The sequence below is a fragment of the Streptomyces sp. NPDC101191 genome (assembly GCF_044767915.1).
Lineage (GTDB): Bacteria > Actinomycetota > Actinomycetes > Streptomycetales > Streptomycetaceae > Streptomyces.
In genome coordinates this window covers 1,064,313-1,458,535 of record NZ_JBIWOU010000001.1, presented here as the reverse complement: position 1 = coordinate 1,458,535, position 394,223 = coordinate 1,064,313, and the positions used below count along the sequence as shown (strand labels likewise).

The 394,223-nt window shown below is 72.8% G+C and carries 318 protein-coding genes, 2 tRNA genes, 5 pseudogenes and 1 riboswitch (1 of these 326 only partly in view); of the genes and pseudogenes, 179 read left to right on the top strand and 146 right to left on the bottom strand.

The features are described 5' to 3' along the window. Positions 1–259: 259 nt before the first annotated feature. Positions 260–2,185: a M64 family metallopeptidase gene (locus ACIRQF_RS06345; protein WP_404089293.1), complete on the bottom strand. Its 1,926-nt coding sequence runs from the start codon at positions 2,183–2,185 to the stop codon at positions 260–262. Between the two features lie 58 nt (positions 2,186–2,243). Next, positions 2,244–3,587 (bottom strand): 6-phospho-beta-glucosidase, encoded by a 1,344-nt coding sequence (locus ACIRQF_RS06340; RefSeq protein WP_404089291.1) that lies wholly within the window; start codon positions 3,585–3,587, stop codon positions 2,244–2,246. Positions 3,588–3,604: 17 nt separating this feature from the next. Between ACIRQF_RS06340 and ACIRQF_RS06335 the strand changes: the two genes are divergently transcribed. Genes ACIRQF_RS06335 through ACIRQF_RS06325 form a run of 3 tightly spaced genes read left to right on the top strand, consistent with a single transcriptional unit; the run spans position 3,605 to position 5,133 of the window. Beyond that, on the top strand, positions 3,605–3,991 hold the full coding sequence (locus ACIRQF_RS06335) for a VOC family protein (RefSeq protein ID WP_382485791.1): 387 nt from the start codon (positions 3,605–3,607) through the stop codon (positions 3,989–3,991). A gap of 58 nt (positions 3,992–4,049) precedes the next feature. Beyond that, positions 4,050–4,643 (top strand): GNAT family N-acetyltransferase, encoded by a 594-nt coding sequence (locus ACIRQF_RS06330; protein WP_389750153.1) that lies wholly within the window; start codon positions 4,050–4,052, stop codon positions 4,641–4,643. Positions 4,644–4,692: 49 nt separating this feature from the next. Further along, positions 4,693–5,133, top strand: coding sequence for a YchJ family protein (locus ACIRQF_RS06325; protein ID WP_382485787.1), 441 nt, complete (start codon positions 4,693–4,695; stop codon positions 5,131–5,133). A 160-nt stretch (positions 5,134–5,293) separates the two neighbouring features. Here the strand turns inward: ACIRQF_RS06325 and ACIRQF_RS06320 are convergent, their stop codons facing one another. The 3 genes from ACIRQF_RS06320 to ACIRQF_RS06310 all read right to left on the bottom strand — a co-directional run bounded on the left by ACIRQF_RS06320 (position 5,294) and on the right by ACIRQF_RS06310 (position 9,221). Then, on the bottom strand, positions 5,294–7,387 hold the full coding sequence (locus ACIRQF_RS06320) for an MDR family MFS transporter (RefSeq protein WP_404089288.1): 2,094 nt from the start codon (positions 7,385–7,387) through the stop codon (positions 5,294–5,296). Positions 7,388–7,543: 156 nt separating this feature from the next. Beyond that, positions 7,544–7,801 carry a hypothetical protein gene (locus ACIRQF_RS06315; protein WP_376631308.1) on the bottom strand — a complete coding sequence of 86 codons (258 nt, stop codon included), beginning with the start codon at positions 7,799–7,801 and terminating at the stop codon, positions 7,544–7,546. 361 nt (positions 7,802–8,162) lie between these two features. Next, complete coding sequence (locus tag ACIRQF_RS06310; RefSeq protein WP_382485782.1) at positions 8,163–9,221, bottom strand: ATP-dependent DNA ligase; 1,059 nt, start codon at positions 9,219–9,221, stop codon at positions 8,163–8,165. A 66-nt stretch (positions 9,222–9,287) separates the two neighbouring features. Here ACIRQF_RS06310 and ligD point away from each other — a divergent pair, with 66 nt between their 5' ends. Next, a complete protein-coding gene (gene ligD, locus ACIRQF_RS06305) occupies positions 9,288–10,304 on the top strand; it encodes a non-homologous end-joining DNA ligase (protein ID WP_382485780.1) in 1,017 nt (338 codons plus the stop codon). Positions 10,305–10,464: 160 nt separating this feature from the next. Beyond that, on the top strand, positions 10,465–11,412 hold the full coding sequence (locus ACIRQF_RS06300; protein ID WP_404089285.1) for an alpha/beta hydrolase: 948 nt from the start codon (positions 10,465–10,467) through the stop codon (positions 11,410–11,412). Here the strand turns inward: ACIRQF_RS06300 and ACIRQF_RS06295 are convergent. Further along, complete coding sequence (locus ACIRQF_RS06295) at positions 11,322–11,978, bottom strand: TetR/AcrR family transcriptional regulator (protein ID WP_404089283.1); 657 nt, start codon at positions 11,976–11,978, stop codon at positions 11,322–11,324. The genes ACIRQF_RS06300 and ACIRQF_RS06295 overlap by 91 nt on opposite strands. A 150-nt stretch (positions 11,979–12,128) precedes the next feature. Continuing rightward, complete coding sequence (locus tag ACIRQF_RS06290; protein WP_404089281.1) at positions 12,129–12,902, bottom strand: IclR family transcriptional regulator; 774 nt, start codon at positions 12,900–12,902, stop codon at positions 12,129–12,131. 380 nt (positions 12,903–13,282) lie between these two features. Here ACIRQF_RS06290 and ACIRQF_RS06285 point away from each other — a divergent pair, with 380 nt between their 5' ends. Continuing rightward, positions 13,283–13,549, top strand: coding sequence for a WhiB family transcriptional regulator (locus ACIRQF_RS06285; RefSeq protein WP_404089279.1), 267 nt, complete (start codon positions 13,283–13,285; stop codon positions 13,547–13,549). A gap of 21 nt (positions 13,550–13,570) precedes the next feature. Here the strand turns inward: ACIRQF_RS06285 and ACIRQF_RS06280 are convergent, their stop codons facing one another. The 4 genes from ACIRQF_RS06280 to ACIRQF_RS06265 form a co-directional block, all read right to left on the bottom strand. Then, positions 13,571–14,545: an acyl-ACP desaturase gene (locus ACIRQF_RS06280; protein ID WP_376631294.1), complete on the bottom strand. Its 975-nt coding sequence runs from the start codon at positions 14,543–14,545 to the stop codon at positions 13,571–13,573. Between the two features lie 501 nt (positions 14,546–15,046). Continuing rightward, positions 15,047–16,717 (bottom strand): ABC-F family ATP-binding cassette domain-containing protein, encoded by a 1,671-nt coding sequence (locus tag ACIRQF_RS06275; protein WP_404089277.1) that lies wholly within the window; start codon positions 16,715–16,717, stop codon positions 15,047–15,049. Between the two features lie 323 nt (positions 16,718–17,040). Beyond that, a complete protein-coding gene (locus tag ACIRQF_RS06270) occupies positions 17,041–17,454 on the bottom strand; it encodes an SsgA family sporulation/cell division regulator (protein ID WP_404089275.1) in 414 nt (137 codons plus the stop codon). A gap of 137 nt (positions 17,455–17,591) precedes the next feature. Continuing rightward, on the bottom strand, positions 17,592–18,056 hold the full coding sequence (locus ACIRQF_RS06265) for a (4Fe-4S)-binding protein (protein ID WP_404089273.1): 465 nt from the start codon (positions 18,054–18,056) through the stop codon (positions 17,592–17,594). 75 nt (positions 18,057–18,131) lie between these two features. Here ACIRQF_RS06265 and ACIRQF_RS06260 point away from each other — a divergent pair, with 75 nt between their 5' ends. After that, positions 18,132–19,238 (top strand): WD40/YVTN/BNR-like repeat-containing protein, encoded by a 1,107-nt coding sequence (locus ACIRQF_RS06260; protein ID WP_404089271.1) that lies wholly within the window; start codon positions 18,132–18,134, stop codon positions 19,236–19,238. A gap of 307 nt (positions 19,239–19,545) precedes the next feature. Here ACIRQF_RS06260 and ACIRQF_RS06255 read toward each other — a convergent pair whose 3' ends face one another. Beyond that, complete coding sequence (locus tag ACIRQF_RS06255; protein WP_382485765.1) at positions 19,546–19,845, bottom strand: YciI family protein; 300 nt, start codon at positions 19,843–19,845, stop codon at positions 19,546–19,548. Between the two features lie 74 nt (positions 19,846–19,919). On the opposite strand from ACIRQF_RS06255, the gene ACIRQF_RS06250 reads away from it, so the two are divergent. The 4 genes from ACIRQF_RS06250 to ACIRQF_RS06235 all read left to right on the top strand — a co-directional run bounded on the left by ACIRQF_RS06250 (position 19,920) and on the right by ACIRQF_RS06235 (position 22,988). Beyond that, on the top strand, positions 19,920–20,621 hold the full coding sequence (locus tag ACIRQF_RS06250; RefSeq protein WP_404089269.1) for an endonuclease V: 702 nt from the start codon (positions 19,920–19,922) through the stop codon (positions 20,619–20,621). Between the two features lie 66 nt (positions 20,622–20,687). Next, a complete protein-coding gene (locus tag ACIRQF_RS06245; RefSeq protein ID WP_376631280.1) occupies positions 20,688–21,107 on the top strand; it encodes a VOC family protein in 420 nt (139 codons plus the stop codon). A gap of 164 nt (positions 21,108–21,271) precedes the next feature. Then, complete coding sequence (locus ACIRQF_RS06240; RefSeq protein WP_404089266.1) at positions 21,272–22,096, top strand: hypothetical protein; 825 nt, start codon at positions 21,272–21,274, stop codon at positions 22,094–22,096. A 55-nt stretch (positions 22,097–22,151) separates the two neighbouring features. Further along, a complete protein-coding gene (locus tag ACIRQF_RS06235; protein WP_404089264.1) occupies positions 22,152–22,988 on the top strand; it encodes a serine/threonine-protein kinase in 837 nt (278 codons plus the stop codon). Positions 22,989–23,005: 17 nt separating this feature from the next. Here the strand turns inward: ACIRQF_RS06235 and ACIRQF_RS06230 are convergent, their stop codons facing one another. Next, positions 23,006–24,193 (bottom strand): saccharopine dehydrogenase family protein, encoded by a 1,188-nt coding sequence (locus ACIRQF_RS06230; protein WP_404089262.1) that lies wholly within the window; start codon positions 24,191–24,193, stop codon positions 23,006–23,008. A 222-nt stretch (positions 24,194–24,415) separates the two neighbouring features. Here ACIRQF_RS06230 and ACIRQF_RS06225 point away from each other — a divergent pair, with 222 nt between their 5' ends. From ACIRQF_RS06225 to ACIRQF_RS06210, 4 genes are all read left to right on the top strand, one after another. Continuing rightward, positions 24,416–25,567 (top strand): CaiB/BaiF CoA transferase family protein, encoded by a 1,152-nt coding sequence (locus tag ACIRQF_RS06225; protein ID WP_404089260.1) that lies wholly within the window; start codon positions 24,416–24,418, stop codon positions 25,565–25,567. After that, positions 25,564–26,706, top strand: a complete 1,143-nt coding sequence (locus ACIRQF_RS06220; protein WP_382485756.1) for an acyl-CoA dehydrogenase family protein — start codon at positions 25,564–25,566, stop codon at positions 26,704–26,706. The genes ACIRQF_RS06225 and ACIRQF_RS06220 overlap by 4 nt, the downstream gene beginning before the upstream one ends. A 305-nt stretch (positions 26,707–27,011) precedes the next feature. Beyond that, positions 27,012–28,235, top strand: coding sequence for an acetyl-CoA C-acetyltransferase (locus tag ACIRQF_RS06215; protein ID WP_404089258.1), 1,224 nt, complete (start codon positions 27,012–27,014; stop codon positions 28,233–28,235). 39 nt (positions 28,236–28,274) lie between these two features. Continuing rightward, positions 28,275–30,464, top strand: coding sequence for a 3-hydroxyacyl-CoA dehydrogenase NAD-binding domain-containing protein (locus ACIRQF_RS06210; protein ID WP_376631270.1), 2,190 nt, complete (start codon positions 28,275–28,277; stop codon positions 30,462–30,464). On the opposite strand, the gene ACIRQF_RS06205 is transcribed toward ACIRQF_RS06210, so the two are convergent. Then, entirely contained in the window at positions 30,448–31,236 is a 789-nt protein-coding gene (locus tag ACIRQF_RS06205; protein ID WP_404089255.1) for a MerR family transcriptional regulator, read from the bottom strand. The genes ACIRQF_RS06210 and ACIRQF_RS06205 overlap by 17 nt on opposite strands. Before the next feature lie 111 nt (positions 31,237–31,347). On the opposite strand from ACIRQF_RS06205, the gene ACIRQF_RS06200 reads away from it, so the two are divergent. The 3 genes from ACIRQF_RS06200 to ACIRQF_RS06190 all read left to right on the top strand — a co-directional run bounded on the left by ACIRQF_RS06200 (position 31,348) and on the right by ACIRQF_RS06190 (position 33,693). Beyond that, positions 31,348–32,490, top strand: a complete 1,143-nt coding sequence (locus ACIRQF_RS06200; protein ID WP_404089253.1) for a PP2C family protein-serine/threonine phosphatase — start codon at positions 31,348–31,350, stop codon at positions 32,488–32,490. A 79-nt stretch (positions 32,491–32,569) separates the two neighbouring features. Then, positions 32,570–33,052 (top strand): macro domain-containing protein, encoded by a 483-nt coding sequence (locus ACIRQF_RS06195; RefSeq protein ID WP_382485745.1) that lies wholly within the window; start codon positions 32,570–32,572, stop codon positions 33,050–33,052. Positions 33,053–33,213: 161 nt separating this feature from the next. Continuing rightward, complete coding sequence (locus tag ACIRQF_RS06190; protein WP_404089251.1) at positions 33,214–33,693, top strand: hypothetical protein; 480 nt, start codon at positions 33,214–33,216, stop codon at positions 33,691–33,693. 109 nt (positions 33,694–33,802) lie between these two features. Here the strand turns inward: ACIRQF_RS06190 and sph are convergent, their stop codons facing one another. Beyond that, entirely contained in the window at positions 33,803–34,810 is a 1,008-nt protein-coding gene (gene sph / locus ACIRQF_RS06185) for a sphingomyelin phosphodiesterase (protein WP_404089249.1), read from the bottom strand. A 172-nt stretch (positions 34,811–34,982) separates the two neighbouring features. Between sph and ACIRQF_RS06180 the strand changes: the two genes are divergently transcribed. Further along, positions 34,983–35,471, top strand: coding sequence for a hypothetical protein (locus tag ACIRQF_RS06180; protein ID WP_404089247.1), 489 nt, complete (start codon positions 34,983–34,985; stop codon positions 35,469–35,471). 440 nt (positions 35,472–35,911) lie between these two features. Beyond that, entirely contained in the window at positions 35,912–36,769 is an 858-nt protein-coding gene (locus ACIRQF_RS06175; protein ID WP_404089553.1) for an oxygenase MpaB family protein, read from the top strand. 175 nt (positions 36,770–36,944) lie between these two features. Here the strand turns inward: ACIRQF_RS06175 and ACIRQF_RS06170 are convergent, their stop codons facing one another. After that, entirely contained in the window at positions 36,945–37,529 is a 585-nt protein-coding gene (locus ACIRQF_RS06170) for a TetR/AcrR family transcriptional regulator (protein WP_404089245.1), read from the bottom strand. A 47-nt stretch (positions 37,530–37,576) separates the two neighbouring features. Here ACIRQF_RS06170 and ACIRQF_RS06165 point away from each other — a divergent pair, with 47 nt between their 5' ends. Beyond that, positions 37,577–38,128: a GNAT family N-acetyltransferase gene (locus ACIRQF_RS06165; RefSeq protein WP_376631257.1), complete on the top strand. Its 552-nt coding sequence runs from the start codon at positions 37,577–37,579 to the stop codon at positions 38,126–38,128. Positions 38,129–38,471: 343 nt separating this feature from the next. On the opposite strand, the gene ACIRQF_RS06160 is transcribed toward ACIRQF_RS06165, so the two are convergent. Beyond that, on the bottom strand, positions 38,472–39,995 hold the full coding sequence (locus ACIRQF_RS06160) for a M1 family metallopeptidase (protein WP_389750174.1): 1,524 nt from the start codon (positions 39,993–39,995) through the stop codon (positions 38,472–38,474). Positions 39,996–40,195: 200 nt separating this feature from the next. On the opposite strand from ACIRQF_RS06160, the gene ACIRQF_RS06155 reads away from it, so the two are divergent. From ACIRQF_RS06155 to ACIRQF_RS06145, 3 genes are all read left to right on the top strand, one after another. Next, entirely contained in the window at positions 40,196–42,232 is a 2,037-nt protein-coding gene (locus tag ACIRQF_RS06155) for a Xaa-Pro dipeptidyl-peptidase (protein ID WP_404089242.1), read from the top strand. Then, the gene (locus ACIRQF_RS06150) at positions 42,229–43,545 is read left to right on the top strand and encodes a M14 family metallocarboxypeptidase (protein WP_404089240.1); all 1,317 of its coding nucleotides are present in this window, start codon (positions 42,229–42,231) and stop codon (positions 43,543–43,545) included. Before ACIRQF_RS06155 ends, ACIRQF_RS06150 begins: the two co-directional genes overlap by 4 nt. A gap of 118 nt (positions 43,546–43,663) precedes the next feature. After that, on the top strand, positions 43,664–43,975 hold the full coding sequence (locus tag ACIRQF_RS06145) for a hypothetical protein (RefSeq protein ID WP_404089238.1): 312 nt from the start codon (positions 43,664–43,666) through the stop codon (positions 43,973–43,975). Between the two features lie 149 nt (positions 43,976–44,124). Here the strand turns inward: ACIRQF_RS06145 and ACIRQF_RS06140 are convergent, their stop codons facing one another. Beyond that, positions 44,125–44,547: a MarR family winged helix-turn-helix transcriptional regulator gene (locus ACIRQF_RS06140; protein ID WP_382482667.1), complete on the bottom strand. Its 423-nt coding sequence runs from the start codon at positions 44,545–44,547 to the stop codon at positions 44,125–44,127. Positions 44,548–44,768: 221 nt separating this feature from the next. Between ACIRQF_RS06140 and eno the strand changes: the two genes are divergently transcribed. Continuing rightward, a complete protein-coding gene (eno, locus tag ACIRQF_RS06135) occupies positions 44,769–46,046 on the top strand; it encodes a phosphopyruvate hydratase (RefSeq protein WP_404089235.1) in 1,278 nt (425 codons plus the stop codon). Between the two features lie 295 nt (positions 46,047–46,341). On the opposite strand, the gene ACIRQF_RS06130 is transcribed toward eno, so the two are convergent. Continuing rightward, positions 46,342–47,241: a GNAT family N-acetyltransferase gene (locus tag ACIRQF_RS06130; protein ID WP_404089233.1), complete on the bottom strand. Its 900-nt coding sequence runs from the start codon at positions 47,239–47,241 to the stop codon at positions 46,342–46,344. A 462-nt stretch (positions 47,242–47,703) separates the two neighbouring features. After that, on the bottom strand, positions 47,704–48,711 hold the full coding sequence (locus ACIRQF_RS06125; protein WP_404089231.1) for an NAD(P)/FAD-dependent oxidoreductase: 1,008 nt from the start codon (positions 48,709–48,711) through the stop codon (positions 47,704–47,706). A 152-nt stretch (positions 48,712–48,863) separates the two neighbouring features. Here ACIRQF_RS06125 and ACIRQF_RS06120 point away from each other — a divergent pair, with 152 nt between their 5' ends. From ACIRQF_RS06120 to ACIRQF_RS06110, 3 genes are read left to right on the top strand one after another with little or no spacing between them, the layout of a single operon-like run. Next, positions 48,864–50,501 carry an ABC-F family ATP-binding cassette domain-containing protein gene (locus ACIRQF_RS06120; RefSeq protein ID WP_404089229.1) on the top strand — a complete coding sequence of 546 codons (1,638 nt, stop codon included), beginning with the start codon at positions 48,864–48,866 and terminating at the stop codon, positions 50,499–50,501. Between the two features lie 16 nt (positions 50,502–50,517). After that, positions 50,518–51,270: a 2-phosphosulfolactate phosphatase gene (locus ACIRQF_RS06115; RefSeq protein WP_404089227.1), complete on the top strand. Its 753-nt coding sequence runs from the start codon at positions 50,518–50,520 to the stop codon at positions 51,268–51,270. After that, on the top strand, positions 51,267–51,671 hold the full coding sequence (locus tag ACIRQF_RS06110; protein ID WP_376631233.1) for a hypothetical protein: 405 nt from the start codon (positions 51,267–51,269) through the stop codon (positions 51,669–51,671). The genes ACIRQF_RS06115 and ACIRQF_RS06110 overlap by 4 nt, the downstream gene beginning before the upstream one ends. Before the next feature lie 207 nt (positions 51,672–51,878). Here ACIRQF_RS06110 and ACIRQF_RS06105 read toward each other — a convergent pair whose 3' ends face one another. Next, a complete protein-coding gene (locus ACIRQF_RS06105) occupies positions 51,879–54,320 on the bottom strand; it encodes a Tex family protein (RefSeq protein WP_404089225.1) in 2,442 nt (813 codons plus the stop codon). Positions 54,321–54,445: 125 nt separating this feature from the next. Beyond that, positions 54,446–55,309: a hypothetical protein gene (locus tag ACIRQF_RS06100; RefSeq protein WP_404089223.1), complete on the bottom strand. Its 864-nt coding sequence runs from the start codon at positions 55,307–55,309 to the stop codon at positions 54,446–54,448. Between the two features lie 880 nt (positions 55,310–56,189). On the opposite strand from ACIRQF_RS06100, the gene ACIRQF_RS06095 reads away from it, so the two are divergent. Both ACIRQF_RS06095 and ACIRQF_RS06090 read left to right on the top strand, forming a co-directional pair. After that, on the top strand, positions 56,190–57,161 hold the full coding sequence (locus tag ACIRQF_RS06095) for a GlxA family transcriptional regulator (protein ID WP_404089221.1): 972 nt from the start codon (positions 56,190–56,192) through the stop codon (positions 57,159–57,161). Between the two features lie 71 nt (positions 57,162–57,232). Beyond that, positions 57,233–57,874 (top strand): DJ-1/PfpI family protein, encoded by a 642-nt coding sequence (locus tag ACIRQF_RS06090; protein ID WP_404089219.1) that lies wholly within the window; start codon positions 57,233–57,235, stop codon positions 57,872–57,874. Positions 57,875–57,886: 12 nt separating this feature from the next. On the opposite strand, the gene ACIRQF_RS06085 is transcribed toward ACIRQF_RS06090, so the two are convergent. Then, positions 57,887–58,630: an enoyl-CoA hydratase/isomerase family protein gene (locus ACIRQF_RS06085; RefSeq protein ID WP_382482680.1), complete on the bottom strand. Its 744-nt coding sequence runs from the start codon at positions 58,628–58,630 to the stop codon at positions 57,887–57,889. A gap of 349 nt (positions 58,631–58,979) precedes the next feature. Here ACIRQF_RS06085 and ACIRQF_RS06080 point away from each other — a divergent pair. After that, positions 58,980–59,426, top strand: a pseudogene (locus ACIRQF_RS06080) (ATP-binding protein); the annotation flags it as partial. Positions 59,427–59,505: 79 nt separating this feature from the next. On the opposite strand, the gene idi reads toward ACIRQF_RS06080, so the two are convergent. The 3 genes from idi to ACIRQF_RS06065 form a co-directional block, all read right to left on the bottom strand. Next, positions 59,506–60,114 carry an isopentenyl-diphosphate Delta-isomerase gene (idi, locus tag ACIRQF_RS06075; RefSeq protein ID WP_376631222.1) on the bottom strand — a complete coding sequence of 203 codons (609 nt, stop codon included), beginning with the start codon at positions 60,112–60,114 and terminating at the stop codon, positions 59,506–59,508. Positions 60,115–60,254: 140 nt separating this feature from the next. Further along, a complete protein-coding gene (locus ACIRQF_RS06070) occupies positions 60,255–61,508 on the bottom strand; it encodes a GNAT family N-acetyltransferase (RefSeq protein WP_404089216.1) in 1,254 nt (417 codons plus the stop codon). Between the two features lie 180 nt (positions 61,509–61,688). Beyond that, positions 61,689–62,630, bottom strand: a complete 942-nt coding sequence (locus ACIRQF_RS06065) for a cation diffusion facilitator family transporter (protein WP_376631218.1) — start codon at positions 62,628–62,630, stop codon at positions 61,689–61,691. A 415-nt stretch (positions 62,631–63,045) separates the two neighbouring features. Here ACIRQF_RS06065 and ACIRQF_RS06060 point away from each other — a divergent pair, with 415 nt between their 5' ends. From ACIRQF_RS06060 to ACIRQF_RS05975, 18 genes are all read left to right on the top strand, one after another. Further along, complete coding sequence (locus ACIRQF_RS06060) at positions 63,046–64,896, top strand: DUF5941 domain-containing protein (protein WP_404089551.1); 1,851 nt, start codon at positions 63,046–63,048, stop codon at positions 64,894–64,896. After that, on the top strand, positions 64,893–65,642 hold the full coding sequence (locus tag ACIRQF_RS06055; protein WP_382482683.1) for a sugar phosphate nucleotidyltransferase: 750 nt from the start codon (positions 64,893–64,895) through the stop codon (positions 65,640–65,642). The genes ACIRQF_RS06060 and ACIRQF_RS06055 overlap by 4 nt, the downstream gene beginning before the upstream one ends. Continuing rightward, on the top strand, positions 65,630–66,691 hold the full coding sequence (locus ACIRQF_RS06050) for an iron-containing alcohol dehydrogenase family protein (protein WP_376631214.1): 1,062 nt from the start codon (positions 65,630–65,632) through the stop codon (positions 66,689–66,691). Before ACIRQF_RS06055 ends, ACIRQF_RS06050 begins: the two co-directional genes overlap by 13 nt. Continuing rightward, positions 66,669–67,487, top strand: coding sequence for a CDP-alcohol phosphatidyltransferase family protein (locus tag ACIRQF_RS06045; protein ID WP_376631212.1), 819 nt, complete (start codon positions 66,669–66,671; stop codon positions 67,485–67,487). Before ACIRQF_RS06050 ends, ACIRQF_RS06045 begins: the two co-directional genes overlap by 23 nt. A gap of 11 nt (positions 67,488–67,498) precedes the next feature. After that, positions 67,499–68,383: a glycosyltransferase family 2 protein gene (locus tag ACIRQF_RS06040; protein ID WP_376631211.1), complete on the top strand. Its 885-nt coding sequence runs from the start codon at positions 67,499–67,501 to the stop codon at positions 68,381–68,383. A 50-nt stretch (positions 68,384–68,433) separates the two neighbouring features. Beyond that, on the top strand, positions 68,434–69,363 hold the full coding sequence (locus ACIRQF_RS06035) for an ABC transporter permease (protein WP_376631210.1): 930 nt from the start codon (positions 68,434–68,436) through the stop codon (positions 69,361–69,363). After that, positions 69,356–70,144, top strand: a complete 789-nt coding sequence (locus tag ACIRQF_RS06030) for an ABC transporter ATP-binding protein (protein WP_376631209.1) — start codon at positions 69,356–69,358, stop codon at positions 70,142–70,144. The genes ACIRQF_RS06035 and ACIRQF_RS06030 overlap by 8 nt, the downstream gene beginning before the upstream one ends. Positions 70,145–70,284: 140 nt before the next feature. Continuing rightward, positions 70,285–70,929, top strand: coding sequence for a TetR/AcrR family transcriptional regulator (locus ACIRQF_RS06025; protein ID WP_382482687.1), 645 nt, complete (start codon positions 70,285–70,287; stop codon positions 70,927–70,929). 346 nt (positions 70,930–71,275) lie between these two features. Then, complete coding sequence (gene hpnC, locus ACIRQF_RS06020) at positions 71,276–72,196, top strand: squalene synthase HpnC (protein WP_404089211.1); 921 nt, start codon at positions 71,276–71,278, stop codon at positions 72,194–72,196. Then, positions 72,193–73,143 (top strand): presqualene diphosphate synthase HpnD, encoded by a 951-nt coding sequence (gene hpnD / locus ACIRQF_RS06015; RefSeq protein ID WP_404089209.1) that lies wholly within the window; start codon positions 72,193–72,195, stop codon positions 73,141–73,143. Before hpnC ends, hpnD begins: the two co-directional genes overlap by 4 nt. A gap of 121 nt (positions 73,144–73,264) precedes the next feature. After that, on the top strand, positions 73,265–74,692 hold the full coding sequence (gene hpnE, locus ACIRQF_RS06010; RefSeq protein ID WP_404089207.1) for a hydroxysqualene dehydroxylase HpnE: 1,428 nt from the start codon (positions 73,265–73,267) through the stop codon (positions 74,690–74,692). Then, on the top strand, positions 74,689–75,789 hold the full coding sequence (locus ACIRQF_RS06005) for a polyprenyl synthetase family protein (RefSeq protein WP_404089205.1): 1,101 nt from the start codon (positions 74,689–74,691) through the stop codon (positions 75,787–75,789). The genes hpnE and ACIRQF_RS06005 overlap by 4 nt, the downstream gene beginning before the upstream one ends. 108 nt (positions 75,790–75,897) lie before the next feature. Next, complete coding sequence (gene shc, locus ACIRQF_RS06000) at positions 75,898–77,883, top strand: squalene--hopene cyclase (protein ID WP_382482692.1); 1,986 nt, start codon at positions 75,898–75,900, stop codon at positions 77,881–77,883. Continuing rightward, positions 77,883–78,536: a 1-hydroxy-2-methyl-2-butenyl 4-diphosphate reductase gene (locus tag ACIRQF_RS05995; protein ID WP_389750188.1), complete on the top strand. Its 654-nt coding sequence runs from the start codon at positions 77,883–77,885 to the stop codon at positions 78,534–78,536. Before shc ends, ACIRQF_RS05995 begins: the two co-directional genes overlap by 1 nt. Before the next feature lie 7 nt (positions 78,537–78,543). Then, positions 78,544–79,566 (top strand): adenosyl-hopene transferase HpnH, encoded by a 1,023-nt coding sequence (gene hpnH, locus ACIRQF_RS05990; protein ID WP_376631195.1) that lies wholly within the window; start codon positions 78,544–78,546, stop codon positions 79,564–79,566. Between the two features lie 9 nt (positions 79,567–79,575). Then, positions 79,576–80,961, top strand: coding sequence for an aspartate aminotransferase family protein (locus ACIRQF_RS05985; protein WP_404089202.1), 1,386 nt, complete (start codon positions 79,576–79,578; stop codon positions 80,959–80,961). 86 nt (positions 80,962–81,047) lie between these two features. Then, a complete protein-coding gene (locus ACIRQF_RS05980) occupies positions 81,048–81,695 on the top strand; it encodes a helix-turn-helix domain-containing protein (RefSeq protein WP_404089200.1) in 648 nt (215 codons plus the stop codon). 19 nt (positions 81,696–81,714) lie between these two features. After that, on the top strand, positions 81,715–81,870 hold the full coding sequence (locus tag ACIRQF_RS05975; RefSeq protein ID WP_352186173.1) for a DUF6126 family protein: 156 nt from the start codon (positions 81,715–81,717) through the stop codon (positions 81,868–81,870). 30 nt (positions 81,871–81,900) lie between these two features. Here ACIRQF_RS05975 and ACIRQF_RS05970 read toward each other — a convergent pair whose 3' ends face one another. Then, the gene (locus ACIRQF_RS05970) at positions 81,901–82,698 is read right to left on the bottom strand and encodes a tyrosine-protein phosphatase (protein WP_376631189.1); all 798 of its coding nucleotides are present in this window, start codon (positions 82,696–82,698) and stop codon (positions 81,901–81,903) included. A 372-nt stretch (positions 82,699–83,070) separates the two neighbouring features. Then, positions 83,071–83,222: riboswitch (cyclic di-AMP (ydaO/yuaA leader) on the top strand. Positions 83,223–83,226: 4 nt separating this feature from the next. Between ACIRQF_RS05970 and ACIRQF_RS05965 the strand changes: the two genes are divergently transcribed. Then, complete coding sequence (locus ACIRQF_RS05965) at positions 83,227–84,171, top strand: peptidoglycan DD-metalloendopeptidase family protein (RefSeq protein ID WP_404089197.1); 945 nt, start codon at positions 83,227–83,229, stop codon at positions 84,169–84,171. Between the two features lie 174 nt (positions 84,172–84,345). After that, complete coding sequence (locus ACIRQF_RS05960; RefSeq protein WP_376631186.1) at positions 84,346–85,140, top strand: SGNH/GDSL hydrolase family protein; 795 nt, start codon at positions 84,346–84,348, stop codon at positions 85,138–85,140. A gap of 177 nt (positions 85,141–85,317) precedes the next feature. Here the strand turns inward: ACIRQF_RS05960 and ACIRQF_RS05955 are convergent, their stop codons facing one another. The 5 genes from ACIRQF_RS05955 to ACIRQF_RS05935 all read right to left on the bottom strand — a co-directional run bounded on the left by ACIRQF_RS05955 (position 85,318) and on the right by ACIRQF_RS05935 (position 90,565). Continuing rightward, on the bottom strand, positions 85,318–86,166 hold the full coding sequence (locus ACIRQF_RS05955) for an STM4011 family radical SAM protein (RefSeq protein WP_389750190.1): 849 nt from the start codon (positions 86,164–86,166) through the stop codon (positions 85,318–85,320). Between the two features lie 7 nt (positions 86,167–86,173). Then, complete coding sequence (locus ACIRQF_RS05950) at positions 86,174–87,535, bottom strand: STM4012 family radical SAM protein (RefSeq protein ID WP_404089194.1); 1,362 nt, start codon at positions 87,533–87,535, stop codon at positions 86,174–86,176. Next, positions 87,532–88,374 (bottom strand): STM4013/SEN3800 family hydrolase, encoded by an 843-nt coding sequence (locus ACIRQF_RS05945; protein ID WP_404089192.1) that lies wholly within the window; start codon positions 88,372–88,374, stop codon positions 87,532–87,534. Before ACIRQF_RS05945 ends, ACIRQF_RS05950 begins: the two co-directional genes overlap by 4 nt. 110 nt (positions 88,375–88,484) lie before the next feature. Next, entirely contained in the window at positions 88,485–89,609 is a 1,125-nt protein-coding gene (locus ACIRQF_RS05940; RefSeq protein ID WP_404089190.1) for an STM4014 family protein, read from the bottom strand. Continuing rightward, entirely contained in the window at positions 89,606–90,565 is a 960-nt protein-coding gene (locus ACIRQF_RS05935; RefSeq protein ID WP_382482704.1) for an STM4015 family protein, read from the bottom strand. Before ACIRQF_RS05935 ends, ACIRQF_RS05940 begins: the two co-directional genes overlap by 4 nt. A gap of 197 nt (positions 90,566–90,762) precedes the next feature. On the opposite strand from ACIRQF_RS05935, the gene ACIRQF_RS05930 reads away from it, so the two are divergent. Beyond that, the gene (locus ACIRQF_RS05930; protein ID WP_404089187.1) at positions 90,763–92,037 is read left to right on the top strand and encodes a hypothetical protein; all 1,275 of its coding nucleotides are present in this window, start codon (positions 90,763–90,765) and stop codon (positions 92,035–92,037) included. 121 nt (positions 92,038–92,158) lie between these two features. After that, positions 92,159–93,001: an SIMPL domain-containing protein gene (locus tag ACIRQF_RS05925; protein WP_404089185.1), complete on the top strand. Its 843-nt coding sequence runs from the start codon at positions 92,159–92,161 to the stop codon at positions 92,999–93,001. A 239-nt stretch (positions 93,002–93,240) separates the two neighbouring features. On the opposite strand, the gene ACIRQF_RS05920 is transcribed toward ACIRQF_RS05925, so the two are convergent. Beyond that, positions 93,241–93,867, bottom strand: a complete 627-nt coding sequence (locus ACIRQF_RS05920) for a TetR/AcrR family transcriptional regulator (protein WP_376631170.1) — start codon at positions 93,865–93,867, stop codon at positions 93,241–93,243. Positions 93,868–93,959: 92 nt separating this feature from the next. Here ACIRQF_RS05920 and ACIRQF_RS05915 point away from each other — a divergent pair, with 92 nt between their 5' ends. From ACIRQF_RS05915 to ACIRQF_RS05890, 6 genes are all read left to right on the top strand, one after another. Beyond that, on the top strand, positions 93,960–95,189 hold the full coding sequence (locus ACIRQF_RS05915) for an MBL fold metallo-hydrolase (RefSeq protein WP_404089182.1): 1,230 nt from the start codon (positions 93,960–93,962) through the stop codon (positions 95,187–95,189). Between the two features lie 482 nt (positions 95,190–95,671). Next, positions 95,672–97,675, top strand: coding sequence for an ATP-binding protein (locus ACIRQF_RS05910; protein WP_404089180.1), 2,004 nt, complete (start codon positions 95,672–95,674; stop codon positions 97,673–97,675). A 5-nt stretch (positions 97,676–97,680) separates the two neighbouring features. After that, complete coding sequence (locus ACIRQF_RS05905) at positions 97,681–98,115, top strand: roadblock/LC7 domain-containing protein (protein ID WP_382482710.1); 435 nt, start codon at positions 97,681–97,683, stop codon at positions 98,113–98,115. Beyond that, a complete protein-coding gene (locus tag ACIRQF_RS05900) occupies positions 98,112–98,486 on the top strand; it encodes a DUF742 domain-containing protein (protein ID WP_376631162.1) in 375 nt (124 codons plus the stop codon). The genes ACIRQF_RS05905 and ACIRQF_RS05900 overlap by 4 nt, the downstream gene beginning before the upstream one ends. Continuing rightward, positions 98,464–99,099, top strand: coding sequence for an ATP/GTP-binding protein (locus ACIRQF_RS05895; protein ID WP_376631161.1), 636 nt, complete (start codon positions 98,464–98,466; stop codon positions 99,097–99,099). Before ACIRQF_RS05900 ends, ACIRQF_RS05895 begins: the two co-directional genes overlap by 23 nt. After that, a complete protein-coding gene (locus tag ACIRQF_RS05890; RefSeq protein ID WP_404089177.1) occupies positions 99,096–99,665 on the top strand; it encodes a GAF domain-containing protein in 570 nt (189 codons plus the stop codon). Before ACIRQF_RS05895 ends, ACIRQF_RS05890 begins: the two co-directional genes overlap by 4 nt. Before the next feature lie 97 nt (positions 99,666–99,762). On the opposite strand, the gene ACIRQF_RS05885 is transcribed toward ACIRQF_RS05890, so the two are convergent. Further along, the gene (locus ACIRQF_RS05885; protein ID WP_376631157.1) at positions 99,763–100,962 is read right to left on the bottom strand and encodes an acyl-CoA dehydrogenase family protein; all 1,200 of its coding nucleotides are present in this window, start codon (positions 100,960–100,962) and stop codon (positions 99,763–99,765) included. Positions 100,963–101,526: 564 nt separating this feature from the next. Between ACIRQF_RS05885 and ACIRQF_RS05880 the strand changes: the two genes are divergently transcribed. Beyond that, positions 101,527–101,898, top strand: coding sequence for an MmcQ/YjbR family DNA-binding protein (locus ACIRQF_RS05880; protein WP_404089174.1), 372 nt, complete (start codon positions 101,527–101,529; stop codon positions 101,896–101,898). Between the two features lie 19 nt (positions 101,899–101,917). Here ACIRQF_RS05880 and ACIRQF_RS05875 read toward each other — a convergent pair whose 3' ends face one another. Then, entirely contained in the window at positions 101,918–102,811 is an 894-nt protein-coding gene (locus ACIRQF_RS05875; protein WP_404089172.1) for a transketolase family protein, read from the bottom strand. 61 nt (positions 102,812–102,872) lie between these two features. Further along, positions 102,873–103,592, bottom strand: a complete 720-nt coding sequence (locus tag ACIRQF_RS05870) for a transketolase (RefSeq protein ID WP_404089170.1) — start codon at positions 103,590–103,592, stop codon at positions 102,873–102,875. Positions 103,593–103,717: 125 nt separating this feature from the next. Between ACIRQF_RS05870 and ACIRQF_RS05865 the strand changes: the two genes are divergently transcribed. Together ACIRQF_RS05865 and ACIRQF_RS05860 are read left to right on the top strand one after the other, a co-directional pair. Continuing rightward, positions 103,718–103,791: transfer RNA gene (locus ACIRQF_RS05865), tRNA-Pro, on the top strand. Positions 103,792–104,129: 338 nt separating this feature from the next. Next, positions 104,130–106,682, top strand: a complete 2,553-nt coding sequence (locus ACIRQF_RS05860; protein WP_404089168.1) for a discoidin domain-containing protein — start codon at positions 104,130–104,132, stop codon at positions 106,680–106,682. Between the two features lie 114 nt (positions 106,683–106,796). On the opposite strand, the gene ACIRQF_RS05855 is transcribed toward ACIRQF_RS05860, so the two are convergent. Beyond that, the gene (locus ACIRQF_RS05855) at positions 106,797–109,643 is read right to left on the bottom strand and encodes a SpoIIE family protein phosphatase (protein WP_404089166.1); all 2,847 of its coding nucleotides are present in this window, start codon (positions 109,641–109,643) and stop codon (positions 106,797–106,799) included. Positions 109,644–109,764: 121 nt separating this feature from the next. Here ACIRQF_RS05855 and ACIRQF_RS05850 point away from each other — a divergent pair, with 121 nt between their 5' ends. The 4 genes from ACIRQF_RS05850 to xdhC all read left to right on the top strand — a co-directional run bounded on the left by ACIRQF_RS05850 (position 109,765) and on the right by xdhC (position 115,834). Continuing rightward, positions 109,765–110,430 (top strand): class I SAM-dependent methyltransferase, encoded by a 666-nt coding sequence (locus ACIRQF_RS05850; protein WP_376631148.1) that lies wholly within the window; start codon positions 109,765–109,767, stop codon positions 110,428–110,430. Positions 110,431–111,166: 736 nt separating this feature from the next. Then, a complete protein-coding gene (locus tag ACIRQF_RS05845; RefSeq protein ID WP_404089163.1) occupies positions 111,167–112,642 on the top strand; it encodes a xanthine dehydrogenase small subunit in 1,476 nt (491 codons plus the stop codon). Further along, complete coding sequence (xdhB, locus tag ACIRQF_RS05840) at positions 112,639–115,023, top strand: xanthine dehydrogenase molybdopterin binding subunit (protein WP_376631144.1); 2,385 nt, start codon at positions 112,639–112,641, stop codon at positions 115,021–115,023. Before ACIRQF_RS05845 ends, xdhB begins: the two co-directional genes overlap by 4 nt. Position 115,024: 1 nt before the next feature. Next, complete coding sequence (gene xdhC / locus ACIRQF_RS05835) at positions 115,025–115,834, top strand: xanthine dehydrogenase accessory protein XdhC (RefSeq protein WP_376631356.1); 810 nt, start codon at positions 115,025–115,027, stop codon at positions 115,832–115,834. A gap of 74 nt (positions 115,835–115,908) precedes the next feature. Here xdhC and ACIRQF_RS05830 read toward each other — a convergent pair whose 3' ends face one another. Then, positions 115,909–117,459, bottom strand: a complete 1,551-nt coding sequence (locus ACIRQF_RS05830) for a carboxylesterase/lipase family protein (RefSeq protein ID WP_404089160.1) — start codon at positions 117,457–117,459, stop codon at positions 115,909–115,911. A 206-nt stretch (positions 117,460–117,665) separates the two neighbouring features. Here ACIRQF_RS05830 and ACIRQF_RS05825 point away from each other — a divergent pair, with 206 nt between their 5' ends. From ACIRQF_RS05825 to ACIRQF_RS05810, 4 genes are all read left to right on the top strand, one after another. Continuing rightward, complete coding sequence (locus ACIRQF_RS05825) at positions 117,666–118,049, top strand: VOC family protein (protein ID WP_382482723.1); 384 nt, start codon at positions 117,666–117,668, stop codon at positions 118,047–118,049. A gap of 316 nt (positions 118,050–118,365) precedes the next feature. Beyond that, positions 118,366–119,862: a globin domain-containing protein gene (locus ACIRQF_RS05820; protein ID WP_404089157.1), complete on the top strand. Its 1,497-nt coding sequence runs from the start codon at positions 118,366–118,368 to the stop codon at positions 119,860–119,862. Positions 119,863–119,939: 77 nt separating this feature from the next. Beyond that, entirely contained in the window at positions 119,940–120,671 is a 732-nt protein-coding gene (locus ACIRQF_RS05815; protein ID WP_382482750.1) for a pyridoxamine 5'-phosphate oxidase family protein, read from the top strand. A gap of 136 nt (positions 120,672–120,807) precedes the next feature. Further along, the gene (locus ACIRQF_RS05810; RefSeq protein WP_404089155.1) at positions 120,808–122,235 is read left to right on the top strand and encodes a tetratricopeptide repeat protein; all 1,428 of its coding nucleotides are present in this window, start codon (positions 120,808–120,810) and stop codon (positions 122,233–122,235) included. 44 nt (positions 122,236–122,279) lie between these two features. Here ACIRQF_RS05810 and ACIRQF_RS05805 read toward each other — a convergent pair whose 3' ends face one another. The 4 genes from ACIRQF_RS05805 to ACIRQF_RS05790 form a co-directional block, all read right to left on the bottom strand. Beyond that, the gene (locus tag ACIRQF_RS05805; protein ID WP_382482751.1) at positions 122,280–122,495 is read right to left on the bottom strand and encodes a ferredoxin; all 216 of its coding nucleotides are present in this window, start codon (positions 122,493–122,495) and stop codon (positions 122,280–122,282) included. 2 nt (positions 122,496–122,497) lie between these two features. Further along, the gene (locus ACIRQF_RS05800; RefSeq protein ID WP_404089153.1) at positions 122,498–123,712 is read right to left on the bottom strand and encodes a cytochrome P450; all 1,215 of its coding nucleotides are present in this window, start codon (positions 123,710–123,712) and stop codon (positions 122,498–122,500) included. 304 nt (positions 123,713–124,016) lie between these two features. Next, positions 124,017–124,853 (bottom strand): DUF4097 family beta strand repeat-containing protein, encoded by an 837-nt coding sequence (locus ACIRQF_RS05795; RefSeq protein ID WP_404089151.1) that lies wholly within the window; start codon positions 124,851–124,853, stop codon positions 124,017–124,019. Positions 124,854–124,904: 51 nt separating this feature from the next. Further along, positions 124,905–125,450: a hypothetical protein gene (locus ACIRQF_RS05790; RefSeq protein WP_376631132.1), complete on the bottom strand. Its 546-nt coding sequence runs from the start codon at positions 125,448–125,450 to the stop codon at positions 124,905–124,907. 395 nt (positions 125,451–125,845) lie between these two features. Between ACIRQF_RS05790 and ACIRQF_RS05785 the strand changes: the two genes are divergently transcribed. Beyond that, positions 125,846–126,172: a GNAT family N-acetyltransferase gene (locus ACIRQF_RS05785; RefSeq protein WP_404089149.1), complete on the top strand. Its 327-nt coding sequence runs from the start codon at positions 125,846–125,848 to the stop codon at positions 126,170–126,172. On the opposite strand, the gene ACIRQF_RS05780 is transcribed toward ACIRQF_RS05785, so the two are convergent. Then, entirely contained in the window at positions 126,151–126,801 is a 651-nt protein-coding gene (locus tag ACIRQF_RS05780; protein WP_404089147.1) for a class I SAM-dependent methyltransferase, read from the bottom strand. The two genes, ACIRQF_RS05785 and ACIRQF_RS05780, sit on opposite strands and share 22 nt — an antisense overlap. A 635-nt stretch (positions 126,802–127,436) precedes the next feature. Here ACIRQF_RS05780 and ACIRQF_RS05775 point away from each other — a divergent pair. From ACIRQF_RS05775 to ACIRQF_RS05765, 3 genes are all read left to right on the top strand, one after another. Further along, the gene (locus ACIRQF_RS05775; protein WP_376631128.1) at positions 127,437–128,852 is read left to right on the top strand and encodes a family 2B encapsulin nanocompartment shell protein; all 1,416 of its coding nucleotides are present in this window, start codon (positions 127,437–127,439) and stop codon (positions 128,850–128,852) included. Between the two features lie 297 nt (positions 128,853–129,149). After that, complete coding sequence (locus ACIRQF_RS05770; RefSeq protein ID WP_404089145.1) at positions 129,150–130,487, top strand: family 2 encapsulin nanocompartment cargo protein terpene cyclase; 1,338 nt, start codon at positions 129,150–129,152, stop codon at positions 130,485–130,487. A 16-nt stretch (positions 130,488–130,503) separates the two neighbouring features. After that, entirely contained in the window at positions 130,504–131,388 is an 885-nt protein-coding gene (locus tag ACIRQF_RS05765) for a geranyl diphosphate 2-C-methyltransferase (RefSeq protein WP_389750223.1), read from the top strand. 64 nt (positions 131,389–131,452) lie between these two features. Here the strand turns inward: ACIRQF_RS05765 and ACIRQF_RS05760 are convergent, their stop codons facing one another. After that, positions 131,453–131,956: a hypothetical protein gene (locus tag ACIRQF_RS05760; protein ID WP_404089142.1), complete on the bottom strand. Its 504-nt coding sequence runs from the start codon at positions 131,954–131,956 to the stop codon at positions 131,453–131,455. A 224-nt stretch (positions 131,957–132,180) separates the two neighbouring features. Here ACIRQF_RS05760 and ACIRQF_RS05755 point away from each other — a divergent pair, with 224 nt between their 5' ends. Then, positions 132,181–133,416, top strand: coding sequence for a YhgE/Pip domain-containing protein (locus ACIRQF_RS05755; protein WP_404089140.1), 1,236 nt, complete (start codon positions 132,181–132,183; stop codon positions 133,414–133,416). A gap of 51 nt (positions 133,417–133,467) precedes the next feature. Here ACIRQF_RS05755 and ACIRQF_RS05750 read toward each other — a convergent pair whose 3' ends face one another. The 3 genes and pseudogenes from ACIRQF_RS05750 to ACIRQF_RS05740 all read right to left on the bottom strand — a co-directional run. Next, on the bottom strand, positions 133,468–133,929 hold the full coding sequence (locus tag ACIRQF_RS05750; protein ID WP_376631118.1) for a GreA/GreB family elongation factor: 462 nt from the start codon (positions 133,927–133,929) through the stop codon (positions 133,468–133,470). 167 nt (positions 133,930–134,096) lie between these two features. Continuing rightward, positions 134,097–134,648 (bottom strand): SRPBCC domain-containing protein, encoded by a 552-nt coding sequence (locus ACIRQF_RS05745; RefSeq protein ID WP_404089548.1) that lies wholly within the window; start codon positions 134,646–134,648, stop codon positions 134,097–134,099. Between the two features lie 72 nt (positions 134,649–134,720). Beyond that, positions 134,721–135,596: pseudogene (locus ACIRQF_RS05740) on the bottom strand (NAD(P)-dependent oxidoreductase); the annotation flags it as partial. Between the two features lie 350 nt (positions 135,597–135,946). Between ACIRQF_RS05740 and ACIRQF_RS05735 the strand changes: the two are divergent. Then, positions 135,947–136,636, top strand: coding sequence for an HAD family hydrolase (locus tag ACIRQF_RS05735; protein WP_404089546.1), 690 nt, complete (start codon positions 135,947–135,949; stop codon positions 136,634–136,636). A 146-nt stretch (positions 136,637–136,782) separates the two neighbouring features. Here ACIRQF_RS05735 and ACIRQF_RS05730 read toward each other — a convergent pair whose 3' ends face one another. From ACIRQF_RS05730 to ACIRQF_RS05720, 3 genes are all read right to left on the bottom strand, one after another. Then, complete coding sequence (locus ACIRQF_RS05730) at positions 136,783–137,886, bottom strand: trypsin-like serine peptidase (protein ID WP_403529731.1); 1,104 nt, start codon at positions 137,884–137,886, stop codon at positions 136,783–136,785. A 177-nt stretch (positions 137,887–138,063) separates the two neighbouring features. After that, positions 138,064–143,385: a trypsin-like peptidase domain-containing protein gene (locus ACIRQF_RS05725; RefSeq protein ID WP_404089137.1), complete on the bottom strand. Its 5,322-nt coding sequence runs from the start codon at positions 143,383–143,385 to the stop codon at positions 138,064–138,066. 126 nt (positions 143,386–143,511) lie between these two features. Further along, on the bottom strand, positions 143,512–144,372 hold the full coding sequence (locus ACIRQF_RS05720; protein WP_376631113.1) for a DNA/RNA non-specific endonuclease: 861 nt from the start codon (positions 144,370–144,372) through the stop codon (positions 143,512–143,514). Positions 144,373–144,477: 105 nt separating this feature from the next. Between ACIRQF_RS05720 and ACIRQF_RS05715 the strand changes: the two genes are divergently transcribed. Then, positions 144,478–145,287 carry a caspase family protein gene (locus ACIRQF_RS05715; RefSeq protein WP_376631111.1) on the top strand — a complete coding sequence of 270 codons (810 nt, stop codon included), beginning with the start codon at positions 144,478–144,480 and terminating at the stop codon, positions 145,285–145,287. A gap of 22 nt (positions 145,288–145,309) precedes the next feature. Here ACIRQF_RS05715 and ACIRQF_RS05710 read toward each other — a convergent pair whose 3' ends face one another. The 3 genes from ACIRQF_RS05710 to ACIRQF_RS05700 form a co-directional block, all read right to left on the bottom strand. Continuing rightward, complete coding sequence (locus tag ACIRQF_RS05710) at positions 145,310–148,438, bottom strand: AAA family ATPase (RefSeq protein ID WP_404089134.1); 3,129 nt, start codon at positions 148,436–148,438, stop codon at positions 145,310–145,312. Between the two features lie 246 nt (positions 148,439–148,684). Beyond that, the gene (locus tag ACIRQF_RS05705) at positions 148,685–150,382 is read right to left on the bottom strand and encodes a S8 family serine peptidase (protein WP_382482754.1); all 1,698 of its coding nucleotides are present in this window, start codon (positions 150,380–150,382) and stop codon (positions 148,685–148,687) included. Positions 150,383–150,915: 533 nt separating this feature from the next. Then, positions 150,916–151,764 (bottom strand): GNAT family N-acetyltransferase, encoded by an 849-nt coding sequence (locus ACIRQF_RS05700; RefSeq protein ID WP_404089132.1) that lies wholly within the window; start codon positions 151,762–151,764, stop codon positions 150,916–150,918. Between the two features lie 1,067 nt (positions 151,765–152,831). On the opposite strand from ACIRQF_RS05700, the gene ACIRQF_RS05695 reads away from it, so the two are divergent. Next, positions 152,832–153,335: a nucleoside deaminase gene (locus ACIRQF_RS05695; RefSeq protein ID WP_376631105.1), complete on the top strand. Its 504-nt coding sequence runs from the start codon at positions 152,832–152,834 to the stop codon at positions 153,333–153,335. 172 nt (positions 153,336–153,507) lie between these two features. Here the strand turns inward: ACIRQF_RS05695 and ACIRQF_RS05690 are convergent, their stop codons facing one another. Both ACIRQF_RS05690 and ACIRQF_RS05685 read right to left on the bottom strand, forming a co-directional pair. Beyond that, complete coding sequence (locus ACIRQF_RS05690) at positions 153,508–154,665, bottom strand: DMT family transporter (RefSeq protein ID WP_404089130.1); 1,158 nt, start codon at positions 154,663–154,665, stop codon at positions 153,508–153,510. Beyond that, positions 154,662–155,501 (bottom strand): phosphatase PAP2 family protein, encoded by an 840-nt coding sequence (locus tag ACIRQF_RS05685; RefSeq protein WP_404089128.1) that lies wholly within the window; start codon positions 155,499–155,501, stop codon positions 154,662–154,664. Before ACIRQF_RS05685 ends, ACIRQF_RS05690 begins: the two co-directional genes overlap by 4 nt. Before the next feature lie 166 nt (positions 155,502–155,667). On the opposite strand from ACIRQF_RS05685, the gene ACIRQF_RS05680 reads away from it, so the two are divergent. The 3 genes from ACIRQF_RS05680 to ACIRQF_RS05670 all read left to right on the top strand — a co-directional run bounded on the left by ACIRQF_RS05680 (position 155,668) and on the right by ACIRQF_RS05670 (position 158,230). Further along, entirely contained in the window at positions 155,668–156,294 is a 627-nt protein-coding gene (locus tag ACIRQF_RS05680; RefSeq protein ID WP_404089126.1) for a TetR/AcrR family transcriptional regulator C-terminal ligand-binding domain-containing protein, read from the top strand. 111 nt (positions 156,295–156,405) lie between these two features. Beyond that, positions 156,406–156,783 (top strand): DUF488 domain-containing protein, encoded by a 378-nt coding sequence (locus ACIRQF_RS05675; RefSeq protein ID WP_404089124.1) that lies wholly within the window; start codon positions 156,406–156,408, stop codon positions 156,781–156,783. Positions 156,784–156,967: 184 nt separating this feature from the next. After that, positions 156,968–158,230 (top strand): cytochrome P450, encoded by a 1,263-nt coding sequence (locus tag ACIRQF_RS05670; protein WP_404089122.1) that lies wholly within the window; start codon positions 156,968–156,970, stop codon positions 158,228–158,230. Here the strand turns inward: ACIRQF_RS05670 and ACIRQF_RS05665 are convergent. Further along, complete coding sequence (locus ACIRQF_RS05665) at positions 158,220–158,738, bottom strand: DUF309 domain-containing protein (protein WP_404089120.1); 519 nt, start codon at positions 158,736–158,738, stop codon at positions 158,220–158,222. The two genes, ACIRQF_RS05670 and ACIRQF_RS05665, sit on opposite strands and share 11 nt — an antisense overlap. A 116-nt stretch (positions 158,739–158,854) precedes the next feature. On the opposite strand from ACIRQF_RS05665, the gene ACIRQF_RS05660 reads away from it, so the two are divergent. Next, positions 158,855–158,928: transfer RNA gene (locus ACIRQF_RS05660), tRNA-Pro, on the top strand. A 211-nt stretch (positions 158,929–159,139) separates the two neighbouring features. Here the strand turns inward: ACIRQF_RS05660 and ACIRQF_RS05655 are convergent. The 3 genes from ACIRQF_RS05655 to ACIRQF_RS05645 form a co-directional block, all read right to left on the bottom strand. Beyond that, the gene (locus ACIRQF_RS05655) at positions 159,140–159,202 is read right to left on the bottom strand and encodes a hypothetical protein (RefSeq protein ID WP_404089543.1); all 63 of its coding nucleotides are present in this window, start codon (positions 159,200–159,202) and stop codon (positions 159,140–159,142) included. A 171-nt stretch (positions 159,203–159,373) separates the two neighbouring features. Further along, the gene (locus ACIRQF_RS05650) at positions 159,374–159,535 is read right to left on the bottom strand and encodes a hypothetical protein (protein ID WP_404089118.1); all 162 of its coding nucleotides are present in this window, start codon (positions 159,533–159,535) and stop codon (positions 159,374–159,376) included. Positions 159,536–159,543: 8 nt separating this feature from the next. Next, positions 159,544–159,768, bottom strand: a complete 225-nt coding sequence (locus ACIRQF_RS05645) for a DUF6003 family protein (RefSeq protein WP_404089116.1) — start codon at positions 159,766–159,768, stop codon at positions 159,544–159,546. Between the two features lie 271 nt (positions 159,769–160,039). Here ACIRQF_RS05645 and ACIRQF_RS05640 point away from each other — a divergent pair, with 271 nt between their 5' ends. The 3 genes from ACIRQF_RS05640 (at position 160,040) to ACIRQF_RS05630 (ending at position 164,525) form a co-directional block, all read left to right on the top strand. Continuing rightward, positions 160,040–161,482, top strand: a complete 1,443-nt coding sequence (locus tag ACIRQF_RS05640; RefSeq protein WP_404089114.1) for a serine/threonine-protein kinase — start codon at positions 160,040–160,042, stop codon at positions 161,480–161,482. Positions 161,483–162,122: 640 nt separating this feature from the next. After that, complete coding sequence (locus ACIRQF_RS05635; RefSeq protein ID WP_404089112.1) at positions 162,123–163,544, top strand: sulfatase; 1,422 nt, start codon at positions 162,123–162,125, stop codon at positions 163,542–163,544. An 81-nt stretch (positions 163,545–163,625) separates the two neighbouring features. Further along, a complete protein-coding gene (locus ACIRQF_RS05630; RefSeq protein ID WP_389750238.1) occupies positions 163,626–164,525 on the top strand; it encodes a formylglycine-generating enzyme family protein in 900 nt (299 codons plus the stop codon). Positions 164,526–164,615: 90 nt separating this feature from the next. Here ACIRQF_RS05630 and ACIRQF_RS05625 read toward each other — a convergent pair whose 3' ends face one another. The 3 genes from ACIRQF_RS05625 to ACIRQF_RS05615 all read right to left on the bottom strand — a co-directional run bounded on the left by ACIRQF_RS05625 (position 164,616) and on the right by ACIRQF_RS05615 (position 168,513). Continuing rightward, entirely contained in the window at positions 164,616–166,856 is a 2,241-nt protein-coding gene (locus ACIRQF_RS05625) for a sulfatase-like hydrolase/transferase (RefSeq protein ID WP_404089109.1), read from the bottom strand. A gap of 151 nt (positions 166,857–167,007) precedes the next feature. Further along, complete coding sequence (locus ACIRQF_RS05620; RefSeq protein WP_404089107.1) at positions 167,008–167,652, bottom strand: NADPH-dependent F420 reductase; 645 nt, start codon at positions 167,650–167,652, stop codon at positions 167,008–167,010. Positions 167,653–167,700: 48 nt separating this feature from the next. Continuing rightward, the gene (locus ACIRQF_RS05615) at positions 167,701–168,513 is read right to left on the bottom strand and encodes an inositol monophosphatase family protein (RefSeq protein WP_404089105.1); all 813 of its coding nucleotides are present in this window, start codon (positions 168,511–168,513) and stop codon (positions 167,701–167,703) included. 116 nt (positions 168,514–168,629) lie between these two features. Here ACIRQF_RS05615 and ACIRQF_RS05610 point away from each other — a divergent pair, with 116 nt between their 5' ends. Beyond that, a complete protein-coding gene (locus ACIRQF_RS05610) occupies positions 168,630–169,571 on the top strand; it encodes a LysR family transcriptional regulator (protein ID WP_404089103.1) in 942 nt (313 codons plus the stop codon). A 13-nt stretch (positions 169,572–169,584) separates the two neighbouring features. Here the strand turns inward: ACIRQF_RS05610 and ACIRQF_RS05605 are convergent, their stop codons facing one another. Beyond that, on the bottom strand, positions 169,585–172,179 hold the full coding sequence (locus tag ACIRQF_RS05605) for a SpoIIE family protein phosphatase (RefSeq protein ID WP_404089101.1): 2,595 nt from the start codon (positions 172,177–172,179) through the stop codon (positions 169,585–169,587). 530 nt (positions 172,180–172,709) lie between these two features. Next, complete coding sequence (locus tag ACIRQF_RS05600) at positions 172,710–173,540, bottom strand: alpha/beta fold hydrolase (RefSeq protein WP_376631058.1); 831 nt, start codon at positions 173,538–173,540, stop codon at positions 172,710–172,712. 184 nt (positions 173,541–173,724) lie between these two features. Between ACIRQF_RS05600 and ACIRQF_RS05595 the strand changes: the two genes are divergently transcribed. The 8 genes from ACIRQF_RS05595 (at position 173,725) to ACIRQF_RS05560 (ending at position 180,814) form a co-directional block, all read left to right on the top strand. Beyond that, entirely contained in the window at positions 173,725–173,910 is a 186-nt protein-coding gene (locus ACIRQF_RS05595; protein ID WP_404089098.1) for a hypothetical protein, read from the top strand. Between the two features lie 10 nt (positions 173,911–173,920). Beyond that, a complete protein-coding gene (locus tag ACIRQF_RS05590) occupies positions 173,921–174,316 on the top strand; it encodes a hypothetical protein (RefSeq protein ID WP_404089096.1) in 396 nt (131 codons plus the stop codon). 11 nt (positions 174,317–174,327) lie between these two features. Continuing rightward, positions 174,328–174,576, top strand: coding sequence for a hypothetical protein (locus ACIRQF_RS05585; protein WP_404089094.1), 249 nt, complete (start codon positions 174,328–174,330; stop codon positions 174,574–174,576). 385 nt (positions 174,577–174,961) lie between these two features. Next, entirely contained in the window at positions 174,962–176,155 is a 1,194-nt protein-coding gene (locus ACIRQF_RS05580) for an FAD-dependent oxidoreductase (RefSeq protein ID WP_404089092.1), read from the top strand. A gap of 472 nt (positions 176,156–176,627) precedes the next feature. Next, positions 176,628–178,154 (top strand): Re/Si-specific NAD(P)(+) transhydrogenase subunit alpha, encoded by a 1,527-nt coding sequence (locus ACIRQF_RS05575; RefSeq protein ID WP_404089090.1) that lies wholly within the window; start codon positions 176,628–176,630, stop codon positions 178,152–178,154. A gap of 1 nt (position 178,155) precedes the next feature. Further along, positions 178,156–179,574 (top strand): Re/Si-specific NAD(P)(+) transhydrogenase subunit beta, encoded by a 1,419-nt coding sequence (pntB, locus tag ACIRQF_RS05570; RefSeq protein ID WP_376631048.1) that lies wholly within the window; start codon positions 178,156–178,158, stop codon positions 179,572–179,574. Between the two features lie 297 nt (positions 179,575–179,871). After that, positions 179,872–180,483: an RNA polymerase sigma factor gene (locus ACIRQF_RS05565; protein ID WP_382478381.1), complete on the top strand. Its 612-nt coding sequence runs from the start codon at positions 179,872–179,874 to the stop codon at positions 180,481–180,483. Continuing rightward, complete coding sequence (locus ACIRQF_RS05560; protein ID WP_376631044.1) at positions 180,473–180,814, top strand: hypothetical protein; 342 nt, start codon at positions 180,473–180,475, stop codon at positions 180,812–180,814. Before ACIRQF_RS05565 ends, ACIRQF_RS05560 begins: the two co-directional genes overlap by 11 nt. Positions 180,815–181,014: 200 nt before the next feature. On the opposite strand, the gene pucL is transcribed toward ACIRQF_RS05560, so the two are convergent. Beyond that, positions 181,015–181,947, bottom strand: a complete 933-nt coding sequence (pucL, locus tag ACIRQF_RS05555) for a factor-independent urate hydroxylase (RefSeq protein ID WP_376631043.1) — start codon at positions 181,945–181,947, stop codon at positions 181,015–181,017. A 292-nt stretch (positions 181,948–182,239) separates the two neighbouring features. On the opposite strand from pucL, the gene ACIRQF_RS05550 reads away from it, so the two are divergent. Further along, entirely contained in the window at positions 182,240–183,925 is a 1,686-nt protein-coding gene (locus tag ACIRQF_RS05550) for a BCCT family transporter (protein ID WP_404089086.1), read from the top strand. Positions 183,926–184,234: 309 nt separating this feature from the next. Next, positions 184,235–186,064, top strand: coding sequence for an ABC transporter ATP-binding protein (locus ACIRQF_RS05545; RefSeq protein WP_404089084.1), 1,830 nt, complete (start codon positions 184,235–184,237; stop codon positions 186,062–186,064). A gap of 166 nt (positions 186,065–186,230) precedes the next feature. Here ACIRQF_RS05545 and ACIRQF_RS05540 read toward each other — a convergent pair whose 3' ends face one another. From ACIRQF_RS05540 to ACIRQF_RS05530, 3 genes are all read right to left on the bottom strand, one after another. Next, entirely contained in the window at positions 186,231–187,568 is a 1,338-nt protein-coding gene (locus ACIRQF_RS05540; RefSeq protein ID WP_404089082.1) for a hypothetical protein, read from the bottom strand. A gap of 188 nt (positions 187,569–187,756) precedes the next feature. Next, positions 187,757–190,183 carry a discoidin domain-containing protein gene (locus tag ACIRQF_RS05535; RefSeq protein ID WP_404089080.1) on the bottom strand — a complete coding sequence of 809 codons (2,427 nt, stop codon included), beginning with the start codon at positions 190,181–190,183 and terminating at the stop codon, positions 187,757–187,759. 102 nt (positions 190,184–190,285) lie between these two features. Further along, complete coding sequence (locus ACIRQF_RS05530) at positions 190,286–191,338, bottom strand: LacI family DNA-binding transcriptional regulator (RefSeq protein WP_404089078.1); 1,053 nt, start codon at positions 191,336–191,338, stop codon at positions 190,286–190,288. A gap of 143 nt (positions 191,339–191,481) precedes the next feature. Here ACIRQF_RS05530 and ACIRQF_RS05525 point away from each other — a divergent pair, with 143 nt between their 5' ends. The 6 genes from ACIRQF_RS05525 to ACIRQF_RS05500 all read left to right on the top strand — a co-directional run bounded on the left by ACIRQF_RS05525 (position 191,482) and on the right by ACIRQF_RS05500 (position 200,063). After that, complete coding sequence (locus ACIRQF_RS05525; protein WP_404089076.1) at positions 191,482–192,777, top strand: ABC transporter substrate-binding protein; 1,296 nt, start codon at positions 191,482–191,484, stop codon at positions 192,775–192,777. A gap of 44 nt (positions 192,778–192,821) precedes the next feature. Further along, positions 192,822–193,694: a carbohydrate ABC transporter permease gene (locus tag ACIRQF_RS05520; RefSeq protein ID WP_376631029.1), complete on the top strand. Its 873-nt coding sequence runs from the start codon at positions 192,822–192,824 to the stop codon at positions 193,692–193,694. 4 nt (positions 193,695–193,698) lie between these two features. Further along, positions 193,699–194,541: a carbohydrate ABC transporter permease gene (locus tag ACIRQF_RS05515; protein WP_404089074.1), complete on the top strand. Its 843-nt coding sequence runs from the start codon at positions 193,699–193,701 to the stop codon at positions 194,539–194,541. 49 nt (positions 194,542–194,590) lie between these two features. Next, entirely contained in the window at positions 194,591–195,913 is a 1,323-nt protein-coding gene (locus ACIRQF_RS05510; protein WP_404089072.1) for a glycosyl hydrolase, read from the top strand. Between the two features lie 32 nt (positions 195,914–195,945). Further along, the gene (locus ACIRQF_RS05505) at positions 195,946–198,990 is read left to right on the top strand and encodes an alpha-mannosidase (protein ID WP_404089070.1); all 3,045 of its coding nucleotides are present in this window, start codon (positions 195,946–195,948) and stop codon (positions 198,988–198,990) included. A gap of 278 nt (positions 198,991–199,268) precedes the next feature. Then, on the top strand, positions 199,269–200,063 hold the full coding sequence (locus tag ACIRQF_RS05500; RefSeq protein WP_404089068.1) for a maleylpyruvate isomerase family mycothiol-dependent enzyme: 795 nt from the start codon (positions 199,269–199,271) through the stop codon (positions 200,061–200,063). Between the two features lie 9 nt (positions 200,064–200,072). On the opposite strand, the gene ACIRQF_RS05495 is transcribed toward ACIRQF_RS05500, so the two are convergent. After that, entirely contained in the window at positions 200,073–201,011 is a 939-nt protein-coding gene (locus ACIRQF_RS05495; protein ID WP_404089066.1) for a ketopantoate reductase family protein, read from the bottom strand. Beyond that, positions 201,008–201,562, bottom strand: coding sequence for a winged helix-turn-helix transcriptional regulator (locus tag ACIRQF_RS05490; RefSeq protein WP_382478359.1), 555 nt, complete (start codon positions 201,560–201,562; stop codon positions 201,008–201,010). The genes ACIRQF_RS05495 and ACIRQF_RS05490 overlap by 4 nt, the downstream gene beginning before the upstream one ends. Before the next feature lie 114 nt (positions 201,563–201,676). Between ACIRQF_RS05490 and ACIRQF_RS05485 the strand changes: the two genes are divergently transcribed. The 3 genes from ACIRQF_RS05485 to ACIRQF_RS05475 all read left to right on the top strand — a co-directional run bounded on the left by ACIRQF_RS05485 (position 201,677) and on the right by ACIRQF_RS05475 (position 205,072). Further along, entirely contained in the window at positions 201,677–202,888 is a 1,212-nt protein-coding gene (locus tag ACIRQF_RS05485; RefSeq protein WP_376631015.1) for an ROK family protein, read from the top strand. A 280-nt stretch (positions 202,889–203,168) separates the two neighbouring features. Then, positions 203,169–204,605 carry a WGR domain-containing protein gene (locus ACIRQF_RS05480; RefSeq protein ID WP_404089063.1) on the top strand — a complete coding sequence of 479 codons (1,437 nt, stop codon included), beginning with the start codon at positions 203,169–203,171 and terminating at the stop codon, positions 204,603–204,605. After that, on the top strand, positions 204,602–205,072 hold the full coding sequence (locus ACIRQF_RS05475; protein WP_404089061.1) for a hypothetical protein: 471 nt from the start codon (positions 204,602–204,604) through the stop codon (positions 205,070–205,072). Before ACIRQF_RS05480 ends, ACIRQF_RS05475 begins: the two co-directional genes overlap by 4 nt. Before the next feature lie 124 nt (positions 205,073–205,196). Here ACIRQF_RS05475 and ACIRQF_RS05470 read toward each other — a convergent pair whose 3' ends face one another. The 4 genes from ACIRQF_RS05470 to ACIRQF_RS05455 form a co-directional block, all read right to left on the bottom strand. Next, positions 205,197–206,087, bottom strand: coding sequence for a class I SAM-dependent methyltransferase (locus ACIRQF_RS05470; protein ID WP_404089059.1), 891 nt, complete (start codon positions 206,085–206,087; stop codon positions 205,197–205,199). A 104-nt stretch (positions 206,088–206,191) separates the two neighbouring features. Continuing rightward, positions 206,192–206,614 (bottom strand): DUF350 domain-containing protein, encoded by a 423-nt coding sequence (locus ACIRQF_RS05465; RefSeq protein WP_376631007.1) that lies wholly within the window; start codon positions 206,612–206,614, stop codon positions 206,192–206,194. Positions 206,615–206,735: 121 nt separating this feature from the next. Further along, entirely contained in the window at positions 206,736–207,353 is a 618-nt protein-coding gene (locus tag ACIRQF_RS05460; RefSeq protein WP_376631006.1) for an HdeD family acid-resistance protein, read from the bottom strand. Positions 207,354–207,381: 28 nt separating this feature from the next. Beyond that, the gene (locus ACIRQF_RS05455; RefSeq protein WP_404089057.1) at positions 207,382–208,758 is read right to left on the bottom strand and encodes a dipeptidase; all 1,377 of its coding nucleotides are present in this window, start codon (positions 208,756–208,758) and stop codon (positions 207,382–207,384) included. Positions 208,759–208,946: 188 nt separating this feature from the next. On the opposite strand from ACIRQF_RS05455, the gene ACIRQF_RS05450 reads away from it, so the two are divergent. The 3 genes from ACIRQF_RS05450 to opcA all read left to right on the top strand — a co-directional run bounded on the left by ACIRQF_RS05450 (position 208,947) and on the right by opcA (position 211,500). Beyond that, the gene (locus tag ACIRQF_RS05450; protein ID WP_389750278.1) at positions 208,947–209,528 is read left to right on the top strand and encodes a DoxX family membrane protein; all 582 of its coding nucleotides are present in this window, start codon (positions 208,947–208,949) and stop codon (positions 209,526–209,528) included. A gap of 4 nt (positions 209,529–209,532) precedes the next feature. Next, positions 209,533–210,462 (top strand): NADP-dependent oxidoreductase, encoded by a 930-nt coding sequence (locus ACIRQF_RS05445; protein WP_404089055.1) that lies wholly within the window; start codon positions 209,533–209,535, stop codon positions 210,460–210,462. Positions 210,463–210,588: 126 nt separating this feature from the next. Continuing rightward, positions 210,589–211,500, top strand: a complete 912-nt coding sequence (gene opcA, locus ACIRQF_RS05440; protein ID WP_389750280.1) for a glucose-6-phosphate dehydrogenase assembly protein OpcA — start codon at positions 210,589–210,591, stop codon at positions 211,498–211,500. 193 nt (positions 211,501–211,693) lie between these two features. Here opcA and ACIRQF_RS05435 read toward each other — a convergent pair whose 3' ends face one another. Both ACIRQF_RS05435 and ACIRQF_RS05430 read right to left on the bottom strand, forming a co-directional pair. Continuing rightward, positions 211,694–212,458: a class I SAM-dependent methyltransferase gene (locus ACIRQF_RS05435; protein WP_404089053.1), complete on the bottom strand. Its 765-nt coding sequence runs from the start codon at positions 212,456–212,458 to the stop codon at positions 211,694–211,696. Then, a complete protein-coding gene (locus tag ACIRQF_RS05430) occupies positions 212,455–213,696 on the bottom strand; it encodes a cytochrome P450 (RefSeq protein ID WP_404089051.1) in 1,242 nt (413 codons plus the stop codon). Before ACIRQF_RS05430 ends, ACIRQF_RS05435 begins: the two co-directional genes overlap by 4 nt. A 203-nt stretch (positions 213,697–213,899) precedes the next feature. Between ACIRQF_RS05430 and ACIRQF_RS05425 the strand changes: the two genes are divergently transcribed. Further along, positions 213,900–215,102, top strand: a complete 1,203-nt coding sequence (locus ACIRQF_RS05425; protein ID WP_404089049.1) for a cytochrome P450 — start codon at positions 213,900–213,902, stop codon at positions 215,100–215,102. Between the two features lie 185 nt (positions 215,103–215,287). Here ACIRQF_RS05425 and ACIRQF_RS05420 read toward each other — a convergent pair whose 3' ends face one another. The 4 genes from ACIRQF_RS05420 to ACIRQF_RS05405 form a co-directional block, all read right to left on the bottom strand. Beyond that, on the bottom strand, positions 215,288–216,433 hold the full coding sequence (locus ACIRQF_RS05420) for a winged helix DNA-binding domain-containing protein (RefSeq protein WP_404089047.1): 1,146 nt from the start codon (positions 216,431–216,433) through the stop codon (positions 215,288–215,290). A gap of 18 nt (positions 216,434–216,451) precedes the next feature. Next, positions 216,452–216,703 (bottom strand): hypothetical protein, encoded by a 252-nt coding sequence (locus ACIRQF_RS05415; RefSeq protein WP_404089045.1) that lies wholly within the window; start codon positions 216,701–216,703, stop codon positions 216,452–216,454. A gap of 62 nt (positions 216,704–216,765) precedes the next feature. Beyond that, a complete protein-coding gene (locus ACIRQF_RS05410) occupies positions 216,766–217,464 on the bottom strand; it encodes a response regulator (protein ID WP_404089043.1) in 699 nt (232 codons plus the stop codon). Further along, positions 217,461–218,765, bottom strand: coding sequence for a sensor histidine kinase (locus ACIRQF_RS05405; RefSeq protein ID WP_404089041.1), 1,305 nt, complete (start codon positions 218,763–218,765; stop codon positions 217,461–217,463). The genes ACIRQF_RS05410 and ACIRQF_RS05405 overlap by 4 nt, the downstream gene beginning before the upstream one ends. Before the next feature lie 214 nt (positions 218,766–218,979). On the opposite strand from ACIRQF_RS05405, the gene ACIRQF_RS05400 reads away from it, so the two are divergent. The 7 genes from ACIRQF_RS05400 to ACIRQF_RS05370 all read left to right on the top strand — a co-directional run bounded on the left by ACIRQF_RS05400 (position 218,980) and on the right by ACIRQF_RS05370 (position 230,113). Then, the gene (locus ACIRQF_RS05400; RefSeq protein ID WP_404089039.1) at positions 218,980–219,687 is read left to right on the top strand and encodes an ABC transporter ATP-binding protein; all 708 of its coding nucleotides are present in this window, start codon (positions 218,980–218,982) and stop codon (positions 219,685–219,687) included. Further along, positions 219,684–222,032: an ABC transporter permease gene (locus tag ACIRQF_RS05395; RefSeq protein ID WP_404089037.1), complete on the top strand. Its 2,349-nt coding sequence runs from the start codon at positions 219,684–219,686 to the stop codon at positions 222,030–222,032. Before ACIRQF_RS05400 ends, ACIRQF_RS05395 begins: the two co-directional genes overlap by 4 nt. A gap of 354 nt (positions 222,033–222,386) precedes the next feature. Beyond that, complete coding sequence (locus ACIRQF_RS05390) at positions 222,387–222,923, top strand: hypothetical protein (protein WP_404089035.1); 537 nt, start codon at positions 222,387–222,389, stop codon at positions 222,921–222,923. A 198-nt stretch (positions 222,924–223,121) separates the two neighbouring features. Next, the gene (locus ACIRQF_RS05385; protein ID WP_404089033.1) at positions 223,122–224,453 is read left to right on the top strand and encodes a nucleotide disphospho-sugar-binding domain-containing protein; all 1,332 of its coding nucleotides are present in this window, start codon (positions 223,122–223,124) and stop codon (positions 224,451–224,453) included. A gap of 157 nt (positions 224,454–224,610) precedes the next feature. Then, complete coding sequence (locus ACIRQF_RS05380; RefSeq protein WP_382478328.1) at positions 224,611–225,339, top strand: DUF4232 domain-containing protein; 729 nt, start codon at positions 224,611–224,613, stop codon at positions 225,337–225,339. Positions 225,340–225,580: 241 nt separating this feature from the next. Then, a complete protein-coding gene (locus tag ACIRQF_RS05375; protein ID WP_404089031.1) occupies positions 225,581–228,784 on the top strand; it encodes a BTAD domain-containing putative transcriptional regulator in 3,204 nt (1,067 codons plus the stop codon). Positions 228,785–228,862: 78 nt separating this feature from the next. Further along, on the top strand, positions 228,863–230,113 hold the full coding sequence (locus ACIRQF_RS05370) for an FAD-dependent monooxygenase (protein WP_404089029.1): 1,251 nt from the start codon (positions 228,863–228,865) through the stop codon (positions 230,111–230,113). Between the two features lie 34 nt (positions 230,114–230,147). Here the strand turns inward: ACIRQF_RS05370 and ACIRQF_RS05365 are convergent, their stop codons facing one another. Then, positions 230,148–230,645, bottom strand: a complete 498-nt coding sequence (locus ACIRQF_RS05365) for a carboxymuconolactone decarboxylase family protein (protein WP_376630971.1) — start codon at positions 230,643–230,645, stop codon at positions 230,148–230,150. Between the two features lie 472 nt (positions 230,646–231,117). On the opposite strand from ACIRQF_RS05365, the gene ACIRQF_RS05360 reads away from it, so the two are divergent. Then, positions 231,118–232,113: a helix-turn-helix domain-containing protein gene (locus tag ACIRQF_RS05360; protein WP_404089027.1), complete on the top strand. Its 996-nt coding sequence runs from the start codon at positions 231,118–231,120 to the stop codon at positions 232,111–232,113. A 134-nt stretch (positions 232,114–232,247) separates the two neighbouring features. After that, positions 232,248–232,619 carry a hypothetical protein gene (locus ACIRQF_RS05355; RefSeq protein ID WP_389750289.1) on the top strand — a complete coding sequence of 124 codons (372 nt, stop codon included), beginning with the start codon at positions 232,248–232,250 and terminating at the stop codon, positions 232,617–232,619. Between the two features lie 95 nt (positions 232,620–232,714). Here ACIRQF_RS05355 and ACIRQF_RS05350 read toward each other — a convergent pair whose 3' ends face one another. Continuing rightward, positions 232,715–233,257: a GNAT family N-acetyltransferase gene (locus tag ACIRQF_RS05350; protein WP_404089025.1), complete on the bottom strand. Its 543-nt coding sequence runs from the start codon at positions 233,255–233,257 to the stop codon at positions 232,715–232,717. 230 nt (positions 233,258–233,487) lie between these two features. Here ACIRQF_RS05350 and ACIRQF_RS05345 point away from each other — a divergent pair, with 230 nt between their 5' ends. Beyond that, positions 233,488–234,678, top strand: a complete 1,191-nt coding sequence (locus ACIRQF_RS05345) for a cytochrome P450 (protein WP_404089023.1) — start codon at positions 233,488–233,490, stop codon at positions 234,676–234,678. A 19-nt stretch (positions 234,679–234,697) separates the two neighbouring features. Here ACIRQF_RS05345 and ACIRQF_RS05340 read toward each other — a convergent pair whose 3' ends face one another. From ACIRQF_RS05340 to ACIRQF_RS05325, 4 genes are all read right to left on the bottom strand, one after another. Further along, on the bottom strand, positions 234,698–235,222 hold the full coding sequence (locus ACIRQF_RS05340; RefSeq protein WP_376630961.1) for a DUF1877 domain-containing protein: 525 nt from the start codon (positions 235,220–235,222) through the stop codon (positions 234,698–234,700). Between the two features lie 156 nt (positions 235,223–235,378). After that, positions 235,379–236,647 (bottom strand): MFS transporter, encoded by a 1,269-nt coding sequence (locus ACIRQF_RS05335; RefSeq protein WP_404089021.1) that lies wholly within the window; start codon positions 236,645–236,647, stop codon positions 235,379–235,381. Between the two features lie 243 nt (positions 236,648–236,890). Further along, positions 236,891–238,264 (bottom strand): GH1 family beta-glucosidase, encoded by a 1,374-nt coding sequence (locus ACIRQF_RS05330; RefSeq protein WP_404089019.1) that lies wholly within the window; start codon positions 238,262–238,264, stop codon positions 236,891–236,893. A gap of 372 nt (positions 238,265–238,636) precedes the next feature. Further along, the gene (locus ACIRQF_RS05325) at positions 238,637–239,308 is read right to left on the bottom strand and encodes a TetR/AcrR family transcriptional regulator (RefSeq protein ID WP_376630955.1); all 672 of its coding nucleotides are present in this window, start codon (positions 239,306–239,308) and stop codon (positions 238,637–238,639) included. A gap of 235 nt (positions 239,309–239,543) precedes the next feature. Here ACIRQF_RS05325 and ACIRQF_RS05320 point away from each other — a divergent pair, with 235 nt between their 5' ends. The 3 genes from ACIRQF_RS05320 to katG all read left to right on the top strand — a co-directional run bounded on the left by ACIRQF_RS05320 (position 239,544) and on the right by katG (position 245,336). Then, a complete protein-coding gene (locus ACIRQF_RS05320) occupies positions 239,544–241,778 on the top strand; it encodes a FlgD immunoglobulin-like domain containing protein (RefSeq protein ID WP_404089017.1) in 2,235 nt (744 codons plus the stop codon). 150 nt (positions 241,779–241,928) lie between these two features. Further along, positions 241,929–242,708, top strand: coding sequence for a class I SAM-dependent methyltransferase (locus tag ACIRQF_RS05315; RefSeq protein WP_404089015.1), 780 nt, complete (start codon positions 241,929–241,931; stop codon positions 242,706–242,708). Positions 242,709–243,140: 432 nt separating this feature from the next. Then, the gene (gene katG, locus ACIRQF_RS05310; protein WP_404089013.1) at positions 243,141–245,336 is read left to right on the top strand and encodes a catalase/peroxidase HPI; all 2,196 of its coding nucleotides are present in this window, start codon (positions 243,141–243,143) and stop codon (positions 245,334–245,336) included. A 341-nt stretch (positions 245,337–245,677) separates the two neighbouring features. On the opposite strand, the gene ACIRQF_RS05305 is transcribed toward katG, so the two are convergent. Then, complete coding sequence (locus tag ACIRQF_RS05305; protein ID WP_404089011.1) at positions 245,678–247,822, bottom strand: glycoside hydrolase family 9 protein; 2,145 nt, start codon at positions 247,820–247,822, stop codon at positions 245,678–245,680. A 338-nt stretch (positions 247,823–248,160) separates the two neighbouring features. Between ACIRQF_RS05305 and ACIRQF_RS05300 the strand changes: the two genes are divergently transcribed. Both ACIRQF_RS05300 and ACIRQF_RS05295 read left to right on the top strand, forming a co-directional pair. Beyond that, a complete protein-coding gene (locus ACIRQF_RS05300; protein WP_404089541.1) occupies positions 248,161–249,420 on the top strand; it encodes an SLC13 family permease in 1,260 nt (419 codons plus the stop codon). A 4-nt stretch (positions 249,421–249,424) separates the two neighbouring features. Next, positions 249,425–249,946, top strand: coding sequence for a universal stress protein (locus tag ACIRQF_RS05295; RefSeq protein WP_404089009.1), 522 nt, complete (start codon positions 249,425–249,427; stop codon positions 249,944–249,946). A gap of 144 nt (positions 249,947–250,090) precedes the next feature. Here the strand turns inward: ACIRQF_RS05295 and ACIRQF_RS05290 are convergent, their stop codons facing one another. Further along, complete coding sequence (locus ACIRQF_RS05290; RefSeq protein WP_404089007.1) at positions 250,091–250,249, bottom strand: hypothetical protein; 159 nt, start codon at positions 250,247–250,249, stop codon at positions 250,091–250,093. A 94-nt stretch (positions 250,250–250,343) separates the two neighbouring features. Beyond that, positions 250,344–251,309, bottom strand: coding sequence for a glycoside hydrolase family 6 protein (locus tag ACIRQF_RS05285; RefSeq protein WP_404089005.1), 966 nt, complete (start codon positions 251,307–251,309; stop codon positions 250,344–250,346). Positions 251,310–251,663: 354 nt separating this feature from the next. On the opposite strand from ACIRQF_RS05285, the gene ACIRQF_RS05280 reads away from it, so the two are divergent. The 6 genes from ACIRQF_RS05280 (at position 251,664) to ACIRQF_RS05255 (ending at position 258,978) form a co-directional block, all read left to right on the top strand. Continuing rightward, a complete protein-coding gene (locus ACIRQF_RS05280; protein WP_404089003.1) occupies positions 251,664–252,677 on the top strand; it encodes a LacI family DNA-binding transcriptional regulator in 1,014 nt (337 codons plus the stop codon). A 386-nt stretch (positions 252,678–253,063) separates the two neighbouring features. Then, complete coding sequence (locus ACIRQF_RS05275) at positions 253,064–254,065, top strand: ABC transporter substrate-binding protein (protein WP_382478292.1); 1,002 nt, start codon at positions 253,064–253,066, stop codon at positions 254,063–254,065. Positions 254,066–254,131: 66 nt separating this feature from the next. Next, on the top strand, positions 254,132–255,691 hold the full coding sequence (locus ACIRQF_RS05270) for a sugar ABC transporter ATP-binding protein (RefSeq protein ID WP_404089001.1): 1,560 nt from the start codon (positions 254,132–254,134) through the stop codon (positions 255,689–255,691). Then, complete coding sequence (locus tag ACIRQF_RS05265) at positions 255,688–256,803, top strand: ABC transporter permease (protein ID WP_404088999.1); 1,116 nt, start codon at positions 255,688–255,690, stop codon at positions 256,801–256,803. The genes ACIRQF_RS05270 and ACIRQF_RS05265 overlap by 4 nt, the downstream gene beginning before the upstream one ends. Beyond that, complete coding sequence (gene yjfF, locus ACIRQF_RS05260; RefSeq protein ID WP_404088997.1) at positions 256,800–257,798, top strand: galactofuranose ABC transporter, permease protein YjfF; 999 nt, start codon at positions 256,800–256,802, stop codon at positions 257,796–257,798. The genes ACIRQF_RS05265 and yjfF overlap by 4 nt, the downstream gene beginning before the upstream one ends. 115 nt (positions 257,799–257,913) lie before the next feature. Next, a complete protein-coding gene (locus ACIRQF_RS05255) occupies positions 257,914–258,978 on the top strand; it encodes an aldose epimerase family protein (protein ID WP_404088995.1) in 1,065 nt (354 codons plus the stop codon). 65 nt (positions 258,979–259,043) lie between these two features. Here the strand turns inward: ACIRQF_RS05255 and mmsB are convergent, their stop codons facing one another. The 3 genes from mmsB to chvE form a co-directional block, all read right to left on the bottom strand. After that, the gene (mmsB, locus tag ACIRQF_RS05250) at positions 259,044–260,288 is read right to left on the bottom strand and encodes a multiple monosaccharide ABC transporter permease (protein WP_404088993.1); all 1,245 of its coding nucleotides are present in this window, start codon (positions 260,286–260,288) and stop codon (positions 259,044–259,046) included. After that, positions 260,285–261,856: a multiple monosaccharide ABC transporter ATP-binding protein gene (gene mmsA, locus ACIRQF_RS05245; RefSeq protein WP_404089539.1), complete on the bottom strand. Its 1,572-nt coding sequence runs from the start codon at positions 261,854–261,856 to the stop codon at positions 260,285–260,287. Before mmsA ends, mmsB begins: the two co-directional genes overlap by 4 nt. A 200-nt stretch (positions 261,857–262,056) precedes the next feature. Further along, positions 262,057–263,166, bottom strand: a complete 1,110-nt coding sequence (gene chvE, locus ACIRQF_RS05240) for a multiple monosaccharide ABC transporter substrate-binding protein (protein ID WP_382478278.1) — start codon at positions 263,164–263,166, stop codon at positions 262,057–262,059. A gap of 225 nt (positions 263,167–263,391) precedes the next feature. On the opposite strand from chvE, the gene ACIRQF_RS05235 reads away from it, so the two are divergent. From ACIRQF_RS05235 to araD, 4 genes are all read left to right on the top strand, one after another. Then, entirely contained in the window at positions 263,392–264,438 is a 1,047-nt protein-coding gene (locus ACIRQF_RS05235) for a LacI family DNA-binding transcriptional regulator (RefSeq protein WP_404088990.1), read from the top strand. 478 nt (positions 264,439–264,916) lie between these two features. Next, entirely contained in the window at positions 264,917–266,620 is a 1,704-nt protein-coding gene (araB, locus tag ACIRQF_RS05230) for a ribulokinase (protein ID WP_404088988.1), read from the top strand. A gap of 75 nt (positions 266,621–266,695) precedes the next feature. After that, positions 266,696–268,204, top strand: a complete 1,509-nt coding sequence (gene araA / locus ACIRQF_RS05225) for an L-arabinose isomerase (protein WP_404088986.1) — start codon at positions 266,696–266,698, stop codon at positions 268,202–268,204. A 44-nt stretch (positions 268,205–268,248) separates the two neighbouring features. Beyond that, the gene (gene araD, locus ACIRQF_RS05220) at positions 268,249–268,962 is read left to right on the top strand and encodes an L-ribulose-5-phosphate 4-epimerase AraD (protein ID WP_404088984.1); all 714 of its coding nucleotides are present in this window, start codon (positions 268,249–268,251) and stop codon (positions 268,960–268,962) included. A gap of 56 nt (positions 268,963–269,018) precedes the next feature. On the opposite strand, the gene ACIRQF_RS05215 is transcribed toward araD, so the two are convergent. The 4 genes from ACIRQF_RS05215 to ACIRQF_RS05200 form a co-directional block, all read right to left on the bottom strand. Beyond that, the gene (locus ACIRQF_RS05215; RefSeq protein WP_404088982.1) at positions 269,019–270,461 is read right to left on the bottom strand and encodes an endo-1,4-beta-xylanase; all 1,443 of its coding nucleotides are present in this window, start codon (positions 270,459–270,461) and stop codon (positions 269,019–269,021) included. A gap of 353 nt (positions 270,462–270,814) precedes the next feature. Further along, the gene (locus ACIRQF_RS05210; protein WP_404088980.1) at positions 270,815–272,293 is read right to left on the bottom strand and encodes a glycoside hydrolase family 43 protein; all 1,479 of its coding nucleotides are present in this window, start codon (positions 272,291–272,293) and stop codon (positions 270,815–270,817) included. Then, positions 272,290–274,509 (bottom strand): glycoside hydrolase family 3 N-terminal domain-containing protein, encoded by a 2,220-nt coding sequence (locus ACIRQF_RS05205; protein ID WP_404088978.1) that lies wholly within the window; start codon positions 274,507–274,509, stop codon positions 272,290–272,292. Before ACIRQF_RS05205 ends, ACIRQF_RS05210 begins: the two co-directional genes overlap by 4 nt. Positions 274,510–274,518: 9 nt before the next feature. Then, entirely contained in the window at positions 274,519–275,532 is a 1,014-nt protein-coding gene (locus ACIRQF_RS05200) for a LacI family DNA-binding transcriptional regulator (RefSeq protein WP_404088976.1), read from the bottom strand. A gap of 233 nt (positions 275,533–275,765) precedes the next feature. Here ACIRQF_RS05200 and ACIRQF_RS05195 point away from each other — a divergent pair, with 233 nt between their 5' ends. The 7 genes from ACIRQF_RS05195 to ACIRQF_RS05165 all read left to right on the top strand — a co-directional run bounded on the left by ACIRQF_RS05195 (position 275,766) and on the right by ACIRQF_RS05165 (position 287,780). Then, on the top strand, positions 275,766–277,058 hold the full coding sequence (locus ACIRQF_RS05195; protein ID WP_404088974.1) for an extracellular solute-binding protein: 1,293 nt from the start codon (positions 275,766–275,768) through the stop codon (positions 277,056–277,058). Between the two features lie 97 nt (positions 277,059–277,155). Continuing rightward, positions 277,156–278,040, top strand: coding sequence for a carbohydrate ABC transporter permease (locus ACIRQF_RS05190; protein ID WP_404089537.1), 885 nt, complete (start codon positions 277,156–277,158; stop codon positions 278,038–278,040). Further along, complete coding sequence (locus ACIRQF_RS05185) at positions 278,037–278,867, top strand: carbohydrate ABC transporter permease (protein WP_404088972.1); 831 nt, start codon at positions 278,037–278,039, stop codon at positions 278,865–278,867. Before ACIRQF_RS05190 ends, ACIRQF_RS05185 begins: the two co-directional genes overlap by 4 nt. Before the next feature lie 280 nt (positions 278,868–279,147). Further along, positions 279,148–280,623: a non-reducing end alpha-L-arabinofuranosidase family hydrolase gene (locus ACIRQF_RS05180; RefSeq protein ID WP_404088970.1), complete on the top strand. Its 1,476-nt coding sequence runs from the start codon at positions 279,148–279,150 to the stop codon at positions 280,621–280,623. A 301-nt stretch (positions 280,624–280,924) separates the two neighbouring features. Continuing rightward, positions 280,925–282,475, top strand: coding sequence for a sigma-70 family RNA polymerase sigma factor (locus tag ACIRQF_RS05175; protein ID WP_404088968.1), 1,551 nt, complete (start codon positions 280,925–280,927; stop codon positions 282,473–282,475). 279 nt (positions 282,476–282,754) lie between these two features. Beyond that, entirely contained in the window at positions 282,755–285,118 is a 2,364-nt protein-coding gene (locus ACIRQF_RS05170) for a non-reducing end alpha-L-arabinofuranosidase family hydrolase (protein WP_404088966.1), read from the top strand. A 37-nt stretch (positions 285,119–285,155) separates the two neighbouring features. Next, positions 285,156–287,780 carry an RICIN domain-containing protein gene (locus ACIRQF_RS05165; RefSeq protein ID WP_404088964.1) on the top strand — a complete coding sequence of 875 codons (2,625 nt, stop codon included), beginning with the start codon at positions 285,156–285,158 and terminating at the stop codon, positions 287,778–287,780. A gap of 205 nt (positions 287,781–287,985) precedes the next feature. On the opposite strand, the gene ACIRQF_RS05160 is transcribed toward ACIRQF_RS05165, so the two are convergent. From ACIRQF_RS05160 to ACIRQF_RS05115, 10 genes are all read right to left on the bottom strand, one after another. After that, positions 287,986–289,023, bottom strand: coding sequence for an aldo/keto reductase (locus tag ACIRQF_RS05160; RefSeq protein WP_404088961.1), 1,038 nt, complete (start codon positions 289,021–289,023; stop codon positions 287,986–287,988). Continuing rightward, complete coding sequence (locus ACIRQF_RS05155) at positions 289,020–292,955, bottom strand: ABC transporter ATP-binding protein (RefSeq protein ID WP_404088959.1); 3,936 nt, start codon at positions 292,953–292,955, stop codon at positions 289,020–289,022. The genes ACIRQF_RS05160 and ACIRQF_RS05155 overlap by 4 nt, the downstream gene beginning before the upstream one ends. Beyond that, positions 292,952–294,304, bottom strand: a complete 1,353-nt coding sequence (locus tag ACIRQF_RS05150) for an LLM class flavin-dependent oxidoreductase (RefSeq protein WP_404088957.1) — start codon at positions 294,302–294,304, stop codon at positions 292,952–292,954. Before ACIRQF_RS05150 ends, ACIRQF_RS05155 begins: the two co-directional genes overlap by 4 nt. Next, positions 294,301–295,089, bottom strand: coding sequence for an ABC transporter ATP-binding protein (locus ACIRQF_RS05145; protein ID WP_404088955.1), 789 nt, complete (start codon positions 295,087–295,089; stop codon positions 294,301–294,303). Before ACIRQF_RS05145 ends, ACIRQF_RS05150 begins: the two co-directional genes overlap by 4 nt. Then, positions 295,065–296,000, bottom strand: a complete 936-nt coding sequence (locus ACIRQF_RS05140; protein WP_404088953.1) for an ABC transporter permease — start codon at positions 295,998–296,000, stop codon at positions 295,065–295,067. Before ACIRQF_RS05140 ends, ACIRQF_RS05145 begins: the two co-directional genes overlap by 25 nt. Next, on the bottom strand, positions 295,997–296,500 hold the full coding sequence (locus ACIRQF_RS05135) for a flavin reductase family protein (protein ID WP_404088951.1): 504 nt from the start codon (positions 296,498–296,500) through the stop codon (positions 295,997–295,999). The genes ACIRQF_RS05140 and ACIRQF_RS05135 overlap by 4 nt, the downstream gene beginning before the upstream one ends. Beyond that, the gene (locus ACIRQF_RS05130; protein ID WP_404088949.1) at positions 296,497–297,627 is read right to left on the bottom strand and encodes an LLM class flavin-dependent oxidoreductase; all 1,131 of its coding nucleotides are present in this window, start codon (positions 297,625–297,627) and stop codon (positions 296,497–296,499) included. The genes ACIRQF_RS05135 and ACIRQF_RS05130 overlap by 4 nt, the downstream gene beginning before the upstream one ends. Before the next feature lies 1 nt (position 297,628). Next, on the bottom strand, positions 297,629–298,681 hold the full coding sequence (locus ACIRQF_RS05125) for an ABC transporter substrate-binding protein (protein WP_404088947.1): 1,053 nt from the start codon (positions 298,679–298,681) through the stop codon (positions 297,629–297,631). A 181-nt stretch (positions 298,682–298,862) separates the two neighbouring features. Next, entirely contained in the window at positions 298,863–299,813 is a 951-nt protein-coding gene (locus ACIRQF_RS05120; RefSeq protein WP_404088945.1) for a TauD/TfdA dioxygenase family protein, read from the bottom strand. 669 nt (positions 299,814–300,482) lie between these two features. Beyond that, positions 300,483–301,664 (bottom strand): ROK family transcriptional regulator, encoded by a 1,182-nt coding sequence (locus ACIRQF_RS05115; RefSeq protein ID WP_389750325.1) that lies wholly within the window; start codon positions 301,662–301,664, stop codon positions 300,483–300,485. Positions 301,665–302,045: 381 nt separating this feature from the next. On the opposite strand from ACIRQF_RS05115, the gene uvrA reads away from it, so the two are divergent. Both uvrA and ACIRQF_RS05105 read left to right on the top strand, forming a co-directional pair. Beyond that, entirely contained in the window at positions 302,046–304,514 is a 2,469-nt protein-coding gene (uvrA, locus tag ACIRQF_RS05110; protein WP_404088943.1) for an excinuclease ABC subunit UvrA, read from the top strand. Positions 304,515–304,801: 287 nt separating this feature from the next. Continuing rightward, positions 304,802–304,888 (top strand): annotated as a pseudogene (locus tag ACIRQF_RS05105) (IS5/IS1182 family transposase); the annotation flags it as partial. Here ACIRQF_RS05105 and ACIRQF_RS05100 read toward each other — a convergent pair. The 3 genes from ACIRQF_RS05100 to ACIRQF_RS05090 form a co-directional block, all read right to left on the bottom strand. Continuing rightward, positions 304,888–306,312, bottom strand: coding sequence for an NAD-dependent succinate-semialdehyde dehydrogenase (locus tag ACIRQF_RS05100; RefSeq protein ID WP_404088941.1), 1,425 nt, complete (start codon positions 306,310–306,312; stop codon positions 304,888–304,890). The pseudogene ACIRQF_RS05105 and the gene ACIRQF_RS05100 sit on opposite strands and share 1 nt — an antisense overlap. 318 nt (positions 306,313–306,630) lie before the next feature. Next, positions 306,631–307,596, bottom strand: a complete 966-nt coding sequence (locus ACIRQF_RS05095) for an MASE1 domain-containing protein (RefSeq protein WP_404088939.1) — start codon at positions 307,594–307,596, stop codon at positions 306,631–306,633. 260 nt (positions 307,597–307,856) lie between these two features. Then, complete coding sequence (locus ACIRQF_RS05090; RefSeq protein WP_382478222.1) at positions 307,857–308,699, bottom strand: PP2C family protein-serine/threonine phosphatase; 843 nt, start codon at positions 308,697–308,699, stop codon at positions 307,857–307,859. Positions 308,700–309,277: 578 nt separating this feature from the next. Here ACIRQF_RS05090 and ACIRQF_RS05085 point away from each other — a divergent pair. Beyond that, positions 309,278–310,564: a phytase gene (locus ACIRQF_RS05085; RefSeq protein WP_404088937.1), complete on the top strand. Its 1,287-nt coding sequence runs from the start codon at positions 309,278–309,280 to the stop codon at positions 310,562–310,564. A gap of 147 nt (positions 310,565–310,711) precedes the next feature. On the opposite strand, the gene atzF is transcribed toward ACIRQF_RS05085, so the two are convergent. From atzF to ACIRQF_RS05065, 4 genes are read right to left on the bottom strand one after another with little or no spacing between them, the layout of a single operon-like run. Next, positions 310,712–312,406 carry an allophanate hydrolase gene (gene atzF / locus ACIRQF_RS05080; protein WP_404088935.1) on the bottom strand — a complete coding sequence of 565 codons (1,695 nt, stop codon included), beginning with the start codon at positions 312,404–312,406 and terminating at the stop codon, positions 310,712–310,714. After that, a complete protein-coding gene (uca, locus tag ACIRQF_RS05075; RefSeq protein ID WP_404088933.1) occupies positions 312,403–315,990 on the bottom strand; it encodes an urea carboxylase in 3,588 nt (1,195 codons plus the stop codon). Before uca ends, atzF begins: the two co-directional genes overlap by 4 nt. Continuing rightward, the gene (locus ACIRQF_RS05070; protein ID WP_404088931.1) at positions 315,987–316,640 is read right to left on the bottom strand and encodes an urea amidolyase associated protein UAAP2; all 654 of its coding nucleotides are present in this window, start codon (positions 316,638–316,640) and stop codon (positions 315,987–315,989) included. Before ACIRQF_RS05070 ends, uca begins: the two co-directional genes overlap by 4 nt. Beyond that, positions 316,637–317,491: an urea amidolyase associated protein UAAP1 gene (locus tag ACIRQF_RS05065; protein ID WP_404088929.1), complete on the bottom strand. Its 855-nt coding sequence runs from the start codon at positions 317,489–317,491 to the stop codon at positions 316,637–316,639. Before ACIRQF_RS05065 ends, ACIRQF_RS05070 begins: the two co-directional genes overlap by 4 nt. 168 nt (positions 317,492–317,659) lie before the next feature. Between ACIRQF_RS05065 and ACIRQF_RS05060 the strand changes: the two genes are divergently transcribed. Further along, entirely contained in the window at positions 317,660–318,355 is a 696-nt protein-coding gene (locus ACIRQF_RS05060; protein WP_404088927.1) for a TetR/AcrR family transcriptional regulator, read from the top strand. Between the two features lie 27 nt (positions 318,356–318,382). Here ACIRQF_RS05060 and ACIRQF_RS05055 read toward each other — a convergent pair whose 3' ends face one another. The 3 genes from ACIRQF_RS05055 to ACIRQF_RS05045 all read right to left on the bottom strand — a co-directional run bounded on the left by ACIRQF_RS05055 (position 318,383) and on the right by ACIRQF_RS05045 (position 324,337). Continuing rightward, complete coding sequence (locus ACIRQF_RS05055; protein WP_404088925.1) at positions 318,383–319,957, bottom strand: amino acid permease; 1,575 nt, start codon at positions 319,955–319,957, stop codon at positions 318,383–318,385. A gap of 448 nt (positions 319,958–320,405) precedes the next feature. Then, entirely contained in the window at positions 320,406–321,548 is a 1,143-nt protein-coding gene (locus ACIRQF_RS05050; RefSeq protein WP_404088923.1) for an ABC transporter substrate-binding protein, read from the bottom strand. Between the two features lie 122 nt (positions 321,549–321,670). After that, the gene (locus ACIRQF_RS05045) at positions 321,671–324,337 is read right to left on the bottom strand and encodes a SpoIIE family protein phosphatase (protein ID WP_404088921.1); all 2,667 of its coding nucleotides are present in this window, start codon (positions 324,335–324,337) and stop codon (positions 321,671–321,673) included. 550 nt (positions 324,338–324,887) lie between these two features. Between ACIRQF_RS05045 and ACIRQF_RS05040 the strand changes: the two genes are divergently transcribed. Continuing rightward, complete coding sequence (locus ACIRQF_RS05040; RefSeq protein WP_404088919.1) at positions 324,888–326,951, top strand: SpoIIE family protein phosphatase; 2,064 nt, start codon at positions 324,888–324,890, stop codon at positions 326,949–326,951. Between the two features lie 363 nt (positions 326,952–327,314). Here ACIRQF_RS05040 and rpsN read toward each other — a convergent pair whose 3' ends face one another. Both rpsN and rpmB read right to left on the bottom strand, forming a co-directional pair. After that, complete coding sequence (gene rpsN, locus ACIRQF_RS05035) at positions 327,315–327,620, bottom strand: 30S ribosomal protein S14 (protein WP_404088917.1); 306 nt, start codon at positions 327,618–327,620, stop codon at positions 327,315–327,317. Then, positions 327,620–327,856: a 50S ribosomal protein L28 gene (gene rpmB, locus ACIRQF_RS05030; protein WP_389750345.1), complete on the bottom strand. Its 237-nt coding sequence runs from the start codon at positions 327,854–327,856 to the stop codon at positions 327,620–327,622. The genes rpsN and rpmB overlap by 1 nt, the downstream gene beginning before the upstream one ends. 86 nt (positions 327,857–327,942) lie before the next feature. On the opposite strand from rpmB, the gene rpmG reads away from it, so the two are divergent. Genes rpmG through rpsR form a run of 4 tightly spaced genes read left to right on the top strand, consistent with a single transcriptional unit; the run spans position 327,943 to position 329,826 of the window. Then, complete coding sequence (rpmG, locus tag ACIRQF_RS05025) at positions 327,943–328,107, top strand: 50S ribosomal protein L33 (RefSeq protein WP_376630849.1); 165 nt, start codon at positions 327,943–327,945, stop codon at positions 328,105–328,107. A 41-nt stretch (positions 328,108–328,148) separates the two neighbouring features. Continuing rightward, entirely contained in the window at positions 328,149–328,394 is a 246-nt protein-coding gene (locus tag ACIRQF_RS05020) for a type B 50S ribosomal protein L31 (RefSeq protein WP_041132231.1), read from the top strand. Continuing rightward, the gene (locus ACIRQF_RS05015; protein ID WP_404088914.1) at positions 328,394–329,545 is read left to right on the top strand and encodes a CobW family GTP-binding protein; all 1,152 of its coding nucleotides are present in this window, start codon (positions 328,394–328,396) and stop codon (positions 329,543–329,545) included. Before ACIRQF_RS05020 ends, ACIRQF_RS05015 begins: the two co-directional genes overlap by 1 nt. Before the next feature lie 44 nt (positions 329,546–329,589). Continuing rightward, complete coding sequence (rpsR, locus tag ACIRQF_RS05010; RefSeq protein ID WP_225802647.1) at positions 329,590–329,826, top strand: 30S ribosomal protein S18; 237 nt, start codon at positions 329,590–329,592, stop codon at positions 329,824–329,826. Between the two features lie 299 nt (positions 329,827–330,125). On the opposite strand, the gene ACIRQF_RS05005 is transcribed toward rpsR, so the two are convergent. Then, complete coding sequence (locus tag ACIRQF_RS05005) at positions 330,126–333,080, bottom strand: BTAD domain-containing putative transcriptional regulator (protein ID WP_404088911.1); 2,955 nt, start codon at positions 333,078–333,080, stop codon at positions 330,126–330,128. Positions 333,081–333,160: 80 nt separating this feature from the next. Here ACIRQF_RS05005 and ACIRQF_RS05000 point away from each other — a divergent pair, with 80 nt between their 5' ends. The 3 genes and pseudogenes from ACIRQF_RS05000 to ACIRQF_RS04990 all read left to right on the top strand — a co-directional run bounded on the left by ACIRQF_RS05000 (position 333,161) and on the right by ACIRQF_RS04990 (position 336,739). Continuing rightward, on the top strand, positions 333,161–334,690 hold the full coding sequence (locus ACIRQF_RS05000) for a GNAT family N-acetyltransferase (RefSeq protein WP_404088909.1): 1,530 nt from the start codon (positions 333,161–333,163) through the stop codon (positions 334,688–334,690). A 36-nt stretch (positions 334,691–334,726) separates the two neighbouring features. Continuing rightward, positions 334,727–335,917: pseudogene (locus ACIRQF_RS04995) on the top strand (glycosyltransferase); the annotation flags it as partial. An 84-nt stretch (positions 335,918–336,001) separates the two neighbouring features. After that, a complete protein-coding gene (locus ACIRQF_RS04990) occupies positions 336,002–336,739 on the top strand; it encodes an SAM-dependent methyltransferase (protein ID WP_404089535.1) in 738 nt (245 codons plus the stop codon). A 147-nt stretch (positions 336,740–336,886) separates the two neighbouring features. Here the strand turns inward: ACIRQF_RS04990 and ACIRQF_RS04985 are convergent, their stop codons facing one another. Genes ACIRQF_RS04985 through ACIRQF_RS04975 form a run of 3 tightly spaced genes read right to left on the bottom strand, consistent with a single transcriptional unit; the run spans position 336,887 to position 340,347 of the window. Beyond that, the gene (locus ACIRQF_RS04985; protein WP_404088907.1) at positions 336,887–337,066 is read right to left on the bottom strand and encodes a hypothetical protein; all 180 of its coding nucleotides are present in this window, start codon (positions 337,064–337,066) and stop codon (positions 336,887–336,889) included. 52 nt (positions 337,067–337,118) lie between these two features. After that, positions 337,119–337,523, bottom strand: coding sequence for an SgcJ/EcaC family oxidoreductase (locus ACIRQF_RS04980; RefSeq protein WP_404088905.1), 405 nt, complete (start codon positions 337,521–337,523; stop codon positions 337,119–337,121). A 34-nt stretch (positions 337,524–337,557) separates the two neighbouring features. Further along, on the bottom strand, positions 337,558–340,347 hold the full coding sequence (locus tag ACIRQF_RS04975; RefSeq protein WP_404088903.1) for a LuxR C-terminal-related transcriptional regulator: 2,790 nt from the start codon (positions 340,345–340,347) through the stop codon (positions 337,558–337,560). Positions 340,348–340,525: 178 nt separating this feature from the next. Here ACIRQF_RS04975 and ACIRQF_RS04970 point away from each other — a divergent pair, with 178 nt between their 5' ends. The 3 genes from ACIRQF_RS04970 to ACIRQF_RS04960 all read left to right on the top strand — a co-directional run bounded on the left by ACIRQF_RS04970 (position 340,526) and on the right by ACIRQF_RS04960 (position 345,181). Next, complete coding sequence (locus tag ACIRQF_RS04970) at positions 340,526–342,691, top strand: M4 family metallopeptidase (protein WP_404088901.1); 2,166 nt, start codon at positions 340,526–340,528, stop codon at positions 342,689–342,691. A gap of 222 nt (positions 342,692–342,913) precedes the next feature. After that, entirely contained in the window at positions 342,914–343,339 is a 426-nt protein-coding gene (gene panD / locus ACIRQF_RS04965) for an aspartate 1-decarboxylase (RefSeq protein ID WP_376630831.1), read from the top strand. 411 nt (positions 343,340–343,750) lie between these two features. Further along, positions 343,751–345,181: a transglycosylase family protein gene (locus tag ACIRQF_RS04960; RefSeq protein ID WP_404088899.1), complete on the top strand. Its 1,431-nt coding sequence runs from the start codon at positions 343,751–343,753 to the stop codon at positions 345,179–345,181. On the opposite strand, the gene ACIRQF_RS04955 is transcribed toward ACIRQF_RS04960, so the two are convergent. Then, positions 345,062–346,027 carry a DMT family transporter gene (locus tag ACIRQF_RS04955; RefSeq protein ID WP_404088897.1) on the bottom strand — a complete coding sequence of 322 codons (966 nt, stop codon included), beginning with the start codon at positions 346,025–346,027 and terminating at the stop codon, positions 345,062–345,064. The two genes, ACIRQF_RS04960 and ACIRQF_RS04955, sit on opposite strands and share 120 nt — an antisense overlap. Positions 346,028–346,291: 264 nt before the next feature. Between ACIRQF_RS04955 and ACIRQF_RS04950 the strand changes: the two genes are divergently transcribed. The 3 genes from ACIRQF_RS04950 to ACIRQF_RS04940 all read left to right on the top strand — a co-directional run bounded on the left by ACIRQF_RS04950 (position 346,292) and on the right by ACIRQF_RS04940 (position 349,035). After that, positions 346,292–347,011 carry an IucA/IucC family C-terminal-domain containing protein gene (locus ACIRQF_RS04950; protein WP_404088895.1) on the top strand — a complete coding sequence of 240 codons (720 nt, stop codon included), beginning with the start codon at positions 346,292–346,294 and terminating at the stop codon, positions 347,009–347,011. 72 nt (positions 347,012–347,083) lie between these two features. Continuing rightward, the gene (locus tag ACIRQF_RS04945) at positions 347,084–348,568 is read left to right on the top strand and encodes an SDR family NAD(P)-dependent oxidoreductase (protein ID WP_382478138.1); all 1,485 of its coding nucleotides are present in this window, start codon (positions 347,084–347,086) and stop codon (positions 348,566–348,568) included. A gap of 296 nt (positions 348,569–348,864) precedes the next feature. Beyond that, a complete protein-coding gene (locus ACIRQF_RS04940) occupies positions 348,865–349,035 on the top strand; it encodes a hypothetical protein (protein ID WP_376630822.1) in 171 nt (56 codons plus the stop codon). 181 nt (positions 349,036–349,216) lie between these two features. Here the strand turns inward: ACIRQF_RS04940 and ACIRQF_RS04935 are convergent, their stop codons facing one another. The 4 genes and pseudogenes from ACIRQF_RS04935 to ACIRQF_RS04920 all read right to left on the bottom strand — a co-directional run. After that, positions 349,217–350,641 (bottom strand): lipase maturation factor family protein, encoded by a 1,425-nt coding sequence (locus tag ACIRQF_RS04935; RefSeq protein WP_404088892.1) that lies wholly within the window; start codon positions 350,639–350,641, stop codon positions 349,217–349,219. A gap of 70 nt (positions 350,642–350,711) precedes the next feature. Then, positions 350,712–350,873: a hypothetical protein gene (locus ACIRQF_RS04930; protein ID WP_376630819.1), complete on the bottom strand. Its 162-nt coding sequence runs from the start codon at positions 350,871–350,873 to the stop codon at positions 350,712–350,714. Between the two features lie 49 nt (positions 350,874–350,922). Then, positions 350,923–351,468: a DUF1990 family protein gene (locus ACIRQF_RS04925; protein ID WP_404088890.1), complete on the bottom strand. Its 546-nt coding sequence runs from the start codon at positions 351,466–351,468 to the stop codon at positions 350,923–350,925. A gap of 182 nt (positions 351,469–351,650) precedes the next feature. After that, a pseudogene (locus ACIRQF_RS04920) lies at positions 351,651–352,463 on the bottom strand (YndJ family protein); the annotation flags it as partial. A 184-nt stretch (positions 352,464–352,647) separates the two neighbouring features. On the opposite strand from ACIRQF_RS04920, the gene ACIRQF_RS04915 reads away from it, so the two are divergent. From ACIRQF_RS04915 to ACIRQF_RS04885, 7 genes are all read left to right on the top strand, one after another. Next, complete coding sequence (locus tag ACIRQF_RS04915) at positions 352,648–353,829, top strand: DUF6777 domain-containing protein (RefSeq protein WP_404088888.1); 1,182 nt, start codon at positions 352,648–352,650, stop codon at positions 353,827–353,829. 208 nt (positions 353,830–354,037) lie between these two features. Beyond that, on the top strand, positions 354,038–356,026 hold the full coding sequence (locus ACIRQF_RS04910; RefSeq protein ID WP_382478494.1) for a SpoIIE family protein phosphatase: 1,989 nt from the start codon (positions 354,038–354,040) through the stop codon (positions 356,024–356,026). 307 nt (positions 356,027–356,333) lie between these two features. Continuing rightward, complete coding sequence (locus tag ACIRQF_RS04905; RefSeq protein WP_389750359.1) at positions 356,334–357,206, top strand: Fpg/Nei family DNA glycosylase; 873 nt, start codon at positions 356,334–356,336, stop codon at positions 357,204–357,206. Positions 357,207–357,258: 52 nt separating this feature from the next. After that, entirely contained in the window at positions 357,259–358,014 is a 756-nt protein-coding gene (locus tag ACIRQF_RS04900; protein WP_404088885.1) for a LytR/AlgR family response regulator transcription factor, read from the top strand. Between the two features lie 75 nt (positions 358,015–358,089). After that, a complete protein-coding gene (locus ACIRQF_RS04895) occupies positions 358,090–358,494 on the top strand; it encodes a hypothetical protein (RefSeq protein ID WP_382478124.1) in 405 nt (134 codons plus the stop codon). 10 nt (positions 358,495–358,504) lie between these two features. Continuing rightward, the gene (locus tag ACIRQF_RS04890; RefSeq protein ID WP_404088883.1) at positions 358,505–360,244 is read left to right on the top strand and encodes a cation acetate symporter; all 1,740 of its coding nucleotides are present in this window, start codon (positions 358,505–358,507) and stop codon (positions 360,242–360,244) included. Next, entirely contained in the window at positions 360,241–361,458 is a 1,218-nt protein-coding gene (locus tag ACIRQF_RS04885; RefSeq protein WP_404088881.1) for a sensor histidine kinase, read from the top strand. Before ACIRQF_RS04890 ends, ACIRQF_RS04885 begins: the two co-directional genes overlap by 4 nt. A 15-nt stretch (positions 361,459–361,473) precedes the next feature. Here ACIRQF_RS04885 and ACIRQF_RS04880 read toward each other — a convergent pair whose 3' ends face one another. The 3 genes from ACIRQF_RS04880 to ACIRQF_RS04870 form a co-directional block, all read right to left on the bottom strand. Next, positions 361,474–361,923 (bottom strand): hypothetical protein, encoded by a 450-nt coding sequence (locus ACIRQF_RS04880; protein WP_376630804.1) that lies wholly within the window; start codon positions 361,921–361,923, stop codon positions 361,474–361,476. A gap of 177 nt (positions 361,924–362,100) precedes the next feature. Continuing rightward, complete coding sequence (locus ACIRQF_RS04875) at positions 362,101–362,514, bottom strand: PaaI family thioesterase (protein WP_404088878.1); 414 nt, start codon at positions 362,512–362,514, stop codon at positions 362,101–362,103. 5 nt (positions 362,515–362,519) lie between these two features. Beyond that, positions 362,520–363,107: a sigma-70 family RNA polymerase sigma factor gene (locus tag ACIRQF_RS04870; RefSeq protein ID WP_404088876.1), complete on the bottom strand. Its 588-nt coding sequence runs from the start codon at positions 363,105–363,107 to the stop codon at positions 362,520–362,522. Between the two features lie 231 nt (positions 363,108–363,338). Between ACIRQF_RS04870 and ACIRQF_RS04865 the strand changes: the two genes are divergently transcribed. After that, positions 363,339–364,538 (top strand): CapA family protein, encoded by a 1,200-nt coding sequence (locus ACIRQF_RS04865; RefSeq protein WP_404088874.1) that lies wholly within the window; start codon positions 363,339–363,341, stop codon positions 364,536–364,538. A 24-nt stretch (positions 364,539–364,562) separates the two neighbouring features. Here the strand turns inward: ACIRQF_RS04865 and ACIRQF_RS04860 are convergent, their stop codons facing one another. Beyond that, the gene (locus ACIRQF_RS04860; RefSeq protein ID WP_382478115.1) at positions 364,563–365,009 is read right to left on the bottom strand and encodes a universal stress protein; all 447 of its coding nucleotides are present in this window, start codon (positions 365,007–365,009) and stop codon (positions 364,563–364,565) included. 90 nt (positions 365,010–365,099) lie between these two features. Here ACIRQF_RS04860 and ACIRQF_RS04855 point away from each other — a divergent pair, with 90 nt between their 5' ends. Beyond that, the gene (locus ACIRQF_RS04855; protein ID WP_376630795.1) at positions 365,100–365,987 is read left to right on the top strand and encodes a polysaccharide deacetylase family protein; all 888 of its coding nucleotides are present in this window, start codon (positions 365,100–365,102) and stop codon (positions 365,985–365,987) included. A gap of 96 nt (positions 365,988–366,083) precedes the next feature. Here ACIRQF_RS04855 and ACIRQF_RS04850 read toward each other — a convergent pair whose 3' ends face one another. Continuing rightward, positions 366,084–366,743 (bottom strand): class F sortase, encoded by a 660-nt coding sequence (locus ACIRQF_RS04850; protein ID WP_389759811.1) that lies wholly within the window; start codon positions 366,741–366,743, stop codon positions 366,084–366,086. 404 nt (positions 366,744–367,147) lie between these two features. On the opposite strand from ACIRQF_RS04850, the gene ACIRQF_RS04845 reads away from it, so the two are divergent. Continuing rightward, positions 367,148–367,678 carry a hypothetical protein gene (locus ACIRQF_RS04845; protein WP_376630791.1) on the top strand — a complete coding sequence of 177 codons (531 nt, stop codon included), beginning with the start codon at positions 367,148–367,150 and terminating at the stop codon, positions 367,676–367,678. A 134-nt stretch (positions 367,679–367,812) separates the two neighbouring features. On the opposite strand, the gene ACIRQF_RS04840 is transcribed toward ACIRQF_RS04845, so the two are convergent. The 3 genes from ACIRQF_RS04840 to ACIRQF_RS04830 form a co-directional block, all read right to left on the bottom strand. Then, positions 367,813–368,373, bottom strand: a complete 561-nt coding sequence (locus tag ACIRQF_RS04840; protein WP_389759808.1) for a hypothetical protein — start codon at positions 368,371–368,373, stop codon at positions 367,813–367,815. A gap of 165 nt (positions 368,374–368,538) precedes the next feature. Beyond that, a complete protein-coding gene (locus tag ACIRQF_RS04835; protein WP_376630788.1) occupies positions 368,539–369,303 on the bottom strand; it encodes a hypothetical protein in 765 nt (254 codons plus the stop codon). Between the two features lie 61 nt (positions 369,304–369,364). Then, positions 369,365–369,526 (bottom strand): hypothetical protein, encoded by a 162-nt coding sequence (locus ACIRQF_RS04830; RefSeq protein WP_382485547.1) that lies wholly within the window; start codon positions 369,524–369,526, stop codon positions 369,365–369,367. Between the two features lie 985 nt (positions 369,527–370,511). On the opposite strand from ACIRQF_RS04830, the gene ACIRQF_RS04825 reads away from it, so the two are divergent. Further along, positions 370,512–371,324: an SAM-dependent methyltransferase gene (locus ACIRQF_RS04825; RefSeq protein ID WP_376630786.1), complete on the top strand. Its 813-nt coding sequence runs from the start codon at positions 370,512–370,514 to the stop codon at positions 371,322–371,324. Continuing rightward, positions 371,321–373,498 (top strand): putative bifunctional diguanylate cyclase/phosphodiesterase, encoded by a 2,178-nt coding sequence (locus ACIRQF_RS04820; RefSeq protein WP_382485549.1) that lies wholly within the window; start codon positions 371,321–371,323, stop codon positions 373,496–373,498. Before ACIRQF_RS04825 ends, ACIRQF_RS04820 begins: the two co-directional genes overlap by 4 nt. A gap of 627 nt (positions 373,499–374,125) precedes the next feature. On the opposite strand, the gene ACIRQF_RS04815 is transcribed toward ACIRQF_RS04820, so the two are convergent. Then, positions 374,126–375,004, bottom strand: a complete 879-nt coding sequence (locus tag ACIRQF_RS04815) for a LysR family transcriptional regulator (protein WP_376630782.1) — start codon at positions 375,002–375,004, stop codon at positions 374,126–374,128. 95 nt (positions 375,005–375,099) lie between these two features. Here ACIRQF_RS04815 and ACIRQF_RS04810 point away from each other — a divergent pair, with 95 nt between their 5' ends. From ACIRQF_RS04810 to ACIRQF_RS04795, 4 genes are all read left to right on the top strand, one after another. Further along, a complete protein-coding gene (locus tag ACIRQF_RS04810) occupies positions 375,100–375,822 on the top strand; it encodes a succinate dehydrogenase (RefSeq protein ID WP_404088869.1) in 723 nt (240 codons plus the stop codon). Then, on the top strand, positions 375,823–377,766 hold the full coding sequence (locus ACIRQF_RS04805; RefSeq protein ID WP_404088867.1) for a fumarate reductase/succinate dehydrogenase flavoprotein subunit: 1,944 nt from the start codon (positions 375,823–375,825) through the stop codon (positions 377,764–377,766). Continuing rightward, on the top strand, positions 377,763–378,512 hold the full coding sequence (locus ACIRQF_RS04800; RefSeq protein WP_404088865.1) for a succinate dehydrogenase/fumarate reductase iron-sulfur subunit: 750 nt from the start codon (positions 377,763–377,765) through the stop codon (positions 378,510–378,512). The genes ACIRQF_RS04805 and ACIRQF_RS04800 overlap by 4 nt, the downstream gene beginning before the upstream one ends. Before the next feature lie 167 nt (positions 378,513–378,679). Continuing rightward, positions 378,680–379,513 (top strand): class II glutamine amidotransferase, encoded by an 834-nt coding sequence (locus ACIRQF_RS04795; protein WP_376630774.1) that lies wholly within the window; start codon positions 378,680–378,682, stop codon positions 379,511–379,513. 111 nt (positions 379,514–379,624) lie between these two features. On the opposite strand, the gene ACIRQF_RS04790 is transcribed toward ACIRQF_RS04795, so the two are convergent. The 6 genes from ACIRQF_RS04790 to ACIRQF_RS04765 all read right to left on the bottom strand — a co-directional run bounded on the left by ACIRQF_RS04790 (position 379,625) and on the right by ACIRQF_RS04765 (position 387,422). Continuing rightward, on the bottom strand, positions 379,625–380,995 hold the full coding sequence (locus tag ACIRQF_RS04790) for a pyridoxal phosphate-dependent decarboxylase family protein (RefSeq protein WP_404088863.1): 1,371 nt from the start codon (positions 380,993–380,995) through the stop codon (positions 379,625–379,627). Positions 380,996–381,082: 87 nt separating this feature from the next. Continuing rightward, a complete protein-coding gene (locus ACIRQF_RS04785; RefSeq protein WP_376630770.1) occupies positions 381,083–381,727 on the bottom strand; it encodes a response regulator in 645 nt (214 codons plus the stop codon). After that, positions 381,679–382,932 carry a sensor histidine kinase gene (locus ACIRQF_RS04780; protein ID WP_404088861.1) on the bottom strand — a complete coding sequence of 418 codons (1,254 nt, stop codon included), beginning with the start codon at positions 382,930–382,932 and terminating at the stop codon, positions 381,679–381,681. Before ACIRQF_RS04780 ends, ACIRQF_RS04785 begins: the two co-directional genes overlap by 49 nt. 16 nt (positions 382,933–382,948) lie before the next feature. After that, a complete protein-coding gene (locus tag ACIRQF_RS04775; protein WP_404088859.1) occupies positions 382,949–383,803 on the bottom strand; it encodes a lysostaphin resistance A-like protein in 855 nt (284 codons plus the stop codon). 193 nt (positions 383,804–383,996) lie between these two features. After that, entirely contained in the window at positions 383,997–386,381 is a 2,385-nt protein-coding gene (locus tag ACIRQF_RS04770; protein WP_404088857.1) for an ATP-binding cassette domain-containing protein, read from the bottom strand. 9 nt (positions 386,382–386,390) lie between these two features. Then, positions 386,391–387,422, bottom strand: coding sequence for an MsnO8 family LLM class oxidoreductase (locus ACIRQF_RS04765; RefSeq protein ID WP_404088855.1), 1,032 nt, complete (start codon positions 387,420–387,422; stop codon positions 386,391–386,393). A gap of 94 nt (positions 387,423–387,516) precedes the next feature. On the opposite strand from ACIRQF_RS04765, the gene ACIRQF_RS04760 reads away from it, so the two are divergent. Then, the gene (locus ACIRQF_RS04760) at positions 387,517–388,005 is read left to right on the top strand and encodes a hypothetical protein (RefSeq protein WP_404088853.1); all 489 of its coding nucleotides are present in this window, start codon (positions 387,517–387,519) and stop codon (positions 388,003–388,005) included. Positions 388,006–388,047: 42 nt separating this feature from the next. Here the strand turns inward: ACIRQF_RS04760 and ACIRQF_RS04755 are convergent, their stop codons facing one another. After that, the gene (locus ACIRQF_RS04755) at positions 388,048–388,263 is read right to left on the bottom strand and encodes a dodecin (RefSeq protein ID WP_376630760.1); all 216 of its coding nucleotides are present in this window, start codon (positions 388,261–388,263) and stop codon (positions 388,048–388,050) included. A gap of 227 nt (positions 388,264–388,490) precedes the next feature. On the opposite strand from ACIRQF_RS04755, the gene ACIRQF_RS04750 reads away from it, so the two are divergent. From ACIRQF_RS04750 to ACIRQF_RS04740, 3 genes are all read left to right on the top strand, one after another. After that, positions 388,491–389,738 carry an extracellular solute-binding protein gene (locus tag ACIRQF_RS04750; protein WP_382485568.1) on the top strand — a complete coding sequence of 416 codons (1,248 nt, stop codon included), beginning with the start codon at positions 388,491–388,493 and terminating at the stop codon, positions 389,736–389,738. 151 nt (positions 389,739–389,889) lie between these two features. Beyond that, the gene (locus ACIRQF_RS04745; RefSeq protein WP_404088850.1) at positions 389,890–390,714 is read left to right on the top strand and encodes a GNAT family N-acetyltransferase; all 825 of its coding nucleotides are present in this window, start codon (positions 389,890–389,892) and stop codon (positions 390,712–390,714) included. Continuing rightward, positions 390,711–391,598 carry a lysophospholipid acyltransferase family protein gene (locus tag ACIRQF_RS04740; RefSeq protein WP_404088848.1) on the top strand — a complete coding sequence of 296 codons (888 nt, stop codon included), beginning with the start codon at positions 390,711–390,713 and terminating at the stop codon, positions 391,596–391,598. The genes ACIRQF_RS04745 and ACIRQF_RS04740 overlap by 4 nt, the downstream gene beginning before the upstream one ends. On the opposite strand, the gene egtD is transcribed toward ACIRQF_RS04740, so the two are convergent. The 3 genes in view from egtD to egtB are tightly spaced (each overlapping or abutting the next) and all read right to left on the bottom strand, a layout consistent with a single transcriptional unit that may run on beyond the window. Next, positions 391,493–392,458 carry an L-histidine N(alpha)-methyltransferase gene (gene egtD / locus ACIRQF_RS04735; RefSeq protein ID WP_404088846.1) on the bottom strand — a complete coding sequence of 322 codons (966 nt, stop codon included), beginning with the start codon at positions 392,456–392,458 and terminating at the stop codon, positions 391,493–391,495. The two genes, ACIRQF_RS04740 and egtD, sit on opposite strands and share 106 nt — an antisense overlap. Then, positions 392,455–393,207: an ergothioneine biosynthesis protein EgtC gene (gene egtC / locus ACIRQF_RS04730; protein ID WP_404088844.1), complete on the bottom strand. Its 753-nt coding sequence runs from the start codon at positions 393,205–393,207 to the stop codon at positions 392,455–392,457. The genes egtD and egtC overlap by 4 nt, the downstream gene beginning before the upstream one ends. Further along, positions 393,207–394,223, bottom strand: partial view of an ergothioneine biosynthesis protein EgtB gene (gene egtB / locus ACIRQF_RS04725; RefSeq protein ID WP_404088842.1) — the 3' portion only. 327 nt of this gene lie beyond the right edge of the window; the window shows 1,017 of its 1,344 coding nt (coding positions 328–1,344); the start codon falls outside the window, past its right edge — the gene reads right to left on this strand; it ends in the stop codon at positions 393,207–393,209. Before egtB ends, egtC begins: the two co-directional genes overlap by 1 nt.

Sequence of the window (394,223 nt, the reverse complement as noted above, 5' to 3'; positions counted from 1 at the left end):
GCCCCCGGGCGCCGGGCGCGCCGTTGGTGGCCGGGGCCCCCCCCCCGCCCCGGGGGGGGGGCGGGGGGGCCCCCCCCCCGGCCCCCCCCCGCCGCGGGGGGGGGCCCCCCCCCCCCCCCCCCGGGGGGGCGCCCCTCCTCGTGTCCGTGGACCCCTCCTCGTGTCGTGGACCCCTCCTCGTGTCGTTGATCCGCTCCCCGTGCCGTGGATCCGCTCCCCGTGCCGTGGATCCGCGCCTCGGGTCCGGGGATCCAGCGCCTCACGACGTCACGGACGGCGCGGCCCCCTTCCTCACCAGCGTCACCAGAAAACGGTTCGCCGGGCCGACGTTCCCCGCCGCGTCGACCGAGCGGTACTCCACCGTGTGCGTGCCGTAGTCCGGCGTCGCGTCGTCCCACGGCACCACCCTGCTCCGGCCGAGCTTGCCGTAGACGAGGTCGTCGATCACCGTCCCGGAGGGCGAGAAGCGGAACGGCGCCGCCGCGTCCGTCGGCCAGCCGTAGTAGGTGTACCAGCCGTCGCCGTCCACCCGGAACTGGCTCACGACCGCGCCCTGCCGGTCGTCCCGCGCCTCCAGCCGCATCGTGAACTCCCCGTCGTAGACGTACTCGACGGGCCGCCCCGCCCGGTGCACCGTCCGCAGCGGCGGCGACAGCTCGTTCGAGACGGTGGCGGCGAGCGCGTCCACCGTCCACCGCAGCTCCTGGCGCGTGCCGGGGATCCGGGCCGTCAACGAGTGCGTGCCGGGGGCGAGTCGCAGCGCGCTCAGGTCCAGGTCCCGGTCGTTGCCGGGATTCGGGACCGTCCGCCCGTCGAGGGTCCAGCGGACGCCCGGGGCCCGGCGCACCGGGTGGGTGGTGTCGGCGTGCACGACGGACCACGCGCCGACCGGGGCGGTGGTCGCCGTGTGCCCGGTGAACGCCGGCGGCACGGCGTCGTCCGGCGTGCGGAGCGCCGGGTCGACCGTCCAGCGCACCGTACGGGTCAGGGCCGAGGAGGCGCGCACCGCGGGGTCGCGGACGAACGGCGTCGGATCGGTGACCGTCGCCGTCAGCGCGTAGGTGCGCCCGGGGGCGAGGCCCAGGCCGCGCAGATCGACCGTACGGGCGCCGCCGGTCCTCAGCGGGCGCCCGTCGAGGCGCCATTCCACGGCGAGTTCGCCGCCCAGCGGATGCAGCGTGTCCACCCACACCGTCCGGTCGGCCCCGATCGGTGCCGCGTCCGCGGTGTGGTCCTGGACCAGGTCCACCTTGGCCGCGATCGCCTGCACCATCACCTCGCGCTCGACCTGGTCGAAGGCGTAGCCGAGGGTCTTCATCATGGAGTGGCGGCTGGGCCGCCAGACACCCTTCGTGCTGTAGAGGCCGCCCTCGTACCGGCCGATCACCCCGCCCGAATCGCTCTCCTCGCCCAGCCAGCGCCACCACTTGGCCCGCTGCTCCCGCATCTGGCGCTCCGTCAGGAGGGTGTGGTGGACGGAGGAGGGCTCGGTGTCGTCGCCGTACGTGCCGCCGGGCACGCCGCGCCCGTAGTAGTCGTACTCGTCCTGGAGCCCGCCGAGCGAATGGCCTATCTCGTGCGGGGTGATGAGCGCCGACAGGGCGTTGCCGCCGGACGCGGTGGCGTAACTGCCGCCCGCCCCTCCGTAGGTGGAGCTGTGGGCGAGCGCCACGATCTGCCGGTTCGCGCGACTCGTACCCGGCACCAGGTCGGCGTAGCCGGCCGCCTTGGCGCCGTCGACGGTGAGCAGCCGCTGCACGCTGCCCGGGTTGCAGCCGCCCCAGAAACCCATGTCGAGCGCGGTGTCACGGGCCGGCGCGCCGAGTCCCGGATCGCAGTCGACGCCCGACTCCCGCGACGGCACCTCGACCGCCCACACGTTGATGGAGGAGCGGTACGAGGCGAACGGCTCGATGCTCCACAGCATGCTCAGGTGCCGCTCCAGGTCCGCCCGGAAGGCCGGCATCTCCGCGGCGGTGTACCCGTCGCCCATGACCACCAGGTTGAACCGCCGGTCGGCGGGCCCGGTGGTCTGGACGGGTACGACGGTGGCCCCGCCCGTCTCGGCGACGGCCGGACTGCCCACCGCCGCGGTGCCCGTGCTGACCAGGCCCGTGGCCAGCAGACAGGCCGCGACGAGCCGGGCCACTCCTCCTCGAACACGCCTGCGGCGCAGTGCAGTCATGGGGCGCGAGCCTAGGCCGCGCCCCCGACGTCGTAAAGATGTTCGTCACCCGTCCATCTCAAGGACGGAGGTAGGCCAGTCCCGCGTGCTCGGCGGTGTAGCCGTCGACCAGTCGGCGGGCCACCGTGACCGAGTCGACCAGCGGATGCAGCGCGAAGGCCTTGACCGCGGTCGTCCGCGAACCGCTCTCCGCCGCGGCCAGCACCTCGCGCTCGACGGCCTTCACCGCGGTCACCAGGCCCACCGCGTGATACGGCAGCGGCCGCACCGACACCGGATGGGCTCCGGCCGCGTCCACGAAGCACGGGACCTCGATGACCGCGTCCGCGTCGAGCACCGAAAGGGTGTGCCGGTTGCGGACGTTGAGGATCAGGGTGGCCCGCTCGTTGCGCGCGATGGCCCGCATCAGGGCCAGCGCCACCTTCTCGTAGCCGCCCGACTCCAGGTCCGCCTCGTCGCGCTCGCCGGCCCCCGCCGCCTCCCGGTTGTGCGCCATGTAGGTCGCCTCCCGATCGGCGAGCACCCGGTGCCAGGTGTCCAGCGGGGGAGTGTCGGGCTTGTCCATCTCCGCGTAGAAGCCCGCCTGTTGGTCGAGAAGATAGGCGCCGCGGGTCCTCTCCGCCTCGCGATAGGCGCGGACCGCCTCGCGGTTGAAGTAGTAGTAGTGCAGGTACTCGTTGGGGATCGCACCCAGCGAGCGCAGCCACTCCGCCCCGAAGAGCTTGCCCTCCTCGAACGAGCCGAGCAGCGCATCGTCCTCGAACAGGCGCGGCAGTACGTCATGTCCGCCGACCTCCAACCCCCGTAGCCAGCCCAGGTGGTTGAGGCCCACGTAGTCGATCCACGCCCCGTCCGGGTCCGTGCCGAGCACCCGTGCCACCCGCCGGCCGAGACCCACCGGCGAGTCGCAGATGCCGATCACCCGGTCCCCGAGGATCCGCGACATCGCCTCGGTGACCATGCCGGCCGGGTTGGTGAAGTTGATGACCCAGGCGTCCGGGGCGAGTTCCGCGATCCGCCGGGCGATGTGCGTCACCACCGGCAGGGTCCGCAGACCGTACGCGATGCCGCCGGCGCCCACCGTCTCCTGGCCGAGCACGCCCTCGGCCAGCGCGATCCGCTCGTCGGCGGCCCGGCCCGCGAGCCCGCCCACCCGGATGGCGGAGAAGACGAAGTCCGCGCCGCGCAGCGCGTCGTCGAGATCCGTCGTCGCGCTCACCACGGGTGCGTCGGGCACCCCGGCGCCCTGCTCGGCCAGCACCCGGGCGATCGCCGACAGCCGCCCGGCGTCGAGGTCGTGCAGGGTGACCTGCGTGACCCGTCCCTCGGCGTGGTCGCCGAGGAGAGCGCCGTACACCAGCGGCACCCGGAACCCGCCGCCTCCGAGAATCGTCAGTTTCATGCCCGTACGCTACTCGGATGCACGTACTGAGCAGCAGGATCCTGCTCCGCCCGGCCGACCCCGAACGCTCCCGGCGCTTCTACGGCGAGACGCTCGGCCTCGCCGTCTACCGCGAGTTCGGTACCGGTCCCGACCGCGGCACGGTCTACTTCCTCGGCGGTGGCTTCCTCGAACTCTCGGGGCGCGCCGCCGCCGCACCACCGGAGCCCGAAGTCCGCCTGTGGCTCCAGGTGGCCGACGTGCGCGCGGCGCGCGAGGAGCTCCGGGGCAAGGACGTGACGGTGCTGCGCGAGCCGGTCACCGAGCCGTGGGGACTGGTCGAGATGTGGCTCGCGGACCCGGACGGCGTACGGATCGCGGTGGTGGAGGTGCCGGAGGGGCACCCGCTGCGGTACCGGCCGTAGGGCCCCGAAGGGGACCCCGCGTCCCGTTCCAAGATCGTTTGTGATCAGAATGTTCCGTATGGCGACAACGAACATGCCCGAAGCGGCCGTGATCGACGATGCGGGGGCGATCAGCGGCACGCTGGCCCGGGCCTTCGATGACGACCCGATGATGCGCTGGTTCTTCCCGGACGACGCCCCGCGCGAGGCGACCCTGCAGCGCTACTTCTCCACCCTCTTCACCCGGCAGTACCTCCACAACGGTGTCTGCGAGCGCACGGGGGCGGCGGCCGCCTTCTGGGTGCCGGCCGAGGCGCAGGAGAAGGCCGTGCCCGACGACGAGACCATCAGGCAGCTCGTGGACATCCTCGGCGACCGCGCCGGACTCTTCCGCGAGGCGGTCGAGACCGCCGCCGCGTACACGCCCGAGGAGCCCCACTGGTCCCTGGCCCTCATCGGTGCCGACCCCGCCGCGCAGGGCACCGGCCAGGGCTCCGCCCTTCTCCGCTCGGGCCTCGCGAAGGCCGACGCGGCGGGCCTGCCCACCTACCTGGAGTCCTCGAAGGCCGCCAACCTCCCGGTCTACGAGCACTTCGGCTTCACCGTCCGCGAGGAGTTCGCACTGCCCGGCGGCGGCCCCGTGCTGTGGGGGATGTGGCGCGAGGCCCGCTGACCGCGCACCTCGCGGCGGCGGGCGGCGGCCGGCACGCGACAATGGGCCCATGTCCCGACGCAAGACCCGCCCCGCCCGTCCCGCCGCCCCCGCGCCCGCCGTGACCGACGCGTCGCCCTGCCCGTGCGGCCTGGAGGCCGCCTACGGCGCGTGCTGCGGCCGTTTCCACGCGGGCCCCGCCACCGCGCCGACCGCCGCGCTGCTCATGCGCTCGCGCTACAGCGCCTTCGTCCTCCGCGACGAGCCCTACCTGCTGCGCACCTGGGCCCCGCAGACGCGTCCCGCGGACGTCGACTTCGACCCGGGCATGCGGTGGGCGGGCCTGGACATCGAGGAGACGGGCGACGGCACGGCCTTCCACCAGCAGGGCACCGTCACCTTCCGCGCCCGCTTCACGCACGACGGGGTCCCGGGGGAGCTGCACGAGCGCAGCCGGTTCGCGCGGCACGAGGGGGCGTGGGTGTACGTGGACGGGGACTTCCTGGACTGAGGCCGGGGGGTGGGACGGGATCCGCCTGCGGTGGGTATCCGGATGCCCGGACCTGGATCCCGGATCCCGGCCCAACGAACGTAGATCCCGGGGACCGGGTCCCGGATCCGGGATCCCGGATCCCGGTCCCCGAGCGCCGAGGCCGGATCCCGGATCCGCCTCACCGCGTCGTCGCGCCCACCGGCTCCCGTTCGACCCGCGGCAGGCCCTGGGCCAGGTCCTCCGCGATCAGCTTCTTCGCGATGGCGTCGGTCGCCGCGCGCAGTTCCGGGCCGCTGGGGCGGCCGCGTTCCCGTTCGACCTGGGTGCTCAGCCAGTCGCCCCAGGCCTTGGTGATGACGTCCGCCTCCCGCTTGCCGGCCTGCGTGTGGGAGAGCAGGTTGCCGTCGCGGGTGAGGAAGCCCTCGTCGACCATCCGGTCGAAGACCGGCAGCAGCACCTCCGGGGGCACCCGGCGACCGGCCGAGATCAGGCCCAGGCTGGCGTGGCCGACGAGCCGGGTGAACAGTTCCACCTGCATGACCGCCCACGCGCCGGCCGTGTCCAGCCGGGTGTCGGAGTCGGTCACGATCCGCCGCGCGGTGCCGTAGTCGGTCCTCCGGATGATCCGGCCGACGGAGAGTTCCAGGAGCTTGGCCGAGTCGCCACTGATGGTCGGGGAGGCGAAGCCCTCGCCCATGTCGGGGGCGGAGGCCCGGGCGGTGTCGCGCAGGGTGACCTGCTTGAGGAAGAACGCGACGACGAAGCCGACCGCCGCCACCGGCACGGTCCACAGGAAGACGGTGTGCAGGGTGTCCGCGTACGCCTGCACGATCGGCTCGGCCACCGGTGTCGGCAGGCCGTGCACGCCCGCCGGGCTCTGCGCGGCGGTGGCGACGTCCGCCGGGTTCAGACCGAGGCTCGCGGCGCGTGCGGACGCCTCGCCGACGCCCTCCGCCAGGTTCGGCTCCAGCGAGTTGGCGTAGATGGTGCCGAAGACGGCCGTCCCGAAGGAGCTGCCGAGCGTACGGAAGAAGGTGACGCCCGAGGTGGCCGTGCCCAGGTCCGCGTAGTCGACGGTGTTCTGTACGGCGATGGTGAGCACCTGCATGCACAGGCCGATGCCGACGCCGAGCACGAACATGTACAGCGACGCCAGCCAGGTGCTGGTCTGCGGGTCCATCAGGGAGAGCAGATAGAGCCCGAGGCCCATCACGAAACAGCCGACGATGGGGAAGATCCGGTAGCGGCCGGTCTTGCTGACGACGTTGCCGCTGAAGATGGAGGCGATGAGCAGGCCCACGACCATGGGCAGGGTGCGGATGCCGGAGATCGTCGCCGAGTCCCCGTCGACGTACTGGAGATACGTCGGCAGGAAGGTCATCGCGCCGAGCATCGCGAAGCCGACCACGAAGCTGAGCACCGAGCAGACGGTGAAGACCGGATTGCGGAACAGGCGCATGGGCAGCATGGGTTCGGCCGCCCGGGTCTCCACCCAGCAGAAGAGGGCGAGCGCGAGCAGGCCGCCGGCGAAGAGCCCGATGATGACGCCCGAGCCCCACGCGTACTCGTTCCCGCCCCAACTCGTCGCCAGGATAAGGGCACTGGAGCCGACGGCGACGAGCGCGATGCCCAGGTAGTCGATGACCGGGCGGCTCGCCGAGCGTACGGAGGGGATGGTGCGGGCGGCCGCGATGACGACCAGGATCGCGATGGGGACGTTGACGTAGAACGCCCAGCGCCAGCTCAGATGGTCGGTGAACAGGCCGCCGAGGAGCGGACCGATGACGGTCGAGACGCCGAACACCGCGCCGATCGCGCCCTGGTACTTGCCGCGTTCGCGCAGGGGGATGACATCGGCGATGAGCGCCATGGAGGTGACCATGAGGCCGCCGGCGCCGATTCCCTGCAGTCCGCGCCAGACGATCAGCAGCGTCATGTTGGTGGCGAGGCCGCACAGGAACGAGCCGGTGATGAAGATGATCGCCGACACCTGGAAGATCACCTTGCGGCCGAACAGGTCGCCGAACTTGCCGACCAGGACGGTCGCGACCGTCTCCGCCAGCAGGTAGGAGGTGACCACCCAGGACATGTGGGCGGCGCCGCCGAGGTCCGCGACGATGGTCGGCAGCGCGGTGCCCACGATCGTCTGGTCCAGCGCGGCCAGGAGCACGCCGAGCATGATCGTGCCGAAGACGATGTTGCGGCGTCGGCTGTCGAGCACCGGGGGCTGGGCGGCGGGGGGCGCGGGCGCTGCTTCGCTGGTGGTCGTCACCCTCGCAGCGTCACACCGGCGGTCGTGTCCCGCATGCGGAGTACACCCGAACCGGTGCGGCGCCGCGGCGTACGCCGAACGGCCGAGGAGCGTCGCCTCCGCGTGTCCCGCGAGCGTCCCTAGAACCCCGGGCGCACGGGCAGCTTCGGGTGGTGCCTAGAACCCCGGGCGCACGGGCAGCTTCGGGTGGTGCTTGGCCAGGATCTTGTTCGCCCGGGCGAGTGCGGCCAGCGCGTGCTCCCGGTCGGCCCGGTCCTCCGGGCACAGCGGGCCGCGGAAGCGGTACACCTCGCGCGCGGCGCAGTCGGCGTCGACCTCGGCCTGGAGCACGTGCAGCGGCAGGCAGGCCCCGATCAGCGCGGCGACGCGGTCGGGGATCGGCACGGGAACGAGAGGTGAGGGCGAGGTGATCACGGTCGGTCCTTGTGGGTCTCTGGGGTGGCGGAGGGTTTCTCCACGTCTCCATACGTACCGGATCCCGGTGCCGGTTCGACGACGGCTCCGTCACCGCCGGGCAACAGCGGCGCGGCGCCCTCGGCGCGGCGTACGGAGGGGGCCGCCGACCCTCGTCGCGTTCCCGCAGGTGTACCGGGGTGCGTACGTCCGATCGCTCGTCAGTTCGCCGAACCTCAGGGCGAGAAGGGGCGGTTGTGGACCTTGTGGGTGTGGGGCATCTCACGTCGGTCCCGAGGCTTAACGATCTCCGCAGGGCCCGGGTGGATCTCCGTCGCGCCCCTCCGCCGGACCTCTCGTGCCCCTTGTGCCCCCTCGTGCCCTACGTCAGGATCTCGCCGAGGTCGTACGAGACCGGCTCCTCCAGCTGCTCGTACCCGCACGACTCCGGCGTGCGGTCCGGCCGCCAGCGCTTGAACTGGGCCGTGTGCCGGAAGCGGTCGCCCTCCATGTGGTCGTACCCGACCTCGCAGACCCGCTCGGGGCGCAGCGCCACCCAGGACAGGTCCTTCTTGCCCGACCAGCGGCTCGGCGCCCCGGGGAGCCGGGCGGACTCGTGCGCCGACTCGTCCGACCAGGCCGCCCACGGGTGCCCGTCCGGCGGGTCCATGCGCAGCGGTTCGAGCTCCTCGACGAGCTCGGCGCGCCGCTTCGCCGTGAAGGCGGCGCACACGCCGACGTGCTGGAGGGCGCCCCGGGCGTCGTGGAGGCCGAGCAGCAGCGAGCCGACCACGGGCCCGCTCTTGTGGAAGCGGTATCCGGCCACGACGACATCGGCGGTGCGCTCGTGCTTGATCTTGTACATGAGGCGTTCGTCCGGGCGGTACGGCAGGTCGAGCGGTTTCGCGATCACGCCGTCGAGCCCGGCCCCCTCGTACTGCTCGAACCAGTGCGCGGCGAGCTCCGGGTCCGTCGTCGAGGGAGCGAGGTGCACCGGGGCGTCGACGCCGGCGAGCGCGCTCTCCAGGGTGGCCCGGCGCTCGCCGAGCGGAGTGTCCAGGAACGACTCGTCTCCGAGCGCGAGCAGGTCGAAGACGATGAACCGGGAGGGGGTCGCCTCCGCCAGCATCCGCACCCGCGACGCGGCCGGGTGGATCCGCTCGGTGAGACGGTCGAAGTCCAGCCGTCCGTCGTGCTCGATCACGATCTCGCCGTCGACGACACAGCGCTCGGGCAGCCGGGCGAGCAACGCCTCGACGAGCTCGGGGAAGTAGCGGCTCAGCGGCTTGCCCGTACGGCTGCCGATGAAGAGCTCCGGGCCGTCCCGGTGCACGAGCGCGCGGAAGCCGTCCCACTTGGCCTCGTACTGCATGCCCGGCGGGATCTTCTTGACGGCCTTCGCCAGCATCGGTTTCACGGGAGGCATCACCGGCAGGTCCATGCGGCGAGTCTAGAGAGGATTCGACCCGATATGCGCGCTGTGGGTGTCCGGCCTAGGCTGACCGCCATGGCAGGCAAGGCGGCAGCGGTGGAACTCGAGGTCGGCGAACGGACCGTGCGCGTGTCCAATCCGGACAAGGTGTACTTCCCGGAGACCGGCTACACGAAGCTCGACATGGTCAGCTACTACCTGGCCGTCGGCGACGGCATCACCCGCGCGCTGCGGGAGCGGCCCACCACCCTGGAGCGCTACCCCGACGGCGTGACGGGCGAGTCCTTCTTCCAGAAGCGTGCCCCGAAGTACCTGCCGGACTGGATCCCGACGGCCCACATCACCTTCCCCAGCGGGCGCTCGGCCGACGAGATGTGCCCCACCGAGCCGGCCGCCGTCCTGTGGGCGGCGAATCTGGGGGCCGTCACCTTCCATCCCTGGCCGGTCCGCCGTGAGGACACGGACCACCCCGACGAGCTTCGCATCGACCTCGACCCCCAGCCCGGGACCGACTACGCCGACGCGGTCCGCGCGGCCCACGAGCTGCGGGCGGTCCTCGACGAGCACGGGCTGCGCGGCTGGCCCAAGACCTCCGGCGGGCGCGGGCTGCACGTCTTCGTGCCGATCCTGCCGAACTGGACGTTCACCCAGGTCAGGCGGGCCGCCATCGCCTGCGGCCGGGAGCTGGAACGGCGGATGCCGGACCGGGTCACCATCAAGTGGTGGAAGGAGGAGCGCGGCGAGCGCATCTTCGTCGACTACAACCAGACCGCGCGTGACCGCACCATCGCCTCGGCCTACTCCGTCCGGCCCCGCGCCAACGCCCCGGTCTCCGCGCCGCTGCGCTGGGAGGAGGTCGACGACGCCGTGCCGCAGGACTTCGACATCCGTACGATGCCGGCGCGGTACGCCGAACTCGGCGACGTGCACGCGGACATGGACGACGAGCGCTTCAGCCTGGAGTCCCTGCTCGAACTGGCCCGCCGCGACGAGGCGGAGCACGGCCTGGGAGACCTGCCGTATCCGCCGGAGTATCCGAAGATGCCGGGTGAGCCCAAGCGCGTGCAGCCGAGCAGGGAGAAGAAGGAATAGCCGGGTGGCGAGAGGGCGGGGCTTCTCTGCAGGGCGGTCGGTCGCCGGTCGCCTGGCCTCAAGGCAACACGAACGATCGTGGCCGGTCGCCTGGCCCAAAAACAACACGAACGATCGTGCTAACATTTTCTCGTATCGAGGACGATCGAGGAGATCCGGCATGTTTCCCAAGGCTCTGCTGGTCCGCACCGCTCTCAACGCCGCCGCCCGTGTCGCCCCCGGCCCCACCGGGCGGGCCGTCTTCCACCTGTTCGTCCGTCCCGCCGGGCGCTCCCGGGTCAAGCCCGCCGAGGAGCGCCTGCTGGGCGCCGCCCGGATCGAGCGGATACCGGTGGGTGGCAAGGAAGCCGTCGTCTACGCCTGGGGTGACGGGCGGCGGCCGGTGCTGCTCGTCCATGGCTGGTCCTCGCGCGGCTCACGCCTCGCCGCCTTCGCCGAGGCGCTGCTCGACCGTGGATACAGCCCCGTCGCCTTCGACGCCCCGGGTCACGGCGACGCGCCGGGCCGGGCCAGCAACATCATCGAATACCGCGCGATCATCAGGGAGTTGCACGCCCGGTACGGCGACTTCGAGGCCGTCGTCGCGCATTCCTTCGGCGTCAGCGCCGCCCTCTTCGCGCTGCGCGACGGCGTACGCGCCGGGCGTTTCGTCGGCATCTCCGGTGTGGGTTCCTTCGCGCTGCTCACGGCCTGGTTCCAGGGTGCTTTCGGGATGAGCGACCGTGCCATGAACGCGATGCGCCGCCACGTCGAGCGCCGGCTCGCGCCGGAGGAGCCGGGGGTCTGGGAACACCTGGACGCGGGCTGGCGGCCCGGGGACCTCGACGCGCCGCTGCTGCTCGTCCATGACGCGTCCGATGCGATGGTGCCGATCGCCCACGCGCACGCCCTCCGTGCGGCGCGCGCCGAGCGGACCCGGCTCGTCGTCACCCAAGGACTCGGCCACAGCGGTATTCTAACCGACCCTCAGGTCCTCTCCGAAGTCGTCGGGTTCGTGACCTCCGGCGCGCTTCCGGATCAGGCGGTGGGGGAGTCGACCTCGTCCCGCGCTTCGGCGGTCGTCTCCGCGCGCAGTCGGCGGGCGATGCCCCGCTCCGCCCGCGCGTAGACGGAGGTCTCACCGAGGAGGACGGAGTGGGCGTTGGCCGACTCCATCAGGGCGATGATCTCGAAAGCGAGCTGCGGTACGTCGACGTCCTCGACGAAACCGCCGGCCAGCCGGGCCTCCTCGATCGTCCGCTCCACGTACGTGACCCAGTCGACGCGCGCCTGCGCGACGGCGTCGTGGACCGGCCCCGTCCGCGCGTCGAACTCGGCCGTGACCGCGTGGAAGAAGCAGCCGCCCCGGAAGGTCCGGCCGGAGGAGTACGCGAGCCAGTTGCGGCACAGTGCCCACACCCGGCCCGGGCCGGGCGGCAGTTCGGCGAGCGGGATCACGACCTCGCGGGCGAAGACCGCGGCGGCCGCCCGTACGGTCGCGAGCTGGAGCTCCTCCTTGGAGCCGAAGAGGGCGAAGACCCCGCTCTTGCTCAGCTCGAGCTCGGTGGCGATCCGCCCCAGCGACAGCCCCTCCAGGCCCTCCACGGACGCGATGTCCATCGTGCGGGCCAGAACGAGCCGCCGGGTCTGGTTGCCGCGCTCGACGCGTCCGTCCGTCTTGGTGCTGCCGCTCATGCGCCCATCGTACTGTCCGCACGGTCGTGCGGACAGTCGCGGTACGGGGACGCCGTCGCCCTCCGAGGGGCATGGCCGGCCGGGGCGCCGCCCTACCGCCGGGCTCCGTAGCCGCGGGGCTGCTACGCCTCCAGGGTGGCCACGGCGCCGTTACGCCTCAGGGGCCCGTCGCTCCTCCGGTGGGAGCAGCAGTACCTCCAGGGCCCGGGCGCACGCCCGCGCCTGCGCCAGGAACCAGCCGACGCGGGCGTCCGGGATCGCCGACGGAGCCGCCCGCAGTCCGAGCGCGAACCGTGCGTGGCCGTCGCGTCCGAGTACCGGCACGGCGAGCGTCCGTATCCCGAGTTCCGACGCACCGTCGTCGAGGACGTACCCCTGCTCCCGCACCCGGACCGACCCGCTGGCGGGCGTGGCCGCTTCGTCCGCGAGGCCGTGCCCAGGTCCGTACTCCCGCTCGCGCTGCTGCCCATGCCCGTGCCACGCCAGCAGCACCCTTCCGAGCGCCGACGCGTGCAGCGGCCGCCGCAGTCCCGTCCTCGGGGTGACCGCGCCACCCGCCACGATCACCGCGTACGAGCCGCTGCGCAGCGCCAGATCGGCGGTGGTACCGGTCCGCTCGGCCAGGTCGCGCAGTTCGGGCGCGGCGAGGTGCAGTCTCCGCTGGTGGTACGAGAGCCGCCCGAGTTCCGTGACCGCCGGGCCCAGGCGGTAGCGGGCGGTGCCGGGGTCCTGCTCCAGGAATCCGGCGGCGAGCAGCGTCTTGGCCAGTCGGTGCGCGGTCGACGTCGAGAGGCCGAGCCGTCGCGCGAGGTCCGAGGCGCTCAGATCGGGCCCGTTGTCGTGGAAGGAGTGCAGCACGTCCAGGGCCCGCCGGACGGCCTGCGCCCCGGCCGGCCCGGCCATGGTGTCGGCCTCGGTGGTCATGTGTCCCGCCCCCGTCGCTGCTCGCTCGCTGCCCGTCGTCGATCGCCGTGACCGATCTCCCCGATCGATCTTCGTGACCGATCTCCGTGACCGATCTCCGTGACCGATCTCCGTGGCCGGTCCTCGCGATCGGTCACCCGGCGATCTTGCCCGTCGGCCCCCACGCTGCCACACGGCAGGAGTCGAACCGGTGGGCTCAGGAGGGCGGAAACACGCCGTTCACGATCACGCCGCCAGGGCAGGGGCTGTACGGGACGTGCGGAGCGGTCGGCCCAGGGCGCCGGGAGAACGGCCGGCCGAAACGCTCTTGCCGGCGCTCGGCGCGCCGCGTTGATCGGACGTTGATGGCGCGTTTAGGCCATCGGGCCAGTGTTGCCTCCATGCAGACCGACACGATGCCCACCGCCCCGTACAGCCTCATGGACACCGACCTCTCCTGGCAGGAGGACGCCCTGTGCGCCCAGGCGGGACCGGAGTTCTTCTTCCCGGCGCCCGGCTCCTCGACCCGCGAGGCCAAGCTGCTGTGCGGGGCGTGCGAGGGGCGCGTCGCGTGCCTGGAGTACGCACTCGCCCACGACGAGCGCTTCGGGGTGTGGGGCGGCCTCTCGGAGAAGGAGCGGATCAAGCTCAAGCGTCGCCAGGGCTGATCCGCTCCGAGGCGTCCGGGATCAGCCGGCCGCCCGGGACGCCATCCGGGCCTTGCGCGCCGCGAGCCTCTCGTCGAACTTCGACGCCTCGGAGTCGAGGCCGTTCATGTACAGCCCCAGCTCCTCCTGGGCCTTCAGGCCCTCCGGGCCCAGGCCGTCGATCTGGAGGACCTTGAGGAAGCGGAGGACGGGCTCCAGCACGTCGTCGTGGTGGATACGCAGGTTGTAGATCTCGCCGATCGCCATCTGCGCCGCCGCGCGCTCGAAGCCGGGCATGCCGTGACCGGGCATCCGGAAGTTGACGACGACGTCCCGCACGGCCTCCATCGTGAGGTCGGGGGCGATCTCGAAGGCCGCGCCCAGCAGGTTGCGGTAGAAGATCATGTGCAGGTTCTCGTCCAGCGCGATGCGGGCGAGCATCCGGTCGCAGACCGGGTCGCCGGACTGGTGGCCGGTGTTGCGGTGCGAGATGCGGGTGGCGAGCTCCTGGAAGGCCACGTACGCGATCGAGTGGAGCATCGAGTGCCGGTTGTCGGACTCGAACCCCTCGCTCATGTGTGCCATGCGGAAACGTTCCAGCTCATCCGGGTCCACCGCCCGCGAGGCCAGCAGGTAGTCGCGCATCACGATGCCGTGACGGCCCTCCTCGGCGGTCCAGCGGTGCACCCAGGTGCCCCAGGCGCCCTCGCGGCCGAAGAGGGTGGCGATCTCGTGGTGGTAGCTCGGGAGGTTGTCCTCCGTGAGCAGGTTGACCACGAGCGCGATCCGGCCGATGTCGGTGACCTTGGACTGCGAGCGGTCCCAGGCCTCGCCGTCCTCGAAGAAGCCGGGGAAGTTGCGGGCGTCCGACCACGGCACGTACTCGTGCGGCATCCAGTCCTTGGTGACCTTCAGGTGCCGGTTGAGCTCCTGTTCCACGACCTCCTCCAACGCGTACAGGAGGCGCGCATCGGTCCACCCTGCGGAACTGGCGAGGTGGGGAGAGGTGAGCGTCACGGGAACTCCTGGGGACGGAGAAGGGCATTCGGAACTACCTACGGATTCGTAGGTTACGAAACCGTAGGTTAAGGCTCCGTAAGAGAGGTGGCCAAGCCCCCCTCGGTGATGTCCGATTACGTTCGGTTATGTTCCCTGCTCCTGTGCCTGGGATGAGATCCAGGTCACGCGTATGTTCCCGTTCGGTCAGGAGGTCGTGCGGTGGTCGGACGACTACGCAGAGCTGAGCCCCCGACCGGCGGGCCGGCGCGGAACGCCGCGTCCGCCGTGGTCGAGGAACGCCGCATCCGCTGTGGGTCGAGGAGCGCAGTGACGCCGGGATCCAGGAACGCCGCGACGCCCGGTCCAGGAACGCCGTGGCGCCCGGTCCAGGATCCCCGTGACGTCGGGATCGAGGAATCCGGCGCCCCCTCCGCGCGCGATGAACCGCGACCGGCCCGTGGCCGCAGCACGGGGCTGCGGCCACGGGGGTCGCGTCGCACGGCGGGGCCCGGGCCGGCCCTACTCCACCGTGGGAGCACCCGCCCTCGGTGCCCGCTCCGCGAGCCCCTCCCGTACGGCCTCGGCCGTCGTCGGCCGCAGGCCGCCGTCGAGCCGCAGCCAGCGGGTGATCCCGAGCGACTCCAGGAACGGGACGTCGTGGCTCGCCACGACCAGCGCGCCCTCGTAGGCCTCGAGCGCGGCCGTCAGGCTCCGTACCGACGCCATGTCCAGATTGTTGGTCGGTTCGTCGAGCATCAGCAGCTTCGGGGCCGGCTCCGCGAGCAGCAGAGCCGCCAGCGTCGCGCGGAACCGCTCGCCTCCCGACAGGGTCCCCGCCGGCCGGTCGGCCCGGGCGCCCCGGAAGAGGAACCGGGCGAGCCGTGCCCGGATCTCGTTGGCCGTCGCGTCCGGCGCGAACCGCGCCACGTTCTGCACCACGCTCAGCTCGTCGTCGAGCACATCGAGCCGCTGCGGCAGGAACCGCAGCGGAACGTGGACGACAGTCTCGCCCGCGACCGGGGCGAGTTCGCCCGCGATCGTCCGCAGCAACGTCGTCTTCCCGGCTCCGTTCCGGCCGACGAGTGCCACCCGCTCGGGGCCCCGCAGCTCGAACTCCCCGTCGACCCGGGCGCCGTACGGCAGCTCCAGATCGCGCAGCAGCAGCACCCCGCGCCCCGGGTGGACAGTGGTGCGCGGCAGCTCCACGCGGATCTCGTCGTCGTCCCGCACCGCCTCCACGGCCGCGTCGAGCCGCGAGCGCGCCTCGGCCAGCCGGTCGGCGTGCAGGGCGCGGTGTTTGCCCGCCGAGACCTCGGCCTGCGCCTTGCGGTTGTTGGCGACGATCTTCGGTGCCACCCGGTTCTCGACGCTCTTCTGGGCGTACCGCTTGCGGCGCGCCAACTTCTGCTGGGCGTCCACGAGTTCCCGCTTCTGGCGCTGGACGTCGGCCTCGGCGACCCGCACCATCCGCTCGGCGGCGTCCTGTTCGGCCGCGAGCGCCGCCTGGTAGTCCGACCAGGCGCCCCCGTACCAGGTGACCTCGCCGTCCCGCAGATCCGCGATCTGGTCGACCCGCTCCAGGAGTTCGCGGTCGTGGCTCACCACGACGAGCACCCCCGTCCAGGCGTCCACCGCCTCGTACAGGCGGCGCCGGGCGACCAGGTCGAGGTTGTTGGTCGGTTCGTCGAGCAGCAGCACCTCCGGCCGGGCGAGGAGCAGGGCGGCCAGCCGCAGCAGCACGGACTCGCCGCCGGAGATCTCGCCGATGGTGCGGTCGAGGCCGATGTGCCCGAGACCCAGCTGGTCGAGCACCGCCAGCGCCCGCTCCTCCACGTCCCAGTCGTCGCCGACGGCCGTGAAGTGCTCCGCGGCGGTGTCGCCCGCCTCGATGGCGTGCAGAGCGGCACGCGTCGCGTCGATGCCGAGGGCCCGGTCGACGCGCAGCCCGGTGTCCAGCACCAGGTTCTGCGGGAGGTAGCCGACCTCACCGGCGATGCGGACCGTGCCCTCCGCCGGGGAGAGCTCGCCGGCGATCAGCTTGAGCAGCGTCGACTTGCCGGAGCCGTTGAGACCGACGAGCCCGGTCCTGCCGGGTCCGACGGCCAGCCGGAAGTCGTCGAAGACGCCGGTGCCGTCCGGCCAGGAGAAGGAGAGAGAAGTACAGGTGATGAAGGATGGGCGGGTCGCCATGCGGGCCTCCCGGTTGCGAAGCGTGATGGTGGGCAACGCGTGAGACACCGGGGCGCGGGCGGGCAGGGAACGGAGCAGCGCTCGTACGCCGAGGTCGAGGACGGCACACGCGGCGGCGGGGCGGCACGCGCGGCACGGTGTCTCGAAACCTCAGACGAGCAACGGCCTTCTCCGATCGGGCGACAACTGGGCCGGAGAAGACGTTACGAGGGGGTCGGGCGGGACGGCAAACGAATTACGGCGGGGGAGCGCCCGCGACCCGGATCCGGCACCGCTCGGGGGAGCGCCCCCGACCCGGGGGGGGGGCACCGCGAGCCCCGGACCTACGGGAGTTCCAGGAGCTGGGCCAGGTCGTGGTCCCAGTCGACGTACTCGTGCTCGAGGCCACGCGGCACCAGGTGCTGCGAGCGCTCCAGGAAGCTGCGCAGCTCCGACGTGCGGATGTGGACCATGGCGACGCCCTCGGGGGCGTGGAACTCGACCACCGTGCGGTCGTAGCCGTACGGCCGGACGCGTACGTCCCCCACCCCGGCCGGTCCCTCGACGCCCTGGACGAGCAGGTCGCGCGCGAAGGCCCACGACACCTCGACGCCCTCCAGGGTCGCGGGCGGCGGGAAGGCCATGCTGACGGCGTAGGGGTCCTCGCGGTCGTACCGCAGCGTGGCGGCGACGGACTCGATCCGTGGCGCGGACGCGACCAGACGGGCCTGCACGGCCTGCTCGATGACGGTGGACACGGCCAGCCTCCTGTCGCGCGGCTTCGCTCTCCTGGCATCTCCCTGACACCAGGAGAGACGAACGAAAGGGCGCTGACGTGCACTGGAAGGTGACGTGAGCTGTGTCACCACCGCAGGAAGGGACAGGTTTCCCGTGGTCAGCGCCCCTGGGGGAGGTCGAAGTCACCGCCCGCGCAGGGTCCGGAGTGGTCGCAGTACGGCTGGTTGCCAGAGGCCCCGCAGCCGCACAGCACGGCCCGTACCTCGTGCCGCTCGGCCGTGCCGGCCCGCACGAGGAGGTCACCGCGCATCACGAGGCGCCCGTCGGGCATGCGGCGGACGGTGGTGGGCGTGTCCGGGGGCTCGGCGGTGCCGTCCGCAAGGCGGGCGCGCAGGGCGCCGGACGGGCAGCGGCCGACCACCTCGGCGACCAGTTCCGGGGACGCCTGGTCGGGCTGCACCCAGGGGCGCCGGCCCAGGTCGAAGACGCTCGGCAGGCCGTGGACGCACTCCGCCGCGTGCAGACAGCGGCGGGGCTCGAAGGTCACGGTGATGCCCTCGCCGTCGTACTCCTTGAGCCTCGGCGGTTCGTCCGGGACGGGGTCGGTGGTGCGGTCCGTCATGCGTCCCAGCCTAGGAAGGGGACGGGGGGTACGCACTCTGGACGGGATCTTCGCGGTGGACTAGCTTCCGGCGCCATGACGTCCATGGGGAAGACGAGACGAATGACGGCGGCGGGACTGGCCGGGGCGGCGCTCGCCATGGCCCTGACGGTCCCTGCCGTGGCCGACGAGGGCCCGGCGGGGGAGAAGGCGGTGGCCGGGGCGACAGGGGCCGGCTGGCAGCTCACGCAGACCGGGACGGACGCCCGCTTCCGGGGGCTGGCCGGCGTGAGCCGGTCCGTCGCCTGGGCCGCCGGTTCCCACGGGACGGTGCTGCGGACCACCGACGGCGGCAAGAGCTGGCGAAACGTCTCGCCGGCCGGCGCGGGGGAACTGGAGTTCCGCGACGTGGAGGCCTTCGACGCGCGGCGCGCCGTCGTCCTCGCGATCGGTGAGGGCGAGGCGTCCCGGGTGTTCCGCACCGAGGACGGCGGGGCGACCTGGACGGAGTCCTTCCGCAACACCGACCCGCGCGCCTTCTACGACTGCATGACCTTCTTCGACCACCGGCACGGGCTCGCGATGAGCGACCCGGTCGACGGCAAGTACCGCATCCTGTCCACCGGCGACGGAGGCCGGTCCTGGACCGTCCTGCCCGACGACGGCATGCCGGCCGCACTGCCCGGAGAGGCGGGCTTCGCGGCGAGCGGCCAGTGCCTGGTGTCGTCCGGACCGAAGGACGTGTGGCTCGCGACCGGCGGCGGCGCGACCGGTCGCGTGCTCCACTCCGCCGACCGCGGCCTCACCTGGACGGCCACCGAGACCAGCGTCCCGGCCGGCGAGGGGGCCAAGGGCGTCTTCGGTCTCGCCTTCCGCGACCGCCGCCACGGCATCGCGGTCGGCGGCGACTACCGGAAGGACCAGCCCTCGCCGCAGGCCGCCGCCGTCACGCGGGACGGAGCCCGCTCCTGGACCGCGTCCGCCACGCCGCCGCCCGCCTACCGCTCGGGCGTCGCCTGGCTCCCGCACACCAAGTCCGCCGCGCTCGCCGTCGGCCCCACGGGCACGGACCTGACCACGGACGGCGGCCGCACCTGGCGCACCGTCGACACCGGCTCGTACGACACGGTCGACTGCACCGCCGACGGGGCGTGCTGGGCCTCGGGCGAGAAGGGACGGGTGGCCCGGGCGTCGCTGCGCTAGCGCTCTGACCGCACAGGCCGGCCGGGTCGGCGGTCGGACGGGCGGGGACGACGCGCTCGTCGGCGTCCCCGGCGAAGACATCCGCGAACAGGTCGTCGTGACGACCGTCGGCGTACCGGACGGCCGTACCGGGGCCGCCGGCGCCGTGGCCTGACGCACTCGGTGGGCCGGGGCCGTCGGCTCCGGCCCCGCGCGCCGCACGGACGTCGGCCCCTGACCGGCCCCGATCGCCGTTACGGGGCTCCGGCCCCGCGCGCCGCACGGACGTCGGCCCCTGACCGGCCCCGATCGCCGTTACGCGAAGCGGTCAGAGAGGCAACTCGTCCCGGAACCGGGCGAGTCCGTCCACCGTCTTGGTGGCGTAGAACTCCACGATCCGGTACGCGCAGACACCCTCGACGCTGAACGGATCGGTCGCCACGATCCGTTCGATCTCGGCACGCCCGACCGCGCCGGCCAGGATCACTCCGCCGTCCCGCGGGTTCTTCCGCCCGGACGCCAGGAACACCCCGGCGGCGTACTGCCCCTCCAGCCACTCGACATGCGCGGGCAGCAGCGCGTCCACCCGCTCGACGGGCGCGGTGTAGGTCAACTCCAGTACGAACATGATCGCCAGGCTACCCGCCGCCGGACGGGGCTCACCCGGGCGTCCCGCCGGGCCCGCCGCGTAGGGTCCCCACCATGACGATCATCGAGATTCCCGAGGGCTGGCCCGGCGACGAGGGCGCGGCGCTCGCCGTGCAGGAGGAGCTGCGGGGCCGGTTGGTGCTGGGGGAGGAGGGCCCGGGCGTCGGGGAGGGGCGGGTGACGGGGGTCGACGTGGCCTACGACGACGAGCGGGATCTCGTGGCCGCCGCGGCCGTCGTGCTGGACGGACGGACGCTCGACGTCGTCGAGGAGGCGACGGCCGTCGGGCGGGTGTCGTTCCCTTACGTGCCGGGGCTGTTGGCCTTCCGGGAGGTGCCGACCGTGCTCGCCGCGCTCGGGCGGCTCTCCGTCGATCCCGGACTGCTGGTCTGCGACGGTTACGGGCTCGCGCATCCGCGCCGGTTCGGGCTGGCGAGCCACCTCGGGGTGCTCACGGGCCTGCCGGCCATCGGCGTCGCCAAGAATCCGTTCACCTTCACGTACGAGCAACCGGGCGATCGGCGCGGTGAGTTCAGCCATCTCGTCGCCGACGGCGAGGTCGTCGGGCGGGCCTTGCGGACACGGGACGGGGTGAAGCCGGTGTTCGTGTCCGTCGGGCATCGTGTCTCCTTGGAGCGGGCCTGCGCGCAGACCCTGCACCTCAGCCCGCGGTTCCGGCTGCCGGAGACCACGCGGCACGCCGACTCGCTGTGCCGACGGGCACTGCAGGAGGCTCTGAGCACGCCGACCGAGTGACACCTGGGGCGTCTGAGTACCCGTACGGATACCCGGGTGTGTGGGCCGGGAGGCAGAGTGTCCGGCATGACTTCCCCCGGCATGATCACCCCTGGTTCCGCCGCCCCCGGCCCGATCGGCACCCTGCAGTGCGTCGTCCTCGACTGCCCCGACGTCCTCGAACTCGCCGAGTTCTACCAGCGGTTGCTCGGCGGCGAGATCAACCGCCCGGATCCCCAGTGGGCCGTCGGTGACGCGTGGGCCACGCTCCACGACGCCTCCGGGGGCCCGGTGCTCGCCTTCCAGGGCGTGGCCGACCACCGGCCGCCGGTCTGGGGTGCGCCCGAGCAGCAGTTCCACATCGACGTGCGGGTCGCCGACCTGGACCTCGCGGACGACGCCGTGACCGCGCTCGGCGCCCAGCGGCTCGACTCGGGGACGGCCGACCGGTCCTGGCGCATCTACGCCGACCCGGCCGGCCACCCCTTCTGCCTGGTCCGGCACTGAGCCTCGCCGGCGGCCCGCCCCGGGGGGAGAGACACGGAGGGCCGAGCCTCCTGCCGGGCGACGCCGACCTCGGTCTGATCGCCAGGTGGTGACGTCCCGCGGCCTCCGCCCGCTCGCGGGTCGTGCGGAGTGGCGTCCTGCATTCAGGGCAACACCTGTTTGCGGTGGACGTCGTCCTGGTAGGGAGAGATCTCGATGCAGAGAATCTCCCCGATCCGCCCGGCTCCGACCTCGTCCGACGGGGCGCCATGAACACGGAACTGATCGTGGCTTCCCTGTCCGGGGTGGTGGCCCTGGTCAGCGTGGCGTACAGCTCCCGAGCGAACAGGAAGAACGCCCTCCTCGAAGACGCCCTGGAGAGGCAGACCGTCGAGCGTCACCGCGTGCTGGAGCGGCAAGACGTCATGAGCCGGTATCGCGATCCCCTGCTCTGGGCCGCCTTCGACTTCCAGTCCCGCCTTTACGCCATTGCCGGCCAAGGATTTCTCAGGGTGCACTTCGTGCACCAGCGTGATCAGTTGTACGCCACGCGCAGCACTCTTCATGTGCTTTCCGAGTACCTGGGTTGGGTCGAGATTCTCAGACGGCGCGTCTACTTCCTCGATCTCGGCAACCGGGACGCGAACCGTCGCATCGTGACGCTGCTCGCCCGTATCGGCAGCATTCTGAACGACGACGCGTATGAGGACCAGCACTTTCAATTGTTCCGTAGCGATCAAAGAGCGATCGGGGAACTCGTCATCAAGGAGGGCGAGGACGGGGACGGATGCATCGGGTACGCGGAGTTCTGCGCACGACTGGAATCGGATCCCGGGTTCGCCGCCTGGTTCACGCGTCTGTCCGACAGTGTCTCGGGGCTGGCAGCGCAGGAGGGGCGGCATCCGCGCCTGGTGAAGCTCCAGGTCGCGCTGATGGACCTGATCGACTTTCTCGACCCGGATCAGGAACGCTTCCCGCAGAAGCGCCGGTTCCGTTTGAAGGACTCCTGAGGACTGGCGAGGATGGAAGGGGGATTCCGCTCGCTGCCCGGTGAGGGGGTGGCCGATGGAACGCGATGCCGACGGCAGGGAGACGCATCAGGGTCCACCCGCCGTCCCGATCGGATCGCGCATTGCGGCTTACGAAGTGGAGCGCGAGATCGGTCGTGGAAAGGCCGGAGTCGTCTACCGTGCGAGAGACCTGGCACTGGATCGCGTCGTGGCGCTGAAGCTCCTGCCCGCGGGACTGGCGCAGAATGAAGCCTTCCGACAACGCTTCATACACGATTCTCGTGTCGTCGCCGGTATCGATCATCCGCATGTGGTGCCGATCTTCGACGCGGGCGAAAGCGACGGAGTGCTCTACATCGCCATGCGCTACGTGCGTGCGGGGAGCCTGAGGGATCTCCTGGATCAGCGCGGAGCGCTCGCGGTGGCTCCTGCGCTGCGCCTCGCGGAGCACGCGGCATCGGCGCTGGACTCCGCGCACGCACATGGCGTGGTGCACGGCGCAGTCAGGCCCGAAAAGGTCCTGGTAATCCTGGGGGAGGACGACGACCTCCCTCAGAATGCCTACCTCACGGGTTTCGGTACGGCGGAACCCGTACCGGCCGAGGGCTTCGAGGCGGATGCCGCCGGTGATCGGTACGACCTGGCCCGTGTCGTCCTCGAAACTCTCGCCGGTCAGCCGGTGGTCCCCCCGGACGGCGGCGAGGGGGAGCGGCGGGTGCGTCCGAGCACCCCACCGCTCTCCCTCTCCCGGATGCGCCCGGAGATCCCGCCGGATGTCGACAGCGTGATGTGGACTGCTCTGACCGAGGCCCCCGCCGACCGCTACCGCTCCTGCCGGGAATTCGTGTCGGCGTTGCGCGCAGCCGTGGACGGGCCTGATCGCCGGCCGTGACGCGCCGCCGCCCCCGCTCAGCCCGCGTACGCCACCCGGAAGCGCAGTCCGGCGTTCTGCAGGCGGGCGAGGAGGGCGTCGCCCATCGCGACCGCCGTCGTGACCTGGCCGGAGGTCTTCGGGAGGTCGTCGAGGGCGAGGCAGAGCGCCGACTCGGCGAGCATCTTCGCGGTCTCGTCGTAGCCCGGGTCGCCGCCCGAGACCTCGGTGAAGACACGGCGTCCGCCGCCCTCCCCGACGAAGCGGACGGAGAACCAGCTGCGGGCCCGCCGTTCGGCGCTCGGGCCCTGGCCCGGTTCGTAGCGGTCCATCAGCCAGCGGCGGACGGAGGGGATCTGGGCGGCCAGGGCGCCCGTGCCCACCGCGGCCGTGCCGCCCAGGGCCATGGGGAGGGTCCGGACCGAGGCGTAGTGCCGGTAGCGGAAGTCGGGGCCGTAACGCTCGAGTGCGCGCGCGGAACGCGCCACCACCTGGGGGTCCAGCGTGGGCAGCGGCAGCGCCCACGTGCCGGTCTCGCGGCTGAAGCGCGGGCCGCCGAGCGGTGCGCGGGCCCGGCGGGTGACCAGCCGCGGTTCGTGCAGGCGTCGTTCGTGGGCGGCCCGCAGGATCTCCCGGCCGCGCCCGAAGGCGGTCAGCGCCGAGGCGAAGGTGCCGCCCGAGAAGACCGCGCCGGCGCGGACGAAGCCGTCGACGCGGAGCGGGACGCCCTCCGGCAGCTGCTGGACGGTGAAGTAGACGCCCAGATCGTGCGGGACGGAGTCGAAGCCGCAGGCGTGCACGAGCCGTGCGCCGGTCTCCCGGGCGCGGGCGTCGTGGCGCACGTACATCCGGTCCACGAACTCGGCCTCGCCGGTCAGGTCCACGTAGTCCGTGCCGGCTTCGGCGCAGGCCGCGACCAGCTCCTCCCCGTACCAGACGTAGGGGCCGACCGTGCTGGCCACCACCCGCGCGGAGCCGGCGAGCTCGCGCAGCGCCTCGGGGTCGGTGGAGTCGGCCACGAGGATCTGCAGGTCGGCGCAGCGCGGCCACCGCTCGGCCAGGCGTCCGCGCAGCGCGGTGAGCTTGCCCCGGCTGCGTCCGGCGAGGGCCCAGCGGCAGCCCGACGGGGCGTGCTCGGCCAGGTACTCCGCGGTGAGCTCGCCCACGAACCCGGTCGCCCCGAAGAGAACGACGTCGTACGGCCGTGCGGCCGCCCCTGTGTCCATCCAGCCCCTCGCCTTCGCCCGCGCCGTCCCCCGGCGCGCATGTCGTCGGCGGACTCTAGCGGACGGCGCCCCGCTTGCGGACCGGGCGGTACCCCCGGGTAATTTCCAAGCGCTTGCTCGGCTCGGGGGCTTGTGCGGAGTGGAACGCGTTCCTAGCATCTTCGGTGTTACATCATCACTGTCACACCCATGCAGCCATCTCGCGCACCCTTGGGGGCCTCGATGACGACACCCCGCCCGTCCCGCGGCGGCCCGCTCTCCGGCGTACGCGTGGTCGAACTCGCGGGCATCGGCCCCGGCCCCTTCGCCGCCATGCTCCTCGCCGACCTCGGCGCCGACGTGGTCCGCGTCGACCGGCCCGGCGGCCCGGGCCTCGGCATCGACCCCGCCTACGACCTCACCAACCGCAACAAGCGCTCCGTCCTCGTCGACCTCAAGGCCGAGGGCGGCGCGGACACCGTGCTCGACCTGGTCGCGCGGGCCGACGTCCTCGTCGAGGGCTACCGGCCCGGCGTCGCCGAACGCCTCGGCGTGGGCCCCGAGGCCTGCCTCGCCCGCAACCCGCGGCTCGTCTACGGCCGGATGACCGGCTGGGGCCAGGACGGGCCGCTCGCCCCCACCGCCGGGCACGACATCGGCTACATCGCCGTCACCGGCACCCTCGGCATGATCGGCCCCGACCCGGACGGCCCGCCGACCGTGCCTGTGAACCTCGTCGGCGACTACGCCGGCGGCTCGCTGTACCTCGTCATCGGCGTCCTCGCCGCCCTCCGGCACGCCCGCGAGCACGGCGAGGGCCAGGTGGTGGACGCCGCCATCGTCGACGGCACCGCCCACCTCGCGACCATGATCCACAGCATGCTCGCGGCCGGCGGCTGGCAGGACCGGCGCGGCGTCAACCTGCTCGACGGCGGCTGCCCCTTCTACGGCACCTACGCGACCTCCGACGGCGGCTACATGGCCGTCGGCGCCCTGGAGCAGCAGTTCTACGACGAGTTCACCCGCCTCCTCGGCATCGAGGACGTCGCCCCCGCCCGCCGCGACTTCGCCCGCTGGCCGGAACTGCGCACCGCCGTCGCCGAGCGCTTCCGCACCCGTACGCGGGAAGAGTGGACCGAGGTCTTCGCCGGCAGCGACGCCTGCGTGGCCCCCGTCCTCTCGCTGCGCGAGGCCCCCGGCCACCCGCACCTCGCCGCCCGCGGCACCTTCGTCGAGCACGCCGGCCTCGTCCAGCCCGCGCCAGCGCCCCGCTTCTCCGCCACCCCGGGCACCCTCCGTACCGGCCCCGCCCTGCCCGGCGCCGACACCGACGAGGTCGCCCGCGACTGGGCCGTACCCGCACTGACCCCGAAGCCCGAGGAGCCCTCCGCATGAAGCGCCAGCTCTACACCGCCGACCACGAGGCCTTCCGCGAGGTGGTGCGCACCTTCCTCGCCAAGGAGGTGCTGCCGCACTACGCGCAGTGGGAGAAGGACGGCATCGTCTCCCGCGAGGTCTGGCGGGCCGCCGGCCGGCAGGGCCTGCTCGGCCTCGCCGTCGACGAGGAGTACGGCGGCGGCGGAAACCCGGACTTCCGGTACAGCGCCGTCCTCGCCGAGGAGTTCACCCGGGCCGGCACCCCGGGCCTCGCCATCGGCCTGCACAACGACATCATCGGCCCCTACCTGACCTCGCTCGGCACCGAGGAGCAGAAGCGGCGCTGGCTGCCGGGCTTCTGCAGCGGCGAGATCGTCACCGCCATCGCGATGACCGAACCCGGCGCGGGCTCCGACCTCCAGGCCATCCGCACCACCGCGGAGGACCACGGCGACCACTGGATCCTCAACGGCTCCAAGACCTTCATCTCCAACGGCATCCTCGCCGACCTCGTGGTCGTCGTCGCCCGGACGACCCCCGAGGGGGGCGCCCACGGCCTCTCCCTCCTCGTCGTGGAGCGCGGCGCGGAGGGCTTCGAGCGCGGCCGCAACCTCGACAAGATCGGCCAGAAGTCCCAGGACACCGCCGAGCTCTTCTTCCACGACGTCCGCGTCCCCAAGGAGAACCTGCTCGGCGAGCTCAACGGTGCCTTCGTCCACCTCATGACCAACCTCGCCCAGGAGCGGCTCGCCATCGCCGTCGCCGCCATCGCCGGCGCCGAACACCTCCTGGAGGTCACCACCGCGTACGTGAAGGAGCGCGAGGCCTTCGGCCGCCCGCTCGCCCGGCTCCAGCACATCCGCTTCGAGATCGCCGAGATGGCCACCGAGTGCGCCGTCACCCGCAGCTTCCTCGACCGCTGCGTCGAGGAGCACGCCGAGGGCGGGCTGGACGCCGTCCACGCCTCGATGGCCAAGTGGTGGTCCACCGAACTGCAGAAGCGGGTCGCCGACCGCTGTCTGCAACTTCACGGCGGATACGGCTACATGAGCGAATTTCCGGTCGCCAGGGCCTTTACCGACGGCCGGATCCAGACCATCTACGGCGGGACCACCGAGATCATGAAGGAGATCATCGGCCGCTCCCTGCTCGCCTGATCCGTCACCCGCCCGATGCCCACCCCGGCCTGATCCGGCTCCGTCCGGTCCGTCATCCGCCCGATCCGCGCCCGCCCGATGCCCACCCCGGCCTGATCCGGCTCCGTCCGGTCCGTCATCCGCCCGATCCGCACCCGCCTGATCCGGCGCCCGCCCGGCCCCCGTGTCCACCCGGACCCGGGGCCCCCGACCCCCACCGGACCCTCGCGCCTGACCGCCCGACCCGCACGCCTGACCCGCCCGACCCTCGCGCCCGACCGACGCGCCCGACCCTCGCGCCTGACCCTCATGCGAAAGGCAACACCGTGACCACCGAAGCCTATGTCTACGACGCGATCCGCACCCCGCGCGGCCGCGGCAAGGCCAACGGAGCCCTGCACGGCACCAAGCCCATCGACCTCGTCGTCGGGCTCATCCACGAGATCCGCTCCCGCTTCCCCGACCTCGACCCGGCCGCCATCGACGACATCGTCCTCGGTGTCGTCGGCCCCGTGGGCGACCAGGGCTCCGACATCGCCCGGATCGCCGCCATCGCCGCGGGCCTGCCCGACACCGTCGCCGGCGTCCAGGAGAACCGCTTCTGCGCCTCCGGCCTCGAAGCGGTCAACCTCGCCGCGGCCAAGGTCCGGTCCGGCTGGGAGGACCTCGTCCTCGCCGGCGGCGTCGAGTCCATGTCCCGCGTGCCGATGGCCTCGGACGGCGGCGCCTGGTTCGCCGACCCGATGACCAACATCGCCACCAACTTCGTCCCCCAGGGCATCGGTGCCGACCTCATCGCCACCATCGAGGGCTTCACCCGCCGCGACGTCGACGAGTACGCCGCCCTCTCCCAGGAGCGCGCCGCCGCGGCCTGGAAGGACGGGCGGTTCGACCGCTCGGTCGTCCCCGTCAAGGACCGGGCCGGCCTCACCGTCCTCGACCACGACGAGTACATGCGCCCCGGGACCACCGCCGACTCCCTCGCCAAGCTCAAGCCCTCCTTCGCCGACATCGGCGAGCTCGGCGGCTTCGACGCGGTCGCGCTGCAGAAGTACCACTGGATCGAGGAGATCGACCACGTCCACCACGCCGGCAACTCCTCCGGCATCGTCGACGGCGCCTCCCTCGTCGCCATCGGCTCCCGCGAGGTCGGCGAGCGCCACGGCCTGACCCCGCGCGCCCGCATCGTCGGCGCCGCCGTCTCCGGCTCCGAGCCGACCATCATGCTCACCGGCCCCGCCCCCGCCGCCCGCAAGGCGCTCGCCAAGGCCGGGCTCACGATCGACGACATCGATCTGATCGAGATCAACGAGGCCTTCGCCGCCGTCGTCCTGCGCTTCGTCAAGGACATGGGCACCACCCTCGACAAGGTCAACGTCAACGGTGGCGCCATCGCGCTGGGCCACCCGCTCGGCGCCACCGGCGCCATGATCCTCGGCACCCTCGTCGACGAGCTGGAGCGCCAGGACAAGCGCTACGGCCTCGCCACCCTCTGCGTCGGCGGTGGCATGGGCATCGCCACCATCGTCGAGCGCGTCGAGCGCTTCTGACCGCCCGGTCCGCACCCCTTCTTACGGAGAAGCATCAGCATGAGCGAGAGCACCACCATCCGCTGGGAGCAGGACGAGACCGGCGTCGTCACCCTCGTCCTGGACGACCCCGACCAGTCCGCCAACACGATGAACCAGGCCTTCCGGGCCTCCATCACCGCGATCGCCGACCGTGCGGTGGCCGAGAAGGACTCCATCCGCGGCATCGTCTACACCTCGGCAAAGAAGACCTTCTTCGCCGGCGGCGACCTCAAGGACATGATCAAGGCCGGCCCCGAGGACGCCCAGGCGATCTTCGACACGGCCATCGAGATCAAGAACGCGCTCCGCCGCATCGAGACGCTCGGCAAGCCCGTCGTCGCCGCGATCAACGGCGCCGCGCTCGGCGGCGGCTACGAGATCGCGCTCGCCTCGCACCACCGGATCGCGCTCGACGCGCCCGGCTCCAAGATCGGCCTGCCCGAGGTCACCCTGGGCCTGCTTCCGGGCGGCGGCGGCGTCGCCCGTACCGTACGCCTCATGGGCATCACGGACGCGCTGCTCAAGGTGCTCCTCCAGGGCACCCAGTACAACCCCCGGCGCGCCCTGGACAACGGCCTGGTCCACGAGCTGGCAGCCACGCCCGAGGAGATGCTGGCCATGGCCCGCGCCTTCATCGACACGCACCCCGAGTCGCAGCAGCCCTGGGACGTCCCCGGCTACAAGATCCCCGGCGGCACCCCGTCGAACCCGCGCTTCGCCGCCAACCTGCCGGCGTTCCCCGCCAACCTGCGCAAGCAGCTGAACGGCGCCCCCTACCCGGCGCCCCGCAACATCATGGCGGCGGCCGTCGAGGGCTCGCAGGTCGACTTCGAGACCGCGCTCACCATCGAGAGCCGCTACTTCACCGAGCTGGTCACCGGCCAGACCGCGAAGAACATGATCCAGGCGTTCTTCTTCGACCTCCAGGCCGTCAACTCCGGCGCCAACCGCCCCCAGGGCATCGAGCCGCGCAAGGTCCGCAAGGTCGCCGTACTCGGCGCCGGCATGATGGGCGCCGGCATCGCCTACTCCTGCGCCCGCGCCGGGATCGAGGTCGTCCTCAAGGACGTCACCACCGAGGCCGCCGCCAAGGGCAAGGCGTACTCCGAGAAGCTGTGCGCCAAGGCCGTGGCCAAGGGCCGTACGAGCCAGGAGAAGGCCGACGCGCTGCTCGCCCTCATCACCCCGACCGGTGACGTGGCCGACCTGGCCGGCTGCGACGCCGTCATCGAGGCGGTCTTCGAGGACACCTCGCTGAAGCACAAGGTGTTCCAGGAGGTCCAGCACGTCGTCGAGCCCGACGCGCTCCTCTGCTCCAACACCTCCACCCTGCCGATCTCCGTCCTCGCCGAGGGCGTGGAGCGCCGGTCCGACTTCATCGGCCTGCACTTCTTCTCGCCCGTCGACAAGATGCCGCTGGTCGAGATCATCAAGGGCGAGCACACCGGTGACGAGGCCCTGGCCCGCGCCTTCGACCTGGTCCGCCAGATCAGCAAGACGCCGATCGTCGTCAACGACTCGCGCGGCTTCTTCACCTCGCGGGTGATCGGCCACTTCATCAACGAGGGCGTCGCCATGGTCGGCGAGGGCGCCGAGCCCGCCTCCGTCGAGCAGGCCGCCGCCCAGGCCGGCTACCCGGCGAAGGTGCTCTCCCTCATGGACGAGCTGACCCTCACCCTGCCGCGCAAGATCCGCAACGAGACGAGGAAGGCCGTCGAGGAGGCCGGCGGCACCTGGGTCTCGCACCCCGGCGAGATCGTCATCGACCGCATGGTCGACGAGTTCGGCCGCCCCGGCCGCAGCGGCGGCGCCGGCTTCTACGAGTACGGCGAGGACGGCAGGCGCGGCAAGCTGTGGCCGGGCCTGCGCGAGCACTTCACCAAGCCCGGGGTCGAGATCCCGTTCCGCGACATGCAGGAGCGGATGCTCTTCGCCGAGGCGCTGGACACCGTCCGGCTGATCGAGGAGGGCGTGCTGACCTCGGTCGCCGACGCCAACATCGGCTCCATCCTGGGCATCGGCTTCCCCGCCTGGACCGGCGGTGTGCTCCAGTACGTCAACGGCTACGAGGGCGCCGCCGGCGTCGGGGTCGCCGCCTTCGTCGAGCGGGCCCGCGAGCTGGCGACCACCTACGGCGAGCGCTTCAACCCGCCGGCCCTCCTGCTGGAGAAGGCCGAGCGCGGCGAGGTCTTCACGGACGCGGTGTAGCGCCCGGAGCGGGAGGGGGAGTGGTCCGGAAGGCGGTCCTCAGCTCCTCGCTGAGCGACCGCTGGAAGGCCGTGACGAGGGACTGGATCACCATCGGCTGCATGTGCGCCGAGAGCGACTTCATCGCGGTCAGGTGGTCCGGGTCCTCGCCGCTCTCCCGGTACGGGTTCCACACCTGCTCCCGGAACAGCCGGGCCAGCTCCTGCGCGGCCGTCCGGGCGTGCTCCAGCAGCACGGTCCGGGAGGCGAGGATCGTCTCGTGCTCGATGGGGACGTCGAGCAGCTCCACGCCGAGCCGCAGCAGGGAGCCGTCGAGCCGGAACACGTCCGGGTCCGGCCCCTTGTCGAGCACCCCCATCGCGGCCAGCCGGTCGACGTCGCGGTCGGTCAGCGGCCGCCCCGCCCGCCGTTCCAGCTCCTGCCGGGTGATCTCCTCGGCCGACTCGGGCGCCCAGCTGGCCACGAGGGCCCGGTGGATCGCCAGGTCCTGGGCGCTGAGGTCGGGCGGCAGCTGCTCCAGATAGCGTTCGATCGCGGCCAGCGTCATGCCCTGCCGCTGGAGCTCCTCGATGAGGGCGAGCCGGGACAGGTGGTCGGGCCCGTAGTGCCCGACCCGCCGCGGTCCGATCACGGGCGGCGGCAGCAGACCCCGCGTGCCGTAGAACCGCACGGTCCGCACGGTCACCCCGGCCCGCGCCGCCAGCTCGTCGACGGTGTAGGTGGGTCCGGCGGCCCGCCCCTCGCCCTGGTCCTCGTCGCTCCCCTGCTGCATGGTTCAACAGTATTGCTGTCTCACCAGTGATGTAAAAGAGCTGGTTCGCGTGGGGCGCGACCCGGCCCCGGGCAACAGGACACACCCCGTCGGCTGAGGTATGCCTTTCCCATGGATCCCCAGCGGCGAGCCTTCGTCCCCCGCCTCTCCCGGCGTGGCGGACGGCTGCTGCTCGCCGCGCCCTTCGCGCTGATCGTCGCGGTGACCGTGGTGGACGTCCTGGTTCCGCCCGACGTGCACCTGGGGCCCTTCCTCATCGCCGCGCCCGCGGTGACGGCCTCGTTCGCGGGACCCCGGATGACGGCCTTCGTCGGCGCGGTCGCGGTACTCGCGCAATCGGCGGTCGCGCTCGCCAGGACGAACCTCACGGACCTCAACCACACCTACCAGATCGTCGCGCTGGTCCTGATCTCGATCATCGCGACCTTCTTCGCCTATCTGCGCGAGCGCGACGAGAACAGGGTGACGCGGCTGCGCTCCATCGCCCACGCCGCCCAGAGCGTCGTGCTGCGCCCGCTGCCCCGCCGCGCCGGCCCCCTGCACATCGCCTCGGTGTACCTGGCGGCCGAGGAGGAGGCACAGATGGGCGGCGACCTGTACGCGGCGGCCCGCACGGCGCACGGCACCCGCCTGCTGATCGGGGACGCCCGGGGCAAGGGGCTCGACGCCATCAGCGAGGCGTCGCTCGTCCTCGGCGCCTTCCGGGTCACCGCCCGCCGCGAGCAGGAGCTGCCGGAGCTCGTCGGGCACCTGGAGGCCGGCGTCGGCTCGGCCGAGGAGACGGAGAACGGACCGGGGACGGGATCGGAGCCCGACGAGACGGCCGACAGCACGGAGGAGGCCTTCGTCACCGCGCTGGTGCTCGACATCCCCGATCACGAGCCGGTGGTCCGGCTCGTGAACTGCGGTCACCCGCCGCCCCTGCTCCTCCGGGACGGGCGGGTGACCGCCCTGGACCGGGGCGACTCGAGCCCGCCGCTGGGGCTGTCGGACGTCCTCGCCCCCGATGCCGAGGTGGAGACCTTCCCCTTCGGTGTCGGTGACGTGCTGCTGCTCTACACGGACGGTGTCATCGAGGCCCGCGACGACTCGCGCGCCTTCTACCCCCTGGAGGAGCGGCTGACGGCCTGGGCCGGGTACGACCCGCCGGCCCTGCTCGCCCGGCTGCGGGCCGACCTGCAGGCGTACGCCGGCGGGCACCTCGGCGACGACGCGGCCCTGGTCGCGGTCGAGCGGCTGGCGCCGGAGCGCTAGCCGGAGCCGTGGCGGGGCGGGCGCGGGGCCGGAGCTCCGGCCCGGTCGCACTGTCAGTGGGGGCTCGTACGGTGGACCCGTGATCGCGATCGAGTACGTACGGGGGGACGCCACCGCGCCGCGGGGCAAGGGCGTCAAGATCGTCGCGCATGTGTGCAACGACCTGGGCGGCTGGGGCAAGGGCTTCGTCCTGGCGGTCTCGCGCCGCTGGCCGGAGCCCGAGGCCGCCTACCGCCGCTGGCACCGTGAGCGGGCCGGGAACGACTTCGGGCTCGGTGCGGCGCAGTTCGTGCGGGTGGAGCCGTACGTGTGGGTGGCCAATCTGGTCGGCCAGCGGGGCATACGGACGGGCCGGAGCAGCGGGGTGCCCGTGCGGTACGAGGCGATCGACGCGGCGCTCGGCCGGCTCGCGGACCGGGCCGTGGAGCTGGAGGCCTCCGTGCACATGCCGCGGATCGGCTGCGGGCTCGCGGGCGGGACGTGGTCCCGGATCGAGCCGCTCGTGACGGAGCGGCTCCTGGCCCGGGGGATACCGGTCACCGTGTACGACGTCGGAGCCTAGGCCGCCTTCCTGATCACGCCCGGCACGCGGTGTCCGGCACGGGATCCGGCCTGACCCGAAGGGCGCGGCCCGGAGGCCCCGGGCACCCCGGCGGGGGGAGGGGTGCCGCGGACGCTAGAGTCATGCGTCTGTTCGAATCAGGGGCATGGCAGGGGAGGGAAATGCAGGCGCAACTCAGGGAGACGGCCACGGAGTTGGCCGCGGTCCTGTGGCGTGAGCACACCGTCTACCGCGAACGCGGTGGCGGTGTGGTGATCAGGGGCGACCACGTGCGGCGCTGGATCAGCCTGGCGCCGACCGCCGGCAAGGACCAGGCGCTGGTCCGGGCCGGCCGGATCCTGGACGGGGGCACGACCGCGCCCGCCCGACTGGAGGCCGTGGTCGACCTCACGGCCGGGACGGCCGAGCTGGCGGCGGTCTGTCGTCGGCTGCTCGCGGAGACCGCAGCCGACGCGGCGCCCTCGACCGCCGGGGCGGCCCGGGCCGGCCGGGCAGCCCGGCCGGCCCGGGCGAGGAGCCGGTCGAAGGCGGTCCGCCCGCGCAGGGGAGGTCACACGGGCGTCGGCTCGTGGGTCGTCCTGCTGTGCGTGGGTGCCGTCGTGGCCCTCTGGGCGTACAGCGTCTACGGGGGCGTCTACTAGCCCGTCGTGCCTTCGGATCACGCGCGAAGGCGCCGTGGGCTCTGCGCGAGTCCACGGCGCCTTCCCCGTGTTCCGGGCCCGGCCCACGGCCGGTCCGTGCCCGGTCGGGTCAGCCCACCCGGCCCGTCACGGGGTAGTGATCGGACAGGTTGGAGTAGGTGTACTGCTTGCCCCAGCTGGAGACGGTCCAGGGCGCGGTCTGCTCCGGGATCACGTTGTTCGTCCAGTTCGCCGGGCGGGCGTTGCCGGCCCGGTAGAGGACGTAGTCGAGGTCCTCGCGCGGGTCGGTCGGGTAGCGGTCGTGGGCGATCGAGTTCAGCGCCGTGTCGAAGGAGTAGGGGTGGCCGGTGCGGGCGTCCGCGCCGGCCAGGTCCGCGTCGGCGAGCATCGACGCGTACTCGGGGGTGCGCGAGTCCACGTTCATGTCGCCGGTGACGATCACCTGCTCGTTCGCCGGGATGTTCTTGGCGTCGAGGAAGGCGTCGATGTTCTTGAACTGGCGGCTGCGCATCTGCGCCGCCTCGCCCGCCGAGCAGCCGGGGTCGGTCGACTGGGCGTGCGTGCCGACGACGTGGACCTTGGTGCCGTTGACGTCGAGGACCGCGTAGACGAAGCCCTTGTTCGAGTACCAGTCGGCGCCGCAGGCGTCCTTGTAGACGTACTGCTCCTTGCGGACGATCGGCCACTTGCTCAGCAGCGTCACACCGCCGTCCTCCGGCGTGGTGGTCGAGTAGGCGCCGCCGGTGGCGTCCCAACCGGACTTCGAGCGGCCGACGACCGGGGTCTGGTACGGGTACTGCGTGGCGGCCTTCGCCTTGAGGGCGTCGGACGCCGAGTTGTCGAAGGCCTCCTGGAGCACGACGACGTCGTTGCCCTGGAAGAAGGGCGCCGCGGGGATGGCCGCGGCGCGGTGGTCCTGGCCCCAGTTCGGATAGAGCGTCTTCGAGAAGAGGAAGACGTTGTACGTCAGCACCTTCAGCTGCGGGCCCGCGGCGGTGCCCGCCGGAGCCGCGGGGGCGGCGGCCGACGCGGCGGGCGCGGTGGCGCCCAGGGCGGCCGCGGCGAGCGCGACGGAGAGGGCGGCGCCGGGGATACGGCGGATGGCTGCGAACGGCACTGTGAACTCCCGGATCAGAGTGGGGGGTTGGACCGGCGCCGCACATCAGATCAGACATGGTTACCTTCCGGTAGCCATTGGGTGCCGGAAATCTTGCGCCGCTCGCACAAACGCACCAACTCTCGGCCGCCTGCCTGAATTGCGAGTTTTGCGACCAGGTAAGATGCCGCCCATGACCCTCGCGCAGAACTCGCAGATCTTCCCCACCGACCTGGGCCCCCTGAACCCAGTCTGGGCTGAGCTCATCCTCGGTGCCGTCCTCTTCGCCCTGACCTTCCTGATCCTCGCCAAGGGGATCCTCCCGAAGATCAACCGCACCCTCACCCAGCGTGAGGACGCGATCGAAGGCGGCACCGAGCGCGCCGACGACCTGCGCGCCGAGGCCACCGCGATCCGCGAGCAGTACGAGGCCGAGCTGGCCGAGGCCCGCCACGACGCGGCCCGCATCCGCTCGCAGGCCACCGAGGAGGGCTCCCAGGCCATCGCCGCCGCCCGCGCCGAGGGTCTGCGCGAGCGCGAGGCCATCCTGGCCGCCGGCCACGAGCGCATCGCCGCCGAGCGCGAGGCCGCCGAGCGCGAGCTCGCCGGTGACGTCGACGCCTGGGCCCGCTCCCTCGCCGGCCGCATCGTCGGCGAGCCGGTCGGCGCCGAGCGTTCCTGACGCACCGCGCACACCCGTACGGGGCCGCGCCCCGGGCCATCGCGCCCGGGTCGCGGCCCCGCGTCATGGGCGGCCCCGCCGCGCTCCCTCCGTGCCGGGGGACAATGCCTGGGGGAGACCGCGTCAGGGAGGACGATCACATGCCCGGCCCGCAGCACCCGGCTCAGGGGGCGCGCCCCACCGACGCCGGCCCCGCCTCCGCGTCCGACCCCGCCTTCGTGCGTGATGCCGGGCGTGGCTCTTCCGCGGGTGCCGACCCCGTCTCCGTGCCCGGGTCCGCCTCCGGGCGCGGCTCTTTCACGGGCCCCGGCCCCGCTGCCGCGTCCGCCCCCGCCTCCAGGCGCGCCACCGACGCCGCGCCCGCCTCTGTCGCCGGCCCCGGGCGGCGCGCCGCCCCCGCTTCCGGCCGTGGCGAGCCGGTGCCGCCGCCCGTGGGAGGTGTGCTGTGGACGGTCGCCGGTGACGTCAGGGCGCTGCTGATGCTGCCCGCCGCCCTCACCATGCAGGTCGCGCACCCCGCCATCGGCGCCGGCGTCGACGACCACTCGGTCTTCCGCACCGACCCCTGGGGGCGCGGCGAGCGCTCCCTGCGGTCGCTCCAGCTGTGGATCTACGGCGGCGAGGCCGCGGCCGAGGAGGGCCGCCGACTGCGCGCGCTCCACAAGGAGATCCAGGGCACCGACGCGCACGGGCGGCGCTACCACGCCCTCACCCCCGCCTACTACGCCTGGGTGCACGCCACCGGCTATCCCGTCTACCGGCACGGCCTGCGCTACCTCGCCCGCCCCCTGACCGAGGCCCAGGAGCGGCAGCTCTACGCCGAGTGGCTCCAGGTCGGCCGCGTGCTCGGCATCCACGACCGGGACATGCCGCAGACGATCGAGGAGTTCTGGCCGTACTACCGTCGCGTCCTCGCCGAGGAGATCGAGGCCACCGTCGTGGTGCGCGAGCTGATCGCCACCGATCAGCCCGTGCCGGCCCCCGACCGCGGCCCGCTGCCCGTACGGCTGGCCCTCAGGGTGCTGTGGCCGCTGCTCCGCGGCCCCTTCCTGCGGGCCAGGGCCTTCCTCACGGTCGGCCTGATGCCGCCCGACGCGCGGGAGGCGATCGGCCTGGAGTGGAACGACGCCCAGGAGCGGCGGCTGCGTCGCTTCACCCGGGTCGTGCGGGCCGTGGTGCCCGTCCTCCCCGAGCGGTTGCGCTACCTCCCGCTGGCCCGGAAGGCGCGGCAGGAGGCCCGGCGGGAGGCCCTTCAGGAGGCCCGGCGGGGCGGGGCGGGAGCGCGTACCGGGCGATGACGTCGCCGTACGCCGGCGGCGGCGTCACGGCGGTCGGGCGGGCGGAAGGCCCTGCTCCCTGACGGTGCGCCCACGGGTACCGCGCTGCGGGACCATGGCGACCGTGCGGCGGGACCGTGGCGACCACGCCGCCGATCGGGTGCCGCGGGCGGTCAGCGGGGTCGCGGCTCCGTGATCACGCCGCCAGTGCGTCCAGGTAGGCGTCGAGGAGCTCGACCTGGGTCTCGGGTGGATAGGCCGTGGGGTCGAACAGGGCCTGGACCACCAGGCCGAGGGTGAAGGACTGGGCGCCGGCGGCCAAGCGCGCCGGGTCGCCCGGGGGCAGCTCGCCGCGCTCCTGCGCGGCCCCGACCAGCTCGGCGAGTCGGTCCCGGCTGCGCCCGTACTTGCGGGCGTACTCCTCGCCCAGGGCCGGGTCGGCGAGCGCCGTGTCCCAGGAGGACACCCAGATCCGGTTACTCGCGGTGGCCTCGGCGGTGAGCGGCAGGATGTCGAGCAGGGCGGCGCGCAGGGCGGCCAGACCGTGCCCAGCCGAGCGCCTCGGCCGCGCTGCCGTGCGCTCGTCGAGCAGCTCCAGCGCATACGCGACCAGATCGCGCTTGGCCGGGAAGTAATGGGTCAACAGGCCGGTGGTGGCGCCGAGTTCGGTGGCGACGGCGCGCATCGTCAGGCCGCCGAAGCCGTGCGCGGCGAGGACGCGCCAAACCGCCTCGGAGACATCGCGGCGACGGGCCTCGTGATCGCCCTTGGTGCGTGGCATGCTGCTACGGTAATAGCCATAACGTTTGTTGTGTGAATGGGGTCCTCATGTTCTCCCTCCCGCTGCGGGACGACGCCGTCCTCCGGCCGCTCGAGTCCTGGCACGCCGAGGAGTTCGCCGCCCACCTGGACCGGGCCCGCGAGCACATCCGGCCGTGGGTCGGTCCCGGCTTCGTCACCGGCGACGTGGAGGGGGCCCGCGGCACCCTCGTCCGCTACGGCGAGCGCCAGGCCAAGGACGGCGGACGCCTCTACGGCATCTGGCGGGACGGCACGCTGGTCGGTGGCGTGATGTTCACCGACTTCGACGCCGCGTGGGGCACCTGCGAGCTCGGCTGCTGGCTCGAACCGGCCGGCGAGGGGCACGGCCTGGTCACCGAGGCCTGCGCCGTCCTCCTCGACTGGGCCCTCGTGGAGCGCGGCCTGCACCGCGCCGAATGGCACTGCCGCGCCGACAACGAGCGCAGTGGCGCCGTCGCCCAGCGCCTCGGCATGACGCTCGAAGGCGTCCGCCGCGAGGCCTGGCCGTACGACGGCGCACGCCACGACAAGCAGATCTGGGGCATCCTCGCCTCGGAATGGCGCGCCCGGCGCGCATGACGTGACGGGCGCGACAGGGGGGGCACGACGGGCCGGGCGCGACAGGGCGGCCAGGACGGGGCGGCTGTGACGTGCGGCTGTGACGGGGGCGGGAGTCCCAGGTCAGGTGCGCCAGGGCAGGAGTGACGGAGCGGCGGCGGGGCGCCGCCGTCCTTCGCCGCACGTGCGGGACGAGGCGTCCGCCCCGCGCCCCCGTCCCGCCCGCCGGCGAAGGTCGACGGCGCCCCGCCCGCCCGTGCCGCGAAGGTCGACGGCGCCCCGCCCGCACATGCCGCGAAGGACGGCGGCGCCCCCGTCCCGCCCGACCGCGGGACGAAGGCGCCGCCGGGCGCGTGGGCGAGTGTCAGCGCTTGCCGTGCTCGCTCTCGTGGATCGCGTTCGTCTCCGCGATCTTCTTCCACGACTTCGGCTGTGCCGGCTTCACGGTCTTCGCCGCCCGCCCGGTCGGTGCAGCCAGGCCCGCCGCCGAGGCGGCCGGGGCCGCCGGCTTGACCGGCTGGTAGAGCCACGTGTCGAAGAGGCCCGCGAGCGGCTTGCCGGAGACGCGCTCCGCGTACTTCACGAAGTCGGTCACGCGCGCGTTGCCGTACGCGTGCTCCTGCGGCCAGCCCTTCAGGATCGCGAAGAAGTCCTCGTCGCCGACCTCGTTGCGCAGCGCCTGCAGCGCCAGCGCGCCCCGGTCGTACACGGCGATGTGGAACTGGTCCTCCGCGCCCGGGTCACCCGGCTTCACCGTCCAGAACGGGTCGTCGGCCGCCCGGGTCCGGTAGACGTAGTCGGCGAGTTCCTGGGCCGTGCCCTCGCCCTCCTTCTCCGACCACAGCCACTGGCTGTAGCGGGCGAAGCCCTCGTTGACCCAGATGTCCTTCCAGTCGGCGACGGAGACGCTGTCGCCGTACCACTGGTGGGCCAACTCGTGCACGACCACGGAGACGTTGGCGCCGTTGGCGAACTGCCGCGGGCTGTAGAACGGACGGGTCTGCGTCTCCAGGGCGAAGCCGCTGGTCACGTTCGGCACGTAACCGCCGAGGGAGTTGAAGGGATAGGGCCCGAAGACCGACTCCAGCCACTCCGCGACCTCGGTGGTGCGCTCGACGGAGGCGCGGGCCGCTCCGCCGTTGTCGCCCAGGTCCTTGCTGTAGGCGTTGAGCACCGGCAGGCCGTTCGCCGTCCGGTCCGTCGTGATGTCGAACTTGCCGACCGCGAGGGTGGCCAGGTACGTCGCCTGCGGCTTGTTGGAGCGCCAGTTGAAGCGGGTCCAGCCCAGCTTCGAGGACTGCGACTGCAGCACGCCGTTGCTGATGGCCTGGTGGCCGTCCGGCACCAGGACGGAGATGTCGAAGGTCGCCTTGTCGAGGGGGTGGTCGTTCGACGGGAACCACCACACGGCCGAGTCCGGCTCCTGCGCGGCGACACCGCCGTCCGGGGTACGGGCCCAGGCGGACCAGCCGCCTATCTTCACCTCGGAGGGCTTGCCCGCGTAACGGACCACGATCGACACCGGCTTGTTCTTCTCCAGCGGTGCGGCCGGGGTGACCTCGAGCTCGTGGTCGCCGGAGGTGGCGAATTTCGCGACGCGGCCGTTCACCCGCACCTCGTCGACCTTCAGGCCGAGGTCGAGGTTGAAGCGGGACAGGTTCTGCGTCGTGGTGGCGAGGATCGTCGCCGTGCCCTCCAACAGGTCGGTGGCGGGCTGGTACTTCAGGCGCAGGTCGTAATGGGAGACGTCGTAGCCGCCGTTGCCGCTGGCGGGGTAATAGGAGTCGCCGATGCCCGGCGCGCCGATCTTGAAGTCGGCCGCCGATGCCGGGATCGCCAGCAGCAGGGAGGCCGCGAGGGCGCTCGGAACGATGATTCTGCGGTGCACAGGTGCTCCCCAAGTCGTAAGAATCACAAGACGCACGGGTGGTCGTCGGTCCTTGGCGACACTATTCAGGCCCCCGACACCACGTCACGTCCAGAGCACCCCCTGTCACATGATCGCCATTCGGCCGACATGAACCCCCTGCGCCGGATGTCCGACGCGGCACTCTTTTGCGCAGGAGTCCTCCGGAGTACCTTCCGCCCATGCCGATACGTGTGCGGAGAACCCGCGGAGCCCGTCCGTCGCGCAGACCCCTGGCCGTCGTCGCCGCGGCCGTCCTCGCCTCCCTCGTGCTCGCTCCCTCCGGAAGTGCCCAGGCGGCCCCGCCCGTAAGGGAGTCGCAGCCGGTGTACGCGTACGCGGCCGCCGTCCGCGAGTCCGTCTGGGTCGACACCGGAGACGACGGCGACGCCGACGGCCGCACCGACCGGGTCGCCGTCGACGTCGTCCGCCCCCGCGAACCCGCCGCGGCCGGCCGGAAGATCCCGGTCATCATGGACGCCAGCCCCTATTACGCCTGCTGCGGACGCGGCAACGAAGGCCAGAAGAAGACGTATGACGCCGACGGCAGGCCCGTCGGGTTCCCGCTCTACTACGACAACTACTTCGTCCCGCGCGGCTACGCCTTCGCCGCCGTCGACCTCGCCGGCACCAGTCGCTCCGACGGCTGCGACGAGGTCGGCGGACGGGCCGACGTCCGGTCCGCGAAGGCCGTCGTCGACTGGCTGAACGGCCGCGCCCCCGGCTACACCACCCGCACCGGTGACCGGCGCGCGGACGCCACCACGTGGTCGAACGGCGCCGTCGGCATGATCGGCAAGAGCTGGGACGGCACGGTCGCCAACGGCGTCGCCGCCACCGGGGTCGAGGGCCTCCGCACCGTCGTCCCGATCGGGGCGATCTCGTCCTGGTACGACTACTTCCACTCCCAGGGCGCCCCGCTCTACGACGCCAACCCGACCTGGCTGTCGGACTACGTGAACCACCCCGACTCCAGGGCCCGTTGCGGCGCCGTCCAGGACCGCATCGCCGCCGCCACCCCGTACAGCGGCGACTGGACCCCCGCCTGGAGCGAGCGGAACTACGTGCCCGACGCCGGGAAGGTGAAGGCCAGCGTCTTCGTCGTGCACGGACAGCAGGACCTCAACGTGCGTGCCAACCAGTTCGGCCAGTGGTGGGACGCCCTCGCCCGCCACGGGGTCACGCGCAAGATCTGGCTCGCGCAGACCGGCCACGTCGACCCCTTCGACTTCCGCCGCGCCGACTGGGTCAGGACGCTGCACCGCTGGTTCGACCACGAGCTGCTCGGCTACGACAACGGCATCGACCGCGAGCCGATGGCCGACATCGAGCGCGCCCCGGACCGCTGGACCACCGACCGGAGCTGGCCGCCGCGCGGCACCGCACCCGCCGTGCTCCGCCCCGCGCCGGGTGCCGCCCCCGGGGTCGGCGCCCTCGGGCGTACGCCCGCCCCGCGCGGCAGCACCGAGACCTTCACCGACGACCCGGCCCTCGGCGAGCTCGACTGGGCCGCCGACATCGACCGGCCCACCCCCGCGAAGGCCGGGTTCTCCACCGGCACGCTCACCCGCGACCTGCGCATCGCCGGCTCCTCCACCGTGACCGTCACGGCCACGCCCACCACCACGAGCGCCCACCTGACGGCCGTCCTCGTCGATCTCGGCCCGGCCGCCATCCGCGCCTACGCCGAACCCGGCGAGGGCATCACCACCCTCACCGAGCGCACCTGCTGGGGCGCGAGCACGGACGGCGACAGCGCCTGCTACAAGGAGACGAGGGCCCGCACCGCCGACGTCGCGTACACCGTCGTCAGCCGCGGCTGGGCGGACCTGGGCACCTGGGCCGATCCGCGCACCGGCCGTCCGCTGACCCCGGGCCGCCCGTACACGCTCACCGTGCGGCTGGCCCCGACCGACCACGTCGTCCCCGCCGGGCACCGTCTCGCCCTGATCGTCGCAGGTACGGACAGGGACCTGCTCGATCCGCCGTCGACCCGGCCCGCCCTCACCCTCGACCTCGCCCGCACCCGGGCCGCCGTACCGCTGCTCGGCGGGACCGGGGCCTTCGACCGGGCCACGGCCGGTGACCTCCCGGCGGGCGAGGCCGTTCAGCACGGTGTCACCCCGACCGGCGCCCACGCGCTCCCGCGCGGCGGCGCCCCTCATGGTGCCGCAGCGCCCCCGCGCACCGGTGCCCCGATCCCCGGCGAGGCCCGATGACCCGCACCCACCGCACTTCCCGGCGCGCGCTCACCGTCACGGCGGGCCTCGCCGCACTCGGGCTGCCGTTGCTCGCGACGCCCACCCACGCCGCGGGCGCCGCCGGCGCGCCCGTGCCGCCGGCCCAGGCCCCGCGCACCGGCTTCGAGACGACCGACGGCGCGCGCTGGACCACCGAGGCCGAGGAGACGGCTTTCCTGGCCGCCGTCGACCGGAGCAGCCCCCGCCTCTCCGTCCGCCGGATCGGGACGACCGCGCAGGGGCGCCCGCTCCGGCTCGCCGCCCTCGGCACCGGCCCCACCACCGTGCTCCTCGTCTGCTCGCAGCACGGTGACGAACCGTCCGGCCGGGAGGCCTGCCTGAGCACCCTGCGCGATCTCGCGTACGCGCGGGACGCCGGGACCCGGCGCTTCCTCGCCCGAACGACGCTGCTCGTGGTCCCCACCGCCAACCCCGACGGCCGGGAGGCGAACACCCGGGGCAACAGCGACGGCGTCGACGTCAACCGCGACCACATCGCCCTGCGTACGGCTGAGGGGCGGGCGCTCGCCGCGCTCATCCGGGACCGGCGCCCGGAACTCGTCTACGACCTCCACGAGTACAGCGCGACCCCGCCCTACTACGACAAGGACCTGCTCGCGCTCTGGCCGCGCAACCTCAACACCGACCAGCGCGTCCACGACGAGTCCCGCACGCTCTCGGAGGCGTACGTCCGCCCCGCCGCCGGTCGCTCCGGATACAGCAGCGGCATCTACGGCATCTGGACCGACCCCGTCACCGGTGAGCCGGTCAAGCAGGTGGCGGGCGACGGTCAGGAGCGCATCCTGCGCAACACGGTGGGCGTCAAGCACGCGGCCGGCCTGCTCGTCGAGACGCGCGAGGACGCGCTCACCTCGGGCGAGCAGAACGACCCGGCCCGCAACCACCGTCGCCGGGTCGCCACCCAACGCGCCGCGCTCCAGGGGGCGTTCGACTACCTCGACGAGCGAGGCGGCCGGCTCTCGGCGGCCACCGCGCCGGCCCGGCACACCGGCTTCCTCGACCGTGGTCCGATCCTGCTGGGCGGCGCGGACAACGACCCCGCCGAACCCGCCGAGATCCTCCAGGACCCGCCCTGCGCATACCGTCTGACGGATGCTCAGTACGCCGAGGTGGGTGATGAGCTGGAACTGCACGGCGTCGTCGTGCGGGAGCAGGGCGGCGGCGGCGCGCTCGTACCGCTGCGCCAGTCGCTGCGCGCGCTGGTGCCGCTGCTCCTGGATCCGGGGGCGGCCTACGCGCTGACTCACGGAGAGCGTGTGGAGACCTGTTGAGGACCTGGTGACCGCGGTCGACCCGGTCGAGGAACATGATCATTCCGAGTTATGGTTACCAGCCGGTATTGACCATACCTGAACGGACCGTCACGGTCCGGAACTTGGAGTGAAAAGCATGACGAACGCGACGCCGCTGCGCCGCCGTACCCTCTCGGCTCTCGCCGCCACGATGCTGCTGGCCGGGGGCCTGCTGCTCGGGCAGACCGCCACCGCCCCCGCCGCGCAGGCCGCCGGCAAGACGGTCACCTGCAACGTCGAGAGGATGCACAAGGAGGCCGCCGAGCTCCGCAGCAAGGCCGCCAAGCTGCAGCGCCTCGGTGCGACGGCGGAGGCCCGCAAGGCCCGCGCCCAGGCCGACGCGCTGGACCGCAAGGCGCAGGCCTGCATCGACGCGGACGACACCGCGCCGAAGCCCTTCCCGCGCTAGATCGCGGCGTAAGCGCCGTAAGCCGGCCGCCACGCGGGGATCACCCCGCGCGGCGGCCGGCGCCGTGTGCGGGGCGTGTGATCCCGCGGCGGGCGCCGGGGTCGTGTCGGCCGCAGGATCGGCTGTCGTGCCGGGTGTGGGGCCGGGCCTCAGTGTGTCGCGAGCCGCTCCATCAGCCCGATGCCCCGGGTCAGCAGCTCCCGCTCCTCCTCCGTGAGTTCCGCGTCGATCGCCCGCGCCAGCCAGTCCGCCCGGCGGCCCCGCTCCTCTTCGAGCAGTTCCCGGCCCGCGGGGGAGAGGTCGACGAGGCTCTTACGACCGTCGGTCGGATGCGCCCGGCGTGTGATCAGGCCCTGTTCCATGAGCAGTCCGACGGCCCGGGCCATGGATTGCGGGCGCACCCGCTGATCGGCCGCGAGTTCGCTGGTCGTCATCGCGCCGCTGCGGTCCAGCGCGCCGAGGACGGACGCCTGACCGAGCGGCATCTGGTCCTCGAGCTTCACGCGCCGCGTGAGCTTTCCGAGCGCGGTGCGCAGTTCGGCGGCGGTGGCGGCGGATTCCGGAAGGGGCATGGCCCATTTTAACGCAGCGAAGCTGCGCAGCCGGGCTGGGCAGGCTGGCTGCGCAGCCAAACTGAACAGCGGGGCTGTACAGCGGCACTGTACAGCCAAACTGAACAGCGCAACTGAACAGCAGAACTGCACAGCATTGCTGTAGAGTCGGCCGCGCCGGGTCCAGCGTCACCGTCGCCGCAGCCGTACCCGGCGTGCATGCGACAACGGGAAGGGCCCCCATGACCGTCATCACCTCCGTCACCGGCCGCCGCGTCCTCGACAGCAGGGGGAATCCCACCGTCGAGGTGGACGTGGAGCTGGCGGACGGATCCCTCGGCCGGGCCGCGGTGCCCTCCGGCGCCTCGACCGGTGCCCGCGAGGCCGTCGAACTCCGCGACGGCGACCCGGGCCGGTGGCACGGGAAGGGTGTCGACCAGGCGGTCCGGCACGTCAACACGGAACTCGCGGCCGTCGCCGTCGGGCGCGAGGCCGAGGACCAGGCCGGCCTCGACGCCGCCCTGGTCGCCGCGGACGGCACCCCCACCAAGTCCCGGCTCGGCGCCAACGCGATCCTCGGGGTCTCCCTGGCCGCCGCCAAGGCCGCGGCCGCCGCTCACCGGCTGCCGCTCTACCGCTACCTCGGCGGCTCCGACGCCCGGCTGCTGCCCGTGCCGATGATGAACATCGTCAACGGGGGCGCCCACGCCGACAACCCCCTGGACTTCCAGGAGTTCATGATCGCTCCGATCGGCGCGGAGACCTTCGCCGAGGCCGTGCGGATGGGGTCCGAGATCTTCCACACCCTGCGCCGCGACCTCCTCGCCGCCGGGCACTCCACGGGCGTGGGCGACGAGGGCGGCTTCGCGCCCGCCCTGCGCACCGCCGAGGAGGCGCTCGACTTCGTCGTGGCCGCCGTCGAGCGCACGGGCTACCGGCCGGGCACGGACATCGGCCTGGTCATGGACCCGGCGTCGTCCGAGTTCTTCCGCGACGGCCTCTACGACTACACCGGGGAGGGGGTGCGCCGCACCCCCGCCGAACACGCCGACTACCTGGTCAAGCTGATCGACTCCTACCCCGTCGTCTCGATCGAGGACCCGATGGCCGAGGACGACCTGACGGGATGGCGGGACCTGACCGCACGGGTCGGTGCGCGCTGCCAGCTCACCGGCGACGACGTGTTCTGCACGAACGAGGCCATCCTGCGCGAGGGCATCGGCACCGGCGTCGCCAACTCGGTCCTGGTGAAGGTCAACCAGATCGGCACCCTGACGGAGGCCCTGGCCACGGTCGACGCCGCCCACCGGGCGGGCTACACCGTGGTCATGTCGCACCGCTCGGGCGAGACGGAGGACACCACGATCGCGGACCTGGCGGTGGCCACGGGCTGCGGCCAGATCAAGACCGGCTCGCTGTCCCGTTCCGACCGGACCGCCAAGTACAACCAGCTCATCCGCATCGAGGAGCAGCTGGGCGCGAGCGCCCGCTACGCCGGCGCGGGAGCGCTGGGCCGCTAGGCCCTGTCGTCAAACTCCCGTCTGCCCCGCGACGCCATGCACGCGCTCTCGCCGCACCGGGCACAAGCCCGAGTACGTCCGGTACGAGGCCTCGCGCCCGGCACACCGAGAGCACGCACCTGACGCCGCGGGGCCGCCCTCCGGGCAACGACGGGAGTTTGACCAGAGGACCCAGCGCTCATCGTGGACCGCCGCCGGGCGCGCCGTCCGAACGGGCGTGAGCCCGCACGCCGCGCGGCGCCGAGCGGCCCGGTCCTGCCCTCGGACCGGACCGCTCGGCGCATGCGGCTCCCCGCTAGGACGCCTGGCCCACGGGGTGGAAGTTGATGCGCTCACGCACGACCGGGAAGCCGGCCTTGGCGAAGTTCGCGGCCATGGGGAAGTTGCCCTGGTCCGTCGCTGCGCCGATGAACTCCGCGCCCTGCTCGGCGAGGACGTGGGTGCACTCCGCGAGAAGGTCGTAGGCGTAGCCGCGACCGCGCTGTTCCGGGACGACTCCGATGAAGCCGATGGTCGGACCGGAGGGGTTGTGGGCCGGGATGTGGATGCCGGCCAGGTCGCCTTCCGGCGTGTGCGCGACCTGCCACCACTCCCGCGGGGAGGGGCACCAGTGGAAGAAGTCGAGTTCCTCCTGGGCGGCCCGGTCCAGGCCACCCTCCTCGACGGCCCGGAGCGCGTGGGCGTCCAAGGTGGCGGAGTGGATGCGGCGCAGCGCGTCGAAGAACACCCGGTCGTCGGGTTCAGCACTGAAGCGCAGGCGTCCGGGCCGCTCCGGCAGACCTCGCTCCGGGGTCCAGCGGTACAGGAAGCGTTCCGTGAGGAGTTCGTACCCCGCCGATCGTGCGGCGGCGAAGCGCGCCTCGGCACCGGCGCGCAGGCCGGGCTCATCGCGCCAGCCGCCGGGCAGGTTGATCTCCAGTTCGACCTGCCAGGGAGCGGAGCGCAGGAGTTCGGCCCCGGCCTCCTCCTCGCCCTCGGCCACGTCGAACCAGTTGATGTTGACGGGCTCCGAGTCGTCGGGGCCGCCCCACCACGCACCGCGTGCGACGACCTCGCCGTCGCGCAGCACGACGCGCTTCCAGTCGGGGCGGAACCGGGTGCGTCGATGGCCTTCGCGGGCGCCCAGGGGGTCGGGGAGCGCGTCGAAGAGATGAGCGTCGCTCGCGGAGAGCGTGCGGATGACCAGACCGGTCATGAATTCCTCCGGGATACAGGCTGCTTGGAGCGCTCCCGGTCAGACCTCGCGAAACACGCCGGGACAGCGGAAGTGGGAGCGCTGGAAAGGTGTGAACCGCACGGCACTCGCCTCCTTCCGTTCGTCTCAGGGCGTGAGGCCACACGCTACGCGATCTTTCGCAGGTCCGTCCACGGAATTCCGCACCCCCGAAGGAGGGCTTCGCGGAACGACGCGGAGCGGTTCCCGATGCCAACCCGGCCTACGGACCCGGTGGTTGACGTCCGGCGGGCCGCCGGGCCTGCCAGGTGGGAAGCGCTGGACCTCGCCGACCGACCGCCTGACAGCTCGGCCCGCGCTGGACCTCGCCGACCGAGCCGCCTGACAGCTCGGCCCGCCCTTGGACCTCGCCGACCGAGCCCCCTGGTGGCTCGGCCCGCGCGGACCTCGCCGACCGACCGCCTGACAGCTCGGCCCGCCGCCTCAGTCCCCGGTCACCAGACCCGCCACCTCTTCCGCGCACCCCCAGGCCACCGTGACCCCCGCCCCGCCGTGACCGTAGTGGTGGACGAGCAGGCCGCCGTCCGGCCGGAGTTCCCGCGCCAGCCGGACGCCGGCGTCGCGGGCCGGGCGCAGGCCCACGCGGTGGCCGAGGACGCGGGCCCCCGCGATCTCCGGGCGGATCCGCGCGCAGCGCGCCACGATCGCCGCCGCCGTCGCCGGGTCGGGATCCAGGCTCTCGGCGTCCTCCTGGGCCGTGCCGCCCAGGACCAGCCGCCCCGGCTGCGGGAAGAAGTACGTCGTCTCGCTCGACGTCCCAGACGCCGCCGTGAACCACGTCTCCACGCCCGGGTTCTCCACCAGCACCAACTGCCCCCGCACCGCCCGCACCCCGCCGTCCGGCACGAGGTCCCGCGCCCCCAGCCCCGCGCAGTTCACCACCACGGGCGCCTCCGAGGCCGCCTCCGCCAGGTCCGTCACCGCGCGGTGCTCCACCACCCCGCCCAGCTTCTCCAGGCGGCCCCGCAGCCAGGCCAGATGGACCGGCATGTCGATCAGCGGGAGCCGCGCCGCCAGCCCCACCCGGTACGGGCCCGGCACCTCCTCCGCCGGCAGCTGCCGGAGGCCGTCGACCTCCTTCGCCCAGTCGCCCAGCCCGTCCCGGACCGTGTCCGCGTGCACCCCCGGCACCAGCCGTACCCCCGTCGCGACGGGATCAGCGGCCAGTTCCCCGTAGACCCGCAGCGAGGCGAGCGACCAGGCGCCGACCCGTGCCTCCGGCTCGATCCGGTACGGCCACCAGAGCGCGCCCGCCACGGCCGAGGTCGTCTCCGCCACCGGGTCCCGCGTCCAGACGCGGACCCGCAGGCCCCGCTCCGCGAGCCGGACGGCCGTGGTCAGGCCGACGACCCCCGCGCCCACCACGACCACCCCGCCGTCCACGCCCGCGCCCCCACCGCCGGCCTTCGCGGTCCCCGTTTCCGTGCGCATCCCCGCCCCCGCCCCCATCCCGCTTCCCATTCCCGTCCCCATCCCCGTTCGCGTTCCCATCCCCATTCCCGTTCCCATCCCTCCCCGTGCCGCCCCCGCCCGGACCGTACCCCCGCACCCCGGCCGCCGACACACGTAGGATTCATCCCCTGATGACTGCCACCCTCGTCGCCAAGAACCTCGCCGCCGGACACGGCGACCGCTCCCTCTTCGCCGAGCTCGACCTCGTCGTCGCCCCCGGCGACGTGATCGGCCTCGTCGGTGTCAACGGAGCCGGCAAATCCACGCTCCTTCGGCTGCTCGCCGGCCTCGACACCCCCGAGGACGGCGAGCTGCGGCTGTCCCCGCCCACCGCCGCCGTCGGCCACCTCCCGCAGGAGCCGGAGCGGCGTCCGGGGGAGACCGTGCGCGAGTTCCTGGCCCGCCGGACCGGTGTCGCCGCCGCCCAGATCGCCATGGACGAGGCCACCCAGGGCCTCGTCGACGGCGCGCCCGGCGCCGACGACGCCTACTCCGTCAGTCTGGAGCGCTGGCTCGACCTCGGTGGCGCCGACCTCGACGAGCGCGCCGAGGAGATCGCCGACACCCTGGGCCTCACCGTCGGTCTCGACCAGCCGATGACCGGCCTCTCCGGCGGCCAGGCCGCCCGCGCCGGTCTCGCCTCCCTCCTCCTCTCGCGTTACGACGTCTTCCTCCTCGACGAGCCCACCAACGACCTCGACCTCGACGGTCTCGAGCGGCTGGAGGCCTTCGTCAAGGGGCTGCGCGCCGGCACCGTCGTCATCAGCCACGACCGCGAGTTCCTCACCCGTACGGTCACCAAGGTCCTCGAACTCGATCTCGCCCAGCAGCAGATCACCCTCTACGGCGGCGGCTACGAGGCCTATCTGGAGGAGCGGGACACCGCGCGGCGGCACGCCCGCGAGGACTACGAGGAGTACGCCGACAAGAGGTCCGCCCTCGAGTCGCGCGCCCTCATGCAGCGCAACTGGATGGACAAGGGCGTCCGCAACGCCCGCCGCAAGGCCACCGACAACGACAAGATCGGGCGCAAGCTGCGCGGCGAGGCCAGCGAGAAGCAGGCCGCCAAGGCCCGGCAGACCCAGCGCATGATCGAGCGTCTCGACGTCGTCGAGGAGCCCCGCAAGGAGTGGGAGCTGCGCATGGAGATCGCCGCCGCGCCCCGTTCCGGCGCGGTCGTCGCGACCCTGCGCGAGGCGGAGGTGCGGCGCGGCGACTTCTCCTTCGGGCCCGTCACCCTCCAGATCGACTGGGCCGACCGGGTCGCCATCACCGGTGCCAACGGGGCCGGCAAGTCGACCCTGCTCGCCGCCATGCTCGGTCGGCTGCCGCTGGACGCGGGCGACGCGATCCTCGGCCCCGGCGTCGTCGTCGGCGAGGTCGACCAGGCCCGCAAGCTGTTCCACGGCACGGAGACCCTGCTGGAGGCGTTCTGCGCGGCCGTCCCCGACACCGAGCCGGCCGACGTCCGCACCCTGCTCGCCAAGTTCGGTCTCAAGGCCGACCACGTGCTGCGGCCCGCGACCACCCTGTCGCCCGGCGAGCGCACCCGCGCCGCGCTCGCCCTGCTCCAGGGCCGCGGGGTGAACCTGCTCGTCCTCGACGAGCCGACCAACCACCTCGACCTGCCGGCCATCGAGCAGCTCGAGTCCGCGCTCGACTCGTACAACGGCACGCTCCTCCTGGTCACCCACGACCGCCGGATGCTCGACGCGGTCCACGTCACGCGCCGCCTGGAGGTCGCGGACGGCAAGGTGACCGAACTGTGAGCCGAACGGCCCAGCTGTGAGCACCGCGCCCCCGGCCGTCTCCTTCGGCTGGGGCCCCGTCGAGGCGCGGGTCCTCGTGCCCCGGGCCTCCTGCGTGGTGGTCGTGGACGTGCTGTCCTTCACCACCTCCGTCGGCGTCGCCGTCGAGCGCGGCGCCGCCGTGCTCCCGTACCGCTGGCGGGACGCGACCGCCGAGGCGTACGCGCGGGAGCAGGACGCCGTGCTCGCCGTCGGCCGGAGCAGGGCCGACGGGGCGCACCCCTGGTCGCTCTCCCCGGCCGGCCTGCGCGAGGCGCCCCTTCCCGGGAGCGGGCGCCTCGTCCTGCCGTCCCCGAACGGCTCGACGATCTCCGTGGAGGCCGCCGCCGGTCGAGCGACCGTCGTCGCCGCCTCCCTCCGCAACCGCACCGCCGTCGCCCACTGGCTCGTCGGGCGCGGTCACGGCACCACCGACTGCCCCGTCGCGGTCATCGCGTCCGGCGAACGGTGGCCGGACGGCTCCCTGCGCCCCGCCCTGGAGGACCTCCTCGGCGCCGGTGCGGTGCTCGACGCGCTGCGCGCGGCCGGGCGGACCCTGACACCCGAGGCGACCGCGGCGGCCACGCTGTGGGCGGCCACGGAGGACCCGGTCGCCGCCTTGCACGGCTGCGACTCGGGTCGTGAACTGTACGAGTACGGCTATCCGCAGGACGTGGAGGTGGCCGCGGAGATCGACGCGTCGACGGCCGTTCCGGTCCTCGTGGACGGCGCATTCCAGGAGGCACCATGACCGACGACCGCGTGACCCGGCTCATCGAGATGCTGGACGACCTCGACGCCGACCTCGACGAGACGATCGATCTCGCGGACGAGATCGCGGCTTCGGGCGACCGGGGCGCGCTCCCGCGCCTCGAGTCCGAACTCGGCCGCGCGGTCGCCGAACGCAACTCCTACGCCCGTGAGCTCCTCGGCGGCGTCATCGCCTCACTCGGCGGCACCGACCGGCTCCCGCTGCTCGTGCGCGCCTCCGCCGTCGACCTCGGCGACGACCAGGACGGCCTGGCCGCCGAGATCGTCGACCTCGTGCACGCCGATCCGAAGGCCGCGCAGGAGCTGCTCCAGCCGCTCACGGAGGACGACGACCTGTCCGTCGCGAACCGTGCGGACTGGGCCCTCCGCTTCGTGCCGTAGGACGGCGAGGCGGGACGACAGCGCCGCGGAGGGCGAGGCGGGACGACGGCGCCGCGGAGGGCGAGGCGAGAACGCGGTCCGACCGGCCCCGCGCGCGCCGCGCGCAGGGCCGGGCGAGGCGCGGGAAGGGCGCCTCAGGGTCCCCCCCACGTCCCGGCGCCCCGGAGAGCAGCGAAGGCCCGGCCTTAAGGCCGGGCCTTCGGCGCGTCAGCGGCCGCGCCGCCTGCCGTTGCCGCCGCCCTCGTTCAGGAGGCCGGCCTTGCGCAGGGCGTCGGCCATCGCGCTGTTCGCGGGGGCCGGTGCCGAGGACTGGCGGTCGCGGTTGCGGTCACCGCCCCCACCCCCGCCGCCACGGCGCTGCTGCGGCGGACGCCCGCCGCGGTCGGCTCGGTCTCCGCGGTCTCCGCGCTCGCCGCGGTCCCGCCGGGGGGCCGCCGGCTCCGTGGCTGCCGCCTCGTCGTCCAGGCGGAGGGTGAGCGAGATCCGCTTGCGCGGGATGTCGACGTCGAGGACCTTCACCTTCACCACGTCGCCCGGCTTCACGACGTCCCGCGGGTCCTTGACGAAGGTCTTCGACATGGCCGAGACGTGGACCAGACCGTCCTGGTGGACGCCGACGTCGACGAAGGCACCGAAGGCCGCGACGTTCGTCACCACGCCCTCCAGGACCATGCCCGACACCAGGTCGGAGATCTTCTCGACGCCGTCCTTGAAGGTGGCCGTCCTGAACGCCGGGCGCGGGTCGCGGCCCGGCTTCTCCAGCTCCTTCAGGATGTCCGTGACCGTCGGCAGACCGAAGGTCTCGTCGACGAAGTCGTCGGCCCGCAGGGAGCGCAGCACGCCGGTGTTGCCGATCAGCGCGGCGACCTCGCCGCCCGTCGTCTTCACCATGCGGCGCACCACCGGGTAGGCCTCCGGGTGCACCGCGGACGCGTCCAGCGGGTCGTCGCCGCCACGGATGCGCAGGAAGCCCGCGCACTGCTCGTACGCCTTCGGGCCGAGCCGTGCCACGTCCTTCAGCGACTTCCGGGACCGGAAGGGACCGTTGGCGTCGCGGTGGGCCACGATGTTCTCGGCGAGGCCGGCGCCGATGCCCGAGACGCGCGAAAGAAGCGGCGCGGAGGCGGTGTTGACGTCGACGCCGACGCCGTTCACACAGTCCTCGACGACGGCGTCGAGGGAGCGGGAGAGCTTCACCTCGGACAGGTCGTGCTGGTACTGGCCGACCCCGATGGACTTCGGGTCGATCTTCACCAGCTCGGCCAGCGGGTCCTGGAGGCGGCGGGCGATGGACACCGCGCCGCGCAACGAGACGTCCAGGTCGGGGAGTTCCTGCGAGGCGAACGCGGAGGCGGAGTAGACCGAGGCGCCGGCCTCGGACACCATCACCTTCGTCAGCTGCAACTCCGGGTGCCTGGCGATGAGATCGGTGGCGAGCCTGTCGGTCTCACGGGAGGCCGTGCCGTTGCCGATGGCGACCAGCTCGACGGCGTGCTCCTTGGCGAGCCGGGCGAGCTTGGCGAGGGACTCGTCCCACTTGTTCGCCGGAACGTGCGGGTAGATCGTGTCGGTCGCCACGACCTTGCCGGTCGCGTCGACCACGGCGACCTTCACGCCGGTACGGAACCCGGGGTCGAGACCCAGCGTCGCGCGCGTCCCCGCGGGGGCGGCGAGCAGCAGGTCGCGCAGGTTCGCGGCGAAGACCCGGACCGCCTCGTCCTCGGCGGCCGTCCGCAGCCGCAGCCGCAGGTCGATCCCGAGGTGCACCAGGATCCGGGTCCGCCAGGCCCAGCGGACCGTGTCCAGCAGCCACTTGTCACCGGGGCGGCCGCGGTCGGCCACGCCGAAGCGGGCCGCGACGATCGGCTCGTACGAGGACGTGGCCGCGGTCCCCGCCGGGCCGTCGGCGGGCTCCTCCGGCTCCAGGTCCAGGGTGAGGACGTCCTCCTTCTCGCCGCGCAGCATGGCGAGGATCCGGTGCGAGGGCAGCGCGGTGAACGGCTCGGCGAAGTCGAAGTAGTCGGCGAACTTCGCGCCCGGCCCCTCCTTGCCGTCGCCCTTGCCCTCCCGTACCTTCGCCACGAGCCGGCCCCGGCCCCACATGCGCTCGCGAAGCTCGCCGATCAGGTCGGCGTCCTCGGAGAACTTCTCGGTGAGGACGGCCCGCGCGCCCTCGAGCGCCGCGGCCGGGTCCGCGACGCCCTTGTCGGGGTCCACGAACGCGGCCGCTGCGGTCAGCGGGTCCACCGACGGGTCGGCGAGCAGTCCCTCGGCCAGCGGCTCCAGACCGGCCTCGCGGGCGATCTGCGCCTTGGTCCGCCGCTTCGGCTTGAACGGCAGATAGATGTCCTCCAGGCGGGCCTTGGTGTCCGCGGCCCGGATCTGCTCCTCCAGCTCGGGCGTCAGCTTGCCCTGTTCGCGTACGGAGTCGAGGACGGCGGTCCGCCGGTCCTCCAACTCGCGCAGATACCGCAGCCGCTCCTCCAGGGTGCGCAGCTGCGCGTCGTCGAGCATCTCCGTCGCTTCCTTGCGGTAGCGCGCGATGAACGGCACGGTCGAACCGCCGTCGAGCAGTTCGACGGCCGCCTTCACCTGTCGCTCGCGTACGCCGAGCTCCTCGGCGATCCTTGCCTCGATGGACGTCGTCACGATGTCCCGACCCGCCTTCTCGTGCCTCAAGCTTGCGGAAGCATTCTGCCGGGTCGGTCACCCGTACGCGGCAACCGACCCGCCTCCGTCGCCGGCCCGCCCCTGTCGGCGGCCCTGCCCGGAGGCTACGCCTTGCCGGTGAGGTCGCCCGGGAACGCACCCGCTCCGACGGCCGCCACCAGGAAGCCCCGGGCCAGTTCGGTGAGCCGGGCCACGCCGTCGGCACCCAGGAGCTCGTACGGGGCCGCGTCGAGGCGGTCGGTCTCGTCCTCCAGGGCCTCGCGCAGCGCGACGCCCACCTCGGTCAGCTCCCCCTCGGCGTCGAGCAGTCCGCGCTCGCGCAGCCGCTCCTGGGCCGCGTCCCAGTCGGCCCGCCCCCAGCCCCGGGTGCCGAGCACCCAGCGCGGGGCCATGCCCTTGCCGGTGGCGGTGTGGCTGGCGAGCGCCTCCACCGGGTCGAGGCCGGCGCTCACCAGTGCGACGAGGTGGCCGTCGCCGCGGTGCTCGCGCAGCAGCGTGGCGGCGTGCCACAAGCGCAGGTGGGGGGCGTCCGGGACCGGCAGATCGGCGTTGCCGGCGTACAGCGGGCGGGCGTGCCGGGTGCAGGCCTCGGCGGCGCGCAGCGCGAGGTCGGCGGCCTCGGCCATCTCGGGGGAGGTGATCGCGTCGTCGCCGAGCAGCCGGCGCAGCGTGGCGTCGACGGCTCGCAGCCGGGCTTCGAGGACCTCGGCGGGGGAGGCGGCCGCCCAGACGCCGGGCAGGTGCCTTGCGAGGAAGGTGTGGTTGTAGTTGTAGAAGGTCGCGGCGACCGTCCCGGCGCCCACCGCGCCGAGCGGGGCGCTGCGCGCGGCCAGCCGCATCGCGCTCGCATCCTCGATGCCGAGCCGCCGGAACTCGGTGTCCAGGTCCGGCGAGAAGAACAGCGTCGCGTGCAGCAGGTTCACGGGGTGGGCGCAGCGGCGGCCCGCGCGGTGCGGCAGGTTCGTCATGGAGCCGCACATTACCTACTGGTCGGTACGGCGGGAATCCCCGGGTCGGCCGGGCCGGGAAGCCCTGGCCGGATCAGGGCGCAGCCCGTCCGAGCGCACCCTGGCCACGGCCGGCACGAAGCGGGAGCCCGGCGTCGTCGGCGGGGCGGGTCCGGTGCGCCGGGCGCCGCGCCGCTGTGTGCTGAGGCGGCGGGACCGTGCGGCCGTGGCGCCGTGGGGCCGTCGCCTGCGGCCGGGCCAGGCGCCACCCGCAGGCCACCGGAGGGGCGGACCGCGCGCCCTCGGTCCGGGAGCCGGGTCGGCGGTCTCGCCGTGGGGCTGCCGCCCGGGGGCGGGCCAGGCGCCGTCCGCAGGCCACCGGCGGGGCGGACCGCGCGCCCTCGGTCCGGAAGCCGGGTCTGCCGTCCCGCCGTGGGGCTGCCTCCGGGGGGGGCGGGCCCCGCGCCGTCCGCAGGCCACTGGAGGGGCGGACCGCGCGCCCTCGGTCCGGGAGCCGGGTCCGCGGTCCCGGCGTGGGGCTGCCGCCCGGGGGCGGGCTCGGTGCCACCCGCAGGCGTCGGGTCCGCCGTCCGGCCGTGGCTGCCGCCGGGGGCGGGCCAGGCGCCGCCCGCAGGCCACCGGCGGCGCAGACCGCGCGCACTCCGTTCGGAAGTCGGGTCTGCCGTCCCGCCGTGGGGCCGCTGCCCGGGGGCGGGCCCGGAACGCGCCCGCAGGCCACCGGAGGGGCAGGCCGCGCGCCCTCGCTTCGGCGCCACCCAAAGGCATCGGAGGGGATCCCGTGCCCTCGGTCCGGAAGTCGGGTCCGCCGTCCCGCCCGCATGGCAGGAAAGGTGGGGAGCTCGTCATTGCGGCCATACCCGGCGCGGCCAAGGATGGACGCATGACGCAGCGACCCGTCCTCGTCGTCCTCTTCGAGGGCGTACAGAGCCTCGACGTCACCGGCCCCGTGGAGGTGTTCGCCGGTGCCGCCCGCGCCGCCGGCCGGCCGGACGCCTACCCGATCCGTACGGCATCGTTGGACGGCGGCCCGGTCCGCAGTCACAGCGGCCTGCGCCTGCTGCCCGACACCACGCTCGCCGACGCCGTCGCCGACGGACCCCCGCACACCCTGCTCGTGCCGGGCGGCGAGGGCACCCGCGCCCCCGACCCGGCGCTGGTCGCGTGGCTGCGCGGGCACGCCCCGGACGCCCAACGGCTGGTCTCGGTCTGCACCGGTGCCCTGCTCCTGGCCGAGGCCGGGCTGCTCGACGGGCACCGGGTGACGACCCACTGGGTCGCCTGCGACCACCTGGCCCGCCGCCACCCCGAGGTGGAGGTGGACCCGGAGCCGATCTTCGTCCGGGACGGCCGGCTCGCCACCTCCGCGGGGGTGACCGCGGGCATCGATCTCGCGCTGGCCCTGGTCGAGGAGGACCTGGGCCGGGACGCCGCTCTGACCGTCGCCCGCCATCTGGTCGTGTTCCTGCGCAGGCCGGGCAACCAGGCCCAGTTCAGCGCCCAGTTGGCCGCGCAGACCGCCCGCCGGGAGCCGCTGCGCGACCTGCAGCACTGGATCGCCGAGCACCCCGAGGACGATCTCTCCGTGGAGGCGCTCGCCGCCCGCGCCCGGCTCTCGCCCCGGCACTTCGCCCGCGCCTTCCAGGCCGAGACCGGCACGACCCCCGGCCGCTACGTGGACCGCGTACGCCTCGAACACGCCCGGCGGCTCCTGGAGGAGTCCGTCCAGGGCGTCCAGGAGGTCGCCCGGGCCGCCGGATACGGCACGCCGGAGGCGATGCGCCGCGCCTTCGTGAAGGCGCTCGGCACCGCACCGGCGGACTACCGGCGCCGCTTCCACGCCCCCGTCGACTGACGTACCGCCGACGGGACCCCCCGGCACCACCTCACCTCACCTCACCCATCCGCATCGGACAGAGGAGCACCATGCAGATCGCCGTCCTGCTCTACGACCGTTTCACCACGCTCGACGCCGTCGGCCCCTACGAACTCCTCGGCCGGCTACCCGGAGCCGAAGTCGTCTTCGTCGCGAAGGAGCCCGGCCCGGTCCGCAACGACCAGGGCAGTCTGGCGCTGGTCGCCGACAAGGCGCTCGGGGACGTGCCGCGGCCGGACATCGTCCTGGTCCCCGGCGGTCCCGGCTCGCGCGCGGCCATGCACGACCAGGAGATCCTCGACTGGCTGCGGACCGCCGACGCCACCAGCACCTGGACCACCTCGGTGTGCACCGGTTCCCTGGTGCTCGCCGGGGCCGGGTTGCTGGCCGGGCGCCGGGCCACCGCCCACTGGCTCGCCCTGGACGAACTCGCGCCGCTGGTCGCCGAGTCCACCGGCGAGCGGGTGGTCTTCGACGGCAAGTACGTCACGGCGGCCGGGGTCTCCTCCGGCATCGACATGGCCCTGCACCTGGTCGGCCGGATCGCCGGCGACGCGACCGCGCAGACGATCCAGCTGCTCACCGAGTACGACCCGCAGCCCCCGTACGACGCCGGCTCCCCGGCCAAGGCCCCGGCCGCGATCGTCGCGCACTGGCGCGGGCAGGCCGAGAAGGTGCTCGTCCAGGAGTGACGGGTGCGGGCGTCAGAGCCCGTACGTGAAGTGGGGCGGGCGGCGCTCCAGGAAGGCGGCGACCCCCTCGGCGGTGTCGCCGCTGCCGCGTGCCTGCTCCGCCCAGTGCGCGTCCCGGTCGGCGCGGCCGTCGGCGAACTCCTTGGCGGCGGCCTGGGTGAGCAGCGAGCGCGAGACGAGGGTGCGGGTGAACTCGGCCACGCGCTTGTCCAGTTCGCCCACCGGGAGCACCTCGTCGACGAGCCCGGTCCGCAGCGCACGCTCGGTGTCGATCAACTCGCCCGAGAACAGCAGGTGCTTGGCGGCCGCGGGGCCCACGAGCGAGGCGAGACGGCGGGTGGACGAGGCGGGGTAGACGATGCCGAGCTTCGCCGGGGTCACGCCGAAACGGGTACCCTCCTCGGCGAACCGCAGGTCGCACGCGGCGGCGAGCTGGCTGCCGCCGCCGACACAGAAGCCGCGGATCGCGGCGAGGGTCGGCTTGGGGAAGGCGGCCAGTGCCTCCTCGGCCCGTACCGCGAGGGTCTGCTGCTCGTCGCCGGGTTCGCGCAGGGTCGAGATGTCGGCCCCGGCGCAGAAGGTCTCGCCCGCGCCGGTCAGCACCAGGGCGCGCACGGCCGGGTCCGCGGCGAGCGGCGCGAGCAGCCCCGGCAGGGACCGCCACATGCCGGCGGTCATGGCGTTGCGCTTGGCGGGGTTGGTGATGACGAGGGTGGCGACCTCGTCGACGACGCCGACGGTCAGCTGGGGCTCCATGCGCCGGATGCTATCCGGGCACCCTCGCCGGAGGATCCGGAAGGGTGCGCGGAGAAGGGCGCACGGCCCGCGAGGGCGGTGCGTGGAGGGTACGCACGGGCCCTCGACGGCGGTCCGCGGGGAGGACGCGCCCGCCCGCGCCGTACCGGCCGTATGGTCATATCGGCGACGGGTCCTCCGAAGTCGTCAGCGGAGAGTCAGGAGTAGTCGAACAACTGACGTTGGCATACTCACCTGATCAGAAGTCGGTCGATAAGTGTCGACTTCTGGTCAGTATCCCGAGGCGCACCTGCGGATTCCCAAGACTCGACGTGTGGCGACAATCGAGCACGAGGGTGGGAGCCGGACTATGGAGAGCCGCGGGAGCGTCCCCGCCCGGCCACCGTCCTACGAAGGAGTCTGGCGGTTCACCGCTCCCGCGGTGGACGTGTCCGTGCCGCAGGCCCGGCACGCCGTACGCGACCTGCTGGTCCGCCAGCGCGTCCCGGTCCACGACGACACCGTCCAGGGACTGCTTCTCATCGTCTCCGAGCTGGTCACCAACGCGGTCAAGCACGCCGCGCTGCTCTCCCCGGAGATAGCGGTGGAGGTGGCGATCGGAGCGGAGTGGATCCGGGTGTCCGTCGAGGACAACCATCCGTACCGCCCCAAGGCGCTGGTGGCCGACTGGGGCCAGACCGGCGGCCGCGGCCTCCTGCTGGTCCGGGAGATCGCCCTGGAGTCCGGCGGAGCCTGCGACGTCGAGCACACCGCGAGCGGCGGAAAGATCATCTGGGCGGCCCTGCCCCTGAACCCCTTCGTACCGGGTCAGGCGCCGACCGGACCGGTGGTGCCGAGCGCGGTGCCGGGGCCGTTGCCCGGCACCGCGCCGGAGGTCACCAGCCCCCGGACGGACCCGTCAGCTCCTTGACGGCCGGACGCGCCGCGTCGAGCACCGTCATGAACCAGGCGGAGAACGGCGCGGCCGCGTGGCGCTCGGCCAGCTCGGCCGCGGTGACGAAGGCGGTCTCCTCGACCTCTTCGGGATCGGCCTGCGGGGTGGCCTGCACCAGGCCGACGAACAGGTGGTTGAACTCCTGCTCCACCAGGCCCGAGGCCGGGTCCGGGTGGTTGTAGCGAACCGTCCCCGCCTCGGCGAGGAGCGAGGGCGAGACGCCCAGCTCCTCGAAGGTGCGCCGGGCGGCCGCCGCGAAGGGCGCCTCGCCCGGGTAGGGGTGGCCGCAGCAGGTGTTGGACCAGACGCCGGGGGAGTGGTACTTGCCGAGTGCCCGCCGCTGGAGCAGCAGCCGGCCCGCCTCGTCGAAGAGGAACACCGAGAAGGCGCGGTGCAGCTGCCCGGGCGCCTGGTGCGCGGCGAGCTTCTCCGCCGTGCCGATCGTGACGCCGTTCTCGTCGACCAGTTCGAGCATGATCGGGGCCTCGTCCTCGACCGGCCGGACGCCGTTCGAGGAACTCTGGGCCACGGTGGCTGATGTGCTCGGCATACCCATCCTTCGCTTCGGTCCTCGCCCTGGGGGGCCACCTCAGTCTGCCGTACAAAAGCGGCTTGTCCGTACTTCGGAGGCCGGACATGACCCCTCCTACCGCACCGGAGTACACCCGGCGCGGCAGGAGCGGCCGTCGCTCAGACCCCGAAAGCCGCCGGATACGAGATCGTGCCCCTGGTCACGGGCCCGGAACCGTCCAGGTCGAGCGCCATCATGGCTTCGTCCGGAACCTCGAAGCCTGGCTTGATCCCGTACGCGGACGCACGTACGAATCCGAACCGCGGGTAGTACGCCGGATGGCCGAGTACCAGCACGAGCCGCTCGCCGCGCAACCGCGCCGCGTCGAGCACCGCCCGTACGACGGCCTGGCCCGCGCCCGTCCGCTGGTGGGCGGGAGCCACCGCGACCGGGGCGAGCGCCGCCGCCGGGACCCCGTCGACGTGGCACCGGGTGATCAGCGCGTACGCGGCGACCGTGCCGTCCGGCGCTTCCGCCACGTATGACATACCGGGCAGCCAGGCCGCCTCGTCGGCGCGCAGTGCGTCGACCAGACCGGCCTCCTCGGCGGTCGGGAAGGCCGCCGCGTTGATCTCCCGTACGACGGGCACGTCCGCCGGGGTCTCCTCCCGGGTACGCCAGCGCGGGTCCGCCGGCCTCAGGACGAAGCCGGCGTAGCCGTAGTCACCGCCGTGCTCGCGACGCAGCGCGATCTCGGCACGGGCCCCGGCGACGGCCTCGGCCATCCCGGGCAGTGCGGTGTCGGCGGCCTCGGCCCGACCGCCGAGCGGCCCGTAGTACTCGTCCCAGTCGCCCTCCGGCTGGAGGACGGTGCCGAGGACGTGGTAGCCGGCCGCGACGGCTGCCGCGGCGTTCTCGGTGACGGTGCGGAGCCGGTAGTGCTCCTCCCAGAAGGCCCGGGCCTCGGGAGAGGGCTGCTCGGTGGTCCACACGCATTCGGTGAGGACGAGCGTGCCTCCGGGTGCCAGCAGCCGGCGCCACTCCGCGAGCGCCCGGTCGAAGCCGATCGCGTACGCCGAGCTCTCCGCCCAGATCAGGTCGAAGGAGGCGTCGGGCAGCCCCGGAGCGCCCATGTCGGCGCGCAGGGTACGGACCCGGTCGTCGAGCCCGCGGGCGGCCGCGGCCTCCCGCAGCTCGGCCAGGAACGGCTCGTGCAGGTCGACGGCGGTCACTTCGGCGCCCGCCTCGGCCGCGAGCAGCAGCGCGGAGCGGCCGGGGCCGCAGCCGAGGTCGAGCACGCGCGGACGCGCGGGCAGCGGGTCGGCGAGCGCGAGCAGCCGGCGGGTGGTGGTGTCGGAACCGGGGCCCTGCCGCGGCAGACCGTGGTGCAGGGCGAAGAAGGCGTCGTGAAGTGCCTGGGTGTTGTCGGACAACGTGGGAAACCCTTGGGTGAGGGGGTCCCGGCCGACGGCGGACGTGCGAAGCGTCAGGTCAGCCGGAGACCCGGAAGCTGAAGGACGACCGGGCGCTGCCGCTGCGGGCAGCCTCCATCGCGACGGTCATCAACCTCAGCTCCTCTCCCTGCTCACGTGTGTGCGGCCCCAGGCTAGCAACTAGAGGCAGAGCTTGGCCTCGTGTTCGGCGTGACCGGCCGGCTCCAGCTGGAAGGTGCAGTGCTCGACGTCGAAGTGCGAGCCCAGGCACCCCTGGAGGTCGTGCAGCAGCTTCTCGTGCCCGACGGCGTCCAGCACGTCCTGCGCGACGACCACGTGCGCCGAGAGCACCGGCATGCCCGAGGTGATCGTCCAGGCGTGCAGGTCGTGCACGTCCTCGACGCCCGGCAGCGCCAGGACGTGCGCCCGCACCTCCGCCATGTCGACGCCCTTGGGCGCGGACTCCAGGAGCACGTCAAGGGTCTCCCGCAGCAGCTTGACCGTACGCGGAACGATCATCAGGCCGATCAGGATGGAGGCGATCGGATCCGCGTACTGCCAGCCGGTGAGCAGGATGATCGTGGCGGAGACGATCACCGTCACGGAACCGAGCGCGTCGGCGAGCACCTCCAGATACGCGCCCCGCACGTTCAGGCTCTCCTTCTGGCCGCGCATCAGCAGCGAGAGGGAGACGAGGTTGGCGACCAGGCCGATCAGCGCGAACGCGATCGCCAGTCCGCCCCGGGTCTCGGCCGGCTCGAGGAAGCGCTGGATCGCCTCGTAGAGGACGTAGCCGCCGACGCCGAGCAGCAGCAGACAGTTGGCGAGCGCGGCGAGGATCTCGGCCCGCGCGAAGCCGAAGGTGCGGTTGCCGGTCGGCGGCCGGTTGGCGAAGTGGATGGCGAGCAGTGCCATGCCGAGGCCGAGGGCGTCGGTCGCCATGTGCGCCGCGTCGGCGATCAGGGCGAGCGAGTCGGCGAGGACGCCGCCGATGATCTCCACCACCATCACGGAGAGCGTGATGCCGAGCGCGATCCGCAGCCGGTTCCTGTAGGCCAGGGCCGCGGTGCCCGTCGGCGGCGGTCCGCCGTGGCTGTGTCCGTGGTCGTGTCCAGCCCCCATGCCCAGGCCTCCGGTCGTCTCGACAGCGTTCTCGGTGGTGTCCCCGATTCGCCAGTCAACTACGGGAGGGGGGTATCTGCAACACGGTACTGAACACCGTTGTCATATGCTCTGACCTGCGGTGATGTGAATCCGGCCGCAGGGCCCCGATATCACGGCCCCCGAGCGCCGCCGCCGCGGTTTGTGGGCCGGACCGCCGATCGCCCATGATGATCTCCACAGTGCGTGGCGCACCCTCGCGGACGCGCGGCGGCCCGGGGGAGGCCGTCCCGCGAAACCTCGGTGAACTCGTGCTTCCGTCATCCGATAGCCTCAGCCGACGTGCCGCCGCCCGGTGCCGGGCCGCATCACCGCGCCCGGGGCCGTGTCCTGGGCCCCGCCGGCCCGTCCGCCAGCTCCAAGGAGTGAGTTCGTCCTGTCGACCGCCATCCTCACCGGTCCGCCGGTACCCGGATCGTCGCTCGACGCCGATCTGCGGTCCCTCGGTTTCGACGTCGAGGTCGCCTCCGGCCCCCACGAGACGGGCACCCTGCTCGCCGGCGTACCCGCCGGTCAGCGCGTCGCCGTCGTGGACCCGCGCTTCGTCGGTCACCTCCACGCCCTGCGGCTGGCCCTCACCGACCCCCGCTTCCCCGCCGCCGCCGCGCCCGGCGCGCTCACCGCACAGCCCGAGGCCCGCCCGGCACTGGCCCGCGCGCTCGGCTCGGCGGCCGCCGCGCCCGCCGCCCCCGGTGCCCCGCACGCGGTCGTCGACAACCTCCCGGACACCCTCGCCGAGGCCCTCGACGCCGACGGCGTCGCCGTGCACCGGCCGCAGCTCGGCACCCTCGTGGCCGCCGTGCCCGCGGACCCCGAGGCCCGGCACGAGGCGCGCAGCGCCGTCGAGGCGGTCGACGAGGAGGCCGTACGGCTCCGCTCGGCGGTCAAGGCCCACGACGGCTTCTTCACCACCTTCTTCATCAGCCCGTACTCGCGCTACATCGCCCGCTGGTGCGCGCGCCGCGGCCTGACCCCGAACCAGGTGACCACCGCCTCGCTGCTCACCGCGCTGGTCGCGGCGGGCTGCGCCGCCACCGGCGACCGCGTCGGCTACATCGCCGCCGGCCTCCTGCTCCTGGTCTCCTTCGTCCTCGACTGCACCGACGGGCAGCTCGCCCGCTACTCCCTGCAGTACTCGACGATGGGCGCCTGGCTCGACGCCACGTTCGACCGCGCCAAGGAGTACGCCTTCTACGCCGGTCTCGCCCTCGGCGCCGCCCGCGACGGCGACGACGTCTGGGCCCTCGCGCTCGCCGCGATGGTGATCATGACGTGCCGGCACGTCGTGGACTTCTCGTTCAACGAGGCGAACGCCGGCGACGCGGCCGCCCCGAGCGGGGCGCCCGCGGCGGGCGCGGGCGGGAGTGCGAAGACCGGCCTGGCCCTGTCCAACCGGCTCGACAGCGTCGGCTGGACCGTCTGGGCCCGCCGCATGATCATCCTGCCGATCGGCGAGCGCTGGGCGATGATCGCCGTCCTCACCGCCACCACCAGCCCCCGGATCGTCTTCTGGGCGCTGATCGTCGGCTGCGCCTTCGGCGCCTGCTACACCACCGCCGGACGGGTCCTGCGTTCGCTCACCCGCAAGGCGCCCCGCACCGACAGCGCCGCCCGCGCGCTCGCCGACCTCGCCGACTCCGGCCCGCTCGCCGAGCTCCAGGCGCGCCTCCTGCGCGGCCGGACCGGCGTCGTCGCCCCCGTCTTCGTCGCCGCCCTCGGCGCCGCCGTGATGGTCGCCGGCGCGTTGGCCCTGCCGTCCGGAGACGTACGTCTCATCCCGGTCGCCGTGATCTACGTGATGACCGCGGGCCTCGCCGTGGCGCGCCCGCTCAAGGGCGCCCTGGACTGGCTCGTCCCGCCCTTCTTCCGGGCCGCCGAGTACGTCACCGTGCTCGCGCTCGCCGCGAAGGCCGACTCCGCGCAGGCCCTGCCCGCCGCATTCGGGCTGGTCGCGGCGGTCGCCTACCATCACTACGACACGGTGTACCGCATTCGCGGCGGCACCGGCGCGCCGCCCGCCTGGCTGGTGCGCACCATCGGCGGCCACGAGGGGCGCACGCTCGTGGTGACCGTTCTCGCCGCCCTGCTGGCGAACCGCGGCAACGACTTCACCTCGGCCCTCACCGCCCTCGCGGTCGCCGTGGGCATCGTGGTGCTCGTGGAGTCCATCCGCTTCTGGGTCTCCTCCGGAGCACCCGCCGTACACGACGAAGGAGAGACAGCATGATTGGCCTCGTACTGGCAGCCGGTGCCGGACGGCGTCTGCGCCCCTACACCGACACGCTTCCGAAGGCCCTCGTGCCCGTGGACCGCGAGGGCGACGGCTCCCTGACCGTCCTCGACCTCACGCTGAAGAACTTCGCCGAGGTCGGCCTCACCGAGGTCGCGATCGTCGTCGGCTACCGCAAGGAGGCCGTGTACGCGCGCAAGGAGGCCCTGGAGGCCAAGTACGGCGTCTCGATCACGCTGATCGACAACGACAAGGCCGAGGAGTGGAACAACGCCTACTCCCTGTGGTGCGCGCGTGAGGTCCTCAAGCGCGGTGTGATCCTCGCCAACGGCGACACCGTCCACCCGGTCTCCGTCGAGAAGACGCTGCTCGCCGCCCGCGGCAACGGCCAGAAGATCATCCTCGCCCTCGACACGGTGAAGAACCTCGCCGACGAGGAGATGAAGGTCGTCACCGCCGACGGCAAGGGCGTCCAGAAGATCACCAAGCTGATGGACCCGGCCGACGCCACCGGCGAGTACATCGGTGTCACCCTCATCGAGGCCGAGGCCGCCGAGGAGCTCGCCGACGCCCTGAAGACCACCTTCGAGCGCGACCCCGACCTCTACTACGAGGACGGCTACCAGGAGCTGGTGAACCGCGGCTTCACCGTCGACGTGGCCCCCATCGGCGACGTCAAGTGGGTCGAGATCGACAACCACGACGACCTGGCGAAGGGCCGTGACATCGCGTGCCAGTACTGACCCGGCTCATTCCGTCGCCGGTCGTCGTCGACATCCGCGGCGGAGCGCTGGACGACCTGTCCGCGCTCCTCGCGGACCAGCGGATCTCCAGCAACGGGCGGATCGCCGTCGCCATCAGCGGCGGCTCCGGCCTGAAGCTGCGTGACCGCTTCGCCCCCGAGCTCCCGGACGCCGACTGGTACCCGGTCATGGGCGGCACGATCGACGAGGCCGTCAAGCTCGCCGACGCCATGCGCGGCAAGCGGTACGACGCGGTCGTCGCCCTCGGTGGCGGCAAGATCATCGATGTGACGAAGTACGCGGCGGCCCGGGTCGGCCTGCCGTTGGTGGCCATCGCCACCAACCTCTCGCACGACGGCATCTGCTCGCCGATCTCCACCCTGGACAACGACAACGGGCGGGGCTCCTACGGTGTGCCGACCCCGATCGCGCTGGTCATCGACCTCGACGTGATCCGGGACGCGCCGCTCCGCTTCGTCCGCTCCGGCATCGGCGACGCGATCTCCAACCTCTCCGCCATCGCCGACTGGGAGCTCTCCCACCGCGAGACCGGCGAGAAGGTCGACGGCCTGGCCGCCGCCATGGCCCGCAGCGCCGGCGAGGCGGTGCTCCGGCACCCCGGCGGCGTCGGCGACGACGACTTCCTGGTCACCCTCTCCGAGGGCCTGGTCATGTCCGGCATCGCCATGTCGATCAGCGGCGACAGCCGCCCCTCGTCGGGCGCCTGCCACGAGATCAGCCACGCCTTCGACCTGCTCTTCCCGACCCGCGCGGCCAGCCACGGCGAGCAGTGCGGCCTCGGCGCCGCCTTCGCCATGCACCTGCGCGGCGCCCGCGACGAGTCCGCGCTGATGGTCGCCACGCTGCGCCGGCACGGCCTGCCCGTCCTGCCCGAGGAGATGGGCTTCACCGTCGACGAGTTCGTCCGGGCGGTGGAGTTCGCCCCGCAGACCCGGCCGGGCCGCTTCACGATCCTCGAGCACCTCGACCTGTCCACCGACCAGATCAGGGACGCGTACGCCGACTATGCAAAACTCATCGGTAGCTGAGCACCGCCCGTCCGTGCAGAAGAAGCCGTCGGTGGCCGAGCTGCGCCCCGTCGTGCACCCGCCGGGTGTGAAGGACCGTCGAAGCGGTGAGCACTGGGGCGGCCGGCTCTACATGCGCGAGATCTCGCTGCGCATCACCCGGCAGCTGGTGACCACCCGGGTCACGCCCAACCAGCTGACCTACCTGATGACGGTGTGCGGCGTCCTCGCCGCCCCCGCGCTGCTGGTGCCCGGAATCTGGGGCGCGGTCCTCGGCGTGGTCATGGTCCAGCTCTACCTGCTGCTCGACTGCGTCGACGGCGAGGTCGCCCGCTGGAAGAAGCAGTTCTCGCTCGGCGGCGTCTACCTGGACCGGGTCGGCGCCTACCTGTGCGACGCGGCCGTCCTGGTCGGCTTCGGCCTGCGCGCCGCCGACCCGTGGGGCGGCGGCCGGATCGACTGGCTGTGGGCCTTCCTCGGCACCCTCGCCGCGCTCGGCGCCATCCTGATCAAGGCCGAGACCGACCTCGTCGGTGTCGCCCGCCACCAGGGCGGACTGCCGCCGGTCAAGGAGTCCGCCTCCGAGCCGCGCTCCTCCGGCATGGCGCTGGCCCGCCGGGCCGCCGGCGCGCTCAAGTTCCACCGTCTGATCCTCGGGATCGAGGCCTCCCTGCTGATCCTGGTCCTCGCGGTCGTGGACCGGATCCAGGGCGACCTCTTCTTCAGCCGCCTCGGCGTCGCCGTGCTCGCCGGCATCGCGATGCTCCAGACCGTGCTGCACCTCGTCTCGATCCTCGCCTCCAGCAGGCTGAAGTGAGGACGCCCACCATGACCGCCTCCCTGAAGCTCGGCGCGGTGATCATCACCATGGGCAACCGGCCCGACGATCTGCGCGCCCTGCTCGACTCGGTCGCCCGGCAGCAGGGTGACGCCATCGAGACCGTCGTGGTGGGCCAGGGCGTGGAGATCACCGACCTGCCCGAGGGCGTCCGGTCGGTGACGCTCCCGGAGAACGTGGGCATCCCCGCCGGGCGCAACGTCGGCATCGAGGCCTTCGGCCCCGGCGGCTCCGACGTCGACGCGCTGCTCTTCCTGGACGACGACGGCCTGCTCGCCAACGACGACACGGCGGAGCTCGTCCGGCAGGCCTTCACCGCCGACCCGCGGCTCGGCATCATCAGCTTCCGGATCGCCGATCCGGACACCGGTCTCACCCAGCGCCGGCACGTGCCGCGGCTGCGCGCCGCGGACCCGATGCGCTCCTCGCGCGTGACCACCTTCCTGGGCGGCGCCAACGCGGTGCGCACCAAGGTGTTCGCCGAGGTGGGCGGCCTGCCGGACGACTTCTTCTACGCGCACGAGGAGACGGATCTCGCCTGGCGGGCCCTCGACGCCGACTGGATGATCGACTACCGTTCCGACATGGTGCTGCTGCACCCCACCACCCCGCCGTCCCGGCACGCGACGTACCACTTCAACGTGGCCCGCAACCGGGTGTGGCTGGCGCGTCGCAATCTTCCCGCACCCCTGGTGCCGGTCTATCTCGGCGTCTGGCTGCTGCTCACCCTGGCACGGCGACCCTCCGTACCCGCTCTCAGGGCCTGGTTCGGCGGTTTCCGGGAAGGCTGGAAGGCCTCCTGCGGACCTCGGCACCCCATGAAGTGGCGTACGGTGTGGCGGCTGACCCGACTGGGCCGCCCGCCCGTGGTCTGACATCGTGGTACCCGACTTGCCGCGCATCTTGAACACGAAAGTTTCGACTTGTGAGTGACACATCCCAGGACGGTGGGGTCGTGACAAGCGCCCGACCGTCCGCCGACGACGGCCTGAGCTCCGCCGAGCTGGCCGCCAAGTACGGCCTCGCCGTCAGCGGCGCCCGGCCGGGGCTCGCGGAGTACGTCCGCCAGCTGTGGGGACGACGCCACTTCATCCTGGCCTTCTCCCAGGCGAAGCTCACCGCCCAGTACAGCCAGGCGAAGCTCGGCCAGCTGTGGCAGGTGGTGACGCCGCTGCTGAACGCGGGGGTCTACTTCCTGATCTTCGGCGTGATCATCGGCGCGGACCGGGGCATGTCGCGGGAGGTCTACATCCCGTTCCTGGTGACCGGTGTGTTCGTGTTCACCTTCACCCAGAGCTCGGTGATGGCCGGCGTCCGCGCGATCGCGGGCAACCTCGGCCTGGTGCGGGCGCTGCACTTCCCGCGGGCCTCGCTGCCCATCTCCTTCGCGCTCCAGCAGCTCCAGCAGCTGCTGTTCTCGATGGTGGTGCTCGTCGCCATCGCCGTCGTCTTCGGCAGTTACCCGTCGCTCAGCTGGCTGCTGATGATCCCCGCCCTGGTGCTGCAGTTCGTCTTCAACGCCGGCCTCGCCATGATCGTGGCGCGGATGGGTGCCAAGACGCCGGACCTGGCCCAGCTCATGCCGTTCATCATGCGCACCTGGATGTACGCGTCGGGCGTCATGTTCTCGATCCCCGTGATGCTGGAGGACAAGCCGGCGTGGATCGCCGACCTGCTCCAGTACAACCCGGCCGCGCTGCACATGGACCTCATCCGGTTCTCGCTGATCGACGGCTACGGGGCCTCGAACCTGCCGCCGCACGTCTGGTTCGTCACCGTGGCCTGGTCCGTGGTGATCGGCCTGGGCGGCTTCGTCTACTTCTGGAAGGCCGAGGAGAGGTACGGCCGTGGCTGACCACGACTCCCAGGGCCGTGTGCCCACCGTCATCGCGGACAACGTCCACATCGTCTACCGGGTCAACGGCGGCGCCGGCGGCAAGGGCAGCGCCACCGCCGCCCTGAGCCGCATCGTGCGCCGCCGCAAGGGCGACGCCGAACGCGGTGTGCGCAAGGTGCACGCCGTGCGGGGGGTGACCTTCACCGCGTACCGCGGCGAGGCCATCGGCCTGATCGGCACCAACGGCTCCGGAAAGTCGACCCTGCTGCGCGCCATCGCGGGCCTGCTGCCCACCGAGAGCGGCAAGGTCTACACCGACGGGCAGCCCTCGCTGCTCGGTGTCAACGCGGCGCTGATGAGCGACCTCACCGGCGAGCGCAACGTGATCCTCGGCGGCCTCGCGATGGGCATGAGCCGCGACGAGATCAAGAGCCGGTATCAGGACATCGTCGACTTCTCCGGCATCAACGAGAAGGGCGACTTCATCTCGCTGCCGATGCGGACCTACTCGTCCGGCATGGGCGCCCGGCTCCGCTTCGCCATCGCCGCCGCCAAGCAGCACGACGTCCTCATGATCGACGAGGCGCTCGCGACCGGTGACCGCAAGTTCCAGATCCGCTCCGAGGCGCGCATCCGCGAGCTGCGCAAGGAGGCCGGCACGGTCTTCCTGGTCAGCCACAGCAACAAGTCGATCCGGGACACCTGCGACCGGGTGCTCTGGCTGGAGAAGGGCGAGCTGCTCATGGACGGCCCGACCGACGAGGTCATCGCCGCCTACGAGCGCGAGACCGGCAAGTAGCCCGCTCCGGAGACCGTGTTTTCCGCCGCCCCCGCCGATCCGATCGGCGGGGGCGGTTTCGTGTCCGGGAGCGTCCGGTTTTCGCGCGTCGCGAGCCCGCCCGGAATGTTCATGCGGTCAACATCGGGCAGGATGAGCGCATGGCAGCGATCTCCGGAGGAAAGACCTACCATCACGGCGATCTGCGCAACGCCCTCATCTGCGCGGCCGTCGGCCTCGCCACCGAAGGCGGCCCCGAGCGGGTCGTGCTCCGCGAGGCGGCCCGCCGCGTCGGCGTCTCGCCCACCGCCGCCTACCGGCACTTCGAGGGTCGTGGAGAGCTCCTGGCGGCCGTCCGGGACCACGCCCGGCGGGCGCTCGCCGACTCCATGGAGCGGGCCGCCGCGCGCGTCCCCGGCGCCGACGACCCCGCCCTCGCCGCCGAGGCCCGGCTGGCCGCCCTCTGCCGCGGCTACGTGGCCTTCGCCGTCGAGCAGCCCGGCCTCTACCGCTCCGCCTTCGGCGCGCCCCGCACCGAGTCCGCCGGCCGCTGCACCGACCCCGAGCCCCCCGCCGGCGAGGTGCGGGCCTTCACCCTGCTCACCGACGCCCTCGCCGCCCTCGCCGCGACCGCCCGCCCGCCCCGCGCCGCCCGCCCCGCCGCCGAGGCCGCCGCGTGGTCGGCCGTGCACGGCCTGTCGCTCCTCCTGCTCGAAGGCCCGCTCCGCCGACTGCCCGCCCAGCGCAGGGACGACGTCGTCGAATCCACCCTGGCCATGGTGGTCTCCGGCACCCGCGCTCCCTGAGGATCACGGCCGCGCTCGCCGCGCAGGGCCGGAGAAGGTCAGGGAATCGTGAACTCCCGCTCGTCACGGGAAGGTTGACCCGCCCCCCGGCGTTGTCCCCACGCGCCGGGCCCCCGGGCGCGGCACACGGCCTCGTACAACGTAAGCTGTACCGGTCTGTTTCGCGGCAAGTGGGGCGATACCCCTCGGCCCCCGGCCGCCAGGCGGTGGGCCACGGGCAGGGGTCGGCGGCGTGTCCGAAATAGGATGGGTTGGATCCGCAGTGTAGAACGGGAGATGTGACGGCCATGACGCAGAATCTCCAGCTCCACGAGGGTGTCGCCGTCCCCGCGTCGGGCAGCGGCCGGTGACGGGAACCGGGCAGGCGCGCCCCGACGCCGCCTCGCGCACCACACTCGGCAAGGCCGCGGACGAGAACTTCCCCGTGGCCCCCTTCTTCCTGCCGCGCGCCTGGCGCGACGACCTCATGGCCGTCTACGGCTTCGCCCGGCTCGTCGACGACATCGGCGACGGCGACCTCGCCCCCGGCGGCGCCGACGCGCGCCACCTGGGGGTGCCGCCCGAGCGGGCCGGCGACCGGCTCGCGATGCTCGACGCCTTCGAGGCCGACCTCCTGCGCGTCTTCGACCCCGCCGACTGCCCGCCCCGGCACCCGCTGCTGCGCGCCCTCGGCCCCACCGTCGAGCGCTGCGGCCTCCCCCGGGAGCCGTTCCTGGGCCTCGTCGCCGCCAACCGCCAGGACCAGCTGGTCCGGCGCTACGAGACCTACGACGACCTCCTCGCGTACTGCGAGCTCTCCGCCAACCCCGTCGGCCGGCTCGTCCTCGGCATCACCGGCACCGCCACCCCCGAGCGACTCCTCCGCTCCGACGAGATCTGCACGGCGCTGCAGATCGTCGAGCACCTCCAGGACGTCGCCGAGGACCTCGCGGCCGACCGGATCTACCTGCCCGCCGAGGACCTCAAGCGCTTCCACGTCACCGAGGACGACCTGGCCCGGCCCACCGCCGGCGCCTCGGTGCGCGCGCTGATCGCCTTCGAGGCCGACCGGGCCCGCACCCTGCTCGACGCCGGAGCGCCGCTCGTCGGCAGCGTCCACGGCCGCCTCCGGCTGCTGCTCGCCGGCTTCACCGCCGGCGGCCACGCGGCACTCGACGCGATCGCCGCCGCGGGCTTCGACGTCCTGCCCGGGCCGCCGAAGGCCACCAAACCGAGTCTGATGCGCCGGGCGGGCACCGTTCTGCTCGCGGCGCGGAGAGAGGGGTGAGCCGGACAGTGGAGGGACAGCCGCAACCGTCCGCGCCGGTCCAGGCCGCGTACGGCTACTGCGAGACCGTGACCGGTCAGCAGGCACGCAACTTCGCCTACGGGATCCGGCTGCTGCCGGCCGAGAAGCGGCAGGCCATGTCGGCGCTCTACGCCTTCTCGCGGCGCGTCGACGACATCGGCGACGGGCCGCTCCCGGCCGCCGAGAAGAAGGAGCGCCTGGAGGCGACCCGCGCGATCCTCGGGCGCGTCCACGCCGGGCAGGTCGCCGATGACGACACCGACCCGGTGGCCGTCGCGCTCGCCGACGCCGCCCGCCGCTTCCCGATCCCGCTCGGCGGGCTCGACGAGCTCATCGACGGCGTCCTCATGGACGTGCGCGGCGAGACCTACGAGACCTGGGACGAGCTCAAGGTCTACTGCCGCTGCGTGGCCGGTGCCATCGGGCGGCTGTCGCTCGGCGTCTTCGGCACCCAGTCCCGCGCGCCGGGCGCCGAGCGGGCGGCCGAGTACGCCGACACGCTCGGTCTCGCCCTCCAGCTCACCAACATCCTCCGGGACGTCCGCGAGGACGCCGGCAATGGCCGTACCTACCTGCCGGCCGACGATCTGGCCAAGTTCGGCTGCTCCGACGGCTTCGCCGGCGGCAACCCGCCCGCGGGCGCCGACTTCGCCGGACTGGTCCACTTCGAGGTGCGCCGGGCGCGTGCCCTCTTCGCGGAGGGCTACCGGCTGCTGCCGATGCTCGACCGCCGCAGCGGCGCCTGCGTCGCCGCGATGGCCGGCATCTACCGCCGCCTCCTCGACCGCATCGAACGCGACCCGGCGGCCGTGCTGCGCGGCCGGGTCTCGCTCCCCGGCCACGAGAAGGCCTACGTCGCGGTCCGCGGCCTCTCCGGTCTCGACGCCCGCCACATCTCCCGCCGTACGGTCAGGAGGCCCGCGTGACGTCCGACCGTGCCGCAGCGGACTGCGGAGACCGTGGCCCCCGCAGATGCGCGGGCCACGCGGTCTCAACCCGGAGCGCCCGTGGTGCGTCCCTGACCACGACGTCCCGAGGGGAGGACGCATGACCGCCGACCGTACCGAGCGCACGGGCGCCGCGTCCCTGACGGGGCACGGCGGCCGCCGGCCGCACGTCGTCGTCGTCGGCGGCGGCCTCGCCGGCGTGACCAGCGCGCTGCAGCTCGCCGAGAGCGGCGTCCGGGTCACCCTGCTCGAAGGGCGCCCCAGGCTCGGCGGCCTCGCCTTCTCGTTCAAGCGCGGCGACCTCACCGTCGACAACGGCCAGCACGTCTACCTGCGCTGCTGCACCGCCTACCGCTGGTTCCTCGACCGGGTGGACGGCGCCGGCCTCGCGCCCCTGCAGCCGCGCCTCGACGTGCCCGTGCTCGACGTCGGGCACCCGCGCGGGCCCCGGCTCGGGCGGCTGCGCCGTGACGCCCTGCCCGTACCGCTGCACCTGGCGCGCAGCCTCGCCACCTACCCGCATCTCTCGCCCGCCGAGCGGGCGAGCGTCGGGCGGGCCGCGCTCGCGCTGAAGAAGCTCGACCCCGCCGACCCGGCCCTCGACGGCATCGACTTCGCCACCTGGCTCGGCCGCCACGGGCAGTCCGCCCGCGCCGTCGAGGCCCTGTGGGACCTCGTCGGCATCCCCACCCTCAACGCCCCTGCCCCGCAGGCCTCCATGGGCCTCGCCGCGATGGTGTTCAAGACCGGGCTGCTCTCGGAGAAGGGCGCCGCCGACATCGGCTGGGCGCACGTCCCGCTCGGCGAACTGCACGACACCCGGGCCCGCAAGGCCCTCGACTCCCTCGGCGTCCGCACCGAACTGCGGACCAAGGCCGAGCGGATCGCCCGCACCGACGACGGACGCTGGACCGTCGAGGTGCCGGGGGAGACCCTGGAGGCCGACGCCGTCGTCCTCGCCGTACCGCAGCGGGAGACCCGCGAGCTGCTGCCCGAGGGCGCCCTCGACGACCCGGACCGGCTCCTCGACATCGGCACCGCCCCCATCCTGAACCTGCACGTGATCTACGACCGCAAGGTGCTGCGCCGACCGTTCTTCGCCGCGCTCGGCTCCCCGGTCCAGTGGGTCTTCGACCGCACCGACTCGTCCGGCCTGACCGGCCCGGGCCAGTACCTCGCGATCTCCCAGTCCGCCGCCCAGGACGAGATCGACGAGCCCGTCGCCGCACTCCGCGAGCGCTACCTCCCCGAGCTGGAGCGGCTGCTGCCCGCCGCCCGCGGCGCGGGGATCCGGGACTTCTTCGTCACCCGCGAACGGACCGCCACCTTCGCCCCGACCCCTGGCGTCGGCCGGCTCCGCCCCGGCGCCCGTACCCACGTCCCCGGCCTCTGTCTGGCCGGCGCCTGGACCGCCACCGGCTGGCCCGCGACCATGGAGGGTGCGGTCCGCAGCGGCTTCAGCGCCGCGGGCGCCGCGCTCTCCGCCCTCGGCCGCCGCTACGAACATCCGCTGCAGGAGGCGGCATGAGTGTGAGTACCGGAACTAGAGGAGAGACCGTGCCGACTGTGCCCCCGGGAGATCCGGCCGTCGACACCGCGGACGTCGCCGCACTGCTGGAACGGGGCCGGACGCTGTCCACGCCCGTCATGCGGGCGGCCGTCGACCGTCTCGCAGCCCCCATGGACACCGTCGCCGCCTACCACTTCGGCTGGATCGACGCCCAGGGCAACCCGACCGAGGGGGACAGCGGCAAGGCCGTCCGCCCGGCGCTCGCGCTGATCTCCGCCGAGGCGGCGGGCGCCGCCCCCGAGGTCGGCATCCCCGGCGCCGTCGCCGTGGAGCTCGTGCACAACTTCTCGCTGCTCCACGACGACCTGATGGACGGCGACGAGCAGCGCCGTCACCGCGACACGGTCTGGAAGGTGCACGGCCCCGCCCAGGCCATCCTGGTCGGCGACGCCCTCTTCGCCCTCGCCAACGAGCTGCTGCTGGAGCTCGGCACCGTCGAGGCCGGCCGCGCCACCCGCCGGCTGACCACCGCCACCCGCAAGCTCATCGACGGGCAGGCCCAGGACATCTCCTACGAGCACCGCGAGCGGGTCACCGTCGAGGAGTGCCTGGAGATGGAGGGCAACAAGACCGGCGCCCTGCTCGCCTGCGCCGTCTCCATCGGCGCCGTCCTCGGCGGCGCGGACGACCGCACCGCCGACAAGCTGGAGGAGTACGGCTACCACCTGGGCCTCGCCTTCCAGGCCGTGGACGACCTCCTCGGCATCTGGGGCGACCCGGAGGCCACCGGCAAGCAGACCTGGAGCGACCTGCGCCAGCGCAAGAAGTCGCTGCCCGTCGTCGCCGCCCTCGCGGCCGGCGGCCCCGCCTCCGAGCGGCTCGGCGAACTGCTCGCCGCCGACGCCAAGAGCAGCGACTTCGACTCCTTCTCGGAGGAGGAGTTCGCGTTCCGCGCGGCCCTCATCGAGGAGGCCGGCGGCCGCGAGTGGACCTCGCAGGAAGCCCGCCGCCAGCACACCATCGCCATCGAGGCGCTGCACGACGTGGATCTGCCGGCCCATGTCCGCGCCCAGCTCACCGCGCTGGCCGATTTCGTCGTCGTACGGAAGAGATGATCACCATCACTCTGATATGAGTTCGCAGTCGCCGGCCGGTGCCACCCGGCACCGGCCGACGGCAGACCCGAAGAAGCAGAAGTAGAGCTACTGCACGAAGGGGAAGCCATGACAGCGACGACCGACGGAAGCGCCGGGGCCGTGGGACCCCGAGCAGCCGCGGCCAGCGAAACGACCACCGTCAGCACCGGAGCGCTCGACGAGGCCGCCGCCAAGGCGGCGGAACGCTCCGTGGACCACCTGCTCGGCCGCCAGGACGCCGAAGGCTGGTGGAAGGGCGACCTGGAGACCAACGTCACCATGGACGCCGAGGACCTGCTGCTCCGCCAGTTCCTCGGGATCCTCGACCCGGACACCACCCGCGCGGCCGCCCTCCACATCCGCGGCGAACAGCGCCCGGACGGCACCTGGGCCACCTTCTACGAGGGGCCCGGCGAGCTCTCCGCCACCATCGAGGCCTACGTCGCCCTGCGGCTCGCCGGGGACCGCCCCGAGGACCCGCACATGGCCCGCGCCTCGGCCTGGATCCGGGAGCACGGCGGCATCGCCGAGGCCCGCGTCTTCACCCGGATCTGGCTCGCCCTGTTCGGCTGGTGGCGTTGGGAGGACCTGCCCGAACTGCCGCCCGAACTGATCTTCCTGCCGAGCTGGTTCCCGCTCAACATCTACGACTTCGGCTGCTGGGCCCGGCAGACGATCGTGCCGCTCACGGTCGTGTCCGCCAAGCGGCCGGTACGCCCGGCCCCCTTCGGGCTGGACGAGCTCCACACCGACCCGGCCCGGCCCAGCCCGGCCCGGCCCCTCGCGCCCGCGTTCAGCTGGGACGGCTTCTTCCAGCGCGCCGACAAGGGGCTGCACCTCTACCGCAAGGTGGCCCCCCGCCTGCTGCGGAAGACCGCCATGGACGTCGCCGCCCGCTGGATCGTCGAACGGCAGGAGAACGACGGCTGCTGGGGCGGGATCCAGCCGCCCGCCGTCTACTCGGTGATCGCGCTGCACCTCCTCGGCTACGACCTCCAGCACCCGGTGATGCGCGCCGGTCTGGAGTCGCTCGACCGGTTCGCCGTGTGGCGCGAGGACGGCGCCCGCATGATCGAGGCCTGCCAGTCCCCGGTCTGGGACACCTGCCTCGCCACGATCGCGCTCGCCGACGCCGGTGTCCGGCCCGACCACCCCGCGCTCGTCAAGGCGGTCGACTGGATGCTCGGCGAGGAGATCCTCCGCAAGGGCGACTGGGCCGTGCGCAAGCCCCGACTGCAGCCGGGCGGCTGGGCATTCGAGTTCCACAACGACAACTACCCCGACATCGACGACACCGCCGAGGTCATCCTCGCGCTGCGCCGGGTGAAGCACCCCGAACCCGAGCGGGTCGAGGCGGCCGTCCGCCGCGGCGCCCGGTGGACCGCCGGCATGCAGTCCCGGAACGGCGCCTGGGCGGCCTTCGACGCCGACAACACGAGCCGCCTGCCCAACCGGCTGCCGTTCTGCGACTTCGGTGAGGTCATCGATCCGCCGTCGGCCGATGTCACCGCCCACGTCGTGGAGATGCTCGCCCACGAGGGCAAGGCCGACCACCCCCGCACCCGCCGCGGCATCGACTGGCTCCTCGCCGAACAGGAGCCCAGCGGTGCCTGGTTCGGCCGCTGGGGCGTCAACTACGTGTACGGCACGGGCTCGGTGGTCCCGGCCCTCACCGCCGCCGGGATCGCGCGCAGCCACCCGGCGATCCGGCGGGCCGTCGGCTGGCTGGAGTCCGTACAGAACGAGGACGGGGGCTGGGGCGAGGACCTGCGCTCCTACCGGAAGCGCCAGGGAATGGGGCGCGGTGCCTCCACCGCCTCCCAGACGGCCTGGGCGCTGATCGCCCTGCTCGCGGCCGGCGAGCGGGAGTCCCAGGCGGTCCGCCGGGGCGTCGCCTGGCTCGTCGCGACCCAGCGGGAGGACGGCTCCTGGGACGAGCCGTACTTCACCGGCACCGGCTTCCCCTGGGACTTCTCCATCAACTACCACCTCTACCGCCAGGTCTTCCCGCTCACCGCGCTCGGCCGCTACGTGAACGGCGAGCCCGTACTCCACGGCCGGGGGACCGGCTGATGGCCCGGGAGCCGGCCAGAGCGGCAGCCGTCCCCCCGCTGCTGGTCGCCTGCGCGCTCGGCATCGAGAAGTTCGCCCTGCGCAGCGGCGACCGCGGCGGGGCGCCCGCGCCCGTGACGGTGGTCAGGACCGGGATGGGCCCCGCGCACGCGCACCGGGTGGTCTCCCGCGCCCTCGACCGCGAGCCCTGGCGGGACGCGGCCGTCGTCGCCTCCGGCTTCTGCGCCGGACTCGCACCGGGGATGCACCCCGGCGACCTGATCGTCGCCGAGGAGACCCGCGACTCCGAGGGCACCACCCCTTGCGTGGGCACCGAACTGCTCGTCAAGGCACTCACCCGGGCGCTGCCCGGGAGCACCGTGCACACCGGCCTGCTGACCGGCTCCGACCACGTGGTGCGCGGCCCCGAGCGGGCCGCGCTGCTGGCCGGCGGGGCCATCGCCGTCGACATGGAGTCCGCCGCCACCCTGCGGACCGCCACCGCCGCCGGACCCCGTCCGGTTGCGGCCGTCCGGGTGGTCGTGGACGCTCCGGAACATGAACTGGTACGGATCGGCACGGTACGCGGGGGAATATCGGCCTTCCGCGTCCTTCGTGCCGTCCTTCCCGCATTCTTCGAATGGCACCGTTCTTTGCTGCTCCCCAGGAGGTGAGCGAGTTATGGCCATGCCGCTCCGTCAGTCCATCCGGGTCGGGACCTACCTCTTCGAACAGAAGCTCCGCAAGCGGGACAAGTTCCCGCTCATCGTCGAGCTGGAGCCGCTGTTCGCCTGCAACCTCAAGTGCGAGGGCTGCGGCAAGATCCAGCACCCGGCGGGCGTGCTCAAGCAGCGCATGCCGGTCGCCCAGGCGGTCGGCGCCGTCCTGGAGTCCGGGGCGCCGATGGTCTCCATCGCCGGTGGCGAACCGTTGATGCACCCTCAGATCGACGAGATCGTGCGCCAGCTCGTGGCCAAGCGCAAGTACGTCTTCCTGTGCACCAACGCGATGCTGCTGCGCAAGAAGCTCGACGACTTCACCCCCTCCCCGTACTTCGCCTTCGCCGTGCACATCGACGGACTGCGGGAACGGCACGACGAGTCGGTCGCCAAGGAAGGCGTCTTCGACGAGGCCGTCGCGGCGATCAAGGAGGCCAAGCGGCGCGGATTCCGGGTCACGACCAATTCGACGTTCTTCAACACCGACACCCCGCAGACGATCATCGAGGTGCTCAACTTCCTCAACGACGACCTCCAGGTCGACGAAATGATGATCTCGCCCGCCTATGCCTACGAAAAGGCTCCTGACCAGGAGCACTTCCTCGGCGTCGAGCAGACCAGGGAACTCTTCAAGAAGGCATTCGCAGGCGGAAACCGGCGGCGCTGGCGACTCAACCATTCGCCGCTCTTCCTCGACTTCCTCGAAGGCAAGGCCGATTTCCCGTGCACCGCGTGGGCGATCCCCAACTACTCCCTCTTCGGGTGGCAGCGCCCCTGCTATCTGATGAGCGACGGCTACGTCCCGACCTACCGCGAGCTCATCGAGGAGACGGACTGGGACAAGTACGGCCGCGGCAAGGACCCGCGCTGCGCCAACTGCATGGCGCACTGCGGCTACGAGCCCACCGCCGTCCTCGCCACCATGGGCTCGCTCAAGGAATCCCTGCGCGCGGTCCGCGAGACCGTCAACGGGAACAACGGGTGAGCGTGGGCCATGACCGGTGAGTTCGACCTGCGGGCGCTGCTCGCCGAACGGGGTGGCGAGCGCTACGAGCTGCACGCCCGCCACCTCAACCACCAGCTGCCGAGGATGCTCCGGACCATCGGCTTCGACAAGGTGTACGAGCGGGCCGAGGGCGCCCACTTCTGGGACGCCGACGGTGCCGACTACCTCGACATGCTCGCCGGCTTCGGCGTCATGGGCCTCGGCCGGCACCATCCCGTCGTGCGCAAGGCGCTGCACGACGTCCTCGACGCGCAGCTCGCCGACCTCACCCGCTTCGACTGCCAGCCGCTGCCCGGACTGCTCGCCGAGCGGCTGCTCGCGCACAGCCCCCACCTCGACCGGGTGTTCTTCGGCAACAGCGGCACCGAGGCCGTCGAGACCGCGCTGAAGTTCGCCCGGTACGCCACCGGCCGGCCGAGGATCGTCTACTGCACCCATGCCTTCCACGGCCTCACCACCGGCTCCCTCTCGGTCAACGGCGAGCAGGGCTTCCGGGAGGGCTTCGCACCGCTGCTGCCCGACACGCCGATCGACCTCGGCGACCTCGACGCCCTGGAACGCGAGCTGCGCAAGGGCGACGTGGCCGGCTTCGTCGTCGAACCCGTCCAGGGCAAGGGGGTGCACGAGGCCCCGCCCGGCTTCCTGCTCGCGGCCCAGGAGCTGCTGCACCGGCACGGCGCCCTGCTCATCGCCGACGAGGTGCAGACCGGACTCGGGCGGACCGGCGACTTCTACGCGTACCAGCACGAGGACGGCGTCGAGCCGGACCTGGTCTGCGTCGCCAAGGCGCTCTCCGGCGGCTACGTGCCGGTCGGGGCGACCCTGGGGAAGGACTGGATCTTCAAGAAGGTCTACTCGTCGATGGACCGGGTGCTCGTCCACTCGGCCAGCTTCGGGTCGAACGCCCAGGCCATGGCGGCCGGGCTCGCGGTGCTCTCGGTGATGGAGTCCGAGGGCACGGTCGCGCACGTCCGCCGGACGGGCGAGCTGCTCGCCGGGCGGCTGCGCGAGCTCGTACCGCGCTACGAGTTGCTGAAGGAGATCCGGGGCCGGGGGCTGATGATCGGCATCGAGTTCGGCCGCCCCTCCTCGCTCGGCCTGCGCAGTCGCTGGACGATGCTGCAGGCCGCCCGCAAGGGACTCTTCGCCCAGATGGTCGTGGTGCCCCTGCTCCAGCGCCACCGCATCCTGACCCAGGTGTCGGGAGACCACCTGGAGGTGATCAAACTGATTCCGCCGCTGGTCATCGACGAGGCGGACGTGGACCGCTTCGTCACCGCCTTCACGGCGGTGATGGACGACGCCCACGGAGGCGGCGGACTGATGTGGGACTTCGGGAAGACACTGGTCAAGCAGGCCGTCGCACAGCGCTGACGGCGCACCGTCCGGATCCGGCCCACCGGCTTTGCCTCGGAGGCAACAAATTTGCCTCCGAGGCATGATCCTGGCGGAATGGACGCATGGACCACGTCCCCGGGGATCCCGCCCCGGAACCTGCCGCCCGCGCCGCTCGCGGCGCTCTCGACGTCCCGCCGGACGTCGCCCCGCAGCTGCGGGCCCTGCGCCGGCGCAGGGGGCTCACCCTGGAGGCCGCCGCGCAGCGGGCCGGTCTCTCCCCGGCCCATCTCTCCCGGCTGGAGACGGGGAACCGGCAGCCCTCGCTGCCGATGCTGCTCGCCCTCGCCCGTATCTACGGTACGACGGTGTCCGAGCTCCTCGGCGAGCTGCCGACCGAGCGCGACCCCGTCGTCCGGGCCGGCCGCTCCGATCCGGTCGAGGCCGACGGCTGGATCTACCGCCAGGCCGGCGGGGCGGGACGCGCGATGCAGTGCCTGCGCGTGCACGTGCCCTACGCCACCAGCGCCGACATCGTGCGGGTCCATCCCGGCGAGGAGTGGATCCACGTGATCGAGGGACGCGTGCGCCTCGCACTCGGCGAGGCCGTGCACATCCTCGATCCCGGGGACAGCGCGCACTTCGACTCGCTCACCCCGCACCGGATCGGCGCCGCCACCCGCGCCGGGGCCGAACTGCTCTTCGTCCACACCCTCCTGCAGAGTCCCGTCGCCGAGCTGTGCCTCGGTGACGGGACCCCGCACCGGCGCTGACAACCCGAAAGGTAGTGCTATGTCCGAGAAGTCCGCTCCGGTCACCGGCGAGGAGCGCGAAGCCGGCAAGTTTCCCAAGGGGCTGGTGCTCCGCCTCTTCGCGTACCTGGTCGCGGGGCACCTCTTCGCCGGTTTCCTCTACCTGCTCTTCATGCTCGGCGGGCAGAACCAGTAGCCGGGGCCGGCCGGGACCGGGGCGACGACCTCAAGCCTCCGACAGCAGGCGTGCGCGGAGGCGCTCCCGGGTCTCCGGGGCGAGTCCGAGGCCCTGGGTGAGGTAGGCGTCCACCGAGCCCCAGGTCGTGTCGATCGTCTCGAAGGCGGCCCGCAGGTACTCCACCCGCGCGTCGAAGAGCGGGCTCAGCAGCTCCATCACCTCGGGCGCCATGCCGTCCGGGGCGGTGGAGCTGCGCTGCACCTTGTAGCGGCGGTGCGGGGCGTTCGACTTCAGGTAGTCGGCCTCGACGGCCTCGCGCTCGACGCCGACGGCCAGCAGCGAGATCGCGACGGACAGGCCGGCCCGGTCCTTGCCGGCGGCGCAGTGCATCAGGGCGGGGACGCTGTCCTCGGCCATCGCGTGCAGCACGCGGCTGTGCTCCGCCGTGCGCTCGACCATCATCTTCCGGTACGAACCGGACATACGGGCGGCGGCCTTGCCGTCGGCGAGAAGCTCGCGCAGTTGCGCCAGGTCGCCCTGGCGCACCATCTGCCAGAACTCCTTCCCGTCGGCGGGATCGCTCAGGGGTATGTTCACGTTCCGCACGCCCGGCAGGGCGACGTCGTCCCCCTCGAAGCGCCGGTCGGCGTCGTTGCGGAAGTCGAACACGGTGTGCAGACCGAGGGTGGCCAGGAACGCGGCGTCCTCGGCGGTGGCGTGGGCCAGGTGGCCGCTGCGGAAGAGGCGTCCGGGGCGCACGGACCGGCCGTCCACGGTCGGCAGTCCGCCCAGATCGCGGAAGTTGCGTACGCCGGTGAGCTCGGGCTCGGTCGTCGCTTGCGTCACGGTTGCTCCTGGTCTCGAGATCGGTTCCTGGGGCAATCATCCAGGTGAGGGGCCCCGCACGCACCCCCTCGGGAGGGAATGAGTGTTCTGTCCGAATTGAGGGTTTGGCGGTAACGCGCCCGGATTCCTTGGGAGATGGGCAGCGGGGCGTGAGCAGCGTCATAGACGTGACGGACCGTGCCTGATCGTCTTTTCCAAATTCCCTTCCGGAAAGGGAAATCGAGGGACCGTCATCCACGGAGGGTGACCGTAATTCCCGCCCCCTTTCCCCGAATCGGCACTGGCGGGAAATCGGCGGCTTGTTCCCGTCGACCCCGCTCGTCTAGCGTCGCGCTCAATCCGGACGGACCGCCTAATCCTGCCGCCGACCGGAATCCGCACCCACCCGTACGCGGCAGGAGCGGGGGACCCAGGTAGTACGCCGATCCCTCGATGAAGGACGGCTCGGGGTGAAGTCGCGACCAGCGGCCGGACATCTCCAGTCCGAACCCGACAGCTCACCTCGCAGGCGACGGAGAGGAATTCGCCATGCCCGTGAAGGGTAAGCACCGCCGTCCCAAGGCCAACCCGATCACCCGCGGGTTCGTGGCCGCCGGAGCCGGAGGGGCCGTCGTCGCCCTCCCGCTCATCGGCGCCACCGGCGCGCACGCCGCCGAGCAGGCCGCCCCGACCGTCACCCCGCAGCAGGCCGTCGCCGTCGTGGCGCCCGCCGCCGTGACCCCGGCCAAGGCTCCGGCCGCGGCCCCGAAGTCGTACACCGTCGTCCGCGGCGACTACCTGTCCAAGATCGCCACCGAGCACCACGTGGCCGGCGGCTGGCAGAAGCTCTACCGCGACAACCGCCAGGTCGTCGGCGGCAACCCGTCGCTGATCCTGCCGGGCATGAAGCTCACCCTCGGCGCCAAGAACACCGCCAAGGCGACGCACCACCCGAAGGCCGCCGCGGAGCGCAGCCAGAAGGCTTCCGGCGACTCGACCCGCGCCTCGCGCGGCAGCGAGCGCAGCTCGGCCCCGGCCTCCGCCGCGAGCTCCTCGTCGTCCTCCTCGGCCGGCACGACCTCCTCCTCCGGCTGGGTCGCCCCCATCGCGGGCGCCGGTGTCGGCACCGCGTACAAGACCGCCGGCGCGATGTGGTCCTCCGGCTACCACACCGGCATCGACTTCGTCGCCTCCACCGGCACCAGCGTCCACGCGGTCGGCCCGGGCACCGTCTACTCCGCCGGTGACGGCGGGGCCTACGGAAACCAGGTCGTCATCCAGCACGCCGACGGCACCTTCTCGCAGTACGCCCACCTGTCCTCGATCTCCGTCTCCGCCGGCCAGACCGTCACCGGCGGCCAGGAGATCGGTCTCTCCGGTGCGACCGGCAACGTCACCGGCCCGCACCTGCACTTCGAGATGCGGACCGGCCCGGACTACGGCTCCGACATCGACCCGGTGGCCGCTCTGCGCCAGCACGGCGTGAGCATCTGACATCGCGTCAGTACCGTGTCGGCCTGACGTCGACACTCCGGAGGCCCGGCACCCTGTGCCGGGCCTCCGGTGTATTCCGGCTTGGGACAATCTTTATCGGTGGCATATGTCACCCGACGTCAACCCCTCCTTACGGTCGCGTAGGTCACATGAGGAGGGGAAAAATGTGCTCCCGTGGCAGACGATTCGAGATCAACAGACAAGAACGCATTCGGGTCGTACGCGGCGATCGGTGACAGCTTCACCGAGGGGGTCGGGGATCCCGGGCCCGACGGGGCGTACGCCGGCTGGGCGGACCGGTTCGCGGTCCTGCTTGCCGACCAGCTGCCGGAGGACGCGGACTTCCGGTACGCCAATCTCGCCGTACGGGGGCGCCTTCTCGACCAGATCGTCGCGGAACAGGTTCCGAGGGCGAAGGAACTCGCCCCCGACCTGGTGACCTTCTGCGCCGGCGGAAACGACATCATCCGCCCCGGCACCGACCCCGACGACGTGGCCGAGCGCTTCGAGCGTGCCGTGTCCGACCTCACCTCCGCCGTCGGCACCGTCATGGTGACCACCGGCTTCGACACCCGTGACGTGATCCTGCTCAAGCACCTGCGGGGCAAGATCGCCACCTACAACGGGCACGTCCGGGCCATCGCCGACCGGTACGGCTGCCCGGTGCTCGACCTGTGGTCGCTGAAGTCCGTCCAGGACCGGCGCGCCTGGGACGAGGACCGGCTCCACCTGTCGCCCGAGGGCCACACCCGGGTCGCGCTCCGCGCCGCCCAGGTCCTCGGCATGCCCGTACCGGCCGACCCGGAGCAGCCGTGGCCGCCGCTGCCGCCCCGCGGCGCCCTGGAGGTCCGCAAGGACGACATCCACTGGGCCAGGGAGTACCTGGTCCCCTGGATCGGACGCCGGCTGCGCGGCGAGAGCTCCGGCGACCACGTCGCGGCCAAGCGCCCGGACCTCATGCCGCTCTAGGAGCGGCCCGGCCGGCGGATCCCGTCCCTGCCGGCGGATCCCGTCCCGGCCGGTGGATCCGGGCCGGGTCCGCGAGGCAGTGGCGGGTCCGCGAGGCCGTGGCGGGTCCGCCACGGCCCCGGCGCCCACCCACGCGGCCGGGGCCGTGGACCGCACGGGGGCCCGGCGGGACGGTGCTCAGGCCCGGCCCGCCGGGATGCGCTCCAGGACCCCGCCGGCGAACACGTCGTACAGCGGCAGCGTCTCCAGGTGGACGTAGCCGATGTGGCAGTCGCAGGCGGCGAGCGGGCAGGCACGGGGGCGCAGGGCGGCCCGGTAGGAGCCGTCGTAGAGATTGCCCAGCTCGGCCTTCACGAAGTGGCAGCGGCGCACCGTCCCCTCGCCGTCCACCGAGAGCACCGACTCGCCCGTGCGGCACGGCAGGCCCGCCGAGGGGTGCGGATGCCGGCTGTACGGGAAGAGCGGGTCGAGGGCCGTCCACTCGGCGGCCTCCGGGTCGGCGTAGGTGCGGCCCTCGGCCGCGTTCACCCACAGATAGACCTGCTCCGGCAGCGCCTCGCGCAGCCGGCGGGCCTGCTCCAGGTGCTCGGGCAGGCCGACGATCCCGACGCTGAAACGGACCCCCCGGGAGACGAGCTCCCGGCACTTGCCCAGGAAACGCTCGTACGGCGTCTGGCCCGGGTGGTAGGTGCACCACAGCGCCAGGGTGTCGAGGTCGGCCTCGTCCAGCCAGCCGGTGCGGCAGCTCAGGTTCGTCTGGATCGCCACCCGTTCCACGTGCGGCAGCCGGGACAGCTCGACCATGGCCCGCCGGTACCAGGACCGCACCAGGCCCTCGCCCCACGGCGTGAAGAGGATCCGCAGCCGGTCCCCCTCCTGCCGGGCCGCCCAGCCGGTGAAGCGTTCCAGCGCCGCCCGGTCGGCGCGCAGCAGCGCGGGGCTGTCCCGACGCTTGGCGAAGGGACAGTAGGGACAGTCGTAGTCGCAGGAGGCGAGCGGCCCCCGGTAGAGCAGGGTCAGGTCCATGCCGCGCCTACTTCGCCTCGTACGCGGCCATCGCCGCGCTCACCGCCGGCGAGAACAGCTCGGGCCCGAGCCCGTCCGAGTGCGCCAGTCCCTCGGGGGAGAGTCGCAGCAGCCCGGCCGGGGCGTCGGTGTCCAGCCAGCCCCACGCCTCGAAACGGGCGAGCTCGGCGGCGAAGTGCTCGAACGGCGATCCGCCGAAGCGGTCCGCGTAGGCGGCCAGCGGCATGCCCTCCGCCTGGAGCAGAGACTGCAGCAGGTGCCGGCGGCGGGTCTCGTCCGCGTCGACCCGCCGGCCCACCTCGGCCCGGGAGAAGTCCCCGGCCCGCGTGTAGGCGTCGATGATCCCGCGGATCTCCGGCATCCCGACGGCGTAGTCGAAGGAGTAGTGGAGCGCCGAGGTGTACGAGCGGGCACCGCAGCCCAGTCCGATCATGCCGTCCGTCTGGCAGGCGTGGTCGTCGGGCCCGAGCGGCGGCGCGTCCGTCCGTCGGAACATGCGCATCGACACCTGCGCGTACCCCCGCGCGAGGAGGTGGTCGCGGCCGGCGCGGTAGAGCCGCAGCCGCTGCTCGTCCCACTCCCGGTCGGCGGCCGGCCCGGAAGCGCCGGCGGCCTGCCGGCCCAGGCCGGTGAGCGGGCGGACGTACAGCGGGTAGAGGTACAGCTCCTCGGGGTGCCAGGCGAGGGCCGCGTCGAGCGAGCGGCGCCAGGACTCCTCGGTCTGGCCGTCGATGCCGTAGATGAGGTCGATGTTGAGGACCGGGACGCCGGTGGCGCGGATCCGGCCGAGGGCCGCCTCGACGTCCGCCCGGCGCTGCGGGCGCACCGCTGCCCTGGCCTCCGCCTCGACGAAGCTCTGCACGCCGATGCTCAGCCGCGTCGCACCCCGCTCGGCGAGGACCGCCAGTCGGTCGGCGGTCGCGGTCGCGGGCGAGGTCTCCACGGACAGCGGCACCGCCCGCAGATCGGCCCCCATCCGCCGCTCGGCGATGTCGCAGAGCCGTTCCAGCTCGGCGGCGGTGAGGAAGGTGGGGGTGCCACCGCCGAACGCCGCCGTCGCGAACCGGACCGGCGACGCGTCGCCCAGCGCCTCGCGCACGGCGGTCGCCTGCCGGTCGAGCGCGTCGAGGTAGCGGGTGGTCAGCTCGTCGGGGGCGCCGATCCGGGTGAAGAGGTTGCAGAAGCCGCAGCGGACCTCGCAGAAGGGGATGTGCGCGTAGAGCGACAGCGCGTCCTTCGGCTCGTCCGCCCAGAGCGCGGCGAGCGACGGGCGTTCGGGCAGCGGCCGGTAGGCGGTCTTGTGCGGGTACGCGTAGACGTAACTGCGGTACGGGCGCGGGGTGTCGGCGTGGGTACGGAGCACGGTCACGCGGCCTCCTCCCGCGGGTCCCGGGCGTCGCCGGCGGCCGGGCCCGGCAGGACGAACTGCGCGTACGGCACCGTCCACACCACCTCGTGGCCGAGCCGGTGCCCGGTGAAGCCGTCGTCCCCGTACGCCGTGCCGTGGTCGGAGCAGACGATCGCGAAGCACGCGCGACGGCTGCTCATCGCGGCGAACAGGCGCCCGATGTGCCGGTCCACGTACTCCAGGGCGGCCGCGTGGGTGGCCTTCGAGTCGCCGGCCTCGCGGGTCGCACCAGGCCGGTGGAACCAGTTGGGCTGGTGCAGGGCCGAGACGTTCACGAACAGGAAGAGCCGGCGCTCGCGGGGGAGCGCGGCTACCACCTCCTCCGCACGCGCCACCTGGGACTCGAAGGAGGTCGGCGAGGCCACCCCGAAGGAGGGCTCCCAGTGGCTCTCCTGGAACATCCCGGGCAGCACGGTGCCGAGCGGCGGCTGCCGGTTGAAGAAGCCGACGCCGCCCACGCACACCGTCCGGTACCCCTCGTGCGCGAGCGCCGAGACCAGGTCGGGGGTGTCGTAGACGTAGGTGCCGTCCGCGGTGGTCTCGCTGCCCGCGAACGAGGCGGCGAAGAGCCTCGGGTGCGGGCCGGGCTCCGCCGGAGTGGGCAGGAACCCCGCGAAGATGGCCTGGTGGGAGGCGTACGTGAAGCTGCCGGGCGCGTGCCGGCGTTCCCAGGCCCCGCCGGGCAGGTGCCGGGCCAGGTGGGGGATGCGGCCCGCGGCGGCGAGCTCGGCGGCCACGTCGTACCGCAGGGTGTCGAGGGTGACCAGGAGCAGGTCGTGGCTGCCGACGATCTCGTTCATGTCGGGCGCGACGGGAGGGGCGGTCGGAACGGGCGGCGCGCCCGGAACGACGGATGAGCGCGGCGGGCCCGGTGTGGTCGGCGGGCCGGGTGCGGCGGGGCTCGGGGGGTTCACGACGTGCTCGTTCCTGTGGTTCGCGTACGGAGGAGGGCGGCGACCTGGGCCGCATAGGTGTCCCGGCCCTCGGCGCCGCCGCCGGGCAGGCCGGTGAGCCCGGGGAGCAGGTCGCCGAAGGCGTTGACCTCGCCGACCGAGAAGCGGCGCCAGCCGGTCGCGGGCAGCAGGTCGACGCCCACGCAGCGGGTGCCGGGGAAGGCCGCGGCGGCCCGCTCGCAGACGGCGAGCGCGTCGGCGAAACGGCCGCCCGCCGTGGCGATCGCGGCACGCACCGCGTCCAGATCGCCCCGGGCGCCGCCGAGGTGCAGATTGGTCATGGGTGAGGGGCTGGTGCGGACGACGGCGTGGGTGGCCCGGCCGTCGACCACCACCACCCGCAGGTCGGCGGCCCGCCCACCGAGCGAGGCCTTCGGCAGCCAGCGCTCCACGTGCAGACCGTCCGGGGCGAGCGCGTCGACGATCGCGGCGACCTCCCGCTCCGACGTGTAGCGGCGGACGCGCAGCGAGTTGTGCAGCCGGCCGTCGGCCCGGCGTTCCACCGAGGTGGTGGCCTGCACCCGGCCCGCGCCGGTGGTCTCGACGGCGAGCACCCCGGAGGCCGAGGAGCCGTGCGCGAGCTTCACGAACACCCGGCGCATCCCGGCGCCGCCCGTGATCGCCCGCACGTCCTCCCAGCCCCGTACCGGCGGAGCCGCCGCCCCCGAGGTGGGCGAGGGCGGCACCCGCACGCCGGCCGCGGCCAGCCGCGCGTGGCTGCGCCGCTTGTCGAAGAGGACCGCGAGCTCGCCGGGGTCGGCGAGCAGCTCCGCACCGGCGGACCGCACCTGGGCGGCGAGGCCGGTGACGGTCGCCGTGAAGCCCGCGTACCAGCGGCCGGTGCCCTCGACCCGGGTCGGCTCCGGCACGCCGCGCAGCAGCCGGTCGACCTCAGGTTGCTCGCCGGGGGAGTCGAGGCGCACCCGCTCGCCCGCACGGAAGACGGCCCCGCCCCGCAGCACGTCCAGCCACGGCACGGCCCGCGGCCGGGGCAGCCCGGCGGCGAGCGCCGCGTCCTGGAAGAGCCGCACGCGGCGGCCCTCCGGATCGCCGACGACGACGAGGGGCGGGACGGGGGTCACTCGGCGACCGCTACGTACCGGTAGACCTCGCCGTCGCCGTCGTCCTCCGGCGTCTGCGGGTCGGCCAGGTCGACCAGGACGCCGTGCGGGACCAGCGCGGCGGACACCCGTTCGGCGGCCTCCTTCGACAGATAGTGGTGCGCGAGGCCGAGCCGCCGCAGACCGGTCAGCGCACCCCCGGCGATCAGCGCCGCAGCGCCGGCGTCGGTGAGGGTGCCCATGGACAGGTCGAGGGCCTCCAGACGGGCGACGACGGGGGCGTCCGCGACGGCGGCGGCGATCTCGTCCTGGATGTCGCTGTTGCGCAGACCGAGGCGCCGCAGTGCCGGCACCCGGTCGCCCGCGAGCAGCGGCGCCAGGTCGGCGACCGTGCTGTCACCGCCGTACGTGTCGGTGCCCAGCCACAGCTCCAGGTCCTCCAGCGCGGGCAGCTCGCTCCCGGCGATGCCGCGGACCACCGCGCCGCTCAGTCCGCCGGTCTCGACGACGAGGCTCCGCAGCCCGGTGTGCCGCACCGGCGGGAAGGCCAGGCCGGTGCCGCCGCGCACGCCGAAGGCCCGCAGCGCCGGATAGGCGGCGAGAAGCGGGGTCACGTCGGACTGGACGATCCATGAAATCTCGCAGTCCTCGAACGTCATGTCGCCGAGGAACACCGCCTCCAGGCCGGTCAGCCGGTTGTTGGCGCCCATCAGGGCGGTGACGATGGCGGCCGACGAGGTCTCGTACGGCTCGTCCCAGCCGCCCACGACCACGGCCCGCACCCGGGCGGTGTCCACGGTCGCGAGGAAGCGCTCGAAGAGCGGCTGCCACTGCTCGTCCTCGGGCTCGGCGTACGTCGGGACGGACAGGCGCCAGGCCACCGACGCGGCGTCGGGCAGCTCGGCCGCCGTGCCCGGCGCGGGGAACTCGAACACGGGCAGCCCGTGGAACTCCTGCAGGTGAACCCCAATGGTCATGTCTGCTCCTGACACCCGGACGTGGCACCGGCCGGCGTTGATCGGCTGATGCATGAAGTTCTACCAAGCACGGCTGACAACGCCGGGGCCGGGCCCGGCGGCGCGGGACGGGGCCGCCGGGAGCTCCGCCGCGCACGGGCGTGCCCGGAAAGCGTGTCCGGAAAGGAATCTGATGATTTGTCTGATAATCATCACTCGTGTTCATGCGTCGCACCCTCACCGCACTGCTGCTCGCCGTGGCCACGCTTCTCGTCGCCCTCCCGGCCGCCGGCGCCGACACGCCCACGGGCGGGGACACCAGCCCTACGGGCGAGGCGGTTTCCCCGCCCCCGGAGGCCCCCGTGGACCCGTCCGCGGCAGCATCACCCGAGCCTCCGGGAGCACCGTGGGCCGAACCCCCGACGGAGCCGTGGGCCGAGCCCTCGGGAGGCGGGTGGACCGCCGCACCACCCGCCTTCCCGGCCTCGTTCACCATCCGGGGGGTCGACCTCCACGACGGACAGATCGTCAGGTTCGGGCACACGTACTACATGTACGGCTCGATGTACGGCTGCGGCTTCGAGTGGTACGCGCCGCCCACGCCCTGGTGCGGGTTCGGCGTCTCCACCGCCCCCACGCCCCGCGGCCCCTGGAGCACCCCCGTGCCCCTCTTCGACCCGGCCGCCGTCGACCCGTGGACCCGCGCCTCCTGGCAGGACACCTGCGGCGGCACCGCCCAGGGCTGCTTCAACCCGCGGATGATCCGCCGCACCGGCTGGGGCCGGGACGACGGGGCCTTCGTCCTCTGGTTCAACAGCCCCCGGCACTACTCGCTCGACGGGTCGAACGCCTACAACGTCATGGGCTGCGCCTCCGCCGCCGGACCGTGCGGTCCCGGCGCGGGGCCGGACGGCTGGTACCGGAAGCCCGCGCTCTCCTTCTGCAACGGCAACGGGGACTTCGGCATCATCGCCTCGGGCACCCCCGGGGCCCCGCCCGCGATCGTCTGCACCCAGCCCGGCGCCGCCCAGCTCAATCTCGAAGAACTCGACGGCCAGGGAAGCGGCGGACACGGCGTCGGCGTGCGCAAGGTCGCCGGGCTCACCGACGTCGAGGGGCCGGGCGGCTACTGGGACCCGGTGTGGCGGCGCTATGTCCTCACCTACGCCGACACCGCCTGCGGTTACTGCTCCGGCACCCCGATCGGCTACGCCACCGCGCCCTCCCTCTACACGGGCTGGTCCGCGCCCGGCAACGTGGGCTGGAGCGCTCCGGTGTCCGGGCGCCGCGTCTTCGACGGCAACAGCTGTGGGGGCCAGCCCAGGACCGTCACCGTCCTCGACGGCCGACCCTGGCAGATCATCGACCTCTGGCTGGGCACCCGCAACGAGGCCGCCGCCCCCACCCACCTCGTGCCCCTGAGCTACGTCCCCACCCCGGGCAGCCCCGGCGACGGACGCGTCTGGCGCCCGCCGCTCGCCCTGAACTGCTGACGGCCTGGTACGGAGAGGTGAAGGAGCGGGCTGCGCAGGAGTGGCGAAGGGGCGCGGCGGGCGGCGACTGGTGGGATGTGCCCCGCCGGGCCGCCGGCGCCCACCGTCGAAGGGAACGTCCATGACACCTCGCCACCATCCGGGAGAAGGAGCCACGCGGGAGGTCCCCCGCCGGGCCGCCCGCCGCGCCGGGGGCCGGGCCGGACGGCCGCGGACCGGCGGGCTGCCCGCCCTCGCCCTCGGCGCGGCGCTCGGCGGCCTGCTGCTGGGCGCCGCGGCCCCCGCCCTCGCCGCCGGACACGCTCCCGAGGCGCGCCCCGCCGCCGTCCGTCAGGAGGCGGCCGACACCGTGACGGTGACCGGGAGCGGGAGCGCGTCCGCCGTGCCGGACCTCGCCGTGCTGTCGGTCGGCGTCGAGGTGACCCGCAAGACCGCCAAGGAGGCGGTGGCCGCGCAGAAGACCGCGGCCCAGGTGCTCCTGGACGCGCTGCACGCGCAGGGCGTGGAGGACCGGGACATCCGCACCGAGAGCCTCTCCCTCTCGCCGGTGTACACACCGAGCCCCCAGGGAGAGAGCAAGGTGACCGGCTACCAGGCCGGGCAGACCTTCTCCGTCACGGTCCGCGACGTCGACCGGGCCGGGCAGGTCGTGGGCGCCGTGAGCGATGCCGCGGGCGACGCGGGCCGTGTCCACGGCGTCACCTTCGACGTGTCCGACCCCTCCGCGCTGCGCGCCAGGGCCCGGGCGGCCGCCCACCGCGACGCGCGGGACAAGGCCTCCCAGTACGCCGAGCTCAGCGGCCGCGGGGTCGGCCGTCTGGTCTCGCTCACCGAGGGCGAGAGCGTACGCCCCGGGCCCGGCACGGCCCCGGGCGCTGCCGCGGACGGCGGCGGGGGCGTGCCGCTCGCCCCGGGAGAGATCGAGGAGCGCGTGACGGTCGTGGCGGTCTACGAGCTGCTCTGAGGTCCCGGCCGGGCCGCTCCCCGCCCGCCACTCCGCCTGCTCCCTGGTCCGCTCCCTGGTCCGCTCCCGTGCCTGCTGCTCCCGGGCCTGCTGCTCCCGTGCCTGCTGCTCCCGGGCCTCCTCCGACGGCTGTCCCGAGACCTCATGCGGGGTGTGGGGGCGGCTCCGGGGGCCGGTGGCCGTCGCCGGCCCAGGACACCCCACGTACCCTCGGGGACGCCTCACGCGGGCGTCAGGCGTCACGAGGGCGTGGCGGGCGAGGAAGCGGGCAGGGCCGGCAGCCCGAGCTCGCGTGCGAGGGCCGCGTCCGCCCACTCCAGCATGGTCGCGCGGGCGAGGGCGCCCGGGTACGCGGTCATCTGGACGGCCAGGCCGTCCAGGAACGCGGTCAGCCGCCAGGCCGCGGCGGCCGGGTCGGCGCACGAGAACTCGCCGGCCTCCGCCCCCTCCGAGATCACCGAGGCCAGGGCGTCCTTCCAGGCCCGGTCCAGCGATCCGGCCACCTCGCGCAGCGCCGGCTCTCGGGGTGCCACCGCCCAGCTCTCGATCCACAGCCGCCAGCCCTTGGCCTGGCCGGTCGGGGCGTACCAGCGGACCGCCGCGCGCAGCCGGCGCACGGCGGTGGTACGGCGGCCCAGAAGCTTGCGAAGCCGGGCCAGGTCCTGCTCGGCGGCGTGCGCGAAGGCTGCCGCGACCAGCTGTTCCTTCGTGGCGAAGTGGTACAGGACGAGAGCGTTGCTCACCCCGAGCTCGGCGGCCACGTCGGCGATCCGCAGCGCCGCGGCACCGCGGGCCTCGATCTGGGTCACGGCTGCCCGCAGCAGGGCCTCCCGCCGCTCGGGCACGCTCAACCGCTCTCTCGCCACGCTCCGACCCTACACAGCACATGACAAGGGCATGCCGGGGCAAGGAGGGCCGGAGGGGGCGCGACCGCCGCACGGTCGCCGGTCCGCTCATAATGAAGAGACCCTCGACTTCAGGAGGTCCTGTGACCGGCACTGGCTCCGACCACACGCTGCGGGCACGGCTGCGCGCGCTGCGCCCCGCGGCCTTCGGCGCCGATCCGACGGGGGAGCGCATGGAGCGCATCCTCCGCTCGCCGAACTTCGCCGACGGCGTCTTCCAGAACCCCGAGCAGGCCCGGCACCGGCCGTCCGGTTCCACGATGGAGTTCGCGAAGGTCTACTTCGAGAAGGAGGCGCGGGCACGCCGGGCCCCCGACGGCACGATCCCGGTCCACCCCACCACCGTCGCGGACCTGGCGCGCCCCCCGGCCACCGGGCTTCGGATCACCTGGATGGGGCACTCCAGCGTCCTCGCCGAGATCGACGGCCGACGGGTGCTCTTCGACCCGGTCTGGGGCGACCGCTGCTCGCCCTTCGCCTTCGCGGGCCCCAAGCGGCTCCACCCGGTGCCCGCGCCGCTCGCGACCCTCGGCCCGGTCGACGTCGTCGTGATCTCCCACGACCACTACGACCACCTCGACCTGCCCACGATCAAGGCGCTCGCCGGCACCGGGACCCTCTTCGCCGTCCCGCTCGGCGTCGGTGCCCACCTGGAGCACTGGGGCGTGTCCCCGTCCCGGATCCGCGAGCTCGACTGGACCGAGTCCACCGAGATCGGCGACCTGCGGCTCACGGCGACGCCCGCCCGCCACTTCTGCGGCCGCGGACTGCGCAACCAGCAGCACACCCTGTGGGCCTCCTGGGTGGTCGAGGGCCCGGAGCACCGGATCTACCACAGCGGCGACACCGGCTACTTCTCCGGCTTCAAGGACATCGGGGCGGCCCACGGCCCCTTCGACGCCACCATGATCCAGATCGGCGCGTACTCCGAGTACTGGCCGGACATCCACATGACGCCGGCCGAGGGCCTGCGAGCCCACCTCGACCTCCAGGGCGGCGCTCCGCACGGTGTGCTGCTGCCGATCCACTGGGGCACCTTCAACCTGGCCCCGCACCCGTGGGCCGAGCCGGGCGCCTGGACGAAGGACGCCGCCGACGAGGCGGGGCAGACCGTCGCGCTGCCGCGTCCCGGCCAGCCCTTCGAGCCCGGGGGCGACGTGCCGTCCGAGCCCTGGTGGTCCGGCGTCTCCCGTCCGATCGCCCGCCACTGGCGCCGCTCCCTGCCGCCGCGCACGGCGCCCGAGGACCGCAGCGGCGAGCCGGCCCCCGCGGGCGGTCGCTGACGCGGTCCCGCGGCCGCAACCCACGCGAACACGAACAGACAGCGACGTACGCACCAACGCGAACGCGAATCCGGACCGATCGGGTCCGCGCCGGGGCGGTGTGAAGGTGCCGGGAAGGACGCATCCGGAACCTTCACACCGCCCCGGCGCATGTCCGGGCGACGGGATTCCGCTCAGGGGCGATTCGCGCGCCGAGCGGCGGCCCGGGTCGGTGTTCGCGGCCCTCCGCTCCGGCGCCGATCCCTTCGGGCGACGAGTTTCGGCCAAGTGTTCTCGGCCGGTGGTGAGATGGCGATACCAGAGTGAGGCGGTCTACGGGTAAGTTTGCCAACTGCGCACCGCACGTGAACGGTTGACAACTACAGTGGATGCTTGGTGATCATCGGTAGGCTCATCACACTCACGTAGGAAACCCACGTAGCACACCCCCCGTAGTGCACCCCCGTAGTACGCCGATTCCTGGGCACGTACCAAGGACACTCATGTCTCAACTTCGCGCACCCGCCGCGCGGTCCGAACGCCGCGAGGGCGGGCGGCACGGCCGGTCAGGCGCCCGCACCGCCGCCGGCACGACCGGCGCCGGCTCCGCTCAGTCCCCCGCGCCGCTTCCGAACGAGGCCCGCATACGCCCCCAACTCCTGCGTACCTCCGTACTTCCGGCCGTCGCCGTGGCGCTGGGCGGCGCCGCCGCGGTCCTGTTCACGATCCGCTCCACCGGCGCCCATGTGACGCCCGGCCTGTGGGTCGCGCTCACCGGTGCCGCGGCCCTCACGGTCGCCTCGGTGACCGCCGCCGCCCTCGGCGCGGACCGGGCGGCCAAGGCGGTCCTCGACCGCGCCAACGCGCTGCGCCGCAACAGTGCCCGCGGACAGAGCGAACTGCAGGCGGTCGTCGAACAGCTGCGCAGGGGCGAGACCCCCGCACCCCGCCCCGCGGCTCCCGCCGGCTCCCCTTCCGGCGACGAATTCGACCTGCTGGCACAGGAGCTGACGCGCTCTCATGAGGCCGCTGTGAACGCCGTGGTGTCGGCGTCGCAGCTCTCCAGCAGCGTCGGCAACGAGCAGAAGGTCGAGGTCTTCGTGAACCTCGCCCGCCGGCTCCAGTCGCTCGTCCACCGCGAGATCCAGCTCCTCGACGAGCTGGAGAACGAGGTCGAGGACCCCGAGCTGCTCAAGGGCCTCTTCCACGTCGACCACCTCGCCACCCGCATCCGCCGGCACGCGGAGAACCTCGCCGTCCTCGGCGGCGCCATCTCCCGTCGCCAGTGGTCGAACCCGGTCACCATGACGGAGGTGCTGCGTTCCTCCATCGCCGAGGTCGAGCAGTACCCGCGCGTCAAGCTGGTCCCGCCGATCGACGGGACGCTCCGGGGCCATGCCGTGGCCGACGTCATCCACCTCCTCGCCGAACTCGTCGAGAACGCGACGCTGTTCTCCGCGCCGCACACCACGGTGCTGCTGCGCGCCCAGTACGTGACGGCCGGTCTGGCCATCGAGGTCGAGGACCGCGGTCTCGGCATGCCCGTCGGCGAGCAGAACAAGATGAACGCCCTGCTCGCCGACCCGGACCAGGTCAACGTCGCCCACCTGCTCCAGGACGGCCGCATCGGCCTCTTCGTCGTCTCGGCCCTCGCCCGGCGACACGGCATCGCCGTCCGTCTCCAGTCGAACATCTACGGCGGCGTCCAGGCCGTGCTCGTCCTGCCGCAGGGCCTGCTCGGCGCCGACCCCGAGGGCCTCGCCCGCAGCGAGGGCCGGGCACAGGCACCGGCGCACGCCCCGGCGGAGGTCCAGGCTCCGGCCTCCGCCCAGGCCCCGGTCGTCGGCCAGGCCTCCGTGCAGGCGCCGCCCCGGGTCGCGCCCGCCCCGGCGGCCCCGGCCCCCGTGACGCCCGCCCCCGTGGCGCCCGCGCCCGCCCCCACCCCCGTGGCGGCACACGCGTCGCAGCAGGTCCAGTCGTACACGCAGCCGTACGTGCCGGCCCCGGCGGCCCCCGTCGCCCCGGCCGCGACCGCCCCGGTCACCCCCTCCGGACACCGGCCCGCGCCCCACGCCCCCCACGCCTCCGGTGCCCCCACCGGGTCCGGCATGCCGGCGATGCCGGGTGCCCCCGCCGGTTCCGGCGTGCCCGGCGCGTCCGCCGGCTCCGGTCTGCCCGGCGTGTCCGCCGGCTCCGGTCTGCCCGGTGTCCCGCACCAGCCCGCCCCCGCCGAGCCCGTGCGGCCCGGCTCCGCTCACTCCGCTCCGGCCGCCGAGGTCCCCCCGGCCTCGCGCCCCGGAGTGCCGGGCAGGCCCCTCCTCCCCAAGCGGCGCGCACAGGAACACCTCGTCCCGCAGCTGCGTGACGAGCCCGTGGCCCGCAAGCCCGAGGAGCACGCCCTGCACGACCCGGGTCTGATGGCCGCCTTCCAGCGCGGCATCGGTCTCGCAGAATCCCAGCCCGCCCCCCGTGAATCGCCGCGTCCCGGTGACGCGCACAAGGAGTAGACACCATGGCGAGCAATGCGCCGAACGGCCATTCCTCGGATCTCGACTGGCTGCTCAGCGGCCTGGTCCAGCGGGTCCCGTACACGCGTAACGCCGTACTGCTCTCCTCCGACGGTCTGGTGAAGTCCGTGCACGGCCTCGACCAGGACGCGGCCGACCACATGGCTGCGCTGGCCTCCGGCCTGTACTCGCTCGGCCGCAGCGCCGGCGCGCGCTTCGGCGACGGCGGCGAGGTCCGGCAGGTCGTGGTCGAGCTGGACTCCACCCTGCTGTTCGTCTCCACCGCCGGCTCCGGCACCTGCCTCGCGGTGCTCGCCGGCCGGGAGGCGGACGCCGCCGTCCTGGGCTACGAGATGGCCATGCTGGTGAAGAGCGTGCGGCCGTACCTGGTCACCCCGGCCAGACAGGCCGCCGGCGTCGTGGGCAGTGCGGGCCAGTGAACGTGGGCTCCCAGGAAGGGCCCTGGCTCGACGACGCGGCAGGCCGGCTGATCCGCCCGTACACCGTGAGCGGCGGCCGGACCAAGCCCACCGCCGCGCTCGACCTGCTCTCCATGGTGATGGCGACCGGCTCGAGCCCGCAGCCGCACATGGGTCCCGAACACAACCTGGCTCTCGGGCTGTGCGGCGGACCCACTTCGGTGGCGGAGATCGCGGCGCACTTACGGCTCCCGGCCGTCGTCACCAAGGTCCTGCTCTCCGACCTCGTGGACTGCGGGGCGCTCACCGCCCGAGCGCCCCGTTTCCACGCCAACCCAACCGACCGTTCCTTGCTGGAGGCAGTGCTCGATGGCCTACGACAACGGCTCTGAGCGCCACGACCGTGGTCACGACGGCTTCGCCGCCGACCCGTTTCCCACCGCTCTGAAGATCCTGGTGGCCGGCGGGTTCGGCGTGGGCAAGACCACGTTCGTGGGCGCGGTCAGCGAGATCGAACCGCTGAGCACCGAAGAGCTGCTGACCTCCGTCAGCGCGGCCACCGACAGCCTGGAGGGCGTGGAGTCCAAGACCACGACCACGGTCGCGATGGACTTCGGACGCATCACCCTCGACGACCGCAACGTGCTCTATCTGTTCGGCACCCCGGGCCAGGAGCGCTTCTGGTTCATGTGGGACGAACTCTCCGAGGGTGCCCTCGGCGCCGTCGTCCTCGCCGACACCCGCCGTCTCCAGGAATGCTTCTCCGCCGTCGACTTCTTCGAGCGGCGGGGCATCAACTTCGTGGTGGCGGTCAACGAGTTCGACGGCGCCTTCCGCTACGACCCGGACGAGGTGCGGGCCGCCCTGGACCTCAGGCCCACGGTGCCGGTCGTGCTCTGCGACGCCCGGATCTCCAGCTCGGGCATCCGTACCCTGCTGACCCTCGTCCAGCATCTGCTCACCACCATCCCGGCCGCCGCGCCGACCTACGGAGCCACGACATGACCTACGACCCGACCGGTCATCTGCTGCTCACCCCCGTCGACCACGAGGCGCCCGCCCGGGTCCGCCGGCTGCGTGAACTGGGCCTCGGCGAGCAGCCCGACCCGGCCTTCGACGACTTCGCCCACCGGCTCGCGGACGTGACCGGTGCCCCGTTCTCGATGGTCAACTTCATCGACGAGAGCCGGCAGTTCTTCGCCGGCCTGCACACCCCGGCCGGCAGCCACTCGGGCACCGACCTCGGGGCGAACGCCGCCGGCGGCGGCGTCGGCCGCTTCATGGCCCGCGACCACGGTTACTGCCCGCACGTCGTGGTGCGCCGCAAGGCCCTCGTCCTGGAGGACGTCTGCGACTACCCGCGTTTCGCGGGCAACCCGGTCGTGGACGAGATCGGCATCCGCTCCTACATGGGCGCCCCGCTGATCGACCGTACCGGAGTCGCCCTCGGCACCATCTGCGTCGTCGACACGGACGTACGGCCCTGGGGCCGCGCCGGCCTGGAGACGATCAAGGCGATGGCGGCCGAGCTGGTGGAGCAGATCCACCGCCGCGAGGACGGCATGTTCTGACGGTCCGACGGATCGGCGCTGCGCACAGGCGCGGCGGTGCCCCGGTGTTCGGCTCCTCTGCCGGACTCCGGGGCACGGTCGTTTCGGTGACGAAACGTCAGACGTGGGCCGGCTCCATGCGGACCACCTCGGAGAGCCGCTCCGACCAGCTGCCCTTGTCCTGTCCGAGGGCGACCTCGGCGAGGCGGAGGAGCTGGATGTCGGAGGTGCCCGCGGGGGCGAAGATGTGGTGCGCGTCGCGGAGGTAGCGCTCGATGGCCCGGTCGGTGAAGAGGCCGGCCGCCGCGTGGATCTCCATGGCGTTGCGCCCGGAGTCGATGGCGGACTCGACGTTGACCAGCTTGGCGTTCATCAGCTCGGTGTCGCAGGACATGCCCTGGTCGAGCAGGTGGACGGCGTGGTAGGCGGCGAGCCGGGCCGTCATCAGCCGCGACTGCATCTGTCCCAGCTTCAGCTTGACGGTGGGGAGCGCGGCGAGCGGCTCGCCGTAGCGGATGCGCTCGGTGGCGAAGCGGGTGGTCTCCTCCAGGATGGCCTGGTGGATGCCGAGGGAGACCGCGGTGAGGTTGGCGCGGCCGTAGAGCACGCTGGAGGAGTAGGCGACGGCGAGGCCGTCCCCCTCGTCGCCGAGCCGGTTGGCCGCCGGCACCCGGCAGTTCTCGAAGATGAGCTCGCCGAAGCTGAAGCCGTGCAGACCCATGGCCGGCTGCTGCGGACCGGTCCTGAACCCCGGGCGATCGGATTCGACCAGGAAGGCTGTGAGTCCCTTCGACCCCGGACCGGTCCGGACCACGACACCGTGGAGATCGCCGACGTGGCTGTTGCCGACGTACACCTTGCTGCCGTTGAGGATGTAGTCGTCGCCGTCACGCACCGCGCTCGCGGACATGCCGAGGACATGGCCGCCGGACTCGGGCTCGGTCACCGCGATGGTGGGCAGGCATTCGCCGGCGGAGATGGCCGGAAGCCAGGTCTTCCGCTGCTCGTCGCTGCCGAAGTGCACGATCTTGGCGGTGCCGAGCTGCGAGGCCTGGACCATGGCACCCATCGCGCCGCTGACCCGCGAGAGCTCCTCGATGATGATCGTCTTGGCCAGATGGCCGGCGCCCATGCCGCCGTACTCTTGGCCGATAGTCGCGCCCAACCAGCCCTGTTCGGCGATCAGCCGGGAGAGCTCGTGGTGCACTGAGCGCGACGCTTCCATCTCCGCTATCCGTGGCCGAACCTCACGCTCTGCGAAGTCTCGAACGGTCTCCCGGAGCTGGTGATGCATGCGACTGCTGAAGTAGCCGTCCATCCGAGTCCTCCCCTGCGAAACGCCTGCTCGTCCAGTGGGCCGAGCAGGTGGTGCATCGGCAGTGGTCCCGTCCCGAACAGGCCGACCACTTCATGGTGTTGATCTTTCTGGGACGGATCAATATCGCCACCAAGTTTGGCCGAAAACGGAATGGTTGACGTTTGTTTCTGACTGTGTTTCGCGTGGTCTTGGCGCATCAGGTCCGGTCCGCCCCGCGATCCCCAGGGGCTCGTTTCTGCCACATGCCAACGGCACAGTATTCATGGGCAAATGGCAGGAAGGAGGCGCGGATACCCTCATTCCGTAGTTCATCGGGGAACACCCGTCATTCCGGAACCGCGCCCAAGCCGCGACATGCGGTTACCGCACGGTATCCGCGCTCGCGCACCCCCAAGGGAAGGACACGTCGGGAGCACGCGGTGGCACGGGCGGGGCGCGGGGCGGATCACACGGGGTGGAGGGGGCTCGTCACGGAGCGTGCGCGGGCGCCCGCCTTGCCCGGGCCGCCCTCCCTCACTCTCCGTGGCGAGGCGCGATGTCAGAGGGAGGCCGTAGCGTCGGCGCATGGTTACCGCCGACGACGTGCGCAGGATCGCCCTCACGCTGCCCGGGGCGTTCGAGAAGCAGGCGTGGGGCATGCCCACCTTCCGGGCCGGCCAGGGCGGCCGCGTCTTCGCGTCGCTGTCCGACGACGACCAGGTGATCGGCGTGAAGTGCCCCAAGGAGGACCGGGCGGAGCTGATCGCCGCCGAGCCGGAGAAGTTCTGCCTGCGCGAGGGGCACGACGACGCCTGGGCCTGGATGCGGGTGCGGCTCGGCGCCCTGGAAGACGAGGAGGAGCTGCGTGCGATCCTGACCGACTCCTGGCGGCAGGCGGCGCCGCGCAGGCTCCTCGCCGAACACCCCGACCTGGGCCTGCCGCACGCGGACGACTGATCCCTCAGGCCGCCCGGGCTCATCCCAGGAAGGCGGTGATCCGCGCTCGCAGGGACGCCGGGTCGAGTCCCTGCCCGGCCAGGTGCTCCTCGATCGTGCCGTAGCGGCGCAGCTCGCGCCGCCCGATGCCCAGTCCCAGCACCCGGTGCGGCACCTCGGCCAGCGCGTCGTTGGCGGCGGCCGTCGAGGTCCCGGCGAGGTACGGCTCCACCAGGACGACGTCGGGCCGCGCCCCGGCCACCGCACGGCGCAGCGTCGTGCCGTCGAAGGGCCGGACCGTCGTCGCGTACAGCACGGTCACGTCCATACCCTCGGTCGCGGCCAGTACGTCGTCGAGCATCGGCCCCACCGCGACGACGACCGCCCGGGAGCCCTCGCGCAGCACGGTGAACCCGCTCCGGGCCATCGGGTGCGCCGAGGCGTTGGAGTGCACCGACAGGCGCACGTACACCGACCCCTCGCTCGCGACCGCCTGCCGCAGCAGGGCCTCCGCCTCGTCCGGGTGCCCCGGCACGTGCACGGTCCAGCCCTCCAGGGTGTCCATCAGTGCCACGTCACCGGGAGACATATGGGTGAAGCCGCCGGACGGCCAGTCGTACGAGCCGCCCGCGCTGACCAGGACGCCGTGCACGCCCTGGTGCCCGAAGTCCAGCTTCAGCTGCTCGAAGGGCCGCTCCACCAGGAAGGAGGCGAAGGTGTGCATGATCGGCCGCATCCCCGTCAGCGCCATCCCGCCGCCGGCCCCGATGAGCAGCTGCTCCCGGATCCCGACGTTGATCACGCGGTCCGGGTGGCGCCGCAGCGCCTGCTGGAACCCGTCCTTGCTGATCTCGGCGAGCAGCAGCGCGAGACGGGGGTCGTCGTCGAGCAGTCGGTCGGCGGTGGCGATGAAACGGTCGCGCATGGTGTCCACGGAAGGGTCTCCTCGAAGGTGCCGGCGGCGCGGGTCGGGGCCGGAGGGGGGAAGAAGGTGCTCAGGAGTTCTTGGGCTCGACGCGGGCGACGACCGCCCGCGGCCGGCCCGGGTGCGGTGCGGTGAAGGCGGCGTACAGCGCCTCGTGGTCCCGCCCGTCCACGGTCACGGCGGACCAGCCGGCCGCCTCGAACCGTGAGGCGATCCCGCCGGGCCAGCCGTGGGTGGCGGAGCTGTTGTCGATCACGATCGTGTGCAGCTGCTCCAGGGCGGCGGGCCCGGCGTAGGCGAGTGCCTCGTGGTTGCTCCCCTCGTCGAGTTCGGCGTCCCCGATCAGCACCCACACCTTCGGCTCGGTCAGCCCCTGGGCCCGCAGCCCGAGCACGCTCCCCACGGCCAGCGGCAGCCCGTGCCCGAGCGACCCGCTCCCGATCTCGACCCCGGGGACGAGGGTCCGGTCCGGGTGGTGCCCGAGCGGTGAGTCGTATCCGCCGAAGCCGGGCAGGGCGTCCTCCGCCACGAAGCCCTTGTCGGCGAGGACGGCGTAGTAGGCCATGGGCCCGTGACCCTTGGACAGCAGGAACCGGTCCCGCCCGGGGTCGTCGACCGTTCCGGGCGACACCCGCAGCACCCGGTCGTAGAGCACCCAGAGGGCGTCGAGCGTGGAGGTGGCGGCGGGGGAGTGCTTCTCGGCGCCGGTCATCAGCTCCATGAGCCGCCGCAGCCGCGCCGTGCCGCCCCGTGCGTCCGCCGTGTCCTTGGCATACGTCGTGTTCGTCATGGCACACACCGTGCAACCTCAAGCAAGCTTGAGGTCAAGCTGTCAACGGGTTCGTGAACACGCGCGGAAGTGCGGTATGGTTCTCGTGCGCGTTCGGCCGGGGAAACCCCAGGTCAGACGGGCATCGGGACGTGGCGCAGCTTGGTAGCGCACTTGACTGGGGGTCAAGGGGTCGCAGGTTCAAATCCTGTCGTCCCGACTTGTGAGAGTCGGAAATCGAGGGGCCGTTTCGGAGTGATCCGAAACGGCCCCTCGGTCATGCCCGAAGGAGGGCCGGGGGATCGGCGCGCCGGCTGATCCGCAGGGCCCGCAGCGCCCGCAGCGCACCGCGACCCGGCCGGGGGCGGCCTGCCCGGACGGTGTCCGGCGGGTGGATGATCCGGGCCTTCGTTTGAGGGGCAGCCGGTGCCCCGGGGGGCGCTGCCGCGTGCGGACGGCACGGGTTGGTCTCAACTCCGCTGTTCCCTGGTCGAGTTGAACGGATTTGACCTATGTTCTAGGGGCCCGTCGCGCTTACGGTTCGCCCAGGAGGTCCGATTGCAGTCCAGACGCATCCGCGCCGTCGCCGGAGCATTCCGCCGCTCCCCTCTGCTCATCGCCTTCGCCCTCGGCTCGCTGCTCGTCGGGCTCACCCCGTGGCTGGGAGTGGCGAGCACGGCTACGGGCGGACACGGCCCGACGCCACCGCCGGGGCCCGTGCCCTTCGACCAGCAGACCGCGCAGCAGTCGCCGCACCACGGCGTCGCCCCGGCGAACGCCATGGAGCCGACGGCTCCCGTGCTCGTCCGGACCGGATGGACCGCCACGGCGAGCGACGAGGAGACCACCAGGGAGAACGGCCGCGCGGCCAACGTCCTCGACGGCAACACGGCCACCATCTGGCACAGCAGGTGGTCCGGGACCCCGGCCCCGCTGCCCCACAGCATCACCATCGACATGCACCGCACGACGGTGGTCTCGGCGCTCGTCTACCAGCCCCGTACCGACAAGGCCAACGGGCGCGTCGGCGGGTACAGCATCAGCGTGAGCGCCGACGGGCGTAACTGGGGAAGCCCGGTCGCCACCGGCACCCTCGCGGACGACGCCTCCGCCAAGACCCTCGGTTTCGCCCCGCAGGGCGCGCGGTTCGTCCGGCTCACCGCCGTCGCCGAGGCCGGCAACCGCGGCCCGTGGAGCTCCGCCGCGGAGCTCAACCTGCTCGGCGACCCCGGAACCCCGGCGGCCACCGTCGACCTTCCCCGGACCGGGTGGACGGCCACGGCGGGCGACGAGGAGACCGCCAAGGAGAACGGCCGCGCGCCCAACGTCCTCGACGGCGACGCCGCCACCCTCTGGCACAGCAGGTGGTCCGGGACCCCGGCCCCGCTGCCGCACCGCATCACCATCGACATGCACCGCACGGCGGCCGTCTCCGCCCTGGTCTACCAGCCCCGCAAGGACAGCCCCAACGGCCGCGTGGGCGCGTACACCATCACCACCAGCACCGACGGCACCACCTTCGGCGCACCGGTCTCCTCGGGCACCTGGCGCGACGACGACACCGTCAAGACCGCCACGTTCACCCGCACCGCCAACGCCCGCTACATACGCCTGACCGTGACCCGGGAGGCCGGCAACCGCGGGCCCTGGGCCTCCGCCGCCGAGATACGCCTGAGCGGACCGGCCAACCCGGCCGCCCACGGCTCCTGGAGCCGGATCACCGGCTTCCCCCTGGTGCCGGTGGCCACCGCCGTGCTGCCGGGCGACAAACTCCTGGCCTGGTCGGCGTACGCGGTCGACCGCTTCGGCGGCAGCAGCGGCTACACCCAGACCGCGATCCTCGACCTGAAGACCGGCAAGGTCACCCAGCGCCGCATCGACAACACCGGCCACGACATGTTCTGCCCGGGCATAGCGATGCTCGCCGACGGCCGGGTCCTGGTCACCGGTGGCAGCAACGCGGAGAAGGCGAGCATCTACGACCCCGCCACCGATGACTGGTCCGCGACGACCAGCATGAACATCCCCCGCGGCTACCAGGCCATGACCCTGCTCTCCACCGGCGAGGCCTTCGTCCTCGGCGGCTCCTGGAGCGGAGCCAGGGCCGGCAAGGACGGCGAGGTCTGGTCCCCGGACACCCGCACCTGGCGCAGGCTCCCCGGCGTCCCCGCCGCCCCGGCGGTCACGGCCGACCCGGCCGGCGCCTACCGCGCCGACAACCACATGTGGCTGTACGCCACCTCGGGCGGCAAGGTGCTCCAGCTCGGCCCGAGCAAGCAGATGAACTGGATCACGACCCGCGGGGACGGGAGCATCACCTCCGCCGGCACCCGCGCCGACAGCCCGGACGCCATGACCGGCAACGCCGTGCCGTACGACATCGGCAAGCTGCTCACCCTGGGCGGCTCGCCCGGGTACCAGCAGACCGCCGCCACCCGGCGCGCGTACACCGTCAGCATCGACGGAAACCAGGTCCGGTCCGTGCGCACCGGCGACATGGGCCACGCCCGCGCCTTTGGGAACAGCGTCGTCCTGCCCGACGGCAAGGTCGCCGTGTTCGGCGGGCAGGCGTTCCCCGTGCCCTTCAGCGACGCCACGTCCGTGCTGACCCCCGAGCTGTGGGACCCGGCGACCGGACGCTTCACCCCGCTCGCCACCATGGCCATCCCGCGCAACTACCACAGTGTGGCCAACCTGCTGCCCGACGGGCGGATCTTCTCCGGCGGCGGTGGCCTGTGCGGCGACTGCGCCACCAATCACGCCGACGGGGCCGTGTTCACACCGCCGTACCTGCTCAACGCGGACGGCTCGCCCAAGCCGCGTCCCGTCATCACCGGCGGCGTGCCGCCCCGGGCCGCCCCCGGCAGCTCGCTCACCGTCGCCACCGGGGGCCCGGTGTCCTCCTTCGTCCTGATGCGGGCCGCGGCCGCGACCCACTCCACGGACAACGACCAGCGGAGGGTCCCGCTGGCGTCCACCGCCGCGGGGACGGGCAGCTACACGGTGTCCGTCCCGGCCGACCCGGGAGTGGTCCTGCCGGGCACCTACATGCTCTTCGCCCTGAACGCCCAAGGGGTGCCGAGCATCGCGCGGTTCGTCACCATCTCCTGACGGCACGCAGCGGCGTCCGTCACCGGCCCGGAGCAACCGCGCCGGTGCCGGGCGCCGCGGGCGGGCACCGGTCACGTGGCCGCGGCCGAGGGCCGGCCCGGTGACGGGCGGCCCTCACAGCTCCGGGGCGGCGAGCAGAGCGGCCGCCAGGTCCGCGGGGGCGCCGGACAGCGCCTGCTCCGTCCAGATGCACTTCCCGTCCGCGGTGTAGCGCGCGCCCCACCGCTGGCTGAGTGCCGCGACGAGCTGCAGGCCGCGACCCCCCTCGTCCGTCTCCGCGGCGTGCCGGATGCGCGGCGTGGCCAGGCTCCCGTCGTACACCTCGCAGATGAGGACGGCGCTGTGCAGCAGCCGCAGTCGCACCGGGCCCTTCGCGTACCGCACGACGTTCCCGATCAGCTCGCTCGCGATCAGTTCGGTCGTCATCGCCAGTTCGTCCAACCCCCAGACCGCGAGCTGTTCCCTGATGTACCGGCGGGCCTGCCCGGCCGCCCGGGGGTCCTTCTCCAGCTCCCAGGAGGCCATCCGGTCCGCGGCGAGGGCGTGGACACGGCTGACGAGGAGGGCGGCGTCGTCGTTGGCGGCGGGCCGCTCGTCGGGCAGCAGACCGCTCGTGAGGATGTCGCAGAGCCGTTCCGGGTCCTGGTGGCCGGAGGCACGCAGGAGGCGCGCGAGCTCGGCCATGCCCTCGTCGATCTCCCGGTCCGGCGACTCGACGAGGCCGTCCGTGTACAGCACGAGAAGGCTGCTGTCGGGCAGCTCCAACTCGGTCGTCTCGAAAGGGGGTTCGGCGACCCCGAGGGGAGGGTCCGGGGACAGTTCCGGGAAGTGGACGGTGCCGTCGGGCCGGACGACGGCCGGCGGGGGGTGGCCGGCCCGGGCGATGCTGCAGATCCGGGTGCTGGAGTCGTAGACCGCGTAGAGGCAGGTGGCGTAGAAGTCCTCCCCGAGGTCGCCGACGATGTCGTTCAGATGGCTCATGACCTCGCCCGGGGGCAGCTCCAGGTCGGCCAGGGTCATGACGGCCGTGCGCAGCCGCCCCATGGTGGCCGCCTCCGCCAGGCCGTGGCCCATCACGTCGCCGACGACGAGGGCGACCCGGCCCCCGGAGAGCGGGATGACGTCGTACCAGTCGCCGCCCACGTTCATGCCCTGCCCGGCGGGCAGGAAGCGCGCGGCGGCCGTGCACGAGGGGCTGTCCGGCAGCCGCTGCGGGAGCAGCCCGCGCTGCAGCTCCTGGGAACGGGTGTGCTCGGCGTCGTAGAGCCGTGCCCGCTCCAGGGCGTGGGCGAGGAGCGCGCTGATCGCGGTCAGCAGGGTCCGCTCCTCGTGGTTCAGGCGGCGCGGCCGGTCGAAGGACACCGCGCACACCGAGAACGTGCGCCCGGACACGGTCAGCGGCAGGAACGCCCACGCCTGCTTGCCGGCCAGGCGCGGCCGGTACGCCAGATGCGGATAGAGCTCCGTGAACTCCTCGACCGAGGAGATGAACAACGGTGCGCTGCCGCGCACGGTGTCCCGGACCGGATCGCTCGCCGGCACCTTGCGGCCGTCGAACTCCTGGAGAAAGCTCTGCGGGTAGCCCACGGCTCCGATGATCTCCGCACGGTCGCCCTCGACGGAGACCACGGTCAGACCGGTGGCGCCGAACGGCGGCAGCACCCGCTCGGCCACGGCGTCGACGACATCGCGCGAGGTCGTCGCCTTGGCGAGCGCCGCGGTCAGCTCACCGGTGCGGGTCGAGCGGTCGGCGGCGGCGCGTTCGGCGGCGGCCCGCTCGGCCTCGCGCCGACGTGTGTCGGTGACGTCCGTGAAGTAGAGGGCGAGTCCGTCGGGGCTCGGGACGAGACGCAGTTGGTGGGAGCGTCCGGCCGTGATCCGTACGTCGAGTTCGGCGGTCGTGGCCGCCGAGGCGGCCTTGCGGCAGCGGGCCTCCAGGTCGGGAACGCGCTGCACAGCGGGGACTTCCCACAGGCTCCGGCCGAACAGCTCCGCCTCGGCCGCGCCGAGCGTGCGCTCCGCCTCCCGGTTGGCGAAGCTGATCCGCCAGTCGGCGTCCGTCAGGACGAACGCGTCGCTCATGTGGCGCAGGGCGCGGCTGAGCGCGTCCCGGGCGGTACGGGACTCGTGGCTGTCCCACACCATGCCCATCATCCGCACCGGTTGCCCCTTCTCGTCGTACTCCGCCGCCCCGCGGCCGTGCACCCAGCGGTAGCCGCCGTCCGGTTGCTCCACCCGGTACTCCGACTCGTAGAGCGTCCCGTCGCGCATCGCCCGCTCCAGCGCGGCCAGCGCGGAGGGCTGGTCGTCGGGGTGGATCGACTTCAGCCAGGTCGCCTCACGGGCGACCCGCTCGGCATGGAACAGGGCCGCCCCCGCCTCGTCCCACACCAGCTCCCCGGTGAGCAGGTCCCAGCTCCAGGTGCCGACCGCGACCTCCCTCAGCGCGTGGCGGAGGCGGCCGCCGACCAGTTCCTCACCGGGCGGCGGCATGGGCGGGGCCTGGCCCATGCGTTCGGACGTCCAGGCGACCACGCTGCGCAGGAACGTCCACTGCTCGCCGCTCGGCGTGCCGTGGGCGCCCGTCACGACGGTGAGGGCGCCCAGCGTGCGTCCGCCGCGGAGCAGCGGCACGGACGCGAATCCGGTGCCCGGCCACCGTGTCGCGGGGAACCCGGGGGCATGCGTGGAGGGGGTGGCCACCCACAGGCCGCGACCCGTGCGCACGGCGAACGTCGGCACCGTCGGTCCCGTCCGGTCGATGATCTCCCAGGGGCGGGTGAGCGCCGGCGGCAGACCCGTCGACGCCAGCAGGCGAAGGGCCGAGGTGGTACGGCCCAGGTGGACGGCGCCGCCCAGCGCGCCGAGCTCGGCCACCGCATGCTCCAGCGCCAGCCGGAAGGCGTCACTCTCCGTGATCCCCGGCTCCGTGCCCGCGAGCAGAGCGAGCCGAGCGTTCATCCGAAAAGTATAGGTCCGGGGCACTTTGTCGGCCCGGCCTGGCCCGGCGCACCGCAAGCGTGCGGCGCGGCCCCGGGCGTCCGTCTCGCCCCGCTCGCCACGACCGTGGATGGTTGATGCCATGACTCTCCGTCCGGTCAAGCCGCATCCGCTCTTCGCCCGCTTCTACGCGGGGGTCGCCGGTCCCGCCCTGGAACGGGCGGGGATCGACGCACACCGCCGGCGTCTGCTGTCCGGCCTGAACGGACAGGTGCTGGAGATCGGTGCGGGCAACGGACTGAACTTCCCGCACTATCCGCCGGGGGTGACCCGTCTGGTGGCCGTCGAGCCGGAGCCGAACCTGCGCGCCCTGGCCGTACGGCAGACCCGCGAGGCCCCCGTCCCGGTCGAGGTGACGGCCGGCCGCGCCGAGGAACTCCCCTTCCCCGACGCGTCCTTCGACGCGGCCGTGGTGTGCTTGACGCTCTGCTCGGTGGCCGACCCCCGGGCGGCCCTCGCCGAACTCCACCGTGTGCTCCGGCCCGGCGGACAGCTGCGATTCCTCGAACACGTGCGTGCGGACACCCCGGCGATGCGCCGTGTCCAGCGCGTGCTCGACGCCACCGTCTGGCCGCGGCTGGCCGGCGGCTGCCACACCGGCCGCGACACGGGGTCCGCCATCACCGCGGCCGGGTTCACCGTCACGGCCATGGACCGCTTCGCCTTCCCCGAGACCCGCGTCCCCGTTCCGGCGGGCGCCCACATCCTCGGTACCGCGGTACGCGGCGGCCCGGACGCTCCCCGCTGACCCGCCGCGTACGTGCCGCCCGGCTGCTCCCCGCTGACCCGCCGCGTACGTGCCGCCCGGATGCTCCCCGCTGACCCGCCGCGTACGTGCCGCCCGGATGCTCCCCGCTGACCCGCCGCGTACGTGCCGCCCGGGCCGTCCTCCGGAGGCGTCGACGGAAGCCGGTGAAAGTCGGTAGAATTCTGGATAAAGAGGACAGCTAGCCTTCGGGTGGCCGTGCCGCGGGTTCCCGACGCTCGTGCCCCGACCGCCGGGGTGCCCGCAACGCACAGTTCATAACGTGTTGCCGCCCTTTCGGCCGCAGATGCGAACGTCTCCGCGCGGGCGGGCGCACGCGTCGCGGCCGGGAACGGTCGCGCCGACAGAACGAGCAGCTCAGCGTCCCGGCTGGGTACCTTGACCGATGCGCTTCCGGCGACGTACTTTCGAGCGCACCGACCCGTGAGTTGTCGAAAGGAGGCGAGTCGGATGTCGATCTTCTCCGACCTGAATCGCCTCGCTCACCGGACCGCCTGGGTCCCGGGTCGTGTTGCGCACGGCTGCTGAAGCAGTCGCACTTCCGGCGTGCCCGCTCGTGGCCCCGGCTTCTCTTTTTTGATTTCTGCCACCACCCGCGGCGTGTCGTTGTGTACCCACCGACGCCTGCTCCGGGTTCTCTAGCTGCGCACTGAAACAGAAGGCCTGACATGGCGACCAGTACAACCAGTTCTCCCGTGCACCGAAATGAGGAAATGTCATGGTAGAGGCGCGGATCACCGTCAACGGGCAAGAAGCGCCGATTGCCCCTGCTGCGCCCCACGCCACGGTGCTCGACTTCCTGCGCGATCGCGGTCTCACCGGCACGAAGGAGGGCTGTGCCGAGGGTGAGTGCGGCGCCTGTTCGGTCCTGGTGGCCCGGCCCGGGGTGAACAAGCCCACCGACTGGGTGGCGGTCAACGCCTGCCTGGTTCCGGTCGCCGCGCTCGACGGCCAGGAGATCGTCACGGCCGAGGGCCTCGCCACGCCCGGCGAGCCGGGCACGCCCCCCACGCTGCACCCGGTGCAGGAGGAGATGGCGGTCCGTGGTGGCTCCCAGTGCGGCTACTGCACCCCGGGCTTCATCTGCAGCATGGCCTCGGAGTACTACCGGCCGGACCGCTGCGCCCACGGCGAGTCGGACGGGGACGCGGCCGGCCACGCCGACGCGGAGCACGGCCCCAACGGGTTCGACCTGCACGCGCTGAGCGGAAACCTCTGCCGCTGCACCGGCTACCGGCCGATCCGCGACGCCGCCTTCGCCGTCGGCGAGCCGGCCGAGGACGACCCCTTCGCGCAGCGCCGCGACGAGGCCCCGCCCGCGCCGGTCGCCACCGAGTACACCCAGGACGGCAGCACCTTCCTGCGGCCCGGCACCCTGGCCGAGACGCTGCGGGTGCTGCGCGAGCGTCCCGACGCGGTGCTGGTCTCCGGCAGCACCGACTTCGGTGTCGAGGTGAACATCCGCTCCCGTCGCGCCGGTTGCGTGGTCGCCATCGACCGCCTGCCCGAACTGCGGGAGCTGCGCGTCGAGTCCGACCACATCGAGATCGGTGCGGCCGTGACGCTCACCGAGATCGAGCGCCGTCTGGACGGTGAAGTCCCCCTGCTGGCCGAGCTGTTCCCGCAGTTCGCCTCCCGGCTCATCCGTAACAGCGCCACCCTCGGCGGCAACCTCGGTACCGGCTCCCCGATCGGTGACAGCCCGCCGGTGCTGCTGGCCCTGGAGGCGTCGCTGGTGCTCGCGGACGCCGACGGCGAGCGCGAGGTCCCGCTGGCCGACTACTTCACCGGCTACCGGCAGAGCGTGCGCCGCCCGGACGAGCTGATCCGCGCCGTGCGCATCCCGCTGCCGCTGGCGCCCGTCACGGCCTTCCACAAGATCGCCAAGCGCCGCTTCGACGACATCTCCAGCGTCGCGGTCGCCTTCGCGCTCGACATCGAGGACGGCGTCGTCCGCAAGGCCCGCATCGGCCTCGGTGGCGTCGCCGCCACCCCGATCCGCGCCCTCGCCACCGAGGCCGCCCTGGAGGGCAAGCCCTGGTCGACCGAGACCGTCGAGGCCGCGGCCCGCGAGCTGCGGGGCCAGGGCACCCCGATGGACGACCACCGTGCCAGCGCCCTTTACCGTTCCGCGATGCTCGGCCAGAGCCTGCTGAAGCTGTACGCCCAGACCACCGAGGCGGTGTCGTCATGAGTCATCTGTCCGAGCGTCCCGAGAAGCCCGTAGTCGGCGTCTCCATGCCGCACGAGAGCGCCAACCTGCACGTCACCGGCGCGGCGCTCTACACCGACGACCTGGTGTACCGCACCAAGGACGTGCTGCACGCCTACCCGGTCCAGGTGATGAAGGCCCACGGCCGGATCACCGCGCTGCGCACCGAGCCCGCGCTCGCCGTGCCCGGTGTGGTCCGCGTGCTGACCGGTGCCGACGTGCCCGGCGTCAACGACGCCGGCATGAAGCACGACGAGCCGCTGTTCCCCGACGAGGTCATGTTCTACGGCCACGCGGTGGCCTGGGTGCTCGGTGAGACCCTGGAGGCGGCCCGGCTCGGTGCCGCCGCCGTCGAGGTAGAGCTCGACGAGAAGCCCGCGCTGGTCACGCTGCAGGACGCGATCGCGGCCGAGAGCTACCACGGCGCGCGGCCGCTGATGGAGACCGGTGACATCGGCGCCGGCTTCGCCGACTCGGCGCACGTCTTCACGGGCGAGTTCCAGTTCTCCGGCCAGGAGCACTTCTACCTCGAGACCCACGCGGCGCTGGCCCTGGTCGACGAGAACGAGCAGGTGTTCATCCAGAGCAGCACCCAGCACCCGTCGGAGACGCAGGAGATCGTCTCGCACGTGCTCGGCGTCCCCGCCCACGAGGTGACGGTGCAGTGCCTGCGGATGGGCGGCGGCTTCGGCGGCAAGGAGATGCAGCCGCACGGCTTCGCGGCCGTCGCCGCGCTCGGCGCCAAGCTGACCGGCCGGCCCGTCCGCTTCCGGCTCAACCGGACCCAGGACCTGACCATGTCCGGCAAGCGGCACGGGTTCCACGCCACCTGGAAGATCGGCTTCGACGCCGAGGGCCGCATCCAGGCCCTCGACGCCACCCTGGTCGCCGACGGCGGCTGGAGCCTGGACCTGTCCGAGCCGGTGCTCGCCCGCGCCCTGTGTCACATTGACAACACCTACTGGATCCCCAACGCGCGCGTCGCGGGTCTCATCGCCAAGACCAACACGGTCTCGAACACCGCCTTCCGCGGCTTCGGCGGCCCGCAGGGCATGCTGGTGATCGAGGACATCCTCGGCCGCTGCGCGCCGCTGCTCGGCCTGGACCCGATGGAGCTGCGGGAGCGCAACTTCTACCAGCCGGGGCAGGGACAGACGACGCCGTACGGCCAGCCGGTCACGCAGGCCGAGCGGATCTCCAGCATCTGGCAGCAGGTCCAGGACGACGCCGGCATCGCCGACCGCAAGCGCGAGATCGCGGCCTTCAACGCCGCGCACCCGAACACCAAGCGGGCGCTCGCGATCACCGGCATCAAGTTCGGCATCTCGTTCAACCTCACCGCCTTCAACCAGGGCGGCGCGCTGGTGCTGATCTACAAGGACGGCTCCGTCCTGATCAACCACGGCGGCACCGAGATGGGCCAGGGCCTGCACACCAAGATGATGCAGGTGGCCGCGACCACGCTGGGCATCCCGCTGCACAAGGTGCGGCTGGCCCCGACGCGTACCGACAAGGTGCCCAACACCTCCGCCACGGCGGCCAGTTCCGGCGCCGACCTGAACGGCGGTGCGATCAAGAACGCCTGTGAGCAGCTGCGGGAGCGACTGCTGCAGGTGGCCGCCACCCAGCTGGGTGCGAACGCCTCCGACGTGCGCATCGTCGAGGGCGTCGCGCGCGCCCTCGGCAACGACAAGGAGCTGGACTGGGACGACCTGGTGCGCACCGCGTACTTCCAGCGCGTGCAGCTGTCCGCGGCCGGGTACTACCGCACCGAGGGGCTGCACTGGGACGCGAAGTCCTTCCGCGGCTCCCCGTTCAAGTACTTCGCCCACGGCGCGGCCGCGACCGAGGTGGAGGTGGACGGCTTCACCGGCGCGTACCGCATCCGGCGCGTGGACATCGTGCACGACGTCGGCGACAGCCTGTCCCCGATGATCGACATCGGCCAGGTCGAGGGCGGCTTCGTGCAGGGCGCGGGCTGGCTGACGCTCGAGGACCTGCGCTGGGACACCAGCGACGGACCGAACCGTGGCCGGCTGCTGACCCAGGCCGCGAGCACCTACAAGCTCCCGAGCTTCTCGGAGATGCCGGAGGAGTTCAACGTCACGCTGATGGAGAACGCCACCGAGGAGGGCGCCGTCTTCGGCTCCAAGGCCGTCGGCGAGCCTCCGCTGATGCTCGCGTTCTCGGTCCGCGAGGCGCTGCGGCAGGCCGCCGCGGCGTTCGGCCCCGCCGGTGTCAGTGTGGATCTCGGCTGCCCGGCGACGCCGGAGGCCGTCTACTGGGCCGTCGAGGCGGCCCGTCAGAGCGACGTGCGGGGCGGCGAGCACCGTACGGAAGCACACGCACTGAGCCATGCCTGACATGACCTGGGTCGCCGCGGTCGCGCGGTTGCGAGCACGCCGGGAGGCCGGCGTGCTGGTGACCGTCGCGACCGTGCGCGGTCACGCACCTCGCAAGGCCGGCGCCAAACTCGTCGTGGGACGGACCGAGGCCTGGGGTTCGATCGGCGGGGGCAACATCGAGGCCGTCGCGATCGACCGCGCCCGGGAACTGATCGAGAAGTCCGGCGCGGAGCCGGAGCTGATGGAGTTCGCCCTGAACGACAAGGTCACCGGCCGCCACGGCGTCCAGTGCTGCGGCGGTGCCGTCTCGGTGTTCCTGGAACCGCTGCCGGTGCTCCCCGCGGTGGCGATCTTCGGCATCGGGCACGTCGGCCTGGAGCTGGCCCGCATCCTGGCCCGCCACGATCTGGACCTGCACCTGATCGACAGCCGCCCGGACATGCTCACCGACGAGCGGCTCGCCGCGCTCGCGGACGCGGTGGCACAGACCCATGTGCACCACACCCCCCTCCTTCCGGAGGAAGTGCTCGAGGAGCTCGCACCCGGCACCCACGTCCTGATCATGACGCATGATCATGCCGAGGACGCCGCTCTGTGCGACGCCGCCCTGCGCACCCCGGGTCTCGGCTCGATAGGCCTGATCGGCTCGGCCGCGAAGTGGACACGCTTCCGGAAGCGCCTGGCCGACGAGGGCGGCCACGACGCCGACACGATCGACCGGATCAAGACCCCCATCGGACTGGCCGAGATCACCGGCAAGGAACCCGCCACGATCGCCGTGAGCGTCGCGGCGGACCTCCTCCTGACCTTCGAACGGGAGCGCCACTGAACGCCCGCTGAGACGCGGAGCCGGCCGCCCGCCGAGCGGCGCGGCCCCCCCGCGGTGCAGGTTCCAGCAGCGGTTCAGGGACGCAGCAGCGGGAAGCGGGCCTCGGCCCACAGGGCGCGGATCGCGTCGTGCCCGGCGTCTTCCGACGGACCGGCCTCGGTGGTCCACGTCCTCGCCCGTGTGGTGGCACCGTCGACCGGCGGCCAGCCCGGGTCCCCGTGCGTGGCGAAGCCCGCCCATGCGCCGACCATGCGCCGGGCCAGGTCGTGGTCCGCGGGGGAGGGGGCGCCGCCGATGAGGAAGGCCGCGGAGGCGTCGGCGTGGTTGCCGAAGGCGAAGGGGATGTCGGCGCAGTGCCAGGCCCGTACGACCCTGGCCCCGTCCGCCCCGTCCGCCCCGGCGCGCCTGCGGTCGTAGCGCGACAGGTGCGCCCGCCCGCCCGCCCCGGCGTGGGCCTCGGCGAGTCGGTGGGCGTACTCCGTGAAGAGGAGATCGCCGAAGACGGCGAGGTAGACGTCCAGCACCGGTGCCTGCGGCATCGTGTCGCGATAGCCGGCCACAAGGCCGTCGGGGAGGCCGAAGTCCCGTGCGAAGAGCTGCAGTTGTGCCTCCGTGGTCACCTTCGCGCTGCTGCCGACGGCGTCGAGCAGCCAGTACTCCTCCGTGGTGTGGCACACCAGCAGGTCCACTCCGGTGGCCGCCCCGCCGGCGATCCCCGTGAGCGGGTCGGTGGGCAGGACGTCGCCGTCGAGGACCGGGGCGTACAGCGAGGGGTCGTAGTGCCGGGAGCCGGAGGCGGGGGCGCCCCGGTAGCGGTCGACGACCCGGTCGGAGGCGGCGACCAGGGCCTCGGGTGACGCCGCCGCCAGCCCTTCGGGCGTGGCCGGGCACCCGGCCGCCGCCGCGACCTCGCGCGTCGTCGCCGCCGCGATGTCGAGCGTGTAGCAGGGGCTGGCGGGACTGTGGACGATGGCGCGGCGGAACAGCCCGCGCGCCCGCTCCATCACCATCAGGCAGGCGACCGAGGCGGCCCCGGAGGACTGGCCCGCGACCGTGACGTTGCCGGGATCGCCGCCGAACGCGGCGATGTTCTCGCGCACCCAGCGCAGGGCCGCGACCTGGTCGAGCAGTCCCCGGTTGTCGGGGTACGCGCTGTCCCCGGCGGCCGGTACGTGGCCGAAGCCCTCGAAGCCGAGCCGGTAGTTGAGGGTGACCACGACCAGCCCCGCCCCGGCCAGGGCGGTGCCGTCGAAGTCGGGCTGTGCCGAGGACCCGAAGGTGTAGGCGCCACCGTGGATCCACACCAGGACGGGCCGGCGGGCACCGTCGCGCGGAGCCGGAGTCCATACGTTGACGGTCAGTACGTCCTCGTCGCCGGGCGCCCAGACGGGCGCGCCGGGCAGCTCCGCCGACTGCGGGGCGACGGGGCCGAACTCCGTGCAGTCCCGTACGCCGCTCCACTTCCGCGCCGGGAGCGGCTCCCGGAACCGGTGGGCACCGAACGGCGGGGCCGCGTAAGGGATGCCGAGGACGGCGACGACGTCCCCGGCGCACCGGAAGCCCCGCACCGGGCCGCTCGTGGTCGGGAAGGTGGTGTTCGAAGGGGTGTCCGTCGGGGTGTTCAAGGAAGGGTGCCTCTCGCTGTACGCCGAATCGCCCGGTCGGCAGGCGACTTCAGGTGTCAGCCTGGCAGCGGGCGGCCCTCCGGCACCAACACCTTGATCACGACGATTCACCGCTCCGCGATGTCAATCCCTGTGCGTCAGGCCCTCCTTGGCGCCGCTCCGCGCGTGCGGCGGCGCCGGCCCTGGTGCTCCCTACACTGACGCGCATGGCATGCCGCATCAGTGAACTGGTCCTCGACTGCGCCGACGCCGAACGGCTGGCCGCGTTCTGGAGCGACGTCCTCGGCTATGTGGAGGTCGAGCGGGAGGACGACGGCAGCATCATGATCGGGCCGCCGGACCTCGGCTTCGGCGGCCCGCTGCCCGTCCTCGTCCTGAGCCCCTGCGGTGACCCGCGAGCCGGGAAGCTTCCGCTGCACCTCGACGTCAGCGCCACCGACCGTGACCAGGAGGCCGAGCTGGAGCGGCTGCTCGCGCTCGGCGCGCGGCACGCCGACGTCGGTCAGACCGGCGACGAGAGCTGGTACGTCCTGGCCGATCCGGAGGGCAACGAGTTCTGTCTCCTGCGCAGCCGGATCCGGCCCGTCTGAGTTCTTCCGTGCCCTGGTCGTGAAGACCGCTCAGAGAATGTGGAGGAATTCTGGGCGGCCGGTAAGTCTTCCGTCGTCGAATGGTGCGCTGATCCATGCCGTACCGCCGGCGAATTCGACCCGACTCACCAGTAACCCATTTCTGACCTGCGGCAACGCCTCTCGGGGGCGGGAAATGCATGGTCGGGGCGGGTTCGCGAGGTCGGGGTATGGTCGGCCGCGTTCACTCCTTCAGGTGAACGGGGGGCGGGAAAGGAGCCTGTTCGCGGCCCCGACGGCGAGGACCGACCGAAGACGTTCGAGGCGAGGCAGACCGATGGAAGTTCCGACCGCCGCATCGGCTGACGGTGACCGAAACGGGGGGCGCGCGAACGGCGGCGGAGGCTGGTTCGGGCCGAGCCCGACGGGCGGCCCGACGGCCCCGCAGCCCGCACCCGCCCAGGCGCCCCGCCCGGCACCCGCGCCCGCCCAGGCGCCCCGTCCGGCATCCGCACCCGCCCAGGCGCCCCGCCCGGCACCCGCGCCCGCGCAGGCGCCCCGTCCGGCACCTGCACCCGCGCAGACGCCCGCGCCCGCACCGGCTCACCACTCCGCCCCGCGGCCGGGAGCGCACCCGTCAGACCTCCTGAACTCCCGCCCGGCGGACCGTCCGAACCCCCGCCCGGCGGACCTCCCGCAGGACCGCCCCGAGTCCGACACAGCGCTCCTGCGGCGCACGCTCGCGGAGATCGAGCCGATCGCCGACGAGGTCACCTCGTACTTCTACGCCCTGCTCTTCGTCCGCCATCCCGACCTGCGCGGGCTCTTCCCCGCCGCGATGGACGCCCAGCGCGACCGTCTGTTCGCCGCCCTGCTCACCGCGGCGACGCACGCCGACGACCCGGTCACCCTGACCACGTACCTGACGCACCTCGGCCGCGGGCACCGGAAGTACGGCACGCTCCCCGAGCACTACCCGGCCGTCGGCGAGGCCCTGATCGGCGCCCTCGCGCGGTACGCCCCGGCGAGCTGGGGGCCCCGTACCGAGGCCGCCTGGGTCGCCGCATACACGACGATCTCCCAGATCATGATCGACGCGGCGACCGCGGACGCGCTCCGGGCACCGGCCTCGTGGCAGGCGGAGGTGGTCGCCCACGAGCTGCGCACCCCCGACATCGCCGTCGTGACCGTCCGGCCCGACCAGCCGTACCCCTTCCTCGCCGGGCAGTACACCGCCCTCGAGACGCCCTGGTGGCCGCGCGTCTGGCGGCACTACTCCTTCGCCTCCGCACCGCGCTCCGACGGACTGCTCTCCTTCCACGTCAAGGCGGTGCCGGCGGGCTGGGTCTCCAACGCCCTCGTCCACCGCGCCCGCCCCGGCGACGTCATCCGCATCGGCGCGCCCGCCGGTTCCATGACCGTGGACCACACCACCAGCAACGGACTGCTCTGCCTCGGCGGCGGCACCGGCATCGCGCCCATCAAGGCCCTCGTCGAGGACGTGGCCCAGCACGGTCGGCGCCGCGTCGTGGACGTGTTCTACGGAGCCCGCCGCAACGGCGACCTGTACGACATCGACACCATGCTGCGGCTGCAGCAGACGCACCCCTGGCTGTCCGTCCGCCCCGTCGTGGACGACGGCCCGGCCGGACCGCTGGCCGGCGGCCTCCCCGAGGCCGTACGCGAGTACGGCCCGTGGCACACGTACGACGTGTACCTGTCGGGACCGCCCGGGATGATCCGGCGCGGCGTCGACACCCTCCTGGGCATCGGCGTCCCCACCCACCGCATACGGCACGACTCCCTAGAGGAACTGGTCGGGGCAACGACGTGAGCACTTTCGAACACACCGGGCAGGCGACGGCGACGCCCTTGCGCACCATCCGCCCGGGCAGCGACGGCGAGCACGCCGTGCAGCAGCGCATGGGCAGCACCGGGCGCGCCGACCGCTTCTACGCCGACCAGGTCCTCGACCGGCTGAACCCGCGGATGCGGGAGTTCGTGGCACGCCAGGAGATGTTCTTCCTGGCCACCGCCGACCGGCACGGCGAGTGCGACAACACCTTCCGGGCCGGCCCGCCCGGGTTCCTCCACGTCCTCGACGACACGACGCTCGCCTATCCCGAGTACCGGGGCAACGGCGTCCACGCCAGCCTCGGCAACATCGAGGAGAACCCGCACGTCGGCGTCCTGCTCGTCGACTTCCTCCGCGACCGCATCGGACTCCACGTCAACGGCCGGGCCAGGGTCGTGGAGGACTCCGCGATGCGCCAGGACCACCCGTGGCTCGCGGGCGACCCGGTGCCGGGCCGCCGCCCGGTGGTGTGGGTCGAGATCACGGTCGAGGAGGCCTACATCCACTGTGCCAAGCACATCCCGCACCTCCAGAAGGTCCCGGCGCGCGGCTCCGGCCGTTCCTGGGGAACGGACGACTCCAAGCGCAAGGGGGGCGACTTCTTCGGCGCGGCCGCCGAGGCACCGGGCCGGGGCCCCTTCCTGCCGCCGCCCCGCGCGGACGCCGAGAGCTGGCGGGCCGAGGCCGAACGGGTCCTGGCCCGGGCGGCGCGCCACGGCTCGGAGACCGGCGCCGCGTCCGCGCGGTCCTCCTTCAGCGGCTGGTTCAGCAGGAGCACCACCGTCTGAGCCGCCCGGCCCACGCCCTCCGCGCACCTGTCACTCCTTCGGGGACTGTGCGGCGGCTCCTCCGGATGGCTTGATGGGACGGACCGCCGCCCACGCCGGGCGCCGGCGGTCCGCGGACACCGGAGGGGGAACGGACGTGGTCACCGACCGATACGGCCATGTGCTCCACGAGGGCACACGGGAGGGCGCGGCGCACCTGGACCGGGCCGTCGAGGCGCTGCTCTTCTTCAGCCCCGAGCTGGTCCCGGCCGTCGCGGACCTGCTCGCCACCGACCCGGACGCCCCCGTCGGACAGGCTCTCGCCGCCTACCTCGGCGTCCTCGGCACCGAGCCGGCCGACGCGGCCGCCGCGCGAGCACGGTTCGAGGAGTTCACCGCCCGCGTGGACCGTACGGCGCTGCCGCCGCGCGAGCGACTCCACACGGCCGCCGCCGGCGCCCTCCTCTCGGGCGACCTGCACCGGGCGAGCCGGATCCTGGAGGAGACGTCCCTGGCCTATCCCAGGGACGCGCTGGCCCTCTTCGTGGGCCACCAGCTCGACTTCCTCACCGGCGACGCCGTACGTCTGCGGGACCGGGTGGGCGGCGCCCTGTCCGCGTGGGACCTCGACGACCCCCATCGCGGCGCGGTCCTCGGCATGTACGCCTTCGGTCTGGAGGAGTCGGGGCACTACGCGGAGGCCGCCGAGGCGGGCACGGCCGCCGTCGAGCGGAACGCGCGCGACGTGTGGGCCATCCACGCCGTGGCCCACGCTCACGAGATGCGGGGCCGGTTCGCGGACGGCATCGCCTGGTTCGACGCACGGACCGCCGACTGGTCGGCGGACACCTTCCTGACGGTGCACAACTGGTGGCACTACGCGCTGTTCGCGCTGGAGGCCGGCGACACGGACACGGCGCTCCGCGTCTACGACACCACCCTGCACCACGAGCGTTCGCAGGGCCTGGCCATGGAACTCCTCGACGGAGCGGCCCTGTTGTGGCGCTTCCGCCTGGACGGCAACGGCTGCGCAACCGACCTGACCGGCCGCTGGAAGAGGCTCGCCGACGCCTGGGCCGCGCGCATGGACCCGCCGTTCTACGCCTTCAACGACGTCCATGCCGTCATGGCGTACGCCGGCGCCGATCGCGTCGCCGACGCGGAACGGCTCGTCGCCGACCGCCGCGCATGGCTCGCCCGGACCGCCCCCGGGACCGTCACCAACCGCGCGATGACCGCCGAGATCGGCCTGCCGGTCTGCGAGGCGCTCATCGCCCACGCGCGCGGGGACCACGCGGCGGTCGTCGACCACCTGTGGCCGCTGCGCCGCCGGCTGCACGAGTTCGGCGGCAGCCACGCCCAGCGTGACGCCGTCCAGAAGACCCTCCTCGACGCCGCGCTGAACTCCGGCCGGCTCGATCTGGCCCGTGCCCTGCTGAGCGAGCGCACCGCACTGCGCCCGGCGAGCACCTACAACTGGCTCACCCACGCCCGCCTCGCCGACGCCGAGGGCGACCCGGCGCGGGCGGCGGCCGCCCGCCTCCGGGCGCACGAGCTGGGGTGGAGCGTGGGCGTACCGGTGTGACCGGGTGCCGCTCGGCCCTTCCGGCAGCGGCGTCGGGGCCGTGACTACGCGGTGGTGGAGGGGCCCGGCCCGCCGAGCGTCAGGGCCGCGGCCGGGCAGGTGCCGGTGGCGAGGCGCACGGCCGCGTGGTGGTCCCGCGCCGGACGCGGGTCGAGCAGGACGACGAGACCCTCGTCCTCGTCCTGGTCGAAGACCGCCGGAGCGGTCAGGGCGCACATGCCGGCCCCGATGCAGCGGCCGCGGTCGACCCGGATGTCCACGGTCATCCCTCCTGGTCCCAGGTGACCGGCAGCCGGTGCACGCCGTAGATGTTCATGTCGGTGCGCAGCGGCACCTCGTCGGCCGGTACGGCGAGTCGGAGCGCGGGGAACCGTTCGAGGAGGGCGGGGAGCGCCACCGTCAGTTCGACGCGCGCGAGTTGTTGGCCCAGGCACTGGTGAATGCCGTGGCCGAAGCCGAGATGGCCGGTGGCCGCCCGCCTCAGGTCGAGGACATCGGGGTCGGCAAAGCGTGCGGGATCGCGGTTGGCGGCTTCGAGCGAGAGGGTGACGCTCTCGCCGGCCCTGATCAGCCGGCCGTCCAGTTCGACGTCCTCCAGCGCGGTGCGCACGCTGGTGTGGGCGACCGTGAGATAGCGCATCAGCTCCTCGACCGCCTGAGGGGCGAGCTCCGGGTCCTGGCGCAGGGCCTCCGCCTGCTCGGGGTGGCTCAGCAGCGCGAACGTCCCGTGGGCGATCATGTTCGCGGTGGTGTCGAGCCCGGCGGCCAGCAGGAAGCCGCCGAGGCCCACGAGTTCCTCGTCGGTGAGCCCTGAGTCGCGGGCGAGATCGCCGAGGAGGTCGTCGGCGGGCTCGGCGCGCTGGGCGGCGACCAGTTCCGCCATGTACTCCTGGAGCCCGGCCATGGCCGCGTACCGCTCCTCGGGGGACACCTCCATGGACATGATCGTTTCGGCGTGGCCCTGGAAGCGCTCCCGGTCGGCGAACGGGACGCCGAGCAGCTCGCAGATCATCAGGGCGGGGACCGGGCGGGCGAACGCCTCGACCAGGTCGGCGCCCGGCCCCCGGCGCTCCATCGCGTCCAGCTGCTCCGCGGTGATCTCCCGTACCCGGTCGGTCAGTAGGCGCATCCGGCGGACCGTGAAGCGGCCCATGAGGAGGCGGCGGTAGCGCGTGTGCTCCGGGGCGTCCAGGCCGGTCATGTCGCCGACCGGAGCGGGCGGCAGCGGGCCCTCGGGCCCGCCGGGGAAGGGGTAGTGCATCAGCTCGTAGCGGGAGCTGAACCGCGGGTCCGCGAGAATCGCCCGGACCGTGGCGTGGCCGGTGGCCAGCCGGCCGAGGTGCCCGTCCGGGTAGGCCATCGGGATCAGCGGAGCACGCTCGCGCAGCTCCGCCAGACCGGCGGGCGGGTCGAAGGGGCATGGGGCGCGCCGCGTGGGGAGCGTCACGGGTGCGTCGGGCGACGGGTCGTGCGGCATGGAGTCCTCCGTGTACGGGTGGGATGCGACGGGCGCCGCCCCGGGGCGGCGATCACCGGAAGGCGGGACTGGTGCTCTCCGGGAGGGGAGCGCGCGTGTGATGTGACATTTCACAGGGGTGGGTGCGAGGGCAGGATCGGGGGAGCGGGGGCGGACGGACGCCCGAGGGCGGCGGCGTCCGCCTCCGTGTGCAGACCGGGGTGACCCGCGTACCGGTCGCGGTGTCCCCGTGGTGTCCCCGTGTGCAGGCCCGGGGATCCGCGTACCGGTCGTGGTGACCCGGTGCAGCGGCCCGGGGGGCGGATCAGGCGCGGCGGATCACGATGTCGCCGGCGGTGGTGCGGCCGTGGATCTCGACGGTGTGCTCGGCGTCGCCCGGGCCCTCGGCGGCGCCGAGGGAGTTGCGGACCACCCCGACCTTTGAGCTGACGTCGAGCCAGGCGGCGCTGGACTCCCGGATGCCGATGTCGAGGCCGCCGAGCGAGGTCTGGAGGTCGATCCGGCCACGGACGACCTCGTTCACCTGGATACTGCCGTGGGAGGACCTGATGTCGACGGAGCCCTCCGCGAGGTCGACCGCGACGCGGCCCATGGAGGTGTTCGCCTTCAGGTCGCCGGTGACCGTGCCGATCGCGGTCTCGCCGATGCCGTTCTTGACGGTTGCCGAGCCCACGACGGCGGCGATGTCGATCCGGCCCGAGCCGTTGATCTCGGCGTCGCCCACCATGCGGCCGACGCGGATGTCGCCGTGGCTGGTGCGGAGGTCGGCCACACCGGTCTCGTCGAGCCGGATGTCGCCGACCGAGGTCTTGACCCGGCACTCCCCGAGCCGGCCCTGGCTCGCGAAGTCGCCCATGGCGCTGTTGGCCTGGAGGTGCGAGCCGGCCGGCAGGTCGATGGTCACGTCGATGGAGCCCACCTTGCCGAACGGCGAGCGCTTCCTGGGGCCCTTGAGCGTGAGGATGCCGTTGGCGTACGTGACCCTCGTCTGCTGCGCCGTCCGTACGTCGTTGTCCTCGACGCCGTTGCTCGGCAGCACCTCGACGACGGTGTCCTTGCGCGTGCTCGCGGTCAGCTGCACGTTGCCGAGGTCGAACTCGACGACGACGGTGACGGGTTCGGGCGTTTCGTAAGAAGGCATGGCTGTGCCGTCCTCTCGACGGTGGAGGCTGAATGCGCAGGTGGGGTCGGGCTAGCGGACCCAGCCCTGGTAGCTGTTGCGCTTGGCCGTGCGCGGGGAGCGGGTGGTGCCGCCCGGCCCCGGGGTCGCGGTCCCGCCCGGCTCCAGCGCGGTGGCCACCGCCCGTACGAGCCAGGCGTTGACCGACAGGCCCTCCTGGCCGGCCGCGTCCTCGACGCGGGCCTTGAGGTGGGCCGGCAGCCGGAAGTTGATCCGGGCCGTGTTGCCCTCGTCGACGTCCGCCGCAGGAGGTGCCGGCGGGGTCATCGGTGGCGCCATGGCATCGGCCGGGCCGGCGGCGGGCACCTCCGGAGCCGGCGGGGCCGTCACCACGAACTCGGGGTCGAGCCCCCGGAGCCGTACGTCCACCGAACCGGGGGCGAGCTCACGGGTGATCTCGTCGGAGGCCGCGGACAGCGCGTTCAGGAGGGTCAGCCGGGCGGCGGACTCCAAGGGGGCGGTCAGCCGCTCGGCCAGGGCGCGCGCGTCCTCCCCGCCCGCGTCGGCGGCGACCGCGAGCTCGCGGCGGAGGTTATCGACGTAGGGGGTCAGGTCCATGCGCATCATCATGGCACCATGGTGGCGCCACCGCAAGCTTGTGTGGCACCACGCGGTGCCGAGCGGTGTCATATGGCGCCGCGCTGGCATTGCTTGCGCGGGTACGACCCGCCGCTCGCATCGCATTCCGTGCGAGCTCCCGCGCCGGTCTCCGTGCCAGGGCTTGCTCCATAGGATGCGCCAAGCCCGCAGTGCGACCGCCACCCGGACCGCGACCCCCAGGCGCCATGGGACCGCCGCATGGTGCCCCGTGGTGCCATGCGGTGTCATGTGGTGCCATGCAGGCGGGTTGCGCGTCGCCGCGACGCAGACCCCTCAGGCCGCCCTGTCCCTGGGCACGGTCGGCTGTGGGTGGGCGAGGCCTCGCAGGTCCGGGCGCCCCCGGCTACTGGTTGGTGAGGTCCGCACGGAGGCTGGACGCGGCCGCGGGCGCCCTGCGGAAGGTCACCGCCTGCGCCTTCGACGGGCTACGAATCCCGCGGCTCCGGCTCTTCGTCGAGCCGTGGAACACGGCGTACTGCCGTACGGCCGAAGGCGCCGGACACGTCAGGGAGGGGCTGCTGCGCGGGTGGCGGCTGGTGGGGGAAGAGTGCTGCGACATGTTCGTCTACGCGAGGCTCGGCGGCGGTCCGGCGGACTGGCGCCGAGTTGTCCAGCCGCCCCGCCCGCCCCGCCCGCCCTGCCGTCCCGCCGCAGGTGGCTACGCCCCGCGCCGCGCGTAGCAGAACAGGTGTTCCTCCGGCCCCGCCGAGGCCTCCGCCGGGCGGAAGACGGACACGGCCTCGTACAGGATCTCCAGTCCGCAGTCCTCGCGCAGGAGGCGGACGTAGTCGGCGGCCGAGAAGCTGGAGACGCGGGCCCGGCGGCCCATCCAGACGATCTCCACGTCCTCGACGTCCGCCGGAACGGTGGCGCTCACCAGGTAGCCGCCGGGAGCCAGCCAGGAGGCCATGCGGAGCAGGGCGGCCGAGGCCTCGGCGCGGCTCATCATCAGCAGGGGGAAGAACGCGCACACGGCGTCGTAGCCGCCCTCGGGGGGCGTGAAGTCGCGGACGTCGCACTGCTCGAATCGGGCACCCGGCACCTGCTGCCGAGCCAGTTCCACCATCGTCGCGGACACGTCGATGCCCGTGACCTCGTGTCCGGCGCGGGCGAGGAGGTCGGCGGCCGGGCGGCCGGTGCCGCTGCCGACGTCCAGGACGCGCGAGCCGCGGGCGAGGCGGGCGTTGAGCCACTCGACCGCCGCCAGCTGCTCCGGCAGGTGCCCGAAGGCCTTCTCGTAGTCGAGGCCCATGCCGTCGAACAGCTCCGCCGCCGACAACGTCGGCTGCTCCGCTCCGTTTTCACGCATTCCGGTCCCCCTCGCCCGGGCCCCTCGGGCCCGCCTCGCCGGGCGCGCGACCGCACCCGTGTCACGGACCGCGTACCCAGGGGCTGGAGCGGTCATGTCACCGCACGGTGGCGGGGGCGTGCGGCGCCCTCGCCGGGCGCGCGGAGGGAGGAGTCGGCGGCTGCTTCCCCCGGGGCGTGCGGAGTGGGCGCCCGGGTCGGGTCGTGCGCGCCGGGGCGTGACCGGGGCGATCGCGCGATCGAGGGTCCCGTGGTGGGCGGGGGCGTGGCCGAAACCCCGTCGTCATGGGCGTACACGCTGCCCCGTCCTGCCGGCGGTGCCGTACGCCTCCGTTCCGCCCGCTTCGTCCGCCACTTCCCTGATGACCCATCAAAAGCGGTTGCTTGCATGGAAGTTGCCGCCGGGCGCGCACGCCGTCCCGTGCGCCGGAGTGCACTCTCCGTCCATGGCTCGAATGTCGTCATCGGCCCGGATAAACCCCGCACGAAGCAAGATCACCGCTTCGAGGTAATGCCCCCGGTCCGGCCGGGCGAGCCGTGTGAGCGGGCCGTTACTGTTGCCCGGGATCTGGACGGATTCCCCTGGATTCCCAGAGATTGTGTCGGTTTTTCCTCTTTTCAAGGAGAGCTCGTCCCATGACCGTTGAGACCGGCCCGGACACTCAGGTAGAGCAGCCGCGGCCGCAGTCCAGCCTGAGCACCGCGGCTGCCCGGAACCTCGCCACCACGACCAAGTCCGCCCCGCAGATGCAGGAGATCACCTCCCGGTGGCTGCTGCGGTCGCTCCCGTGGGTGGAGACGAAGGGCGGCGCCTACCGGGTGAACCGCCGGCTGAGCTACACCGTCGGCGACGGGGTGATCGAGTTCATCCAGGACGGCGGCGCCGTCCGGGTGATCCCTCGTGAACTCGGCGAACTCGCCCTGCTGCGCGGCTTCGAGGACGAGGAGGTGCTGCGCACCCTGGCCGACCGGTGCGTCCAGCGCGACTTCCGGGCCGGCGAGGTCCTCGTCGAACGCGGCGCCCCCGCCGAGCAGATCCACCTCATCGCCCACGGCCGCGTCAGCCAGACCTCGGTCGGCAAGTACGGCGACGAGGTGGCCGTCGCGGTCCTCGCCGACGGCGACCGGTTCGGCGAGAACGCCCTCCTGGACGCCGACGCCAGGTGGGACTACACGGCCACCGCGGAGACCCCGGGCACCCTGCTCACCCTCTCGCGTGCCGACTTCGCGTCCGTGATGTCCGCCGCGCCGAGCCTCCGGACCCACATCCACGACTTCAGCTCGCTGCCCCAGCAGCGGCAGAACAAGCACGGCGAGGCGGAGATCGCGATGTCCGCCGGCCATGTCGGCGAGGTCGAACTCCCCGGCGCGTTCGTGGACTACGAGCTCAAGCCGCGCGAGTACGAGCTCTCCGTCGCCCAGACCGTGCTCAAGGTCCACACCCGGGTCGCCGACCTCTACAACGGCCCGATGAACCAGACCGAGGAGCAGCTCCGGCTCACCATCGAGGCGCTTCGCGAGCGCCAGGAGCACGAGCTGATCAACAACCGCGAGTTCGGGCTGCTCCACAACGCCGACTTCAAGCAGCGGATCCAGCCCCACTCGGGCGCCCCCACCCCGGACGACCTCGACGAGCTGCTCTGCCGCCGCCGCGGCACGAAGTTCCTCTTCGCCCACCCCAAGACCATCGCGGCGATCGGGCGCGAGTTCAACGCCCGCGGCCTCTACCCGGACCACGTCGACCTCGGTGGTCAGTCGGTCCCGGCCTGGCGCGGCGTGCCGATCCTGCCCTGCAGCAAGATCCCGATCAGCCGGGAACAGACCAGCTCGATCATCGCCATGCGTACGGGTGAGGAGAACCAGGGCGTCATCGGTCTGCGCCAGACCGGTCTGCCGGAGGAGTACGAGCCGGGCCTGTCGGTGCGCTTCATGGGCATCAGCGAGCAGGCGATCATCTCGTACCTGGTCACCACCTACTACTCCGCCGCGGTCCTGGTGCCCGATGCCCTCGGTGTGCTGGAGAACGTGCAGATCGCCCGTAGGCGCGACTAGGCCGGGTGCCGGCCGGACCGTCGGACCATGCCGGGACGCGCGGCGTACGGCTCGCGCGGCTGCCGCGCCACCGCCCGTCGCCGGGTCCCCCCGCGGCCCCTCGGGCGCGGGAGGCCCCCGGCGTCATGGCTCCGCCCTCCGCCCTCCAGCCACAAGCCGCAGACGCCGCTTCCCGATCCGGCCTGATCCGATGGACAGACCCGGCTTCGGATCCGGTGCGCAATCCGTCCGGGGCCGCGCCGGGCCGGGGCCGTCCCGGCCCGGGGGCGGCCCCACGACCCCAGCAAGGAGCCACGGATGCCCGATCCCGGGCTTTCCCCCGGGCCGTCAGGACCGGCCGCCCGGCCGCCGCTGCCCGGCCCGCCGTCCCCCGCGTTTCCCGCCCTCGGGGCCGCGGCCGCCCCGGCGTCCGCGCCGTCCGCGGACGCGGGGCCCGTCGCGGCGACCCCGTCGCGCGTCCCGGCGGTCACGCCGTCGGGCGGCGTGCGCGTCGAGGCGCCCGCCGAGCCGTCCGTAGCGGCCGTGCGGCCCGAGATCGAGCGGATCCTGCGCGGACCCAGCGGTCTCGGAACGGCGGCCCTCTCCCTGGCCCGCCGACCGGAGCCGCCGGCCCCGCCGGCCGCGCCGGAGCTGCCGGTCCCCACCTCGGCGGGGGAGGGCACGCCCGTGCCGGGCCTCTACTTCCATCCGATCCCGGAGCCCGACGCGGGGCGGGTGGCGGAGGTGAGCCGCCGGATCAAGGACTGGGCCGTGGACGAGGTCCAGATCTTCCCGCCCGAGTGGGAGGGCGAGTTCGACGGCTTCTCCGTGGGGCGCTACATGGTGGCCTGCCACCCGGACGCACCGACGGTCGAGCACCTGATGGCCGCCACGCGGCTGATGGTGGCCGAGAACGCCGTCGACGACTGCTACTGCGAGGACCACGGAGGCTCGCCCATCGGTCTCGGGAGCCGCCTCCTCCTCGCCCACACCGCACTCGACCCGCTGCACACCACGAAGGAATACGAGCCGACCTGGGAGGAATCGCTTCTCTCGGACGCACCGCGGCGCGCCTACCGCTCCGCGATGCGGTACTTCACCGAACTGGCCACCCCGTCCCAGGCGGACCGCTTCCGGCACGACATGGCCCGGCTGCACCTGGGGTACCTCGCCGAGGCGGCCTGGGCCGAGACCGACCACGTACCGGAGGTGTGGGAGTACCTGGCGATGCGCCAGTTCAACAACTTCCGCCCCTGCCCCACCATCACCGACACCGTCGGCGGCTACGAACTGCCCGCCGACCTGCACGCCCAGCCCGCCATGCAGCGGGTCATCGCCCTCGCCGGGAACGCGACCACCATCGTCAACGACCTGTACTCCTACACCAAGGAGCTGGCCAGCCCCGGCACGCACCTCAACCTGCCCGTGGTGATCGCCGCACGCGAGGGCGTCTCCGACCAGGAGGGCTACCTCAAGGCGGTCGAGGTCCACAACGACCTCATGCACGCATTCGAGGCCGAGGCGGCCGCGCTCGCAGCCGCCTTCCCCGCCCCCGACGTGCTCCGCTTCCTGCGGGGCGTGGCCGTGTGGGTGGACGGCAACCACTACTGGCACCAGACCAACACATACCGATACAGCCTGCCCGACTTCTGGTAGAAACGGACCTTTATCAGTGACCAGCACCGAGTTCACCACCGCCGCGACCACCGCCGCGTTCGTCCCTGCCCCGGCGACGCCCTACCAGGGTGACATCGCCCGCTACTGGAACAACGAGGCCAGGCCCGTGAACCTCCGCCTCGGCGATGTCGACGGGCTCTACCACCACCACTACGGCATCGGTGACGTCGACCACGCCGCCCTCGGCGACCGCGAGGACAGCGAGTACGAGAAGAAGCTGATCGCCGAGCTGCACCGCCTGGAGTCGGCGCAGGCCGACGTGCTGATGGAGCACCTCGGGTCCATCGGCCGTGACGACACGCTGGTGGACGCGGGCTGCGGCCGCGGCGGTTCGATGGTCATGGCCCACCAGCGCTTCGGCTGCAAGGTCGAGGGTGTCACGCTCTCCGCCAAGCAGGCCGACTTCGCCAACCGGCGCGCGCAGGAGCTGGGCATCGAGGACCACGTCCACGCCCGCGTCTGCAACATGCTCGACACCCCCTTCGAGTCCGGCCAGGCCGCCGCCTCGTGGAACAACGAGTCGAGCATGTACGTCGACCTGCACGACCTGATGGCCGAGCACTCCCGCATCCTCGCGGTCGGCGGCCGGTACGTGACCATCACGGGCTGCTGGAACCCGAAGTACGGCCAGCCCTCGAAGTGGGTCTCCCAGATCAACGCCCACTTCGAGTGCAACATCCACTCCCGCCGCGAGTACCTGCGCGCCATGGCCGACAACCGCCTCGTGCCCCAGGCCGTCATCGACCTGACCCCGGCGACCCTGCCCTACTGGGAGCTGCGCGCCACGTCCTCCCTGGTCACCGGCATCGAGGAGGCCTTCATCGAGTCGTACAAGGACGGCTCCTTCCAGTACGTCCTGATCGCCGCCGACCGCGTGTGACCCGCGGCGACCGGTGAACCCGGGGGCCGGGTCCGTCAGCCGACGGACCCGGCCCCCGGGGCGTTCAGGACGGCTCCCGACCCTCCGGCTCCTCGAATCCTCCGGATTCCCGCTGCCTCTCCGACTCCTCGGCCCTCCGCGCTCCCTTCGATCCCTCCGGGCTCCCCGCTTCTCCCGCCTCCTCCGCCTCTTCCGGCGCGTCCGACAGCTCCGGCTCCGCCGGCATGGCCGCGCGCAGCGCGCTCCCCGTCGCGTCCGGGTCGGGTACGGAGACGGCGACGCGGCTGAAGGGTGCGCCGGCGGCCAGGTCCATGTACAGCGCCGGGCCGTCGGAGCGTACGGCGACGAAGTCCGTGCCGTCCGGCCCGCGCCGGGTGCCCACGCAGCGGCCGGGCAGCCATCGGCCGGGGCCGGCCTCGCCGCGCAGCACGCGCCACCAGCTGGTCTCGACGCCGATCCCGCGCAGCGCCCGTACGGGTACCCGGACCGTGCGCCGCCGCGCGGCCAGTGCCTCGCGCAGACCCAGCCGTACGACGACCTCGGTGCCTTCCACCACCACACGGGTCACGGGAACCACACCTTCCTCAGGACGGGTCGCGGCGAGCGGTCGGAGTCCGCGGGGCCGGCGGCGCTCAGGACACGCCTACCCGGGACTCCTGTCCGGAATCTCCCATTCTGCGCCCGGTGCCGTCAATGCCGGGTTCCGGGAGTCCCTGCGTCGACCATGGCGGAGTGCCGCCCGGGGATCGACGCCGGCGGCGCGGATCGCCCCCGACACCTCCACGGAGAACGATGGCCCCCGCGAGCCCCCCAGACGCCGGTGCGCTGCTCCGGCACCCCAAGCTGTGGCTGGTGCCGACCGTCCTGAGCGCACTGGTCACCCTCGTGCTGTCCCTCCTCTACATGGGCGGCATCCTCAATCCCGGCGCCGACCTCGACCGGCTGCCCATCGCCCTCGTCGACGAGGACCGGGGCGGGCTGGGGAAGGAGATCACCGCCGCGCTGACCTCCGAGGGGCCGGGCGGAGTGCAGTGGCACCGGATCGGCGCGGCCGAGGCCCAGGACCGACTGGCCTCCGGGAAGGTCTACGGGGCGCTGCTCGTGCCCCGGGACTTCAGCGCCTCCGTCGCGGCCCTCGGCACGCCCCGCGCGACCGCCCGCCCGACGCTCACCGTCCTCACCAACCCCGGGGTCGGCAGCCTGGGTTCCTCCCTCGCCGCGCAGATCAACCAGGCCGCGGCGCACCGGGCCTCCGTGACCCTCGGCAAACGGCTCGCGCCCGCCGCCACCGACCCGACGGCACGGGTGCTGCTGGCCGACCCGGTGGCCGTGCAGACCCGCGTGGGGCATCCGATCGGCCGGCGCAGCGGGCTCGGGCTCTCCGCCTTCTACTACACGCTGCTCCTCGTCCTGTCCGGCTTCATCGGCGGCAACCTCATCCACACGGGGGTCGACACGGCGCTCGGCTACGCGGACAGCGAGATCGGCCCCTGGCACACCCGGAACCGGACCGTGCCGATCGACCGGACGCAGACCCTGGTCCTCAAGATGGTGATGACGGCGGGGATCGCGTTGCTGACCACCTCGCTCCTGATGCTGGCCACGGTCGGGATCCTGGACATGGACGCCGGCCACCTGCCGCTGCTGTGGGTCTTCTCGTACTGCGCCGTCGTCGCCGTCGGCCTGGGCGTGCAGGCGATCAACGCGGCCTTCGGCGGTGTCGGGCAGCTGGTGTCCATGTTCGTCTTCATCGCCCTGGCCCTGCCGTCCTCCGGCGCCACCATCCCGCTCCAGGCGACCCCCGCCTTCTACCGGTTCCTGGGCGCCTTCGAGCCGATGCGGCAGCTCACCGAGGGCGTCCGCGCGATCCTCTACTTCGACGCCCGTGCCGACGCCGGGCTCACCCGTGCCTGGGTGATGATCGCGATCGGCTTCGTCGCCGCCCTCCTCTTCGGCTTCGGCATGACGCGCTACTACGACCGCAGGGGCCTGGCCCGGCTCACCCCGCAGCCCGAGCCCGCGGCCTGAACGGCCCGTGCGGGAAGGAGCGCCGGGCGCGGCGGTCGCCCTCGCCGGGAGTCAGTCGCCGACGGAGACGACCACCGCGGTGGCCGGGCCACCGGGTGTGCGGTACGAGACCGACTCCCCGGCGCGCCGCCCCATCAGGGCCAGGCCGAGCGGGCTGTCGGAGGTCACCAGGGCCGGATCGTCGGCGTCGGCCAGCTCGCCGACGTGGACGGTCGACTCCGCGCCGTCCTCGAACCGTACGGTGACCGTGCTGCCGACCCCCACCGCGTCCGACGACGGGGCGCCGGCGACGGACGCCTCACGGATCCGTCCCTCGATCTCGGCGATGTGCCGGTCGAGCCGCGCCACCTGCTCGGCGCGCTGGAGCTCGTCGGCCTCGTCGGCCCGGTCGCCGACCTCGTCAGGGACCCGCAGGGTCGCGGCCACGCTCCCGCGTTCGGTGCGCAGCTCGGCGAGTTCGCGCTGGAGCGCCTCGAGAGCGTCCTCACTGATGGGCTCGGGGCCGTCGGTCATTCCTGCTCCCAGGGTGCCGGTGGAAACGTCGAGTCTCAGGGTTTCCATTACCGCATCGCCTGACGAGCCGGGCAAATCACCCCGGTCTGGGCCGGAGGGGGCTGCTCGCCGGGTGTGCTCCGGGGCGCGTCGCGGCCCCGCCGACCGGGGCTCCCGCCCGCAGCCGGTCAGTCCTCGCGGTAGAAGGCGATCGTCGCCTCCGTCGTCGAGACCACCGCCGCCTCGTCCGCGCCGGAGGCGGCGTAGGCGGCGCCCCAGGCCTCGCCCGAGCGGGTGATGACGGTGCGTGCCTCGGCGGAGGTCTGCCAGGCGGCCGCCTCGTCGGGGGAGAGGGTGGCACCCGCGAGGTGGCGGGCGAGGCGGAGCAGGGTGAGGTCCCAGCCGACACCCGCCGCGGCCGGGCCGTACCGGGTGCGGAACGCCTGGGTCGGCACGGCCTCGTGCGCCAGTTCCAGGACGGTACGGTGCGGGCCGGCGGGGGTGAGCCGGAACGTCACCTCGCTGAAGCCGGGTTCGAGGCCGACGGACCAGGTGAGGCGCAGGCGCCCGGGGGCCGCGCAGTCCAGGATCTCGCCGCCCGCGTTGCCCTCCAGCTGGTAGCGCCCGCCCTGCCGGAGCTCGCCCGTCACGGGCAGGAACCAGCGCCCGAGCCTGTCGGCCGAGGTCAGCGCGTCCCAGAGGTCGTCGATCCCCGTCGCGTACGTACGCCGGAGCAGCACCGTGTCCGCGAGGCCGGTGGGCACGCGGCGCGAGCCGACCTCGCGGTGGACGAGCTCGAGGTCGGCCTCCGCGTCGTAGCTGGCGAAGTACGCGGCGGCCATGTCCTCGGCGCCGTGGCCCTGCGCGGCGGCGCGGTCGAGGCGGAGGGCGGCGGCCTCGGCCCCGTCCAGCCGGAGGCCGTGCCGTTGGCCGGCCTCCACGATCAGCCGGGCGTCCTTGGCGGCGGTGGTGACCGCGAAGCTCGGCGGCGTGAGCCGGTCCTCCAGGACCAGGGCGGCCTTGGCCCGCAGGTAGCCCATGTCGAGCGGGCCGCCGTCGACGGTGTCGAGGAATGCCTGCGGCGCCACGCCGAGCGCCCGGGCCAGGGCCAGCAGCTCGCCGGTCGCGTTGGTGACGGCGAGGACCCAGCTGTTGGCCACGAGCTTGAGCCGGGTCGCACCGCCGGCCGCGCCGTCCTCGCCCGCCCACACCGTCCGGGTACCGACCGCCTCCAGGACCGGGCCGAGGGCGGCCCGCCCCTCCGCCGGCCCGGCGGCCAGGACCGTCAGCTGCCCGGCCTCGGCGGGCGCCCGGGTGCCGAGCACCGGGGCGTCGTAGAAGAGCAGTCCGTGGGCGCGGGCGAACGCGGCGAGCTCGGTCAGCCGGTCGAGCCCGGCCGTGGTCGACTGCAGCCACACACTGCCGGGCCGCAACGCGGGGGCCGCCTCGCGCATCACGTCGAGCACGGCGGCCCCGTCGTACAGCATCGTGAGTACCACGTCGGCCCCGTCCACGGCCTCGCCGGGCCGGTCGACCACGAGCACGCCGTCGGCCGCCAAGGGCTCGGCCTTGGCCTTCGTGCGGTTCCACGCCCGCACACCGAGCCCGGATCGCGCCAGGTTCCGCGCCATCGCGGCGCCCATGATCCCCGTACCCAGCACAGCGACGGTGAGGGGCTGAGGGGGCATGGCGTCTCCGTCGCTCGGCGAGGTCCTGGGGCGCGGGGCCTTGGCCCGGGGTGGGGCGCGCCGGTGCCCTCATCGAACCACGGCGCGGTGGGACGAGCGGGGAAACGCGGCCCGGCCCCCTCCGCGGGCCCTCGCCCAGGTCGTGTCCGTCCGGTGACACGGACACCGCGAGCCCGGCCGTCTCACCGGAAAGGCACGGCCTGGTCCTCCTCCGGCCCGATCCCGGCCGGCAGGGGGCGGCCTCGCACCCCGCCTCCTCCACTCGGGTACCGGCGGGGGGTATCAGGTGCTCGGGGTTCCTGGAGTTCCCGGCCTGGCGTTCGTACGATCGGAGGGTGATCAAAGGCGTGATGTTCGACTTTTCCGGCACCCTGCTGCGCATCGAGTGCGTCGCGCACTGGCTCGACGCGGGCCTCGCCGAGGCAGGGATCCGGCTCTCCGGCGACGAGTTCGCCCACACCGTGGAACGGCTCACCTACCACGGCGCCCTGCCCGGTGGTCCGGCGCCCCGGAAGGTGCCCGCCCGGCTGAAGAAGCTGTGGGAGGAGCGCGATCTCGACGCCGAGCGGCACCGCGCCGCATACACGGCGCTGATCCGCGAGGCGGGGGTGACCGACCGGACCCTGGCCCAGGCGCTGTACGCCCGCCACATGGTCCCCGAGGCCTGGCACCCGTACCCCGACACGGCCCGCACCCTCGGCGAGCTGAGCCGCGCCGGGGTCGCCGTCGCCGTGGTCAGCAACATCGGCTGGGACCTGCGGCCGGTGTTCCGCGCCCACGGCCTGGACGAGTGGGTCGACGTCTACGCCCTCTCGTACGAGGTCGGCGCCCAGAAGCCGGACCCGGCCATCTTCCGCTTCGCCTGCGAACGCCTCGGGCTCGCCCCCGCCGAGACCCTGATGGTGGGCGACGACCGCAGGGCCGACGGCGGCGCCGAGGCGCTCGGCGCCCATGTGCACTTCGTCGACCACCTCCCCGTCGACCGCCGTCCCCACGGACTGCTCCCGGTCTTCGGCCTCCTCGGCGGCGACGGGGCGTAGCGCGGAGGCGGGCGGCCCGTCGGCGAGCCGCCGGTGGGCGGAGGCCGGCCGCCGGCGGGCAGAGGCCGGGGCCGGCCTGAGCTCGGCCCGGGCGGAGGCGGGGGTCGGCCTGACCTCGGCCCGCTGCCCCGCCATGACGGCCGCGGTCAGACCCAGTTGACCTTCGCCTGTTCGAGGAGCGGGTCGTCCACCAGCTCCCACAGCGGTACGGCGACGTTGCCGATCCGGTAGCGCCCGCCGAAGTGGAGCCCGAGGACCCGGTGGTCGGTGAGGTCGAAGACCGGGGAGCCGCTGTTCCCGCCGAGGGTGGAGCAGTCGTGCTTCATCACCAGCCCGCCGGGCTCGAACTCCGTCGTCATGCCCGGCTGCAGACGCTTCACGTTGTAGATGTCCATGAAGATCCGGCGCATCGACTCCGGTTCGTTGCGGCGCCCGTCCCAGGCCGGATAGCCGATCACGTACACCGGCCGGCCCGGGACGCTCGCCGGGGCGTCCGCCGCGACCGCCAGCGGGGTCGGCAGCGGTTCGCCGTCGGGAGGCGCGATCCGCAGCAGGGCCATGTCCACGTCCGGGTGGATCCCGATGACCTCGGTGATCTCGTACGGGAGGGTGTCGGCGGCCGGCACGGGCCCGGGAGCGGGGTGCGCGGCAAGTTCCTCGCCGGGGTCGACCCGGGCCGTCATGCCCTGCTGGAAGGTCCAGCCAGCGCCCTCGGCGCGACTGAACTCGGCGGCCACGTGCCGGTTGGTCATCACGGCCTCCGGGCCCACCAGGAACGCGGTGCCGATCCAGTCCAGGTTCGGGTGGCCGGTGACCTCGACCCGGCCCACCCGGGCGATCGACTCGTGGATGGCGGCCCGGCTCGCGTCGAGCACCGCCCAATCGCCCTGCTGCGGGGCGAAGTCCTGACCCTGGACGAGGATCGCGGGACGGCCCTCCAGGAGGACGATCGCCTCCACCCCGAAGTACTCGTCCTCGTCGATCTCCTCGGCCCTGCCCTCCGCGAGCTTCTCCAGGCCGGCGACTCCCGCCTCCAGGATCCGGGCCCGCTCCTCCTGGGCGAAGCGCTCGATCTCGACGGCCGGGGCGACGCCGGGCGGCAGCTCCTCGGCGGACTCCTGGATCTCCAGTTCCTGTTCGAGCCGTGACCGCACCCGTGCGGCCACCTCGCCCAGATCGCCGAAGACCTGCTCGGGGCCGGTCGCCACCGGCGATCCGCTGTGCGATCCGCTCCGTGATCCGTACGTCATGCCTGTCACCTCCGCCTGGCGCCGTGCGCCTCCGTGCCGATCGGCCGTTCTTCGGTTGCCGTCCGCCGTCCGCCGTCCGCCGTCCGCCGTTCGCCGTTCGCCGTTCGCCGTTCGCCGTTCGCCGTCCGCCGTTCGCCGTTCGCCGTCCGCCGTTCGTCCGTACGCCGTTCGTCCGTCTCACAGGTCCGGTTCCCGGGGCAGCTTCGCCTGTGCCGCCATGATCTCCGCGTACAACTCCGGCCGGTTCTCCCGCAGATGCGCGAGGATCCGGCTCATCTGGGTGCCGACGTTCACGACCGCCGTCGACCGGCCCTGGTACTCGACACCGGTCACCCGGCGGGCGCCGCGGTGCAGCGCGACGACCGTCCACCGGTCCGTGAACACCGGGGATCCGGAGGAGCCGCCCTGGGTGTCGGTGAAGTAGGCGAGGTTCTTGTCGTCGGCCTGGTAGACCAGGTTGTTGCGCAGCGCGACCCGCTTCGGCATGCCCTTGGGATGCTGGATGATGTTGACCGCCTGGGGCTCGTTGCCCCGGGTCTCGCAGGGTGCGGTCGCCACCCGCAGCACCATGCGCTCGGGCTGGGCAGCCGTCAGGCGGATGACGGCGTAGTCCAGTTCCTCGTCCCAGGCGACCAGCGCGGAGGCCGTGGCCTCCTCGGTCTCGGACTGGTCGGCGCCGTAGTCGAAGCGCGAGCGGGAGTTGCGCACCTGGTGCTGCAGGTCCTCCTCCGCGACCTGCTTGCGGCCGCCACCGATGCCGTTGCGGGCGTTCACCACATGGTGGTTGGTGACGAGCAGACCGGGGGCGATGAGCCAGCCCGTGCCCACGTGCGGGTAGGCGGGCTGGAGCTGCCGGCCCGACTCGTAGGGCGGTACGGTGACCCGCGCGACGGCGGCGCCCGCGACGAATCCCTCCTGCAGGAACTCGAACGGCACCATGTCGTCCCGGACGACGATCTCCTCCTTGAACTCCGCGGACAGGAACTCGGCCGGCAGTTCCGGCTCTCCGCCCGCGTCGCGCACCACATGGTCGAGGGCCCGCTGGAAGACCGCGACCGGGCCGCGGTCCGCGGCGAGCGCGATCGCGTTGCGCAGCCACATCTCCAGCGGCACCTCGCCCTCCATCAGGCGCTCGACCCGGTTCATGGTCCGCAGGTCGGACTGGGTCTGCGTGAAGGCGGTCGGCTGCGGCGGCAGGGCCGCGCGGAAGTGGTCCTTGACGCCCGCGAACAGGCGGCCGCGCAGCTCCCGGTCGGCGAGGCCCGCCTCCATCGCGGCGTTCTCCACCGCCAGCAGCTCCTCGGCGGTCAGATAGGGCTCCTCGCGCCAGGCGGCCTCGGCGTGGTCCGGCGGCGGGGTGATGCCCACCAGGGCCGTACCGCCGGGCTCGGGTCCGTAGCCGGGGATGCCGCCCCGCTCGCGCAGCCCCGAGCCGGCGTCGACGGCGGCGGCCACGCCGAGCAGCAGATCGCCGCTGCGGTCGCCCAGGGTCAGAGCCCGCCAGGCGAGGCTGTCCAGGGTGCCGTGCCGCCGCGCCTCCCGCAGCGTGTCCTCGATCCGGTCGCGCGACACCGGGTCGGCCTGCGGATCGGCGTACGCGTCGGCCAGGGGCTCCGCGTAGGGATCCGCGTACGGCGCCCGGCCCGGTACCGACGGCGCGGCGGGTCCGGCCGCCAGGGCGCCCGCCGCGGCCGAGTCCAGGATGCGGGCGAGAGGTTCGCGCAGCTGCGGCTCGCTCGTCATCGCCGTCTCGATCCAGCGGGCCAGCGCCGCCACCACGGCGTCGTCGTCGTCCGGCAGCCCCACCAGGCGCAGCGTGCGCGCCAGGGCCGGCGGGTCGACCCGGCAGGCCGACACGGCCGCGGCCCGGGCGAGCGCCGGCTGCCGGGCCAGGTCCTCGTCGTCCAGCCCGCGCAGTCGGCGGGCGAGTCGTTCGTCCGTCTCCGCCGAGTCGGTGTCCGCGACGGCGGCGAGCCGTGACCGTGCCACCAGGACGCCGATCGACTCGTAGGGCAGCCCGAGGCCGGCCGCCACGCTCTCGGCCTCCTGGAGGGAGCGGTCCGCCTCGGCGAAGTCGCCGACGTCCTGGGCGAGCCGCGCCGACAGCTGCAGCAGCTCCAGCCGGGTCTCCGCGCAGCCCGCCTCCTCCGCCCGGTCGACGGCCCGCTCGGCGGTCTGCCGGGCGTCCTCGACGCGTCCGGAGCGGGCCAGGGTCTCCACCAGCAGGGCGTGCAGCCTGCTGCACGGCGTCCACGGCTGGCGCTCGGCGAGCCGCCGGGCCGCCGCCTCCGGGTAGCCCTGGGTGAGCAGGTCCTCGACCTCGCGGGCGGCGATCCGCTCCCAGTCCTCCTGGTCGGCCTCGGCCATGATCCGGTCCGGCACGTGCCCACCGATCCGGCCGAGCAGGAACGCGGCCGAGCGGGGTGCCATGTCCCGGTCGGCGCCCGCCAGATGGGCCTCGACGCCGGCCAGCCAGCGTGCCTCCACCGTGCGCGGGTTCTCACCCAGCCGCAGCCGGTGGTAGATCTCCTCGGCGCGGTCCCGTACGGTGTCGCGGTCCGCGTAGTAGGCCACGGCCCTGGTGTCCACCGCCCGCATCAGGTCGGTGCGGGCCCCGTCGGACAGGCGCAGCATGATCGAGCGCAGGTCGGGCCGGTGCCGGATCGCCTGCGGCCCAGCCGACTCCATGAGGTCGAGCCGGGACACCAGCTGCCCGAAGAGCCGTCCCGCGGAGGCGGTCGACAGCTCCCCGAGCCCCGCCGGACCGGCGAGGACGTCACGCACGAGTCCGGGGGTGATGATCCGTAGCGCGAGACCGGCCTGGACGAGCGCGCGCACCGCCGGGTCGGCGATGTGCTTGAGGATCCGGTCGTACAGCGTGCCCTGGATCAGCATCTGGTCGACGCTGCTGTGCAGCCGCCGCCGGGAGGTGAGGCTGCGCAGCAGCTCGCCCAGCGAGTCGGACTCCCCGCCGAGGGACACCGCGGTGCGCGCGGCGAGCTTGAGGCTGAGCGGATGCCCCCCGACCTGGGCGTGCAGGCTCCGCGCCACCGTCTCGTCGTCGACGCCGCAGGACATCAGGAGGTCCACCGAGGCCTGCTCGTCGAGCTCCGAGAGCTCCATCGTGCGCGGGTTGAGGACCCGCGCCGGGTGGTCGATCGGGGCCCGCCCGGCGACCACCCAGCGCAGCCGCGGGTACTCGGCACGCAGCGCCGTCCACACGGCCCACATGCGGGAGATGATCGGTGAACCCCGGTACTGGGCCTCCTCGAAGGAGTCGAGCGCGATCACCAGCGGCGGCTCCATCTCGCCCGGCGGGGTGGCGACCGCCTCGGCGACCAGCGCCGCGAGCTCGCGGGCGAGGTCCTGTTCGCGCGCGCTGGCCTGGGCGTGGAACCCGGCGGAGTAGTCACGGCCGATGGTGGCGCGGGTGGCGGAGAGCCGGGAAAGGTCGTCGATCTCCCGCAGTTCGCCGCGCTGCTCGTCGGCGGTCTCCCCGCAGCGGTCGGCGAGGGCGTCGAAGGCCTCGCGGTGCTCGGGGTACTGGATGCCGAGCTGCCGGGCCGACTCGGCGATCACCGTGGTCGGTTCGTGGATGGAGAGCGTCGGACGCTCGAAGTCGATGTAGGCGAAGGGGAATCCGTCCGGGGCCGCCTCGCGCAGGCTGTCGAGCAGGAAGCGGGCGATCAGGGTGCTCTTGCCGATCCCGCCGATGCCGTGCAGCAGCACCGGCGGCTCGGCCGGCTCGCTCGGCAGCGCCAGGTAGGAGCGGAGCGCGTCGAGTTCGCGCAGCCGCCCGTGGAACGTGTCCCGGACGAGCAGCCGCAGTGGCTGGAGCAGCCGGGCCCGCTCCAGGCGCCGCTGGATGTCGCCGACGGCCGGCAGGAGCCCGGCCGTGCCCGGCACCTGCTCCAGCCACAGCACCGCCTGGAGGAGGTCGGACAGCTCCTCCACGTCGGCGTTGGCGAGGTCGGCCGGACCGACCGGGACGCCGGACAGCAGGGCGAGCCCGGCGCGCGCCACCCCGGGGCCCTCGGGGAGGCCCTCCGCGTTGGCCGCGAGGGCGGCCCGGGCGGCCTCCGGGCTCCCGAGCCCCTTCAGGGCCGTCGCGCGCACCTCGGGGGCCAGCACCCAGCGCACCGAGCGCTGCGGGCCGGCCAGCGCCGTGCAGTCCTCGACCAGCTCCAGGACCGCCTTGCCGCTCGGCTCCCGCTCGCCGGGCAGACGGAGCCGCGCCGGGTCGAAGGCGTCGAGCAGGCAGGCCGCCTCCCGGTAGGCGCGACGGAGCTCGGGCATCACCGGCACGACCGGGGGTGCGGGGGAGCGCAGGGCACGGAGCCGGTCGCCGAAGTCCTCGCCGGGCGCCAGGCCCTGGTAGAGCCGTACGGTCTCCTCGACCGCCGTGCACACCCGGCGCATGTGGCTGTCGGCCGGATCGGCGGCCTCCACGGCCCGCAGCACCTCGGTGACGGTCGTCTCCACGAGACCGGGCGGCGGCGGACCCGCCGGGCCCGCGGTCCTCGTGGCGGCTTCGGCGAAGAACCGGACGAAGAAGTCCCGCAGTTCGTCGGGCCCGGCCGGGCGCGCCGTGTCCCGGCACTCGCTCTTCCTTATGTCGTACGGGAGCTGGTGCATCGCCGTGGAATAGCCGAGCAGCACGAGCCGCGGCACCGTCTCCTCGCGCACCGGCGTGTGCTCGTAGATCGCGAGGGCGAGCTTGCCGATGCAGTCCCACACGTCGGAGTTCGGGTCGAGCGCGTCGCACTCGTCGAGCACCAGCCAGAACCGGTCCTCGGCGGCCGTGGCCCGGGCGACGATCCGGTGCACCGCGTCGTCGAGCGAGGGCAGTGGATCGTTCAACTGTGTCGGGTTCAAGGGGAACCCGTCGGTCTCCGGGCCCGACACGAACTCGGCCAGCCGCCCCACCAGACGCGCCGCCGTCGAGGTCCGCGACAGCGTCACCCGGACCGGGCGGAAGCCGGTGTGCTGCCCCAGATGCCGGATCAGGCGATAGGTGTACGAGCGCCCGCTGTCCGGCTCCCCGTCCACCACCAGGACCGAGAGCTCCGCATCGGTCACGAACCGGCGCAGGGTCTCCCGCAGCTCCGCCCGGTCGATGAACACCTCGGTGCCGTGCCGCAGCACCACCGCCTCGAACGGGTCGAGCGCCGCCTGCCGCGCCTGCTCGTCCTCACGCAGCCGGCCCAGCAGCGCCCGTACCTCCATGCCCCGCCCGACCGCGTCGGCCGCGTCGAGGCGGTCCAGAGCGTCCAGGCGGGCCAGGGCGTCGAGCAGGCGCCGCTGGTGGGCGATGTCCTTGCGGGCCGCCCCCACGATCAGCCGCGCGTTCGCTTCCCGGTCCGGGGTGAGCGGCAGATCCGTCACGAAGTCCGTGGTCAGGGCAGTGCGGAGCAGCCGTGTCCGGGGATCGGGGTCGTCCAGGAGATGGTCCCGCACCCAGCTGGTGACGAGGCCCCACTCCGTTTCGGTGAGAGGCATGACGCACCTGCCCCGTCGTCCCTGCGCCGTTGGGGACGACTACTGTGCTGTCATCGTCCCGCCGGGCGGCGGCCGCCGCAATCGCTGACCGCGCGACCCCGGCGGCCGGGCCGCGGCCGCCTCCGGTCACGGGGTCATCATGATGTCGTCGAACGACTCCAGGCGCCGCCAGCGCTCCTCCGGGGCGCGCGTCGGAGGCATCAGGTCCACGTCCGGCAGCGGCCCGAACTCGAGCTCGGTGATCTCCGCGACGTCCGAGACCGGCACCTGGTACGTACGGAACGGGCCCAGCGGCGGCGGCGCGCCCGGCGTCGCCCCGGCGAACGCGCGGTCCGCGTCCCGGCTCAGGTCCGGGCTCTGGTCGAGCACGTACGCCGTCGCCGCCAGCGCCCCGTCCTGCATGAACGCGGCCACCTTCCAGAAGCGCAGCGGCACCTGGATCCCCCGGTACGGCGGGTCGGAGTCCTGCAGCACCGGCCCCGTGAACACCGTCAGCTTGCGGTCGTACTCGGCCGCGTGGTCCAGCAGGTAGTTCTCCAGGCCCTGCCACAACTGCTTGCCCTGGTTGAACACGTCCGCCTGCGGAGCCGCGTTGGTGAAGTGGAAGGTGTCGGTGTTCGCCTGGCCCGCGACGGCCGCCGCGCCCCACACCGGGTCGAGCCGGCGGACCAGATGGCCGCGGTCCAGGCTGTTGTTCCGGTAGACGTCGTCGCCGGTCTGGTGCTCGCGGGGCAGCCGCGGGTCGAACAGCCACACGTCGTCGCGCGGTACGTCCTCCAGCAGCTCCCGCCCCTCGATGCACACGGCGGTCGACGCGGCGAGGCGCCGGTCGGGCCGGAAGACGACGGTGAAGTGGGTGTAGGGCAGGATCACCGTCTTCACGGAGGGGCGGGCCGGAAGGGCCAGGGGCACCACCGGGCCGAGGAAGTTCTCGTCGTAGCCGGTGCGGTCGGCGAACTGGTCGTGCCGGGAGTCGCTTGGGTTCATACGATGTAAGTACCGCGCGGGGGAGGGCTGCCCACGGCACCGGACCCGTAGGCCACTCGAACAGACGCCCCCGGTGCCCCCTCCACCCGTCCAAGGAGGCACCCCATGCCCACCGGACTCTCTCTGCACGTCGGGCTGAACCGCGTCGACCCCGACCGCTACGGCGGCTGGGACGGCACCCTCGTGGCCTGCGAGAACGACGCCCGCGACATGGCGCGGCTGGCCCGCGCCGCCGGCTTCGCGGACACCGTCCTGCTCACCCAGGAGGGCACCGTCGACCGGATCACCGCCGCACTGCGCGACGCGGCCGAACGGCTCGCCGCCGGCGACATCCTGCTCTTCACCTATTCGGGCCACGGCGGCCAGGTCCCGGACGTCACGGGACCCGACGACGAACCCGACCGGCGCGACGAGACCCTCGTGTTCTACGACCGCCAGTTCCTCGACGACGAGGTCCACCAGGAGTTCCTGCGCTTCGACGCCGGCGTACGCATCGTCACCCTCTTCGACTGCTGCCACAGCGGCAGCAGCATCGAGCTGCCGGGCGCCGCCGCCGTCACCGGACGGTTCGTCCCCGAACCCCGGCAGTTGGAGCTGTACGAACGCGACCGGGACTTCTACGACGACCTCCAGCGCTCGCTCGCCAAGGCCGCGAGCGCGTCCGGCAACGGGAACGGACCACCCGTGATCCTCGTCTCCGCGTGCCAGGACAACCAGGTCGCCGCCGACGGCGACGTCAACGGCGCCTTCACCGAGGCACTGCTCGCCGTCTGGAGCGACGGCGGCTTCCACGGCGACTACCGCACCTTCCACCGGGCGATCCAGCGCAGACTGCCGCCCAGCCAGAGCCCCAACCTCTACACCACCGGATCCCCGACGGAGGCCTTCCTGGCACAGCGCCCGTTCACCGTGTGAGCCCGGCCCGATCCGGGACTCCCTAGGGACGGAGGGCGGTGGCGAGCTGCGCCCGTGAGCGGACGTCGAGCTTCTGGTAGATGCGGGTCAGCCGCGCCTCGACCGTCTTCACGCTCAGGTACAGCTTCGCCGCCGCCTCCTGGTTGCTGGCGCCCTGCCCCACCAGACGGGCCAGGCGCAGCTCCGCCTCCGTCAGCGTGGACAGCGCCGGCACCGCCTCCTCGCCCACCGGGCCCTCGGCCGCCGGACCCGCCGGGGCCTCACTCGTCAGCGCCAGCCACGGCGCCGCGCCGACCCGCTCGAACACCGCGGCCGCCGCCTGCAGCGCGGCCTGCGCCGCCGAACGCCGCCGCCGGCGCCGCTCCACCCGGGCCAGCGCCATCAGCGCCCGGCCCTGCTCCAGCGGCAGTTCGGCGTCCGCGAAGCGGGCCGCCGTGCCCGCGAGCAGCTCCGCCGCCTCGTCCGTCCGGCCCTCCGCCGCGAGGCACAGCGCGTACGCCCGGTCGCAGCCCAGCAGGACCGTGGTCCGGCCCAGCCGCTCGCCCACCGGCCGCACCGCCGCCACGACCGCCAGGGCCTCCTCGACCTCGTCGTGCGCGAGCAGCGCCTCCGCCAGCTCCTCGTGCCAGCGCAGCATCGACGGATCCACCGTCGACTGCGCCCGCTCGTTCGCCTCGACGCGGCGCAGCGTCTCCAGGGCCGCGGCGACGTCCCCGTTGACCAACTGGACCCGGCCGAGCGCGTACAGGCTGCGCGACAGGAAGACCCGGTCACCCTCCTCCTCCGAGGCCTGCACACTCCGCCGCGCATAACTGGCCGCCCGGGCGAAACTGCCACCGGCCGTCTCCGCCAGCGCCAGCGCGTACCAGGCGGGACCGGGGGACAACCCCGCCTCCAGGGTCAGTGCCAGCGACTGCCCGGCGTGCGCGAGGGCCGCGGGGCACGGGCCGATCCGCGACTCGATCTCCGCGAGCGTGCTCAGCAGCTCGATCGCGTCCTCCACCGAACCGCGCCGCTGCACCAGCGGCAGCAGGGCGTTCAGCTGCGTCCGCGCGTCCACGAGCCGTCCGTCGAACAGAGCGTGACGGATCGTCAGGATCTGGGCGGCGTTACGGATCCCGGCCGGCCGCTCGGCCGTCTCCAGGGCCCGCGCCTGTGCGAGTACCGCCTCCGCGTCGGGCGAACCGAGCGCCCGCTCCATCCGTGCCTGTACGGTCAGGGCCTGCGCCGCCGTCCGCGGATCGCCCATCGAGGCCGCCAGCGCCGCCGACTCCATCGCGGCCGCCCGAGAGCGCGCCGGATCGCCGTCCGCCAGCACGTACTTGACGGCCAGCCTGAGCTGCACCGCCGCCCGCAGCGGCGTGTTCCCCTCGGAGTCCTCCATCGCGTGCACGTACATCTCGCCGAGCCCGGTGAGCCCCTGCCCCGCGGTGTCCAGCACGGCGAGCCGCGCCCGTACGCGGTCGGACGGCGCCGCGTCCCGGGCCAGTAGATCGGTCGCGGCCCGCATCGCCAGATCGGCGCGCGCCGCCCGGGCGGCCTCCTCGGCCGCGTCCACCAGACGGGCGATCCGCCGCTGCCCGTGCGAGCCCGGCGTCGATTCGGCCGCGAGCAGGGCCAGTTCGGCCGCGAGCGCGCTGTTGCCGCGCCGCCGCGCGAGGTCCGCCGCCTCGGCGACCTCGGCGGCCAGCTCCTCCCGCGGCGCGTCGGTCGCCAGCGCCCGGTGCCGGACGGCCTCCACCTGGTCGTCCACCACGCGTGCCAGGGCCGCGTGCCCCGCGCTGCGTTCGGCCCAGCAGGCGTCGTGCACCAGTGTCGACGGCAGCAGCCCGGCGGTGAAGGCGACCGTGCCGTCCTCGGCGAGCGACACCAGACCGGCCCGCTCCGCCGCGGCCAGGTCCGCCTCCGCGTTCGGGCGTCCGGCCCGGCGCACCAGGGCGGCGGTCGGCCGCAGCGCCAGTGCCGCCAGGAGCAGCGTCTCGCGCACGTCCGGCGGCGCGGCCCCGAGCAGCTGCCGCGCCAGGTCCCGGGCCCGCCCGGACAGGGTCAGCGCCTCCGCGTGGTGCACCGGGGTCCGGGCGTCGGCCAGCGAGCGGCCGACGGCGAGCGCGAGCCGCGGATTGCCGCCGCTCGCCTTGTGGATGCGGCCGGCCATCCGGGACGGCAGCCGGTGGTGGATGAGGACTTCGGCGATCTCGTCGGCGTGCAGCGGCGGCACCAGCAGCACGTCCGCCTCCGACGGCACCCACAGCCGGGTGTCGTGCGGGTCCCCGGTCCCGTACGCCGCGTAGGCCTCGGGCGTCTCGACGGAGATCACCCGCAGCGAGGCAGGTGCGAGGTGCAGGGCGAACCGCAGCAGGTCGGCGCTGTCGGGGTCGATGTGCTGCACCCCGTCGACGACGAGCAGCGCGGTACCGCGGGCGGTCAGCGCCCGCAGGATCCCGGCGATCCCGAGCCGCAGCGCGATCGGGTCCCACCCCGCGTCCTGCGGCGGAGCCTCCCGGCAGAGCATCGCCACGGCGGCCCGCTGCGGGCCTGGCAGCCCGTCGAACACGCCCGAGGCCATGACGCCGAGGCCGAGCCCGGGCGCCTGGCCGTGGGCGCACTCGGAGGTGTGACCGGCGCCGGCGGCCGTGCGCTGGACGGGCAGGGAGGCGGTGAGCGCGTCGCCGTCGAGGGCGCCGGGAGCGGCCCCCCGGGGATTGTGGAGGCCGGGGCCGTACGACGGTCCGGAGGCCGGAGGACCGTCCTGGCCGGGGGGACCGACGTCGGCGGGCCGGGGGGCCGAGGTGCCCGGAGCGTACGAGGGGTGGGAGGCGGCGTCCGTCGAGGGGCGGTCGGTCGCGGCGCCCTCGTCCGGGGCCGCGCCCGGTCCGGGGACGGCCGGCCAGCTGATGGTGGCGGCGACGGAGGCGACCAGGGCCGCGGCGGCCGCGCCGGGTATGTCGCGGTCGGCGGGGAGGGTGGCGAGCCAGAGCACGGTCTCGCCCCGCGCCTCGGCGCGGGCCGCGGCCGCGAGGGCGACCTCGGTCTTGCCGACTCCGGCGGGGCCGGTGAGCAGGGCGCGCCCGCGCGCCTGCAGGACGCGTTCGAGGCGGGCGAGGAGTTCCTCCCGGCCCACTGGCGCAGGCCGCAGCGGCGCTGTCGTCATGTGTCCCCCTCCCGCGCTCGGGGCCCGGCCCATGAGCCCCGTTGCGCAGAGAATACGGAGCTGATCGCCCCAGTCCAGGCCTTGTGTCCGGCATACGGACAGCACGCGCCGGTGAACCGTGCGTGTCCGCGGGGTGGCCGGCACACGGAAGCGCCCGTGGTGTAGACCACGGGCGCTTCGCTGACCAGCAATGATGCCGGTGTGGGGGGTGGTTCGAGTGCGATTCGAAAGTGAATCAGCAGTCGGTCAGAAGGTCAGGCTCCACGAGTCGATGTAGCCGGTGTCACCCGAGGCCACATCGCGGACCTGGAGCTTCCAGGTGCCGTTGGCGAGCTCGCTCGACGCGTCCACCGTGTAGGTGGCGAGGACGTTGTCGGCGCTGTCGGACGAGGAGGAGGCCTTCAGGTTGCGCACGGTGCCGTCGGGGGCGATCAGGTCGATGACCAGGTCCCCGCGCCAGGTGTGCTTGATGTCCACGCCGACCTTGAGGGTGGCGGGGGCGTTGCCGGCGAGGCCGGTGACGGCGATCGAGGAGCTCACGGTGGTGTTGTCCGCGATGGTCACATCGGTCGCGTTCGTGAAGACGTTGCCGGCCGGCGGGGTCGTGTCGGTGACCGCGTTCACCGTCTTGGCGGTGTCCGCGATGCCGGTGCCGCAGCCGCCGGTGCAGGTGCCGGGCAGCGGGCGGGCGTTCGTCTTGATCGCCGACTCGATGTCGGCCGGGGTCAGGGTCGACTTGGCCGACTTCAGCAGCGCGGCGAGACCGGCGATGTGCGGGGCCGCCATCGAGGTGCCCTGGTAGGGCTTGTAGGTCTCGGTCGACTGGACGGTGGTGCCGGAGTTCAGCGTGGAGTAGATGCCGTTCTCGGGCGTGGTCACGGTACCGGGGGTGTCGGTCGAGCGACGGGTCTCGCCGCCGGGAGCCGCGACATCCACGATGGTGCCGTAGTTGGAGTAGTACGACCGGTTGCCCTCGCGGCTGGTCGACGCCACGGTGATGACGTTCGAGCAGTTCGCGGGCGTGAAGCCGGACGCGTTGGCGTTGCTGTTGCCCGCGGCGACGACGACGGTGGTACCGCGCGAGACGGCGCCGTTGATCGCGGTCTGGTAGACGCTCGGGCAGGTGGCGCTGGCGCCGCCCAGGCTCATGTTGATGACCTTGGCCGGGGTCGGGTTGACCGGGACGCCCGGCACGGTGCCGCCGGAGGCCCAGGTGATCGCGTCGGCGATGTCGGCGGACGAGCCGCCGCACTTGCCGAGCACGCGCACGGGCTGGATCTTCGCGTTGTACGCGATGCCCGCGATGCCCTTGGTGTTGTTCGTGGTGGCGGCGATGGTGCCGGCCACGTGGGTGCCGTGCCAGGAGGAGTTCGAGGCCTTGGAACCGGTGCCGCACTCGCCGTCGGTGGCGTTCCAGTCGCCCTCGTCCTTGGCGTCCGCGTCACGGCCGTTGCCGTCGCGGGCGTCGGCGGAGGTGGAGATGAAGTCGTAGCCGGAGACGACGTTGGCCGCCACGTCCGAGTGGGCGGCGTAGCCGGTGTCGATGACGGCGACGGTGACGCCGGAGCCGGTCGTCTTGTCCCAGGCGGCGGGGACGTTCATGCCGCCGGTGGGCTCGAAGAGGTCCCACTGCTTGGCGTAGTCGGTGTCGTTCGGGGTCACGGCCATCGCGTAGGCGCGGATGTCGGGCTCGACCGAGGCGACCTGCGGGTCGGCCTTGAAGGCGGCCATGACCTCGGCGACGTCCTGCTTGTCCGCGGAGCCGCCCAGGTTCACCAGCGCGGCACCGCCGGCCAGGCGGCGCTCGAAGGAGAGCTTCTCGCCGGTCTTCACGGCCTTGTCGGCCGCGTCGCTCTTCGCGGCGGCGTTGGAGCCGGCCTCGGCGGACGAGGACTTGTAGGTGACGATGACCTTCTCGACCGGAGCGCTGGGAAGCGCGGTCATCGCCTGCGAAGCCGGGGCCGGCTTCGGGGAGGGTGCGGCCGGGACGGCGGCGAACGCCCCGGAGGTGGTGGCAGCGGCACCGAGGATCGCGGCGCTCGCGACCAGCACGGATATGACTCTCCGCCTGGAACCGTTCAAGGTGGGCCCTTTCGACTACGACGTAGGTGGAGCAGTGGCGGCGGCGCGGGAACCGTCGGGGCGAAGTGGGGTCGCGATCCGTCGTTCCCTGGGCGTGGGGGCCCGTGCGCCGCCACCGGCGCGACGGCCGGGGTCAAGGCCGCCACCGACGGACATCCCCATTCCTTCTCATGCACCTGACAGGAGGTGGCGGGGATCGATCTGCCGGTGCGGCAGACAGTAGGGAACGCCGAAGTGAACTCGATACGGGGAAAACCCTTGTCACCCCTCGGGGGAGGGAGGGGGAGGGGTGGGGAGGGGTGCACCGGGGTCGGGGCAGGGGTGGCGAGGGTCGGCCCTCGGCGGGGGCCTCCGGACTGCCGCCTGACCGTGCGGGGGCGGGAAGAAGGGCCCGGTCAGCCCAGTTCGAGGGTCGTCACGCCGAAGACGCGCTGCTGCGCGACGGGACGGATCGGTCCCGTGTACATGCGGGCCGTCTCGAAGGTGGCCTCCAGCCCGCGGGCCTCGGCGAGCCGGGCGGCGGCCGGGTTGGCCCCGGGCATGTCGACGGCGATACGCGGGGCGCCGAAGGCGCGGGCCTCGGCGGCGAGGGCGTCGAGGAGGGCGGCCGCGTCGGCGGGGTCGTCGGCGAAGAGAGGGCCGATGCGGGCCTCCGACTCCGCCGGGCGGACGACCCCGTAGCCGGTCAGGCGTCCGTCCACGACACGGACCACGGCACGGTGGCCCGGGGTGGTGAGCCAGGAGGTCAGGAACCGCGGCCGGTCGGCCGGATGGCAGGCGTTGTCGTAGGCGGCGAGGACGGCCGGATCCACTCGTTCCGCCGGCACCACCCCGGTCACCGGCCGGTCGGGAAGCGGGACTTCACCGACATAGCGGGCGGAACGGTACGCGAGTGCGAAACCCGACCGACGGTAGTTGTCCTGCTGGTCCGGCACCCCGTCGAGCCCGACCGTCCGCCCGCCGGCGTGGGCGAGCGCGGCCCGCCAGGTGGCGAGCCCGTGCCCGAGGCCGCGGAGGTCGGGGCGCACGAGATAGAACCCCAGGAAGGCGTACGTGTCACTGTAGTTGACGACCGAGATCGCGGAGACCGGCTCGCCGTCGATCCGCCCCAGGAAGAACCCCTCGGGGTCCTGCGCGAAGAACGCCACCGCGTCGGCCGCCCCCGGGTTCCAGCCCTCCGCGGCGGCCCACTCGCGTACGAGCGCCCAGTCCTGGAGAGAGGCGGGAGAGACCTGGAGGGGCATGGGGATCCCTTCGTCGGAGGCGCGGGGGAGGTCCTGGCCGAGCGAGCATAGTGCGGCCGGCGCACCCCTCCGTCACCGTCCGTCGCATTCCGGCCTCCTTCACCCGGGAGGGGAAGTCACCTTCCGGCCGTGGGGTCGCGGGGCGGGTCGCGGGGTCGTCGAGGCCGGTGCCGGTGCCGTGCGGGTGCCTGATGTCGGTGAGGGTGCCGGTCAGGGTGCGGGCGTCGGGCGCGGGTGTCGGGGCTGTGGGCGTCTGAGGCCGGTCTCCCGGCCATGGGCTTCTCCGGGCGTGCGCCTCCCCGGCTGCGCACTCACCCTCGCCCGGGATGCGCCCCGCCCCGGATGACTTCCGCCCCTGCTCCGTCGAGCCCGGCCCGGCCCGGCTTGGCCCCGCCCCGCCCCAACCCACCCCACCCCGCCCGGCCCCGCCCGGCACGTACGGCCGCCCGGGGTGCTTTCCGGGCCCCGAGCTGCGGTAATCGGTGAGGAGTTCCTTCCCGGACGGTCGGGAGGAGGTGATCAAAGCCGCAGGCCAGAGCACTCACTTGTAGAAGCCTACAAAGAGCGAGTTTCAGCCTGCGGGCGCTTTCATGTCTTCCGCTCCTAGCTCACTCCGCCCGGTCGGAGGTGTACTCCTCGCACAGGTTGCAACGGGACGAAGCAAGCTGCAACAACGCGGAAACAGTGCGGGACGGAGGGAGGAGGGCATGGCTGAGACGCTACGCGTTCGCCCGGTCGGGAACGCACGGCCGCGGCGCACCGCCGCGGCCCATGTCGACACCCTCCTGCCCCACGCCCGTGCCCGCGTCCCCATGAAGACACCGGTCGCCGGGCCCGTCCCCGACGCTCAGGTGCCCACCCCGGCGGGCGTCAGCCACGCCGGCACCCCCCTTCGTGCCCCCGGCCCCCGGCCGCGAGGGGCGACAACGACACCGCCCATCTGACCCACTCCACCCGGTCACTCCGGAAAGCGTCGTCGCGGGCCGGCCCCGCAGATCCCCAGCCAGTGCCGCCGCCGGTACTTGCGCCGCCCCACTCCATCCCCACCCTCTCCAAAAGGAGTCCCCGTGACTACGCACACCCAGGAAGTCAGCGTCGAAGAGTCCGAGCGCGCCTGGATGGAAAGGGCGATCCAGCTGGCCACCGACAGCGTCGCGAACGGCGGCGGCCCCTTCGGTGCCCTGATCGCCAAGGACGGTGAGATCGTCGCGCTCGGCAACAACAAGGTCACCACGAACCTGGACCCGACGGCGCACGCCGAGGTCAGCGCCATCCGCGCGGCCTGCCAGGAGCTGAACACCTTCTCGCTCGAAGGCTGCGTCCTGGTCACCTCGTGCGAGCCGTGTCCGATGTGTCTGTCCTCGGCGCTCTGGGCGCGGGTGGACCGTGTCATCTTCGCGGCCGACCGTGACGACGCCGCGGTGGCCGGCTTCGACGACCGTCGCTTCTACGACCTGTTCGACAAGAAGGACTCGTCGCTGTGGCCGATGCCGGTCGAGCGCGTGGAGCTGCCGAACCGCACGGCCCCGTTCGACGCGTGGCTGGCCAAGTCGGACCGCATCGACTACTGACGCGAGGCGATCGGGTGGAGATACGCGGAAGCCGCGGCCGGTGTCGGCCGCGGCTTCCGCGTTTTCGCGGGGTCGTTCGTGAGGTCGTTCGCGTGCTGGTTCGCGAGGTCGGCGGAGTTCCCGCGCCTCGTGCGGTCGGGGGAGTGCCGCGTTCTGTGAGGCCGGCCGGGGCTCAGCGGGCGGGCTCGGGCAGCGGGCCCGGGACGCCCAGGCCGTCCGGGACGCCCAGGCCGTCCCGTACGGGCACGGATTCCGGCACGAGGGGCGGAGCGTCGGGCGCGGCGAGGGGCAGGGGGTCGGGCGCGGCGAGGGGCAGGGAGCCGGGTGCGAGGGGCAGGGAGCCGGTGGCGGGAGCCGGGATCTCCTTGACCAGGACCTCCGCCACCACTACCTCCGCCACCACGGCCTCCGTCGCCGCAGCCGTCCCGAGCCCCTCGTCGGACGCCGCACCCCCGGCGGCCGGCTCCGTCCCCAGCCCGGTCGTCAGCAGCACCACCCCGCGCGCCGCGACCAGCGACGCTCCGGCGGCGACCGCCCAGCCCCAGGCACCGGCCCGGAAGGTCTCGCCGAGGAGGGCCACGCCGATGACCGCGGCCGCGGCCGGGTTCGCGAGGTTGACCACCGCGAGCGGCGCGGCGAGGCCGCCCCGGTAGGCGGCCTGGGAGAGCAGCAGTCCGCCCACCGCGAAGGCGGCGATGAGGACGGCCAGCACGGCCGTCTGCCACCAGCCCGAAGGCCCGCCGGGCAGGTCGCGGGCGAGCGCCGCGGTCAGGGTCTGGGTCAGCGCCGATCCGACCCCGGAGGCCACGCCGGAGGCGGTCGCGTGGCCGAGGCCCTGACCGCGGGCTCCCGTCCCCATCCGGGCCCGGGACCGGTGGGCGAGCAGCCCGATGAGGAACAGCGTCACGGCCGTCACGACGAGGGCCTCGCGCAGGTTCAGCGCCTCGTCGGGCTCGACGGGGCCGGTGACCGCGACGAGTCCGACCAGGCCCGCCAGGGTCCACAGCGCCCCGCGCCACTCGGCCCGGGTGACCCGTCGCCGTGCCCCGTACGCGCCGATCGGCAGGGCGGCGACCAGGGTCAGCGCGCCGAGCGGCTGGACGAGGGTGAGCGGCCCGTAGTGCAGGGCGGCGACGTGGGCGAGCGCGCCGGCGGCGTTGAGGCCGACCGCCCACCACCACTGCGGGCGGCCGAGCAGGCGGCGCAGGGCGCCCCGTCCGCCCGTGGAGGCGGACGCGAGCCGCGACTGGGCGACGGCGGCGAGGGCGTACCCGGCGGCGGACACGAGGGAGAGGAGGACCGCGACGACGGTCCCGGCGGCGGCGTTCATCGCAGGGCTCCGGCGGTCGAGGCGGTCGAGGCGGCGGTGGCCGGGGTGAGCGGCACGAGCGGCCTGGCGGGGTCGGGGTCGCCGTCGTGGCGGCGGTGCTGCGGCGCCGGTACGGCGAGGAGGGCGAGCGCGAGGAGGACGGCGGCGGCCAGGGCGTCGAACCAGTAGTGGTTGGCGGTGCCGACGATGACCAGCAGGGTGAGCAGCGGGTGCAGCAGCCACAGCAGGCGCCAGCGGGACCGGGTCGCCATGATCAGGCCGATGGCGACCATCAGGGCCCAGCCGAAGTGGAGCGAGGGCATCGCCGCGAACTGGTTCGCCATCGAGTCCGTCTCGGGCGTCGCGCCGTAGACGGAGGGGCCGTAGACCCGGGCGGTGTCGACCAGGCCGGAGGCGGCCAGCATCCGGGGCGGCGCGAGCGGCATCAGCAGGTGCAGCGCCAGCGCGGCGGCGGTGAGGAGGGCGAGGACCCGGCGCGACCAGACGTAGTGGTCGGGGCGGCGCCAGTAGAGCCAGGCGAGGAAGGCGATCGTGGCGGGGAAGTGCACGGCCGCGTAGTACGTGTTCGCGGCGCGTATCAGACCCTCGCCGTGCAGCAGCAGCGCCTGGACCGTCCCCTCGCCGGGCAGGTGCACGGCGCGCTCGGCGTCCCACACGCGGTCGGCGTTGTGGAAGGCGCGGGTCTCGTGACCGTTGGCGAAGAGCCGGCCGAACTTGTAGACGAGGAAGAGGGCGGTGACCAGCAGCAGCTCGCGGAGGAGCGGCGGCCTGGGGGTAGCCGTCGCCCCCGGTCCTGCAGGACGAGTGCTTCGTATCCCGCGTATCCCGGCAGCCATGGCTCGGCCCCTTTTTCCGTCAATTCGGACAGCAAACGGATGAACTGTAGATGCCTATTCATCGAGACGCAAGCGTCTCGATACGTTTGCGTCTCGATTGTGCGCCCCCTACTCTCGTATGTGCAGACACAGGTCCGGTGGGGTACGGGCTGTCCGGGAGGAAAAGATGTCCACGCAGGCCGCTACCGCCGCCGCCCGACGCAGCAAGCTGACCCCCGAGCGGGAGGCCGAGCTCTTCGAGGCGGTCATCTGTCTGCTGCGCGAGGGCGGCTACGACTCCGTCACCATGGAGGGCGTCGCCGCCCGCACGAAGTGCGGCAAGGCGACCCTCTACCGCCAGTGGGGGACCAAGCCCCGGCTCGTCACCGCCGCCCTCGACCGGAGCCGCTGCGCCGTCTTCACCGGCATCGACACCGGCTCCCTCGTCGGCGACCTGCGCGAGGCCGCCCGCATCGCCGCCTCCCACCGCGAGCGTGACGCCGAGCTCATGGAGGCGGTCAGCCAGGCGTACATCCAGCACCCCGACCTGCGCGCCGCGCTGCGCGAGACCGTCATCGAACCGGAGGTCGCCGCGCTGGACGCGATGCTGCGACGCGCCGTCGAACGCGGCGAGATCGCCGCCGACAACCCGGCGATCGGCTTCGTCGCCCCCTGCTTCATGGGCATGCTGCGCATCGAGCGCCTCTTCGAGGAGCGCTTCGCCGACGCCTCGGCCATGCGGACCTTCGTGGACGCGGTGCTCCTCCCGGCGCTGCGCGCGGAACCGAGGGCGCCCGAGGCGCCGGAGGCGTGACGGACCCGGCGGCCCGGTGCCCCGAGACGCGGCGGACGTCCCCTGGGCGCCCCTTCGGATCCCCGACGGCCCCGAAGTGTGAAGCCCGGACGCATCCGGCACCCTGAAGCCATGCCCCAGAGCTCACGTCCCCAGGTCCGTACGCGACGCGTCTACGAGCCGCCCGAGCCCGACGACGGCCTCCGCGTCCTGGTCGACCGGCTGTGGCCGCGCGGCATCTCCAAGGCCGACGCGCACGTCGACGTATGGCCCAAGGACCTGACCCCCTCCACCGAGCTGCGCCGCTGGTACCACGGCGACGAGGGGGAGTTCGAGGAGTTCCGGCGCCGGTACGGGAAGGAGCTCGACGAGCCCGCCGCCGCCGAGGCCCTCGACGATCTGCGCACCCGTGCCGCCGAGGGCCCCGTCACCCTCCTCACGGCCGCCAAGGACCCCTCGCGCAGTCACACGGCGGTCCTGACGGAGGCGCTGGAGACGAAAGCGCCGTAAGGGAGCGGGCGAGCCCTCCCGGGCGCTGCTTTCCCGCCACCTCGGCGCGCGCCCCTGTTCACCCGGACCGGGCCCCGTCACCATGTCCGCATCGGACCGCACCGCATCGCCCCGTGCCCCTGGCACCGCATCGCCACGTGCCCCTGGCACCGCATCGCACCCGGCAACCCTGAGGAGGCGCCGCGTGGACCCGGCCCAGCGGAATCGTCACGCCCGGCTCGACGACCTCCAGCGCGACCCCTACGCCCTCTACGCCCGGGCACGCGCCACCGCCGGGCTGACCTTCGTCCCCGACCTCGACGCGTGGCTGGTCTCCCGCGACGCCGACATCCGCGAAGTGCTGCTCCGACCACAGGACTTCTCCTCCGCGCAGGCCCTGCGCCCCGACGTCCTGCCCTCGCCCGCGGCCCTCGCCGTCCTCGGCGCCGGCTTCGCGCCCCGGCCCACCGTCGTGTCCACCGACGGCGCCGCACACCGCCGCCACCGGGCGCCGCTCAACAGCGGCCTGTCCGCCGCCCGGATCGCCGCGCTCGCCCCGTACGTCACCGAGCAGGCCGACGCGCTCGCCGAGGCCTTCGCGGACACCGTCGCGGAGCAGGGCCGGGCGGACCTGATGACCCACTACGCCCGCCGCCTCCCCGGCACGGTGATCGGCCGGCTGCTGGGCCTGGACCCGGCGGACGTGCCGGCCGCCGTCCACGGCTCGTACAGCGCCGAACGGCTGCTCTTCCGGCCCCTCCCCGAGGAGGAGCAGGTCGCCGCCGCCGAGGACGTCCTCGCCCTCCAGCGGCTCCTCGACCGGTACGCCCGCGACCGTCGGGCCAGGCCCCGTGACGACCTGGCCGGCACCCTGGTCGGAGCACTCGCCCCCGACGCGGGACTCGGGCCGGGACCCCGTGAACTCACCGACGACCAGCGCTGTGAACTGGTCTCCAACCTCCAGAACCTGCTCATCGCCGGGCACCTCACCACCACCGCCCTCATCGGCACGACGGTGCTCCACCTGATGCGCCACCGCGAGCAGTGGGAGCTGTTGTGCGAGCGGCCGGAGCTCATCCCGGCGGCCGTCGAGGAGGCCGCCCGCTACGACAGCGCCGTCCAGGGCTTCCGCCGCACCACCACCCGCCCGGTCACCCTCGCCGGCACCGAACTGCCCGCCGGCGCCACCGTCTTCGTCGCCTACGGCTCCGCCAACCGCGACCCCGCCCGCCACCACGAGCCGGACCGCTTCGACATCACCCGGCCCCGGCCGCACTCCCGCCATCTCGCCTTCGGCCACGGCCCGCACGGCTGCCCCGGCTCCCAGCTGGCCCGCGTCCAACTCCACGCCACCCTCGCGGCGTTCACCCGCCGCCTGCCCGGACTGCGCCCTGCCGGCACCGCTCACGTCCGCATGCGCCCGACCCTCATCCACCGCTCGCCCGAGGAGCTCCTGCTCACCGGCTGACCCGCAGCCGCGGCGCCTCCGCCGCGGCGTCGACATCGCCACCGTCGCCCGCCGTGACCCGGGCGGCCAGCCCCCGCGCCCAGGCCACGACCCCGGGCACGTCGATCCCGTACGTCTCGGCCCCGCCCCGCGCGTACTCCTCGACCCGCCCGGCCCCGCGCAGCAGCAACCGGGCGCCGCCCGTCGTGTTCCCCCGCGCCGCGTGCGTCAGACCCACGGCGAGCTGAGCCAGGCCCTGCCACAGCCCCCGCTCGTCCGCCGGCCCCGACTTCCAGGCGTCCTCGAACACCTCGTGGGCGTGGAACGGCATTCCGGCGTCCAGCAGGCGCTGCGCCTCCCGCACCGTCCCGTCCGGCGTCCGCACCACTCCCTCGGGCTGCCGGGCCACCCCCTCCGCCCCGTACGCCAAGGGCCTCCCCAGCCCGTCCCGGGGCCGCGCACTCCGCGCCCGCCCCTCCGGATCGCGATCCCGCCCCGGCTCCCGTTCCCGTTCCTGTCCCGTGTCCACCACCCCATTCTCGACCGTGCCGCCCGGTCACACCCCGTGTGCTGATCCACCCCGTGAAGTGAGGTAATGTTCTCTTGCACGCCGCCACCGGGGACAAACCGGAAGCGACGAGGCATCGGGACGTGGCGCAGCTTGGTAGCGCACTTGACTGGGGGTCAAGGGGTCGCAGGTTCAAATCCTGTCGTCCCGACTCGAAAGAGTCGCAGATCAGGGGCCGTTTCAGAGCAATCTGAAACGGCCCCTTGATTGTTTCGGGACCACCTCGGGGACCCGCGCGCGTGACCGACCGAAGTACACCTCGACTCGGCCGTTCCCCGGGCGGCAGCGAGCTCACCGCCGATGAAGAACCTGTCGTGCGTCCGGACCACGAGGAGCTTTCCTTCGCGGGTCAGTGCGCGCGGTCAGGAGAGCTGCGCGAGGATCTCGTCCGCGGCGCGGCTGCCCGAGCGGACGGCGCCGTCCATGTAGCCGTTCCAGACGGTGGCGGTCTCCGCGCCCGCCCCAGTGGACGCGGCCGATCGGCGCGGCGAGGGCCGGGCCGAGTCGGGTCGAGGCGCGCCGGCGTTCCGACACCCGCCGTAAGAGTCCCGCGGGCGAACTCCTCGGCGTTCCAGACCTGTTCGAGGACGTCGCCCTCACCCCTCCGAGCCCGGCCTGCACGCCCTCTCGTCCTCGTCGTCCGCCCCGGTGGGCTGGGGGAGAGGGATGCGGGTCTGTCCTTCGATCGGTGCCGGGGTGCGCTCGCCGAGCCGGTCCTCCAACTGCCGGAGCCTCGTGCGCGTCTCCTCGGGCGTCATGTTTCCCCTCAATGCTGTCGCTGACCGGGACCCCGACGGACGGCCCTGCCCCTGCGCCGCCTCTCCGCCGGTGGCAGCAGCCGGGGGGAGGCGGCGGTGACACCGTGCACGTCGAGCCAGGCCCGTGCGGCGGACGTCTCCACGCACGCCAGGTCTCCCACAGCGGCGACGGAGGCGCCCAGCGGGGTCGCCGGGTCGTCGTCCACGAGGAACAGGTAGGCGTCGTCGGTCATGTTCGTCTCCTTCGCAGACGCGATGGTCGTGCGCCGTCCTCACCTACCCCCTTCACCGCAAGTCACCGCGGCTCCGATCACCCTCGCCCACGGCGCGCTCCGGTGTCACGCCCAGCGCCGGAGCCGTGTGCGGGGCCGGGGGGATGTCCGGCGGCTGAGGGGGCACACGTGCACACGGTGCTCGCAACCACGCGGCCGGGCATGCCCCCGGCAGCGCACACGGGGGCGGGCGGACGACGGCAGGTAACAACAGGACGCAGGGAGCGCAGTGATGAAAGTCCGCTCGTGGCCGATCCGACCGGACCTCCGGCTCACCGCCCCCGTGGTGGCCGGACGCTACCGGCTCGACGACCTGCTGGGCCGCGGCGGCGCCGCCGACGTGTACGAGGGCATGGACCTGCGCCTGCGGCGACCGGTCGCCGTGAAGGTCTTCCGCCCGGACGGTGACGCCGACACGGAGGAGCGGTTCGACGGCGAGGGCCGGCTGCTGGCCCAGCTGCAGCACCCCGGCCTGATCACCGTGTACGACTGCGGCCGGGACGACGGAACGCCCTACCTGGTGATGGAACTGGTCAGGGGCACGACGCTGCGCCGGCGGATCGCGGCGGCTGCGCTGCCGTTGGCCGAGGCGTGCCGCATCGGAGCCGCGCTGGCCTCGGCACTGGCTCATGTGCACGAGGCCGGAGTCGTCCACCGCGACGTCAAGCCCGCCAACATCCTGCTGGACGAGGCGGGCGCCCCCCGCCTGACGGACTTCGGCATCTCCCGGCTGCTCGGCACCACGGATCAGACCGTGACGGGCGCCCTGGTGGGCACCGCCGCGTACATGGCTCCGGAGCAGGTGCTGGGCCGGGGCGCCGGGCCGGCAGCGGACATCTACAGCCTGGGACTGGTGCTCATCGAGTCGATCAAGGGCGAACTGGAGTACGACGGGGCGCCGCTGGAGGCTGCGATCGCCCGCCTGAACCGTCGCCCGGTCGTTCCGCCGGACATACCGGCGGCCGTCGTCGAACTACTGGAAGCCATGACCGACGCGGACGAGAGCCGCCGGCCGGACGCCCGGGCCTGTGGGCGCGCCCTGGCCGCCTTGGCATCGGAGGATCTCGCGAGAGCGGCTGACGAGCCCGGGGGACCCTCCGTGCTCGCGACTCCGCCCATGAGGGGCGAGGACGGCGCCGGCGAGCGGAATCCGGACACGCTGTGGTCGGACGGGGCGGCCGCGGCAGTGGGGGCCGCCGGTGTCGAGGCCGCCGTCCCTGCGCACGGCGAGCCGGTGCCCACGCGCCCCTCTTCCGGCCGGCCCGCCTCACGCCGGGCCGGCCGGATCCTGGTGACCGCCGGTGCGGCACTGACCGTCTTCGGCGTCGGACTGGCCGGTTCGGTGGGCGGGCCGCCCGCAGAGGCGGAGGACGCCGCGCCCGTTCCGTCGCGCTCCGCCACGACCGAGCCGGCCTCCCCGACCGCCTCGTCCGCTCCGCCGGCCGGAGCCGCCGCCTCCTCCGCGTCCGCGCCGCGCTCCCCCTCGTACACCGGGGACCGCCGGGGCGCCGGCGCCGAGGGTACGGCGGTCGACAGCCAGACGCCGTCGGCTCCTGGCGTCTCGGAGCAGCAGCGCGGGCGTGCGACCGGTCCGGGAGCAGCCGGGCCGGCCCCCCGGAAGGGCGAGGCGCGGCAGGGGAGCCCGAAGCCGGCCAAGGGCAGGCACGCGCGGTGACACCGCCGCGGCTCCCGGCGTTTACGCCGCCTGACGGGGTACCGGGCAGTCGACTTCTCGACTTCCCGACTTCCCACTTCCCGACCCGGCTCCCCGACTGCCCGGCCGGGGCGGTGGGTCGGTGGGGCAGGCCCTGAAGGGGGCCTGGTGTCGTGACGATCGGTGTACCCGCGAGGGGCTCGGCACTCGATCGGCGCTAGCACGGGGCGTACGACAGGACCATGGCCCGTGACACCGGTCGCTGTCTGGGAGGAAGACCTCACCGACCGGCGGCGCCGACGTTACTACGCGCTGCTGGTCGACCTTGTCGCCGTCCGCCGGCACCGCACGGGCGCGCCAGGGGACATCACGGCGATCCCCTTTTCATCTGCCGTACATGGAACGGGAGTTCCGCTTCGCCTACTCTCGTCGCCATGGCAGCAGGAATCCTTACTGCGCGCCGCCACGTCGACCAGGGGCGTTTGGCGAGCGCCCTGTGTCCGGTCGCCCCGGCGCACTGAACGCGCCCTTTCCCCCACGGGATCCCCACCTGGCGCCCTGCCTGACTCCCGTCTCTTCCCCTTTTATACGGCAGTAGGCGGCGCGAAGCCGCTCGCCTGCCGTGCCTCATGCGCGGACGCATCCAGGAGGAACGGACATCATGAGCGAGAACAGTGAGAACAGCGAGAACAGACGACACCCGGTGAGCCGCCGCGGCTTTCTCGGCGGCGCCGCCGCCGTGGCAGCCGCCACCGCCGTCCCCGCCCTCGCGCAGGTCGCCGGAGCCGGCCCCGCCGCTGCCGCGGGCCGTCCGAACATCCTGCTGATCGTCACCGACGACCAGCCGAAGCACACCGAATGGGCCCTGCCCAAGACCGTCGCCTGGCTCGCCGACCAGGGTGTGAAGTTCACGAACGGCCACGTCGCCACCCCGCTGTGCGCGCCCTCGCGCTCGAGCGTGTTCTCCGGCCGCCACGCCCACAACCACGGCGTGCGCAACAACCAATCCCCGTACGCGCTCGACCAGAGCACCACCGTGCAGAGGTACCTCAAGCAGGCGGGCTACCGCACCGGCCTGTTCGGCAAGTACCTCAACTCCTGGGACCTGGCCCAGAACCCCCCGAACTTCGAGGAGTTCGCCCTCCTCCAGCCCGGATACGTCGACGCCCGGTGGAACGTCAACGGCACCGTCCAGACGATCAACGGCTACACCACCAACATCATCAAGAACCGCACGCTGAACTTCCTCGACAAGGCCGCGACCGACACCCGGCCCTGGTTCGCGTACGTCACCCCGTACGCCTCCCACGGCCCGCGGACCCCCGAGGCGAAGTACGCGGACACCCCCGTCCCGGACTGGAACGGCCGGCCCTCGGTGCCCGAGAACGACCGCAGCGACAAGCCGGCCTACATCAGGAACGCCACCGGCACCCTCGCCGACGGCCAGACCATCCGGGCCGAGCAGCTGCGCACGCTGCTCTCCGTCGATGACGCGGTGCAGGCCTTCAAGGACAAGCTCCAGGCGCTGGGCCAGCTGGACAACACCCTCGTCATCTACATAGGCGACAACGGCTTCAGCTGGGGCGACCACGGCTGGACCGCCAAGTCGGTGCCCTACCGCCCGGCTCACGAGGTGCCGTTCTACCTCTCCTGGCCGGCCGGCGGGCGAGGCGCGGGGGCCGTGGACTCTCGCATCGTCGCGAACATCGACATCGCGCCGACCATCCTCGACGCGGCGGGCATCACCCCGGCCGCACCCCAGGACGGCCGGTCCCTGCTCTCCTCCTACAGCCGTGACCACCTGCTGGTGGAGTGGTGGAAGCAGGGCACCACGGCCGGCGGCGTGCCGACCTGGTCCTCGTACGTCGCCAAGGACAGGCAGTACACGGAGTACTACGACCTGACGACCGACGGGAACGGCACGGTGTCCGGCACCGGCCAGGTGAAGTTCCGCGAGTACTACGACCTGGTGAACGACCCGTACCAGCTGGACAACAAGCTCTACCAGGCCACTCCGGCCGACGAGCAGGCTCTGGGCATCCCCGCCCTGGCCGCCCGGCTCGCCGCCGACCGCGTGGCCTGACCCGCACCCCTGAATCGCCCGCCGGGCGCCCTTGCCGAGAGGCACGGGCGCCCGGCCGCCCACCGTCCCGACGGAGCCGCCATGTCCGACTGCTGCACCCCCGGCCACGCCCACGCCCCGACGCTCACCCTCGCGCCGCCGCCCCCCGCGCCCCCGTCCGCCCGGGTGGCCCGGCAGCTGCTCAGCCTGCCCGGTGGCAGCTTCCTCATGGGTACCGACGACCCGGAGGGCTTCCCGGCGGACGCCGAGGGACCGGTCCGCGAGGTGGCCGTGGAGCCCTTCCGGATCGCGGCCACGGCCGTGACCAATGCCCAGTTCGCCACCTTCGCCAAGTCCACCGGGTACACGACGGACGCCGAACGCTTCGGCTTCTCCTTCACCTTCGGGGCCTTCCTCGCCGACGAGGTCGCCGCGGTCTCCGCTCCCGTGGCGGCCGTCCCGTGGTGGCGGGCGGTGGAGGGGGCCAGCTGGCGCCGACCCGAAGGGCCCGGCTCGCACGTCACCGACCGGCAGAACCACCCCGTCGTCCATGTGTCCTGGCACGACGCCCAGGCGTACTGTGCCTGGTCCGGCACCCGACTGCCCACCGAGGCCGAGTGGGAGTACGCCGCCCGCGGCGGCCTGGAACAGCGCCGTTACCCATGGGGCGACGAGCTCACGCCCGACGGCCGGTACATGTGCAACATCTGGCAGGGCGAGTTCCCCGTACGCAACACCGGTGCCGACGGCTACGTCTCCACCGCCCCCGTGAAATCCTTCCGGCCCAACGGCTTCGGCCTCTACAACACGGTCGGCAACGTGTGGGAGTGGTGCGCGGACTGGTTCGCCCCCGCCGAGGAGACGTCCCGCGCGATGCGCGGAGGTTCGTACCTCTGCCACGACTCCTACTGCAACCGCTACCGCGTCGCCGCGCGGAGCTCGAACACGCCCGACAGCTCGACCGGCAACATCGGGTTCCGCGTGGCCGCCGGTCCCGCGTAGGCCGGTCCGCCGGCCGAGCAGGGCCGCCGCCTGCGGAAGAGGCCGTTCCGGAAGATCCGGAACGGCCTCTGGCATGGGGCGCGCGGGCGGTCAGGACACCGTGACCCGGGCCAGGGCCCAGGAGGTGTGGTCGAAGGACGTGCGGTTGTTGGCGTCCTCGACCACCAGCCGCAGGACGCGGACGCCCCGTACGTCCAGGTCGACGGGGACCGGGCCGGTGGCCGCCGTGAGGGTGGGGGTGGTGAGGAGCAGGCGGTCGTCACCGTAGACCTTGGCGCGGGTGGCGCCGAGGGTGCTCTGCTTGGCGGAGAAGTCGTCGATGCCGACCAGGGAAGTGAACCGTACGGCGCCGCCGCCGAGGTGGTAGGCGATGTCGCTGGGCGCGTGGACGCCCAGACCCTTGGGGTACGTCGTACCGCCGAAGGAGATCAGCGGGCCGTCGCCGGCTGCGCTCTTGCCGTTGGAGGCGTCGAGTTCCACCGGCCCCCAGCCGTTGGCGGCACTGATCCAGGTGAGGTCGGAGAGATAGGAGTCGCGGGTGGGGGCGGGGGGCGGAGTGGGTACGGTGCCCGCCGCGGGGTAGTGGACCGGGCCGGCCGGGGTGAGGGCGGTGCCCTCCGCGGTGAGCTCCCACCTGGTCGCGGGGGCGGCGTCCACGGCCGGGGTGACCTGCCAGGAGGCGGTGAGCCGGGCGCCGACGGCGAGCTCCTGCGCCGTGGCCGGAGAGGTGGACGTCACGGTCCATCCGGCCGGGGCGCGCAGGCCGAGCGCCGCGGTGGTCCAGGGCCGTGCGGAACCGTTGTCCAGGGTGGCGGACACGGTGAACGCCTGGCCGGGCACGGCCAGGAGCGGCACCGTCAGGCGGGTCCCGAACGGGATGCGCGGATAGCTGTCCTTCCAGGAGGAACGCATCAGCGCCACCAGTTCCGTGGCCTTGGCGGGGTTCTTGTCGAGGTCGTTGCGGGTCTCGCCGGGATCGGTGGCCAGGTCGTAGAGCTCCACCTGCCACTTGTCGTCGGGGAGGTCGTGGTCGCGTTCGGGGGCGAAGCGGACGGCCTTCCAGTTGTCCCGGCGGACCGCCTCCGCGAGCCAGGTGGCGCGCTTGCCGTCCTGGGCGTTGGCCCGGCTGGTGACCCCCAACTCGTCGCGGAACCAGTACAGGTGCCCGTGGCGTGCCGAGTCGGCGCTGCCGGCGAGCAGGGGAGCGGCGGAGAGCCCGTCCACGTCGGTGGGAGTGGGGGCGCCGCCGAGCTCGGCGAGGGTGGGGAGGACGTCGGTCAGGGGAGTGGGGCGGTTGCTGGTGCCCTGCCGGACCCGGCCGGGGCCCCAGGCGATGAGAGGGACGCGTACGCCGCCTTCGTAGAGGTTGCGCTTGTAGCCGCGCAGCGGACCGTTGGCGTCGAACAGGTCGGGGTTGACCCCGCCCTCCTCGTGGGGGCCGTTGTCACTGGTGACGAGGACGACGGTGTCCTGCTCCAGGCCGAGGTCGCGGAGCCGGTCGATCACCTTGCCCACCAACGAGTCGAAGTAGCTGACCTGGGCCGCATGGCCCTTGTCCGCAGCCGGCCAGCTCTTCCCCGCGTAGGCGCCGGTGTCGGGAACGTCGCTGGGGGCGTGCGGGACGTTCGGGGTGAGCAGGAGGAGGAACGGTTCGGCGGCGTGGCTGCCGATGAACTCCAGGGCGTGCTGTTCGAGGAGGTCGGGGGCGTACACGGCCTTGGCACCGCCGGCGTTCGCGGGGATGGGCTCCTTGACCGCGTTGTGCCAGAGGTACTCGGGGTAGTACTGGTGGGCGTGGCTGTGGTCGATGTAGCCGTAGAACTCCTCGAAGCCGCGGGCGGCCGGATGGCTGTCCTGGCCTGCGGCCTCCGGTCCGAAGCCCCATTTGCCGATCACGGCGGTGCGGTAGCCGCGCGCCCGGAGCACCTGGGCGAAGGTGGTGTCGGTGCCGGCGAGCGAGCCCTGGCCGCCGGAGGAGGGGTTGGCGCGGACCGTGGAGTGGCCGGTGTGGAGTCCGGTCAGCAGGGAGCAGCGGGAGGGCGCGCAGACGGCGGCGGTGGAGTAGGCATCGGTGAAACGGAGCCCTTCGGCGGCGAGCCGGTCCAGTCGGGGGGTGGTGATCAGCTTCTGCCCGAAGGCGCCGAGTTCGCCGTAGCCGAGGTCGTCGGCGAGGACGACGACGATGTTCGGCAGTCGGGTGCCGGAGCCGTCCGCCGCGTCCGGGACCGTCACCACGGGCACCGCCTGGGCCGACCCGGCGGCGGTGGCGGTGGCGGCGGTCAGACCGAGCGAAGCGGTCGATGCGGCGAGGAAGGCACGGCGGCTGGGCATGGGGAACTGCGTCTCGGGTGCGGGTGCGGGTGCGGGTGCGGGTGCAGGCCGGCTGGGTCTGGGCCGGGCGTCTGCCGATCATGCGCGGGGGAGCCGCACCCGGACCAGGCATGGAGCATGAAGAACGTGTGACAGCACCCGACTTGACCGCTCAGCGGGCGAGGGAGACGGCGAAGGGCTTGAAGCCGTCTCGGCGCAGGACGTGGGGAACCACGAGGATCATGGCCTCGGTGGCGCGGGCTGTGGTGATGCCGCCGAGGTCCTCGATCCACGCGGGCTGCCAGCCCAGGTCGCCGAGCAGGCCGGTGACGGCCTTCTTCGCGTTCCGGTCGTCGCCCGACAGATAGGCGGTCGGTGGGGTGGCCAGCGTTTCGGGAGCGGCCATGACCGTGAACAGCATGGTGTTGAGGGTCTTGACCACATGGGTGCCGGGGAGGGCGGCCTGGAGTTGCTCGGCGAGGCTGCTACCGGGATAGCACAGGGCGCCGGGCAGGCCGTCGTCGGCGTCGAGGGTGGCGTTGGAGACATCGATGAGGAGCTTTCCGGAGAGCTCGGTGCGCAGGCCGGCCAGGCGGTCCAGGGATGTGTGGCCGGGCGTCGCGTTGATCACGATGTCCGCGGTGCGGGCGGTGGTGCGCTGGTCGGCGAAGGCGATCTGTGGGCCGATGCCGGCGGCAGGGGCCGCGGGTTCTTCCGGGTTCCGGATGCCGAGGGTGACGCGGTGTCCGGCTGCGGAGAGCTTGCCGGCGAGGCCGGCGCCGACGCGGCCGGCGCCCAGGATGCCGATGTTCGTCATGAGGTGACGCTCCTTGCGGTGCGAAGTGGGCAGGGCGGAGGTGGCCGGTCAGGCGATCGGCGTCAGGACCTTGAGGGCGGCGGTGTGGAGGCCGGGGGCGGCGGCCAGGAAGTCGCGGCTGGCCGCGTTCCAGGGTTCGCCCGCCAGGTCGGTGACGGTGCCTCCGGCCTCGGAGACCAGCAGCGCACCGGCGACCAGACCGGAGCGGACGTCGGAGAACTGCCAGAAGGCGTCCATGCGTCCGGCCGCGACGTGGATGAGCTGCATCGTGGCGGGAACGGACACGCGCACGACCAGGCCGTTGACGAGCATGGCGGTGACCGAGTCGCCGATCCGCCGGAAGGTGCGCTCGTCCTCGCCCGGCCTGGCCTGGCCGGTGCCGACGAGCGCGGCGCCCAGGTCGGTCTTGGCGGACACCTTCAGGGGCCGGCCGCCCAGGCGGGCACCGCCGCCGGCGACAGCGGTGTAGGTGTCGCCGGTCAGTGGCAGGTGGACGACGGTGAGCACCGGCTGGTTGTCGCGGACCAGGGTGGCCGTCACGGCCCAGTCCTCCATGCCGTGAACGTGGTTGATGTTGCCTTCGGCGGGGTCGACGACCCACCACTCTCCCGACGGGAGCGCACCGCCGCCCAGCTCGTCCTCGGCCCACTGCGATCCCCGCCGGGCCCGCAGCAGCGGCTCGCGCAGCCCGGCCAGCACCGCGTCGTCGTTGGCGTGGATCTCGGCGACGACCTCGTCCAGACTCACGCCACGGGCGTGCGGTGTGTAGCGCTCACGCAGGGTGAGGCCGGCGGTCTGCACCACGGCCGTCACCTCGGACAGGAGCGTCGTGTCAGCGGCGAAAGGCATGGCTGTGCTCATGGCGGGGCTCCCTGGGTTCGATGTGTGCGGGCGGCTCGTCTCGCGCCTGCACTTCGAAGGTAGGCCTCCCCATGAGTAACAACAAGTGCATGCTATTCAGTTGTAGAGTTACTGGGATGCAATTGGATCTGAACCTGCTGACCGCCCTGGACGCACTGCTGGAAGAGGGCAGCGTCGCCGGCGCCGCGGCACGCCTCCACGTCACCGCACCGGCGATGAGCCGCTCCCTGGGGCGCATCCGCAAGGCCACCGGTGACCAGATCCTGGTCCGCACCGGCCGCAGGATGGTTCCCACCACCCGCGCGCTGGCCATGCGCGCCCAGGTCCACGCCCTCGTACAGCAGGCCCACCACCTTCTGTCCGCGCAGCAGGAACTCGACCTGGCACCCCTGGAAAGGGTGTTCACCGTGCGCTGGCACGACGCCCTGACCGCCGCCTGCGGATCCGCCCTGATCGCCGCCGCCCATCGCCAGGCCCCCGGCGTCCGGTTGCGCCTGTCGGCCGAACCGGGGACGGACGACGCCGAGCTGCGCCGGGGAGAGGTCGACCTCGAATCGAGCTCCAGCGCTCCGACGCTCCCCGACATCCGTCATCGCCTCGTCGGCAGGGATCGGCTGGTGGTCGCCGTCCGACCAGGCCACCCCCTCCTCGAAGGCCCGCTGAGCGTCGAGCGCTACGCGGCCGCCGAACACCTCACCGTTTCGCGACGCGGGAGCCTGCGCGACCCGGTCGACGACGCCCTGACCACCCGCGGCCTCGAACGACGCGTCGTCGCCGCCGGGCCCACCGCCGCCTTCGCGCTGCAACTCGCCCTGGAGACCGACCTGGTCGTCACCCTCCCCGGCGCGGTCACCCGCGCAGCCCGGGAACAACTCGGCCTCGCCGTACTGTCGCCGCCACTCCCGTTGCCCGAAGTCCCTCTGTACCTGCTGTGGCACCAGCGCTACGACGACGACCGCGCCCACACGTGGCTGCGAGACCTGGCCACCGAAACCGTCCAGGCACTGTTCGCACCACCGGCTGCCTCTGAGCAGCCCCTCGACCGGACCGGGGATTGACGGGCGGCGGACATCAGTGCACGGGACCGGCGCCGTCCGTGGTGGGCAGGGGCTGTTCGGCCCAGATGACCTTGCCTTCCGGGGTGTAGCGCGTGCCCCAGTGGTCGCTGACCTGCGCCACCAGGAACAGTCCCCGGCCGCCCTCGTCCATGGTGGCGGCGTAGCGCAGGTGCGGGGCGGTGCTGCTGCCGTCCCACACCTCGCAGGTCAGGGTGCGGTCGCGCAACAGGCGGACGCGTACGGGCGCGGCGCCGTACCGGATGGCGTTGGTGATGAGCTCACTGAGGATCAGTTCCGTGGTGAAGGCGAGTTCCCCCAGACCCCACTCCTCGAGCTGCTCGGCAGCCAGGCTGCGCAGGGCGCCGACCTCGCTCGGGTCGAACGGCACCTCCCACTCGGCGACCCGGCCGGGGCCCAGGGTCCTGGTCCGGGCGATGAGCAGCGCGATGTCGTCGGACGGGCGGCTGGGGAGCAGCGCGTCGAGCACGGCGCGGCGGCTGGCGTGCGGGTCCCGGTCCGGGTGGCTCAGGGCCGTGCGCAGCTTCTCCACGCCCACCGAGATGTCCCTGCTCCGCTCCTCGACCAGCCCGTCGGTGTACAGGACCAGCTGGCTGCCTTCCGCCAGCCGCAGTTCCGTGGACTCGAACGGCATGCCGCCCAGGCCCAGCGGGGGGCCGGCCGGCAGTTCCGAGATCGTGGTCGTGCCGTCCGGCTCGACCACGAGCGGTGGCATGTGTCCCGCCCGCGCCATGGTGCAGTTCCGCGAGACCGGGTCGTAGACGGCGTACAGGCAGGTCGCTCCCAGGACCCCGCCGTTCGCGGCCGCGCTGTCGCCTTCCTGGTCCATGCGCTGGACGAGGTTGTCGAGACGGGCGAGGAGTTCGTCCGGCGGCAGGTCCAGGGAGGAGAAGTTGTGCACCGCCGTGCGCAGCCGCCCCATGGTGGCCGCGGCGTGCAGGCCGTGCCCGACGACGTCCCCGACGACGAGCCCGACGCGGCTGCCCGGCAGCGGGATCACGTCGAACCAGTCCCCGCCCACTCCCGACTGGGCGGGCTGGTAGAAGTGCGCGACGTCCACCGCGCTGTGCTCGGGCAGGTCCTGGGGCAACAGGCTGCGCTGCAGCGTCACGGCGAGATTGTGTTCCCGGGTGTAGCGGCGGGCGTTGTCCATGGTGACCGCGGCGCGGCCGACGAGCTCCTCGGCCAGCGACACGTCGTCCTCGTCGAACGGCTCGGGCTTCTCCGAGCGCCAGAAGTTGACCACCCCGAGCACGACACCCCTGGCCTTCAGAGGAGCCGCGATGAGCGAGTGGATCCCGTACTCGACGATCGCCGACGTCCGCGGCGGGTCCTGGGCGTGCCAGCCCGGAGCCTCGTGCAGATCGGGCACCAGCTCGGCCGTGCCCGTGCCGTAGCCGCGGGCCTGAGGCGTCGACGGCAGGAAGTCGATCAGGCTGCCGAGCGGATACAGCGGGTGATCGGAACGGATGCCGCTGACCGCCGTACGCCGCATGTCGGCGCCCGGACCGGGCTCGTCGCCGGTCAGCACCGGCTCTGCCAGGTCGACCGTGACGAAGTCCGCGAACCGGGGGACCGCGACGTCGGCCAGCTCCTCGGCGGTGCGCACCACGTCGAGCGTGGTGCCGATGTCACCCCCGGCGTCGTAGAGCAGCTTGAGCCGCCTGCGGGCCGTCTCGGCCCGGCTGCTCAGCAGCTGCATCTCGGTGGAGTCGCGGATGGTGACCGCGGAGCCCTGCGGCCGGCCCCGGGGCCGGGTGGGCCGCTGGTTGACCACGAGCAGCCGGTCCCCGGCCTGCAATACCTCGTCGGTGGCCTCCCGGCCGGACAGCAGCAGTTCCGCCATTCCGCGGTCCATGCCGATCTCGTCGACGGGGCGTCCTTCGGCGTCGTCGGGCAGGCCGAGCAGCCGTCCGGCCTCGTCGTTCGCCAGGAGCAGCCGGCCCTCGTCGTCGGTGATCAGTACCCCTTCGCGCACGGCATGGAGCACCGCGTCATGGTGCTCGTACATGCGGGTCATCTCCTGCGTGCCGAGCCCGTGGGTCTGCCGGCGGAGCCTTCGGCTGATGAGAGCCGTGCCGACGGTGGCCAGGGCCAGGCCGCCCGCGATGGCCAGGAGGATGACCGGGAGCTGGCTGTCGGCGATGCCGGTCACGCTCTCCACCGTCAGACCCGCCGAGACGAGGGCGACGACCTTTCCGTCGGGTGAGGTGACGGGCACGATCGCCTGGATCTCCTTGCCGAGCGGCCCCTCCACACTCTCGGTGTGCACCTGGCCGGCGAGCGAGGGTTCGATCGTGCCGACGAAGCGCTCGCCGATGCGGTCCGGCTGGGGGTGGCTGTAGCGGATGCCGTGGGTGTCCATGACCACGATGAAGTCCACGCCCGCGGCCTTGCGCGTGTCCTCGGCGACGGGCTGCACGACCGCGGACGGGTTCGGCGATTTCAGGGCTTCCTGCAGCCCCAGGGACTTCGCGAAGGTCTGCGCCACGGAGACCGACCGGTCGCGCGCCTCACGGTCGATGTCGTGCCGCGACTGCAGCAGCAGGGCCAGCAGGGCCCCGGCCGCGAGCAGCACCACGATCGCCACCTGAAGGACGAAGACCTGTCCGGCGACGCTTCCGAATCTTCTGCCTAGGTTCGACCGCACCGGGACGCCGGGCACGAGAGACGCGACGGGCTCACAATCCAGTTGTAGCACTTCCCCACGGCCGGGGCGGGGGCTCCCGGCCTGCACGGTGCGGGTTCGGGGCACTCCGCACCGTCATCGGTGCGGGTCAGGATGGGGTGTTGCGCGCGCCATCCCCGGGCGGCTGCGGGTCGAGGGACGTCGGATGCCATCCCCGCGGGTCGGCAGCGGGTCGGCAGCGGGTCGGGAGGTGGACGCCGCCTCGTCATCGCGAGGGTCGGGAGATGGACGCCGCCCCGTCGTCCCGCGGGTCGGGGAGGGGCGGGGTGCGAGGTGTCGGCGCGGCGACAGGTGCCACGGGCGAACCGCAGGCGGTGCTGTGCGATCCGCCGCTGCGGAGCGATCACCTGGGGTGCGGTCTCGGTGACGGACCCGACGGATCCGACGGACGTGACCGCCGACGCCGACGGAGTCAGCCGACGCCGACGGAGTCAGCCGACGAGCCAGGCGAGGAGCGCCGGGGTGGCGTCGAAGTGTCCACCGTGGCCCGCGTCCGGCTGACGGGTCAGGGTCGTGGCCGGAATGCGGGCTGCGAGCCAGTCGCCGTGGGCGGGGGGTACGAGGGTGTCGAGGCCGCCGTGCCAGAGGCGGGTGGGGGTCTCGATGTCGGCGGGGTCGAAGCCCCACGGCGTACCGAAGAGCGCGACGACGTCGTCGACCCAGCCGTCGAGGCCGGGCCGGACGGCCTCGGCGAAGGCCGGGCCGAGCATGGCGCTGACCTCCGGACGGGAGAGGACGGCCTGTTCCACCTCGGGAAGAGGGGGGAGCTTCGCGGTGCCGACCTGCGCGAGGTGGTCCCTGACGGCGTCCCGTCCGGTCACCGCTGCGGCCGCGCTGCGGCGGTTGCCTTCGTTCATCCCGGCCGTCCAGTCGAGGCCTTCGGCGTCCCGGGGCGCCAGACTCGCCAGGGCGCCGGCCCGCGTGACGCGGTCGGGACGGCGGGCCGCGCACGCCAGCGCGTGCGGGCCGCCGCCGGACACGCCGAACACGGCGAAGCGCTCCAGGCCGAGCGCGTCGGCCACGGCGGTCACGTCGTCCGCGGCGTCGACGACCCGGCGGCCCGGGGCGGGGCTCGACCGCCCGAAGCCCGGGCGGTCGTACGTGATCAGACGTATGCCGAGGTCGTGGAACAGACGCTCGTCCGGATGCCGGGCGAGCCGGCTCATCGGACTGCCGTGCAGGTACACGACGGGCACCCCCGAGGGGGCGCCCCATTCCTCCACGGCCAGCGTCCGACCGTCACCAGTGATCACCTCATGCATGGCAGCCACGCTACTGAACCCGCGTGGGGGATGTCGGCCCGAGGCGCGGGGCAGCGGCGGATCCCCGCTCATTCCTCTGTGGGCGCAACGCCGTTGACCGCATAGAGGCCTGCGGAAGTCAATTCCTCCCTGCTCGAACCCCTATACGACCCTTTTCGGCCAACTGGCCTTAAAGCCGCGGGATTTGACCGATCTTCCTGCTACTTTCGCGTGCCGGCTCGTCCAGCCCCCAGCCGACACCGTCGCCCAGCCCGAACGCGCCGCCCACGCCGCCCGGCCGACGCAGGTCCACAGTGTGAAGCTGGTCCTCGCGTACGCGCCGGAGTCCGGGACCTTCTACGTCCGCACCGCCTGCCCGACCCCGCCGTAACGTGCGCCACGTGACCACGAAACACGACGAGTTCCTGACCCAGGGCGTGGTGGGGCTCCTCCTGAGCGTCGCCGTCGCGTCGCGCAACCCGGGGGCCGCACCGCTGGAGGACGAGCTCCAGCGCCTGTCCCGCCTGCTGCAGGACTCCTCCGCGACCGTCCGGGTGATGCCCATGAGCGCCCTGGCCTCGCTGCTTGACCAACTGGCCGACGAGGCCGGCACGGAGGTGTTCGGCACCAGGTCCGCCGCGTACCGCGACAGGCTCTCGCGGGCAGCCGGCGCGAAGCGCCGGCCGACTTCCTGCGCTCCCTGGCCGAGCTGGTCCGCGACCGCGAGTTCCTCTTCTGCCCCGACCTCGCGGAGCTGCCGCTGTCCGACTGGGAAGCCGGCGCGCGCTTCTCGCTGACCTCGGCGTTCGTGTCGTCGATGGTCTCGGGGGAGTACGACGGCGTGGACGAGGCCCTGGACGAGATCCTCACCAGCGAGCACCCCGACTGCCACGAGCGACTCGGCAACCTCGCCGGGGAGTTGCAGCGCGTGCTGTACCTGTTCCGCGCGCCCGCCGAGTTCGACGCGGCCTTCGCCCATGTCATGCCGCACGTGACCCACGCCCGCGTGCGGGTCCTGCTCGACGCCGTCCATGCCCACTTCGCCGAACAGCACTGACCCGCCGCCCCGTTCTCCCGAAAGGAGCCGCCGCCATGTCCACCGAGCCGAACCTCCATGTGACGGACCAGGACCTGAAGCGTCTAGCCGACGACCTCGACGCCATGCGGACGCACATCGACGGGCAGGTGCGCCGGATGGACAACGCTCGGCTCCGAGGTCGAACCCCCGGTGCCGTACACCCCGGGCGCCTGGCTCGCCACGCTCGCCGTGGGGCTGCGCGGCTGACGGGCGGGTGCGCGGCGACGGGAGCGACGACGCGCCGGGCGGACGGACCGCCCGGAGCAGGCGCCCGTGCGCGGATGGCACGACGTGGAGTCGGTACGGTGGCCGGGAACGTGATCCGCACGGCGGCGCGCCGCCGGGACCGGAGGGGGGAAGCCCTGTGCGAAGACGTCGGGCGGTCGTGGTCGGAGCGGGGATCGGCGGCCTCACGGCCGCGGTGGCGCTGCACCGCCGGGGTTGGCAGGTCACCGTCTGCGAACGCGCCTCCGATCCCCCCGTCACCGGCGCCGGCATCGGCCTCGCCCCCAACGCGCTGCGCGCCCTGCGCGCCATCGACGTCGACGTCACCCGGACCACCGGCAGCGCCGTACCGCTCATGATGGGGGTGCGCCGGTCCGACGGCCGGTGGCTCACCCGGACCTCCACCGCCGACCTGGCCGCGCGCTACGGGACGCCCCCGATCGCCGTCCCGCGGCCGGCCCTCACGGTCGCACTCGCCGCGGCCCTACCGGCGGAGGCCCTCCGCTACGGCACCGCCGTGACCGCCGTCGACGACGCCGCCGGCCGCCCGGTCCTGCGCACGGAGACCGGTCCGGACCTTCCCGCCGACCTGGTCGTCGCCGCCGACGGGATCCACAGCCCGCTGCGCCGCGCCCACTTCCCCGCCCACCCCGGCCTGCGCTACCTCGGTGAGACCGCCTGGCGGGCCCTCGTGGAGGCTCCCGACCTGCGGGTCCAGGCCATGAGCGAGACCTGGGGACGGGGCGAGCGGTTCGGCGTGACCCCGCTGTCCGACGGCCGGTTCTACCTCTACGCCACCGCCGCCGTCCCGGCCGGCGCACCGGCGGGCGATCCCCGCGCCGAACTCCGTCGGCGTTTCGGCTCCTGGCACGACCCGATTCCCGCCCTGCTGGACCGCGTCGGCCGGCTCGCCGTCGCCGACGTCCTCCGGCACGACCTCTACGAGCTGGCCGCCCCGCTCCCGCGCCTGCACCACGGCCGGATCGCCTGGCTCGGCGACGCCGCTCACGCCATGGCCCCGAACCTCGGCCAGGGCGGCTGCCAGGCCGTCGAGGACGCGGTGGTCCTCGCCCATCTCCTGCCCGCCGGGGACGGCGACGATGACGCGGACGCGGTCCCGGCTGCCCTCGCCGCGTACACCGCCGCCCGCCGCGACCGCACCGACGCCGTCCGCGTGCGCGCCCGCCGGGTCGGGCGCCTGGGCGCGCTCCGTCACCCGCTCGCCGCTGCGGCCCGCGACCTCGCGGTTCGTGCCACCCCTGACCGGCTGGCCGTGCGGGGCATGGACGACCTGTTCGACGGCTTCCGCCTGCCGGCCCGGCCCGGGACGTGACGCCCCCGGCCGCCGCCGCACGGGCGCGGGACGTGACGCGCCCGGCTGCCGCCACTCGGGCCCTGGATGTGATGCCCCCGGCCGCGTCCGCGCGGGCCCGGGGCGTGACGCCCCCGGCCGCGTCCGCGCGGGCCTGGGACGTGACGCCCCCGGCCGCCGCCACTCGGGCCCGGGGCGGGCCGCTCCCGCCGCCCTGGTTTCCCGGCCACGTCGCGGCGGCAGGAGCCGGGCGGGGCCCCGGCCGACACGAGGGGCCGGGCACGGCGAGGGCGGACGGCTTCGAGGTGCACGATGTCCTGTGCGGCACGGGACCCCGGCCCTCGTCGATGTTGCGTACACCTCACCAGCGGGTGCTGTTCAAGGAGAGCCCCCGACGGCCAAGCTGAACGGCGTGCTCCGGATCATTGCGGGCACTTCCGAACGTGTTGAGAACACGCCGTTGACGGCCTGAGCAGCGAAACGGAGAACACTCGTGATTGTCGGAGTCCTCAAGGAAGCGCGGGCAGGTGAGAACCGCGTTTCGGCCACGCCGGCCACGATCGAGCAGATCCGCAAACTGGGGTACGACGTGGTCGTCGACTCCGGCGCGGGCGTCGCGGCCGGCTTCACCGACACCGCTTACCAGGCGGCGGGCGCGACCCTCGGCGACGCGACGGCCGCGGACGTGGTGCTGGGCGTCAACGCCCCCGCCCCGGAGCAGCTGGACCGGGTGGGCCCGCAGGCGACGGTCATCGCGCTGTTCGCGCCGGCCTTCGACCCCGCGATGGTCGAGGAACTGGGCCGCCGCCCGTTCACGGCACTGTCGATGGACGCCGTGCCGCGGATCAGCCGGGCGCAGTCGATGGACGTGCTGTCGTCGATGGCGAACATCGCCGGCTACCGGGCCGTCGTCGAGGCGGCCCACGAGTTCGGACGCTTCTTCACCGGCCAGGTGACGGCGGCGGGCAAGGTGCCGCCGGCAAAGGTGCTCGTCGCGGGCGCGGGCGTCGCCGGCCTGGCGGCGATCGGTGCCTCCGGCTCCCTCGGCGCGATCGTACGGGCGACGGACCCGCGGCCCGAGGTGGCAGACCAGGTCCGGTCGCTCGGCGGCGAGTACCTGTCGATCGAGTCCCCGGAGGTCGAGGTCTCGAAGACGGGCTACGCCAAGGAGATGGGTGACGACTACAAGGCGCGCGAGGTCGAGCTCTACGCCGCCCAATGCCGCGAGGTCGACATCGTCATCACCACCGCGCTGATCCCGGGACGCCCCGCGCCGACCCTGATCACCGCGGAGATGGTCGCGAGCATGCGCCCGGGCTCGGTGATCGTCGACATGGCGGCCGCCAACGGCGGCAACGTCGAGGGCACCGTGAAGGGCGAGAAGATCGTCACCGACAACGGCGTGACGATCATCGGCTACACCGACCTCGCCGGGCGGCTGCCCGCGCAGGCCTCGCAGCTGTACGGCACGAACCTGGTGAACCTGCTGAAGCTGATGACGCCGGGCAAGGACGGCGTGCCGGTGCTGGACTGGGACGACCCGGTGCAGCGCTCGATCACCGTGGTCCGCAAGGGCGAGTCGGCGTGGCCGCCCCCGCCGGTGCAGGTCTCGGCGGCCCCGGCTCCCGCGCCCGCGGCCACCGCGGCGAAGCCCGTGCCGAAGAAGGCACCGATGACGGCGCGGCAGAAGTTCGGCGGAGTGGCGCTCGGCGCGCTGGCGCTGTTCCTCGCCGCCGGGTTCGCGCCGGCCGCGCTCCTGCCCCACGTGACGGTCTTCGTGCTCGCGATCGTGATCGGCTACTACGTGATCGGTCATGTGCACCACGCCCTGCACACGCCGCTGATGTCGGTGACGAACGCGATCTCGGGGATCATCGTCGTCGGCGCGCTGCTGCAGATCGGACACGCGAACACCGCCGTCACGGTGCTGTCGTTCGTGGCGATCCTTCTCGCCAGTATCAACGTCTTCGGCGGCTTCGCGGTGACGCGTCGCATGCTCGCCATGTTCAACAGGAGCTGACATGTCTGCGACCCTCGCCGCGCAGGCGGCCTACCTCGTTGCCGCGCTGCTGTTCATCCTGGCGCTGGCAGGACTCTCCAAGCACGAGTCGGCACGGCTCGGCAACGCCTTCGGCATGCTCGGCATGGGCGTCGCGCTCGTCGCGACGATCGTGCTCGCCGCCGACGGCGACATCAGTGCCGCCGGCCTCGGGCTGATGCTCCTGGCGATGCTGATCGGTGCGCTGATCGGCCTGCAGCGGGCCCGCGGCGTCGAGATGACGGGCATGCCCGAACTGATCGCGCTGCTGCACTCCTTCGTCGGTCTGGCCGCCGTACTGGTCAGCTGGAACGGTTTCCTGAACGTCGAGCACGACCCGAACGGCCCCGAGGCCGAGGCCCTGGACGCGCTCGGCACGCTGGGCATCCACCACGCCGAGGTGTTCATCGGCCTGTTCATCGGCGCGGTGACCTTCACCGGTTCCGTCGTGGCGTACCTGAAGCTCTCCGCGAAGATCGACTCCAAGCCGCTGGTGCTGCCCGGCAAGAACGCCCTGAACCTCGGTGCGCTGGGCCTGTTCCTCGCCCTGACGGTATGGTTCGTGATCACGCCGGAGCTGTGGCTGCTGATCACCGTGACGGTCCTGGCCCTGGCGCTGGGCTGGCACCTGGTCGCCTCGATCGGCGGCGGTGACATGCCGGTCGTGGTCTCGATGCTCAACAGCTACTCCGGCTGGGCCGCGGCGGCCTCGGGCTTCCTGCTCGGCAACGACCTGCTGATCATCACGGGCGCGCTCGTCGGCTCCTCCGGCGCCTACCTGTCGTACATCATGTGCAAGGCCATGAACCGCTCGTTCCTCTCCGTGATCGCCGGCGGCTTCGGCATCGAGGCGCCGTCCGCCTCGGACGTCGACTACGGCGAGCACACGGAGATCACCGCCCAGGGCGCCGCCGAACTGCTGGGCTCGGCCCGGTCGGTGGTCATCACGCCCGGCTACGGCATGGCCGTGGCACAGGCGCAGTACCCGGTCGCGGAGCTCACCTCGAAGCTGCGCGCCAAGGGCGTCGACGTACGGTTCGGCATCCACCCGGTCGCCGGCCGCCTGCCCGGACACATGAACGTGCTGCTGGCCGAGGCCAAGGTGCCGTACGACATCGTGCTCGAAATGGACGAGATCAACGACGACTTCGCCGGGACCGACGTCGTCCTGGTGATCGGCGCCAACGACACGGTCAACCCCGCCGGGGCCGAGGATCCCAGCAGCCCGATCGCCGGCATGCCGGTCCTCACCGTCTGGGAGGCCGGCAAGGTCATCGTCTTCAAGCGCTCGATGGCCTCCGGTTACGCGGGCGTCCAGAACCCGCTGTTCTTCCGCGAGAACACCGCCATGCTCTTCGGCGACGCGAAGGACCGGGTCGAGGACATCGTCGGCGCGCTCTGACGGGTCCGGCCGGCGGCCCGGGTGCCGGGCAACCGGCGCCGCACCGGCCGGAGGAAGGCCGGGGCGGCGCCGCGCCCGCACCGGCCTTCCTCCTCGTGTTCGTGTGAAGGATTCCGGTCCCGCGGGAAGGGGTGAATCCTTTCCCGCCCGGTGTGCCTCTCATAGGCGTGCGGACGACCGCGTCCGCCCGCCCCGAACCACCAGGAGGACCCATGACCACCGTCGTCATCGTCGTCGCGGCCGCCGCGCTGTTGGTGTGCGCGTGCGCCGTCACGCTGCGCCGCCGGAGGCGTCAGCGTGGCTGAGCACACCTGGCCCGGTACGACCCTGGTCGCCGCGGCGCAACGCGGGGACGTCGAGGCGCTCAGCGCGCTGGTGTACGGCTCGTACCCGCACGTGCACCGGTTCGCCCACACGCTGTGCGCCACGCCCCAGGACGCCGAGGACGCGGCCCAGGAAGCGCTGATCATCCTCTATCGCAAGATCGGCATGCTGCGCGCCTCCGGGGCGCTGGCGTCGTGGATGTTCCGCATCGTCCGCAACGAATGCCTGCGCCGCGCCCGGTCCCTGCTCCACCGCGGACCGGTCGACGCGCCGGACGGGCTCGGTGCGTCCGGCCGGTCCGAGGCGATCGGCGGTACGGCGCGTTCGGCCGAGGAGGACGTCCTGTTGCGTCTGGAGGCCGAGCGCGTCGCCGCCGCCGTCGCGGCCCTGCCCGCCGACCAGCGTCAGGTGCTGGTCATGCGGGACATCCAGGGCCTGCCCGGCCGCACCGTCGCCGAGCGGCTCGGGCTCAGCACCGCCGCGATGAAGTCCCGCCTGCACCGCGCTCGTTCGGCCGTGCGCGAGGCGCTGCACGAGGAAGCGGACCGAGAGGCCGTGACGAGGGGAGCCGACGATGACAGCTGAACCGACCGCCACGAAGACACGCATCACCGTGCCCGACCGTGCACCCGAGGTCGTCGCCGTGCGGGCCCCGGCGGCAGCCGGCCGCTACGCCAGCGCCAGCGTGCCGCGTCACCTGGCCCGCGGCGCCGTCGGGTTCGGCGCGCTCATCGGCTCGCTGGCCCTCCTGCCGTTCGTCGGCCCGGTGAGCCTGCTGCTCGCCCCGGTGGGCCTGGTCGCCCTGCGCGGCTGCCCGATGTGCTGGGCGATCGGCCTGATGGAGACCGTCTCCGCCGGCCGGCTGCGCCGCTCCTGCGTGGACGGGAGGTGCGAGCTGACCCGCGCGAAGTCCTAGGCGCCGCCGCCGCGGGTGGCCGCCGGGGGAGGAGTCCGGACCTCGACCGATCGGCGCCCGGGGCGCCCCGGGCAGGTGCAGGTGAACGTGGCCTTCGCCTCCAGGGGTGGCGCGGCCGGGCGCGGGAACACGGTGGGCGGCAGCCCGGGGCACGGGTGCCCCGGACCGCCGCGGCCGGGTTCGGCCGCGGGTCACACCGTTCAGGCGGTGATCCAGTCGCTCGTGGCGATGACCGGCTGGACGCCGTCACGGTGGATGGTGCCCTCGATCAGGCCGTACATCCGGTCGGCGGCGTAGTAGACCTCGTTGTCGTTCTTGAGCCCGAAGGGCTCCAGGTCGACGAGGAAGTGGTGCTTGTTCGGCAGGTTGAGCCGGACCTCGTTGACGGTGGAGCAGTGGTCGAGGACGCGCTCGGCCATGGCGTTGAGGGTCTGCTGCAGCGAGTAGCTGTAGGTCTCGGCGAAGGCCTCCAGCATGTGGCGCTTGACCTTCTTGTACGACTGGTCCCAGTCGAAGTCCGCGTCCCCGGCGGCGACCACCGAGTGGGCCCAGCGGGCCGTCACCTTGGTGGCCAGGATGCGGTCGTACGCCTCCTTCAGGGTCGTGTACCTGTCCTTGATGTAGCCGTGGAACTCGGAGTCGGTCGAGTTCATGACCGTGAGGTCGCGCAGGCCGGAGATGACCTGGAGCTGCCCGGTCGACTTGCTGTACGTGACCTGCGCGGTGCGCACCTCCTGGCCCCTGCGGACGAAGGAGTGCTGCTCGGGGCGGGTGGGGACGGGGATCCGGTCCCAGGCGAACTCCTCGACGCGGATCTGCGCCTCGTGGATGACCGGCTGGGAGTGCACGAAGTGCTTGGCGAGCAGGACGGCGAACGCCTCGGGCGACGTGATGCCGTGCTCCTTGGCGAAGGCGTAGACCGTGTTCTTCGTGGTGTCGGTCGGCAGGCAGTTGCCGTTGTCGCCGGTGAGGTGCACCTCACGGAACTCGCCGCGCAGGGCGACGGAGACGTTCAGGTCGCGGATCTCGTGCCAGGCGCCCTCGTTGCCCTTGCGGCTGACGGCAACGATGCGGTTCTCGGCCTTGCCGTACTGGTTCTGGGCCAGGACGTGCTTGCCGGTGGACTTGCTCATGATGCGGCTCCTGCGGGTACGTGGATTCCTTGATCCCGTACGCCCGGCGTCCGGTGCCGCGTCCGCCGCGGCACCCCCCGCCGTCCGGCCCTCGCGCCCAGGGGCCGCCCCGGGACTGACGAGCATCCCGGTCCGTAGGTGTTCGACACGGATTGCAGCACAGGGCGTCCCGCCCCGACAAGAGCGGCGCCGTCGTTCCCCGGGGTCTTCCCGCCGCTGTGGTAGTCCCTTAGGGGGGAATGGTCACAGCTGTTCCGGTTCATCCAGAATCGCTCCGAAGGGGACTGGCTTCGTGTCGCAGGAAGAGCAGAGACGGCCGGTGACGGCCGACCTCCCCGGGCCTTCGGACGGCCACGCCCGTACGGACCGGATCGTCTTCGGGGTCAGCGCGGTTCTCACCGTGGCCTTCGTCGTGTGGGGCGCGACGGCCACGAAGAGCCTGGAGACCGTCTCCAGCAAGGCCCTCGACGGACTGATCCGCAACGCCGGCTGGGCCTTCATGCTGGCCGCGACCGGCTTCGTCGTCTTCGCGCTGTGGCTCGCCGTCAGCCGCTACGGGCGGATCACCCTCGGTCAGGAAGGCGAGGGGCCGGAGTTCCGTACGGTGTCCTGGATCGCCATGATGTTCAGCGCCGGCATGGGGATCGGTCTGATGTTCTACGGCGTGAGCGAACCGCTCGCCCACTACGGCAGCCCACCGCCGGGCACCCACCCCGTCGACTCGGCCGAGCGGATGCAGACCGCGATGGCCACCACGCTCTTCCACTGGACGCTGCACCCGTGGGCGATCTACGCCGTCGTCGGACTCGCCATCGCTTACTCCACGTACCGGCGCCGGCGGCGGCAGACCGTCAGCGCCGTCTTCGTCCCTCTGATGGGCGAGCGGCGCGCGTACGGCGGACCCGGCCGGGTCATCGACATCCTGGCCATCTTCGCCACGCTCTTCGGGTCCGCGGCCTCGCTCGGCCTCGGCGCGCTGCAGATCGGCAGCGGCTTCGAGGAGCTGGACTGGATGGAGAAGGCCGGCACCGGCCTGCTCGTCGGCATCATCGCGGTGCTGACCCTCGCCTTCGTGCTCTCCGCGGTGTCCGGTGTGGAGAAGGGCATCCAGTGGCTGTCCAACATCAACATGGTGCTCGCCGCGATCCTCGCCGTCTTCGTCTTCGTCGCCGGACCCACCATCATCGTGCTGGACCTGCTGCCCACCTCCCTCGCCGCCTACGTCGGCGACCTGCCGCAGCTGGCCGGCCGCACCGAGGCGACGAGCGGCGACGACATCCATGACTGGCTGGGAAGCTGGACGGTCTTCTACTGGGCCTGGTGGATCTCGTGGACGCCCTTCGTCGGCATGTTCATCGCCCGGATCAGCCGGGGGCGGACGATCCGCCAGTTCGTCGGCGGTGTCATCCTCGTGCCCAGCATGGTCAGCCTGATCTGGTTCGCCGTCTTCGGCGGCACGGCGATGAAGCTCCGCGAGGAGGGCGCGCTAGCCGGCGAGACCACGCCGGAGGGTCAACTCTTCGGCGTGTTGCAGGAGTTCCCGATCACCGGGACCACGAGTCTGCTGGTGATGGTCCTCGTCGGCATCTTCTTCGTGTCCGGCGCCGACGCCGCCTCGATCGTCATGGGGACCCTCTCCCAGCACGGCACCTTCGAGCCCAGCCGCCTGGTCGTGGTGTTCTGGGGGGTGGTGACGGGGGCCGTCGCCGCGGTCATGCTCCTCATCGGCGACGGCCAGGGCGACGCGCTCGCCGGTCTGCAGAACCTCACGATCCTGGTGGCGGCACCTTTCGTGCTCGTGATGATCGGGATGTGCGTGGCGCTGATGCGGGACCTGCGCAGGGATCCGCTCATCGTGCGCGGGCGGTTGGGGGAGGAGGTCGTCGAGCTCGCCGTGATCGCCGGTCACGAGCGCTACGACGGCGACTTCGAGCTCCGCATCGGCCCCGGATCGCCGGGCGGCGAGGGCAAGGGCTGAGCGGGGCGCAGGTGAGGGCCGAGTCGGCTGGCGACCATCGGCCGTCCGGCGTCGGGCCCGACCCGGCGCTTGCGCTCCTTCCCCGAAAGACCCCTGGGTGGACCCCGTACGGGCTCACCGCGCGCCCCCGTACGGCTTCGCAGGACCCCGCGTACGAGCCCCGCGTACGGCCCGGGCGTGCGCCTCGACGAGCCCGCCCCGGTGACCCCGCGCGCCCGAAGTGCGCCCCGGAAAACGCTTGGACGGCGTGGGGACGGTCGCGGGAGACTGCGAGTTCTGTCCCTGGGGGTCCGACTAAGCAGGGTTGGAATGGATTCGCCTGAATCAGACAAAGGTACGCCGGGCCGCGGCCCGGTACTTCTCGCACTTCGACACTACGGACGGGAGCTGGGCCGGCTCCGCCGGATGACCGTGCCCGCGATGCTGCTCCCGGCGCTGGGCAACATCGGCATCGCCTACATCGCGCCGCTGATCGTCGCCAAGCTCGTCGGGCACATCGCCGGCGACGGCGCGGACGGCTCCGGGACGGGGCTCGGCGCCATGCTGCCCTACGTCCTCGCCTTCGCCGTGGTCCTGCTGCTCTCCGAGGCGCTCTGGCGCGTCGGTCTGCACTGCCTGAACCGGCTCGACGCCCTCGGCATCGAGCACCTCTACGTCGTCGGCATGGACGAACTCTTCGCCAAGGACGCCGCGTTCTTCCACGACAACTTCGCGGGTTCGCTCACCAAGCGGGTGCTCAGCTTCGCCTCCCGCTTCGAGGAGTTCGTCGACACGCTCACCTTCAACGTCATGGGCAGCTTCGTGCCCCTCACCTTCGCGTCCGTCGTCCTCTGGATGTACGAGCCGCTGCTCGTCGTCGGCCTCCTCGTGATGATCCTCGTCACGGCGGTGTGCGTGACGCCGCTGATCCGGCGCCGTCAGGTGCTCGTCGGGGAGCGCGAGGAGGCGATCGCCCGGGTGTCGGGCCACGTCGCCGACAGCCTGATGAACATGGACACCGTCCGCGCGTTCGCCGCCGAGGAGCGCGAGGCGGCCGAACACCGCTCCCGCGTGGCCGAGTCGAGGCGGCTGACGCTGCGCTCGTGGGACTACGGCAACCTGCGCATCGACACGCTGGTCGCCCCCATGTCCGTGCTGACCAACGTGCTCGGTCTGACCGTCGCGCTCGCGCTCGGCGCCGGCGAGCACGGCGTGGAGGCGGTCATCGTGGCCTTCACGTACTACTCCAACGCGACCCGCATCATGTTCGAGTTCAACCAGATCTACCGCCGTCTGGAGAGCTCGATGACGGAGGCGGCCCAGTTCACCGAACTGCTCCTCGTCCCCCCGACCGTGGTGGACCCGGAGGCCCCGGAGCCCCTGCGGTCCCGGGCCGCCGACGTGCGGTTCGAGCGGGTGACCTTCTCCCACGGGGGAGCGAAGCCGCTCTTCGAGGAGCTCGACCTGGACGTGCCCGCCGGCACCAGGATCGGCCTCGTCGGCCGGTCCGGCGGCGGCAAGACCACCCTCACCCGCCTGCTGCTGCGCATGACCGACGTCGACGCCGGCCGGATCCTGATCGGCGGCCAGGACATCAGCCGGATGTCCCAGGCCGACCTGCGCAGCCTGATCGCGTACGTACCGCAGGAACCGGCGATGTTCCACCGCACCCTGCGGGACAACATCGCCTTCGCCCGGCCCGCTGCCACCGACGCCGAGATCCGCCGCGCCGCCGAGGCGGCGCACGTCACGGAGTTCGCCGACGCGCTGCCGGAGGGCTTCGACACCATGGTCGGCGAGCGCGGGGTGAAGCTGTCCGGCGGGCAGCGCCAGCGGGTCGCCCTCGCCCGGGCGATCCTCCGCGACGCGCCGATCCTGCTGCTCGACGAGGCGACCAGCGCCCTCGACTCCGAGAGCGAGATCCTCGTCCAGGACGCGCTCTGGCGGCTGATGGAGGGGCGGACGGCCCTCGTGGTGGCGCACCGCCTGAGCACGGTGGCCGGCATGGACCGGCTCGTCGTCCTCGACCGCGGACGGGTCATCGAGCAGGGCTCCCACCAGGAACTGCTCGCCGCGGACGGCCCGTACGCCAAGCTGTGGCAGCACCAGTCCGGCGGCTTCCTCGACGACAGCCCGGCGAACGCGGCCGGACTGCGCTGAGCACACGGAGTGCCGGGGCGGGGTCCCACCAGGGCCCCGCCCCACTCCGCCTCGCCCACCCGGTGCCGCCCCGCCCCGCCCTTGCCCTCCGGCGCGGCAGCGTGACCGGACGCGCGGCACAGTGACCGGACCGGACATGCCCGTCCACGGTTCCGGCCGCCCTCGTTCAGGGGTGGGAGAACACGCAGGCCATCCGGGTGTCGGGATTGGCACTCATCCCGACGATCGCGCCGGCGTCCGCCCGGTTCACCCGGGCGTGCGCGCCCGCGTAGCCGCGGGAGGTGAGGAAGACGCCCACGGCGGCGACCCGGTCGTCGACCGCCCCCGTCACCGGGTCGAGCACCGGCTCGGGCCGTGGCACCACGCGCTCCTGGGCCAGGTAGCCGTGGTCCACCGCGATGGCCAGTGCCTCCCGCCACGCGTCGTCGTCGCACTCCCAGCCGACGAACGTGTCCAGACCGCCGTGCCCGGCGCCGGGCTTGAGGATCAGGTGCTCCCGGCGCTCCCGGCACACGTCGAGCAGATCGGGCGAAGCCGTCCGGCCCAGCGTCCGGCTCCACGGTAGGACCCGGTCCACCAGGTCCCGTTCGACGGCGTCGAAGGCCGTGGCCCAGCGCGGGTCGGACAGCAGGGCGAGCGCGTTCTTGTGCGCGTACAGACCGCTCTCCAGCGACGTGTACAGCACGGTCCGGCCGGCCTCGTGCGCACGGAACAGGTGCTCCGCGGCCTCCGGCCCCGCCGGGTCGTCGAGCAGCTGACGCGCCCCGAAGTTACGCAGGACCAGATCGAGCGGGGCGCCGCCGAGGGTCAGCTTGCCGTCGGGCCGGGTGCGTACGTCGCCGAGCTCGCCGATCCGCAGCTCGAGCCCCTGCGCGGCCATCGCCTCCTGGAAGGCCCGCATCAGCGTGCCGTACGGGCCGATGCCCCCGTTGCCCTCGACGAGCCCGATCACCGGCTCCGCGCCGCCGCCGGACAGCGCGGCCCCGGCCCGTTCGCGCAGGTCCTCCGCGAGCCGCGCCGCCGTGTCCACGTGGGCCAGACCGTGCGCGGCGGCGAAGGCGGCGAACTCCCCGACCCGCAGCAGGCCGTCGTTGCACACCGCCATGTCCATGCCCCCGACCTCGCTGCCGAGGTTGAACTCCAGGAGCCGGTAACCGGTGCCGTCGTGGTACGCGTCGGCCCGGCCCAGCCGCGCCGGACGCCCGTCGGAGCACCGGCGCAGCAGGGCGGCATGCCAGGGGTCGAGGCCGAGCTCCTTCGCGTACCGCTCGGCGTCGCCGTCGAAGAGCCGGTCCGGGAGCGAGACGAGCAGCTCGAACAACTCCTCCAGGTCCCGCGCGAACTCCCGGGTCTCCGCCTCCGGTACGAACCAGGGCCGCGGCAGCAGATGCCGCCGCCACGCCTCGTCGAAGGCCGGTGGGAAGGCGGCGCGCGCGACCGCGTCCCGCAAGCCCGCGTTCCCGTCCCGGCATGCGTCCGTGTACGTACGGCTGAGGGCAGTCATGCCCGCCATCCGACCACGGCCCCGGCCCGGGCGACAGGCCCCGGCGCCGCCGGACGGTCAGGGGGCGGACGTGGGCCGCGCCATGTCGGCCCCGGACCGCCAGAAGCCCCGGACCGGCTGAGCGTCGGCCCCGCCCGCCTCCGGCCACCCGCCTCCGGCCACCCGCCCCCGGCCACCCGGCCGTTCGGCTACGCCCCCCAGGCCTCGAACTCGTAGACGCGGGCGGCCGGGTCCGTCGTCTGCGTCGGCTTCGTGATCGACAGGCGCACATAGCGGGCGGTGACGGACACCGGGTGGGTCGTGGTCGCCGCCGTGTTGCCGGTGACGGTCACGGCGGTCCTCCACGGCTCCGACGCGCCGTCGCGCACCTCGACGGTGAAGTCGCGGGTGTTCCAGCTCGCGCTCTCGCCGCCCGCCGCCGCGTGCTTCACCACGAAACGGCCGACGGACCGGGACGCGCCGAGGTCCACCTCCAGCCACTTGGCGCCCGTGAGCGCGCACCACTTGTCACCGTTGCCGCCGGAGGTGCTGCCGTTGACGGCTTTGGCCGGGGTCTCGGTGGTGTTGCACTGCCCGGAGGCGGTCGCGGGACGGTTCAGGGCCAGGTTGACCTCACCGGTCGCCGCCCACGTGACCGTGGTGCTCGCGGCGGACGAGCGGCCGTATTCGGTGGAGACCGCCTCCACGTCGAGCGTGGTGCTCGTCTCGGCGCCGACCCGGTCGAGCCGCGGTACGAAGTAGCTGTCGTTGGGCGTGGCACCGAGGAAGGTGCGGCTGCCGTCGGGATTGCGGCGGTACACCTCGTAGTGGTGCACGTCCCCGGCGGCCGAGGCCGTCCACGCCATCCGCAGTGACCTGCTCGTGGCGCCCGTGTCCGTCGAGCCGAGCACGGTGGGCGCCGAAGGGGCCGACGGAACGTCCACCGTGCCGTCGTAGACCGCGAGTTGGCCCACCCGGACGTCGTACGAGGCGGCCGTGCCGGTGGTCTGGAGGCCGATCTGGGCGACGGTGCGCCCGGCGTACGCGGACAGGTCCAGCGTCCTGCGCTCCCAGCCCGCCGTCGTGGTGGAGCCGAGGTCGAGGGTGGTGAAAGTGGTGGGGGAGTCGGTGAACGACACCGCCGCCTTCAGTCGGGTCGGTCCGGCGGCCGGGGTCTTCAGCACCACGGACAGCTTGGTGTCGGCCGCGACCGGGAGCCTCGACTGGTACAGCCGGACGGTGTTCACCGCGTCCAGGACACCGGTGAGTCGCAGCGCCGAGCCGCCCTCGTAGGCGTCGGTGAAGTCGATCGAGGGCTTGAGCTTCGTCCCGGTGGACGTGACCAGCCAGCGGTAGGTCGGCGGCACGTCCTGCAGGGAGAGGTTGTTCCAGCCACTCGTGGAGACCTTCACGCCGCCGGAGTGGTAGAAGTCGCCCTGTCCGGCGTCGAAGGAGGTCACGAAGGGTTTGGCGGTGACCGGCGACGACTCGGCGACGTAGGTCGCGAGGCCCTTCCACGAGGACGTGGTCGTGGTGTCGGAGGGGTCGCCGTTGGCGCCGTCCCAGTAGCGGGCCTCGCGCGCGTACGAATCGGCCCGGCCGGTCGAGGAGTTGTGCGTCCACTCGGGGCGGTAGAGGCCGAGCGAGGTGGTGTGCGGCCGGCCGGCCGGGAAGACGGCGCTCCACGGGACGCTCGTGTCGTAGCCGTTGGCCTCGGTGTCCACCCCGGCGAACAGCTCGTACTCGCCGCGGCCGAGGGAGCGGGCGAGGGTACGGGAGGAGTCCAGGGCGGCGGCGCCCCAGCCGAAGTCGAGGAACATCGAGTCGCTCGTGCGCTGCGAACCCTCCTGCAGGAAGGCGTCGTTGGCGGTGGTGAGGGCGTCCTGCCAGCTGACCGAGCCGGACTCGGTCATCGCGTCGTACCACATGAACTCGACGGGCCCGAGTGAGCGGGCGTACCGCAGGGTGTTGCGCATCTCGGTCGCGAGGGCGCTGTCGCCGCCGGCCGTCTCCTGGTTGATGAACCAGCCGTCGAAGCCGTAGTACTGCGCGGCCTGGGCCAGCTTGTCGGCGACGGGGTAGCGGGTGCCGGACTTCTGGACGAAGTCCCGCACCCACTGGATCTGGCCGCCGTACGCGGTGGGCGGGAAGAACACCGTGCCGTACACCTTCACGCCGTTGCGGTGGGCGGCGTCGATCACGGTCGGATTCGGCGCGAGGATCAGCCCCTCGCCGGCCGAACCTCCCCAGAAGACCAGCTTGTCGACGTACTGCCAGTGCCCGAAGGCGTAGTAACGCGGATCGAGCGAGCCCTGTGAGGGGTTGTTCGAGGTCGGCGCGAAGGACACCAGGGAGGCGACCTGGCCCTCCCCCGCCCGGGCGTTCGCGTTCGCCTTCAGCGCCGGGTCGGAGACCCGGGCCTTGAGCGGGACGCGCGCGCGGTTGAACCGGGCGTCGGGATCCGTGGCCGGATCCCAGTTCAGGATCGTGTTCGGGTACCAGTACGAGGCGTACGGCTGGGTGCCCGCGGCATCGGCGACAACGTTGTCGGACGCCGACGCGCCCGGTGTGGCGGCGAGGCCGAGCGCGACCGCGGACAGGGCCGCGGCCAGGAGGAGATGCAGGGGTCGTCTCATCGGAGCTCCGGTCCAGCAGAGGGGGAAGGGGCTGGTGGTGCCGGTGGCGCGACGGTGCGGAGTTTCGTTCGGTGCGGAGGCTAAAGGGCTTTAGTGACAGGGTCAAGAGGGCGTCGGCCGGCCACCCCGGCCGGCGGCCGGGCCCGCCGTGCTCTCACGGACCGTCAGGCGCGGCGTCGGGTTCCGGACGTCCTGCGCCGAGGACGGGTCGTCGAGCACGGTGAGCAGGGTCGTGGCCACCTGCTCTCCGAGGGCGAAGGTGTCGCGGGAGAGCGCGGTGAGCGCGGGGTGGACGATCCGGGCGAGCGCCGAGTCGTCGAACGACACGATCGACACCTCGCCGGGCACCGCGACCCCCATCTCGGCGGCGACCCCGAGGCCCGCCACGGCCATCACGTCGCTGTCGTACACGAGCGCCGTCGGCCGCTGCCGCCCCGGCCGGGCCAGCAGCGCCCGGGTGGCGGCGGCGCCCTCCGCGTCGCTGAAGTCGGTGGGCACGGACACCGCCTCGTCGAGGCCGAGCCGGCGCGCCGCGTCCCGCACCGCGCGGATCCGGCGCTGGGTGTGCTGGAAGGAGGTGAGCCCGGCGAGATGGGCGATCCGGCGGTGCCCGAGGGCCGCCAGGTACTCCACGATCGAGGTCATCGCCTCCCGGTCGTCCGCCCACACGGCGGGCAGCCGCCCGTGCCGGCCGGGCCCGCCGAGGACCACGGTCGGCACGCCGAGTTCCTCGAGGACCGCGATGCGCGGGTCGCGCACCTGCAGGTCGACCAGCACGAAGCCGTCCACGCGGTGCTCGGAGGTCCAGCGCCGGTAGACCTCGATCTCGGCCGCCGTGTCCTCGACGACCAGGAGCTGCAGCGCGGTGCCGCGGGTGGAGAGCGCCGCCTGGAGCCCGGAGAGCAGCTGGCCGAAGAAGGGTTCGAGCCCGATGGTGCGGGCGGGCCGCGCGAGGACCAGGCCGACGGCTCCGGCCCGGGCCCCGCCGAGGGCGCGGGCGGCGCTGTGCGGGCGCCAGTTCATCCGCTCGGCCACCCGCAGGATGCGCTCCCGGGTGGCCTCGCTGACGCCCGGACGCCCGTTGAGCGCGAAGGAGACGGCGCCCTTGGAGACACCCGCCTCCCGGGCGATGTCGGCGATGGTCGGTCGGGCCATCGGGCGCCCCCTCGTCCTGCGCGTTTCCGCATGCTCTCTTGACACCGGAGTTTAGCCGGGAGCATAGTCCCGCATCGCTAGAGCGGTTTAGTCAAGCAAGGTCCGCGCAACTCCCCGCGACGTCCGAGCAAGGAGACACCCTCGTGCGACACATTCGAAGCGGCCTGTGGGGCCGGTGGACCGCCGCCGCCGTGGCGGCCGTGACCCTGGCCGGCTGTGGCCTCGGCGGCTCCGAGGACTCCGGCCGGCCCGGACCGGTCGCCACCGGCGGCGAGGTCACGGGCAAGGTCTCGCTCCAGACCTGGGCCCTCAAGCCGAAGTTCACCGCCTACATGGAAGGGGTGATCTCCGGCTTCGAGAAGAAGTACCCGGGCACCGAGGTCGAGTGGCTCGACCAGCCGGGCGAGGGCTACTCCGAGAAGGTCCTCAGCCAGTCCGCCGGCGGCACCCTCCCCGACGTCGTCAACCTGCCGCCGGACTTCGCGCTGCCGCTCGTCAAGCAGAACCTGCTGCTCGACATCGCCGCCTCCGACCCCGCCGCTTCCCGCGACTACGTCAAGGGCGGCCTCGACGCGTACCGCTTCCCCGGCCGGCAGGGCACCTTCGGCTATCCCTGGTACCTCAACACCGACGTCAACTACTGGAACGGCGAGCTCCTCACCGCCTACGGTCTGGACCCCAGGAAGCCCCCGGCCTCGCTCGAGCAGCTCGTCGCCGCCGCCCGTACCGTCAAGGCCAGGTCCGGCGGCAAGACCTATCTCATGAGCCGCAAGCCCAACCTGATGGACCTGGCCAACGCCGGCGTCCCGATCATGTCCCCGGACGGGAAGACCTTCACCTTCAACACCCCCGAGGCCGCGGCCGTCCTCGACACCTACCGCGCGGCCTTCAAGGAGGGCCTGCTGCCCAAGGACGTCCTCACCGAGACCTACGCGGGCAACACCAAGCTCTTCAGCTCCGGCACCGCCGCGTGGACCACCGCCGGCGCCAACTACATCACCAGCCTGGCCGTCGACAATCCGACGCTCGCCCCCAAGGTGGTCCCCTCGGCGCCCATGGGCACGCCGCCGCTGTACGTCCAGGGCCTGTCCATCCCGAAGAACACCAGGAACCCGGCCGCGGCCCTCGCTCTCGCCCGCTGGGTCACCAACGCCGAGAACCAGGCCGCGTTCGCCCGCGAGACCAGCATCTTCCCCTCCACCACGGCGTCCGGTGCCGACCCGTTCTTCAGCAGGAGCGACGGCAGCAACGCCGGTGACGCCAAGGTCCTCGCCTTCCGTTCGCTGTCCTCCGCCCGCGTCCTCGAACCCGTCCAGGCGAACGACGCGATCAAGACACTCGTCAACCAGCAGATCGCCCTCGCCGTCAGCGGCCAGAGCGGCTCCAAGGAGGCCCTCGACACGGCGGCCGCCCGCGCCAACCAGCTCCTCGAGGACTGAACGGCCGGCCCCTCGGCACCGACCGGACCCACGGAAGGCTTCCCATGACCCACCGGCGCTGGTTCACGCCCTGGCTGCTCGCCGGTCCCGCCCTGCTCTGGCTCGCCGTCTTCAACCTGTGGCCCGCGATCAACACGGTGATCCTGTCCTTCACCAACGCCAAGCCGCTCGGCGGAGGACACTTCACCGGCCTCGCCAACTACGAACGGGCCCTGGACGACGCGCAGCTGACGGACGCCCTCGTCAACAGCGTCCTCTACCTCCTCGTCTGCCTGCCCCTGCTCACCGTGCTGCCGCTGCTGCTCGCGCTCCTCGTGGAGAAGCGGCTCCCCGGCATCACGTTCTTCCGCACGGCCTTCTACACCCCGGTCGTCGCCTCCGCCGTCGTCGTCGGCATCATCTGGGGCTGGCTGCTCGACGAACGGGGCCTGCTCAACGGCATGCTCCAGCAGCTCGGTCTCGCCGACCACCCCGTCTCCTTCCTCACCGACCGCTGGCTGCTGCTGCTCAGCGCCATGGCACTCACGGTGTGGAAGGGGCTCGGCTACTACATGGTGATCTACCTGTCCGCGCTGGGGAACGTCGGCCGCGAACTCCACGAGGCCGCCGCCGTCGACGGGGCCTCCCGACTCCGCCGCTTCTGGCACGTCACCCTTCCCGGCGTCCGGCCCGCCATGCTCCTGATCTCCGTGCTCATCTCGGTGTCCGCGCTACGGATCTTCTCCGAGCTGTACGTGCTCTCCCACGGCACCGGCGGCCCCGGCGGGCGCGACATGTCGGTGGTCATGCTCATCCAGATGTACAGCCGCGGCTTCACCGGGCACATCGGTTACGCCTCCGCCCTCAGCGTGCTGCTCTTCGTCCTCACCGTCGGCCCGATGATCGTCCTGGCCCGGCTCAACCGGAAGGCGGCATGACGGCATGAGCGCACCCGGCCGCACCGCGCCCGCCGCCGAGAAGGCGGTCCGCTACCTCCTTCTCGTCCTCGTCCTGCTCCTCACCGTCGGCCCCTTCCTGTGGCAGCTGTCCACCTCGCTCAAGGGGCCCGGCGAGGACGTCTGGTCCCGCACCCCGGGCTTCCTGCCGGCGGACCCGACCCTCGACAACTACGCCCGCGTCGCCGACACCGTCCCGGTGTGGACCTACGCCGCCAACTCGCTGATCGTGGCGGGCATCGCCGTACTCGGGAACGTCGTGGGCACCACCCTCGCCGGATTCGCCCTCGCCCGGCTGCGCTTCCGCGGGGCGCGCCTCGCCCTCGGGCTCTTCGTCGCCACCCTGGTGCTGCCCGGAGAGGTCACGATCGTCTCCCAGTACGTGACCGTCCGCAGCCTCGGTCTCACCGACACCCTCGTCGGCGTGGCCCTGCCCGGCGCCATCGCCATGCTCAACGTGCTCCTCATGTACACGGCCTTCCGGGCCGTGCCGCCTGAGCTCGACGCCGCCGCGCTCGTGGACGGCGCCAACGTCCGGCAGCGGCTCGTGCACGTGGCCCTGCCCAACGTGCGGGGCATGCTGAGCGTCGTCGTCATCTTCACCTTCATCGCCGCCTGGGACGACTTCCTGTGGCCGCTGATCGTGCTCAACGACCCGCAGAAGTACACGCTCACGGTCGGACTCCAGTACCTCGACGGCACGTTCTCCGCCAATCCCCGGCTCATCGCCGCCGGCACCATGATCGCCTTCCTGCCGATCGTCGCCGTGTTCGCGGTGCTCCAGCGCTTCTTCTTCAAGGGGGTCGAGGAGGGAGCTATCAAGGGATGACCGCCGACCCCGCCCGGCTCCACCGCCTCACCGAAGGAACCGCACCCGCATGACGAACCGTCAGCCCAAGCCCGCCGCCGGGCGGCCCTCCGGTCCGCGCGCGGAGCGGGCCACCACACCTCGCTTCGGCGTCAACTACACGCCCAGCCAGGGCTGGTTCCACCACTGGCTCGACTTCGACCTCGACGCCGTACGAGCCGACCTCGACTCCGTCGCCGCCCTCGGCCTCGACCACGTGCGCGTGTTCCCGCTCTGGCCGCTCTTCCAGCCGAACCGCACCCTGATCCGTCCCCGCGCCCTCGACCAGCTCGGCGCGCTCGTCGACGCGGCCGGCGAACGCGGCCTCGACGTCGCCGTCGACGGCCTCCAGGGGCACCTGTCCAGCTTCGACTTCCTGCCCTCCTGGACCCGGACCTGGCACCGCCGCAACCTCTTCACCGACCCCGCCGTCCTCGACGGCCAGAGCGCCTATCTGCGCACCCTCGCCGCCGCCCTCGCCGACCGTCCGAACTTCCTCGGCATGACCCTCGGCAACGAGATCAACCAGTTCTCCGGCGACCCGCACCCCGACCCCGACCGTGCCACCCCCGCCCAGGCCGAGTCCTGGCTCCGCCGCATGCTCGCCGCCTGCGAGGCCGGCGCCCCGGGCCGGCTCCACCTGCACGCGGCCTACGACGCCGCCTGGTACCTCGACGACCATCCCTTCACCCCCGCCCACGCGGCCCGCCTCGGCGCCGTCACCGCCGTCCACTCCTGGGTCTTCAACGGCACCGCGCAGCGGTACGGCGCCGATTCCGTGGCCGTCGGGCAGCACGCCGCGTATCTCGTCGAGCTCTCCAAGGCCTGGGCGGAGGACCCCCGGCGCCCCGTCTGGCTCCAGGAGGTCGGCGCGCCCGCCCCGCACATCGCCCCGGAGCGCGCGGCCGAATTCACCCGTACGACCGTCGCCGCCGCGCTCGACTGCCCCGATCTGTGGGGTATCACGTGGTGGTGCTCCCACGACGTCGACCGGTCACTCGCCGACTTCCCCGAACTGGAATACAGCCTCGGCCTGTTGACCACCGACCGCCACGTCAAGCCGGCGGGCCGGGCCCTCGCCGAGGCCGTCGCCGAGGCCCGTGCCGCCCGCCCGGGCCCGGCCGCCCGGAGCACGGCGCTCGTCGTCGACCTCCCGGACGACGCGGCCAAGCGCTCCGCGTGCGGCCCCGGCGGACCGTACTTCGAGGCCTTCATGCGGCTCGCCGCGGCCGGGGCCCGCCCGGCCGTGGTCCTCGCTGCCCGTGCCGACGACCCCGCGTACCTCGCCGCCCGCGGCATCACCGAGCTCGTCGCCCCCGACGCGCCCGGAGCCGACCGGCCCGGCCGACCCTGACCTCTTGCCACCCGCCCCTGGGAGAGTTCCGCATGCATGACGACCGCAGCCTCGTCGAGTCCCGGCTCAAGCGGGTGCTCGACGAACGCATCCGACCGGCCATCCATCCGCAGTCCGTCCCGCTCGACGTGGGCATCTGGACCGCCCCGGGCGAACCCGTACCGGTCGCCGAGGGCATCGCCGCACCCCGCATCCCCATCGGCGTCGGCGACGCCTGGGGCGCACCCTGGGGGACGAGCTGGCTCACCGTCTCCGGCACCGTGCCCCGGGAGTGGGCGGGCCGCACCGTCGAGGCGCTGATCGACCTCGGCTTCGACGCCAACATGCCCGGCTTCCAGTGCGAGGGCCTGGTCTACCGACCCGACGGCAGCCCGGTGAAGGGCCTCCACCCGCGCAACCAGTGGGTGCGGATCGCCGCGCCCGCCGCCGGCGGCGAAGAGGTGCTGCTGCACGTCGAGGCCGCGTCCAACCCGGTGATCCTCGACTACCACCCCTTCCTGCCCACCGAGCTCGGCGAGAAGGAGACCGCCGGCGACCGGCCCCAGTACCGGCTCGCCCGCATGGACCTGGCCGTCTTCGACGAGACCGTGTGGGAGCTCGTCGTCGACCTCGAAGTGCTCGGCGAGCTCATGGCCGAGCTGCCCGTCGAGGGCGCCCGCCGCTGGGACCTCCTGCGCGCCGTCGAACGCGCCCTGGACGCCGTCGACCTGCAGGACGTGAACGGCACCGCCGCCGCGGCCCGCGCCGAACTGGCCGGCGTCCTCGCCTCGCCCGCCGAGCCCTCCGCCCACCGCATCAGCGCCGTGGGCCACGCCCACATCGACTCGGCCTGGCTGTGGCCGCTGCGCGAGACCGTGCGCAAGGTGGCACGGACCACCGCCAACATGACCGCCCTCCTGGAGAGCGAGCCGGACTTCGTCTACACGATGTCCCAGGCCCAGCAGTACGCGTGGATCAAGGAGCACCGGCCCGAGGTGTACGCCCGGGTCAAGAAGGCGGTCGCCGAGGGACGCTTCGTCCCGGCCGGCGGCATGTGGGTCGAGTCCGACACCAACATGCCCTCGTCCGAGGCGATGGCCCGTCAGTTCGTGCACGGCAAGCGCTTCTTCCTCGACGAGTTCGGCATCGAGAACCACGAGGCCTGGCTGCCCGACACCTTCGGCTTCGCCGGCGGGCTCCCGCAGATCATCAAGGAGGCCGGATCGAAGTGGCTCCTCACCCAGAAGATCTCCTGGAGCCAGGTCAACTCCTTCCCGCACCACACTTTCTGGTGGGAGGGCATCGACGGCACCCGGATCTTCACCCACTTCCCGCCGATCGACACCTACAACTGCTCCATGCAGGGCAGGGAGATCGCCCACGCCGTACGCAACTTCAAGGACAAGGGGCGCGCCTCGCACTCCATCGCGCCCACCGGCTGGGGCGACGGGGGCGGCGGCACCACCCGCGAGATGATCGCCAAGGCGGCGCGGCTGCGCGATCTGGAGGGCTCCGCCCGGGTGCGCTGGGAACGGCCCGCCGAGTTCTTCGCCAAGGCCCAGGCCGAGTATCCCGAACCGCCCGTATGGGTAGGTGAGTTGTATCTGGAGTTGCACCGCGCGACCCTCACCAGCCAGGCCCGCACCAAGCAGGGCAACCGGGCGAGCGAGAACCTGCTGCGCGAGGCCGAGCTGTGGTCCGCGACCGCTGCCGTACGCGCCGGACTGCCCTACCCGTACGCGGAGTTGGACCGGATCTGGAAGACGGTGCTGCTGCACCAGTTCCACGACATCCTGCCCGGCTCGTCCATCGCCTGGGTGCACCGAGAGGCCGAACGCACCTACGCCACGGTCGCCGGACAGCTCACCGCGATCACCGAGCGCGCCCAGCGCGCCCTCGCCGGCGACGGGAGCGCCGAGATCCTCTTCAACAGCGCCCCGCACGCCCGCTCGGGCGTCCCCGCCGGCGGCGCCCGCCGCGTGGACGCGCTGCCCGACGCGCCCGGCCGCTGCACGGTCGAGGCACGGGAGGGGGGCGGCTTCGCCCTCGACAACGGGCTGCTGCGGGTCGCCGTGGACGGACGCGGACTCGTCGTCTCCGTCGTCGACCTCGACACCGGGCGCGAGACCGTCGCCCCCGGCGCCGCCGCCAACCTCCTCCAGCTGCACCCCGACTTCCCGAACATGTGGGACGCCTGGGACGTCGACCGCTTCTACCGCAACACGGTCACCGACCTCACCGACGTCGACGAACTGCTCGTCACCGACGCCGGTCCCGAGGCCGTCTCCGTCCGTGTCACCCGCTCCTTCGGCGCCTCGACCGCCGTCCAGACCCTCACCCTCATCGCCGGCGCCAAGCGCCTCGACCTCGACACCGAGGTGGACTGGCACGAGACGGAGAAGTTCCTCAAGGCCGCCTTCCCGCTGGACCTGCACACCGACCGCTACGCCGCCGAGACCCAGTTCGGGCACCTCTACCGCCCCACACACACCAACACCAGCTGGGAGGCGGCCAAGTTCGAGGCCTGCAACCACAAGTTCGTCCACTTCGAGGAGCCCGGCTGGGGCGTCTCCCTCGTCACCGCCTCGACGTACGGCCACGACGTCACCCGCACCGTACGGCCCGAGGACCGCGGCACCACGACCACCGTCCGCGCCTCCCTGCTGCGCGCGCCCCGCTTCCCCGATCCCCACACCGACCAGGGCGTCCACCGCTTCCGGCACGCCCTCGTGCCCGGCGCGGGCGTGGGCGACGCGGTCCGCGAGGGCTACGGCATCAACCTGCCCGAGCGGCGCGTGCCCGGAGGCGACGACGTGGTGCCCCTGGTGGGCGTCGGCGACGAGGCCGTGGTCGTGAGCGCGGTCAAGCTCGCCGACGACGGCAGCGGCGACGTCGTCGTCCGCCTCTACGAGTCGCGGGGCGGCCGCGCGCGCACCCGGCTCACCGCCGGCTTCGCGCTCGCCGGCGCCCGGCTCTGCGACCTGTTGGAGCGGCCGCGGGAGGGGGACGGCGCGGGGGTGCTGCCGGTGGAGCGGGACGGGGTGGCGATCGAACTCCGCCCCTTCCAGCTCCTGACGCTGCGGCTCGCCCGCGCCTGATCTCCGGGGCGGCACGAGGAGAGGAGCTGTCGGCGGGCGCCCGACGGGATGGTCGCGGGAGTGCCTCCACAGGGTCCACCAGGACGGTCCGAGGAGGCGTCGTCCGCGTGTCTTACCCGTCCGCCCGTCCTACCCGTCCGCATGTCCTCCCCGGCCGAGGCCCGGGAAGGGACCAGGGGCAGCCCGTGCTGGACGCCCCGGGTTACCCCTGGTCACCGGGCGGGGTCAGCCCCTACTCTTGCGCCCTGATCCATCGGGGCGGGTGAGCTGGGGGAGACATGAGCGTGCTGCCGGAAGGGCTCGGCGAGGCGATACGCGGCACCGCGCGGGACATCGCCGAGGTCGTGCGGGCCGCGCCCGGCACAGCTGGTCCCGTACCGCGCTCGACGTGGACGTTCGGTGAGGCCGCGGCCCATCTCGGCCAGGCCAACGAGCTGATGGCCGACCTGGCGGCCGGCCGGCTCCGGCCCTACGGCGACGGCACCCCGGAGAGCCTCGCGGCGGCCAACGAGGCGGCCCTGGCGTCCTTCCCCGAGCGGGCCGCCGGGCCACTCGCCGACCTGATCCACGACCAGGCCCTGGCCTTCCTCGACGCGGTCGAGGAGCGCGCGCCGGAGGAGGTCGTGGAGACCCCCATGGGCCCGCTCGGCCCGGCCGCGCTCGGCGCGTACCTGCTCACCCACATGCTCGGGCACGGCTACGACCTGGCCCGGGCGCTCGGCCGCCCGCACATGCTGGACCGCGGCCGGGTCGAGCTGACGCTGCCGTTCATGGTCGCGGCGATGCCCCGGGTGGCGGCCCCCGCCGCCCTGGCCGGGCTCAACGCCCGGTACCGCGTGCGCCTGTGGGGCGGCGCCCAGTTCGGCGCCACCGTCGCCGACGGCAAGGTCACGACGGTCGCGGGCCCCGTCGACAGCGCCGACTGCACGATCCTGACCGAGCCCGTCGCCTTCCTGCTCATGGCGCTCGGGCGCATCGACCCGGTGCCGGTGATGGCCACCGGCCGGGCACTCGCCTGGGGCCGCAAGCCCTGGCTAGGGCCCCGTTTCCCGCGGCTCTTCGTCGCTCCCTAGCGACTCGGGTCACCGGCCTCCGGGCGCGACCCGCGCCTGGTGGATCCGCAGGTGCAGGGTCGCCAGGTCGAGCAGGGGCGTCGGCACGCCGAGGGCGCGGGCCCGGTCCGTGAGGTCGCCGAAGAGGTGCTCGACCTCGGTGGACCGGCCGGCCGCGAGGTCGCGGTAGAGCGAGGGCACCATGGGGGAGCCGGCGGCCGTCACCACGTCCAGGCTGGTCCGGCGCTCCGCCTCCGGCACCGGATGCCCGGCGGCCGCCGCCACGGCCGAGGCCTCGTCCAGCAGGCCGGTGGCCAGCTCGGTACCGCCCGGCTGCGCGTTGACGTCGCCGACGGTGCCGCGCATCAGGCTGGTGAGCGCGCCGAAGGTGGCGATGAAGACCCACTTGTGCCACATGGCGGTGAGTACGTTCTCGGGCACGCGCGCGTCGATGCCCGCTTCCACGAGCACCTTCCGGATCGCCTCCACGCGCGGGGAGAGGGTGCCGTCCGGCTCGCCGAGGGTGAGGTGCGCCAGCGGGGCGAGCCGCCGGATGTCGCCCTCGTCGTCAAGGGTCGTGACCACCTTCGAGACCCCGCCGAGCACCCGGCCGGCCCCGAACCGGGCCGTGAGCGCGTCGAGATGGGCGAAGCCGTTGAGCTGCGGCACGATCGCCGTGTCCGGTCCGACCGCCGGGGCGAGGTCCTCCGTCGCCGCCGCGAGGGCGGTCGCCTTCACCGAGAGCAGCACCAGGTCGTACGGCGCCGGCGCGGCGGCCAGCTCCTCCGCGGTGAGCAGGACGGGATCGACCCGCCACTCCTCGTCCCTGCCCACCACCCGCAGACCGCGCCGGCGCAGCGCCTCGGCGCGGGCGGGACGGACGAGGAAGGTGACGTCCTGTCCGGCGCGGGCGAGCATGGCGCCGAAGTAGCCACCGGTGGCTCCGGCGCCGACGACCAGGATCCTCATCGTTCTACGACCTCTCTGTGGGCGGGGTGGGGAAGCAGCGGGGTGAGCAGCCGGTGCGGCCGGGCCAGCGCCGCCGTGACCGGATCGGCGTCGGGCCCGGCGGGCGCGGCCCCCGGCCCGGGGGCGACGACCAGGTCGGCCACGGGAACGTGGCCGCCGCAGGCCGTGCAGCGCCCGTCCTCGTCGACCGGGGCCTCGTCGGCGACATGGACGTAGACGCGGCGCGGTCCGCCCTCCGCCGGGTAGAACCGGTCGCCCCACGCGCTGAGCGCGCGGACGGCAGGCCAGAGTGCGACGCCCTTGGCGGTGAGCGCGTACACCTCGCGCCGCCCGGTGCCGGGGCGGCGTTCGAGCACCCCGGCCCGGGTGAGCGTGGTGAGGCGGTCGGTGAGCACGGCGCGCGGGACCGAGAGATGCGCGGCGAACTCTCCGAAGCGGCGCACCCCGTGGAACGCGTCCCGCACGATCAGCAGTGTCCAGCGCTCGCCGACGATCTCCATCGAGCGGGAGAGGGCGCAGCTCTGCCCGCCGTAGTCGCGCGGAAGTGTCATGAGCAGACCATACATCGAAGGGTTCGGTGACCGAACTGTCGCTCCGCGGTCCCGCCCTCCGCATCCGTCCTCACCGGGGCCGTCCGGTCACCCTGGGGTTAGGCTCTGCGCACGATGAACACCCGCATGGACACCCCGGAGCCCAAGGCCGACAAGGCAGGCGTGCGCCGGCACAACCTGAGCCTCGTGCTGCGCACCGTGCACGAGGCCGGCGAGACGACCCGCGCCGCGGTCGCGGCCCGCGTCGGTCTCACCCGCGCCGCCGTGTCCTCGCTGGTCGAAGAGCTCCTGGAGCGCGGCCTGCTCGTCGAGTCCGGCAAGACCTTCAGCGGCTCCGCCGGCCGCCCCGGCACCGTCCTGAAGCCCGCGACCACCGGCCCCGCCGGCCTCGGCGTCGAGCTCAACGTCGACTACGTGAGTGTCTGCGTCGCCGACCTCACCGGAGCCGACCGCGTCCGCCGTACCGTCCCCGTCGAGAACCGCGCCCTCGCCCCCGTCGAGGTGCTGCGCCGGGCGGCCGGGATCGCCGCCGAGGTCCTCACGGAGGCCGCCGACCAGGACCTGCGGCCCACCGGCGTACGGCTCGCGCTGCCCGGACTGGTCGCCGGCGGTACCGTCCAGCAGGCCCCCAACCTCGGCTGGAACCGGGTCGACGCGGACGCCCTGTTCGCCCGGGCCCTGCACGCGGCCCGGCCGTCCGGCGCCGCCGCCCTGCCCGTCGCCTCCGACAACGAGGCCAACGTCGCCGCCCTCGCCGAGCTGTGGTTCGGCGACCTGGGCGGCGTCCGCAGCTTCGTCCACGTCACCGGTGAGATCGGAGTCGGCGGCGCGATCGTCCTCGACGGCGAACTCCTGCGCGGCGCCCACGGCTTCGCCGGCGAGATCGGGCACCTCACCGTCACCCCGGACGGGCCCCGCTGCCGCTGCGGGTCCAACGGCTGCCTCGAACGGTACGCCGGCCAGTCGGCGCTGCTGCGCGCCGCGGGCGTGCGCGATGTCGACACGCTCGAACGGCGGGCGCAGGACGGGGAGCCGCGGGCGCTCGCCGCACTCGACGAGGCCGGCCGGATGCTCGGCGTCGCCGTCTCCGGCGCCGTGAACCTGCTCGACCCCCAGGCCGTGGTCCTCGGCGGCATCTACCCCCGTCTGACGCGCTGGCTCGCCCCGGCCGCCGAGGCCGAACTGGGCCGCCGGGTCGTCTCCGGCCTGTGGACCCCCGCCAGGGGTCGGCTGCGGGCCGCCTCCAGCACCGCAGACGCGGCCCGCGGTGCGGCGGCCCTCGTCCTGCGCGACGTCCTCGCCGACCCGCAGGCGTACGGCGGCTGAGTCCCTGTCGTAGCCGGCCCGGACCTGCGTCGGCAGGGAACCGGCCGGGGACGGACCGTCCGTCGACCGGCGGGTCGAGCGGGCGCCCCCAGAGCGGCCGGACCCGCGCCCCCAGGACGGCCGGCCTCCGCCGGGGCTGGACGCGATGCGCCTCCGTGGGGCCGCGGGCGGGCGAGCGGAAACGCGTCCCAGCCGAGGTACGGCGTGGTCCGCACCTCGGGGCGCGGGTGCGGACGCGTCGGGACCGGCGTTGTCAGTGGCTCCCCCTACCGTTCAGAACATGACGACGAAGACCTATCTGGAGCTGTCGCAGGACGGCGGCGGCGCGCACAAGTTCTACGAAGTGACGGTCGACGGCACGGTGGTGTCGGTCCGTTACGGGCGGATCGGCGCGGCGGGGCAGACGCAGACCTCGACCTTCGCGACGCCCGACAAGGCGCGGGCCGCGGCGGCGAAGAAGATAGGGGAGAAGGTCCGGAAGGGGTACACGCCGGCCGTCCAGGGCGGGCGCGCGCCCCGCTCGGTGACACGGCGCGCCGTCGTGTCCGCGCCTTCCACGGCCCGCGCGGTCGCGCCCGTCCTGTGGCGCTTCCGCACCGGATCGGCCGCCTTCGGCATCCACGTGGACGACGAGCGCTGCTGGGTCGGCAACCAGGCGGGCGAGGTCTTCACGCTCAGCCACACCGGTGAGGTCCTGGCCCGGTTCGGTCTGCCGGACGGCGTCAAGTGCCTGGTCGCCGACGACTTCTGGATCTACGCGGGCTGTGACGACGGCCGGGTCTACGACCTGTCGTCCAAGCTGCCCTTCGCCGCCTACGACATCGCCGCGGACGTCGACATCTTCTGGCTCGACATCCATGAGGGCGTGCTGAACGTCGCCGACCGCTCCGGTCGGCTCACCGTCATCGACCACGAGGACGAGCACCAGTGGGCGCGCAGCGGTCGCGGCGAGCACGCGTGGATGGTGCGCGCGGACGGCACCGCCGTCTACTACGGGGACAGCCACGGCGTCACGGCCTACGCCCCCGACGGCGGCGGCGAGCTCTGGCACACCGGCACCGAGGGCGGGGTGCTCTTCGGCTGGCAGGAGGACACCGCCGTCTACGCGGGCACCGGCCGCCGCAAGGTGCACCGCCTGGCGAAGAAGGACGGCCGGACCGAGGCCGTCTACGCCTGCGACAGCGTGGTGTACTCGTGCGCGACCTCGCCCGGTGGCCGGTTCGTCTTCGCGGGGGACGGCGCCTCGTCCGTCTACTGCTTCGCGGAGGACGGCACGCGCCTGTGGAAGCTGGGCACCGGCGGCGGCTCGGCCCTCTCCATGCAGTACCACGACGAGCGGCTCTATCTGGTCACCACGGACGGCTCTCTGCTGTGCGTGGACGCGAGCGAGGCGGCCATCACCGCCGCGCAGCAGGGTGACGTCCCGGTCGCCCACGACGTGAAGCTCGCCGCCGCCCTGCCCACGTACGCGCCGGCCACCACCGTCGCGGCCGTCGACGCGGTAAGCGTCGCTCCGGCCGGCTCGATCGTCGTGGAGTGCGTCCAGGAGGGGGCCCGGACCCGGGTCCACGTCCTGACCGAGGGCTACGAGACCGGGTGGAACGTGCAGTTCCCGCGGGCCATCCGCGAGCCCGGCGCCCGGTACGTGGTCGACGCCCTGCACGCGGCGTCCGGCGGCTTCTACCGGGTCCGCGGCGACATCCGGCGGCTGCTGTGAGCGCGGGCTTCGCGGCGGCCACGGGGGACGGGCCGCCGCTGCCCGGGGGCGACGCGGAGCAGCGCTCCCGCGAGGTGCGGGCCGCGTTCGAAGGGCTCCTGCAGATCCGGCGCCTGACCAGCCGGCAGGGCGGCGGCGACCCGGCCGCCCACCCGGCCGAATGGGAGCTCCGGCAGCCGGTACGCGCGGTGGCCCTGGCCCTGGAGGCCGCGAAGCGGCCCCCGTCGGCGCTGGACGCCTCGGGGGTGCGCGTCGCCACCGGCTACCGCGTCACGCCGGGCGAACGCCTCGGCACGGCCGTCGTGGAATGGCTCGGGCCTCCGGGCTCGGGCGCCGCCCAGGAGGAGGAAGCGGCGCTCACCGCCTGCGCCTCCGCCCTGGCGCCGCTCGGTTGGGACGCCCTCCTCTACCGCGGCCCCCGTCGCCACCGCTATCTGGAGGTGGAGCCGGCGGGTCCCACGGCCTGACCGCCGGAGCCGTCCCCGACCGTGGGGGCGCGGACCGCTCCGGTGTGCCCGGCCCCGGGATGTCCTCGACCGGCACGCGGACGCCGAGGACCGTGCGAAGGAGCCCGGCCGGTTGCGAAGGACCTCAGACGGTGGCGACGACCAGCCCCTCCGCGCCGGACGGGCGCAGACCGTCGGATCGGGCGCCGAAGTAGCGCGCGGCGAGTGCCGCGGACGAGATGTGGTCGGCGTCCCGGAAGCCGGTCTCGCGGATCAGCGCGAGCAGGTCGGACGGGGCGTAGAGGCTGACGAAGGGGGTGCCGGCCGCGCGGGCGGCGTGCTGGGTCGCCTGGAGCGCAGGGCGTTCGTCGGCGCCGACGAGGTCGAGCGGCAGCATGAAGGTCATCGCGAGCGTGGAGCCGGGGGCGAGCGCCGCGACCCGGCGCAGGGTGGCCACGGTGGCCTCCCGAGTGAGGTACATGCTGACGCCCAGGGAGGCCACGACGGCCGGGCGGTCGGGGTCGAAGCCGGCCGCCACGAGGCCGTCCCACCAGGAGTCGCCGGCTTCGAAGTCGACGGGCACGAAACGCGGCCCGTCCGGCCGGTCGAGGCCGAGTTCGGCCAGCCGCCGGCGCTTCCACGCCTGCGTACCGGGCTGGTCGACCTCGAACACGCGCAGGCCGGCGGCCGGATCGGCGCGGCGCTGGGCGAAGGTGTCGAGACCGGCGCCGAGCAGGACGTACTGGCCGACGCCGTCGCGAGCCCGCTCGGCCACCAGGTCCTCGACGAAGCGGGCGCGGGCCACGATCGACGCCCGCATGCGGCGGGTGCCCTCCGGGTGCATGTCCGGGCGCTCGCGCCACCCTGGGGCCGGCGCCGCCAGGCGCAGGCCGAGTGCGTCGTCGAGGACGTGCGGCGCCGGGTCGACCTGGAGGTGCAGGCCGCGCCACAGGGCGACCCGCAGGGCCGTGCCGTCCACCTGGTGGGCGTCGTGCGCGTCCATGGTGCTCTCTTCCTTCGTGGGGAGGGCGTTCATGGGTCCCACGCTAGGAAGCCGGACGGGCGCGGCGCTTCTTCGATATTGCGGTGATCGACGGTGCGACGGTCAGCGGGCGGGGAACTGCGGAAGCGGACGACCGGTCAGGCGATCGAGGCGGACATGACGGCCGCCACCGCGATGTTGCAGGAGGCCGTCACCCAGACCGCCGGGTGCGGCTCCGGGTCGACCAGGGTCTTGCCCAGCTTGCCCGGGGTGACGAGGTCCACGACCCAGAACGCCACGGCCATCATCGCCAGGCCGAGCAGCCCGAACGCGGCCGTGGACACCAGGCCCTTGCCGAAGTCGTCGTACGTCGTCCAGATGGAGGTGAAGACGATGCCGCCTATGCCGAGGAGCGCGGAGCTCAGCAGGACCGCGGCGTTGCGGTTGCGGTCCTCCCAGATCTGCCGGCCGAGCTTGCCGGGCGTCAGGAGGTCGACCAGGACGATGCCGAGGATCAGCAGGACGACGCCGAGGGCGCCGTACGCCGCGGTCCGGCCGAGGCCGTTGACGATGTCGCTCATGGAATGCCGGCTCCGGGGGGAAGTGATCGTGAACGATCGCGGTCAAGGACCGGCAAAATGTAGCGCAAGGCCCGCCCGGGGGACCGGGCGGGCCTTCTGTGCCTCCGCGGGTGCGTGCCGCTCAGGTGCCCGGGGGGAGGTGCCTGGCCCGCGAGCGCACCATGAAGGCGGTGACGATCTCGGCCACGCCGACCGCCACCAGCCAGATCCCGGCCAGCAGGACGAGCACCTCCGCCGACTCCAGCGGCGAGACGATGAGCACCACACCGGCGAGCGCGCTGATGACGCCCAGGAAGACGTGCCAGCCCCGGGCAGGCATGGTCGGGTCGGAGGCGGCCGCCACCGTCTGGGTGATGCCCTGGAACAGCCAGCCGATCCCGATCCAGAGTGCGAGCAGCAGCACCGACTGCATCGCGCCGCGGAAGCAGAAAAGACCCAGCAGGATGGACAGGGCACCGCTGATGAAGGCCATGACCCGCAGCGAGGTCCGCATGTGCGTGCCGAAGGCCGCGACCAGGTGCATGACTCCGCTGATCAGCAGGTACAGACCGAACAGCACGCCCGCGACGGTCAGCGACTGACCCGGCCACACCAGGACGAGCACGCCCATGACGAGGGCGACGAGGCCGGACAGCAGGAGGGCCTGCCAGGCCATGCCGGCCAGCATGCCGAGCGGCCCGGGCGGCACGTCCTCCGGCGAGGGGCGTTCGTACGGCGGGTGGGGGTGCGTCTGTGCCATGGGGATGACCCCTTCTCTCCGCGCCCGTTCAGCGCGAGGTCGCGTAGGTGCTCAGGAACAGGGCCTCGGCGAGCGCCATGTTCTCGATCTCCGTCGGGTCGACGCTCTCGTTGGGCGCGTGGATGAGACAGCCCGGCTCCTCGACCCCGATCAGGGCGATCTCCGCGTCCGGGAACTGCGCGGCGAGCACGTTGCACAGCGGGATCGAGCCGCCCTGCCCCGACTCCACCATCTCCTTTCCGTACGCCTGCCGGAGCGCCGCGCCGAGCGCCCGGTACGCGGGCCCGTCGGTGCGCGCCCGGAAGGGCTGGCCCGCGCTCTCCGGTTCCACCTCGACCCGCGCGCCCCACGGCGCCGCGGAGACCAGATGGTCGGTGAGGGCGGCCCGCGCCTTCTCCGCGTCCGTGCCCGGCGGCACCCGGAGGCTGACCCTGGCCCGTACCGTCGCCTGCACGGCCGCAGAGGAACCCACCACCGGTGGGCAGTCGATGCCGAGGACCGTCACGGCGGGCCGGGCCCACAGCTCGTCGGCGACCGAGCCGGTGCCGAGCAGGGACACCCCGTCGAGGGCGCCGACGTCGGCCCGGAACTGCTCGACCGGATACGCGACCCCGTCCCAGCTGCCCTCGCCGTCGAGGCCCCTGACGGTGGTGTTGCCGGCGTCGTCCCGCAGGCTGTCCAGGATCCGGACCAGCGCGGCGAGCGCGTCCGGGGCCGGCCCGCCGAACATGCCGGAGTGCATCTCACCCTTGAGCGTGGACACGGTCACCACGACGTTGGTCAGACCGCGGAGCGAGGTCGTCGCGGTGGGCAGGCCGAGCGCGAAGTTGCCGGTGTCGCAGATCAACAGGGCGTCTGCGGCGAAGAGTTCGGGTTGCTGTGGCACCAACTGCTCGAGTCCGCCGGTGCCCTGTTCCTCGGACCCCTCGGCGACGAACTTGAGGTTCACCGGGAAGCCCCTGCCCTCGGGGCCGCCCAGCGCCCGCAGAGCCGTCAGATGCATGGCGATGTTGCCCTTGCAGTCGGCGGCCCCGCGCCCGTACCAGCGCCCGTCGCGCTCGGTCAGTTCGAAGGGCGGGGTCCGCCAGGCCGCGTCGTCGAGCGGCGGCTGCACGTCGTAGTGGCAGTACAGGAGGACGGTCGGCGCACCCTCGGGGCCGGGCGCGTGCCCGACCACCGCGTCCGTGCCGTCCGGTGTGGTCACCCGGCGCATGTCCCGGAGCCCGGCGTCCGTGAAGGCGCGGACGAGGAAGTCCGCCGTCTCGGCGCACTCCTCCGGGGGGAACTGCCGCGGGTCGGCGACCGAACGCATCGCCACCAGCCTCGTCAGGTCCTCCTTGGCGCGGGGCATCAGCTCCCGGATCCTCGCGCGCAGGGCAGCGGTCTCCGCGGAATCGGCGGTCATGCATCACCACTCTCGTCGGGCCGTCTCCGGCGCTCTCACTAAAGCAACAGCCGACGAACGCCGCAAAAGATGACCTGTATGGACGAACAACGCACCAGGTCGCACCCCGGTGCGGAGCAGAGTGGACGGCGAAGGCCTGTCGAGGGCGCGTGCACCCGCCGCGCCCGCGTCCTAGTCGGGAGATCCCCATGACCGCTCTCAACCGCCGCGACCTCGGTCTGCTCGCCCTGCGGGTCGGCACCGGCGCCGTGCTCGCCGCGCACGGCACCCAGAAGCTCTTCGGCTGGTTCGGCGGGGGCGGCATCGAGGGGACCACCAAGGCGATGGAGGCCATGGGCTTCTCGCCCGGCCGGGAGAGCGCCATCGCCGCCGGTCTCGGCGAGGCCGGCGGTGGCGCCCTGCTCGCCCTCGGCCTCGCCACCCCGGCCGCGGGCGCCGCCGCCGCGGGCGCCATGGCCGGCGCGGTCGCCGTGCACCTGCCGGCCGGCTTCTTCGCGATGAGCGGCGGCTACGAGTACCCCGCCTTCCTCGGCTTCACCGCCGCCGCCATCGGCATCGCCGGAGCCGGCCGCTACTCCCTCGACCACGCCACCGGGCACGTCCTGGACCGGCCCTGGGTGGTCGCCACCGCCTTCATCGGCAGCGCGCTCGCCGCCGCGGCCGTCGTCGGCCGCCGGGCCGAGGCCCTCACCACCGACGAACCGGACCGGGGCACGCCCGCGCCCGAGCCCGAGCCCGAGCACGGCGGCGCGCGCGGAACGGAGGGGTGACGCCGTGCAGGCGATGGCCCTGTCCGAGTACGGCGGCCCCGAGAACCTGGCGCTCGTGGACCTGGCCGAGCCCAAGGTCGCGCCCGGCGAGGTCCTGGTGCAGGTCGAGGCCGCCGGGGTCAACCCCGTCGACTGGAAGCTGGCGGCCGGCGGGCTCGACCCGATCATGGTCGCCCACTTCCCGATGATCCCCGGCTGGGACGTCGCAGGGGTGGTGGCCCGCAACGGCCTGGACGCCACCGAATTCGCCCCCGGCGACGAGGTGTTCGGCTACATCCGCAAGGACTGCGCCCAGCACGGCGCGTACGCGGAGCAGGTCTCCGTCCCCGTCCGCATGCTCGCCCGCAAGCCCCGCGCGCTGAGCTGGGCGCAGACCGCGGGGCTCCCGCTCGCCGGCCTCACCGCCCTGCAGGCCGCCGACCGCGTCGGTGCGGGCGCCGGCGACACCGTGCTCGTGCACGCCGCCGCCGGGGGCGTCGGCTCCCTCGCCACCCAGCTCCTCGTCGCCCGCGGCGCCCGCGTCATCGGCACCGCGAGCCCCGCGAACCACGACTTCCTGCGCGGCCTGGGCGCCGAGCCCGTCGCGTACGGGTCCGGGCTCGCCGAGCGCGTCCGCGAACTCGCCCCCGACGGGGTCGACGTCGCGCTGGACTTCGTCGGCGGCGAGTCCGTCGACGTCTCCGTCGACCTGCTGCGCTCCCCGGCACGGCTTGCCTCCGTCGCCGACCACCGGGCCGCGGCCCTCGGCGGGCACTACGTCTGGGTCCGGCCCGACGGCGCCGGCCTGTCGACACTGGCCGCGCTCGCCGACGAGGGCCGGCTCACCGTCTTCGTCGAGAGGGTGCTGCCCCTGCGGGAGGCCGCCGAGGCCTGGCGCCTCAACAGCGAGGGCCACACCCGCGGCAAGCTCGTCCTGGCCGTCGGCGACCACTGAACCGGCGTGCGGTACCCGGGGATGACGCGATACTGAACGGGAAGATCCGGAGCCGATCCGGTGCTACGGGGAGAGCAGGGGGAGCCGCGACATGCGCGCACGCGACGGAAGGAACCGGTGCCGGTCATGAAGATCGATCTCACGGACACCAACTCCAGCAAGATCAACAAGACGATCCTCGAAGCCCGCCGCGCCGTCGGCACCCCCGCCGTCGGCATGGTGCTCACCCTCGTCGTCGTCACCGACGAGGAGAACGCCTACGACTCCGTGAAGGCCGCCAACGAGGCCTCCCGTGAACACCCCTCCCGCACCCTGGTCGTCATCAAGCGCCACACCCGCTCCCCGCGCGCCCGCAACGACGCCCGGCTCGACGCCGAGGTCCGCGTCGGCACCGACGCGGGCGCCGGCGAGACGGTGCTCCTCCGGCTGCACGGGGAGGTCGCCCGGCGCGCCGACTCGGTCGTCCTGCCGCTGCTCCTCCCGGACGCGCCCGTCGTCGTCTGGTGGCCCGTCGACGCCCCCGACGTGCCCTCCAAGGACCCCCTCGGCTCCCTCGCCCAGCGCCGCATCACCGACGCGTACGCCGTCGAGGACCCGATCCGCGCGCTCGCCGTCCGCGCCGCCTCGTACGCGCCCGGCGACACCGACCTGGCCTGGACCCGGCTCACCCCGTGGCGCTCCCTGCTCGCCGCCGCCCTCGACCAGGCGCGTACGACGGTGACCTCGGCCGCCGTCGAGAGCGAGGCCGAGAACCCGAGCGCGGAACTCCTCGCCCGCTGGTTCGGCGACCGCCTCGACGTCCCCGTCGAACGGGTCGTCACCGACGGCCCGGTCGTCACGGCCGTCCGCCTGGGCACCCCCGACGGCGAGATCCGCATCGACCGCCCGGAGGGCCCGGTGGCCCACCTCGCCATCCCGGGCCAGCCGAGCCGTGTCATGGCCCTCAAGGTCCGCACCACCGCCGAACTCATCGCCGAGGAACTCCGCCGCCTCGACCCGGACGAGGCGTACGCGGCGGCGCTGCGGTACGGGCAGTAGCGGACGGGCGGCGATCGCCCGCGCGCGGCCTACGGTGATCGCCCCTCGCGCGGCGTACGGCGATCGCCCGGCACACGGCGTACGTCCACGGCCCGCGCGGGGACACGGCGTCGGGCCCCCGCGGCGTACGAGCCCGAGCGGGGCGGGCGTGCGGCGGGCGGGTGCGTCCATGGCCGCCCGGCCGCCCGCCCGGTCAGTCCTCGCGCCGGAAGACCATCACGAAGTCCGCCATCTCCCGCACCCGGGGCACCTCCGGGTCCGGCAGGGCGCGCAGGCGTGCGCAGGCCTCCGCCACCAGCGGAAGGTCCTCGTCACGGACCTGCCAGGCCCCGGTGAAGAGGCGGCCCTCCGCGATCGTGCCGGCCATCCCGGCGGGCGAGACCCGGAAGACCGTGGGACGTTCGCCCGCCGGACCCTCGTAGCGCAGCCCGCGCCCGGCGGCCAGTGGCGCGAGCAGGTCCGGGCCGTCCTGGCGGGTGCGCCCGGGGTCGAGGCGGTCCTCCAGGTCGTTGACGATGCGGCCGATGTCGTCCGTGGGGCGCATACCCCGGGCCGGGATCACGAGGTAGCGGCCCCCGGGCCGCAGCACCCGCGCCACCTCGGTGAAGACCGCCCGCGGGTCGGGCCCCGCGTGCAGCAGCCAGGTGGAGACGGCCTGCGTCACCGATGCCGTGCGCACCGGGAGGCGGCCCGCGTCGCCGACCGCGACCCGCGCCCCGAGCCGCTGCCGGGCGTGCGCGAGCATCCCGGGGGAGAGGTCGATGCCGCACACCCGGTGGCCCCGCGCGGTCAGTTCGGCCGCCACGATCCCCGTGCCGACGCCGATGTCGAGCACCGGCTCGGCCGGGTCGAGCAGCGGGGCGAGCTGCTCGGCGAAGACCGCCGCCCGGGCGGTACCGCCCCGGGAGGCGTCGTAGGTGGGGGCGATCGCGTCGAACGCGGCCCGCGCCCCGCTCACGCGGTCCCGCTCGCGGGCACCGGCGTGAAACTGACCGGCAGCGTGGCCATCCCGCGCAGGATGCCCTCGCGCCGGCTCAGATCCTCGTCCGGGTCCGTGAGCCGCAGGTCGGGAAAGCGGCGGAGCAGGGTGCCGAGCGCGATCCGGGCCTCCGTGCGGGCGAGCGGCGCGCCCAGGCAGAAGTGCATCCCGTGGCCGAAAGCCAACTGCTGCGGCATCTCGCGCCGGGCCACGTCGAGGATGTCGGGCCGGTCGAAGCGGCCCGGGTCGCGGTTGGCCGCGGCCAGGCCGATGATGATCATCTCTCCGGCCGGGATGCTGACGCCGCCGATCTCGTACGTGTCCACGGTGAACCGCGCGACCCCGCGGCTCACCGGGCCCTCGTAGCGCAGCAGTTCCTCGATCGCCCCCGGCAGCAGTTCCGGGTCCGCGCGGAGCGTGGCGAACTGGTCGGGATGGCGCAGCAGGGCGTGCATGCCGTTGGCGATGAGGCTGGCCGTGGTCTCGTGGCCCGCGAGCGTCAACAAGATCGCCATGGCGGTCAGTTCGCGGTCGCTGATCCTCTCCTCCGCCTGAGCCGCGCACAGCGCGCTGAGCAGGTCGTCCCGTGGCTCCTTCTTTCGTAGGGCGATCAACGGCTCGTAGAACTCCGTGAGTTCGGCGCGCGCCCGGGCGCCCTTGGCGAGTCGCTCGGGGGTGTTGGGCGGCATGATGAGCCCGACCGCGAGTCTGGCGAAGTCCGGCTGACCCTCGGCCGGGATCCCGATGAGGTCGCTCAGCACCGCCATCGGCAGCGGCAGGGCGAACTCGGCCACCAGATCCGCCGTTCCCCGCCCGGCGAAGGCGTCGGCGAAGGCGTCCGTGTGCTCCTGGATCCGCGGGACGAGCGCCTCGATCCGGCGCGCGGTGAAGGCCTTGGAGACCAGGTTGCGCAGCCGTGTGTGGTCCGAGCCGTCCGCCACCAGCATGCTCGCCATGAGTACGTTGGTGCGCTCCTGGTGGGCCATCTCCTCGGCGAGGCCGTTGACCCCGGCCGGACTGCTGCTGAGCCGGGGATCGGTGAGTGCCGCCACCGCCTCGTCGTACCCCGTGACCATCCAGACTTCAAGGGTGGGATTCAGCCGAACCCGCTGCACCACCCCGTGTTCCCGGATCCGCTCGAACAGCGGGTACGGGTCGGGCTGTTGAGCGACGTTCAGCGGCACGTCATGGACGATGCTCTGACCTTGATCCGACATCCGCTACTCCCCGTGAGCGTTCGAAAGATCTGTGGCAGGTAGTCATACCAGCCACGGAAGTTGCGTGGTAGCGTCACCGGCCATCAGCACGCAGAATTGCCCGCGGAGCACCGTCGCCCACCGGCGAAACGTTTGCTCCGCACTGCTCAACCGCAAGCATTTACGGCCTCAACCAGGCCTTACTGCGCAGGGGGAGACGATTCGTGGCACAGGTCGACCAGACGGCTCCGGCCGATCCGATCAAGGATCTGGCCCGTCCCGACGTCCTGCCCGACCCCTATCCGGCATATGCCGCGTTGCGCGAAAACACCCCCGTCTTCTGGCATGAACCGCTCGGCTCCTGGGTGCTCACCCGGCACGCCGACTGCCTCGCCGTCCTCACCGACAGCGCCCGCTTCGCCTCCGACTGGCGCCGCGCCGGCGAGGAGATCCCGGCGCCGCTGCTCAGCGTCCAGACCCTCGACCCGCCCGAGCACACCGCCATCCGGCACCTGCTGCTCGACGGCTTCCGCGCCCAGGACCGGCACGCCCTGCACGAGCGCCTCGACCACGAGGTCAAGGAGCTCCTCGGCGACCTCGCCGCACGCCCCTCTTTCGATCTCGTCGGCGAGCTCGCCGAACCGCTCGCACTGCGCTTCGTCACCGCTTTCCTCGGGGTGCCCGCCCCCGACCTGGACTGGTTCGTGCCCATGTCCCGTACCGTGGTCGACGGGATGGACGCCGGACTCTGGCCCGAGAAGCACGAACCCGCCGTCGCCGCCCGCGCCGAACTCGCCGCCTACGCCGGCGGCTGGCTCGCCGACCCGCCCGAGACCGGCCTCATCGCCCATGTCGCCGCCCACGCCGACGACAGCGGCGTCGACCCCGCAGTCCTGCGCAACAGCCTCCGCGCCGTGCTCCACGCCGGCTACGAATCGGCCTCCCGTCTCCTCGGCAACGCCGCCAGAACCCTGCTCACCACCCCGGGCGCCCTCGCCGCCTTCCGTACGGCCGGTCCGGCGACCGCCGTCGACGAACTCGTCCGCATGGACGCACCCGTCCAGGCCGACGCCCGTGTCTGCGTCGCCGACACCGAACTCGGCGGCGTCACGATCAGGGCGGGCGCCCCCGTGACCCTGCTCCTCGGCGCGGCCAACCACGACCCGCTGCGCTTCACCCACCCCACCGAGCTGCGACTCGACCGCGCCCCGAACCCCCACCTCGGGTTCGGCCGCGGGGCCCATGCCTGCCTGGGCGCGTCCATGGCGATCCGGCTCGCCGGATCGGTCCTCGGGACCCTCGCCGCGGACCACCCCGGCGCACGGGCGGTCGCGGAACCACACCACCGGCGCAACCTCACCCTCCGCGGCCTCGACCGCTTCGAGGTGACGCTGCGCCCCACCACGGGGGAGGAGGTCAGGACATGAAGTACTGGCACTGAGCCCCAGTCATGTGATGCCCGCGCCCTCACCGGGGGAGGAGGTACGGACATGAAGTACTGGCACTGATCCTGAGCACCGCGATGCCCGCCCGGGGGGCGGACAACGCGGAACGAACCGGGGCCTCCGCGCGCACACCGTACGCGCGGAGGCCCCGGGCCACCCTCCGACGGTCACCACCGACCCGGCAGTAGGCGGACCTGCCCGGCCGGCAGCTTCGCCCACCAGTGGGCGTACCGCCGGTACAGCCAGGGATCGCGCCCGGCGAGCAGGGCGCCCAGGCCCCACGCCTCCTCGGCGAGCCCCTCCCACACCGGCTCCGGCAGCTCGTGGAAGGCCGTCGCCTCGATCCCGCCTTCGGCCGGCCGCCACACTCCCGCCACCTCGCCGTCCACGAGCAGCGTCGGCAGCACGTCGCCGTTGACGCGGATCACGACCCGCCGGTACGCGGGCGGTATCAACCGGCTCCGGTCCGCGTACGCGAGCAGCACGCTGTCCCACATCCCCAGCAGCCGCGGCGGCGCCGGTGTGTCCCCGGCCGGCCGTGGAGCCCCGGGCAGGTCGAACAGCTCCGTTCCGTCCGGCCCCTCCATCCGCTCCACGACATCGCCGAGGTCGCCCAACACCCTGCGGATCGGCGTCCGTTGCACCATCGCGAACTGCGCCATGTCCGCCACCGACGCCGGCCCGAAGCCCGCCAGATACCGCAGGAGCAGCTGCCGCAGCGCCTCCGGCGGGACCTCGCGGCCGCCCGGTACGGCGCTCTCGTCACCGGCCACGTACGACGGGCGCTCGCCGAACGCCCACGGGCCGCCCGTCGGGTGATGATGCAGCGGCGCGTAACCGCGCAGCCCCCACCACGCGTCGTCCCGCCGGTCCGCCCCGACCCGCTCCTCCAGCCAGCCCTTCATCTCCGCGCTGCCGCGCGGAACCCCGGCGAACCGCAGCAGGCCGGGCAGCAGCTCCGCCGCGTCGGACGGCGTCAGTCCGCTCGCCGAGAACCGGAAACCGAGCCGGGAGGCGTACAGCGTCTGCTGCATCGCCTCCCGGAACACCCGGTAGTCCTCGCCGTGCACCGCGTGCAGCGTGATCCGCATCAGCGTCGCCTTCACCACCTCGCGACGCCCGAGGACGGCGTCCGCCTCGGCCGGCTCGAAGCCCGCGAGCCGGTTCCACAGGGCGACGTACGGCGAGCCCGGATGCTGCGCCTGCAGCGCGACGACCTGCCGCACCCCGTCAGCGACCCCCAGCGGAGCACGCTCCAGGAGCAGTTGACGGCAGAGAGTGGCCCGGTTGAGTTCGCGCGCGGTGATCCTCACGCCGAGGATTCTCGCCGGTCAGTCGTCGGCAGCCGTCACCGGCCCCTGCTGCGCCGGCAGCACCGGGAGCGCGGGCCGCGCCGGCGAGCCGATGGATCCGGGCCACAGCCTGGCCGCCCGCGCGTGCCGCACGAAACGGTGCCAACTCACGTACCGGTGGCGGGCCATGGTCGGCGCGCCCCGTGCCGACGGCAGGGCCACGGCGACGAGCAGCGGCAGCAGGGCCGGGGCACGTTGGAGTTGTCGTGTCCCGCGCAGGTCGTGTCGCATGATGGCTGGAGCGGGGCCTCGGTCCGTGTCGCGTTCCGGAGGGGCAGCGTGTCCCTTCAGGTCTACGTCTGCTCGGAGGACTGCTGGGCGGACTCGCCCGCACCGACGCTGACCAGGCCTGTCTCGTAGGCGACGATGACGGCCTGGACACGGTCACGGAGCCCGAGCTTGGCGAGGATGCGGGCGACGTGCGTCTTGACGGTCGCCTCGGCCAAGTGGAGGCGGGTGGCGAGTTCGGCGTTGCTCAGTCCTCGGGCCAGCAGACCGAGGACCTCCAGTTCGCGTGGGGTGAGCGATGCGAGGTCGCGGTGGAGGGCGGCGGTGTCGCTGCCGCGCTGGGCGAACCTCTGGACGAGGCGGCGGGTGATGGCGGGCGCGAGCAGGGCGTCGCCGGTACGGACCGTGCGGACGGCCGCGGTCAGTTGCTCGGGGGTGACGTCCTTGAGGAGGAAGCCGCTGGCCCCGGCGGACAGTGCCGCATAGACGTACCGGTCGAGGTCGAAGGTGGTCAGGATGATGACGCGGGGTTCGCCGGGGGTGCCGGCGAGGATGCGGCGGGTGGCCTCCAGGCCGTCCATCTCGGGCATCCGGACGTCCATCAGAACCACGTCGGGTCGTGTACGGCGGACCGCTTCGACCGCTTCGGCTCCGTTGGTCGCCTCGGCGACGACGTCGATGCCATCCGCCCTGAGGATCAACCGGAATCCGGTGCGGACCAGGGTCTGGTCGTCGGCGAGGAGCACACGCGGCGGCTCGGTCACGGTGTCTCCAAGGGGATCAGGGCCTCCACACGATAGCCGCCGGTCAGCCGTCGGCCGGTCTTCAGGGTTCCGTCGTAGACGGAGAGGCGCTCGCGCAGGCCGATCAGGCCCCGGCCGCTTCCGGCGCCCGCGCCCGGCCGTCCACCGGTGTCGGTGACTTCCACCCGGAGCCGTTCCGGGCCGTACTCCACGGTCACGGCGGCGGTGGCGCCGGACGCGTGCTTCACGGTGTTGGTCAGGGCTTCCTGGACCACGCGGTAGGCCGCGAGTTCGAGGCCGGGCGGGAGCGGACGGGGCGGGCCGGTCACGGTCAGGTCGACGGGCAGTCCGCTGTCCCGGACCCGTCCGACCAGCGTTTCAAGCTGGTTCAGGCCGGGCTGCGGGGCCAGTTCCACCGCCGCGTCGGCCAGGTCCGCACCTCCGTCGGTCCCCTCGCCCTCGTCGGTCATCGTCAGGAGTCCCATGACGTGGCGCAGCTCGGTCATGGCCGCCCGGCCGCCCGCCTCGACGGCGAGCAGCGCCTCGGCGGCCTCCTCGGGGGAGGTTTTCATGATCTTGCGGGCGGCCCCCGCCTGGATGATCATCACGCTGACGTTGTGCGTGACGACGTCGTGCAGTTCGCGGGCGATCCTGGCTCGCTCGTGCTCGACGGCCCGGCGTAGCGCCTCGGCCTGTTCGCGTTCCAGGGCGGAGAGCCGGGTGCGGCCCTCGTCGGTGCGGAGTTTCCAGGTACGCAGGCCGACTGCGGCCACGGCCATCGGGACCAGGATCAGCAGGGCGATGTATTCGTTGGGAACGATCGGTGTCACCGGGTTCCCCGACGTGCCGACCAGGACGACCGACACCGGCAGCGCCGCCAGGGTGGCCACCCGGTACGGGCTGTACACGGCGGCGCTGTAGACGGCGATGATGAACGCGTAGAAGGTCAGCCGCAGGACGCTCTGCGGTGTCGCCAGTGTCGCGGCCGTCACGACGCACAGCACGGCGAGCGGGTAGCGGCGACGCAGCGCCAGGGCTCCCGAGGCGATGACCGCGAGGGTCACCATGAAGGCCAGGCCACCGGGGCCGGACGGGCGCGGAATGGCGATCACCACGCCGGGCGCGATCTCACGCACCACGACGTTGCCGGCGTTGTCGATGCCGTAGTAGACGGTGGCGATTCCGACTACCAGTGCCACCAGCACGTCGAACCGCCAGGCGCGCCGGGTCGGCCGCAGCGGTGGACCGCTCGGAAGCCTGGCGTGGCGGACCGTCCGGCGGGTGGCTTCCCGCAGCCGCTCCGGCGTCGTACGTGTGTCCATCACCGGATCATTGTCGCCGCCGCGTGGACCCGCGGAATCCGTCCCGGTGGTCATTCCGACCGCACCGGATACATCACCCGCCTACATCGCAGGGATGACGTTTCCGGGGCTCATCCGAGTGCGGTACCGCAAGGGGTTCGGGCGGGCGACGCGTGCCGGCCGGTCCCGCTCCTAGCGTTCACGCAGCCAACTGGCCGTACCCAAGGAGCCCTTCATGACCATGCCGGTGATCGAACTCCGCGAGGTGAGCCGCCGGTACGACGACGGCCCGCCCGCCCTGCGTGAGGCGTCGCTGACCGTGCAGCCCGGCGAGGCCGTCGCGATCCTCGGCCCTTCCGGCAGTGGCAAGTCCACGCTGCTCAATCTGATCGCGGGCCTGGACCGGCCCGATACGGGAACCGTGACTGTGGACGGTGTGCGGGTGGACCAGCTGGGCGAAGCCGGATCGGCGCTCTACCGGCGGTCGAAGATCGGCATGGTCTTCCAGTTCTTCAACCTGCTCGACGATCTGACCGTCACCGACAATGTCGTCCTGCCCGCGCGCCTCGCGGGTATGGCACGTGGCGAGGCAGACCGCCGGACGGCGGAACTCCTGGCACTGCTGGGCATCGACCGGCACGCCCGCGCCTACCCGGGGCGGCTGTCCGGCGGCGAGCGGCAGCGCGTCGCGGTGGCCCGGGCGCTGATGAACCGACCGGCGCTGCTCCTGGCCGACGAGCCGACCGGGGCCCTGGACACGGCCGCCGGACAGGACGTCAGCGAGCTGCTCGCCGGCCTCAACGCCGAGGGCCAGACCATCGTCGTGGTCACCCACGACCTGGCCCTGGCCCGGTCCTGTACCAACCGAACGGTCCGGATCGCCGACGGCCGGATCACCGAAGACGTCCGGTCGCAGGCCGTCGCCTCGGAGACCGCCCGATGAGCGCCCTCGGCAAGGTGGTGCGCTCGGGGGTCGGACGACGCCGGGTGCAGACGCTGGTGGTCGGGCTCGCCACGATGATGGCGGTGGCCGCCTCCGTCCTCGGCGGATCGCTGCTCGTGGTTTCCGGCGCGCCCTTCGACGACGCCTTCGCCCGGCAGCACGGCGCGCATCTGTCCGTGCAGTTCGACGGCGAGGTGAGCGCCGGGCAGCTGTCGAGGTCCAAGGACGCCGAGGCGGTGAGCGATGCGGCCGGGCCGTTCCGTACGGCGACGGTGACCCCGCGGTCGGACGGGTGGGGAGGCCCCGGTTGGCCGATGACCGTGGTCGGCCGGGGCGATCCCGGACGGGACGTGGACGAGGTGGCCCTGCTCGATGGGCGGTGGCCCACGCGCACCGGCGAGATCGTGCTGTCCGCCGACTCCCCGCTCTTCCCGACCCTGGGTATGAGGATCACTTTCCTTGGTCTGTCCGGCGGTCCGACGCTGACGGTGGTCGGTGTGGCCCGCTCGGTCACGCGGACCGCTGACGCCTGGGTGGTTCCCTCCCAGATGCCGGCGCTCACCGCGCCCGGCAGCGGCGGCTACCAGATGCTCTACCGCTTCACCGCCGCGGGCACCGTCGCGCAGGTCACCGCGGGGGGCGAGGCGGTGACGGAATCCCTGCCGCCGGGAACGGCCGTCGGTGTGCAGTCATGGCTCACCGTCAAGGAGACCGCCGAGCGCGACACCGCCGTCTACGTGCCGTTCCTCATCGCGTTCGGCGCTCTGGGCCTGGTCATGTCGGTGCTCATCGTCGGCAACGTCGTCGCGTCGGCCGTCGGCACGGGAACGCGCCGCATCGGCATCCTCAAGGCCGTCGGATTCACCCCGTCCCAGGTCGTGCGAGCCTACGTGGGCCAGGCGCTGATACCGGCCGCCGTCGGCACGGCTCTCGGTGTCCTTGCCGGTCACCTGCTCGCCGTCCCGGTACTGGCCGAGACCGAGGAGGTCTACGGCACCTCGTCCCTGGCCATCACCCCCTGGGTCGACGTGACGGTGATCGCCGGGGTGCTCGGCCTGGTGGCGGTGACCGCGTCCGCGAGCGCCTGGCGGGCCGGTCGGCTGCGTACGGTCGATGCGCTCGCCGTCGGGCGTACCGCTTCGGCGGGGCGCGGCCGGTGGGCGGCCCGCCTGGCCGGACGCCTGCCGTTGCCGCAGCCGGTCGCCCTGGGCCTGGCCCGGCCCTTCGCCCGGCCCGCCCGCACGCTGGCCATGGGCACGGCGATCCTGTTCGGCGCCATCGCCGTCACGTTCACCGTGGGGATGAGCGCCTCGCTCGGCCAGGTGATGAAGGCCAGGGCCCACGACGCCGCAGATGTGGTCGTGCCTGCGCCCTTGCCGGACTTCGGTCCCCGGAACGCGGGCCCCGAGAAGAGGCCCGAGGCCGATCCTGCCGCGGTCGCCGCTGCCATCAAGGCCGCCGCCGGGACCGGGAAGTACTACAGTGCCGCCACGGTACGGGCGACCTTGTCCGGCCTGACCGGCACCATCGACGTGCACGCCTTCACCGGCGACGCCTCCTGGGGCGGCTACACGATGGTCTCGGGCCGCTGGATCGACAAGCCCGGAGAGGCCGTGGTCCCGACCCGGTTCCTCGCCGCCACCGGCACCCGTATCGGCGACACCGTCACCCTGAACGGCCTGGTCGAGCCGGTCGTGGTCCGGATCGTCGGCGAGGTCCTCGACCCCCGCAACGACGGCATGCAGGTCTTCACCGACGCCTCGACGCTCACGGCCGCACATCCCGACCTGGCGGAGACGAGCCATCACATCGCGGTCACATCAGGCACCGATGTCCCCGCCTACGTCGACACGCTGAACAAGGATCTGGCATCGCTGGGTGTCACCGCCCGGGCCGGCGGGCTCGACGCCGGCAGCGACATGGTCGTCACGCTCAACGCGCTGTCCGCGATCCTCACGCTGATGCTCGTCGCTGTCGCCGCGCTAGGCGTGCTCAACGGCGTGCTGCTCGACACCCGCGAGCGCGTCCGGGAGATCGGTGTCCACAAGGCGCTCGGCATGACCCCCCGGCAGACCGTCGCGATGGTCCTCACCTCGGTCGTCGTGACCGGACTGGTCGCGGGCACTCTGGGCGTGCCGCTGGGGGTGGCCCTGCACGGGTGGGTCATCCCCGCGATGGGCGACAGCGTGGGGCTTCGCCTTCCCGGTTCCGTCATCGCCGTCTACCACGGAACCGAACTGCTCCCGCTCGCACTCGGTGGCCTGTTCATCGCCACCCTGGGTGCGCTCCTGCCCGCCGGCTGGGCTGCCAGGGCCCGAACCGCCACGGCCCTGCGCACCGAATAGGAGGTCGAGTTCAGAGCTCGTGCCACCGGCGCCCACGGCCAGAAGCGGTGGGGTCGGTGGCTACCGGCCTTCGTCAAGGCGGTGAGCGGGTACGACCGGCGGAGACGGGTGGAAGGGACAAGCCATAGGCGCATCCTCTCCACCCGTCGGTGTCAACTGCACGAGCCGAAGGGGGCGGTGTCGCTCGGGGCGGGCAGCGGGCGCACGTGGTGAGTGCGGCGCCGGTCGGTCCCACCACGTCCGTCATGCCGGAAGAACGCACCGTGCGCGGGCACCGTCACGGGAGATGAGAGGGTGGGCGAAGCACCGGGAGCACGGGGAGCGCCGGGGCGCGGGGGAGGGGGCGGCATGGAGATGAGCGAGCTCGTAAAGGCGGAGCTCGGCCGGCACGACTGGGCGGCACTGGGGTGCGGGTGCGGGGACAGCGCGGAGCACGTGCCGTTGCTCTTCGAGGCGATCCTCACGGCCGAGGACGTCAGGGACATGCAGGGGTACACGCTGCAGGACCACGTCGTGGTGGAGACCGACGTCCACGAGTGCACACCGCCGGCCGTGGGCGTCATCCTCGGGGCGCTGGCCGGTGACGTCTCGCCCGCGGCCCGCGAGGAGCTCCTGGACGCCCTCCGCCGCATCGCCCTGGGCGCGAGTCACGCACCCCGCGGGCTGTCGCCCGAGGAGGCGCGGATCGAGGGCGCCTGTCGCGCGGCCGCCCACGAGGGGTTCTGGATCCTCGCCCACCTGGGCCTCACCGGGAACGCGGACGACGCCGGGACCGTGGCCGGCATCTGCGCCTCGCTCGGGATCGGTGGCGACAAGTACGCCGACTACCAGCGGCTCTTCCGCGGGCGCGCCGCGGCCAAGACGAAGCGGGGCCGCGGACGTTACGCCTGAGGCGGGCAGGACGCGCCGTCGCGCACGCACCCTTTGAGCGGGCGTTCCCGCAGGTCGTACGCTCTCTTCGCGCGTCATACGGATGCTCGAGCGACACCCACGCCACGACTGCGGCACGACCGCGCCACGACTGCACAGCGACCACACCGCAAGCACATGACGGCCGTACAACGGCCCTACCCAGGGGGAAGATTCGCCATGTCCAGAATTCTCGTCGCCGCCACACCGGTGGCCGGGCACCACGGGCCCCTGCTCCGGATCGCCGGCCATCTGTCGCGGCTCGGCCACGAGGTCGTCTTCCTCGGCGGAGCGCGCTTCGCCGAGCAGGTCCGGGCCGCGGGACCCGCGTTCCGCGCGCTGCCCGCCGAGGCGGACTACGACGACCGCGACTTCTCCGCCCGCTTCCCCGAGCGTGACGGCATCCCCGCGGGACCCGCCCAGATCATGTGGGACGTCCAGCACGTCTTCGGTGACCCGACGCCCGCTCAGTTCCGCGCCCTGAAGGAGCTCCTGGCGGAGTTCCCGGCGACCGCCGTCCTCCACGACAACCTCTTCTTCGGCGGCGTGGCCCTCGCCCTCGGCGACACGCCGGGCCGCCGGCCGACCGTCTTCAGCGTGGGCATCTCGCCCCTCGGCATCGAGAGCCGCGACACGGCGCCGCACATGCTCGGCCTGCTGCCGCCCACCGACGACGCGCAGCGCGAGCAGTACGCGGCGATCGCCGCCGCGATGGCGGAGCAGCGCGCCCCGCTCGACGCGTATCTGCGCGGCTGCTTCGCCGAGGCCGGCGTCACCCTGCCCGACCGGCGGCTCGGCCGTGACCTGGTCGAGGCCGCGGACGCCTTCCTGCAGCTGACGGTCCCCGGTTTCGAGTACCCCCGCGGCGACCTCCCGGCGAGTGTGCGCTTCGTCGGCGCCATCCCGATCCCGGCCGCCGACGGCCAGGAGCCGCCCGCCTGGTGGCCCGAGCTCGTCCGCGCCCGCGCCGAGGGCAGGCGGGTCGTCGTGGTCACCCAGGGCACGCTCGCCAACACCGGCCTCAAGCGGCTCGTCATCCCCACCGTGCGGGCCCTCGCCGACCGGGACGACGTCCTCGTGGTGGCCGCCACCGGGCGCCCCGACGCCGCCGCCCAGTTCGCCGCCGAGCTGCCCGCGATCCCCGGCAACGCCGTCGTGGCCGGCTACGTGCCCTTCGCCGACCTCCTTCCGCTCGCCGACCTCCTCGTCACCAACGGCGGCTACGGCGGCACCCAGGCCGCCCTCGCCCACGGCGTCCCCCTGGTCGTGGGCGGCGACACCGAGGACAAGCCCGAGGTCGCCGCCCGCGTCGAATGGAGCGGCACCGGGGTCAACCTCCGCACCGCCGACCCCTCCGACGACGCCCTCCGCGCCGCCGTGGACACCGTCCTCGGCACCTCGTCCTTCACCGAGCGCGCCGCGGACCTGGCCAAGGAGTACGCGGCACACGACGCGCTCGCCCTGATCGACGAGCTCGTGAGGGCGACGGTCCCGCAGGCCGGGGCCCGCTGACCGGTGGCGCCGAGGGGGGCCGGCCGCGTCCCGCGGCCGCCCCTTCGGCGCTGTGGTGAATCCGGCGAGAGACTGTCATGAAGTCGTGAAACTTCTTGGGGAGGATACTGGTCAGCCCAGTGCGCCACGTACTTCACAGACTCGGGGGAACACCACCATGAGCACCGTTCGCAGAACCGCCGCCCTCGCCGTCGCCGCGGCCGTCTCCAGCCTCGCCCTCACCGCCTGCGGACCCTCCGAGGACGGCGCCGCCGGGGCGCCGACGGCACCGGCCACCCCGACGAAGTCCGCGGCGCCCACGCCGTCGGCGAAGCCGACCGCGACGCCGGGCAAGGACACGACAGGGGGCTCCACCGGCGGCTCGTCGGGCGGGACCAGCGGTGGCTCGTCGGGCGGGACCGGCGGTGGCTCGACCGGTGGCTCGACGGGCGGGTCCACCGGGGGCAGCGGCGGACCGACCGACCCCGACTACGACGTGTTCCCGTGCAGCACCTTCGACGTGACCTTCACCGCGAGCCTGGCCGAGCCCACGACCAGCAGCTACCTGCTGAAGATCACCAACAAGAGCGGCAAGCCGTGCAAGGCGCTCGGGCACCCCGTGGTGACCTTCGGCGACCTCGACGGCCAGGCGACGGAGCGCGGCAAGGCGCCCGCCATCGAGAAGGCGATCCGGCTCGCGCCCGGCGAGTCGGCGTACGCCGGGCTCATGGGCGGTGCCAAGGACGGCAAGGGCAAGACGGTCAACTCGATCGCCATGACCATGAGCACCGAGTCCGACCTGGAGCAGAAGCCCCTCAAGGCCTCGACCCCCGGCTTCAACGTCTCGCCCACCACCAACTCCGTGACCGCCTGGATGACCAACGCGGAGGACGCGCTGAGCCTGTAACCGGCTCGCGCGCCTCGGCACGGGTGCCGCCGGCTCCGGGCCGTCAGGCCCCGGCCCGTCTCGCACGGGCCGGGGCCGGAGCGCTCTCGCGCCGGACTCGGGCGCATCGGCGAGCCGGAGGACGTCGCGACGTGGGGGGCTTCCCGGCGGGCCCACAGGGACGTCGGCACCGGGCAGCCCGCCGGCGTCTCGGGCGGCACCTCCCTCGGGCCGCTCGCCGCATCGTGATCTAATCGCCGGAATGCGGTTCGGAATCCTCGGAGACACCCAGGCCTGGCACGACGACGGCACCGAGGTTCCGCTGGGCGGACCCGCGCGCCGGGCCCTGCTGGCACTGCTGCTGGTCCGCCCCGGCGCGGTCGTGCCGGCCGAACGCCTCGCCGACGAGATCGAGCCGGGCGGCACGGTGTCCGCACACGCCGTCCAGTCCCAGGTCTCCCGACTCCGCGCGGTCCTGCCGGCCGGAGCCACGATCGAACGGGTCGGCGCCGGCTACCGGATGGTGCTCGACGCCGGAGGAGGCGCGAAGAGCGCAGGAGTCGGGGAAGCCGGAGGGGCCGAGGAGGCCGGGGGAGCCGAGCAGGACGGGGAAGTCGCAGGAGTCGGTGAAGCCGGGGAAGCCGGGGAAACCGACCCGGCCCGAGAGGCCGGCGGCGTCGCAGGCGTCGCAGGCGTCTCGGGCGCCACGGAAGTCACACGTGACTCGGCCGCCGCAGGAGCCGCAGGAGTCGCGAGCGTCGCAGGTGCCGGAAGGCCGGCGGACGCCGAAGAGGTCGTGGACGCCGTCCTGTTCGAGCGGCTGGCTGCCGAGGGGCACGCCGCCCTGCGGGAGGGGGACGCCCCCCGCGCGGCGGAGCTGCTGCGGCGGGCGCTCGGCCTCTGGCGGGGGCCCGCGTTCGCCGGGCTCCCCGACAGCGAGTCGGCCCGCGCGGCCGCGGCGCGCCTGGAGGAGCTCCGGCTCGCCGCCGTGGAGGACCGGATCGAGTCCGAACTGCGCTCGGGCGACCCCCGCGGCCTGGTGCCGGAGCTGCGTGAACTGGTCGGCGCGCATCCGCTGCGCGAACGCTTCGCCGCCCTGCTGATCCGGGCCCTGTTCGCCCAGGGAGGCCAGGCCGAGGCGCTCCTGGTGTACGAGGAGACCCGGCGGCACCTCTCCGACGAACTCGGTGCCGACCCCTCGGCCGAACTGGGCGCGCTGCACGCCGAGTTGCTGACCGCGGTCACGATACCGGCGCCCACCGCACCGCCCGCGCCCCTCACCAGCTTCGTCGGCCGCGACACCGAGGCCGCCGAGGTCGCCGCCCTGCTGCGCACGGCCCGCCTGGTCTGTCTGACCGGCCCCGGCGGGGTCGGCAAGACCCGGCTCTCGGCCGAGGTCGCCCGCGCGGCCGCGGCCGCCGGCGACGACGTGTGCTTCGTCGAACTGGCCGCGCTGCGCGACGGATCCGGCGCGGCGCAGGTGCTCCTGAGCGCGCTCGGACTGCGGGAGAGCGGCCTCCAGTCGGCAGCCGCAGCGCGGACGCCGGTCGACCGCCTGATCACGGCGCTGTCGGACCGCCCGCTCCTGGTCGTCCTGGACAACTGCGAGCACGTCGTCGACGAGGCCGCCGCCCTGGCGGCACGGCTGCTGACGACCTGCCCGCGACTGCGCGTCCTGGCCACCAGCCGGGAGCCGCTCGGGGTCATCGGCGAGCACGTGTGGCAGGTCCGCCCGCTGGACGAGGACGCGGCGGTACGCCTCTTCGAGGACCGGGCCCGTGCCGTACGCCGGGAGTCCGCGCCCGACCCCGGGGCCGTACGGCGGATCTGCGCCGCGCTCGACGGACTGCCGCTGGCGATCGAACTCGTGGCGGCGCGACTGCGCACCCTGGAGTTCGCCGAACTGGCCGGTCGACTGGACGACCTGCTCGCCGTGACGGCCCGCGGCAGCCGTGGCACCGACGAGCGGCACCGCACGCTGCGTTCGGTGGTCTCCTGGAGCTGGGAGCTGCTCTCGGCGGACGAGCAGCGCGCGGCACGCCGCTTCGCCGTCTTCGCGGGCGGCGCCACCCCGAGGTCGGCGCGCGAGGTGTGCGGCATGGACGGCGACACCCTGGAGTCGCTGGTCGACAAGTCGCTCCTGGAAAGCGTCGGTGGCGGCCGCTACCGCATGCTGGAGACGGTCCGCGCCTACGCCGCCGAGCGCCTGCGCGAGGCAGGGGAGGACGGGACGACCGGACGGCTGCACGCCGCACACGTCCTGGACCTCCTCGACGAAGCGGGCCCGCATCTGCTCGGGGCCGCCCAGTTGGAATGGCTGCCGGGCGTCGCGGCCGAGGACGACAACCTCGCCGCGGCGCTGCGCCGGGCGCTGGGCAGGCACGACACCGGCACCGCCCTTCGGCTGCTCGCCTCGGCCGCGACCTCACTGTGGATCCGCGGAGCGTCGGCCACGGCCGCGGCGCACGCGACGGCCGTGCTCGGCGCGCTCGCGGGCGCCGCGGGGGGCGACGAAGGGGACACCGCCGAGGAGGCGGCCGGTGGACCGGCCCCTCTCACTCTCGCCGAGGAGTACGCCGTCTGCGTGCTGCTGGCCGCGGCCTCCCCCGCCGGACAGGCGGCCTGGCGGCGCCACCGTGCCGCGGCCCAGCGGGCCTTGGAGACCGTCTGGCCCGGTGACCGGGCGGGCCGCCACCCGGCCGCCCTGTTGCTGTGGATGATGCGGAACGCCGGGGAGACCGACCCGGAGGCCGCCTTCGCCCTCGTCTCCGCCCAGCACGGCTGCCCCGAGCCGTGGGCGCGGGCCGTCGCCGCGTACGTCTCCGGGTACGGGCCGCTGAGCGAAGGCGACACCGACCGCGCCGCGCACGCCTTCCGTACGGCCGTCGAGCGCTTCAGCGCCCTCGGCGACCGCTGGGGCTCGGCGCTGGCCCTGGACGCCCTCGCCGGTCTCGCCGCCGCGCGCGGCGACAGCACGGAGGCGGTCGCGCTGACCGACCGCGCCCTCGCCCTCACCGGTGAGCTCGGCGCCCGGGAGGACTCCGCCGACCTCCTGGTCAACCGGGGCGACCTGCATGTCGCCCGGGACCCCGACCAGGCGCGGGCCGACTACGCCGAGGCCGCCGCCCTCGCCCGCGCCGGCGGCAGCTCCGCCGGTCTCGGCGCGGCCCTGCGCGGTCTCGGCGACCTCGCGCTCCTCGACGGCCACCTGGACGAGGCGCGACGGCTGTACACGGAGGCGCTGGAAGGGATCGACCCGCACTGGGTCAAGAGCCTCGGCAACCGGGTGTGCGCCCTGGCCGGCCTCGGCCGGGTCGCCGAGGCCCGAGGCGACCTCGCCTCGGCCGTCGACCACTACCGCCGGGCCGCCGCCTCCGTGGCCGGCCTGGGCCCCGGTATCCCGGACACGCTCCGCCTGATGGGCCTGCCGGAGGCCGCCGTCGAGGCTGTCCTGCGCGCGGGGTGAACGCGTACGGCCGCCGCTCACCGGCGCGGTGAGCGGCGGGTGAGCGTCCGGTGAGCGGCCCCGGACAAGCTCGTACCCATGACGAACACGCAGAAGAACACGCAGAAGAACACGCAGCCGGACGCGCAGCGCGACCCGGGGCGGAAGACGCTCTCGGTCCTCATCTCCGGAGCCTCCGTCGCCGGCCCCGCCCTCGCCCACTGGCTCCACCGCCACGGCTTCGAGGCGACGATCGTGGAGCGCGCCCCCGCGCTGCGGGACGGCGGCTACGCCGTCGACTTCCGCGGCGACGCCCACCTGGCGGTGCTGCGCCGCATGGGCCTCCTGGACGCCGTCCGGCGCGCCCGGACGGGGGTGGGCTCCATGTCGTACGTCAACGCCGCGGGCAAGCCCGTCGCGAAGCTGCCGGCGGACCTGTTCGCGGGGGATGTCGAGATCCTCCGGGGGGACCTGGCACGCATCCTGTACGACGAGACGAGCCCGTACACCGAGTACCTCTTCGGCGACTCCGTCACCTCGCTCACCGAGGACGCGCATGGGGTCTCCGTCACCTTCGAACGCGGTGCGCCCCGCCGCTTCGACCTGGTGGTCGGCGCGGACGGGCTGCACTCCACCACCCGGCGGCTGGCCTTCGGTCCGGAGGAGGACTTCGTCAGGCACCTCGGCGTCTACTGCGCCATCTTCACCACCGCCAACCACCTGGGGCTCGACCACACCGGCCACGCCTACCGCACCGCGAACCGGATGGTGGCGATGTACAGCGCCCGCCACAACGCCGAGGCCAAGGCCGTGTTCTACTTCGGCTCCCCGGCCCTGGACGTGGACCGCCGTGACGTCGCCCACCAGCAGGCCCTCCTGAGCGAGAAGTTCGCCGGAGGAGGCTGGCAGAGCGACCGGCTGCTGAACGACATGCGCCACGCGCCCGACTTCTACTTCGACTCCGTCAGCCAGGTCCGCATGGACAGCTGGTCGCGCGGGCGGGTCGCGCTGCTCGGCGACGCCGCGTACTGCCCGTCCTCCCTCTCGGGCATGGGCTCCGGCCTCGCCCTCGTCGGCGCCTACGTCCTCGCCGGCGAACTCGCGGCCGCCGGCGGCGACCACACGGTCGCCTTCGCCCGCTACGAGCGCGAGATGCGTGCGTACGCCGAGGGCTGCCAGAAGATGGGGGACGGCGTCGCCGGCTTCATGGTGCCCGGCAGCCGCTTCGCCGCCGCGGCCCTCAACCGCTACTACAAGATCATGCCGTACCTCCCCGGCAAGAACATGGCAGCCAGGATCGCCCGCAGGACCGCCGAGAACATCACCCTGCGCGAGTACCCGGCGGCGTGACCCGCACGCCGCCGTGGCGCCGGCGTCCCCGTGGTCAGTCCCACTGCCGGGCGGAGAGGGAGGCCACCGGCTGCGGCTTGCCGATGACGGCCAGGGCGATGAAGAAGCCGATCTGGCCGATCGCGATGGTCAGCGTGGCCATGGCCTTCTCGTCGTAGTGCTTCGCGACCTCGGCGTACAGCTCGTCGCCGACCCGCTCCCGGCCGGTCGGCGCCGGCTGCAGGGTGGCCTCGACCAGGGCCAGGGCCGCGCGCTCGGCCTCGGTGAAGTACGGGGCGTCCTGCCAGGACGCCACGGCGGTGATGCGCTCCTCGGACTCGCCGGCCTTCCGCAGGAAGCCGGTGTTCAGGATCGTCAGGTAGGTGTTGTTCACGATCTGCCCGGCCCGCAGGTGGATCAGGTGGAACGTGGTGCGCGGCACGGACCGGTTCCCGGTGGCCCGGAAGAGGGCGGCGCTGACGTCGGCCAGCTCGGGCACGAACTCGCCGGGGTTCGGCATCCGGGAGATCGAGGGGGTCGTCGGCTTCGTCATGGTCTCTCTCCTTCGCAGGGGCCTCGTGCGGCCTCTTCGGTGTCTTCACAGCACTGACGGACCGGGGGCCGGGAGTGTGACCGGATTCGAGGAACGACCTTCCGGAGGCCCCCTCGTCGCCTCCTCCTCCTCCTGCGTTCCCTCCCCGGCCCCTGCTGCGTCCCCTCGCCTGGCCAGGCCTCGCCTCGCCTGGTCTCGCCTGGTCTCGCCTCCGCTGGCCGACGGTGACGCCGAGGCCGCCGCGCGCCACGCCGAGCGGCGAACGGTGCCGGTGCGGGCCCCACGGCGTTGCATGATCTGGATCAAGGAACGTGATCACGCGACCGCCGGGTCGGCGACGGGTGATCACGATCGGCGACCGGTGGTCACGACCAGCCCTCAGCCGCCGGCCGTCGGCGACCGGTGACGGGGATCGCTGAACGGTGACCAGGGATCAAGGGACGAGCGGCCGGGGGGCGCGATGTGGACAGAGGTGTCGGCGAGAGAGCTGCCGCCGGGGGAGCGGTTCGAGTGGTTCGCGGACGTCGTCGCGCGCGAGGTGATTCCCACGGCACTCAGCACCGAGCGCCCCGCAGACTTCGAGGCGGAGGCGGCCGTGCTGGAACTGGGGGGCGTCCGGGTGGCGAACTTCACTTTCTCACCGCTGCGTTCGAGACGCACGCCGGCCCTCATCCGGCGCGGCGACCCCGAGCAGTACCAGATCGGGCTGCTGCACACGGGGGCCGCGTCCCTCTCCCAGCACCGAAACGACTGCAGTGTGCGGGCAGGGGACTTCGTGTTCTGGGACACCTCGCGGCCCTCGGACACGGAGATCCCCGTCCGCACGGGCCCGGTGGGACTGCTGATGCTGCAACTCCCGCGTGAGGCACTGCCGTTGCGCGTGCGCCACGTCGACCGTCTGCTCGGCAGCCGTATCCCGGGTGATCGCGGTACGGCGGCCGTCCTGGCCGCCTTCCTGCGCTCCCTCCAAACGCACGCCGACGAGTGCGCCCCGCAGGAGCTGGAGCGTCTGGGCTCGGTCGCCGTCGACCTGCTGGCCGCCACTCTGGCCCAGAGCCTCGACGTCGAGGAGGGACTCCCGGCAGAGGTCCGCACGCAGGCACTGCTGCGGCGGATCCACGCCTTCCTCGACGCCCACCTCGGCGACCCGGATCTGACGCCCGCCACGATCGCGGCCGGGCACGGCATCTCGGTGCGGACGCTCCACCAGCTCTTCCAGGGGACGGGGGAGACCGTCCAGGGCCGCATCCGGCGGCGCCGCCTGGAGCAGTGCCGGATCGACCTCGACAGGTCGGGGTCGGCCGCTCGCCCGATCGCCGTCATCGCCGCCCGGTGGGGGTTCAGCGGTCCGGCGGTGTTCAGTCGCGCGTTCCGCGAGGCGTACGGCATGAGCCCGACCGAGTTCCGCGCGCTGAGCGTCAAGGAAGTCCGCGCTGACAGCACAGTGGGAAGATCACCCGATTCCTAGGGTGGGCGTCGTTCGATCGACAACGACCGAAGTCAGAGAGGCCGGCCCCGCGTCGTGCGATCGTCGCCCCGGGCGCGTCCGTGTCCGGTCGCGGCGACCCGCGCAGGCCGGCCGCGTCACCAGGGGGTCACCACATGCTCTCGTCACTCCGCATCCGTTCCGGGGCGGCGGCCGTCGCCGTCGCCGGCGCCGCTCTCGCGCTCGTCGCGACCGCGACACCCGCGTCCGCCGGATCCAACGGGCAGCAGATCAGGTTCCAGGACCGGTCCGGCCACGCCTACTCGGTGAAGGTGTCCGGGTACAACCAGGACAACGAGTGGGTCGACAACTGCTGGAACATCGCGCCGGGCAGCACCAACACCCTGGGCGGCTGGTGGTGGAAGTACGATGTCAACGTGCAGTCGTACAACTCGTACAACTGCACCTCCTCCCAGCGCCGTTGGTGGGACACGGTCTCCGTGCCGCGGGAGTCCTCGCAGGACACCTACCTGGTCGTGGGCTACTGAGCGTCGATGAGGTGAGGTGACGTGACCGGCAGGGCCGACGCCCTGCCGGTCACGACCGCATGGGAGCGAGCCCGGCAGGATCCGAAGGAGACGGACTAGACCGGCGTGCCCTGCTTCCAGTCCTGGACGAGGAGCCCGAGCAGCACCTCGTCCAGGAACTCGCCCATCACCCAGGCCGAGGAACGCAGGACGCCCTCGCGGACGAAGCCGTTGCGCTCCGCGGAGCGCAGCATCCCGGTGTTGTCCGCCAGCGTCTCGATCTGCAGCCGGTGCAGGCTGCGCACGACGAAGGCGTAGTGGCACAACACCGCGACGACGTCCGTGCCGTAGCCCTTGCCACGGCAGGACGGCAGGAGTCCGAGCCCGATGTGCGCGGTCCGGTTGTGGGTGTCGATGCCCCACAGCGTGGCGGTGCCGACGAGGCTGCCGCCCGCCAGCTCCACCACGGAGAACTGGACGCTTCCCTGCTGCGTGTCGTCCACCATGAGCCGGGGGTCCTGCGAGTCGGGCCTGATCGGACGCCACGGACCGGCCTCGGCGCGCGAGGCGTTGACCACGTCGTCGTAGAGCTCGGTCCGCAGGATCGGGATGTCGTCCTCGTGACGGGCCCGGAGCCCGACCTTGGTGCCTTTTAGCATGTTGGCTTCTTATCGGCCCCGACGGCAGGCGGCAAACCAATTACCTCATGGCCGACATTGTCTTCGCGGCTGGCCATTGCAACGCCATGTTGCGTTCGGCCTTCACGTCATTGCACCAATTTAAGGCCTCTGAGATGCAGTTATGTGCATGGGTTGATTGACCAACATGTGAACGCAACGTAGCTTTCGTGATGCGCCAAACAGGTGAAGCCGCGAGCTGAGGAATGGTCATGAGTGAATCCCTGCACACCGTCACGACCCTGCCGACGGAGCGTCAGGCCGGCTGTCCCTTCGACCCGCCGGCCGAGCTGACCGAGGCCCGGCGGCACGGCCCCATCAGCCGCTACACCCACCCCGGCGGCAAGCCCGGCTGGATGGTCACCGGACACGACCTGGTCCGGTCGATCCTGGCCGACCCGCGCTTCAGCTCCCGCAAGGAGCTGATGAACGTGGTCGACTTCGAGCTCCCGCCGGCGCCGCCCGGGGAGTTCCTCCTCATGGACGAACCGCAGCACAGCCGCTACCGGAAGCCGCTGGTGGGCAGGTTCACCGCCCGGCGGATGCGCCTGCTCACCGAACGCGTCGAGCAGATCACCGCCGACTGCCTGGACGCCATGGAGGCGTCGGGACCGTCGGCCGACCTGGTGGCCGCGTTCGCCAAGCCGATCCCCACCATCGTCATCTGCGAGCTGCTGGGAGTGCCGTACGAGGACCGCGACTCGTTCCAGGAGCAGATCGACACGTTCATGAACGGCGAGACGAGCGACGAGGACCTGATCGCCGCCTACACGGCGACCCAGGAGTACCTCGCGCACCTGGTGGCGGCGAAGCGCGCGCACCCCACCGACGACGTGCTCAGCGAACTGGCCGACAGCGACCTGACCGACGAGGAGCTGAAGGGCATCAGCCTGATCCTCCTCGCCGCCGGCTTCGACACCACGGCCAACATGCTGTCCCTCGGCACCTTCGCCCTGCTGCAGCACCCCGACCAGCTCGCCGCACTGCGCTCGGAGCCCGAACTCGTCGACCAGGCCGTGGAGGAGCTGCTGCGCTACCTGAGCGTCGCCAAGTCGTTCCACCGGACCGCGCTGGTGGACGTCGAGGTGGGCGGCCACATCATCGAGGCCGGCACCACGGTCGTCCTCTCCTACCACACCGCCAACCGTGACCCCGAGCGCTACGAGGACCCCCACGTCCTCGACATCCGCCGCAAGTCCGGCGGCCACCTGGCCTTCGGTCACGGCATCCACCTGTGCCTGGGTGCGCAACTCGCGCGCATCGAGATGCGCGTGGCCCTTCCGGCACTCCTCGGTCGCTTCCCCACCCTGCGTCTGGCCGTTCCGGCCGACGAGGTCGCCCTGCGCCCCGAGACGGCGGACATCTACGGGGTGAAGAGGCTCCCGGTGACCTGGGACGCGTGACCGGGAGCAGGGCGGCGGGTCAGTCCCACCAGAGGACGACGAGCAGGCGGCGCCGCGCCGCGTCGAGATAGAAGTCCCGCAGGGCGTCGAAGTGCTTCAGCAGGTACGCCCGCGGCCCGCCGGCGATGAGGTCGGCGCCGTGCCCGATCAGGGGCGCGGCGTCGCGCTCGTCGGCGGGCAGGGCCGCCAGGAGGGCGGGCGCGTCGATGCGTGCGAGCAGTCCGGACACGCGTGACACCTGGGCGGCGGACAGCGCGGTGGGGGCGGGGCCGAAGGGGCCGATCGCGTGCGGATGCGTGTCGAGGAAGCCCAGCCCGATCCCGGTGTCGCCGTCCGTCGCCTGCCGGAGGGCGTCGAGCAGGACCGCGTCGAGCCCGGTGGCCTCGCCGAGGCGGGTGAGCAGGGCGGGCGCCCAGTCCAGGTCCAGTACGTCCGGTGCCGGCGGATCCCACCGGGGATCACCGTCCGGAGACGCCTCCGCCGAGCGGCGGCAGGCGGCGAGGTACTCCGCCGGGACGCGGGCGAGCTGCTGGGTGACGGCCATGCGGGCAGTATCGCCGGTCTGTCCAGCGGATATGCCGTCGGGCCCGGGGCCGGAGCCGCTGACGTCGTCCTGTCGGCAGCGCACGGCCGCCGGGGGCAGTCCCCTCCGTTGCCCCGCAGTGCCGCTGTATGGGTCCCCGGTCCCGGCCGGCCGACGTCAGGCCACGCCCCGGATGCGTCCGACGAGGAGGCCGCCGGCGAGGGTGGCCAGGGCCGCGGTGAGGTAGAGGCCGGTGTAACCGCCGGCGTGGGCGATGACCGGGGACGCGAGCGCCGGGGCGAGGACCTGGGGGCCGGAGTTGGCGATGTTGATGACGCCGAGGTCCTTGGCGCGGTCGGCGGCCTCGGGCAGTACCTGGGTGACCAGGGCCTGGTCGACCGCGAGGTAGATCCCGTAGCCGGCACCGAGGACCGCCGCCGCCGCGAGGGCGGAGGGCCAGGTGTGGAGCAGGGCGAGCAGGAGCGCCGCCGCGGCCATGATCAACGAGCACAGGACGACGAAGGTCTTGCGGCGGCCGACGCGGTCGGACAGCACGCCGACCGGGATCGCCGTCAGTGCGGCGCACGCGGTGTAGACGACCGTGAGGATCAGGACGCCGGTGCCGGGGTCGGCGTGGTGGACGGCGTCCGCCAGGAAGTAGAAGAGGTAGAGGGTGCCGAGCGCGTTGCCCAGGTTGATCAGGAACCGGGTCAGCCAGGCCCAGCCGAAGTCGGGGTGCTTGCGCGGACTCACCCAGAAGGAACGCGCGAAGGAGCGCACGGCGAAGGCGGGGCGCAGGGCCCGGGGCAGCGCCGGTTCACCGTGTCGCAGGACGAAGGGCAGGGCGAGTGCGACGGTGAGCAGGGCGAGGACGGCGTAACCGGAGCGGACCCCCGTCACGAGCGCGGTGGTGATCAGCGCGCCGAGGACGAGGCCGAGGGACTGCATCAGGCCGGTCCAGCCGGAGACCTGCGCGCGCTGGGTGAGCGGGACGCGGTCGGCGATCGGGGTGGTGACCCCGGCCAGCATCGCGTTGAGGCCGGCCTGCGCCAGGCACCAGCCCACCGCGACGCCGGCGACGGTGTGCTGGGAGGCGGTGAACGCCAGTCCCGCCGCGCCGGCGAGCGCGCCCCCGAGGATCCACGGCCGGCGGCGGCCGAAGCGGCTCGTGGTCCGGTCCGACCACGCGCCCGCGATGGGGTTGGCCAGCACGGCGACGAGCGCTCCCAGGCCGGTGACGAGCGAGAGCGCGGCGTTCTTGTCGTCCGGGTCGATCTGCTCCAACTGGAGCGGCAGCAGGATCTGGATGGGCGTCATGAAGGCCATGAAGACGGCGAGCGTGGCGAGCGAGAGCCTCGCTGTCCAACCGGCCCTGACCGGGTCGGTGGGCTCGGCGAGGACGGCGCCGGCGGCCGCCGGACCCGCCACGACGCACGCGTCTCTCACGTCTCCTGTGTCCAGGGGGTCACTCGCGTCTCCCGGGCCTCGCGCATGCATCGCTTCTCCCGGGCCTCGCGCATGCATCGCTTCTCCCGGGCCTCGCGCATGCAGCGCTTCTCCCGGGCCTCGCGCATGCATCGGGTCTCGCGGGCCTCGCGCATGCATCGCGTCTCCCGGGCCTCGCGCATGCATCGGGTCTCGCGGGTCACTCGGGTCTCCAGCCGGGGCGTGGGCCATGGGGGTCCCCGCTCAGGACCGTTGGGCGGCGATGAGGTCGCGGTACCAGGCGAAGCTCGCGCGCGGCGTGCGGCGCCCGGTGGCGAAGTCGACCTCGACCAGGCCGAAGCGCTGGTGGTAGCCCTCGGCCCACTCGAAGTTGTCGAGCAGGGACCAGGTGAAGTAGCCGCGCACGTCCACCCCGCGGGCGTGCGCCTCCGCGACCGCGGCGATGTGGCCTGCGAGGTAGTCGATGCGTGCCCGGTCCTCCGGGCCGGCGGGCTGCGAGCAGCCGTTCTCGGTGATCCACAGCGGCGGAAGGGCGTCGCCGTAGCGGGCCTTGAGACCGGTGAGGAGCTCGGTGAGTCCGTCGGGGACGACCGGCCAGCCGAACGCGGTCCGCTCGTATGCCTCCTGGGGCTCGGCGAGGTCGAAGGGCAGCCCGGCGGTCGGATCGGCGGAGGCGGTGATCCAGGTCGGGTTGTAGTAGTTGATGCCCAGCCCGTCCAGCGGTTGGGCGACGGCGGCGAGATCGCCGTCGCGCACCACGCCGCCCCAGCTGGGGTCGGACATGCCGTAGGGCGTGAGGTCGGGATAACCGCCCAGCAGCACGGGGTCGTTGAAGAGCCGGTTGTGCAGGACGTCGTACGCCGAGGCCGCTGCCGAGTCCCCGGCCGACTTCGCGTCCGAACGGAGGCGTACGGGCGTGCAGTTGTTGGCGATCAACACCTGTCCGTCAGGGACGCGCGTCCGCAGCGCGATGGTCGCCAGGCCGTGGGCGAGCAGTTGGTGGTGCGCGACCGGGAGGGCGTCGAGGAGCAGGGCACGGCCGGGTGCGTGGACCCCGAAGCCGTAGCCGAAGGACATGTGCACGAAGGGCTCGTTCAGGGTGATCCAGCGCTTGACCCGGTCGCCGAGCCGGTCCGCGACCACCGTGGCGTACTCGGCGAAGTGGTACGCGGTGTCACGGTTCAGCCATCCGCCCTCGTCCTCCAGGGCCTGCGGCAGGTCCCAGTGGAACAGGGTGGGGGTGGGCGCGATTCCGGCCGCGAGCAGCGCGTCGACCAGACGGTCGTAGAAGTCCAGCCCCCGTGGCTCGACCTTGCCCGCGCCGGTCGGCAGGACGCGCGGCCACGCGATCGAGAAGCGGTACGCGTCGAGCCCGAGCCGGCGCATCAGCGCGACGTCCTCGTCGAACCGGTGGTAGTGGTCGCAGGCGACGTCGCCGGTGTGCCCGTCCAGGACGGCACCGGGGCGGCGCACGAAGGTGTCCCAGATCGACGCGCCCTTGCCGTCCTCGTCGGCCGCGCCCTCGATCTGGTACGCGGCGGTCGAGGCGCCCCAGACGAAGTCGGCCGGGAGTCGGGGAACCCGGGTCGGATCGGCGGAGCTGGCTGTCACAGGCACCTGCCTTCAACGCTGAAGCGGGAGTTGCTCACATGGCTGGGCACGCCGTTCACGGCGAGCGGGAACGTAACATGAACCGATGTTCACGTTCTAGGGGTGTGCGTGAGCCGCGGTCCGGCAGGTGCCGGACCGGAGGGAGATCTGGGGTCGTGCCGTGCCGGGCGGGGGCGAGATCTGGGCGCCGCGCCGCGCCGTGCCGTGCCGGGCCGGAGCGAGACGTGCGTGCCGCGGCCGTGCCCGCGGGCGGTGCTGTCGCGGGACCGCGCGCGGTGGGCGGCGGAGCCGCGGCCGTGGCGGGCGGGACCGCGGAAGCGCGCGAGGTGCGCCGAACGAGACGTGCGGGCGGGGTCGGACCACACCCGTCCACCGGCGCTACTCCTCAGCGTCGCCCCTCAACCGGCCCCGCAGGTCCCCCCAGTACGCGTTCAGCATGTGCTTGAGCTCGTCGAGCGCCTCAGGGTCCGGCTCGCCGTCCCCTTTGTAGACCTCGTGCAGGACGGCGTTGGCGGCCCACACCACCACGCGCGACGCCCGGCGGGCCCGCTCGCCGCCGGGCGCGCCGGTCAGGTGCTCCATGATCCGTCGCAGCCCGTCGGCGATGAGCGCGTTGCTCGCCTCGTCGGCGCGCGCGAGCTCGGGACTCAGATGCCGGCCGGCCCACAGGGTCATCCCGCCCCGCTGGGACCGGAAGAGTTCGGCGTAGACGTCGACCATCGTGCCGACCAGGTCGGTGAGTTCACCCGCGAGGGCCCGCGCGACGAGCTCGTCGATGGCGGCCTCGAAGGCCTCCAGGTACCGCTGCCCGAGGGCGTCCACGACGGCGCTCTTGTCGGGGTAGAACTGGTAGATGCTGCCGACCGGGACGCCCGCCGCCTCGGCGATCCGGCGCATGGTCAGCGCCTCGTAGCCCTCATCGGACAGAATTCGGTCGGCGGCCCCGAGGATCGCCTCGACCCGCGCCCGACTCCGCGCCTGCTGCGGCCTCCTGCGCACCCGCGCCGTGACCTCCGGCCCCGGCGTCCCTGTCTCCGGCACCACCGTCACCCCACGCTCCCGGTCGCCCGACGAAATGAAGGAACGTAACACGGGGCCGCGCGCCCGGCGGCCTGCGCCCCCGCACCCGTGGCGCTAATGACGTGCACAACTCCTGCCCAGAAGTGTAGTGTTGACCGTGTTCACAGCTCGATTTCGGAATTTCGCCTGTTAACAAATGGGGGGTCAGGTGTCTCGTCACCTGCGCACAACCAGCCGAACCCGACGCACCCGGCGTGCCGCCACCGTGGCCGCCGTCGCCGCCGTCCTCGCCGCAGGACCGGCCGTCGTGCTGCCGGCCACGGCTCACGCGGCCGAGGCGGCCGAAGTCCTGATACCCGCGCCGGACGCGTACGGCGACGGGGCCGAGACGGTACTGGCGACCGGCGGCCAGGGCGTACTGCACCGCGAGGGCGGCGGCTACCTCTGGACCAACACGTACAACAGCGCCACGAAGCCCGTTCCTGAGCTCGATGGCGTACCGGAAGCCGCGATCGTCCAGGGACACGACGAGTTCAACCGCGCCGTCTACACCAGGGCGCGCGAGGACGGCGGCACGGACCTCGTGCGGATCGGCGTCGAGGACCCCAGCTTCACCAGGACCTCCACCCTGCCGGCGGGCTACCTCCACCCGCGGGTCGCCAACGGCTGGGTGCTGGCCACCGTGGACCAGGGCGGCGGCAACTACCAGCTGCGCGTGGCGCGCGGCGGCGACCCGGCGGTCGACCCCGTCGTACGACTCCCCGCCGGAGCCACCACGGGGGCCGAGCCCGTGCTGCTCGGCGCCCACTCCAACCGGCTCGTGATCGGATACCGCAACGCCGACGGCACCGCGGGTTACGGCGTCCTCACCGCGTACAACGGCACCGTCGAGCCGCTGCCCGTGACCGGCGACGCGAGCAGCTTCCGGATCACGCAGGAGACCGTCAGCTGGTTCTCGCGCAGCGGGGAGCAGGGCGTGCGGGTCATGGCGCGCGCCGACATGGCTGCCGCCCCGCGGGTCGTGCCGCTCGCCACGCAGGCGGCCGACAGCAAGGTCACGTCCTTCGTCGTGGGGGACAACGTGCTCTGGTACGAGGGCGACGGAGGACCCCTGCGCCTGACCCCCTTCGCCGGGGCGGAGGTCGAGCGGACGCTGTTGAGCGACGTCGAGACGGCCTTCCTGCGCGCCGAGGGCGGGGGCTCGCTCGTCGCGCTCGGCAAGGGCGCCGATGGCAGGCGCGCCATCCGCCACTTCAGCGTGGACGGTTCCGGACTGGTCTTCGACCTGCTGCTGCGCGAAGTGCCGGGGGCCAAGACGGCGGACGGCCACATCCAGGCGCTGAGCCTCGACCGTGGACGGCTCCGGTACGTCAACTCCCTGGCCGGCAAGGAGACGTTGCACGGCTCGGGCATCGGAACCGGCCTCGACCCGGCGCAGGGAGCGGCGCTCCCCGACTTCCCCGGCCTCGCGGCGGACCGCTTCGCCGACGGGACCGACGAGGGGCTGGCCCGGCTGGTCGAGGACCCGGCCACGGGTGCGGACGTGCTCGTGACCGGCGACGACCCGGAGCACCCGACGGACAGGTTCACACTGCCGGGCAAGGACGGCCGGATCATCGACACGGCGCCGGAGTTCGTGCTGTACGAGGCGGCCGGCCGGCAGTACGTCGTGGACACCGCGCGCGACGCGGTCGTCCGCGAACAGCCCGCGCAGGCCGCCGTTCTGGAGCAGAAGTGGCTGCTCAAGCCGGCGCTGAAGGAGCCCGGCACGGTGAGGGTGGTCAACCTGCTCACCGGAAAGGTGACCGAGACCGTCACGCTGGGCACCGCGTGCGTCCCGGACGAGCTCCAGCGCAGCGGCACCCTGCTGTACTGGAGCTGCGCCTCCCTGGGCGCGGCAGGAGTGCGCGACCTGGCAACCGGGCGCACCTACCCCGCCCCGGCGTCGGGCGTCCTCCTGGGCGACCGCTTCCTGGCCCACCGTGACGGATCCGGCGATCTGCGCCTCACGGCGCTGCGGGGCGACGGCGGGACGGCCGATCTCGGCACCGTCACCGGCCTCAAGCAGCCGGCGAGCGGAGACGGTCGCGGCACGACCTGGACCCTCGACGCGCGGGCCGGCAAGCTCGCCTGGATCGGCACGGATGACACCGTCCACGTCACCGCGCCGCAGCAGGGCGTCTCCCCGCTGGACGTCGCCCGCACCGCCGCGCCTCGCACCCTGGTCCAGGGCGGCGACGCCGAGTGGGGCGCCGCATGGTGGCTCTCCAAGCCCGCGGCGTCCTGGCGGGTGACGCTCACCCACCGTGCGACCGGCGAGGTGGTGCGCACCTGGACGGGTGGAGGGACCCTCAGCGCCGTACGGGTCTTTTGGGACGGCACGTCCGACGCGGGAACTCCCGTGGCGACCGGGGCCTACACCTGGCGGCTGACCTCCACCCCTGCCGACGGCGTCGGCGCGGAGGCGACGGCCTCGGGCGTCGTGCGGGTCACCGACTGACCGGAGGTACCGCGTGCGGCCCGGCGCCTTCCCCGACGGTGTTCGGGGAAGGCGCCGCGCCTGCCCCGACCCTCGGACGGTTGTAGCGGCCGGCCGTTCGGCCGTGTCATGCTCGATCGGCAGCCCTGTTCTTCCCCCCCGGAGGTCGACATGGCTCTCCTTCCCGACATCACCGCTTTCTACGATGCCGGTGACGAGTCCGGCCGCCTCACTTCCGGGCGCACCATCGGGACGGTCGAGCTGGTGCGAACGCGGGAGCTGCTACGTGCTCACCTTCCGCCCCTGCCCGCGTCCGTGCTGGATGTCGGCGGCGGGCCTGGGGTGCACGCTCGCTGGCTCGCGGACAGCGGTTATCAGGTTCTCGTCGTCGACCCGGTGGAGAAGCACGTACGGCAGGCCCGCCGGCAGGGTCTGGCTGCCGTGGTCGGTGATGCGCGGCAACTCGACCAGGAGGACCTCTCGTTCGACGCCGTGCTGATGCTCGGTCCCCTGTATCACCTGACGGAGGGGGCCGGGCGCGCCCGTGCGTGGCGGGAAGCCCATCGTGTCGTCAAGCCCGGCGGTCTGGTCGCCGCGGCCGCCCTCAACCGGTACGCCAAGCTCATTGACCTGGACTCGCCTCGTGCGCTGGACATCGCGGCGACGGGGCTTCGCGTCCGCCGAGACGGTCCCACCACGTACTACCACGACCCCTCGGAGCTCTGCGCCGAGGCCGGGCAGGTCGGCCTCGGTGACCTGGCGGTCTACGGGCTGCACGGGCCCGCCTACGAAGCCCTGAGAGCGGAAGAGCGCCGGACCGGGAAGAAGAACCTGGGCGCGAAGGCCCTGCGAGCTGCCCTCGCTGCCGCGCGCTTCGCCGACGGCCGCCCCGAGCTCGTGGTGTCCAGCCTGCACCTGTTGGCCGTAGCGCGCCGACCACGCACCCCGTGAACCCTGTCATCCCTCACCCCTCCGCGGGCGCATGCGCCGACGGCGCCTCCGCAGCCGCTGCGGCAGGTCACTCATCACGGCTCACCCGTTCGGATTCGGCGGAACGATGGATTCGGCGGGACAAAGGATTCGGCGGGACAAAGGGTTCCGCGGGACAAAGGATTCGGCGGGGCCGGTGACGGGGCCGAAAAGGGAGCCGAAGGGTACCCGGCGGTGATGAGCGCCGGGATTTCCCGACCGGTGGGAGCGATATCGATGATCGTACGATCCTTCCCGTTGTCGGCCTTTCCCGCCCGGCCCGAGCGGGAAAGTTTCTTGGCCGGGGAAGCCCTGCGTGTTCTCTCCGCCGGGCGGTCCGCGGTGCGCGACCATACGGACGCCGTCAAGAGCGAGCACCCAGATGGAAGCACCGAGACAGGAAGAAGGACGGACGTGTCCGGCAGCGAAAGCGAGAACCCCGCAATCCCCTCCCCCACCCCCGCGCGCACTCGTCCCAGGACGAACCGGGACTGGTGGCCGAACCAGTTGGACCTCCAGGTTCTCCACCAGAACTCGCCCCTGGCCAATCCGATGGACGAGGACTTCGACTACGCGGAAGAGTTCGCGACCCTGGACGTCGACGCGCTGAAGCGCGACGTCTTCGAGGTGATGACGACGTCGCAGGACTGGTGGCCCGCCGACTACGGCCACTACGGGCCGCTCTTCATCCGGATGAGCTGGCACGCGGCGGGAACGTACCGCATCGCCGACGGCCGCGGCGGCGGCGGTTCCGGCGCGCAGCGTTTCGCCCCTCTCAACAGCTGGCCGGACAACGCGAGTCTGGACAAGGCGCGGCGGCTGCTCTGGCCGGTGAAGCAGAAGTACGGGCGGAAGATCTCCTGGGCCGATCTCCTGGTTTTCGCCGGTAACTGCGCCATGGAGTCGATGGGGTTCAAGACGTTCGGATTCGGTTTCGGCCGGGAGGACATCTGGGAACCGGAGGAGGTCTTCTGGGGGCCCGAGGACACCTGGCTCGGAGACGAACGCTACAGCGGTGACCGGGAACTCACCGGTCCTTTCGGTGCGGTGCAGATGGGACTGATCTACGTCAATCCCGAGGGCCCCAACGGAAATCCGGATCCCCTCGCCGCCGCCCGGGACATTCGCGAGACGTTCGCGCGCATGGCGATGAACGACGAGGAGACGGTCGCGCTCATCGTCGGCGGCCACACCTTCGGCAAGTGCCACGGCGCGGTGGACCCCGAGTACGTCGGTCCGGAGCCGGAGGCCGCCCCGCTGGAGCAGCAGGGCCTGGGCTGGCACAACTCCTTCGGCAGCGGCAAGGGCGTCGATACGATCACCAGCGGGCTCGAGGGCGCGTGGACGACCGAGCCGACGAAGTGGGACAACGGGTACCTGGACAACCTGTTCGCCTATGACTGGGAGCTGACGACGAGCCCGGCCGGGGCGCAGCAGTGGACCCCCACGGACCCCGCGGCGCAGGGCACGGTGCCGGACGCGCACGATCCCGCCAGGCGGCACGCCCCGATGATGCTGACGACGGACCTCGCGTTGAAGCTGGATCCCGTCTACGCCCCGATCTCCAAGAGCTTCCACGAGAACCCGGACAAGCTCGCCGACGCGTTCGCCAGGGCCTGGTACAAGCTGCTGCACCGGGACATGGGTCCGGTCTCGCGCTATCTCGGCCCGTGGGTCGCCGAACCGCAGCTGTGGCAGGACCCCGTGCCGCCGGTCGACCACGAGCTGGTGACGGCCGGGGACGTCGCCGCCCTGAAGGGCCGGATCCTCTCCTCCGGGCTGACCGTTTCCCAACTGGCCACCACGGCCTGGGCGTCGGCGGCCGGCTTCCGCGGCACCGACAAGCGGGGCGGTGCGAACGGCGCTCGGATCCGGCTCGCGCCGCAGAAGGACTGGGAGGTCAACGCACTGCCCGAGGTGGCCGAGACCGTGCGGACCCTCGAAGGGATCCAGCAGGACTTCAACGGTTCCCAGAGCGGCGGGACCAAGGTCTCGCTCGCCGACCTGATCGTCCTGGGTGGCTGCGCGGCGGTCGAGCAGGCCGCGAAGAACGCCGGGCACGACATCACGGTCCCGTTCGCGCCGGGACGCACGGACGCCACGCAGGAACAGACGGACGTGGAGTCGTTCGCCGTACTGGAGCCGCGGGCCGACGGGTTCCGCAACTACCTGTCGGAGGGCGAGAAGCTGTCGCCGGAGACGCTGCTTCTGGACCGCGCCAGCATGCTGAACCTGACGGCGCCCGAGATGACGGTGCTGGTCGGCGGTATGCGCGCCCTCGGCACCGGCTTCAAGGGGTCCGCGCACGGCGTGTTCACCGACCGGCCGGAGACCCTGACGAACGACTTCTTCGTCAACCTGCTCGACCTGGGTACGCAGTGGAAGGCGTCGGCCACGGACGAGAACGTGTTCGAGGGGCGCGTCGCGGGCGCGGAGGGCGGCGAACCGAAGTGGACCGCCACCGCCGTGGACCTGGTGTTCGGGTCGAACTCCCAGCTGCGGGCCATCTCGGAGGTCTACGCGGCCAAGGACGCGCGGGAGAAGTTCGTCCGTGACTTCGTCGCGGCCTGGGACAAGGTCATGAACCTCGACCGGTTCGACCTCGCCTGACGCGACGTCCCCCGCCGACCACGACCGGATGTCCGTCTGCCGTCGACCGGACCGCGACTCGGAAGTCCGGGGCGTGGTCCGAGGCGGGGCGCCCGGGCTGTGGTCCGAGGCGGGGCGCCCGGGTCGTGGTCCGAGGCGGGGCGCCCGGGCCTTATCCCGAGACGGGCGTCCCGGCCGGCTGCTCGTGGCGGCAGGCCGGGGCGTCGGGCGGTGTGCGGGTTTCGGCCCGGGCGGTCCGGTGTGGGCACCTTGACCCCGCCTCGCTCGCGAGTTCGGCCGGCTGGGTGCGGCGCCGGCCCGGGCCGGGCGGAAGCGTCCGCCCGGCCCCGGCCGGCTGCGGATCAGGCGCAGGCGCCCGCGTTGAGCGTGAAGGCCGCGGGGGAGGGATTCGAGCCCGTGTGGGTGCCCTGTACTCCGAAGGTCGCGGTCGCACCGGGGGCGATCGCCCGGTTCCAGCCGGCGTCGCGGGCGCTGACAGTGGTGCCGTTCTGGGTGACGGAGGCGTTCCAGGCGCTCGTGACGCGCTGGCCGCCCGGGTAGGTCCAGGCCAGCTGCCACCCGTCCACGGCAGTCGGGCCGGTGTTCTTGACGGTGACGGTCGCGGTGAAGCCGGTGTTCCAGACGTTGTTCACCGTGTACGTCACCGCGCAGGCGGCGGTGGGCGGCTCGCCGCCGGTGGAGGGTCGCTCGGCGGCGTAGGCGGCGAGCCAGGCCAGCGGGGCGTTCCAGTTGACCGCCACCTCGTTGGTCGAGTAGGAGCCGATGTCGTCGACGTAGCAGGCGGCGGGCGCGCAGCCGGTCAGTTTCTCCTGCGCGACCGGGTCCTGGAGCGCGCTGTCGGGACCGCCCGCCAGTGACCCGGCCGGCGGGTGGGGCAGGGCGGCGTCCAACTGATGGGCCCAGAAGCGGTGGTGCTGGTTCTGCGAGGACGTCTCGCCGTGGCCGGTCACGTACGACACGCCGAGGGCGTTGCGGCCGAGCAGGTAGTCCATGGTCTCCAGCGCGCCGGTGCGGTAGCGCACGTCGCCCGTCAGCTCGCCGGCGACGGCCATGACGATCGCGTCGTTGGCGACCTCGCCGTTCGAGCCCCAGAAGTATCCGTCCGCCGGGACGGGCACGGCGTAACCCTGCGCGGCCATCCTGGACAGGTAGCCGTCGGCGGCTGCCGTCACCGAGGCCCTGATCCGGGCCAGGTCGGACGCGGGCAGGCCGTTGGGGACGGTGGCCAGGACGAGCCGACCCAGCGCGGCCGTGTCCGCCCAGCCGAAGCCGTACGGGCTGAACGCGTCGGCGGAGGTGTGCCAGGGTGAGGAGGTGACCACGTCGCGGTAGGCGCCCTCGCCGGTCGCCGCGTACAGCTCGGCCGCTGCCCAGTAGAACTCGTCGGTGACCCGCGTGTCGTCATAGGCTCCGCCGCCCGTGCTGTCCGAGCCGGGCGCGTACAGGGCGGGGTTGGCCTGCGCCGCGGTCCAGGCCCTGCGGGCGGCCGACAGGCACCTGTCGGCGTACGCGGAGTCGTACGGGCGGAAGACCCGGGCGCACTGCGCGGCGGCGGCCGCGAGGTTGAGGGTCGCCGCCGTGGACGGCCGGTGCAGCTCGCGGGGCTGCGCGTCCTGGTCGGGACGCAGCGGCATGCCGGTCCAGGCCGCGTCGTGGACCTTGTGGAAGGCCATGCCCGCGTAGGGCCTTCCTTCGGGCACCTGCATGCGCATCAGGAAGTCGAGCTCCCACCGCGCCTCGTCGAGGACGTCGGGCATTCCGTTGCCGCGTTCGGGGACGCGCAGGGTCGAGTCGCCCAGCGCGGCCTCCCCGCCCGCCCGCTTGGCACGCTCGAAGGAGTTCACGACCAGCCAGGTGGAGATGCCGCCGTTGACCACGTACTTGCCGTGGTCGCCCGCGTCGTACCAGCCACCCCTGACGTCCTGCCGGTAGTCGCACACGGTGGCCTGGCACGGGACGGACGTGTCGCCCTGGTTGGGCGCGACGCCGAGGTGTCCCGCCGGGCGTGCGTAGGCCGAACCCACCAGGGAGGCGTCGATCGCGATGCCACTGCGCTGGTGGTGGAAGAACGCCATCGCGTCGGAACGCAAGGTGTCGTAGAGGTCGGCTCGGATGTCGAAGGGTGCGCTGCGGTGGCCGTCCACGGACAGGACGTATCCCGAGCCTGTGCTCCGGTACGAGGAGAAGTCGGCCACCTGGACGGACTGACCGGAGGGGGTGTCCGCGCCGCGCGGGACGGTCGCTCCGGAGGCGACCAGGGCACCGGACGCGTTCCTCAGCTGCCAGGAGAGCGCCTGCGTCGCCGTGGTGACGACGGTGGCGCGCTTGGGCCCGTCGGGCAGGTAGCCGACCTGGTTGACACGTACGGCCGTGGTCACCGCCGTGGCGGGGGCGCCCGCGGCGACCGGTGCGGTCGCGAGACCGCCGAGGAGGAGGGCGCCTGTCAGGAGGGCGGTGGAGAGACGTAACGAGCGAGAGGGTGCCATGTGCGGCTCCTGTGTGTCGTCAGGGGAAATCAGCGGCGTGCGTGCGTGAGCAGGCCCGTCTGTCGGGAGGCGGGCGGTGGCCGCCTCCGGTCGGCCAGGAGGTCTCTGGAGGCCGCCCAGAGAGCGTGGGAGCGCTCCCAAATGATGAAGCGACGAACTGCGGTCAAGGGGGCGGGGATCTGAGCGCACATTAGTGATGCCCGCCCATACGGTCAACGGGATCGGCACGGTGGCGCGAAGTCGACCATCCGGCCGGTCCACGGAACGCGACGCTCGTGCGGGTAGCGTGCGGCGCAACGGCACAGGCGGTCGACCCGCCGATACGGAAGGACCCGATTCTGAACCCCCAGCTCGCGGAGGCCCTGTCCGCGACCCTGCTTGTCCTCGTGCTGGCCTGTGCGGTCATCCGCCCCTTCGGGTGGCCGGAGGCGGTCCTGGCCGTCCCGGCCGCGGCCCTGGTGATCGTCACCGGGGCCGTCTCCCTCGACGACGCCCTGGCCGAGGCGGAACGGCTCGGGCCGGTGATCGGATTCCTGGCGGCCGTACTGGTGCTGGCTCAGCTCTGCGACGACGAGGGGCTGTTCCAGGCCTGCGGGGCGTGGATGGCGCGTACGGCGGCGGGCCGGCCGCGTCGGCTGCTCGCCCAGGTGTTCCTGGCCGCGTCGGCGATCACTGCCGTGCTCAGTCTGGACGCCACGGTCGTGCTCCTGACCCCGGTGGTGTTCGCCACCGCGGCCCGTATCGGCGCCCGTCCGAAGCCCCATGTGTACGCCTGCACCCACCTGTCGAACACGGCCTCACTGCTGCTACCCGTCTCCAACCTCACCAACCTCCTGGCCTTCGCGGCCAGCGGGCTCAGCTTCACCCGGTTCGCCGCCCTGATGGCCCTGCCGTGGGCAGCCGCGATCGCCGTCGAGTACCTGGTCTTCCGGCGCTTCTTCGCCACCGACCTGGACGCGGGAGCGCTGGCGCCCGCCGTCGTCGAACCGCCGCCGCTGCCGCTGTTCGCCCTGGTGACCGTGGGATGCACGCTCGCGGGCTTCGTGCTGACCTCGGTGATCGGCGTCGACCCGGCGTGGGCCGCCCTGGCAGGGGCACTCGCCCTCGCCGTACGGGCCCTCATCCGCCGCCGCACCACTCCCCGCGCCCTGGTCCGCGCCGCCTCCGTGCCCTTCCTCGCCTTCGTCCTGGCCCTCGGCATCGTGGTCCTGGCAGTGGTCGACAACGGTCTCGACGACGCCCTGGGGCACCTGATCCCCGACGGCACCGGCCTCCCGGAACTCCTCGCTCTCGCCGGGCTGGCCGCCGTCCTCGCGAACGTCATCAACAACCTGCCCGCGGTACTCGTGCTGCTGCCGCTGACCGCCCCGTCGGGACCCGGTGCCGTCCTGGCCGTCCTGCTCGGGGTCAACATCGGCCCCAACCTCACCTACGCCGGCTCGCTGGCCACCCTGCTGTGGCGGCGTATCGTCCACGCCCACGACGGCGAGGTCGAACTGAAGGAGTTCACCCGGCTCGGCGTGTACGCCGTACCCGCGAGCCTGGTCGCCGCCGTCCTGGCACTGTGGCTCTCGCTGACCGTCATCGGAGGAGGCTGAACTCATGGCCGTGGTCGTCTGGATCGTCGAGGGAACGTGGCGCGCCTGCGTGGACGCCGCCCGCGCGCACACCCCGGAGGACGCCGACATCGTCCTCGTGCACGTCACGCCCGCCGACGTCCCGGGCGCGGCACACGGAGCCTTCGCCGGACTCCTCGGCCGCGGCCACCCCGCGGGGCATCGCCCCGCCGAAGGCTGGGGGAGGGACCCCGGCACGAGCCTGGAACACCTCGCCGCCGCCTCCGCGCGGCAGCTGCTCCAGGACGCCGCCGACCGCCTGGCACGCCCCTGCACGCGTACCGAGCGCACCGGACGGGTCGAACGCGAGGTCGTCGCCGCGGCCGAGGGCTGCGACCTGCTGATCCTGGCCCGGGACGGCGACCGTACCCACCTCGGACCGCACAGCCTCGGCCCGGCCGCACGCTTCGTCGTGGACCACGCCCCGTGTCCGGTGCTGCTCGTGTGGCCCGAACCACCGCCGGGGCTGCCGACCATGCCGCCCCCTCCGCCGGGTCACACCGTCTGACGGGGCCGAACCCTCGCCGGCCACCGGCGGGGCGGGCCGCGGGGCCGGCCACCGGGGGGGCCCGTCACGCGGCCGGCTCCCGCGCGGCCCGGCCACGGGCGAGCGGGCTTCCCCCGGCCGACGCGGACGGAGGCTGAGCGGGACTCAGCGGTCGAAGGTCAGCCGTCGTGCCGCATTGCGGGCCAGTGTGTGAGCCTGGTCGGGCCACCAGGTGCCGGCGGGCGGGTCGACGATGCCGTCCTCGGGGTCGATCGTGCCGCCGGTGTTGCGGGTGCGGCGGCGCCGTAGGGTGAGGTGCTTCATGGAGGCTCCTGATCGGTGGGGCGGGGACGAGGGCGGCCGGTGATACCTGTGGCCCGGCCGCGGGGTGCGGACACCGGGCCACAGGAGCGGCACGTCAGTAGCCGTAGATCATCTTGTAGGCGACCTCCGGGAGGAACTGGCCGGCTGTGGAACCGGTTCCGACTCCGCAGTTGCCGTCGGACTCGCCCGGGGCCTTGATCCACAACAGCATCTCGGCGCCGCCGCCCAGCCGGGTGGGCGTGCCGATGCGGCGGCCGGCCGCGTTGCACCACTCGCCGTTGTAGCCGTTGCCGTTGCGGCTGGTGTCGATGACGAACGGCTTGGTGTAGCCGTAGCGGGCGGCCAGTTCGCTGTTGACCGCGTTGCCGTAGGCGGTGTTCTGGGCGGTGGTGTAGTAGCTGGAGATGTTGAGGGAGAAGCCGTGCGCTTGCCGGAGTCCGGCCTCGTGGAGGCGCTGGGCCATCGTCGCCGCGCTCACCCAGCCGGGGTTGCCGGCGTCGAGGTAGACCCAGGTGTTGGGGGCCTGGCGGTTGAACTCGGCGAGGGCGCCGCTGATCATGCCCTGGCGTTCGCGGATCTGGCTCTGGTTCAGGCAGCCGTAGTCCGCGAGGGAGTCGGGTTCGAGGACGACGACGGCCGGGCGGTTGGCGATCCCGCCGGCGAACTGCGCGATCCAGGTCGCGTAGGCCGAGGCCGACGTGGCTCCGCCTCCGGAATGCCCACCGCACGAGTCGCGGAGGTAGATGTTGTACGCGACCAGGATGGGCAGCTTGTCGTGCTGGTCGGCCGCGCCCGCGTACGCGCCCGCGGCGGTGCCGATCGTGCCGCTCCAGGCGCCGAACCAGCGGGCCATGGGGGTGTTGGCGAGGGAGGCGCCGATCGCGGGGGCCCGGCCGTCCCCCGGGTTGGCGGCAACCCACTTCTTCGCGCTGGAGTCCGGGTCCGCGTAGAACCCGCTGGTCATGGTGGTGGGGTCCGCCGCGTGGGCGGACGGGGCGGCGACGAGCGCCAACGGCAGTGCGGAGAGCGCTGCGACGAGGGCGTGGATTCTGCGGCGCATGGCTGTACCTCGGTTTCCTGACGGCGGACGCGTCGCGCGCTCTCGTCCCGAGCGGTGCGACGCACTGAGGAAGTGCGGTGGTACGAGTTCCCCGCGCGGCGGCGCAGCGGCGGGGACACCAGCACCTTTCGGTCCCACAGGGCCCCGTGGAAGCGCTCCCACTGGAAGCGATCCCAGTCGGTGATCTGTGCGGCCGCGGTGTGGCCGTATCGTGTGACGCTCTGTTCGTCACTGTCAAGTACCGCTGTTCTCGGCGCACTTCACACGACGAGGGGCAGGGTTTACAGTCCTGGGACTGGAAGCGCTTCCACTCTTCCGGACGTTCAGGAAGGGATGAGGAGGGGAGGGCAGGTCATGGTCCAAGGGGTGCCGCACCGGCCGTCGACGCTCGACGAGGTGGCCGAACTCGCCGGAGTCTCCAGGTCGGTGGCCTCGCGTGTGCTCAACAACGCCCCGCACGTCAGCCGCGCCAAACGTGAAGCCGTCGAACGGGCCGTCCACCGACTCGGATACGTACCGAACCCGACCGCCCGGGCGCTGGCGACCCGTCAGACGGGAGCGGCCGCTCTGGTCGTGTCGGGAGAGGATCCGTCGATATTCGCGGACCCGTTCTTCGCCCAGGTGATCGTGGGCGCCTCGGCCGCGCTGGAGGAGGCCGAACTGCACCTGATGCTGTGTCTGGCGGCCTCCGACCGCGGGCGCCGGCGTGTGGAGCGGCTCCTCCGGTCCAAGGGGGCCGACGGAGTGATGCTGATGGCGCTGCGCGAGGACGATCCGTTGGCCCGCATGGCGGAAGAGGCGGAGATCCCCGTGGTCTTCGGTGGGCGCCCGGTCGGTTTCGACCCGCGGTGGTACGTGGACGTGGACAACCTCGGAGGTGCGCGCGCGGCGACCGAGTACCTGATCTCGCTCGGCCGGACGAGGATCGCGACGATCTGCGGGCGACTGGACACCGAGGTGGGCCGCGCCCGTCACCGTGGCTACCAGGACGCCATGCTGGCGGCAGGCCTCGCACCGTATCCGCCGGAAGCCGGTGACTTCACCGAGTCGAGCGGAGCGGCCGCCATGGCCGCGCTGTCGGCGCGGCATCCGGACCTGGACGGAGTGTTCGCCGCCGGCGACAACATGGGCGCGGGGGCGTTGCGTACGCTGCGCGACGCCGGCCGCCGCGTTCCCGCCGAGGTCGCCGTGATCGGCTTCGACGACCTGGCCGTGGCCAGGCTCGCCGATCCGCCGCTGACCACGGTGCACCAGCCCATAGAGGGTCTCGGTCGCGAGATGGCGCGCATGCTCGTCGCGCTCATCAACGGACAGGCCCCCACCCCGCTGATCCTGCCCACGCGTCTGGTCACCCGCGCCAGCGCCTGACGGGCCGCCTCCCGCCCGGCCCGCCGGCCGGCGCCGAGCTCCGGTCCGCCGCGGGTGTCAACGGGTGTCAACGGGCTTCATTCTTCGGGGCCCTCTGCGCGGCACAGCGCGCCGATGGGGCTGTTAACGCTCACATCCTCGACCGACGACAGGCTGCGCAGCGACGGGTCTCTCCGCATCAAAAACGGGTAACGGCCGTACGAGCCCTTGAGTTACGAGTCTGTTAGCGCTCACAATGTGTCGCGTTCGGCAGCCCACGGCCGTCGGGGGCCTCCGCGTACTCCGCCTCCGCCCAGCTCGACCACCGCTGCGCAGCCACACCTTCGCCGGGCCCAGCCCCTTCAGGGCACCGCCTGTACGACGCACGTCCCGAAAGGAACCACGACATGGCCCACAGAGCCCTCCGTGTCATCACCGCCGCCGTTCTGGCCGCCGGCGTGCTGACCGCCTGCACCACCGAGCCCGTGCCCGCCGGTACCACCGGCGGCACCGGCAAGGGCTCCTCCGACGGCAAGCTGGTGCTCGGGTTCGCCCAGGTGGGAGCCGAGAGCGGCTGGCGCACCGCCAACACCAAGTCCGTACGCGAGGCGGCCGAGAAGGCCGGCATCACGCTGAAGTTCTCCGACGCGCAGCAGAAGCAGGAGAACCAGATCAAGGCGATCCGCACGTTCATCCAGCAGAAGGTGGACGTCATCGCCTTCTCCCCGGTGGTGGAGTCCGGCTGGGACACCGTCCTGAAGGAGGCCAAGAGCGCCGGCATCCCGGTGATCCTCACCGACCGCGCCGTCGACTCGCAGGACACCTCCCTCTACCGGACCTTCCTCGGCTCCGACTTCGTCAAGGAGGGGCAGGAGGCCGGCAAGTGGCTCGTGAAGGAGTACGAGGGGACCTCCGCACCGGTCAACGTCGTCGAGCTCCAGGGCACCACCGGCTCCGCACCTGCCAACGACCGCAAGGCCGGCTTCGCCGAGGTCGTCAAGGGCGACCCCAAGTTCAAGGTCGTCGCGTCCCAGACCGGGGACTTCACCCGCGCCAAGGGCAAGGAGGTCATGCAGGCCTTCCTCAAGTCCCACAAGGACATCGACGTCCTGTACGCCCACAACGACGACATGGCCCTGGGCGCCATCCAGGCCATCGAGGAGGCGGGCAAGAAGCCGGGCACCGACATCAAGGTGATCTCCGTCGACGGCATCAAGGACGCCTTCGTCGCCATGCAGGAGAAGAAGATCAACGTCGTGGTCGAGTGCAACCCGCTCCTCGGCGACCAGTTGATGGAACTCGCCAAGAAGGTCGCGGCCGGGGAGGGCGTCCCGCGACGGGTCGAGGTGAAGGAGGGCGTCTTCACCCAGGACCAGGCCGCGGCCGCCCTGCCCGGCCGCCAGTACTGACCCGACGCCGCACCGGACCGGGGGCGGTCCTCGCGCCGCCCCCGACCCCTCAGGAGAGGAGGGCGGATGGCAGCCCCACCCACCCCCACACCCACCCGCACCGACCGGCCGGTCCTGGAGGCCCAGGGCATCCGCAAGGTGTTCCCCGGCGTCCTCGCCCTCGACGGCGTGGACCTGCGCCTCTTCCCCGGCGAGGTTCACGCCCTGATGGGCGAGAACGGCGCCGGGAAGTCGACCCTCATCAAGGTGCTCACCGGCGTCCACCCGCCCGACGCGGGAACGGTCTCCGTCGACGGCGGCCCCCGGCAGTTCGCCGAACCGCTGGAAGCGCAGCACGCCGGAATCAGCACGGTGTACCAGGAGGTGAACCTGTGCCCCAACCTCTCGGTCGCGGAGAACATCCTCATCGGCCGTGAACCCCGGCGCCTGGGGCTGGTCCACTGGTCGGCCCTCCACGAACGTGCGGCACGACTCATCACCGAACTGGAACTGGACCTCGACGTCCGCCTGCCGCTGAGCGCGCACTCCCTCGCCGTCCAGCAACTGGTCGCGATCGTAAGGGCCGTGGACGTCAAGGCGAAGATCCTCATCCTCGACGAGCCCACCTCCAGCCTCGACCGGGACGAAGTCGCCCAGCTGTTCACCCTGGTGCGCAAACTGCGCGACCGGGGCGTCGCGATCCTCTTCGTCACCCACTTCCTCGACCAGGTCTTCGACCTGTGCGACCGGGTGACCGTCCTGCGCAACGGGCGCTTGGAAGGCGAGTACCGGATCGACGAGCTGACACCCGTCACCCTCGTACACCGCATGGTCGGCAGCGAACTGCGCATCCTCGACGAACTGGCCGAGACGTCCCACACCGGCCCCACGGCCGGCCCCGGTTCCGGGGGCACGCCCCTCCTCAGCGCCCGCGGCCTCGCCCGGGCCGGTGCCGTCCAGCCCTACGACCTGGACATCCACCGCGGCGAGGTCATCGGGCTGGCCGGGCTCCTCGGCTCAGGACGCACCGAGGCGGCCCGGCTGCTCTTCGGCGCCGACCACGCCGACGGAGGCGAGCTGCGGATCGACGGCCGGCGCGCCGTCCTGCGCTCGCCGCGCGCCGCGATCGCCCACAAGATCGCCTTCTGCTCGGAGAACCGCAAGGCGGAGGGCCTGATCGGCGAACTCACCGTCCGCGAGAACATCGTGCTCGCCCTCCAGGCCGCACGCGGCTGGACCCAACCCCTGTCCCGCAGCCGGCAGGACGAGATCGCCGCCCGGTGGACCGAGGTTCTCGACATCCGCCCGGCCGACCCCGAGGCACAGGTCCGCAACCTCAGCGGGGGCAACCAGCAGAAGGTACTGCTCGCCCGATGGCTGCTCACCGATCCCGAGCTGCTGATCCTGGACGAACCCACCAGGGGCATCGACATCGGTGCCAAGACGGAGATCCAGAAACTGGTCACCAGCCTGGCCGCGGAAGGCACCGCGGTCCTCTTCATCTCCGCCGAACTCGAGGAAGTGCTGCGGCTGAGCCACCGGGTGGGCGTCCTGCGCGACCACCGGCTCGTCGCCACCCTCCCCAACGACACGACCCTGACGCCCGACCGGATCCTGGACGCCATCGCCACCGGAGCCACCTCATGACACCACCAGACGACACCGGCGCCGGGGGGCGCCCGGTCCGGGCACCAGGCGCCCGGCGGCTCGTCGAGCACCGCCTGTTCTGGCCCGCCGCCGTGCTGGCCGCCCTGCTGGTGGGGAACGTCGTGTTCACCCATGACTTCCTCGCCGTCCGCGTCCAGAACGGACACCTGTACGGCAGCCTGATCGACATCCTGCAGTTCGGTGCCCCGCTGATCCTGGTCTCGCTCGGCATGACGCTCGTGATCGCCACCCGGGGTATCGATCTCTCGGTCGGCTCGACGGTCGCCATCGCCGGCGCCCTCGCGTGCGAGCACATCGCCACCGCGAAGGACCCGGGGAGCCTGTCCACCGTCCTGTCCGCGGTCGCCCTGGCGGTCGGCGTGGCCTCCTCGATCGGACTGCTGAACGGCTTCCTCGTCGCCCGGCTCGGCGTCCAGCCCATCGTCGCCACGCTGGTCCTCATGGTCGCCGGGCGCGGCGTGGCCCAGCTGATCACCGACGGCCAGATCATCACCGTGTCCAGCGGCGCCTACAAGATGATCGGCGGCGGATACTGGCTCACCCTCCCCTTCGCCGTCCTCCTCGCCGCGGCCCTCGTCGCCGTCACCTCCCTCGTCACCCGGCGGACCGCGCTCGGGCTGCTCATCGAATCGGTGGGCGGCAACCCGGTCGCCAGCCGCCTCGTCGGCATCCGGGCAGCCGGCCTCCTTGTCACGGTCTACGTCGTCAGCGCCGTGTGCGCCGCGGTGGCCGGCCTGATGATCAGCTCCAACGTGTCCAGTGCGGACGGCAACAACGCCGGCCTGTGGATCGAACTGGACGCGATCCTCGCCGTCGTCATCGGCGGCACCGCCCTGACGGGCGGTCGCTTCTCCCTCGGCGGGACGGTCCTGGGCGCGCTGATCATCCAGACCCTCTCGACCACGATCTACACCCTCGGCGTACCGCCCGAGACCACCCTCGTCTTCAAGGCCCTGGTCGTCATCGTCGTGTGTCTCGTCCAGTCGCCCGCGTTCCGCGCGCGACTCCCACGCCGTCGCCGAACGGCCGCCACGGACCCGGCATCCGCAGCCGGCGACCTGACGGCCCGCCGGCAGGAGGTCCACCCGTGAGCACCATCCTCACCAAGCCGCTCCACCGCTTCTCGGCACGGCACGCCTCCCGCCTGCCGCTCATGGTGACGGCCACGCTGCTGGTCGCGATGTTCTCGATCGGCTCCGTGCAGTACGAAGGCTTCTTCTCCGCGCAGGTCCTGCTCAACGTCCTGATCGACAACGGCTTCCTGCTCGTCGTGGCGATCGGCATGACGTTCGTCGTCCTCACCGGCGGGATCGACCTCTCGGTCGGCTCCATGGTGGCCCTGTCGACCATGCTGACTGCCTGGCTCGTCGAACGGAACGGCCTGCCGCTCGCCCTCGCGGTGCCGGTGGTCCTGCTGGTGGGAGCAGGAGGCGGCGCCCTCATGGGCTGGGTGATCCACGCCTTCGAGATCCAGCCCTTCATCGTCACCCTCGCGGGCATGTTCCTCGCCCGCGGCCTCTGCTACATGATCAGCACCGAGTCCATCTCCGTCACCGACCCGACGACCACCGAGATCGCCCAGACACGGGTGCTCCTGCCCGGGGGCCTGTTCGTCTCACCCGCCGTGGTGATCGCCCTGGTCGTGCTGGTACTCGCCTTCGTCGTCCTCCACCACACCCGTTTCGGCCGCACCGTCTACGCCCTGGGCGGCAACGAGTCCTCCGCCCGGCTCATGGGCCTGCCCGTGGGCCGCACCAAGGTGCTGGTGTACGCCGTGAGCGGCCTGTGTTCGGCCCTCGGCGGTCTGCTGCTGACCTTCTACATGCTGTCCGGCTACGCCCTGCACGCCGTCGGCATGGAACTCGACGCCATCGCCGCCGCCGTGATCGGCGGGACGCTGCTGACCGGTGGTTCCGGCTTCGTTCTGGGAACCGCCCTGGGCGTGACGGTCCTCGGCCTGATACAGACCATCATCAGCTTCCAGGGCACGCTCAGTTCGTGGTGGACCCGCATCGTCATCGGCGGCCTGCTGTTCGTCTTCATCCTCCTCCAACGCCTCTTCGGAAGGTCCCGCCAGGCGGAATAGACGCCTCGCCAAGAGCGAACCCCAAGCCGTCCTCCGAGGACGAACGCGCCCAGGGAGGGGGCAGGGTCTTCCCTGCCCCCTTTCCGGCTGTGGCCTCTCGCCGACAAGGAACTCCATGAACCCGTCACCGTCCCCCTTCGCCGGGGTCCCCCCGGTCTGCCACCCCGACCCGTACGCCGGACAACGCTGGACGTTCGGCTTCCCCGGCGGCCTCACGGCGGAGGTGCACACCCGCGGCGCCCGCCTCCACGGGCTGTGGGCGCCGGACCGGAGCGGCACCCTGGCCGACATCGTCCTCGCTCCGCGCGACCCGGCCCGGACGGCCACCACCGCCCGGTACTTCGGCGCCACCGTCGGCCGCTACGCCAACCGCATCGCACACGGGCGGTTCTCCCTGGACGCGAAGCCGTACCAGCTGACCACACAGGAGGACGGCCACTGCCTGCACGGGGGAACCGACGGCTTCGACACCCGCCTCTGGGAAGCCGAGAGCGTGCACACCCCGGAGTGCACCGGGGTACTGCTGCGCCTCCGCAGCCCGGACGGCGACCAGGGGTTCCCGGGAAACCTGGACGTCACCGTCAGCTGCCTCATCGGCCGCGACGGCGAACTCGCCTTCACCTACAGGGCGGTCACCGACGCGGCCACCCTGGTCAACCTGACCAACCACGCGTACTTCAACCTCGAAGGCGAGGGCTCCGGCGACATCCTCGGCCACGAACTCGCCGTCCACGCCTCCCACTACACGCCCGTCGACGACGACCTCATTCCGCAGGGGGACCACCACCCCGTCTCCGGGACGGCGTTCGACCTCCGCCGGCCGCTCAGGATCGCCGACGCCCTGGCCCGCCCCGGCGCGGGCGGCGGGTACGACCACAACTTCGTCCTGGGCCCGCACGGCGACGAGGCACTGCGCCCCGCCGCCGTCCTGTACGCGCCGGCCACCGGCCGCCGCATGGAGGTACTGACCACGGAGCCCGGACTCCAGGTCTACACCGCGGGCCAGTTCGACGGCACGGTCCTCGGCAAGAGCGGTACGGCCTACGGGGCGGGCGCCGGCATCGCGCTGGAAACCCAGCACTTCCCCGACTCGCCGAACCGCCCCGGTGACCCGTCTCCGGTGCTGCGCCCCGGTGAGGAGTACAGGTCGAGGACGGTCCTGCGGTTCGGCACCGACTGACCGTGTGCACACGGCTGTGCCCGCCGGCGGAGGAGCCGGCGGGCACAGCCGTGTCCCGAGCGGTGTCAGGCACCCGCCCTGCGCTTGTTCCACACGTCGAAGCCGACCGCCGCGAGCAGCACCAGGCCCTTGATGACCTGCTGCCAGTCGGTGCCCACCCCGACGAGGTTCATGCCGTTGTTGAGCACGCCGAGGACCAGGCCGCCGATGATGGCTCCCAGGACGGTCCCGACTCCACCGCTCATCGACGCCCCGCCGATGAACGCGGCGGCGATGGCCTCCAGTTCGAAGTTCACGCCCGCCTTCGGCGAGGCCGCGTTGAAGCGCGCGGCGAAGACGAGCCCGGCGAGTGCCGCGAGCATTCCCATGTTGAGGAAGACGGCGAAGGTCACCTTCTTGTCCTTGACCCCGGACAGCTTGGCGGCCGGCAGGTTCCCCCCGATCGCGTACACGTGGCGGCCGATGACCGCGTTGCGCATCACGTAACCGAAGCCGACCAACAGCGCGGCCAGGATCAGGAGGACCACGGGGGCGCCCTTGTAGCTCGCGAGCAGCAGGGTGGTGACCAGGACGGCGGCCACCAGTGCCGTCAACTTCAGCGCGAACAGGCCCGTGGGGAGCGGCTCCAGAGCGAATTCGCGCTGGCGACGGCGGTCCCGCACCTCCTGGAACACCACGTAGGCGACCAGTCCCAGGCCGAGGAGCAGGGTCCCGTTGTGGTAGTTGGTCTGCGGTCCCACCTCCGGCAGGAAGCCGTTGGCGATCTTCTGCAGCCCGTCCGGGAACGGGCCGAGCGTCTGCCCCTTGAGGAAGATCTCCGTGAGCCCGCGGAACAGCAGCATGCCGGCGAGGGTCACGATGAACGACGGTATGCCGACGTACGCGATGAAGAAGCCCTGCAGGGCACCGGCGACGGCTCCGAGGAGCAGGGTGAGGAGCACCGCGACGGGCCAGGCCACATGGTGCTCGACCATGAGCACCGCCCCGATGCCACCGACCAGGGCCATCAGGGAGCCCACGGACAGGTCGATGTGCCCGGAGATGATGACGATCATCATGCCGATGGCCAGGATGAGGATGTAGCTGTTCTGCAGCACCAGATTGGAGACGTTCCGCGGCAGCAGGAGGTCGCCGCCCGTCCAGATCTGGAACAGGAGCACGATCAGGCCGAGTGCGAAGAGCATCCCGTACTGGCGCATGTTCCGCCGGACGCCGTCCAGAAGTACCCGGGCCAGCGGTGCCCCGGTGGACGGAGCCCCGCGGCCCGGGGGCGCCGGGGTGGTCGTTGTCGTGCTGACGTCGGTGCTCATGCCTGGTGTCCTTCGCTGGGGGCGGCGCCTGCGGTGACCGCCGGTGGTGCGGGGCTGTCCTGCGTCATGTACCGCATCAGGACTTCCTGGGTGGCGTCCTCGCGGGCGACTTCGCCGGTCAGCCGGCCTGCGGCCATGGTGTAGACGCGGTCGCACATGCCGAGCAGTTCGGGCAGTTCGGAGGAGATGAGGAGAATCGCCTTGCCCTCGGCGGCGAGCCGGTCGATCACGGTGTAGATCTCGAACTTGGCCCCCACGTCGACTCCGCGGGTGGGCTCGTCGAGGATGAGGACGTCGGGCCCGGCGAGGATCCACTTGCTGAGGACGACCTTCTGCTGGTTGCCGCCGGAAAGGCGGCCGACCGGCTCGAGGACGTTCGGAGCCTTGATGTTCATGGTCCGCCGGTACCGTTCGGCCACCTTGCGTTCCTCATGCCCGTCGACGACGCCGCGGCGGGCGAGAGCGCCGAGGGACGCGAGCGAGATGTTCCGGCTCACGGAGTCCCCGAGGTTGAGTCCGTAGTGCTTGCGGTCCTCCGTGACGTACGCGATGCCGTGGGCGACCGCCTCGGGGACCGTGCGGGTCCGTACCTCGCGGCCGTCCTTGAGCACGGTGCCCTGCTCGTAGTGGCCGTAGGAACGGCCGAAGACGCTCATCGCGAGTTCGGTCCGGCCGGCACCCATGAGTCCCGCGACGCCGACGATCTCCCCGCGGCGGACCTGCAGCGAGACCCCGTCGACGGCCTTGCGGCCGCGGTCGAGGGGGTGGCGTACGGTCCAGTCCCGGATCTCCAGGACGGGGTCGGCGTCGGACGGACCCTCGTACGGCGTGCGGTCGGGGAACCGGCTGTCGAGGTCCCGCCCCACCATGCCGCGGATGATGCGTTCCTCGGTGGTGGCGGGGTCCCGGACGTCGAGGGTCTCGATGGAGCGCCCGTCGCGCAGAATGGTGACGGAGTCGGCGATCTGGGCGATCTCGTTCAGCTTGTGCGAGATGATGATCGACGTGATGCCCTGGCTCTTCAACTCCCGCATCAGCCGCAGCAGCTTCGCGCTGTCCTCGTCGTTGAGCGCCGCGGTGGGTTCGTCGAGGATCAGAAGGCGGACGTTCTTCGCCAGAGCCTTCGCGATCTCCACGAGCTGCTGCTTGCCGACACCGATGTCGGCGACCCGGGTCTCGGGATGTTCGTCGAGCCCGACCCGCCTGAGCAGTTCGGAAGCACGGCGCAGCGCCTCGTGCCAGTCGATGATCCCGCGCCGGGACGGCTCGTTGCCGAGGAAGACGTTCTCGGCGATCGACAGATAGGGAACGAGTGCGAGCTCCTGGTGGATGATGACGATGCCGCGCTGCTCGCTGGCCCTGATGTCCTTGAACCGGCACGGCTCGCCTTCGAAGAGGATCTCACCCTCGTAGGTGCCGTGCGGGTGGACGCCGGACAGGACCTTCATGAGCGTCGACTTGCCGGCACCGTTCTCGCCGCACAGGGCGTGCACCTCGCCGCGCTCCACGGACAGGGTCACGTCGGACAGTGCTCTGACCCCGGGGAAGGTCTTGACGATGGACCGCATCTCGAGGACGGGGCCGGCCGGGGACGAGGCGGGGACGGGATCCTTGGGGGAGTGGGCCGGGGCGGGGACGGGATCCTTGGAGGAGTGGGCCGGGGCGGGGACGGGATCCTTGGAGGAGTGGGCCGGGGCGGGGACGGGATCCTTGGAGGAGTGGGCCGGCGCGGAGACCGGATCCTTGGGGGAGTGGGCCGGGGCGGGCGTCACCGCAGTTCCTCGGCGTTGATGTAGCCCGAGTCGACCAGGACCTTCCGGTAGTTCGTCTTGTCGACGCTGACCGGATCGAGCAGGAAGGCCGGGACCACCTTCTTGCCGTTGTCGTACGTCGCGTCGTCGTTGATCTCGGGCTTCTTGCCGGCGAGGACGGCGGTCACCATGTCGGCGGCGACCTGCGCGAGTGCGCGTGTGTCCTTGTAGACGGTCTGCGTCTGCTGGCCCGCGATGATCGACTTCACGGAGGCGACCTCCGCGTCCTGGCCGGTGACGACCGGCAGCGGCTTGGCGGCGCTCCCGTAGTCGTCGGACTTCAGGGCGGACAGGATGCCGATGGAGATGCCGTCGTAGGGCGAGAGCACGGCGTCGACCCGGGCGGTGGAGTACGAGGAGGTCAGCAGGTCGTCCATGCGCTTCTGCGCCGTCCCTCCGTCCCAGCGCAAGGTGGTGACCTGGTTGAGCTGGGTCTGCTGGGAGCGTACGACCAGCTGCTTCTTGTCGAGGTAGGGCTTCAGCACCTTCATGGCGCCGTTGAAGAAGTACTTGGTGTTGTTGTCGTCGTTGGACCCGGCGAACAGCTCGATGTTGAAGGGGCCCTTCTTCGAGCCGGCCTTCAGCCCCAGCTTCTCGACGATGTACGTGGCCTGGAGCTCGCCGACCTTCTCGTTGTCGAAGGAGGCGTAGTAGTCGACGTGCGGGGAGCCCAGGATGAGCCGGTCGTAGGAGATGACCGGGATGTGGGCGTCGGCCGCCTGCTGCAGGACGTTGGACAGCGCCTCGCCGTTGATGGCGGCCACGACCAGGGCGTCGACGCCCTGGGTGATCATGTTCTCGATCTGGGCGACCTGCTGGTCGGGGTCGTCCTCGCCGTACTGCAGGGTCGTGGCGAACCCGGCCTTCTTCAGGCTCTCGGTCATGTTGCGGCCGTCGGCGATCCACCGCTCGGAGGACTTGGTGGGCATCGCGATGCCGATGGTGCGGTCCTTCGTGTCCTTCGACTCCTGGCTGCCGCCCTCGCTGTTCTGCCCGCAGGCTGTCAGGAGCAGGGCGCAGCCGGTGGTCACGGCCAGGAGGGCGGATGCGGATCGGAACTTCTTCATGGGTTACCTGGCAATCCCGTCGTCGAGGGCGGCTCCGGCCGAGGGACGGGTTCGGCGGCGGCGCGCGACCTCGCACCACCGGGACGGCGCCGTTCCGGCTGGGTGGCCGGGGCGTCGGCGCCCCGGTCGAGGTTGATTGTTAGCGCTCACAACAGCGTGATACAAGAGGCGCTAAGGTTTTTCTCGTATCGATATACAGCCGCAAGAGGGAGAAGGGAGGCGAACGTGGCGCATCCCGCGGAAGACGTCCGCCCGCCGACGATGGCCGACGTCGCACGAGAGGCGGGGGTCTCCCACCAGACCGTCTCCCGGGTGCTGAGCGATCACCCCAACGTGCGCCCGGCCACCCGGGAACAGGTCACCCTGGCCATCGAGCGGCTGGGCTACCGTCGCAACTCCGCCGCACGCGCCCTGGTGACGCGCCGTACGAGGACGCTGGGCGTCATCGCCGTCAACACCGCCCTGTACGGCCCTGCCAGCACCCTGACCGGCCTGGAGGAGGCGGCCCGGGAGCAGGGTTACCTCGTCTCGACCGTCAGTCTGCGCCCCGGAGAGGGGCAGGGGCTCAAGGACGCCATCGACCACCTCGCGTCCTGGGGTGTGGAGGGCGTCGTCGCCATCACCCCGCAACGCTCGCACGTGCAGGCGCTCGCCGAGCTGGACGCACCCTTCCCCGTGGTCACCGTGGAGGGGGGACACCAGCTCGACCTGCCCGGCGTCTCCCTCGATCAGGAGCTCGGCGCCCGCATGGTCACGGAGCACCTGCTGGCCGCCGGGCACGGCAATGTCTGGCACGTGGCGGGTCCCGACGACTGGCTGGAGAGCGAGGCCCGCACCGCGGGATGGCGCACCGTCCTGGAGGAGAGCGGCATCCGCCCTCCGCGCGTACTGACGGGGGACTGGAGCCCGCTGTCCGGGTACCGGGCGGGACAGGAGCTCGCGGGACTCGCCCTGGCCCGCCGCGGTGCGACACCGGTCACCGCCGTCTTCGTCGCCAACGACCAGATGGCGCTCGGCGTCCTGCGGGCGCTGCGCGAGGGCGGGATCCGCACCCCGGGACAGGTCGCCGTCGCCGGCTTCGACGACATCCCGGAGGCCGAGTTCTTCCCTCCGCCGCTGACGACGGTCCGCCAGGACTTCGCCGCCATCGGGCGCCGGAGCATCGGGCTCCTGGTGGACCACATCGAGGGTCGCGCCCGGAAGGCCGAGCACCTCCTCGTGGAGCCGCAGCTCATCATGCGCGCGAGCACGCGCCCCTCGAACGAGTCCTGACGCGGGGGCGGGCCTCGGCACCACCCCCTGGCGGCCCGCAGGGAGGCCGGTGACAGATCTCCTGTCTGCTGGGCCCGCTGTGCCTGCTGCCCAGGGCCCGCTGTGCCTGCTGCCCAGGGCGTGCTGTCTGTTGCCCAGGGCGTGCTGTCTGCTGCCCAGGGCCTGCCGCCTGCCGCCTGCCGCCTGCCGCCTGCCGCCAGACGCCAGACGCCAGACGCCTGGCATCTGCCGTCCGGCGGTGCGCGCGCTTCGGACCGCCCCGCGCGAGCGCTCCGTCGACCTTCCGTCCGCTCAGCCCTCCCGGCGGGCCGGCCGCGACGCCGGGGCCGCCCTGCACGTCAGGTGAGCGCTCACTTCAGAGGCCCCTCTTCTTGCCGAAAGTTCGACAGAACCGCACGCAACTCTTGTCCAAGTCAATTGTGAGCGTTAACAATCAGGATGCTCCTCCGGCCCTGTCCATGACGAGAGAGACCGCATCGTGACCACACACACTTCCGGCCCCGCAGCCCCTCACCCTCCCGAGGCATGCACCATCGGAGTCGACTTCGGCACCCTCTCCGGGCGCGCCGTCGTGGTCAGGGTCCGGGACGGTGCGGAACTGGGTTCGGCGGTCCACGAGTACCGCCACGCAGTCATCGAGGACCACCTCCCCTCCACCGGCGCCCCCCTGCCCCCCGACTGGGCCCTGCAACACCCGGAGGACTGGCGCGACGTCCTGCGGACCGCCGTTCCGGCGGCTCTCGCCGACGCCGGAGTCGACCCGGCCCGGGTCATCGGCATCGCCACCGACTTCACCGCCTGCACGGTCCTGCCGACCGCCCCGGACGGCACCCCGCTCGCCCTGACGCCCGAATGGGCCGACCGCCCGCACGCCTGGCCCAAACTGTGGAAGCACCACGCGGCCCAGGCCCAGGCCGACCGCATCAACGCCCTCGCTCACGCACGCGGCGAGAAGTGGATCGCACGGTACGGAGGCAAGATCTCCTCCGAGTGGCAGTACGCCAAGGCCCTGCAGGTCCTGGAAGAGGACCCGGCCGTCTACGCCGCCTGTGCCCGCTGGATCGAGGCGGCCGACTGGATCGTCTGGCAGCTGACCGGCGCCGAGTCCCGCAACACCTGCACCGCCGGCTACAAGGGCATCCACCAGGACGGGGCCTACCCCTCGCCCGACTTCCTCGCCGGACTCCACCCGGACTTCGCCGACTTCCCCGACACCCGCCTGGCGCACCCCCTGTCCCCGCTGGGTTCCCGCGTCGGCACCCTGAGCGGCCGGGCCGCGCACTGGACCGGTCTCCCCGAGGGCATCGCCGTCGCGGCGGGCAACGTCGACGCCCACGTGGCCGCGCCCGCGGCGGGCGCCGTGGAGAACGGCCGGATGCTCGCCATCATGGGCACCTCCACCTGCCACGTACTCAACGGCGCCACCCTCGCCGAGGTCCCCGGCATCTGCGGGGTCGTCGACGGCGGCATCGTCGAGGGTGCCTACGGTTACGAGGCCGGTCAGAGCGCGGTCGGCGACATCTTCGCCTGGTGGCTCCGCCAGGGCGTCCCGGACCACTACCGCGCCGAGGCCGAGGCAGCGGGCGAGGACCTCCACCGACTCCTGACCCGCAAGGCCGCGGACCAGCCGGTCGGCGCGCACGGCCTGATCGCCCTGGACTGGATGAACGGCAACCGTTCCACCCTGGTCGACCACCACCTCTCCGGAGTCATCGCCGGCCTCACCCTCGACACCCGCCCCGAGGACGTCTACCGGGCCCTGCTCGAATCCACCGCCTTCGGCACCCGGATGATCGTCGAGACCTTCGAGGGCGGCGGGATCCCCGTCGACGAGTTCATCGTCACCGGAGGGCTGAGGAAGAACGCGCTGCTCATGCAGATCTACGCCGACGTGCTCCGCCGCCCCGTGTCCGTCGGCACCTCCGAGCAGGGGCCGGCGCTCGGCTCCGCCATCCACGCCGCCGTCGCCGCGGGCGCCTACCCCGACGTCCGCTCCGCCGCTTCCGTGATGGGCAGCGTCCAGCGCCACGCGTACGTGCCGGACCCCGTACGGGCGGACGCCTACGACGCGCTGTTCCAGGAGTACCGCGCCCTGCACGACCACTTCGGTACCGGAGCTGACCTCCTCCTGCACCGCCTGCGACGGATCCGCAACACCGCACGCGTCGTCACCACCGGCTGACCCGGGCGCCTCCCCGCCACAGGCCTCCGCCGGCCCGACCTCTCCGCCCCCGCACCTCCGAGGAGCACACCCGACATGACGCTCGCCCAGCCCGACCGCGAGATCTGGTTTCTCACCGGAAGCCAGGCCCTCTACGGCGACGAGACCCTGGCCCAGGTCGCCGACCAGTCCCGCGCCATCTGCGACACCCTCGACAGGCAGCCCCGGATGACCGTCCGCGTGGTGTGGAAGCCGGTCCTCACCGACGCGGCCGCCATCCGCGCGATCTGCCTGGAGGCCAACGCCGACGACCGCTGCATCGGCCTCATCGCCTGGATGCACACCTTCTCCCCGGCCAAGATGTGGATCGCCGGCCTTGACGCCCTGAGCAAGCCCCTGCTCCACCTGCACACCCAGGCCAACCGCCAACTGCCCTGGTCCACCATCGACATGGACTTCATGAACCTGAACCAGGCCGCCCACGGCGACCGCGAGTTCGGCTTCGTGCAGACCCGCCTCGGTGTCCCGCGCAAAACCGTGGCGGGCCACGTCTCCACCCCCGAGGTCGTCGACCGCATCGCCGGTTGGGCCCGCGCCGCCGTCGGCCGCTCCGAACTCACCACCCTCAAGCTCGCCAGGTTCGGCGACAACATGCGCGACGTCGCCGTCACCGAGGGCGACAAGGTCGAGGCGCAGCTGCGGTTCGGGGTCTCGGTCAACACCTACGGCGTCAACGACCTCGTCGCCGTGGTCGACGCCACCGACGAGGACACCGTCACCGCCCTCGTCAAGGAGTACCAGGATCTCTACGCCCTCACGCCCGAGCTGCGCCCCGGCGGCGAGCGCCACGAATCCCTGCGCTACGCCGCCCGCGTCGAAGCCGGTCTGCGCACCTTCCTCACGGAAGGCGGGTTCCGCGCCTTCACCACCAACTTCGAGGACCTCGGCGGCCTGCGCCAGCTGCCCGGCCTCGCCGTGCAGCGCCTGATGGCGCACGGCTACGGTTTCGGCGGCGAAGGAGACTGGAAGACCTCCACACTGCTGCGCGCGCTGAAGGCGATGGCCCACGGCCTGCCCGGCGGCACCTCCTTCATGGAGGACTACACCTACGACCTCACACCAGGCCGGGAACTCATCCTCGGCGCCCACATGCTGGAGGTCTGCCCCTCCCTGACGACGGCCACGCCGAGCTGCGAGATCCACGCGCTCGGGATCGGCGGACGCGAGGACCCGGTCCGACTCGTCTTCGACGCGGACCCGGGACCGGCCGTCGTCGTCGGTCTCGCCGACATGGGCGACCGATTCCGCCTCGTCGCCAACCACGTCGACGTCGTCGCCCCGCCCGAGCCGATGCCGAAGCTCCCCGTGGCCCGGGCCGTCTGGCGCCCCCGCCCCGACCTGCGCACGTCCACCGAGGCCTGGCTGACGGCCGGAGCACCGCACCACACCGTGCTCACCACCGCCCTCGGCGGCGAGGAGCTCGACGACCTCGCCGAGATGCTGCGGACCGAACTCGCCGTCATCGACGAGGACACCACGGTCCGGCGCTTCACGCGCGAGCTGCGCTGGAACCAGGCGTACCACCGTCTGGCCCAGAGCCTGTGAGCACCCCCGCCACCCCATCCACCCCCACGAGGACGGAGCCCTCCGTGACCACCGCCGTCTCCAAGGAACTGCGCCGGGAGGTGTGGGAGGCCAACCTCCGCATCCCCCGGGCCGGTCTGGCCACCCTCACCTGGGGCAACGTGAGCGGCGTGGACCGACAAGCCGGCGTCTTCGTCATCAAGCCCTCGGGCGTGGCCTACGACGTGCTGAGCGAGGAGGACCTGGTCGTCGTCTCCCTGTCCGACGGAAGCGTCGTGGAGGGCCACCTGCGACCGTCCACCGACACGGAGACGCACCGGAGCCTCTACCTGGCCTTCCCCTCCATCGGAGGCGTGACCCACACGCACTCCACCCACGCCGTCGCCTTCGCCCAGGCCCGGCGTCCGATACCGGTGCTCGGCACGACCCACGCGGACACCTTCAACGGTCCCGTCCCCGTCACCGCGACCCTCACCCCCCAGCAGTGCGCCACGGGCTACGAGTACAACACCGGCCAGGTCATCGTGGACCTGCTGGGCCGTGACGAAAACCGGGCCCGCGAGGTCCCCGGTGCCCTGGTCGCCCACCACGGCCCCTTCACCTGGGGCGCCGACGCCACCGCGTCCCTGGAGCACGCCATCATCTGCGAGGCGGTGGCCGAGATGGCGCTCCACACCATCGCCCTGGGCACGGTCGAGCCTCCGCAGCACCTCCTGGACCGCCACTTCACACGCAAGCACGGCCCGGACGCCTACTACGGCAACCCTTCCTCCGCCTGATCGCACCGAGGGGAGCCAGGATCGTCCTGGCCCCCCTCCATGGTGTGCCGCAGCGGTCAGGTGCGGGCCCAGCGCTGGTTGCCGCTGTTCCAGCAGGAGTAGAGCTGGATCGGCGTGCCGTTGGCGGTGCCGTTGGCAGCGGCGTCGAGGCAGAGGCCGGACTGGACGCCGACGATGGAACCGTCGGAGTTGAGGCGCCACTTCTGGTTGTCGGCACCCCAGCAGCTGTAGATCTGCACCTTGGCGCCGTTACCGGTGCCGGCGGCGTCCAGGCACTTGTCGCCGTAGACCCTGATCTCACCCGCGGCGGTGAGGGTCCACTGCTGGTTGGTGCGGTTGTTGCAGTCCCACAGCTGGACCTGGGTGCCGTCGGTGGTGACGGCACCGGGCACGTCCAGGCAGCGGCCCGAGGCGACTCCCCTGATCGGTCCGGAGCCGGGGGAGGGGGTCGGAGTGGGGTTGGGGGAGACGGAGTTGAGCGCGTTGAGGACGGAGGAGAAGGCGGGCTTCTTGCTGCCGTCGCCGTTGAAGAGCAGCGGCGTGTGCTCGGCTCGCCAGGAGTCGGTGTCGCGGACACCCCAGACGGTGATGCCGAGGCAGCGCGGGACGGCAAGGCAGTCGTTGGTCACGTTGGCGTAGGTCGTGCCCGAGGCGCCCTGGATGTCGAGCTCGGTGACGGCCACGTCGACGCCGAGGGCGGCGAAGTTCTGGAGTGTGGTGCGGAAGTTGCTGTTGTAGGGGCTGTCGTTGTTGAAGTGCGACTGGAAGCCGACGCAGTCGACGGGCACGCCGCGCTGCTTGAAGTCCTTGACCATGGCGTACACGGCCTGGGTCTTGGCCCAGGTCCAGTTCTCGACGTTGTAGTCGTTGTAGCAGAGCTTGGCGGCCGGGTCGGCGGCGCGTGCCGTGCGGAAGGCGACCTCGATCCAGTCGTTGCCGGTGCGCTGCAGGTTGGAGTCGCGCCGGGCTCCCGAGGTGCCGTCGGCGAATGCCTCGTTCACGACGTCCCACTGGCCGATCTTGCCCTTGTAGTGGGCCATCACGCCGTTGATGTGGTTGGTCATGGCCTGGCGCAGGGCGCTGCCGCCGAGGTTCTGCATCCAGGCGGGCTGCTGGGAGTGCCAGGCCAGGGTGTGCCCGCGTACCTGCTTGCCGTTCTGCACCGCCCAGTTGTAGACGCGGTCGCCGGCGGTGAAGTCGAACCGGCCCTGCTGGGGTTCGGTGGCGTCGATCTTCATCTCGTTCTCGGCGGTGACCGAGGTGAACTCGCGGTTCGCGATCGTCGTGTACGTCGAGTCGCCGAGCCTGCCCGAGGCGATGGCGGTGCCGAAGTACCGGCCGCTCTGCGCCGCCGCGCTGCCGAGCGTGCTCTCGGCGGCGTGTGAGGTCGGCGGTGCCACCAGCACGGTGGCGGAAGCGAGGACGCCGACGATCAGCGCTGCGCAGAGGCCACCTGTTTTCCGGCGGACGATGGACGGGGGAATGGCATGTGAACGCATGACTGGACCTCCTGTACGGAAATCACGGATGGATGCGAGCGCGGCGGAAGGATTCCGCGAGGGTGATGTCCGCGTGCGGGGAAAAAGGCGCGGACCAAAAGGGCGCCATGATGCGAGCCGATGCCGCGACATGCAGGTATGGGGGCTGCGGCGTCCTCGGAATTCAGTCTGGAAACCCTGCAGGAACATGTCAAGTGTTTCGAAGATGTTTCGGGAATGGAGGCTGTGAATGGCGCATGTGAGACGGCTCGAAAACATCCTTCAAGGAATGCGGGAGCGCACTGACGAATCAGTCCCTGTCGAAAGTATTTCGACAGGGACTGATTCGTTGATGAGCGAGTGTGTGCTTCGGTTCACATTTCCGGGTCGTCGATGTCCGTCGCCCCGGAGGACCGGCGTGGGTACGAGATGTCGAACCACGTGAAGTGGGCGTGGTTCGCGGACGGGTGGCCGTGGGAGGTGGCGTAGAGGCCGAGCTGGACGCTGGTGAAGAGCGGCCTGAGAAAGGTGGCTTCGACGGTGGCCAGGTCCTGCCAGGCACCGTCGGGCGCCGCGTGGGCGAAGGTGTGTTGGAAGCCCCGGACCCGGACCCCCAGGCGAACGGGACCCGGGGGGACGGGAACACCGGCCAGGACCTCGGGCCCGTGACGGAGGACGAGCCCCTCTTCGGTGCGAAGGAGGAGAAGGTGGGCCTCGTCGTCGAGGACGACGGCGAGGCCGGCCTGTTCGCCCGGTGCCGAGGGAGCGAAGTGCAGTTCGGTGGACACGTCGCAGTCGGGCTGTTCCTGCGGGCGGACCAGGAGGGACGGGACGGCCCGGTCGCCGAGGCGTTCGGGGCGGAGCTGGAGGCGGAGCCCGTCACCGGTGGTCCAGAACGGCGCGCGAGGGGTGCGCAGGGTGCTCCAGTCCGCGGAGAGGGTGGCGAAGTCGTCGTGGAGGGGGTGGAGGGGGCTGGTGTGGCCGACGGGGGAGAAGACCGGCCGGCCGTCGCTCCAGGTGACCCCGCTGAGGAAGGTCTCGCGGCCGATGGCGGACCCCGGGCGGACGCCCAGGAGGAGGGCCCGCCACTCGCCGTCCGGGGTCTGCACGAGGTCGGCGTGCCCGGTGCAGGTGACGGGGCCCTTCCGGACGGGAGGGAGGACCGGGTTGCCGGGGGTGCCCCGGTACGGGCCGGTCACCTGGGCGGCGCGAGCGGCCACCACGCTGTGGTCCACGTCGGTACCGCCCTCCGCCGTGAGTAGGAGACAGCTACCGTCGATCCTGTAGAGGTGTGGGGCCTCCGACCAGCGGGCGCCCGCCCGGCTTCCCGACCACAGGACGTACTCGGGCCCTGTGAGCCGTCGTTCACCGGGAAGGTACTCCCGCATCCAGATCTCGGTGCGGCCCGCGACCTCGTCCAGGACGCGGGCGGCGGTGAACCAGGCCCGGCCGTCACCGTCCGGCCCGTCGTCGAAGAACAGCGACGGGTCGAAGCCCTCTCCCTCCAGCCAGTACGGCTCCGACCACGGCCCGGCCGGGTCGGCCGCCGTGACGACGAAATGTCCGGGGCCGTCCATCAGCGTGCAGACGAGGTGGAAGAGCCCGTCATGGTGCCGGATCGTCGGCGCGAACAGGCCGCGTGAAGGCTCGCACCCGTCGAGGTCGAGCTGGGACGGTCGGTCCAGCGCGGAGCCGAGACGTCGCCAGTTCACGAGATCGCGGCTGTGGAACACGGGGAGCCCCGGGAACCACTCGAAGCTGGACGTCACCAGGTAGTAGTCCGCCCCCACCCGGCAGATCGAAGGATCGGGCCGGAACCCGGGCAGCACGGGATCACCGAAGGTCGTGCTCATGGCACCGGGACGATCTCGACCGGCACGGACAGCACCCGGTCGGCCGCCGGGTGACGTACGGGGCCGTGCAGGGTGAAGGACCCCTGGAGCGGTAGATCGCCGCTGGACCGCCCGACGGCCACGCCGATCTCTCCGGGCTCCACCCTCCTGCGCAGGTCGACTCCGGTGAAGGAGGTCCGGTCGGCGTGGACGGAGAAGGTGATCCGGGCGGCCTCGCCCGGACGCAGCTCGACCCTGGCGAATCCGGCGAGCCACCGCCGCGGCCGGACGACGGACGCCTCGGGGTCCGAGAGGTACAGCTGGACCACCTCGGTCCCGGCCACCTCGCCGACGTTGCGTACGGTGACCGCGACGGAGACGGCTCCGTCCGTCGGTGCGACGGGGTCCACCGAGAGGTCCGAGCAGGTGAAGCTGGTCCAGCTCAGCCCGTGCCCGAAGGGGAACAGCGGAGTCGGGTCCACCGAGCTCCAGTCGGTGCGGCCGCCCAGCGCGGAGTGCAGGTAGGTACCGGGCTGTCCGCCGACCTGGCGGGGGATGGAGACGGGGAGCCGTCCGGATGGTTCCGCGGCCCCGCTGATGATGCGGGCCAGCGCCGTCCCGCCCTCTTCGCCGGGGAAGAAGGCCTGGACGACGGCCGCCGCGCGCTCCGCCAGCGACCCGAGCGCGTAGGGGCGTCCGGAGACGAGGACCAGGACGGTCGGCACCCCGGAGTCCAGCACGGCGGAGGCGAGTGCGGCCTGGTCGCCGGGCAGGTCGAGGGTCTCGGCGTCACAGCCCTCTCCCGAGGTGCCCCGGCCGAACATGCCGGCCCGGTCGCCGAGGACGAGCACGTTCACCTCCGGATCCTCCGCGGTGACCGTGAACCCGGCGGTGGTGAGCGCCTCGCCGAGCGTCGGGATCTCCAGCCCGGGGTCGCCGGGCAGCGCCACGTGGTTGGGGAAGGAGTAGCAGCCGAGGAACGAGTGGGGGTCGTCGGCGTAGGGCCCGCTGACCGCGACCCGGCACGGGCGCAGCGGCAGGATGCCGTCGTTGGCGAGCAGCACGGTGGACCGTTCGGCCAGGAGCCTGGCCAGTGCCCGGTTCTCCGGCGGGTCGAGGTCGACCGGCTCGGGCTTGACGGGTTCCCAGTCGGGGTCGAGCAGGCCGAGTTCGGCCTTCTGCAGCAGGACCCGCTCCGCTGCCCGGTCGACGAGCTCCCCGGGAACGTCTCCCGACCGTACGAGTGCGGTCAGCGGCTCGCCGTAGCAGCGGGCGGTGGGCAGCTCGACGTCGATTCCGGCGGTCAAGGCCAGCGCGCCGGCCGCGCCGCGAGACCCGGTGACGCCGTGCCGGGTCTCCAGGAAGGAGACGGAGTAGTAGTCGGCGACGACGACACCGCCGAAACCGAGCTCGTCCCTGAGCAGTCCGGTCAGCAGGCGTGCGTCGGCGGCGACCGGGACGCCGTCCACGTCGGTGTAGCTGTTCATCACGGACCGGGCGCCTCCCTCGCGCAGCGCCCGTACGAAGGGCTCGACCAGCACGTCGGCGAACTCGCGGGGCCCCGAGGCGACGGGGGCCATGTTCCGGCCGCCGCGCGAGGCCGAGTACCCGGCGAAGTGCTTGAGCGTCGCCACGACGCCGGATCCTTCCAGGCCCTGTACGTAGGCGGTGCCGATCGCTCCGACGAGATAGGGGTCCTCGCCGATGCACTCCTCGGTCCTGCCCCACCGGTAGTCGCGGACCACGTCGAGCACCGGGGCCAGCCCCTGGTGGACGCCGACCCGCCGCATCCCCTCGCCGATGGCCCCGGCCATTCGCCGCACGAGCCCGGGATCGAAGGACGCGCCCCAGGCGAGCGGGCCGGGGAAGACCGTGGCCCCGAGCGTCATGAACCCGGTCAGGCACTCCTCGTGGGCGATCGCCGGGATACCGAACCGGCCGGCCCCGGTCACCTGCCGCTGGAGTGAGGCGAGCCGCTCCATCCCGGCTTCCGCGGTGATCGGCGCGGTTCCGAACACCCGGGTGAGCTGGCCGAGGCCGTACCCCACGATGTCGTCGAGGCCCGGCGCGCGCTCGCCGGAGTCGTCCTCCATCGGTGCGACGGGTGCTCCGGGGTTCGAGGGTAGCGCCCAGAAGCCGGCGAGTTGCCCCGCCTTCTCCTCCAGCGTCATCCGACTCAGCAGATCGGCGACGCGCACGGACGCGGGCAGGAGAGGATCACGCCAGGGCTCGGTCAAGGGGTTCTCCTAGGGGCGAGGCGGGGCGGTGGAGAGCCGGACCTTGAGCTCGGTCGAGAGCTCCATCCGGGGGCTGACCAAGGGCTGGTCCTCCAGAAGCTGGAACAGGGTGCGGGCGGCGAGCCGGCCCATCTCCTCCAGCGGCTGACGCACCGTCGTCAGCGGAGGTGACAGCCATTCGCACATCGGCAGGTCGTCGAAACCGATCACACTGAGGTCCCTCGGGATGCTCAGTCCGCCCTGCCGGGCGGCCTCGTAGACGCCCATCGCCTGCTGGTCGCTCCCGGCGAAGACGGCCGTCGGCGGCTCGGGCAGGGCGAGCAGCTCCTGGGCACACCGGAACCCGCCCTCGTGCTGGAAGTCGCCGAACCGGATCAGGTCGCGGTCGACCTCGATCCCGGCCCGCTCCAGAGCGGCCCGGTAGCCGTCGATGCGGGCCTGGCTGCAGAGCATCTCCTTGCGCCCGCCGATCGCGGCGATCCGGCGGTGCCCCATTTCCAGCAGGTGCTCGGTGGCGGCGAGGCCGCCCGCCCAGTTGGTCGCGCCGATGCTCGGCACGCCGTTGCCCGGCAGGTCGATCGGATCGATGACGACCAACGCCACCCCGCTCCGTTCGACCTGGGCGCGTTGGGCCTGGGTGACCGAGGCGGTGACGAGGATGACGCCGTCGCTGTGGTGCAGGACCGGCAGCGCGGCCCAGCTGGACGGCGTGGCCTCGCCCGCCGGGACGAGCGACACGACGGTGCCGACGCCCCGTCGGGCGCACTCGGCCTCGACGCCGCGCAGGATCTCCACCGCCCACGCGCTGTCCAGACCGCCGATGATCAGGTCGACCAGGCCCGACCTGCGTGCCCTGCCCTGGCGACCGGGCTGGAGGTAGTTGTGGGACCGCAGCAGGCCCTCGATCCGTTCGCGTGTCGAGGGCGCGACATCGGAGCGGCCGTTGATCACCTTGGACACGGTGGCCTGGGAAACCCCCGCTTCCGCGGCGATGACGGCCAGGGTCGGGCGCTGCTCGCTCAACTGCTCTCCTCTGCGCGGATGCTTTCGACCGGCGATAGGTATCGCAAACTTTCGATGAGTTTCTGGGGGGCCCGACCTGCTTGTCAAGCCTGCGAACTGCCGCTGCCCGTAGATAAATTGACGCGAGGTCTTGACCGGGAGGTCTCACCTTCCTAGTTTGTGGCAGCGCAGAATTCGAGAGTATTTCGAAAAATTTTCGGGCACGAACCGGCACTCCCCACCCCGGAGGTCCCATGGCCAGCACCCTCCCCAGCCGACGACACTTCCTCGCGCTCACGGGCTTGACCGCACTGTCCGTCTCCATGACCGCGGCCTGCGGAGCCGGCGCATCGGGCGGTGGGCCGTCGGCCGACGGCAAGGTGACGTTCGAGTGGTGGAACATCGCCACGACGGAACCGGGAAAGTCCCTCTTCCCGCAGATCTCCTCGGCGTTCACGACCAGGCACCCGAACGTCGCTATCCACACGACATCGTTGGAGAACGAGGCGTTCAAGTCCAAGCTGACCGCCACCACTTCTTCGGGCAAGCTCCCCGATGTCTTCCAGACCTGGGGCGGCGGTGTGCTGCAGCAGCAGGTCGACGCGGGGCTGGTCGAGGACCTCACAGACCTTCTGGACTGGTCCTCCGACCTCACTCCGGTCTCGCTGCAGGCCTACCGGTTCGGGGGGCGCACCTACGGGGTGCCGTACGACATCGGCATGGTCGGCTTCTGGTACAACAAGAAGCTCTTCGCCAAGGCCGGGATCACCACCCCGCCGTCCACCTGGGCCGAGTTCCTCGACGACGTCAGGAAGCTCAAGGCGGCGGGCATCACCCCGATCGCCCTCGCGGGCAAGGAGAAGTGGCCGGGCCACTACTACTGGGCCTACCTCGCGATGCGCGTCGGCGGCCTCCCCGCGCTGCAGAAGGCCGCGACCACCAAGGACTTCACCGGCGCCGGCTTCGTCCAGGCAGGCGCCCACCTCAAGGAGCTCGTCGACCTCCAGCCGTTCCAGACGGCCTTTCTCGGCGCCGGCTACGCCACCCCCGGCGGGCAGGCCGCGACCATGGGCAACGGCAAGGCCGCCATGGAGCTGATGGGGCAGTGGGCACCGTCGGTGCAGAAGGACGCGGGCGCCGACCTCGGTGCGGACCTGGGCTTCTTCCCCTTCCCGTCGGTCGACGGCGGTGTCGGGCAGGCCACCGAGGTGTTCGGCGGCGGCGGGGGCTTCGCGCTGCGCAAGGGCGCCCCGAAGGAGGCGCTGGACTTCCTGAAGTTCTTCGTCCTGGAGAACGAGTCCAAGCTGCTGGCCTCCAAGGGCTACCTGCCGGTGGTCAAGGGCGCGGAGAGCCAACTCACCGACGCCGACAGGAAGGTGGTCGCCGCGAGCCTGGTCAGGGCGACCGGCTTCCAGCTCTACCTCGACCAGGCCTACCCGCCCGCGGTCGGCCAGGAGGTCAACGACAGCGTCGCCGACCTCATCGCGGGCAAGAAGACCCCCGAGCAGGTCGCCGCGTCGATCACCGAGGCTGCGAAGAGTGCCTAGCTCCGTGTCCGCCCTGACGAAGGAGCGGACGGAGGAGGCCGTACCGGCGCACCCGCCCGTCCCGGCCCGGTCGCGCCCGCGCGGGTGGGGCGACTGGCTGTCGGTCGCCTGGTTCCTCGTCCCGGCCCTCGTCCTCTTCCTCGTCTTCGTCCTCGCCCCGATCGTCGTCGCCGTCTACACCGGCTTCTTCACGTGGGGCGGCATCGGCCCCCTGGGCGACTTCGCCGGCTTCGCGAACTACACCAGGCTCTTCGACGACCAGGTCTTCCTCGGCGACCTGGGGCGCGGGCTGTACCTGATCGTCCTGTCGATCACGATCCAGCTGCCGTTCGCCCTGTTCACCGCGGTCCTGCTCAACCAGAGGCTCCGCGGCCGGGCCGTCTACCGGATGCTCTTCTTCGCGCCGTACGTCCTGTCCGAGGTGGTCACGGCGGTCCTCTTCACGATGATCTTCCTGCCCGGCGCCGGCATGGCCGATCACCTCGCCGGCCTCCTGGGCCTGGAGGGATTGCAGGGGAAGTGGCTCGCCGATCCCTCGACGGTCATGCCGACCCTCTTCGTGGTCATGATCTGGAAGTACTTCGGCTTCCACATGATGCTCTTCCTCGCCGGCCTGCAGAGCATCCCGGCCGAGATCCTCGAGGCCGCCGCCATCGACGGTGCCGGCGCCTGGCAGCGCTTCCGCTACGTGACGCTGCCGCTGCTCGGTCCGACGGTCCGGATCAGCGTCTTCCTGTCGATCATCGGGTCCATCCAGCTCTTCGACCTCGTCTGGGTCATGACCGCGGGCGGACCCAACCACTCCTCCGAGACGACGGCGATCGCGATGTTCCAGTTCGGGTTCAAGCGGTACCAGGTCGGCTACGCCAGTGCGATCAGTGTGGTGCTGTTCATGATCAGCCTGGTCTTCTCCCTCTTCTACCAGCGCTACGTGCTCCGTCGTGACCTGACCGGGGCCGTCACCACCGGAGGCGGCCGATGAACGCCCGCCGGGCGGCGCGCGGTCTCTCCCTGCACGCCGTGGTCTGGCTGATCGCCGCGTTCGTCGCCGTGCCGCTGCTCTACGCGGTGATCTCCGGGTTCAAGAGCACCGGCGAGCTCACGACGAATCCGTTCGGGCTGCCGGAGCATTGGAAGACCGGCAACTACACCGGAATTCTCGGCGAGGGAATGTTCTGGCGGCAGATCGCCAACAGTGCGGGAATCGCGATAGGCACGACGGTCTGTACGGTCGCGGCCTCCGCGATGGCGGCGTTCGTGCTGGCCCGTTATGCCTTCCGGGGAAGGGAGTTGTTCTATGCGCTCTTCACGATCGGGCTGATGTTCCCCTTCGCGGTGGCCGTCCTGCCGCTCTTCCTCATGCTGCGCACCTTCGGTCTGCTCGACAATCCGCTCGGAGTGATCCTCCCGCAGGCGGCTTTCGGGCTTCCCATGACGATCGTGATCCTGCGCGGATTCTTCCGGACCGTCCCGGCGGAGATCGAGGAGGCCGCCACCATGGACGGCTGCGGCAAGCTCCGCTTCTTCTGGAAGATCCTGCTGCCGATGGCGCGTCCGGCCCTCGGTACGGTCTCGGTCCTGGCGGTCGTCGCGAGCTGGAACAACTTCTTCCTGCCGCTGCTGGTGTTCAGCGACCCGAAATGGCAGACGATCCCGGTCGGCGTTCAGCAGTTCCAGGGCCAGTACTCGACCGACTTCGCGCTGGTCCTCGCCTACCTCGTGCTCGCCATGGTCCCCGCCCTCGCCTTCTACGCCGTCGCCGAGCGCCAGTTGATCGGCGGCCTCACCGCCGGCGCCACCAAGGGCTGACCTTGTCCCGCGTGACCTCCACCCCCGAGGAGACTCCGTGAAACGCCTGACCGCGCTGACTGCCGTCATATTGTTAGCGCTAACAATCCGCGTCGGCCGGGGGCCTCTCCCACCTCGATCACGGCGAGGTGTCGCGGCTGGAGGGCGGGAGGGCCCCGGTCTTCGGCATGTGCGGCCGTCTCCGACCCCGTCCCGTCCCCATCCCGTCCCCGTCCGTCCCCCCGACGCGGCCGCCGCGCGGTTCGTCGGAGTCACCTCCCCCCCCGAAGGAGCTCTCCTGATGAGATTTCGCCGTCCACCCCTGGTCCTGGGTCTCGTCCTCGCGGTCCTGTCGTCGCTGCTGTTCGGGGCCTCTCTCCTCACCGCCGCGCCCGCCGCCGCGGCGACCGTCGACACCAACGCCTGGTACGTGCTGGTCAACCGCAACAGCGGCAAGGCCCTGGACGTCTACAACCTGGCGACCGGTGACGGCGCTCGCATCACCCAGTGGACCAGGAACGACCAGAACCAGCAGCAGTGGCAGTTCGTCGCCTCCGGCGACGGCTACTACCGCGTCAAGTCCCGCCACTCGGGCAAGGTCCTGGACGTCCAGAGCGGTTCCACCGCCAACGGCGCCGCGATCGTCCAGTGGGCCGACGTGAACGGCACCAACCAGCAATGGCGCCTGGCCGACAGCGCGGACGGCCACGTCAGGCTCGTCGCCCGCCACAGCGGCAAGGCCCTCGAAGTCCAGGGTGCCTCCACCGCCGACAACGCGAACGTCGTCCAGTACGACGACTGGGGCGGCGCCAACCAGCAGTGGCAGTTCGTCAAGGTGGCCGGCGGCACCCCCGGCACCTGCGCACTTCCCTCGACGTACCGCTGGTCGTCGACGGGCGCGCTGGCACAGCCCAAGGCCGGATGGGCCTCGCTCAAGGACTTCACCGTCGCCCCCCACAACGGCAAGCACCTCGTCTACGCGACGACGCACGGCACCACGGGGTCGGGAGTGGGCTGGGGCTCGATGAACTTCACCTCGTTCACCGACTGGTCGCAGATGGCCTCCACCGGCCAGAACACGATGACGAACTCCGTCGTCGCGCCCACGCTCTTCTACTTCGCGCCGAAGAACATCTGGGTGCTCGCCTACCAGTGGGGCAGGACCGCGTTCTCCTACCGGACGTCGAGCGACCCCACCAACCCGAACGGCTGGTCGGCGGAGCAGGAGCTCTTCTCCGGAAGCATCGCCGGCTCGGGAACGGGTCCCATCGACCAGACGCTCATCGGCGACGGGACGAACATGTACCTGTTCTTCGCCGGAGACAACGGCAGGATCTACCGGGCGAGCATGCCGATCGGGAACTTCCCGGGCAGCTTCGGCTCGTCGTACACGACGATCATGAGCGACACGGAGAAGAACCTCTTCGAGGCCCCCCAGGTCTACAAGGTCAAGGACCAGAACCAGTACCTCATGATCGTCGAGGCCCGGGGCGCGAGCGAGCACCGCTACTTCCGCTCGTTCACGGCCACCAGCCTCAACGGCTCGTGGACGCCGCAGGCCGCGACCGAGAGCAACCCCTTCGCCGGCAAGGCCAACAGCGGAGCCACCTGGACCAACGACATCAGCCACGGCGAGCTGGTCCGCGCCGGCGCCGACCAGACCTTCACGATCGACCCGTGCAACCTGCAGTTCCTCTACCAGGGGCGCGATCCCAACTCCGGCGGTGACTACGGCCAGTGGGCCTACCGCCCGGGTCTGCTGACGCTCCAGCGTTGACCACGTGGCGGGCTCGGTCGTCACCCGAGCCCGCCATGGTCGCGGGCCGGGACCGCGTTCGGAAGCAACGTCGCCTTCGCTGCTCTTCCTGGTGTGCGCGGCCGTGGCCGGCGCGTACGGTGCCGCCACGACGAGCCGGAAGATCCTCTTCGTGCGGACCGTTCCGGCACTGATCGGTCCGGCCCGTGCCGGCCGCCCACGGAGCGACGCCCGCGGGCGGACCGGTCTCACGTCGTATTCTTTGCCGACGCAGAGGCCGGTCGCCGTACGCCGGTGGGCCGCTTCCCTGGAGAGGGTGGGAATGGGGCTCATCGACGTGGACCACGCGGGGCTGGTCGTCGCGGCGCAGGCCGGTGACGCCGGGGCGCGCGAGGAGCTGATCGCCGCGTACCTGCCGCTGGTCTACAACATCGTGGGCCGAGCGCTGAGCGGCCATGCCGACGTCGATGACGTCGTCCAGGAAACGCTGCTGCGCGTGGTGCGCGACCTTCCCGCCGTGCGCGCCCCGGAGAGCTTCCGGTCCTGGCTCGTGTCGATCACGCTCCGCCAGATCAACACCCACCTGCACCGGAAGCACGCCTTCGCCGAACGCACCGCGGCCATCGACGAGGCGCACCGGATACCGGACGCCGGCGCGGAGCCCGTGGACACGGCGATCCTGCGGCTGCACGTCTCGGACGAGCGCCGTCGCGTCGTCGAAGCCGGCCGGTGGCTCGATCCGGATCACCGGGTGCTGCTGTCGCTCTGGTGGCAGGAATGCGCCGGTTCGCTGAGCCGAGACGACATCGCCGCCGCGACGGGGCTCACGGTCGCCCACGTCGGAGTACGCCTGCAACGCATGCGCGAGCAACTGGAACTGTGCCGGACGATCGTCGCCGCGCTGGAGGCCGACCCGCGCTGTCCCCGACTGGACGAGGCCGTCGCCGGCTGGGACGGCCTGCACACATCGGTGTGGCGCAAGCGTATGGCGCGGCACACCCGTGACTGCCCGGTCTGTACGGGGCGGACGACGGAACGGGTTCCGGCCGAACTGCTCCCGCTCGGCCTCGCGACGCTGGCCGTTCCGGCCGGACTGATCTCCGCGCTCGCCGCCAAGGGCCTGCTGTCGGGTACCGCCGTGATCGGCGCCGGACCGGCCGCGGCGCACCTCGCCGCCGGCACCGCGACGGGGGGAGGTGGCCTGCCCGTCGCGCTGACCGGCAAATTCGCGGCGATCACCGCTCACCCGCTGGTGAGCCTCGCCGCCGGCGCGGCGCTCATTGCCGGAACCGCCGTCTATGCGACCTGGCCCGAACCGGCGCCTCGGGTGCCCGCCGTCATCGCCGCCCCCACGGCCGGCGCCGCCTCGCCGGCCCCGTCGGGCACCACGACGCCGGACGAACCGTCCCCGGCGAGTCCGACCGCATCCACGGCCACCGTTCCGCTCGGCGCGCGGTCGCTGGAGTCCGTCGACGAACCCGGCCTGTTCGTCACCTACACCGGCGACCACGCGACGCTCGGCCGGGTCTCCGCGTCCAGCGGCGCGCAGACCCGGAACCGTGGCACCTTCACGGTCGTCGCGGGGCTCGCCGACACACGGTGCGTCACCTTCCGCGCCGCGGACGGCCGGTACCTCCGCCACTCCTACCTGCGGCTGCGGCTGAGCGCCGACGACGGCAGTGAGCTGTTCCGGGAAGACGCGACCTTCTGTCCGCGCCCCGGGCCGGTCGCGGGTTCGGTGACCCTGCACGCGCACAACTATCCCGGTTCCGTCCTCCGCCACCGTGACGGAGGCATCTGGCTCGACGGCTCCGACGGAACACGGACCTTCGCGGGGCAGGCATCCTTCCTGGTGCGCCGGACCTGGTCCTGAGAGTCGCTGCCGCGCCACGCCGTTCCCCACCGGGCAGCGGGTCGGGTGCCGCGCGCCGCGTCCGCGGGGACGACTGCACCGAGGGGCTCGGCATAACGCTTTCTGCCTGCGACATGCATCACTGAGCAAACCTCCGGACGGCGCGACTTTTCTGTTACGCGACCGCGAGTTCGGCGGCCTCCACTTCAGGGGTGACCTTCCCCCACTGGCGTATCCCCCTGAAGAGAGGCCTCCCATGACGCAACGCACCCACGTGAACCACGGCCCGCGAGGAACGGCATGAAGGGCCTGCACCGGCTCCGCCGGCGTCGCCGTACCTGGGTGACAGGACTGTCGGCCGCGGCGGTGGTGGCCGGTGTCGTGACGTTCCTCCCCGGCTCCGCAGGCGCCGCAGGCCTGGGCACTCACGCGGCCCCCTCGGGCCGGTACTTCGGCACGGCCGTGGCGGCCGGCAGGCTCGGCGACGCCGCGTACACCGCGATCGCCGACCGGGAGTTCAACATGATCACCCCGGAGAACGAGATGAAGTGGGACGCCACCGAGCCGTCCCGCGGCCGTTTCGACTTCGGCCCTGCGGACCGGATCGTCGATCGTGCCCTGGCGCGCGGCCAGCGCGTCCGCGGTCACACCACGGTCTGGCACTCGCAGCTCCCCTCCTGGGTCGGCTCCATCCGCGACGCGAGCACGCTGCGCAGCGTGATGAACCACCACATCACCACCGAGATGACCCACTACAAGGGCCGCGTCTACGCCTGGGACGTGGTCAACGAGGCGTTCGCCGACGGCGGCAGCGGCCGGCTCCGCGACTCGGTCTTCCAGAAGGTGCTGGGCGACGGCTTCATCGAGGAAGCGTTCCGCACCGCCCGCGCGGCCGACCCCTCGGCCAAGCTCTGCTACAACGACTACAACATCGAGAACTGGTCGGACGCCAAGACCCAGGGCGTCTACCGCATGGTCAAGGACTTCACGTCCCGCGGCGTGCCCATCGACTGCGTCGGGTTCCAGAGCCACTTCGGCGCGGGCGGCCCGCCGGCGAGCTTCAGGACCACCCTGGCCGCCTTCGCCGCCCTGGGCGTGGACGTGCAGATCACCGAGCTGGACATCGCCCAGGCGTCACCCACCCACTACGCGAACACGGTCAGCACCTGCCTGTCCGTGGCCCGGTGCACCGGCATCACGGTGTGGGGCGTCCGTGACAGCGACTCCTGGCGGAGCGGCGAAAGCCCCCTGCTGTTCGACGGCAACGGCAGGCCCAAGCCCGCCTACACCGCCGTCATGAACGCTCTCCAGTCCGGCTCCGGCACCACGCCGCCCAAGCCGAGCGACCGTACCGGGCAGATCAAGGGCGTCGCCTCAGGCCGCTGCATCGACATCCCCGGCTCCGCCACCGCCAACGGCGCCCAGGCGCAGCTGTGGGACTGCAGCGGACAAGCCAACCAGCGCTGGACCCACACCGCCGCCAAGCAGCTGAAGATCCCCGGCGACAAGTGCCTGGACGCCAGGGGCAAGGGCACCGCCAACGGCACCCCGGTGATCATCTGGGACTGCAACGGCGGCGCCAACCAGCAGTGGGACATCAACGCCGACGGCACGATCACCGGGCTCCAGTCCGGGCTGTGCCTCGACGCCGTCGGCGCGGCCACCGCGAACGGCACCACGATCCAGCTGTACACCTGCGCGTCGGTCGGCAACCAGAAGTGGACCGCCCCCTCCGCGACGGGCGGGGTCGAGTGTGCTCTTCCCTCGACGTACAAGTGGAGCTCGACGGGTGCCCTCGCGCAGCCGTCGAACGGATGGGACGCGGTGAAGGACTTCACCCACGTCATGCACGACGGCAAGCACCTGGTCTACGCGTCGAGCGCGTCGGGTACCGGGTACGGCTCGATGGCGTTCAGCCCCTTCAGGAACTGGTCCGACATGGCATCGGCCGGCCAGGCGAAGATGAGCCGGAACGCGGTGGCGCCCACCCTGTTCTACTTCGCGCCCAAGAAGATCTGGGTCCTTGCGTACCAGTGGGGTGCGTCCCCCTTCAGCTACCGCACGTCCAGCGACCCCACGAACCCCGACGGCTGGTCCGCGCCGCAGCCGCTGTTCACCGGCAGCATCCCCCGCACCGAATCGGGCACCGGACCGATCGACCAGACCCTGATCGCCGACGAGAAGAACATGTACCTGTTCTTCGCCGGTGACAACGGCAGGATCTACCGGGCGAGCATGCCGATCGGGAACTTCCCGGGCAGCTTCGGCTCGTCGTACACGACGGTCATGAGCGACAGCGTGAAGAACCTGTTCGAGGCACCGCAGGTCTACAAGGTCCAGGGCCGGAACCAGTACCTCATGATCGTCGAGGCCCGGGGTGCGAACGAGCAGCGCTACTTCCGCTCCTTCACGGCCTCCAGCCTGAGCGGTGCGTGGACCCCGCAGGCCGCGACCGAGAACAACCCCTTCGCGGGCAGGGCCAACAGCGGAGCCACCTGGACCGACGACATCAGCCACGGTGACCTGATCCGCACCAACCCCGACCAGACCATGACCATCGACCCCTGCAACCTGCAGTTCCTCTACCAGGGCAAGTCCCCTCGCGCGGGCGGACCCTACGACCGGCTGCCGTACCGGCCGGGCGTCCTCACCCTGCAGCGCTGACTGCCCGATCCACGGTTGCACAAGGAGAAAACCCCCCATGAACAACCCCACCAACGCCGGGCGCCGCGGACGTCACCGCCGTCGCAGGACCGCCACCGTTCTGCTGCTCGGTGTGCCCGCCACCGTCGTGCCGTACCTGCTGTTCGTGCAGGACGACTCGCAGGCCGCGACGGTCGACGACAGTGCCTACTACAAACTGGTCTCGGTGCGCAGCGGCAAGGTGCTGGACGTCAACGCCTTCTCCACCGCCGACGGCACCCGCATCCAGCAGTGGACCGATCAGAACACGGCCAACCAGCAGTGGCGGCTGCGGTCCACCGGCGACGGCTACTACGAGCTGGTGAACCGCAACAGCGGCAAGGTGCTCGGCATAGCGGGTGATGCGACCACGCAGGCGGCTGCCGCCGAGCAGCAGACCGACAGCTCATCCGCCTCCCAGGAGTGGCGGATCGACGGCGTGAGCGGTTCCGACGCCGTCACCTTCACCTCCCGCAGGAGCGGCCAGGTCCTGGACGTCTCCGGAGGCTCCACGGCCGACGGCGCGGCAGTCATCCAGTACGGCGGCCACGGCAGCACCAACCAGCAGTGGAAGCTGGTGAAGACGGCCGAGACCCCGCCCACCGGGGCCGGACCGTACGTGTGGAACAACGCCCAGGTGGTGGGCGGCGGTTACGTCACCGGGCTTGTGTTCAACCCGCGGGAGAAGGGGCTGCTGTACGCGCGTACCGACATGGGCGGCGCCTACCGCTGGGACAGCGCGGCCGAGCGGTGGATCCCGCTGACCGACTGGCTCGGTGAGAAGGACTGGAACCTGCTGGGCATCGACGCGCTGGCCACCGACCCCGTCGCTCCCGACCGGCTCTACCTCGCGGCCGGCACCTACACCAACGACTGGGCCGGCAACGGCGCGATCCTGCGCTCCACCGACCGGGGCCGCACCTTCCAGCGCACCGACCTGCCGTTCAAGCTGGGCGGCAACGAGGACGGCCGCGGGGCGGGCGAGCGGATGGTGGTCGACCCCTCGGACAACCGCACCCTGCTGCTGGGCACCCGCAAGAACGGCCTGTGGCGCAGCACGGACAGCGGTGTGACATGGCGGCAGGTCTCCTCGTTCCCCGTCAGGGACGGGGCGAGCAGCGGCGCGGGCGTCTCCTTCGTGACGTACGGTCCGGCAGGCAGCAACACGGTCTACGTCGGCGTCGCCGACAAGTCCACCTCCCTGTACCGCTCCACCGACGGCGGCACCACCTGGCAGGCCGTCCCCGGACAGCCCACCGGCCAGTACCCGCAGCACGGCGTCCTCTCGGGCGACGGCTCGCTGTACCTGACGTACACCAACGCCCTCGGGCCCAACGGTGTGACGGCCGGCTCGGTGTGGAAGCACACTCCGGCCGGCGGGGCGTGGAAGAACGTCTCCCCCTCGCAGGGCGGCTACGGCTTCTCCGGACTGGCCGTCGACCCGCGCAAGCCGTCCACGGTGATGGTCACCACCCTTGACCGCTGGTGGCCCGAGGACGAGATCTACCGGACCACCGACGGCGGCACGACCTGGAAGGCACTGGCCGACAAATCGGAACGGGACGCCTCCGCCGCTCCTTACGTCGGTACCCACACCGGGCACTGGATGACCGCCCTGGCCATCGACCCCTTCGACTCCGGGCACGTGCTGTACGGCACCGGCAACGGCATCCTGCGCAGCAAGGACGCCGACGCCTCCGACAGCGGAGGCACCAGCCACTGGCGCATGGGCGCCCGAGGGCTGGAGGAGACCGCGCTGATGGACGCGATCGCCCCGCCCGGCGGCGCCACCGTCATCACCGCCATGGGCGACCAGGGCGGCTTCCGCCATGACGACCTGACCAAGGTGCCCGCCGGGCGGCTGAACAACCCGATGATGAGCAACAGCACCGACATCGAATTCGCCCAGGCCGCCCCCTCGACGATGGTCCGTGTCGGCCATGGCGGCGCGCAGGACGGCGCCTACTCCACCGACGGCGGCACCAGCTGGACCGGCTTCAAGGCGGAGCCGGTGGCCGGCGCGCAGGACGGTCATGTCGCGCTCGCGGCGGACGGCTCCACCATCGTCTGGACCCAGGCCGGCCAGGCCCCGTACCGCTCGACCGACAAGGGTGCGAGCTGGTCCGAGGTCCACGGCCTCGGCACCGACGCCGTCGTCGTCGCCGACCGCTCCTCGGCGGGGACCTTCTACTCGCTGTCCGGCGGCACGCTCCACGCCAGCACCGACGGCGGCGCGACCTTCACCGCCCGCGCCACGAACCTGCCCGCCGGCCGGCTCATGGCCGTCCCCGGCGTCGCGGGGGACCTGTGGATCGCCGGCAGCGCCAAGGGGCTGCTGCACTCCACCGACGGCGGCCGCACCTTCACCACGCTCACCACGGTGCGGTCCGCGTCCGCCCTCGGCTTCGGCAAGGCCGCACCCGGTGCCTCCTACCAGGCCCTCTATCTGATCGGTACCGTCAAGGACGTCACCGGCGTCTTCCGCTCCACCGACAAGGGCGCCACCTGGCTCCGCGTCAACGACGACGCCCACCAGTGGGGCGCCATCGGAGGCGTCGGCGTCGTCACCGGCGACCCCGACACCTACGGCCGGGTCTATGTCGGCACCAACGGACGGGGCCTCCAGTACGGCGACCCGTCCTGACCCTCCCTCCGAGCGGGTCCGCAGGCACGGTGCCTGCGGACCCGGCGTGCACGCGTCGCGACTCCGTCTCCGCTTACCGACCTTCCGCCCTCTGCGCGGCGCCTGTGCGTGGTTCGTCGCTTCCGGGGGCCGCGGTGATCGCCGCGGCCCCCGGATCGGCTTCGGTGAGCCGTCGGCGGGCCGGGCCCGCCCTGAACCCTTCCCGTCAGCCGAGGGGGCGTCGGCGGGTCGTCGGCTCGCGCAGGGACGGCGGGGTGTAGCCCGCGTCCTGGGACGACAGGGTGGTGCCCGGGGGAACGATCTTGTCGATCTCGTCCAGGACGTCCGCCGGCAGGGGCCTTTCGGCCGCGCCGAGCTGGGACTCCAGCTGCTCCAGGGTGCGCGGGCCGATGATCGGGGCGGTGACCGCCGGGTGGGCGAGGACGAAGCCGAGAGCCAGTTCGATCAGGGTGAGGCCCGACTGCCCGGCCAGGACCGCGAGCGCCTCGACCGCCTCCAGCTTGGCCGCGTTCTCCGCGCTGTGGATCTCGAAGCGGCCCGGCTGGCGGGCCGCCCGGCTGGACTCCGGCTGCGGCCCGCTCGCCCGGTAGCGGCCGGTCAGCCAGCCGCCGGCCAGCGGGCTCCAGGGGATCACCGCCAAGCCGTACCGCTGGGCCACCGGAAGCACCTCGGCCTCCACGCCGCGCGCCAGGATCGAGTACGGCGGCTGCTCGGCCACGACCCGCTCACGGCCCCGCCTCTCCGCGATCCACTGCCCCTCGACGATCCGCGACGCCGGGAACGTGGACGTGCCGAGGTAGCGGACCTTGCCCTGGCGGACCAGATCGGTCAGTGCGCCGAGCGTCTCGTCGAAGTCCGTGTCCTCCTCCGGCCGGTGCACCTGGTAGAGGTCGATGTGGTCGGTGCCGAGACGCCGCAGGCTGTCCTCGACGGCACGGTGGACCCACCGGCGCGAGTTGCCGAACCGGTTGACGTCGTCCCCCATGCGGCCGTGGAACTTCGTGGCCAGGAAGACGTCGTCCCGGCGACCGGCGAGGGCCTTGCCGACGATCACCTCCGACTCGCCCTGCGAGTACACGTCCGCCGTGTCGACGATGTTGATCCCGGCGTCCAGGGCGCGGTGGATGATGCGGATCCCGTCCTCGTGGTCCGGGTTGCCACGGGCGCCGAAGTTCATCGCGCCGAGGGCGAGCGCGCTCACCTGCACGCCGGTGCGGCCGAAGGGCCGGTAAGGGATGGTCATGACGTTCCTTCCGTGGGGACAGCCGTAGGGATGGGTGTGGGGACGGCTGAGGGAATGGGCGTGGGGGTGGCCGTGGCCGCGGAGGCGGGCCGCCGTCCGGGTGCCGTCCCGGATTCCGCGAGCTGGTCGACGCTCGCCGCCCCGCCGGCGGCGCGGAACGCGTCCCACAGCCTGCGGTACGGGCCGTGCGCCGCGAGCAGTTCGTGATGCGGGCCGGCCTCGGCGACCCTGCCGTCCCGCAGCACGATCACCCGGTCCGCGCGGGCGGCGGTGGTCAGCCGGTGCGCCACGACGAGCGTGGTCCGCCGCCGGGTGAGCGCCGCCGTCGCCGCGGCCACCCGGCGTTCGCCGGCCAGGTCGAGCGAGGCGGTGGCCTCGTCGAGCAACAGGACGTCCGGGTCGACGAGTTCGGCGCGGGCCAGCGCCAGCAGCTGCCGCTGGCCCGCGGACAGGCTCCGGCCGCGCTCGCCGACCTCGGTCAGATAGCCGTGCGGCAGCCCGGCCACCATCGCGTGCGCGCCGACCGCCCGCGCCGCGGCCTCCACCTCCGCGTCGGTGGCGTCGGGACGGCCGTACGCGATCGCGTCCCGCACGGTCGCGCCCAGCAGGTACGACTCCTGCGGGACGACCCCGAGCCGGCGCCGGTACCCCGCCGGATCCAGGGCGCGCAGGTCGGTGCCGTCGATCCGTACGGTCCCGGCGGTCGGGTCGTAGAAGCGGGCGACGAGCTTGACGATCGTCGACTTGCCCGCGCCGGTCGTCCCGACCAGGGCCACCGTCTCCCCGGCGGCGACCCGCAGGCTGACCTCGTGGAGTACCTCACGCCCGCTGTCCCGGTAGCCGAACGACACCCGGTCGAACTCGATCTCGCCGCGCAGCTCGCCGACCGGCACCGGGCGTTCGGGGACCGGCGTGCCGACCGGCTCGCGCATCAGCGTGCGCAGCCTGCCCAGGCCCACGACCGCCTGCTGGTAGCCGTCGAACGCCTGGGACAGCTGCTGGATCGGTGAGAAGAACAGCTCGATGTAGAGCAGGAACGCGATCAGGACACCGGCGGTGAGCCGGCCCTCGCGCACCTGCCCGGCGCCGATCACCAGGACCATGGCGGTCGCCGCCGTGCTGAGGAACTCGACGAACGGGAAGAACGTCGCCATCAGCCGCTGCGCCCGCAGCCTGGAGTCGCGGAAAGCCCAGGCCAGGCGGGCGAAGTCGCGGGCGTTGCGCGCCTCGCGGCCGAAGGCCTGGGTGACGCGGATCAGGGCCACGTGCTCCTGGAGGTAGGCGTTGACCGCGCTGACCCGCTCCCGCGCGTCGAGGTACGCGGGCAGCGACCGCGCCCGGAACACCGCCGTGGCGGCGACGAGGACCGGCAGGGCGAGGAGCAGGGTCTCGGCGAGCCCCGCGTCGATGACGAGCAGGGCGACGAGCACACCGAGCATCGTCAGCAGGGAGACCACGAAGGTCACCAGACCCGTCTGCAGGAACGCCGACAGCGCGTCCACGTCCGTGGTCATCCGGGTCATGATCCGGCCGCCCTGCTCGCGCTCGTAGTAGTCCAGACCGAGCCGCTGCAACTGGGCGTACGTCCGCACCCGCAGCGTGTGGAGCAGACGCTCGCCGGTGCGGCCGGTCACCCGCACCTGGGCGACGTTCACCAGCCAGCCGAGCAGCACGACCACCGCCGCGACGGCCGAGGTCGCCAGCAGCACCGCCGGTGCGGACCGGCTGACGCCGCCGTCGACGCCGTGCCGCACCAGGACCGGCACGGCGAGCTGCGCCAGTGCGTCCGCGCCGACCAGCGCGAGACCGCCGAGCAGCGGCAGCCGGAAGGGCCGTACGAGCGCGCGCAGTCCGAAGTCCCGGTCCCAGGCGCGGGCCTGCTCGGGCGAGACCTTCGGATCCACGTCCACGCGCGGCAACGCCGCCAGCCGCTCCCGGAGTTCCGCGCCGGCCGGGGCGCCGCCGAGCAGCCCTCCGCCCGGCCCCGCGCGGCCCGGCCCGGACGTCGCGGCGGCCTGCGCATAGGCGGCGGCGACCCGCGCCCCGACGTCCGGGCCCGCCGACGGGGCGTCCGGAGCGGGGCGCCACAGCTCCTCGGTGACCCCGCGTGGCCGTGGCGGCTCCGCGGCCGACGCCTCGTCCACGCCGAGTTCGCCGGGCTGTTCGTCGGGAGAGAGCAGCGACCGGTACAGCGTGCTGCGCTCCCGGAGTTCGTCGGGCGTGCCGATGTCGACGACCCGGCCGTGGTCCAGGATGGCGACCCGGTCGGCGAGTTCGAGGGTGGACGCCCGGTGGGCGATGAGCAACGTGGTGCGCTGCCGCGCCACTTGGTGCAGAGCGGCGTGGATGGCCGCCTCGACCTGGGCGTCGATGGCCGAGGTCGCGTCGTCCAGCACCAGGACGGCGGGGTCGGGCAGGATCGCCCGGGCCAGGGCGATGCGCTGGCGCTGCCCGCCGGAGAGGGTGAGGCCCTGCTCGCCGATCACGGTGTCGTAGCCGTCGGGCAGGGCGCTGATGAACGCGTCGGCCTGCGCCAGCCGCGCCGCGCGGCGGATCTCCGCCGGCCCGGCGTCGGGGCGCCCGTAGGCGATGTTCGCCGCGATGGTGTCGGACAGCAGATGCGGCTCTTCGAAGACGAAGCCGATCCGGGCACGCAGTCCGGCGAGCCGCAGTCCGCGGACGTCGACGCCGCCGACCCGTACCGTCCCGGCGGCCGGGTCGAAGAACCGGGGCAGCAGCGCCGCCGCCGTGGACTTGCCCGACCCGGCCGCGCCGACCAGGGCCAGTGTCTCCCCGGGTTCCACCCTCAGGGTGAACCCGTCGAGCAGCGGGGCGGCCGTCGCGTCATGGCCGAACACCACACCGTCCCACTCCAGGGCCGGCGCCCCGTCCGGCAGGGAGACGGCGTCCGGGGCGTCGGTGATCTCGGGAGCCGTGTCGACGATGTCGAGCACCCGCTCCACCCCGGCGCGTGCCTGCTGCCAGACGGTGAGCAGCATGGCCACCTGGCGCACGGGCGTCACGAACGAGCTGAGATAGGCGTTGAACGCCACGAAGGTGCCCAGGGAGATGCTGCCGCGCAGCGCCAGCCAGCCGCCCAGCGCGAGCACGGCGACCTGCCCGAGGACCGGCACGGCCTGCAGCGCCGGGTTGTACCTGCTGGTGAGCCGGGCGACCCGGACCCGCGAGGAGAACAGCCCGCGCGACCGCCGCTCCAGCTCCGCCAGTTCACGCTCCTCCTGTCCGAACCCCTTGACCACGCGGACGCCCGCGACCGCCGCCTCCACGGTCGACGCGACCTCGGCCGCCTCCTGCTGCGCGTGCCAGTTGGCCGGGAACAGGTCGCGGCGGCTGCGGTACGCGATCAGCCACAGCGCCGGGCCGACGACGAGGGCGACCAGGGTCAGCAGCGGCGACAGCGCGCACATCAGCGCCACCGACAGGGCGAACATGAGCGCGTTGCCGAACATGTTCGGCAGGAACTGCAGCAGCATCTGGACGAGCGTCACGTCGGAGACGGCCCGGCTGACGACCTGGCCCGTGTGCAGCTCGTCCTGCTGGCGGCCGCCGAGCCGCAGCAGCGCGGCGAAGGCGTCGTTGCGCAGCGCGTACTGCACTCCGAGGGACACCCGGCCGGAGCAGTACCGGCGCAGGAAGCTCGCCCCGAACCGCAGCGCGCCGAGACCGAGCAGCAGTACCGCCCAGGGGGTCAGCGAGGTCGAGGGGGACGCCACCCCGTCCACGACATGGCGCAGGACCAGCGGCAGTGCGGCCGTGGCCACCGCGGCGACGAGCGCGGCGCCGTACGCCCAGGCCAGGTCGACGCGGTGGGTCAGGCAGTACCGGACCAGCCGGCGCACCCAGCCCGCGCCGGCATGTCCGGGTGACGCCGGGGACGTGCGGTCCGCGGTGCGACAGGGTGCGACCGTCACGCGGACGCTCCGAGGGCCTGCGGGGTCGTGAGCGAGTCGGCGGGGCGGGGCAGCCCGTAGTGGTCGCGCAGCGTGCCGCCGGTGTACTCGGTGCGGAACCTGCCCCGCTCCTGGAGGATCGGCACCACCTTGTCGACGAACGCCTCCAGACCGGACGGCAGGACGGGCGGCATGATGTTGAACCCGTCCGCGGCGTCGCCGTCGAACCACTCCTCGATCGCGTCGGCCACCTGCGCCGGCGTGCCGGTGAACGTCCGGTGCCCGCGGCCGCCGCCGAGCCGGCCGATCAACTGACGTACGGTCAACTTCTCCCGCCGGGCCAGCTCCACGATCAGCGTGTACCGGCTCTTGGCACCCTCGATCTCGTCCTCGGACGGCAGGTCGTCCGGCAGCGGTCCGTCCAGGTCCAGCGCGTCCGGGGCGATCCGGAACAGCCGGGCGAGCTGCCGTTTGGCGAACTCCGGGCTGATCAGCCGGTCCAGCTCGCGGTCCAGCTCCTCCGCCTCCGCCTCGGTGTCACCGATGACCGGCACGATCCCGGGCAGGATCTTGATGCCCCGCGGATCGCGGCCGTGCGCCACGGCCCGCTTCTTCAGGCCGGCGTAGAACGCCTGTGCCTCTTCGAGGGTCTGCTGCGCGGTGAACACAGCCTCGGCCCACCGCGCCGCGAACTCCTTGCCGTCCTCCGACGAGCCGGCCTGCACGAGCAGCGGATGACCCTGCGGCGAGCGGGGCACGTTCAGCGGTCCGGCGACCCGGAAGAACCGCCCGGCGTGATCGATCCCGCGGACCTTCGCGGAGTCGGCGTGGACACCGGCGTCCTTGTCGGCCACGATCGCGTCGTCCGTCCAGCTGTCCCACAGCCTGGTGGACACCTCGAGGAACTCGTCGGCGCGCTCGTAGCGCTCCTTGTGCGGGGGCGTGTCGTCCAGGCCGAAGTTGCGGGCCGCGTCCACTCCGGCGGTCGTGACGATGTTCCACCCGGCCCGCCCGCCGGAGACGTGGTCGAGGGAGGCGAACCGGCGGGCCAGGTTGTACGGCTCGTTGTACGACGTCGAGGCGGTCGCGATCAGACCGATGTGCTCGGTCACCCCGGCGAGCGCCGTCAGCAGCACCGTCGGTTCCAGCCGCCCGCCGGGCCGACGGGCGGGATCGCCCATCAGTCCCGGGCTGTCGGCGAGGAACAGCGAGTCCAGTCTGCCCCGTTCGGCGATCCGGGCGAGGTTGCGGTAGTGCTCGACGTCCCAGGAGGCGTACGGGTCCGACTCCGGCAGCCGCCAGGCGGCCTCGTGGTGGCCGACGCCCATCAGGAAGGCGTTCAGATGGAGCTTCTCGGCGCGCTTGCTCATGACGGTTCCTTCGTGTCCTTCGTACGGGCGTCGGAGAGGGCGCCCAGAGCGCCCAGCAGGGTGGTGCGGTGCCGCTGGAACAGCGGGTCTCCCGGGTCGCGTTCGGCGGGCAGGTCGATGCGCAGGTCCAGGACGAAGTCGCCGTCGTCGAGGACCAGCACCCGGTCGGCGAGGGTCACCGCCTCGTCCACGTCGTGGGTCACCAGGAGCACGGCCGGCCGGTGCCGCTCGTACAGGCGGCGCAGCAGCCGGTGCATCCGGATCCGGGTCAGCGCGTCGAGGGCGCCGAACGGCTCGTCGGCGAGCAGCAGTTCGGGCTCGCTCACCAGCGAGCGGGCCAGCGCGGCCCGCTGCTGCTCGCCGCCGGACAGCTCGTGGGACCAGGCCGACGCCCGCCCGCCCAGGCTGACTTCGTCGAGGGCGGCACGGCCGCGTTCCTTGGCGTCGTCGCCGGGCAGACCGAGCACTACGTTGTCGAGGACCCGCAGCCACGGCAGCAGCCGCGAGTCCTGGAAGACCAGCGAGACCCGTCGCGGCACCAGGATCTCGCCCGTGCCGACGGTGGTGTGGTCCAGGCCCGCCACCGCACGCAGCAGGGTGCTCTTGCCCGAGCCGCTGCGCCCGAGGAGCGCCGTGAACTCGCCGCGGGCGAGGGTCAGATCGACGTTCCGGAGCACCTGGCGGTCACCGAAGGACCGGGTCAGGCCGTTGACGCGGACGGCGGCGGAGCCCACCGCCCCGGCGACCGGGCCGCCGTCGCTCAGGCGGTGATCGTACGTCGCCACGACAGCACCCTCCCCTCCACCAGGCGGACAAGGGCGTCGGAGGCGAAGCCGAAGGTGCCGTACAGCACCAGACCGACGAGGATGATCCCGGACTGGGCGTACTGCTGGGCCTGGAACATCATGTAGCCGATGCCCGAGGTGGCGTTGATCTGCTCGACCACGATCAGACCGAGCCAGGCCGCGGTCACCGCCAGCCGCAGCCCCGTGAAGAAGCCCGGCAGCGCGGCCGGCAGCACGACCTTGCGCAGGAACAGCCAGCGGGACAGCCGCTGTGCCTCGGCGAGTTCGACGTAGCGGGCGTCGATGGAGACCAGCGCCGCATGGGTGTTGATGTAGATGCTGACCGTCACACCGAGCGCGATGACGACCACTTTCATCGTCTCGCCGATGCCCAGCCACAGGATCAGCAGCGGAAGCAGTGCGAGGTTGGGGATCGAGCGCTTGACCTGCAGCGTCCCGTCCACGACCGCGTCACCGATGCGGGAGAGGCCGGACGCCAGCGCCAGCACCAGGCCGGCCGCGACGCCGATGAGCAGACCGAGCAGGGCACGCGACAGCGAGGTCTGCACGCTCTCCTGCAGACGCCCGCTCACCCACAGCTCCTGGGCGGAGGTCACGACCGAGGCGGGCGACGACAGCTTGCGCGGGTCCAGCCAGCCGGCCGCCGAGGCGCCCCACCAGGCCAGGACGAGCAGCAGCGGGCCGAGGAGCCGGCCGAACGGGATCGACTTGCCGCGCCCGAGGCGGCGCTGGATCGCCGGCACCAGACCGGCGGCCGCCGCCGTGTCCGCTGTCGTCGCGTCCGCCGGCGGTGTGGAGGCCGGGGGCGCCGAGGGCGGCGGTGCCTTCTCCGGCCCGCCGGTCACGGTGGCCGTGCCACCGCCCGTTCGGGAGGTCAGGTCGAGGTTCATCGAGGCTCCTGAGATCGGGGGAGGAGGGAGCGGAACGAACTGGCGTGGAAGACGAGGGGGTCCACGTCCCGGTCGAGGCGCAGGTCGTGGACGCGCAGGACGACGATGTCGTGATCACCGGCCCGGATCTCCTCGTCGACCGAGCAGGTGAACCAGGCGGCGGCGTCGTCCAGCACCACCGCGCCGTCCTCGTCCGCCTGCCACGAGGCCCCGGCGAAACGCTCGCCGGCCGGACCGGCGAGCCGCCGGCACAGCGCCCCCTGGTCCGCGCCGAGCACGCTGAGGCCCAGGCGGCCGGCGCGGCGCAGCACCGGCCAGGTGCCGGAGGTGCGCGCCATGCAGACGGAGACCAGCGGCGGCGCGAGGGACACGGTCGTGAACGAGCTGGCGGCCAGCCCGACCGGCTCGCCGTCGACCAGGGCGGCGATCGCCGTGACACCGGTGGGGAACGCGCCGTACACGGCGCGCAGGGAGGTGGTGTCGTGCAGGACGGCGGTCATGCGGGGGCCTCCGAGGAGTGGGCGGCGGACAGCCGCCGCGTGGCTGATCCGGCGGGGGACGCGGTCGGCTCCGTCAGGAGCGGGAGCAGGGCGTCGCCGACGCGGGCGATCTCCTGCCGGTAGGGGGTGTCCGACAGCACGAAGTGGGTCACGCCGAGCTCGCGGTAGCGGTGCAGCGCGTCGGCGACCTCCCGCGCGGAGCCGACCAGCCAGGTCGTACCGGCGCCGCCGCCTCCGTAACGGCCGGGGGCCGTGTAGAGGCAGCTGTCCAGGACGTCGCCCCGGTCCGCCAGCTCGAGCAGCCGCCGCTGGCCGACGGCCGTGCCGCGCCGGAACGCCTCCCGGGCGCGCGGGTCCTGCCCCGCCATGCGGGCGACCTTCTCCTCCGCCGCGCGCCACGCCTCTTCGGTGGTGTCCCGCACGAGGGTCGTCACGCGCAGCCCGAACTCCAGCGGCCGGTGTCTGCGCCCGACCTTGTCGGACAGCGTCCGCAGCCGGTCGATGCGTTCGGCGACGCCGTCCAGCGGCTCGCCCCAGAACAGCTGGACGTCGGCCTCCTGCGCGGCGACCCGCTCGGCGGCCGCGCTCGCGCCGCCGAAGTACAGCCGGGGGTGCCGGCCCTCCTCGGCGCGCCAGGGACGCGGCCGGACCGTGGAGTTCTCGACCCGGTAGTGCTCTCCCCGGAACGTCACCTCCTCGTCGTTCCACAGACGGCGCACCAGCTGGAGGAACTCCAGGGTGCGCTCGTAGCGGCGCGCGGGGTCGAACTCGCCGTCCCCGTAGGACGCGGCGTCGTCGAGGCCGCTCACGATGTTGACCAGCACCCTGCCTTCGCTGAGCCGGTCGAGGGTTGCCGCGGCGGAGGCGAAGTTCGCCGGGTGCCAGTAGCCGGGCCGGATGGCGATGAGCGGCTTGAACGTCGTCGTACGGGCGGCGAGGGAGGCCGCGACGGTGAAGGTGTCCGGACGGCCCCAGCCGGTGCCGAGGAGCGCCCCGGCCCAGCCGTGGTCCTCGACGGCGCGGGCCAGCTCCGTCGAGTGGTCCAGCGTGCCCCAGCCCTCGACGGTGTCGTCGCCGCGATGCCCGGGTTCGACGGTGTTCGGGATGTACCAGAGGTGTTCGCCCATCTCAGGCCTGCCCCCGGTACGCGGCGGGCGCCGCCTCCGCCGCGACCTTCTCGAACCGCCGGTCGAAGAGCACGCTGACGTCGAGCTTCTTCACGAAACCGGCGCCGGACATGAGGTCGGCGATCGACTGCTCCCAGGCGATCGAGGAGTCCCAGTTCGTGGGATAGAGCGGCTTGCTCCGGGCCTTGACGATCCGTTCGCCGGCCTCGCGGCTGACGCCCTGATCCTTGACGTAGTACGACTCGATCCACTGATCGGGGTTCTCCCACGACCAGTTGTTGCCGCGGACCCAGATCGGGATGAACGCCCGGATCGCCGCCGCCTTGCGCTCGTCGGCGAGCACCGACGTGGGCGCCCACAGCAGGCTCAGGAGGTCCTGGACGTCGGTGGGCAGGGTGCGCGCGCCGTCCTTCGCGTACTGCTTCAGGTACTTCGTCAGCGACGGCTCGGTCAGCGGGGCGAGGTCGACCTGGTTTCCCTGCAGAGCGGTCAGGAACTGGGCGCTGGGCAGCGGCACCAGGGTCACGTCCTTGTGGGAGATGCCGTTCTCGTTCAGCCACTTGAGGATCGTGACGCCCTGCGCCTGGCCCTGGGAGAAGGCGATCCGCTTGCCGACGACGTCCTTCGCCGTCCGGATGTCACTGCCCGGCCGGGTGGTGGGGATGTAGGTGACCGCGGTGTTGTGCGCGATGGCGACGATCTTGGCGTCGAAGCCGATGTCGTGCGCCTGGATCGGCGGCATCCCGGCGTTGCTCGCCAGGTCGACCGCGCCCGCGCGAAAGCCCTGGATGGTCTCGGGGCCGCCGTTGAGCCGGACCCACTCGACGGAGAACGGCAGCGGACCGAGTGAGGGTTCCGCGGCGAGCTGCGCCTGCGTCGTGGCCGTTCCGATCCGCAGGGTGGTCTTCTTGTCGGGCGCGACGGTCGGCAGCGCGCCGAGCTGCGTGGAGCCGGCCTGGTCGGGGGAGGCGCAGCCCGCGAGTGCCAGCAGCGCGCCGCCGCCCAGGGCGAGGAATCCCCGGCGGTTCAGAGGTCGTGAGGTGTGCAGGGACATGGCGATACGGAGGCCTTTCACGTATGGGCGAGGGATGGGCCGGGGGAGGGGGGACGCGGCCGGGAGCGGAGGGCCGGCGGGGGCCGGCGGGATGGACCGGAGGGCGGAGCGAGGGGTGGCGGGGCCGCCGACGTCGGCGGGGGAAAGCAGCGGCGCGGGCGTCGGCGGCCCCGGTCGGGTGTCAGGAGGCGGCGGCGACCCGGTGGTCGGCGGTGAACGGGCGCCCGGCGACCGACTCGGACGGGTGTCCGTCCGGTCCGACGGGGACCTCGCCGATCAGCGTGACCCGGTGCAGCCGGCGCTCGACGTCGAGGTGCTCCAAGTCGCGCGGGGCGAGGTGCGCGGTTGCCCGGTTGTCCCAGAACGCCACGTGCCCCGGCTCCCAGCGGAAGCGCACCGTGTACTCGGGCCGGGTGATCTCGGCGTACAGCAGGTCCAGGATCCGTCGGCTCTCCGCGGCGGTGACGCCCACGATGTGGCTGGTGAACCCGGGGTTCACGAACAGTGCGCGCTCCCCGGTCTCCGGGTGCACCCGCACCACGGGGTGTACGGACACGAGCAGGTTGTCGTTGATCCGGCGGGCGTACGCGCCGTCCTCGCCGACCGGCCGGCTGCCGCCGTACCGGTGCTCGGCGCGCAGCGTGTCCACGAACCTCCTGACGGGGGCGGACAGCCCCTCGTACGCGGCGACGAGGTTGGTCCACTGCGTGTCGCCGCCGAACTCCGGGACCGTCTCGGCGCGCAGGATGGACCCGGCGGGCGGGTTCACCGCGGCGGTGACGTCGGTGTGCCAGCCGTCGAAGTAGCTGTACTGGCGCTTGCGGTACTCCGCCCGGAAGTCCTTCCCGTAGCGCTCCTCGAAGCGGCGCGGGTCGATGGTGAAGATCTCCGGGTGGTCCTCCGGCGGGGCGTCGTCATGCGGGTGGGCGTAGGTGAGCTCGCCGAAGTGGCGGGCGAAGGCGATCTGCGAGGCGTGGTCGAGCCGCTGCCCCCGGAAGAAGACGACCTTGTGACGGTGGAGGGCCTGCTTGATCTCGTCGACGGTCTCGACGGCCAGCGGGCCGGCGAGGTCCACGCCGTCGATGTCGGCGCCGATGTGACCGGCGACGGGACGGACGGTGAGCGTGCTCATGGGGCGAGTCCTTTCGGGCATGACGAACGAGGGCGGGTGGGAAGGAGACGGGGCGTACCGGGACGGTGTCGGGGTTCGCGGGGTGACCTGCCGGGCGCGGCTCAAGGGTGTGAAGGGCGCCAGGCCGGTGTCCGGTACGCGGCGAGGCCGGGAAAGGGGCCGGAGCCGGTGCTCCAGCCGCTACTTCAGCCGGCACTCCGGGCGGTGCTCAGCCGTGCTTCGGCCCGAGCTCCAGCGTGCTGCCCCGGGCGGTGCTCAGCCGTGCTTCGGCCGAGCCCCAGGCTGGTGCTCCAGGCGGTGCTCAGCCGTGCTTCGGCCCGAGCCCCGGGCTGGTGCCCCGGGCAGTGCTCCAGTCGGTGCTCGGCTGCGCTCCGGCCGTGCTTCCGCCGGTGAACGTGCCTGAATGAGGCGGAAGTTCGGCGGAGGCGTACGCCGGGGTCGGTGCCCAGTGCCCCGGCGCGGCAACGCGCCGGCGGAGAGCCGGTCAGTGGGCGCGACAGCCCAGTCCGGCGAAGTGGTGCGCGCGGAAGGCGTTCACGGGGTGCCGGTCTGCGGCTGCCCGGATCGTGGCCCTCTGCTGTGCGTCCATGGGAAGAGTGTGCTGCTCCCGTGCCGGTACGGACAATATTTTCTCGCGGCGCGGAAGAAACCCGCCACGCCCCGCTCCACTCATCGGGCGCCGCCGCGGGTACGCAGCCCCAACGGGTCCTGGTAGACGGCCGCGAGCACCGGCGCGGTCGCCGCCACCGCGAGCGTGTCCGCGCCGAAGGAGCCGGTCCGCACCTGGTCGCCGCCGCTCGCCAGCTCGCGGGTCAGCTCGTCGAGCAGCCGGGGCAGACGGAGGGTGGCGAACTCGGTCAGCACCAGGTCGTCCGGGCGGATCAGGTCGAGCAGCGGCCGCACCGCGTGCGCGATCAGGCGCAGGCGGGTGCGGCACAGGTCGAGCGCCCGGACGTCGCCGGCGCGGGCGGCACGCACGAGCAGCCGCAGATCGGGGTGCGGGATGATGCCCTCGGTGACGGCGCGCCGCGCGACGGCACGGTCGGAGACGGTGACCTGGAGGCAGCCGGTGCGGCCGCAGGGGCACGGCTCCGCCGACCCCGGTACGGGCAGGTGGGCGATGCCGCCGGCGCCGTACCGCCGGCCCTGCAGCAGGACGCCGCCGGTGGCGATCGCCGCGTCCACGGCGTTGCCGACGAACAGGTGCACCAGGTCGCCGCCGCGGTTCGCGCCGAACAGCAGCTCGGCCTGGGCCAGCGCCCGGGCGTGGCCTTCCACGTGGACCGGCAGTCCCACCGCGCGCTGCAGCGAGCGCCGCAGCGGGATGTCGCGCCAGCCGAGCGCGGAGTTCTCGACCAGGACCCCGGCGTCGGGATCGACCCAGCCGCCGGTGGCCACGCCGAGGCCCAGGACGGAACGCCCGCCGAGGTGTCTGCGCAGGAAGCCGGGCAGTCGTCCGGCGACGTCCTGGAGGACCGCCCCGTGCTGCGGCTGCCGTGGCACGTGCTCGTACGCGATGACGTTGCCGCGGAGGTCGGTGAGCGAGAACGTGAGCCGCGGGACGGCGATGTGCACGCCCGCCGCGACGTGGTGCGCGGTCTCGATGTCCAGCGGGATGCGGGGGCGTCCGGGCCGGGGCGGCCGGTGCGGCTCGGGCGGCTCCCAGACCAGTCCCGTCGCGAGCAGTTCGGCCGCGTTCCGTGACACGACGGCCGCGCTCAGGCCCGTCTCCCGGATGATCGCGGTGCGGGCCAGGGGGCCTCCGCGCAGGATGGCCAGCAGGACGGCGGCGGCGTCGGGCCGGTCGGCGGCGGGCTTGCCGCCCGGCGTCGCGATGAGCGCTGGTCGCATCGGGATTCCTCGGTCCGGGAGTCGGTCGTACGTGGCACGGCGGCCCCGGCAACCGAGGGCCTAGGGATGCGGGGGACAGCTCGACGACCTCATGCCCCGATGCTCGCAAGCGCGCGGGGACCGGTCAACGATCCGGCGTTAAGGGGCAGTGACGGTTCTGCGAAGCGCTCCCGGCGGCCTCGCTTCGAGACCCACGAGGGGCTTCCGCCACCCGGCACCGTCCGCGACCCGGTTCGTCGGGGTGTCGGTGCGGCGTCGAGGTCCCGGCGCCCGCACTCGTACATGATCGTCCTTCCCCGCGCACGTCCGGGCCACCCGGAGCCGGGCGCCGGTGGCGGCGCCTGTCGCGCGGTTCCCGGCGCGATCAGGTAATCAGGAACGGTGAACAAGGACGCGACCGACCGCTTCGTGCATGTCCGGGGGGCCAGTGAGAACAACCTGCGGAACATCGATGTCGACGTTCCGCGGGACGCGATGGTCGCCTTCACCGGCGTCTCCGGTTCGGGCAAGTCCTCGCTCGCGTTCGGCACGCTCTACGCGGAGGCCCAGCGGCGTTACTTCGAGTCCGTGGCACCGTACGCCCGTAGGCTGTTGCAACAGGTCGGCGCCCCGCACGTGCAGGAAATCACCGGACTGCCGCCGGCCGTGGCCCTGCAGCAACGACGCGGGTCGCCCAGCTCGCGCTCGACGGTCGGCACCCTCACCACGCTGTCCAATCTGCTGCGCATGCTGTACTCCCGCGCCGGCACCTATCCGCCCGGGGCCGCCCGGCTGGAAGCCGAGTCGTTCTCACCCAACACCGCGGCCGGCGCCTGCCCGGAGTGCCACGGACTGGGCGTCGTGCACGACGTGGCCGAGGACCTGCTCGTCCCGGACCCCTCGCTGAGCATCCGCGAGGGGGCGATCGCCGCCTGGCCCGGCGCCTGGCAGGGCGCCAACCTGCGCAGTGTCGTGAGCGGCCTGGGGATCGACATCGACCGCCCGTGGCGCAGGCTCAAAAAGAAGGACCGGAACTGGCTGCTGTACACGGACGAGCAGCCCTCCGTGTACATCGAGCCGGAGGAGGACCGCGTCGACTACGGCTACCAGGGCAAGTTCTGGAGCGCCCGCAAGCACGTCATGCACGTCCTCGCCGACTCCAAGAGCGAGAAGATGCGCGAACGGGCGCTCCGGTTCGTCAGGAGTGTGCCCTGCCCCGCCTGTCACGGCAGCGGACTGCGGCCCGAGGCGCTCGCCGTGACCTTCGCCGGACGTTCCATCGCCGAGATCAACGCGATGCCGCTCACCGAGGTCGTGGCGCTGCTGCGGCCCGTCGCGGGGCGTTCCGAGGCCGACGCCACCACGTCGACCGCCCGGTCCGGGGAGACGACCGAGGTCGCCGTCCGGATCTGCGGCGACCTGGTCGCGCGGATCGACGTACTGCTCGATCTGGGCCTCGGATATCTCAGCCTCGGGCGCCGCTCGACGACCCTGTCACCCGGCGAGGCGCAGCGCCTGCGGATCGCCACCCAGCTGCGCTCGGGGCTGTTCGGCGTCGTCTACGTGCTCGACGAGCCCTCCGCGGGCCTGCACCCGGCTGACGCGGAACCGCTGCTGGACGTGCTGGACCGCCTCAAGGCGGCAGGCAACTCGCTGTTCGTCGTGGAGCACGACATGGACGTCGTACGGCGGGCGGACTGGGTGGTCGACATCGGCCCCGGTGCGGGCGAGGGCGGTGGACGCGTGCTGTACAGCGGCCCGGTCGCCGGTCTCGAGCGGGTCGGCGAGTCGGCCACCGGCCAGTACCTGTTCGGGCGCGCCCAGCCGCTCGATCACCGCCCGCGCCCACCGCACGGCTGGCTGCACCTGAGCGGCGTCTCCCGCCACAATCTGCACGACGTGTCCGTCGACGTACCGCTCTGCGTACTGACGGCGGTGACGGGCGTGTCCGGTTCCGGAAAGTCGACGCTGGTGACGCAGGTGCTCGCCGAGGTCGTCCGCGGCCACCTCGGACTCGTGGCCGAGGACCCCGAGGAGGCGCAGCTGGAGGTCGACGTCCAGGACGCGTCGGGGGTCGAGTCGTTCGACCGGCTGGTCCTGGTCGACCAACGGCCCATCGGCCGGACTCCCCGCTCCAACCTGGCCACGTACACCGGGATGTTCGACGCGGTGCGCAAGCTGTACGCGGCGACGGACGAAGCCAGGGCGCGGGGCTACTCGGCCGGGCGGTTCTCCTTCAACGTGCCCGAAGGGCGGTGCGAGACCTGCCAGGGCGAAGGTTTCGTCGCGGTGGAACTGCTGTTCCTGCCCGGCACCTACGCGCCGTGCCCGACCTGCGAAGGCGCCCGGTACAACGCCGAAACGCTGGAAGTCACCTATCGCGGCAGGAACATCGCGGAAGTACTGTCGCTGTCCGTCGACGCCGCCGCCACGTTCCTGTCCGCGGTCCCGGCCGCCTCCCGCAGTCTGGAGACGTTGCGCGAGGTGGGACTGGGGTACCTGCGGCTGGGTCAGCCCGCGACGGAACTCAGCGGTGGTGAGGCGCAACGCATCAAACTGGCCGCCGAACTGCAGCGAGCCCGCCGCGGGCACGCGCTCTACCTGCTCGACGAGCCGACGGCGGGGCTGCACCCCTCGGACATCGCGCTGCTGCTGCGACAGTTGCACCGGCTCGTCGACGCCGGCAACACGGTCGTCGTCGTCGAGCACGACCTGGCCACGATCGCCACCGCCGACTGGGTCATCGACCTCGGTCCGGGCGGCGGCGACGCGGGCGGGCGGGTGGTCGCGGCGGGCCCGCCCGCCAAGGTGGCGAGGGCCCGCCGCAGCGCCACCGCGCCCTATCTCGCGGCCCGCCTCGCGCGCTCCTGACGACAGGATCGCGAGCGCGGATCCCCGGGCACCGGCGGCGCGACCCGGTGGCCGGGTGGTCTCGCGCACCGGCGCGGTGCGCGAGGAGGCCGACGTTGCGGCAACCGTGGGACCCGACCTGCCGCGGCGGTCCCGCAGCCCGGTGGGAGCGGTCGCGTGTGGCAAGAATGCCCCCATGCAACTGGTGATCGCGGGTGGACATTGTGCGTCCGGGGACGCTGACCGCCGATCCCGGTAGCGGCCCCGTCGCGCTCGCCGGGCCCCGCGACCTACGGAGCGGGTGACGTGGCAAGCGCATCGGGGTGCGGGTCGCACGCAAGGGCATCGAGTCCAGCGAGCGATCGGGCCGCCGCCGCTGGGTGATCGAACGCAGTCAGCCCAGCACCTCTTCGATCGGGGCGTCGGCATCCACGTAGCGTACGAGCTTGCGGTTCGCGAACTCCACGATGCCCACGTCGCCGAGTTCGCGCCCGTAGCCGGAGCGCTTGATGCCGCCGAAGGGCAGCTCGGGTCGGGACGCGGTCGGGTGGTTGATCCACACCATGCCTGCCGCCAGCCGGTCCGCGACTCCGCGAGCACGTGCCGGGTCGGCGGTGAAGACCGCGCTTCCCAGGCCGTAGGGGGAGGTGTTGGCCAGTGCCACGGCCTCGTCCTCGTCGGCGACGCGGTAGACCGTGGCGACGGGGCCGAAGAGCTCTTCCCGGTAGGCGCGCATGTCCGGGGTGACGCCGGTGAGAAGGGTCGGCTCGACGAAGGCGCCCGGCAGGTCGGGCCGCCCGCCGCCCAGCACCACGGTGGCCCCCTTGTCCACCGCGTCACGAACCTGCTCCATCAGGAGTTCGGCCGCGGCCTCGGAGGACAGCGGGCCGAGCGTGGTGGCGGGGTCGACCGGATCTCCCGGTTGCACCTCGCTCATCCGGTCGCGCAGCCCGGCGACGAAGGCGTCGTAGACGGGGGCAAGGACGATGAAGCGCTTGGCCGCCACGCAGCACTGCCCGGTGTTGCCCATCCGGGCGAGGAACGCGGCGTACACGGTGCGCTCGAGGTGGTGATCGTCCAGCACGATGAAGGGATCACTGCCACCCAGTTCGAGGACGGACCTCTTGACATTGCGGCCGGCGATCTCGCCCAGGCTCACGCCCGCACGCTCGCTTCCGGTGAGTGACGCTCCCTGCACCCGAGAGTCATCGATGATCTTCCCGACGTCTCTGCCCCGCACGAAAAGATTGGTGTAGACCCCGGGCGGCACACCCGCATCAGTGAACAGCTGCTCGAGTGCCAGTGCGGACTGGGGGCAACTACTCGCGTGCTTGAGCAGGATCGTGTTGCCGAGGACGAGGTTCGGACCCGCGAAACGGACGACCTGGTACAGCGGGAAGTTCCACGGCATCACACCGAGAAGGACGCCGAGCGGCTCGTTCACCAGCAGGGCCGTGCCCTCGGGCACCGGTAGGGGGCGTTCTTCCAACAGCCCTGGGCCCTGCTCGCCGTAGTAGGTGAGGATGTCGGACGCGAGGTCGACCTCTGCACGGCTCGAGTTGATCAGCTTGCCGACCTCAAGGGTGAGGAGGTGCGCCAGTTCCTCCTTGCGCTCCCTCAGGAGCCGGCCGGCACGTTGTACGAGGGCCCCCCGGTCGGCCGCCGACCGGGCACGCCAGTCGGGAAAGCTACGGTGCGCCGCGTCGATCGCGCGCCCTACGTCTTCCGCGCTCAGCGCCGGGAACTCCCGAACCCTTTCACCGGTGTACGGGTTGACCGTGGCGATGGGGCTTCCCCGGTCAGTGACATGGGCGTCCATGACGCCTCCCTGAAGTCGGGACACCTCGGGTTTCCACGCCCGGACCCGCTCACACGTGCTGATTCGTCCCCTGCCACGGCAAGCTGTGGCACCCGGGTCCTCTGTCGTGCGCGTCACAGGCGTGGAGTCGCCGCCCGAACTCGGCTACGTCGGCGCTCTCATGGTGTGGCTCTTCGCCCGTGTGCAATACGACGAGCCTAACCTGGCCGGCGAGGCCCTGCAGCACGCCATGGTGCGCGGGGACGTCACGCTGTGGGTAGTCGTGGTCACCGCCGTCCGTGGGCGGGCTCGGGCCCGGCTCCGGCTCCGGCGCGGGGGTCACGGATCCCGGTGGCCGCCGGGTGGGGCTGCCCGGCTCCCGGCGGTGTCGGGTGGGGCCGGGGAGGGCTCGCCCGCCGCGAGGTGCTCCAGGACCTCCGCCAGTTCCTGGCAGGCGCGGCGTACCGACCGGCGGGTCGCACGCTGCTCGGTGATGACGGAGGCGAGAAGCAGGGCGGTCAGGGCGGCGGAACCGTTGAACGCCTGGAGCTTGGCCATGATCTCGACGTCCGTCAGGTGGAGGAACGCGCCCCGTCCGGAGGTCGCGGCGAAGGTGGCGAGCACGGAGGCGAAGAGCGCGCACAGCATGCTTCCGGCCAGCTGGAAGCGGAGCGCTGCCCAGATCAGCAGGGGGAAGACGAGGAAGAGCATGCTCATCGGGCTGAGCACGGCCATGGGCATGAGGACCAGGGTCGTCAGCCCCAGAAGGACCGCCTCCTTCCAGCGCCGTACCCGGAACCGTCCGGCCGGCCCCGCGAGGACGAGCAGGAGCGGGGCGATGAGCAGCACCCCCATCGTGTCGCCCACCCACCAGGCCAGCCAGACGGGCCAGAACTCGCTCTCGTCCAGGGAGCCCTTCGCCACCTGCAGTCCGACCCCCGCGGTCGCGCTGATCAGCATGGCGCCGAACCCGCCGAGGAAGACCAGGGAGAGTCCGTCCCGCAGCCGTGCCATGTCGCGCCGGAAGCCGGTCCGCCTCAGCAGCAGGAAGGCGCAGAACGGCGCGACCGTGTTGCTCACCACGGTGACCACTGTGGTGGGCCCCGGAGCGGTGAGGGAGGCGATGACGAGGAAGGAGCCGAGGGCGATCCCTGGCCAGACCCGCGCGCCGAGCAACAACAGGGCGGCGACGGCAACGCCGGTGGGTGGCCAGATGGGGGTGACCACCACGCTCTCGACGGCGAGGCGGCCCATCAGGCCGAGTCGTCCGGCCGCGTAGTAGCAAACCGTTACGGCCAGCGACATCAGAGCCGCCTCCGTAGAGGGCCGGAACTGCCGAGTATCCAACACGTCAGCCATCAGACACCGGCCGGGCCGCCACGACCGGGCAAGGACCCCTGCGTGTCGGGCGCCGCCGTACGGCCCGGGCCCGGGCCTGTCTGAGGACCGGCTGTCTGAGTACCGACTGTCTGAGTACCGACTGTCTGAGGACCGGCTGTCTGAGGACCGGCTGTCTGAGGACCGGCTGTCTGAGGACCGAACCGGGCCGAGGCGAGGCCCCTCCCTCACTCCTCGGCCTCTGACCGGGCCGGACCGCCGTCATGGCCGACGACCAGGACGGCCGCGTCGTCCTCGTGCCCCACCGTGGCCGCCAGCCTCATGACGGCGGTGGCGAGCGCGTCGACGTCCAGCCCGGCGACGGCGGTGATCCCGGCGAGCCGCGTCACCCGAGCCAGACCCTCGTCGACGTGGAGCGAGGGTCCCTCCACCACCCCGTCGGTCAGGAGGACGAAGACGCCGTCGGAGGTGAGCCGGTGGCGCGTGGCCGGGTAGTCGACGCCGCGGAGCACACCGAGCGGAGGTCCGCCCTCGCTGTCGTCGATGCCGGAGCGTCCGTCGGTGGTGGCCCAGATGTGGGGGATGTGACCGGCCCGGGCGCACTCCAGGGTCCCGGCAGCGGGGTCGAGCCGCAGGAAGGTGCAGGTGGCGAAGAGGTCGGCGCCCAGAGAGATCAGCAGGTCGTTGGTGCGACCGAGCAGCTCTCCCGGGTCTCCCGTGACGGAGGCCAGCGCGCGCAATGCGACACGGACCTGTCCCATGAAGGCGGCGGCCTCGATGTTGTGCCCCTGCACGTCACCGATGGACATGCCGATCTGTCCACCGGGCAGGGAGAAGGCGTCGTACCAGTCACCGCCGACGTGGAGCCCGTGGTTGGCGGGCTCATAGCGGACGGCCAGCCGGGCGCCCGGAAAGCTGGGGAGGTCCGAGGGCAGCATGTCGCGCTGCAGGGCCACGGCGAGCTCGACACGGGAACGCTGCGTCTCGGCCAGCTCCCGAGCCCTGGCGGTCAGCGACCCGAGCCGGACCAGAAGGTCCTCGCTGGTGTCGGCCGGCCGTCTGCGGAACATCGATCACTCCGACGTCACGACAATCCTCGCATCAGTCCGTCCCGTCTCCAGCACGCGGGACCACAGGGGACCACCTCGGTACGAACAGGTCCTTTTCCACTCTGCCCGGAGGGGACGGCGTCCGCATCTCATCGGCGGAGCGCGCGGCGGATCCCGGCGGCGGCCACTGCCCATCGCCGGAAACGAAGAGCGGTTCGGCCGGATGGAGCATCGCCCCGGCCCTGACCTCCCTCCGGACCGAGCCGGCCGACGCCGCGCGACCCGCCCGTCTTCCGGCATCACCGGCAGCACGGGACCGGCCTCGTGGGACGCGTTCGCAGAGCCTGAGATCGGGCCATGGTGCGCCCGCCGGGCCTCCCCGTCCAGATCAAGGGGTTGCCCCGATGTCGGCCGCCTCCCGTGTCCCTAGCCTCATGGCCACAGTCGAGCCGACTGCCGCCGAAGCCCCCCCCCGCACCCCAGATGGCGTTCATTTCGCGACGTGTTCAACCGCCGGTCACCTTTTAATCGTGAGCATGACAGGCGCGGCCGCCAGTGTCTTCCTCGCCAGGGCAAACCACCTGATACAGGGAAGAAATGTGACCATACGACTGACATCTCGCGTCTCCGTGCTCGTTCTCTGCACGGCACTGGCGACCTCGTTCGCCCTCCCGGCGCAGGCCTCCGGGATCGACGGCGTCCGGCCGAAGGCCGAGACCGCGCCGTTGTTCGACGACGAGGCCGGCGGCAACGCCAACGCGGACGACCCGGCGATCTGGCGCAACACCGCTGCCCCGGGCCGCAGCCTGGTGATCGCGACCGCCAAGCAGGGTGGCCTGCGGGTCTACGACCTGGACGCGCGCCAGGTGCAGTCGATCCCCGCCCCGGCCGGGCCGAGCGCCGACGACAAGCCCGGTCGCTTCAACAACGTCGACCTGGTTCAGGGCCTGCGCCTGGGCGGCGTGCGGGCGGACGTCGCGGTGGTCAGCGACCGCGGCAACGACCGGCTGCGGATCTACCGCATCGACCGGGACAGGCCCGGCGGCCCGCTCACCGACGTCACCGACCCGGGAGCGCGGCCCGTGTTCTCCGCGGACCAGGCCGAGATCAACGAGCAGAAGACCGCGTACGGCCTGGCCACCTGGACCGACCGCACCACCGGCCGCTCCTACGCCCTGGTCAGCCGGCGCAACCGCACCCGGATCGCCCTGTTGGAACTGCTCCCCACCGCGGCCGGCACCGTCGGCTACCGCCAGGTCCGCACCCTCGACCTCCCGTCCTCCTTCCGGATGCCCAACGGCGCCGCCTGGACGCCCTGCGCCGAGCCGGGCGAACTGCCGCAGGTCGAGGGCATGGTCGTCGACCCCGCGGACGGCACCCTGTACGCGGGCCAGGAGGACGTCGGCATCTGGCGCATCGACGCGGGCCTGACCGGCACACCGGTCCTGATCGACAAGGTCCGCGAGTACGGCGTCCCGGGCACGTACGACGAGCAGACCGAGGAGTGCACGCCCGGCACCGACCCCGGCTTCGGCGGCACACACCTGGCGGCCGACGTCGAGGGCCTGACCCTGGTCACCGAGCCGGACGGCGACGGCTACCTGCTCGCCTCCAGCCAGGGCGACAACACCTTCGTCGCCTATGACCGCGAACGCGACGAGGACAACGAGTACGAGAACGCCTTCCGCATCGCCGCGGCCTCCACCACCCTCGACGGCTCCGAGGTCTGCGACGGCGCCGCCGCTCTCAACGCCCCCCTCGGCACGCGCTACCCCAACGGTCTCCTCGTCGTCCAGGACGGCGAGGAGACCCCCGGTGACGGCGACCGCGAGGCCACCGGCTTCAAGTTCGTCGACCTCGGCGAGGTCCTCGACGCCATCGACTGACGAACGAACGCCGCGGGCGCACGGTGACCACGCCGTGCGCCCGTCCCGCCGTCACGCCTCGAAGAGACGGGCCGGCCCTCCTCGGACCGAGGGCGTTCGCGGCATGCCCCTGCAAACAGTCAGCAGGCGTCCGCCTCGAGCGCGTGCTCAGGACGCCCCGGTGTCCTCCCGCGGTGAAGGATGAGGTGAGGGACCTCCGGCGAGGGCCGCGCGCCAGCCGCCGTACGCCGTGATCTCGCGGGCGCCTTGCAGGGCCTCGGGCTCGCAGAGGAAGCCCGGCACGAGACTGCCGTCCGCGAGTTCCACGCTGCCGAGCGCCATCGGGCGGGGCAGCGCGGCGAGGAGCGAACCGAGTCCCTCGGCGGGCAGCCACCACACCTCGGTCTCGATCGCCGCGCCGCCCTCGCGGGACCGGACCAGGCCGGGTTTCGGGGGCACGGTGTCCAGCGCGTACAGCCGGTAGGCGGGCGCCGTGGTGGTGGTCCGCAGCAACCGTCCTCCCCGCGCGCGCAGTTGGCCGTTCAGGGGCTGTCCGGACAGGTGGGCGCCGACCACCGCGAGGTGCAGCGGCGGGGAGGTGAGCAGACGGGCGATACGGGCGAGCCGTTCGTCGGTGAAGGCCGGGCCGATCAGCATGACGCCGAAGGGGAGGCCGTTCACCTCGCCCGCCGGGACGGCGACCGCGGCCAGGTCGAACAGGTTCGTGGAGTTGGTGAACCGGCCGAGCCGGGCGTTCGCGCCCAAGGGGTCGGCGGCCACCTCGGCGAGGGTCGGGTGCCCCGGTGTCGTCGGCAGGAGCAGTGCGTCCGCGTCGCCCAGGGAGGCCAGGGCCCGGGCGCGGAGGACGGACAGCCTCTCCAGGTCCGCGTAGAGGCGGTGGGCCGGGAGGTCCCCGGCCCGGGAGACGATCCCGGCCACGGTCGGATCGAGGTCCGCCGCGCCCGCGTGCGCGTCGACGAAGGCCCCGACGGCGGCGTGGCGCTCGGCCACGAACGCGCCCTCGTACAGCATCGCCGCCGCCTCGGTGAACGGCTCCAGGTCGACGGGCAGCAGTTCCGCGCCCGCGTCGGCGAGCCGGGCCGCGGCCGCCCCGTACGCCTCCGCCCAGCCCTCGTCCAGTTCACCGAGCTGCCGGGGGTCGGGGACCGAGATCCGCCACGGGCCCGGCCGGCGCTGCTCCAGGGCGGGGAGCGCGCGCCCCGACGGCGCGGCAATGAAGGACAGGGCCCGCTCGGCCTCCGGTAGCGTGCGGGCGAAGACCGTCACGCAGTCGAGCGAGGCGCAGGCCGGCACGACCCCCTCGGATGGGACCAGGCCGCGGGTCGGCTTGAGGCCGACGATCCCGTTGAAGGCGGCCGGGACCCGGCCCGAGCCCGCGGTGTCCGTGCCGAGCGCGAAGTCCGCGATGCCGAGCGCGACGACGACCGCCGAGCCGGACGAGGAGCCGCCCGAGACGTACGCCGGGTCGACGGCGTTCCGGACCGCTCCGTACGGGCTGCGCGTGCCGACCAGGCCGGTCGCGAACTGGTCGAGGTTGGTGGTGCCGAGCACCACCGCCCCGGCCGCCTTCAAGCGTGCCACCGCGGGCGCGTCGACCTCGGGCCGGTACGCGTACGAAGGGCAGCCGGCGGTGGTCGGGAGGCCGGCCACGTCGATGTTGCCCTTGACCGCGAACACCGTCCCGGCGAGCGGCAGCCGCTCACCCGCGGCGACCCGGGCGTCGACCGCGGCGGCCTCGGCCTCCGGCTCCTCCCGGGGGTGGAGGTCGATCCACACCTCGGGCCGGTCCACCTGCGCGATGCGGGCGTACGCGGCCCGCACCCGTTCCAGCGCGCCGCTCATACGGCCACCTCCGCGGTCTCGACGGGGGCGAGGACGACGAGCGCGGTGCCCGCCTCGACCTGGCTGCCCGGTCTGATCAGGATCTCCGCGACGACGCCTTCGGCGGGGGCCGTCACGGGTGACTCCATCTTCATCGCCTCCAGGGCGACGAGCTGCTGCCCCGCCGACACCCGGTCGCCGACCTCCACGTTGACCTGCCAGACGCAGGCGGTGAGGTCGGCCTCCACCAGGCGGCCGCCCTCGGGCACGTCGACGTCGGCGGTCGGCGGGACGACCTCGGTGGCCGCCTCGGCGCGGGCGAACTCGCCGGCGGCCTCCCAGGCGTCGCGCTCGGCTTCGAAGGCCGCGCCCTGCCGGGCCCGGAAGGCGGCGATCGACGCCGCGTTCGCGTCGAGGAAGTCCCGGTAGGCGGCGAGCGAGAAGGTGCCCTCCTCGGTCTTCGGCACGAAGCGGCCGGAGACGATGTCCGCGCGCAGTTCCAGGAGTTCGTCGGCCCCGACCGGGTACCACCTGATCCGGTCGAAGAACCGCATCAGCCAGGGCCTGCCCGGGGCGAAGGCGCCGCGCTGCCGCCAGGGCGACCACACCTGGGTGGTGCGGCCGACGAACTGGTAGCCGCCGGGCCCCTCCATGCCGTAGACGCACAGGTACGCGCCGCCGATGCCGACCGAGTTCTCCGCCGTCCAGGTGCGGGCCGGGTTGTACTTGGTCGTCACCAGCCGGTGCCGGGGGTCCAGCGGGGTCGCGACGGGGGCGCCGAGGTAGACGTCGCCCAGGCCGAGGACCAGGTACTCGGCGTCGAAGACGGTCCGGTACACGTCGTCGACCGTGTCCAGGCCGTTGACGCGGCGGATGAACTCGATGTTCGACGGGCACCAGGGGGCGTCGTCCCGTACGCCGGCGACGTAGCGTTCGATGGCCTCGCGGGTCGCCGGGTCGTCCCAGGACAGCGGCAGGTGCACGGTCCGGCTGGGCACCACCAGGGCGTCGGTGGCGGGGAGTTCCTCCTCCATGCGCAGCACCGCGTCGAGCAGCTCGTGCTGCGGCAGCACGTCCGGATCGGTCTGGATCTGGAGCGAGCGGATGCCCGGAGTGAGGTCGACGACCCCGGGGAACCCGCGCTCGGTCAGCGCCTCCGCGAGCGCGTGGACGCGTATGCGCAGCGCCAGGTCGAGCTGCATGGGCCCGTACTCGACGAGGAGGTTGTCGTCGCCGCTGCGCCGGTACGTGACCGACGGGCGGGCGTCGTTCCCGGGCAGGCGGGCGAGGACGCCCCCGTCGACGATCGCCCCGCGGTCGGCGCGTGGCGCCGCGGCCGGGGCACGGCGCAGTCCGGCTGCGGCCTCCTGGGTGACGGGGACGAAGCGGACGGTGTCGCCGGGGCGGAGCTGGCCGAGCTTCCAGCGCTGCCCGGTGACGACCGTCGCCGGGCAGACGAAACCGCCGAGCGACGGTCCGTCGGGGCCGAGGAGGACCGGCATGTCACCGGTGTAGTCGACGGCACCGACGGAGTACGGGGTGTCGTGGATGTTGGAGGGGTGCAGTCCGGCCTCGCCGCCGTCCGCGCGCGCCCAGCGCGGCTTGGGGCCGACCAGGCGGACGCCGGTGCGCGCCGAGTTGAAGTGCACCTTCCAATCCGCCGTGTAGAAGTCGCGGACGTCGTCCTCGGTGAAGAACTCGGGCGCGGCGTGCGGACCTTCGACCGCGCCGACGTGCCAGACGGCGCCGAAGTCGGGCCGCTCGTCGAGGGGGACGACGGAGGTGTCCGTACGCGCCTCGCCGCCGTGCAGGACGTCGCCCGGGCGCAGGGCCCGCCCGCCGTGCCCGCCGAACCGGCCCAGGGTGAAGGTGGCGGCGCTGCCCAGGAACTCCGGTACGTCGAGGCCGCCCGCGAACAGGACGTAGGTGCGCAGGCCGTGTGCGGTGGGCGCGTCGACGGCGAGGGTCTGTCCGGCGTCGACGGTGACCGGTTCCCACTGAGGCACGGCGGCGCCGTCGACCGTCACCCGGGCCGGGGCGCCGGTGACGCAGACCGAGGTCGGGCGGGTGAACCGCAGGGAGGGTCCGTGGAGGGTGCACTCCAGACCTGGGGCGCCCTCGTCGTTGCCGAGGGCGGTGTTGCCGAGCCGGAAGGACAGGTCGTCCATCGGCCCGCCCGGGGGCACGCCGACCTGCCAGTACCCGGTACGTCCCGGCCAGTCCTGCACGGTGGTCAGGGTGCCCGCGGCGACGACCTCGACGCGCGGGGTCGGGTCGGTGACGCCGGCGAGCGTGGCCGTGGAGTGGGCGGCCGCCCGGACCTCGGGGTTGCGGAGGGCCGCCCGCACCAGGCCGAGGTTGGTCTCGATGCCGTCGACGCGGGTCGCGGCGAGGGCCGCGTCGAGCCGGTCGAGTGCTTCGGCGCGGTCCGAGCCGTGCGCGATCACCTTGGCGAGCATGGGGTCGTAGGAGGTGGTGACCTCGGTGCCGGTCTCCACCCAGGCGTCCACGCGGACGTCCTCCGGGAAGGCGACGCGGGTCAGCAGTCCGGCGCTGGGGCGGTGGTCGCGGGAGGGGTCCTCCGCGTAGACGCGCGCCTCGACGGCGTGGCCCGTGGGGGCCGGGGGCTCGGTGACGACGTCCGTGTCGCCCTGCGCGAGGCGCAGCATCCAGGCGACGAGGTCGACGCCGTAGATCGCCTCGGTGACCGGGTGCTCGACCTGGAGGCGGGTGTTGACCTCCAGGAAGTACGCCTCCTCGCGGGCGGCGTCGTACACGAACTCGACCGTGCCGGCGGAGCGGTAGTCGACCGACGCGCACAGGTCGCGGGCGGCCTCGGCGAGCCGGCGCCGCACGTGGTCCGGGAGGCCGGGGGCGGGGGCCTCCTCCAGGACCTTCTGGTTGCGGCGCTGGAGGGAGCAGTCGCGGTCCCCGAAGGTGACGACCCTGCCCCGCCCGTCGCCGAAGACCTGCACCTCGACGTGGCGGGCCCGCTCGACCAGCCGTTCCAGGAAGACGCCGGCGGAGGAGAAGGAGGCGGCCGCCACCCGCTGCACCCGCTCCCAGGCGTCGGCGAGTTCGGCGGGCCCGTGACAGGCCTGCATGCCGATGCCGCCACCGCCTCCGGTCGCCTTGAGCATCACCGGGTAGCCGATGCCGTCGGCGGCGGCGAGGGCCGTGGTCACGTCGGGGAGGAGGCCGGTGCCGGGAGCGAGCGGGACGCCCGCCGCCTCGGCGGCGGCGCGCGCGGTGTGCTTGGTCCCGAAGAGCTCCAGCTGTTCCGGGGCGGGGCCGACGAAGACGATGCCGGCGTCGGCGCAGCGGCGCGCGAATGCGGCGTCCTCGGACAGGAAGCCGTAGCCGGGGTGGATCGCGCCCGCCCCCGTGTCCTTGGCCGCTCCGAGGACCAGGTCGGCGTCGAGGTAGGACTCCTTGGCCGGGGCGGGGCCGAGCCGTACGGCCTCGTCGGCGAGCCGGACGTGCTCGGTGCCGCGGTCGGCGTCGGAGTACACGGCGACGGTCCGCAGCCCGAGCGTCCGGGCGGTGCGGATGATCCGGACCGCGATCTCGCCGCGGTTGGCGACCAGCAGGGTGTCGAAGGTCATCGTGCGCCGTCCTCGTCGTTCACGCCGGGCTCGGTGATGGCCATCCGGACGGCCGTCGGGTCGAATCCGTTGCAGGGGTTGTTGATCTGGGGGCAGTTGGACAACAGGACGAGGACGTCGGTCTCGGCGCGGAGCACGACCTTCAGGCCGGGGGCCGAGAGGCCGTCGACGATGCCGAGCGTGCCGTCCTTCTCGACCGGCACGTTCATGAACCAGTTGATGTTGGAGACCAGGTCGCGCTTGCCGAGGCCGTGCTTGGCGCCTTCGGCGAGGAAGTTCTCCACGCAGGCGTGCTGCGACCAGGTGTGGTGGCCGTAGCGGAGGGTGTTGGACTCCTTGGAGCAGGCGCCGCCGAGGGTGTCGTGCCGACCGCAGGTGTCCTCGACGACGGTCATCAGCGGTGTGTGCTCGTTGGAGAGCAGGACCGAGCCGGTGGTCAGGAAGACGTTGCCCTGGGCCTGGATCGTGTCGGGGGCGCTGTAGCGCACGGAGGTGTCGTGCGCGTCGTACAGCAGGAAGTCGGCGGCCTGGTTGCCGTGCACGTCGATGACGGTCAGCTGCTGCCCCGAGCGGACGATCGCGGACCAGGCGGCGCGGGCGGGGACGGTGTCGTCGGAGACGACGCGGCCGGGCAGGGCGGTGACGGTCATGCGAGCCCCCGGGCGGTGAGGTGGTCGACGGTGTTCAGAAAGGCGCGGCGGTTTTCGGGGCTGGCGTCCCAGAGGGCGTCTCCGGGAGCGGTCGGGCGGGACCGGTACGCCAGCACCCGGAGGTTTCCGCAGGTGTAGACCGGACGCGGGTCCAGCGGGTGCGGCACGTTGGCGAGGAGGACGGTGACGTCCTGTTCGGCACGGAGGGTGACGGACGTGCCGGGGCCCGCCGAGCCGGTGAACACGGTGGTGCCGTCCTCGGCGACCCGTACGCCCTGGAAGAAGGAGACGGACGGCGGCAGGTCGCGCGGGGCGAGGCCGTTCTTCAGCGCGGCGAGCTTGAACAGTTCGCGGCCCGCCGGCGAGGCGGACTGCGGGGACCCGTCCCCGTACCGCGCGGTGTTGCGGGCGAGGGTGGAGGTGCCGGTGAGGGCGTCGTGCCGGCCGGAGGCGTCCTCGACGACGGAGGCGAGCACCCGGCCCTGGTCGGAGAGGAGCAGGTGCCCCTCGCCGAGGTAGGCGTTCCACAGCACCTTGACCGTGTCGGCCGTGTTCAGCCGTTCCCAGGGGCGGTCGGCCGAGTGCAGGAGGAGGTGTGCGCAGGCGTCCCCGGTGAGGTCGGTCAGCCGCAGTTCGGTGCCGCGGGCGAGGACCTTGTGGGCGTAGCCGCCGCCCGCCACGGTCTCGGCCCAGACGACGTCACCCGCTCCGACGCCCTCGGGAGGCTCCGGCCAGTCGCTCGCGGGGACGACCGGCATGGCATCGGCCGCCGTACCCTCCTGGGCGCGGGCGTGCTCGCGCGCGCCGTGCGTCGACGCGGTCGCTGACGGTGGCGCTGAGGGTGTCCCCATGGCTCGACCTCCGGTCCGGGATGATCTCTGGGCTAATTTCTGTCGCTTGACAGAAATTAGGCAGCGGCCGCTTCGCGCCCATTGCCCGCGCGTTTCCGGTCGGTTACCGGGAACTCACCCCGGCCGTTCGCCCAGGAGGGGCCGCGGACCTTGTGCGAAGATCGCGGAGTGAGCACGCCGAACACGCCCGCCGGCAGGAGAGTCGGCCGCCCGCGGGCCCAGGAGCGCCCGGCCGGCGGCCCGGAACCGCGCGACGAAGTCCTGTCCGTGGCGGCGGAGTTGTTCACCGTCCACGGCTACACGGCGACCTCCACCCGGGCGATCGCCGAACGCGCCGGGCTACGGCAGGCGTCCCTCTACCACTACTTCGACGGCAAGGAGGCGATCCTCGCGGAGCTGCTGGAGGGGACCGTCAGCCCCTCCCTCGAGGTGGCGCGCGGGCTCGTGTCCTGCACGGAGGCGGCCCCGGAGGCGCGCCTGTGGGCGCTGTGCCACTCCGACGCGGCCCTGTTGTGCGGCGGTCCGCACAACCTCGGAGCGCTGTACCTGCTGCCCGAGGTCCGGACGGAGCGCTTCGCCGTCTTCCACCGGGTCCGATCCGAACTCAAGTCGTGCTACGAGGAGTTGCTGGCCGCCACGGGCCCGGGAGCCGAGCTCGGCGCGGAGGAGCTGGCGCTGCGCGCCGACCTGCTCTTCGGCCTCACCGAGAGCGTGATCCTCCTCCGGCGGGCAGAGCCCGCCCGCGACCCCGAAGCCCTCGCCACGGCGACGGCCGACGCGGCGCTGCGGGTGGCCGGCGTGCCGCAGCGCTCGCTGGCACGGCTGCGCCGCGAGGGGCGGGGGCTCCTCGCGGCGCGGGACTGATCCACGGCTACCGGGTACGGACCGGCCTCAGGCGCGTATGGCCGCGACCTCCGGCTCCCTCGGAACCCGGCCGCCGGCCCGCTCGGCGGAGTCCTTGCGGCGGCGGTACCAGCGGTACGCCGCACCTGTGGTGACCGTGGCCGCGAGAAGGAGGACCGTGAACCACTGGAAGTACCAGTGGCCGCCCTCCGGGTCGTACACCTCGGCGCGCGGCCAGGCGAGGTTGACCGTCATGAAGAGGCCGTAGCCGACCGCGAGCACGTTGACGGGAAGTCCCCAGCGGCCGAGTGAGAACAGCGGCCGGCCGAGCTCGTCGCGCTCGCCGTCGGCCGGAGGCCGCCACTCGCCCCGCAGCCGCCGGACCAGCATCGGCCCGGTGACCATCGCGTACGCCAGGTACACCATCGCGATGCACGTCGTGCCGATGGCCAGGAACGCCTGCGGAGAGGCGAGGTCGAGCAGGAGCAGCAGCCCCGCGCAGACGCCGACCACCACCGCGGCCGTGCCGGGCATCCCGGTCCGTCGCGGCACCCGCGCCAGCGCCGCCGACCGGGGGAGGACGCCGTCGCGGGCCATGGAGAAGAGCATGCGGGTCGCCGAGGTCTGGATGGCGAGGGTCGCCGCGCAGACGGCCACGGCCACGTCGGCGAGGAGGACCCGGCCGAGGCTGTCGCCGAGGGTGCTGGTCAGCACGTAGCCGAGCCCCTCCGTCGCCAGCCGTCCGTCGGTGAGGCTCGGTGCGGCGAGCAGACCGCCGAGCAGCAGCAGTCCGCCGCAGACGCCGGAGGTGGTGAGGGCGGTGAGCGTCGTGCGGGGCGCGGTGCGCCGGGGGTTGACGGTCTCCTCGCTCATCTCGCTCGCGCTCTCGAAGCCGATCAGGACGTACGCGGCGGTGAACGAGCCCACGAGGAGCGCCGTGATCGGACCGCCCTCGCCACCGGTGTGCAGGGTGATGCCGGGGTCACGTTCCCCGTGGGTGGCCAGGAGGGTGACGATCAGGGCGACGCCGGCGATCTCGGCGGTGACCCCGATCGTGTTGACCGCCGACAGTGCCCGGTTGTCCAGGACGTTGAGCAGGGTGGTGAGCGCCAGCAGGACGAGACCGAGCAGGGCGGCGTTGGCGGCGCCGCTGGTCGTCGTGGGGGACGGGTCGCCACCGACGATCTGGAACCCGGACCAGACGGCGGGCAGGACGACCTGGAGGGCGAGCGCGGCGGCCGCGACGACCACGATCCGCCCGATCACCATGATCCAGCCCGCGTACCAGCCGAAGGACGGGCCGCCGAGTCTGCTCGCCCACTGGTAGATCGCCCCGGCGATGGGCAGTCGGGCGGCGAGCTCGGCGAAGCAGGCGGCGACGAGGAGCTGCCCGACGAGGACGGCGGGCCAGGTCCAGAAGAAGAGCGGCCCCCCGAAGGAGTAGCCGAGGGAGAAGAACTGGAAGACCGTGGTCAGCACGGAGATGAAGGAGAACCCGGCGGCGAAGGAGGCGTACCGCCCCATCCGCCGCCGCAGCTCCTGGGGATAGCCGAACGGGGCGAGTGCGTCGCCGTCATCCGGCGAGGGAGATGCCGGTGGCGTGGAATCGGTGGTCACGGTCATGGCCGTCCCCTGTCGCGAGGTGAGTCGTCCCTGCAATTCCTGTCGATTGACAGAAATTAGGGACGGCCCGTTTCCGCCGCGTGTCGCGGCCGTGTCCCGCCCGTTAGTGACTGCTCTCCCCGGAGTGACTGCTCTCTCGGCAGGTTCGGTGGGAGCCCGGTTCGGCCCGCGGTCTCGGGGGCCGCTGCCTCGATCAGGCCCTCGACGTCTCGGTCCGGGGGAGGCGTGAGAGACGCCGGTCTCTACCGCGGGCTCACCGGCCGGCCCCCACTGCCGGGTTTCACGCGCGTGAGGCGGTCAGGGAAACCGTCTCGCCGAGCTCCTCGCCCTGATCGTCAAGCGGTGAGCACGGCCTGTAGCCGGGCCGGACGGCGGCCGCGAGTTCCGTGGCCACCGGTGCGAGGCCCGGACCGGCGGGTGCACGCCTGGCCAGGAGCGCCCTTGGCCCTCAGCTCGAGACGGCCTCGGCCCAGCCGCGGTTGACGGTCTCTTTTGCCTTCTCCGTCTGCGCTTCCGTCGGAAAGGTCGGCGTGCCCTCGACCGTCGGCAGCTTCTCCGCGGCGGTCTCGTCGAGGGTGCCGTCCTTCTCCATGGCGTCCATGAGGACGGGGCGCGCATAGGCGCCGAGCCGGAGGTTCTGGCCCTCCGGGCTGAAGACGTACTCCTGCCACAGACGTGCCGCCGCGGGGTGCGGAGCGTTTTTGTTCACCCCGTTCGCGTAGTACTGAGCGAAGCTGCCGTCGAAGGGAATGGCGGTCCGCCAGTCGACGTCCGTGCCGTTCTCGCGGAACTTGTCGGCGTATCCGAGGTTGAGGAAGTCCCAGTCGATGCTGATCGGGGTCTGGCCCTTCGCGATCGTGGCCGGGGTGGACTCGACCGGGATGAAGTTGCCGTTCCTGCTGAGCTCGGCGAAGAAGTCGATGCCGGGCTGGATGTCGTCGAAGGAACCCCCGTTCGCCAGGGCCGCCGCGTACACCGCGGCGAAGGCGGAGCCGGACTTGGTGGGGTTGCCGTTGAGCGCGACCTTGCCCTTGTACTCGGGCCTGCGCAGGTCGGCGAAGGTCGCGGGGCAGGTCTTGACGCGCTTGGCGTCACAGCCGATCGAGACGTAACCGCCGTAGTTGTCGTACCAGCGGGCCCTGTCGTCCTTCTGTTCCTTGGGGATCTCGTCGTACGCGGCGACCTTGTACGGAGCGAGCAGGCCCCGCCGTGCCGCGGACCGCGCGAACGAGTTTCCCACGTCGATCACATCGGGGGCGCGGCCTCCGCCCCTGCGCTCCTTCAGGGCGTCGATCTCGTCCTGGCTGGTACCTTCCGGGTTCTCCACGATGACCTTGATCCCGTACTTCTTCTCGAAGCCGTCGATCACCGCGCCGTAGTTCGCCCAGTCGCTCGGGAGCGCGATCGTGTGGAGCGAGCCCTCTTTCTTCGCCGCTGTGGTCAGTGCCGCCAAGCCGCCGGCGTCCGCGGCGGAGGTGGCCACTGCGGGTGCTCTGGGCGCGGTGCCGGGCTTGTCTCCGCAGGCGCCGAGGGGCGCCGCGAGGACCAGGCAGGCGGCGACGAAGGCTGTCCGGGGACGAGGTGTGGGCACAAAGGCTCCATAACGGGCGGTCGCGTACTGATCGAGGCCAGCGTACGTTCGACGGCCTCGGCGGCGCAGTCCCCGACGGTGGTGTCCGCTGTCTTCCCTGTGGCTGCCGTACCTGCGCGTTCTCAGAGCCCCTCGTCGTCCCACCCGGCCAGGAGCGCCTCCCCGAGATCCACCGCGGGCGGCGCGGCCCCGCCGAGGAGGGCCTGCTCGCTCCAGATGATCTTGCCGCGGGCGGTGTAGCGGGTGCCCCAGCGCTCGGCGAACTGCGCGACGAGGAACAGGCCGCGACCGCCCTCGTCGGTGGCCTCGGCCCGGCGCAGGTGCGGGGAGGTGCTGGACCCGTCGGAGACCTCGCAGATCAGGCTGCGGTCGTACAGCAGCCTCACCCGGATGGGCTCGGTGCCGTAGCGGATGGCGTTGGTCATCAGCTCGCTGAGGATGAGTTCCGTGGTGAAGGCGATGTCCTCCAGGCCCCAGTCCGCCAGTCGGCGGGCGCAGGCGTTGCGCACCGGGGACACCGCCGCCGGGTCGGGGCGCACGTCCCACTCGGCGATCCGCGCCGGATCCAGCCGGCGGGTGCGGGCGACCAGCAGCGCGACGTCGTCGCTGGGCCTGGTGGGCAGTATCGCGTCGATCACCGCGGTGCAGGTCTCCTCCGGGGTGCGCGCGGGCCCGGTCAGGGCGGCGCGCAGCGCTGCCAGGCCCGCGTCGGGATCGCGGTCGCGGCTCTCGATCAGCCCGTCGGTGAAGAGCGCCAGCCGGGAGCCTTCGGGCAGGGTGACCGTCATGGTCTCCATGGGCAGGCCCTCGCCCAGGCCCAGCGGCGGGGAGACGGGCACCTCGGGGAAGGACACGGTCCCGTCGGGGCGGACCAGAGCGGGGCCCGGATGCCCGGCGGTCGCGGCCGCCACCTGCCCCGAGACGGGATCGTAGATGGCGCACAGGCAGGTGGCTCCCGTGATCCCCTGCCACTCCTGCTCGTCGGTGTCGATGTGGGCGACCAGCTCGTCCAGGTGGCTCAGGAGTTCGTCCGGAGGCAGGTCGAGGGTGGAGAAGTTGTACACGGCGGTGCGCAGGCGGCCCATGGTGGCGGCTGCGTGGAGACCGTGGCCGACCACGTCGCCGACCACCAGGGCCACCCGGGCGCCTGGCAGCGGGATGACATCGAACCAGTCACCACCCACACCGGCCTGGGCAGGCAGATAGCGGTGCGCGACCTCGACGGCGGACTGCTCCGGTACGCCCCGGGGCAGCAGGCTGCGCTGCAGGGTGACGGCCATGGTGTGCTCGCGGGTGTAGCGGCGGGCATTGTCGACGGCCAGTGCCGCCCGGGCGGTCAGCTCCTCGGCGAAGGACACGTCCTCCTCGTCGAACGCCGGGGAGTCCTGCGCCCGCCAGTAGCCGGCCATCCCCAGCACCACGCCCCGGGCCCGCAGGGGCACGGCGATCAAGGAGTGGATGCCGCGGTCCAGGATCCGCAGGGCGTTGGCCGGGTCCTGGGTCCGCCAGCGCTGGGTGACGCGCAGGTCCGCCTCCAGGACCGCACGGCTGCCGGCCAGCCCAGCCGCCATGGGGCTGGTGGGAAGAAACCGAATCAGCTCGCCGACGGGGTAGAGCGGGTGGTCGCCCTGAAGGCCGACGGCGGCGGTGCGGCGCATCTCGGTGCTCGCTTCGGCCGGCTCCTCGCCGCGCAGCACCGGGTCCAGCAGGTCGACCGTCACCACGTCGGCGAACCGTGGGACCGCCACCTCCGCCAGTTCCTCCGCGGTGCGCTCGACGTTCAGCGTCGTTCCCACCCGCACCCCCGCGTCGTAGAGCAGCTTCAGCCGCTCGCGGGCCACCTCGGCCCTGCCGGAGAGTGCCCGCAGCTCGGTGGTGTCCCGCAGCGTGACGACGGTCCCGGCCGGCCCGTAGGGGGCGGTGGGCCGGATGTTCACCGACAGCAGCCGATCGGTTGCCATGTGCAGCTCGTCGGTCGCGGAACGGCCCGATGCGATCGGTTCGGCGATTCCCTCCTCCAGACCCAGGTCCGTCACGGGGAGGCCTTCCGCGTCCACGGGCAGACGCAGCAGCCGCCGCGCCTCGTCATTGGCCAGCAGCAGCCGTCCGCCGCCGCCGATGATCAGCACGCCCTCTCGCACCGCGTGCAGCACCGCGTCATGGTGCTCGTACATCCTCGTCATCTCGGCCGGTCCCAGGCCATGGGTCCGGCGCAGCAGCCGACGGCTCACCAGAGCGGTTCCGCCGGCGGACAGGGCGAGCACCGCGCCGGCACTGCCGAGGACGACCGGCAGCTGCCGGTTCACCATGCTCTGCACGTTCTGGACCGTGACCGGGGAGGAGACGATGGCGATGACGCGGCCGTCGGAGTCCTTGACGGGGACCACCGAGACCACGGACTGTCCCAGGGACCCTTCGAAGGTCTCGGTGAAGGACTGGCCGGCCGCCGCCCTGGAGAAGGGGCCGACGACGTGCTTCCCGATCTGCCGTGGGTCGCTGTGGGCGAGGGTGACCCCGGACAGGGTGTACACGTTGATGCCGTCGACCCCGGCGATCTTCCGGGCCGCCTCGGCGCTCGGCTGCAGCGCTGCGCTCGGATGGGGGCTGCGGAGGGCTGCGACGATTCCCGGAGATTCCGCGAACGTTCCGGCGGCGGCGAGCGTACGGTGCCGGGCGTCCACCATGCCGGCGCTCCGGGCTTGCACCACGAGCGCCACCACCGCGGCGGCGACGAGCAACACCACGACGGCCAGCTGCAGGAGGAACACCTCCCCGGCCACGCTGCGCACGCTCAGGAGGGAGGACAGCCGCTGCGGCCGCCGCGCCCCTCCCTTGGGGGGCTGGGCGTGCTCCTGACGCTCCCTGCGGCTTCCTGAGCGGGGACGCCGGGAGCGAGAGGAAGAGCTCGTGGTCGAGCCGAGCAGCCGACGTCGGACGTGGCCAAGCAGGTCGCTCATACCTCATTTTCCAACCTCCACGGGCCGTCGGCAGCGGGGAGCGACGGGCGCGAGCCGGCGACCCGGGCCCCCTCCGCAGAGCGAGGGTGCGACGTGGCGCGGCGCGTGGGGGGCGCGGGCGGAACCCGGGCCGCCGCCACGCTGATGGGGATCCCCGTGCCCACACGCCGTGCGGCACGTCATGCCGGTTCAGGGAAGGGGAGGGTGGACGGGACGAGCGCTACGACGTGCCGGCCGCCGTTCCCGCCCTGCCGTGTTGAGCCGGCCACCCGCGGCCGGGGGCGCTTCTCTCGGCTCCGTCCTCGCCACGGCGCACCTCGCGCCGCGGAATGCCCGTGGCGTCCCGATAATGGATGGAACGGCGAGTGGAAGGGGACATCTCGTGCCATCGGCTCGGCCGGGGGGCGAGGAGACCCACGGCCCGTTCTGGTCCGAGCCGGGGACGCTGCTCGAGCACGTGCCCGTGGCCGTCTTCGGCCTCGATGACGGGGACCTCGTCTGTTACTGGGGGCCCGGCGCGCGGGACCTCTTCGGATATGACGCCACCGCCGTCCTGTCGAAGCCCGGCGCCGTTCTCTTCGCCGACGGGCCCCCGGGCGCCCCCGATCCGTGCTCCCGGCTGACCGAGCGAGGCCGGAGCCAGGGTTACTGGAGGGGGCGGCTGCCGGCCCGGCATCGTGACCGCACCGTCTTCGACTGCGGCTTCCGGGCCTTCTCCGTGACCGGATCCGGCGGACCTTCGGTGGTGATGGTCCTGGCGAGCCGTAGTGACGAGCTCGATCGGGTCAAGACCAACCTCGCCTTCCTCGACGCCCTCTTCGAGACGTGCCCCATCGGTCTGGTCATGCTCGACCAGGACCTCCGGTACGTCCACCTCAACCAGGCGCTCGCCGACATGGACGGTCTGCCGATCGAGGACCATCTCGGGCGGCGCATGGACGAAATCATGATCATGTCCGACGGCGGCGAGTACCAGCGCATGCTGCGCGGCGTCGCCCTGGGCGGAGCACCGGTCGTGGGGACCCTGGTGGGCATGCGTCCGCGGGGGCATCCGGACCGTGACCAGGTGAGGTCGGTGAGTTTCTTCCCCCTGAGCCAGGCGGTCGGGTCGCGCCCCGGAGTGGGCGGGCTGATGCTGGACGTGACCGACCGGGAACAGGCCATCCTGGAAGCCACCGCCAGCCGTCGACGGCTGGCTCTGCTGGACGGGGCCTCCACGCGCATCGGGACCACCCTGGACGTGAACGTCACCGCCCAGGAGCTGGTCGACGCTTCCATGCCGGACTTCTGCGACGGCGCCGTGGTCGAAGTCGTGGAGTGGATGGACGAGGTGGAGGACTTCGACCCGGCGCGACCGCTGTTCACCCGCAGGATCGCCTCCGGGACGATCCTGCCCCCTCCGGCCACCGAACTCGTGAGCGGGGTGGAGACGGTGCGGTATCCGCCCGGCTCCGTCATCCACGACATGCTGAGGACCGGTCGCGCCATCTCCGCCGTGGTGGACGAGGAGTTCCTGGCCCGGACCGTCCTCATCGAGTCACGCGCACAGCTCTTCGCCGAGAGCGGGTTGGCCTGCGTCCTCGTCGCCCCGCTCATCGCCAGGGGCACGGTCCAGGGAATCGCCATGTTCGGCCGGTCCGCGGACCGGCCGGCCTTCACCCGGGACGATGTCAGCCTGGCCGGTGAGCTCGCCTCACGGGCTGCGATCTGCCTGGACAACGCGCGTCTGTACAGCCGCGTCCAGGACATCGCCCTCACCCTGCAGCGGGCGTTGTTGCCCAGCGCGTTGGCGACCAGCCCGTACGTGGACGTGGCCCACCGCTACATACCCGGCAGTCGGATCACCGAGGTCGGCGGAGACTGGTACGACGTGATCAGCCTGTCCGACGGCCGGGTCGGTCTCGTGGTCGGCGACGTGATGGGGCACGGCGTGTCGGCCGCCGCGGCCATGGGCCGCCTTCGTATCACCACCAAGGCCCTGGCCAGGCACGACAGCGAGCCCGACGACCTCCTCACCGAGCTCGACGCATGCGCCCAGGAGGCCGGCATCGAGCTGGCGACGTGCCTGTACATCGTCTACGACCCGAAAAGCGGAGTAGCCCGCATCGCCAGCGCCGGCCACCCCCCGCCCCTGGTGCTCCGGCCGGACGGCATGGTGGAGACCATCGACGAGGTCCTGGGAGTCCCTCTCGGCGTCGGCGGCTGTCCCTTCCGGACGATCGAGATCGAACTCCCGGAGAACGCGAGTCTCGCCCTGTATACCGACGGCCTCATCGAGACCCGAGGCGCGGACCTCGAGGTCGGTCTGAAGGCACTGCGCGCCGAACTGGGCAGAGCCCCGGGCCCGTTGGAAGCAACGGCGGACCGCATCCTCGCGAGCCTGCTGCCCGCCCCGCCGGCCGACGACGCGGTTCTGGTCCTCGCCCGCGTCCGCCGCGCCCGTTGAGGAGGCGTCGCGACCGGGGTGTCTCCGGATCCGGGCGATCGACGGCTGGAGGAATCCGACACCCAAGCCTGGGAATCCGCCTCCGATCAGCGCCGCACCGCCTCCTGGCACTGGGACGTCTCCTACGGCGAGCGCCTCGCGCGGGGGAGGCGAAGTGGTGGGGCCCTGCGGGGGCACGTCGAGTCGGTTTCGCGTGACACCGCGGCTCCTCCCGGGTGTCCGCGTGCGGCCCCGGGTCCCCTCGCGGCCCCGCAGGTCCACACGCGGACGTGGTGACCCTAAACGCTCATGGCATCCATTTTCAATGGATGCCCTACGGTTCGCTACTGGACGACAGGGCCGATTGCGTCGTCAAGTCCTCGCTCACCAAGATGACTTGGTCACTCCGGGAAGGAAGCCGGCGTGTGCCTGCTGTCGCGTCCGTACGCGGGAGAGGCCGAACTTGCGCAGGTAGCCGCGGGGGCGGCCGTCCGTGCTGTCCCGGTTGCGCACGCGGGTGGCGCTGGCGTCGCGAGGCTGGCGCCGCAACTCCGTGAGGGCGGCGTCCCGTTCGGCCGGCGTGGAGGACGGGCGGCGGATGATCTCCTTGAGCTCGGCCCGCCGGGCGGCGTACCGCTCGACGATCTCCTTGCGCTTCTGGTTCTTCGCGATCTTGCTGCGCTTCGCCATCAGACCTTCCCCCCTCGTGCGCGGATGCGCGCCACGGCGGCCTCGATGCCAATCGCGTCCACCGTCTTGATCGCCTTGGTGCTCAGGGTGAGCCGGACGTGCCGGCCCTCGCTGGGCAGCCAGTAGCGCTTGCGCTGGATGTTCGGGTCGAAGCGGCGCGAGGTGCGCCGGTGGGAGTGGGAGATCGTGTTGCCGAAGCCCGGCTTGGTACCGGTCAGTTGACAGTGAGCTGACATGGGTGACGCCGCCCTTCCTGGTGGCTGGGGTGTGGTGCTCACTGTAGCGGTATCGGAAATGAAAATCGTTCCCATATACTCTCGGCATGGCACGCAACGAGATCCGCCCGGTCGTCAAGCTCCGCTCCACCGCGGGCACCGGGTTCACCTATGTCACCCGCAAGAACCGGCGCAACGACCCCGACCGCCTCGTACTCCGCAAGTACGACCCCGTGGTCGGCCGGCACGTCGACTTCCGCGAAGAGCGCTGACCACTCCGCCTCACCCCGCCCGACCCTCGAAAGGTCCTGCCATGAAGCCCGGAATCCACCCCGCCTACGAGCCCGTCGTCTTCCGCGACTCCGCCTCCGGCACCGCTTTCCTCACCCGCTCGACCATGACGAGTGACAAGACCGTCGAGTGGGAGGACGGCAACACCTACCCGGTCGTCGACGTGGAGATCTCCTCGGCGAGCCACCCCTTCTACACGGGCACCGCCCGTGTCCTCGACACGGCCGGCCGCGTCGAGAAGTTTCAGCGCCGCTACGGAGCACGCTGATGGACCACGAACACCGGATGCCCGTCGTGATCGTCGCCGGGCTCCACGCCGACGCCCGCAGAGAGGTCGTCGAAGGACTCCTGAAGACCGTTCCCGGCAGCGTGGCCCTGCACCACGACCTCGCCGGAGCGCCCGACGGCAGCGTCCTGCGGTTGATCCGCGACGCCTCCGGCACCGTCTCCTCCGGCGAGACGCCCCTGGTGAACGACTGCGCGTGCTGCGCGCTGCGCGAGGACCTCGTCCCGGAACTGGAGCGACTTGCGGACAGTGGTCTGACCCGTCTCGCCGTGGTCGAATTGTGGGACTCGGTCGAACCGAAGGCCATGGCGGAGGTCATCGCCGCCCACGGCGGAGACCGCCTGACGGTGACGAACGTGATCACTGCCGTGGACCCCGCGCTCGTCCTGCCGTGCCTGGGCAACGGCGACGACCTCGCCGAGGCCGGCCTTGCCGCCGCTCCCACCGACCAGCGGACCATCGGTGACACCTGGGCCCGGCAGCTGGAGTACGCCCCCGTGCTCGCCGTCGTCGACAACGACGAGGCCGACGACGAGGACCACGCCCTCCTCGCGCAGTTGCATCCCACCGCGCGGCACGTGCCGGCCGGTTCCGGCGAACTCGCCGAAGCCGCGTTCGCCGGCTTCGACGTCGAGACAGCGGCCGCCGCCCAGCACCCGGCGTGCGCTCTGCTGCCCCAGGACGCCGACGAGGCCGGCGTCACCACCTTCGTCTGGCGCCGCCACCGGCCGTTTCATCCGGAGCGGCTGTACGAGGCGCTGGAGGACCTGTGCTGCGCGGCGGCTCGCAGTCGGGGCCGGTTCTGGCTGGCCGACCGTCCCGACACGCTCCTCGCCTGGGACGCGGCCGGCGGCGCGCTGTGCGTGGAGAACGCGGGTCCCTGGCTGGCGTCACTACCCGACGCGGCCTGGGAGATGGTCCCGCCGATGCGCAGGGCGGCGGCCGCCCTCGACTGGCACCCCGAGCACGGGGACCGCTGCCAGCACCTCGTCTTCACCTCACCCGGCCTCGACCGCGACGGGCTCGAACAACTCCTCGACTCCTGCCTGCTGACGGACGCCGAATACCAGGCGGGACGTGAGGCGTGGAAACACCTGCCCGCCGCCTTCGACACCCTCCTCGAGTCCGCCTGACCCCGTACGACCCCACCGAAACGCTCCATCGAAGGAATCACGACATGGCCCGACGCCCCGACCCCCGCAAGCCCGTGAAGTCCCGCCCCAACCCGCTCGACGCGGCCGGCATCACGTACATCGACTACAAGGACACCGACCTGCTGCGGAAGTTCATCTCCGACCGGGGGAAGATCCGCAGCCGCCGCGTCACCCGCGTGACCGCCCAGCAGCAGCGCGCACTCGCCACCGCCATCAAGAACGCCCGGGAGATGGCCCTGCTGCCGTACGCCGGTCGCTGACGACATCGGGCCGCCCCAGTCGTGCTGACGGGATCCGCTGGAGCCCGGCGGCGCAGGGGGAAAATCCAGGTGATTGCCAGTTCGCTTCCTCGCGCAGGGAGGACGTACGCGTGGCGTCGTCGATCCGGGCACCAGTGGTATTGCTCGGAGCGTCTCTGGCACTGACGTGCGCATGGGGCGGGCCCGTGGCCGCGGCCCCCGCCCCGATTCCCGTGGTCGCCTCCACGAACATGCTGTTGCGGCTGGTCCGCAGCGGCCTCCCGTCGCCCGAGGCCCATGGCCGAGGGCGGCGTCCCCGGTCAGGACGTCCGGACGGAGCCCGTCGCGCCGTGACCGTCTCCGTCCATGCCGCCGGGACAGCCCTCCGTCGGCGGTAGCTCGGTGAGGAAGGCGCGGATCTCCTCGGCCTCGGGGACGGCGAGGGCGGTGTACAGGTCGAGGGCGTGTCGAGCGTGGTCGTGGGCGAGGGTGATGTGCCCCAGGTCGCGGTGGACGTGCGCCAGGCCGTCATGGGCGCGGGCCTGCTCGGGGTGGTAGCCGGACTCACGGGCGAGGGCCAGCGCGGTGTCGTGTTCGACCGCGGCCTGGGCCAGGTCGCCCAGGGAGCGGGCGGCCTCCGCCAGGGCGTTGAGCGACTCGGCCTCGTCCCCGGGGAAGTCGAACCTGCGGCTCAGCTCCAGGGCATCGCCGTGATGGCGCCGGGCCTCCTCGTAGCGGCCCTGCTGTTGGCACAGGAGCCCGAGGTTGTTCAGGACGATGGTCTCGCCGATGCGGGAACCCGCCTCGCGGTAGGCATGCAGCGCCTGCCGGTGGTGCCCGTGGGCGTCCTCGTACCGTCCTCGGCGTTCGTGGAGGAGACCGAGGTCGGTCAGGCACCTGGCCTCGCCGGCACGGTCGCCGAGCTCGCGGAAGAGCACGAGGGACTTCGTGCAGTGGTCGTGTGCCTCGTCGTACGCGCGCCGCCGCCGGGCGACGGTGCTGAGGCCCTGCAGGGCGCGGGCCGCGGCGCCCTGGTCGCCGGTCTCGTGCGCGAGGTCCAGGGCCTGGCGGTAGTGCTCGGCCGCCTGCTCGTGGTCGCCGTGCCACCAGTAGTGCACCTCGCCGAGATCGATGAGGGTGCGCGCTTCGGCAGCCGTGTCGCCGCTGCGGCGGCCTGCCTGGAGGGCCAGGCCGTGGAGGGCCAGCGCCTCGGCCTGGTGGGCGTGGCCCAGCAGGTAGCGGTGCAAGGTGGCGGCAAGTCGGCTGGTGTGCAGGGGCCAGTCGTGTTCGGCCGCGTACGGGGCGGTTGCCACGAGGTTCGCGCGTTCGCTGTCCAGCCAGGTGATCGCCTCGGCCTCGTCCTGCGGGGGAGTGGCGACCGGGCTGTCCGGCGCGGGGATGCGGGGCCTGCGGTTCCTGCCCTCGGGGTAGAGGTGGTCGATGGCCGTGCTCGCGGTGTGGAGATAGTGGTGGAACAGGCGGCCGAGGGCCTCGCGCCGGGCCTCGGGGGATTCCTCTTCGGCCGCGGTGGCGAGGGCGTGCTCGCGCAGAAGGTCGTGGAAGGTGTAGCGGCCGAGCTGGTGCTGGGCCAGGACATGGGCGTCCAGGAGGTCTTCCAGGAGCATCTCGGCCTCATCGAGGGAGACGTCGGCCAGCGCGGCGGCCGCCTCAGGGCCGATGTCACGGCCCGGCTGGAGCCCCAGGAGCCGGAACATGCGCTGCTGATCTGCGGTCAGCTGCTGGTAGGACAGCGTGAACGCCGCCGCCACTCCGCGCTCCGAGGTGGCCAGCTCCGAGAGCCTGCGGCGCTGGTCGCGGAGCCGCCCGGCCAGATAGGCGACGGTCCAGCGGGGGCGATGGTGCAGGCGGGCGGCGGCGATGCGGACGGCCAGCGGCAGAAACCCGCACAACTGCAGGACATCGAGGACGGCCAGCGGTTCGGCGGCCGCTCGCTCGCCGACGATCGACGCGAACAACTCCATGGCGTCCGCGGCGGGCAGCACGTCCAAGGACAGGGCGTGCGCCCCGTCCAGGTCGGTCAGCCGTCGGCGGCTGGTGATCAGGACGAGCGCGCGGGAGGCACCGGGCAGCAACGGGCGCACCTGCTCGGCGCCGAGGGCGTTGTCCAGCACCGCCAGCACGCGCCGGCCGGAGAGCTCGGCCCGCCACAGCGCGGCGCGATCGGCGACGGACGGGGGTATGTGGGCTGCGGGCACGCCGAGTTGGCCCAGGAGGACCTCCAGCGCGGCACCTGCGTCGAGCGGTGCCTGGCCGGCGGTGTGCGCCTGCAGGTCGACGAACAGCTGCCCGTCCGGGAAGCGGTCCGCCAGGCGGTGGCCCGCGTGGACCGCGAGCGTCGTCTTGCCGACCCCGGCCATCCCGTCGATCGCCGAGATCGTCACGACGGCGCCGTTGTCGCCCGCCCACAGGCGGATCAGCCCGTCCAGCTCGCCCTCCCGTCCGGTGAAGTCCGGGACGTCGTACGGCAGGAAGTTGACCCCCTGTGGCCTCGCCGGGGGCGCGGCGTCCGGTGGCCGTAGATCGGGGGCGTCCCGCAGGATGTCCTGTTCGAGCTTGCCGAACGCGTGCCCGGGGTCCAGCCCCTGCTGCTCGGCCAGGGTCGTCCGGAAGGTACGTGCCACCTCCAACGCGTCGGTCTGGCGCCCGGCGCGGTGCAGGGCGAGCATCAGCTGACAGCACAGCCGCTCCCGCAGGGGGTTGGCCGCCGCGTGGACGGAGAGCTCGTCGATGAGGGCCTCGTGGCGGCCCCGGGCCAGCTCCAGCTCGGCCAGGCGCTCGACGGCGGTGAGCAGTTGTCCGTTGAGACGCGCTCGGGCGCCCTGGACGTAGTCGGCGTTGATGCCGGCCAGCGGCTCTCCCCGCCACAGCGCCAGCCCGGAACGTATCCGGTCCGCGGCGTCCCCCGGGTCGTCGGAGGCGGCCGGTGCCGGCCCGATCAGGCTGGTGAACTCCTCCAGGTCGAGCTGTCCCGACTCGGGGGTGATCACGTAGCCGCCAGGCCGGGTGGCCAGCATCCCGTCGGCGCCCGAAGCACGCAGCATCCGCCGGATCGCGGCGATCGTGGTCTGGATCTGCGCGCGGGCGGAATCCGGCGGCAGCGGCCCCCACATCGCGTCCACCAGACGATCCGTACTGATCGCCACTCCCGCATGCAGCAGCAGATAGGCGAGCACCGCGCGATGACGGGGCGCCAAGGCGGGCGCATCGGATCCGGGAGCCGTGGCCTCCACCGGGCCGAGGATCGAGAACCGCATGCCGTCACTCCCGGGGCCACCAGCACGTGCATAGAAGAAGCATCGGGAATGTATCAAGATCAACCGGCAGGGTTGCCCGCATGACAGCACTCCACACCGTCGAACCGGAGACCGCGACCGGCGAGACCGCGGCCCTGTTCACGGCCACGCACCAGGCTCTCGGGGTCATCCCCAACCTGGCCAGGGTGATGGCCAACAGCCCCGCCGTGCTGAAGGGGTACGTGGGCGCCCTCACCGCCCTGCGTACGGCGGGCGCCCTGCCGGCGGCCCTGCGCGAGCGCATCGCGCTGCTGGTGGCGCAGGAGAACCGGTCCGACTACTGCCTGTCCGTGCACGCGTTCCGCGGGACCAGGACGGCCGGGCTGAGTGCGGCCGAGACCACCCGCGCCCGCCGCGGCGCGTCCGACGACCCCTGGGCCGCCGCCGTCCTGCATCTGGCCGCGACGATGGTCCGCGACCGTGGCGCCGTCCCGAACGAGCAGCTGGCCGCGGCCCGGCGCGCGGGCCTGACCGACGGGCAGATCGTCGAGGTCGTCGCCCATGTCGCCCTCAACGTGTTCACCAACTACCTCGCCACGACGGCCGGTATCGACATCGACTGGCCGCTCGTGCGCCACACCGAGGATCCCTACATGATCAGCATCGTTCCCCTCGCCCAGGTCTCTCCTGAAGAAGCCGCCGCCTGGCACACAGTCGTGTCGGCATCACTGGCCCGCGATCTTCCGGAAGAACCCCGCCCCACGCTCGACCAGATCCACGCCCAGCTCACCGTCCCTGGGCGGGACAACCGCCGACTGCTCTGGCAGGCCACCGCGAGCGACGGCGCGGTGGTCGGCGTGGCCGCGCTGCGCTTGTTCACCTCGCCCGGGCAAAGCCACCTGTCGGAGCTGGAGTTGCACGTCGCTCCCGACCGGCGGCGCTCGGGCGTCGGCTCGCGCCTGCTGGCCACGGCCGTGGCGGCGGCGCGGGCCGAGCAGCGCCGCAGCCTCATCGCGGCCGTAGGCGGCAACGGGCCGGGGGACGCCTTCTGCGCCGCGCGCGGCTTCCGGCGGGTGCTGGCACTGGACCACCTGCTGCTCGACGTCGCGCAGGCGGACGATTCCGCGGCCGACGCCGAGCACCCCGGCTACGAAGTGGCGAGCTGGACCGGCACCGTACCCGACGCCCTGGCCGAGGCGTTCGCCGCCGCCAAGAACGCGATGAACGACATGCCCATGGGCGACATGGACTACGGCAGCCAGACCTGGACCGCCGACCGGGTCCGGGCCATGGCCGAAGTGCTGGCCGACCGCGGTGACGTCCTGCTCACAACGGCTGTGCTCGGCAAGGGCGAGATGGCCGGGTACACCGAGATCGTCATCCGGGCCGGGGAGACCCGCCGGGCCCTGCAGTACGACACCGTCGTGGTGCCCGCGCATCGCGGCCACGGGCTCGGGTTGTGGGTCAAGGCGGAGATGCTGCGCAGGCTCCGCGCCGAGCACCCCGGGATCGTGGAGATCGAGACCGACAACGCCCGGGACAACACCCCTATGCAGGCCGTAAACCGGCAGTTGGGCTTCCGCTTTCACCGCAGCACCCACGAGTACCAACTCGACCTGCCCACCACCTGAACACCTCACATCTCAGAGAAAAGAGAAATCACGCCCATGCGTGTGCTGTTGATGGCGTACGGATCGCGCGGCGACATCGCGCCCCTCGCGGGACTTGCGGCGCAGCTGCGGAAACGCGGCGCGGAGGTGCGCGTCTGCGCCCCGCCGGACGAGGAGTTCGTGGAGCTGCTGGCGGGAGTCGGCGCGGAACTGGTGCCCTTCGGGCGCGACGTGCGCGAGCTGGTCAAGGGGGCGCCGCCCTCGGACGTCTCCGGGTTCGCGGCCGAACTGGTCGCCGCGCACTTCGAGACGGTCGGCAAGGCGGCCGAGGGCTGCGACGTGCTCGTGGCGAGCGGACTGATGCCGGCCGGCGCCCGTTCGGTGGCCGAGAAGCTGGGCATCCGCTACGTGTACGCAGGGTTCCACCCGTTCGACCTGCCCTCCGCGCACTACCCGCCGCCGCCGCGGCCCGGCCCGCCCGCGCCGCCCGACATGACCGACAACCAGGCCCTGTGGGACCTGGACGCCCAGAAGGTCAACGCCCTCTACCGCGAGCCGCTCAACGCCCACCGCGAGGCGATCGGCCTCGCCCCGGTGGACAACGTCCGCGACCACGTCTTCACCGACCGGCCGTTGCTGGCGGCGGACCCGGTCCTGGGCCCGTGGGAGCGGCTGACGAACCTCGACCTCGTGCAGACCGGCGCGTGGATCCTGCCCGACGACCGCCCCCTGCCCGCCGATCTGGAGGCGTTCCTGGACGCCGGCACCCCACCGGTGTACGTCGGCTTCGGCAGCATGCCCATGAAGGCCGCCACCGACATCGCCCGGACAGCCGTCGAGGCGGCCCGCGCGCAGGGCCGCCGTGTGCTCGTCTCCCGCGGCTGGGCGGACCTGGGCCTCGCGGACGCCTCGGACGACTGCTTTGCCGTGGGCGACGTCAGTCACCAGACCCTGTTCCGCCGGGTCGCGGCAGTCGTCCACCACGGCGGGGCGGGCACCACGACCACCGCGGCCCGAGCGGGTGCGCCCCAGGTGGTGGTGCCCCAGTTCGTGGACCAGCCGCATTGGGCCGCCCGGGTGGCCGAGCTGGGCATCGGCGCGGCACACGACGGCCCCACCCCGACCTTCGAGACGCTGTCCGCCGCACTCAGGACCGCCCTGACCCCCGAGACGGAAGCACGGGCGAAGGCCGTCGCCGCCACGATCCGCACCGACGGGACGGCGGTCGCCGCGGACCTGCTCCTCGACGGGACAGTGGCGGCCACGGACCTGCTCCTCGACGGGACGGTGGCGGCCACGGACCTGCTCCTCGACACGAAGCCCGTGCCTCCGCTGAGCCGCGAACAGATCTCCGCGATCGCCCACACCCACCACCCGATCAAGTCTCCGCTCGACGACGACTCGGTGAGCCGACTGCTCGAACACGCCCTCCCGCGCAGCGACGAGCGCGTCCTCGACCTCGGATGCGGCACAGCGGAGTGGCTGCTGCGCGCCCTGGCCACCCGCCCGCATCTCCATGCCGAGGGCGTCGACGTCTCCGAAGTCGCCTTGACGCAGGCCCGCCGATCAGCAGGCAGCCTCGGGGTGGACGAGCGCCTGGTCCTCCACACGCAGGAAGCCGCGGACTTCAGCTCCCCCCAGCCGTACGACCTGGTGATCAGCGTCGGCGCCACGCACGCCTTCGGCGGTCTGCTCCCCACCCTCGCGGCGGCCCGCAAGCACCTGGCTCCAGGAGGTCGCGTCCTGATCGGCGAGTCCTATTGGGAGCGCACCCCGTCGCCGGCGGCCCTCGAGATGTTCGGCGACCTCGCCGACCTGGCCACCACGGTGGACAGCGTCGTCGCCGACGGATGGACCCCTGTCCACGGTCACGTCAGCACACGCGGTGAGCTGGACGCGTACGAATGGGCCTGCTGGGGATCGCTCGCCTCATGGGCTCTGGACCACCAGGACGATCCGGCCGGCGCCCAGGCGCTGGAGACGGCCACTGCCGCGCGTTCCGACTGGCTGCACGGGTACCGGGACAGCTTCGGCTTCGTCTGCCTGGTCCTGCGCCGGACATCCGACTGAGAAGTCGTGTCTGTTGGCGGTTCAGTTCATCGGACGGTCCCGCGGCGGGCAGGCCACCAAGGTCCACCCCGCCGCCGGCAGCCGATGCCGTCCGCTCGAGTGCGTCCTCACGCCATGCCAGCAGGCGATGCACCGCGTTCCCCGAGATCATGTCCCGCTCACGGGTGCCGCGGCCGATCGGCCGCGGAGCGTGACCAGCACGGCGTCGGAGAGCTGTGGGGCGATCCCCACAGCCGGCCGCCGTGGCGCGAGATACGGAGACGCCTTCAGCAGGTCGTCGGTCTTCACGCAGAGTGCGATCGCGAGGGCGTCCAACTGTGTATCCACACACTGACGTTGGACGCCCGCCACGTACGCGCAGCCAATCCGTCCGAATCGATCAGTCGGCGACGACCCCCGTGTTCTGGCAGGCGGTCAGCAGCCAGCGGCCGTCGTCCTGCTTGGTCATCACGTACAGCGGGGCGCCCTCGCTCTCGTCGTCCGGGCTCAGGTAGCGCTGACGAACCTTGACCGCCGCGACGTCGGGGCGGAGGAAGAGCACGTGGACCACCTCGTAGCTGACCTTGCCGTCCCAGTTGGCCGCGGGGAGCACCTTGCGGGTGAACTCCGAGATCGCGTCGAGGCCGATGAGAACCTTGCCGTGGGCCGTCGTCCAGATCGCGTCGGGGTGGAAGAGGGCGAGGAATTCGTCGGGGTCCTTGTGCTGCTGGGAGTGCTCGACGGTGGCAACGACCTGCTTGACGGCTTCGATGTCTGCGGCGTACGCCGTGGATTCCGTAGTCATGTGGACCATCATGCAACCTCAAGCACAGTTGAGATCAAGAGAGCGATCGACCCGAGGATTCGGCTACACGAATTCGGTGAGGGCGTCCATTGAGGACGTCCGCTGACTCGGCCGGTGTGATGGTGTGCGCGAGTTGGAAGCGTGAGTGCAGGCCGAGTTTCCGGTAGACGCGGGTGAGGGTCGCTTCGACCGTCTTGACGCTGACGGTCAGGGTGGTGGCGATGTCGCGGTTGCTCGTTCCGGCGGCGGCGAGTTCGGCGCAGCGTTGTTCGGCGGAGGTGAGGCGGGGGTGGGCGTTGTCGTCCGTGGGGGCGGCTTCCAGCCGTCTGAGGGTGTGCGCGGCGGTTTCGGCCCAGGGATATGCCTGGTGGGCGGCGAAGAGGTCGGCGGCGCTCTGCGCGGCGGTGCGGGCGCTGGCGCGTCGGCGTCCGCGTCGTTCGGTGTGGCTGAGTGCGAGCAGGGTCCTGCCGCGTTCGAGGGGGAGGGGGCGGAGATGCTCGGCCGCGTCGGTCAGGCGCCGGGCCGCGGTGTCGTAGTCGCCGCGGGCGGCGTCCAGGAGTGCCTGGGCGCGTTCGAGCGGGGGAAGGACCGTGTGCCTGCCGAGGCCGTCGGCGGTGCGGCGGGTGTCGTCCAGCAGGCTCTGTGCCCGGTCGAGGTGGCCGAGGGCGACGAGGGTCTCGGCGAGTTCGGGATGCCAGCGCAGGACAGAGGGGTCGTGGACCTGCTGGAGTTCCTCCAGAGTGCGGACCTCCACCAGGGCTTCCAGGGCTTCCTTGGGACGCCCGGTGGTCAGGAGGAGGTGGCCGAGGGCGTAGAGGTTGCGGGAGAGGAAGACCTTGTTGTCCTCCTGCCGGGCGGTGTCGACTCCGCGGCGTGCGTGGAGGAGGGCGAGGTCGGTGCGCCCGGCGGTGCCCTCGACGAGGGCGGAGGTGTAGCAGGCCGGTGAGGGGGACAGGGCGGTTACGTCGGTCAGTGCCTGGGCGCGGTGGGCGTGATCGAGTGCCCTGGCGCACCGTCCGGCGCGGAGGTCGGCCTCGGCGAGACTGCGCAGGATGTCCACGGTCGCCTCGGCGTCTCCCGTCCGCTCGGCTTCGACGAACAGGGGGAGCAGCGTGGTGCGGGCCTCCTCGGGGCGGTCGTCGAAGAGGGCGTGCCGGGCGGCGAGGTGCTGGGGTGTGCCGTTGACCGGGATGGAGGCGGCGCGTGGCAGGGACAGGGCGCGGGCGAGCGTGGTCGCGGCGTCGGGGTGGCCGAGGACGCGTTGGAGGCGGGCCTGCATCGTGAGGGCCATGACGGTGGTGGTGGTGTCGCCGGCGGTCTCGGCGAGGGCGGTGGCCCGGCCGGCCAGGGCGCACGCCTGGTGGGGGTTCCCCTCGTTGACGTTGGCCCAGATGGATTGGCGGATGAGGATCTGCGCGGTGAGGTCAGGTCGTCCGGCCGCCGCGTGGAGTGCGTCGGCGAACAGTTCGTCCGCGCTGTGCAGGTGCCGGCCGCTCGCGTCGATCAGGGCGACGAGGGCGTCGACGCGCTGGGCCGGGGTGGTGTCGTGGGCCAGGACGAGGCGGGCGGCGGCCCGGCCGCGGGGGAGATCGCCGTAGTGGGAGGCGTCGCGTACGGCGGTCAGGGCCCGTTCGGTGAGCAGGTCGCCGTTGTCGTGCGGGGTGCGCTGGGCGGCGAGGAGGGAGAGCTCTGCCGCGAGTGCGTGATCGCCGCGCTGCCGGGCCCGTGCGGCGGCGCGGGCGGCGTGGCGGGCCGACCGCGGGTCGGCCGCATCGGCCGCCAGCGCGGTGTGCCGGTCGCGGCGGACGCTGTCACGGCTGGCCTCGGCCAGGCGGGCGTGCAGGAGCCTGCGCGCGTGCCCCGGCTGCCGGGCCACGAGTTCGGTGCCGATCGCGGAGGCGGTGAACCGCACCGTACCGCCGGACTGTTGGAGGTCGATGAGTCCTGCCGCCTCGGCCTCGGCCAGGAGACTTTCGGCTGCCGGGCCGGCGAGAGCGCCCAGCAGGTCGAGGTCGGGCCGGTCGTCGAGCGCGGCGAACGTCAGCAGTTCCTTGACCTCCTCCGACACGGTGCCCAGCCATTCGCCCACCAGTCGGCGGGCCGTCGGCGGCAGGGCCGACTCGCTTCCGCCATCCCGGTCCGGGAGTGGGTGCGAGGCGTCGGCCAGCGCCAGCGCCAGGGCCGGGTTGCCTCCGCTGTGGGTGTGGATGCGCGTGACCTCTCGGGGGGCGAGCCGGTACGGGGACAGCAGAGTCGCGACCTGAAGGGCCGTCAGGGGCGGGATGCGCACCGCGTACGCGTCCTCCCCGCTCCAGTGGCCTCCGGACTCCGGGCGCCAGGTGCGCTCGGCCGCGATGACGGCAAGGTCCGGGGTCAGGCGCAGCGCCCAGCCCAGGACGGCCGCGCTGGCCGGGTCCAGCCACTGGGCGTTGTCCACGACCAGTGTCATGGGTGGTGCGTCCCGCAGCAGAGCGGCGGTCTGCCGACGGAGCCGCAAGGCCCGACCGGCATGGTCCGGGGAGTCCCGGTGGTCGGCGGTCTCGTCGAGTCGCGCCGTCAGCTCCCGCGCGGCAGGCAGTGCTTGGAGGGCCAGCGCGAGTTCGAGGAGCCCGGTGCAGGGAACCTGGGCGTCCTGCGGTCGCGGGGCCAGCCGCAGGACGGGCAGGCCCAACCGTCGCCCCAGGACACCGGCCGCCGTGGTCTTGCCGCTTCCGGGCGGCCCGAACAGGACCACCCGGCGGGTGCCGTGCACGTCTTCCGGCATCACCGGCAGCACGGGACCTGCCTCGTGGGACGCGTTCATCCACATCGCAGAGTCTGGCATCGGGCCATGGTGCGCCCGCCGGGCCGCCCCGGTCCAGGTCAAGGGGTTGCCCCGATGTCGGACGGCCTCCTCGTCCCTAGCCTCATGGCCACAGCCGAGCCAACTGCTGCTGAACGCCCCCCGCACCCCAGATGACGTCCTGCGGCAATCCCCGACAAGGCTCGGCGGAAGGATTGCGATGAACCGCAAGAAAGCCCTGGCAGCCGGAGTCGCGGCAGCCCTCGCCCTGGGCTCCGTGACCGTGGTGGCCACCCAGTCCGCCGCGGCTCCCCAGCCCACCGCGGCCTCCGGTGACTCCGCTGCCCGACCCGGCGCCGGCTTCCAGGCGATGACGGCCGACGCGCGCGGCGAGGCGATACGCACGGCCACCCGGAACGCGGCAGCCACCGCCCGTGCGCTCGGCCTGGGTTCCGACGAGCGCCTGGTGGCCAAGGACGTGCTGATCGACGCCGACGGCGCCCGGCACGTGCGCTACGACCGCACCTACAGAGGCCTGTCCGTCATCGGCGGCGACCTGGTGGTGCACCTCGCCAAGGACGGCACGATCACCGGCTCGGACCTGGCGCACCAGGGCGCGATCCGGATCGCCGGCACCACCCCGAAGCTGACGGCGGCCGACGCCTCGGCCAAGGCCGTGAAGCACGCCAAGCACGTGAAGCACGCCAAGGCAGGAAGCAAGGACAGCTCCCTGGTGGTGTACGCGGTGGGCAAGATCCCCGTCCTCGCCTACCGTTCGACCGTCACCGGTGAGGGCGAGACCGGCCCGGCCTCGCGGGAGGCGGTGATCCTCGACGCGTCCAGCGGCGTGCCGCTGGACCAGTACGAGCTGCACCAGAGCATCACGGGCACCGGCAACGGCGTCACCGTCGGCCAGGTCTCCGTCGAGACCACCCAGACCGGCAGCGGCTACACCCTGACCGACGCCGCGCACGGCGGGACGATCGTCTACGACTCGTACAACAGCCCGCAGTCGAACCCCAGGCAGAACGCCCGGGCCTTCTCCAAGACCACCAACTCCTGGGGCAACGGCAGCAGCTCCAGCCGCGAGAGCGCCGCCGTGGACGCCTCCTACGGCCTGGCGAAGACCTGGGACTACTACAAGAACTCCTTCAACCGCTCCGGCATCCGCAACGACGGCCGCGGCGCCCCCGCCTACGTGCACGTCGACACCGGGCTGCTCAACGCCTTCTACGACGACAACTGCTTCTGCATGTCCTTCGGCGACGGTTCCTCGCAGAACAGCAACACCCCGGTCACCGCGGTGGACGTGGCGGGCCACGAGATGAGTCACGGCGTCACCGCCGCCACCGCCAACCTCAACTACTCCGGCGAGTCCGGTGGCCTGAACGAGGCCACCAGCGACATCTTCGGCACCATGGTCGAGTTCTCCGCCGGCAACACCGGCGACCCGGGCGACTACTACATCGGCGAGAAGCTCAACATGTCGGGCGGTTACATGCGCCGGATGGACAGCCCGGCCGCCGACGGCAGATCTCTGTCCTGCTGGAACTCCAGCGCCGGCTCGGTGGACGTGCACCTCTCCTCCGGCATCGGCAACCACTTCTTCTACCTGGCCGCCGAGGGCACCGGGGCGAAGACCATCGGCGGACGCTCGCACAACGGCACCACCTGCAACAACGACACCTTCACGGGGATCGGCAAGGACAAGGCCGCCGCGGTCTGGTACCGGGCGCTGTCCACCTACATGACCTCCACCACCAACTACGCCGGCGCCCGCACCGCCACCCTGCAGGCCGCCGCCGACCTGTACGGCACCAACTCCCAGGAGCGGTACCTGGTCTCCAAGGCCTGGGCCGCCGTCAGCGTCGGCACCGCCCTGCCCGACCCCGGCACCCCCACCCCCTCGCCGTCCATCCCCACCCCCTCGCCGACCACGCCCCCCAGCGGGAACGCACTGACCAACGGCAGCTTCGAACAGGGCACCAGCGGCTGGACCCAGAGCGACAGCATCATCACCAACTCGTCCCTGCAGGCCGCGCGTGACGGGTCCTGGTACGCCTGGATGATGGGCTACGGCGCCGACGCCATCGAATCCCTCTCCCAGTCGAACGTCGCGGTGCCCTCCACCGGCACCCCGAAGCTCACCTTCTGGCTGAGGGTCTCCACCCAGGAGTCCGGCTCCACCGCCTACGACACCCTCATGGTCAAGGTCAACGGCACCGCACTGGCCACCTACTCCAACGCCGACGCGAGCTCCGGATACGTCCAGAAGACCGTCGACCTGTCCGCCTACAAGGGGCAGACGGTGAAGCTGGAGTTCGCCGGCACCGAAGACACCTACCTGTCGACCATCTTCCTGGTCGACCAGATCACCATCGGCTGACCGGTCCCGCCCACCACCAGTGCTCCCGCGGCCGGACGCCCTGCTCGGGTGCCCCGGCCGCGGGAGCTACCGCATGCACGGGGCGGCCTGGTTCCCACTCCGCCTGTATCGCCTGGCCAGGGCGATGTTCCTCACAAACCTTGTTCGGTGCATGCCGGTGTACAGTCGGGACCGCCCTTGACCTGCAGAAGTAGGCAGGGAGCCGTCTTAGAGGAGTCCATAGTGCTGCGCACCATGTTCAAGTCCAAGATCCACCGTGCCACCGTCACCCAGGCCGACCTCCACTACGTCGGGTCCGTCACGATCGACGCCGACCTGATGGACGCCGCCGATCTGCTGCCCGGCGAGCTGGTCCACATCGTCGACATCGACAACGGGGCCCGCCTGGAGACGTACGTCATCGAGGGCGAGCGCGGCTCGGGTGTGATCGGCATCAACGGGGCCGCCGCCCATCTGGTCCACCCCGGGGATCTGGTGATCCTCATCAGCTACGCCCAGGTGACGGACGCCGAGGCCCGTGCGCTCGTGCCGAGCGTGGTGCACGTCGACGCGGACAACCGCATCGTGGAGCTCGGCGGCGACGCGTCGGCGCCGGTGCCGGGCAGCGACACGGTGCGGGCGCCGCACGCCGTGCCCGCCACCGTCTGAGCAGGTCGGCGCCGCCGCCGTGGCGGCGTACGGGGCGAGGGTGTCCCGGCGGCGGTCTCCCGGCGCCCGGGGCACCCACCCGAAGGAGTGGGTCCCGATCGCGGGGGCAGGCGGACGGGGAGACGCTGGTGCCGAACCCGTGTCCTCCCCTCAGATCGGAGTCCGCCATGACCCAGCCCCCGATCCCGGATCCGCTGCCCCCGCCCACGCCGGGGCCGGTGCCCCCGCCGGTGCCTCCGCCCGGCCCGGTCCCGTCGCCCCCTCCCGCTCCTGTGCCGGAACCCGAGCCGCAGCCGCAGCCGGGTCCCGCCGGGGTGTGACGGAAGAGGCGCGGGATCGGCCCGAAGCCCTTGTCACGCACGGTGGCCCGCCCTTACCGTGGGCGACTGCCGATGCGTTCAAGGGGGGCTCATGGCCGTACGCGGGAAACACCGTCGGGTCCAGCCGAGCCGGATCAACCGTGCCTCGCTCACCGTCACCGTCACCGCCGGCGGCGCCGGCATGGCCCTGCCGCTGATCGGCGCGGGCGCGGCGCAGGCCGCCTCGCTCGACGTCTGGGACAAGCTCGCGTCCTGCGAATCCTCGTCCAACTGGCAGATCAACACCGGCAACGGCTACTTCGGCGGGCTGCAGTTCACGCAGTCCACCTGGGAGGCGTACGGCGGTACGCACTTCGCGCCGCGCGCCGATCTGGCCTCCAAGGACCAGCAGATCGCCGTCGCCGAACGCGTCCTCAAGGGGCAGGGCCCCGGGGCCTGGCCCGCCTGCGCGCCGCGCGCCGGGCTCGAACGGGGCGGCCCCGCCCCCGGCATCGCCCCGCAGACCGAGCGCACGCGCCCGCTCCAGGGCGTCGCGTTACCGGCCCAGCGGACCCACGCGAACCGGCCGGCCGAGCCGAGGAAGCCCGCGAGCCCGACCACCGTGCCGACCGTCCGTGAGATGTACACGGTCACGCCCGGCGACACCCTCTCCGAGATCGCCCGCGACGAGCACGTCCGAGGCGGCTGGCAGAAGCTCTACGAGCGCAATCGCGCCGTCGTCGGCGACGACCCCGACCTGATCCACCCCGGTCAGCGGCTCACCCTGCGGATGACGGCCCCCGCGGCGCCCCCGAAGGCCCCGGCGCGGCCCGACGCGGCTCCGCACACCAAGCCGAAGCCCTCCACCCGGCCCGCCCGGCCCACGCAGCCGGGGCCCGCCGCGAAGGCGCCCGCCAAGCCCGTCACCAAGCCCGTGGCCGCCAAGCCCGCGCCCAGGCCGTCGGTCGCCAAGCCCCCGGCCGCCACGCCGGCCGGCCGGCCCGCGGCGGGCCGGCCCGTGCCGAAGCCCGCCCACAAGCCCGCCCCGGCGAAGCCCGCCCACAAGCCCGCCCCGGCGAAGCCCGCCCACAAGCCGGCCCCGGCCAAGCCCGTCCACAAGCCGGCCCGGCCCGCGGCGCACTTCGCCTCGCCCGTCGCCGACACCGACATCGGCACCCGCTACCGCGTGGCCGGCTCCTCGTGGTCCAGCGGCTATCACACGGGCATCGACTTCCCCGTCCCCACCGGCACCTCCGTACGTGCCGTGGCCGCCGGGCGGGTCGTGTCCGCCGGGTGGGGCGGCGCGTACGGGTACCAGGTCGTCGTCCGGCACGAGGACGGGCGCTACAGCCAGTACGCGCACCTCTCCGCGCTCAGCGTGCGCGAGGGGCAGCGGGTCGGTGCCGGGCAGCGGATCGCGCGGTCAGGATCGACCGGCAACAGTTCGGGACCGCATCTCCATTTCGAGATCCGCACGGGTCCCGGGTACGGCTCCGACATCGACCCGTTGGCGTACCTCCGGGCCAGGGGAGTGTCGATCTGACACCGCCGGCGAGTCCTCGGGCGTCGTCATGCGGTCGAGGGTCAGCCGGACCAGGCCGCCCGCCGCCACCGCGCCGCAGATCGCCGCGGCGACGGCGCCGGCCGTCCCGTAGCGGAAGGATTCGCCGAACAGTGTGAGGCCGACGGCCGCGGCGATCACCGGATTGACCACGGTGACCGTGGCCAGCGGCGCGGCGAGGCCCGCGCCCCGGTAGGAGGCCTGGGAGAGCAGCAGCCCGGTGATCGCGAGCGCCGAGAGCACCAGCAGGCTCGGCCACTGGGCGAGCGGCGTGTCCGGCGTGAAGCCGACGGCCACCGTCTTGGTGAAGACCGAGGCGATGCCGAAGGCGACGCCGGCCGCCGCCGCCAGGATCACGGCGCGCAGCACGGAGCGCCGCACCACGTGCGCCGCCGCGAAGAGCAGGGCCACGAGGCCGAAGGCCCCGATCGCGAGCAGCCGCCGTTCGTCGGCGGCGAGGGACTGGGCGCCCGTGCCGCCGGTGAGGCTGAGCAGCCCGGCCAGGCCCGCGGTCGCCATCACGGCCCCCCACCAGGCCGCGCGGCCGGCCCGGCGGCCGACGAGCAGCGCCGCCATGGGCAGCGCGAACACGATGGTGAGGGCGCCGAGCGGCTGCACCAGGCTGAGCGGACCGTAGGCGAGCGCCACGACGTGCAGGGCCGCACCGACGCCGCTGAGCAGCACGGCGCCCCACCACGCCGGTCGGCGCAGGGGCGCGTAGCGCGGGCCGGCGGGCGAGGCGGCGACCCGCTCCTGCACGATCGCCGCGGCAGCGTAGGCGACCGCGGAGACCAGGGAGAGGAGCACGGACAGCACGAGGGGGCTCATAACTCCACGATCTCTCTTCCGGGCCTTCACGTCGTCGTACCTGGGAACGCGATCGGAAGTACCGCGGATGGAGTACGCAGCTCCCGCGTACCTCGGGAGACGTACGCCCTCGCAGGTCAGGACGGGTGGAACGCGACCTTTCCGGTGTCCCGGACGAAGCGGGCACGCGCGACGGGTCCCTGCGAAAGGGCCCGCATCCCGAGCCAGTCGGCGGGCGACCCGGTCCACATTGGCCCGCATTTCGCCGGATGGAAGGATGCGGCCGTGGATCTCGACGAAAGCGCACAGGTCGGCGGCTTCTTCGCGCTGCGCACCAGCCCGCCCCCGCCGGACGCCGGCGCCCACCGGCCCCTCGCGGAGCTGTACGCGGAACGGGACGACACCCCGCTCGCCGCACGCGTCGACCGGGTCGCCGCCCGCCTCGGCACCCCCGAGCGGCGCGTCGGCGCCTCCGTCGCCCACCTCGGGCTCGCCGCCCGGCTCTGGTCCACCGCCCTCGGGCCCGCCGCCCTGCACGGACGCTTCCCCGACCTGACTCCCGGCACCCTGCACTGGGACGGCGCGCTCACCTCGCCCGACGACCTGTGGTGGTCCGGCAGCGCCACCCGCCCGGGCACCGTGGCCGAGCTCCGCGCCGCCGTCCACGAGGGCCACCTCGTCCCGCTGCACGCCGCCTTCGCCCGGGACGGACGCATCTCCCCCCGGCTGCTCTGGGGCAACGCCGGCTCCGCGCTCGCCGGAGCGCTCCGCGAACTCCTCCGGTGGGCCCGCGCCCACGACCGCCCCGAGGCCGCCCGGCGCGCCACCGCCCTCGCCGAGGGCCTGTTCGACCACCCCGACCTGGCCGGCACCGTCCGGGGGCCCGCCCTGCGTCGTACCAGCTGCTGCCTCTACTACCGCTGCCCCTCCGGCGGTCTGTGCGGCGACTGTGTGTTCGACCACCCTCCCCGCAAGGGTTTGGAGCGGCGGCCCTTCGCTCCGTAAAGTTGCGTCTTTGGAACCTCCGGAAACGCCGCGCAGATGCGACGGCACGAGCGATCGAGGAACGACGACGGCATGACGGTGACTGAAGAGACCCAGGAGTACGGGCCGGGCATCGACCCCGAGCGCCTGGCCGTCTGTCTGAGCGTGCTCGACGAGCTCGACCGGATGGAGGTCGACCACCCGGACGCGATTGCCGTCCGCCGCGCCACCGCCGGCATCTACCGGACCGTGAAGCAGCGCCGGCGCCAGGAGCGCCGCGCCGCCAAGACCGCCAACGACAAGGCGGTCACCGAGGCGACCGCGACCGGCTCCGCGCAGCGCATCGACGACGAGACCGAGGGCATCCTGCCCTCCTCGGTCACCGAGGCCGGCCGGATCGCGGGCATACTCCAGCGTCCCCGCTCCTGCTACGTCTGCAAGCAGCGGTACGTCGAGGTCGACTACTTCTACCACCAGCTCTGCCAGGGCTGTGCCGCGGAGAACCGCGCCAAGCGCGACGCCCGCGCCGACCTCGCCGGGAAGCGCGCCCTGCTCACCGGCGGCCGCGCCAAGATCGGCATGTACATCGCGCTGCGGCTGCTCCGCGACGGCGCGCACACCACCATCACTACCCGCTTCCCCAAGGACGCCATCCGCCGCTTCAAGGCGATGGAGGACTCGGCGGACTGGATGCACCGCCTGGAGGTCGTCGGCATCGACCTGCGTGACCCGGCACAGGCCGTGGCCCTCGCCGACCAGGTCGCCGAGGCCGGGCCGCTGGACATCCTGGTGAACAACGCGACGCAGACCGTACGCCGGCTGCCCTCCGCGTACGCCGCCCTGGTCGAGGGCGAGAGCGCCCCGCTGCCCTTCGGCGAGCTCCCCGCGCACCACGTCATCGGTGCCTTCAACTCCGGCGCCGTCGGCGAGCTCGGCGGACCGGCCGCGCTGCCGGTCGGCGTGAGCGGGCTCGACGCGCAAGCGGTCGCCGACCTCGCCCTCGTCGCGGGCAACGCCAGCATCGAGCGCCACCACGCCGGCACCGCCATCGACGCGGGCGGCCTGGTGCCGGACGTCGTCGACAGCAACACCTGGGTGCAGACCATCGAGCAGATCTCGCCGGTGGAGCTCCTCGAGACCCAGCTGTGCAACTACACGGCGCCGTTCATCCTGATCAGCAAGCTGCGCCCGTCGATGGCCGACGCCGCCGCGAAGGCCGCGAGCAAGCGCGCGTACGTCGTGAACGTCTCCGCGATGGAAGGCGTCTTCGGCCGCGGCTACAAGGGCGCCGGGCACCCGAACACCAACGCGGCGAAGGCCGCGATCAACATGGTGACGCGGACCAGCGCCCAGGAGATGTTCCAGACCGACGGCATCCTCATGACCTCCGTGGACACCGGCTGGATCACCGACGAGCGTCCGCACTTCGACAAGCTGCGGCTCGCCGAGGAGGGCTTCCACGCCCCGCTCGACCTGGTCGACGGTGCGGCCCGGGTCTACGATCCGATCGTGCGAGGCGAGCAGGGCGAGGACCTGTACGGCGTGTTCATGAAGGACTACGCGCCCGGAAACTGGTGATTCGCGTGCGGCTCGGAAGGTGCTTCCGAGCCGTCGATTTTGATCGATGATCGGGCGTTGACCTCGGCAAACGGGCCAACGTCACTCGATCGCGTCACACTTTTGCGCCCCATAGAGCGCTGACGCGCTCATCTGGTTAATCTGATGCACATGGCCGGCCACCGGGGTTCCACCGAACCCCCCGGCCGGTCGGGGACTGGCCTGCCACCAAGGCCGCGGTCCCGCCCGGAGAACGGCGCCACCGCGACCGAACGGCCCCCTTGTCCCCATCGGTACGCGACACAGAGGAGTGCGCGGTGACACCAGAATTGACCAAGCAGGAGAAGGATCCCGCCGAACCGACCGAGCGGACGCGCCGGTCCGGAGAGCTGGGAAGCCTCGAAGTGTGGGCGCGTTCGGCCCCGATTCGCCTCGCCGGCTACGAGGACGACCTCGCGGAGCCGCACATCCTGCCCGGCATCGACTGAGCCGGAACCCGTCGCTTCGCCCCGTGCCCCCGGCCGACCCCACGGCCGGGGGCACGAGCGTGCCCGGGGCGGCCGGGGGTGTGCCCGGGGTGGCCGGGGTGCGGGGCGGCAGGTGCCCGCCCGGGGCGACGCGGTTGCCTCATGGCGGAGGGAACGGTGACCCGGCGGCGCCCGGCCGCACTCAGCGGCGTTCGGCGGGCTCGCGCAGCCGTACCGGCGGCATGAACTCCCGCCGCAGGGTCCGGTGCCACCACGCCCCGGTCTCCCGCAGCTCGCGCCAGGTCGTGAAGCGGTAGCGGTAGAGCCGGGCCCGCACGTGGGTCGGTGGCGCGTCCGGGAACGGGTTGTGGCGCAGCAGCCGCAGGGTGTCCCGGTCCCCGGCCAGCAGCCGCTCGACGAAGGGACTGAACCAGTCGCGGGCGTAGCCGGGGGAGAGCGCCGCGAACCACATCAGCCAGTCGAGCCGCAGGTGGTAGGGAGCGAACTGCCTCGGCATCCGGCGCGGGTCACCCGGCTTGCCCTTGAAGCCGTACTCCCGCCACACCGTGTTCTCGTCCGGTTCCGGGTCGTCCGTGCCCTCGACGGCGATCTCGTCCCTGACGCGGCCGACGGTGCCGAACGCGCCGTAGGTGTTGACCAGGTGGAGCGGGTCGAAGGAGCGGTTCATCGCCTGCCGCCGCGAGAACAGGTTGCGCACCGGGTGCCGGCTCTGGACGAGGATCAGGACGGTCGCGGCGCACACCACGACCACGTACCAGAGCGGTGCCCCGGGCCGGGGACGGGCGTCGGTGAGGAGCGAGCCGTCCAGCGCCGAGAGCGCGAGGACGATGGTCAGCCAGTTCAGCCACGCGAAGTTGCCGGAGAGCACCAGCCACAGCTGCGTGACGATCATCAGCCCCGCCGCGACCGTCGCGACCGGCTGCGGGGTGAAGAGCAGGACGGGCACGCCGAGCTGGACGACGTGGTTGGCGGCGCACTCGACCTTGTGCAGCGGCTTCGGCAGCCGGTGGAAGAACCAGCTCAGCGGACCGGGCATCGGCTGGGTCTCGTGGTGGTGGTAGAGGCAGGTCAGGTCCCGCCAGCACCGGTCACCGCGGATCTTGATCAGTCCGGCGCCGAACTCGACCCGGAACAGCAGCCAGCGCAGCAGGAACAGGACCAGGACGGGCGGGCCGGTGTCGTCGTTGCCGAGGAGGACGGCGAGGAAGCCGGTCTCCAGGAGGAGCGACTCCCAGCCGAACGCGTACCAGGTCTGCCCGACGTTCACGATCGACAGGTACAGCCCCCACAGCAGCAGCCACAGCAGCATCGACACCGGCAGCGGCACCGCGTCGCCCGCGCCGGCCGCCATCGCGAGGGCGAGACCGGCGCCGCCCCAGGCGACGGTGGCGAAGAGCCGGTCGGAGTAGTGCCACTGGAACAGACTGGGCGCCCGCCGGGCGGGCACGAGGCGCACGTACTCCGGTACCGGCAGCATGCCGCGCTCGCCGATGAGCGCGCGGAACTGCAGCGCGGCGGACAGGAACGCGACGAGGTACAGCCCGGCGAGCCCCCGTTGGAAGACGATGCGGCTCAGCCAGTAGTCGGGGGCGGTGAACCACTCCATCGCGTCCGGCACCGGTGATCAGCGGCGGCTGTCGGCGGGGGCCGTCGTCGGGAGGGGGTGGCCGGCGCCTCTACGCTTCCTCGTCCGCCGACCGCTCGCCCTCCGCCTGGGAGGGGGTGGTGCGGGTGACCTGCGGGTGGACGTGGGCCTTCTGCTGCACGTCCATGTCCTCGTCGAGGCGCTCGCCCTCGGCCTGCGAGGGGTTCGTGTACTCGTCGTACGGGCTGCTCATGGCCGCCTCCTTAGCGGGTGCACGGATGAGTACAGAAGGAGCGTAACTCTCATCGGCCGGAGGCGAGACCCGCCAGCCTGCGGCCGAGCATGCGGGCGTAGGCGAGCTGCAGGGCGCGGACGACCGGACCGCCGAGCCGGGTGTACCAGGCGGCGGCGCGGCTGAAGGCGGTGACCGTGAACCAGACCGAGCCGTCCTCGCGCAGGTCGACCACGAACGACTCCTCGCCGCACTCGGGGTGTCCGGCGAGGGTCCCGTACGCGAAGCCGGTGCTGCGGTCCGTGGAGGTCGTCCAGATCACCTGGCAGGGCGCGGCGAGGCGGACCGGGCCGAGTCCGACCGAGATCTCCACGGTGACGCCCGGCTCGGCGCGCTCCGCGGTGCCGGTCACCCGGGCGCCCGTCGCGCGGTGCATGGCAAAGGTGGTGACGGCGGTGCCGGCGGCCGCGTAGGCGGCCTCGCCGTGGCCGATCCGGACGCTGTGGTGGAGGTGGTGGTAGCCGTCGGGCAGCGGCCGGGTGCCGGTGGCACCGACCTCGGGATAGTTCGGTCCGGTGGCGGGGGCGTCCGAGAGGCTGCGGATGAGACGGGTCATGCCGGGAGCTCCGTTCGGTGGGCGAGGGCCGCGGCCGGTGCGACGGTGGCGCGGGCGGTGCGGGGGCGGGCGGGGGTTCGGGGAGGAGCAGGGGCACGGGAAGGAGCAGGGGTACGGGGACGGCCGGGGTCACGGCTGAGGGGGCCGCGGTGCTCGGGGCGGGGTGCGGCCGCCGGGGCGGGCCGCAGGCGGCGCCAGGCGAGCAGCGAGCAGAGCGCGAAGCCGAGGGCGTTGCCGAGACCGTGGGTCGCGGCCATCCAGGTCAGGCTGGGGTGCGGGAGGCCGGTGGCCTCGCCGAGTGCCCAGCTGAGCGCGAGCAGCATGGTGGCGAGCAGGACGGCCGCCGAGATCCCGAGCAGGGCGCGGGTGGCCGGATCGGGGGCCGTGGTGCGCAGCTCGCGCCAGGTGGTGAGGGCGACGGCCCACATGCCGGCGGTGAGCACCAGCGCCCCGGCCAGTTCGGCCCAGTCGTCGACGAAGTAGCCGAGCAGGACGAGCCGGGTGCCGAGCGGGACGCTGAGTGCGGCGAAGCGGGTCGCGCGGCCCTCGGCCGTACGGCAGACGAGTCCGGCGACCAGGGCGGCGGTGAAGCCCGCGAAGTGGAAGTGCGGCACGGTGAGGGCGAGGATGTCGAGCTCGAAGCCGAACAGCCGGCGCCCGGCGCGTTCCGCGACCAGGGCGAGTCCGGCGACCGAGGGCGTCGCGAGCGCGGTGAGCACCGCGATCTCGGCGGGGGCCAGGGACCTCGTGAGGGCCAGCCGGACCGGGGCGTGCAGGGCGAGCGCCAGGGTGGCCAGGGCGTACACCCCGGCCAGGGCGGCGGCGTACGGCGAGCGGGGCAGCCAGAGCGAGAGGGCCCCGGGGACGGCGAGGAGCGGCCAGGCGCGCCGCAGGAGGCGCAGGCCGGGCGGCTGGGGCCCGTCGACCAGCCGGAGCCCGGCCGGGACGACGACCAGCATCCCCAGGAGCACGATCAGTCCCACGAGTACGGACACGGCACGGACACCCTCTCTTGAACATGTTCAAGATATTGTGGAGTGAGCGTAGACCCACCCTTGAACACGTTCAAGGGTGGGGTGGTGAATGCCTCCTCGCCGGATGGACGCGCACGGATTGCGACCCCCCGGCCCCTGCGGCAGACATGAAGGAACGATCAGGGGCGAACAGGCGGGAGACGCAGTGCGCGACGCAACCAGACGACGGCCCACCCGACCGGAGGCCGCGCGACGCCCGCACGCACGACCCGGCGCGCTCACCCTCACCGCACTGGCCTCGGCGATGCTCCTCGCGGGCTGCGCCGCCGGCGAGCCCGGCGAACCCGGCGCGGAGCAGAGCGCCGCCGCGGCCCCCGTCCGCGAAGTGCTGCTCCAGCCCGCCGGCGCCCCCGGACCCGCCCCCTTCACCGCCTCCACCGCGCAGGAGGGCGCCCCCGGGAATGCGAGCGCACCGCCCGCCACCGGCGTCGGCGATCCCGCGCCCGCCGGACGGGCCCTCACCGGAGCCACCCCCGGCCTCTACGGCGGCACCCGCTCCGTCGCCAGCTGCGACGTCGAGCGGCAGGTCGCCTTCCTCACCGCCGACCCGGCCCGGGCCCGCGCCTTCGCCGAGTCCGCCGGCATCCCCGAGAGCAACATCGCCGGCTGGCTGCACGGCCTCACCCCCGTGGTCCTGCGCACCGACACCCGCGTCACCAGCCACGGCTTCAGCGACGGCCACGCCACCGTCTTCCAGTCCGTCCTCCAGACGGGCACGGCCGTCCTCGTCGACCAGTACGGCGCCCCGCGCGTCCGCTGCGTCTGCGGGAACCCGCTGCGCTCCCCGGCCGCCGCCCCCGGCGCCGCGCACGCGGGACAGGCCTGGGCCGGCTACCGCCCGGACCGGGTCGTCGCCATCACGCCGACCACGACGGTCGTCACGAGCCTGGTCATCGTGAACACCGCCGACAACAGCTGGATCGAGCGGCGCACCGGCACCACGGGCGCCCAGGACCGCAAGCCCGACGTCCCGCCCCCCTGCGACCCCGCCACCTGCGACGTCGTCACCGCCCCGCCGCCGCCCGCGCCGGACGAGACGACGCCGCGACAGCCCACGTCGCCCAATGACCCCGTCGCGCCCCCGCCCCGGCCGCAGCAGGTCCCTCCGGCGCCCGACGATTCCCCGACCGGTCCCGCGCCCGACCCGCCGTCCCCCGACGCCCCCGCCCCCGACACGCCCGACGGCGGCCTGCCCGTGCCCCCGCCCGACGCGCCGGTCGGGCCGGACGGTCCCGGGGAGTACCCCACCGCCGAGCCGCCGCCCTCCTTCGAGGACCTGCTCCCGGCCGAGACCGCCCCGCAGCAGCCCGAGACCTTCGAGGGCTGACCGCCGCGTGCCCTCGCCCGGCCGCTCCGCCCGCACGTTGTTGCGAAGCTGTTCCGATCTTCGCCGTGCGCACGGGCGGCCCGAGGCCTAGCGTGGCCCCATGAGCGCGGGCAGACGGGGCGGGGAGGCGGCCGAGCAGTGCCGCTGCGAGGCGGGTCCGGCGGGGCCGACCTGCTGTTTTCTTCATGACTTCGGCCAGGAATTCGGGATGGGCAGCTTCGACTGGGACCTGCTCACCGGTCGGATGACCATGGACGAGGGCGCCTTGCGCGTGTTCGACATGGACCCCGACACCTACGACGGCGACCCGGCGACCCTCGGCTCGCGCGTCCTGCCCGACGAGGGCCGCCGCCTCGACTCCCTGGTCGCCCAGGCCCTGAAGGACGGCAGCGAGCGCTACGGCGCCTACTTCCGCATCCGCACGCGCGCCGGGATCCAGCGCTGGACCCACACCCAAGGCGTCGTCCGGCGCGACGAGAACGGGCGCCCGTACCGCATCATCGGCATCGTCCGCGACGCCTCCGAGGAACTCACCGAGTCCGCCGCACGGCTCGGCCTCGACGAGGGGCGCCGACAGCGCACGAGCGTCGTCGAGGGCATGACGGCGGCCCTCGCCCACGCCCGCACCGTCCAGGACATCATCGACCTGCTCAACGACTCCCAGGGCCTGGAGCACTTCGGCGCGGCCAGCCTCGTGATGGGTCTCCTGGAGGCCGGCCGCATCCACCTGGTGGCCGAGGGGCCCGACGGCGCCTTCGTGCCCGGCACCCGGTTCACCCGGGTGGACGAGCCGTACCCGATGAGCGAGGTCGTCCGCACCCTGCGCCCCCGGTTCATCGAGTCGCCGGAGGACTTCGCCGCCTCCTACCCGGTCCTGTGGCCGCACATCAGCGGCCTCGGCGTCACCTCCGCCGCCTACCTGCCGCTGATCGCCCAGGCCCGTCCCATCGGCGCGCTCGGGCTGCTCTACAGCGACCGGACCGGGTTCAGCGCCGACGAACGCAACCTGCTCGTCGCCCTCGGCAGCTCCATCGCCCAGAGCCTGCAGCGCGCCATGCTCTACGAGCAGGAGCACGACCTCGCCGAGGGCCTCCAGCAGGCGATGCTGCCCCGGCGCATCCCGGACGTGCCCGGCGCCCAGATAGCCGTCCGCTACCGCTCGGCCCGGTTGGGGCGGGACATCGGCGGCGACTGGTACGACGTCATCCCGCTGCCCGGCGGCCGGGTCGGCGCCGTCATCGGCGACGTCCAGGGCCACGACACCCACGCCGCCGCCGTCATGGGCCAGCTGCGGATCGTGCTGCGCGCCTACGCGGCCGAGGGCCACACCCCCGCCACCGTGATGGCCCGCGCCTCCGTCTTCCTGCACGAACTCGACACGGACCGCTTCGCCACCTGCACGTACGCCGAGGCCGACCCCGCCACCGGACTCGTCCAGATCGTCCGCGCGGGCCACGTCGACCCGCTCGTCCAGGACCCCGACGGCACCGCGCACCGGCTGCCCGTCGACGGCGGCCTCCCGCTCGGGCTCTCCGCCGAGTTCGGGCGGCTCGACTACCCGGTCACCACCGCCGAGCTCGACCCCGGCCACACCCTGCTCCTGTACACCGACGGGCTCGTCGAGAAGCCGGGCGCCGACCTCGACGAAGGCCTCCAGTGGCTCTCCTCGCTGGTCAAACGCGGCCCGCGCGATCTCTCCCTGCTCGCCGACCACCTCTGCGACGTCGTCGACGAGCGCGGCGGCGAGGACGACGTGGCGGTCCTGCTGCTGCGCCGCGAGGGCACCCAGGCCCCGCAGGCCGGCGGCCGCCTCCAGCAGCACGTGGGCCAGAACGACCCCGAGGCGCTCAGCTCCGCCCGGCACATGATCCGGGCCGCGGTACGGGCCTGGGGCGCGGGCGGACGGTCCGACGAGATCGAGCTGGTCGCGGACGAGCTGACGACCAACGCCCTGATGCACACCGACGGCGGCGCGATCGTGACCCTGCGGATGCTCACCGGCCCTGACCGCCGCCTCCGCGTCGAGGTCGAGGACCGCTCCAGCGCCCTCCCGCGCCGCCGCGAGGCCGGCGATTCGGGCGTCTCGGGCCGCGGCCTGCTGCTCGTCGAGCGCCTCTCCGACCTGTGGGGCGTGGAGCCGCGCGGCAGCGGCAAGTGCGTGTGGTGCGAGTTCGTGACGGAGGAGACGGGGCTCTGACGGGTGTCCTCCCTTCGGGACCTCGCGGATGAGCGGGGGCTACGACAGGGCGGCTCTCTCGGAGGCGACGGGGCTACGACGGGTGTGCTCTCTCGTGGGCTCACGGAGGCGACGAGGCCACGACGGTTCTCCTCCCTCCGGGCCTCGCGGAGCAGAGGGCGCTCGGACAGGGCGGCGGGCCTCGTCCGCGTCGACCCGCCGGCCCACCTCGGCCCGGGAGAAGTCCCCGGCGCCCTCCAGGTCGCTCCCGGTGCGGCCGGGGGCGCCCTGACGCGCGCCCGTCCCGCCCGTGCGGCAGGGTGGGGACATGCCCGAACTGCCCGAGGTCGAGGCGCTCCGCGAGTTCCTCGACGCCCACCTCGTGGGCAAGGAGATCGCCCGCGTGCTGCCGGTCGCGATCAGCGTGCTCAAGACCTACGACCCGCCGCTGAGCGCGCTCGACGGCGCCCGGGTGACCGGGGTCGCCCGGCACGGCAAGTTCCTCGACATCGCCACCGAGGGCACGGCCGGGGAGCTGCACCTGGTCACCCACCTCGCCCGGGCCGGCTGGCTGCAGTGGAAGGACGTGCTGCCCTCCGGCTTCCCGAAGCCGGGGAAGGGGCCGCTGGCACTGCGGACCGCGCTCACCGAGGGCGACGGATTCGACCTCACCGAGGCCGGCACCACCAAGCGCCTCGCCGTGCACCTCGTCCACGACCCCGCCGAGGTGCCCGGCGTGGCACGCCTCGGGCCCGACCCGCTCGCCCCGGACTTCGACCTCGCCGCGTTCCGCGCCCTGCTCGCGGGCGAACGGCGCCAGATCAAGGGCGCCCTGCGCGACCAGAGCCTCATCGCGGGCATCGGCAACGCCTACAGCGACGAGATCCTGCACGCCGCCAGGATGTCGCCGTTCAAACCCACGCAGAACCTCACCCCCGAGGAGACCGCCGCCCTCTACACGGCGATGCGCACGACCCTCGCCGAGGCCGTCGAACGCTCCCACGGACTCGCCGCCGGCAAGCTCAAGGCCGAGAAGAAGAGCGGGCTCCGCGTCCACGGCCGCACGGGCGAGGCCTGCCCGGTCTGCGGGGACACCGTCCGGGAGGTCTCCTTCGCCGACTCCTCCCTCCAGTACTGCCCCACCTGCCAGACCGGGGGCAAGCCGCTCGCCGACCGGCGCACGTCCAAGTTCCTCAAATAGCCGGCCGGACTTCCGGGACGGTCTCCGGGCTCCCTGAAATAGACTCCCGCGCATGCTGCGCGTACTGGCCGTCGACGACGAGGCGCCGGCCCTCGGGGAACTCCTCTACCTGCTGCGGGCCGACCCGCGGGTCCGCACCGCCGAGGGCGCCGGCGACGCCACCGAGGCGCTGCGCAGGATCGGGCGCGCCCTGGAGGGCGGGCCCGACGGCGACGACGGCATCGACGTGGTCTTCCTCGACATCCACATGCCCGGCCTGAGCGGACTCGACCTGGCCCGGCTGCTCGGCGGCTTCGCCCGCCCCCCGCTCATCGTCTTCGTCACCGCCCACGAGGGCTTCGCCGTCCAGGCCTTCGACCTGGAGGCCGTCGACTACGTCCTCAAGCCCGTGCGCCGCGAACGCCTCGCCGAGGCCGTCCGCCGCGCCCACGACCTGGTGCACGCCACCGCGCAGACGCCCGCGCCCGAACAGATCCCGGTCGAACTCGGCGGCGTCACACGCTTCGTGTCCGTCGACGACATCGCGTACGTCGAGGCGCACGGCGACTACGCCCGCCTGCACACCGACCACGGCAGCCATCTGGTCCGCATCCCGCTGTCCGCCCTCGAAGAGCGGTGGGCCGCCCGCGGGTTCGTCCGCATCCACCGCAGCCATCTGGTGGCCCTCGGCCGGATCGACGAACTGCGCCTCGACGGCGGCGCGACCTCCGTGCGCGTCGGCGACGCCGAGCTCGCGGTGTCCCGTCGGCACGCCCGCGACCTGCGGGACCTCCTCATGCGCCGGCCTGATCGACAGGACGTCCCTTAGGCCGGCCCCTACCCGCCCCCGACCGCTTCCGCTTACACTCCACGGGCCCACCAGACCGTGAGAGAGCGGACGCCGATGTCCGAGCACCACCCTCCCCCGGCCGCCGGCCGGGGGGACCCCCCGCGCCGGCCCCGGCGCGAGACCGTCACGCACGCCTCGGCCGTGGGCGCCGGGTCCGTACCCCGGCCCCGTCCCCATCACGCGCCCGCCCGCTCGGAGATCAGCGAGCAGACCACCCTGGGCCACACCTACGTGCGCTCCCTGATGCGCAGCCAGCTGCGCGCCGCGCTGACCGGTCTCGGCGCGCTCGTCCTGCTCGTGGGCCCCCTGCCGCTGCTGCTCGCGCTGCCCGCGCCCGAGGCCGCCGTGTGGGCGGTGCTCGGCGTCGGTGTCCACCCGGTGGTCTGGGGCATCGCCCACTGGTACGTCCGGCGTGCCGAGCGGAACGAGCGCGACTTCACCGGCCTCGTCGAGCGGTGACCCCCGGGGCATGAACCACAGTTACGCGGTCGCCGCCGTCACCGCCGTCGTCCTCGCCACCGTCCTCATCGGCGGACTCGGCCTGCGTATATCCCGTACCACCTCGGACTTCTACGTGGCCTCCCGCACGGTCGGCCCGCGTCTCAACGCCGCCGCCATCAGCGGCGAGTACCTCTCGGCCGCCTCCTTCCTCGGCATCGCCGGGCTCGTCCTCGTCCAGGGCCCCGACATGCTCTGGTACCCGGTCGGCTACACCGCCGGCTATCTCGTGCTGCTGCTCCTGGTCGCCGCGCCGCTGCGCCGCTCCGGCGCGTACACCCTCTCCGACTTCGCCGAGGCCCGGCTGGAGTCCCCGGAGGTCCGGCGGATCGCCAGCCTCTTCGTCGTCGGCATCGGCTGGCTCTATCTGCTGCCCCAACTCCAGGGGGCCGGGCTGACCCTGGAGATCCTCACCGGCGCCCCGGACTGGCTGGGCGGGCTCGTCGTCGCGCTCGTCGTCACCGGCATCGTCGCCGCCGGCGGCATGCGCAGCATCACCTTCGTGCAGGCCTTCCAGTACTGGCTCAAGCTCACCGCGCTGCTGGTCCCCGCGTTCTTCCTGGTCGCCGCCTGGTACGGGGACGGCGCCCCGCGCGCCCGGTTCGACGCCCCGGCCGCCTTCCGGTCCCACACGGCCGTCCGGGTCGCCGACACGGTACGGATCGAGGTCGACGCCCCGCTGACGCTCACCGTCACCGGGAGCGTGGACGAGCGGGCGTACGAAGGGGCCACGGTCACCCTGCGGCCCGGCACCCACCGGGTCGGGAAGGGCACCCGGCTCGCCTTCCCCGCCGGCGCGCCGGTGCCCACGCGCGCGTCGAGCGGAGCCGACCCCCTCGGCTGGTCGCAGCCCCTCGCCGGGGGCCGGGACGGGCACCAGCTCTACGCCACGTACGGGCTCATCCTCGCCACCTTCCTCGGCACCATGGGCCTGCCGCACGTCGCCGTCCGTTTCTACACGAGCCCGCACGGCCGGGCCGCCCGCCGCACCACCCTGGTCGTCCTCGGCCTGGTCGGCGTCTTCTACCTGCTGCCGCCGTTGTACGGGGCCCTGGGCCGGATCTACGCCCCCGAACTCGCCCTGACGGGCGCGGCGGACGCGGCCGTGCTCGTCCTGCCGGAACGGCTGCTCGGCGGGGTCCTCGGCGACCTGCTCGGGGCGCTCCTCGCGGGCGGCGCCTTCGCCGCCTTCCTGTCGACCGCGTCCGGTCTCACCATGTCGGTCGCCGGGGTCCTCACCCAGGACGTGCTGCCCTCCCGGGGCGTCCGGCACTTCCGGCTCGCGACGCTGCTCGCCACCGCGGTACCGCTGACCGCGGGGATCGTCGCCTCCAAGGTGCCGGTCGCCGACGCCGTCGGCCTCGCCTTCGCGGTCTCCGCCTCCTCCTTCTGCCCGCTGCTCGTGCTCGGCATCTGGTGGCGGCGGCTCACCCCGCCCGGCGCGGTCGCCGGGCTGCTGCTCGGCGGCGGCTCCGCGCTCACCGCCGTCATGGTCACCCGGGCCGGGCTGCCGCCCGGGGGCTGGCCGCACACCCTGCTCGCCTGGCCCGCCGTGTGGTCGGTGCCGCTCGGTTTCCTCAGCATGATCCTGGTGTCCCTCGCCACCCCGCGCAGCGTCCCGGCCGGGACGCCGGGGATCCTGGCAAGGCTGCATCTGCCGGAGGAGTTCAGCGGGCGGCCCGAGGCCCAGGCGCTGGGGGGCGAGCGGTGAGCGGCATCGTGGCGGCCGCGGCGGCCGCCGTCGGGGCCGTCCTGCTCGCGGCCGGGTTCGTGCTCGGGCGGAGCACCGCCCGGCGCGGTCGCCGCGCCGCCGACCTCGACCTCGGGACCCCCGTCGAGCGGGCCACCTTCCACACGCTGCACACCGCCTCGCTCGCCGCGCCTCCGCTGCGCGCGGGGCTCACCGAGGAGACCGCGGGCAGGGCGGCCGGCCGGCTGCGCTCCCTGCTCGGCACCGAGGCGCTGTGCCTCACCGACCGGACCGCCGTCCTCGCCTGGGACGGCACGGGCGACGGGCACCACCGCGAGGCGGTGACGGAGCTCGTCGCGGAGACCCTCGCCTCGGGCCGCAGCCGCTCCGTGCACACCGGCTGCCCCGGCGACTGCGCCGACCCCGAGTGCCCGCTGGGCTGGGCGGTGATCGCCCCGCTGACGGGCGAGGACGGGGTGCTCGGCGCGCTCGTCGCCTACGGCTCGCGCGAGTCGGCGGTGCTGGTGCGGGCGGCGACCGAGGTGGCCCGCTGGGTGTCCGTCCAGCTCGAACTGGCCGAGCTGGACCGCTCCAGGACCCGGATCGTCGAGGCCGAGATACGGGCCCTCCGTGCCCAGATCTCACCGCACTTCGTCTACAACTCCCTGGCCGCCATCGCCTCGTTCGTGCGCACCGATCCTGGGCGGGCCCGCGACCTGCTCCTGGAGTTCGCGGACTTCACCCGCTACTCCTTCCGGCGGCACGGCGAGTTCGCCCAGCTCGCCGACGAACTGCGCGCCATCGAGCAGTACCTGGCACTCGCCGGAGCCCGCTTCGGCGACCGGCTCCAGGTGACCCTGCGGATCGCGCCCGAGGTGCTGCCGGTGACGCTGCCGTTCCTCTGCCTGCAGCCGCTGGTGGAGAACGCGGTCAAGCACGGCCTGGAGGACTCCGCCGAGGGCTGCCGGGTCGTCATCGCGGCCCGCGACGCCGGCGCGGAGGCCGTCGTCACCATCGAGGACGACGGGGTCGGCATGGACCCGGAGCTGCTCCGCGCCGTCCTGCGGGGCGAGCGCCCCTCGGACTCGGGCGTGGGTCTCTGCAACGTCGACGAGCGGCTCCGGCAGGTGTACGGGGCGGAACACGGCCTCGTCATCGAGACCGGCGTCGGCGCGGGCATGAAGGTGACCGTACGGATCCCCAAGTACCGCCCGGGCGTGCACCGGACGGCCTGACGGAGCCTCCCGCCCTCAGCACAGCTGCAGCGCGAGGTGGCTCAGCGCGACCCCGGCCTGCCATGCGGGCAGCCATACCTGGCGGTCCTCGTCGACACCGGTGAGCCCGGCGAGCCCGGCCAGGTCGGCGGCGCGCAGCTCGGTGGCCCGGAGCCGCCGCCAGGTGTCCCGGGCCAGCGCGAGGTCCGGCCCCGGGGCGCCCGGGGCCGGTGCGCCGAGCCGTTCGCCGACCCAGGCGGACCAGGGGTGGTCGTGGGCGGTGCGGCGCAGCCAGTCGGCCGGGTCCGCGCCGGACAGCAGGACGGTCAGGGACAGGGTCCGCACCCCGGCCCGGAACTCCAGCGAGCCGGGCGCGACGAGCCCGCTGGTCCGCAACACGTCGTCGGCCACGTACTCGGCGCACAGCCAGTCCATGGGGACGGCCAGCCCGCCTCCGCCGGCGCCGTTCGTGCTTTCGGGCAGCACCGTTTCCACCTTCTCCCGGACGTCACGTAACGAAGGCCCCGGTGACGAGCCTCCTCCGAGAAGGGCGCGTGCGGGGCGCATTCGCTCAACTCGCCCGAGTGGTTTCGGACACGGCCCCCGCCACATCGGTGCAGGTGAGAGCCGTGTGACAGCGGTGAAGTCGGAGACGGGGGAGGATCAGCCGAGGAGTGCGTAGACCGCCGTCGCGTGGGCCGCGGGCTCCTCCGTGCCCTCGGCGGTCATGGTGATGTCCGCGAAGGCCATCCGCTTGCCGGCCTTCGTCAGCCGCGCCCGCACCAGGACGTCCGAGCCGAGCACGGCGCGCTGGAAGCTGATCGACTGCTGGACCGTGGTCATCGGGACGAAGCCGCCGCGGGCGGCGGACACCGCGATGACCGTCGCGGTGTCGGCGGCGGCCATGAGCGCCTGCCCCGAGAGCCCGCCGCCCTCGCGGGCGAGCCGGTCCGACCAGGGGAGCCGGAGGACGGCCTCGTGGCCGTCGACGGAGGCCACGGAGAGGCCCAGGTCGAGCACCCAGGGGGCGAAGTTGTCGGCGAGGATCTTTTCGGCGGCGATGAGAGTCAGCGTCACGGGCGTCATTGTGGGGCGACGGCCGGGGGCCGGGCAACGCCCGTGCGGTGCCGGGGCCGGTAGCCGGGGAGCCGGTGGCCGAGCTGACGCAGCGCGTAGTGCGAACGGGACTTGACGGTGCCGGCCGGGATGCCGAGGTCGGCGGCGGCCTCGTTGACCGTCAGGCCGCGGAAGTAGAGCTGGACGAGGACGGCGCGGTGCTCGGGGCTCAGCCCCCGGACCGCCGCCCGGACGTCGAGGGCCGCGTCCGCGGACTCGGTGGTGTCGGCGGGGTCGGCGGTGCAGGCCAGCATCCCGTCGCCGATCTCGGTGGGCCGCGACAGCCGGGAGCGGCGTGCGTCGATGGCGAGCCGCCGGGCCACCGTGAACAGCCAGGGGCGCATCGACTCGTAGGAGGAGTCGAAGGCCTCGGGGTGGAGCCAGGCGCGCACCAGCGTCTCCTGGGCGAGGTCCTCCGCCCGCTGCCGGTCGCCCTGGGTGAGCCCCAGGAGGAAGGCGAGCAGGGCCTGGCCGTGCTCCCGCTGGAGTTGCTTCAGGGCCCGCTCGTCGGTGGTCGCCCTCGCTGTCGTCGGTGCCATCGGTGCCGTCGTCATGGTGTCGCATCCGAACGCATCCGATCGGCGAGGGACAGGGAACGGACAAGGCTCTGCGACGAACGGTCGCACCGCGCGGTGAATGGTGCGGCGAACGGTCGATGCGGAAGCACTGCGTCCGATTCAGCGGGGTTTCCCGCGGAATACGGCAATGACCCTTGACTGTCGCTTATCTCCCCTGTGGATTCGCATGAACAGATGTTCATCCTACGAATCAGCGGAGCCCGGCAGATGACCCCACGCACCAGATCCGGCGCGGCGGCCTTCGCCGTCGTCCTGCTCACCGCGGCCACCGGCTGCGCCGTCGCCGAGCACGCCGCCGACCGGTCGGCCGCCACGCCCGGCCGCAGCGGCTCCGCCGAGCGCCCCGCGGCCCCCGGAGGTCCGTCCGCACCGGCCCCCTTCACCCTCGTGGCCTCCGGCGACGTCCTGCCGCACGACTCGGTCATCCGGCAGGCCGCGGCCGACTCGGGCGGCGCCGGCTACGACTTCCGCTCCATGCTCTCGGGCGTCAGGTCCGTCGTCTCCCGCGCCGATCTGGCCATCTGCCACATGGAGACCGTCTACGGCGAGGCCGGCGGCCCCTACACCGGCTACCCGGCCTTCAAGTCGCCGCCCGAGGTCGCCGCCGCGCTCAGGGAGACCGGCTACGACTCCTGCTCCACCGCCTCCAACCACACCCTCGACGACGGCGCCGGCGGGCTCCGCCGCACCCTCGACGCGCTCGACAGGGCGGGCGTCCGGCACGCGGGCTCGGCCCGTACCGCCGAGGAGGCCGCCCGGCCCACCCTCCTCAAGGCCGGCGCCGCGACCGTCGCGCAGCTCGCCTACACCTACGGCACCAACGGCTACCCGCTCCCCGAGGGACAGCCCTGGGCCGTCAACCTGATCGACGAGCAGCGGATCCTCGCCGACGCCCGGGCGGCCCGGAAGGCCGGTGCCGACGTCGTGGTCGTCTCCCTCCACTGGGGCACCGAGTGGCAGACCGACCCGGACCGGCGCCAGCTCACGCTCGGCCGTGCGCTCACCGCCTCGCACAGCGGGAACCGCCCCGACATCGACCTGATCATCGGCACCCACGCCCATGTGCCGCAGGCCTACGAGAAGGTCAACGGCACCTGGATCGTCTACGGCATGGGCGACCAGATCGCCGGTGACATGGTCAACTACGAGGGCGCCCACGACCCCCGCGGCAACCAGGGCACCCTCGCCCGCTTCACCTTCGCCCCGCCCACCCGTTCCGGCGGGCGCTGGACGGTCTCCAAGGCCGAGTTCGTGCCCCAGCTCTTCGACACCGCCCGCGGCCGGGTGGTGAACCTCAATGAGGCGATCGAGAAGGGCGAGGCGCGGTACGGCGGGACCCGTGACGCCGTCCGCGGGGTCGTCCTGGGCCGGGGCGCCGCCCGCGACGGCCTGATGATGGGGGAGTGACCCCCCTGGGCCGGGGGCCCGGTTCTACGGCACCACGGTGACCGGCCAGCGGCCCGCCTTCACCAGGCGCACCGCGACCGAGCCCACGAACCGGTGCCCGGCCGACTCCGAGGCCCCCACCACCACCGCGTCCGCCTTCAGCTCGTCGGCGGCCGAGACCAGACCCGCGTAGGCGTCGCCACGGAAGGTGTGGAACTCCCAGCGCACCCGGAAGATCTCCTTCACGCGCTCGGCGGCCTCCCGGATCTCGGCCACCAGGCCCTCCGCGATCTCCTCCGTCGTGCCGGCGACCGGCGCGCCGAGCGAGACGCCCGCCGCCATCACGGGCTGTACGTAGACGAGGGCGAGCAAGGCGTTCTGCCGGCGCGCCAGGCCCGCCGCGTACGCCGCCGCGCGCAGCGAGGAGGCCGAGCCGTCGACCCCGGCGACGATCACCTTCGGGCCGTCCGTACCCCGTTCGAATCCACTCACCCTTCGAGGCTATCGGCTCATCAGGTGCTTTCGGACGGGTGGTCGGTGTCGCTGCGCGGACGGTGCCGTCCTCCGTACGAACCATTGGTCATGAAAAAGGATGAGACGACCACAGGGCGCCGGTCGCTGCTGCGCCTCGCCGCCGCCCTCGGCGCCACCGCCGCCGTCGGGGTCTTCGCCACGGACCGCCTCACCGGCCCTGAGACCGGCCCCGACGGCGCCCCTGAGGCCTCACGCGGCGCCGCACCCCCGGCCCGGCCGTCCGCACGGCCCACGCCCGGCGCGGCGGGACCCCAGGCCGCCCGGCTGCGCCCGGCCGCGTACCGGCTGCAGCCGATGACGGGCTACGCGCCGCCCGCGTTCCGCAGGGCGCTCCCCCCGGTCAGGACCCGGCCCTTCCTCCGGCTGACCGGAGTCGGGCGCTCGATGGTGCTCACCTTCGACGACGGGCCCGACCCCCGCTACACCCCGGAGATCCTCGCCACCCTGCGGCGCTACGACTGCCGCGCGATGTTCTTCGTGTGCGGCGAGATGGCGGTCGACAACCAGGACCTGCTCAAGGAGATGGCCGACGACGGACACGTCGTCGGCAACCACTCCTGGTCCCATCCGCTCGTCCCCAAGCTGCGCCCGTCCCGCATCCGCCACGAGCTCGGCGCCACGAGCGAGGTCATCGAACGGGCCCTGGGCGCCGCGCCGCTGTGGTACCGGGCGCCCTACGGGGCCTGGAACAGGCTCTCGTTCGAGATCGGCGCGGAGCTCGGCATGGAGCCGCTGGCGTGGACCGTCGACACCCTGGACTGGCAGGAGCCGCCGACGGACAGCATCGTCCGCCGGGTCCTGGACGGGGCCGGGCCCGGGGTCGTCGTCCTCAACCACGACGCCGGCGGCAACCGCTCGCACAGCGTCGCCGCGCTCAAGCGCTATCTGCCCGAACTCCTCGACTCGGGCTACGCCATCACCGTCCCGCGCCGCTGACCGGACGGCCCCGCCCGCCCGGCCCCCGGGGCCCGCCGGGCGCGGGCCCCGGCACCCTCTCAGGTGCCGGGGCCCCGGGCCGTACGGGCGGACGTCCTACCGGGAGCCCACCATCCGGGCGTAGACGACCACGTTGCCGTCGTAGCCGTGCGCCCGGGAGTAGCCGCCGCCGCACGTGATCACGCGCAGTTCGGGCTCGCCGGTGTCCGCGTAGACCTGCACCGGGAAGTCGTTCTTCGCGTAGACGTCGACGCCGTAGATCTCGAAGACGGCCACCCGGCCGTCGTACCGCTCGACCTCGATGTGCTGACCGCGCTGCAGGGAGCCCAGTCCGTAGAACACCGCGGGTCCGGCCAGGTTGTCGACGTGCCCCACGACGACCGAGGTGCCGCGCATGCCCGGCGCGATGCCGTTCTGGTACCAGCCGGCGAGGTTGGCGTCCTCGGCCGGCGGGGCGGCGATCCACCCGTTGGCGTCGAGACCGACGTCGATGACCGGGGCGGCCACCCGGAGGGCCGGGATCTTGATCCGTGAGGCCGGGGCGAACGGCAGCGGCTCCAGACCGAAGCCGGGCGTGGCGGCCGGGGCCACCGGCCGGGCGACCGGGCGGGACGCGGCGGTGGGCTGCGGCGGGCCGGACTCGAAGCCGACCCCGTTGCGCATTATGGCCACCCCGGAGAGCATGACGAGGGCCAGGGCGCCCCAGGGTTGGCGTCTCCTGGCGGCTTCGAGGAAGCTGAAGTCCTTGGGGCTCATGGTTCTCCCGGGCTCATGGATCTCCCTTGGTACGTCACGGGAACGGTAAGGGCGCGGGGGGAAACCGGCGATCGGAGCGGGGCGAACGGGTGGCGGCCACCGCGACGCCCGCCTGCCCGGACCGTGAAGGGACCCGTGCGAGGGCCCCGCGGCGATGCCCGTGGGCGGTGCCCCGGCGTCCGGGTGATGACCCGTCCGAGTAATCGTCAGATCATCGACCTGATGCCGTGTGACCTGCGGCTCCGTCAGGTCGCGACCCCCGTTCGGCCGATGCCGGGCCTCACCGGGGTGGCCCAGTGTCGACATGCGCGCATTCTCCGCGCTTGTGATGGTTCGTCATGGAAGGCGTACTCGTCGATACTCCCGGAGCACCGCTTTGGGGCGCCTTCAGTGGAGGTTCAACCATGCGTGCTGTACGCACTCTGGCGGTGACGGCGACCGCGTTCGCGGCGCTCGGGCTCGCGGCCCCCCTCGCCACCGCCACCTCTGGGCCCAGCAGCGTGACCGCCGACTCCTTCCAGGCCCCCGGGGGCGGTGACAACTCCAACGGCGTTACCGTCTCCCCGTTCGCGGTCCACCAGGGGTCGATCCTCACGATCACCGTCAGGGGGTGCGCCGGGGGCACGGTCACGTCCAGTGCCTTCGCGACCACCACCCTCTCCGCCGCCAACAACGGCGTGTCCACGGCCACCGCCCGCATCTTCAACAACGCCACGCCGGGCCAGTACCAGCTGACCGTCCAGTGCAACAACGGGCGCACGCTCACCCAGTCCTTCCGTGTGCTGCCCGGCCAGGGCGCACAGGGCGGTCTGGGCGGCTCGCTCGCGCCGAGCTCCGCGGAGATGGCGGTCGGCGGCTCCCTCGTCGCCGCCGCCGCGCTGGGCGGGGGCCTGTTCATCGCCCGCCGGCGCCGTACGGCCCGCGCCGGGGTCTGACCGGTCGAACCTCCCGGTGGACCCGCAACGCCCGTCGCCCCCGGACCCTCCCAGGGTCCGGGGGCGACGGGCGTCGGGAGCGGTGCGGATCCCGGCCGCGGAGGGGCGTCCGGAGGCGGGGCGCGGCGGCGCCGTCAGTGCCGCCGGCCTGCCGCCGACCTGCGACGGATCACGTAGGCCAGACCGCCCGCCGCCGCGAGCGCCATGGCGCCGCCGGCCGCCATCGTCCAGCCGTTCGTCGGGTCGACCGAGCCGCCGAGACCGCCGGCGACACCGCGCGGGGTCGCGGGGCGCAGCGTCGAGAGCGCCGTGGGAGTGGCGGTCGCGCCACCGGTGATGGTCAGGTCGACGGTGCTCTGCATGCCGCCCGTGCAGTTGAAGGAGACCGTGTAGACCGCGCCGCGCTTGGCGTCGATGTCCACGGTGGCCGTGGCCGCGGAGCCCGGCGCGATCGTGACGGTGTCGAAGATGCCCGCCGAGGCCGTCGCGGTGCTCGCGCAGCCCGGGGCGCTGAGGGTGACCCGGCCGCCCGGGGCGACGAACGCCGGGGAGACGACGAAGTCGCCCACTTGCCGCGCTCCGGGCGCCCGGGGGTTGGGCGCCGGCGCGCCGTCTACGGCGACGGCGTGGGGGGCGGCCAGGGCGAGGGTGGCCGCCCCCAGCAGAGCGGTGGACGCGGCACGTATCGCGCGCATGGTGATCCTCCGGTCTCCGAGGAGCAGCTGCGGAAGGTTTTTCCACGAATGGCATGAGATGCCCCTCGATGCCGGCAACGCTAGGAGCCCACTACCACAGCCGCGATCCCAGACGCGCGAATGGGGCACCGATGTCCCCCACCCGGCCCAACATCCGGCGCCCGGTCAGCCCATGAGCTGCGGGAAGAGATCGGTGAACGGCGCGGCGGTGGCCGAGATGCCGCGGCCGAACGGGGCGTCGAAGTCCCAGATGAGGAAGAGCAGGAAGGCGATGAGCGCGCTGAAGAGGCCGGCGAGCAGCACCTCCCTGCCGGTGCGCCGGATCTGCAGGGTGAAGATGAGGCCCACCGTCACCAGGGCGCCGATGACGAGACCGAACCACACCACGCCCGGCATCGTCGCGCCCGCGTTCTGCCCCCGGGACCCCCGCGCGTCGTCGGCGACCGCGACCTGGTCCACGAGCGGCTGGTAGGCCTGGCCCTCGAAGTCGTTGGCGGGCTGGTAGTCGGTCACGCTGCGGCGGACCTTCTCCAGGAGCTCCGTCCCGGTGTCGCTCAGCTCGTTGTGGTCCGACATGTACGGGAACTCGTCGTGGACGACGTAGCTCACGTACGCGTCGACGTCGGACCGGATCCGGTCCCGTACGGCCGGCGGGTAGACCTGGGCGCGGGCGGAGATCTCGTGCAGGGCCTGCGCCTCCTGGCGCACGGTCTCCTGGGCGGCGCTGCGCGCCTCCCAGACGCCGGCGATCGCGAGGCCGAGCACGATGGCGTACACCACGCCGATCATCATCGTCATGTACTCGATGACGTCGGGGGTCTCACTGGGGTCGTCGTCCTCGGGGATCCTCCGGTGGTTGATGACGACGATGGTCAGGACGACGGCGCAGGCGGCGGCCATCGCGAGGGACAGGACAAGCCATTCGGACAAGGGTTCCTCCGTCGGCCGGGCCGGGGCCCGGCGGAATCGAGCGCTCGGCGGTGACGAGCGGTCAGCGGGAGCGGGGGCGCAGGATCGCGGTCGCGAGCACCGCGGGGGCGGCGATGAGCAGGGTCGTGCTGAGCACGTTCGGGGCGCTCTTCGGTGTGACCCGGGCCGCGCGCCGGTAGTGCGGCAGGGCGACGGGTCCCGGGGCCGGCGGGCGCGGCCGCACGGTCGGCGTCGGTGAAGGCGGCGGAGGGGGCGGCGGCGCCGCTTCGGGCGTCCGGGGCGCGGGGCGCGGACGCGGGGGCTCCGGGACCGGGGCCGGCTTCGGCGGGGGAGCGGGCCGGGTGGTCGGCGGCTTCGGCTTCGGCGGCGGGGGAGGGGGCGGCGTCGGCTTCGGTGTCGGCTTTGGGGTCGGAGTCGGGGTCGGCTCAGGCGTCGGGGTCGGCGTGCACGTGGGCTGCGGTGGGTGCGTGGGGTGGGGATGGTGGGTCGGGTGCGGTGGATGGGACGGGTGCGGAGGGTGTGAGGGATGCGGCGGATGGCCGGGGCAGGCCCCCGGCCCCGCGGACACCACCGAGACGCTCGAACCGTCCGGGCCGGTCGAGGAGTAGGCGCACGCGTCGGCGCCCGCGGGCGCCGGGGCGCTCAGGAGCCACACCAGGGCGCCGGCCGCGAGCGGCCGCGCCAGACGCGATCTGTACAGAGGCGACGGAGACACGCCTGGCAGCATGATCATATGGACCGACCCGGCGGGCCGGAACGGCTCCGGATTCCCCGGATGGTGGGGATCTCGGGTCCCACGGGTTTGACGTTTCACGTCGTTCTGTCGGCTCACGCGTACCCAACGGCGCCAACGTCCCTGCCGTTGCGGCCGATTCGGGAAGAATGCGCGATCGGCGCGGTCGTTCGGACCGCTCGTGCGGAGAACTGGCCGGTTGTCGCCCTTCGTTGGTCCGCGAGTGGCGTCGTCCCGGCCTTCCGGGCCGTACGGGAAGGGCCTTCCGGAATCCGCGCGTCCATATGCACGTGAATTTGCACGACCTGAAGGCGTGAACTGTTCCTTACCCGCCGCACGTGCCAATGGCGTGTGACCAAGAACGGATCGCGAATTTCCGTTTCTACTCGCTCTCCAGGCGGGCGATCAGTAGCCTCAGCTCGAACGTATGCTGCGAACACATGGCCGCATCCATGGCGACTTGATGGAGACTTTGATGGAGCGTCCCGCCTGGGCTCCGCCGGGCATCGATATCTCGGTGCCGAGCGTGTCCCGTATGTACGACTTCTATCTGGGCGGCTCGCACAATTTCGAAGTGGACCGGGAAGCGGCCCGCAAGGCCATGGAGTTCCTGCCGGGACTCCCCAAGATCATGCAGGCGAACCGTGCCTTCATGCGCCGGGCCGTCCGGTACGCCGTCGCGGGCGGCGTCACCCAGTTCCTCGACATCGGTTCGGGGATACCGACCTTCGGCAACGTCCACGAGGTCGCCCAGGCCGCGAGCGACGCGTCGCGGGTGGTCTACGTCGACCACGACCCGGTCGCCGTCGCCCACAGCCGGGCCGTGCTCCAGGGCGACCCGCGTTCCGCCGTGGCCGCCGCGGACCTGCGCAAGCCCCGCGAGATCCTGCGCAGCCACGAGGTCGGCGAACTGCTCGACCTGGACCGCCCGGTGGCCCTGCTGCTCGTCGCCGTCCTGCACTTCCTGGAGGACGAGGACGAGCCCGGTGCGGCCGTCGCCGAGCTCCTCGACGCGCTCGCCCCCGGCAGCCTCCTCGTCCTCACCCATGCCTCCTACGAGGGCATCCCGGCCACCCAGGAGCAGGCCGGCGGTGTCGTGGACGTCTACCGCGACATCCGCAACCCGCTGGTGATGCGCGGCCGCGAGGAGATCGGGCGCTTCTTCACCGGCACCGAACTCGTCGAGCCCGGACTCGTACCGATGCCCTTGTGGCGGCCGGACAGCCCGGACGAGGAGGAGGATCCCTTCGCCTTCTCCGGGTTCGCAGGGGTGGGGCGCAAGGCGTGAAGCTGCCGTCCCAGCCGACCGGTGCCGCGGCCGATGCCGACGGACCGGAGGACAGACTCAGACGGTTCGTGACCATCTGGAGTCGCGCCGTGTTCCCGGTCACCGCCACGTCGATGACCCGTCAGGAGTTCGAGCGGCACCTGCTGCCGCCGGCCCGGGAGCTGTCCGAGGCCCTGCACGCGCGGCCCTTCGACACCGCGCCCGCCCACCGCGTGGGCCAGGCCCTCGTGGCCGCCCACTGCACCGACCCCGACGCGCTCGCCCGCAGCCTCGGGGTGGTCGACGCGTACCTGGTGCTCTACTGCGGCGACGAGCAGGAGAATCCCGCCGAGGAGCTCCGCGCCCGCTGCGCCCGGCTGCAGCACGCCATGGCCGCCGGCTTCGCCCAGGCCCTGCGCGAGCGCACCCTGGTCGAGCAGGAGTCCATCGCCCACTCGGCGCTCTCCGCCCGCAGCGCCGCCGAACTCGCCCTGCACGCCACCGAGAGCCGCTTCCGCGCGGTCTTCGACGGCGCCGCGATCGGCATCGGCATCGCCGACCTCGACGGCAACGTCCTGGAGGTCAACGAGACCCTCACCCGGATGTTCGGCGGCCTGGAGCAGACCGTCCGGAGCCGCAACATCGCCGAGTGGGTCCACCCGGAGGACGGCCCGCACGTCTGGCGGCTCTACGACGAACTGGTCCGCGGCGAACGCGAGCACTACCGGGTCGAGAAGCCGTACTACCGCAGCGACGGCACCGTGCTGTGGACCAACCTCACCGTCTCGCTGCTGCGCGACGCCGCCGGCGCCCCCCAGTACCAGCTGGCGCTGATGGAGGACACCACCGAACGGCGGCTGCTCAACCTGCGGCTGCGGTACGAGGCCACGCACGACGCCCTCACCGGGCTGCCCAACCGGACGCTGTTCTTCGAGCGCCTCGAGAAGACCCTCGGGCCGGCCGGCGACACCCGCTTCGGCCTGTGCTACCTCGACCTCGACGGCTTCAAGGTCATCAACGACAGCCTCGGTCACTCCACCGGCGACCGGCTGCTGGTCGAGGTGGCCGACCGGCTGCAGAGCTGTGTCGCCGCGCCCGGCGAGATGGTCGCCCGGCTCGGCGGCGACGAGTTCGTCGCCCTCACCACCGGGCCCGGCACCGAGCGGAAGGTCGCCGAGCTGGCCGACCGGATGCTCGCCGTCCTGGCCTCCCCGATCAGCGTCGACGGGCGCGAGCTGACCGTCCGCGGCAGCGTCGGCGTGGTCGAGGGCCCGGCGGGGGAGCGGACCGCGGCCGAGGTGCTCCGCAGCGCGGACATCACCATGTACCGGGCCAAGTCCGCGGGCGGCAACCGCTTCGAGTACGCCGACGCCGAGGCCGACGCGCGGGCCATCACCCGGCACGGGCTCACCACGGCGCTGCCCGCGGCCCTGGAGCGCGGCGAGTTCTTCATCGAGTACCAGCCGCTGGTGCACCTCGGTGACGGCAGCGTGCACGGCGCCGAGGCGCTCGTGCGCTGGTGCCACCCGCAGCACGGGGTGCTCGGTCCCGACCGCTTCATCCCGCTCGCCGAGAACACCGGCCTCATCGTGCCGCTGGGCCGCTGGGTGCTCCAGGAGGCCGTGCGCCAGGCCCGGTTCTGGCAGGACGAGGCCCCTGGCGGCCGCAAGGCCACCGGCCCGCTGCGGATCAACGTCAACCTGTCGCCGACCCAGCTGCACCACCCGGGTCTGGTCGCCGAGACCGTCGACGTCCTGGAGCGCTCCGGGCTCGAACCGGGCGCCCTGTGCCTGGAGGTGACGGAGTCGGCCCTGATCGGCGCCGACGACGACCTGCTCAAGCCGCTGCGTCAGCTCGCCGAGATGGGTGTGGACATCGCGCTCGACGACTTCGGCACGGGCTACTCGAACCTCGCCAACCTGCGCCGGCTGCCGGTGAGCGTCCTCAAGCTGGACCGGTCCTTCACTCAGGGCATGCAGCAGCACCCCGCCGACCCGGTCGACCTCAAGATCGTCGAGGGGATCGTGCAGTTGGCCCACAGCCTGGAGCTCGCCGTCACGGTCGAGGGCGTGGAGACCGGGGCCCAGGCCCAGCAGCTGCGCGAGCTCGGCTGCGACACGGCCCAGGGCTGGTACTACGCCCGGCCCGGCGCCCCGGACCGGATCCACTCCCTCGTCCTGGCGGACGCGGTGTAACCGGCGCGGGGCCCGTGGGCATCCGCCCACAGGGCTGCGCCCGGCCGATGGGGCGCTGCGCGCCGCAGCCGTCGCCCGCCCCGTTGTGGGCAGTCGTTCCGCTGGGGCGGAACGGGTGGGCACAACGGAACGCAGCGCCTTGCCGCGCCTAGGCCTCTACCGCTTTGACGCCTGCCGCGAGGGCGCGGCGCCGTGAGGGTGCCGGCAGGTGCGTGGGGCGGAACGCGCCGTCAGGCGCGGTCCCGTGTGCCCACCCGTCCCGCCCCAGCGGGACGATTGCCCACACGGAGGTGGGGCCACCGAGCGGTGGGCGGGAACAGCACGCCGGGGGTGGATGCACCGCCAGGCGCGGTCCCGCGTCCACCCCGCCCTGCGGGACGACTGCCCCCACGGAGGGGGCGCCGCACGGCGTGGACCGTGCGCAGGGCGGGGCCGGTACGGACGCGTGCCCGCACGGCGCGGGGCCCGCACCGCGAGCGACTCCTACGGCGGGGGCTCGTGCGGCGGGGGCCCGTACGGCGCGGGGCCCGTACGGCGCGGGGCCCGCACGGCGCGGGGCCCGCACGGAGGCGGGCCGCACGGAGGCGGGCCGTACGGAGGCGAGTCGTGCGGACGCTGGGGGAGCGTTCAGCTGCGGTTGAGCAGCAGCTTCTGCAGTTCGCGGGCCGCCCGCGGCGGTGCCACGTCGCTGCGGTGGGCCAGCGCGATGGTCCGACGCAGGCCCGGTCGCGCCAGGGCCGTGACACGCAGGTCGCGGCCCGCCCGGGCGGCGACCATGGTGGGGACGACGGCCAGTCCGAGCCCCGCCCGTACGAAGCCGAGGACCGCGTCCATCTCGCCGCCCTCCACCGTGAACGAGGGCTCGAAGCCCTCCGCTCGGCAGGCCGCCACGGTCAGTTCCCGCAGGTCGTAGCCGTGCCGGAACATCACCAGGGGCTGGTCGCGCAGATCCGCGATCCGCACCGGCCGGCGCGGTGCGGGGGCGGACGCCGAGGACACCACCACCAGGTCCTCCGTCAGCAGCTCCACCGTGGTGAGGGCGGGCGACGGGGTGGGCAGCGGCAGCACCACGAGCGCCAGGTCGAGCGCGCCGCGCGCCAGCTCCCGGACGAGGTCGTGCGAACCGCCCTCCTCGATGAGCAGCTGGATCCCCGGATGCTGGTCGTGGAAGGCCCGCAGCACGTCCGGCAGCAGCCCCGTGCACAGACTGGGCGTCGCGCCGAGCCGCACCCGGCCGCGCCGGAGCTGCACCAGCTCCTGCACCTCGTGCCGGGCGGTGTCGGTGTCGGCGAGGATGCGGCGGGCCAGCGGCAGCAGAGCCTCGCCCGCGTCGGTGAGGGCGATGTTGCCCCGCGCCCGGCTGAAGAGCTCCGCGCCCAGCTCCTGCTCCAGGGCCTTGATCTGCTGCGAGAGGGAGGGCTGTGAGACGTGCACGCGCTCGGCGGCCCGGGTGAAGTGGCGGGTCTCGGCGACGGCCACGAAGTAGAGGAGCTGCTGGAACTGCATGGCACCACCCTACCCGGGGTCATAGCCCGCGCCTATCGAGATGAGCCGAACCATGTCTTGGACCTCTCGGGTCCTTCGGCCCTACCGTCGCTGGCATGGCTTTGGCAACGAAGACCGACCGGACGACGCCCCGGCCCCCCGCCTCCCCCACCCGCGGCTTCTGGGCGTCCACGATCGGCAAGAAGACGGTCATGGCCGTGAGCGGCCTCCTCATGCTCGCCTACCTCGTCGCGCACGTCGCGGGCAATCTCAAGGTCTTCTTCGGCCCCGAGGAGTTCAACGCCTACGGCCACTGGCTGCGCGTCATGGGCGCCCCGGTGCTGCACCACCAGTGGGGCCTGTGGATCGCCCGCGTCGTGCTCCTCGCCGCCGTCGTCGCGCACGCCGTCTCCGCGTACCAGCTCAGCCGCCGCGACCTCAGGGCCCGCCCCACCGCGTACGTCCACCGCCGCAGGCGCTCCTCGTACGCCACCCGCACCATGCGCTGGGGCGGCGTCATCATCGCCCTCTTCCTCGTCTGGCACATCCTCGACCTGACGACCGGGACCCTCCACCCCGGCGGCTTCGAGGAGGGCAAGCCCTACCAGAACGTCGTCGACACCTTCTCCACCTGGTACGGCGACCTCGTCTACATCGTCGCCATGCTGGCCGTCGGACTCCATGTCCGGCACGGCTTCTGGAGCGCCGCCCAGACCCTCGGAGTCGGCAACGCCCGCCGCGAACGCGTCCTCACGTTCCTGGCCAACGCGCTCGCGCTCGTCCTGACCGCGGGCTTCGTCTCCGTACCCGTCGCCGTCATGACCGGAGTGGTGAGCTGAATGACCTCCACCGACTACACCCTGGGCGCCCCGCTCACCGACGAGAAGGCCCCCTCGGGCCCCATCGCCGAGCGCTGGGACACCCGCCGCTTCCAGGCCAGGCTGGTCAACCCCGCCAACCGCCGCGGCCACCGCGTCATCGTCGTCGGCACCGGCCTCGCCGGCGGCTCCGCCGGCGCCACCCTCGCCGAACAGGGCTACCAGGTCGTCCAGTTCTGCTACCAGGACTCCCCGCGCCGCGCCCACTCCATCGCCGCCCAGGGCGGCATCAACGCCGCGAAGAACTACCGCAACGACGGCGACTCCGTCCACCGCCTCTTCTACGACACCGTCAAGGGCGGCGACTTCCGCGCCCGCGAGTCCAACGTCCACCGGCTCGCCCAGATCTCCGTCGAGATCATCGACCAGTGCGTCGCCCAGGGCGTCCCCTTCGCCCGCGAGTACGGCGGACTCCTCGACACCCGCTCCTTCGGCGGCGTCCAGGTCTCCCGCACCTTCTACGCCCGAGGCCAGACCGGTCAGCAGCTGCTGCTCGGCGCCTACCAGGCGCTGTCCCGGCAGATCGCCGCCGGCAACGTCGAGATGCACCCGCGCACCGAGATGCTCGACCTGATCGTCGTCGACGGCCGGGCCCGCGGCATCGTCGCCCGCGACCTGATCACCGGACGCGTCACCACCCACTACGCGGACGCCGTCGTCCTCGCCACCGGCGGCTACGGCAACGTCTTCTACCTGTCCACCAACGCCATGAACTCCAACGCCACCGCCGTGTGGCGGGCCCACCGGCGCGGCGCGTACTTCGCCAACCCCTGCTTCACCCAGATCCACCCCACCTGCATCCCGCGCACCGGCGACCACCAGTCCAAGCTCACCCTGATGAGCGAGTCGCTGCGCAACGACGGGCGCATCTGGGTCCCCAAGGCCCAGGGCGACACCCGCCCCGCCAACGAGATCCCCGAGGACGAGCGCGACTACTACCTGGAGCGCATCTACCCGTCCTTCGGCAATCTCGTCCCCCGCGACATCGCCTCCCGCGCCGCCAAGAACGTCTGCGACGAGGGTCGCGGCGTCGGCCCCGGCGGCCAGGGCGTCTACCTCGACTTCGGCGACGCGATCCGGCGGATGGGGCGTGCCAAGGTCGAGGAGAAGTACGGCAACCTCTTCGACATGTACGAGCGGATCACCGCCGAGAACCCGTACGAGGTGCCGATGCGGATCTACCCCGCCGTGCACTACACGATGGGCGGCCTCTGGGTCGACTACGACCTCCAGACCACGGTCCCCGGCCTCTTCGCCGTCGGCGAGGCCAACTTCTCCGACCACGGGGCCAACCGGCTCGGCGCCTCCGCCCTCATGCAGGGCCTCGCCGACGGCTACTTCGTGCTCCCCGCCACCATCAACGACTACCTGGCGCGCCACCCGCACAGTGAGCCCGTCACCGACGAGCACCCCGCCGTACGGGAGGTGCTCGCCGAGACCGAGGACCGGATCCACCTGCTCCTCGCCGTCGACGGCGACCGCACCCCCGACTCCTTCCACCGCGAACTCGGCGAACTCATGTGGGAGTTCTGCGGCATGGCCCGTAGCGAGGAGGGCCTGCGCAAGGCCCTGCGCCGCATCCCCGAGATCCGTGAGGAGTTCTGGCGCCGGATCAAGGTCCCCGGCACCGGCGAGGAGTTCAACCAGTCCCTGGAGAAGGCCAACCGGATCGTCGACTACCTGGAGCTCGCCGAGCTGATGTGCCTCGACGCCCTCCATCGCGAGGAGTCCTGCGGCGGTCACTTCCGCGAGGAGTCCCAGACCCCCGACGGCGAGGCCGCCCGGCGCGACGAGGAGTTCTCCTACGTCGCCGCCTGGGAGTTCACCGAGGCGGGCACCCCGGTCCTGCACAAGGAAGACCTCGTCTTCGAACACGTCCACCCCACCCAGCGGAGCTACGCATGAGGCTCACCCTGCGCGTCTGGCGCCAGAAGAACGCCGACGCCGACGGCGCCATGTCCACCTACGAGGTGGACGGCATCTCCTCCGACATGTCCTTCCTGGAGATGCTGGACACCCTCAACGAGGAGCTCATCCTGCGCGGTGAGGACCCCGTCGCCTTCGACCACGACTGCCGCGAGGGCATCTGCGGTGCCTGCAGCCTCGTCATCAACGGCGACGCCCACGGCCCCGAGCGCACCACCAGCTGCCAGCTGCACATGCGGTCCTTCCGGGACGGCGACACCATCGACGTCGAGCCCTGGCGGGCCGCCGCCTTCCCGGTCGTCAAGGACCTCGTCGTCGACCGCTCCGCCTTCGACCGGATCATCCAGGCCGGCGGCTATGTCAGCGTCCCCACCGGCTCCGCCCCCGAGGCACACGCCACCCCGGTCCCCAAGGCCGACGCCGACCTCGCCTTCGAGCACGCCGAGTGCATCGGCTGCGGGGCCTGCGTCGCCGCCTGCCCCAACGGCTCCGCGATGCTCTTCACCTCCGCCAAGGTCAACCACCTGGGCGTGCTGCCGCAGGGCGCCCCCGAGCGCGAGACCCGCGTGCTCGACATGGTCGCCCAGATGGACGCCGAGGGCTTCGGCGGCTGCACCCTCACCGGGGAATGCGCCACCGCCTGTCCCAAGGGCATCCCGCTGCCGTCGATCGCGGCCATGAACAAGGAGTGGCTGCGGGCACGGCGCAAGGCCGCCCGCTCGTAGCGGCGGTCGACGTGCGCGCCCCCAGTTCCGGCGCCGTTCCCGGCGGACGCCGCCCACCCGCGTGGCGTCCGCCGGGAACCGCGCCGAGAATGGGAAGGCGGGCGGGTCACGCCGTCCGTGCGAGGGATCCTGTCGTCGAGAACCGGTTGGGGCCCAGGTGATCGTGCATGTGCCGATGGCTCGCGTACTGGGGAACGCCCGTACTGCTCGACACCATCCTGTACCGGCCGACCCACTCCCTGATCGACCAGAGCCTGCACTCGAAGCTGGGTGTGGAGACCACCAACGGTGACGGCTTCGGCGTCGGTTGGTACTCGCCGGACAACGACACACCGGCCCTGCTCAGGGACGTCGGCCCGGCCTGGAACAACCGCAATCTGCGCGAACTGGCGGACCACGTCCGGTCGTCGCTGTTCTTCGCCCACATCAGGGCCTCGACCGGGACGGCGGTGCAGCAGTCGAACTGCCACCCGTTCCGGCACGGGCGCTGGATGTTCATGCACAACGGCGCCATCGCGGGATTCCCCCTGCTGCGCCGGGAGCTGAGCCTCCTCGTCGACCCCCGGCTCTACCCGGACATGGAGGGCACGACGGACTCCGAGGTGATGTTCTACCTGGCGCTCACCTTCGGCCTCGACCGGGACCCGCCCGCCGCGGTGGCCCGGATGGCCGGCGTGGTGGAGCGCCTCGGGCACGAGAACGGGGTGGAGTTCCCCCTGCAGATGACGCTCGCCATCACCGACGGCGAGCGGGTCTGGGCCTTCCGCTACTCCAGCGCGCGCGCCTCGCGCTCGCTGTTCTACAGCAGCCGGGTGGAGGCGCTGCGCCGGCTCCACCCCGACCTCGGCTTCCTGCGGAACGTCTCGGGGGAGACCCGCCTCATCGTCTCCGAACCGCTCGGTGACCTGCCCGAAGCCTGGAACGAGGTACCGGAGAGCAGCTACGGGGTCGTCCAGCCCGGCGTCGACGAACTCCACCGCTTCGCACCGGAGCCGGTGTGATCGCATCGGCGGGACGCCGCCCGTCGTGATCGCACCGGCGGGACTCCGTCGTGAGCGCACCGGCGGGACACCGCCCGTGGGCCGCGGTCGCCAACGCTCCGGCCACGGCCCCTACGCCGGGGCACCGGCCGCGCGCCGGATCGCGTCGAGGGTGCGCCGCACGTCGTCCTCGGTGGTCGACCAGTTGCTCACCGAGATGCGCATGACGCGCCGCCCGTGCCAGGTGGAGCCGCTGATCCACGCCGTGCCGTCGTCGAGCAGCCGTGCGAGGACCCGGTCCGTGCGCTCGTCGTCGCCGAACTCGGCGCACACCTGGGTGAACACCACGTCGTTGAGGACGGTCGCCCCCTCGACGGCGGCGATGCCGGCCGCGAACGATGCGGCGTGACGGCACAGCCGTTCGACGAGGTCGGCCACCCCGGACCGGCCGAGGGACCGGAGCGCGGCCCACACGGTGAAGGCACGGCCGCGGCGGGAGAGTTCGGGCACCTTGTCGATGGGGTCACCATGCTCGTGCTGGATCAGGTAGTCGCCGCGCTCGCCCATCGCCGCCCGGAGCGCGGACGGGTCGCGCACGATCGCGAGTCCGCAGTCGTAGGGGACGTTGAGGGTCTTGTGGGCGTCCGTCGCCCAGGAGTCGGCGCCCGCGCACCCCGCCATCAGATGGGCATGGCGCGGGGAGACGGCCGCCCACAGCCCGAAGGCACCGTCGACGTGCACCCACGCCCCCGCCTCGCGCGCGGCCCGGACGCTCTCGGTGAAGGGGTCGAAGGCGCCGGAATGGATGTCGCCGGCCTGGAGGACCACGATGACGGGTCGGGCGCCGCCGCCGGCCAGCGCCTTCCGCAGTGCCCCGGCCTGCATCCTTCCCTGATCGTCCGCCGCCACCGGCTCGGGACTCCCGAGACCGAGGTAGCGCAGGGCCAGGTCGACGGCCATGTGCCGTGACGCGCCCGCGAGCACGCGCACGCCCGGGCCGCCGTGGAGGCCGTCACGGGCCACGTCCCAGCCGGCCCGGCGCAGCACCTCGTCGCGGCCCGCGGCGAGACACGTGAAGTTCGCCGTCGTCGCACCCGTGGTGAAGCCGACGGAGCCGTCGCGCGGCAGACCGAGCAGATCGAGGAGCCATGCGCCGGCGATGTCCTCCACGGCCGCGTACGCGGGAGAGGCCGCGCGCATCACGCAGTTCTGGTCCCAGGCGCTGACCAGCCAGTCGGTGGCAAGCGCGGCCGGTTCGGTGCCGCCGACCACGAAGCCGAAGAACCGGCCGCCGGGGAAGGCCGTGAGTCCCGGTTCACAGGCCGTGGCCAGGAGGTCGACGACATCGGCGGGTGTGCCGGGGCCGTCGGGCAGGTCCGGACCGAGGGCGCGCACGATCGCGTCGGCGTCGGCACGTGCCGGGACCCGGCGGTCGGGCAGGCTCGCCAGCCACCGGACGGCATGGTCGTACGCCTTTCGGAGCGCCGCCTCACGCGGGTCCATACCTGGGACTATGCGACCGACCCCGCCGCCGCGCAAGCCGGACCGGAGTGCGCGACCCCCGGCCCGTGGCGGGCTCCCCACGGCCGGTCACCGGCGCAGGTAGGCCAGCACCGCGAGGACCCGCCGGTTGTCGTCGGCGGACGGGTCGATGCGCAGCTTCCCGAAGATGCCCGCCGTGTGCTTCGCGACCGCGCTCTCGCTGATGTGCAGGGTGTGGGCGACCGCCGCGTTCGACCGGCCCTCGGCCATCAGCCTCAGCACGTCGTGCTCGCGCGGGGTGAGCGCCGCGGTCGTGCCCCGGGCGTCGCCACGGGCCAGCAGCCGGGCCACGACCTGCGGGTCCAGCACCGTGCCGCCCGCGGCCACCGTCCGCACCGCGTCGACGAACTGGGCCGTGTGCGTCACCCGGTCCTTCAGGAGATAGCCGACGGCTCCCTCCCCGCCCGCCAGCAACTCCTGGGCGTACAGCTGGTCGACGTACTGGGACAGGATCAGCACCGGCAGGCCCGGGCGCTCGCGCCGGGCGTCCAGCGCGGCCCGCAGTCCCTCGTCGGTGAAGCCCGGCGGCAGCCGGACGTCGATCACGGCGACGTCCGGCCGCTCCTCGCGCAGCGCGCGGCGCAGCTCGGGCTCGTTGTCCACGGCCGCGACCACCTCACAGCCGTGCTCCCGCAGCGTCCTGGTCAGCCCGTCCCGGAGGAGGAAGAGGTCTTCGGCGAGGACGACGCGCACGGTATCTCCAGGGTCGCGAGAGTGGGTCCGCCCGGCGGACTGTGCAGGGCGAGGGTTCCGTCGAAGGCGAGCAGCCGGCGCCGCACACCGAGCAGCCCACCGCCGCCCGAGGTCGCGTCGGCCCCACCCCGGCCGTCGTCGGCGACGCTCACCCGCAGGACGCCACCGGAGTGGCCGAGCCCGATCCGGACCTCCCGGGCGGCCGCGTGCTTGGCCGCGTTGGCGAGCAGTTCGGCGACGGCGAAGTACGCGGCGGACTCCACGGCCGCCGGGAGGCGCCCGGGCGGCAGGGCGACGTCCACGTGCACGTCCAGGAAGCTGTCCAGTGCCAGCGAGCGCACCGCGTCGCCGAGCCCCCGGTCGGCGAGGACCGGCGGCAGGATGCCGTGTACCAGCTCCCGCAGGTCCTGCAGGGCCCGCTCCGAGGCCGCGCGCACCTCGACGAGCAGGGCGCGGGCCGCCGCCGGATCGCTGTCCAGCAGCCGGGTCGCCTCCTCCAGCGTCATCCCCAGGGCCACCAGCCGGGCCTGCGCCCCGTCGTGCAGGTCCCGCTCGATACGGCGCAGCTCGGCGGCCTGGACGTCCAGCGCGTCGGTCCGACTGTCCGTCAGGTGGGTGATTCTGCGCACCAGTTCGGCGGTATACGGCGCGGAGAGCGCCCGGCCGCTCCAGCGGGCGTGACCGGCGAGCGCCCGGGGTGCGAGCGCCACGCCCGCGGCGACGAACGCGAGGCCCAGGAGCAGGGCGCCCGCCGTGGTCGCGACGGACCGGACGGGCACGAAGGCGTACCAGTTCCCCTCGCCCAACTCCCGCCACACGAAGGGCTGTACGAGCACACCGAACGCCCCGTACCAGAAGAGGCACAGCGGCGGCGCCACGACGAGACCGCCCGTGACCGGCTCCAGCCACGCCCAGCGCAGCTCACGCCAGAAGCCCTCGTCGCCGAGCAGCGCCCTGGCCGCGCGGGGGAGCGGAGCGGGTGGGACGACCGGCCGGCCCGACCACGTGGCGGTACGCCCCCGCTGCCGGTCGGCACGCCGGCGCAGGGCCGCTGCGGCGGGCGGAAGCAGCGGGAACCCGAGGCCGACGGGCAGCAGGAGCAGCGCGCCCACCACCAGGCCGCCGTACAGGGGAAGGACCAGGGCGCTCAGCGAGTGCCGCTGGCACCGCCCGAGGGCCGTCCAGGCCGACCGACCTCTCCCCACCGACCGTTCCCCCATGTCAGAGCGCGCTCCGTCGCACCGCCGCGATGGTAACCCCCTGCGTGCGCCCGCCCGTCCGGAGCACCCACGGGACCGCCGCGACCAGGCAGGCGGCCCCGAACAGGAGCATCGGGGGCACCGCGCCGGACTCCTCGTCCATGAAGAGCAGCATCCCCAGGTTGACCAGGGCGTGGAAACCGCCGGCGAGCAGCAGCCGGCCGCCCCGGACCCGCTCCAGCGCGAGCCCGAGGACCACGGACATCGCGACCGTCGCCACCAGGAACCCGGCCGCGTACGCCGGTGCCTGCGCGAACACCCCCACATGCCACACACCCCACACCAGTCCCACGAGCACCGACGCGGTCAGCGGCCCGAACCGGGTGCGCAGCAGCGGCTGCAGCAGACAGCGCCAGCCGATCTCCTCGCCGCAGGCACCCACCAGCTGGGCCACCGCGACCAGCAGGAACGGGTGGGACAGCGTGCGCGGATCGGTGGCCACCGGTCCCTCGTGCAGCACCGCGTACGCCCCCGCCGACAGCGCGACGACCAGCGGCGCGGTCAGCAGCAGCCATCCGGCCGCCGACCTCGCCCCGGTGCCGCGCGGGGGCGGCAGCGCGGCCCCCGCCCCCGCTCCCGGCGCCGGAGCCGGAGCCGGGTCCGGCGCCGCGCTCAGCGCCCCGGCCAGGCGTCGCCGGATCCGCGCGGGCCACAGGAGCGTCAGGGCGAGCACCCCCGCCGCGGGCCCGAACTGGGTGAGCTGCAGTACCTCGGGCGGTATCCCGGTCGCCGGCTGCACCGCCCCGAAGAGTCCCGCTGCCACGAACGCCACGGCGAGGAACACCCCCGCCTCCGCCTTCCGTCCCCGTTTGCCCATGCCCTCGGCCTCCCCGTCGCCCGGTCCGTCTCCGTCACCGTCGACTCTGCCGTCCGGCGCGGGCGCGGGCCCTGGAGGCGGCTGCCCGAGCGGGGTGTATCCAGCTACACCCCCGCGCGGACCGGGGACCCGGCCCCGGGGGCGGGTCCGGTGGACCCGGGCGGAAAGGCGGGGAAAGGCTTCGGGGGCGGAGTCAGCGCGCGAGCCGGGCGGCGAGGAAGCGTGCGGTCCGGCTGTCCGGGGCTCCCGCGACGGCCGCCGGCGGTCCCTGGGCGACGATCCGGCCTCCCTCGTCGCCGCCGCCCGGGCCCATGTCGAGGACCCAGTCCGCGGTCGCCACCACATCCATGTCGTGCTCCACCACGACCACCGTGTGCCCTGCCTCGACGAGCCCGTGCAGCTGGTGCATCAGCACCTCCACATCCGCCGGGTGCAGTCCCGTCGTCGGCTCGTCCAGGACGTAGAGGGTGTGCGCGCGGCGCGGCCGCTGCAGCTCGGCGGCCAGCTTGATGCGCTGCGCCTCGCCGCCCGACAGTTCCGTCGCGGGCTGCCCGAGCCGCAGGTAGCCGAGACCGACGTCGAGCAGCGTGCGCAGACTGCGGGCGGCCGCGGGGGTGTCGGCGAAGAACTCGGCGGCCGCCTCGACCGTCAGGTCGAGCACCTCGGAGATCGTCCGTCCGCGCAGCCGCACCTGCAGCGTCTCCGGGTTGTAGCGGGCGCCGTGGCAGTCCGGGCAGGGCGCGTACGTGCTCGGCAGGAACAGCAGCTCCACGGAGACGAACCCCTCGCCCTGGCAGGTCTCACAGCGCCCGCCCGGCACGTTGAAGGAGAACCGGCCCGCCTTGTACCCGCGGTTCCGTGCCTCCTCGGTCGCCGTGAACAGCTTGCGCACGACGTCGAACAGGCCCGTGTACGTGGCCAGGTTGGAGCGCGGGGTGCGCCCGATGGGCTTCTGGTCGACCGTCACCACCCGTGCCACGCCGTCAGCCCGCTCGGCCGCCTCCGTCAGGGCGCCCACCAGGGTCGACTTCCCGGACCCCGACACCCCGGTGACGGCGGTCAGGACCGCGAGCGGGAACTTCGCGTCCAGGCCTCGCAGATTGTGCCGGGTGACCGGACCGGTGCGCAGCAGCCCGGCGGGCTCGCGCACCGTCCGCTCGGGCACGGGCGCCCGGTCGAAGAGGAAGCGCCGGGTCGCCGACCCGGCCACCTGGGCGAGCCGCGCGGGCGGGCCGCTGTACAGCACCCGGCCGCCGTGCTCCCCGGCCCGGGGGCCCACGTCCACCAGCCAGTCGGCGTGCCGCACCACGTCCAGATGGTGCTCGACGACGAACACCGTGTTCCCGGCCGCCTTCAGCCGGTCCAGGACCACGAGCAGCGCCTCGGTGTCCGCCGGATGCAGTCCGGCCGACGGCTCGTCGAGCACGTACACCACCCCGAAGAGCCCGGCCCGCAGCTGCGTGGCGAGCCGCAGGCGCTGCAGCTCCCCGCTGGACAGCGTCGGTGTCGCCCGGTCCAGGCTGAGATAGCCCAGGCCCAGCTCGGTGACCGTGGCGATCCGCGCCACCAGGTCCCCGGTGAGCACCCGGGCCGTCTCCGTGCCGCCCGCCCCGTCCAGCGTCCTCGCCAGCTCGGTCAGCGGCAGCGCCGCGAGCTCCGCGATCGTGCGGCCCGCGAAGGTCACCGCCAGCGCCTCAGGCCGCAGCCGGCTGCCCCCGCACAGCGGACACGGCTCACTGGTCAGGAACCGCTCGGCCTTCGCCCGCAGCGTCGCGCTCTTCGAGTCGGAGAAGGTGTGCATCACATAGCGCCGGGCGCTCATGTACGTCCCCTGGTACGGGCGTTGGATGCGGCCCGCCTCCCGTACCGGGTGGACCGTGACGACCGGCTGCTCGTCCGTGAAGAGGATCCACTCGCGGTCCTTCGCGTCGAGCTCCCGCCAGGGCCGGTCCACGTCGTGGCCGAGCGCGTCCAGGACGTCGCGCAGGTTCTTCCCCTGCCAGGCTCCCGGCCAGGCCGCGATCGCGCCGCCCCGGATCGACAACCCGGGGTCGGGGACGAGGAGTTCCTCGCTCGTCCCGTGCACCCGGCCCAGACCGTGGCACGAAGGGCACGCCCCGGCCGCGGTGTTGGGGGAGAAGGCGTCGGAGTCGAGGCGCTCCGCACCAGGCGGATAGCTGCCCGCGCGGGAGAACAGCATGCGGAGCGAGTTGGACAGCGTGGTCACCGTGCCCACCGAGGAGCGCGCGTTCGGCGCCGACCGGCGCTGTTCGAGCGAGATCGCCGGCGGCAGGCCGGTGATCTCGCCGACCTTCGGCGCGCCCACCTGGTGGATGAGCCGCCGCGCGTAGGGGGCCACCGACTCGAAGTAGCGGCGCTGGGCCTCCGCGTAGAGGGTGCCGAAGGCCAGCGACGACTTCCCCGAACCGGACACCCCCGTGAAGACGGTCAGCGCGTCGCGCGGGATGTCGACGTCCACGCCCCGCAGATTGTGCTCGCGGGCTCCCCTGACCCGGACGAAGCGGTCGTGGGGAGCGGCGGAAGAGCTGCCGGGAGTGTCGGTCTCGGGGTCGCGCATCCGATGATTCTAGGCTCGGCTCGCGGTGTTTGCGCTGGTCAGGCCCGCCAGGCGGGCGAGCCGGCGATACGAGTCGAGCAGGGCGTCCCGGTCGTACGTGCTGGTGGTCACCAGGATCTCCTGCGCGCCCGTCTCCTTCACCACCGCCGCCAGGGCCTCGGCGACCCGGTCCTCCGTCCCGTACACGTGCCCGCCGAGCCCCGACTCGTAGTAGCCGCGCTGCTTCTCCGTCATGGCGAGCGTCTCGATCCGCTCGGGCGGGGCCAGCGGCGGGAAGACCCCGCGGGTCCGTGCGTGGGCGAGCGACCACGCCTCCGGCATCAGCAGCCGGCGCGCCTCCTCCTCGCTGTCCGCCACCACGACCGTGCCGGCGACCGTCACGTACGGCTCCGCGGCCCACGGCGAGGGCCGGAACGCGGCCCGGTAGGCGTCGACCGCGTCGAGCAGCCGGTCCCGGCCGCGCAGGTCGCCCACGACCAGCGGCAGCCCCGCCGCGGCCGCGATCGCCGCGCCCTCCCCGGTGGCCAGCACGTACGGCGGCACCCGCAGGCCCTCCGCGGGGCGGGCGTGCACCTCCGGGTGGGCGGTCTGCTCGCCGGTGAACCAGCCGAGCAACTCCTCCAGCTGGGCGGCGAATCGGTCGGCGTCCTCCTTGTCCCGGCCCAGGGCCCGCCGGATGCCGTCGGTGAAGCCCACCGAACGGCCCAGGCCCATGTCGATCCGGCCCGGGAACAGGGCCTCCAGGACCCCGAACTGCTCGGCCACCACCAGGGGCTGGTGGTTCGGCAGCATCACCCCGCCGGTACCGACCCGGATGTGCGTGGTCGCCGCGGCGACGGCGGCCGCGAGCACGGTAGGCGCCGAGCCGGCCACCCCGGGCACGCCGTGGTGTTCCGACACCCAGAACCGGTGGTAGCCCAGCGCCTCGGCCTCCCGGGCCAGGCGCACGGTGTCGCGCAGTGCCTGGGCGCCGTCCTCGCCCTCCCGGGTGCGGGAGCGGTCGAGGACGGAGAGGCGGATGCCGTCGAGGGGTGTCGTCATGCCGGTCACACAGGGTTCAACGCCATGGGGCCCCGGGGATTCCCCGGCGGTGTCCGCCCGCTCCCCGGCGCCGCCCGCTGCCTAGGCTGGGGGAGTGATCCGACACCGCCGGCCCGTGGCCGTCTTCGACCTCGACAACACCCTCGCCTCCACCGCCCACCGGCAGCACTTCCTGGAGGGGCGTCCGCGCGACTGGGACGGTTTCTTCGCCGCCGCCCCCGCGGACCCCCCGCTCCCCGAGGGCCTCGCGCTGTGCCGCGAGACCGCCGGGGAGTGCGACATCGTCTACCTCACCGGGCGGCCCGAACGCTGCCGCCGCGACACCCTCGACTGGCTCGCCGCGCACGGACTCCCGGAGGGGCCGGTGCACATGCGCAGGGACCGCGACTTCCGCCCGGCACGGCAGACCAAGCTGGACGTACTGCGCCGGCTGGAACGCGACCGTGAGGTCCGCGTCCTGGTGGACGACGACGAACTCGTCTGCGACGCCGCCGAGGCGGCGGGCTTCACCGTCGTCCGCGCCCGGTGGGCGGCGGCGTCGGAGGCGCTGAAGGAGGCGCAGGAGGTCGAGGGGCGGGCGTGAGGCCCTCCGAGCCGTCTCTTCCGGAGCTCCGAAAAGACGGCCTCAGGCGCCCTCCTCCAGACGGAAGCCGACCTTGAGGCCGACCTGGTAGTGCTCGATCGTCCCGTCCACGAGGTGGCCGCGTACCTGGGTCACCTCGAACCAGTCGAGACCTCTCAGGGTCTGCGAGGCTCGTTCGATGCCGTTGCGGATGGCCTGGTCGACGCCCTCGGTGGACGTGCCGACGATCTCGGTGACGCGGTAGGTGTGGTTCGACATGGAAGCCGGACTCCTCTCGGTGCCCTCGGTGCGGGTCCCCTCCACCGTGCCCCACCCGGCCGGGGTCCGCGACACGTCCGCCGCCGGTCGGCGGAGCGCGGGGGAGTTGGTAGAGGACTTGACCATCCGCTTTGGTCCAGACCAGAATCCAGGCCACACACCCGCGCGAACCTTCCGTTCGGTCCCCCCACGTCGGGTCAGCAGCTCCCCTGCAGAAGGTGACCTCCGTGAAGAACCGCCGTCTCGTCTGTGCCCTGGCAGTCGTCTCCGCCCTCTCCCTCGCCGGGTGCGGGCTGCTCCCCGGTGGCGGGAGCAAGACCCGCACGGTGAACCTCTGGCTGATGCGCGACAGCGTCAGCGACGACTTCCTCCAGCGGTTCACCGAGGCCTACGAGGCCGAGCACGACGGTGTCGAGCTCAAGGTCACCATCCAGGACTGGACGGGCATCGGGAAGAAGGTCACCGAGGCCATCCAGGGCTCCGGCGGGCCCGACGTCATCGAGGTCGGCAACACCCAGGTCGCCCAGTACGCCGACACCGAGAAACTCTACGACCTCACCCTGGAGTCGGTGCGCGACCTCGGCGGCCAGGACTGGATCCCCGGCCTGGCCGAACCCGGCAGCATCGACGGCGCCCAGTACGGCATCCCGTGGTACGCGGCCAACCGCATCGTCATCTACAACAAGGACCTCTTCGCCGAGGCCGGCGTCAAGCCGCCCACCACCCGGGACCAGTGGCTCGACGACACCGGGAAGCTGAACCGGGACGGCAACCAGGGCATCTACCTCGCCGGACAGGACTGGTACACGCTCTCCGGCTTCATCTGGGAGGAGGGCGGCGAACTCGCCGTCGACAAGGGCGGCGTCTGGGCCGGCGCCCTCGACAGCCCGGCCGCCCTGCGCGGCATGGACTTCTACAAGGACCTCCAGGCGCTCGGCAAGGGCCCCAAAAACGCCGACGAGCAGACCCCGCCGCAGGCCGAGGTGTTCGCCCGGGGCGACGTCGCCCAGATCATCGCGACCCCCAACGCGATATCGGCCATCACCAAGGCCAACCCCGGACTCAAGGACAAACTGGGCTTCTTCCCCATCCCCGGCAAGAAGGCCGGGCAGCCCTGCGCCGTCTTCACCGGCGGCTCCGACCTGATCATCCCCGAGAACGCGCCGGAACGCACCGCCGCCCTCGAGGTCGTCAAGGCGCTCGCCGGCGAGAAGTGGCAGGGCGAACTCGCCCGCGCCATGAACTACGTGCCCAACAAGACCTCCCTGGCCTCCGTCGTCGCCGGCCAGGAGGCCACCGCGACCATGGCCGTCGGCGCCGCCCGCGGCCGGGCCACCCCGAACTCGCCCCAGTGGGCCGACGTCGAGGCCGACAACCCCATCAAGCCCTACATGACCGCGGTCCTCTCCGGCGACGACCCCCGGCAGGCCGCCGAGGACGCGTCCGAGCAGATCACGGACTCCCTCGCCGAGTAACCGCTCCGCCCACCATTCAGCGCCTCCACATCATTCGGCCCCCGCACGGTCACGTCGAATCCAGCCACTCACGGAAGAAACGAGGAGCCGGGCCACCGCTCGCACGGCCCGGCCCCGAACGTCCCCTTCCGTCGTGCCGGAGGAGCCCGCCATGGCCGCCGTACCCCTCGCCCAGACCGTCGCCGGACCGGCCCGCGAGACCCTCGCCGCCGTACCGGACCAGCCCCGGCCCGGGGCCGGGCCGCAGCCCCGCTACCTCGTCGGTCTCGCCAGGAACCAGGAGGACGTCCGCGCCGCCCAGCGGCTGCGCCACCTGGTCTTCGCCGGCGAGATGGGCGCCCACCTGGACGGGCCCGAGCCCGGCCTCGACAGCGACGCCTTCGACGCCTACTGCGACCACCTGCTCGTCCGCGAGGAGGAGACCGGAGAGGTCGTCGGCACCTACCGGGTGCTGCCGCCCGAGCGGGCCGCCGTCGCGGGCCGGCTGTACTCGGAGGGCGAGTTCGACCTCGCCCGGCTCGCCCCGATCCGCCACGACCTGGTCGAGGTCGGACGCTCCTGCGTCCACCCCGCCCACCGCAACGGCGCCGTCATCGCCCTCGTCTGGGCCGGCCTCGCCCGCTACATGACCCGCACCGGGCACAACTGGCTGGCCGGCTGCTGCTCCGTGCCGCTCGCCGACGGCGGCACCCTCGCCGCCGGCACCTGGGACACCGTCAGGACCAGGCACCTGGCCCCCGAGGAGTACTGGGTCACCCCGCACCGCCTCTGGACCCCCGAGGGCGTCGCCCCCGCCGAGGGCCGGGTCGAGCTGCCCCCGCTGCTGCGCGGCTACCTGCGGCTCGGCGCCTGGGTCTGCGGGGCGCCCGCCCACGACCCCGACTTCGGCGTCGCCGACCTCTACGTGCTGCTCTCCCTGCGCCGCACCAACCCCCGCTACCTGCGCCACTTCCTCTCGCTCGCCCCCGCCCGGTGACCGGCCCCACGGCCCGCTCGCCGTGGCTCCCCACGGCGCCGTGCACACCCGGCCGGTGCGCCGCCCACCCCGGTCCCGCCGCCCCGCGCGGCGGGACCGGCCGGGCCGTGCTCCGGCTGGCCGCCGGGCTCCTCGTCGTCCTCCTCGGCGTGCTGCTCGCCCCGCCGGCGCTCCTGCTGCCTCCGGACCGGCGCGTGTTCCTCGTACGCCTCTGGTGCCGCACGGTGCTGCGCGCCTTCGGGGTGCGCGTCCGGGTCACGGGCGCGACCGCGCCCGCCGGCGTCCCGCTCCTGGTCGTCGCGAACCACGTCTCCTGGCTGGACATCCCGCTGATCGGCGCCGTGCTCCCGGGCCGGATGGTCGCCAAGCGCGAGGTGCGCGGCTGGCCGGTGCTCGGCACGGTCGCCGCGCTCTGCGGGACCCTCTTCATCGACCGGGAGCGGATCAGGAGCCTGCCGGCCACGGTCGCGGCGATGACGCGCGCCCTCGCGGACGGCGGCCGGGTGGTCGTGTTCCCCGAGGGCTCGACCTGGTGCGGGACGACGGGGGGCGCGTTCCGGCGGGCCGCGTTCCAGGCCGCGCTGGACAGCGGCTCCGCCGTCCAGCCCGTACGGATCGCCTACCGTCCGGCGGGACCGGCGGCCTTCGTCGGCGAGGACACCCTCGGGGCGTCGCTCTGGCGGATCGCGACGGCGCGGCGGATCGACGCCGAGATACGGGTGCTGGATCCGATGTCCGGCACCCGCTATCCGGACCGCCGCGCCCTCGCGCGGGCCGCTCAGTCCACCGTCGCCAGCGACAGCGCGAACCGGCCCTCCTCGTCCGTCCACCAGTGGGAGAGCGTGAAGCCCGCATCCGCCAGCTCCGTGCGCACCCCCTCCTGACGGAACTTCGCCGACACCTCCGTCCGCATCTCCTCACCCGCCTCGAACGGCACCACCAGATCGAGTTCCGGGATCTTCACCACGAGCGCGTGCCGTGCCCGCAGCCGCATCTCGATCCACTCGTGCTCCCGGTCCCACAGCGCCACGTGCTCGAAGTCCTCCGGGTCGGCGTCGGCACCCAGCTCCCGGCCGAGGACGGCCAGCACGTTCTTGTTGAACTCGGCCGTCACGCCGGCGGCATCGTCGTACGCCGCCACCAGGGTGGCCTCGTCCTTCACCAGGTCCGTGCCGAGCAGCAGGGAGTCGCCGGGCACGAGCATCGCCCGGACGCCCCGCAGGAACTCCCGCCGCTCCTCCGGGAGCAGATTGCCGACGGTGCCGCCCAGGAACGCCACGAGCCGGGGCCCCACGGTGGGCGGCAGATCGAGCCCGTGGGTGAAGTCGGCGACCAGGGCGTGCACGCGCAGCCCGGGCCGCTCCTCGAGGAGCGCCTCGCCCGCGCCCTCGAGCGCGGACTGGGACACGTCCACCGGCACGTACGCGTCCAGTGCCGGGAGCAGCGCGTCGATCAGATGGCGCGTCTTCTCCGACGACCCGGAGCCCAGCTCCACCAGGGTCCGCGCGCCGGTGGCGGCCGCGATCTGGTGCGAGCGGGAGACGAGGATCTCCCGCTCGGCGCGGGTCGGGTAGTACTCGGGCAGCCGGGTGATCTCCTCGAAGAGCTCGCTGCCGCGCGCGTCGTAGAACCACTTCGGCGGCAGCTCCTTCGGGCTGCGGGTCAGGCCGTGGAGCACGTCGGCGCGCAGGGCGGCGCCGGTGGCGTCCGCGGGCAGGGTGCGGGTCAGCTGGAAGGGGCTCACGGGGAGGGCTCCTTGAGCGGGGTGAGGACGACGTCCGTGCGGGAGGCGGTGAGGACCGTGCGGTCCGGCACCTCGGTCCAGCGCGGATCGTCGTCGTACGGTTCGGAGGCCACGACCGTCCGGCCGGGCCCGGAGAGGTACCAGAGCGAGTTCCCCCAGGCCGTCGCCGTGATCGTCGCCCCGTCGGTGAGCAGCAGGTTGAGCCGGGCGCCGGGGGCGGCCGCGGCCACCTCCCGCACGGTGTCGGCGAGCGCCCGCTCGGGGGCGTCCCCGGCCCGCAGCCGGTGCAGCGCGAGCGCCCACACCAGGGCCGAGTCGGTCCGCGCCGCCAGGTCGAGCAGCTCCGCCGCCGACAGCGCCGCGGCGAGCGGAACGAGGGAGCCGGGCCAGCCCGGGACGGCCCCGTTGTGGCTGAACAGCCACCGGCCGGCCGCGAAGGGCGCCGCCGCCGCCTCCCCGTCCGCCCCCGGCAGGGTGGCCCCGCGCACGGCGGCGAGCAGCGCCCCCGTACGCACCACCCGGGCCAGGTCGACGAAGGAGAGGTCGCCCCAGATGGGTGCCGCCCGCCGGTAGCGGGCGGGCACCGGATCGCCCTCGGCGTACCAGCCGACCCCGAAGCCGTCGGCGTTCAGCACGCCGCTGGACTGCGTCCGCGGCTCCCAGGCCTGCCGCTCCAGGGAGTGCGGGGGACGGAGCAGGAGTTCGCCGAGGGGCACCGGTGCGCCGAGGTAGGCGATATGCCGGCACATCAGGCCGCCTCCGCGTTCCGGGCGGTGCGGAAGCCGGCGAAGATCTGGCGCCGCACCGGCAGGTCCCAGTTGCGGAAGGTGCCCCGGCAGGCCACCGGGTCGACGGCGAAGGAGCCGCCGCGCAGCACCTTGTGCGCCGGTCCGAAGAAGACCTCGGAGTACTCCTTGTACGGGAAGGCACGGAAGCCCGGGTACGGCAGGAAGTCGCTCGCCGTCCACTCCCACACGTCGCCGATCAGCTGACGCACCCCGAGCGGGGAGGCCCCCTCGGGATAGCTTCCGGCGGGCGCGGGCCCCAGGTGCCGCTGCCCCAGGTTGGCGTGCCCGGGGCCGGGGTCGGCGTCGCCCCACGGATAGCGCCGGGAGCGGCCGGTCGCCGGGTCGTGCCGGGCCGCCTTCTCCCACTCGGCCTCGGTGGGCAGCCGGCGCCCGGCCCAGCGGGCGTAGGCGTCCGCCTCGTACCAGCTGACGTGCAGCACCGGCTCGTCCTCGGGCACCGGCTCGGTCACCCCGAAGCGGCGGCGCAGCCACGCGCCGCCCTCGCGCCGCCAGAACAGCGGTGCCTCGATGCCGTGTTCGCGGATCTGGTCCCAGCCCTCGGACTGCCACCACCGCTCGTCGTGGTACCCGCCGTCGGCGACGAAGGCCTGGTAGGCGCCGTTGGTGACGGGAGCGGTGTCGATCAGGAAGGCCGGCACGATCCGGGTGTGCGCGGGCCGCTCGTTGTCGAGCGCCCACGGCTCGTCGGAGGTACCCATGGTGAACGGGCCGCCGGGCACCAGGACCTCGGTCTGCCCGGGCAGGGCCGAGGCGGTGGCCGGCGGGGGAGGAGCGGTGAGCGCCGCGGGCCCCTTCCGCAACTGATGGGTGATCAGCATCGTCTCGTCGTGCTGCTGTTCGTGCTGCGCGATCATCCCGAAGACGAACGCGGATTCCACCAGCGGACGGCCCTCCAGACGCGTGCCGTCGAGGAGGTCCAGGATCCGGGTGCGGACGTCCGCCGCGTACGCCCGGGC

What these genes read in the sequence shown, in the direction of transcription:
- ACIRQF_RS05645 (WP_404089116.1), bottom strand. Translation starts at nt 159,768, where the DNA reads ATGACCGACGACGCCTACCTGTTCCTCGTGGACGACGACCCGGCGACC.
- ACIRQF_RS05090 (WP_382478222.1), bottom strand. Translation starts at nt 308,699, where the DNA reads ATGTTCCGCAGACGGCCGGCCGACACCAGCGAGGACCTTCTGGTCCGG.
- ACIRQF_RS05480 (WP_404089063.1), top strand. Translation starts at nt 203,169, where the DNA reads ATGACGACGAAGACCTATCTGGAGCTGTCGCAGGACGGCGGCGGCGCG.
- opcA (WP_389750280.1), top strand. Translation starts at nt 210,589, where the DNA reads ATGAAGATCGATCTCACGGACACCAACTCCAGCAAGATCAACAAGACG.
- ACIRQF_RS05965 (WP_404089197.1), top strand. Translation starts at nt 83,227, where the DNA reads ATGCCCGTGAAGGGTAAGCACCGCCGTCCCAAGGCCAACCCGATCACC.
- ACIRQF_RS04970 (WP_404088901.1), top strand. Translation starts at nt 340,526, where the DNA reads ATGAACCGCAAGAAAGCCCTGGCAGCCGGAGTCGCGGCAGCCCTCGCC.
- ACIRQF_RS05720 (WP_376631113.1), bottom strand. Translation starts at nt 144,372, where the DNA reads ATGAACCCAAGCGACTCCCGGCACGACCAGTTCGCCGACCGCACCGGC.
- ACIRQF_RS05995 (WP_389750188.1), top strand. Translation starts at nt 77,883, where the DNA reads ATGGCCCGGGAGCCGGCCAGAGCGGCAGCCGTCCCCCCGCTGCTGGTC.
- ACIRQF_RS04790 (WP_404088863.1), bottom strand. Translation starts at nt 380,995, where the DNA reads ATGGACCCGCGTGAGGCGGCGCTCCGAAAGGCGTACGACCATGCCGTC.
- ACIRQF_RS05540 (WP_404089082.1), bottom strand. Translation starts at nt 187,568, where the DNA reads ATGACTGCCCTCAGCCGTACGTACACGGACGCATGCCGGGACGGGAAC.
- ACIRQF_RS04960 (WP_404088899.1), top strand. Translation starts at nt 343,751, where the DNA reads ATGGCCGTACGCGGGAAACACCGTCGGGTCCAGCCGAGCCGGATCAAC.
- ACIRQF_RS05270 (WP_404089001.1), top strand. Translation starts at nt 254,132, where the DNA reads ATGGCAGCCCCACCCACCCCCACACCCACCCGCACCGACCGGCCGGTC.
- ACIRQF_RS05180 (WP_404088970.1), top strand. Translation starts at nt 279,148, where the DNA reads ATGAGATTTCGCCGTCCACCCCTGGTCCTGGGTCTCGTCCTCGCGGTC.
- ACIRQF_RS05170 (WP_404088966.1), top strand. Translation starts at nt 282,755, where the DNA reads ATGAAGGGCCTGCACCGGCTCCGCCGGCGTCGCCGTACCTGGGTGACA.
- ACIRQF_RS05150 (WP_404088957.1), bottom strand. Translation starts at nt 294,304, where the DNA reads ATGAGCAAGCGCGCCGAGAAGCTCCATCTGAACGCCTTCCTGATGGGC.
- ACIRQF_RS05770 (WP_404089145.1), top strand. Translation starts at nt 129,150, where the DNA reads ATGCCCGATCCCGGGCTTTCCCCCGGGCCGTCAGGACCGGCCGCCCGG.
- ACIRQF_RS06295 (WP_404089283.1), bottom strand. Translation starts at nt 11,978, where the DNA reads ATGAGCGGCAGCACCAAGACGGACGGACGCGTCGAGCGCGGCAACCAG.
- ACIRQF_RS05365 (WP_376630971.1), bottom strand. Translation starts at nt 230,645, where the DNA reads ATGACGAAGCCGACGACCCCCTCGATCTCCCGGATGCCGAACCCCGGC.
- hpnH (WP_376631195.1), top strand. Translation starts at nt 78,544, where the DNA reads ATGGCCATGCCGCTCCGTCAGTCCATCCGGGTCGGGACCTACCTCTTC.
- ACIRQF_RS04925 (WP_404088890.1), bottom strand. Translation starts at nt 351,468, where the DNA reads ATGACCCGTCTCATCCGCAGCCTCTCGGACGCCCCCGCCACCGGACCG.
- ACIRQF_RS05465 (WP_376631007.1), bottom strand. Translation starts at nt 206,614, where the DNA reads ATGAGCGACATCGTCAACGGCCTCGGCCGGACCGCGGCGTACGGCGCC.
- ACIRQF_RS04795 (WP_376630774.1), top strand. Translation starts at nt 378,680, where the DNA reads ATGTGCCGATGGCTCGCGTACTGGGGAACGCCCGTACTGCTCGACACC.
- ACIRQF_RS05400 (WP_404089039.1), top strand. Translation starts at nt 218,980, where the DNA reads ATGACCATGCCGGTGATCGAACTCCGCGAGGTGAGCCGCCGGTACGAC.
- ACIRQF_RS04850 (WP_389759811.1), bottom strand. Translation starts at nt 366,743, where the DNA reads ATGAGCCCCAAGGACTTCAGCTTCCTCGAAGCCGCCAGGAGACGCCAA.
- ACIRQF_RS04890 (WP_404088883.1), top strand. Translation starts at nt 358,505, where the DNA reads ATGAACCACAGTTACGCGGTCGCCGCCGTCACCGCCGTCGTCCTCGCC.
- ACIRQF_RS06290 (WP_404089281.1), bottom strand. Translation starts at nt 12,902, where the DNA reads ATGACCACCGAGGCCGACACCATGGCCGGGCCGGCCGGGGCGCAGGCC.
- ACIRQF_RS05120 (WP_404088945.1), bottom strand. Translation starts at nt 299,813, where the DNA reads ATGAGCACGCTCACCGTCCGTCCCGTCGCCGGTCACATCGGCGCCGAC.
- ACIRQF_RS05955 (WP_389750190.1), bottom strand. Translation starts at nt 86,166, where the DNA reads ATGGACCTGACCCTGCTCTACCGGGGGCCGCTCGCCTCCTGCGACTAC.
- ACIRQF_RS05910 (WP_404089180.1), top strand. Translation starts at nt 95,672, where the DNA reads ATGTCTCAACTTCGCGCACCCGCCGCGCGGTCCGAACGCCGCGAGGGC.
- ACIRQF_RS05700 (WP_404089132.1), bottom strand. Translation starts at nt 151,764, where the DNA reads ATGCCCCTCCAGGTCTCTCCCGCCTCTCTCCAGGACTGGGCGCTCGTA.
- ACIRQF_RS06245 (WP_376631280.1), top strand. Translation starts at nt 20,688, where the DNA reads ATGACTTCCCCCGGCATGATCACCCCTGGTTCCGCCGCCCCCGGCCCG.
- ACIRQF_RS06055 (WP_382482683.1), top strand. Translation starts at nt 64,893, where the DNA reads ATGATTGGCCTCGTACTGGCAGCCGGTGCCGGACGGCGTCTGCGCCCC.
- ACIRQF_RS04825 (WP_376630786.1), top strand. Translation starts at nt 370,512, where the DNA reads ATGGAGCGTCCCGCCTGGGCTCCGCCGGGCATCGATATCTCGGTGCCG.
- ACIRQF_RS05415 (WP_404089045.1), bottom strand. Translation starts at nt 216,703, where the DNA reads ATGCGACACGACCTGCGCGGGACACGACAACTCCAACGTGCCCCGGCC.
- rpsR (WP_225802647.1), top strand. Translation starts at nt 329,590, where the DNA reads ATGGCCCGACGCCCCGACCCCCGCAAGCCCGTGAAGTCCCGCCCCAAC.
- rpmB (WP_389750345.1), bottom strand. Translation starts at nt 327,856, where the DNA reads ATGTCAGCTCACTGTCAACTGACCGGTACCAAGCCGGGCTTCGGCAAC.
- ACIRQF_RS05265 (WP_404088999.1), top strand. Translation starts at nt 255,688, where the DNA reads ATGACACCACCAGACGACACCGGCGCCGGGGGGCGCCCGGTCCGGGCA.
- ACIRQF_RS05405 (WP_404089041.1), bottom strand. Translation starts at nt 218,765, where the DNA reads ATGGACACACGTACGACGCCGGAGCGGCTGCGGGAAGCCACCCGCCGG.
- ACIRQF_RS06260 (WP_404089271.1), top strand. Translation starts at nt 18,132, where the DNA reads ATGACGTCCATGGGGAAGACGAGACGAATGACGGCGGCGGGACTGGCC.
- ACIRQF_RS05610 (WP_404089103.1), top strand. Translation starts at nt 168,630, where the DNA reads ATGCAATTGGATCTGAACCTGCTGACCGCCCTGGACGCACTGCTGGAA.
- ACIRQF_RS05095 (WP_404088939.1), bottom strand. Translation starts at nt 307,596, where the DNA reads ATGTCGCTGGCCGTAACGGTTTGCTACTACGCGGCCGGACGACTCGGC.
- ACIRQF_RS06230 (WP_404089262.1), bottom strand. Translation starts at nt 24,193, where the DNA reads ATGGACACAGGGGCGGCCGCACGGCCGTACGACGTCGTTCTCTTCGGG.
- ACIRQF_RS04810 (WP_404088869.1), top strand. Translation starts at nt 375,100, where the DNA reads ATGGCTTTGGCAACGAAGACCGACCGGACGACGCCCCGGCCCCCCGCC.
- ACIRQF_RS05690 (WP_404089130.1), bottom strand. Translation starts at nt 154,665, where the DNA reads ATGAACGCCGCCGCCGGGACCGTCGTCGCGGTCCTCCTCTCCCTCGTG.
- ACIRQF_RS05630 (WP_389750238.1), top strand. Translation starts at nt 163,626, where the DNA reads ATGTCCGACTGCTGCACCCCCGGCCACGCCCACGCCCCGACGCTCACC.
- ACIRQF_RS06090 (WP_404089219.1), top strand. Translation starts at nt 57,233, where the DNA reads ATGCAGATCGCCGTCCTGCTCTACGACCGTTTCACCACGCTCGACGCC.
- ACIRQF_RS05000 (WP_404088909.1), top strand. Translation starts at nt 333,161, where the DNA reads ATGACAGCACTCCACACCGTCGAACCGGAGACCGCGACCGGCGAGACC.
- ACIRQF_RS06140 (WP_382482667.1), bottom strand. Translation starts at nt 44,547, where the DNA reads ATGCCCCTTCCGGAATCCGCCGCCACCGCCGCCGAACTGCGCACCGCG.
- ACIRQF_RS05985 (WP_404089202.1), top strand. Translation starts at nt 79,576, where the DNA reads ATGACCGGTGAGTTCGACCTGCGGGCGCTGCTCGCCGAACGGGGTGGC.
- ACIRQF_RS05510 (WP_404089072.1), top strand. Translation starts at nt 194,591, where the DNA reads ATGACGAACCGTCAGCCCAAGCCCGCCGCCGGGCGGCCCTCCGGTCCG.
- ACIRQF_RS05460 (WP_376631006.1), bottom strand. Translation starts at nt 207,353, where the DNA reads ATGGCACAGACGCACCCCCACCCGCCGTACGAACGCCCCTCGCCGGAG.
- ACIRQF_RS06180 (WP_404089247.1), top strand. Translation starts at nt 34,983, where the DNA reads ATGACCCTCGCGCAGAACTCGCAGATCTTCCCCACCGACCTGGGCCCC.
- ACIRQF_RS05870 (WP_404089170.1), bottom strand. Translation starts at nt 103,592, where the DNA reads ATGACGAACACGACGTATGCCAAGGACACGGCGGACGCACGGGGCGGC.
- chvE (WP_382478278.1), bottom strand. Translation starts at nt 263,166, where the DNA reads ATGAAGAAGTTCCGATCCGCATCCGCCCTCCTGGCCGTGACCACCGGC.
- ACIRQF_RS05160 (WP_404088961.1), bottom strand. Translation starts at nt 289,023, where the DNA reads ATGACCATCCCTTACCGGCCCTTCGGCCGCACCGGCGTGCAGGTGAGC.
- ACIRQF_RS05470 (WP_404089059.1), bottom strand. Translation starts at nt 206,087, where the DNA reads ATGAACGCCCTCCCCACGAAGGAAGAGAGCACCATGGACGCGCACGAC.
- ACIRQF_RS05340 (WP_376630961.1), bottom strand. Translation starts at nt 235,222, where the DNA reads ATGGCCGTCACCCAGCAGCTCGCCCGCGTCCCGGCGGAGTACCTCGCC.
- uca (WP_404088933.1), bottom strand. Translation starts at nt 315,990, where the DNA reads ATGACCTTCGACACCCTGCTGGTCGCCAACCGCGGCGAGATCGCGGTC.
- ACIRQF_RS05600 (WP_376631058.1), bottom strand. Translation starts at nt 173,540, where the DNA reads ATGCATGAGGTGATCACTGGTGACGGTCGGACGCTGGCCGTGGAGGAA.
- xdhC (WP_376631356.1), top strand. Translation starts at nt 115,025, where the DNA reads ATGACCTGGGTCGCCGCGGTCGCGCGGTTGCGAGCACGCCGGGAGGCC.
- ACIRQF_RS05750 (WP_376631118.1), bottom strand. Translation starts at nt 133,929, where the DNA reads ATGACCGACGGCCCCGAGCCCATCAGTGAGGACGCTCTCGAGGCGCTC.
- ACIRQF_RS05005 (WP_404088911.1), bottom strand. Translation starts at nt 333,080, where the DNA reads ATGCGGTTCTCGATCCTCGGCCCGGTGGAGGCCACGGCTCCCGGATCC.
- ACIRQF_RS06250 (WP_404089269.1), top strand. Translation starts at nt 19,920, where the DNA reads ATGACGATCATCGAGATTCCCGAGGGCTGGCCCGGCGACGAGGGCGCG.
- ACIRQF_RS05850 (WP_376631148.1), top strand. Translation starts at nt 109,765, where the DNA reads ATGACTCTCCGTCCGGTCAAGCCGCATCCGCTCTTCGCCCGCTTCTAC.
- ACIRQF_RS06005 (WP_404089205.1), top strand. Translation starts at nt 74,689, where the DNA reads ATGAGTGTGAGTACCGGAACTAGAGGAGAGACCGTGCCGACTGTGCCC.
- ACIRQF_RS05755 (WP_404089140.1), top strand. Translation starts at nt 132,181, where the DNA reads ATGGCCCCCGCGAGCCCCCCAGACGCCGGTGCGCTGCTCCGGCACCCC.
- ACIRQF_RS06095 (WP_404089221.1), top strand. Translation starts at nt 56,190, where the DNA reads ATGACGCAGCGACCCGTCCTCGTCGTCCTCTTCGAGGGCGTACAGAGC.
- ACIRQF_RS06325 (WP_382485787.1), top strand. Translation starts at nt 4,693, where the DNA reads ATGTCCCGACGCAAGACCCGCCCCGCCCGTCCCGCCGCCCCCGCGCCC.
- hpnE (WP_404089207.1), top strand. Translation starts at nt 73,265, where the DNA reads ATGACCGCCGACCGTACCGAGCGCACGGGCGCCGCGTCCCTGACGGGG.
- ACIRQF_RS04840 (WP_389759808.1), bottom strand. Translation starts at nt 368,373, where the DNA reads ATGCGCGCGATACGTGCCGCGTCCACCGCTCTGCTGGGGGCGGCCACC.
- ACIRQF_RS04910 (WP_382478494.1), top strand. Translation starts at nt 354,038, where the DNA reads ATGGGCAGCTTCGACTGGGACCTGCTCACCGGTCGGATGACCATGGAC.
- rpmG (WP_376630849.1), top strand. Translation starts at nt 327,943, where the DNA reads ATGGCACGCAACGAGATCCGCCCGGTCGTCAAGCTCCGCTCCACCGCG.
- ACIRQF_RS05305 (WP_404089011.1), bottom strand. Translation starts at nt 247,822, where the DNA reads ATGGCACCCTCTCGCTCGTTACGTCTCTCCACCGCCCTCCTGACAGGC.
- ACIRQF_RS05820 (WP_404089157.1), top strand. Translation starts at nt 118,366, where the DNA reads ATGGAAGTTCCGACCGCCGCATCGGCTGACGGTGACCGAAACGGGGGG.
- ACIRQF_RS05500 (WP_404089068.1), top strand. Translation starts at nt 199,269, where the DNA reads ATGAGCGTGCTGCCGGAAGGGCTCGGCGAGGCGATACGCGGCACCGCG.
- ACIRQF_RS04765 (WP_404088855.1), bottom strand. Translation starts at nt 387,422, where the DNA reads ATGACGACACCCCTCGACGGCATCCGCCTCTCCGTCCTCGACCGCTCC.
- ACIRQF_RS06145 (WP_404089238.1), top strand. Translation starts at nt 43,664, where the DNA reads ATGACGAACGCGACGCCGCTGCGCCGCCGTACCCTCTCGGCTCTCGCC.
- ACIRQF_RS05980 (WP_404089200.1), top strand. Translation starts at nt 81,048, where the DNA reads ATGGACCACGTCCCCGGGGATCCCGCCCCGGAACCTGCCGCCCGCGCC.
- atzF (WP_404088935.1), bottom strand. Translation starts at nt 312,406, where the DNA reads ATGAGCGGCGCGCTGGAACGGGTGCGGGCCGCGTACGCCCGCATCGCG.
- ACIRQF_RS05115 (WP_389750325.1), bottom strand. Translation starts at nt 301,664, where the DNA reads ATGCGACCAGCGCTCATCGCGACGCCGGGCGGCAAGCCCGCCGCCGAC.
- ACIRQF_RS04930 (WP_376630819.1), bottom strand. Translation starts at nt 350,873, where the DNA reads ATGAGCAGCCCGTACGACGAGTACACGAACCCCTCGCAGGCCGAGGGC.
- ACIRQF_RS06110 (WP_376631233.1), top strand. Translation starts at nt 51,267, where the DNA reads ATGACCGACGACCGCGTGACCCGGCTCATCGAGATGCTGGACGACCTC.
- ACIRQF_RS05215 (WP_404088982.1), bottom strand. Translation starts at nt 270,461, where the DNA reads ATGCGTTCACATGCCATTCCCCCGTCCATCGTCCGCCGGAAAACAGGT.
- ACIRQF_RS06345 (WP_404089293.1), bottom strand. Translation starts at nt 2,185, where the DNA reads ATGACTGCACTGCGCCGCAGGCGTGTTCGAGGAGGAGTGGCCCGGCTC.
- ACIRQF_RS05825 (WP_382482723.1), top strand. Translation starts at nt 117,666, where the DNA reads ATGGCATGCCGCATCAGTGAACTGGTCCTCGACTGCGCCGACGCCGAA.
- ACIRQF_RS05455 (WP_404089057.1), bottom strand. Translation starts at nt 208,758, where the DNA reads ATGACCGCCGATTCCGCGGAGACCGCTGCCCTGCGCGCGAGGATCCGG.
- ACIRQF_RS06170 (WP_404089245.1), bottom strand. Translation starts at nt 37,529, where the DNA reads ATGCCACGCACCAAGGGCGATCACGAGGCCCGTCGCCGCGATGTCTCC.
- ACIRQF_RS05125 (WP_404088947.1), bottom strand. Translation starts at nt 298,681, where the DNA reads ATGTCCCTGCACACCTCACGACCTCTGAACCGCCGGGGATTCCTCGCC.
- ACIRQF_RS05905 (WP_382482710.1), top strand. Translation starts at nt 97,681, where the DNA reads ATGGCGAGCAATGCGCCGAACGGCCATTCCTCGGATCTCGACTGGCTG.
- ACIRQF_RS05165 (WP_404088964.1), top strand. Translation starts at nt 285,156, where the DNA reads ATGAACAACCCCACCAACGCCGGGCGCCGCGGACGTCACCGCCGTCGC.
- ACIRQF_RS04775 (WP_404088859.1), bottom strand. Translation starts at nt 383,803, where the DNA reads ATGGGCAAACGGGGACGGAAGGCGGAGGCGGGGGTGTTCCTCGCCGTG.
- ACIRQF_RS05450 (WP_389750278.1), top strand. Translation starts at nt 208,947, where the DNA reads ATGACCGCTCTCAACCGCCGCGACCTCGGTCTGCTCGCCCTGCGGGTC.
- ACIRQF_RS05495 (WP_404089066.1), bottom strand. Translation starts at nt 201,011, where the DNA reads ATGAGGATCCTGGTCGTCGGCGCCGGAGCCACCGGTGGCTACTTCGGC.
- ACIRQF_RS06150 (WP_404089240.1), top strand. Translation starts at nt 42,229, where the DNA reads ATGACCCGCACCCACCGCACTTCCCGGCGCGCGCTCACCGTCACGGCG.
- ACIRQF_RS05945 (WP_404089192.1), bottom strand. Translation starts at nt 88,374, where the DNA reads ATGAACGAGATCGTCGGCAGCCACGACCTGCTCCTGGTCACCCTCGAC.
- ACIRQF_RS05065 (WP_404088929.1), bottom strand. Translation starts at nt 317,491, where the DNA reads ATGGGGACACCCTCAGCGCCACCGTCAGCGACCGCGTCGACGCACGGC.
- ACIRQF_RS05895 (WP_376631161.1), top strand. Translation starts at nt 98,464, where the DNA reads ATGGCCTACGACAACGGCTCTGAGCGCCACGACCGTGGTCACGACGGC.
- ACIRQF_RS04770 (WP_404088857.1), bottom strand. Translation starts at nt 386,381, where the DNA reads ATGCGCGACCCCGAGACCGACACTCCCGGCAGCTCTTCCGCCGCTCCC.
- ACIRQF_RS06025 (WP_382482687.1), top strand. Translation starts at nt 70,285, where the DNA reads ATGGCAGCGATCTCCGGAGGAAAGACCTACCATCACGGCGATCTGCGC.
- ACIRQF_RS06235 (WP_404089264.1), top strand. Translation starts at nt 22,152, where the DNA reads ATGGAACGCGATGCCGACGGCAGGGAGACGCATCAGGGTCCACCCGCC.
- ACIRQF_RS05375 (WP_404089031.1), top strand. Translation starts at nt 225,581, where the DNA reads ATGCGGTTCGGAATCCTCGGAGACACCCAGGCCTGGCACGACGACGGC.
- ACIRQF_RS04805 (WP_404088867.1), top strand. Translation starts at nt 375,823, where the DNA reads ATGACCTCCACCGACTACACCCTGGGCGCCCCGCTCACCGACGAGAAG.
- ACIRQF_RS05795 (WP_404089151.1), bottom strand. Translation starts at nt 124,853, where the DNA reads ATGCCTTCTTACGAAACGCCCGAACCCGTCACCGTCGTCGTCGAGTTC.
- ACIRQF_RS05315 (WP_404089015.1), top strand. Translation starts at nt 241,929, where the DNA reads ATGGCTCTCCTTCCCGACATCACCGCTTTCTACGATGCCGGTGACGAG.
- xdhB (WP_376631144.1), top strand. Translation starts at nt 112,639, where the DNA reads ATGAGTCATCTGTCCGAGCGTCCCGAGAAGCCCGTAGTCGGCGTCTCC.
- ACIRQF_RS04905 (WP_389750359.1), top strand. Translation starts at nt 356,334, where the DNA reads ATGCCCGAACTGCCCGAGGTCGAGGCGCTCCGCGAGTTCCTCGACGCC.
- ACIRQF_RS05880 (WP_404089174.1), top strand. Translation starts at nt 101,527, where the DNA reads ATGGTTACCGCCGACGACGTGCGCAGGATCGCCCTCACGCTGCCCGGG.
- ACIRQF_RS05015 (WP_404088914.1), top strand. Translation starts at nt 328,394, where the DNA reads ATGGACCACGAACACCGGATGCCCGTCGTGATCGTCGCCGGGCTCCAC.
- eno (WP_404089235.1), top strand. Translation starts at nt 44,769, where the DNA reads ATGACCGTCATCACCTCCGTCACCGGCCGCCGCGTCCTCGACAGCAGG.
- ACIRQF_RS05195 (WP_404088974.1), top strand. Translation starts at nt 275,766, where the DNA reads ATGGCCAGCACCCTCCCCAGCCGACGACACTTCCTCGCGCTCACGGGC.
- ACIRQF_RS05735 (WP_404089546.1), top strand. Translation starts at nt 135,947, where the DNA reads ATGTTCGACTTTTCCGGCACCCTGCTGCGCATCGAGTGCGTCGCGCAC.
- ACIRQF_RS05185 (WP_404088972.1), top strand. Translation starts at nt 278,037, where the DNA reads ATGAACGCCCGCCGGGCGGCGCGCGGTCTCTCCCTGCACGCCGTGGTC.
- ACIRQF_RS05620 (WP_404089107.1), bottom strand. Translation starts at nt 167,652, where the DNA reads ATGACGAACATCGGCATCCTGGGCGCCGGCCGCGTCGGCGCCGGCCTC.
- ACIRQF_RS06045 (WP_376631212.1), top strand. Translation starts at nt 66,669, where the DNA reads ATGCAAAACTCATCGGTAGCTGAGCACCGCCCGTCCGTGCAGAAGAAG.
- ACIRQF_RS05535 (WP_404089080.1), bottom strand. Translation starts at nt 190,183, where the DNA reads ATGAGACGACCCCTGCATCTCCTCCTGGCCGCGGCCCTGTCCGCGGTC.
- ACIRQF_RS05285 (WP_404089005.1), bottom strand. Translation starts at nt 251,309, where the DNA reads ATGCGCCGCAGAATCCACGCCCTCGTCGCAGCGCTCTCCGCACTGCCG.
- ACIRQF_RS05140 (WP_404088953.1), bottom strand. Translation starts at nt 296,000, where the DNA reads ATGAACCTCGACCTGACCTCCCGAACGGGCGGTGGCACGGCCACCGTG.
- ACIRQF_RS05520 (WP_376631029.1), top strand. Translation starts at nt 192,822, where the DNA reads ATGACCCACCGGCGCTGGTTCACGCCCTGGCTGCTCGCCGGTCCCGCC.
- ACIRQF_RS06085 (WP_382482680.1), bottom strand. Translation starts at nt 58,630, where the DNA reads ATGGAGCCCCAGCTGACCGTCGGCGTCGTCGACGAGGTCGCCACCCTC.
- ACIRQF_RS05705 (WP_382482754.1), bottom strand. Translation starts at nt 150,382, where the DNA reads ATGACCGCGCTTCCCAGCGCTCCGGTCGAGAAGGTCATCGTCACCTAC.
- ACIRQF_RS05915 (WP_404089182.1), top strand. Translation starts at nt 93,960, where the DNA reads ATGAAGAGACCCTCGACTTCAGGAGGTCCTGTGACCGGCACTGGCTCC.
- ACIRQF_RS05505 (WP_404089070.1), top strand. Translation starts at nt 195,946, where the DNA reads ATGCATGACGACCGCAGCCTCGTCGAGTCCCGGCTCAAGCGGGTGCTC.
- ACIRQF_RS05615 (WP_404089105.1), bottom strand. Translation starts at nt 168,513, where the DNA reads ATGAGCACAGCCATGCCTTTCGCCGCTGACACGACGCTCCTGTCCGAG.
- ACIRQF_RS05800 (WP_404089153.1), bottom strand. Translation starts at nt 123,712, where the DNA reads ATGCCGCACGACCCGTCGCCCGACGCACCCGTGACGCTCCCCACGCGG.
- ACIRQF_RS06210 (WP_376631270.1), top strand. Translation starts at nt 28,275, where the DNA reads ATGAGCGAGAGCACCACCATCCGCTGGGAGCAGGACGAGACCGGCGTC.
- ACIRQF_RS06310 (WP_382485782.1), bottom strand. Translation starts at nt 9,221, where the DNA reads ATGGACCTGCCGGTGATGCCTCCCGTGAAACCGATGCTGGCGAAGGCC.
- ACIRQF_RS05135 (WP_404088951.1), bottom strand. Translation starts at nt 296,500, where the DNA reads ATGACCGCCGTCCTGCACGACACCACCTCCCTGCGCGCCGTGTACGGC.
- rpsN (WP_404088917.1), bottom strand. Translation starts at nt 327,620, where the DNA reads ATGGCGAAGCGCAGCAAGATCGCGAAGAACCAGAAGCGCAAGGAGATC.
- ACIRQF_RS05855 (WP_404089166.1), bottom strand. Translation starts at nt 109,643, where the DNA reads ATGAACGCTCGGCTCGCTCTGCTCGCGGGCACGGAGCCGGGGATCACG.
- ACIRQF_RS06100 (WP_404089223.1), bottom strand. Translation starts at nt 55,309, where the DNA reads ATGACGAACCTGCCGCACCGCGCGGGCCGCCGCTGCGCCCACCCCGTG.
- ACIRQF_RS05130 (WP_404088949.1), bottom strand. Translation starts at nt 297,627, where the DNA reads ATGGGCGAACACCTCTGGTACATCCCGAACACCGTCGAACCCGGGCAT.
- ACIRQF_RS05935 (WP_382482704.1), bottom strand. Translation starts at nt 90,565, where the DNA reads ATGACCATTGGGGTTCACCTGCAGGAGTTCCACGGGCTGCCCGTGTTC.
- ACIRQF_RS05295 (WP_404089009.1), top strand. Translation starts at nt 249,425, where the DNA reads ATGGCCGTGGTCGTCTGGATCGTCGAGGGAACGTGGCGCGCCTGCGTG.
- mmsA (WP_404089539.1), bottom strand. Translation starts at nt 261,856, where the DNA reads ATGCGGTCCATCGTCAAGACCTTCCCCGGGGTCAGAGCACTGTCCGAC.
- ACIRQF_RS05975 (WP_352186173.1), top strand. Translation starts at nt 81,715, where the DNA reads ATGTCCGAGAAGTCCGCTCCGGTCACCGGCGAGGAGCGCGAAGCCGGC.
- ACIRQF_RS05650 (WP_404089118.1), bottom strand. Translation starts at nt 159,535, where the DNA reads ATGACGCCCGAGGAGACGCGCACGAGGCTCCGGCAGTTGGAGGACCGG.
- ACIRQF_RS05395 (WP_404089037.1), top strand. Translation starts at nt 219,684, where the DNA reads ATGAGCGCCCTCGGCAAGGTGGTGCGCTCGGGGGTCGGACGACGCCGG.
- mmsB (WP_404088993.1), bottom strand. Translation starts at nt 260,288, where the DNA reads ATGAGCACCGACGTCAGCACGACAACGACCACCCCGGCGCCCCCGGGC.
- ACIRQF_RS04935 (WP_404088892.1), bottom strand. Translation starts at nt 350,641, where the DNA reads ATGGAGTGGTTCACCGCCCCCGACTACTGGCTGAGCCGCATCGTCTTC.
- ACIRQF_RS06285 (WP_404089279.1), top strand. Translation starts at nt 13,283, where the DNA reads ATGCAGACCGACACGATGCCCACCGCCCCGTACAGCCTCATGGACACC.
- ACIRQF_RS05020 (WP_041132231.1), top strand. Translation starts at nt 328,149, where the DNA reads ATGAAGCCCGGAATCCACCCCGCCTACGAGCCCGTCGTCTTCCGCGAC.
- ACIRQF_RS04945 (WP_382478138.1), top strand. Translation starts at nt 347,084, where the DNA reads ATGACGGTGACTGAAGAGACCCAGGAGTACGGGCCGGGCATCGACCCC.
- ACIRQF_RS04900 (WP_404088885.1), top strand. Translation starts at nt 357,259, where the DNA reads ATGCTGCGCGTACTGGCCGTCGACGACGAGGCGCCGGCCCTCGGGGAA.
- ACIRQF_RS06200 (WP_404089253.1), top strand. Translation starts at nt 31,348, where the DNA reads ATGGATCCCCAGCGGCGAGCCTTCGTCCCCCGCCTCTCCCGGCGTGGC.
- ACIRQF_RS05390 (WP_404089035.1), top strand. Translation starts at nt 222,387, where the DNA reads ATGAGCGAGCTCGTAAAGGCGGAGCTCGGCCGGCACGACTGGGCGGCA.
- ACIRQF_RS05380 (WP_382478328.1), top strand. Translation starts at nt 224,611, where the DNA reads ATGAGCACCGTTCGCAGAACCGCCGCCCTCGCCGTCGCCGCGGCCGTC.
- ACIRQF_RS04975 (WP_404088903.1), bottom strand. Translation starts at nt 340,347, where the DNA reads ATGCCAGACTCTGCGATGTGGATGAACGCGTCCCACGAGGCAGGTCCC.
- ACIRQF_RS05530 (WP_404089078.1), bottom strand. Translation starts at nt 191,338, where the DNA reads ATGGCCCGACCGACCATCGCCGACATCGCCCGGGAGGCGGGTGTCTCC.
- ACIRQF_RS05355 (WP_389750289.1), top strand. Translation starts at nt 232,248, where the DNA reads ATGCTCTCGTCACTCCGCATCCGTTCCGGGGCGGCGGCCGTCGCCGTC.
- ACIRQF_RS05925 (WP_404089185.1), top strand. Translation starts at nt 92,159, where the DNA reads ATGACACCTCGCCACCATCCGGGAGAAGGAGCCACGCGGGAGGTCCCC.
- ACIRQF_RS05385 (WP_404089033.1), top strand. Translation starts at nt 223,122, where the DNA reads ATGTCCAGAATTCTCGTCGCCGCCACACCGGTGGCCGGGCACCACGGG.
- ACIRQF_RS05515 (WP_404089074.1), top strand. Translation starts at nt 193,699, where the DNA reads ATGAGCGCACCCGGCCGCACCGCGCCCGCCGCCGAGAAGGCGGTCCGC.
- ACIRQF_RS05175 (WP_404088968.1), top strand. Translation starts at nt 280,925, where the DNA reads ATGGGGCTCATCGACGTGGACCACGCGGGGCTGGTCGTCGCGGCGCAG.
- ACIRQF_RS06190 (WP_404089251.1), top strand. Translation starts at nt 33,214, where the DNA reads ATGCAGGCGCAACTCAGGGAGACGGCCACGGAGTTGGCCGCGGTCCTG.
- ACIRQF_RS04800 (WP_404088865.1), top strand. Translation starts at nt 377,763, where the DNA reads ATGAGGCTCACCCTGCGCGTCTGGCGCCAGAAGAACGCCGACGCCGAC.
- ACIRQF_RS05210 (WP_404088980.1), bottom strand. Translation starts at nt 272,293, where the DNA reads ATGAGCACGACCTTCGGTGATCCCGTGCTGCCCGGGTTCCGGCCCGAT.
- ACIRQF_RS05290 (WP_404089007.1), bottom strand. Translation starts at nt 250,249, where the DNA reads ATGAAGCACCTCACCCTACGGCGCCGCCGCACCCGCAACACCGGCGGC.
- ACIRQF_RS04955 (WP_404088897.1), bottom strand. Translation starts at nt 346,027, where the DNA reads ATGAGCCCCCTCGTGCTGTCCGTGCTCCTCTCCCTGGTCTCCGCGGTC.
- ACIRQF_RS06065 (WP_376631218.1), bottom strand. Translation starts at nt 62,630, where the DNA reads ATGGGGGCTGGACACGACCACGGACACAGCCACGGCGGACCGCCGCCG.
- ACIRQF_RS06040 (WP_376631211.1), top strand. Translation starts at nt 67,499, where the DNA reads ATGACCGCCTCCCTGAAGCTCGGCGCGGTGATCATCACCATGGGCAAC.
- ACIRQF_RS05545 (WP_404089084.1), top strand. Translation starts at nt 184,235, where the DNA reads ATGGATTCGCCTGAATCAGACAAAGGTACGCCGGGCCGCGGCCCGGTA.
- ACIRQF_RS06330 (WP_389750153.1), top strand. Translation starts at nt 4,050, where the DNA reads ATGGCGACAACGAACATGCCCGAAGCGGCCGTGATCGACGATGCGGGG.
- ACIRQF_RS05685 (WP_404089128.1), bottom strand. Translation starts at nt 155,501, where the DNA reads ATGGCTGCCGGGATACGCGGGATACGAAGCACTCGTCCTGCAGGACCG.
- ACIRQF_RS04845 (WP_376630791.1), top strand. Translation starts at nt 367,148, where the DNA reads ATGCGTGCTGTACGCACTCTGGCGGTGACGGCGACCGCGTTCGCGGCG.
- ACIRQF_RS05790 (WP_376631132.1), bottom strand. Translation starts at nt 125,450, where the DNA reads ATGGACCTGACCCCCTACGTCGATAACCTCCGCCGCGAGCTCGCGGTC.
- ACIRQF_RS05070 (WP_404088931.1), bottom strand. Translation starts at nt 316,640, where the DNA reads ATGACCGTCACCGCCCTGCCCGGCCGCGTCGTCTCCGACGACACCGTC.
- ACIRQF_RS04745 (WP_404088850.1), top strand. Translation starts at nt 389,890, where the DNA reads ATGGCCGCCGTACCCCTCGCCCAGACCGTCGCCGGACCGGCCCGCGAG.
- ACIRQF_RS05885 (WP_376631157.1), bottom strand. Translation starts at nt 100,962, where the DNA reads ATGGACGGCTACTTCAGCAGTCGCATGCATCACCAGCTCCGGGAGACC.
- ACIRQF_RS05845 (WP_404089163.1), top strand. Translation starts at nt 111,167, where the DNA reads ATGGTAGAGGCGCGGATCACCGTCAACGGGCAAGAAGCGCCGATTGCC.
- ACIRQF_RS06165 (WP_376631257.1), top strand. Translation starts at nt 37,577, where the DNA reads ATGTTCTCCCTCCCGCTGCGGGACGACGCCGTCCTCCGGCCGCTCGAG.
- ACIRQF_RS06220 (WP_382485756.1), top strand. Translation starts at nt 25,564, where the DNA reads ATGAAGCGCCAGCTCTACACCGCCGACCACGAGGCCTTCCGCGAGGTG.
- ACIRQF_RS06205 (WP_404089255.1), bottom strand. Translation starts at nt 31,236, where the DNA reads ATGCAGCAGGGGAGCGACGAGGACCAGGGCGAGGGGCGGGCCGCCGGA.
- ACIRQF_RS06275 (WP_404089277.1), bottom strand. Translation starts at nt 16,717, where the DNA reads ATGGCGACCCGCCCATCCTTCATCACCTGTACTTCTCTCTCCTTCTCC.
- ACIRQF_RS06120 (WP_404089229.1), top strand. Translation starts at nt 48,864, where the DNA reads ATGACTGCCACCCTCGTCGCCAAGAACCTCGCCGCCGGACACGGCGAC.
- ACIRQF_RS06340 (WP_404089291.1), bottom strand. Translation starts at nt 3,587, where the DNA reads ATGAAACTGACGATTCTCGGAGGCGGCGGGTTCCGGGTGCCGCTGGTG.
- ligD (WP_382485780.1), top strand. Translation starts at nt 9,288, where the DNA reads ATGGCAGGCAAGGCGGCAGCGGTGGAACTCGAGGTCGGCGAACGGACC.
- pucL (WP_376631043.1), bottom strand. Translation starts at nt 181,947, where the DNA reads ATGAGCAAGTCCACCGGCAAGCACGTCCTGGCCCAGAACCAGTACGGC.
- ACIRQF_RS05430 (WP_404089051.1), bottom strand. Translation starts at nt 213,696, where the DNA reads ATGTCGGATCAAGGTCAGAGCATCGTCCATGACGTGCCGCTGAACGTC.
- ACIRQF_RS05560 (WP_376631044.1), top strand. Translation starts at nt 180,473, where the DNA reads ATGACAGCTGAACCGACCGCCACGAAGACACGCATCACCGTGCCCGAC.
- ACIRQF_RS05890 (WP_404089177.1), top strand. Translation starts at nt 99,096, where the DNA reads ATGACCTACGACCCGACCGGTCATCTGCTGCTCACCCCCGTCGACCAC.
- ACIRQF_RS05715 (WP_376631111.1), top strand. Translation starts at nt 144,478, where the DNA reads ATGCCCACCGGACTCTCTCTGCACGTCGGGCTGAACCGCGTCGACCCC.
- ACIRQF_RS04895 (WP_382478124.1), top strand. Translation starts at nt 358,090, where the DNA reads ATGTCCGAGCACCACCCTCCCCCGGCCGCCGGCCGGGGGGACCCCCCG.
- ACIRQF_RS06155 (WP_404089242.1), top strand. Translation starts at nt 40,196, where the DNA reads ATGCCGATACGTGTGCGGAGAACCCGCGGAGCCCGTCCGTCGCGCAGA.
- ACIRQF_RS06125 (WP_404089231.1), bottom strand. Translation starts at nt 48,711, where the DNA reads ATGCGCACGGAAACGGGGACCGCGAAGGCCGGCGGTGGGGGCGCGGGC.
- ACIRQF_RS05725 (WP_404089137.1), bottom strand. Translation starts at nt 143,385, where the DNA reads ATGCCTCTCACCGAAACGGAGTGGGGCCTCGTCACCAGCTGGGTGCGG.
- ACIRQF_RS05280 (WP_404089003.1), top strand. Translation starts at nt 251,664, where the DNA reads ATGGTCCAAGGGGTGCCGCACCGGCCGTCGACGCTCGACGAGGTGGCC.
- ACIRQF_RS06335 (WP_382485791.1), top strand. Translation starts at nt 3,605, where the DNA reads ATGCACGTACTGAGCAGCAGGATCCTGCTCCGCCCGGCCGACCCCGAA.
- ACIRQF_RS05625 (WP_404089109.1), bottom strand. Translation starts at nt 166,856, where the DNA reads ATGCCCAGCCGCCGTGCCTTCCTCGCCGCATCGACCGCTTCGCTCGGT.
- ACIRQF_RS05490 (WP_382478359.1), bottom strand. Translation starts at nt 201,562, where the DNA reads ATGACACTTCCGCGCGACTACGGCGGGCAGAGCTGCGCCCTCTCCCGC.
- ACIRQF_RS06130 (WP_404089233.1), bottom strand. Translation starts at nt 47,241, where the DNA reads ATGACCGGTCTGGTCATCCGCACGCTCTCCGCGAGCGACGCTCATCTC.
- ACIRQF_RS04815 (WP_376630782.1), bottom strand. Translation starts at nt 375,004, where the DNA reads ATGCAGTTCCAGCAGCTCCTCTACTTCGTGGCCGTCGCCGAGACCCGC.
- ACIRQF_RS05370 (WP_404089029.1), top strand. Translation starts at nt 228,863, where the DNA reads ATGACGAACACGCAGAAGAACACGCAGAAGAACACGCAGCCGGACGCG.
- ACIRQF_RS06265 (WP_404089273.1), bottom strand. Translation starts at nt 18,056, where the DNA reads ATGACGGACCGCACCACCGACCCCGTCCCGGACGAACCGCCGAGGCTC.
- ACIRQF_RS05780 (WP_404089147.1), bottom strand. Translation starts at nt 126,801, where the DNA reads ATGCGTGAAAACGGAGCGGAGCAGCCGACGTTGTCGGCGGCGGAGCTG.
- ACIRQF_RS05710 (WP_404089134.1), bottom strand. Translation starts at nt 148,438, where the DNA reads ATGACGACAGCGCCGCTGCGGCCTGCGCCAGTGGGCCGGGAGGAACTC.
- ACIRQF_RS05055 (WP_404088925.1), bottom strand. Translation starts at nt 319,957, where the DNA reads ATGACCGTGACCACCGATTCCACGCCACCGGCATCTCCCTCGCCGGAT.
- ACIRQF_RS04755 (WP_376630760.1), bottom strand. Translation starts at nt 388,263, where the DNA reads ATGTCGAACCACACCTACCGCGTCACCGAGATCGTCGGCACGTCCACC.
- ACIRQF_RS04855 (WP_376630795.1), top strand. Translation starts at nt 365,100, where the DNA reads ATGAAAAAGGATGAGACGACCACAGGGCGCCGGTCGCTGCTGCGCCTC.
- ACIRQF_RS05730 (WP_403529731.1), bottom strand. Translation starts at nt 137,886, where the DNA reads ATGACGTACGGATCACGGAGCGGATCGCACAGCGGATCGCCGGTGGCG.
- ACIRQF_RS05635 (WP_404089112.1), top strand. Translation starts at nt 162,123, where the DNA reads ATGAGCGAGAACAGTGAGAACAGCGAGAACAGACGACACCCGGTGAGC.
- shc (WP_382482692.1), top strand. Translation starts at nt 75,898, where the DNA reads ATGACAGCGACGACCGACGGAAGCGCCGGGGCCGTGGGACCCCGAGCA.
- ACIRQF_RS06255 (WP_382485765.1), bottom strand. Translation starts at nt 19,845, where the DNA reads ATGTTCGTACTGGAGTTGACCTACACCGCGCCCGTCGAGCGGGTGGAC.
- pntB (WP_376631048.1), top strand. Translation starts at nt 178,156, where the DNA reads ATGTCTGCGACCCTCGCCGCGCAGGCGGCCTACCTCGTTGCCGCGCTG.
- ACIRQF_RS04980 (WP_404088905.1), bottom strand. Translation starts at nt 337,523, where the DNA reads ATGACTACGGAATCCACGGCGTACGCCGCAGACATCGAAGCCGTCAAG.
- idi (WP_376631222.1), bottom strand. Translation starts at nt 60,114, where the DNA reads ATGCCGAGCACATCAGCCACCGTGGCCCAGAGTTCCTCGAACGGCGTC.
- araA (WP_404088986.1), top strand. Translation starts at nt 266,696, where the DNA reads ATGACGCTCGCCCAGCCCGACCGCGAGATCTGGTTTCTCACCGGAAGC.
- ACIRQF_RS05775 (WP_376631128.1), top strand. Translation starts at nt 127,437, where the DNA reads ATGACCGTTGAGACCGGCCCGGACACTCAGGTAGAGCAGCCGCGGCCG.
- ACIRQF_RS05345 (WP_404089023.1), top strand. Translation starts at nt 233,488, where the DNA reads ATGAGTGAATCCCTGCACACCGTCACGACCCTGCCGACGGAGCGTCAG.
- ACIRQF_RS04865 (WP_404088874.1), top strand. Translation starts at nt 363,339, where the DNA reads ATGACCCCACGCACCAGATCCGGCGCGGCGGCCTTCGCCGTCGTCCTG.
- ACIRQF_RS05485 (WP_376631015.1), top strand. Translation starts at nt 201,677, where the DNA reads ATGAACACCCGCATGGACACCCCGGAGCCCAAGGCCGACAAGGCAGGC.
- ACIRQF_RS05675 (WP_404089124.1), top strand. Translation starts at nt 156,406, where the DNA reads ATGCCCCAGAGCTCACGTCCCCAGGTCCGTACGCGACGCGTCTACGAG.
- ACIRQF_RS05640 (WP_404089114.1), top strand. Translation starts at nt 160,040, where the DNA reads ATGAAAGTCCGCTCGTGGCCGATCCGACCGGACCTCCGGCTCACCGCC.
- ACIRQF_RS04870 (WP_404088876.1), bottom strand. Translation starts at nt 363,107, where the DNA reads ATGACGACGGCACCGATGGCACCGACGACAGCGAGGGCGACCACCGAC.
- ACIRQF_RS05680 (WP_404089126.1), top strand. Translation starts at nt 155,668, where the DNA reads ATGTCCACGCAGGCCGCTACCGCCGCCGCCCGACGCAGCAAGCTGACC.
- ACIRQF_RS05350 (WP_404089025.1), bottom strand. Translation starts at nt 233,257, where the DNA reads ATGCTAAAAGGCACCAAGGTCGGGCTCCGGGCCCGTCACGAGGACGAC.
- ACIRQF_RS05255 (WP_404088995.1), top strand. Translation starts at nt 257,914, where the DNA reads ATGAACCCGTCACCGTCCCCCTTCGCCGGGGTCCCCCCGGTCTGCCAC.
- egtC (WP_404088844.1), bottom strand. Translation starts at nt 393,207, where the DNA reads ATGTGCCGGCATATCGCCTACCTCGGCGCACCGGTGCCCCTCGGCGAA.
- ACIRQF_RS06300 (WP_404089285.1), top strand. Translation starts at nt 10,465, where the DNA reads ATGTTTCCCAAGGCTCTGCTGGTCCGCACCGCTCTCAACGCCGCCGCC.
- ACIRQF_RS06225 (WP_404089260.1), top strand. Translation starts at nt 24,416, where the DNA reads ATGACGACACCCCGCCCGTCCCGCGGCGGCCCGCTCTCCGGCGTACGC.
- ACIRQF_RS05100 (WP_404088941.1), bottom strand. Translation starts at nt 306,312, where the DNA reads ATGGACGCCCATGTCACTGACCGGGGAAGCCCCATCGCCACGGTCAAC.
- ACIRQF_RS05275 (WP_382478292.1), top strand. Translation starts at nt 253,064, where the DNA reads ATGGCCCACAGAGCCCTCCGTGTCATCACCGCCGCCGTTCTGGCCGCC.